The sequence below is a fragment of the Sphingomonas glacialis genome (assembly GCF_014653575.1).
Taxonomy (GTDB): domain Bacteria; phylum Pseudomonadota; class Alphaproteobacteria; order Sphingomonadales; family Sphingomonadaceae; genus Sphingomonas; species Sphingomonas glacialis.
Window position 1 is genome coordinate 111,846 of the sequence record NZ_BNAQ01000003.1, and the last position, 410,848, is coordinate 522,693.

401 protein-coding genes, 4 tRNA genes, 1 pseudogene and 1 riboswitch (1 of these 407 running past the window's edge) are annotated in these 410,848 nt (G+C 67.2%); of the genes and pseudogenes, 195 read left to right on the forward strand and 211 right to left on the reverse strand.

What is annotated here, in order from left to right; all coding sequences use genetic code 11:
* The 10 genes from IE187_RS11210 to coxB form a co-directional block, all read right to left on the reverse strand.
* On the reverse strand, window positions 1-337 hold the 5' portion of the coding sequence (locus tag IE187_RS11210) for an RsmD family RNA methyltransferase (RefSeq protein ID WP_189676347.1). The gene continues 530 nt to the left of window position 1, outside the view; the window shows 337 of its 867 coding nt (coding positions 1-337); its start codon is at window positions 335-337; the stop codon falls past the left edge of the window.
* On the reverse strand, window positions 337-1,737 hold the full coding sequence (gene thrC, locus IE187_RS11215; protein ID WP_189676348.1) for a threonine synthase: 1,401 nt from the start codon (window positions 1,735-1,737) through the stop codon (window positions 337-339). Before thrC ends, IE187_RS11210 begins: the two co-directional genes overlap by 1 nt.
* Window positions 1,738-1,748: 11 nt before the next feature.
* Complete coding sequence (locus tag IE187_RS11220) at window positions 1,749-2,384, reverse strand: SURF1 family protein (RefSeq protein ID WP_189676349.1); 636 nt, start codon at window positions 2,382-2,384, stop codon at window positions 1,749-1,751.
* Complete coding sequence (locus IE187_RS11225) at window positions 2,381-2,776, reverse strand: DUF983 domain-containing protein (RefSeq protein ID WP_189676350.1); 396 nt, start codon at window positions 2,774-2,776, stop codon at window positions 2,381-2,383. Before IE187_RS11225 ends, IE187_RS11220 begins: the two co-directional genes overlap by 4 nt.
* A gap of 4 nt (window positions 2,777-2,780) precedes the next feature.
* A complete protein-coding gene (locus tag IE187_RS11230) occupies window positions 2,781-3,638 on the reverse strand; it encodes a cytochrome c oxidase subunit 3 (RefSeq protein ID WP_133191492.1) in 858 nt (285 codons plus the stop codon).
* A 46-nt stretch (window positions 3,639-3,684) separates the two neighbouring features.
* The gene (locus tag IE187_RS11235; protein WP_189676351.1) at window positions 3,685-4,224 is read right to left on the reverse strand and encodes a cytochrome c oxidase assembly protein; all 540 of its coding nucleotides are present in this window, start codon (window positions 4,222-4,224) and stop codon (window positions 3,685-3,687) included.
* Complete coding sequence (locus tag IE187_RS11240) at window positions 4,224-4,385, reverse strand: cytochrome c oxidase system small membrane protein (RefSeq protein WP_165954550.1); 162 nt, start codon at window positions 4,383-4,385, stop codon at window positions 4,224-4,226. Before IE187_RS11240 ends, IE187_RS11235 begins: the two co-directional genes overlap by 1 nt.
* Entirely contained in the window at window positions 4,382-5,290 is a 909-nt protein-coding gene (locus IE187_RS11245; protein ID WP_133191490.1) for a heme o synthase, read from the reverse strand. Before IE187_RS11245 ends, IE187_RS11240 begins: the two co-directional genes overlap by 4 nt.
* Window positions 5,291-5,455: 165 nt before the next feature.
* On the reverse strand, window positions 5,456-7,120 hold the full coding sequence (ctaD, locus tag IE187_RS11250) for a cytochrome c oxidase subunit I (RefSeq protein ID WP_189676352.1): 1,665 nt from the start codon (window positions 7,118-7,120) through the stop codon (window positions 5,456-5,458).
* 3 nt (window positions 7,121-7,123) lie between these two features.
* The gene (coxB, locus tag IE187_RS11255; RefSeq protein WP_189676353.1) at window positions 7,124-8,266 is read right to left on the reverse strand and encodes a cytochrome c oxidase subunit II; all 1,143 of its coding nucleotides are present in this window, start codon (window positions 8,264-8,266) and stop codon (window positions 7,124-7,126) included.
* Window positions 8,267-8,453: 187 nt separating this feature from the next.
* On the opposite strand from coxB, the gene pyrE reads away from it, so the two are divergent.
* From pyrE to maiA, 6 genes are all read left to right on the forward strand, one after another.
* Complete coding sequence (gene pyrE / locus IE187_RS11260) at window positions 8,454-9,035, forward strand: orotate phosphoribosyltransferase (protein ID WP_133191487.1); 582 nt, start codon at window positions 8,454-8,456, stop codon at window positions 9,033-9,035.
* The gene (locus IE187_RS11265) at window positions 9,032-9,760 is read left to right on the forward strand and encodes a pyridoxine 5'-phosphate synthase (protein WP_189676354.1); all 729 of its coding nucleotides are present in this window, start codon (window positions 9,032-9,034) and stop codon (window positions 9,758-9,760) included. The genes pyrE and IE187_RS11265 overlap by 4 nt, the downstream gene beginning before the upstream one ends.
* Before the next feature lie 124 nt (window positions 9,761-9,884).
* Complete coding sequence (acpS, locus tag IE187_RS11270; protein WP_140850854.1) at window positions 9,885-10,295, forward strand: holo-ACP synthase; 411 nt, start codon at window positions 9,885-9,887, stop codon at window positions 10,293-10,295.
* A complete protein-coding gene (lepB, locus tag IE187_RS11275; RefSeq protein WP_189676355.1) occupies window positions 10,292-11,194 on the forward strand; it encodes a signal peptidase I in 903 nt (300 codons plus the stop codon). The genes acpS and lepB overlap by 4 nt, the downstream gene beginning before the upstream one ends.
* Window positions 11,191-12,255: an AI-2E family transporter gene (locus IE187_RS11280; RefSeq protein WP_133191483.1), complete on the forward strand. Its 1,065-nt coding sequence runs from the start codon at window positions 11,191-11,193 to the stop codon at window positions 12,253-12,255. Before lepB ends, IE187_RS11280 begins: the two co-directional genes overlap by 4 nt.
* On the forward strand, window positions 12,252-12,887 hold the full coding sequence (gene maiA / locus IE187_RS11285; protein ID WP_189676356.1) for a maleylacetoacetate isomerase: 636 nt from the start codon (window positions 12,252-12,254) through the stop codon (window positions 12,885-12,887). The genes IE187_RS11280 and maiA overlap by 4 nt, the downstream gene beginning before the upstream one ends.
* 21 nt (window positions 12,888-12,908) lie before the next feature.
* Here the strand turns inward: maiA and IE187_RS11290 are convergent, their stop codons facing one another.
* The gene (locus IE187_RS11290) at window positions 12,909-14,012 is read right to left on the reverse strand and encodes a glycosyltransferase (RefSeq protein ID WP_189676357.1); all 1,104 of its coding nucleotides are present in this window, start codon (window positions 14,010-14,012) and stop codon (window positions 12,909-12,911) included.
* Between the two features lie 304 nt (window positions 14,013-14,316).
* Here IE187_RS11290 and IE187_RS11295 point away from each other — a divergent pair, with 304 nt between their 5' ends.
* Genes IE187_RS11295 through IE187_RS11305 form a run of 3 tightly spaced genes read left to right on the forward strand, consistent with a single transcriptional unit; the run spans window position 14,317 to window position 16,908 of the window.
* Entirely contained in the window at window positions 14,317-15,171 is an 855-nt protein-coding gene (locus IE187_RS11295) for a hypothetical protein (protein ID WP_229839373.1), read from the forward strand.
* A gap of 2 nt (window positions 15,172-15,173) precedes the next feature.
* On the forward strand, window positions 15,174-15,698 hold the full coding sequence (locus tag IE187_RS11300; RefSeq protein ID WP_189676358.1) for a DUF2141 domain-containing protein: 525 nt from the start codon (window positions 15,174-15,176) through the stop codon (window positions 15,696-15,698).
* 7 nt (window positions 15,699-15,705) lie between these two features.
* Window positions 15,706-16,908, forward strand: coding sequence for a glycosyltransferase (locus tag IE187_RS11305; RefSeq protein WP_189676359.1), 1,203 nt, complete (start codon window positions 15,706-15,708; stop codon window positions 16,906-16,908).
* Here the strand turns inward: IE187_RS11305 and IE187_RS11310 are convergent.
* Complete coding sequence (locus IE187_RS11310; RefSeq protein WP_229839374.1) at window positions 16,893-18,359, reverse strand: glycosyltransferase family protein; 1,467 nt, start codon at window positions 18,357-18,359, stop codon at window positions 16,893-16,895. The genes IE187_RS11305 and IE187_RS11310 overlap by 16 nt on opposite strands.
* Before the next feature lie 48 nt (window positions 18,360-18,407).
* The gene (locus IE187_RS11315; protein WP_189676360.1) at window positions 18,408-19,838 is read right to left on the reverse strand and encodes a DUF2029 domain-containing protein; all 1,431 of its coding nucleotides are present in this window, start codon (window positions 19,836-19,838) and stop codon (window positions 18,408-18,410) included.
* 98 nt (window positions 19,839-19,936) lie between these two features.
* On the opposite strand from IE187_RS11315, the gene IE187_RS11320 reads away from it, so the two are divergent.
* Both IE187_RS11320 and IE187_RS11325 read left to right on the forward strand, forming a co-directional pair.
* Window positions 19,937-21,562 (forward strand): alkaline phosphatase D family protein, encoded by a 1,626-nt coding sequence (locus IE187_RS11320; protein ID WP_189676361.1) that lies wholly within the window; start codon window positions 19,937-19,939, stop codon window positions 21,560-21,562.
* An 81-nt stretch (window positions 21,563-21,643) separates the two neighbouring features.
* On the forward strand, window positions 21,644-22,651 hold the full coding sequence (locus IE187_RS11325) for a LacI family DNA-binding transcriptional regulator (RefSeq protein ID WP_189676362.1): 1,008 nt from the start codon (window positions 21,644-21,646) through the stop codon (window positions 22,649-22,651).
* Between the two features lie 161 nt (window positions 22,652-22,812).
* Here the strand turns inward: IE187_RS11325 and IE187_RS11330 are convergent, their stop codons facing one another.
* A complete protein-coding gene (locus IE187_RS11330) occupies window positions 22,813-23,853 on the reverse strand; it encodes a YeiH family protein (protein WP_189676649.1) in 1,041 nt (346 codons plus the stop codon).
* A gap of 207 nt (window positions 23,854-24,060) precedes the next feature.
* Between IE187_RS11330 and IE187_RS11335 the strand changes: the two genes are divergently transcribed.
* On the forward strand, window positions 24,061-25,302 hold the full coding sequence (locus IE187_RS11335; protein ID WP_189676363.1) for an MFS transporter: 1,242 nt from the start codon (window positions 24,061-24,063) through the stop codon (window positions 25,300-25,302).
* Between the two features lie 148 nt (window positions 25,303-25,450).
* Here the strand turns inward: IE187_RS11335 and IE187_RS11340 are convergent, their stop codons facing one another.
* Together IE187_RS11340 and IE187_RS11345 are read right to left on the reverse strand one after the other, a co-directional pair.
* Window positions 25,451-27,811 carry a TonB-dependent receptor gene (locus IE187_RS11340; RefSeq protein ID WP_189676364.1) on the reverse strand — a complete coding sequence of 787 codons (2,361 nt, stop codon included), beginning with the start codon at window positions 27,809-27,811 and terminating at the stop codon, window positions 25,451-25,453.
* A gap of 103 nt (window positions 27,812-27,914) precedes the next feature.
* On the reverse strand, window positions 27,915-28,991 hold the full coding sequence (locus IE187_RS11345) for a Gfo/Idh/MocA family protein (protein ID WP_189676650.1): 1,077 nt from the start codon (window positions 28,989-28,991) through the stop codon (window positions 27,915-27,917).
* 35 nt (window positions 28,992-29,026) lie between these two features.
* On the opposite strand from IE187_RS11345, the gene IE187_RS11350 reads away from it, so the two are divergent.
* Window positions 29,027-29,935 carry an aldo/keto reductase gene (locus IE187_RS11350; protein ID WP_229839375.1) on the forward strand — a complete coding sequence of 303 codons (909 nt, stop codon included), beginning with the start codon at window positions 29,027-29,029 and terminating at the stop codon, window positions 29,933-29,935.
* Complete coding sequence (locus IE187_RS11355; RefSeq protein WP_189676365.1) at window positions 29,932-31,002, forward strand: LLM class flavin-dependent oxidoreductase; 1,071 nt, start codon at window positions 29,932-29,934, stop codon at window positions 31,000-31,002. The genes IE187_RS11350 and IE187_RS11355 overlap by 4 nt, the downstream gene beginning before the upstream one ends.
* Window positions 31,003-31,206: 204 nt before the next feature.
* Here the strand turns inward: IE187_RS11355 and IE187_RS11360 are convergent, their stop codons facing one another.
* The 8 genes from IE187_RS11360 to IE187_RS11395 all read right to left on the reverse strand — a co-directional run bounded on the left by IE187_RS11360 (window position 31,207) and on the right by IE187_RS11395 (window position 42,497).
* The gene (locus tag IE187_RS11360) at window positions 31,207-32,226 is read right to left on the reverse strand and encodes an oxidoreductase (protein WP_189676366.1); all 1,020 of its coding nucleotides are present in this window, start codon (window positions 32,224-32,226) and stop codon (window positions 31,207-31,209) included.
* Window positions 32,227-32,375: 149 nt separating this feature from the next.
* Window positions 32,376-35,321, reverse strand: a complete 2,946-nt coding sequence (locus IE187_RS11365) for a TonB-dependent receptor (protein WP_189676367.1) — start codon at window positions 35,319-35,321, stop codon at window positions 32,376-32,378.
* A 218-nt stretch (window positions 35,322-35,539) separates the two neighbouring features.
* A complete protein-coding gene (locus IE187_RS11370) occupies window positions 35,540-37,108 on the reverse strand; it encodes a carboxylesterase/lipase family protein (protein ID WP_189676368.1) in 1,569 nt (522 codons plus the stop codon).
* The gene (locus IE187_RS11375; protein ID WP_189676369.1) at window positions 37,095-38,099 is read right to left on the reverse strand and encodes a sugar kinase; all 1,005 of its coding nucleotides are present in this window, start codon (window positions 38,097-38,099) and stop codon (window positions 37,095-37,097) included. Before IE187_RS11375 ends, IE187_RS11370 begins: the two co-directional genes overlap by 14 nt.
* A gap of 116 nt (window positions 38,100-38,215) precedes the next feature.
* On the reverse strand, window positions 38,216-38,971 hold the full coding sequence (gene kduD / locus IE187_RS11380; protein WP_189676370.1) for a 2-dehydro-3-deoxy-D-gluconate 5-dehydrogenase KduD: 756 nt from the start codon (window positions 38,969-38,971) through the stop codon (window positions 38,216-38,218).
* Window positions 38,972-39,089: 118 nt separating this feature from the next.
* A complete protein-coding gene (gene kduI / locus IE187_RS11385; RefSeq protein WP_189676371.1) occupies window positions 39,090-39,932 on the reverse strand; it encodes a 5-dehydro-4-deoxy-D-glucuronate isomerase in 843 nt (280 codons plus the stop codon).
* A gap of 17 nt (window positions 39,933-39,949) precedes the next feature.
* Window positions 39,950-41,392: a glucuronate isomerase gene (gene uxaC / locus IE187_RS11390; protein ID WP_189676372.1), complete on the reverse strand. Its 1,443-nt coding sequence runs from the start codon at window positions 41,390-41,392 to the stop codon at window positions 39,950-39,952.
* 79 nt (window positions 41,393-41,471) lie between these two features.
* Window positions 41,472-42,497 (reverse strand): LacI family DNA-binding transcriptional regulator, encoded by a 1,026-nt coding sequence (locus IE187_RS11395; RefSeq protein ID WP_140850830.1) that lies wholly within the window; start codon window positions 42,495-42,497, stop codon window positions 41,472-41,474.
* A gap of 124 nt (window positions 42,498-42,621) precedes the next feature.
* Between IE187_RS11395 and IE187_RS11400 the strand changes: the two genes are divergently transcribed.
* From IE187_RS11400 to IE187_RS11430, 7 genes are all read left to right on the forward strand, one after another.
* Complete coding sequence (locus IE187_RS11400) at window positions 42,622-44,118, forward strand: UxaA family hydrolase (protein WP_189676373.1); 1,497 nt, start codon at window positions 42,622-42,624, stop codon at window positions 44,116-44,118.
* The gene (locus tag IE187_RS11405; protein ID WP_189676374.1) at window positions 44,115-45,554 is read left to right on the forward strand and encodes a mannitol dehydrogenase family protein; all 1,440 of its coding nucleotides are present in this window, start codon (window positions 44,115-44,117) and stop codon (window positions 45,552-45,554) included. The genes IE187_RS11400 and IE187_RS11405 overlap by 4 nt, the downstream gene beginning before the upstream one ends.
* A gap of 107 nt (window positions 45,555-45,661) precedes the next feature.
* Complete coding sequence (locus tag IE187_RS11410; RefSeq protein WP_189676375.1) at window positions 45,662-46,456, forward strand: 2-keto-4-pentenoate hydratase; 795 nt, start codon at window positions 45,662-45,664, stop codon at window positions 46,454-46,456.
* A 61-nt stretch (window positions 46,457-46,517) separates the two neighbouring features.
* Window positions 46,518-47,816 (forward strand): MFS transporter, encoded by a 1,299-nt coding sequence (locus IE187_RS11415; RefSeq protein ID WP_189676376.1) that lies wholly within the window; start codon window positions 46,518-46,520, stop codon window positions 47,814-47,816.
* Entirely contained in the window at window positions 47,806-51,603 is a 3,798-nt protein-coding gene (locus IE187_RS11420) for a LamG-like jellyroll fold domain-containing protein (RefSeq protein WP_189676377.1), read from the forward strand. Before IE187_RS11415 ends, IE187_RS11420 begins: the two co-directional genes overlap by 11 nt.
* Window positions 51,600-52,826, forward strand: a complete 1,227-nt coding sequence (locus IE187_RS11425) for a DUF885 family protein (protein ID WP_189676378.1) — start codon at window positions 51,600-51,602, stop codon at window positions 52,824-52,826. The genes IE187_RS11420 and IE187_RS11425 overlap by 4 nt, the downstream gene beginning before the upstream one ends.
* Before the next feature lie 119 nt (window positions 52,827-52,945).
* Entirely contained in the window at window positions 52,946-53,506 is a 561-nt protein-coding gene (locus IE187_RS11430; protein ID WP_229839376.1) for a c-type cytochrome, read from the forward strand.
* Between the two features lie 60 nt (window positions 53,507-53,566).
* Here IE187_RS11430 and IE187_RS11435 read toward each other — a convergent pair whose 3' ends face one another.
* The 7 genes from IE187_RS11435 to IE187_RS11465 all read right to left on the reverse strand — a co-directional run bounded on the left by IE187_RS11435 (window position 53,567) and on the right by IE187_RS11465 (window position 60,282).
* Window positions 53,567-53,851, reverse strand: a complete 285-nt coding sequence (locus IE187_RS11435; protein WP_229839377.1) for a hypothetical protein — start codon at window positions 53,849-53,851, stop codon at window positions 53,567-53,569.
* On the reverse strand, window positions 53,848-54,351 hold the full coding sequence (locus tag IE187_RS11440; protein ID WP_133191457.1) for a TspO/MBR family protein: 504 nt from the start codon (window positions 54,349-54,351) through the stop codon (window positions 53,848-53,850). The genes IE187_RS11435 and IE187_RS11440 overlap by 4 nt, the downstream gene beginning before the upstream one ends.
* Window positions 54,348-55,529 carry a geranylgeranyl diphosphate reductase gene (locus IE187_RS11445; protein WP_189676379.1) on the reverse strand — a complete coding sequence of 394 codons (1,182 nt, stop codon included), beginning with the start codon at window positions 55,527-55,529 and terminating at the stop codon, window positions 54,348-54,350. The genes IE187_RS11440 and IE187_RS11445 overlap by 4 nt, the downstream gene beginning before the upstream one ends.
* On the reverse strand, window positions 55,526-56,845 hold the full coding sequence (locus tag IE187_RS11450; protein ID WP_189676380.1) for a BCD family MFS transporter: 1,320 nt from the start codon (window positions 56,843-56,845) through the stop codon (window positions 55,526-55,528). Before IE187_RS11450 ends, IE187_RS11445 begins: the two co-directional genes overlap by 4 nt.
* A complete protein-coding gene (chlG, locus tag IE187_RS11455; RefSeq protein ID WP_189676381.1) occupies window positions 56,842-57,753 on the reverse strand; it encodes a chlorophyll synthase ChlG in 912 nt (303 codons plus the stop codon). The genes IE187_RS11450 and chlG overlap by 4 nt, the downstream gene beginning before the upstream one ends.
* A 77-nt stretch (window positions 57,754-57,830) precedes the next feature.
* On the reverse strand, window positions 57,831-59,255 hold the full coding sequence (ppsR, locus tag IE187_RS11460; protein ID WP_133191453.1) for a transcriptional regulator PpsR: 1,425 nt from the start codon (window positions 59,253-59,255) through the stop codon (window positions 57,831-57,833).
* 70 nt (window positions 59,256-59,325) lie between these two features.
* Window positions 59,326-60,282, reverse strand: a complete 957-nt coding sequence (locus IE187_RS11465; protein ID WP_189676382.1) for a cobalamin B12-binding domain-containing protein — start codon at window positions 60,280-60,282, stop codon at window positions 59,326-59,328.
* A 164-nt stretch (window positions 60,283-60,446) separates the two neighbouring features.
* On the opposite strand from IE187_RS11465, the gene bchF reads away from it, so the two are divergent.
* The 14 genes from bchF to hemA (IE187_RS11535) all read left to right on the forward strand — a co-directional run bounded on the left by bchF (window position 60,447) and on the right by hemA (IE187_RS11535) (window position 76,161).
* A complete protein-coding gene (gene bchF, locus IE187_RS11470; RefSeq protein ID WP_189676383.1) occupies window positions 60,447-60,974 on the forward strand; it encodes a 2-vinyl bacteriochlorophyllide hydratase in 528 nt (175 codons plus the stop codon).
* Entirely contained in the window at window positions 60,971-62,257 is a 1,287-nt protein-coding gene (locus tag IE187_RS11475; protein ID WP_189676384.1) for a ferredoxin:protochlorophyllide reductase (ATP-dependent) subunit N, read from the forward strand. Before bchF ends, IE187_RS11475 begins: the two co-directional genes overlap by 4 nt.
* A gap of 40 nt (window positions 62,258-62,297) precedes the next feature.
* Window positions 62,298-63,953 (forward strand): ferredoxin:protochlorophyllide reductase (ATP-dependent) subunit B, encoded by a 1,656-nt coding sequence (gene bchB, locus IE187_RS11480; protein WP_189676385.1) that lies wholly within the window; start codon window positions 62,298-62,300, stop codon window positions 63,951-63,953.
* The gene (locus IE187_RS11485) at window positions 63,943-67,662 is read left to right on the forward strand and encodes a magnesium chelatase subunit H (protein ID WP_189676386.1); all 3,720 of its coding nucleotides are present in this window, start codon (window positions 63,943-63,945) and stop codon (window positions 67,660-67,662) included. Before bchB ends, IE187_RS11485 begins: the two co-directional genes overlap by 11 nt.
* 11 nt (window positions 67,663-67,673) lie before the next feature.
* Window positions 67,674-68,564: a ferredoxin:protochlorophyllide reductase (ATP-dependent) iron-sulfur ATP-binding protein gene (gene bchL, locus IE187_RS11490; protein WP_133191447.1), complete on the forward strand. Its 891-nt coding sequence runs from the start codon at window positions 67,674-67,676 to the stop codon at window positions 68,562-68,564.
* 139 nt (window positions 68,565-68,703) lie between these two features.
* Window positions 68,704-69,390 (forward strand): magnesium protoporphyrin IX methyltransferase, encoded by a 687-nt coding sequence (bchM, locus tag IE187_RS11495; RefSeq protein WP_189676387.1) that lies wholly within the window; start codon window positions 68,704-68,706, stop codon window positions 69,388-69,390.
* Window positions 69,387-70,880 carry a BCD family MFS transporter gene (locus tag IE187_RS11500; RefSeq protein WP_133191445.1) on the forward strand — a complete coding sequence of 498 codons (1,494 nt, stop codon included), beginning with the start codon at window positions 69,387-69,389 and terminating at the stop codon, window positions 70,878-70,880. Before bchM ends, IE187_RS11500 begins: the two co-directional genes overlap by 4 nt.
* A gap of 18 nt (window positions 70,881-70,898) precedes the next feature.
* Window positions 70,899-71,669, forward strand: a complete 771-nt coding sequence (gene puhA, locus IE187_RS11505) for a photosynthetic reaction center subunit H (RefSeq protein WP_133191444.1) — start codon at window positions 70,899-70,901, stop codon at window positions 71,667-71,669.
* Window positions 71,666-72,316 (forward strand): photosynthetic complex putative assembly protein PuhB, encoded by a 651-nt coding sequence (gene puhB / locus IE187_RS11510; protein WP_189676388.1) that lies wholly within the window; start codon window positions 71,666-71,668, stop codon window positions 72,314-72,316. Before puhA ends, puhB begins: the two co-directional genes overlap by 4 nt.
* On the forward strand, window positions 72,313-72,795 hold the full coding sequence (gene puhC / locus IE187_RS11515) for a photosynthetic complex assembly protein PuhC (protein ID WP_189676389.1): 483 nt from the start codon (window positions 72,313-72,315) through the stop codon (window positions 72,793-72,795). Before puhB ends, puhC begins: the two co-directional genes overlap by 4 nt.
* Window positions 72,792-73,088, forward strand: coding sequence for an O2-dependent cyclase accessory protein (locus IE187_RS11520; protein ID WP_133191441.1), 297 nt, complete (start codon window positions 72,792-72,794; stop codon window positions 73,086-73,088). Before puhC ends, IE187_RS11520 begins: the two co-directional genes overlap by 4 nt.
* Window positions 73,085-74,152 (forward strand): magnesium-protoporphyrin IX monomethyl ester (oxidative) cyclase, encoded by a 1,068-nt coding sequence (gene acsF / locus IE187_RS11525; protein WP_189676390.1) that lies wholly within the window; start codon window positions 73,085-73,087, stop codon window positions 74,150-74,152. The genes IE187_RS11520 and acsF overlap by 4 nt, the downstream gene beginning before the upstream one ends.
* Window positions 74,149-74,928 carry a putative photosynthetic complex assembly protein PuhE gene (puhE, locus tag IE187_RS11530; protein ID WP_189676391.1) on the forward strand — a complete coding sequence of 260 codons (780 nt, stop codon included), beginning with the start codon at window positions 74,149-74,151 and terminating at the stop codon, window positions 74,926-74,928. The genes acsF and puhE overlap by 4 nt, the downstream gene beginning before the upstream one ends.
* Window positions 74,929-74,940: 12 nt before the next feature.
* Window positions 74,941-76,161, forward strand: coding sequence for a 5-aminolevulinate synthase (hemA, locus tag IE187_RS11535; protein ID WP_133191438.1), 1,221 nt, complete (start codon window positions 74,941-74,943; stop codon window positions 76,159-76,161).
* Between the two features lie 277 nt (window positions 76,162-76,438).
* Here hemA (IE187_RS11535) and IE187_RS11540 read toward each other — a convergent pair whose 3' ends face one another.
* The 11 genes from IE187_RS11540 to IE187_RS11590 form a co-directional block, all read right to left on the reverse strand.
* Window positions 76,439-77,698: a DUF3422 family protein gene (locus IE187_RS11540; protein WP_189676392.1), complete on the reverse strand. Its 1,260-nt coding sequence runs from the start codon at window positions 77,696-77,698 to the stop codon at window positions 76,439-76,441.
* 58 nt (window positions 77,699-77,756) lie between these two features.
* Window positions 77,757-78,851 (reverse strand): photosynthetic reaction center cytochrome PufC, encoded by a 1,095-nt coding sequence (gene pufC, locus IE187_RS11545; protein ID WP_189676393.1) that lies wholly within the window; start codon window positions 78,849-78,851, stop codon window positions 77,757-77,759.
* Window positions 78,848-79,822: a photosynthetic reaction center subunit M gene (gene pufM / locus IE187_RS11550; protein ID WP_133191435.1), complete on the reverse strand. Its 975-nt coding sequence runs from the start codon at window positions 79,820-79,822 to the stop codon at window positions 78,848-78,850. Before pufM ends, pufC begins: the two co-directional genes overlap by 4 nt.
* 13 nt (window positions 79,823-79,835) lie before the next feature.
* Complete coding sequence (gene pufL / locus IE187_RS11555) at window positions 79,836-80,675, reverse strand: photosynthetic reaction center subunit L (RefSeq protein ID WP_133192152.1); 840 nt, start codon at window positions 80,673-80,675, stop codon at window positions 79,836-79,838.
* A 119-nt stretch (window positions 80,676-80,794) separates the two neighbouring features.
* Window positions 80,795-80,977, reverse strand: coding sequence for a light-harvesting antenna LH1, alpha subunit (gene pufA, locus IE187_RS11560; RefSeq protein ID WP_133191434.1), 183 nt, complete (start codon window positions 80,975-80,977; stop codon window positions 80,795-80,797).
* Between the two features lie 28 nt (window positions 80,978-81,005).
* Window positions 81,006-81,167 carry a light-harvesting antenna LH1, beta subunit gene (gene pufB, locus IE187_RS11565; protein ID WP_133191433.1) on the reverse strand — a complete coding sequence of 54 codons (162 nt, stop codon included), beginning with the start codon at window positions 81,165-81,167 and terminating at the stop codon, window positions 81,006-81,008.
* A 121-nt stretch (window positions 81,168-81,288) separates the two neighbouring features.
* Entirely contained in the window at window positions 81,289-82,734 is a 1,446-nt protein-coding gene (gene bchZ, locus IE187_RS11570; RefSeq protein WP_133191432.1) for a chlorophyllide a reductase subunit Z, read from the reverse strand.
* Window positions 82,731-84,278, reverse strand: coding sequence for a chlorophyllide a reductase subunit Y (gene bchY / locus IE187_RS11575; protein WP_189676394.1), 1,548 nt, complete (start codon window positions 84,276-84,278; stop codon window positions 82,731-82,733). Before bchY ends, bchZ begins: the two co-directional genes overlap by 4 nt.
* Entirely contained in the window at window positions 84,268-85,251 is a 984-nt protein-coding gene (locus IE187_RS11580; RefSeq protein WP_133191430.1) for a chlorophyllide a reductase iron protein subunit X, read from the reverse strand. Before IE187_RS11580 ends, bchY begins: the two co-directional genes overlap by 11 nt.
* Window positions 85,248-86,174, reverse strand: a complete 927-nt coding sequence (gene bchC / locus IE187_RS11585) for a chlorophyll synthesis pathway protein BchC (RefSeq protein ID WP_189676395.1) — start codon at window positions 86,172-86,174, stop codon at window positions 85,248-85,250. Before bchC ends, IE187_RS11580 begins: the two co-directional genes overlap by 4 nt.
* A 91-nt stretch (window positions 86,175-86,265) precedes the next feature.
* Complete coding sequence (locus IE187_RS11590; RefSeq protein ID WP_189676396.1) at window positions 86,266-87,399, reverse strand: methyltransferase; 1,134 nt, start codon at window positions 87,397-87,399, stop codon at window positions 86,266-86,268.
* A gap of 68 nt (window positions 87,400-87,467) precedes the next feature.
* On the opposite strand from IE187_RS11590, the gene crtD reads away from it, so the two are divergent.
* Together crtD and IE187_RS11600 are read left to right on the forward strand one after the other, a co-directional pair.
* On the forward strand, window positions 87,468-89,030 hold the full coding sequence (gene crtD / locus IE187_RS11595) for a 1-hydroxycarotenoid 3,4-desaturase CrtD (RefSeq protein WP_229839378.1): 1,563 nt from the start codon (window positions 87,468-87,470) through the stop codon (window positions 89,028-89,030).
* Window positions 89,031-89,044: 14 nt separating this feature from the next.
* Window positions 89,045-89,863 (forward strand): carotenoid 1,2-hydratase family protein, encoded by an 819-nt coding sequence (locus IE187_RS11600; protein ID WP_498050263.1) that lies wholly within the window; start codon window positions 89,045-89,047, stop codon window positions 89,861-89,863.
* On the opposite strand, the gene IE187_RS11605 is transcribed toward IE187_RS11600, so the two are convergent.
* Genes IE187_RS11605 through IE187_RS11620 form a run of 4 tightly spaced genes read right to left on the reverse strand, consistent with a single transcriptional unit; the run spans window position 89,810 to window position 93,516 of the window.
* Complete coding sequence (locus IE187_RS11605) at window positions 89,810-90,001, reverse strand: hypothetical protein (protein WP_189676398.1); 192 nt, start codon at window positions 89,999-90,001, stop codon at window positions 89,810-89,812. The two genes, IE187_RS11600 and IE187_RS11605, sit on opposite strands and share 54 nt — an antisense overlap.
* Window positions 89,991-90,863: an alpha/beta fold hydrolase BchO gene (gene bchO, locus IE187_RS11610; RefSeq protein WP_133191425.1), complete on the reverse strand. Its 873-nt coding sequence runs from the start codon at window positions 90,861-90,863 to the stop codon at window positions 89,991-89,993. Before bchO ends, IE187_RS11605 begins: the two co-directional genes overlap by 11 nt.
* Window positions 90,860-92,539, reverse strand: a complete 1,680-nt coding sequence (locus IE187_RS11615) for a magnesium chelatase subunit D (protein WP_229839379.1) — start codon at window positions 92,537-92,539, stop codon at window positions 90,860-90,862. The genes bchO and IE187_RS11615 overlap by 4 nt, the downstream gene beginning before the upstream one ends.
* Window positions 92,536-93,516: a magnesium chelatase ATPase subunit I gene (locus IE187_RS11620; protein ID WP_189676399.1), complete on the reverse strand. Its 981-nt coding sequence runs from the start codon at window positions 93,514-93,516 to the stop codon at window positions 92,536-92,538. The genes IE187_RS11615 and IE187_RS11620 overlap by 4 nt, the downstream gene beginning before the upstream one ends.
* A gap of 69 nt (window positions 93,517-93,585) precedes the next feature.
* Between IE187_RS11620 and IE187_RS11625 the strand changes: the two genes are divergently transcribed.
* On the forward strand, window positions 93,586-94,053 hold the full coding sequence (locus IE187_RS11625; protein ID WP_189676400.1) for a TspO/MBR family protein: 468 nt from the start codon (window positions 93,586-93,588) through the stop codon (window positions 94,051-94,053).
* A 92-nt stretch (window positions 94,054-94,145) separates the two neighbouring features.
* Window positions 94,146-94,943, forward strand: a complete 798-nt coding sequence (locus IE187_RS11630; RefSeq protein ID WP_189676401.1) for a DUF2189 domain-containing protein — start codon at window positions 94,146-94,148, stop codon at window positions 94,941-94,943.
* Here IE187_RS11630 and IE187_RS11635 read toward each other — a convergent pair.
* From IE187_RS11635 to IE187_RS11665, 7 genes are all read right to left on the reverse strand, one after another.
* Window positions 94,940-95,581 carry a tetratricopeptide repeat protein gene (locus IE187_RS11635; protein ID WP_189676402.1) on the reverse strand — a complete coding sequence of 214 codons (642 nt, stop codon included), beginning with the start codon at window positions 95,579-95,581 and terminating at the stop codon, window positions 94,940-94,942. The genes IE187_RS11630 and IE187_RS11635 overlap by 4 nt on opposite strands.
* Window positions 95,578-95,961 carry a cytochrome c-type biogenesis protein gene (locus tag IE187_RS11640; protein WP_133192150.1) on the reverse strand — a complete coding sequence of 128 codons (384 nt, stop codon included), beginning with the start codon at window positions 95,959-95,961 and terminating at the stop codon, window positions 95,578-95,580. Before IE187_RS11640 ends, IE187_RS11635 begins: the two co-directional genes overlap by 4 nt.
* 23 nt (window positions 95,962-95,984) lie before the next feature.
* Window positions 95,985-96,512, reverse strand: a complete 528-nt coding sequence (locus IE187_RS11645; protein ID WP_189676403.1) for a redoxin family protein — start codon at window positions 96,510-96,512, stop codon at window positions 95,985-95,987.
* The gene (locus IE187_RS11650; RefSeq protein WP_189676404.1) at window positions 96,509-98,491 is read right to left on the reverse strand and encodes a heme lyase CcmF/NrfE family subunit; all 1,983 of its coding nucleotides are present in this window, start codon (window positions 98,489-98,491) and stop codon (window positions 96,509-96,511) included. The genes IE187_RS11645 and IE187_RS11650 overlap by 4 nt, the downstream gene beginning before the upstream one ends.
* Before the next feature lie 130 nt (window positions 98,492-98,621).
* A complete protein-coding gene (gene ccmE, locus IE187_RS11655) occupies window positions 98,622-99,056 on the reverse strand; it encodes a cytochrome c maturation protein CcmE (protein ID WP_189676405.1) in 435 nt (144 codons plus the stop codon).
* Between the two features lie 100 nt (window positions 99,057-99,156).
* Complete coding sequence (ccmC, locus tag IE187_RS11660; RefSeq protein WP_189676654.1) at window positions 99,157-99,897, reverse strand: heme ABC transporter permease CcmC; 741 nt, start codon at window positions 99,895-99,897, stop codon at window positions 99,157-99,159.
* 76 nt (window positions 99,898-99,973) lie between these two features.
* Complete coding sequence (locus tag IE187_RS11665; RefSeq protein ID WP_133191416.1) at window positions 99,974-100,465, reverse strand: winged helix-turn-helix transcriptional regulator; 492 nt, start codon at window positions 100,463-100,465, stop codon at window positions 99,974-99,976.
* 119 nt (window positions 100,466-100,584) lie between these two features.
* Here IE187_RS11665 and IE187_RS11670 point away from each other — a divergent pair, with 119 nt between their 5' ends.
* The 4 genes from IE187_RS11670 to IE187_RS11685 all read left to right on the forward strand — a co-directional run bounded on the left by IE187_RS11670 (window position 100,585) and on the right by IE187_RS11685 (window position 106,148).
* Window positions 100,585-100,902, forward strand: coding sequence for a CC_3452 family protein (locus tag IE187_RS11670; protein WP_189676406.1), 318 nt, complete (start codon window positions 100,585-100,587; stop codon window positions 100,900-100,902).
* Between the two features lie 114 nt (window positions 100,903-101,016).
* Entirely contained in the window at window positions 101,017-103,107 is a 2,091-nt protein-coding gene (locus tag IE187_RS11675; protein ID WP_133191415.1) for a RelA/SpoT family protein, read from the forward strand.
* A gap of 79 nt (window positions 103,108-103,186) precedes the next feature.
* Window positions 103,187-105,001: a DUF885 domain-containing protein gene (locus tag IE187_RS11680; RefSeq protein WP_189676407.1), complete on the forward strand. Its 1,815-nt coding sequence runs from the start codon at window positions 103,187-103,189 to the stop codon at window positions 104,999-105,001.
* 67 nt (window positions 105,002-105,068) lie between these two features.
* Complete coding sequence (locus IE187_RS11685) at window positions 105,069-106,148, forward strand: glycosyltransferase family 2 protein (protein WP_189676408.1); 1,080 nt, start codon at window positions 105,069-105,071, stop codon at window positions 106,146-106,148.
* Between the two features lie 2 nt (window positions 106,149-106,150).
* Here the strand turns inward: IE187_RS11685 and IE187_RS11690 are convergent, their stop codons facing one another.
* Both IE187_RS11690 and IE187_RS11695 read right to left on the reverse strand, forming a co-directional pair.
* Window positions 106,151-106,885, reverse strand: a complete 735-nt coding sequence (locus tag IE187_RS11690; protein ID WP_189676409.1) for a class I SAM-dependent methyltransferase — start codon at window positions 106,883-106,885, stop codon at window positions 106,151-106,153.
* Window positions 106,886-107,314, reverse strand: coding sequence for a GtrA family protein (locus IE187_RS11695; RefSeq protein WP_189676410.1), 429 nt, complete (start codon window positions 107,312-107,314; stop codon window positions 106,886-106,888). It abuts the gene before it with no gap.
* Window positions 107,315-107,376: 62 nt separating this feature from the next.
* Here IE187_RS11695 and IE187_RS11700 point away from each other — a divergent pair, with 62 nt between their 5' ends.
* Window positions 107,377-109,155 carry an AcrB/AcrD/AcrF family protein gene (locus IE187_RS11700; RefSeq protein ID WP_189676411.1) on the forward strand — a complete coding sequence of 593 codons (1,779 nt, stop codon included), beginning with the start codon at window positions 107,377-107,379 and terminating at the stop codon, window positions 109,153-109,155.
* Between the two features lie 123 nt (window positions 109,156-109,278).
* On the opposite strand, the gene IE187_RS11705 is transcribed toward IE187_RS11700, so the two are convergent.
* From IE187_RS11705 to IE187_RS11725, 5 genes are all read right to left on the reverse strand, one after another.
* Window positions 109,279-109,899 carry a MarC family protein gene (locus tag IE187_RS11705; RefSeq protein ID WP_133191409.1) on the reverse strand — a complete coding sequence of 207 codons (621 nt, stop codon included), beginning with the start codon at window positions 109,897-109,899 and terminating at the stop codon, window positions 109,279-109,281.
* Window positions 109,896-110,768 (reverse strand): bifunctional methylenetetrahydrofolate dehydrogenase/methenyltetrahydrofolate cyclohydrolase FolD, encoded by an 873-nt coding sequence (gene folD / locus IE187_RS11710; protein ID WP_189676412.1) that lies wholly within the window; start codon window positions 110,766-110,768, stop codon window positions 109,896-109,898. Before folD ends, IE187_RS11705 begins: the two co-directional genes overlap by 4 nt.
* A 16-nt stretch (window positions 110,769-110,784) precedes the next feature.
* Window positions 110,785-111,087 (reverse strand): YggT family protein, encoded by a 303-nt coding sequence (locus IE187_RS11715; protein WP_133191407.1) that lies wholly within the window; start codon window positions 111,085-111,087, stop codon window positions 110,785-110,787.
* Window positions 111,088-111,177: 90 nt separating this feature from the next.
* Window positions 111,178-112,080 carry an acetylglutamate kinase gene (argB, locus tag IE187_RS11720; RefSeq protein WP_133191406.1) on the reverse strand — a complete coding sequence of 301 codons (903 nt, stop codon included), beginning with the start codon at window positions 112,078-112,080 and terminating at the stop codon, window positions 111,178-111,180.
* 50 nt (window positions 112,081-112,130) lie between these two features.
* On the reverse strand, window positions 112,131-112,817 hold the full coding sequence (locus IE187_RS11725) for a queuosine precursor transporter (protein WP_133191405.1): 687 nt from the start codon (window positions 112,815-112,817) through the stop codon (window positions 112,131-112,133).
* Between the two features lie 124 nt (window positions 112,818-112,941).
* Here IE187_RS11725 and IE187_RS11730 point away from each other — a divergent pair, with 124 nt between their 5' ends.
* A complete protein-coding gene (locus tag IE187_RS11730) occupies window positions 112,942-114,327 on the forward strand; it encodes a NupC/NupG family nucleoside CNT transporter (protein ID WP_189676413.1) in 1,386 nt (461 codons plus the stop codon).
* Window positions 114,328-114,497: 170 nt separating this feature from the next.
* On the opposite strand, the gene IE187_RS11735 is transcribed toward IE187_RS11730, so the two are convergent.
* Together IE187_RS11735 and IE187_RS11740 are read right to left on the reverse strand one after the other, a co-directional pair.
* Window positions 114,498-115,193, reverse strand: a complete 696-nt coding sequence (locus tag IE187_RS11735; protein ID WP_189676414.1) for an NnrU family protein — start codon at window positions 115,191-115,193, stop codon at window positions 114,498-114,500.
* Between the two features lie 12 nt (window positions 115,194-115,205).
* The gene (locus IE187_RS11740; RefSeq protein ID WP_189676415.1) at window positions 115,206-116,999 is read right to left on the reverse strand and encodes a peptide MFS transporter; all 1,794 of its coding nucleotides are present in this window, start codon (window positions 116,997-116,999) and stop codon (window positions 115,206-115,208) included.
* Window positions 117,000-117,115: 116 nt separating this feature from the next.
* Here IE187_RS11740 and IE187_RS11745 point away from each other — a divergent pair, with 116 nt between their 5' ends.
* A complete protein-coding gene (locus tag IE187_RS11745) occupies window positions 117,116-117,694 on the forward strand; it encodes a nitroreductase family protein (protein ID WP_189676655.1) in 579 nt (192 codons plus the stop codon).
* A 38-nt stretch (window positions 117,695-117,732) separates the two neighbouring features.
* A complete protein-coding gene (locus IE187_RS11750; protein ID WP_133191401.1) occupies window positions 117,733-118,089 on the forward strand; it encodes a GntR family transcriptional regulator in 357 nt (118 codons plus the stop codon).
* A gap of 56 nt (window positions 118,090-118,145) precedes the next feature.
* Here IE187_RS11750 and IE187_RS11755 read toward each other — a convergent pair whose 3' ends face one another.
* The gene (locus IE187_RS11755; protein ID WP_189676416.1) at window positions 118,146-118,922 is read right to left on the reverse strand and encodes a helix-turn-helix domain-containing protein; all 777 of its coding nucleotides are present in this window, start codon (window positions 118,920-118,922) and stop codon (window positions 118,146-118,148) included.
* A 74-nt stretch (window positions 118,923-118,996) separates the two neighbouring features.
* Complete coding sequence (locus tag IE187_RS11760) at window positions 118,997-120,709, reverse strand: acyl-CoA dehydrogenase family protein (protein WP_189676417.1); 1,713 nt, start codon at window positions 120,707-120,709, stop codon at window positions 118,997-118,999.
* A 62-nt stretch (window positions 120,710-120,771) separates the two neighbouring features.
* On the opposite strand from IE187_RS11760, the gene IE187_RS11765 reads away from it, so the two are divergent.
* The gene (locus tag IE187_RS11765) at window positions 120,772-121,746 is read left to right on the forward strand and encodes an L-threonylcarbamoyladenylate synthase (RefSeq protein ID WP_189676418.1); all 975 of its coding nucleotides are present in this window, start codon (window positions 120,772-120,774) and stop codon (window positions 121,744-121,746) included.
* 9 nt (window positions 121,747-121,755) lie between these two features.
* Here IE187_RS11765 and msrA read toward each other — a convergent pair whose 3' ends face one another.
* Complete coding sequence (gene msrA / locus IE187_RS11770; protein WP_189676419.1) at window positions 121,756-122,301, reverse strand: peptide-methionine (S)-S-oxide reductase MsrA; 546 nt, start codon at window positions 122,299-122,301, stop codon at window positions 121,756-121,758.
* 93 nt (window positions 122,302-122,394) lie between these two features.
* Here msrA and galE point away from each other — a divergent pair, with 93 nt between their 5' ends.
* Window positions 122,395-123,390: a UDP-glucose 4-epimerase GalE gene (gene galE, locus IE187_RS11775; protein ID WP_189676656.1), complete on the forward strand. Its 996-nt coding sequence runs from the start codon at window positions 122,395-122,397 to the stop codon at window positions 123,388-123,390.
* 35 nt (window positions 123,391-123,425) lie between these two features.
* Here galE and IE187_RS11780 read toward each other — a convergent pair whose 3' ends face one another.
* The 4 genes from IE187_RS11780 to folK all read right to left on the reverse strand — a co-directional run bounded on the left by IE187_RS11780 (window position 123,426) and on the right by folK (window position 127,041).
* Window positions 123,426-125,594, reverse strand: coding sequence for a TonB-dependent receptor (locus IE187_RS11780; protein WP_189676420.1), 2,169 nt, complete (start codon window positions 125,592-125,594; stop codon window positions 123,426-123,428).
* Between the two features lie 159 nt (window positions 125,595-125,753).
* A complete protein-coding gene (locus IE187_RS11785) occupies window positions 125,754-126,452 on the reverse strand; it encodes a phosphatase PAP2 family protein (RefSeq protein WP_189676421.1) in 699 nt (232 codons plus the stop codon).
* Between the two features lie 21 nt (window positions 126,453-126,473).
* Window positions 126,474-126,549: transfer RNA gene (locus tag IE187_RS11790), tRNA-Lys, on the reverse strand.
* A 36-nt stretch (window positions 126,550-126,585) separates the two neighbouring features.
* The gene (gene folK, locus IE187_RS11795) at window positions 126,586-127,041 is read right to left on the reverse strand and encodes a 2-amino-4-hydroxy-6-hydroxymethyldihydropteridine diphosphokinase (RefSeq protein ID WP_268249512.1); all 456 of its coding nucleotides are present in this window, start codon (window positions 127,039-127,041) and stop codon (window positions 126,586-126,588) included.
* Window positions 127,042-127,109: 68 nt separating this feature from the next.
* On the opposite strand from folK, the gene IE187_RS11800 reads away from it, so the two are divergent.
* On the forward strand, window positions 127,110-127,772 hold the full coding sequence (locus tag IE187_RS11800) for a uracil-DNA glycosylase (RefSeq protein ID WP_189676422.1): 663 nt from the start codon (window positions 127,110-127,112) through the stop codon (window positions 127,770-127,772).
* 10 nt (window positions 127,773-127,782) lie between these two features.
* On the opposite strand, the gene aguB is transcribed toward IE187_RS11800, so the two are convergent.
* Window positions 127,783-128,634, reverse strand: coding sequence for an N-carbamoylputrescine amidase (aguB, locus tag IE187_RS11805; protein ID WP_189676423.1), 852 nt, complete (start codon window positions 128,632-128,634; stop codon window positions 127,783-127,785).
* Between the two features lie 55 nt (window positions 128,635-128,689).
* On the opposite strand from aguB, the gene IE187_RS11810 reads away from it, so the two are divergent.
* On the forward strand, window positions 128,690-129,088 hold the full coding sequence (locus IE187_RS11810) for a low affinity iron permease family protein (protein WP_133191391.1): 399 nt from the start codon (window positions 128,690-128,692) through the stop codon (window positions 129,086-129,088).
* A gap of 7 nt (window positions 129,089-129,095) precedes the next feature.
* Here IE187_RS11810 and IE187_RS11815 read toward each other — a convergent pair whose 3' ends face one another.
* Together IE187_RS11815 and IE187_RS11820 are read right to left on the reverse strand one after the other, a co-directional pair.
* Window positions 129,096-130,070, reverse strand: coding sequence for an agmatine deiminase family protein (locus IE187_RS11815; RefSeq protein WP_189676425.1), 975 nt, complete (start codon window positions 130,068-130,070; stop codon window positions 129,096-129,098).
* Window positions 130,071-130,073: 3 nt separating this feature from the next.
* Window positions 130,074-131,714, reverse strand: a complete 1,641-nt coding sequence (locus IE187_RS11820; RefSeq protein WP_189676426.1) for a M28 family metallopeptidase — start codon at window positions 131,712-131,714, stop codon at window positions 130,074-130,076.
* 128 nt (window positions 131,715-131,842) lie between these two features.
* On the opposite strand from IE187_RS11820, the gene IE187_RS11825 reads away from it, so the two are divergent.
* Entirely contained in the window at window positions 131,843-133,858 is a 2,016-nt protein-coding gene (locus IE187_RS11825) for an alpha/beta hydrolase family protein (RefSeq protein ID WP_189676427.1), read from the forward strand.
* Window positions 133,859-134,001: 143 nt separating this feature from the next.
* On the opposite strand, the gene rpsD is transcribed toward IE187_RS11825, so the two are convergent.
* Window positions 134,002-134,616 (reverse strand): 30S ribosomal protein S4, encoded by a 615-nt coding sequence (rpsD, locus tag IE187_RS11830; RefSeq protein WP_133191387.1) that lies wholly within the window; start codon window positions 134,614-134,616, stop codon window positions 134,002-134,004.
* Between the two features lie 210 nt (window positions 134,617-134,826).
* On the opposite strand from rpsD, the gene IE187_RS11835 reads away from it, so the two are divergent.
* On the forward strand, window positions 134,827-135,129 hold the full coding sequence (locus tag IE187_RS11835) for a chorismate mutase (RefSeq protein ID WP_189676428.1): 303 nt from the start codon (window positions 134,827-134,829) through the stop codon (window positions 135,127-135,129).
* Window positions 135,130-135,133: 4 nt separating this feature from the next.
* Here the strand turns inward: IE187_RS11835 and IE187_RS11840 are convergent, their stop codons facing one another.
* From IE187_RS11840 to rpiB, 6 genes are all read right to left on the reverse strand, one after another.
* Complete coding sequence (locus IE187_RS11840) at window positions 135,134-135,385, reverse strand: hypothetical protein (protein ID WP_189676429.1); 252 nt, start codon at window positions 135,383-135,385, stop codon at window positions 135,134-135,136.
* Between the two features lie 72 nt (window positions 135,386-135,457).
* A complete protein-coding gene (locus IE187_RS11845) occupies window positions 135,458-136,195 on the reverse strand; it encodes an RNA methyltransferase (protein ID WP_189676430.1) in 738 nt (245 codons plus the stop codon).
* Window positions 136,192-136,653 (reverse strand): transcriptional regulator NrdR, encoded by a 462-nt coding sequence (nrdR, locus tag IE187_RS11850; protein WP_133191383.1) that lies wholly within the window; start codon window positions 136,651-136,653, stop codon window positions 136,192-136,194. The genes IE187_RS11845 and nrdR overlap by 4 nt, the downstream gene beginning before the upstream one ends.
* 3 nt (window positions 136,654-136,656) lie before the next feature.
* Window positions 136,657-136,911 carry a hypothetical protein gene (locus IE187_RS11855; RefSeq protein WP_133191382.1) on the reverse strand — a complete coding sequence of 85 codons (255 nt, stop codon included), beginning with the start codon at window positions 136,909-136,911 and terminating at the stop codon, window positions 136,657-136,659.
* 1 nt (window position 136,912) lies between these two features.
* Complete coding sequence (gene glyA / locus IE187_RS11860; protein WP_189676431.1) at window positions 136,913-138,226, reverse strand: serine hydroxymethyltransferase; 1,314 nt, start codon at window positions 138,224-138,226, stop codon at window positions 136,913-136,915.
* Entirely contained in the window at window positions 138,223-138,675 is a 453-nt protein-coding gene (gene rpiB, locus IE187_RS11865; RefSeq protein ID WP_133191380.1) for a ribose 5-phosphate isomerase B, read from the reverse strand. The genes glyA and rpiB overlap by 4 nt, the downstream gene beginning before the upstream one ends.
* A gap of 136 nt (window positions 138,676-138,811) precedes the next feature.
* Between rpiB and IE187_RS11870 the strand changes: the two genes are divergently transcribed.
* The 7 genes from IE187_RS11870 (at window position 138,812) to IE187_RS11900 (ending at window position 144,204) form a co-directional block, all read left to right on the forward strand.
* The gene (locus IE187_RS11870) at window positions 138,812-139,408 is read left to right on the forward strand and encodes a sigma-70 family RNA polymerase sigma factor (protein WP_229839383.1); all 597 of its coding nucleotides are present in this window, start codon (window positions 138,812-138,814) and stop codon (window positions 139,406-139,408) included.
* Window positions 139,405-140,151: an anti-sigma factor gene (locus tag IE187_RS11875; protein ID WP_189676432.1), complete on the forward strand. Its 747-nt coding sequence runs from the start codon at window positions 139,405-139,407 to the stop codon at window positions 140,149-140,151. Before IE187_RS11870 ends, IE187_RS11875 begins: the two co-directional genes overlap by 4 nt.
* A 114-nt stretch (window positions 140,152-140,265) precedes the next feature.
* Window positions 140,266-140,820 (forward strand): fasciclin domain-containing protein, encoded by a 555-nt coding sequence (locus tag IE187_RS11880; RefSeq protein ID WP_133191378.1) that lies wholly within the window; start codon window positions 140,266-140,268, stop codon window positions 140,818-140,820.
* A 267-nt stretch (window positions 140,821-141,087) separates the two neighbouring features.
* Window positions 141,088-142,353, forward strand: a complete 1,266-nt coding sequence (locus IE187_RS11885; protein ID WP_189676433.1) for a BtaA family protein — start codon at window positions 141,088-141,090, stop codon at window positions 142,351-142,353.
* The gene (locus IE187_RS11890) at window positions 142,350-143,027 is read left to right on the forward strand and encodes a class I SAM-dependent methyltransferase (protein ID WP_189676434.1); all 678 of its coding nucleotides are present in this window, start codon (window positions 142,350-142,352) and stop codon (window positions 143,025-143,027) included. The genes IE187_RS11885 and IE187_RS11890 overlap by 4 nt, the downstream gene beginning before the upstream one ends.
* Window positions 143,024-143,464 (forward strand): DUF3429 domain-containing protein, encoded by a 441-nt coding sequence (locus IE187_RS11895; protein ID WP_189676435.1) that lies wholly within the window; start codon window positions 143,024-143,026, stop codon window positions 143,462-143,464. Before IE187_RS11890 ends, IE187_RS11895 begins: the two co-directional genes overlap by 4 nt.
* A 179-nt stretch (window positions 143,465-143,643) precedes the next feature.
* On the forward strand, window positions 143,644-144,204 hold the full coding sequence (locus tag IE187_RS11900; RefSeq protein ID WP_189676436.1) for a Uma2 family endonuclease: 561 nt from the start codon (window positions 143,644-143,646) through the stop codon (window positions 144,202-144,204).
* Here IE187_RS11900 and hemA (IE187_RS11905) read toward each other — a convergent pair.
* Both hemA (IE187_RS11905) and murI read right to left on the reverse strand, forming a co-directional pair.
* Window positions 144,201-145,442: a 5-aminolevulinate synthase gene (gene hemA, locus IE187_RS11905; protein ID WP_189676437.1), complete on the reverse strand. Its 1,242-nt coding sequence runs from the start codon at window positions 145,440-145,442 to the stop codon at window positions 144,201-144,203. The genes IE187_RS11900 and hemA (IE187_RS11905) overlap by 4 nt on opposite strands.
* Window positions 145,443-145,512: 70 nt before the next feature.
* Window positions 145,513-146,307, reverse strand: a complete 795-nt coding sequence (murI, locus tag IE187_RS11910; protein WP_189676438.1) for a glutamate racemase — start codon at window positions 146,305-146,307, stop codon at window positions 145,513-145,515.
* A gap of 130 nt (window positions 146,308-146,437) precedes the next feature.
* Between murI and plsY the strand changes: the two genes are divergently transcribed.
* The 4 genes from plsY to topA all read left to right on the forward strand — a co-directional run bounded on the left by plsY (window position 146,438) and on the right by topA (window position 153,022).
* Window positions 146,438-147,022: a glycerol-3-phosphate 1-O-acyltransferase PlsY gene (gene plsY / locus IE187_RS11915; protein ID WP_133192143.1), complete on the forward strand. Its 585-nt coding sequence runs from the start codon at window positions 146,438-146,440 to the stop codon at window positions 147,020-147,022.
* Window positions 147,015-148,121, forward strand: a complete 1,107-nt coding sequence (gene dprA / locus IE187_RS11920; RefSeq protein ID WP_189676439.1) for a DNA-processing protein DprA — start codon at window positions 147,015-147,017, stop codon at window positions 148,119-148,121. The genes plsY and dprA overlap by 8 nt, the downstream gene beginning before the upstream one ends.
* A gap of 172 nt (window positions 148,122-148,293) precedes the next feature.
* Window positions 148,294-150,171 carry an ABC transporter ATP-binding protein gene (locus IE187_RS11925; protein WP_189676440.1) on the forward strand — a complete coding sequence of 626 codons (1,878 nt, stop codon included), beginning with the start codon at window positions 148,294-148,296 and terminating at the stop codon, window positions 150,169-150,171.
* Between the two features lie 211 nt (window positions 150,172-150,382).
* Window positions 150,383-153,022 carry a type I DNA topoisomerase gene (gene topA, locus IE187_RS11930; RefSeq protein WP_189676441.1) on the forward strand — a complete coding sequence of 880 codons (2,640 nt, stop codon included), beginning with the start codon at window positions 150,383-150,385 and terminating at the stop codon, window positions 153,020-153,022.
* 3 nt (window positions 153,023-153,025) lie between these two features.
* Here topA and IE187_RS11935 read toward each other — a convergent pair whose 3' ends face one another.
* Together IE187_RS11935 and panC are read right to left on the reverse strand one after the other, a co-directional pair.
* Window positions 153,026-153,322: an SEL1-like repeat protein gene (locus IE187_RS11935; protein WP_133191369.1), complete on the reverse strand. Its 297-nt coding sequence runs from the start codon at window positions 153,320-153,322 to the stop codon at window positions 153,026-153,028.
* Window positions 153,323-153,395: 73 nt separating this feature from the next.
* Window positions 153,396-154,247: a pantoate--beta-alanine ligase gene (gene panC / locus IE187_RS11940; protein ID WP_189676442.1), complete on the reverse strand. Its 852-nt coding sequence runs from the start codon at window positions 154,245-154,247 to the stop codon at window positions 153,396-153,398.
* Window positions 154,248-154,334: 87 nt separating this feature from the next.
* On the opposite strand from panC, the gene IE187_RS11945 reads away from it, so the two are divergent.
* From IE187_RS11945 to IE187_RS11975, 7 genes are all read left to right on the forward strand, one after another.
* Window positions 154,335-155,129: a division plane positioning ATPase MipZ gene (locus tag IE187_RS11945; RefSeq protein WP_189676443.1), complete on the forward strand. Its 795-nt coding sequence runs from the start codon at window positions 154,335-154,337 to the stop codon at window positions 155,127-155,129.
* Window positions 155,129-155,380: a J domain-containing protein gene (locus IE187_RS11950; protein WP_189676444.1), complete on the forward strand. Its 252-nt coding sequence runs from the start codon at window positions 155,129-155,131 to the stop codon at window positions 155,378-155,380. The genes IE187_RS11945 and IE187_RS11950 overlap by 1 nt, the downstream gene beginning before the upstream one ends.
* Before the next feature lie 67 nt (window positions 155,381-155,447).
* Window positions 155,448-156,842, forward strand: coding sequence for a phosphoglucomutase/phosphomannomutase PgmG (gene pgmG / locus IE187_RS11955; RefSeq protein WP_189676445.1), 1,395 nt, complete (start codon window positions 155,448-155,450; stop codon window positions 156,840-156,842).
* A gap of 217 nt (window positions 156,843-157,059) precedes the next feature.
* Window positions 157,060-157,797 (forward strand): exonuclease domain-containing protein, encoded by a 738-nt coding sequence (locus IE187_RS11960; RefSeq protein WP_189676446.1) that lies wholly within the window; start codon window positions 157,060-157,062, stop codon window positions 157,795-157,797.
* A 72-nt stretch (window positions 157,798-157,869) separates the two neighbouring features.
* On the forward strand, window positions 157,870-159,399 hold the full coding sequence (locus tag IE187_RS11965; RefSeq protein WP_189676447.1) for a sensor histidine kinase: 1,530 nt from the start codon (window positions 157,870-157,872) through the stop codon (window positions 159,397-159,399).
* Entirely contained in the window at window positions 159,396-159,845 is a 450-nt protein-coding gene (locus IE187_RS11970; RefSeq protein ID WP_133191362.1) for a response regulator, read from the forward strand. The genes IE187_RS11965 and IE187_RS11970 overlap by 4 nt, the downstream gene beginning before the upstream one ends.
* Window positions 159,842-160,900: a sensor histidine kinase gene (locus IE187_RS11975; protein WP_189676448.1), complete on the forward strand. Its 1,059-nt coding sequence runs from the start codon at window positions 159,842-159,844 to the stop codon at window positions 160,898-160,900. The genes IE187_RS11970 and IE187_RS11975 overlap by 4 nt, the downstream gene beginning before the upstream one ends.
* Window positions 160,901-161,029: 129 nt before the next feature.
* On the opposite strand, the gene IE187_RS11980 is transcribed toward IE187_RS11975, so the two are convergent.
* The 9 genes from IE187_RS11980 to IE187_RS12020 all read right to left on the reverse strand — a co-directional run bounded on the left by IE187_RS11980 (window position 161,030) and on the right by IE187_RS12020 (window position 170,715).
* On the reverse strand, window positions 161,030-161,797 hold the full coding sequence (locus IE187_RS11980; protein WP_189676449.1) for a class I SAM-dependent methyltransferase: 768 nt from the start codon (window positions 161,795-161,797) through the stop codon (window positions 161,030-161,032).
* Window positions 161,798-161,830: 33 nt separating this feature from the next.
* Entirely contained in the window at window positions 161,831-164,347 is a 2,517-nt protein-coding gene (gene gyrB / locus IE187_RS11985; protein ID WP_189676450.1) for a DNA topoisomerase (ATP-hydrolyzing) subunit B, read from the reverse strand.
* A gap of 86 nt (window positions 164,348-164,433) precedes the next feature.
* Window positions 164,434-165,273 carry an SPFH domain-containing protein gene (locus IE187_RS11990; RefSeq protein WP_189676451.1) on the reverse strand — a complete coding sequence of 280 codons (840 nt, stop codon included), beginning with the start codon at window positions 165,271-165,273 and terminating at the stop codon, window positions 164,434-164,436.
* On the reverse strand, window positions 165,266-165,499 hold the full coding sequence (locus IE187_RS11995) for a hypothetical protein (RefSeq protein WP_189676452.1): 234 nt from the start codon (window positions 165,497-165,499) through the stop codon (window positions 165,266-165,268). Before IE187_RS11995 ends, IE187_RS11990 begins: the two co-directional genes overlap by 8 nt.
* A gap of 193 nt (window positions 165,500-165,692) precedes the next feature.
* A complete protein-coding gene (locus tag IE187_RS12000; RefSeq protein ID WP_189676453.1) occupies window positions 165,693-166,469 on the reverse strand; it encodes an OmpA family protein in 777 nt (258 codons plus the stop codon).
* A gap of 85 nt (window positions 166,470-166,554) precedes the next feature.
* Entirely contained in the window at window positions 166,555-167,604 is a 1,050-nt protein-coding gene (gene recF, locus IE187_RS12005) for a DNA replication/repair protein RecF (protein WP_189676454.1), read from the reverse strand.
* 100 nt (window positions 167,605-167,704) lie between these two features.
* Entirely contained in the window at window positions 167,705-168,493 is a 789-nt protein-coding gene (locus IE187_RS12010; protein WP_189676455.1) for a Coq4 family protein, read from the reverse strand.
* 255 nt (window positions 168,494-168,748) lie between these two features.
* On the reverse strand, window positions 168,749-169,876 hold the full coding sequence (gene dnaN, locus IE187_RS12015; RefSeq protein ID WP_133191353.1) for a DNA polymerase III subunit beta: 1,128 nt from the start codon (window positions 169,874-169,876) through the stop codon (window positions 168,749-168,751).
* 161 nt (window positions 169,877-170,037) lie between these two features.
* On the reverse strand, window positions 170,038-170,715 hold the full coding sequence (locus tag IE187_RS12020; protein ID WP_133191352.1) for an outer membrane protein: 678 nt from the start codon (window positions 170,713-170,715) through the stop codon (window positions 170,038-170,040).
* A gap of 137 nt (window positions 170,716-170,852) precedes the next feature.
* On the opposite strand from IE187_RS12020, the gene IE187_RS12025 reads away from it, so the two are divergent.
* The 4 genes from IE187_RS12025 (at window position 170,853) to IE187_RS12040 (ending at window position 174,250) form a co-directional block, all read left to right on the forward strand.
* The gene (locus IE187_RS12025; RefSeq protein WP_189676456.1) at window positions 170,853-171,521 is read left to right on the forward strand and encodes a histidine phosphatase family protein; all 669 of its coding nucleotides are present in this window, start codon (window positions 170,853-170,855) and stop codon (window positions 171,519-171,521) included.
* Window positions 171,518-171,997, forward strand: a complete 480-nt coding sequence (locus IE187_RS12030; protein ID WP_189676457.1) for a hypothetical protein — start codon at window positions 171,518-171,520, stop codon at window positions 171,995-171,997. The genes IE187_RS12025 and IE187_RS12030 overlap by 4 nt, the downstream gene beginning before the upstream one ends.
* Window positions 171,998-172,174: 177 nt before the next feature.
* Window positions 172,175-173,383: a dual-specificity RNA methyltransferase RlmN gene (gene rlmN / locus IE187_RS12035; protein WP_229839384.1), complete on the forward strand. Its 1,209-nt coding sequence runs from the start codon at window positions 172,175-172,177 to the stop codon at window positions 173,381-173,383.
* A gap of 111 nt (window positions 173,384-173,494) precedes the next feature.
* The gene (locus tag IE187_RS12040; RefSeq protein ID WP_189676458.1) at window positions 173,495-174,250 is read left to right on the forward strand and encodes a sulfite exporter TauE/SafE family protein; all 756 of its coding nucleotides are present in this window, start codon (window positions 173,495-173,497) and stop codon (window positions 174,248-174,250) included.
* Window positions 174,251-174,257: 7 nt separating this feature from the next.
* Here IE187_RS12040 and IE187_RS12045 read toward each other — a convergent pair whose 3' ends face one another.
* Genes IE187_RS12045 through IE187_RS12055 form a run of 3 tightly spaced genes read right to left on the reverse strand, consistent with a single transcriptional unit; the run spans window position 174,258 to window position 176,393 of the window.
* The gene (locus IE187_RS12045; RefSeq protein WP_189676459.1) at window positions 174,258-174,614 is read right to left on the reverse strand and encodes a cytochrome C nitrite reductase; all 357 of its coding nucleotides are present in this window, start codon (window positions 174,612-174,614) and stop codon (window positions 174,258-174,260) included.
* Window positions 174,611-175,795 (reverse strand): molybdopterin-dependent oxidoreductase, encoded by a 1,185-nt coding sequence (locus tag IE187_RS12050; protein ID WP_189676460.1) that lies wholly within the window; start codon window positions 175,793-175,795, stop codon window positions 174,611-174,613. The genes IE187_RS12045 and IE187_RS12050 overlap by 4 nt, the downstream gene beginning before the upstream one ends.
* On the reverse strand, window positions 175,788-176,393 hold the full coding sequence (locus tag IE187_RS12055) for an NADPH-dependent FMN reductase (protein WP_133191345.1): 606 nt from the start codon (window positions 176,391-176,393) through the stop codon (window positions 175,788-175,790). Before IE187_RS12055 ends, IE187_RS12050 begins: the two co-directional genes overlap by 8 nt.
* Before the next feature lie 256 nt (window positions 176,394-176,649).
* On the opposite strand from IE187_RS12055, the gene IE187_RS12060 reads away from it, so the two are divergent.
* Genes IE187_RS12060 through IE187_RS12070 form a run of 3 tightly spaced genes read left to right on the forward strand, consistent with a single transcriptional unit; the run spans window position 176,650 to window position 180,790 of the window.
* A complete protein-coding gene (locus IE187_RS12060) occupies window positions 176,650-178,830 on the forward strand; it encodes a transglycosylase domain-containing protein (protein WP_189676461.1) in 2,181 nt (726 codons plus the stop codon).
* Window positions 178,831-178,874: 44 nt separating this feature from the next.
* On the forward strand, window positions 178,875-179,876 hold the full coding sequence (locus tag IE187_RS12065; protein WP_189676462.1) for a threonine aldolase family protein: 1,002 nt from the start codon (window positions 178,875-178,877) through the stop codon (window positions 179,874-179,876).
* Entirely contained in the window at window positions 179,873-180,790 is a 918-nt protein-coding gene (locus tag IE187_RS12070; protein ID WP_189676463.1) for a DMT family transporter, read from the forward strand. The genes IE187_RS12065 and IE187_RS12070 overlap by 4 nt, the downstream gene beginning before the upstream one ends.
* Here the strand turns inward: IE187_RS12070 and IE187_RS12075 are convergent.
* Together IE187_RS12075 and IE187_RS12080 are read right to left on the reverse strand one after the other, a co-directional pair.
* On the reverse strand, window positions 180,700-181,536 hold the full coding sequence (locus IE187_RS12075) for a Rossmann-fold NAD(P)-binding domain-containing protein (RefSeq protein ID WP_189676464.1): 837 nt from the start codon (window positions 181,534-181,536) through the stop codon (window positions 180,700-180,702). The genes IE187_RS12070 and IE187_RS12075 overlap by 91 nt on opposite strands.
* Before the next feature lie 123 nt (window positions 181,537-181,659).
* On the reverse strand, window positions 181,660-183,261 hold the full coding sequence (locus IE187_RS12080; protein WP_189676465.1) for a M28 family metallopeptidase: 1,602 nt from the start codon (window positions 183,259-183,261) through the stop codon (window positions 181,660-181,662).
* Between the two features lie 104 nt (window positions 183,262-183,365).
* Between IE187_RS12080 and pepN the strand changes: the two genes are divergently transcribed.
* Window positions 183,366-185,969: an aminopeptidase N gene (gene pepN, locus IE187_RS12085; protein WP_189676466.1), complete on the forward strand. Its 2,604-nt coding sequence runs from the start codon at window positions 183,366-183,368 to the stop codon at window positions 185,967-185,969.
* Window positions 185,970-185,976: 7 nt separating this feature from the next.
* Here pepN and IE187_RS12090 read toward each other — a convergent pair whose 3' ends face one another.
* The 3 genes from IE187_RS12090 to pabB form a co-directional block, all read right to left on the reverse strand.
* Window positions 185,977-186,114, reverse strand: coding sequence for a hypothetical protein (locus tag IE187_RS12090; protein WP_189676467.1), 138 nt, complete (start codon window positions 186,112-186,114; stop codon window positions 185,977-185,979).
* 117 nt (window positions 186,115-186,231) lie between these two features.
* On the reverse strand, window positions 186,232-187,431 hold the full coding sequence (locus IE187_RS12095; protein WP_189676468.1) for a pyridoxal phosphate-dependent aminotransferase: 1,200 nt from the start codon (window positions 187,429-187,431) through the stop codon (window positions 186,232-186,234).
* Between the two features lie 49 nt (window positions 187,432-187,480).
* A complete protein-coding gene (pabB, locus tag IE187_RS12100) occupies window positions 187,481-189,262 on the reverse strand; it encodes an aminodeoxychorismate synthase component I (RefSeq protein ID WP_189676469.1) in 1,782 nt (593 codons plus the stop codon).
* Window positions 189,263-189,341: 79 nt separating this feature from the next.
* On the opposite strand from pabB, the gene IE187_RS12105 reads away from it, so the two are divergent.
* A complete protein-coding gene (locus IE187_RS12105; protein ID WP_189676470.1) occupies window positions 189,342-190,013 on the forward strand; it encodes an MBL fold metallo-hydrolase in 672 nt (223 codons plus the stop codon).
* A gap of 4 nt (window positions 190,014-190,017) precedes the next feature.
* A complete protein-coding gene (locus IE187_RS12110) occupies window positions 190,018-190,815 on the forward strand; it encodes a DUF72 domain-containing protein (RefSeq protein ID WP_189676471.1) in 798 nt (265 codons plus the stop codon).
* On the opposite strand, the gene IE187_RS12115 is transcribed toward IE187_RS12110, so the two are convergent.
* The 3 genes from IE187_RS12115 to hemC are packed head-to-tail and all read right to left on the reverse strand — an operon-like array spanning window position 190,812 to window position 193,463.
* The gene (locus tag IE187_RS12115; RefSeq protein WP_229839385.1) at window positions 190,812-191,831 is read right to left on the reverse strand and encodes a hypothetical protein; all 1,020 of its coding nucleotides are present in this window, start codon (window positions 191,829-191,831) and stop codon (window positions 190,812-190,814) included. The genes IE187_RS12110 and IE187_RS12115 overlap by 4 nt on opposite strands.
* A gap of 28 nt (window positions 191,832-191,859) precedes the next feature.
* A complete protein-coding gene (locus IE187_RS12120) occupies window positions 191,860-192,546 on the reverse strand; it encodes a uroporphyrinogen-III synthase (protein WP_189676472.1) in 687 nt (228 codons plus the stop codon).
* Window positions 192,543-193,463: a hydroxymethylbilane synthase gene (gene hemC, locus IE187_RS12125; protein WP_189676473.1), complete on the reverse strand. Its 921-nt coding sequence runs from the start codon at window positions 193,461-193,463 to the stop codon at window positions 192,543-192,545. The genes IE187_RS12120 and hemC overlap by 4 nt, the downstream gene beginning before the upstream one ends.
* Window positions 193,464-193,544: 81 nt before the next feature.
* Here hemC and tsaD point away from each other — a divergent pair, with 81 nt between their 5' ends.
* The 3 genes from tsaD to IE187_RS12140 are packed head-to-tail and all read left to right on the forward strand — an operon-like array spanning window position 193,545 to window position 196,086.
* A complete protein-coding gene (gene tsaD, locus IE187_RS12130) occupies window positions 193,545-194,576 on the forward strand; it encodes a tRNA (adenosine(37)-N6)-threonylcarbamoyltransferase complex transferase subunit TsaD (RefSeq protein WP_189676474.1) in 1,032 nt (343 codons plus the stop codon).
* On the forward strand, window positions 194,573-195,544 hold the full coding sequence (locus IE187_RS12135; RefSeq protein ID WP_189676475.1) for an NAD(P)H-dependent glycerol-3-phosphate dehydrogenase: 972 nt from the start codon (window positions 194,573-194,575) through the stop codon (window positions 195,542-195,544). The genes tsaD and IE187_RS12135 overlap by 4 nt, the downstream gene beginning before the upstream one ends.
* A complete protein-coding gene (locus IE187_RS12140) occupies window positions 195,544-196,086 on the forward strand; it encodes a DUF1697 domain-containing protein (RefSeq protein WP_189676476.1) in 543 nt (180 codons plus the stop codon). The genes IE187_RS12135 and IE187_RS12140 overlap by 1 nt, the downstream gene beginning before the upstream one ends.
* 113 nt (window positions 196,087-196,199) lie before the next feature.
* Here the strand turns inward: IE187_RS12140 and IE187_RS12145 are convergent, their stop codons facing one another.
* Entirely contained in the window at window positions 196,200-196,379 is a 180-nt protein-coding gene (locus IE187_RS12145) for a DUF1674 domain-containing protein (protein WP_133191329.1), read from the reverse strand.
* Window positions 196,380-196,474: 95 nt separating this feature from the next.
* Between IE187_RS12145 and IE187_RS12150 the strand changes: the two genes are divergently transcribed.
* The 4 genes from IE187_RS12150 to purH all read left to right on the forward strand — a co-directional run bounded on the left by IE187_RS12150 (window position 196,475) and on the right by purH (window position 201,854).
* Complete coding sequence (locus IE187_RS12150) at window positions 196,475-197,749, forward strand: RsmB/NOP family class I SAM-dependent RNA methyltransferase (RefSeq protein ID WP_189676477.1); 1,275 nt, start codon at window positions 196,475-196,477, stop codon at window positions 197,747-197,749.
* A gap of 45 nt (window positions 197,750-197,794) precedes the next feature.
* Window positions 197,795-198,457, forward strand: coding sequence for a ribulose-phosphate 3-epimerase (gene rpe, locus IE187_RS12155; RefSeq protein ID WP_133191327.1), 663 nt, complete (start codon window positions 197,795-197,797; stop codon window positions 198,455-198,457).
* 49 nt (window positions 198,458-198,506) lie between these two features.
* Window positions 198,507-200,219, forward strand: a complete 1,713-nt coding sequence (locus IE187_RS12160) for a heparinase II/III family protein (protein WP_189676478.1) — start codon at window positions 198,507-198,509, stop codon at window positions 200,217-200,219.
* A gap of 69 nt (window positions 200,220-200,288) precedes the next feature.
* Window positions 200,289-201,854 carry a bifunctional phosphoribosylaminoimidazolecarboxamide formyltransferase/IMP cyclohydrolase gene (purH, locus tag IE187_RS12165; protein WP_189676479.1) on the forward strand — a complete coding sequence of 522 codons (1,566 nt, stop codon included), beginning with the start codon at window positions 200,289-200,291 and terminating at the stop codon, window positions 201,852-201,854.
* Here purH and IE187_RS12170 read toward each other — a convergent pair.
* From IE187_RS12170 to IE187_RS12190, 5 genes are all read right to left on the reverse strand, one after another.
* Entirely contained in the window at window positions 201,826-203,388 is a 1,563-nt protein-coding gene (locus IE187_RS12170) for a lipopolysaccharide biosynthesis protein (RefSeq protein WP_189676480.1), read from the reverse strand. The genes purH and IE187_RS12170 overlap by 29 nt on opposite strands.
* Entirely contained in the window at window positions 203,385-206,141 is a 2,757-nt protein-coding gene (gene polA / locus IE187_RS12175; protein ID WP_189676481.1) for a DNA polymerase I, read from the reverse strand. The genes IE187_RS12170 and polA overlap by 4 nt, the downstream gene beginning before the upstream one ends.
* Before the next feature lie 70 nt (window positions 206,142-206,211).
* On the reverse strand, window positions 206,212-207,309 hold the full coding sequence (locus tag IE187_RS12180; RefSeq protein WP_229839386.1) for a serine hydrolase: 1,098 nt from the start codon (window positions 207,307-207,309) through the stop codon (window positions 206,212-206,214).
* Between the two features lie 150 nt (window positions 207,310-207,459).
* On the reverse strand, window positions 207,460-209,061 hold the full coding sequence (gene nadB, locus IE187_RS12185; RefSeq protein WP_189676482.1) for an L-aspartate oxidase: 1,602 nt from the start codon (window positions 209,059-209,061) through the stop codon (window positions 207,460-207,462).
* A 97-nt stretch (window positions 209,062-209,158) separates the two neighbouring features.
* A complete protein-coding gene (locus tag IE187_RS12190) occupies window positions 209,159-210,085 on the reverse strand; it encodes an ABC transporter ATP-binding protein (protein WP_189676483.1) in 927 nt (308 codons plus the stop codon).
* 142 nt (window positions 210,086-210,227) lie between these two features.
* Here IE187_RS12190 and IE187_RS12195 point away from each other — a divergent pair, with 142 nt between their 5' ends.
* The 8 genes from IE187_RS12195 to IE187_RS12230 all read left to right on the forward strand — a co-directional run bounded on the left by IE187_RS12195 (window position 210,228) and on the right by IE187_RS12230 (window position 216,616).
* Window positions 210,228-210,461, forward strand: coding sequence for a zinc-finger domain-containing protein (locus IE187_RS12195; RefSeq protein ID WP_133191320.1), 234 nt, complete (start codon window positions 210,228-210,230; stop codon window positions 210,459-210,461).
* An 18-nt stretch (window positions 210,462-210,479) separates the two neighbouring features.
* Window positions 210,480-211,910, forward strand: coding sequence for a metalloprotease TldD (tldD, locus tag IE187_RS12200; protein WP_189676484.1), 1,431 nt, complete (start codon window positions 210,480-210,482; stop codon window positions 211,908-211,910).
* A gap of 97 nt (window positions 211,911-212,007) precedes the next feature.
* Window positions 212,008-212,955 (forward strand): DUF5996 family protein, encoded by a 948-nt coding sequence (locus IE187_RS12205; protein ID WP_189676485.1) that lies wholly within the window; start codon window positions 212,008-212,010, stop codon window positions 212,953-212,955.
* Window positions 212,956-212,973: 18 nt separating this feature from the next.
* Window positions 212,974-213,552 (forward strand): pyridoxamine 5'-phosphate oxidase family protein, encoded by a 579-nt coding sequence (locus IE187_RS12210; RefSeq protein WP_189676486.1) that lies wholly within the window; start codon window positions 212,974-212,976, stop codon window positions 213,550-213,552.
* A complete protein-coding gene (locus tag IE187_RS12215) occupies window positions 213,549-213,752 on the forward strand; it encodes a putative signal transducing protein (RefSeq protein ID WP_189676487.1) in 204 nt (67 codons plus the stop codon). The genes IE187_RS12210 and IE187_RS12215 overlap by 4 nt, the downstream gene beginning before the upstream one ends.
* A gap of 146 nt (window positions 213,753-213,898) precedes the next feature.
* Window positions 213,899-214,237: a P-II family nitrogen regulator gene (locus tag IE187_RS12220; protein ID WP_133191315.1), complete on the forward strand. Its 339-nt coding sequence runs from the start codon at window positions 213,899-213,901 to the stop codon at window positions 214,235-214,237.
* Window positions 214,238-214,263: 26 nt separating this feature from the next.
* Entirely contained in the window at window positions 214,264-215,682 is a 1,419-nt protein-coding gene (locus IE187_RS12225) for an ammonium transporter (protein ID WP_133191314.1), read from the forward strand.
* A gap of 157 nt (window positions 215,683-215,839) precedes the next feature.
* Entirely contained in the window at window positions 215,840-216,616 is a 777-nt protein-coding gene (locus tag IE187_RS12230) for a hypothetical protein (RefSeq protein WP_189676488.1), read from the forward strand.
* A gap of 6 nt (window positions 216,617-216,622) precedes the next feature.
* On the opposite strand, the gene IE187_RS12235 is transcribed toward IE187_RS12230, so the two are convergent.
* The 8 genes from IE187_RS12235 to IE187_RS12270 form a co-directional block, all read right to left on the reverse strand.
* The gene (locus IE187_RS12235) at window positions 216,623-216,787 is read right to left on the reverse strand and encodes a hypothetical protein (protein WP_189676489.1); all 165 of its coding nucleotides are present in this window, start codon (window positions 216,785-216,787) and stop codon (window positions 216,623-216,625) included.
* An 18-nt stretch (window positions 216,788-216,805) separates the two neighbouring features.
* A complete protein-coding gene (locus tag IE187_RS12240; protein WP_189676490.1) occupies window positions 216,806-218,392 on the reverse strand; it encodes a GMC family oxidoreductase in 1,587 nt (528 codons plus the stop codon).
* Window positions 218,393-218,416: 24 nt separating this feature from the next.
* A complete protein-coding gene (locus IE187_RS12245; RefSeq protein ID WP_189676491.1) occupies window positions 218,417-219,310 on the reverse strand; it encodes a sterol desaturase family protein in 894 nt (297 codons plus the stop codon).
* A gap of 58 nt (window positions 219,311-219,368) precedes the next feature.
* Window positions 219,369-219,770, reverse strand: a complete 402-nt coding sequence (locus IE187_RS12250; RefSeq protein ID WP_189676492.1) for a hypothetical protein — start codon at window positions 219,768-219,770, stop codon at window positions 219,369-219,371.
* 10 nt (window positions 219,771-219,780) lie between these two features.
* A complete protein-coding gene (locus tag IE187_RS12255; protein ID WP_133191309.1) occupies window positions 219,781-220,215 on the reverse strand; it encodes a protein tyrosine phosphatase family protein in 435 nt (144 codons plus the stop codon).
* Between the two features lie 264 nt (window positions 220,216-220,479).
* Complete coding sequence (gene recQ / locus IE187_RS12260) at window positions 220,480-222,246, reverse strand: DNA helicase RecQ (protein ID WP_189676493.1); 1,767 nt, start codon at window positions 222,244-222,246, stop codon at window positions 220,480-220,482.
* A complete protein-coding gene (locus tag IE187_RS12265; RefSeq protein ID WP_189676494.1) occupies window positions 222,247-222,573 on the reverse strand; it encodes a type II toxin-antitoxin system PemK/MazF family toxin in 327 nt (108 codons plus the stop codon).
* Between the two features lie 9 nt (window positions 222,574-222,582).
* Complete coding sequence (locus IE187_RS12270; protein WP_189676495.1) at window positions 222,583-222,822, reverse strand: antitoxin MazE-like protein; 240 nt, start codon at window positions 222,820-222,822, stop codon at window positions 222,583-222,585.
* A 129-nt stretch (window positions 222,823-222,951) separates the two neighbouring features.
* Between IE187_RS12270 and IE187_RS12275 the strand changes: the two genes are divergently transcribed.
* Window positions 222,952-223,221: a GNAT family N-acetyltransferase gene (locus IE187_RS12275; protein ID WP_133191305.1), complete on the forward strand. Its 270-nt coding sequence runs from the start codon at window positions 222,952-222,954 to the stop codon at window positions 223,219-223,221.
* A 64-nt stretch (window positions 223,222-223,285) separates the two neighbouring features.
* Window positions 223,286-224,197 carry a hypothetical protein gene (locus tag IE187_RS12280; RefSeq protein ID WP_229839387.1) on the forward strand — a complete coding sequence of 304 codons (912 nt, stop codon included), beginning with the start codon at window positions 223,286-223,288 and terminating at the stop codon, window positions 224,195-224,197.
* A gap of 3 nt (window positions 224,198-224,200) precedes the next feature.
* Here IE187_RS12280 and IE187_RS12285 read toward each other — a convergent pair whose 3' ends face one another.
* On the reverse strand, window positions 224,201-226,024 hold the full coding sequence (locus tag IE187_RS12285) for an ABCB family ABC transporter ATP-binding protein/permease (RefSeq protein ID WP_189676497.1): 1,824 nt from the start codon (window positions 226,022-226,024) through the stop codon (window positions 224,201-224,203).
* A gap of 94 nt (window positions 226,025-226,118) precedes the next feature.
* On the opposite strand from IE187_RS12285, the gene IE187_RS12290 reads away from it, so the two are divergent.
* Both IE187_RS12290 and IE187_RS12295 read left to right on the forward strand, forming a co-directional pair.
* Window positions 226,119-226,349 carry a hypothetical protein gene (locus IE187_RS12290; protein WP_189676498.1) on the forward strand — a complete coding sequence of 77 codons (231 nt, stop codon included), beginning with the start codon at window positions 226,119-226,121 and terminating at the stop codon, window positions 226,347-226,349.
* Window positions 226,350-226,397: 48 nt separating this feature from the next.
* A complete protein-coding gene (locus tag IE187_RS12295) occupies window positions 226,398-226,811 on the forward strand; it encodes a hypothetical protein (protein ID WP_189676499.1) in 414 nt (137 codons plus the stop codon).
* Window positions 226,812-226,818: 7 nt separating this feature from the next.
* On the opposite strand, the gene IE187_RS12300 is transcribed toward IE187_RS12295, so the two are convergent.
* Genes IE187_RS12300 through crtY form a run of 5 tightly spaced genes read right to left on the reverse strand, consistent with a single transcriptional unit; the run spans window position 226,819 to window position 231,355 of the window.
* Entirely contained in the window at window positions 226,819-227,034 is a 216-nt protein-coding gene (locus tag IE187_RS12300; protein ID WP_189676500.1) for a hypothetical protein, read from the reverse strand.
* A 56-nt stretch (window positions 227,035-227,090) separates the two neighbouring features.
* A complete protein-coding gene (locus tag IE187_RS12305; protein WP_189676501.1) occupies window positions 227,091-228,071 on the reverse strand; it encodes a phytoene/squalene synthase family protein in 981 nt (326 codons plus the stop codon).
* On the reverse strand, window positions 228,068-228,649 hold the full coding sequence (locus IE187_RS12310) for an LOG family protein (protein ID WP_189676502.1): 582 nt from the start codon (window positions 228,647-228,649) through the stop codon (window positions 228,068-228,070). The genes IE187_RS12305 and IE187_RS12310 overlap by 4 nt, the downstream gene beginning before the upstream one ends.
* Before the next feature lies 1 nt (window position 228,650).
* Window positions 228,651-230,156 (reverse strand): phytoene desaturase, encoded by a 1,506-nt coding sequence (locus IE187_RS12315; RefSeq protein WP_189676503.1) that lies wholly within the window; start codon window positions 230,154-230,156, stop codon window positions 228,651-228,653.
* On the reverse strand, window positions 230,153-231,355 hold the full coding sequence (gene crtY, locus IE187_RS12320) for a lycopene beta-cyclase CrtY (RefSeq protein WP_133191298.1): 1,203 nt from the start codon (window positions 231,353-231,355) through the stop codon (window positions 230,153-230,155). The genes IE187_RS12315 and crtY overlap by 4 nt, the downstream gene beginning before the upstream one ends.
* Before the next feature lie 126 nt (window positions 231,356-231,481).
* Between crtY and IE187_RS12325 the strand changes: the two genes are divergently transcribed.
* From IE187_RS12325 to thiC, 6 genes are all read left to right on the forward strand, one after another.
* A complete protein-coding gene (locus IE187_RS12325; protein ID WP_189676661.1) occupies window positions 231,482-232,279 on the forward strand; it encodes a sterol desaturase family protein in 798 nt (265 codons plus the stop codon).
* The gene (locus tag IE187_RS12330; RefSeq protein WP_438810927.1) at window positions 232,266-232,640 is read left to right on the forward strand and encodes a DUF2141 domain-containing protein; all 375 of its coding nucleotides are present in this window, start codon (window positions 232,266-232,268) and stop codon (window positions 232,638-232,640) included. The genes IE187_RS12325 and IE187_RS12330 overlap by 14 nt, the downstream gene beginning before the upstream one ends.
* A 70-nt stretch (window positions 232,641-232,710) precedes the next feature.
* Window positions 232,711-233,586 (forward strand): MipA/OmpV family protein, encoded by an 876-nt coding sequence (locus tag IE187_RS12335; RefSeq protein ID WP_133191295.1) that lies wholly within the window; start codon window positions 232,711-232,713, stop codon window positions 233,584-233,586.
* Window positions 233,587-233,775: 189 nt separating this feature from the next.
* Window positions 233,776-234,801: a ferritin-like domain-containing protein gene (locus IE187_RS12340; protein WP_133191293.1), complete on the forward strand. Its 1,026-nt coding sequence runs from the start codon at window positions 233,776-233,778 to the stop codon at window positions 234,799-234,801.
* A gap of 56 nt (window positions 234,802-234,857) precedes the next feature.
* Window positions 234,858-235,898: a ferritin-like domain-containing protein gene (locus tag IE187_RS12345; protein ID WP_189676505.1), complete on the forward strand. Its 1,041-nt coding sequence runs from the start codon at window positions 234,858-234,860 to the stop codon at window positions 235,896-235,898.
* Between the two features lie 30 nt (window positions 235,899-235,928).
* Window positions 235,929-236,039: riboswitch (TPP riboswitch) on the forward strand.
* Between the two features lie 40 nt (window positions 236,040-236,079).
* Window positions 236,080-237,996, forward strand: a complete 1,917-nt coding sequence (gene thiC, locus IE187_RS12350; protein ID WP_189676506.1) for a phosphomethylpyrimidine synthase ThiC — start codon at window positions 236,080-236,082, stop codon at window positions 237,994-237,996.
* A 45-nt stretch (window positions 237,997-238,041) separates the two neighbouring features.
* Here the strand turns inward: thiC and IE187_RS12355 are convergent, their stop codons facing one another.
* The 6 genes from IE187_RS12355 to IE187_RS12380 all read right to left on the reverse strand — a co-directional run bounded on the left by IE187_RS12355 (window position 238,042) and on the right by IE187_RS12380 (window position 243,759).
* The gene (locus IE187_RS12355; RefSeq protein ID WP_416194514.1) at window positions 238,042-238,869 is read right to left on the reverse strand and encodes a ParB/RepB/Spo0J family partition protein; all 828 of its coding nucleotides are present in this window, start codon (window positions 238,867-238,869) and stop codon (window positions 238,042-238,044) included.
* A 68-nt stretch (window positions 238,870-238,937) separates the two neighbouring features.
* Window positions 238,938-239,732, reverse strand: a complete 795-nt coding sequence (locus tag IE187_RS12360) for a ParA family protein (RefSeq protein ID WP_133191285.1) — start codon at window positions 239,730-239,732, stop codon at window positions 238,938-238,940.
* Window positions 239,729-240,343 carry a 16S rRNA (guanine(527)-N(7))-methyltransferase RsmG gene (locus IE187_RS12365; RefSeq protein WP_189676508.1) on the reverse strand — a complete coding sequence of 205 codons (615 nt, stop codon included), beginning with the start codon at window positions 240,341-240,343 and terminating at the stop codon, window positions 239,729-239,731. Before IE187_RS12365 ends, IE187_RS12360 begins: the two co-directional genes overlap by 4 nt.
* On the reverse strand, window positions 240,340-242,184 hold the full coding sequence (mnmG, locus tag IE187_RS12370; protein ID WP_189676509.1) for a tRNA uridine-5-carboxymethylaminomethyl(34) synthesis enzyme MnmG: 1,845 nt from the start codon (window positions 242,182-242,184) through the stop codon (window positions 240,340-240,342). The genes IE187_RS12365 and mnmG overlap by 4 nt, the downstream gene beginning before the upstream one ends.
* Before the next feature lie 60 nt (window positions 242,185-242,244).
* Complete coding sequence (gene mnmE, locus IE187_RS12375) at window positions 242,245-243,531, reverse strand: tRNA uridine-5-carboxymethylaminomethyl(34) synthesis GTPase MnmE (RefSeq protein ID WP_189676510.1); 1,287 nt, start codon at window positions 243,529-243,531, stop codon at window positions 242,245-242,247.
* A 3-nt stretch (window positions 243,532-243,534) separates the two neighbouring features.
* Window positions 243,535-243,759, reverse strand: a complete 225-nt coding sequence (locus IE187_RS12380) for a DUF6489 family protein (RefSeq protein WP_189676511.1) — start codon at window positions 243,757-243,759, stop codon at window positions 243,535-243,537.
* Between the two features lie 49 nt (window positions 243,760-243,808).
* Between IE187_RS12380 and IE187_RS12385 the strand changes: the two genes are divergently transcribed.
* Window positions 243,809-244,288, forward strand: a complete 480-nt coding sequence (locus IE187_RS12385) for a methylated-DNA--[protein]-cysteine S-methyltransferase (RefSeq protein WP_189676512.1) — start codon at window positions 243,809-243,811, stop codon at window positions 244,286-244,288.
* A 117-nt stretch (window positions 244,289-244,405) separates the two neighbouring features.
* On the opposite strand, the gene rho is transcribed toward IE187_RS12385, so the two are convergent.
* From rho to hemE, 3 genes are all read right to left on the reverse strand, one after another.
* Window positions 244,406-245,662, reverse strand: coding sequence for a transcription termination factor Rho (gene rho, locus IE187_RS12390; protein ID WP_133191273.1), 1,257 nt, complete (start codon window positions 245,660-245,662; stop codon window positions 244,406-244,408).
* Window positions 245,663-245,905: 243 nt separating this feature from the next.
* The gene (locus tag IE187_RS12395; protein WP_189676513.1) at window positions 245,906-246,361 is read right to left on the reverse strand and encodes a CopD family protein; all 456 of its coding nucleotides are present in this window, start codon (window positions 246,359-246,361) and stop codon (window positions 245,906-245,908) included.
* Window positions 246,358-247,389, reverse strand: coding sequence for a uroporphyrinogen decarboxylase (gene hemE / locus IE187_RS12400; RefSeq protein WP_189676514.1), 1,032 nt, complete (start codon window positions 247,387-247,389; stop codon window positions 246,358-246,360). The genes IE187_RS12395 and hemE overlap by 4 nt, the downstream gene beginning before the upstream one ends.
* A 318-nt stretch (window positions 247,390-247,707) precedes the next feature.
* Here hemE and IE187_RS12405 point away from each other — a divergent pair, with 318 nt between their 5' ends.
* The 11 genes from IE187_RS12405 (at window position 247,708) to IE187_RS12455 (ending at window position 254,661) form a co-directional block, all read left to right on the forward strand.
* Entirely contained in the window at window positions 247,708-248,532 is an 825-nt protein-coding gene (locus tag IE187_RS12405; RefSeq protein WP_426264512.1) for a pyruvate, water dikinase regulatory protein, read from the forward strand.
* Window positions 248,529-249,125, forward strand: a complete 597-nt coding sequence (locus tag IE187_RS12410; protein ID WP_189676515.1) for a Maf family protein — start codon at window positions 248,529-248,531, stop codon at window positions 249,123-249,125. The genes IE187_RS12405 and IE187_RS12410 overlap by 4 nt, the downstream gene beginning before the upstream one ends.
* On the forward strand, window positions 249,122-249,934 hold the full coding sequence (locus IE187_RS12415; protein ID WP_189676516.1) for a shikimate dehydrogenase family protein: 813 nt from the start codon (window positions 249,122-249,124) through the stop codon (window positions 249,932-249,934). The genes IE187_RS12410 and IE187_RS12415 overlap by 4 nt, the downstream gene beginning before the upstream one ends.
* Complete coding sequence (coaE, locus tag IE187_RS12420; RefSeq protein ID WP_189676517.1) at window positions 249,931-250,545, forward strand: dephospho-CoA kinase; 615 nt, start codon at window positions 249,931-249,933, stop codon at window positions 250,543-250,545. The genes IE187_RS12415 and coaE overlap by 4 nt, the downstream gene beginning before the upstream one ends.
* Before the next feature lie 4 nt (window positions 250,546-250,549).
* Complete coding sequence (dnaQ, locus tag IE187_RS12425) at window positions 250,550-251,242, forward strand: DNA polymerase III subunit epsilon (protein WP_189676518.1); 693 nt, start codon at window positions 250,550-250,552, stop codon at window positions 251,240-251,242.
* Window positions 251,243-251,326: 84 nt separating this feature from the next.
* The gene (hpf, locus tag IE187_RS12430) at window positions 251,327-251,914 is read left to right on the forward strand and encodes a ribosome hibernation-promoting factor, HPF/YfiA family (RefSeq protein WP_133191259.1); all 588 of its coding nucleotides are present in this window, start codon (window positions 251,327-251,329) and stop codon (window positions 251,912-251,914) included.
* Between the two features lie 115 nt (window positions 251,915-252,029).
* The gene (locus IE187_RS12435; RefSeq protein ID WP_189676519.1) at window positions 252,030-252,497 is read left to right on the forward strand and encodes a PTS sugar transporter subunit IIA; all 468 of its coding nucleotides are present in this window, start codon (window positions 252,030-252,032) and stop codon (window positions 252,495-252,497) included.
* Entirely contained in the window at window positions 252,487-252,957 is a 471-nt protein-coding gene (locus IE187_RS12440; protein WP_189676520.1) for a PaaI family thioesterase, read from the forward strand. Before IE187_RS12435 ends, IE187_RS12440 begins: the two co-directional genes overlap by 11 nt.
* Window positions 252,954-253,295 carry a DUF1491 family protein gene (locus IE187_RS12445; protein ID WP_189676521.1) on the forward strand — a complete coding sequence of 114 codons (342 nt, stop codon included), beginning with the start codon at window positions 252,954-252,956 and terminating at the stop codon, window positions 253,293-253,295. The genes IE187_RS12440 and IE187_RS12445 overlap by 4 nt, the downstream gene beginning before the upstream one ends.
* A 152-nt stretch (window positions 253,296-253,447) precedes the next feature.
* On the forward strand, window positions 253,448-254,098 hold the full coding sequence (locus tag IE187_RS12450) for a cell wall hydrolase (protein WP_189676522.1): 651 nt from the start codon (window positions 253,448-253,450) through the stop codon (window positions 254,096-254,098).
* Between the two features lie 50 nt (window positions 254,099-254,148).
* Entirely contained in the window at window positions 254,149-254,661 is a 513-nt protein-coding gene (locus IE187_RS12455) for an MmcB family DNA repair protein (protein WP_189676523.1), read from the forward strand.
* 34 nt (window positions 254,662-254,695) lie between these two features.
* Here the strand turns inward: IE187_RS12455 and IE187_RS12460 are convergent, their stop codons facing one another.
* Window positions 254,696-255,313 (reverse strand): ankyrin repeat domain-containing protein, encoded by a 618-nt coding sequence (locus IE187_RS12460; RefSeq protein WP_189676524.1) that lies wholly within the window; start codon window positions 255,311-255,313, stop codon window positions 254,696-254,698.
* Window positions 255,314-255,403: 90 nt separating this feature from the next.
* Here IE187_RS12460 and IE187_RS12465 point away from each other — a divergent pair, with 90 nt between their 5' ends.
* From IE187_RS12465 to IE187_RS12475, 3 genes are read left to right on the forward strand one after another with little or no spacing between them, the layout of a single operon-like run.
* The gene (locus IE187_RS12465) at window positions 255,404-255,997 is read left to right on the forward strand and encodes an SCO family protein (protein WP_229839388.1); all 594 of its coding nucleotides are present in this window, start codon (window positions 255,404-255,406) and stop codon (window positions 255,995-255,997) included.
* Window positions 255,994-256,425 (forward strand): YcgN family cysteine cluster protein, encoded by a 432-nt coding sequence (locus tag IE187_RS12470; RefSeq protein ID WP_133191243.1) that lies wholly within the window; start codon window positions 255,994-255,996, stop codon window positions 256,423-256,425. The genes IE187_RS12465 and IE187_RS12470 overlap by 4 nt, the downstream gene beginning before the upstream one ends.
* On the forward strand, window positions 256,422-257,096 hold the full coding sequence (locus tag IE187_RS12475; RefSeq protein ID WP_189676526.1) for a M48 family metallopeptidase: 675 nt from the start codon (window positions 256,422-256,424) through the stop codon (window positions 257,094-257,096). Before IE187_RS12470 ends, IE187_RS12475 begins: the two co-directional genes overlap by 4 nt.
* On the opposite strand, the gene IE187_RS12480 is transcribed toward IE187_RS12475, so the two are convergent.
* The 6 genes from IE187_RS12480 to IE187_RS12505 form a co-directional block, all read right to left on the reverse strand.
* Window positions 257,072-259,264 (reverse strand): transglycosylase domain-containing protein, encoded by a 2,193-nt coding sequence (locus IE187_RS12480; RefSeq protein WP_189676527.1) that lies wholly within the window; start codon window positions 259,262-259,264, stop codon window positions 257,072-257,074. The two genes, IE187_RS12475 and IE187_RS12480, sit on opposite strands and share 25 nt — an antisense overlap.
* Before the next feature lie 56 nt (window positions 259,265-259,320).
* A complete protein-coding gene (msrB, locus tag IE187_RS12485; RefSeq protein ID WP_189676528.1) occupies window positions 259,321-259,743 on the reverse strand; it encodes a peptide-methionine (R)-S-oxide reductase MsrB in 423 nt (140 codons plus the stop codon).
* A 16-nt stretch (window positions 259,744-259,759) separates the two neighbouring features.
* Window positions 259,760-260,878: an NAD(P)/FAD-dependent oxidoreductase gene (locus tag IE187_RS12490; protein WP_189676529.1), complete on the reverse strand. Its 1,119-nt coding sequence runs from the start codon at window positions 260,876-260,878 to the stop codon at window positions 259,760-259,762.
* Window positions 260,857-261,543, reverse strand: coding sequence for a methyltransferase domain-containing protein (locus IE187_RS12495; protein ID WP_189676530.1), 687 nt, complete (start codon window positions 261,541-261,543; stop codon window positions 260,857-260,859). The genes IE187_RS12490 and IE187_RS12495 overlap by 22 nt, the downstream gene beginning before the upstream one ends.
* Window positions 261,540-262,613 carry a type III polyketide synthase gene (locus IE187_RS12500; protein ID WP_189676531.1) on the reverse strand — a complete coding sequence of 358 codons (1,074 nt, stop codon included), beginning with the start codon at window positions 262,611-262,613 and terminating at the stop codon, window positions 261,540-261,542. The genes IE187_RS12495 and IE187_RS12500 overlap by 4 nt, the downstream gene beginning before the upstream one ends.
* A 157-nt stretch (window positions 262,614-262,770) precedes the next feature.
* Window positions 262,771-262,857 (reverse strand) — tRNA-Leu (locus tag IE187_RS12505).
* Between the two features lie 110 nt (window positions 262,858-262,967).
* On the opposite strand from IE187_RS12505, the gene IE187_RS12510 reads away from it, so the two are divergent.
* Complete coding sequence (locus IE187_RS12510) at window positions 262,968-264,326, forward strand: MATE family efflux transporter (protein WP_229839389.1); 1,359 nt, start codon at window positions 262,968-262,970, stop codon at window positions 264,324-264,326.
* Here IE187_RS12510 and IE187_RS12515 read toward each other — a convergent pair.
* A complete protein-coding gene (locus tag IE187_RS12515; protein WP_189676532.1) occupies window positions 264,298-265,005 on the reverse strand; it encodes an MJ0042-type zinc finger domain-containing protein in 708 nt (235 codons plus the stop codon). The two genes, IE187_RS12510 and IE187_RS12515, sit on opposite strands and share 29 nt — an antisense overlap.
* A 165-nt stretch (window positions 265,006-265,170) precedes the next feature.
* On the opposite strand from IE187_RS12515, the gene ftsE reads away from it, so the two are divergent.
* From ftsE to IE187_RS12535, 4 genes are read left to right on the forward strand one after another with little or no spacing between them, the layout of a single operon-like run.
* Entirely contained in the window at window positions 265,171-265,878 is a 708-nt protein-coding gene (gene ftsE, locus IE187_RS12520; protein WP_133191228.1) for a cell division ATP-binding protein FtsE, read from the forward strand.
* Window positions 265,875-266,768, forward strand: a complete 894-nt coding sequence (locus IE187_RS12525; RefSeq protein ID WP_189676533.1) for a cell division protein FtsX — start codon at window positions 265,875-265,877, stop codon at window positions 266,766-266,768. The genes ftsE and IE187_RS12525 overlap by 4 nt, the downstream gene beginning before the upstream one ends.
* Complete coding sequence (locus IE187_RS12530) at window positions 266,765-267,301, forward strand: YdcF family protein (protein ID WP_133191224.1); 537 nt, start codon at window positions 266,765-266,767, stop codon at window positions 267,299-267,301. The genes IE187_RS12525 and IE187_RS12530 overlap by 4 nt, the downstream gene beginning before the upstream one ends.
* Complete coding sequence (locus tag IE187_RS12535) at window positions 267,298-268,008, forward strand: lysophospholipid acyltransferase family protein (RefSeq protein ID WP_133191222.1); 711 nt, start codon at window positions 267,298-267,300, stop codon at window positions 268,006-268,008. The genes IE187_RS12530 and IE187_RS12535 overlap by 4 nt, the downstream gene beginning before the upstream one ends.
* A gap of 113 nt (window positions 268,009-268,121) precedes the next feature.
* On the opposite strand, the gene IE187_RS12540 is transcribed toward IE187_RS12535, so the two are convergent.
* Window positions 268,122-269,030: a prephenate/arogenate dehydrogenase family protein gene (locus tag IE187_RS12540; protein WP_189676534.1), complete on the reverse strand. Its 909-nt coding sequence runs from the start codon at window positions 269,028-269,030 to the stop codon at window positions 268,122-268,124.
* Between the two features lie 96 nt (window positions 269,031-269,126).
* Here IE187_RS12540 and IE187_RS12545 point away from each other — a divergent pair, with 96 nt between their 5' ends.
* The 5 genes from IE187_RS12545 to IE187_RS12565 all read left to right on the forward strand — a co-directional run bounded on the left by IE187_RS12545 (window position 269,127) and on the right by IE187_RS12565 (window position 273,325).
* Complete coding sequence (locus IE187_RS12545; protein WP_189676535.1) at window positions 269,127-270,695, forward strand: flavin monoamine oxidase family protein; 1,569 nt, start codon at window positions 269,127-269,129, stop codon at window positions 270,693-270,695.
* Between the two features lie 26 nt (window positions 270,696-270,721).
* The gene (gene metX / locus IE187_RS12550; RefSeq protein WP_189676536.1) at window positions 270,722-271,855 is read left to right on the forward strand and encodes a homoserine O-acetyltransferase MetX; all 1,134 of its coding nucleotides are present in this window, start codon (window positions 270,722-270,724) and stop codon (window positions 271,853-271,855) included.
* Window positions 271,852-272,277: a GNAT family N-acetyltransferase gene (locus IE187_RS12555; RefSeq protein ID WP_189676537.1), complete on the forward strand. Its 426-nt coding sequence runs from the start codon at window positions 271,852-271,854 to the stop codon at window positions 272,275-272,277. Before metX ends, IE187_RS12555 begins: the two co-directional genes overlap by 4 nt.
* Window positions 272,274-272,870 (forward strand): methionine biosynthesis protein MetW, encoded by a 597-nt coding sequence (gene metW / locus IE187_RS12560; RefSeq protein WP_189676538.1) that lies wholly within the window; start codon window positions 272,274-272,276, stop codon window positions 272,868-272,870. The genes IE187_RS12555 and metW overlap by 4 nt, the downstream gene beginning before the upstream one ends.
* A gap of 68 nt (window positions 272,871-272,938) precedes the next feature.
* Window positions 272,939-273,325, forward strand: a complete 387-nt coding sequence (locus tag IE187_RS12565) for a response regulator (protein WP_133191210.1) — start codon at window positions 272,939-272,941, stop codon at window positions 273,323-273,325.
* A gap of 37 nt (window positions 273,326-273,362) precedes the next feature.
* Here the strand turns inward: IE187_RS12565 and IE187_RS12570 are convergent, their stop codons facing one another.
* From IE187_RS12570 to IE187_RS12595, 6 genes are all read right to left on the reverse strand, one after another.
* Window positions 273,363-274,886: a PAS domain-containing protein gene (locus IE187_RS12570; RefSeq protein ID WP_189676539.1), complete on the reverse strand. Its 1,524-nt coding sequence runs from the start codon at window positions 274,884-274,886 to the stop codon at window positions 273,363-273,365.
* Between the two features lie 32 nt (window positions 274,887-274,918).
* Entirely contained in the window at window positions 274,919-275,479 is a 561-nt protein-coding gene (gene ssb, locus IE187_RS12575) for a single-stranded DNA-binding protein (protein ID WP_189676663.1), read from the reverse strand.
* Between the two features lie 29 nt (window positions 275,480-275,508).
* Window positions 275,509-277,371: a ferrous iron transporter B gene (gene feoB, locus IE187_RS12580; protein ID WP_133191204.1), complete on the reverse strand. Its 1,863-nt coding sequence runs from the start codon at window positions 277,369-277,371 to the stop codon at window positions 275,509-275,511.
* 1 nt (window position 277,372) lies between these two features.
* Entirely contained in the window at window positions 277,373-277,639 is a 267-nt protein-coding gene (locus tag IE187_RS12585; RefSeq protein ID WP_133191202.1) for a FeoA family protein, read from the reverse strand.
* Between the two features lie 87 nt (window positions 277,640-277,726).
* The gene (locus IE187_RS12590) at window positions 277,727-278,407 is read right to left on the reverse strand and encodes a COQ9 family protein (protein WP_189676541.1); all 681 of its coding nucleotides are present in this window, start codon (window positions 278,405-278,407) and stop codon (window positions 277,727-277,729) included.
* A gap of 9 nt (window positions 278,408-278,416) precedes the next feature.
* Window positions 278,417-279,310 carry a DMT family transporter gene (locus IE187_RS12595; RefSeq protein ID WP_189676542.1) on the reverse strand — a complete coding sequence of 298 codons (894 nt, stop codon included), beginning with the start codon at window positions 279,308-279,310 and terminating at the stop codon, window positions 278,417-278,419.
* A gap of 50 nt (window positions 279,311-279,360) precedes the next feature.
* On the opposite strand from IE187_RS12595, the gene IE187_RS12600 reads away from it, so the two are divergent.
* Window positions 279,361-280,449 (forward strand): alkene reductase, encoded by a 1,089-nt coding sequence (locus IE187_RS12600; RefSeq protein ID WP_189676543.1) that lies wholly within the window; start codon window positions 279,361-279,363, stop codon window positions 280,447-280,449.
* A 28-nt stretch (window positions 280,450-280,477) separates the two neighbouring features.
* On the opposite strand, the gene IE187_RS12605 is transcribed toward IE187_RS12600, so the two are convergent.
* Genes IE187_RS12605 through IE187_RS12620 form a run of 4 tightly spaced genes read right to left on the reverse strand, consistent with a single transcriptional unit; the run spans window position 280,478 to window position 284,711 of the window.
* The gene (locus tag IE187_RS12605) at window positions 280,478-281,218 is read right to left on the reverse strand and encodes a TIGR02186 family protein (RefSeq protein WP_189676664.1); all 741 of its coding nucleotides are present in this window, start codon (window positions 281,216-281,218) and stop codon (window positions 280,478-280,480) included.
* A gap of 38 nt (window positions 281,219-281,256) precedes the next feature.
* A complete protein-coding gene (locus IE187_RS12610) occupies window positions 281,257-282,171 on the reverse strand; it encodes a sulfite exporter TauE/SafE family protein (RefSeq protein ID WP_133191192.1) in 915 nt (304 codons plus the stop codon).
* A gap of 48 nt (window positions 282,172-282,219) precedes the next feature.
* On the reverse strand, window positions 282,220-283,335 hold the full coding sequence (locus tag IE187_RS21350; protein WP_229839390.1) for a serine/threonine-protein kinase: 1,116 nt from the start codon (window positions 283,333-283,335) through the stop codon (window positions 282,220-282,222).
* On the reverse strand, window positions 283,332-284,711 hold the full coding sequence (locus IE187_RS12620) for a glycosyl transferase family protein (RefSeq protein ID WP_189676544.1): 1,380 nt from the start codon (window positions 284,709-284,711) through the stop codon (window positions 283,332-283,334). The genes IE187_RS21350 and IE187_RS12620 overlap by 4 nt, the downstream gene beginning before the upstream one ends.
* 195 nt (window positions 284,712-284,906) lie before the next feature.
* Here IE187_RS12620 and IE187_RS12625 point away from each other — a divergent pair, with 195 nt between their 5' ends.
* Together IE187_RS12625 and pbpC are read left to right on the forward strand one after the other, a co-directional pair.
* Entirely contained in the window at window positions 284,907-290,729 is a 5,823-nt protein-coding gene (locus IE187_RS12625) for an alpha-2-macroglobulin family protein (protein ID WP_189676545.1), read from the forward strand.
* 172 nt (window positions 290,730-290,901) lie between these two features.
* Entirely contained in the window at window positions 290,902-292,995 is a 2,094-nt protein-coding gene (pbpC, locus tag IE187_RS12630; RefSeq protein WP_189676666.1) for a penicillin-binding protein 1C, read from the forward strand.
* Between the two features lie 53 nt (window positions 292,996-293,048).
* Here the strand turns inward: pbpC and IE187_RS12635 are convergent, their stop codons facing one another.
* Together IE187_RS12635 and IE187_RS12640 are read right to left on the reverse strand one after the other, a co-directional pair.
* The gene (locus tag IE187_RS12635) at window positions 293,049-293,555 is read right to left on the reverse strand and encodes an RcnB family protein (protein WP_189676546.1); all 507 of its coding nucleotides are present in this window, start codon (window positions 293,553-293,555) and stop codon (window positions 293,049-293,051) included.
* Between the two features lie 121 nt (window positions 293,556-293,676).
* The gene (locus tag IE187_RS12640; protein ID WP_133191182.1) at window positions 293,677-294,177 is read right to left on the reverse strand and encodes an outer membrane protein assembly factor BamE; all 501 of its coding nucleotides are present in this window, start codon (window positions 294,175-294,177) and stop codon (window positions 293,677-293,679) included.
* A 111-nt stretch (window positions 294,178-294,288) separates the two neighbouring features.
* Here IE187_RS12640 and IE187_RS12645 point away from each other — a divergent pair, with 111 nt between their 5' ends.
* Together IE187_RS12645 and IE187_RS12650 are read left to right on the forward strand one after the other, a co-directional pair.
* The gene (locus tag IE187_RS12645; protein ID WP_416194478.1) at window positions 294,289-294,798 is read left to right on the forward strand and encodes a ubiquinol-cytochrome C chaperone family protein; all 510 of its coding nucleotides are present in this window, start codon (window positions 294,289-294,291) and stop codon (window positions 294,796-294,798) included.
* On the forward strand, window positions 294,795-295,322 hold the full coding sequence (locus tag IE187_RS12650; RefSeq protein WP_133191180.1) for a YceD family protein: 528 nt from the start codon (window positions 294,795-294,797) through the stop codon (window positions 295,320-295,322). The genes IE187_RS12645 and IE187_RS12650 overlap by 4 nt, the downstream gene beginning before the upstream one ends.
* Window positions 295,323-295,325: 3 nt before the next feature.
* Here the strand turns inward: IE187_RS12650 and IE187_RS12655 are convergent, their stop codons facing one another.
* The 3 genes from IE187_RS12655 to IE187_RS12665 all read right to left on the reverse strand — a co-directional run bounded on the left by IE187_RS12655 (window position 295,326) and on the right by IE187_RS12665 (window position 299,392).
* Window positions 295,326-295,874, reverse strand: a complete 549-nt coding sequence (locus IE187_RS12655; RefSeq protein WP_189676547.1) for a SixA phosphatase family protein — start codon at window positions 295,872-295,874, stop codon at window positions 295,326-295,328.
* 13 nt (window positions 295,875-295,887) lie between these two features.
* Window positions 295,888-298,611, reverse strand: coding sequence for an ATP-dependent DNA helicase (locus tag IE187_RS12660; protein WP_189676548.1), 2,724 nt, complete (start codon window positions 298,609-298,611; stop codon window positions 295,888-295,890).
* Window positions 298,612-298,819: 208 nt separating this feature from the next.
* Complete coding sequence (locus IE187_RS12665; protein WP_189676549.1) at window positions 298,820-299,392, reverse strand: Uma2 family endonuclease; 573 nt, start codon at window positions 299,390-299,392, stop codon at window positions 298,820-298,822.
* Window positions 299,393-299,446: 54 nt separating this feature from the next.
* On the opposite strand from IE187_RS12665, the gene IE187_RS12670 reads away from it, so the two are divergent.
* The 4 genes from IE187_RS12670 to IE187_RS12685 all read left to right on the forward strand — a co-directional run bounded on the left by IE187_RS12670 (window position 299,447) and on the right by IE187_RS12685 (window position 305,173).
* Window positions 299,447-301,015 (forward strand): lysine--tRNA ligase, encoded by a 1,569-nt coding sequence (locus IE187_RS12670; protein WP_189676550.1) that lies wholly within the window; start codon window positions 299,447-299,449, stop codon window positions 301,013-301,015.
* A 98-nt stretch (window positions 301,016-301,113) separates the two neighbouring features.
* Window positions 301,114-302,334 carry a Na+/H+ antiporter NhaA gene (gene nhaA / locus IE187_RS12675; protein ID WP_189676551.1) on the forward strand — a complete coding sequence of 407 codons (1,221 nt, stop codon included), beginning with the start codon at window positions 301,114-301,116 and terminating at the stop codon, window positions 302,332-302,334.
* Window positions 302,327-303,331 carry a histone deacetylase family protein gene (locus tag IE187_RS12680; RefSeq protein ID WP_189676552.1) on the forward strand — a complete coding sequence of 335 codons (1,005 nt, stop codon included), beginning with the start codon at window positions 302,327-302,329 and terminating at the stop codon, window positions 303,329-303,331. Before nhaA ends, IE187_RS12680 begins: the two co-directional genes overlap by 8 nt.
* Before the next feature lie 48 nt (window positions 303,332-303,379).
* Window positions 303,380-305,173, forward strand: a complete 1,794-nt coding sequence (locus IE187_RS12685) for a sensor domain-containing diguanylate cyclase (protein WP_189676553.1) — start codon at window positions 303,380-303,382, stop codon at window positions 305,171-305,173.
* A 74-nt stretch (window positions 305,174-305,247) separates the two neighbouring features.
* Here IE187_RS12685 and IE187_RS12690 read toward each other — a convergent pair whose 3' ends face one another.
* From IE187_RS12690 to sucC, 3 genes are all read right to left on the reverse strand, one after another.
* Window positions 305,248-306,177 (reverse strand): electron transfer flavoprotein subunit alpha/FixB family protein, encoded by a 930-nt coding sequence (locus IE187_RS12690; RefSeq protein WP_133191164.1) that lies wholly within the window; start codon window positions 306,175-306,177, stop codon window positions 305,248-305,250.
* A complete protein-coding gene (locus tag IE187_RS12695) occupies window positions 306,174-306,920 on the reverse strand; it encodes an electron transfer flavoprotein subunit beta/FixA family protein (protein WP_189676554.1) in 747 nt (248 codons plus the stop codon). The genes IE187_RS12690 and IE187_RS12695 overlap by 4 nt, the downstream gene beginning before the upstream one ends.
* 200 nt (window positions 306,921-307,120) lie before the next feature.
* Window positions 307,121-308,320 carry an ADP-forming succinate--CoA ligase subunit beta gene (gene sucC / locus IE187_RS12700; protein ID WP_133191160.1) on the reverse strand — a complete coding sequence of 400 codons (1,200 nt, stop codon included), beginning with the start codon at window positions 308,318-308,320 and terminating at the stop codon, window positions 307,121-307,123.
* A gap of 120 nt (window positions 308,321-308,440) precedes the next feature.
* Between sucC and IE187_RS12705 the strand changes: the two genes are divergently transcribed.
* Window positions 308,441-308,959 carry a sterol desaturase family protein gene (locus IE187_RS12705; RefSeq protein ID WP_133191158.1) on the forward strand — a complete coding sequence of 173 codons (519 nt, stop codon included), beginning with the start codon at window positions 308,441-308,443 and terminating at the stop codon, window positions 308,957-308,959.
* Entirely contained in the window at window positions 308,956-309,705 is a 750-nt protein-coding gene (locus IE187_RS12710; protein WP_189676555.1) for a sulfite exporter TauE/SafE family protein, read from the forward strand. The genes IE187_RS12705 and IE187_RS12710 overlap by 4 nt, the downstream gene beginning before the upstream one ends.
* A gap of 1 nt (window position 309,706) precedes the next feature.
* On the opposite strand, the gene IE187_RS12715 is transcribed toward IE187_RS12710, so the two are convergent.
* Entirely contained in the window at window positions 309,707-310,642 is a 936-nt protein-coding gene (locus IE187_RS12715) for a ribose-phosphate pyrophosphokinase (RefSeq protein WP_133191154.1), read from the reverse strand.
* Between the two features lie 160 nt (window positions 310,643-310,802).
* On the opposite strand from IE187_RS12715, the gene IE187_RS12720 reads away from it, so the two are divergent.
* From IE187_RS12720 to IE187_RS12765, 10 genes are all read left to right on the forward strand, one after another.
* Window positions 310,803-312,131 carry a glutamate--tRNA ligase gene (locus tag IE187_RS12720; RefSeq protein ID WP_189676556.1) on the forward strand — a complete coding sequence of 443 codons (1,329 nt, stop codon included), beginning with the start codon at window positions 310,803-310,805 and terminating at the stop codon, window positions 312,129-312,131.
* Between the two features lie 96 nt (window positions 312,132-312,227).
* Entirely contained in the window at window positions 312,228-312,896 is a 669-nt protein-coding gene (locus tag IE187_RS12725) for an energy transducer TonB (RefSeq protein WP_189676557.1), read from the forward strand.
* Between the two features lie 60 nt (window positions 312,897-312,956).
* On the forward strand, window positions 312,957-313,307 hold the full coding sequence (locus tag IE187_RS12730) for a hypothetical protein (protein WP_133191148.1): 351 nt from the start codon (window positions 312,957-312,959) through the stop codon (window positions 313,305-313,307).
* Window positions 313,308-313,339: 32 nt separating this feature from the next.
* Entirely contained in the window at window positions 313,340-314,311 is a 972-nt protein-coding gene (gene ribD, locus IE187_RS12735) for a bifunctional diaminohydroxyphosphoribosylaminopyrimidine deaminase/5-amino-6-(5-phosphoribosylamino)uracil reductase RibD (protein ID WP_189676668.1), read from the forward strand.
* Between the two features lie 3 nt (window positions 314,312-314,314).
* Window positions 314,315-314,938, forward strand: coding sequence for a riboflavin synthase (locus IE187_RS12740; protein ID WP_189676558.1), 624 nt, complete (start codon window positions 314,315-314,317; stop codon window positions 314,936-314,938).
* A complete protein-coding gene (ribB, locus tag IE187_RS12745) occupies window positions 314,925-316,073 on the forward strand; it encodes a 3,4-dihydroxy-2-butanone-4-phosphate synthase (protein ID WP_416194477.1) in 1,149 nt (382 codons plus the stop codon). Before IE187_RS12740 ends, ribB begins: the two co-directional genes overlap by 14 nt.
* Window positions 316,073-316,492 (forward strand): 6,7-dimethyl-8-ribityllumazine synthase, encoded by a 420-nt coding sequence (gene ribH, locus IE187_RS12750; RefSeq protein WP_189676559.1) that lies wholly within the window; start codon window positions 316,073-316,075, stop codon window positions 316,490-316,492. Before ribB ends, ribH begins: the two co-directional genes overlap by 1 nt.
* Before the next feature lie 8 nt (window positions 316,493-316,500).
* Window positions 316,501-317,040 (forward strand): GNAT family N-acetyltransferase, encoded by a 540-nt coding sequence (locus IE187_RS12755; RefSeq protein ID WP_229839391.1) that lies wholly within the window; start codon window positions 316,501-316,503, stop codon window positions 317,038-317,040.
* Window positions 317,016-317,489, forward strand: a complete 474-nt coding sequence (locus IE187_RS12760) for a hypothetical protein (RefSeq protein ID WP_189676561.1) — start codon at window positions 317,016-317,018, stop codon at window positions 317,487-317,489. Before IE187_RS12755 ends, IE187_RS12760 begins: the two co-directional genes overlap by 25 nt.
* Window positions 317,490-317,547: 58 nt before the next feature.
* Window positions 317,548-318,921: a cytochrome P450 gene (locus tag IE187_RS12765; RefSeq protein ID WP_189676562.1), complete on the forward strand. Its 1,374-nt coding sequence runs from the start codon at window positions 317,548-317,550 to the stop codon at window positions 318,919-318,921.
* A 461-nt stretch (window positions 318,922-319,382) separates the two neighbouring features.
* On the opposite strand, the gene IE187_RS12770 is transcribed toward IE187_RS12765, so the two are convergent.
* Window positions 319,383-319,457 (reverse strand) — tRNA-Gly (locus tag IE187_RS12770).
* Window positions 319,458-319,650: 193 nt separating this feature from the next.
* On the opposite strand from IE187_RS12770, the gene IE187_RS12775 reads away from it, so the two are divergent.
* Window positions 319,651-320,547 carry a tetratricopeptide repeat protein gene (locus IE187_RS12775; RefSeq protein WP_189676669.1) on the forward strand — a complete coding sequence of 299 codons (897 nt, stop codon included), beginning with the start codon at window positions 319,651-319,653 and terminating at the stop codon, window positions 320,545-320,547.
* A complete protein-coding gene (locus IE187_RS12780) occupies window positions 320,544-321,170 on the forward strand; it encodes an LON peptidase substrate-binding domain-containing protein (protein ID WP_133191132.1) in 627 nt (208 codons plus the stop codon). Before IE187_RS12775 ends, IE187_RS12780 begins: the two co-directional genes overlap by 4 nt.
* Before the next feature lie 176 nt (window positions 321,171-321,346).
* Here IE187_RS12780 and IE187_RS12785 read toward each other — a convergent pair whose 3' ends face one another.
* Window positions 321,347-322,048, reverse strand: coding sequence for a hypothetical protein (locus IE187_RS12785; RefSeq protein ID WP_189676563.1), 702 nt, complete (start codon window positions 322,046-322,048; stop codon window positions 321,347-321,349).
* Between the two features lie 11 nt (window positions 322,049-322,059).
* Entirely contained in the window at window positions 322,060-323,277 is a 1,218-nt protein-coding gene (locus tag IE187_RS12790; protein ID WP_189676564.1) for a UbiH/UbiF/VisC/COQ6 family ubiquinone biosynthesis hydroxylase, read from the reverse strand.
* A 114-nt stretch (window positions 323,278-323,391) separates the two neighbouring features.
* On the opposite strand from IE187_RS12790, the gene IE187_RS12795 reads away from it, so the two are divergent.
* From IE187_RS12795 to ribA, 4 genes are all read left to right on the forward strand, one after another.
* Window positions 323,392-325,704 (forward strand): FtsK/SpoIIIE family DNA translocase, encoded by a 2,313-nt coding sequence (locus tag IE187_RS12795; RefSeq protein WP_189676565.1) that lies wholly within the window; start codon window positions 323,392-323,394, stop codon window positions 325,702-325,704.
* Window positions 325,705-325,783: 79 nt separating this feature from the next.
* Complete coding sequence (locus tag IE187_RS12800) at window positions 325,784-326,395, forward strand: LolA family protein (RefSeq protein ID WP_133191124.1); 612 nt, start codon at window positions 325,784-325,786, stop codon at window positions 326,393-326,395.
* A 237-nt stretch (window positions 326,396-326,632) separates the two neighbouring features.
* Window positions 326,633-327,427: an exodeoxyribonuclease III gene (locus tag IE187_RS12805; RefSeq protein WP_189676566.1), complete on the forward strand. Its 795-nt coding sequence runs from the start codon at window positions 326,633-326,635 to the stop codon at window positions 327,425-327,427.
* On the forward strand, window positions 327,424-328,500 hold the full coding sequence (gene ribA / locus IE187_RS12810; RefSeq protein ID WP_133191120.1) for a GTP cyclohydrolase II: 1,077 nt from the start codon (window positions 327,424-327,426) through the stop codon (window positions 328,498-328,500). Before IE187_RS12805 ends, ribA begins: the two co-directional genes overlap by 4 nt.
* Here the strand turns inward: ribA and IE187_RS12815 are convergent.
* Window positions 328,497-329,159 carry an HAD family hydrolase gene (locus IE187_RS12815; RefSeq protein WP_133191118.1) on the reverse strand — a complete coding sequence of 221 codons (663 nt, stop codon included), beginning with the start codon at window positions 329,157-329,159 and terminating at the stop codon, window positions 328,497-328,499. The two genes, ribA and IE187_RS12815, sit on opposite strands and share 4 nt — an antisense overlap.
* Window positions 329,156-329,836 (reverse strand): YggS family pyridoxal phosphate-dependent enzyme, encoded by a 681-nt coding sequence (locus IE187_RS12820; RefSeq protein ID WP_189676567.1) that lies wholly within the window; start codon window positions 329,834-329,836, stop codon window positions 329,156-329,158. Before IE187_RS12820 ends, IE187_RS12815 begins: the two co-directional genes overlap by 4 nt.
* 76 nt (window positions 329,837-329,912) lie before the next feature.
* Here IE187_RS12820 and IE187_RS12825 point away from each other — a divergent pair, with 76 nt between their 5' ends.
* Window positions 329,913-330,359, forward strand: a complete 447-nt coding sequence (locus IE187_RS12825; protein ID WP_229839392.1) for a thiamine phosphate synthase — start codon at window positions 329,913-329,915, stop codon at window positions 330,357-330,359.
* A 6-nt stretch (window positions 330,360-330,365) separates the two neighbouring features.
* Here the strand turns inward: IE187_RS12825 and IE187_RS12830 are convergent, their stop codons facing one another.
* Window positions 330,366-331,031, reverse strand: coding sequence for a hypothetical protein (locus IE187_RS12830; protein WP_438810928.1), 666 nt, complete (start codon window positions 331,029-331,031; stop codon window positions 330,366-330,368).
* A gap of 315 nt (window positions 331,032-331,346) precedes the next feature.
* Here IE187_RS12830 and IE187_RS12835 point away from each other — a divergent pair, with 315 nt between their 5' ends.
* The 4 genes from IE187_RS12835 to IE187_RS12850 are packed head-to-tail and all read left to right on the forward strand — an operon-like array spanning window position 331,347 to window position 335,911.
* The gene (locus IE187_RS12835; protein WP_133191112.1) at window positions 331,347-331,808 is read left to right on the forward strand and encodes a DUF3576 domain-containing protein; all 462 of its coding nucleotides are present in this window, start codon (window positions 331,347-331,349) and stop codon (window positions 331,806-331,808) included.
* 12 nt (window positions 331,809-331,820) lie between these two features.
* A complete protein-coding gene (gene leuS / locus IE187_RS12840; RefSeq protein ID WP_189676569.1) occupies window positions 331,821-334,373 on the forward strand; it encodes a leucine--tRNA ligase in 2,553 nt (850 codons plus the stop codon).
* Window positions 334,370-334,873, forward strand: coding sequence for an LPS assembly lipoprotein LptE (gene lptE, locus IE187_RS12845; RefSeq protein ID WP_189676570.1), 504 nt, complete (start codon window positions 334,370-334,372; stop codon window positions 334,871-334,873). The genes leuS and lptE overlap by 4 nt, the downstream gene beginning before the upstream one ends.
* 21 nt (window positions 334,874-334,894) lie before the next feature.
* Window positions 334,895-335,911 carry a DNA polymerase III subunit delta gene (locus IE187_RS12850; RefSeq protein ID WP_133191106.1) on the forward strand — a complete coding sequence of 339 codons (1,017 nt, stop codon included), beginning with the start codon at window positions 334,895-334,897 and terminating at the stop codon, window positions 335,909-335,911.
* On the opposite strand, the gene ung is transcribed toward IE187_RS12850, so the two are convergent.
* The 5 genes from ung to IE187_RS12870 form a co-directional block, all read right to left on the reverse strand.
* Window positions 335,908-336,600, reverse strand: a complete 693-nt coding sequence (gene ung / locus IE187_RS12855) for a uracil-DNA glycosylase (RefSeq protein WP_189676571.1) — start codon at window positions 336,598-336,600, stop codon at window positions 335,908-335,910. The two genes, IE187_RS12850 and ung, sit on opposite strands and share 4 nt — an antisense overlap.
* Window positions 336,601-336,610: 10 nt before the next feature.
* Entirely contained in the window at window positions 336,611-336,913 is a 303-nt protein-coding gene (locus IE187_RS12860) for an alkylphosphonate utilization protein (protein ID WP_229839393.1), read from the reverse strand.
* Window positions 336,914-336,915: 2 nt separating this feature from the next.
* Window positions 336,916-337,044, reverse strand: coding sequence for a hypothetical protein (locus IE187_RS21615; RefSeq protein WP_268249508.1), 129 nt, complete (start codon window positions 337,042-337,044; stop codon window positions 336,916-336,918).
* Between the two features lie 198 nt (window positions 337,045-337,242).
* Entirely contained in the window at window positions 337,243-338,712 is a 1,470-nt protein-coding gene (locus tag IE187_RS12865; protein WP_189676572.1) for a S41 family peptidase, read from the reverse strand.
* A gap of 383 nt (window positions 338,713-339,095) precedes the next feature.
* Window positions 339,096-340,100 carry a GGDEF domain-containing protein gene (locus tag IE187_RS12870; protein WP_189676573.1) on the reverse strand — a complete coding sequence of 335 codons (1,005 nt, stop codon included), beginning with the start codon at window positions 340,098-340,100 and terminating at the stop codon, window positions 339,096-339,098.
* A 163-nt stretch (window positions 340,101-340,263) separates the two neighbouring features.
* On the opposite strand from IE187_RS12870, the gene hisN reads away from it, so the two are divergent.
* The 7 genes from hisN to IE187_RS12905 all read left to right on the forward strand — a co-directional run bounded on the left by hisN (window position 340,264) and on the right by IE187_RS12905 (window position 348,237).
* Window positions 340,264-341,046 carry a histidinol-phosphatase gene (hisN, locus tag IE187_RS12875; RefSeq protein ID WP_189676574.1) on the forward strand — a complete coding sequence of 261 codons (783 nt, stop codon included), beginning with the start codon at window positions 340,264-340,266 and terminating at the stop codon, window positions 341,044-341,046.
* A gap of 347 nt (window positions 341,047-341,393) precedes the next feature.
* On the forward strand, window positions 341,394-341,597 hold the full coding sequence (rpmI, locus tag IE187_RS12880) for a 50S ribosomal protein L35 (protein ID WP_010184218.1): 204 nt from the start codon (window positions 341,394-341,396) through the stop codon (window positions 341,595-341,597).
* Window positions 341,598-341,614: 17 nt separating this feature from the next.
* Entirely contained in the window at window positions 341,615-341,980 is a 366-nt protein-coding gene (gene rplT, locus IE187_RS12885) for a 50S ribosomal protein L20 (RefSeq protein WP_133191094.1), read from the forward strand.
* Between the two features lie 196 nt (window positions 341,981-342,176).
* On the forward strand, window positions 342,177-343,253 hold the full coding sequence (gene pheS / locus IE187_RS12890; RefSeq protein WP_189676575.1) for a phenylalanine--tRNA ligase subunit alpha: 1,077 nt from the start codon (window positions 342,177-342,179) through the stop codon (window positions 343,251-343,253).
* On the forward strand, window positions 343,250-345,613 hold the full coding sequence (pheT, locus tag IE187_RS12895) for a phenylalanine--tRNA ligase subunit beta (RefSeq protein ID WP_189676576.1): 2,364 nt from the start codon (window positions 343,250-343,252) through the stop codon (window positions 345,611-345,613). Before pheS ends, pheT begins: the two co-directional genes overlap by 4 nt.
* A gap of 149 nt (window positions 345,614-345,762) precedes the next feature.
* A complete protein-coding gene (locus IE187_RS12900; protein ID WP_189676577.1) occupies window positions 345,763-346,647 on the forward strand; it encodes an aldose 1-epimerase family protein in 885 nt (294 codons plus the stop codon).
* 18 nt (window positions 346,648-346,665) lie between these two features.
* A complete protein-coding gene (locus IE187_RS12905; protein WP_133191086.1) occupies window positions 346,666-348,237 on the forward strand; it encodes a peptide chain release factor 3 in 1,572 nt (523 codons plus the stop codon).
* Here IE187_RS12905 and IE187_RS12910 read toward each other — a convergent pair.
* Window positions 348,234-349,526, reverse strand: a complete 1,293-nt coding sequence (locus tag IE187_RS12910) for a spinster family MFS transporter (RefSeq protein WP_189676578.1) — start codon at window positions 349,524-349,526, stop codon at window positions 348,234-348,236. The genes IE187_RS12905 and IE187_RS12910 overlap by 4 nt on opposite strands.
* Before the next feature lie 70 nt (window positions 349,527-349,596).
* Window positions 349,597-351,948: a TonB-dependent receptor gene (locus IE187_RS12915; protein WP_189676579.1), complete on the reverse strand. Its 2,352-nt coding sequence runs from the start codon at window positions 351,946-351,948 to the stop codon at window positions 349,597-349,599.
* A gap of 116 nt (window positions 351,949-352,064) precedes the next feature.
* Between IE187_RS12915 and IE187_RS12920 the strand changes: the two genes are divergently transcribed.
* Window positions 352,065-352,697, forward strand: coding sequence for a TetR/AcrR family transcriptional regulator (locus IE187_RS12920; protein ID WP_133191080.1), 633 nt, complete (start codon window positions 352,065-352,067; stop codon window positions 352,695-352,697).
* Here the strand turns inward: IE187_RS12920 and IE187_RS12925 are convergent.
* The 5 genes from IE187_RS12925 to rpmF all read right to left on the reverse strand — a co-directional run bounded on the left by IE187_RS12925 (window position 352,694) and on the right by rpmF (window position 355,731).
* A complete protein-coding gene (locus tag IE187_RS12925; protein ID WP_189676580.1) occupies window positions 352,694-353,095 on the reverse strand; it encodes a MerR family transcriptional regulator in 402 nt (133 codons plus the stop codon). The genes IE187_RS12920 and IE187_RS12925 overlap by 4 nt on opposite strands.
* 8 nt (window positions 353,096-353,103) lie before the next feature.
* Window positions 353,104-353,403, reverse strand: coding sequence for an integration host factor subunit alpha (locus IE187_RS12930; RefSeq protein ID WP_133191076.1), 300 nt, complete (start codon window positions 353,401-353,403; stop codon window positions 353,104-353,106).
* An 89-nt stretch (window positions 353,404-353,492) separates the two neighbouring features.
* Window positions 353,493-354,470 (reverse strand): beta-ketoacyl-ACP synthase III, encoded by a 978-nt coding sequence (locus IE187_RS12935; RefSeq protein ID WP_189676671.1) that lies wholly within the window; start codon window positions 354,468-354,470, stop codon window positions 353,493-353,495.
* Between the two features lie 8 nt (window positions 354,471-354,478).
* Window positions 354,479-355,510: a phosphate acyltransferase PlsX gene (plsX, locus tag IE187_RS12940; RefSeq protein ID WP_133191072.1), complete on the reverse strand. Its 1,032-nt coding sequence runs from the start codon at window positions 355,508-355,510 to the stop codon at window positions 354,479-354,481.
* Between the two features lie 41 nt (window positions 355,511-355,551).
* Window positions 355,552-355,731: a 50S ribosomal protein L32 gene (rpmF, locus tag IE187_RS12945; RefSeq protein WP_010184208.1), complete on the reverse strand. Its 180-nt coding sequence runs from the start codon at window positions 355,729-355,731 to the stop codon at window positions 355,552-355,554.
* Between the two features lie 210 nt (window positions 355,732-355,941).
* Between rpmF and IE187_RS12950 the strand changes: the two genes are divergently transcribed.
* Together IE187_RS12950 and IE187_RS12955 are read left to right on the forward strand one after the other, a co-directional pair.
* Window positions 355,942-356,379 (forward strand): MAPEG family protein, encoded by a 438-nt coding sequence (locus IE187_RS12950; protein WP_165954539.1) that lies wholly within the window; start codon window positions 355,942-355,944, stop codon window positions 356,377-356,379.
* Between the two features lie 106 nt (window positions 356,380-356,485).
* Window positions 356,486-358,132: an ATP-binding protein gene (locus tag IE187_RS12955; RefSeq protein ID WP_133191070.1), complete on the forward strand. Its 1,647-nt coding sequence runs from the start codon at window positions 356,486-356,488 to the stop codon at window positions 358,130-358,132.
* A gap of 105 nt (window positions 358,133-358,237) precedes the next feature.
* On the opposite strand, the gene IE187_RS12960 is transcribed toward IE187_RS12955, so the two are convergent.
* Entirely contained in the window at window positions 358,238-359,704 is a 1,467-nt protein-coding gene (locus IE187_RS12960) for a M23 family metallopeptidase (RefSeq protein ID WP_189676581.1), read from the reverse strand.
* A gap of 262 nt (window positions 359,705-359,966) precedes the next feature.
* Here IE187_RS12960 and IE187_RS12965 point away from each other — a divergent pair, with 262 nt between their 5' ends.
* The 6 genes from IE187_RS12965 (at window position 359,967) to IE187_RS12990 (ending at window position 365,610) form a co-directional block, all read left to right on the forward strand.
* On the forward strand, window positions 359,967-362,507 hold the full coding sequence (locus IE187_RS12965; protein WP_189676582.1) for a helicase-related protein: 2,541 nt from the start codon (window positions 359,967-359,969) through the stop codon (window positions 362,505-362,507).
* A 3-nt stretch (window positions 362,508-362,510) separates the two neighbouring features.
* Window positions 362,511-362,834, forward strand: coding sequence for an RNA-binding S4 domain-containing protein (locus IE187_RS12970; RefSeq protein ID WP_438810929.1), 324 nt, complete (start codon window positions 362,511-362,513; stop codon window positions 362,832-362,834).
* Between the two features lie 33 nt (window positions 362,835-362,867).
* Window positions 362,868-363,206 carry a ferredoxin FdxA gene (gene fdxA / locus IE187_RS12975; RefSeq protein ID WP_010184201.1) on the forward strand — a complete coding sequence of 113 codons (339 nt, stop codon included), beginning with the start codon at window positions 362,868-362,870 and terminating at the stop codon, window positions 363,204-363,206.
* Between the two features lie 253 nt (window positions 363,207-363,459).
* Complete coding sequence (locus IE187_RS12980) at window positions 363,460-363,993, forward strand: CarD family transcriptional regulator (RefSeq protein ID WP_133191064.1); 534 nt, start codon at window positions 363,460-363,462, stop codon at window positions 363,991-363,993.
* A gap of 111 nt (window positions 363,994-364,104) precedes the next feature.
* Window positions 364,105-364,830 carry a head GIN domain-containing protein gene (locus IE187_RS12985; protein WP_189676583.1) on the forward strand — a complete coding sequence of 242 codons (726 nt, stop codon included), beginning with the start codon at window positions 364,105-364,107 and terminating at the stop codon, window positions 364,828-364,830.
* Between the two features lie 48 nt (window positions 364,831-364,878).
* On the forward strand, window positions 364,879-365,610 hold the full coding sequence (locus IE187_RS12990) for a head GIN domain-containing protein (RefSeq protein ID WP_133191060.1): 732 nt from the start codon (window positions 364,879-364,881) through the stop codon (window positions 365,608-365,610).
* Window positions 365,611-365,616: 6 nt separating this feature from the next.
* On the opposite strand, the gene IE187_RS12995 is transcribed toward IE187_RS12990, so the two are convergent.
* The 3 genes from IE187_RS12995 to mgtE are packed head-to-tail and all read right to left on the reverse strand — an operon-like array spanning window position 365,617 to window position 367,805.
* Entirely contained in the window at window positions 365,617-366,027 is a 411-nt protein-coding gene (locus tag IE187_RS12995; protein WP_133191058.1) for a DUF1489 family protein, read from the reverse strand.
* A 46-nt stretch (window positions 366,028-366,073) separates the two neighbouring features.
* Window positions 366,074-366,397 carry a hypothetical protein gene (locus IE187_RS13000; RefSeq protein ID WP_189676584.1) on the reverse strand — a complete coding sequence of 108 codons (324 nt, stop codon included), beginning with the start codon at window positions 366,395-366,397 and terminating at the stop codon, window positions 366,074-366,076.
* Window positions 366,398-366,401: 4 nt separating this feature from the next.
* A complete protein-coding gene (gene mgtE, locus IE187_RS13005; protein WP_229839394.1) occupies window positions 366,402-367,805 on the reverse strand; it encodes a magnesium transporter in 1,404 nt (467 codons plus the stop codon).
* Window positions 367,806-367,953: 148 nt separating this feature from the next.
* Between mgtE and IE187_RS13010 the strand changes: the two genes are divergently transcribed.
* Window positions 367,954-368,415, forward strand: a complete 462-nt coding sequence (locus tag IE187_RS13010) for a peptidylprolyl isomerase (RefSeq protein WP_140851450.1) — start codon at window positions 367,954-367,956, stop codon at window positions 368,413-368,415.
* Window positions 368,416-368,592: 177 nt separating this feature from the next.
* On the opposite strand, the gene IE187_RS13015 is transcribed toward IE187_RS13010, so the two are convergent.
* Window positions 368,593-369,483, reverse strand: coding sequence for a LysR substrate-binding domain-containing protein (locus tag IE187_RS13015; RefSeq protein ID WP_189676586.1), 891 nt, complete (start codon window positions 369,481-369,483; stop codon window positions 368,593-368,595).
* 332 nt (window positions 369,484-369,815) lie between these two features.
* Between IE187_RS13015 and IE187_RS13020 the strand changes: the two genes are divergently transcribed.
* The gene (locus IE187_RS13020) at window positions 369,816-372,092 is read left to right on the forward strand and encodes a CDC48 family AAA ATPase (RefSeq protein WP_133191048.1); all 2,277 of its coding nucleotides are present in this window, start codon (window positions 369,816-369,818) and stop codon (window positions 372,090-372,092) included.
* A 36-nt stretch (window positions 372,093-372,128) separates the two neighbouring features.
* Here IE187_RS13020 and IE187_RS13025 read toward each other — a convergent pair whose 3' ends face one another.
* Window positions 372,129-373,430 carry an MFS transporter gene (locus tag IE187_RS13025; RefSeq protein ID WP_133191046.1) on the reverse strand — a complete coding sequence of 434 codons (1,302 nt, stop codon included), beginning with the start codon at window positions 373,428-373,430 and terminating at the stop codon, window positions 372,129-372,131.
* Window positions 373,427-374,599, reverse strand: a complete 1,173-nt coding sequence (locus IE187_RS13030) for a phospholipase D-like domain-containing protein (protein WP_189676587.1) — start codon at window positions 374,597-374,599, stop codon at window positions 373,427-373,429. Before IE187_RS13030 ends, IE187_RS13025 begins: the two co-directional genes overlap by 4 nt.
* A gap of 94 nt (window positions 374,600-374,693) precedes the next feature.
* Here IE187_RS13030 and IE187_RS13035 point away from each other — a divergent pair, with 94 nt between their 5' ends.
* On the forward strand, window positions 374,694-375,227 hold the full coding sequence (locus tag IE187_RS13035; protein ID WP_189676588.1) for a hypothetical protein: 534 nt from the start codon (window positions 374,694-374,696) through the stop codon (window positions 375,225-375,227).
* 59 nt (window positions 375,228-375,286) lie between these two features.
* On the forward strand, window positions 375,287-375,631 hold the full coding sequence (gene rpoZ / locus IE187_RS13040) for a DNA-directed RNA polymerase subunit omega (protein WP_133191040.1): 345 nt from the start codon (window positions 375,287-375,289) through the stop codon (window positions 375,629-375,631).
* A 105-nt stretch (window positions 375,632-375,736) separates the two neighbouring features.
* Here rpoZ and IE187_RS13045 read toward each other — a convergent pair whose 3' ends face one another.
* The 3 genes from IE187_RS13045 to IE187_RS13055 all read right to left on the reverse strand — a co-directional run bounded on the left by IE187_RS13045 (window position 375,737) and on the right by IE187_RS13055 (window position 378,970).
* Window positions 375,737-377,122 carry a hypothetical protein gene (locus tag IE187_RS13045; RefSeq protein WP_189676589.1) on the reverse strand — a complete coding sequence of 462 codons (1,386 nt, stop codon included), beginning with the start codon at window positions 377,120-377,122 and terminating at the stop codon, window positions 375,737-375,739.
* Between the two features lie 64 nt (window positions 377,123-377,186).
* Window positions 377,187-377,858: an RlmE family RNA methyltransferase gene (locus IE187_RS13050; protein ID WP_133191036.1), complete on the reverse strand. Its 672-nt coding sequence runs from the start codon at window positions 377,856-377,858 to the stop codon at window positions 377,187-377,189.
* On the reverse strand, window positions 377,855-378,970 hold the full coding sequence (locus IE187_RS13055) for a Ppx/GppA phosphatase family protein (protein ID WP_189676590.1): 1,116 nt from the start codon (window positions 378,968-378,970) through the stop codon (window positions 377,855-377,857). The genes IE187_RS13050 and IE187_RS13055 overlap by 4 nt, the downstream gene beginning before the upstream one ends.
* A gap of 172 nt (window positions 378,971-379,142) precedes the next feature.
* Here IE187_RS13055 and IE187_RS13060 point away from each other — a divergent pair.
* Window positions 379,143-379,216, forward strand: a tRNA-Gln gene (locus IE187_RS13060).
* Window positions 379,217-379,564: 348 nt separating this feature from the next.
* Window positions 379,565-380,335, forward strand: a complete 771-nt coding sequence (locus IE187_RS13065) for a right-handed parallel beta-helix repeat-containing protein (RefSeq protein WP_133191034.1) — start codon at window positions 379,565-379,567, stop codon at window positions 380,333-380,335.
* Window positions 380,336-380,393: 58 nt separating this feature from the next.
* Here IE187_RS13065 and IE187_RS13070 read toward each other — a convergent pair whose 3' ends face one another.
* A complete protein-coding gene (locus tag IE187_RS13070; protein ID WP_189676591.1) occupies window positions 380,394-381,185 on the reverse strand; it encodes a sulfotransferase family 2 domain-containing protein in 792 nt (263 codons plus the stop codon).
* Window positions 381,186-381,333: 148 nt separating this feature from the next.
* Between IE187_RS13070 and IE187_RS13075 the strand changes: the two genes are divergently transcribed.
* From IE187_RS13075 to IE187_RS13085, 3 genes are read left to right on the forward strand one after another with little or no spacing between them, the layout of a single operon-like run.
* Window positions 381,334-384,480, forward strand: coding sequence for an intermembrane phospholipid transport YdbH family protein (locus IE187_RS13075; RefSeq protein WP_189676592.1), 3,147 nt, complete (start codon window positions 381,334-381,336; stop codon window positions 384,478-384,480).
* A complete protein-coding gene (locus tag IE187_RS13080) occupies window positions 384,477-384,713 on the forward strand; it encodes a YnbE family lipoprotein (RefSeq protein ID WP_189676593.1) in 237 nt (78 codons plus the stop codon). Before IE187_RS13075 ends, IE187_RS13080 begins: the two co-directional genes overlap by 4 nt.
* Window positions 384,713-385,099 (forward strand): YdbL family probable chaperone protein, encoded by a 387-nt coding sequence (locus IE187_RS13085; protein ID WP_189676594.1) that lies wholly within the window; start codon window positions 384,713-384,715, stop codon window positions 385,097-385,099. Before IE187_RS13080 ends, IE187_RS13085 begins: the two co-directional genes overlap by 1 nt.
* A 171-nt stretch (window positions 385,100-385,270) precedes the next feature.
* On the opposite strand, the gene IE187_RS13090 is transcribed toward IE187_RS13085, so the two are convergent.
* Window positions 385,271-385,831 carry a TlpA family protein disulfide reductase gene (locus tag IE187_RS13090; RefSeq protein ID WP_189676595.1) on the reverse strand — a complete coding sequence of 187 codons (561 nt, stop codon included), beginning with the start codon at window positions 385,829-385,831 and terminating at the stop codon, window positions 385,271-385,273.
* A 16-nt stretch (window positions 385,832-385,847) separates the two neighbouring features.
* On the opposite strand from IE187_RS13090, the gene argH reads away from it, so the two are divergent.
* From argH to IE187_RS13115, 5 genes are read left to right on the forward strand one after another with little or no spacing between them, the layout of a single operon-like run.
* Window positions 385,848-387,218, forward strand: coding sequence for an argininosuccinate lyase (argH, locus tag IE187_RS13095; RefSeq protein WP_229839402.1), 1,371 nt, complete (start codon window positions 385,848-385,850; stop codon window positions 387,216-387,218).
* Entirely contained in the window at window positions 387,215-387,460 is a 246-nt protein-coding gene (locus tag IE187_RS13100; protein WP_133191024.1) for a hypothetical protein, read from the forward strand. The genes argH and IE187_RS13100 overlap by 4 nt, the downstream gene beginning before the upstream one ends.
* A 13-nt stretch (window positions 387,461-387,473) precedes the next feature.
* Window positions 387,474-388,736, forward strand: a complete 1,263-nt coding sequence (lysA, locus tag IE187_RS13105; protein WP_189676597.1) for a diaminopimelate decarboxylase — start codon at window positions 387,474-387,476, stop codon at window positions 388,734-388,736.
* Window positions 388,733-389,500: a precorrin-2 dehydrogenase/sirohydrochlorin ferrochelatase family protein gene (locus IE187_RS13110; protein WP_189676598.1), complete on the forward strand. Its 768-nt coding sequence runs from the start codon at window positions 388,733-388,735 to the stop codon at window positions 389,498-389,500. The genes lysA and IE187_RS13110 overlap by 4 nt, the downstream gene beginning before the upstream one ends.
* Window positions 389,497-390,447: a zinc transporter ZntB gene (locus tag IE187_RS13115; RefSeq protein ID WP_189676599.1), complete on the forward strand. Its 951-nt coding sequence runs from the start codon at window positions 389,497-389,499 to the stop codon at window positions 390,445-390,447. Before IE187_RS13110 ends, IE187_RS13115 begins: the two co-directional genes overlap by 4 nt.
* Window positions 390,448-390,451: 4 nt before the next feature.
* Here IE187_RS13115 and IE187_RS13120 read toward each other — a convergent pair whose 3' ends face one another.
* The 18 genes from IE187_RS13120 to IE187_RS13205 all read right to left on the reverse strand — a co-directional run bounded on the left by IE187_RS13120 (window position 390,452) and on the right by IE187_RS13205 (window position 406,200).
* Window positions 390,452-390,856 (reverse strand): flagellar export chaperone FliS, encoded by a 405-nt coding sequence (locus IE187_RS13120; RefSeq protein WP_133191018.1) that lies wholly within the window; start codon window positions 390,854-390,856, stop codon window positions 390,452-390,454.
* Complete coding sequence (fliD, locus tag IE187_RS13125) at window positions 390,853-392,379, reverse strand: flagellar filament capping protein FliD (RefSeq protein ID WP_189676600.1); 1,527 nt, start codon at window positions 392,377-392,379, stop codon at window positions 390,853-390,855. The genes IE187_RS13120 and fliD overlap by 4 nt, the downstream gene beginning before the upstream one ends.
* A 54-nt stretch (window positions 392,380-392,433) precedes the next feature.
* Window positions 392,434-393,567 carry an EscU/YscU/HrcU family type III secretion system export apparatus switch protein gene (locus tag IE187_RS13130; RefSeq protein WP_133191014.1) on the reverse strand — a complete coding sequence of 378 codons (1,134 nt, stop codon included), beginning with the start codon at window positions 393,565-393,567 and terminating at the stop codon, window positions 392,434-392,436.
* The gene (gene fliR / locus IE187_RS13135; protein ID WP_189676601.1) at window positions 393,567-394,346 is read right to left on the reverse strand and encodes a flagellar biosynthetic protein FliR; all 780 of its coding nucleotides are present in this window, start codon (window positions 394,344-394,346) and stop codon (window positions 393,567-393,569) included. The genes IE187_RS13130 and fliR overlap by 1 nt, the downstream gene beginning before the upstream one ends.
* A gap of 190 nt (window positions 394,347-394,536) precedes the next feature.
* Window positions 394,537-394,806: a flagellar biosynthesis protein FliQ gene (gene fliQ, locus IE187_RS13140; RefSeq protein ID WP_133191010.1), complete on the reverse strand. Its 270-nt coding sequence runs from the start codon at window positions 394,804-394,806 to the stop codon at window positions 394,537-394,539.
* Window positions 394,807-394,810: 4 nt separating this feature from the next.
* Window positions 394,811-395,668 (reverse strand): flagellar type III secretion system pore protein FliP, encoded by an 858-nt coding sequence (gene fliP / locus IE187_RS13145; RefSeq protein ID WP_133191008.1) that lies wholly within the window; start codon window positions 395,666-395,668, stop codon window positions 394,811-394,813.
* Window positions 395,665-395,922, reverse strand: a complete 258-nt coding sequence (locus IE187_RS13150) for a flagellar biosynthetic protein FliO (RefSeq protein ID WP_010184512.1) — start codon at window positions 395,920-395,922, stop codon at window positions 395,665-395,667. The genes fliP and IE187_RS13150 overlap by 4 nt, the downstream gene beginning before the upstream one ends.
* Window positions 395,923-395,926: 4 nt before the next feature.
* Window positions 395,927-396,217: a flagellar motor switch protein FliN gene (gene fliN / locus IE187_RS13155; protein ID WP_133191004.1), complete on the reverse strand. Its 291-nt coding sequence runs from the start codon at window positions 396,215-396,217 to the stop codon at window positions 395,927-395,929.
* The gene (locus IE187_RS13160; RefSeq protein ID WP_133191002.1) at window positions 396,214-397,182 is read right to left on the reverse strand and encodes a flagellar motor switch protein FliM; all 969 of its coding nucleotides are present in this window, start codon (window positions 397,180-397,182) and stop codon (window positions 396,214-396,216) included. Before IE187_RS13160 ends, fliN begins: the two co-directional genes overlap by 4 nt.
* Window positions 397,183-397,185: 3 nt before the next feature.
* Window positions 397,186-397,779 carry a flagellar basal body-associated FliL family protein gene (locus IE187_RS13165; RefSeq protein ID WP_133191000.1) on the reverse strand — a complete coding sequence of 198 codons (594 nt, stop codon included), beginning with the start codon at window positions 397,777-397,779 and terminating at the stop codon, window positions 397,186-397,188.
* Window positions 397,780-397,798: 19 nt separating this feature from the next.
* Window positions 397,799-399,124, reverse strand: a complete 1,326-nt coding sequence (locus IE187_RS13170) for a flagellar hook-length control protein FliK (protein WP_189676602.1) — start codon at window positions 399,122-399,124, stop codon at window positions 397,799-397,801.
* A 40-nt stretch (window positions 399,125-399,164) separates the two neighbouring features.
* Complete coding sequence (locus IE187_RS13175; protein WP_189676603.1) at window positions 399,165-399,584, reverse strand: hypothetical protein; 420 nt, start codon at window positions 399,582-399,584, stop codon at window positions 399,165-399,167.
* Window position 399,585: 1 nt separating this feature from the next.
* Window positions 399,586-400,914 carry a FliI/YscN family ATPase gene (locus tag IE187_RS13180; RefSeq protein WP_133190994.1) on the reverse strand — a complete coding sequence of 443 codons (1,329 nt, stop codon included), beginning with the start codon at window positions 400,912-400,914 and terminating at the stop codon, window positions 399,586-399,588.
* 136 nt (window positions 400,915-401,050) lie between these two features.
* A complete protein-coding gene (locus IE187_RS13185; RefSeq protein WP_189676604.1) occupies window positions 401,051-401,788 on the reverse strand; it encodes a FliH/SctL family protein in 738 nt (245 codons plus the stop codon).
* A complete protein-coding gene (gene fliG / locus IE187_RS13190; protein WP_189676605.1) occupies window positions 401,781-402,788 on the reverse strand; it encodes a flagellar motor switch protein FliG in 1,008 nt (335 codons plus the stop codon). Before fliG ends, IE187_RS13185 begins: the two co-directional genes overlap by 8 nt.
* The gene (fliF, locus tag IE187_RS13195; protein ID WP_189676606.1) at window positions 402,785-404,536 is read right to left on the reverse strand and encodes a flagellar basal-body MS-ring/collar protein FliF; all 1,752 of its coding nucleotides are present in this window, start codon (window positions 404,534-404,536) and stop codon (window positions 402,785-402,787) included. Before fliF ends, fliG begins: the two co-directional genes overlap by 4 nt.
* Before the next feature lie 3 nt (window positions 404,537-404,539).
* Window positions 404,540-404,899: a flagellar hook-basal body complex protein FliE gene (gene fliE, locus IE187_RS13200; RefSeq protein ID WP_189676607.1), complete on the reverse strand. Its 360-nt coding sequence runs from the start codon at window positions 404,897-404,899 to the stop codon at window positions 404,540-404,542.
* Complete coding sequence (locus tag IE187_RS13205) at window positions 404,896-406,200, reverse strand: sigma-54 interaction domain-containing protein (RefSeq protein ID WP_189676608.1); 1,305 nt, start codon at window positions 406,198-406,200, stop codon at window positions 404,896-404,898. Before IE187_RS13205 ends, fliE begins: the two co-directional genes overlap by 4 nt.
* A gap of 248 nt (window positions 406,201-406,448) precedes the next feature.
* On the opposite strand from IE187_RS13205, the gene IE187_RS13210 reads away from it, so the two are divergent.
* Window positions 406,449-407,297, forward strand: a complete 849-nt coding sequence (locus tag IE187_RS13210) for a flagellin N-terminal helical domain-containing protein (protein ID WP_133190984.1) — start codon at window positions 406,449-406,451, stop codon at window positions 407,295-407,297.
* A gap of 201 nt (window positions 407,298-407,498) precedes the next feature.
* Complete coding sequence (locus IE187_RS13215; RefSeq protein ID WP_189676609.1) at window positions 407,499-408,368, forward strand: D-alanyl-D-alanine carboxypeptidase family protein; 870 nt, start codon at window positions 407,499-407,501, stop codon at window positions 408,366-408,368.
* Window positions 408,369-408,382: 14 nt separating this feature from the next.
* On the opposite strand, the gene IE187_RS13220 is transcribed toward IE187_RS13215, so the two are convergent.
* The 3 genes and pseudogenes from IE187_RS13220 to IE187_RS13230 all read right to left on the reverse strand — a co-directional run.
* A complete protein-coding gene (locus IE187_RS13220; protein ID WP_189676610.1) occupies window positions 408,383-409,027 on the reverse strand; it encodes a murein L,D-transpeptidase catalytic domain family protein in 645 nt (214 codons plus the stop codon).
* Between the two features lie 429 nt (window positions 409,028-409,456).
* Window positions 409,457-410,089 carry a sterol desaturase family protein gene (locus IE187_RS13225; RefSeq protein ID WP_189676611.1) on the reverse strand — a complete coding sequence of 211 codons (633 nt, stop codon included), beginning with the start codon at window positions 410,087-410,089 and terminating at the stop codon, window positions 409,457-409,459.
* Window positions 410,090-410,329: 240 nt separating this feature from the next.
* Window positions 410,330-410,848: pseudogene (locus IE187_RS13230) on the reverse strand (hypothetical protein); the annotation flags it as partial.

Sequence of the window (410,848 nt, forward strand, 5' to 3'; positions counted from 1 at the left end):
CGCGCATCCATTCCCATTGCGGCGCCATGTCGGGGAAGAACGCCAAATGGCGGAACGGCGTGTTTTGCGCGGTGAACAGCACTTCGTTCCAGCGGACATGCCAGCCGCCGCGCGGCACGTCGCGCGAGAGGTGCCAGCGTCCGCCGCCATCCTCGTCCGACGCGCCGATAAAGTCGCCATCGGCTTCCCAGCTGTCCGACGCGGGCGCCCACATCGCCTGCGGTTCGGGGCGGATGAAGCGGAAGCGGCCGTAGCGCTCGAGCTTGCGGCCGTGGCCGGAGTCGACGAGGCCGTAATCCTGCCAGGGTTCGGCGATGAGCGTGAGCAAAGGGCCCATTACCGTGCGCTCGCCCGCTCGGCGATATACGCCGTCACCGCCTCGAACGTGCCCGGCAGCGAGGCATAGCGTTCCTCGCGCTCGAACAGATCGCCCATCCGTGCCGGCAGGACCGGGCGTTGCCCGGTCGCCCGCTCGACCGCGTCGCGGAACTTGGCGGGGTGCGCGGTCGCGAGCGTGACGATGGGCACGTCGGCGGGCAGATCGGCACGGCGCGCGGCCGCAAGGCCGATCGCGGTGTGCGGGTCGATCACTTGGCCGCTCGCCTCGCACGCCCAGCGCATCGCCAGCGCCATGTCGTCGAGATCGATCCGGTCGCTTGCAAACAGTGCGGCCGCGCCTTCTCGCTGCGCGTTCGTCAGGCGCATCGCCTTCGACGTCTCGAACCCGCGCATCTGATCGGCGAGTGCATGACCGTCGCGCCCGCCGAGATCGAACAACAACCGCTCGAAATTGCTCGAAACCTGGATGTCCATCGACGGGCTCGGCGTCGGCACGACGGTGCCTTGCGAATAGTCGCCGGCGCTCAGCGCACGGTGGAGGATGTCGTTGACGTTGGTCGCGACGATCAGCTTGGCGACCGGCAGCCCCATCTTGGCCGCAACGTATCCCGCAAACACGTCGCCGAAATTGCCCGTCGGCACCGAGAACGCGACCGGTCGCTCGGGCGCGCCAAGCCGGACGGCGGCGTAGAAATAATAGACGATCTGCGCCATCAGCCGCGCCCAGTTGATCGAATTGACCGCCGACAGCGCGAACTTGCCCGAGAAGGCAGGATCGTTGAACATCGCCTTTACCAGCGCTTGCGCGTCGTCGAAGCTCGCATCCTCGAGCGCGATATTGTGGATGTTGGGCGCGATCACTGTCGTCATCTGACGGCGCTGAACGTCCGACACGCGGCCCTTGGGGTGGAGCATGAAGACATCGACCCCGGCGCGGCCGGCAAGCGCGTCGATGGCCGCCGAGCCGGTATCGCCCGAGGTCGCACCGACCACGGTCACCTGCTGCGTCGATCCGGTGAGGAAGCGCTCGAACAGCAAGCCCAGGAGCTGCAGCGCGACGTCCTTGAAGGCGAGCGTCGGGCCGTAGAAGAGCTCGAGCAGCCAATTGCGTTCGTCGAGTTGCGCGAGCGGCACCACCGCGGCGTGCGCGAAGCGGCCATAGGCCTGGGTGCACAGCGTGCGCAGATCGTCTTCGCTCAGCGTGCCCTCGACGAAGGGCAGCATCACCGCGACCGCGGTTTCGACATAGGACAGCCCCTGCATCGCCGCGATCTGCGCGGCCGAGAAGCTCGGCCAGCTTTCGGGCAGATAGAGTCCGCCATCCTTGGCAAGGCCCGCGAGCGTTACGTCGCGAAAGTCGAGGGTCGGCGCGGAGCCGCGCGTGCTGATATAGCGCATGGCGGTAGCGGTTAGCGGGGTGGAGCCGACTCGGCAACCGTTCGCCGCCGCAAGGCCACGGCATAGATAATTGCGGCAAGGCTCGCGAACACGAACCATTGTACCGCATAGGCAAGGTGATTGTTGGGCACCGCGTCGAGATCGGGGCCGGGATTGGGGTCGAGCCCGGCGGCCGGCGGATCAGCGACGAGCATCAGCGTCTTAGGCGCGCCTTCCCCGACCATCCCGGCGATCAGCGCCGCATGATCGGGCGCGTAGGTCAGATATCCGGTGACGGGCCCGCCCTTCCAGACGGGCTTGGCGTGCGGATCGGTGCCGAATCCGAGCTGGACCGTGAAGCCCGGTCCTTCGGCACCCGTGCGACACCTTGCGATCTGACGCCAGCCAGTGCCGCCGCGCGCGTTGCGGCCACCTTCGATCGCGAAGCTGATCGGCTGCAGGCACAGCGCGCTCGCCCGGCGGAAAAGGAGCTTTGCGTCGGTCGGGTCGCGCGGGAATGCCATCGGTGGCAACGTCACGTTGCGCGCATAGCGGGCGAGCAGCGCCGCCTTCTCGCTGCGGCGCTCGAGCTGCCAGATGCCGAGCCCGATCATCGCGACGATCGCGATGCCGACGATCAGTGTCGGGATCAGCGGGACACGTTTCACGGCAGTGTCTCGGTCGGCGCGATCCGCCCTTCGTGCGCGGCGGTGCGATATTCGGAGCCGAGCAACGCGGCTTTCGCGATCCGCAGCGATCCGACCACACTGACGACGGTGATCGGCAGCCAGATCAGCATCTGCAGCCAGATCGGCGGGCCGTATGCCAGCTGGATCGTGATCGCGAGCCCGACGACGATCGCGCCGAGCACCAGCGTCAGGATCGCGGCGGGCCCGTCACCGACATTGAAGGTGGTGAAATCGAGCCCGCAGACTTTGCAGCGATCGCCGAAGTCGAGCACGCCCTTGAACAGCCCGGGCGCGCCGCAGCGCGGGCACAGGCCCTTCAGCGCTGCGGCAACGGGCGTCGGCGCCACGGCCTTCGCCCGCTGCTCGGTCACAGGCTCACCCTGCGTGGACCGGTGCGCCCCAGCCACCCCAGACATAGATCGAGACGAACAGGAACAGCCACACGACGTCGACGAAGTGCCAGTACCAGGCCGCCGCTTCGAAGCCGAAATGCTGCTTGGGGGTGAAATCGCCGCGATAGACGCGGATCTGGCAAACGATCAGGAAGACCGTGCCGATCATCACGTGGAAGCCGTGGAAGCCGGTCGCCATGAAGAACGACGCACCATAGTTGAGCCCCTTGAAGGGGAACGGCGCGTCGGCATATTCGTACGCCTGGATGCAGCTGAAGATCAGCCCGAGCACGATCGTGCACCACAGCCCCTTCTTGAGCCCGTCGCGGTCGCCGTGGATCAGCGCATGGTGTGCCCAGGTGATCGTCGTGCCGCTGGTCAGCAGGATCAGCGTGTTGAGCAGCGGGAAGCGGAAGGCATTGATGACCTCGAGCCCCTTTGGCGGCCATGTGCCCGCCGTGTCGGTGACGACACTGACGGTCTTGGCGACCGAATCGTACGCGATGTGCGCGGGGAAGAGCGAGAAGTCGAAGAACGCCCAGAACCAGCCGACGAAGAACATCACCTCGGAGGCGATGAACAGGATCATGCCGTAGCGCAGGTGGAGCTGGACGACCGGGGTATGGTCGCCGGCATGCGCCTCGACGATGACCTGGCGCCACCAGCCGTACATCACCGCGAGCACGCCCGCCAAACCGGCGTAGAACACCAGACCACCGCCAGCGGACGAATGCATCCACATGATCCCGCCAGCTGCCATCACGAGCGCAGCCATCGATCCGGCGAACGGCCAAATGCTCGGTGGTAAAATATGGTAATCGTGGTTCTTCGCACCGGCCATGGGTTTTCCCTCTGCTCTGGTCTCTATCTCGTCCCGTGACCCTGTTCTAGCCTTTGGCCTTCGCGGAATCCACCGGGTAAAACGTGTAGCTCAACGTGATCGTCTGGACGTCGCTTGCGTCGGGATCCTGGAGGATCTTGGGGTCGACGAAGAAGATCACCGGCATCCGCGCGGTCTCGCCGGGCTTCAAGGTCTGCTGTGTGAAGCAGAAGCACTGGATCTTGGTGAAATATTTGCCCGCCTGCGACGGCGTCACGTTGAACGTCGCGGTGCCCGTGATCGGCTTGTCCGACGTGTTGGTCGCGGTGAAGAACGCCATGTCGCGCGCGCCGATATCGACCGTCTCGGACGGGTTTTCAGGCGCGAACTTCCACGGCATGTGCGGCGCGACATTGGTGTCGAAATCGATGCGGATCTGCTGGTTGACCGCACCGGGCGCGCGCAGCGCGCGCTGCGTCGTGCCGTTGAGCCCCGTCGCCTGGCAGAACATCCGGTAAAGCGGGATGCTCGCCCAGCCGAGCCCGGTCATGAAGCAAATGCCCAGAACGGCAAAGAGCGCGGTACGAAGCTTGCCGTCGAGCACCATCAGTGCGGCATCCCCGCCTTGATCTTGGCGATGGTGATTGCGAACACCAGGACGACGAACGCACCGAGAATCACGCCCAGCACCGCTGCGCGCGTGCGCTGGCGCTTGCGGACGAGGTCGGCGTGCGGGATCGACAGGTCGGGGCGCGGGTCGGGGTTCATGTCGTCAGCCGATCGATTGCGAGGGTCGCGAAGATCGCGAGGATATAGCCGATCGAATAGACGAACAGGAAGCGTTCGGCCTTCATCTCGGCCGGCGTCGCCGCGCGCTGGACGACGACCCAGGCGGTGAGCCCGACAAAGACCGCCGACGTCACCGCCGCGATGATCCCGTAAGTCGCGCCAGCCAGGCCGAGCGCCCAGGGCGACACCGCCGCGGCGGCCATCAGCACGGCGTAGAACAGCATCTGCCAGCGCGTGGTGCGCGCGCTCGCCACGACGGGGAGCATCGGCACGCCGCCCTTGGCGTAATCATCACGGATCAGCAGCGCGAGCGCCCAGCTGTGCGGCGGAGTCCACAGGAAGATGATCGCGAACATCAGCAGCGGGAGCGTCGAAATGCTGCCGGTCGCCGCGACCCAGCCGATCAGCGGCGGGAATGCCCCCGCGGCACCGCCGATGACGATGTTCTGCGGCGTGCGGCGCTTGAGGCCGACGGTGTAGACGAGCACGTAGAACAGGATCGATGCGGCGAGCAGCGTCGCCGCGAGCAGCCCGATCGCCATCCCCATCAGCAGCACCGAGAAGACCCCGAGCCCGACGCCGAACTGCAGCGCGGTCTCGCGCTCCATCTTGCCGGCAGGAAGCGGACGCTTGGCGGTGCGCTTCATCAGCGCGTCGATGTCGGACTCGTACCATTGGTTGAGCGCCCCCGCCGAGCCTGCGGCGAGCGCGATGCACAGGATCGCGGTGAAGCCGAGCACGAACGGGAGCTGCACCGGTGCTGCGAGCATTCCGCACAAAGCGGTGAACACCACCGACCGCATGACGCGCGGCTTGGTCAGCGCGAAGAAATCGCGCCAGTCGGCGGGGAGCGTCGCGGTGGGGGTAAGCGTGGTTACGGTCATTTCATTTCTACCCCCCTCCCGCGTGCGGGAGGGGCTGGGGGTGGGCTCACGCTCCAAACCGGGCGCTGAGTCGCTGGGTGAGCGCGCGCCCACCCCTACCCCTCTCGCAAGCGGGAGGGGAGAAAAAGATCGACCCTCGCCGCACGGGCGGCGAGGGTCGCAAGCTCAGTCGATCCGCGGCAGCGTCTCGAACTGGTGATATGGCGGCGGGCTCGACAGCGTCCATTCAAGCGTCGTGGCACCCTCGCCCCAGGGGCTGTCGCCAGCGGGCTTGCCCTTGGCGAGCGACCAGATGACGTTGACGAAGAACACCAGCATCGATGCCGCCATGATCTTGTAACCGAGCGTCGCGACCCAGTTCCAATGCGCCAGCGCGTCGGTGTAGTCGGGCACGCGGCGCTGCATGTTCTGGAGGCCGAGGAAGTGCATCGGGAAGAACAGCACGTTCACGCCGAGGAAGAACACATAATAGTGAATCTGCCCGAGCGTTTCGTTGTACATCTTCCCCGACATTTTCGGGAACCAGTAATAGAAGCCGCAGAAGAGCGAGAACACCGCACCCAGCGACAGCACGTAGTGGAAATGCGCCACGACGTAGTAGCTGTCCTGCATGTAATCGTCGATGCCGCCATTGGCGAGCACGACGCCGGTGACGCCGCCGACGGTGAACATGAAGATGAAACCGATCGCCCACAGCATCGGCGTCTTGAAGCTGAGCGAACCGCCCCACATCGTCGCGATCCACGAGAAGATCTTGATGCCGGTCGGCACCGCGATCACCATCGTCGCCGCGGTGAAGTACATCTTGGTGTTCACGCTGAGGCCCGTGGTGAACATGTGGTGCGCCCACACGACGAAGCCGACCACGCCGATCGCGACCATCGCGTACGCCATGCCGAGATAGCCGAAGACGGGCTTCTTCGAGAAGGTCGAGATCACCTGGCTGACGATGCCGAAGCCCGGCAGGATCATGATGTAGACCTCAGGGTGACCGAAGAACCAGAACAGATGCTGATACAGGATCGGATCGCCGCCGCCGGCCGGATCGAAGAAGGTCGTACCGAAATTGCGGTCGGTCAGCAGCATCGTGATCGCGGCCGCGAGCACCGGCAGCGCCAGCAGCAGCAGGAAGGCGGTGACGAGCACCGACCACACGAACAGCGGCATCTTGTGCAGCGTCATGCCCGGCGCGCGCATGTTGAAGATCGTCGTGATGAAGTTGATCGCGCCGAGGATCGACGAGGCACCCGCGAGATGGAGCGACAGGATCGCCATGTCAGTCGACGGCCCCGGCTCGCCATAGGTCGAGAGCGGCGCATACAGCGTCCAGCCGTTACCCGCACCACCGAAGAAGGGCGAAGCGAGCAGCAGCGTGAACGAAGGGATCAGCAGCCAGAACGAGATGTTGTTCATCCGCGGAAAGGCCATGTCGGGCGCGCCGATCATGATCGGGACGAACCAGTTGCCGAAACCGCCGATCATCGCCGGCATCACCATGAAGAACACCATGATCAGACCGTGCGCGGTGATCAGCACGTTCCACAGATGGAGCGAGTGATCGAGCCCCTGCTCGCCACCGGGCAGGAAGCTTGCCCAATAGCCGAGATACTGGATGCCCGGCTCGGCGAGCTCGGCGCGCATCAGCCCCGAGATCGCGCCGCCGATGATCCCCGCGGTGATCGCGAAGATCAGGTACAGCGTCCCGATGTCCTTGTGGTTGGTTGACATGAACCAGCGCGCGAAGAACGACATCTGGTGATCGTCATGCGCGCGCGCATCCGAATGCGGGTGCGCGTCGAACGCGTGTCCGGTGAGAGCGGAGTCGGTCATGGCTTATTGTCCAACTGTGCCGGCGCCGGCGGCATTGGCCGTCGCGCTCGTGTTTCTGACAGGTCCGGTGGCTGCGCCGTCGGCGACCGGCCCGGTGACGTTCGCGGTCACGTCGACCGCGGGCTCGGCGGTGGCGGGCGCTGCTGCCGCACCCGGCATCGTGCCGCCCTTGGCCTTGACCCACTGCGCATAGACCGCGGGGGTCACCGCCTCGACCGTAATCGGCATATAGCCGTGGCGCGCGCCGCAAAGCTCGGAACAGACGCCGAAATAGACGCCGGGCTTGTCGATCGTGAAGCTCGTCTCGTTGAGGCGGCCCGGAACGGCGTCGAGCTTGATCCAGAACGCCGGGATTTCCCAGCTGTGGATCACGTCGTTCGAGGTCGTGATCAGTCGGATCGGAACGCCGACCGGGAGCACGACGCGGTTGTCGGTCGCGAGCAGCCGCGGACCGTCGATCGCGGTCCGTGCGCGCTCGCCCTTGCCGGTCTCGCCAGCTTCCTTGAGCATGTTCGCGGTGATCTCGAACCCGCCATTGTCGGGATATTGATACGACCAATACCATTGGTTGCCGATCGCCTTGAGCGTCACCGCGGTCTTCGGCGCGGGCTTGTACTGCGCCTGCAGTAGCCCGATCGAGGGGAGCGCTAGGCCGAGCAGGATCAACACCGGGACACCGGTCCACAGCACTTCGAGGATCGTGTTGTGCGACGTCTTCGATGCGACCGGGTTGTTGGCGCGGCGATAGCGGATGACGACCCAGACGAGCAGCAGCAGCACGAAGATCGTGATGATCGTGATCGTCGGCACGAGCAGCCAATTGTGGAACCACAGCGCCTGCTTGCCGTTCGGGGTGACCTGCGGCTGGATCGTGATCAGCCCGTCGACCGGCTGGCCGACCTTGGGGTCGATCGCCATCGCGGGTGCGCCGTCGACCGCGAGCATCGGATCGTTCGAGACTGCGGGGGCAGCGACTGCGGCGGGGGCGGCTTGCACCGTGGCGGGCGAAGCGGCGACCGGCGCGGCTTCGACGGGTTTGGCGACAGGCGCGATCGGGGCGGGTTGCGGCGCGGCGTCGGCCGCTCCGATGCTCGAGATCGCGAGGCTCGCCGCCAGCACGATCGATTTGATCCCGATCCTACGCATCGTCTGCTTCTACCCTCTGCAGCGCCGCTTTTACGGCATTATCAAGGCGGGGATACGCCTTTATCGCTTGGCGTATAGCAGGCTATGCCCTCGCCTCAACCCGCGCCGACGCCTTTTTTGGCACAATCGTTGCGCGACGCGGCGCGCGACCCTAATCAGGCGGCTCTCCCCGCAGGACGGACCACCAATGACCGACGCCGATGTGATTGCCGAATTCCGCGCCGCCGAGGCCTTGTTGGAGGGGCACTTCATCCTGTCGTCGGGGCTGCGCTCGCCACGCTATCTGCAATGCGCGCGCGTGCTGATGGACCCGGCGCGCGGTGCACGGCTGGCCGAAGCGCTCGTCGCGCGCTTGCCAGCCGAGCTGCGCGCGAGCATCGCCGCGGTGATCTCGCCTGCCATGGGCGGCGTGATCGCCGGGCATGAAATGGGCCGTGCGCTCGGCGTGCCGGCGATGTTCCTCGAACGGCCCGAGGGCGTGTTCGAACTTCGCCGCGGCTTCCGGATCGAACCAGGCACCAAGGTTTTGATGATGGAGGACGTCGTCACCACCGGCCTGTCGTCGCGCGAGGCGATCGCGGCGATCGCGCGCGCCGGCGGCGAGACGGTCGCAGCGGCGGCGCTGGTCGATCGCTCGAGCGGGACCGCCGATTTGGGCGTGCCGTTCTTCCCGCTGATCCGGCTCGACGTGCCGACCTATGCGGCGGACGCCTTGCCGCCCGAACTCGCGGCGATCCCCGCGATCAAGCCCGGGAGTCGCGCAGCATGAACCGCGAACTGCGCCTCGGCGTCAACATCGACCATGTCGCAACGGTGCGCAATGCACGCGGCGCGGGCTATCCCGATCCGGTACGCGCCGCGCTGCTCGCCGCCGAAGCGGGTGCCGACGGCATCACCGCGCATCTGCGCGAGGATCGCCGCCACATCACCGACGACGATATCGCCCGCCTATCCGAGCAATTGACGATCCCGCTCAACCTCGAAATGGCGGCGACCGAGGAAATGCTCGCGATCGCGCTGCGCCATACGCCGCATGCCGCCTGCATCGTCCCCGAAAAGCGCGAGGAAGTGACAACCGAAGGCGGGCTCGATGCTGCCGGGCGTTACGATCGGCTCGCGCCGCTGGTCGGCGCGTTGCGCGATGCCGGGATCCGCGTCTCGCTGTTCATCGAACCCGATGCGCGCCAGATCGATGCCGTGATCCGGCTCGGCGCGCCGGTGATCGAACTACATACCGGCCGCTACTGCGATCTCACGGGCGAAGCGCAGACCGCCGAGTTGCGCCGCCTGGCCGATGCAGCGGCGCTGGCGGCGAAGAACGGCATCGAGGTCCATGCCGGGCACGGGCTGACCTATGCCAATGTCGCGCCGATCGCGGCGATCCCGCAGGTGCGCGAGCTGAACATCGGGCATTTCCTGGTCGGCGAGGCTCTGTTCGTCGGGCTCGACCACGCCGTCCGCCAGATGCGCGCGGCGATGGACGCGGCGCGGTGACAGGCGCGCGACCTGCTCCCCTCCCGCTTGCGGGAGGGGCTGGGGGAGGGCCGGTTCCTACGAGCGCGGCGCTGGAGGCACGCCCCTCCCCTAACCCTTCCCGCAAGCGGGAGGGGAATCTGCGATGATCATCGGCATCGGTTCGGACCTCTGTAACATCGAGCGGATCCAGGCGTCGCTCGACCGCTTCGGCGCGCGCTTCGAAAATCGCGTGTTCACCCCGCTCGAACAAGCGAAAGCCGCCCGCCGCCCTTTCACCAAGGCCGGCACGCTCGCCAAGCGCTTCGCCGCCAAGGAAGCTTTTTCGAAAGCCGTCGGTACCGGATTCAAGGCTGGCGTGTTCATGCGAGATATCGGTGTCGTCAACGCCCCCTCGGGCGCGCCGACACTGGCGCTGACCGGCGGGGCAAAGGCGAGGCTTGACGCGATCACGCCCGACGGCCACGTCGCGATGCTCCATTTGACGATGACCGACGATCACCCCTGGGCGCAGGCCTTCGTGATCATCGAAGCGGTCATGAAGGATAGCGTATGAGTGAGGATGTGGCCCTGCGCACGCAAGAGACGACCGAGCCCGTCCCCCACGAGCCCGCAACGCAGCCCATAAAGGGGCGGACCGACTGGGCGGGCGAAGTGCGCGGCATCTTCTGGCTGATCCTCGCGGTGCTCGGCTTCCACACCTTCATCGCCAAGCCGTTCTATATCCCTTCGGAATCGATGCTGCCGGGGCTGCTCGTCGGCGATCAGCTGGTCGTCAGCAAGTTCCCTTACGGCTGGTCGTTCGTCTCGCCGACCTTCCATCTGCTGCCGTTCATCAAGGGCCGCTTGCTTGGCCATCTGCCCGAGCGCGGCGACGTCGTCATCGTCACCCCGCCGGGCACCGAGACCGATTATATCAAGCGGCTGATCGGCCTGCCCGGCGACCGCCTAGAAGTGCGCGACGGCACCGTGATCCTCAACGGCGTGCCCGTGAAGCGCGGCCCGCTGCATTATGTCGACATCCCCAATTACGGCGGTGTTCAGCTTCCCGCGCCCGAACGCGCGACCTGCGATCTCGGCGACGACGCGCTGCGCACCGCCCCCGATGGCAAGACCGTCTGCCATGTCCCCGTCATCACCGAGACGCTGCCCAACGGGCGGCACTACGACACCGTCGAGCTCGGGCCGTCGATCGGCGATAACTATAAGGAAGTCACGATCCCGGCGGGTCACGTCTTCCTGATGGGCGACAATCGCGATCGCAGCGCCGACAGTCGCTTCTCGCTGGCCGAACAGGGCCTGGGTGGTCCGGTGCCGTGGGAATATCTCGGCGGTCGCGCCGAGTTCATCACCTTTTCCAAGACAGGCTTGGGAAGCTGGAACCCGCTGACCTGGGGACAATCGTTCCGCGGTGGCCGCGCCGGCACCTCGCTGCATGCGGAGCGTTCCCAGTGAGCGAAGACACGGCCCAAGCCAAGATCGTGACCGAACCGGCCCCCAACGAACTGCGCGATCCCTTCGTCCGACAGGAGTTGAAGCGCGCGACCGTGTGGCTCGGGCTGGCGGGCGCGATCGCGCTCGTCGTGTTGCTGATTCAGCCATTGCTGATCATCTTCGGCGGCCTCGTTTTCGCCTCGATGCTTGACGGCGGGGTGCGCCTGCTCGGCCGCGTGCTGCCGATCGGCCGCGCCTATCGGCTCGCGATCGTCGTGGTGCTGACCGTGCTGTTCATCGCGATCGTCTTCTATCTGACCGGCGCCGGCATCACCCAGCAGTTCGAGCAATTGCGCGCGACGTTGATGACCCAGGCGACCAAGCTTATCACCTGGGCCTCGCAAAAGGGGATCATGCCGGGCAAGGCCGATCTCAACGGCATCATGCAGCAGGCGCTCGGGTCGTTCGGCAAGCTTACCTCGTATCTCGGCATTGCGTTCGGCGCGCTGGCAAGTCTCGTCATGGTGCTGGTGATCGGCCTGTTCATCGCGATGGAGCCACGGCTCTACGAAGGCGGGCTGCAGTGGATGGTGCCGAGCGACCAGCGCAAGCGCTTCTCGGGCACGATCGAGGAGATGGCCAAGACGATGCGCCGGCTGCTTGCCGGGCGCTTGTTCGGCATGGCGATCGAAGGCGTTATGACAGGGATCGCGCTCGCCATTGCCGGCGTGCCGATGGCCTTGGTGCTCGGCATCATCACCGGCATCCTCGCCTTCATTCCCAATATCGGCGCAATCACCAGCGGGATCATCATGATCTCGGTCGGCTTCAGTGCGGGGATGAATACGGGGCTCGCCGCGATCGGCATCTATATCTTCATCCAGGGGCTCGACGGCTATGTCATCATCCCGATGGTCGCCAAACGAACGGTCGATCTGCCGCCGGCGCTGACGCTGTCGATGCAGATCCTCGCCGGTACGCTGTTCGGCATCATCGGGCTGACGCTCGCCGACCCGATGACCGCAATGATCAAGGTCGCGCTCGAGCGGAGCTCGGAGGCGGAGGGGGACGCCGAGGCATGATCCTCTACGATTATTGGCGCTCCTCGGCGGCGTATCGTGTCCGCATCGCGCTCAACCTCAAGCAGGTGGCGTATGAGAGCATCGCCGTCGATCTGACGCAGGGTGCGCAGCGCGCGTCCGAGTTTCTGGCGCGCAACCCGCAAGGCCTCGTCCCCGCACTCGCCATCGATGGGGCGATCCTGACGCAGAGCCTCGCGATCATCGACTATCTCGACACCGCCTATCCGGCGCCTGCGCTGCTGCCCGCCGATCCGGTCGCGCGCGCGCAGGTGCAGGCGCAAGCGCTGGTGATCGCCGCCGACATCCACCCGATCGACAATCTGCGCGTGCTCAACCAACTGACCGCGCAGTTCGGCGCCGATCAAGCCGCGCGCGAGACGTGGTATGCGCACTGGATCATCGAGGGGCTGACCGCGCTCGAAGCGATGACCGCCGATCTGCCCGGCCCCTTCCTCGGTGGCGCGGCGCCCAATCTCGCCGACATCTGCCTGGTGCCGCAACTCTACAACGCGCGCCGATTCGCCGTCCCGCTCGATGCCTGGCCACGCCTGGTCGCTGCGGATGCGGCGGCCAGCGCAGTGCCGGAGATCGCCGCCGCGCATCCTGACCGGGTCAAGCCGACCGCGGCCTGATCCCGACGGCGCGACGGCGCGTCAGGCCGCCATCGCAAAGCGGCGTTCGAGCACCACTTCGTCGAACAGATCGAGATAGGCCTCGGCGGCATGCTCGCCCGGCTGCGGCACCGGCCGCGGGCGTGCGCGACCGGGGGCAAGCCAGTCGTCAAGCGCCGCGACCAGCGCGCCCGCGTCCCCCGGCGTGACGATCGTGCCGAGCGACGGACGCGTGATGATCTCGCGCACCGCGACGCTCGAATCGGTGCTGATGACGGGCGTTCCGACCGCGAGTGACTCGCGCAGCACACCGGGTACGCCTTCGAAATCCGAAACGAGCGCCAGCGCCGCTGCGCGCGCGATCACCGGGGTGGGGTCGGCGACATGTCCCGGCAGCGAGACCCGCCCGCCAAGTCCGAGTGCGGCGATCTGCGCCTCTAGCGCGGGACGCTCGGCCCCCTCACCGACGATCATCAGCGCGATATCGCGATCGGCGATGCGATCGAACGCATCGATCAGCCGGTCCCAGCGCTTCTGCGGCGCGAGTCGCCCGACGCCGAGCAGGAACCGCCCGGCCGGCATGGCGGGCAGCACTGCATCGCGAGTGCCAAGGACCGGTGGATTGGGGATGACGCTCAACATCGCGCGATCCGCGCCCATCTCGGCACACGCTTCTTCCGCCATCGCGGGGCTCATCGCGACCAGCCGGTCGACAAAGCTCGGATGCCAGCGCAGCCAGCGGCGATAGGCCATCGCAAAGGCAGGACCGTGGTCGCGCCGAACCAGTGCGTTCGAAATCTTCGCAACAATCGGCGGACACGCGCTGCCGAGCCGCAATTTGGTCCAGGCCGCAAGCGCGGAATAGTGGTTGCCGGGGCAGAACAACACGTCGGGGCCAATCTCGTGCGTCACTGCGGCGAGGCCGCCCATGCCGATCATCGAGGACCGTCCGAGCAGCCGAGTCTCGACATTATCGGGCAGATCGCGCGACAGCGGGCCCGTGGCGTCGCCGATCACCAGCGTCACGCGCCGGCCGAGATCGCTCCATCCCTTGACGAGCCGCAGCAGCGCCTTTTCGACACCACCGCCCTCAAGCGTTTGGGCAAAAGCGAGAATATGCGCGGCGGGGGGTCTGGGACTCAACATGATGAGCGACGCTAACGTCACTTTGTAGCAAAAGTTTCCCCGGAAACGAGGAAACACGGCGTTCGTGCGATGACGCACGCCGTCGCGTCGCTCGACATACGGACGCGCGCGCGCCACACTTCTGCCGCTAAGCCGGGCCAATGCAGCGCTTCGACCGGCTTGAACCAGCGGACAAACGCGCCACGTGACACAGATGAAGACCGGCCCCGGACCTGGCGCTACGACCCCCGGGTCGGGACCCTACGCCCCTTTGCCCCCCTTGCCGGGATTGACCGGCAGCGCTGACCTTGCCGGATTGGAGCCGATGGCCCCGCTCAAGCGCCGTTGGCCGTCGTATCTCGGCGCCGCGGTTACGGTGGTGATGATCGTCTGGCTCGGGCTCAAGCTGCGCGCGCTCGGCGTCGACAGCCTCTTGGCGGCGATGCCGACCAACCCGCTCTTCTACCTCTTCTTCGCGCTGCTCTATATCGCGCCGGTGACGGGCGACTTCATCATCTTCCGGCGGCTGTGGGGGATCCCCGCGGCCGGCTTCGTCGCGCTGACGAAGAAGCGAATCGCCAACGACATCCTCAATTATTCGGGCGAGGCGTATTTCTACGCCTGGGCACGCCAACGCTCGTCGATGGTCGCCGCCCCGTTCGGCGCGGTGAAGGACGTCAGCATCCTCTCGGCGATCGCCGGCAACATGGTGACGCTCGCGATGATCGCCGTCGCCATGCCGCTCGGCATCGGGCTGCTCACCCCGCACGGGCTGCACAACGCGATCTGGTCGGTGGTCGCGGTGTTTGCGATGTCGCTGCCGTTCCTGATCTTTTCGAAGCGCGTCTTCTCGCTGCCGCGCGCGACCTTGTGGTGGATCTTCGGGGTCCATTGCTTGCGGTTGATCGCCGGCTGCATCCTGATCGCTTTTACATGGCATTTCGGCCTGCCGACGGTCACGCTCGGTATGTGGCTGTTGCTGTCGGCGGCGCGGATGATCGTCGGACGCTTGCCGCTGGTGCCGAACAAAGACCTCCTTTTCGCCACCTTCGCCACCTTATTGATCGGGCAAGATGCCGAGCTGTCGGTGCTGATCGCAGTGACGGCGGCGCTGCCGCTACTCGTCCATGTCGTGCTGGTCGCGATCTTCGGGCTGGTCGGCCTGGTGAGGAAGAATTGAAGATGCGCAAGATTCTGGCTGGGGTGACGGCGCTGCTCGCAGTGACAGGACTCCCCGCTGCGGCGCAGGCTGCGCAAGTGCTCGGCAGCGATGCCTCGGCGTGCAGCACCGGGGACCCCGCGATTCGCGTCAACGTCGAAGGGTTGAAGGACCGCACCGGCGAGTTGAAGCTCGAACTCTATCCCGCGACCGAGGCCGATTTCCTCAAGGACGATCGCGACCTGATCAAGGAAGGCAAGTTCTTCCGCCGCGTCCGCCTGCCGACGCCGCAGACCGGCCCGGTGAGCCTGTGCATCCGCGTGCCGACGCCTGGCCCCTATGCGCTGCTCTTCACGCACAATCGCGACGGCAAGAACAAGTTCAATTTCTGGAGCGACGGCGCGGGTTTTGCGAGCAACGTGAAGCTCGGTCGTACCCGCCCCAAGCTCGACATGGCGCGGATCGTCGTACCCGAGGGGGTTGTTACGACGACCATTCGTGCCCAATATCTGCGTGGGCTCGGTGGTTTCGGCCCGCTCGGGAGCTGATCCTGCGATGCGTATCGTCGACGTCAACGAATTCTACTCGCCGACCGGTGGCGGGGTGCGGACCTATATCGATCGCAAGATGGGGATCATGTCCGACCTCGGGCATGAGCTGATCGTGCTCGCGCCCGGTCGCGAAAACGCGATCGAGGAACGCCCGGGCGGCGGCAAGGTGATCTGGATCCAGACCGGCCATTTGCCGCTCGACCAGAATTACGGCCTGTTCTGGGACGCCGCGCCGATCCTGCGCTGGCTCGACGAACTGCAACCCGACGTCGTCGAGACGTCGTCGCCGTGGCGCTTGCCCTGGGTGATCGGCAAGTGGCAGCCCAAATACCCCGAGGGCGTCGTCAAGGCGTTCTTCATGCACAACGACAACATGGCGGCCTATGCGCTGCGCTGGTTCGAGGGGATGGCGCCGCAGGAGCGCCTCGAACAGGCGTTCGATTGGTACAGCCGCTACATGTCGCGCTTCCTCAAGCATTTCGATGCGGTCGTCACCAACGGCCCGGCGCTCGAAAAACGCCTCAAGGGGCGCGGCGTGCATATCGACGCATCGATGCCGCTCGGCATCGAACGCGGCCATTTCTCGCCCGATCTGCGCGACGGCCGGCTGCGCGCGGCGCTGCTCGCGCAGTGCGACTTGCCGCCGACCGGGCATTTGCTGCTCGGACTTGGACGCCATCATCCCGAGAAGCGCTGGCGCCTGGTGATCGACGCGGTCGAACGTGCCGGTTCCGAATTGCCGGTCGGGTTGATCCTGCTCGGCACCGGCGTCGAGAGCCGCCAGATCGAAGCGCGCATCGCGGGATCGCCGCACATCCGCATGTTCCGCCCGGTCTATGACCGCGAGCGGCTCGCGCGGATCGTCGCGAGCTGCGACGCGCTGATCCATGGCTCGGAGGCCGAGCCGTTCGGGCTCGTCGCGTCCGAGGCGATGGCGGGTGGCTTGCCGCTGATCGTTCCCGATACCGGCGGCTGCGCCGAAGTCGCCGACCGGCACGCGTCCGAATTCTACACCGCGCGCGATGCCCAAAGCGCGGCGATGGCGATCCATCGGCTGTTCGCGCGCGACCAGCGCGTGCTGCGCCGCGCGGTGCTGGTGGCCGCGACCAAGGTCCGCAGCGACCGCGACCATGCGATCGACCTGATGGCCTATTATCAGGGCTTGGTCGACGACAAGCGATCGCTCCCGCTTCAGCGCAGCGCGTAGACCGCGATCCTCCCGCGACCGAGCGGCAAATCGGAACGCTGGCGATAGCGCGCGGCGACATAGCGTTCGAACAGCGCGCGCAAATCGGCGCGCTCCCCGCTATAGACGGGTCCGAGCACGACGATTTCGGGCGACTGCGCCATGATCCGTTCGAGCTCGGCCTGCTGATCGACGCCGATCGCGCCGCGTTCCTTCGCCTGGCCGATATGGCGCGGGAAACGGTAGCGCGTCACCGTGCACCGATCCGCCAGCGGGTAGAGCATCGGCGAACCCGAAAAGACATAGAGACAACCCGGCCCGTGGCCGACCGCGCGCGTGACTGCGGCAAGGTCGGCGGGCGTCCCACGCTCATGGCGCTTGACCAGCAGGACGATCTGCGACGCCAGCAGGACGACGATCAGCAGCGGCACTCGGACCTGCGTCGCGCGATAATGCTCCGCGAAAAAGCCTGCCGCGCAGACGCAGAACGGCACCAGCAACGGCAAGCCATAATGGTCGAAATAGCCGCGAAACACCAATATGCCGAGCGCCGCGACGATCGCCCAGCCGACGAGCCAGCGGCGCAGTGCTTGGGTGTCGTCGTGCGCCGGCAACCGCGCCGCTAGGATCGCCATCGCGCCTAGCGGCGACCCGATCAGCAGCATCAGCGCAAGGTTGCCGAGCTCGCGCGGTATCGGATCGCTCCCGCGCGCGCCGATCGATTCGAAATTGGCGTAGAGAAAGGCGTCGCCCAGCCCGTGCGCCCCGAACCACGCCCACACCGCCACCGTCGGTACAGCGGCAAGCACCGCAAGCGGCGTGGCGAGCAGCACGACCCCCCACCATGATCGTCCGAGCCGCCACTCGCGCGCCATCCACCACAGCCCGAAGAACGCGCCTTCGAACACGACGGTATATTTGATCTGCAGCGCCAGCCCGACCAATGCGAGCGCGGCACAGCCGTGGGCGAGGCGGCGCGTCGGATGGGCGGCATCGTCGGGCCGCGGCGCGAGCAAGCTCGCTGCGCCGACCATCAGCAGATTGTAGAAGACCGGAGTCTGCCCACCCTCGCCTTCGAGCAGGTTGAGCCACAGCAGATAGGCGATCGCCGCAGGAAGCGCGCCCTTCGCCCAGCCCGCGCGATCCGCCAGTCGCGCGATCAGCGTCGCGGTCGCGGTGACACTCGCCAGCGCCATCGCCTGATACGCCCAGATCCCGAGCGGCAGCCCCAGCGCGGCGGCGGGCACGTAGAGCAGGAACAGCCCGACCGGCTTGCGGTCCCACACATCGACATAGGGAATCGCGCCGTGCACGATCGCGTGCGCGGTGGCGTAATAGAATTCCTCGTCGACATGCAGGATCGGGTTGCCGAAGGTCAGCGCGCGGACAAGCAGCGCGACCCCGAACAGCAGCACCCAACGCGGAACGCGCGTGACCGACGATCGGAACGAGGAAGCGGCGATATCCGTCACGGCTGCGTCGCTAGGTCGACATTCGGGCGAAACGAGGGCGCAGGGGGGTTAGCGGACGTACAACCGGAAGCGCGCGCTCGCGATCGGCACCGCGCGATAGTGCCGCATCAGCGCCCACCGCTCGAGCCGCGCATCGAGCATCGCATCGCCGCTGCTCCAGCCGCCCTCGCCCCCGACCAGGATCGCCGCGGGCGGCGCCTGGTCGAGCCCGACTAGCCGATCGGCCGACACGAGATGCATCCCGGCCTCGCGGGGCGCGGGAAGCAAGGCATGGCTGCGGAAATAGAACGGCCCGGTCGCGAAGCGACGATCGGGCAGCGCGTGCGTCGCACCCAGGAATTGCGGCGAGAGCGTCGCGATCGGACCGCGGACGCCCGCTTGGTCGAGCGCAAGCGCGATCGCACGCCCCTCACTCACGGCCGCGAGGAGCGAAGTTGCGCCGCGCGACTGTGCCGCTTCGATCAGCGTCGGGGCGAGCCCCGCGCCAACGCTCACCGCCGCCGCTACGCGCATCCAGCGCGCAGGTCGTGCGCGCTGCCATTCGAGCGCGAGCAAGACGAACAGCGGCGGCAGCGCCGGCAACAGATATTGCCGCCAGGTCGGCAGCGGCAGCAATGCCGCCACCAGCCCCGCGCCCAGCAGAACCGCGAGCACATCCGGCCGCCACAGCCGCTTGCGAATGGCGACCAGCGCCAGCAGCGCCGGCCCCAGCGCGAGGAATTTGAGGCTGTCGACCGCCTTGCCCAGCAGCGAGAGCTTCCACGGCCGATCGGCGTAGAATTCGGCAGGCGCCACCGCGGGAAAGGTGATCGTCTCGAACACGAACGCCGCGGGCGCGAGCGCCCAGCTCGAGGCGACCAACCCCGCAACAGGCACAGCTCCGAGCACCACCGAGACCGGCCGATGCCGCCGGTCGAACAACGCATAGCCACCGTAAGCCACCGCCGGGATCGCATAGGACAGCTTCGCCGCCGCCGCCGCCGCAAGCAGCACCCCGACCAGCATCGCTGACCCCCGCGTCCCACCGCCGCGCTCCGCCCGCCCGATCGGGATCAACGCGGCAGCGAGCAAGGCCGCCGGAAGCGCGTCGTTGCGCGCGGTCGAAAGGCTGAACAGCAGGATGTCGCAGGCGCCGAGCAGCCCGGCAGTCGCCAGCGCAGCACCTGCCCCCGCCCCCGCCTCGCGCGCCGCGCGCCAGACGCAGCCAAGGATGCACACGCCGAGCAACGCATTGGCGAGCCGCAACGCAAGCCATGCATGTGCCCCCGCCGCCCAGGCGATCGGCGCAAAGAGCAGTGGCTGCAACGGTGTCTGGAGATACGCATAGTCGCTATACGGCAGCTCGCCTTGCGCGCTCAGCAACGCCGCGGCGACATATTGGCTTTCGTCATGGTCGATCGGGTGGAGCAAGGCGAGCGCTGCGAACACCACCAGCGCGGCCGCCAGCCAGCGCCACGGCAAACCCACCGATCGTGTCATCGCGCCCTCATCGACGCGGCTTACGCTGCACGATTGCCGCTGTCACGAACGCGCCATATCCCGGTGGCAGGGAATCGCAATCTTCTGGAGATCCGCGCATGACCATCCGTATCGACCGCCGCTCGTTCCTACTGACCGGCTCGCTCGGGATCGGCGCGTTTGCCGTGCCGGGCTTCGCGCAGACGCCCTCGGTGACGAGCACGCGCGGCTTCACGCATTCGGTCGCCAGCGGCGAGCCTGCCAGCGATTCGATGCTGCTGTGGACGCGCTACGTTCCCGCCGCCGGCGACACCGCCGAAGTCCGCGTCGAACTGTCCGAAACCCCCGATTTCGCGCGCGTCGCAGCCGGCGGATCGCAGATCACCGGCGTGTGGCGCGATTTCACCGCCAAGATCACCGTCGACGGATTGAAGCCCGCCACGCGCTATCACTTCCGCTTCGTCGCCCCCGACGGCAGCTTCTCGCCCGTCGGCACGACGCGCACGCTCCCGGTCGGCCCGGTCGATCGCTTCCGCACCGCGACCTTCTCGTGCTCGAACATGCCCTATGGCTATTTCAACGCCTATGCCCACGCCGCCGCGCGCGACGACATCGACCTCGCGATCCATCTCGGCGACTATTTCTACGAATATCGCGCGGGCGACTATCCCGCGCTCAAGGACCAAGTCGCCGGCCGCGTGCCCTTGCCCGCAACCGAATTGCTCCACCTCGCCGACTATCGCATCCGCTATGCCAGCTATCGCAGCGACCCGGCCTTGCAGGCGCTCCACCAGAAGCTGCCGATGATCGTGCAGTGGGACGACCACGAATCGGCGAACGACAGCTGGGAGGGCGGCGCCGAGAATCATCAGGCCGACGAAGGCGACTGGAATGCGCGCCGCGCCGCTTCGATCCAGGCGTATCGCGAATGGATGCCGGTCTCGGACGAGCCGTGGAAGGCGTATGAGATCGGCACGCTCGCCACGCTGTTCCGCACCGAGACGCGCCTCCTCGCGCGCACCAAGCAGCCCGATGTCGCCCCGCTGTTCAAGGAAACCGATCCGACCGCCGCGCTGAAGGCGTTCCGCAACGGCGCGTGGATGGACCCGGCGGTGACGATGATGGGCAGCCAGCAGGAAAGCTGGCTCAGCCACGCGATGGCGCAATCGGTCCGCGCCGGGCAACGCTGGCAAGTCGTCGGCTTCGGCACGATCATGGGCGAGACGATGATGCCGCAGGACGCGCTGAGCTGGGTCGCCCCCGATGCCCCGGCGCGCGCGAAAAACTATATCCTCGCCGGTGTCGCCGCCGCCAAGGCGGGCCTGCCGTTCAACTACGACAATTGGGGCGGCTATCCCGCCGCGCGCGCGCGCTTCCTCAAGGGCGCGCAGGCGCTCGGCGCGAACCTCATCGTGCTGTCGGGCGACAGCCACAATGCCTGGGCGTACGATCTCGGCCAGGACGGCAAGCCCGCTGGCGTCGAATTCGCCGGCCACGCGGTGAGCTCGCCCGGCTATGAGGCCGCTTCGCGCACCGATCCAAAGGTGATCGCAGCGACGCTCGTCCGCGCCAATCCCGAGCTCAAATGGTGCGACACCTCGCGTCGCGGCTATATGGCGATGACGCTGACGCCGACCAAGGCGAGCAACGACTGGATCATGCTCGAGACGATCAAGGCCGCGAACACCAGCGCGAGCATCGGCCACACCGCGACGATCGAGCGCGGCCGCAACACGATGGCATAACACGCGCCCGGGGTGGATGCGTATTGCCGACCCGGCCCTGCTGCGGCACACCCCGCGGCAGGGCAATGGGGAGCCGGCATTTTGCGCGTGACGATCAAGGACGTGTCGCGAGTTTCGGGCGTATCGATCAAGACCGTCTCGCGCGTCCTCAACAAGGAGCGCTATGTCGGCGTCGAGACGCGCGCCAAGGTCGAGGCCGCGGTCGCCGAGCTCAACTTCCGCCCGAGCACGGCGGCACGCTCGCTCGCGGGAAAGCGCAGCTTCCAGATCGCGCTGATCTGCGACAATCCCAGCCCCTATTATGTCTATGAGATGCAGTCGGGGATCCGCGATCGCTGCGCGCAGGACGGCGTGCGGATGATCGCGCAACCGTATGACCGCAACGCGGCGACGCTGCTCGACGATATCGAAAATCTGGTCGATGCGACGCATGTCGACGGCTTGATCCTGACCCCGCCGGTGTCGGACCACCCGCAGGTGCTCGATCTGCTCGAACGGCGCGGTGTGCGCTTCGTCCGCGTCTCGCCCGGGAGTGCGGTCGATCTGGCAAGCTCGACCTTCATCGACAATGAGCGTGCGGCGCGCGTGATGACGGCGCATCTGCTCGAGCTCGGGCATCGCCGGATCGGTTTCATCGCCGGGCATCCGAGCTATGCGACGAGCGGGCAACGGATGCGCGGCTATGCGCGTGCGCTCGGGCAGGAAGGTCTTTCGCTCGATCCGATCCTGGTGCGCGAGGGCAGCTACGACTTTGCCTCGGGCGCACGCGCAGCGGAGGCGTTGCTCGCGCTCGACGTGCCGCCGACCGCGATCTTCGCATCGAGCGACGACATGGCGGCAGGCGTGCTGACGGTAGCGCATCGCCGCGGGCTGGCGGTGCCGGGGCAGCTTTCGGTCGCCGGGTTCGACGATGCCGCGCTTGCTGGCTTCGTCTGGCCGCCGCTCACCACGATCCGCCAGCCGACGCGCGAAATGGCGTATCAGGCCGCCGACCTGCTGCTCGCCCCAGCCGATGCGCCGATCGAGCGGCGCGAAGTGGCGTTCGAACTGATCGTGCGCGAATCGACCGGGCCGGTCGCGCAGGGCTGAGGGATCGCGCCGTATCTGCTCAAGGCGTGCGCTCTCATCCGTTCGGGCTGAGCCTGTCGAAGCCCCGCGCTCCACGCACGCCGCTCGCGAGCGGCGAAGGCCCTTCGACAGGCTCAGGGCGAACGGACGCGGGATGCACGCACCCGCGCGCTTGAAGCCCTCTAACCGATCAGCAGCAGCGCCGCCGCGAGCGCCAGGCCGAACGCCACCAGCGTCGCGATCAGGATGACCAACAGCGGCTTGGGCCCCGCCTCGAGCAGCTGCGCGAGCGGCGAGCGGATTGCGGTCGCGGTGACCGCCGTCGCGAGCATCGCCGCGGCGGCCTTCTCGGCGCCGCCCGCGACGATCGGCGGGATCACGCCGAACGAATTGATCCCGGCGAGCACGAAGAAGCCGATCACGAACCACGGCACCCCCGGCCCCTTGGCGGCACCTTCGCCGCCGCCGCCCCAGCGCGCGAGCCCCATCGCCACCACAGCGAGCACCGGCGCGAGCAACGCCACGCGCGTCAGCTTGACGATCGCGGCGATCCCGCCTGCGCCGTCCGAATAGGAATAGCCCGCCCCCAGCGCCTGCGCGACGTCGTGGATCGCCGCGCCGAGCAGGAAGCCGGCCTTGAGATCGCTCATGTGGAAGGCGTGCGCGACGAGCGGATACAGCATCATCGCGGAAGCGCTCATCGCCGAGATGCCAACGAGCACCAGCGTCAGTTGCGCTTGCGTCGTGCGTTTCTCGCCGAGCGTCGTCGCCAGCGCCATCGCCGCGCTCGCGCCACAGATCGCGACCGACCCGCCGGCAAGGATGCCGAACGCGGTATCGAAACCGAAGCGCCGCGCCGCGAGGATCCCCGCCCCCATCGTCAGCGCGACGATCAGCACGACGCACAGCAAGGCGACCGGTCCGAGCGCGACGATCTGCCCGAAGGTGATCCGAACTCCGACGAGTACGATCCCCCAGCGCAACAGCGAGCGCGAGGCGAAGGCGAGGCCCGGCGTCAACCGCGCGTCGGCGCTCAGGAAATTGAGCGCGAGGCCGATCAGCAACGCCATCAGCGTCAGCGGCACGCCGTAATGATCCGACAGGAAGCCCGCGGCGAGCGTCCCCATCGCCACCACGACGAGCCCGGGGACATAGCCGCGCCAGTCATGCTTGGGCGCGGTTTCGATGTCGCCGTACAGATCGCCATAAAGATCGGCAGCCATCGGGAGCGGACGTTTCGGTTGCTTGGTCGCCATCTTGCTCCACCCTTGCGCCGCCGCGGGCTTATCCCGCAGTCTCCCGTACACCACAGCGCAGTCTTGGGTCTTGCGATGCGGCGATCCTCAGGACAAGCCCGAGCGAAGAAGGTCTAGCCCGAAGCGCGATTATCTGACAACGCTGTCTCAAGAAAAAGATGGGAGTGGATCGGAATGGCAATCAGGGGCGGCGCAGCGCGCTGGATCATCGTCGCGATGGTGTTCGTCGCGGTGATGCTCAATTATGTCGATCGACAGATCCTCGCGTTGCTCAAGCCAACGCTCGAGGCGCAGTTCAAATGGTCCGATCAGGACTATGCGAATATGGGCACCGCCTTCCAGATCGCGACGGCGTTCGCGTTTCTCGGCACCGGCTGGTTCCTCGACCGCGTCGGCCTGCGGCTCGGCTTCGCGCTCGGCGTGCTGATCTGGAGCCTCGCGGGCATGGCGCATGCCTTTGCGACCTCGGTCCCCGCCTTCTTCGCCGCGCGCATCGTGCTCGGCATCGCCGAATCGGTCGGCACGCCGGCTGCGGTCAAATCGGCGGCGACCTATTTCAACCACAAGGACCGCCAGATCGCGCTCGGCATCGGCAACACCGCGCCCAATATCGGCGCGATCATCACGCCGCTGTTCATCCCCGCGCTCGCGGTGGCGTTCGGCTGGCAGGCGGCGTTCCTGCTCGCGGGCGGGCTTGGCGTCGTCTGGGTGGTCGTGTGGTTCGGGGTCCGCATCAAGCCCGTCGCGCTCGACGCAGTCGCGCCGGCGCCAGTGCCGTGGCTCAGCGTTCTGCGCAGCCGCGAGACCGCCGCGATCGCGATCGCCAAGGTACTGTCGGACCAAGTGTGGTTCTTCATGCTGCTATGGCTGCCCGATCTGTTCCACCGGCTGTTCGGCCTCCCGCAGGGTACGCTCGGGCTGCCGGTGGCCTTGGTCTATGTGCTTGCGGCGTGCGGTGCGTTGACCGGCGGCTTCGTGCCGTCGCGGCTGATGGCGATGGGCTGGAGCGTCAACCGCGCGCGGAAAACCGCGATGCTGGGCTATGCCTTGCTCGTGTTGCCGGTGGTGTTCGTCCAGTCGGTGTCGAGCCCGTGGAGTGCAGCGTTGCTGCTCGGCCTCGTGCTGTTCGCGCATCAGGGCTTCTCGACCAACGTGTTCGGCGTGACGACCGACATCACCCCGGCGCGCTCGGTCGGTTCGCGCATCGGGATCGCGGCGTTCTGCGGCAATCTCTGCTCGATCGGGATGATCCAGTTCCAGGCCTATGCGCTGGCGCATGGCTGGGGCTACGCGCCGGCGCTGGCGATCTGCGCCGGGTCGTATCTGGCGGCGCTGCTGGCGATCCACCTGCTGATCCCGGTGATCGTGCCGGTGGATGAAAGCGAACGCGGCGACGGCTTGGTGGCCGCACACTAAATCCTCCCGCGCGGAGCGGGGGAGGAGGAGGATGCGCATTTAGCGAATGGTGGAGGGAGCGCCGCCGCATGCGCATCGCTTGCGGAAAGCCCCCTCCGTCAGCCGTCGGCTGCCGCCTCCCCCGCCGCGCGAGGGAGGATTTGACAGATCAGAACGTAACGCGTCCGGTCACCCCGTAATAGCGATCGGCGTCGCGCGGGATCTGGTAGCGATACGCACCGCCCGGCCCGCCATTGATGATCGACGCGGCAAAGCTCTGGTCGAACAGGTTCCGCACCTGGAAGGTCAGCTTGTAATGCTCGTCCTTGCTGACGAGCCCGGCCGAAAGATTGACCAGGCCGTACGCCCCGATCGTGCCGAGCCGCCGCTGGACCGCATCGGCCGAGAACAGCCCAAGCTCGCTGCTCTGGTACGACCCTTGCGCGCCTAGCAGAATATCGGCGAACCCGCTGGTGCGCACGCGATAGTCGGCGCTGAGATTGCCCTTCCACTTCGGTGCGAAGCCAAGCGGCGTTCCGTTGGGTACCGCAGCGGCGCCCGGTGCCGGCACGCGGAAATTGTCGACATGCGCGTCGGTATAGGCAAGCCCGCCGGTCAGGCTGAGATCGCGCACCGGACGGAAGGTCGTGTCGAGCTCGACCCCGCGCGTCGAGACGTCACCCGCATTGGTGAAGCGCGTGACGACCACACCCGCGACGAGATCGGGATTGTTCGCCTGGAAATTATGATATTTGGCGTAATAGGCGGCCAGATTGAGCGTCAGCTTGCCCCCGAAGAAGGTGTTCTTGAGCCCGATCTCGTACGAATCCGACGTCTCGGGCGCGATCACGTTGGTGCCCGTTGCAGTCAGGTTGAAGAAGACGTTGAACGCCGGCCCCTTATAGCCGCGGGCGTAGGTCGCATAAGCGGTCGAACCGCGCGAAATGTCGAACTGGACGCCGGCCTTGCCCGACAGATTCTCGTTGGTCGCCTTGCCGCGGAACGGCACGCCGTTCGAGACACCGCCGCCGAGACCGTTATTGTACACACCCGCGTCGAAATTGGTGTTGATGCCGGGGCCGTTGAGCGCCGTGCGGCGGATGTGGAACACGTCGAGCTGGTCGACCGTATAGCGCAACCCACCGATCACGCGGAAGCGCGACGCGATGTTGATCGTCCCCTGCCCGAACAGCGCGAAATTCTTGAACACCGATCCGAAATCGGCGGTGCCGGTCGGGAAGGTCGAGGGCGCGGCGAGCGGGCTCGAGCACGGCGTCAGCACGGTCGGCGCGGGCGTGGCCAGCGAATTGCAGACCTGATCGTTGCGCGTGAAGATCCGCTCGCTTTCGGCGCGCGAATAATAGGCACCGAGGACATAGGTCAGGAACTGGTGCCCGGGCGAGGTCAGCCGCAATTCCTGGCTGAAGGTGTTGCCCGTCTGCGGACCGAAATCGTGCAGCTGGTTGAAGCCGATATAGGCGGCGGGCAGGAAATCGCCGTCGCGGATCTCGGTATTCTTGTAGTTGCGATAGGCGGTGATCGAGGTGACGGTCTGCGTCCCCGCCTCGATATCGGCCTGGAGCGAGAAGCCGTAGCCGGTCTCGGTCGTGCGCGTGACGAGGTTTTGCGCGAGCTCGCGCGTGTCGGCGCCGCGTGGCGTCGGCAGCACCGCGGTCGAGGCGTTGGTGGTGACGAGGCCAGTCGCGCCGTTGATCGGCCCGGTGGCGATCACCTCGCCGCAGCAATCGTCATTGTTGTGGTGATAATCGGCAATGAAGGCGAGCTTCACGTTCGGCCCGGCATCGGCATCGAGCTGCAGCCGGCCGCCATAATGTTCGAAGCCGTTGACCAGCTTGCCGTTGGCGGTGTTGCGGATGTTGCCGTCGTAATTGGTGTAGAAGCCCGTCAACCGCGAGCGCACGCTGTCCCCGAGCGGCACGTTGAGCACCGCGCGGCCGCGATATTCGCTGTCGGTGAAGAAGCCCGCCTCGGCATAGCCGCCAAACGTGCTCGTCGGCTTTTTCGAGATGATGTTGATCACGCCCGCCGACGCGTTCTTGCCGAACAGCGTGCCCTGCGGCCCGCGCAGCACTTCGAGCTGATCGATGTCGACCAGATCGCCGAACGCTTCGCCCGCGCGCGCGAACACGACGCCGTCGACGACGGTCGAGATCGACGGCTCGCCCGCGATCGAGAAGGTCGAGGTGCCGACGCCGCGCAGGAACAGCGACTGGTTGAGCGTCGTCCCCGATTTGAGGAAGTTGAGCGACGGCACGAGATATTGCGCGCCCTCGAGGCTGGTCTTGCCCTGCGTGGCGAGCGCGTCGCCCGACACGACCGTCACCGCGACCGGCACGTCCTGCAGACGCTCGGAGCGCTTCTGCGCGGTGACGATGATGTCACCGGGCGCGGCGTCTTCGGGGGCAGCCGGTTCGGCTTGCGGGGCGGGTTCGGGCGCAGTCTGCGCATAGGTCGGCGCGGCGGCGAGCAACGCGAGCGTGGCAGCGCCAGTCAGGTAAAGAGCTTTCATCATCATCCCCTTCGGTAAAATCCCATCTTGGCGATGGGTATTATCGTCTTGATCGTTCTGACAGCGTGATCAGGCTTGCCAGCAGTAAAGTTCCGCTTCGCGCTCAGACTCCGAGCTCGGCCATTTCGACGACGCGATGCTCGCGCGCGCTGATCTCGGCGGCGGTGCCGATCGCGACCGCCATCATACCATCATGCGCGGTGACGTCGACTGGTCCCGCCCCGCGCACCGCGGCGTTGAAGCGCTGATGCTCGTAGAAGGTCGATCCGTGATGGCTGCCCGCGTTGAGCGCGGTCTCGTCGGTATGAACAACGCGGCGCGTCGCCTGCTTGGGATTGCGGAAGCCGACGCGCGGGGAATGGACCAGCGCGCCCTCGGGGATCAGCACGTCGAGCCGCGCATCGCTGCCGACTGCGGTGATCTCTTCCTGATTTTCTGCGCCATCGGCGAACATCGACAGGTCGAGCATCGCGCGCACGCCGTTGGCGAAATCGACCGTCGTATAGCTGTTGTCGATGATGTCGGGCCGTTCGCCGCCATACGTCTCATCGAGATGGTTCACGTCCATCGCGCCCGAGCAATAGACTCGCACTGCCTCGCTCTGCGTGATCAGCCGCATCAGGTCGAAGAAGTGGCAGCATTTCTCGACCATCGTCCCGCCGGTGTTGCGGTTGAAGCGGTTCCAATCGGCAACCTTGACGAGGAACGGGAAGCGATGCTCGCGGATCGACAGCATCTGCAGCCGCCCGATCTTGCCGCCATGGATGTCGGCGATGAACTCGGCCGCGGGCGGCATGTAGCGATATTCCATCGCGGTCCAGAAGACCTTGTCGGTGGCGCCCGCGCGATCGACGATCCAGCGGCAATCGTCGAGCGTCGTCGCGAGCGGCTTTTCGCACAGGATGTGAAGCCCCGCATCGAACAGCGGCTCGAGCACCGAACGGTGCGTGAAATTGGGGCTGGCGACGATCACCGCATCGCACAGCCCGCTGCTGGCGAGCGCCTCGACCGAATCGAACGCGGTCGCCTGCGCGGCCTTGTCGCCGAGCGCGTCCTTGGCCCAGCCGAGCGACCCCGCCGCGGGATCGGCAAGCGCGGTCACCACCGCACCCGGCGTGATGGCAAGGTTGGTGATGTGCTCGACGCCCATCATTCCAGTGCCGACCAGGCCATATCGCACTTGCTCTACCACGGGATTCGCCTCATATGACAACGATGTCTGAAATCACACTTACACCCGAAATGCGTCCGCTCGGCAAGAGCGGAATCATGGTCTCGCCGATTGCCTGGGGGATGTGGCGTTTCGCCGGCGTCACTCCGGCCGAGGGCAGCGCGCTGATCGAGGCGGCGTTTGCCGCTGGCGTCACGCTGTTCGACACCGCCGACATCTACGGCTTCAACGGCAGCGGCGGGTTCGGCGATGCCGAGTCGCTGCTCGGGCAGATCTTCAGCGCGACGCCGGGAATGCGCGACCGGATGGTGCTCGCGACCAAGGGCGGGATTACCCCGCCCGTGCCCTATGATTCGAGCCGCACCTATCTGATGCGCGCGCTCGAGACCTCGCTCAAGCGGCTGCAGGTCGAGCAGGTCGATCTGTACCAGATCCACCGCCCCGACATTCTCGCGCATCCGCAGGAAGTGGCGCGGACGCTCGAGGAAATGGTTTCCAGCGGCAAGGTCCGCGCGGTCGGCGTTTCGAACTACACGATCGCACAGACGCAGGCGCTCGCCGCGCTGCTGACGATCCCGCTCGCGACCGTCCAGCCCGAATTCTCGCCGCTCGAGCTCGAGCCGATCACCAACGGCCTGCTCGATCTCGCGATGGAGCGCGACATGGCCGTGCTCGCCTGGTCGCCGCTCGGTGGCGGGCGGCTTGGCGCACCAGAGGACGATCGGTCCAGGAATGTCGCAGCGGCGCTCGATGTCGTCGCCAACGCGGCGGGCGTGTCGCGCGCGGCGGCGACCTACGCCTGGATCATGGCGCATCCGGCGCGCGTGATCCCGATCGTCGGCACGCAGAATGTCGCGCGGATCGGCGAGATCGCCGACGTCTACAAGGTCAAGTTCACCCGCCAGACGTGGTACGACGTGCTCGTCGCCGCGCGCGGGGAGAAGCTGCCATGAGCGCGCTCCCGCCCTGCGAGATCAGCTGGTTCTCGGCGCTGTGCGACGACGATTACGAGTTTCTCGGCGTCCCCGATGCCAAGCTCAAGTCGAGCTGGGAGCATTGCCGCGACATCGTGCTCCAGGCCGAAAGCGGCGGGTTCGACAATATCTTGCTCCCCTCGGGCTATCAGCTCGGCATCGACACGACCGCCTTCGCCGCGGCGATCGCACCGATGCTCACGCGCATGGCGCTGCTGATGGCGGTGCGGATCGGCGAGACCTGGCCGCCACAGCTCGCGCGCCAGATCGCGACGATCGACCGGCTGCTCGGCGGGCGCCTCACCGTCAACATCATCTCGTCGGACATGCCCGGCGAAACGCTCGGCTCGGCGCCGCGCTATGCGCGCACGGTCGAGGCGATGCAGATCCTCAAGACGCTGCTCAACGGCGAGCCGCTCGACCATGACGGCGAGTTCTGGAAATTGAAGATCGATCCGCCACGCATCGGCACCGTTTCGGGCAAGGCCCCGCTGCTATACTTCGGCGGACTCTCGCCCGACGCGCGCGAAGCCGCCGCCAAGGGCTGCGACGTGTTCCTGATGTGGCCCGACAAGCAGGAAGTCGTTGCCGGCATCATCGCCGACATGACCGCGCGCGCCGCTGCGCACGGCCGCACGCTGAAGTTCGGTTACCGCGCGCATGTCATCGTGCGCGACAGCGAAGCCGAGGCGCGCACTGCGGCGGACCGCTTGCTGTCGAAGCTCGACGCTGCCGAAGGCGCGGCGATCCGCGCGAAGTCGCTCGATTCGACCTCGGCTGGCGTCGCGGCGCAGGCCGCTTTGCGCGAGGGCGCGTCGGACGACGGCTATGCCGAGGCCAACCTGTGGACCGGCGTCGGGCGTGCGCGCTCGGGCTGTGGGGCTGCGATCGTCGGCGATCCCGACCAGGTGCTCGCCAAGCTCAACGCCTATCGCGAGATGGGGATCGAGGCGTTCATCCTCTCGGGCTACCCGCATGCGGCCGAGGCCGATCTGTTCGCGCGGCATGTACTGCCGCATATCGAACATGGGGCATTGGCGCGCTGACAGGGGCGTCGCGCGTTCGATCGAGCGGGCTGGGTTCGCGCAGAGGACGCAGAGGGGTAGCGCGCGAAGCGAGGAAGCGACTGCCAGCACGTGCGGTACGAAAGTGGGGCGGGCTGCCGCCGGCAACCCTCCCTCTCTGCGTCCTCTGCGCCTCTGCGCCTCTGCGCGAACTCAATCCACCGCCGACACGCGCCCCAAGCAGGCTTAAATAGCAAGCCTCCGTCCGCCCACTGCACTTTCGCGCGCAAGCGCGATCAAGCGCATGACCGTCAGCGCTTCCTCGGCCGGGACCGGCGCCGCCGCGCCCGTGGTGATCGCCGCCACGACCCCTTCGTAATAACCCCGCCAGTCGCCCCGTTCGCTCGGCACCGCGCGCGCGACGCCCTCGGCATCGGTCAACGTGCCATAGGCCGCGGGCGCATCTTCGCCGAAGCCCGCCGTAGTCGGCGGCAGCCCCGCGCGCAGCACGGCTTCCTGCGGGTCGATGCCATGTTTGACGAAACTCCCGCCCGTCCCATGCAGCGCGAAGCGCGGCCGCGGCGCCGCTAGCAGTGTAGCGGCCGATACGATCACCCGACGCGCGCCATAGTGCAGCGTGAGTTCGAAATAATCCTCGGTCGTCGCCGCCGCACGCTGTGTGGCGAGGTCCGCGGTCAGCGCCTCGGGCATGCCGAACAGCTGCAGCGCCTGGTCGAGCAGATGTGGCCCCAGATCGTTGAGCAGCCCCGCCCCCGCGGTCTCGCGCCAGCCGGGCTTGATCGCGGGACGAAAGCGATCCCAGCGCAGTTCGGCGAGCGCGATGTCGCCGAGCGTCCCGGCATCGACCAGCGCTCGCGCGGTCAGGAAGTCGGCATCCCAGCGGCGATTGTGGAACGCCGACAGCATCAGCCCCTTCGCCTCGGCGAGCGCGATGAGCGCCGCGCCATCGGCGGGATCGGTGACGAACGGCTTGTCGATCACGACCGGCTTGCCCGCTTCGAGCGCCGCCTTGGCGAGCGGGGCATGGAGATGGTCGGGCGTGGCTATCACCACCAGGCCGATATCGGGATCGGCGAACAGCGCCTCGGCATCCGCCACCGCCTTCGCCGGCGGCCAGTCGCGCGCCACCGCCGCGGCACGCGAGGTTACCACGCTCGCAAGCCGCAGTCCCGGCACCGCGCGGATCAGCGGCGCATGGAAGGAGGCTCCGGCGAGCCCGTACCCGATCAGTCCGACATCAATCATCATACTCTCCTAGCCGAGCCGCCGCGCCCGTGCCCAGACCGGAAACGGTCCGACAAACTCGCGACCGTCGAGCCGCGGCGTGCGCCCGAAACAAAAACGGACGATGCCGAACCCGGCACCGTCCGCGAGGGGAGGAAACGCGCTCTAGGTCAGAGCTTCATGCGCGCGCCGAAAATGATCGTGCGGCCGAAATGGTTGTTCTCGTAATTCCGGTTCGCATCGAGATCGGTATAGCGATCGCGATAGGTATCGGTGAGGTTGGTGCCCTCGATCGACAGCTCGAGCCATTTGGTGAAGCGATAGCGCACCGACGCATCGATATTGGTCGTGGCGTTATAGCCTTCGAACACGTTGCCGGTGCCGCTGTTCTGGTCGACATACGGCCCGCGATAGCTGATCGAGCCGCGCGCGCTGAACTTGCTGTCCTCATAATAGAGCGTGCCGTTAAACGCCTTTTTCGACAGCCCGAACAGCGTCGAGGTCCGCTGCACCGCGGCCGGCGCGACGAGCCGGCAAGTGAACTGCGTCGCGCACACCAGCGTCGATGGCCCGACCACGCCGTAGCTCGCCGTGCTGTCGATGAAGGTCGCGTTGGCGATCCCGCCGAAATTCTTGAGGAAGCCCGGCAGGAATTTGAACGGCGCCTGCACCGACAGCTCGATCCCCTTGAGCGATGCCCCGGTCCCGTTGATCGTGTTCGAGACGGTGTAGAGCTGGGTCGGATCGTTCCGGATGTAGCCAGCCGAGCTCGGCAGCAGCACGTCGCGCGTCAGCCCCGCCTCGGCGAGCGTCTGCGTGACGCTGTTCGACACCGGGAAACTGTCGATCGATTTCTTGAACACCGCGACCGATGCGATCGACTGCGGCGCGAAATACCATTCGATCGCAAGATCATAGGCAGTCGCGCGGAACGGATCGAGGAACGGGTTGCCGTTGGTGATCCGGAAGTTGTTACCATCGGCCGAGCCGCCCGGCGTTAGATTGCCGAGCGTGGGACGCGTCATCACCTTGGCGACCGCGCCGCGCACGATGATGTTTTCGGTCGGATACAGCGCCACGTTAAGCGATGGCAGCCAGTCGTCATAATCGCGCTTCACCGTCAGCGTCGCGCTGTTGATGATGCCGGTCGAGACCTGATTGGTCTTTGCATAGCGCACGCCTGCGTTGAAGGCGTAGCGCAGGCCGAAAAGCTCGCCCTTGGTGTCGAACTCGAGATAGGCGCCCTTGACCTCTTCCGAGACGCTGCGCGTGTTGCCCGGATCGACGACCGGGGTCCGGCTGTAGAGGTTGGTGTAGGCCGCCGCCGCAGGAATGTTGGCGATGGCAAATTGCGTGGTCGTACCCGCCGGCTGCCCGGCCGAACCGAGGCTTACGATATCGGCCAATGCCGAGGTCACCGGGAAGCCGTACACCGACCCCGGCGCGATCGCGCTCGTCGGCGAGCAGTTCAGCGTGCCGAGTACAAGATCCTTGCCGCCATTGCCGCACACCACGGTGTCGCGGGTGAAGCCGGCGGTATCGAAGCTGAATTTGCGATAGACGCCGCCCGCCTTGATCTGGAAACCCTCGGCGACGTCCCATTCGCCGCGCAGCTGCGCGGTGCGGAACTTGTTGACCGTATCGGACGGGCGATCGCGGATTTCGGAGAGCTGGTAGCTGGTCGGATCGGCGACATTGCCGCCGAAGGTCAGCTTCGGGCTCCTCATGTTGGTATAGTCGTACTGATACCCCTGCGCCGCCTTGTTATCGAACAGGATGGTGGTCTCGACCGGGATGCTTGCATCCGACTTCGACACGCCGCCGAGCAGCGTGAAGCGGAGTTTGTCGGTGACATCCTGATCCCAGGTGCCGCCGATCTGATAGAATTCGGTGCTCGACTTGCGCAGATAATGTTCGTTGCGGTTGTAGGCGTCGTTGAGCGTCGAGGAGATCAGATTGTTGTTCGCGTCATAGACCGGATTGACCAAGTCGATCGACCGCTCGTTGCTCCGCAACAGCACCTCGACCCATTGCTCCTCGCGCGTTTCCTTGAACTTCGAATAGAGCCCGTCGATCGAGATCTTGGTCTTCTCGGTCGGCGCGAACTGGACGCTGCCAGTAAGCCCGAGCCGCTCGCGGTTGTGCTTGATCACCCCGTAGCGCGGGATGCGCGGGTGGAACGCCAGCGATGCCTTGTCGCACGCCGCGCTCGAACGGTAGACGCCGCCGCTGTTCGCCGCGGGCGTGGTGAAGACCTGCGCCGCCCCCGTACCGCTCGTATTGTAATAGCACGGCGTGCCGTTGACCGAATCGAACTGCGCCTGCGCCCAGCGCGTCGTGTTGTTGCCGAGCTCAAGCGTATCGAGCTTCGAATAGGCGCCCGAAACCGATGCGCCGAAGGTGCCGGCATCGTTGCGCCACGACAGCAGGCCAGCGACCCGTGGGCCGGTCGTCTTCGACAGCGTATTGTACGATCCCTGCACCGACAGCGCGCCGGTGAATCCGGCCTTCTTGCCGCCGAGCGGGTTGCCGGTGTTGAGATCGACGACAGCGCCGAGCGAGCCTTCGTCGAGCGAAGCTTCGGCGGTCTTGTGGACGACGAGCGAGCTGAACAGCTCCGAGGCGAAGACGTTGAAATCAAACGCGCGGTCGCGGTTGGCGCTCGCGCCGTCGGTCGAGGTCGCGACTGTCTCCATCCCGTTGACGCGGACGCGGGTGAATTGCGCGCCGAGGCCGCGCACGGTGATCGCGCGGCCTTCGCCGGCGTCGCGCTGGATCGAGATGCCGGGGATGCGCTGGAGCGATTCGGCGAGGTTCTGATCGGGGAATTTGGCGATGTCTTCGGCGACGATCGAATCGACCGCGGCGACCGAATTCTTCTTCACGTTGAGCGCCGCCTGGAGCGACTGGCGGAAGCCGGTGACGACGATGTCCTGCCCGGTCGCATCGGCGGCCGTGTCGGCAGCCTGGCTTTCGACCGGGGGCGCGCCAGCCGGCTGCGCGGGCGAACCCGGCGCGGCTTGCGCCAGCGCGGCGGCAGGGAGCAGCAAGGCGGTGACGATCGCGCCGACCGAGACACCGTGCTGCAGCTTCAGGCCCTTGGAAAGCGTGCTCATTTCTCATCCCCCCTAACCGCCATGCGTCGTCGCGCGGCGGTGATTGACACCGGTTGCTGGGCCGGCTCCGCGGTGGAGCGTCGGATCAGCGAACAGGAGAGGAAAATGCGCGCCTGTGCGGCGCATGGCACCTCTCCTGCCCGACGGTCGCTCTGCGGCGATCTCGTCCTGACGCTTAAATGTCGCCTTTGGTAACCGGTGTCAACGGCGTTTTTGAGTCAGCTGCCCGGCTGGATATAGGGCACGCGCGCAAACAGTTCGCGCTGCCAGCGGCGGGGGTCGTCGGCGCGCTGCGACACCGCATCGATCATCATCGTCGCGCGCTGCGTCAGGTCGTAGCACGGCCAGGCGGGCAGGCCGGCATGGTTGGGATCGCCGGTCTTGGCGAGTGCGACGAAACTGTCCTGCAGCGCCTGCGATGCAGCGCGCGCGTCGGCGCCCGTGCCCGTCTGCGACCCGCGTGCGCCGAGCGTGCCGAACACCAAGGGAATGTCCATCGTATGGAAGGCGCCGCGCCGCGGATCGGTGCGCGACCCGAAATTGACTTGATAGACCCAGGCCGGCGCCCCGGCACGCGCCCGCGCCTCGGCCTCGATCACTTGCCCGCGCCAGCTCCGCCCCGCCGTGGTCGCGCCGTAGAACACGTCGACCGGCGACCAATCGGGGAAATGCGCGCGATATTCGGACACGACCCATTCGGGGAGCACGTCTATCCGCAATTCGGGTGCCATCCGTGCGGCGATATTGTCCCAGCTGAGGCCCTTCAATTTGGGACCGTCGATCGCGATGAAGCCGCGCGTCTCGTCGCGGACGTTGCCGAGGATCAGCGGAATGCCGAGCCCCTGCGGATTGGCGTCGGGCCAGAACGGGTGCCGCACCAGCCATTTCATGTCGAGCACCGGCCCGAAATACACCCCGCCGCCGAGGATCGGATCGGTCGCGTCGAGCGCGGCGACGAGCCGTTCGGGCGGCATGGCGAGCAATGGCGCGAGGTTGCGCTCGTCGACGCCAAGCTTGGCGAGATAGGCGCGCGCGCGGGCGGTCGCGTTGAGCGGGCCGGAGGCGGTGACTTGCTGGCCGCTCATCGTCGCGGCGCGCTGGAACAGGCCGCGTGCGGCGGGCATCCCCATCATTGTGGCGATCTTCGCGCCGCCACCCGATTGGCCGAACACCATCACGCGGTTCGGATCGCCGCCGAATGCCGCGATATTGTCGCGTACCCATTTGAGCGCGAGGATCACGTCGAGCTGCCCGGCATTGCCGCTGTCGGCAAAGCGCGGATCGAGCCGCGCGAGATAGAGATAGCCGAGCGCATTGAGCCGGTGGTTGACCGTGACGACGACGACATCGCCGCGCGCCGCGAGCGCTGCGCCGTCGTTGAGCGGATCGGTGACGCTGCCGTTCGAATAGGCCCCGCCATGGATGTAGAGCAGCACCGGCTTCGCGCGCGCCGCGCCCGGGCCGGTCCAGATATTGAGGAACAGGCAGTCCTCGGATTGCGCGCCATAGCCGGTCCCGCTCTGCGGCGCGACCGGGCCGAACTGATCGGCGCGATGGACGTCGCTGCCGTAGCGGAACGGCGTCGGCGCGCAAAAGCGCTCGGCGCGGCCGTAGCGGATGCCGCGATACGCAACCGTAGTGCCATCCCGGACGCCCTCGAAGCGGCCAGCCTGACACGCAATGCGCGGTGCGGCTGGTCCCGCCGCGCGCAACCCGCTCGCCCCGAGCGCGATCGTCGCCGCGCCGCTGCCGAGCAGCGCGCGGCGCGTCAGCTCAGCGGCGGACATCGAGCCCGCCCGCCAGATACGCATCGATATCGGACTGGCGGAACAAGGAAGCATCGCCCGGGAGCGAATGCTTCAGCGCGGCCAGCGCGAGGCCGGTCTTTGCCGCCTCGCCAATGTCTCCACCGCGCCGCAAGGCGTGGAGCACGCCGGCGGCAAACGCATCGCCGCCACCGATCCGGTCGACGATCCCGGCGAGCACGACTTCCTCGGTTTGCGCATGCCCCGCGCGCGTATCGATCCGCGCCGACAGGCGATGGAGATCGACATGTTCGACGTGCCGCGCGGTCGAGGCGATCGTCTGGAGCTTGGGAAAGGCCGCGAACGCCGCGTCGACGGCTTCGCGCCGGCGATCCTCGCCATCGCTGCCGAAGTCGCGATCGAGCAGCAGCGCGATGTCGCGGTGGTTGCCGAACATGAGGTCGGCATGCGCGACCAATTGCGTCAGGATACCGCGCGGGTCGCTGTCCCAGCGCTCCCACAATTTGCCGCGCCAATTGCCGTCGAACGAGATCGCGATGCCCTTGGCCGCCGCCGCTTCCGCCGCCGCAATCGCGCTGGCGGCGGGGACGGGTCCGAGCGCGGGGGTGATGCCCGACAGATGCAGCCGGTCGACGCCGTCGAGCAGCGCATCCCAGTCCCACGCTTCGGTTGGGGTTTCGGCGAACGACGAGTAGGCGCGGTCGTAGATCACTTCGGTCGCGCGCAGACCCGCGCCCGAGGTGACGAAATACAACCCCATCCGCTCGCCGCGCAGCAGGATGCCCTTGGTGTCGACCCCCGACCCGCGCAGGCTGGTCAGCGCGGCGCGACCGAGATCGTTGTCGGGCACCGCACTCGCGACCGCAACGTCGTGGCCGAGCCGGGCGAGTGCGCTCGCGACATTGGCCTCGGCGCCGGCGATCCACACGTCGAGCTTGGGGGTCTGCATCAACAGCTCGCGCCCCGGCGGCGACAGACGCAGCATGAGTTCGCCGAAAGCCAGAAACGTCATGTCACCCAATCCCCAACCGTCACCCCGGCCTCGTGCCGGGGTCCACTCCTAAACTCGACCCCACGCGTGCGGCACGGTGGACCCCGGGACAAGCCCGGGGTGACAGTCGCGGCTCTTTACCGCGCGAGCCAGCCGCCATCGACCGCAAGGATATGCCCTTGCACATAGGCCGCCGCCGCGCTGCACAGAAACACCGCCGCGCCGCCGAGATCGCTCGCATCGCCCCATTTGCCCGCCGGAATGCGCTCGAGGATCGAGCGGTTGCGGCTTTCGTCGGCTTGCAGTGCCGCGGTGTTGTTGGTGGCGATGTAGCCAGGGGCGATCGCGTTGACGTTGATCCCCTTGGCCGCCCATTCGTTGGCGAGCAGCTTGGTGAGGCCGCCGATCCCGCTCTTCGACGCAGTGTAGCTCGGCACGCGAATGCCGCCCTGGAAGGTCAGCATCGAGGCGATGTTGACGATCTTGCCGCCGCCATTGGCGATCATGTGGCGCCCGGCCGCCTGGCACAGGAAGAACACCGACTTGAGGTTGGTGTCGATCACCGCGTCCCAATCCGCCTCGGTGAAATCGACCGCATCGGCGCGGCGAATGATACCGGCATTATTGATGAGAATGTCGAGCCCGCCGAGCTTTTCCACGGTTTCGTCCACGACTCTTTGCACAGGCGCGATCGTCGAGAGATCGGCCGAGACGATTTCGGCGCGGCGCCCGAGCGCGCGGATCTGCGCCACGGTCTCCTCGGCGGGGGTGCGGCCGACACAGGCGACGTCGGCGCCAGCCGCGGCAAGCGCGACGGCGATCGCCTGGCCGATGCCGGTATTGGCGCCGGTGACGATGGCGACCTTGTCGGTGAGATCGAAGGGATTGGTCATTGTTCTTCTCCTCCCCTCCCGCGTGCGGGAGGGGCTAGGGGAGGGAATGGAGAGGGCGCGCTCCTTTGCGACTGCCCTCCCCCCGCCCCTCCCGCAAGCGGGAGGGGAGCAGGCTGCGCTACGCCAGCTGGCAGATATCCAGCACGTTCATGTCGGTATAATCCTGGTTCTCGCCCGCCATCGCCCAGATGAAAGCGTACGCCTTGGTGCCCGACCCCATATGGATCGACCAGGGCGGCGAGATCACGGCTTCCTCGTTCGCCATCACGATGTGACGGGTCGCTTCGCCCTCGCCCATGTAATGAAACACACGGTCCTTCTCGAGATCGTCGAGCTCGAAGTAGAAATAGATCTCGCTGCGGCGCTCGTGGATGTGCGGCGGCATCGTGTTCCACACGCTGCCTTCCTTGAGCACGGTGAGGCCCATCACAAGCTGCGCCGAATCGCAGATGCCGGGGATGACCATCTGGAAGATCGTGCGCTCGTTCGATTCGGCGAGGGTGCCGCGCTCGAGCGCGGTCGCATCCTTGGTCGAGATCAGCTTGGTCGTGAACGCCTTGTGCGCCGGGCACGACGCCAGATAGAAGCGCGCGCCGTCGCCCGAAAACTGCACGTCCTTCGCGCCCATCGTCACGTACAGGCAATCCTTGTTGCCGAGCGTGAACGTCTCGCCATCGACGGTGACGGTGCCTTGCGCCGCGCCGACATTGACCACGGCCAGTTCGCGCCGCTCGAGGAAGGGATGCCCTGCCGCCGAGGCCGGCTCGGTCTGGTCGGGCAGCTTGACCGCGCCGCCCGCCACCGCGACGCCGCCGATCACGAAGCGCTCGGCATGCGTGTAGTTGAGCACGCATTCGCCCGCGCGGAACAGGTCCTGGATCAAATAGCGATCGCGCAATTCGTCATTCGAGACGCATTCCATCATGTCGGGATGCGTGGCGTAATAAGTACGGTCGAACATGGGGAGGCTCTCCGGGGTCAGGCCGCTTTGGCGGCGGCTTCGGGTTGGTCGATACGGTAGGCGCGGCGGACGAGGCCGCTGGTCAGCTCGTGCGCGAGCTCGACGGCTTCCCAATCCTCGAGCCGGTGCTCGGCGACGAGCTGCGCGAGGAAGCCGCAATCGATCCGCCGCGCGACATCGTGCCGCGCTGGGATCGACAGGAAGGCGCGCGTGTCGTCGTTGAAGCCGACGGTGTTGTAGAAACCTGCGGTCTCGGTGGTCATCTCGCGGAAGCGCCGCATCCCCTCGGGGCTGTCATGGAACCACCACGACGGCCCGAGCTTGAGGCACGGATAATGCCCGGCGAGCGGCGCCAATTCCCGCGCGTAGACGCTTTCGTCGAGCGTGAAGAGGATGATCGACAGCTCGGTCGAGGTGCCGAAGCGATCGAGCAGCGGCTTCAGCGCGTTGACGTAATCGGTGCGCATCGGAATGTCGGCGCCCTTGTCGCGGCCGTGGCTCGCGAACAGGCCGGCATTGTGGTTGCGGAAACTCCCCGGGTGGAGCTGCATCACCATCCCGTCCTCGACCGACATCGCCGCCATCTCGGTCAGCATCTGCGCGCGGAACAGCTCGGCATCGGCCGGGGTCCAGCTGCCGCCGACGATCTTTGCAAACAGCGCCTCGGCCTCGTGCGGCGTCAGGTTGGCGGTGGCGGCGGTCGGATGGCCGTGGTCGGTCGCGGTCGCACCCGCCGCGCGGAAATCGGCGCGGCGCTTGCGGTGCGCGGCGAGATAGCCGGTCCAGCTATGGACGTCCTCGCCGGTCAGTTCGGCGAAGCGCGTCATCGCGCGACCGAATTGCTCATGCTCGACGTCGATCACGCCATCGGGGCGATACGTCGTGACGACACGGCCCTGCCAGCCCGACGCGCGGATCCGGTGATGCGCGCCGAGATCGTCCTGCGGACCTTCGGTCGTCGCGAGGAAATCGATCTTGAAGCGATCGAACAGCGCGCGCGGCCGGAACGCCGCGCTGGCAAGCTTCTCGGCGATCGTGTCGTAATACAGATCTGCGGTGGTCGCATCGAGCGCGACGTCGAAGCCGAACACCTCGGCAAAGACATGGTCGAGCCAGAGGCGCGACGGCGTGCCGCGGAAGAGGTGGACGTTCTGCGCGAACAGCCGCCACGCTTCGCGCGGATCGGTCGCGGGGACGCCCGCGCGGCTCGGGATCGCCAGCGCGTCGAGGTCGACGCCCTGGCTGTAGAGCATGCGGAAGATGTAATGATCGGGCGCGAGCAGCAGCGCGGTGGCGTCGCTCCAGGCTGCGTCGTCGGCGAACCAGCCGGCATCGGTGTGGCCGTGCGGGCTGACGATCGGCAGGTCGGCGATTTCGGCATACAGCGTGCGCGCGATCGCGCGCGTCGCGGGGTCGCTCGGGAAGAGGCGATCGGGGTTCAGGTCGAGTGGTCGTGGCATCATCATCTCCCTCCCCGCTTGTCTTTGCGGGCTTGGTAACCGGTGTCAGGGTGCGTCGCAAGATCGCGCCGCAAATTCGCTAATGGCTTGGCGCCGCCACCGACGCGCGGCGGATCAGCGTCGACAGGAAGAGCGAGGGCTCCTCGACGATATCCTCGCCGTCGAGCCCTGCGGTCAATTTGAGTGCGGCGGAGCGCGCCATCGAAGCGATCGGCCAGCGCACCGTCGTCAGCGGCGGCCAGACATGCGCGGCAACGGGCGTATCGTCGAACCCGACGATCGACAGATCCTTCGGGATATCGAGCCCGCGTTGCCGCGCGGCGTGCATCACGCCCGCCGCCATCTCGTCGTTGCACGCGAAGATCGCGGTCGGACGCGGCATCAGGTCGAGCAGCCGCTCGGCCGCGGTCAGCCCCGATTCGAAGGTGTACGTACCGTCGGCAATCATGCTGCGCGGCAAGGCGATCCCGGCATCGGCCAGCGCTTGCTCGAACCCCAATCGCCGCTCGCGCGCCGAGCGGAAGCCATGCGGCCCGGCGATCAGCCCGATGCGCCGATGCCCCTGCGCGATGAGATATTCGGTCGCTCCGCGCACCGCCTCGCAATCGTTCGACGCGACCATGTGATCGTCATCGTCGAGCCGCGCCGACCCCATGCGGACATAGCGACAGCCGATCTCGGCGCACAGCTTGGCGATCGTGTCATTCTCGCTGATCGGCGGGAGCAGGACGAGCCCGAACAGCCGCTGCCGCTCGAGAAAATGGCGCAGATCGACCAGCATCGTCGCCGATCCGCGATCGACCGGGCGCACCACCAGCTCGAATTCGGTGCCGTGCAGCGCCTCGAGAATGCCCTGCTGGACGTTCATCACCATCTGCGCGTTGGGATTGTCGTGGACGAGCCCGATCAGGAAATTGCGCCGCAGCGCCAATGCGCGCGCCTGCGGATTGGGGATGTAGGCGAGCTCTGCAATCACATCCTCGACACGGCGGCGCGTATCGTCGTTGAGCAGCGGCGAGCGGTTGATCACCCGGCTGACGGTCTTCTTCGAAACGCCCGCGATCCGCGCGACATCGTTGATCGTCGTTTGTCCGCTGCTCTTCATCGGCCATGACATAATCGCCCCGGGGCGGGCTTGGCTAGTGGCCTGACCAAAACACGGGCAAGCCTTGCCAAGCGCGCGCGCACTGGGGCACAGCGCTGATACCGGTTACCGAAAGACCTTTGCCGTGCCCAAAGCGCTTCTGATCCATCCCGACGACACCGTGGCGACGCTGGTCGAGCCCGCGTTTTCCGGCGATACGCTCACCTTCGGAACGCAGCAGGTGACGGCGCTGGCCGACACGCCGAGCGGCCACAAGATCGCGATTCTGCCGATCACCAGGGGCGCCCCCGTGACCAAGTTTGGCTTCCCGATCGGCACCGCCACCGCCGACATCGCGGTCGGCGCGCACGTCCATTCGCACAATCTTGCGACCGCGCTCGACGGGACGCTCGACTATCGCTTCACGCCGGGCGTAGTCGCCTCGCCGCCGGCCGACCCGGACCACGCGACCTTCCAGGGCTATGTCCGCGCCGACGGCCGAGTCGCGACGCGCAACGAAATCTGGGTGCTGCCGACCGTCGGCTGCGTCGCGCGCACCGCGACGCGAATCGCCGCGCTCGCCGATGCGGCGCTCTCCCACGCGAGCGGCGACGGCGCGATCGACGGCGTCCATGCCTTCACGCATCCGTTCGGCTGTTCGCAGCTCGGCGACGATCTCGACGGGACGCGCAGTATCCTTGCCGCGCTTGCCTGCCATCCCAATGCCGGTGGCGTGCTGATCGTCGGGCTGGGCTGCGAATCGAACCAGATCGCCGCGTTGCTCGAGGAAATCCCGGCGGCGCGGCGCCCGATGGTCCGCACGCTGGTGACGCAGCTTGCCGGCGACGAGATCGACGAGGGCGTCGCCAAGGTCGCCGAGCTCGTCGCGCTCGCGCGCGCCGAGCGCAGCACGGTCGGGCTCGACCGCCTCGTGCTGGGCGTGAAGTGCGGCGGGTCGGACGGGCTGTCGGGGCTGACCGCCAACCCGCTCGTCGGGCGGATCAGCGAGCGAGTCGTCGCGGCGGGCGGCAGCGTCGTGCTGACCGAAATCCCCGAAATGTTCGGCGCCGAGCGCCTGCTGATGGACCGTGCGGTCGATGAGCGCGTGTTCGACGGAATCGTGACGATGGTCAACGATTTCAAACGCTATTTCCTCGATCATAATGAGCCCGTTTCGGAGAACCCCTCGCCCGGCAACGTCGCGGGCGGGATCACCACGCTCGAGGAAAAATCGCTCGGCGCGGTGCAGAAGGCGGGCCGCGCGGCGGTGTCGCAGGTGCTCGGCTATGGCGGGCGGGTTTCGGCGACGGGGCTGACGCTGCTCGAAGCGCCGGGCAACGACGCCGTATCATGCACCGCGCTCGCCGCGGCGGGCGCGACCGCGATCCTGTTCACGACCGGCCGCGGCACGCCGCTCGGCTTCCCCGTGCCGACGCTCAAGATTGCATCGAACAGCGATCTCGCGACGCGGAAACCCGGCTGGATCGACTTCGACGCCGGCGCGGTGCTCGAGCACGGTTTCGCGCCGGTTGCCGAAGCGCTCGCCACGACGCTATGCGCGATCGCCTCGGGGGCTGCGACCGCGGCCGAACGCAATGGCGAGCGCGAGATCGCAATCTGGAAACGGGGTGTCACGCTGTGAACCGACTTGAGTATGCAGCGCTCGACGCGCTCCCCGCCGCGATCGCCCGCCCCGCGCGCGCCGCCCCGCCCGCGACCGGGATCGTCCATTTCGGCCCGGGCGCGTTCCACCGCGCGCACCAGGCGAGCTATATCGACACGCTGCTCGATGGCGACCCGAGCTGGGGAATCGCCGCGGTCTCGCTGCGCAGCGCTGGCACGGTCGAGGCGCTGTCGGCGCAGCAGGGGCTCTATACGCTCGCGATTCGCGATGCCGCGCCAGGCTTCCGCGTGATCGGCGCGCATAGCCGCTTCCTCGGCCCCGACGATGCCGCAGAAACGCAGGCACTGCTCGCCGACGCCGAGGTAAAGCTCGTCACGACGACGGTGACCGAGAAGGGCTATTGCCTCGCCGCCGATGGCAGCCTCGATCTCGCGCATCCCGATGTGGTGCACGATCTCGCCGCGCCGGCAGTGCCACGCAGCGTGATCGGCTGGATCGTCGGCGGCCTCACCGCACGGCGCGCGGCGGGCACCCCGCCCTTCGTGATGATGCCGTGCGACAATCTCGCCAATAACGGCGCCAAGGTGAAGGCCGCGCTGGTGGCATTCGCCGCCGCAACCGACGCCGATCTTGCCGCTTGGATCGAAGCGCGGGTGCTCGTCCCCGGGACGATGGTCGATTCGATCACCCCCGCCAGCGACTCGGCACTGTACGAAACCGTCGCCGCCGCGCTCGGCGTCGAGGATCGTGCCGCGGTCCAGCGCGAGGCCTTCACGCAATGGGTGATCGAGGATGTCGGCTCCCCCGTCTGCGCCGCCCTCGCGCGCGCCGGGGCGACGCTGACCGACAATGTCGCGGGCTATGAACAGGCCAAGTTGCGCGTGCTCAACGGGTCGCATTCGACGCTCGCTTATGCCGGGTTGCTGCGCGGCCATGCCAGCGTGTCCGAGGCGATGGGCGACGCCGCGCTCGCGAGCTTCGTCGATGCGATGATCCGCGAAGACATCATCCCGACGCTGCAGCCGGTCGCCGGGCTCGATCATAATGCGTACCGCGAAGCCGTGCTCGCGCGCTTCCGCAACCCCGCGATCGTCCACCGGCTCGACCAGATCGCCGCCGATGGCAGCCAGAAGATTCCGTATCGGCTCGGCGATACGCTCGCGGCGCACCGTGCGCGCGGCGAAATGCCACAGCATGTCGTCATCGCGCTCGGCTGCTGGGTCGCCTTCCTGATGCAGCGCGCACATGCCGGCGTGCCGATCCTCGACCCGGCCGCCGCCGCACTCGCCGCCGCCGCTGCCGAGGGTGACGCCGCCACCGTGCTCGATCGGCTGATCGCCGCCAAGCTCGGCTTTTCGGGCGAATTGGCTGGCGATCCTGCCGCCGTCGCAGCGATCGCCGCCGCCGCACAAGCTGCGTTCGATGGCGATTGGGCGATGCTTTCGTCCGATTGAGCGGCGGGCGCGACGCGATCCGTCGCACCCCCTCTTGTCAATGACACCGGTTTCCCATACCCAGTCGCGACAAGCCGATCGAACGGCACGAGGGGGGATTGCGGCACGTGACGTCCGAAACCGGTCAAACGAATATCACGCGGATCGCCAGCGAATTCGTCACGGCGCGGCGTAACGCCACCGCCCTGGTCGAATATCCCGGCACGATGCCCGCGGCACTCGCCGAAGCCTATGCGATGCAGGACGCCGCGATCGCGCTGACCGACAAGCCGATCGCCGGCTGGAAGGTCGGGCGGATCAACCCGCCGTTCGAAGGCGCCGACCGCCTCGCCGGCCCGATCTTCGCCGACCAGACCTTCGACGAAGGCGACACACCGCGCGCGATGCCCGTCTTTGCCGGTGGCTTCGCCGCTGCCGAGGCCGAGTTCCTGCTGCGCATCGGCACTGCGCCCGACCCCGCCAAGCCCGACTATACGCTCGCCGAGGCGACTGCGCTGATCGACCGCGTCTGCGTCGGCATCGAGATCGCGAGCTCGCCTTTCGGCGGTATCAACGATCACGGCGCAGGCGTCACCATTTCCGACTTCGGCAACAATAACGGGCTCGTCATCGGCGCCGACGTGTCCGACTGGCGCGACATCGACGTCAACGCCTGGCCGGTCGAACTGACGATCGACGGCGTCACGACCGGCGTGGCGACCGCCGCGACGATGCTCGACGGCCCGTTCGGCGCGGCGCGCTTCCTGTTCGAGCTGATGGCGGCGCGCGGGATCGCCTTGTCCGCGGGACAATGGATCTCGACTGGCGCGGTCAGCGGCGTGCATCCGGTCGCGATCGGTGCGAAGGTCGTCGCGATCTTCGATAACCGCCTGCAGGTGGCGTGCAGCATTTCCGCGCAATAGCGAGACCCCGACGATTTTCGGAATAAAGGCCCAGCATAGGGCCGCCGACAGGAGAGCGATGATGGCGACGGCCGAATTTCCGATCGACAGCACGGGCAGCGCCGCAATGGCGGGCGCGAGCGGGCGATATCGCTGGCTGATCTGCGGGCTGCTGTTTGCGGCGACCGCGATCAACTATGTCGACCGGCAGATGATCGGGCTGCTCAAGCCCAACATCTCGGGCGAATTCGGCTGGGACGAGAACGCCTATGCCGACATCGTCTTCTGGTTCCAGGCGGCCTATGCGATCGGCTATATCAGCTTCGGGTCGATCGTCGACCGGCTCGGCGCGCGCGTCGGCTATTCGCTGGCCTTCATCATCTGGACCGCGGGCCACACGCTGTGTGGTTTTGCCGGATCGACCTTGCAGTTCGCCGCCGCGCGCGCGGTGCTGGGGCTCGGCGAATCGGGCAATTTCCCGTCGGGGATCAAGGCCGTGTCGGAATGGTTTCCGGCACGCGAACGCGCCTTTGCCACCGGCCTGTTCAACGCCGGCGCCAATATCGGCGCGGTGATCACGCCGCTGATCGTTCCAGCAATCACGCTCGCCTTCGGTTGGCGGATGGCGTTCATCGTCACCGGCGTGGCGAGTCTGGTCTGGCTCGTCGCGTGGATCGCGATCTATCGCCGCCCGCGCGAACAGCCGCGCGTGTCGGCGGCCGAGCTTGCGTATATCGAGAGCGACCCCGCCGATGCGAGCGGAAAGATGCCGTGGATCCAGCTGCTCGGCTATCGCGAGACCTGGGCCTATGCGCTCGGCAAGTTCCTGATCGACCCGATCTGGTGGCTCTTCCTGTTCTGGACGCCCGATTTCCTGTCGAAAGCGTACCACCTCGATCTCAAGAGCTTCGGCCCGCCGCTCGTCGTGATCTATCTCATCTCCGATTTCGGCAGCATCGCGGGGGGCTGGTCGTCGTCGAAACTGATGAAGCGCGGCTGGAGCGCCAATCGCGCGCGCAAGACGGTGATGCTGGCGTGCGCCTTCCTCGTCATGCCGATCTTCTTTGCGCAATATGTCGCCAATCTGTGGGCGGCAGTGGCGATCGTCGGGCTGGCGACCGCGGCGCACCAGGCCTTCTCGGCCAATCTCTACACGATCCCGTCGGACATGTTTCCGCGCAAGGCGGTCGGCTCGGTCGTCGGGATCGGCGGGATGGTCGGCGCGATCGGCGGGATGGGGATGGCCAAGTTCACCGGCTACATCCTCCAGACGACGGGCAGCTACACGCTGATCTTCGCGGTCGCGGGCAGCGTCTATCTGATCGCGGTCGGCGTGATCCATCTCCTCTCCCCGCGCCTGGCTCGCGTCGATGCGCTGTAAGGTCGGACTGGCGAGCCTGATCGCGATTGCAGTCGCGTCGCCGGCAATCGCGCAGGACGCGCCAAGCCACGGGGACGGCCTGCTGTTCCGCGTCTCGGCCGATAAAAGCCTGACCGCCGACGTGGCGGCCGGCGACCCAGTGCCTAATTTCCGCAGCAACGTGACGGTCGTACCCGACGGCGCGATCGGCGGCGCGGCGCGTTGGGCGGATGACGGCTATGTCGCATGGAAGGCGCCCGGCAACATGCGCGCCGAGCGCGGCACGCTGAGCTTCTTCTGGCGGCCGCGCGAACCGCTCGGCCAGGCGCCGTTCGTGATCTTCCGCACAGGGTTCGCCGATCACAGCAGCTGGGACATGGCGTTCCTGCGGATCGACTGGAACGGCCACGGCTTCGACGCCTTCGTCACCGACGCCAATTTGTCGCGAATCCGCGTCTCGTGGACGATCCCGCAAACGCCTGCGGCCGATGCCTGGAAGCACATCGCCTTCGCCTGGGACGAGACCAAAGGCGTCCAGCTGTTCGTCGACGGCGCGCTCGTCGCACGCAAGGATCAAGTCGCCGATCTCGATTCGGGACTCGACCAGTTCGGGCTCGCCGGCCGCGTGATGTCGCCGCACCAGGTGCAGAGCCGCTATCATTTCATGCGCGGCAGCGATCTCGACGAGATCCGCGTCTACGACCACATGCTGCAGGCTGCGGATGTCGCGGCGCTGGCCGACAAGCGCGAGCCTACCCCGTCGCCACCACCGGAGACGGCACCGCGCCGCATCGCCTGGCTCCACCGCTACGGCTGGGACAAGACGCTGCCGCCGCTGCTCGACGCGCCCGTCACCACCGTGCGCAAGGTCGAATTCGCCGACGCGAAGGATCTCAAGCAATGGATGTGGAAGGGCGTCGACGGCATCGCCGAGACGACCTGGCCCGGCGTCTACAATCGCTCGAAACTCCCCGGCCGCGACGATTATTTCGAGCTGCCCGATTGGAACGTCTATGTCGAGGGCGGCAAGCGCTACGATTTGACCGTCCCGGCGGGCGAGCGCTTCAACCGCGTCGAGATCCGCGGCGCGGCGTACGGATCGCTGTCATGGTCGGGAGGCGACACCTCCACAACGCTCGCGACGCGGGCGAAGGGCGTCGTGCGCAGCGTCACCACCACGCCTGAGCGGCAGGGTGGCATGCTGAGCTTCGTCAACACGATGCAGGAGCAACCGATCCAGGAGCTGTGGGCGTATGACGTCCAGGCCGGGGCCGAGCCGGCGGGACGTTTCAAACTTTCCTACACGCTCGATGCCAACGCCTCGACCCGGATCGCGTCGCTTGCCCCGCTCGAGAGCTTCATCGCCGGGCGATACGCGCCCGATGAGCGCAGCACCGTCGTCGCGCTGCCGAGCGCGGGGATCAAGGCCGCGGTCGGTGCGGGCGCGGCGGGTGCCGGTGCGCCCGTCCAGCCGCGCAGCGCGGGCCTGCCGATCGTCCACATCCTCATCCCGGCAAGCCTCGGCGACGCCTATCCCGATAAGCCGCTCGCGCGCGCGTTCGATTATGGCTGGCAGAACCTCCATGACGGGCTCGACGGCATCGCGCTCGACTTGCCCGCGCTGAAGGGCAGCGGCCCGATCGCGCTCGACATCCGCGTGAAGGACCCGATCTGGCCCGCGCGCGACATGATCGACCTGTCGGTCTCGGTCCGCCCCGGCGAGGCCCGCACGCTGTGGCTCGACCTGCGCGACCGGATCCTGTCGAACGACAGCCTCTATCTCAGCATCGCGTCGAGCGACGCGGGCTTCGACGCGGCATCGCTCAACGGCGCCAAGATCCGGCTGGTGTTCAAGGACCGCGCCGCAGCCCTCCCAGACCACATTGCCGACCGGCTCAACCAGGTGAAGGACAATTGGGGCTTCCTCGTCGAGGAACATACCGCCTCGAAGCGCGAGGCGCTCTACGCGCGCGTGTTCGGCGACATTACCGATTTGCTGCGCGTCGATCCCGACAATGTCCTCGCACGGCAATATTGGGCCGACATCGATTATCGGCCCGAGAACATGCCACCCTTCGTGCAGCCCACCGCCCCCGCGGGGGTGCCGCTGTGGGCGTTCCGCCAGCTCGCGGATCTCAAGCTCACACGGCAGTTCGTCGACTGGTGGATCGACCATCGCCAGGTCCCGTATGGCGATTTCGGCGGCGGCATTTCCGACGACACCGATCTGACGCAGCAATGGCCGGGCCTCGCGCTGATGGGCGTCGAGCCCGACAAGATGAACGCCTCGCTGCGCGCGCTCGCCGATGCGGCGTACAAGAACGGCATGCGCGTGAACGGCCTCGGCTATATCACCACCGACGAGCTCCACGCTTATGAGGAAGGGCTCAACTCCGACGCCGAGCGGCTCTACCTCAATTGGGGCGAGCCGATCGCGGTCGAACGGCTGATGGCGACCGCCAAGGCGCTGCAGGGCGTGATCCTCAGGAACCCCGCCGGGCATCTCCACTTCGCCAGCAACTGGTATGGCGGGCGCACGATGTACCGCGAAGGCGCGTGGGAGTGGCAGAAGCCTTATAGCTGGACGGTGATGCACGCGCCGATCCTGCTCGGCCTGTACAACGGCAACGCCGCTGCGCGCGGTCTCGTGACCGGCACGGTCGATGGCTGGATGGCGCATGGCAAACATAGCGACGACGGGCTGTGGTCCTACCCCAACGAGATCAACTGGCGCAGTGACGCCACCCGCGTCGGCGATGGCGGTGGGGTGACGACGCCGCTGCAATCGGCCTGGGCGGCATGGCGCTTCACGGGCGACGCGAAATATCTCCGCCCGATCGAGGCGCGCGCGGCGAAGGGCGGCGGCGCGGCGCTCGCCGAGTTCAACGAAAACGCCTTCACCGCGCTCCCGCAAGGCTCGGCGTTGCTCGCCCGCGCGGCGAAGGGCGACGAGGCGTTCGCACGCTACGCCGCCTGGTCGGCAAGCGGCGATCTCGGCACGCTCGCCGCGCTCCACGGCGACGCGATCGCCGACAAATCGCAGCACATGGCGATGTACACCGAGGGGCATTGGTGGTCCGACCGTGTCGAGCAGCCCAACGAAATCCTCCAGCGCGAACGGCTCGGCGGGATCGCGCTCAAGCGCAACCAGACCTGGCCGGGTAACACGGTGAGCTGGCGCTTCGCCCAAGCCGGGGCTGCGGAACAGGTCGCGATCCTGCTGCCGAACGCGACGCCGACGCACTTCCGCGTGCTCGGCTACAATATCGGCGTGACGTCACAGGCCGCGACGATGACGACCTGGAATGTCACCGCCGGCCGCTGGTCGATGACGCGCGGCACGACGACCGACGACGGCAAGACGATGATCGCGGTCGGCCCAGCGGAGGCGATCACGCTCGAACGCAGCGCGAGCGTGCCCGTGGCGTTCGCCCCCACTGCGATGACGGTCTACGATTTCGCGCTCGTCACGCCATCGGCGCCCGTCGAGACGCGGCCCGATCTCGGCATCGGCCGTGACGACATCCGGGTCGAGGGGCGCACCGTGCACGTCACCGTCCACAGCCTCGGCGCGGTCGCGACGCCGCGAGCGCGCGTTTCGCTGTGGGGCGACGCGATGCTCGCCAGCGTCCCACTCGCCCCGCTTGCCGCGCCGAGCGATCTGCTGCCCCGCACCGCCACGGTCACGCTGACGATCCCCCCCGGCCGCGACCCGCAACAGCTCGCGGTCCAGGTCGATCTGCTCGACGACACAGCCGAAGTGACGCGCCAGAACAATCGCGTGGCGCTCGCCGACCGCATGCGATGACGACGCGGCGTGCGGTCCTCGCCGGCGGCGCGGCGCTCGCCTTGCTGCCGTGGCGCGCGCGTGCGGCCAGCGACGCCTTGCGCGCGGCACTCGACGCCGCACGCGCCGAGCGCGATCCGGTCACGGCATTGCGCTTCCTCGCGTCCTTCGATGCAGCCGCACTCTCGCCAGCCGCGCGGCTCGATCTCGTGACGGCGCGCGCAGGGCTCGCGGTCGATGCCGCGATCGTCGCGCGCGGGGTCGATCCGCGCGCCAAGCCGAGCGGCACCCGCGATGCCGGCCTGCTCACGCTCCTGCTGCGCCGCAAGCTGGGCGACGGCGTCACGCTCGACGCCGCGGCGCACCGGCTCGAGCGCGAACGCGTTCGCTGCGAGGTGCAGGCGGCGCGGTTGTTGCGCGCGATCGGCATCAGCGGCGCGACGACCGGCGCAGGCTTCACGCGGCTATGGCAGGACGATCGCGACCTGTATCCCGATTCGGACGCCGGTCGCGATGCTGCGGTGGCCGACATGAACCGCTGGCTCGCGAGGTTCAGCGCGCAAGTGCCGGCGCTGATCGGTCCCGTACCGCGCTACGCGCTCGACGTCGCCACGATCCGGCCGAGCGCCACGGATATCGCGGCCGGCCGTATCGGTGCGCGCACGCTGCCGACGCCCGGTCATCCCGGCGGCTACCGAGTCGACCTCACGCATGTCCACGATCGACCGCGCTGGACGCTCCCCAGCGTCGTCGCGCACGAACTCGTCCCCGGGCATATGATCCAGCTCCCGATCGAGGCGATCGCCGATCCGCATCCGCTGCGGCTCGATTATGCACCGTGCTTCACCGAAGGCTGGAGCATCGCGATCGAGCAGCGGATCGCGCAGGACGGGGGCTACGCACACGACCCCCTCTCCGCGCTCGGCCAGCTCCACTGGCGGCTGTTCCGGATCGGGCGCGCGCTCGCCGATCTCGCGATCCACCGCGACGGCCAGTCGATCGACGAGGCGCGCGCGCGGTTGGTCGCGTGGCAAGGCGAGCCCGTCCCCTTCGCGCCGTTCGACGCCGATCTCGCGCGAATCGCGCAGGATCCGATGACGCGCACCGCCGAAATGCTCGCCGCGCTGGCGATCGAGGACGGCGCGCAGCGGCGCAGCGGCGCTGCGCTGCGCCGCTACCATCAGGCGATTCTCAAGGACGGGCGGATGCGCCGCGAGGAGATCGACCGCCGCGCGCGGCACTGAAGACCGCTCCCCCGTGCCGCTGCGGATCGCAAACCAGTGTCAATTCCGCTGGACAGGCATGCGCCGATAGTGTCGAATATGCCGGGCGGGAGAGACTTCAGACCAACAGGAGCAGGATCATGCGCACACCATCAACGATGCGGATTGGCCATATTATCTTCGGCGTGTCATGCGCCGCGCTTGCGCTGACGGCGTGCGCAAAGAAAGCCGAAACCGAACAGACCAGCACCACCACGACGACCGAGACTGCGGCTGCCACCGCGCCGGCCGCCGCGCCTGCGACGGCACCGGGTGCCGCTGCGCCCGCCGCCGCGGCTGCGGTTGCCGCAGACAATGTCGACACGATCGCCGGGGTCAAGCTCGCCGCCTATACCGGCGACGCCAAGAAGGGCGAGGCCGACTTCATCACCTGCAAGACCTGCCACGCGATCGAAGCGGGCGTAAACAAGATCGGTCCGTCGCTGCACGCCGTCGTCGGGCGCAAGGCCGGGATCATTCCGGGCTTCGTCTATTCGACCGCCAACAAGAATAGCGGCATTACTTGGACCGAGGAAAAGCTGTTCCAGTACCTCGAAAATCCGCAGCGCATCGTCCCCGGCACCAAGATGTCGTTTGCCGGTTGGCCAACCGACCCGCAGAAGCGCGCCGACGTCATCGCCTATCTCAAGGCAAATTCGTAAACACCGCTTGAGCGATCGTCACTCCGGGCCTTGGCCTGGGGTGGCGGTCACCCGCCCCGATTACCGCGCTTGCCGCGCGCGCCCACCGCGATCACGCAGCATCAGATCGGCAAGGTGCGCCGGAAACGACAGCACCAGCGCGAGCGCGATCCACGGCCACGCCATCCCGACCAATGCCGCGCGCAATGCCAGCAGCAGGATGACACCGGGCAACAGACACGCCAGTGCCGCGCGCAGCGTCCAGCCCTGCCACCGCGTCAACCACATCGCCTCGAGCAGCACGATGCCGAGGATCAAGTCGATCGCGTGCCCCCGCGCATAGAGCCAGTCGGCAATCGCGCTCACCCAAACGGCCCGTTGAGCCGCGCAATCGTCATCGTGAGATAGCCGGCGAAGGTGACCACACCGAGATACGGCAGCAGCAGCAAAGCCGCCGCGAGCGAACGCGGCCACAGCGTGTAGATCCACACCACGATCGCGACCCACCACGCCACCGCCTCCACCGCCGCCCAATCGGGCCGATGCAGCCGGAAGAGCAGCACGCTCCACACGATGTTGAGGAAACCAGTGAGCGCGAAGAGCCCGATCATCCACTCGGCGCCATGCCGGTCGGGGATCGCGCGCCAGCCGGTGACCGCAGCGCAAGTGGTGATCAGGTAGATCGTCGTCCACACGACGCCATACGCCGCCTCGGGCGGGGCCCAGCGCGGCTGCACCAAGCCGTGATACCACGGCCCGATCTCGGTGATCGTCCCCCCCATCACCGCGACAAGCAGCGCGGCACACGCCGCAACCGCGATCGGCAAGCCCCAGGCGGGGTGCACGACGGATGGTGTGCGCCTCATGCCGGTGCGAGCCCGAGCAAATGGCGCATGTCCTTGAGGAAGATGCGGACATGCGCGACCGGCTTCGCGCGAACGAGTCGCTTGTGCATATAGGCGTCCCAGGTCAGCCGCTGGACGTCGGGGTCCTCGCAGATCTTGACGAAGCGCTCGCGCCGCTTGTCGTTTGCGTACCAGAAATATTGCATGATCCCGAGGATCCAGAACACCCGGCCGTGCGCTCGCAGGAAGCGCTTGCGCGCTTGCCGCAGCACCGCCGCCTTGCCCGTCACGAGATACGCCTCGATCGCCTCGGCGGCATAGCGCCCCCCCGCCATCGCATAATAGATGCCCTCGCCCGACGCCGGCGCGACGACGCCGGCCGCATCGCCTGCAACCAGCACGTCGCGGCCATTGTCCCAGCGTTTGAGCGGCTTGAGCGGGATCGGCGCGCCTTCGCAGCGCAGCGTCTCGCATGCATCGAGCCCGGTCTGCGCCCGCAGCGCCGCGACCGACGCGCGCAGCGCGAAGCCCTTGCGTGCGCTGCCCACGCCGACGCTCGCGGTGTCGCCGTGCGGGAACACCCAGGCGTAGAAGTCGGGCGAATGCTTGCCCTGATAGAAGACGTCGCAGCGCGCCGGGTCGAAATCGGCGCTGCCATCGGCAGGGGCGGCGATGATCTCGTGATAGGCAAAGACGCACGGTACCGGCGGAACCCCCGTCAGCTCGGTCCGCGCGACCTCGGAGCGTGCCCCGTCGGCGCCGATCACGCAGCGCGTCGAAATGCGCTGCTCGGCCTCGTCGCGCGCACCGCGCAGCACGACCACCGGATGCCCGTTCTCGCGTTCGATCCGCGCGAAGCTGCCGGTGCGCCGCTCGGCCCCCGCCAACGCGGCGCGTGCGCGCAACCATTCGTCGAAATCGGCGCGATCGACCAGCCCGACGAAACCGTCGCCGACAGGCATGTCGACCGACTTGGCCGATGGCGCGACCATCCGTGCGGCGGTGGCACGCGCGACGAGCAAATGCTCGGGGATCTCGAAATCGAGGATCGCGCGCGGTGGGATCGCGCCCCCGCACGGCTTGATCCGCCCGCCGCGGTCGAGCAGCAGCACGCGGCGTCCGCTCCGCGCGAGGTCGGTCGCGGCGGTTGCCCCCGCGGGCCCGCCGCCAATCACAACACAGTCGAAATCGGGTGTCATATCGTCACCTCGCGGCCAATCGCGCCGGCGCGGCGCGGTGCGTCGATCGAAACAGCGGCGGCAATGAGGAACAACAGCGCCTCCGCGCCGAACACGAGCATGAAGGTCTCGGGCAGCGAGCCGAGCGTCGCACGCCCGACGTCGACCGCGACCGCACCGATCAGCCCGCCAAGCCCGAACGCGATCGCTTGCGCCGCGCCCCACACGCCCATCCGCAACCCCGCTTGCGCTTCGCCGTCCGCGCCCGCCAGCGCCATCATCGCGCCGATCGCGGCGACTGCGAACACGCCATTGGCAAAACCGAGCGCAAAGATGTTGGCAAGGATCGGCCAGCCCGGCCCGACGCGCGCCGCCAGCGCGAGCCCCGCCAGCGCCAGCGCCGACCCAATACACCCGCCGACGATCCAGCGCTGCAGCGTAGTGCCGCGCCGCGCATCGAACGCACCGCCGGCAAGCCCAACCACGATCATGCCGAGGAGCACGCCACCATGCTGGATCCCCGAAACCTGAGTCGACTGGCTCGGCGTCATCCCGAAGCGCAGCCCGGTAAAGGGCTCGAGGATCAAGTCCTGCATCGCGTATGCGAGCATCGACAAGAAGACGAAGCCGGTAAACCCGCGCGCGCGGCGATCGGCCCACAGCGCCACGAGCGCCGGGCGGAGCGGAACGCGCGCAGCAGGCGTCGCTGGACGCGGTGTCCCGCCCGCAGCTTCGACGCCCCAGATCGCCACCGTCGCGAGCAGGAAGGCGGCGCTGGCGATGCCGTCGACCACCAGTTGCAACCGCGCGAACGAGAAGGGATCGATGAGCTTGCCCGCCACGCCCGCCGACACCACGATCCCGACGACCATCATGATCCAGGTGATCGCCGCCGCCGCCGCACGGCGCTCGGGTGCAACGCGCGTGGCGAGGACCGCGAGCAGCGACGTCCCCGCCGCCCCGACGCCTGCGCCGATCAGGCTGAAGCCGAGCACCGCGACCGCGATCCCCATCGCGGCCGACTGCGCGACCACTCCGACCGCCGCGACCGCGAGCATCGCCCCGCATGCGAGCACCGCCATCCCGCCAATCACCCACGGCGTCCTCCGCCGGCCACTGTCCGAGCGATGCCCCCATAGCGGGCGCGAGAGCTGCACCGCATAATGCCACGCGACGAGCCCGGCGGGCAGCGCCGCGGGCAAGGCGTATTCGACCACCATCACGCGATTGAGCAGCGACGTCGCCAGCATCACGATCGCGCCGATCGCGCTTTGCACCAGCCCCAACCGGACGATGCCGACCCAGCCGAGCCCCGCCTGCGATGCCGCGCGCGTCATAGCCCGAGCACTCCACCGAGCCCGAGCGCCGAGGCCAGCATGCCGAGGACATACAGGCTCGTGCCCGTCGCATTGTACCACGGCGTGAAGCGCAGCGGATCGCGCAGCAGGCGCGTCATCAACGCCAGCTGCCCGACGAGCAAGGCGGTAACGCTCGCCGCGACGAGCGCGTGCTGCCACAGCCCGAGCAGCACGATCACGCCGATTTGCGGGAGGATCATCACGCTACAGGCGAGCCGCGCCGCACGATCGACGCCGAGCGTCGCCGGCAACGAGCGGATCCCCATCGCGCGATCGCCTTCGACCGCCTTGAAATCGTTGAGCGTCATGATGCCGAACGCGCCGGCACTGTACAGCAGCAGAATCGCGAGGATCTGCGGCGACGGGAACGCCCCCGCCATCACGGCCGCGCCGGTAAACCAGGTCAGCCCCTCATAGGTCAGCGCCACCGCGATCGGCCCCCAGACCCCGCTTTGCTTGAGCCGGAACGGCGGCGCGCTGTACGCCCAGGCGAAGACCAGCGCGAGGCACGTCGCAGCGAACACCCAGCGGTCGGTCGCCGCCGCGACGACAAGCGCCAGCACGGTACCGATGATCGCGATCCACAGACCCCATTGGCCGGCGATCCGGCCCGAGGGGATCGGCCGTCCAGGTTCGTTGATCGCGTCGACATGGCGGTCGAACCAGTCGTTGACCGCTTGGCTGGTGCCGCACACCAGCGGCCCGACAAGCAAGATCCCGGCGATGAGAAACGGCAACCGGCTCGCTACCGGCACGCCCGCCGACGCCACGCCGCAGCCGAACGCCCAGATCGGGGGAAACCACGTGATCGGCTTGAGCAGCTCGAGCACGTCGCGGAGCCGCGGAAGCTGCGGAGCAGCGAGCGAAGGAGTCGTCACACGTGCCATGCCGCAAAGCTATGGCGGACATGTTCCAACGTCAAATGGTTTTGACACTCGCTGTGTCAAGCAGGACTGTCAGTGCGTCAATTGTCGCCCGAGACGAGATTGCCCAATCCGTGCCGGTGGAGCTTGGAATAGAGGCTTTGCCGACTCACCCCGAGGATTTCCGCGGCCGATGCGCGATTGTCCGAGGTATAAGCAAGCGCCGCCTCGATGCAGAGTCGCTCGATCAAATCAGTCGATTCGCGGACGATATCCTTGAGCGACATCCGCCCGACCAATTCGGTCAGTTGCTCGACCGATCGCGGCGCGGCGCGCTCCTCGGGCGCTACGCTGCTCAAGCGCCGCGCGACATTGCGGATCGTGAAGCCGTAGCATAGCGAATCGCCTTGCGGCGCGACGACGCCCGACAGCTCGATCTCTTCCTGCGCGCCGTTCTGACCGCGCAGAATCGTCGCGACGTTGCGGACGGCGGTATGATCACGGATCTGCGCGAGGATCAGGTCGAGATCGATACCGGGACGCCCGAGCCATGTGCCGAGCGGCGCGCCGATCACGCGCTCGGCCGACGCAACGCCCGCCAGCTCGACGAACGCGGCGTTCGCGACGAGGATAGTGAGGTCGGCATCGGTCAGCACGAAGGCGTCGGGCATGTGCTCGATGACATCCTCCACCGCCGCGGCATGCGAGGCGAGCACCGGCTGCGGCGCAGCAGCGACGATCCGCACGAGCAACAGCGCCGCGCGCCCCTGGCGGAACAGCCGCGCCGAGATTTCCGCATTGCCGTGTTCGCCAGCGAGCCGGACCGCGATCGACGGGAGATCGTCGGTCGCGCTCGCCGCGCCGAGATGCGCGATGAAGCTGTCCCGATCCTCGGCTGCGACGATCGCCCCGATCGACTGGTCCGCAAGGGCCCCGTCCGTGACGCCAAGCAGATTGAGCGCCGCCGGATTGCTCTCCCGGATGCGGCGCGTCGCGGCATCGACGATCAGGATCGGCTCGGTGCCGAGATCGAACAGCATGCGATAGCGCGCCTCGGCCTGACGCAGCTTGATATAGTCGCGTTCGAGCGACTGCTGGGTCTGGAGCAAGCGCTGCTGGAGCGCCGCCGCCGCGCGCATCTCTCGACCGATCGCGATGATGCTGCCATCGGCACCCGTTTTCATGACGAGATAGCGGATCGGCACGTCGCCGCTGGGCAGGATGTGATTGACCTGCCGCCAGCGCGTCGACTCGCCATGTTCGGCGAGCATGTCGATGATCTTCGGCTGGCTTTCCGACGTGACGACATCGTGCCACCGCTGGCCGACCCAGTCGCGCACGCCCTGCGCGTCGAGCTCGGCATTGGGAACCGCGATGTCGCGGATCACGCCAGCGGAATCGAGCACCAGCGCGACATCGCCAACCGAGGCAAGCAAAGACACGGCTGCGTGGGGCGCAAGCGTACGCACCACCGTTTCGGGATCGCAAAAGGCATTGGGTGCAGGATGGGGGGGACGATCGTTCATCGCCGAACCGTTCATACTCCTGAAGTCCTTCGTCCCGCGGGGTGCCTGCCCCGCGCGACCCGAAATTAGATCAGCCCGTCATCGACGCAACAGCCTCCCGTGCCACCGCATCGACCAGCTCGCCAGCGACGCGAACCGCCGCACGCGCGTCGGGTGCCGTCCCGTCGGCACCGACCGCGGCGGCGCGGCTGGCATCAAGGGCAAACACTCGTCCGCCGACCATCACGCAAATCCGCGGATTACAAGACGCCGCACGGATAGCGCGCACGATCGAAGGCAAGGGCGCGATATGGCAGTCACACGTGATCGTCAATCCGACCAGGTCGAACCAAGTGTCGCGAACGCGCTCGAGCAATTGCGCCGTTGTCGCTTCGGCGATGCGATCGGTCATCCAGCCGTTGGCGCAGAACAGCTCGTCGATGACGACGGTGCCGAAGCTGTGCTGATCGCCCTCGAGCGACGCGAACAGCGCGCGCCGTGCGAGATGCGGGATATGGCCATCGGGGGTGGTACGCCCGAAGACTTCGTGGACAACCTCCTGCAGCCGCCACAAGCCCATCGTCACATCGACGAAATCGCAGCGATCCTCTTCCCAGAACTGCCCGAGCATCCGCGCCGCGGGCGCAAGCAGATCGACCAGCAGCGTCTCGCGCGACACGCCGCGGGCCAGCAGCGCCTCGACATGCGCGAGCAGTTCGTCGGCCTCGACTTGCAGCGCGAGCGGCGCGAACGCCGCGACCTCGGTCTCGGCGATCCGATCGCTGTGCATGCCCTCGGCCGCGGCAATCGGCGCGGCGTGCGCAACGAGCAGGCGGGGGATGATCTCGCATTCGATCAAGTGATTTAGCGCGCGCGCCTTGTCCGCCGGAGGCGCGGGCTGCGTGGTATCGCGCCTTTCGGGCGTAGATCGATCGCGCAAGCGACTTAACCGCGCACGACCGCGCTGCACGAACTCTTCGAACCTGAGCACCGAAGCCACCCCGACTCTCCCGGTCTGGTTGATCACGCGACGTACGTCGGCGGCCATGTTTGGCTGGTCCGGCGACTCGCAACCTATGCCTCTCGGAAGTCCATGACAACGCACTATCGATGCGGCACCGCACCATTATGTCATAATTATTGGACGTCAATTTATATTGACACTCTGAATGGGCTGGCCCAGTCTTTCCTCACGACAAGTGGAGCGGGGAAATGCAGCAGAGCGGGCGTTCCGGCACGAAATTGAGCCCCCCGGCAGCGGTGGGGCTCTACACGCCCGAACAGCGGCTGCGGCGCGACGCGACTCGCTGGACGCTCGTCCAGGGCCTGCTTGCGCCGCTGCAATTCCTCGTCTTCCTGGTCAGCACGGTGCTGGTTCTGCGCTATCTCGCGACCGGACACGGCGCGACCGCGGCGACCGTCTCGATCGTGTTCAAGACGCTGACGCTCTACACGATCATGATCACCGGGTCGTTCTGGGAAAAGGCGGTGTTCGACCGCTGGCTGTTCGCCGACGCCTTCTTCTGGGAGGATGTCGTCAGCTTCCTCGTGCTCGGCCTGCACACCGCTTATCTGGCGATGCTGGCGTTCGGGCTCGGCAGCGAACGCGGGCGGATGCTCCTCGCGCTCGCCGCCTACGCCACCTATGTCGTCAACGCGACGCAATTCCTGCTCAAGCTGCGCGCCGCCCGGCTGCAGAGCAACGGCCACGCCGCGCGCTTGCAGGCGGTGACGGCATGACCGCGCTGACCCTGCCCGCGAGCAGCGACTGCGCACCCGCCCCGCGCGCCGTGTTGCGCGAGCGCGGCCAGCGCGAAGTGTTCTGCGGGCTGACCGGCATCATCTGGCTGCACCGCAAGGTGCAGGACGCGTTCTTTCTCGTCGTCGGCTCGCGCACCTGCGCGCATCTGCTGCAATCGGCGGCCGGCGTGATGGTGTTCGCCGAGCCGCGCTTCGGCACGGCGATCATCGAGGAGCGCGACCTCGCCGGGATGGTCGATTGCAATGCCGAGCTCGACCGCGTCGTCGACCGGCTGCTCGCGCGCCGCCCCGATATCAAGCTGCTCTTCCTGGTCGGCTCGTGCCCGTCCGAAGTGATCAAGCTCGACCTCTCGCGCGCGGCGCAGCGGCTGTCGCTCAAGCATACGGGCGCGACGCGCGTGCTCAATTATTCGGGTAGCGGGATCGAGACGACCTTCACCGAAGGCGAGGATGCGTGCCTTGCCGCGCTGGTGCCCGAGCTTGCCGAGACGACACGGGGTGCGGCGCCCGAGCTGATGATCGTCGGCGCGCTCCCCGACGTGGTCGAGGACCAGTTCCTGCGGCTGTTCGCGCAATTGGGGATCCCGCGCGTCCACAGCTTCCCCGCGCGGCGTGCAGGCGCGATGCCGCCGGTCGGGCCCAACACGCGCTTCCTGCTCGCGCAGCCCTTTCTCGGCGAAACCGCGCGCGCGCTCGAAGATCGCGGCGCGGTGCGGCTCGATGCGCTGTTCCCGTTCGGCGCCGAGGGCACGACCGCCTGGCTCCACGCCGCCGCGGTCGCGTTCGGGATCGACGAGATGCACTTCCGCGCGGTGATCGCCCCCGGCCGCGAGCGCGCCAAGCGCGCGATCGCGCATGCGCGCGACCGGCTTGGCGGCAAGAGCATCTTCTTTCTCCCCGATTCGCAGCTCGAACTGCCGCTGGCGCGCTTTCTCGCGCAAGAGCTCGGCATGGTGCCGCTCGAAGTCGGCACGCCCTACCTCCACCGCGCCCACATGGCGCGCGAACTCGCGCTGCTGCCCGCTGAGACGGTGATCAGCGAAGGGCAGGACGTCGACCGCCAGCTCGACCGCGTCCGTGCGGCGCGGCCCGACCTGACGGTATGCGGGCTCGGGCTCGCCAACCCGCTCGAGGCCGAGGGGCTGACGACGAAATGGGCGATCGAACTCGTCTTCTCGCCGATCCACGGCTTCGACCAGGCGGGCGATCTCGCCGACCTCTTCGCGCGTCCGCTGCGGCGGCGCGACGTGTTGAAGGTATGACGTCGGTGTCCGCGTCCGCTCCGCTCGACCGGGGGCTGCCATGCAGCTGACCGTCTGGACCTACGAAGGCCCGCCGCATGTCGGCGCGATGCGGATCGCGACCGCGATGGAGGGCGTCCACTACGTGCTCCACGCGCCGCAGGGCGACACCTATGCCGACCTGCTGTTCACGATGATCGAACGCCGCGGCAAGCGCCCGCCGGTCACCTACACGACCTTCCAGGCGCGCGATCTCGGCAAGGATACCGCGGCGCTGTTCCAGACCGCGGTGCGCGAGGCGATCGATCGCTTCGCGCCGCAGGCACTGCTCGTCGGCGCGTCGTGCACCGCCGAGCTGATCCAGGACGATCCGGCCGGGCTCGCCTCGGCGCTGCGGCTGCCGATCCCGGTGATCGCGCTCGAGCTGCCGAGCTATCAGCGCAAGGAGAATTGGGGCGCGGCCGAAACCTTCTACCAGCTGGTCCGCGCTTTGTGTCCGTCGGCAAAGGCCGAGGCCCAGCCGCGCAGGGATGGCCCACACACGCCGAGCGCCAACATCCTCGGCCCGACCGCACTCGGCTTTCGCCACCGCGACGACGTCGTCGAGATCACCCGGCTCCTCGGGACGCTCGGCATTGCCGTCAACGTCGTCGCCCCGCTCGGCGCGACGCCGGCCGACCTCGCCCGGATCCCCGACGCCGATTTCAACATCAGCCTGTATCCCGAGATCGCCGACACCGCGTGCCGCTGGCTCGAGCGCACGCATGGTCAGAAGACCGTCCGCACCGTGCCGATCGGCTACGGCGCAACGCGCGACTTCATCGCCGAAGTCGCTGCGCTTGCCGGCGTAGATCCGACCGCCGCACTTGATACGTCGCGGCTGCCATGGTGGAGCCGCTCGGTCGATTCGACCTATCTCACGGGCAAGCGCGTCTTCATCTTCGGCGATGCAACGCACGCCGTCGCAGCAGCGCGCGTCGCGCGTGATGAGTTCGGCTTCGAAGTGGTCGGCCTCGGCTGCTACAATCGCGAGTTCGCTCGGGAAATCCGCACCGCCGCTCAGCTGTACGGGCTCGAGCCGCTGATCACCGACGACTATCTCGAAGTCGAGGACGCGATCGCCAAGCTCCAGCCCGAGCTCGTGCTCGGCACGCAGATGGAGCGCCACATCGCCAAGCGGCTGCGCATCCCGTGCGCGGTGATCTCGGCGCCGGTCCACGTCCAGGATTTTCCCGCGCGCTACTCGCCGCAAATGGGGTTCGAGGGTGCGAACGTGCTGTTCGACACCTGGGTCCACCCGCTGGTGATGGGGCTCGAGGAACATCTGCTGACGATGTTCCGCGACGATTTCGAGTTTTCAGACCACGCGGGGGCGAGCCACCTGGGGCATGGCGCCGCTCCAATCTTCCCCCGCGAACCGCAGGAGGCGGCCCCTACGCCGTCAGCGAATGGTGGCGGGGAAGCGACAGCAGGTGTCGCGCCCGCCCCCCTCCACCCCTTGGCTGAAGGCGCCGAGCTGTCCCCCGCCCCCGCCCCCGCCGAACCAGGGAAGGATCAGGAGGGCTGGTCCGCCGAGGCCGAGCGCGAGCTGCTGAAGATCCCGTTCTTCGTCCGCGGCAAGGCGCGCCGCAACACCGAGCGCTATGCCACCGAGCACGGCATCGCCGCGATCACGCTCGACACGCTCTATGACGCAAAGGCGCATTATGCCCGCTAGCGCACCCAGTCCCGCCGGCTCTGGATCGACCGCGGTCCACGTCGTCATCGTCACGCTCGACAATCACTTGGCGGGCGCGGTCCAGCGCGCGCAGGCGCGGCTCGCGCGCGAAAATCCCGGGATCACGATCGGCTTCCACGCCGCCGCCGATTGGGAGGAAAAGCCCGAAACGCTCGCCGCCGCCCGCGCCGACATCGCGCGCGGCGATATCGTGCTGGCGACGATGCTCTTCCTCGAGGATCATATCCGCGCGGTTCTGCCGCAGCTCGAGGCGCGCCGCGAGGACTGCGACGCGATGGTCGGGCTGATGTCCGGCGGCGATGTCGTCAAGCTCACGCGGATGGGCGACTATCGCATGGACCGCCCGAGCGGCGGAATGCTCGCCTTGCTCAAGAAATTGCGCGGATCCCCCAAGCCTGCGGCAAGCGGCGGCGCCAAGCAGATGGCGATGCTGCGGCGCCTGCCCAAAATCCTGCGCTTCGTCCCCGGCACCGCGCAGGACGTCCGCGCCTATTTCCTGACGATGCAATATTGGCTCGCGGCGTCGGACGACAACGTCGTCGAGATGATCCGCGCGCTGGTCGACCGCTATGCAGACGGTCCGCGCCGCGCGCTGCGGGGAACGATCAAGGCGCAGGCGCCGCGCGAGTATCCCGAAGTCGGCGTCTATCACCCCGCGCTGCCCGGCCGCATCGCCACCACCGCGACCGAGCTGCCGCGTCGGCGCGATGCGCGCGGCACCGTCGGGCTGCTGATGCTGCGCTCGTACATCCTCGCCAAGGATGCCGGCCATTACGACGGCGTGATCGCCGCGCTCGAAGCGCGCGGGCTCGACGTGATCCCCGCCTTTGCCGGTGGGCTCGACGGGCGTCCGGCGATCGAGGCGCTGTTCCAGCGCGACGGTGTCGCGACGGTCGATGCCGTGATCAACCTCACCGGGTTCAGCCTGGTCGGCGGCCCCGCCTATAACGATGCCGCGGCCGCCGAGACGGTGCTCGCCAAGCTCGACGTCCCCTACATCGCCGCGCATCCGGTCGAATTCCAGTCACTCCAGGCCTGGGCGGCGAATGCACAAGGGCTGCTCCCGCTCGAATCGACGATGATGATCGCGATTCCCGAGCTCGACGGCGGCACCGTGCCGATGCTGTTCGGCGGCAAGTCCGACGGCACCGCCTGCACCGGCTGCGCTCGCCACTGCAGCTTCCCCGACGCCACGACGCCGCGCGCGATGCAGCCCTGCAGCGAGCGCGCCGACATGCTTGCGGCGCGCGTGCTGAAACTGATCGCGCTGCGCCGCGCCGAGAATGCCGAGAAGCGTGTCGCAATCGTGCTGTTCAACTTCCCGCCCAACGCAGGAGCCGCCGGGACCGCGCAATTCCTCAGCGTCTTCGCCTCGCTTCACGCGACGCTCGTGCGGCTCGGGCGCGAAGGCTATCAGGTCGAGATTCCCGCAGACGTCGATGCGCTCCGCGAGGCGATTCTCGGCGGCAATGCCGCGCGGTTCGGGACCGAGGCCAATGTCCACGCCAAGGTCGGCGCCGACGCGATCGTCGCACGCGAGACCTGGCTTGCCGAGATCGAGGCGTCATGGGGCCCTGCGCCGGGCAAATTGCAGTCCGACGGCACTTCGGTGCAGATCCTCGGGCGGCAGTTCGGCAATGTGTTCGTCGGGCTGCAACCCGCTTTGGGCTATGAGGGCGATCCGATGCGGCTGCTGTTCGCGGGCCGCTTCGCCCCGACGCATGCCTTCGCCGCTTTCTACCGCTGGCTGCGCGAGGATTTCGCGGCGCACGCGGTGCTGCACTTCGGAACGCATGGCAGCCTCGAATTCATGCCCGGCAAGCAGACCGGGTTGAGCGCGGCCTGCTGGCCCGACCGGCTGATCGGCGATTTGCCCAACATCTATCTCTACGCCGCCAACAACCCCTCGGAGGGCGTGCTCGCCAAACGCCGCTCGGGCGCGACGCTGGTATCGTATCTCACGCCTGCGCTGACCAACGCCGGCGTCTACAAGGGCCTCGCCGCGCTGAAGGCGTCGGTCGAGCGCTGGCGTGTCGCCGCACCGGGCAGCGACGAAGCGCGCGACTTGGCCGAACTGATCCGCGACCAGGCCAACGACCTCGACCTCGCGCGTGCTCCGGCCGATGCCGGGGCTGCGCCGGCGCAGGACGACGCATGGATCGCCGATCTCGCCGCGCGCCTCTACGAAATCGAGCGCGAGCTGATCCCGCAAGGCCTCCACGTCGCCGGCGAAGCGGCGAGCCGCGAGGAGCGGATCGCGATGATCGCCGCCACGCTCCAGGCGCGCGGCGAAACGCTCCCGCCCGAGACGATCGTCGCTTTGGTCGATGGCACGCGCGCCGCCGACACGCCGTTGCTCAAGGACATGGCCGCGCTCGACGCCGCGCTGTCGGCCAATGGCGAGATCGACGGTATCGTCAATGCGCTTGCCGGGCGCTACATCCACCCGGTCACCGGCGGCGATCTGCTGCGCAACCCCGAGATCCTGCCGACCGGGCGCAACATCCACGGCTTCGACCCGTTCCGCATCCCCTCGGCCTTCGCGGTCAAGGACGGCGCAGCACAGGCGCAGCGGCTGATCGAGCGCAGCCTCGCCGACTCGGGGCACCTCCCCGAGACGGTCGCGATGGTGCTGTGGGGCACCGACAATCTCAAGAGCGAGGGCGCGCAGATCGCGCAGGCGCTCGCGCTGCTCGGCGCGCGCCCGCGCTTCGACAGCTATAACCGGCTGGCGGGCGCCGAACTGGTCCCGCTGGAAGAGCTCGGTCGCCCGCGGATCGACGTCGTCGTCACGCTGTCGGGGGTGTTCCGCGATCTGCTGCCGCTCCAGACGCGGATGCTCGCGCAAGCCGCCTTGCTCGCGGCCGAGGCCGACGAGCCCGACGCGCAGAACTTCGTCCGCCGCCACGCCCGCGCACACGCCGCGGCGCAGGGCTGCGACCTCGAGACCGCGGCGCTGCGGGTCTTCTCGAATGCCGAGGGCGCATATGGCGCCAACGTCAATCTGATGATCGACACCGGCGCGTGGACCGACCCCGACGAGCTCGCCGACAGTTTCGAGCGGCAAAAGGGCTATGCCTACGGGGTCAAGGGCGCGCCGGTACGCCAGCCCGAATTGCTCAAGGCCGCACTCCAGACGGTCGATTGCGCCTATCAGAACCTCGAAAGCGTCGAGCTCGGCATCACCAGCATCGACCAATATGTCGACACGCTCGGCGGGATCAGCCGCGCGGTAACGCGCGCCAAGGGCGGGCAGACCGCGCCGGTCTATATCGGCGACCAGACGCAAGGCACCGGCAAGGTGCGATCGTTGCAGGAGCAAGTCGCGCTCGAAACGCGGACACGCGTGCTCAACCCGGTCTGGACCGAGGGGCTGCTGCGCCACGGGTATGAAGGCGTCCGCCAGATCGAGGGCAGCGTCACGACGACGATGGGCTGGTCGGCAACGACCGGCGAGGTCGATCCGTGGGTCTATCAGCGGATCAGCGAAACCTATGTGCTCGACGCCGAAATGCGCGAGCGGATCGCGGCGCTCAATCCCAAGGCTTCGGCGCGTGTCGCCAACCGGCTGATCGAAGCCTCCGAACGCAAATACTGGACTCCCGACGCGGCGACGCTCGCCGCACTCCATGCCGCCAGCGATGAACTCGAGGATCGTCTCGAAGGCATCGTTGCGGTGGCGGCATAAAGGAATTTCGCATGGCTCTGCTCGATCCCCCCATTCGCGGCCTCGACGGCGAAGGTTCACTCCAGGTCGGGCTCGACCCCAATGACCGGATCGGCAACGCCAAGGTGTTCGCGGTGTACGGCAAGGGCGGGATCGGCAAGTCGACCACCTCGTCGAACCTCTCCGCCGCTTTCTCGCTACTGGGAAAACGCGTGCTGCAGATCGGCTGCGACCCCAAGCACGACAGCACCTTCACGCTGACCAAGAAGCTGATGCCGACGGTGATCGACGTGCTCGAGACGGTCGAATTCCATGCCGAGGAATTGCGGCCCGAGGATTACATGTTCGAGGGCTATAACGGCGTGATGTGCGTCGAGGCGGGCGGGCCGCCGGCCGGCACCGGTTGCGGCGGCTATGTCGTCGGGCAGACGGTCAAGCTGCTCAAGCAGCACCATCTGCTCGAGGAAACCGACGTGGTGATCTTCGACGTGCTCGGCGACGTGGTGTGCGGCGGGTTCGCCGCCCCGCTGCAACATGCCGAGCGCGCGGTGGTGGTCGCGGCGAACGATTTCGACAGCATCTTCGCGATGAATCGCATCGTCGCGGCGATCAAGGCCAAGGCCAAGAATTACGACGTGCGGATGGCGGGCGTCATCGCCAACCGCTCGGCGGCGACTGACGAGATCGACCGGTTCAATGCCGCCACGGGGTTGAAGCGGCTCGCGCATTTCCCCGATCTCGACGCGATCCGCCGCAGCCGTCTCAAGAAATGCACCTTGTTCGAAATGGACTCAACCCCCGAGGTCGACGCCGCCTGCCTCGAATACAAACGCCTCGCCGCACAGATGTGGGCCGGCTGCGAGCCGCTCGATGCGCAACCGATGAAGGATCGCGAGATCTTCGAATTCCTGGGGTTCGAATGATGCGCTCCTCCGCCTGCTCCCTCACCGTCATCGCCGCGCAGGCGGAGATCCATACGGGCGAACGTCTCCTGTCGCTTGCGGGCGTTGCTGCAATGGATTCCCGCCTTCGCGGGAATGACAGCGGTGTGAGGCACGCGCGATGAGCACGGCGAGCTACACCCACTTCCGCGGCAATCTCGAAACCTATTTCGATCGCACCGCAGCCAAGGCGTGGGAGCAGCTCACGTCGGACGCACCGGTCAGCGGGATCCGCGCGACGGTGCGCGCCGGGCGCACCGCGATGCGCGACACGCTGCTGTCGTGGCTTCCCGCCGACATGACGGGCCTGCGCCTGCTCGATGCCGGCTGCGGCACCGGCGCACTCGCGGTGGCGGCGGCCGAGCGCGGCGCGCAAGTGGTGGCGATCGACGTCGCGGGCAGCCTCGTCCAGATCGCACGCGACCGCGCACCGGCGCATCTGGCGATCGACTGGCGCGTCGGCGATCTGCTCGATCCCGCGCTCGGGCATTTCGACCATGTCGTCGCGATGGACTCGCTGATCCACTACCGCGCGTTCGATATCGTCGCGGTGCTGCAACAGCTCGCCGAGCGCGCGCACGGCTCGATCGTCTTCACCTTCGCGCCGCAAACGCCGCTGTTGATGGCGATGCTCGGCATGGGACGGCTGTTCCCGCGCAGCGACCGCTCGCCCGCGATCCTGCCGGTGCGCGATCGCTTGCTCCGCACGCTCATCACCAACGCGGTCCCGACGAGCCGGATCGGGCGCGACCGGCGCATCTCGGCGAGCTTCTATACCAGCCATGCGCTCGAGCTGGTGACGGCGTGAGCGACCTCTCCGCCTTGAAAGCCTCGCTCGCACCGCGCGCAGCGGCGGAGCCCGGACGACTCGCGACGGTGCGGAGCGGCGCGTTCTGGGGACGGCTCGGCACGCGCTTCCTGCCCTTTGCCGATGCCGCCACCACCGAGCTCCCGCTCGGACGGCTGCTGCGGCTGTCGCTGTTCCAAGTCTCGGTCGGGATGGCGGCGGTGTTGCTCACGGGCACGCTCAACCGCGTGATGATCGTCGAGCTCGGCATGGCGTCATGGGCGGTCGCGGCGATGGTGTCGCTGCCCTTGCTGTTCGCACCGCTTCGCGCGCTGATCGGCTTCAAATCGGACCGTCACCAGTCGATCCTCGGCTGGAAGCGCGTTCCCTATATCTGGTTCGGCACGCTGCTCCAGTTCGGCGGCTTTGCGCTGCTGCCCTTTGCTTTGCTGGTGATGACGGGGCTCGGGCACGGCCCGACGATCGTCGGACAGATCGGCGCAGGGATCGCCTTCCTGATGGTCGGCGCGGGGATGCACACGACGCAGACCGCCGGCCTCGCGCTCGCGACCGATCTTGCGCCAGCCGAAAGCCGGCCGCGCGTCGTCGCGTTGCTCTATGTCATGCTGCTGCTCGGAATGATGGTCAGCGCGATCGTGATCGGCCGGCTGCTCGACCATTTCACCCCGACGCATCTCGTCCAGATCGTTCAGGGCGCAGCGGTGCTGACCGTCGTGCTCAACATCACCGCCTTGTGGAAGCAGGAAGCGCGGCGTCGTGGCGGCACCGCACCCGAGGAAAACTCCGCCCCCTTCCGCGAGATCTGGGCGCTGTTCATCGCGCGCCCGCGCACGCTGCGGCTGCTGGTCGCAACCGGGCTGGGATCGGCCGCCTTCTCGATGCAGGACGTGCTGCTCGAACCCTATGGCGGGCAGATCCTCGGCCTGTCGGTCGGCGCGACGACGTCGCTCACCGCTTTGTGGGCGGTCGGCATGCTCAGTGGTTTCGCGCTCGCCGCGCGCAGCCTGGCGGATGGTGGCGAACCACACCGCCTCGCGGGCTTCGGCGGCGTCGCGGGGATCGCGGCGTTCCTCTGCGTGATCTTTGCAGCGCCGCTGCACGCGAGCGCTTTGCTGGCGATCGGCGCCACGATCATCGGCTTTGGCGGTGGCCTGTTCTCGGTCGGTACGCTGACTGCGGCGATGGCGATCTCCGACAGCGCAGAGCTCGACGGTCGCAACGGCCTTGCGCTCGGTGCGTGGGGTGCGGTGCAGGCGACCTGCGCGGGTGCGGCGATCGCCATCGGCGCGATCGTCCGCGACGTGACCAGCGCCGCTGCGACCGCGCGCGACCTCGGCCCGACGCTCGCCGATCCGGCGACCGGCTACGGCGTCGTCTACGGCGTCGAGATCATCCTGCTGCTCGCCACGCTCGTCGTGCTCGGGCCGCTCGTCCGCCCGGTCGCACCCTCGCAGACCATTCGCTTCGGCCTGGCCGAATTTCCGGCTTGAACCCAGGGGAGACCGCCCATGCACCCGACCCTCACCCCCGGCATCGATGTGGCGATGCTCGTCTTCTACGCCTTCGTGCTGTTCTTCGTCTGCCTGGTCTTCTACCTGCGCCGCGAGGATCGCCGCGAGGGCTATCCGCTCGAGCATGAGCTGACCGGGCGGGTCGAATCCGAAGGCGGCCCCTTCCACACCGCGATCGCCAAGACCTTCAAGCTCTCGTTCGGCCGTGGTACCGTCACCACGCCGACCAAGGGCCGCGAACCCTTCCAGATCGCCGCACGCCAGACCGACCGCTTCACCGGCGCGCCCTATGCGCCGACCGGCAACCCGCTGGTCGACGGCATCGGGCCCGCCGCCTACGCCAACCGCGCCAAGCACCCCGACATCGACATGGAAGGTCATCCACGCATCGTCCCGCTCGGCGCCGCGCTCGACATCACGATCGAACGGCGCGATCCCGATCCGCGCGGTATGCCGATCTTCGGCTGTGACGGACGCCAGGCCGGCATCGTCACCGAACTGTGGATCGATCGCGCCGACCGGCTGGTCCGCTATCTCGCTGTCGACGGCGCCGCCGGAACCGGCGCGATCCTCGTGCCGATGATGATGGTGACGATCGACCGCCGCCGCGGCCATGTCGCCTGCGACGCGATCACCGCCGCGCAATTCGCCGACGCGCCGCGCATCGCGACCGACACGATCACCCTGTACGAGGAGGATCGCGTGCTCGGCTATTTCGGCGGCGGCTATCTCTATGCCACCCCAGCCCGTCAGGAGCCCTTCCTGTGACCGAACATGATTACGAGCCGATCCCGGGGCTGCCCGGGCTCCTCCCGCCAGGCGAGCGGATCGTGTGGCAGGGCGCGCCCGACTGGCGCGCGCTCGCACGCCGCGCCTATCATACGCGCGCGGTGACGGCCTATTTCGGCGTGCTCGGCGCTTGGGCGGTGATCGCCGCGGTCGCGCGCGGCATCCATGGCCCCGGAGATCTGTCGGGCGTCGCGCTGACCGCGATGTTCGGGATCGTCGCGGTCGGCCTGTTGCGCGCGCTCGCTTGGGGCGCGGCGCGCACCACGCTCTATACGCTGACCAACCGGCGCGTCGTGCTCCGCATCGGCGTCGCGTTTCCGAAATGCATCAACTTGCCACTGGCGGTGATCGGCACCGTCGGTCTTGCCGTTCAGGGCGACCGATCGGGCGACATCCCGCTCGCGCTGGTCGGCGAGCGTCGGCTCGGGTATCTTGCGCTGTGGCCGCACGCGCGGCCGTGGCATGTCGCCGCGGCGCAACCCATGCTGCGCGCGCTGCCCGACGCGGCGCAGGTCGCGTCACTGATCGCGCGCGCGTGCCTCGAGGTGCAGCCGGGCGGCCAGGTCGCAGTGCCGGTGACTTCAGCAGCGCAAGGTCACGGCTTGCGCCAAGCGGTGGCGGCATGACCCACGCCCATCACGCCGAGCGGCTCCCGCGCGGCGCGCTCATCCTTGCCGGGTCGCTGGTCGGCTTTGCCTTTTTGCTGACCGCGACCGTCCGCATCGCGCACATCCCGCCCGCCGGCTCGCCTGCCGCGCTGCGCGAAACGACGCATGTCGCAGCGCTGCAAACGCGCACGCTGCGCTTCCTCGATGCGGCCGATCGCGGCGTGCGGATCGAGGATGTCGGCACCGGGCAGACTGCGGGGACGATCGTCCCGGGCCAGGAGACAGGCTTCATCCGCGGCGTGATGCGCGGGCTCGCGCGCGAGCGGCGGATGCACGGGATCGGCAGCGACGCGCCCTTCACGCTGACGCAGTGGCGCGACGGCGAGCTGACGCTGACCGACAGCGCGACCGGGCGCTCGATCGAGCTCAATGCCTTTGGCACCACCAACCGCGCTGCCTTTGCCGCACTGCTGCGCGCGCCGGAGTTCCCCCGATGAGCCCGTTCCGCCGCAGCTGCTTCGACACGCCATGCCGGATCGAGGTCGAGCATAGCGACGAGTTCCTCTGCGCGCATGTCGAGCTGGCCGGCGGTGTCGCGATCAATCCGGGCGACCGCGTCCGCGTCCATGGCGATCCGATCCACGTCGCTTTTGGCAGCGCGCGCGTGTTCGAGCGGATCGCGACGGTCGAGCGCGCCGGGCCGATCGAGCGACTGTGGACCAAGCTCTGCGGCCATTTCGAGATGAACGAACTGTACGAAGTCAGCTTTTCGGATCGGAAACTGTCATGAACGCTATCACGCCGATCACCCCCCACGGCGCCGACACGCTCGCGATCGCGCGCGAGGATACCGTGCTGTCCCCCCGCTTCTACACCACCGATTTCGCCGCGATGGACCGGATCGACGTCTCGCCGGTGCGCGCCGAATGGGACGCACTGATCGCCGAGATGGTCGCCGACCCCAACCGCCGCCATTTCCGCCGCACCAACGCCTTTGACGGCGTGATCGAAAGCTTGCCCGATGGCTTGCGCGAGGAATTCATCGATTTCCTGGTGAGCTCGCTCACCGCCGAATTCTCGGGCTGCATCCTCTACGCCGAGATCCAGAAGCGCGCGCAAAATCCCGACATCAAGGCGCTGTTCCGGCTGATGAGCCGCGACGAAAGCCGCCATGCGGGCTTCATCAACGATACGCTCAAGGACGCCGGGATCGGGGTCAACCTCAGCTTCCTGACCAAGACCAAGAAATACACCTATTTCCGCCCGAAATTCATCTTCTACGCGACCTATCTGTCGGAGAAGATCGGCTATGCGCGCTACATCACGATCTTCCGGCACTTGGCGCAGCATCCGCAGTGGCGCTTCCACCCGATCTTCAACTGGTTCGAGGAATGGTGCAACGACGAGTTCCGCCACGGCGAGGCGTTCGCGATCCTGATGCGGACCGATCCCAAATTGCTGCGCGGGCATAACGTGCTGTGGATCCGCTTCTTCCTCGTCGCGGTGTACGCGACAATGTATGTCCGCGACCACAACCGGCCGGCGTTCCACAAAGCGCTCGGGATCGATCCCGACGTCTATGATCACCGCGTCTTCACGGTCTGCTCGCAAATCACGCGGCAGGTCTTTCCGCTCGTGCTCGACACCGACTCGCCGCGCTTCCGCGCCGGGCTCGTGCGGATGCGGCGGATCGCCGCGAGGATCGATGCCGCCAAGGCGCAGGGCGGCGTGATCGGCGCGATCAAGCGGGTCGGGCTGATCGGCGCGGCAGCGGTCAATTTCGCGCATCTGTATCTGACGCCCGTCCAGCGCAACGCGATCCCCGCCTCGGCCCGGCTGGTTCCGGCCTGGTGACGATCCCGCCGCTCCTGTTCGCGATCGTGATGTGGTTCATCGGGACCGCGGCGGTGGTGTGGCTCGACAGCCGCCCGCGCGCGACCTTCCGCACCAGCTTTCGCGTGGCAGGTGTCGCGGCAATGGCAGCGACCGCGGCGGTGTGGTGGTCGGCGAATGATGCGAGCTGGGGCGGCGCCTATCTCGGCTTCGCAGGCGCGATCGTGATCTGGGGCTGGCATGAAATGGGCTTCCTGATGGGATTCGTCGCTGGCCCCAATCGCGCGCCCTGTCCGCCCGAGGCGGCTGGCTGGACGCGATTGAAGCTCGCCACCGCGACGGTGATCCATCACGAAATCGCGATCGCGGCGACCGCGCTGCTGCTGTTCGCGCTGACCTGGCGCCAGCCCAACCAGAGCGCGCCGCTGACCTTCCTGTTGCTGTTCGGCTTGCGGCTCAGCGCCAAGTTCAACCTGTATCTCGGCGTGCCCAATCTCAGCGACGAAGTCTTCCCGGCGCATCTCGCCTATCTCAAGAGCTATTTCCGCACCCGTGCGGGCAATGCGCTGCTGCCGGTGTCGGTGATCGGCTCGGGCGCGCTTGCCGGGTGGGCGTGGAGCGTCGCCGAAGCCGCGCCAGCGCAAAGCGGCGCAGCCGTCACCGCGACCTTGCTCGCAGCGCTCGCGGCATTGGGGCTCGTCGAGCATCTTTTTCTTGTGTTGCCGCTGCGCGATGCCAAACTGTGGCAGTGGGCGTCGGCAAAGACCCAAGCGGCAAAAGCCGCGATAAGAGAGTAGGAGGGGTACGCCATGGATTATGAGGCATTCTTTCAGGTCGAGCTCGACGCGCTGAAGGAGGACGGGCGCTACCGCATCTTCGCCGAGCTCGAGCGCAAGGCCGGCAGCTTCCCACGCGCGAATCATTATGCCGAGGACGGCATCGGCGACGTCACCGTATGGTGCTCGAACGACTATCTCGGCATGGGGCAACACCGCAAAGTGCTCGACGCGATGCACGCCACGCTCGATGCGTGTGGCGCGGGCGCCGGCGGCACGCGCAACATTTCGGGCACGACGCACGCGCATGTCGTGCTCGAGGCCGAACTCGCCGATTTGCACGGCAAGGAAGCGGCGTTGCTGTTCACCTCGGGCTATGTCTCGAACTGGGCAGCGCTCGGCACGCTCGCGGCAAGGATGCCGAATTGCGTCGTGCTGTCGGACGAACTCAACCACGCCTCGATGATCGAGGGCATCCGCCACAGCCGTGCCGAGTGCATCCGCTTCAAGCATAGCGACCCCGAGGACCTCGACCGCAAACTGTCGCAGATCGACCCGTCGCGGCCCAAGCTCGTCGCGTTCGAAAGCGTCTATTCGATGGACGGCGACATCGCACCGATCGCCGAGATCCTCGACGTCTGTGAAAAACATGGCGCGATGTCGTATCTCGACGAAGTCCACGGCGTCGGCCTCTACGGCCCGCGCGGCGGCGGCGTCGCCGAGGAGCGCGGGCTGATGGACCGCATCACCGTGATCGAAGGCACGCTCGGCAAGGCGTTCGGCGTGATGGGGGGCTATATCGCCGCCTCGGCCGCGCTTTGCGATTACGTCCGCAGCTTTGCGAGCGGCTTCATCTTCACCACCGCGCTGCCGCCCGCCCTCGCTGCTGGCGCGACCGCGAGCATCCGGCATCTCAAGGCCAGCGGGTGGGAGCGCGCGCAGCACCAGGCGCGCGTCGCGCAAGTCCGCCGGCGGCTCGACGCGATCGGCATCCCGACGATCGACAATCCCAGCCACATCATCCCGGTGATGGTCGGCGACGCCAAGAAGTGCAAGATGATCAGCGACTGGCTGCTCGAGCAGCACGGCATCTACGTCCAGCCGATCAACTATCCGACGGTGCCGGTCGGCACCGAGCGGCTGCGCCTCACGCCGTCGCCGGTCCATTCGGACGGCGATGTCGACAAACTGGTCAACGCGCTGTCGGAGATCTGGTCGCAATGCGCGCTGGCGCGGCGCGCGATGGCGGCGTGAGGGCGGCGGCGTGAGGGCGGCGGCGTGAGCGGGGCCGCGCCAGCGGCGCGGCGCTAGGGGGCGAAATACACGCCGAGTCTTTCGCAACGCCCTTCTCCGTCACCCCGGCCTTGTGCCGGGGTCCACGGCTGAGCGCGACACGGCTCCCGATGCGATTGCGGCACGGTGCACCCCGGGACGAGCCCGGGGTGACGAGTCTCGGCGAAGCACCCGTTTTGGTCTATTGAAGCGACATGCCGATCTCGGCGAAAAACCTCGGACAGTCCGCCGCCCGCGTCTACTCTTCCAGCCGCCTGCGCACCCGCCGCGCGAACAGCCACGCCGCGCCGAACACCAGCGGCACCGCGCCGACCATCACCCATTCCTTCCAGGCATGCGCCGGCGCCGCGAGATAGCCGATCAGCGCCACCGCATAGTAACTGATCGCCACCACCGAGAGCCCCTCGACCGTCTGCTGCAGCCGCAATTGCAGCTGCGTGCGCGTGTCCATCGATTCGAGCAGGTCGCGATTCTGCTTGGCGAGCGCGATGTCGATCCGCGTGCGGAGCAGCTCGCTGGTCCAGGCGGCGCGCTGCGACAGATCGTCGAGCCGCGCCGAGAAGCTGTCGCACGTCCGCACCGCCGGCGTCAGCCGCCGCTCGGTAAAGTCGGCGAGCGTCTGATAGCCCGCGATCCGCCCGATCCCGAGCGTCTCGAGCCGGTCGAGACTGAGTTGCGCATAAGCGCGCGTCGCGCTCATCCGATAGCGCGTCTCGGCAAGCAATCGCGCGAGCTCGGCCGACAGATAGGTCAGCTCGTCGAGCAGATTGTCGTCCTGTGTCCGCCGCTCGGAAACGGCGTGCGTCAGGTCGGCGAGTCGCGCCTCGAGCCGCGATACGTCGGGCGTGAGCCGCTGTGCAAGCGGCAGGCCGAGCAGCGCCATGTTGCGATAATTGCCGAGCTCCTGCAGCCGCAGCACGAGCTGCGAGGGCTCGTCGCGCTCCAGGCCATGGTCGATCAGCAGCAGGCGTCCAAACCCGTCGGTGTTGAGCCGGAAGTCCGACAGCATCGTCGCCTTGCCCCCGGCAATCTGGCAGCGGATCAGCGCATCGGGCGCGAACAGCCGGTCGAGCTGCGCTTCGGCGGGCGGATCGGTGCCGGGCGGATAGACCGCGATCTGCGTCGCGCGGATCACCGCGCCGGGCATATCGGCGGCGATATCGGGCGCCAGCGGATCGAACAGGTCGGTCGCGAACGGCTCGTCGAACGCCCCTTCGCTGAGGAAGGTATAGCTGGCGAACTCGGTATGCCGTTCGAGCACGAGCTTGGTGGTGCCGAAATCGACCACCGCATAGCGCGTATCGGGAGCGACGCGTGTCCCGATGTGCCGCGTGATCCGCTCGAAATGCGCCGCCGCACCGCTTGCGCCCTCTTCGCCGAGCACGGTCACGATCTGCATCAGCCGGCACGGCGCGGAGAACCGCGGCAGCCGGCGGACGTGCATTTCCTCGGCGAGCGCGGCGCGCAGCGGGTGATTGTGGAAGCTTAGGCCGTCCATGCAGACTGCTCCCGACCGGACACACGCCCGCAGCCAGGCGGCTGCGGCGCGCGATCCATCATTGCCGCCGCGTCATAGCCTGCGGGTCGGCCAGCACCGCGGGCACCGCCTTCCCGGCGGCACCACCCTCGGGTGCAGCGGTTGGCATTGGCGGCGCCTTGAGCGTCGGGTTCGCCGCGAGCATCGAAATCCCGCCGAGCGGCTTCGACTGGCCCTGGTGACACGTCTGGCAATTGACCTTGTACGGGTCGCCATGCGGTCCCTTGCGATAGGCCGGGAACACGCTTGCCAGCGAGTCGATATATTGGCCGTTGATATCGCGTACCATGCGGATCCCGTAATAGGCGGTGACGCGCTGCGGCCGGCTGATCGTCCACGATCGGAACGACTGCGTATTGTGGCAATAGGTGCAGTTGACGCCGAGCGCAGTGCTCATGTGCATCATCAACCCATAGCTCTTCTCGGCCTCTTTGATCGACACGACGTGGCCCGGCGAGGGATATTGGCTGCTCGCCGCGACGCGGATCTGCGCCTTGCCGTTGAGATAGGTGGCAAACGGATCGTAAGGCAGCGAGGCATAGCCGACGCTTACGTTGGGCGTGTTCTGGCCATGCTTGTTGCGCACGATCGAATTGGGATCGGCGACGCCCTCGGCGATCGCCCATTTATACGCCGGCACCGCATTGCCGCGATGGCAGGTGTAGCACGTCACGCCCGTCGCCTTGACATGGCTCGACCATTTGCCGTTGATCTGCCGCGTCATCTGCAACATCCGCCGCGCGACGACCTTGGTGTATTTCTCGTCCGACGCCATGTTGTTGGGGTTGTGGCAATAATTGCAGCCCTGTTCGGGCGGCGCGACCCATTGGTTGATCGACGCCATCAGATGGTTGAAGCGTTCGGTCGAAACATCGCCGAGCACCTTCACGTTCTGATAGGTTTCGCGCGCGCGCGGCCCGCTATCGTCGGGGAGCGCGTAAGGCGGCGCGGGGATCGCCGACGCCTTCACCATATGGCGGACGTCGATGATCTGGTCGCCGCCGGTGCCGCGATACCCGGTCTGCTGCGTGATCTTCGGTCCGACCTCGCACCCGCCGAGCAGCATTGCGCTCGCCAGCCCCGCGACACCAAGGATCGTGTTGACGCCGCTCATTGCGATGCTCCCGGAAGCGTAGCGGGATCGATCACGCCCGTGCCCGGATAATTGGGCGCATAGCCGTGCTGGATCGCCCACAGATACCAATTGTCGACCACGGTGCCGGTCAGCAGGATGCCGATCCCGCCGGTCAGCGTGGTCAGCACCGCGAACCACCAGGCCCAGCGATGGATCGATTCGTAGGTCGCGTTGAACCCCATCGTCCAGCGCCAGAACAGCGCCGCGCGTTCGGCCGCGGTGCCGCGATCGGTGATATGCTCGAGCTCGCGCTCGCCGCCATAGCGCCCAACCGCGAGGATCGTCGCGCCATGCATCGCGAACAGCAGCGTCGATCCGTACAGGAAGACGATCGAGAGGCAGTGGAACGGGTTATAGAAGAGATTGCCGTAGCGGATCGAGAACGCCGCGGTCCAATCCAAGTGCGGGAAGATGCCGAAGGGCACCGCCTCGGCCCAGCTCCCCATCAGCATCGGCCGGATGAAGCCGAGCACCAGCATCAGCCAGATCGCGCTCGCAAACGCCCAGGGCACGTGCGTCCCCAGCCCCAGCGCCTTGGCGCGCCGGAACGTGCGCAACCACCACAGCAGCACCGAGGTCGACATCGAGAAGCCCGCGATCTGCCACCAGCCGCCTTTCGCCAGCGGCACGAACAGCTGGAAGCCATATTCGGGCCCGGGCGGCTCGAGCGCGAGCCACGGCAATTGCCGCGCGAACTGGATCGGGTCCCAGCCGACCGACGCCCACATGTTGAGCCCGATCACCTCGAACGCGAGAAAGCCGAACATCAGCGACAGGATGCCGAGCCCACCGAGATAGATCGGCCCGATCTGCGCATTGCCGATCTTGCCCATCCAGTAGGAGAAGCCGGGCTTGCCGAGCCGCGGGAAATCATAGGGTCCAAGGGCGGGGCCCATTTCGGGCGCGCCGCGCAATTGGATTTGGGTGAAGATGTTCTGATAGCTTGCCACGCGACGTCTCCCCTCAGGACCAGATCGGCAGGTTGAGCCACCAGCTCCACCATTCGGGCCAGCCGCGTGTCCACAGCGGCCCCGAGATGATGATGCAGATCGCGCTCCAGAAACCTGCGCTCAGCGCGAGGAACAGCCCGAGCCGATGGATGCCGAGCGTGCCGACCGAATAGCCGATCGTGTCGCGGAAGAAGGCGTCCTCATATTCGGGGGAGCGCACCTCGCCTTGCGTCCCGTCGGGGTTCTTCGCGGGGTTCGCCGCCGACAACACCAGGCCGCCGTGCAGCGCGAGCGCGAGCGTCGTCGTGAAGAAGAAGCTCACCGCGAGCATGTGCGCGGGATTGTAGTGGAAATGGAGATATTGGTAGCCGGTGTTCGACACCCAATCGAGATGGCTGAAGATGCCGTAGGGAAAGCCGAAGCCCCACGCGCCGAGCAGCATCGGGCGGATCACGACGAGCGAGACATAGGCGAAGATCGCGACGCCGAACGCGGCCGGCACGTGATAGCCGATGCCGAGCTTGCGGCAGATCTCGACTTCGCGCAGCGCCCAAGACACGAACGATCCGACCGCGCAGATCGTGATGATCTGCCAGAAGCCGCCCTCGCGGAGCGGCGCCAGCGACAGGCCATAGCGGAGGTCGGGGGGCGCGATGCTGATCAGCCAGATGTTCCAGGTCGGCCCGAGCGATGCGGCATAGACGATCAACGCCGTGCCGAGCCCCGCGAACAAGGCGGTCGTCACCCCGAAGAAGCCGACGAAAAACGGCCCGACCCAGAAATCGAAAAGATCCCCGCCAAGCAGCGTGCCGCCGCGGACGCGGTATTTTCGTTCGAAACTCAGCAGCGCCATGACGCCATCCTCCATCGCCAGCCCGCAGCGTCGTGCTGCGGCGGGCGCCATCCCTCCCCAATACCGGCATCAAGCGGATGGGACGGCTGTCACGCCCCATCCGCTTGAGCGCGCGCCCGCTATGGCGCGGGCGTCGTCGCCGGTGCGGTCGCCGCCGCTGGTGCGGTGTGCGGACCATCGAGCCAGTTGAACCGGTCGGTGCTGAGCAAGATGAAATGGATCAGCAGCGCCAGCACGAACAGGAAGGCGAACAGAGCGACGAGCGTGCGCCGCGGATCGAAAATAAGCCAAACTCTCCACATGACGTGGTCTCCTCGTTACGATGAAATATCAATGGATCCAGGGCCGCCACATCCACACGAGGATATGCGCCACGATCGCGACTGCGGTGAACAAAGCGAAGCTGGTGATGAAGAGCTTGTGAAACTCCTTCGCTTCTTCCGGGGTCAAATAGGTCCCCGGCCCGAACCTTTCTTCTCGATTATCGCTCATTGCTGCGTCTCCATTCTGACGACCACGATCAGGAGCGTTGGATGCGCTCCCCGGCTGCATCCGCGCGGCACCTGCCGTGGGATTTCGGATCCGCGCGAACGCGGGAAAGAACGCCGCGCGGTCATCCGCCGCGGCTTTCGGTGATGGCGTGCGCGAGGCGGCTCGGCGAAACCGAGGCCTCGCCGGCGCGCCGCGCGCCACGTTCGGCGGCGTCGCGGATGCGCTTGGCGGCGGAAATCCGCACCAAGACGGGCTCGCGCTCGACCGCTTCGTCGAGCGCCGCCTTGGCGGCGTCTTCCCACGCGACTTCACGCTCGATCCGCGCGGGCGTCGCCTCGACCGTGTCGAGCTGGCCGGCAAGCGGAAGGATGTGGAATAGCGCGTCGAACAGCGCGTTGCACACTTCCTGGATGAGATAGGTCGCGCCGGCATAGCCCATGAAGGGCGTGCCGGTGTGGCGGCGGATCACCGCGCCGGGGAAGCTCGCCGGAATGTACACGCCGCGCGCGCCGGCCTCGGCCATGTACATCCGCTCGTTGAAGCTGCCGAACACGATCAGCGGCGGGTTGCTGCGGATCGCGTCGATCACCGCCTGGTTGTCGGGCTTGATCCCGGCCGAGCGCCCGAAGGCGAAGTGGCACGGCAGCCCCATATCGCCTTCGAGAAACGCGCGGATGCCTCTCGCGTAGGTCTCGGTCGCGACGATGCCGAAGCTTGCGGTGCCGAAGAAGTCCTGCGTGACCGAGCGCCACAGGTCCCAAAGCGGCTTGATCGTCGTGTGCTTCTCGCGCTCGATGAACGGCTCGGGATCGAGCCCGAGCAATTCGCCGAGCTTTCGGAGGAACAGCGTCGTGCTCTCAAGCCCGATCGGCGCTTGCAGATAGGGCCGCTCGAGCGCCTCGCACAGCCCGCGCCCGAACTCGCGATAAAGGCAGACGTTGACGCGCGCATCGGCGAGCTTGCGGACATCGGCGAGATGGCTGCCGAGCGGGAAGACCATTCCGATTTCGGCACCGATCCCCTCGACCAGGCGACGGATTTCGGCGAGGTCCGACGGCATGTTGAAGCTGCCGTACATTGGGCCGATCAGGTTGACCTTGGGGCGTTCGCCCTCCTTCAACGGACGTAACGCCGGGACCTTCTTCGGGCCGAACTGCGTCCACAGCCAGGTCAGCGCGCGGTCGCCCGACTGCCACTGATCCTCGTCGATCGTGCGCGGCAGGAAGCGCTGGATGTTGGTCCCCTCGGGCGTGACGCCGCCGCCGATCATCTCGGCGATCGAGCCGGTCACGACGACTGCGGGCAGATCGGGATCGAGCGTCGCCCAGGCGCGCTTCATCGCGCCTTCGGTGCCGTCGCGGCCGAGCTCCTGTTCGCCCAAGCCCGTAACGACGATCGGCAATTCGTGCGGCGGCAACGCGTCGGTGTAATGCAGCACCGAGGTGACGGGCAGATTCTCGCAGCCGACCGGGCCGTCGATGATGACCTGCAGCCCCTTGATCGCGGTGAAGGCATAGACCGCGCCCCAATAGCCGCCGGCACGATCATGATCGAGGATCAGCGTCATACCCCGACGCTTTCTTCCGCCTTGGCGGCGGCGATGCGTTTGGCGGCGTATTTTGCCTTGAACTCGGGCCGGTCGACCGGCGTGGTCTCCCACACGCCGGCCGACGGCCCCGTCCCCACCCCGTCGAAGAAACGCGTCATCTTGTCGAAGCGCGCCTGATTGGCGAGCGCGGCGTTGACGACGAGCGCGAGGCTCCCCGCGCCGGCCGGCCCCATCAGCGGGCGCGCCGAGATGAGATTGGTGAAATAGAGCGCCGGGATCGCCTTCTGCTTGGCGTGCTGGACGACGGGCGTCGTGCCGATCGCGAGATCGGGGCCGAATTCCTCGACCGCGGCGATGTCCTGCTCGAGGCTGGCGCGATATTGCACGCGGCAGCCATGCGCCTCGAGCCAGTCGCGATCGGGATCCGACCACACTGTCCGCGGGCACGCCGTGCCGACATAGGGGACGTCCGCGCCGCTCTCGATCAGCAGCCGCGCAACGAGCAGTTCTGAGCCTTCATAGCCCGAGACGGTGATCCGCCCGGCAATGGGTTTGGCGGCGAGCGCGCCGCGGATCGCGGGGATGAAGCGGTTCTTGGCCGCATCGACCTTGCCTTGAGCGATCCCGCATGCCGCGCCGATCGCGTCGAGCCATGCCGCCGTCCCGTCAGCCCCGACCGGCGCCGAGCCGACCACGCTGCGGCCAGCCGCCTCGAACTCGCGAATGCTCGCGGTGTAAAACGGATGGATTGCCGCCACCGCGGCGCAATCGAGCGCGGCGTAGAGCTCGCGCCATTCGCGCGTCGGGACGACCGGGCCAGCAGCTAGGCCCAGCGGTTCGAGCAACAGCCCGATTCCGGGCGGGTCCGCCGGGAACATCTCGCCCAGGAGAGTCACGCTCGGCCGGTCGGGTCGTTGCTTCGGCGCGGCGACCGGGCCCTGCTCGGCCTCCTTGCGCGCATAACTGAGCATCGCGCCGGCAAGCACGTCCTTCGCCTCGGCATGCGTCGGCACGCCGAAGCCGGGGACGTCGATCCCGATAATGCGGACGCCGTTGATCTGGTCGGGGAGCAATTGCAGCGGGACGCCACTTGCCGTCGGCACGCATAGATTGGTGACGATCACCGTGTCGTACAGCGCCGGGTCAGCGAGCTGGTGGACGGCGTCGCGAATGTCCTCGAACAATTTGCCCGTCACCAGCGTCTCGGACGAAAAGGGGACGTAGCCAACGCTGCGTTTCGCGCCATAGAAATGCGAGGTGAAGGTCAGGCCATAGACGCAGCACGCCGAGCCCGAGAGGATCGTCGCGGTGCGGCGCATCCTGAGGCCCACGCGGAGCGAGCCGAACGCAGGGCACATCGATTGCGGCTGGTCGTGCGGGCCCTTGGGGTAATCGGCGTCGTAGCGTGCGAGAACGTCGGATTTGCCGGCGAGTTCGGCGGCTTCGCGGAGCGTGGAACCACTCGAGCAGCCACCGCTCTGGGTCGCAAGTTCGATGCGGTCCGGGCGTCTCTCCGTCCCTGCGGGCACGGAAGGCGCAAGGAGACCAGCGTCAGACGGCATCGTACACGACCTCGAGCGTCGGCTTGGTGACATAGGCGACGCCGCGCATGTCGGTCTGGCTCGCCGGCCGGAGCGTGTAGTCGGCGCCCGTCACGTCGGCCGAGAACAACCCGAGCAGCCCGTCCTGGTCGAGCGGCGTGGGCCGCAGCGGCGGCGCCTCGGCGACGTTGAGCGCGAGCTGTTCGAACAGGCTCGCCCATTGTCCGCCGGGCTTGCCGATGATCTGATAATTCGCGCTCTTCTTGCGGATATCCTCGTTCGCGGGAATCGCGGTCAGCACCGGAATGCCGACGGCCTCGGCGAAGGCATTGGCCTCGCCAGTGCCGTCATCCTTGTTGAGGATCATCCCCGCGACGCCGACATTGCCGCCCATCTTGCGGAAATATTCGACCGCCTTGCAGACGTTGTTGGCGACATAGAGCGACTGGAGATCGTTCGAGGCGACGACGATCACCTTCTGGCACATGTCGCGCGCGATCGGCAGGCCGAAGCCGCCACACACCACGTCGCCGAGGAAATCGAGCAGGACATAGTCGAAGCCCCATTCGTGGAAGCCGAGTTTCTCGAGCGTCTCGAAGCCGTGGATGATCCCGCGCCCGCCGCAGCCGCGGCCGACCTCGGGGCCGCCCAATTCCATCGCGAATACGCCGTCGCGCTGGAAGCAGACGTCCTCGATCCCGATCTCCTCGCCGGCGAGCTTCTTCTTCGAGCTCGTCTCGATGATCGTCGGGGTCGATTTTCCGCCGAACAGCAGCGACGTCGTGTCGCTCTTGGGGTCGCAACCGATCAGCAGCACGCGCTTGCCCTGCTGCGCCATCATGTAGCTGAGGTTGGCGAGCGCGAACGACTTGCCGCTGCCGCCCTTGCCGTAGATCGCGATGATCTGCGTTTCCTTGGTCACCGGCCCGGTCGAAACGGGATCGGGCTCGTACGCGGCTTCGTCGCGCAGCGGGCCTGGGTCGAGCATCGTCATACCGCACTCCAATCGAGGACCATCTTGAGGCAAGCAGGATCGCCGAACGCCGCCGGATAGGCGTCGGCGGCTTCGGCGGCCGGCCGAAGGTGACTGATCAGCCCGTCGAGCCGCAGCGCGCCGGATGCGATCAGCGCCGTGGTCGCGGCGACATCAGCCGGGGTAAATTCGGCCGAGATGCGCAGCCGCGCCTCGCGCTGGAAGGCTGGCGGGAAGGCAAAATCGAGCCGGTCGTAGAATCCCGCAAGCACGATCTCGCCGCGCTTGGCGAGCCGTGGGACGATCGCGTCGAGGATATCGGACGCGCCGCTCGCCTCGCAGATCGTCGCATAGTCGCGGCGCTCGTCCTGTGCGGGATCGATCACTGCATAGCCGCTCGCATCGCGCCGATCGGGATTGGTCTCCCACACCGTCGGCGCCGGCGCGCCGAGCGCCACCGTGATCCGCGCCGCAAGCCGCCCGACGATCCCGTGCCCGATCACGAGCTCGGGCGGCGCGCCACCCGCGACGGCGTGATAGGCGGTTGCCGCGAGCGCGGTGAGGATCCCGTCGGCACCGAGCGACTCGTCGACCGGGATCGCGCGCGCCGAAGGCAACAGGACGCGCCGCGCCGATCCGCCGAACAGGCCGCGCGCGCCCTCATAGCAATTGGCGCCGGGAACGAAGACCCATTCGCCGATGCGCGCGCGGACCTCGGGGCCCGCATCGACGATCCGGCCGACCGATTCATAGCCGGGGACCAGCGGATAGCCCATGCCGGGGAAGGCGGGCATCTTGCCCGACCACAGCAATTTCTCGGTGCCCGCGCTGATCCCGCTCCAGGCGATTTCGATCAGGACGTCGGCGCGGCCCATCGCGGTCAACGCCAGGCGACGCAGGGCGAGCTGTCCGGGCTCCTCCAATACGATCGCCAGTGTATCCACCGTGCTTCCCCTGCCGCGCCCCGTTACGGGTCGTCTTGGTGTCAATCTATATGGACACTTTGTTTTGTCAATCATCATTGACGGTTGATCGTCAGGCCTCCGCGACGACCACACGACACGTGATCGGCAGCGCAGTCGGCAGCAGCCGCGAGCGAGCGAAGCCAGCGGTGTGGAGCATCGCGCGAATCTCGGCGGGAGCGCGCGGACGGCCCGACCCCATCGCGAGCAGATACAGGCCGAAATAGGCGTCTCCGGCGGGTTCGGCGCCCGGTGTCTGCGCCATCGGCTCGGCGATCAGCAGGCGACCGCCGGGGGGCAGCGCGGCACGAATCGCACGCAACAAGGCGAGCGCGACCGAATCATCATGGTCGTGCAGCACACGCACCAGCGTGATGAGATCGTACCCTTGCGGGACGGGGTCGCTGCGGAAGCTGCCGCCATGAATCGACGTCCGCCCGCCAAGCCCCGCGGCGGCAAAGCGCGCGCGCGCGCGTGCGACGACCGCGGGCAAATCGAACACAGCGAGCTCGAGCGTCGGCACGCGCGCCGCGACCGATTCGACAAATCCCCCCTCGCCCCCGCCGATATCGAGCATCCGCCGGTGCCGCGCGAAGCGATAGGCATCGAGCGTCTGAGCCGCGACGAGCGGCTGCGACGCCGCCATCAGCCGCGAATAGGGCGCGACCGATTCGGCGTCGCCGGCGCCCGGCGCCTCGGCATAGCCCCAATATCCCGCGAGCGCCCCGCCGCCGCCGCCGCGCCGCAGCAGCGCCACGGGATCGGCGAGATCGGCATAGAGCAAGCCGTGGTGCGCGACCATTTCGGCGATCCCGCCATTGCCGCGCAGCGCCGCGCCCGCGCTGCCCACCACCCAGGCATCGCCGAGTCGTTCGACCAATCGCAGCGCCGCAGCCGCGCGCAGCAGCCTGAGCGTGCCCTCGGGCGGCACGTCGATTTGCGCGGCGAGCGCGTCGCACGTCTGCGGTCCGTCGCCGAGTCGATCGAGCAGCCCGGTCGCGATGCACGCCGCGAGCGTCTGCGAATAGACGAAGCCCGCCACCAGATCGAACAGCCCGCGCGCACGCGCCCGGGCGATCGGGCGCGTCAGCCAGCAGCGCGCGGCAAAGCGCTGGAACCGCGGCGACGCCAGCAGCCCGTTTCGCCATGCCAGCCACGATGTGCGGGCCGAGAGCAGGAGGGACTTGCGCAAGACAGGCTTTGACATGTCGCCCTTGGTGGACGAAACTGAGTGTCCAGTCGAGTGGACACTGGCTGGATCGAGGATTCATTACGGTGGACAGACGCGATACAGTGCTCGTCATCGGCGCCGGGATCGGCGGGCTGGTCAGCGCGGCCTTGCTCGCCGCGCGCGGTGTGTCGGTTACCGTGGTCGAGGCAGCCTCTGCCCCGGGCGGAAAGATGCGCCAGGTCATGGCGGGCGGCGCGGCGGTCGACGGCGGGCCGACGGTCTTCACGCTGCGCCATGTGTTCGACGAAATCTTCGCCGCCTGCGGCGCGTCGCTCGATGCGCATGTCGCGCTCACCCCCGCAAAGATCCTCGCGCGCCACGCCTGGGGCGACGACCGGCTCGATCTGTTCGCCGATCCTGCGGAAAGCGAGGCCGCGATCGGCGATTTTTCCGGCGCGCGCGCCGCGGCGGGTTACCGCGCGTTCTGCGCCGAGGCGCGCCATATCTTCGAAACGCTCGAAGCGCCGTTCCTGCGCGCGCCGCAAACCAACCCGCTCGGGCTCACGTGGCGGATGGGGTTGCGCGGGCTGACCGATCTCAGCCGCATCCGCCCGTACGAAACGCTCTGGTCGGCGCTCGGCGACCATTTTCCCGATCCACGGCTGCGGCAGTTGTTCGGGCGCTACGCGACCTATTGCGGATCCTCGCCGTTTCACTGCCCGGCGACGCTGATGCTCGTCGCGCATGTCGAGGCCGCCGGGGTCTGGCTGATTGCGGGCGGGATGCATGCGCTGGCCAAGGCGCTCGAGGCGCTGGCGATCCGGAACGGCGCGGTCTTCCGCTATGGCGAACCGGTCAGCGAGATCCTGGTCGAGCGCGGGCGTGCGAGCGGCGTGCGGCTCGCCTCGGGCGAGCAGATCCGCGCGACTGCGATCGTCTGCAATGCCGATCCCGCGGCGATCGCGCACGGTGCGTTCGGCCAGGCAGTGCGGCGCGCGGTCGCTCGGCAACCTGCGCGCAAGCGCTCGCTCTCGGCGCTGGTATGGTGCGCGAACACACCCGCGCGCGGCTTTCCATTGCTGCGCCACAATGTTTTCTTCGCACGCGACTCGGCGACCGAATTCGCCGAGCTCGCCGCCGGCCGCGTTCCCGCCGACCCGACCGTCTATGTCTGCGCACAGGACCGCGACGCGATGACCGGCGCTGGCGCCGGCGCATCCGAGCGCGTCCAGATCATCGTCAACGCCCCCGCCACCGGCGACACGTCCCCTCTTTCCCAAGCGGAGATCGAGCAATGCACGCTATCGATGCACGCCACGCTGCAGCGCGCTGGCCTGACGCTGGACTTGCCCGAGGAGGCGACGGTGCTGACGACGCCGAGTGGCTTCAACGGCCTGTTCCCACGGACGGGTGGAGCCCTTTATGGACGGGCCTCGCACGGGTGGGCGGCATCCTTCCAGCGCCCCGGCAGCCGGACTCGGATCCCTGGGCTCTATTGCGCGGGCGGGAGCACCCATCCGGGCGCGGGCGTCCCGATGGCGGCCTTGTCCGGCCACCTAGCCGTCGACTGCCTGCTCAAGGACCGCGCTTCGACGTCCATGTCGACTCGAACGGCTATGCCTGGTGGTATATCGACGCGGTCAGCGCCGACCGTCGCTTCGGCCTGACGATCATCGCGTTTATCGGCAGCGTCTTCTCGCCCTATTACAAGCTTTCGGGGCGCGGAAGGCCCGACAATCACTGCGCGATCAACGTCGCGCTGTGCGGTCCGCGCGGTGGGGCATGGGCGATGACCGAGCGCGGCGAGCGCCATATCCGGCGCGATGCCGACCATTTCCAGGTCGGACCGAGCGCGCTCAGCTGGGACGGCGATACGCTGGTGATCGCGATCGACGAACGTTCGGCGCCGCTGCCCTACCGCGTGCGCGGCACCGTCCGCGTCACCCCGGAGCTGATCGGCACCACCGCCTTCGCGCTCGATCCCGCGGCGCGGCACCGCTGGCACCCTGTCGCCCCGCGCGCACGCGTCGAGGTGGCGATGACGCATCCCGATCTGGGCTGGTCGGGCAGCGGCTATTGGGATTCGAACTTCGGCGACGAGCCGCTCGAGGCGGGGTTCGACGACTGGCACTGGTCGCGTGCGCACCTGCGCAATGACGTGGCAGTGCTGTACGAGGGGCGACGCCGCGGTGGCGATCCGTTCGAGCTGGCGCTCAAATTCGATCGGCAAGGCCGCTGGCACGACGTCGCGCCGCCACCGCGCGTGCGGCTCCCGCATACCGGCTGGCGTGTCGCGCGTGCGACACGCGCCGATGCCGATGCGACCCCGCTCGTGACGCGGACCTGGATCGACGCGCCCTTCTATGCGCGGTCGGGACTTTCGACGCGGCTGTTCGGCGAGAGCGTCGATGCGGTGCATGAAAGCCTGTCGCTCGCGCGCTTCCGCTCACCGATCGTCCAGTCGATGCTCCCCTACCGGATGCCCCGGGCGCTCTGGTGAAGCGTCGGGCGGCACCGCCTTCTTGGCCTTGTCGCGCGCGATCTCGCGGTTGATCGAGACGAGTTGCCAGACGACGAAGAGGATCGTCGGCACCCCGACGATCGCCATGTCGAGCAAGGCGAAATAGCTATTCGGCATCCGCAAACCCTCGAATCAAGGCGGCGACATCGGCGGGACGTTCCTCGTGCGCGAGATGGCCGAGCCCGGCGAGCACTTCCAACCGGCTGTCGGGCAGCAAGGCCGCGGCTTGGCGGACCGACGCCAGCGCGATCGCCGAATCGGCCGACCCGTGGATCAGAAGGGTCGGCACGCGGACGCGCGGCAGATCGCGCGCGAGCGAGTCCAAATCCCAATCCGCCATCATCGTGATCGCGCCCGCGGCGTGATCCGAGGTCGAGAACAGCCGCCGATATAAATCGACCCCGCGCACGTCGATCGTCGAGCCTGTCGCGCGCTCGAGGTAGCGCTTCGCATCGCCCGGCCCGCGCGCGAGCCCCGCGACGAGATGCGGCGCGAACGGATTGACGAACAGCATCCGCGCGAGCGTCGGGAAGAGCGCCGCGGCGAGCCCGGGAAACGGCATCAGCGCGGGGTTGAGCCCGACCAGCCGCGCGGGGTTCGCGCCGCCATCGAGCACCAGCCGCGCCCCGATTGCCGCACCCGCGGAATGCCCCACGACCAGATCAGGCGCGAGTCCGAGCGTGGCGAGCAATTCCCCCACCGCGCGCGCCATCGCGGGCATCGCCAGCCCACCGACCGGGCGCCCGGTAGTGAAACCGTGCCCCGGCAGATCGGGCGCGACCACGGTAAAATTTTCCGCCAGCAGCGGTGCAAGATCACGCCAGCTGTGCGTCGCCGCGCCGGTGCCGTGGAGCAGCAGCAGCACCGGCCCTGCCCCCATCATCTGGACATGCCAGCGAATGCGCGCGGTATCGACGAATCGGCTCGCGGCCCGATTGGGCCAGTCGCGCCCCTCGGCCTCCCAGCGCGCGCGGCTCATGCGGCCTGCGCCGCCGACACCGCGCGGTGCATCGCCGCGGCATCGGCGCGTGGCAGCGGGAGGTAGCGCGCGCCCATCGCCAGCGCGAGTCGCGCACCTTCGGGGCGGGGGCGCGCCGCGGTATCGAGGAACACCGCGCCGATTCCGGCCTGACCGATCGCGCGCGCGGCTTGCTCGGCGTCGCGCTCGGCACGCTCGCGCACCGCGCTGCCATCGGCGGCGATGTTGCCGCGTCCGTCGGTCAGCACGACGAGGAAGGGCGTCCGTCCGCGCGCGCGCGCCGCCTCGGCGAGCGTTCGCGCCGCGTCGAGCCCGGTGGCGAGCGGCGTGCCGCCACCGCCCGGCAAATCGGCGAGCGCACGCCGCGCACGCGTCAGCGAGCGAGTCGGCGGCAACAAGACCTCCGCGCCGACCCCGCGAAACGCCACCAAAGCGACCTGCGCGCGCTTCACATAGGCTTGCGCGAGCAGCAGCTCGACCGCGCCCTTCGCTTCGGCCAGTCGCGCCGCCGCCGCCGAGCCCGACGCATCGACCGCGAAGATCGTCACCGTTTCCCCACGCGTCTCGAAGCGACGGATGCGCAGATCGTCGCGGCGAATCCGGATCGCGCCGCCGCCACGCTCGCGCAGCTTCTGCCACGGCGCGGCGGCGCGCAGCGTGTCGATCAAGCTCAGCCGCAAGCCGCCACGCGGAATTCCCGCACGCGCGCCGAGCGGGCGACCTCGAAGGGGCGACTTGCGCCGTTCGCCCGCGCCGCGCGCGCGATTGACCCCGCGCCGTGCCGCGCCGGCCGCGAGTCGTTCGAGCACGTCGCGCGGGAGCGCCGCGAGCGCGGCGGCGAGCACGACGTCGTCGGGCGGTTCGGGCGCACCGCGCTCTTCCTCGCTCGACTCGCTTTCGGGCGGCGGGGGTGGCGCGTCGGTCGCGCTGTCGTCCTGCGGCGGGGCGGGAAGCCGCGTCGCGCGCGGGCCGAGGACGAGTCGGATCGCGAGGATCACATCGTCTTCGTCGGGTTCGCTGCGCCCCGCCAACGCCGCCGCCGCGCGCGCGGCACGCAGCGCGAACAGCGCAGCGCGCGCCGAATCGATGCCGAGTGCGGCAGCAGCGCCGCTGAGAATCGCGCAAGGGTCGATCGCTGGCGCGTCGCCGTCTGCTGCCTTCGCTTCAGCATCGGATGGCACCGTGTCGGTCGCCCCGCGGCACTCGGACAGATCGATCCGAAACGCCAGCCGCTCGACCAAGGCCTGCGGCGGCGCTTCGTCCTCGACACCGTCGTCGAACGCGACCACCGCAACGCGTACCGGCACCGCATCGATCGCGCGCGCGTCGAGCACCGCAGTGATCCGCGCCGCAGTCGCCTCGGCGATTCGCTCCGCCATCGGCAGCACGACGATCCCGCCATCCGCCGCCGCGAGCACTCCGCGCTGCCGCACCGGCCGCCCGAGCGCGAGCGTCGCGCCAAGATCGAGCCCACCGAGCAGCGCATCGTCATCGACATGCGCAGGAATCCGCCGCAACGGCGCGCCTTCGGGAAGGTCAGCATGCAACCGCGCGACGACGCGGTCGCGCACTTCTCCGCCACCGCGCAGGATCATGCCCCCCAGGCCGACCGGATCGATCGCGCACAACCGCGCCGCCAGCATCGCATCGTCGAGCGGCGAGGCGGCCGTGCTCACGCCGCCGCCAGTTCGTCCAGCGCGCGTTCGATCCGCACCGTCGAGCCCGTCTCGTCGAGCACCCCGCGCCGCAACCGGTGCCGCAACGCGAGCGGGGCGACCCGCGCAAGCTGCGCCGGGCCGACGACGGCTTCGCCATCGAGCGCCGCCAGCGCGCGTGCCGCGCGCATCAGCGTCAGCTCGCCGCGCAAGCCATCGGCGCCGACCGCCATGCACAATTGTGCGGCGCGTGCGAGGATAGCATCGGGCACGGTCACGTGCGCGAGGCCAGCCCGCGCCCGCGCGAGACGTCGCAGCGTCTTCTTCTCCGCCGCTCGCCACGCCTCGGCGAATTCCGCAGGCGTCCGCTCGAACGCGTCGCAGCGCTTGAGGATCTCGATCCGCGCGGCGAGATCCTGCGGCGTGCGCACCTCGACCGACACGCCGAAGCGGTCGAGCAATTGCGGGCGGAGTTCGCCCTCCTCGGGATTTCCGCTGCCGACCAGCACGAAGCGCGCCGGATGCCGCACCGACAGCCCCTCGCGCTCGACGACGTTCTCGCCCGATGCCGCGACATCGAGCAGCAGATCGACGATATGGTCCTCGAGCAGGTTGATCTCGTCGATATACAGAAACCCGCCATTGGCGCGCGCAAGCAGTCCGGGCTCGAACGCCTTGACCCCGGCGCCAAGCGCCCGCTCGAGATCGAGCGCGCCGACGACGCGGTCCTCGGTCGCGCCGAGCGGCAGATCGACGAAGGGAACGGGGACCGTCGCCTTGCGATCGGGCGGCGGCGCACCCTCGGGATGGAACCCGGCAAGGGCGGCAGGCATTGGGGGAAGCAAGGCGGCAAGCGCGCGCACCGCGGTCGACTTGCCGGTGCCGCGATCGCCGAATACCATAACGCCGCCGATCCGCGCGTCGATCGCGGCCAACAGCAGTGCCAGCTTCATCTCGTCTTGGCCGACGATCGCCGAAAAGGGAAATGCCATGCCCATTGCTCATGTGTACCACGCGCTTGACACTCGGCAAGTGGACAGTGCTCGAAAAGTGATCGGAAACGCCGCATGAGTCCGCTGATCGTCTCGGGCGGATGCGCTGCGGTGTTGCTCGTGGCGGGTGGCCTCGCGACGCCGATCGGGTCGTGGTACAAGGCGCTGCGTAAACCCTGGTGGCAGCCGCCCGGCTGGGCGTTCGGCCCTGCTTGGACGATTCTGCTCGGACTTGCCGCCTGGTCTGCCGCGATCGCCTGGACCGCGGCGCCCGACGCCGCCGCGCGTCAGTCGGTCGTCATCCTATTCGCAGTCAACGCAGCGTGCCATTTCGCGTGGAGCCCGCTCTTCTTCGCGGTGCGGCGACCCGATTGGGCGCTGGTCGAAGTCGTCTTCCTGTGGGGCTCGCTCGTCGCCTTGCTCGTCGGGCTGTGGCCGATCTCGCATTTCGCGGCGGCGCTGATCGTGCCCTATTTCCTGTGGGTGAGCTTTGCCGCGATGCTCAACCGCAAGATCGTGCAGCTCAACGGCCCGTTCGGCTGACGCTTTCGCGCTAATATTGTCGGCGCTCGCCAAAGGGCGTACAGTCCTCTCTCCAAGACAAAGGAAAGTACGCTTAGGACGAGGACCGACCGATGACCGCCACGCTACACGCAACCGCCCTGCCCGCACGCGCCGCCGATCTGCCCGAGATCCGACGAATCGAGACAGCCGACTTGACCTGGGCGCTGGCGGAGGGGTGGAAGGACTTCACCGAAAAGCGCGGCGATCTGATCTTTCTCGGGCTGCTCTATCCCGTCATCTGCTTCGTGGCGGTCGCGCTCGCCTTCAACGCGCCGCTGCTGCCCTTGCTCTTTCCGCTCGTCGCAGGGCTCTCGATCGCCGGGCCGGCCGTGGCATCGGGCTTCTACGAACTCGCGCGACGCCGCGAGGAGGGCCGCGACTCGAGCTGGTGGCACTTCCTCGATCCGCTCAACGGGCGCAGCCGCTGGCCGCTCGCGCTGCTGACCGGCGGGATCGCTTTGCTGTTCGTGGCATGGCTCGGCGTCGCCTATGCGATCTATCAGGCGACCTTCGGCACGGTCGGGCCGATGCAGCCCGGCGACGTGATCGCGCGGCTGTTCACCACGGCGGAGGGCTGGCAGCTGATCGTGCTCGGCAATCTCGCCGGCGGGGCGTTTGCGCTGGCGACGCTCGTCGTCGCGGTCGTGGCGTTCCCGATGGTGGTCGATCAACCCGTCGATGCAGTGACGGCAGTGCGCACGTCGCTCGCCGCGGTGCGCGAGAATCCGCGCGAAGTGCTCGGCTGGGGCGTGCGGGTCGCGGGGCTGCTCGCGCTCGGTATGATCCCGGCGTCGATCGGGCTGGCGGTGGTGCTGCCGTGGCTCGGCTACGCCACCTGGCACCTCTACACGCGGCTGGTGGTGCGCTAACGCGCCGCCGCGCGCTGTGCGGCCGCCATCTTGTCGAACTGATCGAGCGCGGCGAGCCGCTGGACGATGTCGTCGCGATACGGCGCGTTCGGCGGTGTCACGCTCAGCGCGAACGCCCAGGCCGGCCGTGCCTGTGCGACCTCACCGGCATCGACATACGCCATGCCGAGGAAGAACGCCGGCCCCGGGCTGCGTGGCGCGAGTGCAAACGCACGGCGAAAGGCGAATTTCGCTGCCGGCGACACCGCAGTGTCGTGCAGTGCGAGGACATAGCCGAGCCCGGTCCACAGCGCAGCGTCGCCGGGGCGCAGCGCGATCTCGCGGCGCAGGCCATCGGCGGCAGCATGCGCGTCGCCCGCCGCCAGCCGCGCATCGGCGCTGGCAAGCGCGAGACTGTCCTCGCGCGACGGCGCGAACACCGCCTCGCGAAACGCGACCATCCCGGGATCGACCGCGATCGGCGTGACATCGGCGGCGATCGGCTTGCCCGGCACATGCCGCGCCGCCTGCACCGCAAAGCCTGCCGCGCCGAGCATCAGCGCCGCGCCGGCAAAGCTCCACAAGCGGCGCCCGACGCCCAATCCCCACAGCAACCCCGCCGCAGCGATCCCGACCAGGGCGAGCATGAGCAGGTTCATCGTTTCGCCCGCCGCTTGAAACTCGCACGGGCGAACCAGACGCCGAGCGCCAGCAAGATCAACGGCGCGATCCACAAGGGAGCGGTCACCGCGCTGAGCGGCGGATCGTAGCTGACATAGTCGCCATAGCGCGCGATCAGCCACGCCCGGATCGCCTCCGGGCTCTGCCCCGCGGCGATCCGCGTGCGGACCAGCGCGCGCATGTCGCCCGCCATCTCGGCATTGCTGTCGGCGATCGACTGGCCCTGGCAGACGACGCAGCGCAGCGTCAGCATCAACGTCTGCGCCTGCGCTTCCTTGGCCGGATCCTTGAGCTGGACATTGGCGAGCGGCGCGGGCGGAAGGTTGCTGTCGGCAAACGCCGGTGCCGCAACCAGCATCAACAGCAGGAGCAGCAGCCGCTTCACCGCGCGTTCCTCACCGCCGCGATCAGCCCCGGCACCTCCTCGGCGCGGATGTCGCCGACATGCTGGAGTACGATTCGCCCGTCGCCGCCGATCACGAAGGTTTCGGGCACCCCCGACGATCCGAGCGCGAGCTGGACCGAACTCGTCTTGTCGTCACCGATCGCGGCGTAAGGATCGCCATTGCGCGCGAGGAAATCGGCGATCGCGGCGGGCGTATCGCGGATCGCGACGGCGTCGATCTCGACCCCGGCTTGCTTGAGCTTGAGCAATTGCGGCGCCTCGGCGATGCACGGGATGCACCAGCTGGCAAAGACGTTGAGCAAGCGCGGCTTGCCCTTCGCAAACGCTGCGGTGGCGAGCCCCGGCTTGCCCGGGACGATCGGCGGGAGCGCGAATTGCGGCAAGCGTTGGCCGACCAACGCCGAGCGGACGGTGCGGTCCGCAGGCTTGTAGAGTCCCCAGCCGACCAGCGCGAGCAAGCCCAGCGCGACGGCGAACGGCACCCAGATCAGCCAGCGCTTCATGCGTACGCCTCGCGCACCCGCACGCGACGTTCGCGGCGCAAGCGCCCGAGCAGCGACAGCGCGCCGCCGATCGCGACGAGCGCGCCGCCGAACCAGATCAGCGTCACGAACGGCTTCCACCACAGCCGCAGCTGCCACCGCCCGGTGCCGTCGGGCTCACCGAGCACGGTGTAGAGTTGCCCGTCCCAGCGCGTCGCGATCGCCGACTCGCTCGTCACCGTCACCGGATTGGCGAAGAAGCGCGATTGCGGGCGGAGATAGAAGACCGCGCCATCGGCCCCACGCCGCGCGCTCAGCCGCGCTTCGAGCGCCGACCAATTGGGGCCCACCACCGGCTTGATCCCGTCGAGCGTCACGCTGAATGGCCCAGCGCGATACGGCTCGCCGACGCGCACCGCGACGAGCGTCTCCTGCGTGAAGGCGGCGTCGCACGCCATCCCCGCCAGGCTCACCGCGATCCCGAGATGCGCGACGACCATGCCGTAGGTGAAGAGCGGCGTGCGGCGCAGGTTGCGCCCCCACAGCGGCAACACGCTCGCCACCGCGAGCCCGATCGCGAGCGCCAGTCCGAACAGCGGCAGCCACGCGATCCCGCCGCCGAGCGCGACCAAGGCAACGAGCGCGAAGCCCGTCACCGCGACGGGTGCGATCATCCGCCCGAGCACCACGCCCGGATCGTCGCGCCGCCACCGCACCATCGGCCCGATCGCCATCACCACGCCGAGCGCCAGCGCGATCGGACCGATGAACTTGTCGAAGAACGGCTTGCCGATCGACAATTGCGTCCCGAAGCCCGCCGCGACGATCGGATAGAGCGTGAACAGCAGGACGAGCGCGAGGATCACCGAGAGCAGCAGATTGTTGACGATCAACGCGCCCTCGCGGCTGACCGCGTCGAAGGTGTTGCCTTGCTTCACCGTGCCGACGCGGAGCGCGAACAGCAGCAGCGCGCCGCCGATATAGATGGCGAGCAGCGCGAGGATGAACGACCCGCGCGTCGGATCGACCGCGAAGGCGTGGACGCTGGTGAGGATGCCCGAACGCACCAGGAAGGTGCCGATCATCGACATCGAGAACGCGACGACGGCGAGCATCAGCGTCCAGGCGCGCAAGCCGTCGCGCGTCGCGAGCACACTGACCGAATGGAGGAGCGCGGTCGCCGCGAGCCACGGCATCAGCGAGGCATTCTCGACCGGATCCCAGAACCACCAGCCGCCCCAGCCGAGCTCGTAATACGCCCAATACGATCCCGCGGTAATGCCGAGCGTCAGGAAGATCCACGCGCCGAGCACCCACGGCCGCATCGCGCGGGCAAACGCCGGGCCGACATCGCGCGTGATCATCGCGCCGACCGCGAAGGAGAAAGCGATCGAGATGCCGACATAGCCGATGTAGAGCGTCGGCGGATGAAACGCCAAGCCGGGGTCCTGCAACAGCGGGTTGAGCCCGTTGCCATCGGCCGGCGCCGGGTCGAGCCGCGCGAACGGGTTCGAGGAAAACAGCAGGAAGGCGTAGAAGCCGAGCGCGATCGCCGCCTGCGCGCCGAGCGTCGCGATCAGCGTGCGGGTCGCGAGGCTGCGCTCCAACAGCGCGACCGCCGCGCCGGCGATGCCGAGGATCGTCACCCACAGCAGCATCGAGCCTTCATGGTTCCCCCACGCGCCCGCGATCTTGTAGAGCATCGGCTTGTCGGAATGGCTGTTCTCGGCGACGAGCAGCACCGACATGTCGCTGCGCACGAACACGGTGATGAGCAGCAGCATCGCGAACAGGGCGAGCACGCCCTGCACCACCGCGACCGGTCGGACCGCGGCGATGATGTCGGCGGTGAGCGTGGTTTCCGCGTCGGTTCGCGCCGAGCCTGTCGCCTCAGCGCGAAGGGGGGTGGAGCGCCAGACCCCCATTCCCGCCAGCACGAACTGCAACAGCGCGAGCGCAGCGGCGAACCACAGAGCGGCAAGGCCAGCCTCGGCGATCACAGTGCCGCCCCTTGGCCGTCATCCCGGGGTCGTCCCGGGGTCCACCCTGCAACGAGCGCTGCACGTGCGGCGCGGTGGCCCCCGGCGCGCGCCCGGGGTGCCGAAGCATGGCGTGACGAACGGCGCGCCCTCATTGCTGCAACGTCTTCGTCTCGTGCATCTTGCCGGCGATTTCGGGGGGCATGTATTTCTCGTCATGCTTGGCGAGCAGATTGGTCGCGGTGAAGCTGCCGTCGGGGTTGAACGATCCTTCGGCGACGACGCCCGATTTCTCGCGGAACAGGTCGGGCGCGATGCCCTTATAGGCGACCGGCACCGTGGCGACGCCATCGGTCACGACGAAGCGCATCGAAACGCCATCGGCGAGCCGCTGGATCGAATGATCGGCGACCATTCCGCCAAGTCGCACCGCACGCCCGATCGGCAGGCCGTCCTTCTTGACGTCGCCCGGCGCGTAGAAGAACGCCGCCTGGTCCTTGAGCGCGGAGAGCGCGAGCAAACTCGCCCCGCCGACCGCACCGATCGCAAGCAGGACAAGCGTGAGGCGTTGATGCTTGGCTTTCATTTCTTTTCGCAGCCGCGCATCGCGAGAAAGCTCCACACGGCGAGCCCAACCGAGACGACCCCGGTCAACACATACGCCGCCGTCACAAACGGCCAGGGATTCATGCAGTCACCTCGACGACATTGGCCATCCGCCGCAGCCGCGCCTCGGCCTTGGTGCGCGCGAGGATCGTGCGCATCCGCATCAGCACGATCCCTGCGAAGAAAAAGGTGAACCCACCGAGCGTGAACCATAGCGGCCACAGGATCGACGAATCGATCGTCGATTTGGTGAGGCCGATACTCTGCCCCTGGTGGAGCGTATTCCACCATACCACCGAATAGCGGATGATCGGCAGCAATACCGATCCGGCGATCCCGTAGAGCGCCGGGATCCGCCCATCGCCGCCGCGATCGTCATCTGCCCGGACCAGCGCCATGAAGCCGAGATAGACGAAGAACAGCAACAGCATCGAGGTCAACCGCCCGTCCCACTGCCACCACGTCCCCCAGGTCGGGCGACCCCAGATCGACCCCGTCGCGAGGCACAGCCCGGCGAACACCGCCCCCGGCAACGCGATCGCGCGTGCGGCGATCATCGCGAGCGGATGCCGCCAGACGAGAAAAACCAGCGACGAGACCGCGATCCCGCTCCACCCGCCCATGCCGAGCCAAGCGGTCGGCACATGGATATAGAGGATGCGGACGGTCTCGCCCTGCAGATAGTCGGGCGGGGTTTGCGTGAGGCCACCCCAGACGCCGATGCCGATGAGCCCGACGCCGAGCCAGAACAAGACGGGCGTGAGCGGACGCGCAAGCTTCAGAAAACGGGCCGGATTGGCGAGGATGTGGAGGCTCGGCACGCGGGCGAGGTTACGCAAGAAACGTGGAAGAATCTACAGTCAAGCCAGCCTCCCCTTTACCGTCGCGCGCGGATTGTCACTCCGCTGCGCGTAATCCGTTCTCACCATAATCAACATCCTCGGGCAGTGCCCAGAGCAATTCGTGCTTGGTCAGCACGCGGCCGTCCCACGCGCGCACGTCGATCGGGGCGATCGGGCGCATGTCGCGCTTGTCGACCAGCACCGGGCTGGCGCGAAAGCCCGTCTCCCAGCGTTCGCCCCATTGCCGCAGCGCGAGCATCGTCGGCAACAGCGCAGCGCCCTTCTCCGTCAGCTCATACTGGATCTTGCGCCGGTCGGCGGCGACCGCGGTGCGCGTGAGAATGCCATGCTCGACCAACCGCCCCAGCCGATTGGCAAGGATGTTGCGCGCAATCCCGAGCTCGGACTGGAATTCCTCGAAATGGTGCAGGCCGTTGAACGCGGCGCGCAGGATCATGAAGCTCCAGCGCTCGCCCATCGCTTCGAGCGCCGCGGGGAGGCTGCATTCCACCAAATCCCGCAAGGGCTCGCGCAACTTTGCATCCATAATCGGAAACCCTAACGCATTTATAGGTAAAGGGGGAAGCAAAACTACGTTTTGACTTGCAACTCGCAACTGCAGCATTTAGGTAGCGGATCGAAACTGACAAGGCAAGGAGTCTCCCCATGATCCGTTCGCTTCCGATTGCCGTCGCCGCGTTCGTGGCGACGCTCCCCTTCGTACCGACCGTCGCGCATGCCGCCGACGCTGCACCGTATTATGCCGCGACGCCGGTCGCTGCGCCCGCCAAGACGATGCTGATCACCAACGGTACCGTGTGGAAGTGGAACGACACCGCCTTCACCGCGAACAAGGGTCCGCAGCGCGAAGGCATCGTGTGCGAGATGATCGCGCAGCGTGCCGGCAAGCTTTCGGCCTTCGCGATTGCCGGCCAGCCGCTCGATGCCGACGCGCTCGCCAAGTGCAACGCCCGCGCCAAATAAGCGTGGCTACAGACCGATCGAAGCCCCTTTCGCAAGCGTGCGAGAGGGGCTTTTTTCTGCGATTCGCGCAAACATGTTGCAAAGCAACACTTCGTGACGCCATCTTGGCTTGAGATGTTGCGTCAGTATGAACTCGTCGATCGTGTCCTGGAGTACGATCCCTCAGCCAATGAGGCGCTGCTCAACCGCGCCTATGTCTTTTCGATGCAGGCGCACGGATCGCAGAAGCGCGCGAATGGCGATCCCTATTTCAGCCATCCGATCGAAGTCGCCGGCATCCTGACCGACCTCCATCTCGACGACGAGACGATTGCGACGGCGATCCTCCACGACACGATCGAGGACACCGTCGCCACCCCCGAGGAGATCACCCGGCTGTTCGGCGCAAGCGTCGCGCGGCTGGTCGATGGCGTCACCAAGCTGTCGAAGATCGAAGCGCAGACCGAGAACGAGCGCGCCGCGGAAAACCTCCGCAAATTCCTGCTCGCCATGTCGGACGACATCCGCGTGCTGCTGGTCAAGCTTGCCGACCGGCTGCACAACATGCGCACGCTGCATTTCATCAAGAATCCCGACAAGCGCAAACGCATCGCGCGCGAGACGATGGACATCTACGCGCCGCTCGCCGAGCGGATCGGCATGTACGAGTTCATGAAGGAGATGCAGACGCTCGCCTTCGCGCAGCTCGAGCCCGAGGCGTTCGAATCGATCACCAAGCGCCTCGCCCAGCTCAAGGACGGCGGTGGGGACCGCATCGCCAAGATCGGGTCGGGGCTCAAGCTGCTGCTCAGCCGCCAGGGAATCGAAGGCGACGTGTCGGGGCGCGAAAAGCACCCCTATTCGATCTGGAAGAAGATGGCCGAGCGGCACATCAGCTTCGAGCAGCTCAGCGACATCATGGCGTTCCGCGTGATCGTGCCCGATGAAGAGGCGTGCTACACCGCACTCGGCGTGATCCACCGCCGCTGGCCGATGGTGCCGGGGCGTTTCAAGGATTACATCTCGACCCCCAAGCGCAACGGCTACCGCTCGCTGCACACCACGGTGATCCATGCCGACAATACGCGCGTCGAGATCCAGATCCGCACGCGCGCCATGCACGAAGAGGCCGAACTCGGGCTCGCCGCGCACTGGGCGTACAAGCAGGACAAGGTCCGGCCCGACTCACAAGTCAGCTGGATCCGCGATCTGGTCGAGATCCTCGACAATGCCGAGAGCCCCGAAGAGCTGCTCGAGCATACCAAGATGGCGATGTACCAGGATCGCATCTTCGCCTTCACCCCCAAGGGTGAGCTGCATCAGCTGCCCAAGGGCGCGTCGCCGATCGATTTCGCCTATGCCGTCCACACCGATCTCGGCGATCAGGCGGTCGGCGCGAAGATCAACGGGCGCGTGGTCCCCTTGCGCACCGTGATCGACAATGGCGATCAGGTGCAGATCCTGCGGTCCAAGGCGCAGGAGCCGCAGCCTGGCTGGCTCAACTTCGCGATCACCGGCAAGGCGCGCGCCGCGATCCGGCGGCATCTGCGCCACAAGGAGCGGATCGAGACACAAGCGCTCGGCCGCAAGATGTACGACGAGCTGGTCTCGCGTCTCCCCGCCCCGCTCGCCGGCAATGCGCAGGCGATGGCGATGCAGCGTCTCAAGGTGTCCGACGAAGCCGCCTTGCTCGAGGCGATCGCGCGCCGCCGGATTCCCGACGCCGCGGTGATGGAAGCGTTGATGCCAGGCTCGGCCGGCGTCGACGCAATGCGTGATTTGCCGCCGCAGTCGAGCGCGATCTCGATTCGTGGGCTGACCGCGGGCGTCGCGTTCGATCTCGCCGAATGCTGCCATCCCGTCCCCGGCGACCGGATCGTCGGGCTGCGCCGCCCCGACGCCGGGATCGAAGTTCATACGATCGATTGCCCGATCCTCGGTGCCGCCGACGATACCGATTGGGTCGACCTCTCCTGGGGCGACAAGACCGAGGGCGCGACCGGGCGGATCTCGGTCGAGGTCAAGAACGAGCCCGGCGCGCTCGGCACGATCGCGACGATCATCGGCGCGCAAAAGGCCAACATCGTCAATCTGCGGCTCGATAACCGCGATACCGGCTTCCACACCAATACGATCGATGTCGAGGTCCACGACGTCCAGCATTTGATGCACGTCATCGCCGCGCTGCGCGCCGCCGACGCGGTTAACGCTGTGACGCGCGTCTAGTACGCCGCCGCCGGACCGACACCCTTGCGCGCCAAGGGCGAGCCGTTAGGCTGCGCTGCGGGCAGACAAAGGGATGATGATGGACCGGCGTGATTTTCTGTGTTCGACGAGCGTGTTCGGCGCGCTCGCCCTTCTTCCCGCCGCCGCTGCCCGCGCCGCGATCGCGGCCGCGCCGGGCGATGCTGCGCTCGCGGCGCTGTTCGACCGGATCTTCGCCGAAGGGCTGCAGGAAAGCCCCGAAAGCGCGACGCAGCTCGGGCTCGACAAGGGCGCCAACGCCGCGCTGAAGCACCGGCTCGACGACCCCTCGCTCGCCAATCGGGCGCAGGGTCTCGCTCGGACACGCCGCGCGATCGCCGCGCTCGACGCGATCGATCCTGCGACGCTCTCCCCGGCGAGCAAGCTCGACCGCGAAGTGGTGCTCTATTCGCTGCGCCAGCGCGAAGTCGGCCCCGCGCGCTTCGGCGTCGGCTCGCCGCAGCGCCCCTATGCGATCACGCAGCAGCAGGGCGCCTATTTCAGCGTCCCCGACTTCCTCAATTCGCGCCATGTCGTCGCGAATGCCGCCGATGCCGAAGCCTATCTCGACCGCCTCGCCGATTTCGCGCGCGTGCTCGATGGCGAGAATGCCGTGCAGGAGGAAGCGGCCAAGCGTGGCTTGCTCGCCCCCGCCTTCGCGCTCGATCTCGCGCTCGGGCAGATGGCGGCGGTGCGCAAGCCTGCCCCCGCCGAGAGCGGACTCGTTACCTCGCTCACGCGCCGGACGACGGCTGCCAAGTTGCCCGGCGATTACGCCGGCCGCGCGACCAAAATCGTTGCCGAAGCCGTCTATCCAGCGCTCGACCGGCAAATCGCGCTCGTCACGCGGCTGCGCCGCACCGCGCGGACCGATGTCGGATTGTGGTCGGTCCCCAATGGCGACGCGCTCTATGCCGCCGCGCTGGCGAGCGCGACGACGACCGATTTCACCCCCGATCAAGTCCACCAGATGGGGCTCGATCAAGTCGCCGAGATCGGCGCCAGACTCGATTCGCTGCTCAAGGCGCAAGGTTTGACCACCGGCAGCGTGAGCGCACGGCTCGACACGCTCAACACCACGCCGTCACAGCTCTTTCCCGACACGCCCGAAGGCCGCGCCGCATTGCTCGCGAGCCTCAACGGTCAGGTGCGGACGATGCAGGCGCGTCTGCCTACGCTGTTCATCAATCCGCCCGACGCCCCGCTCGAGATCCGCAGCGTGCCGGTCGAGATCCAGGACGGCGCGTCGAACGGCTATTATTACCGCGCCGCGCTCGATGGTTCGCGCCCGGCAATCTATTGGATCAACCTCAAGCACATCACCGATTGGCCGAAATACGGGCTGCCGACGCTGACGCATCACGAAGGCGTTCCCGGCCACCACCTCCAGATCAGCATCGCGCAAGGCGCCGCGGGGCCGCTAATCCGCAAGACGAGCTTTTTCAACGCCTATACCGAGGGCTGGGCGCTCTATGCCGAGCAGCTCGCCGACGAGAGCGGTGTGTACGACCAGGATCCGCTCGCGCGGATCGGCTATTACCAGTCGCTGCTGTTCCGCGCGTGCCGGCTCGTCGTCGATACGGGCATGCACGCCAAGCGCTGGAGCCGCGAAAAGGCGATCGCCTATATGGTCGAGATCACCGGCTTCCCGCCCCCGCGCGCGACGAGCGAGATCAACCGTTATTGCACCATGCCGGGACAGGCGTGCAGCTATAAGATCGGCCATGTCAGCTGGCTGCGCGCGCGCGCCAAGGCCAAGACGATCCTCGGCGCGAAGTTCGACGTGCGGCAATTCCATGAAATTCTGCGCAACGGCGCGGTGCCGCTGGTCATTCTCGAACGGCTCGCCGAGGAGCGCGCGCGGGCTCAGGTGTGACGCCGGCGCGGGGCGCGTGATGCGGATAGGCGATGACGTAGCGGCAAAGCGGCGCTAAACCTGCCGCATGATCCGCCCCGCGCTCTCCATCGTCATTCCCTGCTATAACGAAGCGGCATGCCTCGACGTGTTGCACGCACGCGTCTCGGCCGCTGCGCACGCTGCAGTCGGCACGGATTACGAGATCGTGCTGATCAACGACGGGTCGCGCGACGAGAGCTGGCCGGTGATGCAGCGCCTCGCCGCCGCCGATCCGCGGCTCGTGGTGATCAACCTGTCGCGCAACCACGGGCATCAGCTCGCGCTGACCGCCGGGCTCGATCTGTGCTCGGGCGCGCAGATCCTGATCATCGATGCCGATCTGCAGGATCCGCCCGAATTGCTCAGCGACATGCGCGCGGCGATGGCGGCGCAGCAAGCCGATGTCGTCTATGCCGTGCGCCGCACGCGCGAGGGCGAGACCGCGTTCAAGAAGCTCACCGCGGCGATCTTCTATCGCTTGCTCGACCGGGTCACCGACACCGCGATCCCGCTCGACACCGGCGATTTCCGGCTGATGAGCCGCCGCGCGCTCGACGCGTTCCTGGCGATGCCCGAGCAAGCGCGCTTCATCCGCGGGATGGTCGCGTGGGTCGGCTTCCGCCAGGTCCCCTTCCCGTACGACCGTGCCGAACGCCATGCCGGCGAGACGCATTACCCGCTCGCCAAGATGATCCGGCTGGCGCTCGACGCGGTCACTGGCTTCTCGACCGCGCCGCTGCGCTTCGCCAGCCATCTGGGGCTCGCGTTGACCGCGGCGTCGCTGCTGCTGTTCCTCTATATCGCGATCGGCTTCTTCAGCGGCAGCGCGGTCGCCGGCTGGACCTCGACGATGCTCGTCGTCGTGCTGCTCGGTGCGTTCCAGATGTTCGTGCTCGGGATGATCGGCGAATATCTCGGCCGGCTCTATGTCGAATCGAAGCGCCGGCCGCTCTATCTGGTCGCCGATGTGGTGGGGCCGATCCAGGGTCATGCGACGCTGGGGTATCGCGCGGAAGTCGAGCCCCTGCCCGTTCGCCCCGAGCCTGTCGAAGGGCACGCCGCTCCGCAGGCGACCGCGCCTGCTGCAAGCAGTGCTTCGACAAGCGCAGCACGAACCGAAATCTAGCGTCAGCCCTCCTTCGGCGACGCCAAGGTCAGGATCGAAACCCCTGGCGACAGCGGCACGCGCCCGACGAGATGCCGCTCGAGCCGGAAGATCCGCTCGAACAGCGCATTGAGCGCGGGGTGCGGCGGCGAATCGTCGCTGTCGTCCTTGCCGCGCAGCCGCCCGGCGATCCGCGATGCGGCCGCGAGCGGGAAGAGCAGCGAGTTGAACCAGCGCAGCCCATTGTGCTTGAGCCCGGCCTTCCCGATCGCCGCGGCGAGCGTCGCCTTCGAATAGCGGCGGTGATGGTGGTTGACGACGTCGTGCGCGCTCCACATCCACTGATGCGCGGGCACTGCGATCAGGATCTTGCCGCCGGGCTTGAGGCATTCGCCCATCGCCTTCAGCGCTGCGACATCATCTTCGATATGCTCGACCACGTCGAGCACCGCGATCAGGTCATAGGCGCCGCGCTCGATGCCCGGCAATTCGGGGAGCGGCGCCGCGCTCACCGGCGCGCCGAGCCGCGCGCTCGCGATCGCGCGCGCGGCGGGATCGATCTCGATCGCCTCGACCCGCCCGAACTGCGCGAGCATCGGCAGATTGTGCCCGGTGCCGCAGCCGATCTCGAGGATCCGCGCATCCTCGGGCAAACCACCCTCGCGCACGAGATAGTCGGCGAGAATGTCGCGCCGCGCGCGATACCACCAATGCGTGGAATCATGCGCCGCCATGCGGTCGTAAACGATGCGGTCCATTTATTTGAACACCAATTGGCGATTGAGGAAGAAGGTGAAGACGGTGGCGCAAGCGACCGCGGGCAGCAGCGGCACCCATGCCGGATACCCCAGCTTGGCAGTGCCGATCCAGGTGATCAGCGCGTTCAACAGCACGCCCGAGGCCTGCACGCAGACGAATTTGACATGCTGCATCCGACCGGGATCGCGCGACCCGTGCCCCTTGAAGCTCCACCGGCTGTGCAGGAAGAACCCCACCGTCACCGCCACCAGAAAGGCGAAGGGCACGGCATAGACCGCGTGGCGCTGCTCGAACACGAAGTGCGTCAGCGGGAGATAGACCGCCGAGTAGATCGCCGTGGTGATCACACCGGCGATCCCGAAGCGCACGAGCTGCCCGACGAGCGGGTTCTCTCGCAGGCTCTCAATCTGTCGCTGGATCGCTGTCACGTTGGCTTGCCCTTTACGATAGCGCCACTAGAGGGCGGAGAGACCCGAGGAAAGCGTTTTACATGGTTGACGGTACAGTGGCGCGGACGCTCGATCGGGATTGGGTCCGCCTCAGCCTGATCGCATGGGTCGGCATCGCGATCTATTATGTCGCGCAACGCTGGACCGGGATTCACTACCTCCAGCTCGGCGACACCGACGACAATATGCGGCTGATGCAAGTCCGCGCCTGGCTTGGCGGGCAGGGCTGGTACGATCTGCGCCAGTACCGGCTCAATCCACCGCTCGGCTTCGACATGCATTGGAGCCGACTGGTCGATCTGCCGCTCGCCGCGCTGATCGTGCTGCTGCGCCCGTTCGTGGGGCCGCGCGAGGCCGAGATGCTCGCATGCGGCATAGCACCGTTGCTGCCGCTCGGCATCGTGATGCTCGGCATCGGCGCGACGGTGCGCCGCCTCGTCAGCGTCTATGCCTGGCCGCTCGGCATCGTGCTGCTGCTGTGCTGCTCGGCGACGATGATGATGTATATGCCCGAGCGGATCGACCATCACGGCTGGCAGCTCGCGATGCTGAGCCTCGCGGTCGCCGGCCTGTCCGACCCCAAGGGCGCGCGCGGCGGGGCGATCGTCGGCGTGGCGAGCGCGGTGTCGCTGACGATCGGGCTCGAGATGCTGCCTTATGCCGCGCTGGCCGGCTTGATCCTGACGCTGCGCTGGATCTGGGACCGTAGCGAAGCGCCGCGGCTGGCGATCTACGCGCTGTGCCTCGGCGCTGGCAGCGGACTCGGCTATGCGCTGTTCGCCTCCTATGCTGATGCGGTGCTGCGCTGCGACGCGCTGACGCCGGTCTGGCTGAGCGTGATGGTGATGGCGGGCGCGCTGCTGTTCGCACTGGGCTGGGCAAACCCGGCGAACCGCTGGGTCCGGCTTGGCCTGGCGATCGCGGCGGGGGCGATCATCGTCGTCGGCTTTGCGCTTGTCTTCCCGCAATGCCTCGGCCGTCCCGAACAAGCCTCGCCCGAGCTGCAGAAGAACTGGCTCAACATGATCCGCGAAGCCAAGCCGATCTACAGCCATCCGTTCCGCGTCGCCTTTCCCGTCGCGGCGATGCCGATCGTCGGGGTGATCGGCGCGGCAGTCGCGACGTGGCGCGCGCGCGGGACCGAGCTCCGTGGCGCCTGGGCAACGGTATTGCTGTTCGTCACCGGCGCGGCATTGCTGCTGCTGTGGCAGGCGCGCGCGGGGCCCGCGGCGCAAATGCTCTCGGTGCCCGGCGCGGTCGCACTCGGCTGGCTGCTCGTCCCTAGCCTCCTCGGTAATCGCTCGGCGCTGGTGCGCGTGCTTGGAACGGTGGCGGCGGTCGTGGTGATCGGCTCGGGGCTGTTCGCCGGGCTCGCGATCCGCTTCCTGCCGATCGACCGACCGAGCAAGCGCGTCCAGATCATCGACCGCGCGAGCGGCCAATGCCCGACGATGACCGCATTGCGCCCGCTCGATCGCTATCCCGCGCAGACGGTCTTCAGCTTCGTCGATCTGGGGCCGCGGATCATCACGATCACGCATCACGATGCGGTCGCGGGCCCGTATCACCGCAATGGCGCCGCGATTCTCGATGTCCAGCACGCCTTCTCGGGCAGCCCGGAGAATTTCCGCGCGATCGCCAAGCGCCACGGTGCGACGCTGCTGCTGGTCTGCCCCAACATGGCCGAATCGACGATCTACCGCGTGCGCGCGCCCGGCGGCTTCTACGACCAGCTCGCGCATCGCAAGACGTTCGACTGGCTCGAGGAACTGCCGATGCCGGCCAAGTCGCCGCTGCGGCTGTGGCGGATCAAGGACTGACGATTTAAGCCCCTCCCCTTTAGGGGAGGGGTTGGGGTGGGGACGTATCCGCTTGGGCTAGGTCTCTGCGAGACACTTCCCCACCCCCAGCCCCTCCCCTGAAGGGGAGGGGCTTGTCGTTCATCAGCCGAGGCTTTGCTTCACCCCGTCGATCACGAACTGCACCGCAAGCGCTGCGAGCAGCACGCCGAGCAGCCGCGTGATCACCGCTTCGATCTTCGCGCCGAGCACGCGCATGATCGGCCCCGCTGCCAGCAAGGCGGCGAGCGTCAGCGCCAGGATCGTGGCGAGCGCGGCGAGCACGACGGCGATCGGCTCGAGCCCGTGGTTGCGGCTCATCAGCAGCATCACCGACGCGATCGACCCCGGCCCCGCGATCATCGGCATCGCCATCGGGAAGATCGAGACATCCTCGACCTCCGGCGTCGCGGCGACCTTGGCAGCGCGATCCTCACGCCGCTCGGTGCGCTTTTCGAACACCATCTCGAGCGCGATCAGGAACAGCATGATCCCGCCGGCGATGCGAAACGAATCGAGGCTGATGCCGAGCGACTTGAGCAGCACTTCGCCGAATGCGGCAAAGGCGAACAGGATCGCGGCGGCGACGAGCACCGCGCGGATCGCCATCGCCCGGCGATTGGCAGGAGAGGCGCCCGACGACAGCCCGGCATAGATCGGCGCGCAGCCGGGCGGGTCGATCACCACGAAGAAGGTGATGAGCGACGAGATATAGAGTTCGATCAAAGCGCGCCCTCACCGACGACGTTTTCGCGCCGTTCGGCGGAGATCAGCGTATTGCGCAGCAGCACCGCGATCGTCATCGGGCCGACGCCGCCGGGTACGGGCGTCACCGCCCCCGCCACGTCGAGCGCACCCGCGAAATCGACGTCGCCGACCAGGCCCTCGGGCGTGCGGTTGATGCCGACGTCGATCACCGTCGCGCCGGGCTTGAGCCACTCGGCCTTGACCATCTGCGGTCGCCCGACCGCCGCGACGACGATGTCGGCGCGCTTGACCACGCTCGGCAGATCGCGCGTGCGCGAATGCGCTACGGTGACGGTGCAGCTCTCGGCGATCAGCAATTGCGCCATCGGCTTGCCGACGATGTTCGAGCGGCCGATCACCACCGCGTCGAGCCCCGACAGATCCCCGAGCTGGTCCTTGAGCAGCATCAGGCAGCCGAGCGGCGTGCACGGCACAAAGCCCTCCAGCCCGGTGGCAAGGCGCCCGGCATTGACCGGATGGAAGCCGTCGACATCCTTGTCGGGGTCGATCCGTGTCGTCACCGCTTGCTCGTCGATATGCGAGGGCAGCGGCAGCTGGACGAGGATCCCGTCGATCGCGGGATCGGCGTTGAGCGCATCGACGAGATCGAGCAGCGCCTGCTGCGGCACGTCGGCGGGGAGGCGATGCTCGATGCCCGCCATGCCCGCCGCCGTGGTCGCCTTGCCCTTCGAGCGGACATAGACCGCCGAAGCGGGGTCGTCACCGACGAGCACGACCGCGAGCCCCGGCGCGCGGCCGGCCTGTTCGACAAAGCGCGCGACGCGCTGTGCGACGCGCTCGCGCAAGCCGGCGGCGAACGCCTTTCCGTCGATGAGTGCGGCAGTCATGCTAGCGCCTTTCGCCTTAGAGCGGCGTGCCGCTCAGGATATGGGCAGCCAGATTATTGAGGATGATGCTGAGGATCCGCAGCGTCAGCAGCACCGCGAACGGTGCCAGGTCGATCGATCCGAAATCGGGCAGAATCCGGCGGAACGGGCGATACAGCGGCTCGGTCCCGCGGTTGAGCCCGGTATAAATCGAGCGCACGACTTCGTTGTAGGTATTGATGACGTTGAACGACACGAGCAGCGACAGGATCACCTGAACGATGACGATCAGCGTGACCGCGTCGATCAACACCTGCAGGATCTGAATGATGGTAATCACGCGCGTCTCCGGGTGGTGTTCATCACGGTTCTAGCGCGCTACCGCAGGTGCGAACACCCCTAGCGACGCAGACCGTGCGAGGCGCAACGCTCAACGGCGAACCAGGGTCCCGGCGCCGCGCTTCGTGAAGATTTCGAGCAGCATCGCATGCGGCACGCGCCCGTCGAGGATGACCGCGGCATCGACCCCGCCCTCGACCGCATGGACGCAGGTCTCGAGCTTGGGGATCATCCCGCCGCTGATCGTGCCGTCGGCGCGCAGCGCGGCGACGGCTGCGGGATCGAGATCGGTGACGAGTGCACCCGCCTTGTCGAGCACGCCGACCACGTCGGTGAGCATGAAAAGGCGTTCGGCGCCGAGTGCGGCGGCGATCGCACCGGCCATCGTGTCGGCATTGATGTTATAGGTCGCGCCATCCGCGCCGAGCCCGACCGGCGCCACCACCGGGATGAAGCCGTCGCGCGCGAGGTTGATCAGAATCGACGGGTTGACCGCGACCGGATCGCCGACGAAGCCCAGATCGACGTGCCGCTCGATCCCCGAATTGGGATCGGGCTCGCGCCGCCCACCGACCTTTTCGGCCACGACGAGGTTGGCGTCCTTCCCCGAAATGCCGACCGCGCGGCCGCCCGCCTGGCCGATCCAGCCGACGATTTCCTTGTTGATCGACCCCGCCAGCACCATTTCGGCGATCTGCGCGGTCTCGGCATCGGTCACCCGCAAGCCATCGACGAAGCGTGATTCGACCCCCAATCGCTTGAGCATCGCGCCGATCTGCGGCCCGCCGCCGTGCACCACGACCGGATTGATCCCGACCGCCTTCATCAACACCACATCCTCGGCGAAATCGCGCGCGAGCTCGGGGTCGCCCATCGCGTGCCCGCCGTACTTCACGACGAAGGTCTTGCCGGCGTAGCGCTGCATGTACGGCAGCGCCTCGACCAGCGTTTCTGCCTTGGCGAGCAGTTCGGGCGCAGGGGAATGATCGGTCATGTTCGCGCCCATAGCCAATCCGTCACCCCAGCGAAAGCTGGAGTGATATGTCAGCCGCGATCGAGCCGCCGCCCGATCGCCACCGCGAGATAGATTGCCGGCGGCACGAGCAGCGCCGACAGGATCACCTTGATCAGCATCTGCCCGGCGAGCAGCTGGCCGATCGGGAATTCGCCGTAGAACGCGATCGTAACGAACAGCAACGTATCGACGACTTGGCTCAGCATGCTCGCAATCGCCGCGCGCAGCCACAGCAAGCTGCTCCCCTCGCGGCCTTTCAGCGCCGCGAAGATCGTCACGTTGAGCGTCTGCGACACGCCGTAGGCGACGATCCCGCCCGCCCAGATCCGCCACGTCGCGCCGAGCACGAGCTGGATCGCATCGCGATTGGCGGGCAGCATCGCGGGCGACGGCGGCAGGATCCAGACGATCCACGACAGCAGGATCGACACCAACAGCGGAACGAAGCCGATCCGCACCAGCCGGTTGGCGACCGCACCGCCATGCAGCTCGGCGACCGCGCTCGACGTCACCACGAGCAAGAGGAAGGCGAAGATCCCGGCCTCGACCGCGAGCGGCCCCAGGCCGAAGACCGGTCCGATCGCGGAAATCGGCCCGAGCGAGACTTGCTTGTTGCCGAGCACGCCCGCGATGCAGACCATCCCGCCGTAGAAGATCGAGAAGGCGAAGAGCGAGCGCGGGATACCGCCGACCGCGGGAGAAGCAGCTGTGTTCATCGCGCCGACGCTAGCCGGTTTCGCGCGCAGAGCAAACCGCCACTAGCCCCCGCCGCGCGGCGCTGTATGGTGGCGCGCTTGCGCGGGGGGCCGCGTGCCGGTTTCAACGCGAGTAACGACCCACATGAATCGTCTTCTCATCGGCATCGCCGGAATTGCGGTCATCCTGCTGATCGCCTTCGCTTTGTCGAGCAATCGGCGCGCGATCCGGCTGCGCGTCGTCGGCGCGGCGTTCGCGCTGCAAGTCGCGATCGCGGTGCTCGTGCTGAAGGTGCCGGCAGGCGTCGCGGCGCTGCAATTCCTGTCGGGCGGGGTCGCGAACCTGCTCGGCTATGCGCATAACGGCGTCGACTTCCTGTTCGGCCCGCTCGCCAAGCCCGAGATCGGCGGCAACAGCTTTGCGATCGCGGCGCTGCCGGTGATCATCTTCTTCGCCAGCCTGGTGTCGATCCTCTATTATCTCGGCATCATGCAGTTCATCGTCCGCTGGCTCGGCGGTGCGATCGAGGCGGTGATCGGCGTGTCGAAGGTCGAGGCGCTGTGCGCCGCGGCCAACATCTTTGTCGGGCAGAGCGAATCGCCGCTCGTCATCCGCCCCTATCTCGCCGGGCTGACCCCGGCGCAGCTGTTCACGGTGATGACCAGCGGGATGGCGGGCGTCGCCGGCACGATCCTCGCGGCCTATGCCTCGATGGGGATCCGCATCGAATATCTGCTGGCGGCAAGCTTCATGGCGGCGCCGGCGGGGATCCTGATGGCCAAAATCATGATGCCCGACGAGCCCGTCCGCCAGGGCGAACTGCCGCTCGGCGACCATCCCGAGGAGAATATCCAGCTCTCCGAGGCGCGGATCAGCGGCCAGGGGCCCGCCGCCTTGCTACCCGAGGGCGTCCCCGGCGAACCGATGCCGCATGCGAGCCACGACGAGGAAAAACCCGCCAACATCATCATGGCGGCGGCGCAGGGCGCACAGACCGGCGTCAAGCTCGCCGTCGCGGTCGGCGCGATGGTGCTCGCCTTCGTCGCGCTCGTCGCGCTCGCCAACGGCATCCTCGGCGGAATCGGCGGATGGTTCGGCTATCCGGCGCTGAGCTTCCAGGGGCTGCTCGGCACGGTGTTCGCGCCGATCATGGTGCTGCTCAACGTCCCGTGGACCGAAGCGCAGATCGCCGGCGGGCTGTTCGGGCAGAAGATCGTGCTCAACGAATTCGTCGCCTATATCAGCCTCGGCACACAAAAGGGCCTCAGCGCGCATACCATCGCGGTGGTGACCTTCGCGCTGTGCGGGTTCGCCAATTTCTCGTCGATCGCGATCCAGATGGCGGTGACCGGCAGCCTCGCCCCCAACCAGCGCCCGATGATCGCGCGGCTCGGCTTGAAGGCACTGGCGGCGGGGAGCCTCGCCAATCTGATGTCGGCGGCGCTGGCCGGGTTGCTTATCCCCGACGTCCCCGCACAACCCACGGCCAAAGCGCCGGCAGCGGTCGTCGCGCCGGTGGCAAAGCCGTGATCGACGCGCAGCGCGGCTAGCTTCCCTTGATCGAGGCGCGGTCCGCCAATTCCGTCCGGACGGAGCCCGTCGAAGTCCAGCCTTGAACCCGCCGACGGTCGGCAAGTGGCGTTGGGCCCTTCGACAGGCTCAGGGCGAACGGTGGGTCGGTTTGCCTCGGGAAAAGGCCGCTAGCGGTAGATCCAGTGCCACACCCCGGCTGCGACCCCCGCGATCGGCAGATGCGCCCAGGTCGCCGCGAGCCAGATCACCACGCCGCCCGCGATGTCATGCGGCCGGAAGCCACCGAACGCCGCGCGCCGCTGCGCGATCGCGACGAATGGCCAGTAGCTCGTCTTGCCCTCCCAGTCGCGCCATAGAGCGGGCTGGAGCGCTTCCTTCTTGCGATCCTGCAACGCCGCGCCGACGAGCGCGAGCACGATGATCGCCACCGCCACGACGATGTTCGCGGCGATCGGATAGACCGCGATGTGGCACAGCCCCCACAGCGCGAACGCCCACATCATCGGATGCCGCGTGATGCTGAACACGCCGCGCGCGCTGGCAGGCGCGGTCGCGGTCGGTGGTCCGGGAAGCGCGGGATTGCCGAGCAGCGAGCCCATCAGCAGGATGCTCGCCACCAGCATGACGAGCGTGACGGGACCCCAGATGCCCTCGCCGACCGCCCAGAGCGGCACGCTCGCAGGCGCGATCTTATAGGCATGCGCGAGCCAGCCGAGCGTCGCAAAGGCGACCAGCGCATACACGCCCATAAAGCCGTTCGCGCCGATCGCCTTGACGATCGGCGCGCGCAACGGATGCGACAGCAGGAAATGCGTTCCAACGAATGCCGCAGCCGCGGCGATCACCATTTCCGTGCCGTCCATCGTCTTTCCCCCTTATTTGACGCCGTGCATCCACTTCTTGAGCGGCCACGACAAGGCCAGCAGCACGACCCCGAGCACGATCGCGACTTCGGCGATGGTCGTGAAGGTACCGGTATAGGTGTCGAGGCTGACCTTGAGGTTGGTCACCTGCCCGCCGACGGTGTCGACGCTGGCGAACTGCGCGACGATACCCGCGACATATTGCGCGCACGAGATCGACAGGAACCACACGCCCATCATCAGCCCGACGATCCGCGCGATCGACAGCTTGGTGATCATCGAGAGGCCAACGGGCGAGATGCACAATTCGGCGACCGAGTGGATCAGGTACAAGCCAGCGAGCCACCAGATGCCGACCTGGAAGCCCGGCCCGGCGAACCCTGCGCCGAGCACGAGGAACAGGAAGCCCGCCCCCACGCCGATCAGCGCGATGCCGAACTTGACCGGGATCGACGGCTCGAGCCCGCGCTTGGCGAGCGTGGTCCAGAGGATGCTCATGATCGGCGCGAGCGTGACGATGAAGAAGGCGTTGAAGAACTGCGTCTGCGGCGCCGAGATCGCGAAATCGCCGAACAGCCGCAAATCGGTGTTGCGATCGGCGAACAGCGTCAGCGACGAGCCGGCCTGCTCGAACAGCGTCCAGAACACCACGTTGAAGATGATCAGCACCATCGCTGCGAGCATCATCTGGAATTCGCGCTTGTCGCCGATCACGAACGACCAGATCAGGATGCCCGGGATCGCGACGAGGAAGGTGCCGAACAGCAATTTGCCCATCAACGACAGCGACGCGAGATAGCCGATAAAGCCCGAACCCGGCACTGGCGGGACCGAGTTCATCAAATTGACGAACAGGAAATACAGCACCGGAACCGCAACGAGCGCGCCGATGAAGATCGGGATCGTCCGGTCGGGCCCGCTCCGCACGGGCGGTTCGCCGTATCCGTTGAGCTTGCCGCCATCGAACTGGATCAACGTGAACGAGATCAGCATGCCGACCGCGGCAAGGCCGAAGCCCGCCCACCAGCCGAACGTCTCGGCTAGGATCGGACAGAGAATCTGCGAGGCGAGCGACCCGAGATTGATTCCCATGTAGAAGATCGTGAAGCCCGAATCGCGGCGTCGATCGCCCTGCGCGTACAATTCGCCGACCATCGTCGAGATGTTGGGTTTGAAGAATCCGTTGCCGACCGAGACGAGGCTGAGCGCGAGCAGCATGATCGTGACGAACAGCGGGCTGCGCTCGGCATCCGACTTGAAGCCGTCCTTTTCGATCGTGCGCGCGGTGCTGCCATCGGCGGCGAGCAGCGAGACGGTGCCGTCGTCATTGCCCTTCACCTGCAGCCGCTTGCCCTGATCGGTGATGTAGCGCTGCTCGGTCCCGGCTGTGGATTCGACCGTTACGTTATAGCGCTGGCCGTCGATCGTCGCGAACGGCACCGCTGTCTGGCCGCCGAAGCAGAGCGTGAAATACCCGACCGCCATCATGATCGCGCCGAACTTCACCGAGCGCTTCGACCCGAGATACTGGTCCGCCAGATACCCGCCGACGAGCGGCGTCAGATAGACGAGCGCGGTGAACCCGCCGTACAGCCCGGTCGCGGCGCGATCGCCGAAGACGAAATGCTTGGTGAGATACAGCGTGAGCAACGCGCGCATGCCGTAATAGCCGAAGCGTTCCCACATTTCGGTGGTGAACATCCGCGCAAGCTGGCGCGGATGTCCGAACCAGGTCTCGCCCGCCGCCGGATTGACGTGGCTAATATCCGGCTCGCGCGGAGTATCCGCGGTCGGGGTGTCCACCATGTACGAAAGCTCCCTGAATGTCCGTGCGCCGCTACCTTCGGCGCCGACTTGTTACCGTTGAGACTAGCGGCTTGGACGACGGTGTAAATATGCGCGCGTTCCGCTACAGCGCGGCGATGCTCAACGACTCGTCCACCCCGCTCTCGCTCCTCGCCACGCGCCGCTCGGGAAAACCGCGCGATCTCGTCGCGCCGGGGCCCGATGCGGCACAGCTCGACACGATCCTGCAGATCGCCGCGCGCGTCCCCGACCACGGCAAACTCGCCCCGTGGCGCTTCGTGATCGTCGCGCCCGAGCAGCGCGCCGCGCTCGCCCGCGTGATCACCGACGCCTGTCGCGCCGAGCGTCCGAACGCGTCGGCAAAGGAGCTCGAATCGCTCGAACAGTTCGCGCACCAGGCACCGACTTTGGTGGTGGTGCTGTCATCGCCGCGCGTCGACAGCCCTATCCCCTTGTGGGAGCAGCAATTGTCGGCGGGCGCCGCGGCGATGAACCTGCTCCAGGCGACGCACGCGCTCGGTTTTGCCGGCGGCTGGCTGACCGGCTGGGCAAGCGCTTCGGATGCGGTGCGCGATGCGTTCGGCGCGGCCCCGGAACGGATCGTCGGCTTCTTCTTTCTCGGAACACCCGCCAAGCAATTAGAAGAACGCCCCCGCCCGGATACGAGCAAGATTATTTCTCACTGGAAGGGCTGAGGTGTGGACCTTTTTGGCGGTTGCTGTATTATAGCAGCATGACAGCCCTGAACAGCGAAGACAGCCCAGTCTATATCAAATTGCGCGGGACGATCTCGGCCGCGATCCTGCGCGGCGAGTTTCGCGCTGGGGACCAGCTCCCCTCGGTCCGCGCGCTTGCCGCCGAACATGGCGCAAACCCGCTGACCGTCGCCAAAGCGTATCAGAGTTTCCAGGACGACGGCTATGTCGAGGTCCGGCGCGGGGTCGGCATGTTCGTGCTCCCAGGCGCGGCCGAGAAGCTCCGCGCCGCCGAGCGCGAGCATTTCGTCAAGACGAGCTGGCCGCGCATCGCCGCGCATATCGAATTGCTCGGGCTCGATGTCGCCGACCTGCTCGAGCGCGAAAAGGCCTGAAAGCCTGGCCCGGCCGCGAAACGCTGCTTCCGACCGGGCCGTTGGACGATAACCGCCTATCCGACGGTGACCCCCGCCACGCGCCAGCCACCCGTCTCGCGCTCGAGCGTAACCGTCTCGATCGCCTCGGTCCTATTGGCGAAACGGGTTCGAAACTTCACCATTTGGTAGCCGTGCGGCGGCGTCGGCACTTCCTGCTGGCTGACGAGGTTGCGTGACAGCATCTCGCCCAGCGGCACACGCGCCTGTTCGGACGCCTTTGTCCAGACTTGGAGCGTATTGAGCTTTTGGAACGACGGCGTCGTCGCGCGGTAACTCTCACCCCACTGCGCGCGGTCGAGCAGCATGAGCCATTGCCGCGCTTTATCCACGACCGCTGCATCGGGCGTTTCTGCAGCGACGGATGGCCCCGGCGGGGCAGGCGCGTCTTGAGGCAGCGCGACGAGCGCCAAGAGACCGAGGGTAAACGTCATGAGCAAGCCTCCGATGAGGAACCGGGGCTGGCGGTGTGCCCGCCCCACGCCGACCTCCGGCGCGGTTTCCTGTTCCCCCCGAGCAGCGTCCGCGGCTTCCCCGATTGGCGTGTCCCCCACAGAATCGGGGGCCGGCGGCACGCCGCCGCCTTCGGCCGCGAGCAGCATCCGCGCGGCCTCGCGACTGCTCGACACGGCGAGCTTGCGGCGCGCATCGCGCAGCCGCTCGTTGATCGTATGGACCGACAGGCCGAGATCGCGCGCGCTCGACTTCGCATCGTGCCCGCGCACGATCAGGCGAAGCGTCTGCTTCTCCTTCTCGGTCAGCGCGCGGACCCCGTCTCTCACCGGCATGTTCATGGCCCGGAGGCTAGGTCGGGGGCCGCGGCGCGCCTACCCCGAAAAATTCGGGGTGAGCGCGGCAGGGGCTCGGCTCAGGCCGCGAAGGCTTCGGCCGGGACCGAATAGAGCACATCGGCCTTCGCCGTCGCCGCCGCCTTGAGCCCCAACGCCTCGGGGACGATCTGCGCGACATAGAAAGCGCACGCCGCGCGCTTCATCGCCGAGAAGGCATCGTCGCCGGTCGCGATCCGGCCCGAACGCTCCATCAGCCAGCCGCACGTCGCGACCGAGAGCATCGTCAGGAACGGATAGCTCGCCGCGAGCTTGTCGTCGGCATCGAGCCCCGCCATGCCGCGCCCGATCTCGTCGCATGCGTCGATCAGACCGATCAGGCCTGCATCCTGCGCTTCGGCGCGCATGTCGGCGATCAGCTGCGCGAACACGCCGCCATTGGCCATCGACAGCTTGCGCCCGACCAGATCGGCCGCCTGGATGCCGTTGGTGCCCTCGTAGATCGGCGTGATGCGCGCATCGCGGAAGAACTGCGCCGCGCCCGTCTCCTCGACATAGCCCATCCCGCCATGCACCTGGATGCCGAAGCTGGCGACTTCGTTGCCGATATCGGTGCCGTGCGCCTTGGCGAGCGGGGTGAGGATCTCGAGCCGGTCCTGCGCGCCCGCTTGCCCGAGCGCCGCGCGGTCGACTTGCGCCGCGGCGTAATAGACGAGCGCACGCGCCGCCTGTGTCTGCGCCTTCATCCGCAGCAGCATGCGGCGGACGTCGGGATGCTCGACGATCTTGACCGATTCCTTGCTGGGCGAGCCGGCGCGCGGCGACTGCACGCGATCGAGCGCATAGGCCACCGCCGCCTGCGTCGCGGCTTCGGCGACCTGGACGCCCTGCAGCCCGACATTGAGGCGGGCATTGTTCATCATCGTGAACATGGCGCGGATGCCGCCGAATTCGCCACCGATCAGCTCGCCGATACAGTCATCATTGTCGCCGAACGACAGCACGCAGGTCGGCGAGGCGTGCAGCCCCATCTTGTGCTCGATCGAGACGACGCGGACGTCGTTGAAATCGCCCGGCGTACCGTCCTCGGCCAGCCGGTACTTGGGCACGAGGAACAGCGAAATCCCCTTGGTGCCGGCCGGTGCGCCCGGCGTGCGTGCGAGCACGAGGTGGACGATGTTGGGCGCCATGTCGTGATCGCCGAACGAGATATAGATCTTGGTGCCCTTGATGCTCCACTTGCCGTCGCCGAGCGGCGTCGCGGTCGAGCGCAGCGCGCCGACGTCGGACCCGGCCTGCGGCTCGGTCAGGTTCATCGTGCCGGTCCATTCGCCGGTCGCGAGATGCGGAAGGTACAGCGCCTGCTGCTCGGGGCTGCCGTGATGCGCCAGCGCCTCGATCGCACCGACGGTCAGCGTGGGCGCGAGCGCGAAGCCCATGTTCGCGCCACCGAGCGTATCGAGCACCGCGGTCTGGATCGCGAAGGGCAGGCCCTGCCCGCCAAATTCTTCGGGAACGCCGATCGTGCCCCAGCCGCCTTCGACATAATCGTGATACGCCTTCACGAAGCCGTCGGGCATGACGACGCCCTCGGGGGTCCATTTCGCGCCGACGGTGTCGCCGGCGCGCAGCAGCGGCGCCCATTCGCCCGCCGCGAGTTGCCCGACGCCTTCGAGCACCGCGTCGACGACGTCGTCGCTCGCGGCGGCGAAGCGTTCGGTCGCGGCGAGATCGGCGATGCCGACGATGTGATCGAGCACGAAACGCTGGTCGGCAGTGGCGGGGGTGAACATGGCGGATCCTCTGACTCAGGGCCCCTTATCGGGGCTGCTGCGCCGGGCTATAGCCCTGTCCGATGATCCCGCCAAACCCGCCTTTTGCGACGCAGACCTTACCCTACGGCGAGGCCGCGATCGCCGCCGCCGCCGCGCTGATCGTGGCCGGCCAGCCGGTCGCGATCGCGTCCGAGACGGTCTACGGGCTCGCCGCCGACGCGACCGATTCGGCCGCCGTCGCGGCGATCTATGCGGCGAAGGGCCGGCCGAGCTTCAACCCGCTGATCGTCCATGTCCTCGACATGGCGGCGGCCGAGGCGATCGCCGAGTTCGATTCCGTAGCGCGCGCGCTCGCCGAGGCGTTCTGGCCGGGACCGCTGACGCTGGTGCTGCCGGTGCGCGCCGATGCGGGGATCGCCGCGGCGGTGACGGCGGGGCTGCCGACGATCGCGCTGCGCGTGCCGGCGCATCGCGCGATGCGCGCGCTGATCGCGGCGTCGGGCAAGCCGCTGGCGGCGCCGTCGGCCAATGCCAGCGGGGCGATCAGCCCGACACGGGCGGAGCATGTCGTCGCCAGCCTCGACGGGCGCATTGCGCTTGTCGTCGATGACGGCGCGACCGAAGCAGGACTCGAATCGACGATCGTCGCGACCGCGGGAGGCCTGCGCGTGCTCCGCCCCGGGCCGATCACACGCGAGACGCTGGCGGCGTTCGACACGCTTTCGCCCGAAACAGAGAAAGCAGACCGCCCGGCAGCTCAGGCGATCACCGCCCCCGGCCAGCTCGAGAGCCATTACGCGCCGAGCAAGCCACTGCGCCTCAACGCCACCACGGCTGCGCCCGACGAATATCTGATCGGCTTCGGCACGATAGCCGGCGTCGCCACGCTATCGCCGACCGCAGACTTGACACAAGCCGCGACCAACCTGTTCGCTGCGCTGCACGCGGCAGACGCCTCACCATCGACACGGATCGCGATCGCGCCAATCCCGAGCGAGGGGATCGGCGCTGCGATCAACGATCGGCTCAAACGCGCGGCGCACCGCGACACTTGAGCGGAGGCGTTACGCCCCCACCGCCGCCTTCGACCGTGCCGCAAAGCTCTTGCGCAGCTTGGCGAGCTTGGGCGGGATCACCGCGAGGCAATACGGATTGCCGCGACCTTCGGTGTCCCAATAGTCCTGGTGATAATCCTCGGCCGGATACCAGGTCGACATCGGCTCGATCGTCGTGACGATCGGCGCGGGCCAGTCGCTCGCGGCCCGCTGCATCGCCGCGACGGCCGCGTCGCGCTGCGCATCGTCGGCGGGGAAGATCGCCGAGCGATATTGCGTGCCGACATCGTTGCCCTGGCGGTTGAGCTGCGTCGGATCGTGCGTTGCAAAGAACATGTCGAGGATCTCGCCATACGACACCTGATCCTTGTCGAAGGTCACGCGGATCGCCTCGGCATGGCCGGTGTCGCCACCGCACACTTGCTTGTAGGTCGGATTGGGCACCGTCCCGCCGATATACCCGCTTTCGACCTTCTCGACGCCGATCACGTCCTTGAACACCGCCTCGGTGCACCAGAAACATCCACCCGCGAGCGTTGCGACTTCGCTAGCCATCTTCGAATCCTTTGTTGCTGCTGCCTAGATAGGAATGCGGTGGCGCGGCGCAATCTCCAAGGGTACGGCGGAACCAGACAAGGAGACAGGATGATGCTCGACGGTGCGGTAATGGTGACGGGCGGAGCGGGCTATATCGGCAGCCATGCGGTGCTGGCGCTGCTCGACGCGGGGCACCGCGTCGTGGTGTTCGACAATCTTTCGACCGGGTTCGACTGGCTGGTCGACAGCCGCGCGACGCTGGTGCGCGGCGAGATCGAGGATGACGTGCTCGTCCGCGGCACGATGCGCGATCATTACGTCCGCGCCGTGATGCATTTCGCCGGATCGATCATCGTCCCCGAGTCGGTCTCGAACCCGCTCAAATATTATCGCAACAACACCGTCGCGAGCCGCGCCTTGCTCGAAAGCGCGGTCACCTCGGGCGTGAAGCACTTCATCTTCTCCTCGACCGCAGCGACCTACGGTACGCCCGAAAAGGTGCCCGTGGCCGAGGGCGACCCGACCGTGCCGATCAACCCGTACGGCATGTCGAAGCTGATGACCGAGGCGATGCTGCGCGACGTCGCCGCCGCCTATCCGATCAACTATGCGGTGCTGCGCTATTTCAACGTCGCCGGCGCCGACCCACAGCAGCGCACCGGCCAGTCGACCGTCGGCGCGACCCACCTCATCAAGATCGCGGTCGAAGCCGCCCTCGGCAAGCGCGCGAGCGTCGGCGTTTACGGCACCGACTATGACACGCCCGACGGCACCGGCGTGCGCGACTATATCCATGTCAGCGATCTCGCCGCCGCGCACGTCGCCGCGCTCGACCTCCTCGTGGCGGAACCCGCCAAGAGCCACACGCTCAACGCCGGCTACGGCAAGGGTTTCTCGGTGCTCGAAGTGCTCGACGCGGTCGACCGGGTCACCAACATGAAACTGACCCGCATCATCGAAGGCCGCCGCGCGGGCGATGCCGGCGAACTCGTCGCCGACAATCGCGCGATCCTCGCCACGCTCGACTGGACGCCTGAGCGCGCCGACCTCGACGGCATCGTCCGCGATGCGCTGGCGTGGGAGCGCAAACTGGGCGAGCGGGGCTGAACGTCCCCCCTCCCGCTTGCGGGAGGGGAGTAGGGTCAGATCGTCTTGCTGATCCCGAACATGAAGCCGCGCCGCGCGCCGAATTGCGGCGCGCCGACGCCGACCCCAGAGCCGTCGCGAATCTCGTACACCCGGTCTGCCACGTTGAGCACGTCGAAGCGCACCTCGATCCCCGGCCCCTTGAAGTCGTGGCTCGCGGTGAGGTTGAACACCGCATAGGGCGTCAGCTTGCCGCCATTGGGCACGTCGCCGTCCTTGCGCAGCCCCGAGCCGTAAATCATGCTCCCGCCGAGTTTGCTGTCGCGCAGGAACCCCTGGTCGAAGTGATACGACGCGCCGGCCGAGCCGGTATAGGTCTGGTCGTGGTCGAGATAGATGTAGTTGCGCGCGATATAGGCGACGTCGCCCGGGTCGAAGTTGAACTGCCCCGACGCGATCCCCAGACCCTGCGCCTTGGCGTAGGAGAAATTGGCATAGGCGAACACCGGCCCGTGCTGGTACGAGACATTGCCTTCGATCCCGTCGATCCGCCCGCGCGTGTAATTGAACGGCGTGAGAATGATCGGCGCACCGAACTGGCCTTCGTCGACCAGGTTGCGCGACCGGCGATGATAGGCGTCGATCCCGAGCGTGAAGCGGCCCAGTTTCTGCTGCGCGCCGACGTCGAAATAATCCTGCCGCTCGGCAAATGGGGCGGTGGCGAGCGGAGTCGTCACGCCGTTGTCGCCCGGCGCCTGTGCGCTCGTGCCGCGGAACTTCAGGACGCTCGTCGTCGCGACGTTCGAAAAGGGCGCGGGCGAGAAATAGCGCGCATAGCCGGCGTGCAGCGTCAGCCCGTTCGACGGCGTCAGCACCGCGTTGATGCGGGGGCTAAACTGCGATTCGGCGCGGAAGCCGTTATAATGATCGAAGCGTCCGCCGAAATTGACGATCAGCGGCTCGGCGATCTTCCATTCGTCCTGCAGATAGACGCTGTAGGTCATCTCGGTCGTCGCACTGTTGTCGATCACGGTGATCGGCTGGCCGAGCTGTGCGCCACCCGCGTCGAGCTGAAACACCTGCGCGCTGGTCTGCGAATTGCTGCGATCGCGCGAGATGATCACGCCGGCGCGCAGCGTGTGCGCGCTCGACAGCCGATAGGCCGCCTCGAGCTGGCCGCCGAAGGTGAAGTCCTGCTTGAACGCCTTTTGCGCAATGCCGTTGAACAGCAATTCGCCCGTCACGTCGGGGGTGTAGCGCAGCGACGAATAGCGCGCGAACAGCGAGGCTTGGAGCGTCACCGGCCCGGCATCGTGGAGCAGACTGGCGAGGCCGAAGGCAGTGCGCTCGCGCTGGCGCTCGTCGAGGTCCTCGCTGCGGAAATCGGTGACGCCGCCGACATTGTAGCCGTTGCCCGGGGTCAGCCCGCGCGGATTGGGGATCTGGAAGCTCTGGTCGGAATAGCCGCCCATGAACGAGACGCGATTGTTTTCGTCGAGCGTGTGGTCGACATAGACGAAGCCTTGATACTGGTTGGTCACGTCGTGGAGCGGCGTGCGGCTGCCGTCGACCGACTCGATTCCGATATTGCTGTGCTTGTAGCTGCCGGTGACGAAGTAGTTGGTGTTGCCGGTCGAGCCGCCATAATCGAAGCTCGGCTGCACGGTGTCGTTGGTGCCGCCATACAGCGCCACCTGGCCGGCATTCTTGAAACCGTTCTTGGTGGTGATGTCGATGATGCCCGCGGTGCGCAGGCCGTATTGTGCCGGCAGCGCGCCGGTGCGCAGATCGAAGCGCTCGACGAGGCGCGGCGAGAGCGTCTGGCCGAACACCGCGACCCCCTCGGGCAGGATCGTGCCGTTGATGCGGTATTGCAGGTTGTTGTGGTCGTCACGGACATGGAACTGGCCGCCGCCATCCTGCACGACGCCGGGCAATTGCAGCAGGATCTGGTTGAGCTGCTGATTCTCGCCCCCGGGGAGCGCTTTGATCGTCTCGCTGGTGATCGTGTAGGTCGTCGCGCCGAGGCTCGGCTGGATCGAGGCGCGCGCCGCATCGAGGCGGCCGGTGACGACGATGTCGGGACCGCTCTTTGCGGTCGACGGCGCAGTCTGGTCATCGGTGCTGGCGGCAACCGGTGCCGGCGTGGCTTCGGGGGCGGCATAAGCGGCGATCGGTGCGACCGACAGCAGCGCAGCGCTGGACAACAGAGTGGCTCGGATCATGCGGGAGGCGGCCTTTCAAGATGCGTTGTGCAGTGCAGTAGATGTTATGTGATATTATCACAAGACCGTTTCGTCGACTCCCGGAAACGATTCGGCCGTGTAGGCGCAGCGGTGGCCCGCGCCACCTTGCGGGCAGATGAACGAAGCGCGAATCGGTGGCTAGGCGGCGGTCCTGCGGCGCGCGATCCGCAACCGCAGCGCAGCACCCAGTGACCACCACGCGACCGCCCACAGCCCGCCGAACGTCCAGCCGGCGAGCACGTCGCTCGGCCAATGCACGCCGAGATAGACGCGGCTGCACCCGATCGCCGTGACGAGCAGCAGCGCTGCGCCGAGCACATAGCGCCGGAGCGCACGATGCTCGGTGATTTGCAGCAGCAACAGCGCGAGCGTCAGATAGACGCACGCGCTGTTCGCGGCGTGGCCGCTCGGGAAGCTCGCATTGTAGACCGAAACGAGGTGATCGGTCACCGTCGGCCGCGTCCGCCCGACCAGCGCCTTGACCAGCGTTACCACGATCGATCCGCTGATCGTTCCGCCCAGCACCAAAGCGAGCGTCAGCCAATGTCGCTGGACGATCAACAGCCCCGCCGCCAGCGCGGCGACCAGGACCAACACGGTCGGCCCGCCGAGTGCAGTCACATCGACGACGCTTTGCGTCAGCCAGGCCGGCCCTGGCGGCACGCCATGCGCCACCCCGCCGCGCGCCCATAACAGGATCGCGCGGTCGAACCCGAACTGCAGCCCGCGATCGATCAAGGCACCGAGCAACAACAACGCCCCGCCAGCGCCGGTCAGCGCCGCGACCGCGACGATCGTCCAGGGCGGGTGGCGGACATCGGGGGCTGGGGGCGGCATCGAGGCATCCTTGCGTGCCGGTGGTGGGCCCAATGGGACTCGAACCCATGACCTACAGATTAAAAGTCCGTTGCTCTACCAACTGAGCTATGGGCCCACACCGGGCTCGCGTTAGGAGCGGTTGCCGGATGGGTCAACCCAGGCGCTTAACCTTGCGCAATCGCGCGAGCAGGTGGCGCGGGGTCAAACCGGTCCGCGGATCGCGCCAAACGGGCGCAATCGCGTACAAGGGCGCGAGCACGAAATCGCGGTCCTGGAAGGCGGCGTGCGGGACGCGCAGCCCTTTCGATCGCCATGCGCCGCCCGACCAGGCGACGATATCGAGATCGATCACGCGTGCGCCCCAGCGCGCGCCACGCCGCCGCCCGAAAGCGCGCTCGATCGCCTTGAGCCGCGCGAGCATCGCAGGCGGCGCGACCTCGCTCTCGATCAGCACGACGGCATTGGCGAAGCGTCGAATCGACGGTCCGATCGGGGCACTGCTCGATACAGGGGATTCGGCGACGACACCGCCGAGCGCCGCGATCGCTGCGGCGACTTCCGCCACCGGGCTGCCATGCACTCCGCGCCGATTCGATCCGATCGCAATCGCATAGCAGGGGGCTTGGCGCAGGGTACAGGTTGAGTTGCTCACCCAAACCTGCCTATCGCATCGCGATGAACTTCGCACCCAGCCCGCTGCCCGAAACCGAACCTTCGCGCGATTGCCCGCTTTGCCCCCGCCTTGTCGGCTTGCGCGAGACGTTGCGCGTCGAACATCCAGCGTGGTGGAACGCTCCCGTCCCCGCGTTCGGCGATCCGCAGGCGTGGCTCGGCATCGTCGGCCTCGCCCCTGGCCAGTTCGGCGCGAATCGTACCGGGCGGCCGTTCACCGGCGATCGCTCGGGGCCATTGTTGTTCGATACGCTCGCCAAGTTCGGGCTCGCCACTGGCGACTATGAGGGCAAGCCCGACGACACGCTCCAGCTCGACGGCGTGATGATCGTCAACGCGGTCAAATGTCTCCCGCCCGAAAACAAGCCGACGCCCGAGGAAATCCGCACCTGCCGCCCCTTCCTCGAAGCGCAGGCCGATGCGGTCCCCAGCGCGCGCGTGTTCATCGCGCTCGGCCAGGTGGCGCATCAGTCGGCGGTCAAGATCCTCGGCGGACGCCTCCCCAAATGCCGCTTCGCGCACGGTGCCGAGCATCGCATGCCCGACGGGCGCATCCTGATCGATAGCTATCACTGCTCGAGCTACAACCAGAGCACCGGGCGGCTCACCGCCGAGATGTTCGAGGCGGTGTTCGCGCGCGCCTTGGAACTGCGCGCGGCGGGCTGACCGCCCCGCGTCAGATATCCTGCACCAGCCGCCCGTAGAGATCGGGGCGGCGATCGCGGAAGAAGCCGAACGCGGCGCGGTGGCGCTTGACCCGGTCGAGGTCGATCGTAGCGGTGATGACGCCCGTCTCCTCGCGCCCCAGCTCGGCGAGGATGTCGCCGCGCTCGTCGGTGATAAAGCTCGTCCCGTAAAAGGTTTGGCCGTGCTCGACGCCGATGCGATTCGCGGCGACCACCGGAACGACGTTCGACACGGCATGCCCGACCATCGCGCGCCGCCACAGCCGCGCGGTGTCGAGCGAGGTGTCGTGCGGCTCGCTGCCGATCGCGGTCGGGTAGAACAGGATCTCCGCCCCCATCAGCATCAGCGCGCGCGCGGTTTCGGGATACCATTGATCCCAGCACACGCCGACGCCGAGCGTCGTCGCATCCGGGCCGGGCCACACCTTGAAGCCGGTATTGCCCGGGCGGAAATAGAATTTCTCCTCATAGCCCGGCCCGTCGGGAATGTGGCTCTTGCGATAGACCCCCATCACGCCACCATCGGGCCCGATCATCGCGAGCGAATTGTAATGATGCGGGCCGTCCGCCTCGAAGAAGCTCGTCGGGATGTAGACGCCAAGCTCCTTGGCGAGATCCTGCATCGCGAGCACCGCCTTGTGGACGCCGACGGGCTTCGCGTTCGCGAACAACCCTTCGTCCTCGACACGGCAGAAATATTCGCCCTCGAACAATTCGGGCGGCAGGATCACTTGCGCGCCCTTGCCGGCGGCCTCGCGCACGAGATCTGAGACATGCGCGATATTCGCGTCCATATCGGCGGAGAAGGCGAGTTGCAGCGCAGCGACGGTGATTTCGGTCATGCGCCGCCATATCGGGCTTCGCCGCCGCGATTCAAAGACGCAAAAGGAATTGGGCGTGGAAAAGCTGTTCGAAACGATCGCGCAAAAGGCGACGGGCTGGGCAGGGCGCCCGCCCGCCTTCGTCCTCGCGCTGTCGGTAATCGTGATCTGGGGCGTGACCGGGCCGCTGTTCCACTATTCCGACACGTGGCAGCTGGTGATCAACACCGGCACCACCGTCGTCACCTTCCTGATGGTGTTCCTCATCCAGAACGCGCAGAATCGCGACGCCTCGGCGATCCAGGCCAAGCTCGACGAGATCATCCGCGCGACCACCGATGCGCGCAACGCGTTCATCGGGATCGAGCATCTGACGCAGGACGAGCTCGAAGGCATCCGTCGGATGATCGAGCGCGATTGCGGCGAGAGCTCGACCGATCACCACGCCATCGAACGGCTGATCGGCCGGCTCTAACCCCGAATCAGGCGGGCACTTGCTGCGAGATGCAGTGGAAGCTCCCGCCGCCGGTCAGGATCGCATCGGCGCGCAAGCCAACCGCAGTCCGGCCCGGGAACAGCTGCTGCACCGCCGCGACCGCCGATTCGTCGTTGGGCGCGCCGTAGAGCGGCACCACCACCGCGGCATTGCCGATATAGAAGTTCATATAGCTCGCCGGCACGATCTCCTCGTCGCGCAGCACGCGGCCGGGCGACGGAATCCGCACCACGGTGATCCCCGGCATCGCTTCGGCCGCGGCGGCGGCATGCTGATAGACCAGCCAGTTGGGGTCGTTCTCGGCCGCCTGCGGGATCGCCAGCACGCCGGGCGCGACGAAGCGCGCGAGATTGTCGACATGCCCGTCGGTATGATCGTTCATCAGCCCCTCGCCGAGCCACAGGACTTGGTCGAGACCGAGATCGTCGTGCAACCGCCGCTCGATCTCGGCCTTGCTGAGCGCGGGGTTGCGGTTGGGGTTGAGCAGGCATTGCTCGGTGGTGACGACGAGCCCGGTGCCATCGCCATCGATCGCGCCGCCCTCGAGCACCCAGTCGCACGGGGTGACCGGCAGCAGCTTGCTCGCCGCGAGCCGCAACCCGACATCGTCGTCGCCGGGCAAATCGTATTTGCCGCCCCAGCCGTTGAAGCGGAAATCGCGCGCGCTGTGGTCCGACAGCACGATCGGCCCGGTGTCGCGCAGCCAGATGTCGCCGAACGGTTCGACCACGATCTCGGCGAAATCCCCCGCCAGGCTGCGTGCCGCCTCGGCCGCATCCTCGTCAGCGGCAACGAGGATGACGCGCTCGCCGCGACCCTCGGCATGGACCGCGCGCCCGAACGCGGTCACTTCGTCGCGCGCGGCGTCGAGATCGTCCTCCCACAGCTCGGGATGGCTCGGAAACCCGATCCACACCGCGGCGTGCGGTGCCCATTCCGCGGGCGGCAGCAGCTTCGACATACGTTATTTCCCTGCACGACTCGTGTCGCGAACGGCGCGGAATTCCGCGGATTTGTACCAATTGGGCCAATCGGTGCCATCGGCGAGCTGACGCCCCAGCGCATAATAGAGCTGAACGTCCTCGACCGCGCCCGACCAATCCCACGCCGCATTATATTCGTCCTGCGGCTTGTGATAGCGGTTTTGGATATAATCGAGCGTCGCGGCGTGTCCCGCTGCGACACCGCCGACGCGCAGATCCTCGCCCGCGCCGCCATCGAACATCGGCACGCCCAATTTGGCGAAGCTGAAATGGTCCGAACGGAAATACCCGCCGCGCTCGGGATTGGGCTCGGGCTTGATCACGCGATCCTGCGCTTCGACCAGCAGCTTCATGCGATCCTCGAGCTCGGACTTGCCAGCGCCAGCCACGACGAAATCCCGGGTCCGGCCTTTGACGTTGAGCCCGTCCATATTCACCCCGCCGACGGTCTGCGCGAGCGGATAGATCGGATGCTCGGCATAATAACGCGACCCGAGCAGCCCGCATTCCTCGCACGTCACCGACAAGAAGACGAGCGAGCGCTTCGCTGGCCCGGTCTTGGCATTGGCCTCGGCGAGCGCGACGAGCCCGGCGACGCCGCTCGCATTGTCGAGCGCGCCGTTGCAGATGTCATCGCCGTTGACCGCATCGCAGTGGCCGAGATGGTCCCAGTGCGCGGTGTAGAAGACATAGTCCTTCGGCGCCGTCTTGCCGGGCAGGATGCCGATCACGTTCTTCGACGCCTGGCGCTTGATCGTGTTGGCGAAGCTGACCGACGCCGTCACGCCGAGCGGTACGGCCGTGAAACCCTTGGTCTTGGCGGAGGCGCTGAGCGTCTCGAAATTCTGCCCGGCGCTGGCGAACAGGTCCTTTGCCTTGGCAAGCTGCATCCAGCCGATCGCCGCGCTCTGGTCGGCATGGTCGCCCTTCTCGTCGAGCTCCAATTGCGGGCCGGTCCAGCTCGACTGGACGACGCCCCAGCCATAGGCGGCAGGCTCGGTATCGTGGACGATGATCGCCGCGGTCGCGCCGTGGCGCGCGGCTTCCTCGAACTTGTAGGTCCAGCGGCCGTAATAGGTCATCGCCTTACCCTCGAAGAGCCCATCGCGGCCGGGCGTCTGCCAGTCGGGATCGTTGACGAGGATCACGACGGTCTTGCCGTGGACATCGACCCCGGCATAGTCATCCCACCCGCGTTCGGGCGCGGTGATGCCGTAGCCGACGAACACGACGGGCGAATCCTTGATCGCGATCGTCGGCGTGACGCGATAGGTCGCGAGCACCATGTCTTGGCGATACTGCAGCGCGACCGGCGTCTTGCCGCCGCTGAAGGTCATCGGCGTCACGTCGCGCGCGGTGAGTTCGACGAGCGGGACGGGCTGGAACCAGCTGCCATTGTTGCCCGGCTTGAGCCCCGCCGCCTTGAAGCGCGCGACGATATAGTCGGTCGCCTTGTCCTCGCCCGGCGTGGTCGGCTTGCGGCCTTCGTACGCGTCGGACGACAGCGTCTTCGTGACGTCCTTGAGCGTCTGCACGGATATCGCTGGCGCGGTTTGCGCGGTCGCACTCGTCGATAGCGCGGCCGCGCCCAGGATCACGGCAAACGTCGGGGAGAGGCGCATCGGCAAGCCCTTTTACTGGATTTCGCGCACCGTTCTGGCAGGCCACGATCAAACGCGCAACGCTCCGGAACGGGTCGCTTGCGGGGGATCGGAAACGCGGTATCGTGCGGAATCATAGGGGGGATTCCATGACACGACATATGCTGCGCGCAGCGCTGATCGCCTGCGTTGCCACATCACCGCTTGCCGCGAGCGCGGCCCCGGATGCAGCGGCGACCGCACCCACCGCGCTGACCGACGCGCAGCGCTTCGGCGCGCGCGAATCGGTGCAGCAGATCAGCCTTTCGCCCGATGGCAAACGCGCCGTCGTGCTGATGAGCGCGGGCGATCGCGGCGTCGCGGCGTTCGTGCTGACGGTCGATTCGGCCGAACCATTGGTCCGCGTGTTCGGCTCGAGCGGCGAGAAGGAGCAGCTCGATTATTGCCAATGGGCCACCAACGACCGGCTAGTCTGCGGGCTGCGCTTCACCGACGGCAAGGTCAGCGACATGGTCGGCTTCGATCGGCTGATCACGGTGCAGGCCGATGGCAAGAACCTCAAGCTGCTCAGCGCCAGGACCTCGACCGACGCGCTTGGCGTGATGCAGAATGGCGGGCGCATCATCGACTGGCAGGGCGACCCCAGCGGCGCCACGCTGCTGATGACGCGCCAGGTCGTTCCCGAATACAGTACCGGCACGCATCTCAACGAGACCGACCACGGTCTCGCCGTCGAACGCGTCGATCCCGCGACACTGCGCCGCAGCTTCGTCGAGCCCGCGCGCGCGGATACCGAGGAATATATCTCCGACGGGCGCGGGACCGTTCGCATCGCCGGCATCCGGCCGAAAACGAGCAGCGGCTATGGCGCGACGCATATCCGCTATGTCTATCGCAAGGCCGGCACGACCAAATGGCTGCCGCTCAGCACCGTCACCGGCGACGCACAGACCGAATCCGGGTTCGATCCCTATGCCGTCGATCCCGCGCTCGACGTGGTCTATGGCTTCGATAATCTCGACGGGCGGCGCGCGCTGTTCAAGATCGCGCTCGATGGCAGCCTCAAGCGGGAGCTCGTCTATTCGCGCCCCGACGTCGATGTCGCCGGGCTGGTCCGCATCGGGCGTCACAACCGCGTGGTCGGCGTGAGCTTCGTCACCGATCGCCGCCAGACCGATTTCTTCGACCCCGAGCTCAAGAAGCTGTCGCTGAGCCTGTCCAAGGCGATGCCGGGCACCCCGCTGGTCCGCTTCATCGACGCCAGCGCGGATGAATCGAAGCTGTTGCTGTGGACCGGAAGCGATATCGATCCCGGCAAGTACATGGTGTTCGACAAGAAGACGCGACACCTCGACGCTCTGCTGCTCGCGCGCCCGCCGCTCGAGGAAGCGAAGCTTGCCCCGGTCAAGGCGATCACCTTTCCCGCCGCCGACGGCACGCCGATCCCGGCCTATCTGACGCTCCCGGTGGGCGGATCGGGCAAGGGGCTACCCGCGATCGTCATGCCGCACGGCGGCCCGGGCGACCGCGACGAATGGGGCTTCGACTGGCTGGTCCAGTTCCTCGCCGCGCGCGGCTACGCCGTGCTCCAGCCGAACTATCGCGGATCGACCGGTTATGGCGATACATGGTTCCAGCAAAACGGTTTCAAATCGTGGCGCATCGCGATCGGCGACGTCAACGATGCCGGGCGCTGGATGGTCAAGCAGGGCATCGCCGCGCCGGGCGGGCTCGCGATCGTCGGATGGTCGTATGGCGGCTATGCCGCGCTGCAATCGCCGATCCTCGACCCTGCGCTGTTCAAGGCGATCGTCGCGATCGCGCCGGTCACCGATCTCGACACGTGGCGCCACGAGCACGACCATTATGAGAGCTTCGCGCTGGTCGATGCGTTTGTCGGCAAGGGCCCGCATATCCGCGAGGGATCGCCTGCGCTGAACGCCGCGCAGATCGCCGCGCCGGTGCTGCTGTTCCACGGCGACATGGACCAGAATGTCGGCATCGGCGAATCGCGCACGATGGCGAGCCGGCTGCGCAGCGCGCACAAGCAAGTCGAGCTGGTCGAGTTCAAGGGGCTCGATCATCAGCTCGACGATACTACCGCGCGCACGAAGATGCTCGACAAGACCGATACATTCCTGCGCACGTCGCTCGGCATCAAGTGACACGAAAAAGGGCGGCCCGATGCGGGGCCGCCCTTCTTGGTTCGGATCGGCGCCGTGGCGAAGCCACGGCGTCGGTCGGTGCCTCGGGCACCGCCGGCCGAGCCGCTGAGTATGGCTGGCGCTAGCTTCGCTAGCGCCTCGCCTCAGCGGCTGTAGAACTCGACCACCAGGTTCGGTTCCATCTTCACCGGATAGGGCACTTCGTCGAGCGCCGGCACGCGCGTGAAGGTGACCTTCGCCGCACCGTCGGGCGCGACATAATCGGGGATTTCGCGCTCGGCGAGCTGCTGCGCTTCGAGCACCAGCGCCATTTCCTTGGCCTTGGTGCCCAGCGTGATCTCGTCACCGACGAAGCAGCGACGCGACGCGATGTTGCACTTCACGCCGTTGACGCGGATGTGGCCGTGCGAAACGAGCTGACGCGCCGCCCAGACGGTCGGTGCGAACTTGGCGCGATAGACGATCATGTCGAGACGCTGCTCGAGCAGGCCGATCAGGTTCTGGCCGGTGTCGCCCTTCATGCGCGCTGCCTCGGTGTAGCACGCGCGGAACTGCTTCTCGGTCACGTCGCCATAATAGCCCTTAAGCTTCTGCTTGGCGCGCAGCTGGATGCCGAAGTCCGAGACCTTGCCCTTGCGGCGCTGGCCGTGCTGGCCGGGGCCATATTCGCGCTTGTTGACGGGCGACTTGGGACGACCCCAGATGTTCTCGCCCATCCGGCGATCGAGCTTGTACTTTGCGCTTGAACGCTTCGACATGTGATATTCCTTGGCAAGTGCTTCGTGACAAGACCACCTGCCGGGGCAGGCGATCGATACCCGGTATCGCTCTATCCAGATCTTTGGAGGATCAAGGCAGGGCCACCACTTCACCGGGGTGCGGGGCCATTTGCGAAGGTGGGCGCTTAGCCGCGTGGGCCGTGTGAGTCAAGCTGGACAGCTGCGGCCCGTCACGCCAAGACCGCGGGCATGAGCGAAATCCTGTCAGGCCCCGACTGCACCACCATGATCGAGGTCCGCGCCGGCGTCGACCAGGTCGACCGCGAACTGATCGCGCTGCTGGCACGGCGCTTCGCGTACATGGATGCCGCCGCGCGGATCAAACCCGCGCGCACGGCGGTGCGCGACGAAGCGCGCAAGGCCCAGGTCATCGCCAATGCCTGCGCCGCGGCGCAGGCGGCCGGCGTGCCCGAACGGATCGTCGCCAATCTGTGGGAACAGCTGGTCGAAGCGTCGATCGCCTACGAACTCGCCGCATTTGACCGACGCTGATCGCTCAGCGCGGGACGTCGACGCCGTTGCCGCGGCTCTGGTTCTGCATGTGCTCGGCCGAGCGCTGCCCCTCGAGGTCGAGCGTCGCCCATTCCGCCTTGGTGCGGCAGACACGCTTGACGAACAGCGACCCGGTCGCTTCCTGGCTGCGGCAGACCGTCTTTTCTTTCTCGATCGGAGCGTCCGCGGGGACCGCGTCGCTCGCATAAGCAAGGCTCGGGACGCACAGCAGCACAACAGCGACGATAGTTTTCATGGTGTTCCCGTGCCCCCACTCAGCGCGATGTAAGTCGTTGCTACACCGCAATATAACGCCGCTACGCGCAGATCAAGGTCGCCGCGGCGTCTTCCCCGACAGCGCCGACAACACGCCGCGCAGCGTCCGCACTTCCTGCGCCGACCAGGCGGGCTTGGTGAGCAAGGTGCGCAGCGTGCGTCGCGTCACCGGGGTGCGGTCAGGCGGATAGAAGAAGTCGGTCGCCACGAGCATCGCGTCGAGCTGGCCGATCATCCCGTCGAGCTCGGCCTGCGGCGCGGGCTCGTGCAGTTCGACCGCGGGCGGCTGCGCCAGCCCCATGCCCTTCGACCATTCGTACGCGACGAGGATGACCGCCTGTGCGAGATTGAGCGAGCCGAATTCGGGGTTGATCGGCACGGTGATGATCGTCCGCGCGAGCGCGACGTCGTCGGTCTCGAGCCCCGAGCGTTCGGGCCCGAACAGGATCGCCGCGCGCCCCGGCCCGGCATGGATCGCGGCAGCGGCCTCCTCGGGGGTCACCACCGGCTTGGTCACGCCGCGCTTGCGCACCGTGGTCGCATAGACATGGCTGCAATCGGCGACCGCGTCGGCGACGGTTTCATAGACTTGCGCTCGTTCGAGCACGATATCGGCACCCGATGCCGCCGGCCCGGCCGAGGGATTGGGCCAGCCGTCGCGCGGCGACACCAGCCGCATCTCGACCAAGCCGAAATTGAGCATCGCGCGCGCGGCCTTGCCGATATTCTCGCCGAGCTGCGGGCGGACGAGGACGAGGACGGGCGGCGGAACAGCCGGAAGCGTGCTCACGCCTTGCCGACCTCGCTCACCGTACCGGCGAACTCCTCGAAATCGCGCGCTTCACGGAAATCCTTATAGACGCTGGCGAAGCGGATATAGGCGACCGAATCGAGACCCTTGAGCCCCTCCATCACCATCTCCCCGATTCGCCCAGAGCGCACTTCGCTTTCGCCCTGCGTCTCGAGCTGGCGCTGGATGCCCGAGACGAGCTTCTCGAGTCGCACCGCCTCGATCGGGCGCTTGCGCGCCGCGATCGAGACCGAGCGGAGCAGCTTCTCGCGGTCGAACGGCTCGCGCTTGTCCTCGCTCTTGAGCACGGTCAGCTCGCGCAGTTGGATCCGTTCGAACGTGGTGAAACGCGCTGCACACCCCTCGCACTGGCGCCGGCGTCGGATCGCACCGGCATCTTCGGTCGGGCGCGAATCCTTGACCTGGCTGTCTTCATGTCCGCAAAAGGGGCAGCGCATCTCTTATTTGTTCAACTTTCGATAAGCGGCATAGCCGGCGCCGAGCAAAGCGCCCGTCATCAGCGAAAACGGCAGCACGATCGCCGCCAGCGCACCGACGACGGCGCCGCCGACGATCCGGTTGCCTTCCTCGCCGCCGAGCAGCGTGCTGGTCTTGTCGACCGCGCTGTCGAGCACTTCGACGACATCCTCGCCAACGGCGCGGGCCATGTCTTCGAAGGTGGTCTTGGGTTTCTCGTCGCCAGCGGGATCGGTCATGTCAGCTCTCCGGGTAGATCGGGAACCGGTGACATAGTGCAATAACACGCTCCCGTACAGCGGCTTCTACCGCCGGGTCGCCGCCCTCGCCCTTCTGGCGCAGGCCGTCGAGCACGTCGGCGACCATGTTGCCGATCTCGCGGAACTCGGCCGGGCCAAAGCCGCGCGTCGTGCCCGCGGGCGTGCCGACGCGGATGCCGCTGGTCTTGGTCGGCGGGAGCGGATCGTTGGGGATGCCGTTCTTGTTGCAGGTGATGTTCGCACGCTCGAGCGCTTCGTCGGCATCCTTGCCGGTGACGCCGAGCGGGGTGAGGTCGATCAGCGCGAGATGCGTGTCGGTCCCGCCCGAGACGATCTCGGCGCCGCGCTCCTTGAGCGTCGCCGCGAGCACCTTGGCGTTCTCCATCACCGCAGCGATGTAGCTCTTGAAGTCGGGTTCGAGCGCTTCGCCGAACGCGACCGCCTTGGCGGCGATGACGTGCATCAGCGGGCCGCCCTGCAGCCCCGGGAACACCGCCGAGTTGAACTTCTTGCCGAGCGCCTCGTCATTGCTGAGGATCATGCCGCCGCGCGGGCCGCGCAGCGTCTTGTGCGTCGTCGTCGTCACGACATGCGCGTGCGGCAGCGGCGAGGGATGCAGGCCGGCCGCGACCAGTCCCGAGAAATGCGCCATGTCGACCAGGAAATAGGCGCCGACCTCATCCGCGATCGCGCGGAACTTGGCGAAATCGATCTGCCGCGGATAGGCCGAGCCACCCGCGATGATCAGCTTGGGGCGATGCTCGCGCGCCAGGCTCGCGACTTCGTCGAAGTCGATCAAGTGGCTGACCGGATCGACGCCGTACTGCACCGCATTGAACCACTTGCCCGACATCGCCGCGCGCGCGCCGTGCGTCAGATGGCCACCGGCATCGAGGCTCATGCCGAGGATCGTCTCGCCGGGCTTCACCAAAGCGAGCATCACCGCCCCATTGGCCTGCGCGCCCGAATGCGGCTGGACGTTGACATAGGCGCAGTCGAACAGCTGCTTGGCACGGTCGATCGCCAGCTGCTCGACTTCGTCCGACGGGTGGCATCCCTGATAATAGCGCTTGCCGGGATAGCCTTCGGCATATTTGTTGGTGAACACCGAGCCCTGCGCCTGCAGCACCGCCTTCGACACGATGTTCTCGGAGGCGATCAGCTCGATCTGCGTCTGCTCGCGCGTCAGTTCGTGCTGGACGCCCGCGAACACCGCGGGGTCGGTTTCGGCCAGGCCGCGCGTGAAGAAACCGTCGGGCTGGACGTCGTGGAGCGTGGTGGGATTGGTGCTCATGCCGGATCCTTTGCGGGAGCTGGGGCGCCGAGCTTGTCGACGCGGGTTTGATGGCGGCCACCGGCGAAATCGGTGGTCAGGAAAGCGGTAATGCAGGCCTTGGCCATGTCCTCGCCGATCAGCCGCGCGCCGAGCGCGATGACGTTGGCGTCGTTATGCTCGCGTGCCAGCGCGGCGGACAGCGGTTCCGAGACGAGCGCGCAGCGCACCGCCGGGTTGCGGTTGACCGCGATCGAAATGCCGATCCCCGACCCGCACAGCGCGATACCGCGCTCGGCCGATCCGGCCGCGATCGCTTCGGCCAGCTTGAACCCGAAATCGGGGTAATCGACGCGCGCATCGCTGTCGGGACCGAGATCGACGACGTCATGCCCCTGCCCGGCGAGCCAAGCGGCAAGTATGCCCTTTAGCGCAAAGGCGGCGTGGTCGGAGGCAATGGCGATGCGCAAAGCGAAGGCGCTCCCAATTCGATTGAGCGGATCGGCAGCGCTTTAGCCAAGCATCCGCGCAATTGCCACACTCAAGCCAGCAGAATTGCCGTGCGGCGATTGCGATACCCGCAACAGCTGGCTAGGGTGTTGATCTGTGATAGATTCGACGCCTCGCGCTTCCGTCAACTCCGCCGCCGGGACACCCGAAGCGGCGCGTCTTCGGCTCGTCGAGACGCTGGTCCGTACCGGCGAGGAAGACCGCGCGGCCTTTCGCGATCTCTATTCGCTGACCTCGGCGAAGCTATTCGGCATCTGCTACCGTATCTGCGGCGAAAGGCAGGCTGCGGAAGACGTGTTGCACGACGTATATCTCACCATCTGGAAACGCGCCGGCGCCTACGAACCCGCGCGCGCAAGCCCGATCACTTGGCTCGCGACGATCGCGCGCAACCGCGCGATCGACTGGCAGCGTGCGCAGACCGTGCGCCGCGCATCGCCGATCGAAGATGCGCCCCCGATCCTCGACACCGCACCACTTGCCAGCGACGTGCTGCTCGAGGCCGAATCGACGCACCAGCTGCACGCTTGCCTCGACAGTCTCGAGGAGCGCCAGCGCGCCGCGATCCGCACGGCGTTCTTCGACGGCGTGACCTATGCCGAACTCGCCGAGCGCGAGGCGGTGCCGCTTGGCACGATGAAGAGCTGGGTGCGGCGCGGTCTTGCGCGGCTCAAAGCGTGTCTCGAGGGATGAGCGACGTGCTGCCCCCCGACGTCCGCGACGACGATCTGCCCGACACGATGGCGGGCGAATTCGCGCTTGGCCTGCTCGACGGCGACGCGCGCGCCGCCGCGACGCGGCGTGTGCTCGCCGAGCCCGGCTTCGCGCGCGAGGTCGAGGCGTGGCGCACGCACCTCGCGCAATTGTTCGACCTGTGGCCCGAAATGCCCGCGCCCGATCTGTTCGCACGGATCGAGCGCTCGCTCTATGGCGCCCCCGCGCCAAGCGTCGTCGCACTGCCGGCGCGCGCGCCGAGCAAATTCTGGCCGAGCCTGGCTGCGTTTTCGAGCGTCGCCGCCGCAGGTTTGCTCGTCGTGCTGTTCACCCGCCCACTGCCCGTGCCGCAACCCCCGGTCGCGCCCCGCGTCGTGGTCGAGACCAGCCCGACGCTGGTCGCCTCGATCACCCCGACCGCCAAGGGCACCCCGGTCACCGTGGTGTACGACGCGCGCGCCGGATCGCTGCGGCTGACCGAGGCGAGCCTGGCCGACGCGAAGCGCACCGCCGAACTGTGGGTCATTCCAGCGGGCGGGACGCCGCATTCGCTCGGCTTGCTCCAGACGCATGGCGGCACGGCGTTGACGCTTGATGCGGCCAATCGCGCGCGGCTTGCCGCGGGTGCGACGCTTGCCGTTTCGCTCGAGCCGATCGGCGGATCGCCGACGGGGCTGCCGACCGGGCCGGTGGTCGCGACGGGTGCGCTGTCGCGCGTCTAGGTGTCGGGTAAAGCGTCGGCACATTTCCAATAGGTCCGGTTGCATCCATACCCGGGTTTCGAGCGTATATCCGGCACGTCCGGACCACCGGGCGATCCGTTGGAGAGAACGCACATGACTCGCACCTTCCGCACCTCGATCGTCGCTGCAGCGATTGCGCTCAGCGGTGCCTCGCTCGCTTATGCCCAGACCAATCCGATGGTCGGCGGCGCCGCCATGTACCCGACGAAGAACATCGTCGAGAACGCCGTCAATTCGAAGGACCACACGACGCTCGTCGCCGCAGTCAAGGCTGCCGGCTTGGTCGAGACGCTGAGCGGCCCTGGCCCCTTCACCGTCTTCGCGCCGACCAACGCGGCCTTCGCCAAGCTGCCCAAGGGCACGGTGACCACGCTGCTCAAGCCCGAGAACAAGGACACGCTGACCTCGGTCCTGACCTATCACGTCGTCCCCGGCACGATCACCGCGCAGGACATCGCCGCCAAGGCGAAGGCCAACATGGGCAAGGCGACCTATGCCACCGTCCAGGGCGGCACGCTGACGTTCATGAAGTCGGGCAATGGCTGGGGCATCATGGATGCCAAGGGCCACAAGGGTAAGGTCACGATCGCCAACGTGATGCAGTCGAACGGCGTGATCCACGTCATCGACACCGTGATGATGCCGTAAAAAATTGTCGCAGCGGGGCGCATCCAGCGATGCACCCCGCGCGTACCTACCGTGTCGCTGCCCCAAGCAGCGGCGTGTAACACCGTCGTCGGATCCCCTCCTTTGCGACGAACGGTGGCGTAAACGGACCTGTCGGCCCCCCTTTAGCCGGCAGGTCCTTTTCATTTAGACGCTATCCCGTCATGGAAGCGTCACCGGATCGTCGTAGTGCGTGCGCGCCACCGCGCGCCGCATCCCTGGCGTGATCGTCCGGCGGGAGAGTTCATCATGGCCAATGCCCTCCGATCGCTCAAGGACCGCGTCGTCCACCGCCCCGGAACTCGCGCGGTCAAGAACCGCGCAGTGCGCAACGCGGTGCTCCAGCACAAGCATATGTCAAAGCAGGGTTTGCTCGAGCGCGCCTTCACTTTCGCGTTCCGCGGGCTCGTCTATGCGCAGATCTGGGAAGATCCCGCGGTCGACATGGAGGCGCTCGCGATCACGCCCGACAGCCATGTCGTCACGATTGCCTCGGGCGGGTGCAACATGATGTCGTACCTCACCGCCAACCCACGCGCGATCACCGCGGTCGATCTCAACCCGGCGCATATCGCGCTCAACAAATTGAAGCTCGTCGCGGCACGGCATCTGCCCGATTACGACGCCTTCCACCGCTTCTTCGCGCAGGCCAACAGCCGCCAGAACGTGCTCGCCTATCGGACCTATATCCGCCCGCACCTCGACGCGACGACGCTCGCCTATTGGGAAGGCCGCGACATGGTCGGGCGCCGGCGGATCGGCGGGTTCGCCAAGAACGTCTACAAGCGCGGGCTGCTCGGCAATTTCATCGGTGTCGCGCATCTTCTGGCACGGCTCAACGGGGTGAACCCCAAGATCCTGCTCACCGCGAAATCGATCGAGGAACAGCGCGAGATCTTCGACCGCGAATTCGCGCCGTTCTTCGACAAGGGCTTCGTCAAGTGGATCACCGACCAGCCCGCATCGCTGTTCGGGCTCGGCATCCCGCCCGCGCAGTACGAAGCGCTCGCCGGTGACGAGAAGATGGCAGTGGTGCTGCGCGAGCGGCTCGAGAAGCTCGCTTGCGATTTCGACATCAAGGACAATTATTTCGCCTGGCAGGCGTTCGGCCGTGGCTATGGCAAGGATGCCGCCGCCCCGCTGCCGCCCTATCTCCAGCGCGACCATTATGACGAGATCGTCGCGCGCGCGTCGCGGATCGAAGTCTGCCACGTCAATTTCGCCGAATATCTGCGCGAGCAAGGCGACGCCTCGCTCGATCGCTACATCCTGCTCGATGCGCAGGACTGGATGACCGACGCGCAGCTGAGCGACCTGTGGAGCGAGATCACGCGCACGGCAAAGCCCGGCGCGCGCGTCCTGTTCCGCACCGCGGGCGAGCCGACCATCCTGCCCGGCCGCGTGCCCGATGCGATCCTCGGCAAATGGCAGTATCGCGCCGAGGATTCGCTCGATTACACCAAGCGCGACCGCTCCTCGATCTATGGCGGCGTTCACCTCTACGTGCTCGGATGAACGACGCGGCAGCGGTCGAGGCGGCATCGGGGCATGCCGGGCAGATGGATGCGATCTACCGCTCGCAGCGACACATCTATGACCTGACGCGCAAATACTATCTGCTCGGGCGCGATGCGCTAATCGCCGGGATCGCCCCGCCCGCTGGCGGCAGCGTGCTCGAGATCGGCTGCGGCACCGGACGCAACCTGATCGCGGCCGCGCGGGCGTGGCCCGACGCGCGCTTTTTCGGGATCGATATTTCGGAAGCGATGCTCGAGACTGCGCGTGCGAAGGTCGCCGCGGCGGGCCTCTCGGACAAGATCGTGCTCGCGCAAGGCGATGCGACTGCGTTCGATTCGACTGCCCTGTTCGGTGTGAGCACGTTCGACCGGATCTTCCAGAGCTACACGCTGTCGATGATCCCCGACTGGCGCGGCGCGATCCGCGAGGGCGCCGACAAGCTCGCGCCGGGCGGCCGGCTCGATGTGGTCGATTTCGGTCAGCAGGAGCGGCTGCCCGGCCTGTTCCGCAGCGCGCTGTTTGCGTGGCTCGACAAGTTCGACGTCTCGCCGCGCGCGACGCTCCAGCCTGCGCTGATCGAGGCCGCCTCCGAAACCGGCGGCACCGCGCGCTTCACCCCGCTGTATCGCGGCTATGCCTGGTCGGGCAGCATCCGGCGGCCGGCAGCATGAACCCGCCACAGCTTCCGCGCTGGCTCGGCCTTGCCGGCCTGCTACCGCAGATCGCGGCGGTAGCGGCGGTATTGAGCGGCGACGGCGCGTTGCGCTTTTCCGCACTGTCGATGGGCTATGCCTATGCCGCGTTGATTCTGAGCTTCCTCGGCGGGCTGTGGTGGGGTGTCGCGGCGAGCCATGAGCGTCCGCCCGAATGGCTGTGGGTCGCCGCGATCGTGCCGTCGCTTTTTGCCTTGGCGAGCGCAGTCCCCTGGGCGGTCGGCGAACCGTGGCCGGGGCCGTCGCTGATCCTGCTGGGTGTCGCGCTGATCGCCGCGCTCGGCGTCGACCATTTGCTCGCCAGGCGCGGGCTCGTCCCGGCGTGGTGGATGCGGTTGCGGATCCCGCTCTCGCTCGGCCTCGGGCTGCTGACGCTGCTGCTCGGGATCGCCTGACCGATCAGTGGCCGAAGAGCAGCCACAGCAGCAGGATGACGGGGATCGGCACGCCGATCAGCCACAAGATACACCCTTTACCCATCGCGCAATCTCCTGATTTCAAGGGGAAACGGGCCGGGCGCTCGCTGGTTCCGTGGCGCTCGCGTGTGCGGCGCGGGCATGATATCCTTGCGGGCATGAACAAGCCGGTCCGCCTCGCCGTCGAGTCCGTCCCAGAGACGCTGTTCACCGCGCGCGAGTATCTGCGGATGCACGACGCTGGCGCCTTCAGCGACATGAACGTCGAGCTCGTCCGGGGGGAATTGCGCAAGATGATGTCCGGGGGCTTTTCGCATGGTGCGCTGAACGCCAGGCTGATCGCGAAACTGATCACCGCCTATTCCGCAACCGACCGTTGCTTGGCAGTCGATCTGATGATCGGTATCGGTCCGCTAACGATCCGTGGTGCGGACATCGCGGTCGTGATGCCCGACGTACCGTCGAGTGGCCCAGTCCCTCCGGATCGCGTCGTGCTGATCGTCGAGGTCTCCGTGACCACACTCGGCACCGATCTCGGCGAAAAGCAGGCTGAATATGCGACCGCCGGCGTGCCGGACTATTGGGTCGCCGATGTCGAGGCGCGCGTCATGCACGTGATGCGGTCGCCCGAAAGGGAACGCTACGCCGAACGCTCCGTCGTCCCGTTCGACCAGCCGCTTGCGGTGCCGGGCACGGCCGAGACGATCGTCGTCGCCTAGGCCGCCTTGCGCAGCTCCAACCGGCCCCAGATCTCGACCAGGGCATCGGTCAGCTCGCGCATCATTGCTTCGTCATGCGCGGGGCCAGGCGTGAAGCGCAGCCGCTCGGTGCCGCGCGGCACCGTCGGGTAATTGATCGGCTGGACGTAGACGCCGTATTCGGCGAGCAGGATGTCGCTGATCTTCTTTGCCTTGATCGGATCGCCGACCATCAGCGGAACGATATGCGTCGTCGAATCCATCACAGGGAGCCCGGCCCCGGCAAACAGCGTCTTGAGCATCGTGGCGGCAGCCTGTTGCCCGTCGCGCTCGACGCTCGACGCCTTGAGGTGGCGCACTGCGGCAAGCGCCCCCGCGACCAGCACCGGCGACAGCGAGGTCGTGAAGATGAACCCCGGCGCGTACGAGCGGATCACGTCGATGATCGTCTGGTCGGCGCTGATATAGCCGCCCATCACGCCGATCGCCTTGCCGAGCGTGCCTTCGATGATCGTCAGCCGGTGGGCGACGCCGTCGCGCTCCGAAATGCCACCGCCGCGCGCGCCGTACATGCCGACGGCATGGACTTCATCGAGATAGGTCAGTGCATTGTAGCGGTCAGCCAGATCGCAAATCTCGGCGATCGGCGCGACATCGCCATCCATCGAATAGACGCTCTCGAAGGCGATCAGCTTGGGCACGGTCGGATCGGCAGCGGCAAGCAGTTCCTCGAGATGCGCGACGTCGTTGTGGCGGAAGACGTGCTTCTCGCACCCCGAATTGCGGATCCCCGCGATCATCGAGGCGTGGTTGAGCTCGTCCGAGAGGATCACGCAGCCCGGCAGCACCTTGGCGAGCGTCGCGAGCGTCGCCTCGTTCGAGACATAGCCGCTGGTGAACAGCAGCGCGCCTTCCTTGCCGTGCAGATCGGCGAGCTCGCCCTCGAGATCGACATGGTAATGCGTGTTGCCGCCGATGTTGCGCGTTCCGCCCGAGCCCGCGCCGACGTCGTGGAGCGCATGTTCCATCGCCGCGATCACTTCCGGGTGCTGGCCCATCGCCAGATAATCGTTCGAGCACCACACCGTGATCGGCTTGGGTCCGTTATGCCCGGCAAAGCAGCGCGCGTTGGGGAACGCACCCTTGTTGCGCAGGATATCGATGAAGACGCGGTAGCGCCCCTCGACATGCAAGCGATCGATCGCTTGCGTGAAGATCCGGGAGTAATCGACTCCGCGAGGCGGTGTGTCCACGTCCATCGCCGCGATCTAGTCCTTCATCGCCCGGAATTCCAGCGCGTTTACGCGATCAGCGTGATCGAACGGGTGGTCATAATGTCTCACGTCGCGCGAGACCGAAGCGCGCGAGCGCCGGCGCCAGCGCATCGGTCGACGCATCGCTCGCGGTGAACACCGCGCGTCCGTCGCCCGCTGCATCGGGCCAATCCTGCCCCGCGGTGAGGAACGCGATCCGGCGCGCGATCCCGGCGCTGCCATCGACGAAGGTCACCGGGTGCCGCGCGGCGGCGGCAAGCTCGTCGGCGACGAGCGGGAAATGCGTGCAGGCGTTGACGATCGTGTCGATCCGTACGCCGCCCGGCTGGCCGAACAGACCGTCGAGGATCGCGGCATAGCGCGCCGGATCGGTCGCTTGGCCGTGGAGCTTTGCCTCGGCGAGTTCGACGAGCTCGGCCGAGCCGTGGCGCAGCACCGTGCAGTCGCTCGCGAAGCGCGCCGCGAGGTCGTCGACATAGGGCTGGCGCACCGTCGCATTGGTGCCGAGCACCCCGATCACGCGCGTTGTGCTGACCAAGGCGGCGGGCCTGATCGCCGGGACGGTTCCCACGACAGGCACGTCGAGCGCCTCGCGCACCGCCGCGAGCGCGATCGTCGACGCCGTGTTGCACGCAATCACGATCAGCCGCGGGCGATAGCGTTCGGCGAGTCGCCCGAGCAGCGCGGGGACGCGCGCGGCGATCTCGGCCTCGCTTTTGGTCCCGTACGGGAAGCCCGCAGAATCGGCGACATACACCACCGGCATCCGCGGCAGCAGCGCGCGCGCCGCGCCGAGCACCGATAGCCCGCCAATCCCAGAGTCGAAAAACAGTACCGGCCGTGCATCCATCGGCGCGCAATACCGCGCTGGTCGCATTTGACAAAGGACCGGGTAGCGCGAGAGTGTTCCCGCAGCGCGCCCGGGCATGCTATGCTTGGTTCGCTTGGGGGCTGAAACCGTGTCGATGGAAACTTTCTGGATGGCACCTGCCGCCGCGCTGGTGCTTGGCTATCTGCTGGGCTCGATCCCGTTCGGCGTGGTGCTGACGCGGATGGCGGGCGCGGGCGATCTGCGCACGATCGGGTCGGGCAATATCGGCGCGACCAACGTCCTGCGCACCGGACGCAAGGGCCTCGCCGCGGCGACGCTGCTGCTCGATGCGTTCAAGGGCTTTGCGGCGGTGTGGATCGCCGAGCGCTATCTCGGCGGCGCTGGCGTGATCGCCGCGGCCGCGGCGTTCCTCGGGCATTGCTACCCGGTCTGGCTCGGCTTCAAGGGCGGCAAGGGCGTCGCGACCTTGCTCGGCATCGTGCTAGCGCTGCATTGGCCGATCGGGCTGGTCTATGCGGTGGTGTGGATCGCCTTGCTCGCGATCTTCCGCATCTCGTCGCTCGCCGGCATGCTCGCCGCGATCAGCGCGCCGCTGAGCGCCGCCTCTTTCTCGCGGTTCGACCTCGTGCTGCTGCTGCTCGCGCTCGCGCTGATCGTGGTGTGGAAGCACCGCGCGAACATCGAACGGCTGGTCGGCGGGGTCGAGCCGCGCGTCGGCAGCAAACATGGCTGATACCGGGCGGGAGACCGACGCGATCGCCCGCCTCCGCTTGATTCGCACGCCGCAGATCGGCCCGGTCAGCTACGCGCAGTTGCTCGCACGCTACGGCACTGCCGCGGCAGCCCTCGACGCGCTCCCACACCTCGCCACCCGCGGCGGTGGCGCTCCGCCGCCGATCGCGCCGGTCGCGCTCGCCGAGCGCGAACTCGCGCACGCCGCGCGGCTCGGCGCGCGGCATCTGTTCCTCGGCGACCCCGACTATCCCGATCTGCTCGCCGAACTCGACGATGCGCCGCCCGTCGTCATGCTGCGCGGGCGAACCGAGCTGCTTGGCCGCACGACGATCGCGATGGTCGGCGCGCGCAACGCGTCGGCGGCGGCGTGCCGCTTCGCGCGCCAGCTCGCCGCCGAGCTCGGGCAGGACGACGTCACGATCGTTTCGGGCCTGGCGCGCGGCGTCGACACCGCGGCGCATATCGGTTCGATCGCGACGGGAACGATCGGCGTGATCGCGGGCGGGATCGACGTGGTCTATCCGCCCGAAAACGCCGCGCTGCAGGACCGCATCGCCAGCGAAGGCCTGCTGATCGCCGAGCAACCACCCGGCACCGAGCCACGCGCGCGCCATTTCCCCTATCGCAACCGCATCATCGCCGGGCTCGCGCTCGGCACGGTGGTGGTCGAGGCGGCGCCCAAATCGGGATCGTTGATCACCGCGCGACTGGCTGGGGAGCTTGGCCGCGAGGTGATGGCGGTCCCCGGCAGCCCGCTCGACCCGCGCGCGCAAGGGTGTAACGGGCTGATCCGCGACGGCGCGACGCTCGTGCAGAACGCCGCCGATGTGCTCGAAAGCATACGCCCGATCGACCGCCGGATAGTCCGCACCACGCGCACGCCGTTCGCTGCGCCCCCGCCCGCCGATGCGACCGACGTCGAACGGCGCGATGTCGTCGGTCTGCTCGGCCCCGTCCCGGTCGCGATCGACGAACTCATCCGCCAGTCGGGGCATGGCCCGGCGATCGTCCAGACGGTGCTGCTCGAGCTCGAGCTCGCCGGGCGGCTCGAACGACACGCTGGCGGTCGAGTCGCGCTGCTCGATTTCCCCGGCTGAGCACGGTCGCGGCTGCGAATAACGCCAAGATCTGACCGCTGGGCAGGGACGGGAGCCCACTCTGCACAGTCAAACGCTCCAACCACCGCGCATATCGGGCGCTCGAGAAACTTCGGCTTGCGCCGATCGTTACGCCGCCGCAGCAGACCTGCACTTACGCGGAGCCGATGCCTTGCCCTTTCTGCACAGTCCGACACGTTTCCTCATGCACTATGTCGCCGCGCGCCCGTGGATCTTCGTGACGCTCGGCCTGCTCGTCGCAGCCGCGTCGATCAGCGCGATCGGTGTGCAATATGCGATGAAGCTGCTGATCGACGCGATGACCGGCGGGGTGCGCGCGCGCGGCACGGTCTATGCCGCGCTTGCGGGCTTTCTCGGGCTCGTCATCCTCGAGAGTCTGTTGCAGCGCGCCTCGGCGCTGACGCTGGGCCAGGCGACGGTCAGTTCGGGCGTCGGCATCCGGCTCGACATGGTCAATTACCTCACCGGGCACCAGATGCCGTTCTTCCAGAACCAGCGCGCCGGGTCGCTCGGGCACCGCATTTCGGGGCTGGCGGGGATTTTCGGCGCGATCATGCACCGGCTGCTGCGCGAAGTGACGCCGCCGCTGATCGCGTTTGCCGGCGCGATGCTGATCTTCGTCACGATCGACGCCGCGATGGCCGCGGTCCTCGGCGGCGTCTTCCTCGTCGTCACTGCGATCCTGATCGTGCTCGGCTTGCGCGGCCACGTCCACCACACCGCCTTTGCGCAACATGCCGGGCGCGCGGGCGGCGAGCTGATCGACATGATCGGCAATATCTGGGTGGTGAAGGCATTCGCCGCGCGCGACCGCGAGCTCGACCGGCTCGAGGGGTTTCTCGACAAGGAAGCCGATGCGCAGCGGCGCGGCTGGTTCTTCGTCGAGCAGATGCGCGGGCTCCACGATCTTGCGCTGGCGGTAATGGTCGGCGGGACGCTCGTCTGGGCGATCGGGCGCTGGTCGACCGGCGCGATCTCGACCGGCGACGTCGTCATCATCAGCACGATGACCTTCCGCATCCTCAACGGCTCGCGCGATCTCGCGATGGCGGTGATCGATACCAGCCAGCAGTTCAGCTATCTGCGCGAAACGCTCGACATCATCGGCGTGCCGCAGACGCTCAGCGACGCGCCCGATGCGACGCGGCTTCGCGTCGGCGAGGGCACCGTCAAGCTCGCCAACGTCACCTTCGGCTACGATCCGCGCGATCCGATCATCCACGATCTGTCGCTCACCGTCCCTGCCGGGCAGAAGATCGGGATCGTCGGTTCATCGGGCGCGGGCAAATCCTCGCTGCTCCAGCTTATCCAGCGCTTCCACGATCCGCAGATCGGCAACCTGACGATCGACGGCCAGCGGATCGACCATGTCACGCAGGAATCGCTGCGCGATGCGATCGCGGTCGTGCCGCAGGAAGTGTTGCTGTTCCACCGCTCGGTGATCGACAATATCCGCATCGCGCGTCCCGATGCGAGCGACGAGGACGTCCACGCCGCCGCCGAGGCCGCCGGCTGCGACGATTTCATCCGCCGCCTGTCGCACGGCTACGACACCGTCGTCGGCGAGCGCGGCGCCAATCTGTCGGGCGGGCAGCGGCAGCGAATCGGCATCGCGCGCGCCTTCCTCAAGAACGCGCGAGTCGTGCTGCTCGACGAAGCGACCAGCGCGCTCGATTCGGAGAGCGAGCTCGATGTGCAGGCCGGGCTCGACGCGCTGGTCCGCAACCGCACGGTGATCGCGGTGGCGCACCGGCTGTCGACGATCGTCGGGTTCGACCGCGTGATCGTCGTCGACAAGGGCCGGATCATTGAAGACGGGCCGCCGCAGCAGCTGTTGCGCCAGAAAGGCGGGGCGTTCCGGCAATTGTGGCTGATGCAGGTCGAGGGGCTCGACCGTCAGCCGAGTCGTTCGCGCGATCTCGCCGCGGCTGGCGGACGGCTGCGCGACGTTTCGGTCGAGCGCGGGCGCAAATTGGGAGGCGCGATGCTGACCGCGTGGAGCAACCTGGCCGAGCGCGAGCGGGGATAACGGGTTTGGCGCGGCGCGACAAATCGCTGTCCCCGGGCGCGGCGCTTGTGGCATGAGGCGCCGCGATGCGCTCTCCCCTCCCCCTCGAAGCGGCGCGCGTCGCAGCTCCCAAGCGCTTCGCGTGCTCGACCTGGCCCTCGGCCCATGGCTTGACGCCGCCGCCCTCGTCTCTCCATCCTCGCGCGTACACGTAAGGACGCTTTGAACCACCATGCAGCTTGTCATCGTAGAATCGCCCGCCAAGGCGAAGACCATCGAGAAATATCTCGGTTCTGACTATCGCGTGCTCGCAAGCTACGGCCATGTCCGCGATCTGCCGCCCAAGGACGGATCGGTAAACCCCGATGAGGGCTTCGCGATGGAATGGGAGAATTACGCCGACAAGACCAAGCAGCTGAAAGCGATCACCGATCTCGCCAAGACCGCCGACCGCCTGATTCTCGCAACCGATCCCGATCGCGAAGGCGAGGCGATTTCGTGGCACGTCCAGGAAGTGCTGCGCAATCGCAAGGCGCTGCCCAAGGACGTCCAGCGCGTCACCTTCAACGCGATCACCAAGGCGACGGTGACCGAGGCGATGAAGCATCCGCGCGAGCTCGATACCGATCTGATCGACGCGTACCGCGCACGCCGCGCGCTCGACTATCTCGTCGGCTTCACGCTCTCGCCGGTGCTGTGGCGGAAACTCCCCGGCGCCAAGTCGGCGGGCCGCGTCCAGTCGGTCGCACTGCGGCTCATCGTCAGCCGCGAGCGCGAGATCGAAGCCTTCCGCGCGCAGGAATATTGGTCGGTCGTCGCCGACATGGAGCAGGACGGCACCCCGTTCCAAGCGCGGCTCGTCCAGTTCGAGGGCAAGAAGCTCGACCGCCTGTCGATCGGCGAAGAGGGCACGGCGATGCGCGCCAAGGCCGCGGTCGAGGCGGGGCGCTTCACCGTGCAGACGGTCGAAGTGAAGCCCGCGACGCGCAACCCGCCGCCGCCCTTCACCACTTCGACGCTCCAGCAGGAAGCCTCGCGCAAGCTCGGCTTCTCGGCCGATCACACGATGCGGATCGCGCAAGGTCTCTACGAGGACGGCGCGATCACCTATATGCGTACCGACGGCGTGCAGATGGATTCGAGCGCGATCTCGGCTGCTCGCCTCGCCGTCGCCAACCGCTATGACGCGAGCTACGTCCCCGACAAGCCACGCGTCTATCAGACCAAGGCGAAGAATGCGCAGGAAGCCCACGAGGCGATCCGCCCGACCGATTTCGCCAAGGACAAGGCCGGCGGCGGCGACCATGCGCGGCTCTACGACCTGATCTTCAAGCGCGCGCTCGCCAGCCAGATGGCGTCGGCGCGGATGGAGCGCACCACGGTCGAGATGCTCGACGGCACCGGCCAGACCGGCTTGCGCGCGACCGGCCAGGTCGTGCTCTTCCCCGGCTATCTCGCGCTCTACGAAGAAGGCTCGGACGACACGCAGGACGAGGACGCGCGCCGCCTGCCGCGGCTGCGCGAGGGCGACGCCCCCGCCAAGAAGGGCGTCAGCGCCGAACAGCACTTCACCCAGCCGCCACCGCGCTTCTCCGAAGCGTCGCTGGTCAAGCGCCTCGAAGAGCTCGGCATCGGCCGCCCATCGACCTATGCCTCGATCATCAAGACGCTGAAGGACCGCGAATACGTCCGCGTCGAGAAGAACCGCTTCTTCGCCGAGGAATCGGGGCGCCTCGTGACGGCGTTCCTCGAACGCTTCTTCGAGAAATATGTGAGTTACGATTTCACCTCGGGCCTCGAGGACGAGCTCGACGAAGTCTCGGGCGGCCGCGCCGAATGGCAGGCGGTGCTCGAGGCGTTCTGGCGCGATTTCAAGCCGCGCACGACCGAGGTGATGGAGCAGAAGCCGTCCGAAGTGACCGCCGAGCTCGACAAGTTCCTCGAGCCCTATCTCTTCCCGGCGCAGGCCGATGGCAGCGATCCGCGGCTGTGCCCGCATTGCGGCCAGGGACATCTTGCTTTGCGCGGCGGCAAGTTCGGCGCGTTCGTGGCGTGCTCGAACTATCCCGAGTGCAAATATACCCGCCGCTTCGGACAGCCGGGTGCGGCCGGCGAGGATGCCGGACCCGAAACGCTCGGCGAGGATCCCGAGACCGGCCTACCGGTCGAGCGCAAATCGGGACGCTTCGGGCCGTATATCCAGATCGGCGAGGGCGAGACGCGCAAGATGGCGTCGATCCCGAAGGATATTGGCGAGCTCGATCTCGAATGGGCGCTGAAGCTGCTGTCGTTGCCACGCACCGTCGGCACGCATCCCGAGACCGGCGAGCCGATCACCGCGGCGATCGGCCGTTATGGTCCGTATCTGAAGCATGCCGGCAAATATGCGCGGCTGACATCGACCGACGACGTGTTCGAAACGGGCATGAACGCCGCGGTCGTCAAGCTGGCCGAAGCTGCAGCGGGTGGTGGGCGGCAACAGCGCGGCGCGCAGGCCCCGCTGAAAGTGCTCGGGCTGCATCCGCGCAGCGAGGCCGAGATCAAGCTGATGGAGGGGCGCTACGGCGCCTACGTCACCGACGGCACGACCAACGCGACGCTGCCCAAGTCGATCGAGAAGGATGCGCTGACGCTCGAGGAAGCGGCGCAGCTGATCGACGCACGCGCGGCGGCGGCACCGCCGGCGAAGGGCAAGAAGAAGCCAGCGGCGAAGAAGGCGCCTGCCAAGAAAGCGGCAGCCAAGAAGCCTGCGGCCGAAACAGCCGCGGCAGGCGAGCCCGCCGTCAAGAAGGCACCCGCGAAGAAGCCGGCGGCGAAAAAACCCGCGGCAAAGAAAGCCCCTGCCAAGAAAGTCGCGGCAGCGGCGGAGTGAGGATCAGGCCGCGCGGCGCTGCCGGCTGACGAGCACGGCACGCGCCGCGGCCTGCGCGGCGGCGATCTCGCGCGCGGTCATGTCCTCGGCGATGTCGCGGCGGCAATCCTTGGCGATCTCGCTGCCGGCGACGGCGGCGAGATTGAACCATTTATGCGCTTCGATCAGGTCGATCCCGACGCCCGCGGCGCCGCTCGAATAGACCATGCCGAGTTCGTAACAGGCGTCGGCATCCCCGAGCGCCGCGTCGGCAACGCGACTGTCGGTCAGGAATTGTGCGTGCTTCAGGCTCGTGCCCATGTCGTAAACCCCCGTTAACCATCTCTGTGAGCACGACCATGCCGCAGGGAGATCAACAAAAGGTTAACGACAATTAGGCATGATCGCGCGGCGGCACGGCGAGGTTGTCGATCAGCCGCGTCGCGCCGATTTTCGCTGCGGCAACGAGCCGCCGCGCCCGCTCGGGATCGGTGCCCGGGGTCAGCGTCAGCGCGTCCACCAGTTCGAGATAATCGACCACGAACCCCGCCCCGATCAACGCCTCGCGCGCACTCGCCAGCGCATCGTCGGCAGCGTCGCCGCGCGCGATCGCCTTGGCCGCGACGCCCAGCGCACGCGGCAGCGCGACCGCGGCCGCACGCTGCGCATCGTCGAGATAGATGTTGCGCGACGAGAGCGCGAGCCCGTCATCGTCGCGCTGCGTCGGCACGCCCTGGATCTCGATCCCGAAATCGAGATCGGCGACCATCTGGCGGATCACCGCGAGTTGCTGGAAATCCTTCTCGCCGAACAAGGCGATATCGGGCCGGACCTGGTTGAACAATTTGGCGACGACGGTCGCAACGCCGTCGAAATGCCCAGGCCGCGACACGCCGTCGAGCCCCTCGCTCACCCCCGACACCGAAATCTTGGTGGCGAAGCCCGTGGGGTACATCACTTCGACCGGCGGCAGCCAGAGCAGGTCGCAGCCCGCGTCGGCCAGCATCCGGGCGTCCGCGCTCTCGCGGCGCGGATAGCGCGACAAATCCTCGTTCGGCCCGAACTGCGTCGGATTGACGAAGATCGACGCGACGACCTTGCGCCCCGGCCGCTTCGCCGCCTCGATCAAGGCGAGGTGCCCGGCGTGGAGCGCCCCCATCGTCGGCACGAGCGCGATGCTCGCGCCGCCGTCGCGCAAGGCGGCAATCCCGGAACGGAGCGCTTCGAGGGTACGGATGGTTTGCACGGGTCGGTGCCCTTCGGTAAAGACGCTTGGATTGGGCGCGCCTTCTATGAGGCTCGCCCCCACCGAACAAGACGGGAAGCAACCACGTTGGCGACTGCTGCGCGAAAGCCACATATCATTGTCTTTGCCAACGAAAAAGGCGGCACGGGCAAATCGACCACCGCGGTCCATGTCGCGATCGCGCTGCAGGCGCGCGGCGCGCAAGTCGCCGCGTTCGACCTCGATCATCGCCAGCGCACAATGGGCCGCTATTTCGACAATCGTGCCGCAACGGTACAGCGCACCGGCCGCGAACTGCCGATTCCGCGCCACGCCACGCATGACGGCGAAAGCGAGGACCGCTTCAACGACGTGTTCGACTCGCTGGCGCAGGGCGCCGACTTCCTCGTGATCGACACCCCCGGCCGCGACGATCCGTTCGCGCGGATCGCGGCGAGCCGCGCCGACACGCTCGTCACGCCGATGAACGACAGTTTCGTCGATTTCGACCTGATCGGCCAGGTCCATCCCGAGACCTACAAGGTGACGCGTCCGAGCTTCTATGCCGAGCTGATCTGGGACGCGCGGAAGATCCGGGCGAAAGCCGATGGATCGACGATCGATTGGGTCGTTCTCCGCAACCGCGTCCAGCACATCGAGGCACGCAATATGCGGCGCGTATCCGAAGCGCTCGACCAGCTCGCCAAGCGTGTCGGCTTCCGCATCGTGCCGGGGCTCGGCGAGCGCGTGATCTATCGCGAGCTGTTCCCAGCCGGCCTGACGATGCTCGATTCGGGCGAATTCGGGTCGATGGGGCTGGCGCATGTCGCCGCGCGCCAGGAGCTGCGCGAGATGATGGGCGCGCTCGCCCTGCCCGAGACCGTCGTCCCGCTCGTCGCCTGATGGGCAAGCTGCTCCTCATCGCCGCGATCCTGATCGGCGGATGGCTGTTGCTGCGTCCGCGGCCCAAGCCGGTGCCGCGGGTCGGCGAGGCCGAGGCGCGTGCGGTGCTCGGCGTCGGCGCGGGGGCCGACGAAGCGACGATCCGGGCGGCGCATCGGCGCTTGGTGTCCGCCGTCCATCCCGATAGAGGCGGCTCGGCCGATCTGACGCGCCGGATCAACGCCGCGCGCGACGTCCTGCTGCGGCGCTAATATCTGGAAATCTTGAACCTTTTGGTCGCTCGCGGCTTGGGTCAGAGCCAGTATTGCAGGAGCCCGCATGACGCATCGTTTCGACCCTAGTTCGCTGCGCGAATATGACATTCGCGGGATCGTCGGGAAAACGCTGGGCGAGGCCGATGCCGACGCGATCGGCCGCGGCTTCGGCACGCGCGTGCGCCGCGCCGGTGGCCGCCGCGTCGCGGTCGGCTATGATGGCCGCCTGTCCTCGCCGATGCTCGAAGCCGCGCTGGTCGAAGGTCTCGTCGCGGTCGGGATCGACGTCGTGCGGATTGGCCGGGGTCCGACGCCGATGCTCTATTACGCCGAGGCGACGCTAGAGGTGGATGGCGGCATCGAGATAACCGGCAGCCATAACCCCGCCGACTATAACGGCTTCAAGCTGGTGCTGCAGCACGCGCCATTTTTCGGCGCCGACATCCAAGCGCTTGGTCAAATGGCCGCAGACGGCGATTGGGACACGGTCGACGCAGAGGATCGCGGCGTGGTTTCGACGTTCGACATCGAGGACGATTATGTCGGCCGCCTCGTCGCGGGCTATGCCGGCGGCAGCTACAAGATCGGCTGGGACGCCGGCAACGGTGTTTCGGGCCCGATCATCGAGAAGCTCGTCAAGCTCCTGCCGGGTGAGCATCATCTGCTGTTCACCGATGTCGACGGCAAATTTCCCAACCATCATCCCGATCCCACCGAAGAAGCGAACCTCGCCGATCTCAAGCGCCTCGTCGCCGAGAAGCAGCTCGATTTCGGACTGGCCTTCGACGGCGACGGTGACCGGATCGGCGCGATCGACGGGCAGGGCCGGGTGATCTGGGGCGACCAGATTCTCTCCATTCTGGCCGAACCTGTGCTCAACGAACTCCCCGGCGCGACGATCATAGCCGATGTGAAGGCGTCGCAAATGCTGTTCGACCGAGTTGCGGCGCTCGGCGGCACGCCGTTGATGTGGAAGACCGGCCACAGCCTGATGAAGACCAAGATGAAGGAAACCGGCAGCCCGCTCGCCGGCGAGATGAGCGGGCACATCTTCTTCGCGCATGAATTCTACGGTTTCGACGACGCGCATTACGCCGCCGTCCGGCTGATCCGCGCAGCGCACCTGAGCGGCCGCTCGATGACCGCGTTGCGCAGCGCGATGCCCGAGCTCGTCAACACCCCCGAACTGCGCTTCCAGATCGATGAGAGCCGCAAATTCACGGTGGTCGAGGAAGTGCTCGCCCGGCTCGAAGCCGAAGGCGCCAAGGTCGATTCGACCGACGGCGCGCGCGTTACCACCCCGGACGGTTGGTGGCTGCTCCGCGCCTCGAACACGCAGGACGTCCTCGTCGCGCGCGCCGAAGCGCGAGATCAGGCTGCGCTAGACCGCCTGTTGGCGATGATCGATGATCAACTCGGCAAGAGCGGCGTCGTGCGCGGGGTGCAGGCGGCGCATTAAGAAGGTTTGTTCGCGCAGAGGCGCGGAGGCGCGGAGGTGTTGCGCGCGTGTGAGCCTTTTCGCGTCCCCCCAGGGCTTTTTACGTCGGTGGAGTGCCCTGGCACACCTGGCGCATTGGACGCGATACCGCGAACCCCGCACAACACCTCCGCGCCTCTGCGCGAACAAACCTTCTTCTTCGCTCGCAATCCAGCCGAGAACACGCCACCTAGGCGCGATGCCTCCCCCGCCCCCCCAGATCATCCGCGTCATCGACCTCGAGACCACCGGTGAAGCCCCACCGCTCCACGGCGTATGCGAAATCGGCTGGCAGGACGTCGCGCTCGGCAAGGACGGCCGCTGGGAGATCCAGGGCGAGGGCGGATCGCGGCTGGTCAATCCCGGCCGCCCGATCCCGCCGCTGACGCAGGCGATCCACCATATCCTCGACGAGCAGGTCGCCGACGCGCCGTTCTGGCACGATGTCGCGCGCGGCGTGCTCGATCCCTATCCGCGGCGCATCGCGCTCGCCGCGCACCGCTCGGCGGCGGAGGAGAAATTCTGCACGCCGGCGCTGACCCGCGACGCGCCGTGGATCTGTACGTGGAAATGTGCACTGCGGCTGTGGCCTGACACGCCGAGCTTTTCCAACCAGATGCTGCGCTACTGGCGCAAGCCCGAGGGCCTCGAGCATGAGCGCGGCCTGCCCGCGCATCGCGCCTTTCCCGATGCCTATGTCACCGCCTTTCATTTGCGTGACATGCTCAACACGGTCGGGCCCGAGCAGCTGATCGCCTGGTCGAGCGTCCCCGGGCTGTTGCCGCGCGTCATTCGTCCAGGCCCCGATCGCGGGAAGGACTGGGCCGAGCTCAGCGACGATTCGCTCGCGATCATGCTGGGCGACCGCGACGAGGATGTGCGGTTCACCGCCGAGACCGAACTGGCCCGGCGGAGCGGCAACGGTTCGCGCAACTGACGCGCGCAAACTTGATTTCAGTCAATTCAGCCAGACTGGTCATTGTTGTTGTCGCTGCGTAAGGACGTGTCGATGTTCAAGCGTTCGTTCCTCGGTTTCGGCGTTAGCGAGGGACGCATGGGGCGCTTTCTCGTGGCCTGCATGGCGCTGGGTTTTGCCGCGCTGGTCGCCGCTGGCGTCGCCGCCGGCTGGTCGACCGCGCAAAACGAGCGCCACACGCGCGACGTCAACCACACCTACGAGGTCGAGCTGGCGATCGGGCGTGCGCGCGTCCTGACCGAGCAGAGCGAGACCGCGCGCCGCGGCTATGTGCTGACGGCGAAGCCGGTCTATCTCGCGACTTATCGCGCGGCGATGCGCGCGCTCCCCGCCACGCTCGACCGCTTGGCTATGCAAACGCGCGACAATCCGCGCCAGCAGCGCAATCTCGCGATGCTCCGCCAATCGATCGACGATCTTTCGCGGCAGCGCGAAGTGACGATCGCGTTGACGGGCAATGGCGAAAGCGCGCGCGCGGTCACGGTGTTCCAGGGGGAAAGCAACGCGCGCCGGATGCTCGTGCTGCGCGCGCGCGCCGACGCGATGGTGGCCGAAGAACAGCGGCTGCTGGCTCAGCGCGACGCCGCGCAGCAATCGAGCGTCCGTATCTTCTACGCCACGCTGGCGATCGCGGGGCTGCTCGTCATCCTCGTCGCGATCGCATCGCTGCTGACGGTGCGGCGCTATACGCGCGATCTCGCGACGTCGCGCGATGCGTTGCGGGACTTCGCCGACACGCTCGAAGAGCAAGTCGAGGAACGCACCGCCGATCTGACGCGCGCGAACGAGGAAATCCAGCGCTTCGCCTATATCGTCAGTCACGATCTGCGCAGCCCGCTCGTCAACGTGATGGGCTTCACCGCCGAGCTCGAAAGCGCGACGACCGAGATCGGTGCGCTGATCGACCGCGCCGAAGCGACCGCGCCCGAACTCGTCACCGAGGACGCCAGGCTTGCCGCGCGCGAGGATCTGCCCGAGGCGATCCGCTTCATCCGCACCTCGACGCAGAAGATGGACCGGCTGATCAATGCGATCCTCAAACTGTCGCGCGAAGGCCGCCGCGTCATCGCGCCGCAGCGGCTCGACGTCACCGCGATGGTCGAGACGATCGCGGCGAGCCTCCAGACGCAGATCGAGCAACGCGGCGCGACGTTGGCGATCGACGCCCCGCTTCCCGGGCTCGTCAGCGATCGGCTCGCGATCGAGCAGATCTTCTCGAACCTGATCGAGAATGCGGTCAAATATCTCAGCCCCGATCGCCCCGGCCATATCGTCGTGCGCGGCAAGACGCATGGCAAGCGCGTGACGTTCGAGTTCGAGGATAACGGCCGCGGCATCGCGCCGAACGATCACCAGCGCGTATTCGACCTGTTCCGGCGCGCCGGCAACCAGGACCAGCCCGGCGAGGGGATCGGCCTCGCGCATGTCCGCGCCTTGGCGTATCGTCTCGGCGGCGTTATCGATGTCACGTCGGAGCTTGGGCGGGGGACAACCTTCCGCTTGAATTTGCCCAAGATTTTCGTCGACCCCACTACAGCAGCCACGCGGGAACCCCAGCAATGACCGATCATAAGAGCGTCAGCATCGTGATGATCGAGGATGATGAGGGGCATGCGCGCCTGATCGAGAAGAACATTCGTCGTGCCGGGATCCTCAACGCGATCACGCACTTTACCGACGGCACGACCGCGCTCGACTATCTGTTCAACAGCGCGGACGGCCCGCAGCGCAACGGCCCCGCGCTCGTGCTGCTCGATCTCAATTTGCCCGACATGAGCGGGACCGACATCCTTGCCAAGATCAAGTCGGCCGACGGCCCGCTGCGTCGCACCCCCGTCGTCGTGCTGACCACGACCGACGACAAGGTCGAAATCCAGCGCTGCTACGATCTCGGCTGCAACGTCTACATCACCAAGCCGGTCAACTATGAGAGCTTCGCGACCGCGATCCGCCAGCTCGGCCTGTTCCTGTCGGTGATCCAAGTACCAGACATCGAGCCTCAGGGGTGAACCAAGCCGCCGGCGCCGCGATCCTCTATATCGACGACGATGCGGGCTTGCGCCGCCTCGCCGTCCGCACGCTCGCGCGCTACGGCTATACGCTCTCGGTCGCCGAGGGCGGCGCCGAGGGCATCGCGCTCGCCCAGGCGGCGGTCGCCGAGGGCCGACCGTTCGATCTGATCGCGGTCGATCATTACATGCCGGGGATGGACGGGCTCGAGACGCTCGAGCGGCTGCGAATCCTGCCGGGGATGCCGCCGGTGGTCTATGTCACCGGCTCCGAGGAGGGCCGGATCGCGGTCGCGGCGCTCAAAGCCGGTGCCGCCGATTACGTCGTGAAGACCGTCGGCACCGATTTCTTCGATCTGCTCGCCAGCGCGTTCGGCCAGGTGCTCGAACGCGCCGCGCTCGAACGTGACAAGGCCGCTGCCGAGGATCAGCTGCGCGCGAGCAACGCCCGGCTCGAGGCGCTGCTGCGCGAGGTCAACCACCGCGTCGCCAATTCGCTCCAGATCGTCTCGGCGATGGTCCGGATGCAATCGACCGCGCTCGCCGACGAAAATGCGCGGCTCGCGCTCGAGGATACGCAGCGCCGCATCGCCGCGATCGCCCAAGTCCACCGCCGGCTCTACACGAGCAACGATGTCGAGCAGGTCGATATGCGCGAATATCTCGGCGCGCTGGTCGACGAATTGGGCGAGACCTGGTCGACCCCGGGTGCACCGCGCGTGCTGTCGCTGGCAGCCGAGCCGATCCGCCTGTCGACCGACCGCGCGGTGTCGCTCGGCGTGATCGTCACAGAACTCGTCAGCAACGCGTGCAAATACGCCTATCCGACGAGCGGCGGCGAAGTCCGCGTGTCGCTCACCGGCGATGGCGACGGGCATTTCCGGCTCGCAGTCGAGGATGACGGGATCGGCATGGTCGCCGACGCCGCGCCGCGCGGCACGGGGGTCGGCACCAAGCTCATTCGCGCGATGGCGCAGAGCCTGCAGACAATCGTCGAATACGACACCGCGAACCGCACCGGCGTGCGCGCGACGCTCCGCGCGGCGCTCGGTTAAGCCAGCAGGTCCGTCACCCCGGCCGTGTGCCGGGGTCCACCGTGTTCGCGACCAATGCCTTCGATATCGGCGGCTCGGTGGATGCCGGGACGAGCTCGGCATGACGGCGATGGGATACCGGCTTGCCGCTCAGCGCGGCTTGCGGAACTTGAAGACGAATTGGTCGGTCTTGCCGCGGATCGCCGGGTCGAACACCTTGGCGCTGTGATCGTCGGCGGGATTGCGCAGCACGTCGCTCTCGCCGACGAACTGGAAGCCGGCCTTGGCGACCTCGGTCTTGACCACGGCCGGATCGATCCGGTGCTTGGTGTCTGTGCCCGTCAGGCCAGTCCCCGCCGCATCGGCATGGTCGATCACGAGATAGGTGCCGCCGGGCTTGAGCGCCTTGAACGCCTCGGCGTTCATCTGGTCGATCCCGGCTTCGCCCGCGCCATTGTTGGCGAGATCGTGATAGTTCTGCACGGTCCAGATCAGATCGACCGGCTCTGATGCCGCGACGATGCCCGATCCGAGCACCTTGACCGTCACGTTCGACAGATGGCGATCCTCGAGCGCGGTCGCGGACTTGGCGGCATATTTCGCCATCGCCGCAGGCCACACGGCATAGACATGCCCCGAAGCCCCGACGATCCCGGAGAAAGCGCGCGTCCAATAGCCCGAGCCCGGGAGGAAATCGAGCACCTCGTCGCCCGGGCCGACGCCCGAGAAGGCGAGCACTTCGGCCGCCTTGCGCCGCGCGTCATCGGTTGACTGGTCGGCGCGCGCCGGGCTTGCAAGCGCGGTCGCGACCGCCTTCTGCGTCTGCTTCGCGCTGTGAACCGAGGCCGGAACCCCGGCTGCGCTTGCCACCGTGGCGATCAACGCCGTTGCCGCCACGCCCGTCAGAAATGCTCGCATCAACCCACTCCCCCTTGTGTTGTTGGTGGTACGCTAGACGTCGAGATTGGCGACGTTCAGCGCATTCTCCTGGATGAACTCGCGGCGCGGTTCGACCACGTCGCCCATCAACCGCGTGAAGATCTCGTCGGCGACATCAGCCTGTTCGATCTCGACGCGGAGCATCGAGCGCACTTGCGGATCGAGCGTCGTCTCCCACAATTGCTCGGCATTCATCTCGCCGAGACCCTTGTAGCGCTGGATCGCCAGCCCCTTGCGGCCGGCGGCGAGGATCGCATCGAGCAACTGCGACGGCCGTGCGACCATCGTCGAGCCCTTGGCAGCGGTCGCCACCGGCGCCTGTGCCGGCGCCTCGGTTGCGGCCGTTTCATCCTCGGCCGCATCGGCTTCGGCCTGCGCGGCAGCGGCCGCCTTGGACGATACGATCCGTGCGGTCTGCTCGTACGCTTCCTGCTGCTCGACCGCGAGGCCGTGCAGTTTCCGCGCCTCGGCCGAGCCGAGGAATGCGCCTTCGATGATGTGGTGATCGGTCACGCCGCGCCACACGCGCTCGACATGGAAGCCGCCATCCTCGGCGAGCCTGGCCGACCAGCGCGCCTCGGGATCGCCGGCGTCGAGCCCGCGCACGACTTGCACCACGACTTCGCGCCGCGCCTCGAGATCGAGCGCCGGGTCGAGCGCGCCACCCATCGCCAGCGCCTCGACGATCGTCGGATCGTAGCGGCGCGGGATGTAGCGCATCAGCGTGCGCATCCGCCGCGCGTGATCGACCAGCATCCGCAGATCCTGCCCCGAACGCGAACCGCCCTGCACGCCTTCGAGCACGGTGCCGGCGACACCCGCTTCAACGAGATATTCGTCGAGCGCGCTATCGTCCTTGAGATACACTTCCGAACGCCCGCGCGTCGCTTTGTAGAGCGGCGGCTGCGCGATGTAGAGGTGCCCCCCGGTGATGATCTCGGGCATCTGGCGGTAGAAGAAGGTCAGCAGCAGCGTGCGGATATGCGCGCCGTCGACGTCTGCGTCGGTCATGATGACGATCTTGTGGTAGCGCAGCTTCTCGACGTTGAAATCGTCGCGGCCGATGCCGGTGCCCATCGCCTGGATCAGCGTGCCGATCTCCTTCGACGACAGCATCCGGTCGAAACGCGCACGCTCGACGTTGAGGATCTTGCCGCGCAACGGCAGGATCGCCTGGAAGTGGCGGTCGCGGCCCTGCTTGGCCGAACCGCCGGCCGAATCACCCTCGACCAGGAACAGTTCGGACTTGGCGGGGTCGCGCTCCTGGCAGTCGGCGAGCTTGCCCGGCAGCGACGCGATGTCCATCACGCCCTTGCGCCTGGTCAGCTCGCGCGCCTTCTTCGCGGCTTCGCGCGCGGCGGCGGCGTCAATGATCTTGGCGACGATCGCCTTGCCGTGCGCGGGGTTTTCTTCGAGCCATTCGGCGAGCTTGTCGGCCATCAGGCTTTCGAGCGGCTGGCGGACTTCGGACGAGACGAGCTTGTCCTTGGTCTGCGAGCTGAACTTGGGATCGGGCAGCTTGACCGAGACGATCGCGGTGAGCCCCTCGCGCATGTCGTCGCCGGTCAGCGTGACCTTCTCCTTCTTGAGGAGCCCCGACTTCTCGGCATAATTGTTGAGCGTGCGCGTCATCGCCGCGCGGAACGCCGCCATATGCGTGCCGCCGTCGCGCTGCGGGATGTTGTTGGTGAAGGCGAGGACGTTCTCATAGTATGAGTCGTTCCACTCGAGCGCGACGTCGATCGTCACGTCGTCGCGCGTTCCCGAGATCGCCACCGGCTCGGGCATCAGCGGCACCTTGTTGCGATCGAGATACTTCACGAACGCGGCGATCCCGCCCTCGTAATAGAGCTCGACCGTCTTGAGGTCGGCGTGGCGCGCATCGTTGAGATACAGCCGCACGCCCGAATTGAGGAAGGCGAGCTCGCGGTAGCGATGCTCGAGCTTGTCGAAGTCGAATTCGGTGATCTTGAAGGTGGCGGGCGACGGGAAGAAAGTGACGCGCGTCCCCTTCTTGCCGGGCGCGGGGCCGACGATCTTGAGCGGGGCCACGGCATCCCCGAACGCGAAGCGCATGTAATGCTCCTGCTCGTCGCGGAAAATTGTCAGGTCGAGCCATTCGCTGAGCGCGTTGACCACCGAGACGCCGACGCCGTGGAGGCCGCCGGAGACCTTATACGCGTTATCGTCGGACGTGTTCTCGAACTTACCGCCGGCGTGGAGCTGGGTCATGATGACCTCGGCGGCGGACACGCCTTCCTCGGTGTGGATCCCGGTCGGGATGCCGCGGCCGTTATCCTCGACCGAGACCGAGCCATCGGCGTTCAGCGTGATGTCGATCCGGTCGCAATGCCCGGCGAGCGCTTCGTCGATCGCGTTGTCTGACACCTCGAACACCATGTGGTGGAGGCCCGAACCGTCGTCGGTATCGCCGATGTACATGCCGGGACGCTTGCGGACCGCGTCTAGGCCTTTGAGCACCTTGATCGAGTCTGCGCCGTAATCATTCGTATTGGGGTCTTCTGCCATGCCGAGCATATAGGGATTCACGGCACGAAACGGAAGCGAAATGGCACTTCCCGGCCCGGGACGCAGGCGTCCCGGGCCGGATGCGCTCACTTCTCGACGATGAAGGGCAATTGCCCGCCGCCCGCGCTGTAGGTCGGCAGCTTGCCGTCCCATTTCTCGATCGCGCGCTGGCGCAGGATCTCGGGGTTGGCGCGCAGCGCGTCGCCCTCGATCTGCGACGACTTCGCCTTGCCCTCGGCGTCGGCGATCCGCGCATCGGCATTGGCCTTGACCGTCGCGACGTTGGCCTGCGCGGCGAGCGCGGCCTGCTCGTTGGCGATCTTGGTGTTGATCTGGTTGAGCACTTGATCGGGCACGCGGATGTTCGACGCCCAATAGAGTTGCTCGACATGCAGCCCGACGGGCTCGAAATAGCGGTCGACATCGCGTTGCACCGCCGACAGCAGCGCCGCCTTCTTGGGGCCGTAGATTTCCTCGACGCCGAGCCCCGCTGCTTCCTCATTCAGCGCGCTGCGCACCGCATTGCGCAACGGCCCCGCGACGATCCCCGCCATGTCGATCCGGTATTTCTGAAACAGGATCGGCGCCTTCACCGGATCGACGCGATACGCCACCGATACGTCGGCCGAGAGGTTGAGGCCGTTGCGATCCTGGAAGGGGAATTCCTCGTCGACGCCGGTCTGTTCGGTGGTCGACTTGGTCCAGGCATAGGTCGAGGTGTAGATCGGATATTCGAAGATGTTGGTGCCGAACGGCGTGAAATACCAGCCGACGCCGAGCGCATGATCGGCGACGCCCGCCGAACTGCCGAAATTGCTCACCTTGATCCCGACATGCCCCGGCTCGACGCGGCTGCACGAACTCATCGGCAGGATCGCGATCAAGGGAATCAGCAGCAATGGTGCGAAGCGAACGAGTTTATTCATGGTCCTTGTCCAGCAGGAGGAGGGTGAACTCGCGTGTCAGCGCGGTGACCGACAGGAAGCCGGCGACGAGCGCCACGAGCGCGATCAGCGCGGCGGCGACATTGGCCGCGTCGCTGTGCAGGTTGAACAGCGTGGGGATGACGAAGCCGAAACAGGCCAGCTCGCAGACGAGCAACCCCGCGCAGCGCAAGCCAAAGCCGACGAGCCACAGATCCAGCGATTTCATGGGAAGAGCGAGCCCTCGGAACGCCCCCGATAGGATGCCGGGGCCGCAGTGCATCGACGGATGCGCGAGGCGGAATATCTGCTTGTTACGGGTGCGCTACAACGGGAATCGGCATCCGCGGAGCGCAATCATGCATGCATTGGCTGCACGATGAAAACGGCCCCGGCGAGGATCGCCGGGGCCGTGATTGGGATCAGAAGCGGTCGGCGCGCTGGCCGAGCAGGGTGACCTCGACGCGGCGGTTCTGGCGCATGCCCTGCGGCGTCGTGTTGGGAGCAACCGGGCTCGCCTCGCCATGCCCGACGACCGAGAAGCGCGCACGCGTCACACCCATCTGGTCGAACGCGGTGCGGACCGCATCGGCGCGGCTCTCGGACAGTACCTGGTTGTGGGCGTCGGTTCCGCGCGAATCGGTATAGCCGTCAATCGCGACGCGCACGCCCGATTCCGATCGCAGGTAATTGGCGAGGCCGCGCAGCTTGTCGATCGCGCCGGGGCGCAGTACCGCGCTGTCGGTGGCGAAGAGCACATCCTCGTCGAGCCGCATCATCGCGCCGCGCGACGTCTGGCGGAAGCCATAGCCGCGCATCGCGCCGCGATCCCAGCCGCCGCCCTGCGGGCCACGCTGCTCGACGACGACGACCCGATCACGCGACTCCCAATCGAACCGGTCGCGGCGTGGGCCGGCGACCCGGGCGAAGGCGCGGTTGGCGGCGTCGGCCTCGCGCGGCTGGACGCGACCGTCGCGGTTATAGTCGAAATTGCGCATCACGAACGCGCGCCCGCGGTTGGTCTGACGCAGTTCGGGATAGAGGATCGGCACGCCAGCGCCGATCAGGCGGTATTCGCGGTCGCCGTTGCGGCCACCACCCCAGTCCCAGCGGTCCTGCGCGGATGCGGGGGCAACGCCTGCGCCAAGCGCGATCGCGGCGGCGGTTGCGGCGAGAATGGTCTTGCGAAATGTCGTCATCGGATAGTCTCCATGGCCCCCGCCATACAGCGGCAGATGCACCCGACCGCTTGAACGCGGCGTGAGTTCCGCCGACAGCCTGCGTTCAGCTGCCGAGCGTGAGGCGCACCGCGTCGCGCCCGAGATCGGTGAAGAGCGCATCCTCGGTCCCGGTCATCCACACCTGCCCCTTGCCCGCGAGCCGATCGAACAACGCCGCGCGCCGCACCGGATCGAGATGCGCCGCCACTTCGTCGAGCAGCAGCACCGGCGCGCTGCCGGTCCGTTCGGCGACGAGCTCGGCATGCGCGAGGATCACGCCGAGCAGCAGCGCCTTCTGCTCGCCGGTCGAGCAGAGACCCGCCGCCTGGTTCTTGCCGAGATGCGTCACCGCCAGATCGGCGCGATGCGGCCCGATCAGCGTGCGCCCCGCAGCGGCATCGCGCGCGCGGCTCTGCGCGAGATCGACGGCGAGCGTCGCACCACCGCCGGTCCACCCCTCCAGCGCAAGCCCGGCGCGCGCGAACGGCCCGTCGGCCTGCCCCGCCAGGCGATCGGCAAGCGCCGTTACCGTGTCGCGTCGCGCGGCGTCGATCGCCGCGCCGTGCTCGGCCATCTGCGCTTCGAGCGCCGACAGCCAGTCGCGATCGGGCGGCAGGTCATCGGCGAGCAGCCGATTGCGTGCGCGCATCGCCGCCTCGTAGCGATTGGCGTGGACCGCGTGCCCCGGCGCGAGCGCGAGCGTCAGCCGGTCGAGGAAGCGGCGTCGCTCGCCCGCGGGTTCGACGAACAGGCGGTCCATCGCCGGGGTCAGCCACAGCACCGTCAGCCATTCGCCGAGCGCGGTCGCGGCGACGGGCGATCCCTGGACGCGAACGATCCGCCGCTCGGGCGCCGCGGCTTGCGTGCCCGTCGCGATCGCCACATCGCCGAGCAGGTCGGCTGCGACACCGAAGCCGCCTGCCCCGCCTTGCCGTGCCATCTCGCCGAGCCCCGCGCGGCGCAATCCCCGACCAGGCGCGAGCAGCGATACCGCCTCGAGCACGTTGGTCTTGCCCGCGCCATTCTCGCCGGTCAGCACGACAAAGCCTGGGCCTGCGGCGATCGTCAGGTCGGCATGGTTGCGAAAATCGGTCAGGACGAGGCGCGTCAGCATCGCTGCGTGCCTTAGCCGGTTTTCACGTTGTGCCACCCGCCTTTTGCATCGCCGCCCGGCGACGCCATGGCAAACCGATCAGGCCGGCCGGGTGGTCGCCTCAGGCGGCAAGCCGTTCGGGTGCCGCAACCGCGTCGCCGCGCGTGCTGAGATAGGAAGCGAGCTCGGGCCCAAGCTCGCGCTGCGCCTTGAGATAGGCGTGCGGCGTCGCGATGCCGAGCCGCGCCCGCGCTGCGTCGAGCGGTTCGGCGAGCAGACGCTCGTAATCCTCGCCCGAAATCCACCGCGCGCGCCGCCCGAGGCGATAGCCCTCCCACACCGCTTTTGCGAACAGCGTGCCATGCGTCACCTTGAGGCTCTTCAACGCCGCCGCGCCACCGATGAACGCCCAGCCCAGCCCTCCGACCTGCGCGTAGGAGAATGCGACGAGGCATGCCTCGCCCAGACTCTCGTCGGCTTTGTAGCCCGTCAGCACATGCCAGATGTCGTGCGTGTCGCGAACGCGGCGGCCGAACCAGGCATAGGGATGCTGGACTTGATCCTCGCTGACGATCTGGCTGACCTCGACCAGACCATCGGCGGAATAGCCCGTCGTCGCGAGAAAATCGCGATAGGCGCCACCGACCGTGCCGGGCGCAAAGCCAGCGACGAACGTCGGATCGCCCAGACGCGCGGCCAATTCGACCTGCTCGCTCGCGAGCCGCCCGCCGTCGCTCGTGGCGATCAGGCGCGCATAGTTACGCGGCGCGTTGCCGACGTTGAGCGCGCGCATGATACGGAAGACTTGTGTCGTGTCGTCGCCATTGGCGAGCAATTTGCGAATCGCGTCAAAAGCGGTGCGCCAATCGCGCCGTCCAGTCGTGCCGGGGAACGGGGGAAGCTTCGCCATACGGGAATCCTCTACTGACAGGGTTGTCAGTAAGCACTGACACGCAAAGTGTCAATATCGGCGATGCTTCGAGGCCATCAGCTGCCATAGAGCGAGCGGCGCGGAGAGGGCGATCGGCCGGTCGATCAAAACGAACGTTGCCCTGCCGCTGGCGAGGGAAGCACTAGCGCTAAAATAGTGCGGGCCGCACGTGCCGACCCCGCAAGAACGGCCCAACGGCCACGTCTCGCGGTGTGGCTCGAGCGGCCTGCGAGCTCAGACGCGCATCGGCATGAGCACGTACAGCGCCGACGATTTGTCGTTTTCGCGGATCAGCGTCGGGGCGGCGGCATCGGCGAGATGGACTTCGATCGTGTCGCCCTCGAGCTGGCCGAGGATGTCGAGCAGATAGCGGCTGTTGAAACCGATCTCGAAGCCGAGCGCGACATATTCGCCGGGCACTTCTTCGGCCGCCGTGCCGTTTTCAGGCGACGTCACCGACAGGATGATCTTGTCGCGATCGAGCGCCATCTTGACCGCGCGCGTCTTCTCGGTCGCGATCGTCGAGACGCGATCGACGCCTTCCTCGAAGCTGCGCGGATCGATCTTGAGGATCTTGTCGTTGCCGGTCGGGATAACGCGGCTGTAATCGGGGAAGGTGCCGTCGATCAGCTTAGAGGTCAGCAGCGCCTGCCCCAGGTCGAAACGGATCTTGGTCGGCGAGAGCGAGACGCCGACCGAACCGTCGACTTCGTCGAGCAGCTTGCGCAGCTCGGCGATGCACTTGCGCGGGATGATCACGTCGGGCATCGACTCGGCGCCCTCGGGCCGCGGCATCGTCACGCGCGCGAGGCGGTGACCGTCGGTTGCAGCGGCCTTGAGCACGGGCCCCGCCCCGCCTGCACCGCCGTCATCGGAGACGTGCCAGAAGATGCCGTTGAGGTAATAGCGCGTTTCCTCGGTCGAGATCGCGAAGCGCGTCTTGTCGATGATCTGCTTGAGCGTCTCGGCGGGGAGCTCGAACGAGACGGGCAGTTCGCCCTCGGCGATCACCGGGAAATCGTCGCGCGGCAACGTGCCGAGCTGGAACTTTGCGCGGCCGGCCATGATCGTCATCTTGCCGTCGGCCGCGGCGAGGCTGACCTGGCTGCCCTCGGGAAGCTTGCGGCAGATGTCGAAGAAAGTGTGCGCCGACACCGTGGTCGCGCCGGGCTGGTCGACCGCGGCGGCGATCGTCTCGTTGATCTGCAAGTCGAGATCGGTCGCCATCAGCTTGAGGCCGCCCTCAGGCGTAGCCTCGATCAGCACGTTCGACAGGATCGGGATGGTATTGCGCCGTTCGACCACGCTTTGCACGTGGCTGAGGCCCTTCAACAGGGTCGCGCGTTCGATCGTCGCCTTCATGTCGTTCCCCCGGGCAAAGATCGCCCAAACATCCCACCGAATCTGCGCGCTTTTCAGCACATCGGGGGGCAATACGCCGTGTCCCTTTCCTTAAACATAAAAGGGGCCGGAGCAAGCGCTCCGACCCCCTTCTTGTCGCGGCAAAAGCTTGCCGGTCTGGTTCAGAAACGGACACCAACGCCAGCGACGACCTGGTGACGGTCGGTGTTGACGCTGAAATTGTTGGTGTTGCCGCCATTGGCATATTCGAGCCGCGCATCGCCATAGTTCGAATAGCGATATTCGACCTTGGCGTAGGTGGTGCGACCGATCTTCTGCTCGACACCGGCACCGACGCGGTAGCCGTCGAGGTTGTAATGGTTACCGGTGGTGACGGTGCCGTTGTTGGCGGTCAGATCGAGCCGGGCGTTGGTGTAGCCGCCCTTGGCGTAGATCATCGTCTTGGGGGCGACGACATAGCCGAGGCGCCCGCCGACATACAGATCGCGACCGGTCTTGACGCGGCCATAGCCGAGCGCGCCGGCGCTGGTGGGGGCGTTGCTGACGTCGGCGGTCGACCCCGTCACTTCGCCCTCGACGCCGAGCACGACGCCGTGGAACGCGGCGTCATAGCCGATATCGCCACCATAGGTAAGGCCGTCGGCCTTGCGGTTGCTGCCGATGTCCGAATTCGGGCCACGGCCGGGCTGCAGCTTGTCATAGCCGAGGATCACGCCGGCACGGGCACCGGTGAAGGTTGCATCGTCACGCGGCGGCGGGGGGCCGTCCTGGGCGAAGGCCGGAGCGGCCAGGCCGAGCGTGAGCGCTGCGGTTGCAGCGGTGAGAGCGAACTTGCGCATTGGGGTAACTCCATTGGTACACATCCACCGATCCCTGGTGGGAATGCTCAAATAGGTGACGGCGCAGCCCGTTGCATGAACCTCAGACAACGGGATAAAGCGTTGCTTTTGCGCCACACGGGGTTGAAAGCGACGCCATGGATTCCAACGCCCACAAGCCGCCACGAAGCGGCCCCAAAAGAACGGGCAGGGATTTCGTCGCGCGGCATGGCGAGACGGTGTTCAACGCCGCCGGGCGGCTGCAGGGCGACCATCCACACACCCCGCTGACGCGCGCCGGCTTCGCCCAGGCCGACGAGATGGGGCGGGCACTGCGCGCGCAGCTGGGAGCGAAACCGGCACTGACGTTATGGTCTTCGCCGACCGGGCGCGCCTTGCAGACGCTGGCGATCATTGCCGAGCATCTCGAGCTCGACTGGCACGCCGCGCGGACCGACGCGCGGCTGGTCGAGATCGGCACGGGGAGCTGGGGCGGGGCCTATTATGCCGACTTGGCCGATGCCGGCGTCACGGTGGTCGATCGCGCGCACGGGCTGCTGTTCCCGGCAGAAGATGGCGAAAGCTATCCCGAGATTGTGGCGCGTGTGTCAGGATGGCTGACCGATACCGAGAGCGATCACGGCGACCGGCTCGTCATCATGCACGGAATTTCGAGCCGGGTTTTGCGCGGTGTGATGACCGGCACGGCCGATCTGCCCGGATATGGCGCGCCCGCGGCGCCGGGATTACCGCAAGGATCGGTCGTCGCGATCGAGCACGGCGTCGAGTCGCTGGTGCATCGCGGCATGGGCCACGCCCCGGCATGAAGCGCCTGGCGCTGCTCGCGCTGATGGTCGCGACGCCCGCGGCGGCGCGCGATTCGCTCGGCGTGTTCGATCGCTGGGGCGCGTTCACCGATGCCGCGCCGCTCAGCTGCTATGCGATCGCGCAGCCGGTCGAGGCGGGCGGCGCATCGCGCTGGCGCCCGTTCGCGAGCATCGCGAGCTGGCCCGGTCGCGGCATCCGCAACCAGCTCCACATCCGCCTGAGCCGCGAACGCAATCCGCAATCGCGCGTGACGCTGTCGATCGGAGAGCGGCGCTTCGAACTCGTCGCGGGCAATGCCGACGCCTGGGCACCCGACCGGCGCACCGACGCCGCGATCATCGCCGCGCTTCGCTCAAGCCGCAGCATGAGCGTCGAGACGCTCGCCAAGAGCGGCGCGCCGTTCGCCGACGTCTATGCCTTGCGGGGCGCGGCGACCGCAATCGACGCGGCGTCGCTCGGGTGTGTGGGGCGCTAGCGGCCGACCTACTTCCTCCGTCTTCCCCGCGAAAGCGGGGATCCCGCTACTTTGTCGGCGTCATAAGAAGAAGCGGCACCCTCGCTTTCGCGAGGGTGACGGGGTGTTGGTCAATACGCTGATCGGCGAAACGCACCCCGGTAGAAAAACCCGCCGAAACACGCTATGTGCCAGCGCATGCCCAACTCCGCGACCACCCTCATGGCCATTCCCGGCCATATCGACCCCGTGCCCGTGCCCCGCGCCTTCGTGCCGCGCGCCGATGGCCGTATCGACTTGCTCGGCCTGTCCAAGGCCGATTTGCGGCTCGCGCTCGAGACCTCGCAGCTCGACCCCAAGCAAGCGAAGCTGCGCGCAAAACAGCTGTGGCACTGGATCTACAATCGCGGCGTGCGCGATTTCGCGCTGATGACCGACATCGCCAAGACGATGCAGCCGTGGCTCGAGCAACGCTTCGTCATCTCGCGCCCGCAAGTCGTCGAGGCTCAGGTGTCGAACGACGGCACGCGCAAATGGCTGCTGCGGTCGGACGACGGCAACGATTACGAGATGGTGTTCATCCCCGACGCCGACCGCGGAACCTTGTGCGTGTCGAGCCAGGTCGGCTGCACGCTCAACTGCCGCTTCTGCCATACGGGCACGATGCGGCTCGTCCGCAACCTGACCGCGGGCGAGATCGTCGGCCAGGTGATGCTCGCGCGCGACGCGCTCGGCGAATGGCCGAGCCAGCCCGAGGGGCGGATGCTCACCAACATCGTGATGATGGGCATGGGCGAGCCGCTCTACAATTTCGACAATGTCCGCGATGGCTTGAAGATCGTGATGGACGGCGACGGGCTCGGCCTGTCGCGCCGCCGCATCACGCTGTCGACCTCGGGCGTCGTGCCCTTGATGGCGCGCGCGGGCGAGGAGATTTCGGTCAACCTCGCCATCTCGCTCCACGCGGTGACCAAGGAAGTCCGCGACGAACTCGTGCCGATCAACAAGAAATACGGCATCGAGGAACTGCTGCAGGCGTGCGCCGATTATCCCGGCACCAACAATGCGCGGCGGATCACCTTCGAATACGTCATGCTCAAGGACAAGAACGACAGCGACGCCGATGCGCGCGAGCTCGTCCGGCTGCTCAAGCATTACGACTTGCCCGCGAAGGTCAACCTGATCCCGTTCAACCCATGGCCGGGCGCGCCATATGAATGCTCGACGCCTGAGCGGATCAAGTCCTTCTCGAACATCGTGTTCGACGCAGGCATCAGCGCGCCGGTGCGCACCCCGCGCGGGCGCGACATCGATGCGGCGTGCGGCCAGTTGAAGACCGCGAGCGAGAAGATGAGCCGGGCGGAGCTCGATCGTCAGGCCGAGGCGAAACTCGCGGCACTCGGCTGACCCTCACCGTCACCCCGGGCTTGTCCCGGGGTCCACCGTGCAGCAAGAGCATCGGGGGCAGGATGTGCGGCGCGGTGGACGCCGGGACAAGCCCGGCATGACGAGGTACGGGTGACTCTGCCTACCATAGCGCTGGCCGCTGGCGCCGGCATTCTCGGCGGTGCGATGAACGCGCTTGCGGGCGGCGGCAGCTTCGCGACCTTGCCTGCGCTCATCGCGCTCGGCCTGCCCGCCAACACCGCCAACGCGACTTCGAACGTCGCGCTGCTGCCCGGCGCGGGGACGAGTGCCTGGGCGTTCCGCACCGAGCTCGGTCCGATCGGCGGCGTGGGCCTGCGCACGCTCGTCGCCATCACCTTCGTCGGTGGCCTGGCGGGCAGCGCGCTGCTCGCGCTCACGCCGAGCCATGTGTTCGATCTCGTCATTCCCTGGCTGTTGCTGTTCGCCTTCCTGGTGATCGCCTTCGGCAAGACGGCCGCCGATGCGCTACGGCGTCGCGTCGCGATCGGGCAGCGGACGCTGATCGTCGCGCAAGGCCTGCTTGGCCTGTACGGCGGCTATTTCGGCGGCGGCGTCGGGCTGATGACGACGGCGGTCTACGGCCTGCTCGCAGGGGTCTCGCCGCGCGCGCTGTTCGCGCCGCGCACGCTGATGCTCGCGGTCGCCAATGCCGCCGCCGCAATCGTGTTCATCGCGGTCGGGCTGGTCGCGTGGAGCGCGTGCCTGCCGATGCTGGCGGGCGGGATGCTCGGCGGCTGGGGCGGCGCGCATCTCGGCAAGCGGCTGCCCGCCGGCGTGGTCCGCGCGTGGACGCTGCTCGTCACCGCGGTGACGACGGGCGTCTTCTTCTGGCGCGCCTACGGCTGAGCCGCGCTCAGCGCGCGGTGCCATCCTGCAGCGCGACCAGCGCCGCGACGAGCTTGGGATCGTCGGCCTCGGCGATCGACGCCTTGTAGGCGGTGCGCATCTTAGCGACTTCGGTCGCCCATTGCTCGGGCTTGAGCCGAGGTTGCGTCAGGATCTGTTCGGCCGAATGGCACGCGGTGCAATTGGTGCTGACGATCTCGGCGCTCGCGGGCAACGTCACGCTTTCGGTCGGCAGCGTGATACTTTGCGAGCTCAGCGCAATCGCGCGCGCGCCGCCGCCGGTGCGCGTCTCGCCTGGCGTGGCATAACGCTGGCACCCACCGAGCAGAAGCAGGAGCGCAACAAGGGGGAACGCGCGGCTCATACGGTAACCTTCGCGGTTTCGATCACATTGCGCATATAGCCGCCGGGATTCCAGATCGGGTCGGCGGCTTGCGTGATGCCGCGCACATTGGTCGCGCGCACCGCGACCGTGTGGCTGCCGCGTGGCAGGACCGCGGCCCAGCGGCGGAAGCCGTACTGCCCGTGATCGCGTCCGAGCTGTGCCGCATGCCAGCTTTTGCCGGCATCGATCGACCATTCGACCTTCGCGACGCCGGCATCGCCGCCCATCGCGATCCCGCGCACGGCTTGCGCATCGGCCTTGGTGAAGAACGCGCGCGGCAGCATCCGCCCGATCGGCGCAGTCGGGAAATCCTTCGCGCCGGGGACGACGCTCGCGCGCGGCGCGGTCGGGATGCGGTACGCCTTCTCCATCCAATAGCCCGTGTCGGGGCCGGTCAGCAGTTCGATCGAATCGAGCGCCTTGACCCAATAGGTCGAATAATAGCCCGGCACGATCAGCCGCAGCGGGAAGCCGTTGAGCAGCGGGAGCTGCACGCCGTTCATGCCGTATGCGACGATCACGTCGCGGCTGCGCGCCTCGGCAAGCGTCAGCGTCTTGGCGAACCACGGCGCATCGCCCGGCGGCTGGTCGAGCCCGGCGAATTTGACATGACTGCCCGTCGCGCCCGCGCGGTCGAGCAAGTCGGCGAGCCGCACGCCGGTCCATACCGCATGCCCCATCGCGCCATTGCCCCATTGCGCACCGGGCACGCGCGGGCCGAACAGCCCGCGCGAATTGCCCGAACATTGGTTGACCGCGGCGATCTCGACCGCGGGCATGCTCTGGATCGCATCGAGCGACAGCGACAGCGCGCGGTTGACCGCGCCCTTGATGTGCAACCGGAAAGCGGCAGCATCGACCGCCAAGGGAATGTCGGCATAGTGCCAGCGGACGAAGAAGCGGTCGTTGGGCGTCGCCGGATCGTCCGACAGCGCGCCGTCGAACGCCGCCATCGGCGTCTCGAGCAACGGCCCGCGCGTGCGCTGCAGGATCATGCCCGTCTTGCCGGGAAAGGCATCGGTCAGCGGGCGTCGGCCATCGTTCTCGGAAAAGCCGAGATCGACGAGCGACTGCGCCCACAACGGACTGCTCGCGAGTGCCCCTGCACCGAGCGCGAGCGCGCCGCGCCGGCCGATCTGCTGGCGCAACGCGTCATCCATGCTGGATCGCCAGCGGGGCAAAGCGCGCGACTTGCTGGCCGACCATGCGCAGCTGGTCGAGCACCGCTTGGTCGTTCGCGCCGCCTTCGTCATCGAACTTGGTGACTTGCGAATTGACCGCGGCGGCAAACGGCGTCGGCCAGCCGCGCAGCGCGTGGACGATCGAGCGCAGCGCCGCGATCGTGCTGCCCGTCGCCTGCCAGCCATACGCCGTCGCGATCAGCCCGACCGGCATGTCGGCGAGGTACGGCCGGTGCGGATCGCGCGCGGTTTCCTCGAGCAGATCGAGCGCATTCTTGACGACGCCCGAGATGCTGCCGTGATAGCCCGGCGAGGCGATGATCAACGCCGAGGCCTGGCGGATGGTATCGACGAAATCGCGCTCTTCCGCGGTGCGCGACGTCGCCTTGGGGTCATAGAGCGGCAGCCGCCCCATCTCGGCACCGCCGAACAGCCGCGTGCGGAAGCCCTCCTGCCCGGCCGCCTCGAGCGCGATCGCGAGCGCACGCTCGGTCGACGAGATGCCGCCGATCGTCCCGCCGATCCCCACCACCAGGGGCTGGCCGGCGACAGGCGAAGCAGAGAGAGCGTCGGACATGAACAAGGCTTTCGGCAGAGGGGCGCGACCGCCCGACGCTATTCTGATAGCGTTGTCAGGGGTCCACCTCAAGGTGGAAGTCGCCGGCGACCCTACGCTGCGCCGCCCGGATTCGGCAAGCGATCGCAATGCGCCGCGCGGGGAACGGCTCGCTTGGTCGCCAGTCGACTGCTACAGGCATGGCAATGTCGCCTCCCCGCTTGCCCCCTCTGTTCTACATGACTAATACACACACTCGTCGTTGCGGGATCTAGTCATGCGTTTCTTCTCCTCCGATCGCGACGCGGACTCGCGCCAGGCCGATGATGCGCTCGAACTGACGCACGGCATGCCGCCGCCCGAGCGGCGCATCGATCCCGGCTATCCACCGCAGCCGCCGTTCGATTACGAGCGCTACGCAGCACGGCTTCCCACCGCCCGGCGCCGCACGGTCACGCGCTGGATCATGCGCGGCGTTGCAGGGCTGATCGTGCTGTTCGTCTTCGCGGTCGGCTGGCTCGCGGTGACCGCGCCCTTGTCGAAATCGCTCCAGCCGCCGACGCCGCCAAGCATCACCTTGCTGTCCGACGACGGACGGCCGTTCGCGCGGCGCGGTGCGGTGATCGACGCGCCGGTCGACGCGGCCAAGCTCCCGAAAAACGTCACCAACGCGTTTCTCGCGATCGAGGACCGGCGCTTCCGCTCGCATTGGGGGATCGACCCGCGCGGGATCGCACGCGCCTTCTTCCACAATGTGACCTCGAAGGGACGCGACCAGGGCGGCAGCACGATCACGCAGCAGCTCGCCAAGAACGCGTTCCTCGATTCGGACCGCACCGCCGCGCGGAAAATCCGCGAAGTGATGATCGCCTTCTGGCTCGAGGCGTGGCTGACCAAGGACCAGATTCTCTCGCGCTATCTGTCGAACGTCTATTTCGGCGACAACGTCTATGGCCTGCGCGCCGCCGCGCGACACTATTTCGCAAGGAAGCCAGAGAATCTGTCGATCGGCCAGGCGGCGATGCTCGCCGGGCTGGTCAAGGCGCCCTCCAAGCTCGCGCCGACGACCAACCTGCAGGGCGCACGCGATCGCGCGCGGCTCGTCGTCGCGGCGATGGTCGACGCCAAGCTGCTCGACAAGGACGAAGCCGCGGGCGTCCGCCCCGCGCGCGTCGTTCCCGAAGCGAAGGCGCCGCTCCCCAACGGCACCTATTTCGCCGACTGGGTGCTTCCCGCCGCGCGCGACCATGCCGGCGAGATCGCCACCGAATCGACCGTCCGCACGACGCTCGACCGCCGCCTCCAGGCCGCCGCCGAGCGCGCGGTGAAGCGCGCGGGGCTCAAACAGGCGCAGATCGCGCTCGTCGCGATGCGCCCCGATGGACGCGTCGTCGCGATGGTCGGCGGGCGCTCCTATGCCGCAAGCCCGTTCAACCGCGCGACGCAGGCGCAGCGCCAGCCGGGATCGGCGTTCAAGCTGTTCGTCTATCTCGCCGCGATGCGCAGCGGGATGACGCCCGATTCGGTGATCGACGACAAACCGATCACGATCGCCAATTGGAGCCCCAAGAACGCCGATGGCCGCTATCTCGGCCCGATTACGCTGCGCCAGGCGTTCGCACGCTCGTCGAACGTCGCGGCGGCGCGGATCACGCAGCAGGTCGGTGTCGCCAAGGTCATCCAAGCGGCGCGCGATCTCGGCGTTTCGACCCCGATCCCGAGCGAGGCGACGATCGCGCTCGGCACGTCGAGCATGTCGCTGCTCGAACTGACGGCGGCCTATGCCGCGGTCGCCGCCGAGCAATATCCGGTGCGCCCGCGCGGGCTCGAGGATCCGCCCGAGCGCGGCGTGCTCGCGACGCTGACCGATCGCAGCCACGCGCTCGACGGCACGCTGCATGACGAAATGCTCGATTTGCTCTCCGCCTCGGCCGAGACCGGCACCGGCCGCGCAGCCGCGCTCTCGGTCAAGACCTATGGCAAGACCGGCACGACACAGGACAGTCGCGACGCGCTGTTCGTCGGCTTCGCCAACGGGCTGGTCGTCGGCGTGTGGGTCGGCAACGACGACAATACCCCCAACGCCGGCCTGTCGGGCGGCGGCGTGCCGGCGCGCGTCTGGCGTGATTTCATGCAGCAGGCGCTGGGAGTCGGTGCCGCGCAAGTCGCCGCGCCCGCCGAAGACGAAATGGTCGACCCCGACGCCGCCAACGGCATCGGCATCGGCGAGACGCTCGAGAATTTCCTCGATCCTTCGAACATTCCGCCGGTCGAGGGCGACATTCCCGGGATCGGCCGTGTGCGCTTGCGCAATGGCGAGCTCGACTTCCAGTCGAACCGGCCCGACGAGCGCGATCGTCGGCGGAGTGACCCCGAAGAGCGCGCCCCGCCCCGCGATTTCGGGCGCGAGCCTGACCGTGGTGGACGCGACTATCGGGATTATCAGGACGATCGCTGATCGCACGAGTTGACGCCGCGCACGCCCATCCGCAAGACCGCAGCATGCGCTTCTTCTCCGACAATGCCGCCCCGGTCCACCCGGCGATCTTCACCGCGATGGCCGACGCCAACGTGCTCGACACCGCTTATGATGGCGATCGCTGGAGCAAGGCGCTCGACGCGCGCTTTTCCGAGCTGTTCGAGACCGAGGTGCGCGCGCTGTGGGTGCCGTCTGGCACTGCGGCGAACTGCCTCGCGCTCGCTGCGATGTGCCCGCCGCATGGCAGCATCGTGTGCCACCGCGACGCGCATATCCAGAATGACGAATGCGGCGCGCCCGAATTCTACACGCACGGCGCCAAGCTGTTCCTCGCCGATGGCGACGGCGCCAAGCTGACGCCGCAAACGATCAGCGCGGTGCTCGATGCGACGCGCTACGACGTCCACCAGACGCAGCCGCATGCGATCTCGATCACCAATGCGACCGAATATGGCCGCGTCTATTCGCCCGCCGAGGTCGCTGCGATCGGCGATCTCGCCAAGGCGCGCAAGCTCGGGCTGCATATGGACGGCGCGCGCTTCGCCAATGCGGTCGCCTCGCTCGAGTGCGCGCCCGCCGACGTGACGTGGCGTGCCGGCGTCACCGCGCTGAGCTTCGGCTTCATCAAGAATGGCGGGATGAACGCCGAAGCGCTGATCTTCTTCGATACCGACCTCGCCGACGCGACGCTCTACCGCCGCAAGCGCGCGGGAATGCTGCTGTGCAAGGGGCGCTACCTCGCGGCGCAATTGCTCGCGATGACCGAGGGCGATCTGTGGCTCGATCTTGCGCGTAACGCCAACACCGGCGCAGCGTTGCTCGCCGCCGCGGCGGGCGACCGGCTGGTGCATCCGGTCGAGGCGAACGAGGTGTTCATCCGCGTGTCGGCCGCCGAAGCTGCGAGCCTGCGCGCGCTCGGCTTCGATTTCTACGATTGGGGCCCGGGCGAAGCGCGGCTCGTCATCTCGTGGAACCAGGATCCCGCCGACATCCGGCCGCTCGCCGACGCGATCGCGGCGCTTTGAGCACTGGACCGACGCCCAGTTCGAGCAAGCTCGCGATCCTGATTCCGTTCGGGATCGTCACGCTGATCTGGGGCTCGACCTGGCTCGTCATTCGCGGGCAGCTCGGCGTGGTGCCGGCGAGCTGGTCGGTGACGTACCGCTTCCTCGTCGCTGGCGTTGTCATGTGCAGCTATGCGCTGATCCGGCGTGAATCGCTGCGGCTCGATGCGCGTGGGCTGTGCTTCGCGGCGGTGCTCGGGCTCGCGCAATTCTGCCTCAACTTCAACTTCGTTTATCGCGCGGAAATGCACATTACGTCGGGGCTGGTCGCGGTGGTGTTTGCGCTGATGCTGCTGCCCAATGCGGTGTTCGGGCGGATCTTCCTGGGGCAGCAGCTCGGGCGGCAGCTGATTATCGGCATGGCGGTGGCGATGGCGGGGGTCACGCTGCTGTTCGTGCGCGAGATCCGGATCGATCCGCACGGGCCGATCGAGGCGCTGACCGGGATTGGCTTCACGCTGCTGGCGATCTTCTCGGCCTCCTCGGCGAACGTGATGCAGGGCACGCAGACCGCGCGCGCCTATCCGATGATCCCGATGCTCGGGGTCGCGATGCTGCTCGGTGCCACGTTCGACGGGGCGTTTGCCTGGGTGACGACGGGACCGCCGGTGATCGAGCTCACGCTCCCTTATCTTGCGGCGACGCTGTATCTCGGAGTGTTCGCCTCGGCGATCGCCTTCCCGCTCTATTTCGGCGTGCTGCGCGTGATAGGTCCGGCCAAGGCGGCCTATTCGGGCGTGCTCGTGCCCGTCATCGCGATGTGCCTGTCGACGCTGTTCGAGGGCTATCGCTGGTCGCTGCTGGCGGGCGCGGGTGCGGCGCTGGTGATCGGCGGGCTGGTCATCGCTTTGAGGGCGCGCAGGCCCGCGCGATAGTCGCGATACGCCGGGCGCCAGCCGAGCACGCGCTTTGCTTTGGCGTTGGCGATGCGGCGATTCTCGGCATAGAAACCGCGCGCCATCGGCGAGAGCGAGTCGAGCGGCACGAACGGGGGGGGATCGCGCCCGAGCAGGGCGGCGGCAAAGGCGATGACGTCGTTCTGGCTCGCCGGCACATCATCGGCGAGGTTGTACGCTCCCGCCGGAGCATCGAACCCCGCAATCACGCCCGACACGATATCGTCGACATGGGCGCGGCTGAACACCTGGCCGGGCGATTCGACGCGGTGCGCAGCGCCGCTCGCGACGCGGTCTAGCGGCGAGCGGCCGGGGCCGTAGATCCCCGGCAAGCGGAATACGCGCGCACCGAGCGCCAGCCAGTCGCGATCCGCCTCGGCGCGTGCGCTGCGGCGGCCGGTGCCGATCGGCGCGGTTTCATCGACCCACGCGCCCGCCGCATCGCCGTAAACGCCGGTCGAGGAGAGATAGCCGAGCCACGCCCCGCTCCGTGCGAGCGCTGGACCGTAGGAGACAAGCACCGGATCGATCTCGCCCGACGGCGGGACCGACGAGAGCACATGCGTCGCGACCGCGGTCTCGCGCGCGATCGCGGCGCCGTCCTCGAAGCGGAGCGTGTCGCCGCGGCCATCGCGCGTCGTGCCGACGACTTGCCAGCCCGCCGCGCGCACCCGCGCGGCCAGCACTTGCGCGGTGTAGCCGAGCCCAAAGATCAGGAGACGCATGTCATGCCCTTAGCAGTTCCCCGGCGCAGGCCGGGGCGCAGCAGCGCAGGCTGCTGCAAAGACCGTTGCGCTCGCCCATTCCGTCCGTCAGCCTGGGGCCCGGCCTTCGCCGGGGAACCGAAATTATCTCGCGCCATAGCCATGATAGAGCAACCCGAAGAAGTCGCCCTTGTTCCAGCGCGGCCGCGCATCGCCATCGGCGATCGCGCGGGCGATCGCGTAATTGGCGTCGACGAAGCGAATGCCCTGCCGCCAGTCGATCGGTTGCGCCAGATCGTCCGACGGCTGGTGATAGCGATGCGCGAAGAAATCGGCGGTCGCCGCCTTGCCCGGCCCCTTCTGCCCCGGCCACAGGAACACCGAAGGCACGCCTTGCTGGACGAAGCGATAATGGTCCGAGCGCACGAAGATCCCCTGCGCCGGATCGGGATCGGGCGACATCGTGACGCCGAGCGTCCCCACCGCCTGCGCGACGATCGGCCCGAGCGTCGAGCGGTCGGCGCCGAACACCGTCATGTCCTCGAACGCGTAGGACAGGATCGGCATGTCGAGGTTCACATCGGCGACGATCGACTGGATCGGCACGGTCGGGTGCTTGGCGAAATAGTCCGAGCCGACCAGCCCCTTCTCCTCGGCGGTGACCGCGAGGAACAGGATCGAGCGCCGCGGGGGCTTGCTCGACGCCTTGAAGCGCCGCGCTTCCTCGATCAGCGCGGCGATGCCGACGGCATTGTCTTCGGCGCCGTTGTAGATCGCGTCGCCCTTCGCATCGGGCGTGCCGACGCCGAGATGGTCGAGATGCGCCGACAGCACGACCACTTCCTTGCCGAGCTTGGGGTCGCTGCCGGGGATCAGCCCCGCGACATTGCCGCTCATCGCAGGCTCGAAGCGCGTCTTCAGCGCGACCGTCGCCCCGATGTTGAGCGGCATCGCGCGAAAGGTCGCGTTGCTGTCGGCAACGCGCGCCGCGATCGCGGACCACGGCGTCTTGGCCTGCGCGAACAATTTGGCCGCGCCCGTACCACTCAACGTCGCGAGGATCGGCACGCCGGGCGAATCGCCCGTCCCATCGGCGCGCGCCCAGGTCGTGCGCGGCCGGTCGAAGCTCGCGCCGCCCTGCGGCAGCGTCGCGCGCGTGAGCACGATCGCGCCGACCGCGCCGTGCGCCGCGGCGATCACCGCCTTGGTCGCGGGGCTCGAGAAATGCGCGCGCTCCTCGCTCTGGAAGCTGAGCGGCGCGCCGCCGAAAAACGCGACGATCTTGCCGCGCACATCGACGCCAGCATAATCGTCGCGCTTGTAATCGGGCGCGACCAGCCCGTAGCCGACGAACACCACCGGCGCATCGAGCGCGGTCTGCGCCGCGCCCGCCACCACACCCGGCATATAGTCCTCGCCGAATACCAGCCCGAGCGGCGCCGCACCGGGCCGCGTCAGCACGACGTCGCCCTTGTCCGCCGCGCGATAGCTGACGAGCGGCACCTTCTGGATATAGCTGCCGCCGTCGCCTGCGGGCTTCAACCCCGCGGCATAGAATTGCGCCGCGACATATTCGGCGGCGATCCGGTATTCGGGGCTCCCGGCGTCGCGCCCTCGCAACGCGTCGGAAGCGAGGAACAGCACATGCGCCTTCATCGCGGCCTGATCGTCGGGCAGCGGCGCGTCCTGCGCGCTCGCCGCCGGCGTCATCGCGATCGCCGCCAGCGCAAGGAACCGGATCTTCATGTCTGCCCTCATCATCTGTACGAGCGCGGTAGCACAGCGCCGCGCACGCACAAACGGCGCGATTTCGGTAGCGAGCGGCAAACAGCCACCCTACATCTTGGTCAATGCTCGATCTCCAGACCAGCCTCGCCCAGCCCCATGTCACGCGCCGTGCGGAATATACGCCGCCCGACTGGCAAGTGCCCGAAATCGCGCTCGACTTTGCGCTCGATGCCGCGGCAACGCGCGTCAAGGCGACGCTGCACGTCCAGCGCGGCGATCTGCATCAGCGTCCGCTGCGGCTCGATGGCGCCAGCCAGACCCTGCTGTCGGTCAAGGTCGACGGCGTCGCGGTCAATGACTGGACGCTCGACGGCGAGACGCTGGTCCTGCCACTGAGCGGCTCGGCGCATGTCATCGAGACCGAGGTCGAGATCGCGCCCGAACGCAACACGCAGTTGATGGGGCTCTACGCCTCGGGCGGCAATCTGTGCACGCAGTGCGAGGCCGAAGGCTTCCGCCGCATCACCTATTTCCCCGACCGGCCCGACGTGCTCAGCCGCTATCATGTCCGTATGAGCGCCGACAAGGCGCGCTATCCCGTGTTGCTCGCCAATGGCGATCCGATCGCGGCGGGCGAGCTCGAAGGCGGACGGCATTGGGCCGAGTGGCGCGACCCCTTCCCCAAGCCGTGCTACCTCTTCGCGCTCGTCGCGGGCGAGCTCGCGGTCAATCGCGGCAGCTTCGTCACGATGTCGGGGCGCGAGGTCGAGCTCGGCATCTGGGTCCGCGCCGCGGATATCGACCGTACGCATCATGCGCTCGACGCGCTCAAGACGTCGATGGCATGGGACGAGCGCGTCTATGGCCGCGAATATGATCTTGACGTGTTCAACATCGTCGCGGTCGACGATTTCAACTTCGGTGCGATGGAGAATAAAGGCCTCAACGTCTTCAACTCGCGCTACATCCTCGCCGATCCCGACACTGCGACCGATTACGATTACGACGCGATCGCCGCGGTCGTCGCGCACGAATATTTCCACAATTGGTCGGGCAACCGCGTCACCTGCCGCGACTGGTTCCAGCTGTCGTTGAAGGAAGGCTTCACGGTCTATCGCGACCAGGCGTTTTCGGCGGACCAAGGCTCGGCCGCGGTCAAGCGGATCGAGGACGTGCGGGGCTTGCGCGCGTCGCAATTCCCCGAGGATGCCGGCCCGCTCGCGCATCCGATCCGCCCCGACGAATATCAGGAAATCTCGAACTTCTACACCGCCACGATCTACAACAAGGGCGCCGAGATCATCGGCATGCTTGCGACGATCCTCGGCCGCGAGAAATTCCGCGCCGGGACCGATCTCTATTTCGACCGCTTCGATGGCACCGCCGCGACCTGCGAGGATTTCGTCGCGAGCCTCGAGGACGCGAGCGGCATCGACTTGACGCAATTCCGCCGCTGGTACGGCCAGGCAGGCACGCCGCGCGTCACCGCGTCGTTGCACCACACCGAAGGCTCGGGCCGCGCCGAACTCGTGCTCGCACAGCGCACGCCGCCCACGCCGGGGCAGGAGCACAAGCTGCCGCTCGTGCTGCCGCTGCGCATCAAGCTGTTCGGGGCCGAGACCGCGCAGACCGTCGCGCCCGAACAGACGATCCTGCTGACCGATGCCGAGGAACGCATCGTGTTCGAAGGGGTCACCGAACGCCCGGTGCTGTCGATCAACCGTGGCTTTTCCGCTCCCGCGATCCTCGAAACCGACCGCACCGCCGCCGACCTCGCCTTTCTCGGCGCGCATGACGATGATCCGTTCGCGCGCTACGAGGCGTTGCAGCAATTGATGCTCGATACGCTGGTCGCCGCTGCGGGCAACAATCGCGCCGACACCGCTGCGGTCGTCAAGGCAGTCGCGGGGACGCTTGCCGACGCGACGCTCGATCCGGCGTTCATCGCCGAGGCGGTACTGCTTCCGTCGGAAAGCTTCATCGGTGACCAGATGGCGGTCGTCGACCCGGAGGCGATCTTCCGCGCGCGCGAGGCCTTGCGGCGCGAGATCGGGCGGACGCTCGAGGCTGACTGGCGCGCCGCGTACGACGAATCACAGGCGACGGGTTCGGGCTATGTCTACTCCCCCGAAGCGAAGGGCCTACGCCGGCTCAAATCGGTCGCGCTCGGCTACATCGCCGCTTCGGGGGCGAGCGATGCCGCCGCGCTCGCCTTCGCGCAGTTCGAGGCCGCCGACAACATGACCGACCGGCAGAGCGCACTGACCACGCTGGTCGCCGGCGACTCGGCCGAACGCATTGCAGCGCTCGACATCTTCTACAATCGCTACAGCGACAATGCGCTGGTGCTCGACAAATGGTTCTCGGTGCAGGCGATGGCACCGCGTGACGATACCGGCGCGATGGTCGCCGAATTGCTGCGGCATCGCGCTTTCACGCTCACCAACCCCAATCGCGCGCGCGCGCTGATCGGGGCGTTCGGGGTGAACCAGCGCGCGTTCAATGCGGTCGATGGGTCGGGGTATCGCTTGCTTGCAGAGCAGCTGATCGCGCTCGACCGGATCAATCCGCAGACTGCCGCCAAGCTGATCGCGCCGCTTGGACGCTGGCAGCGCTACGATGCAGCGCGCGGGGGCATGATGCGGGCGGAACTGGCGCGGATCGTCAAAACGCCGGGTCTGTCGAAGGACATGTTCGAGCAAGCGTCGAAAAGTCTCGACGCCTGAAGGTCGTTTAGCGTGCGGCGGCGACCTGGCTCGCCGTCGCGGCGCGCGCCGGTTCCATCGGATGCAGCGTCACGAGCGCCAGCGCACCCAGCGCGAACCCACCGACGAACTTCCACAGGAAATCGGACTTCAAGACGCTACGCATTGCTTCTGACCTTTCGCGTCCGGCCCCGTGCCGAATCGCTGCGGTGCAGCAAATCGGCTTCTCGGGATCGTTTCGCAAGCGGCTTATTGGCAACCCAGCGTTAACGGAAACTGACCGTTAGCGCAGCGCCGCGCACGCCGTCTGGATCCGCTCGCACGCTTGCGTGAGCAGCGCGTCCGACGTCGCGTACGAAATCCGCATCGCCGGCGAGAGGCCGAACGCCGCGCCCTGCACTGCCGCGACCTTGGCATCGTCGAGCAGATAGCCGACGAACGCTTCGTCGGTATCGATCAACTTGCCCGCAGGCGTCGACTTACCGATCACGCCCGACAGATCGGGGTAGACGTAGAACGCGCCCTGCGGCCGCGGGCAGGTGATGCCGTCGGCCTGGTTGAGCATCGACACCACCAGATCGCGCCGCCCCTGGAAGACGCGCGCCCAATCCTTGAGGAAGCTCTGGTCGCCGTTGAGCGCGCCCGTCGCCGCGGCCTGCGCGATCGAGCAGGGGTTGCTCGTCGATTGCGACTGGAGCTTGGCCATCGCCTTGATCAACCACGACGCGCCGCCGGCATAGCCGATCCGCCAGCCGGTCATCGCATAGGCCTTCGAACAGCCGTTGGCGGTCAGCGTGCGCTCGTAGAGCGACGGGCAGACCTGCGCGATCGTCGCGAATTCGAAGCCGTCGTAGAGGATATGCTCATACATATCGTCGGCGAAGATCCAAACGTGGGGATGCCGTTCGAGCACCTCGCCGAGCGCCTTCAACTCGGCGGCGGTGTAGGCAGCGCCGGTCGGGTTCGACGGCGAGTTGAGGATCACCCACTTCGTGCGCGGCGTGATCGCCGATTCGAGCTGCTCGGGAAGCAGCTTGTAGCCCTGCGACGCGCCCGCCGCGACGAACACCGGCGTGCCGCCCGCGAACAGCACGACATCGGGATAGCTCACCCAATAGGGTGCCGGGATGACGACTTCGTCGCCGGCGTCGAGCGTCGCGACCATCGCGTTGAACAGCGTGTGCTTGCCGCCGACATTCACCGTGATCTGGTCGGGCGTGTAATGGAGGCCGTTGTCGCGCGCGAACTTGGCGACGATCGCGGCCTTCAGCTCGGGCGTGCCATCGACATTGGTGTATTTGGTCTTGCCGTCATGGATCGCCTGGATCGCGGCGTCCTTGATGAAATCGGGCGTGTCGAAATCGGGTTCGCCCGCACCAAGGCCGATCACGTCGACGCCGGCGCGTTTCAGCTCCTGGACGCGCGTCGTGATCGCAAGCGTTGGCGAGGGCTTGATGCGGACGAGCGCGGCGGATGGCTGCATGTGAAGGACCTTGCGGAAATGCCGCGGTGCGGCGGGTTCGCGCGAGCGCTTATCGTGCCGAAGCGTTTGTCGCAACCACGCGCCGCGCACGAATCAGTCCGCGCAGGGCGTTTCCGACGAAAAAATCCTGCGTCAGATCGGCCTCGGTGAGGTCCCCCTCGATCGCTTGGCCCTGCGCGACGAGATCGGCGCGCAGCACGCCAGGCAGCAGTCCGTCGGCGAGCGGCGGCGTCACCAGCGTGTCGCCGCGCGGCACGAACAGCGTCGTGAAGCTCCCTTCGGTCAGCCGCCCGTCAGGCCTCACGAACACGACTTCGTCGCAGCCAGCCGCGCGCCGCGCGTCATCGTAGAAGCCGCGGTCGCTGGTCTTGTGGCGCAAGCGGATATCCGCCGGCGTGACGGGCAACGGCACCACCGCGACCGATAGCGGCGCATCGCGCACCGCGGGCAGCGGCGCGACCTCGATCGCCACGGCGCCGCTGCGCGCGAGCAGCAGCCGGACCTTGCGCCCCGCGCGCAGCCGGAAGGTCGCCGCCTGCAATTCATTGCGCGCGCTGTGCCGATCGAACGCGAAACCGAACGCGCGCGCACTCGCGGTCAGCCGCTCGAGATGGCGGTCGAGCCGCAAGATGCCGTGTTCGGGATCGAACGCCATCGTCTCGATCAGGTCGAACGGCCGCGGATCGCGCGTCATAAAGGCGGTCTTCGCCCTGGCTTCGTCCCATTCGTCGGCGGCGCGCGAATCGGCGACGATCCCGCCCCCTGCACCGTAGCGCGCGTGGCTCGCGCCATGCGGCAGCGTCAGCGTGCGGATCGCGACGTTGAACATCGCATCGCCGTCAGCATCGAAACGGCCGATCGCCCCGGTATAAAGCCCGCGCGGCCCCTGCTCGATCTCGGCGATCGCCTGCATCGCCGCGATCTTCGGCGCGCCGGTGATCGACCCGCACGGAAACAACGCGGCGAGCACGTCGATTGCATCGGTCTCGGGCGCGATCTGCGCGGTGGCGGTCGAGACGAGCTGGTGGACGGTCGGATAGCGCTCGACCTCGAACAGATGCGGCACCGCGACCGAACCCGCGCGCGCCACCCGCGCAAGATCGTTGCGCATCAGATCGACGATCATCAGATTTTCGGCGCGCTGCTTGGGATCGTCGGCGAGCGCGCGCGCGGCGGCGGCATCCTCGGCCGGGGTGGCCCCGCGCAGTGCCGTCCCCTTCATCGGGCGACACGTCAGCGTCTCCCCCTCGAGCGCGAAGAACAGTTCGGGCGAAAGCGAGAGCACCGCCATGGCGCCAGTGTCGATCAGCGCCCCGAACCCCGCGCGTGCACTCTCGCGCAACCGCGCATAGGCCGAGCGCGGATCCCCGAGCAGCGCGATCTGGCCGAGATGCGTGAGATTGGCCTGATACAGATCCCCGGCGGCGATCAGCGCCTGCACCGCTGCGAACTGCGTGTCGTAATGGCGCTTGTCGATCGTCGACTCGGGCGCGCCGATCCAAGCGCCTGCGGGATCGGGCAACAGGCCGGGAACATCCTCGCGCGCGATCTCGGCAAAGTCGGTGAACAGCCCGAACCACAGCAACGGCATGTCCGATTCCGCCGGCTCGGCGAGCGCTGGCTCGAACGCCGCCCCCGCTTCGTACGACAGGAACCCCGCCGCGTGGAGCCCGTCGCGCCGGGCGGCGCGCAGTTCGGCCAGCGCGGGCGCGATCTGCGCGAGAGTCCACGCCGCGACGATCCGCACCGGATCGCGATAGAGCCGCGCCGGTGCGCCGCCGTCACGGGCATCGTCGAGCAGGACGAAAGGCGGGGAAAGACGCGTCACCATATGTCGTTTCGCAGATGCCCCGGCTTTGCTGCCCGGGGCAACCCTTGGTTTTCGCGGTGGTCCGCCGTATCTCGGACGCATGAGCACCCAAGCCCCCCTGCCGCCGCTCCGCGCCGCGATCATTCCCGTCACACCGCTCCAGCAGAATTGCACGCTGCTGTGGTGCACCGCGACGATGCGCGGCGCGTTTGTCGATCCCGGCGGCGACCTCCCCAAGCTGCTCGCCGCGGCGCAGGAACACGGCGTCACGGTCGAGAAAATCATCCTGACGCACGGCCATATCGACCATTGCGGCGAGGCCAAGCCCCTCGCCGACCAGCTCGGCGTGCCGATCGAGGGCCCGCACGAGGAAGACCGCTTCCTCACCTGCTCGCTCTCCGAGAGCGGCGCGCAATACGGCATCGCCGGCATCAATTTCGAACCCGACCGCTGGCTGGTCGAGGGCGACACCGTCAGCGTCGGCGATCTGGTGCTCGATGTGTACGAGACACCGGGCCACACGCCGGGTCATGTCATCTTCCATCACGGGCCGTCGAAGCTGGCGATCGTCGGCGACGTGCTGTTCGCGGGCTCGATCGGCCGCACCGATTTCCCGCGCGGCAACCATCCGCAGTTGCTCGAATCGATCGTGACCAAGCTGTGGCCACTCGGCGACGACACGACCTTCCTTCCCGGCCACGGCCAGCCAAGCACCTTTGCGCACGAGCGTCGGACCAACATGTTCGTCAGCGACGCGGCGATGGCAGCGTGAGCCGATGAAACCGGGCGACATCCGCGTCGGCATCGGCGGCTGGACCTACGAGCCGTGGCGCGGCAGTTTCTTCCCCGAGAAATGGCCGCACAAGCGCGAGCTCGATTATGCCGCGAGCAAGCTCACCGCGATCGAAGTCAACGGCACCTATTATTCCTCACAAAAGCCAGCGACCTTCGCATCCTGGGCGAAGGCGGTGCCCGACGGCTTCGTCTTCGCGCTCAAGGCGTCGCGCTATTGCACCAATCGCAAGGTGCTCGCCGAAGCGGGCGAGTCGATCGCGCGCTTTACCGGGCAGGGGATCGTCGAGCTCGGCGATCGGCTCGGGCCGATCCTGTGGCAGTTCATGGCGACCAAGAAATTCGATCCCGACGATTTCGGCGCGTTCCTCAAGCTGCTGCCCGCCAAGCAGGACGGCGTCGCGCTGCGGCACGCGGTTCAGGTCCGCCACGAAAGCTTCCAGACACCCGAATTCGTCGCGCTCGCGCGTGCCGCCGGGGTGGCGATCGTCTATGCCGATTCGACCGACTATCCGGCGATCGCCGATGTGTCGGGGGACTTGGTCTATGCCCGGCTCGAGGCCGCGGTCGAGGAAGAGCCCGCGGGCTATTCGCCCGCTGCGCTCGATCGCTGGGCAAGCGCGGCACGACGCTGGGCCGAGGGCGGTGCGCCCGTCGACTTGCCCTATCTCGCCGACCCAGCGCCAAAGACGCCGCGCGAAACCTTCGTTTTCTTCATCAACGGCGCGAAAGTCCGCGCACCGCATGGTGCGATGGCCTTGATCGAGCGCGTCGGCGCTTAAGGCGTTGCCTCAGCCGGGGTAGCGGGCGCTTGGGCCGGCGCGGCTTGCGGCTGCGGGGCGACGGTATCGACCCCCGGCGCGAGGATCGCCGCGCTCTCGATCGTGTCGAGCGCGCGGCGGACATCGACATAGCGCCGTGCAGCGCTCGTCCAGCGACCGGCCGACGCGACGCCGGGCGTCCGCGACACCTCGGCGAGCGCCGCCTCGACCTTGCCCGCCTCGAGCAACCGCCGCGCGGTCGCGACGCGATCGACCGGCAGCGGCGACGGGCTTCCCGCACGGCGTAAAACGATCAGATGGCCAAGCTCGTCGCGCAGACTTTGCCACCAGCCGTTGCTCGCCGCACCCGTAAGCAGCTCGGGCGTGACGCCATCGAGCCCGGCGCGCAGATCCTCGAGCGTCACCGGCGCGCGTGCCGCCTGGATGATCGTCGCGACCGCAGCAGGCTGCAGCGCGGCGAAGCGCGAGCGCAACTGCCCCTCCAGGAAGCCGAGATTGAGCCCGCGGTCGATCGCACGGCGCGCGGCGAAGGCGATCATCAGCGCCTGGCTGCGCGTCGCATAGGTCGAGGCGCGCTGCGAATCGCGGTCGATCGCCCCCGCGCGCGCTTCGAGCGCGTCGAGCTCGGCGGCGAGCGCGGCCTCGCGCGTCGTCAGCGCAGCGAGTTCGAGCGCGGGCGCCGCAACGGCTGCCTTGTTGGGGACGATGACGAGCGGCGCCTGGCCATTAGCACCGACCGGGACCGTAACCGTGGCGATCGGCTTGGCATCGGTCTTGACGTATTTGACCACGAGCAGCGCGGCGAGCCCCGCGCCGACCAGAAAGGCGATCAGCGCAAGCGCGATCCCCGCGCGCCAGCCGGGTCCGCGCGCGGAGCGCGGCGGGGGTGGGAGTGGGGGCGGCGCGGAAAGCGGCGGCAGCAAGCGCGGTGCGGGTCGGTCGGAGAAAGCCGAATCACGGCTGGGCGATCCGGGCAAAGCGGGATCGGGGACGGGGAGGGCGGGTTCGTCCATCATCGCCTTATCGGGGCGTCGGCGCGGGCGGTCAATCGCCCGTCGCCCTCGGCAAAGCGAGCGTAGCGGCAAACAGTGCCGCATCGTCGGGCGTCGCGGCGGCCACCACGCCGCCCCAGCCCGCGCCGAGCGTCGCGGCAATCGCTGCGCTGAAAGCAGCGATGGCGATGTGCGAGCGCTCGAGCCCGGCCGCTGTCACCAGCGTCTCGAGCCGACGCGCGGCGCGCGCCGAGTGGAGCAAGGCGATCGTCCCGTCGAGCGCGCCAAGCGCGTCGGGCGCGACGGGCACTGCGACGCTTTGATAGACCGGCAGCACGCATGCGATCGCGCCGCCTGCAGCGAGCGTCCGGTCGCGTCCGGTCAGATGCAAGGCCCGGCGGATGCCATGCGCGTGCGCGACCGACGCGATCTGCGCGCCGTCGCCGCTGCCGATGGCCATGACGTCAAACCCCGCGGCGCGCGCCGCAGCGGCGGTATGCGGGCCGACCGCGAGCACCGGCAGGCCCGTCAGCGCAGCAATCCCCGCGCCGCCAAAGCGCAAGGCGTTGGCGCTGGTCAGGATCAGCGCGTCGTGCTGCGCGGGATCGGGGACGTCCCAGTCGAGTGCCTCCACCGCGAACAGCGGCAACGACAGTGTCGCGAATCCAGCCTCGGCGGCGCGCGCGCAGGTCGCGGCATTGCCCGGCTCGGGGCGCAACACCGCGAGCACGCGCGTCACGCCGCGAACAAACGCCGTACCGCCTCGGGCGCCCGCGCGAGCAAATCGGCGGCAAGCCGATCGGCAAACGTCCCGTCGCCGATCGCGCCACGCATCTCGCCGCTCACATGCGCGCTGCCATCCTCGGCAAACAATTCGGCGCGCAGCACGATGCTGTCGCCCTCGAGCGTCGCCAGCGCGGCAACGGGCGAATGGCAGTCGGCCTGCAACGCCGCGAGCAAGCCGCGTTCGACCAGCACGCACAGATGTGTCGCCGCATGGTCGATCGCGCCGAGCCAGTCGCGCATACGGGTATCGTCGGCGCGCGCCTCGATCCCGACTGCGCCTTGCGCGGGTGCGGGAAGCATGACGTCAATCTCGATTCCGACCCCGACGCCCGGGCGCCCGAGCCGGTCTAGCCCGGCTGCCGCAAGCATCGAGGCATCGACCTCGCCCGCGGCGACCTTGGCGAGGCGCGTGTCGACATTGCCGCGGAAGAGGACGGTCTCGAAATCGGGTCGCAGCCGCTTCAATTGCGCGACGCGACGCGGCGAGCTCGTCCCGATCACCGCGCCGGGGCGCAGCGCTTCGATGCTCGGCGCGCCGATCAGCCGGTCGCGAACATCGGCGCGCGGCAGCATCGCGGCGATTGCGATCGCGCTCGGTCGCACCGTCTCGACGTCCTTCATCGAATGCACCGCGAAGTCGATCGCGCCCGACAGCAGCGCGCGGTCGAGCTCCTTGGTCCACAAGGCCTTGCCGCCGATCTCGGCGAGCGCGACGTCCTGGACGCGGTCGCCCGTCGTCTTGATCGGGACGATCTCGATCGCGTCGATCTGCCAGCCATGCGCGGTGCACAGCGCGTCGCGCACCATATTGGCCTGGACGAGCGCGAGCGGCGATCCACGCGTGCCGAGTTTGAGCTGGGGGTGCGTCAAGAAAGTCCCTCCCTTTTTGCGCCACTGTGGCGAAGCGTCTCGGCTTCGACAAGCCGCCTCCAAGCCGCTACAGGCGAGGACATGGCATTGATCCTCGGCCTTGAATCGAGCTGCGACGAAACCGCGGCTTCGCTCGTCACCTCCGACCGCCGCGTCCTCGCGCACCGGCTCGCCGGGCAGGAGGCGGCGCATCGCCCGTTTGGCGGCGTCGTCCCCGAAATTGCCGCGCGCGCGCATGTCGAAGTGCTCGCCCCCTTGGTGGAGGCCGCGCTCGCCGATGCCGGCGTCACGCTCGACCAAGTCGATGCGATCGCGGCGACCGCCGGGCCGGGGCTGATCGGTGGCGTGATGGTCGGGCTCGTCACGGGCAAGGCGCTCGCGCATGCCGCGGGCAAGCCGCTGATCGCGGTCAACCATCTCGAGGGCCATGCGCTCTCGCCGCGGCTGTCGGATCCCGATCTCGCGTTTCCCTATCTGCTGCTGCTCGTCTCGGGCGGACATTGCCAGTTGCTGCTCGTCGAGGGCGTCGCGCGCTATCGCCGGCTCGCGACGACGATCGACGACGCCGCGGGCGAGGCGTTCGACAAGACCGCCAAGGTGCTCGGGCTCGGCTTCCCAGGCGGCCCCGCAGTCGAAGCCGCCGCCGCGCGCGGGCGCCCGATCGTGCCGCTGCCGCGGCCGATGAAGGGCTCGGCCGAGCCGCATTTCTCTTTTGCCGGGCTGAAAAGCGCGGTGGTGCGCGCGCATGACGCCAAGACCTGGGAGGTCGATGACATCGCCGCTTCGTTCCAGGCGGCGGTGGTCGATTGCCTGCTGGACCGGACGATCCGCGCGCTCGACCACGCCGGTGGGGCGACCGCCTTGGTGGTCGCGGGCGGGGTCGCTGCCAACACCGCAGTGCGCACTGCGCTTAGCGGGCTGGCGAGCGACCACGGCCTGCGCTTCGTCGCGCCGCCCTTGTGGCTGTGCACCGACAATGCCGCGATGATCGGCTGGGCGGGGGCGGAGCGCTTCGCCGCCGGTCTCACCGATCCGCTCGATATCGCGCCACGTCCGCGCTGGCCGCTCGATCCGGGCGCCGAGGCTGTGCGTGGGGCGGGGGTGAAGGCATGAAGATCGGGGTCATCGGCGGCGGCGCCTGGGGCACTGCGCTGGCGCAAGTCGCAGCGCGCGGCGGCGCTCCGGTCACGCTATGGGCGCGTGAGAGCGAAGTCGTCGGCGCGATCAACGATGCGCATGAAAATACGCGCTTCCTCGCCGGGGTCGCGCTGTCGCAGTCGATCCGCGCGACCTCCGCGCTGGCCGATCTTGCCGACTGCGACGCGCTGCTGGTCGTCGTGCCGGCACAACATGTCCGCGCGGTGCTGACCGAAACCCCCGTCGGCAAAACGCCACTCGTGCTCTGCGCCAAGGGGATCGAGGCCGGCACGCGGCTGCTCGTCGGCGAAGTCGCGCGGGCGCTGCACCCCGCCGCCCCCATCGCGGTGCTGTCGGGCCCCACCTTCGCGCATGAGGTTGCCGCCGGTCTTCCGACCGCGGTGACGCTTGCATGCGCCGATCCGGCGATCGGCGCGACGCTCGCCGATCGCCTCGCCGGACCGAATTTCCGACCCTATGCGTCGGATGACGTCATCGGTGCGGAGATCGGCGGCGCGGTCAAGAACGTGCTCGCGATCGCGTGCGGCGTGGTCGAGGGCGCGGGGCTCGGGCAGAATGCGCGCGCCGCGCTGATCGCGCGCGGTTTCGCCGAGATGACGCGCTTCGGCGTCGCACGCGGCGCGCAGATCGAGACGCTGAGCGGGCTATCGGGGCTCGGCGATCTCGTGCTGACCTGCTCGTCGACCGCATCGCGCAATTTCTCGCTCGGGCTTGGGCTGGGGCAGGGCAAGCGCGCCGCCGACCTGCTGTCCGATCGGCTGACCGTCGCCGAGGGCGCCTTCACCGCGCCGGTGCTGCGCGAGGCGGCAGCCGAGGCTGGCGTCGACATGCCGGTGGTCGAGGCGGTGTGTGCCTTGCTCGACGGCGCCGAGGTCCAGGCGGTGATCGGGGCGCTGCTCGCCCGCCCGTTGACGCGCGAGTGATGCGCTGGGCGGCATTGCTCAAGGGGGTCAACCTCAACGGGCGCAAGCTGCCGATGGCGGATTTGAAGGCGCTGGTCGAAGCGCTGGGCTATCGTGAGGTGGCAACGCTGCTCGCCTCGGGCAATGTCGTGTTCGCGTGCGACGAGACCGACGGCGCCAAGGTCGAGTCGAGACTCGAGACCGCGTTGGCCGCTTATGGCCTCGAGACTGACGTCATCGTCCGCAGCGCCGCCGATTTGCAGGCGGTCATCGCTGCCAATCCGTTTCCAGAAGCGACGCTCACGCGACCGAATCATGTCGTGGTGCTGTTTCACCGCGACTCGATGCCGACCGATCTGCCCGATGCGCTGCCCGATCTTTATCAGGGCCGCGAGACGGTCGTGGCGCAGGGTCGCGAGCTCTACGTCGATTATATCGACGGGATCGGCGCGTCGAAGCTCCCGCAGGCGATGGCGAAGCTCAAATTTCCCAAGCTCGCAACCGCGCGAAATTGGAACACCGTCGTCAAGCTGGCGGCGTTGCTAAAGCATCCGCACGTCTAACGCCCCGTCACCCTCGCGAAGGCGAGGGTCCCGCTTCTTCTCCTCAGCGGGGGAACAGGCAGCGGGATCCCCGCTTTCGCGGGGATGACGGACGGAGTGGGCGATCGTGCCGCTCAGAAATCGATCGCGATGCCCTTCATTTCCCAATCGCCGTAACGCGTCGGGTCGAGCCCATCGGGGTCGCCTTTCACACTTTGCCCCTTGGGCGCGAGCGGGACGGAATCGGGTTCGGGCACCGGCGGACTCTTGCTGAGATAGGCGGGTGGCTTCACATGCGGCGGGCGAACGGCCATGGAGTGTCCTTGATGCACGACAGGTGCGCCCCCGCTACATCGGCGGCCTTTAGACAGAGTTCAAGCTTTTGACCCTTCCGCCGCCACGTCGCTACATGCCGAAACCCGAACCGGTCGATCCGCCCGGTGTCCCCGCACGGCGTGCCGCGCTGCGTTTGCTCGACGCCGTGCTGCGCCAAGGCCTCCCGCTCGAAGCCGCGATCGGCCGCGCCACCGCCGGGATCGAGCGCAGCGACGACCGCGCGCTTGCCCATGCGATCGCCGCCGAAGTGCTGCGCCGCCTCCCCGATCTCGATGCGCTGATCGACTCGGCGACCAAGACTCGGCTGCCCGATGACGCCAAGGCGCGTTTCGCGCTGCGCATCGCTTTGGTGCAGGCGCTGTCGCTCGGCACGCCGCCGCATGCCGCGATCTCGACCGTGCTGCCGCTCGTCGATGGCGGTCCACGCAAGCTCGTCCACGGCGTGTTCGGCACGCTGATGCGCGGCGGCGATCAGTTGCCCGAACAGCCGACCTTGCCCGATCCGGTCGCGATCCGCTGGCACGCCGCCTGGGGCGACGACGGCATCGAAGCCGCCGAGCGCGCGATGGCCGCCCCGCCGCCGCTCGACCTGACGCTCGCCGACCCAGCGACGACCGATGCGATGGCCGAAACGCTCGGCGGCGTATCTCTGCTGCCGGGGCATGTCCGCTTGCCTTCGGCGCATGTGCCCGAGCTGCCGGGCTTCGAGGAGGGCAGCTGGTGGGTGCAGGACATCGCCGCCTCGCTCCCGGCGCGGCTGCTTGGCAAGGGGCCGGGCAGCGTGCTCGACCTGTGCGCCGCGCCGGGCGGCAAGACGATGCAGCTTGCGAGCGCCGCCTGGAGCGTCACCGCGATCGATTCGTCGGAAAGTCGTCTTGCGCGACTTCACGAAAATCTCGAGCGCACGCACCTCACCGCCACCGTGATCACCGCCGACCTGCTGCTGTGGTCGCCGCCGGCACCCGTGGATGCGGTGCTGCTCGATGCGCCGTGCAGCGCGACGGGCATCTTCCGCCGTCACCCCGACGTGCTCCACCGCGTGCGCCCGTCGCAGATCGCCGAGCTGGCCGCGCTGCAGGCGAAACTGCTCGCGCGCGCCGCCGATTGGGTCAGGCCCGGCGGCACGCTGGTCTTCGCGACCTGCTCGCTCGAACCCGCCGAGGGCGAGGCGCAGCTCACCAAATTCCTCGCCGCCCGCCCCGACTACAGCATCGTCCCCGTGGCGCAGGACGAACTGCCGGCAGGGATCGTCCCCACTCCCGGCGGCTGGGTGCGGACCTTGCCCGGCATGATCGATCCTGGTGGCAATGACGGCTTCTTCATCGCGCGCCTGCGCCGACAGGGTTAAGCGTTGCTTGCCCACGCCTGCGACCATGCTAGAGGCTAAACGACCATGAGCCAGCTTCCCGTCCGCATCGCCCCGTCGATCCTCTCCGCCGATTTTGCCAAGCTTGGCGAGGAGGTCCGCGCGATCGATCTCGCCGGCGCCGACTGGATCCATGTCGACGTGATGGACGGGCATTTCGTCCCCAACATCTCGATCGGGCCGGGCGTGGTGAAGGCGATCCGCCCGCACACGACCAAGCCGCTCGACGTCCATCTGATGATCGCGCCGGTCGACGCCTATCTCGAGGCGTTCGCCGAGGCCGGCGCCGACACGATCAGCATCCATGTCGAGGCCGGGCCGCACACGCATCGCAGCCTCCAGCACATCCGCCAGCTCGGCAAGCGCGCGGGCGTCGTGCTCACGCCGCAAACGCCCGCCAAGGCGCTCGACTATCTGCTCGAGGAAGTCGATCTGGTGCTGGTGATGAGCGTCAATCCCGGTTTCGGCGGGCAGGCGTTCATCGAAAGTTCGCTGCGCAAGATCGAGGCGATCCGCAAGATGATCGACAAGGGCGGCTACAGCGTCGATCTCGAAGTCGATGGCGGGATCGACCACGCCACCGCCCCACGCGCGATCGCCGCCGGGGCCGATGCGCTGGTCGCGGGCACGGCGACCTTCCGTGGCGGACCCGATGCGTACGCCGCCAACATCGCGGCCTTGCGTGGTTAGGAGCCGCGATCTGCCCCCGCTCGGCTCGCCGGCAGCGACGGATGAGGACATGCTGCGCGACAGCATCGACGAGGGCAAGCGGCTCGTCCGGCTGGGAGGAGACAAGGGATTGTCGCTCGCCGAACGCCTCTCGGAGCGCTTTCACCGGCTGACCTGGAGCACGCCGATCCACGGGATGCGGCTGAAAGGCCGCCATCCGCTCAAGCTCACCGCAGTCCCCGACGACCCCTTCTTGGGCGACGTCAAGCGCGGGAAGGCGTTGCTCGAGGGCACGCTGACCTTCCGCGGCGAAAGCCGCGAGATCGCGACGCTCGATCTCGCCAAGCCCGATTTTTCGCGCGCCTTCAGCGACTATCTCCACAGCTTCGCCTGGCTGCGCGATCTCTCGACCGTCGCGACGCGCGCGCAGGCGACGCCGATCGCCGAAGCGCTGATGCGCAAATGGCTCGCGGTCCATGCCGAGAAGATCAGCGAACCCGCGTGGCGCGCCGATCTGTGGGGTCGCCGGATCCTGTTCTGGACGGCGCACGCCCCGCTGATCCTGTCGTCGGCCGATCTCGTCTATCGCAGCAGCGTGCTCAACACGCTCGCGCGCGGCGCACGGCATATCGATCGCGGCGCCGAAAAGGTCGCGCCTGGCGCACCGCGCATCGCGGCACTGTGCGGCGTCGTCGCGGCGGGCTTGCTGATCGCCGGCGGCGATCCGCGCCGCGCCGCGGTCGAGGCGGCGCTCGCCAAGGGGCTCGCGGTGTCGATCTTCGAGGATGGCGGCAATGTCGCACGCTCGCCATCGGCGCAAGTCGACATGGTGATGCTGCTCACCGCCTTGCGCGAAGTGTATGCCGCGCGCCAGATCGAGGCTCCCGCCTGCATCGCGAGCGCACTGGCGTCGCTGATGCCGGCATTGCTCGGCATCTGTCACGGCGACCGCGATGTCAGCAGTTGGCAGGGCGGCGGGCCGATCGGCGCCGATACGCTCGACCAGATCATCGCCGCCTCGGGTGTGCGCACGCGCCCGCTGCGCCAGGCGCGCGACTGGGGCTATCAGCGGCTCGCCGCGGGCAATGTCGTGGCGATCGTCGACGCCGCCCCGCCGCCGATCGCGCGGCTGGTCGAGGGCGGTTGCGCCTCGACGCTGGCGTTCGAACTGTCCGACGGGGCCAACCGCATCGTCGTCAATTGCGGCGGCGCGCGGACCGGGGTCTTCCAGCTTCCGCCCGCGCTCGCCGAGGGCTTGCGCACCACCGCGGCGCATTCGACGCTGATCGTCGGCGACAGCAATTCGACCGCGATCCATGCCGACGGCACGCTCGGTCGCGGTGTCGGCGAAGTCGAGCTCGCGCGCCAGGAGAGCGATGCCGGCAGCCGGATCGAGGCGAGCCATGACGGCTATGCGCGCCGCTTCGGCTTCCTCCACCGCCGCCAGATGACGCTGACTCGCGACGGCGCCGAGCTGCGCGGCGAGGACATGCTGCTGCCCGCGTCCAAGCGCCGCAAGCTGACCGCGACGGGCTTTGCGATCCGCTTCCATCTCGGGCTCGGCATCCAGGTCTCGCCGACCGCCGATGGCCTTGCCGCTTTGCTGCGGCTGCCCGGCGGCGGTCTGTGGCAGTTCCGCTGCCGCGGCGGGATGCTGGCGGTCGAGGAAAGCGTGTGGATCGACGCCGAGGGACGCCCGCGTGCGACGATGCAGCTCGTCGTCAGCGGCGAATCGCCCGCGGGCGGGGCGAACGTCAGCTGGGCGTTCAAGCGCGCCGGTTAAGCCATGCTAGGTTGAATCTTGGGGGGTGAGCGGGCAGGGGACGCGCGAACGTTCCCCGGAGCCTGCCCCATGACCGATATCCCCATCCGCCGCGCGCTTCTCTCGGTTTCCGACAAGACCGGGATCGTCGATCTCGCACGCGGTCTTGCCGACCACGGCGTCGAACTGGTGTCGACCGGCGGCACCGCCAAGGCGCTGCGCGATGCCGGGCTCGCCGTCCGCGACATCAGCGAGCTGACGGGTTTCCCGGAGATGATGGACGGTCGCGTCAAGACGCTGCACCCCAACGTCCATGGCGGCTTGCTCGCGGTGCGCGACGATGCGGCGCATGTCGCGTCGATGGAGGAACACGGGATCGGCGCGATCGATCTCGTCGTCGTCAATCTCTACCCGTTCGAAGCGACCGTCGCCAAGGGCGCCGAGCGCGACGAGGTGATCGAGAATATCGACATCGGCGGCCCGTCGATGGTGCGCTCGGCCGCGAAGAACCACGCCTTCGTCGCGATCGTCACCGATCCGGCCGATTACGCGTTGGTGTCGGGCGGCAGCACGACGCTCGCCGACCGCCGCAAGCTCGCCACCAAGGCCTATGCCACGACTGCCGCCTATGACGGCGCGATCGCGACCTGGTTCGGCACGGTCGATCAGGGCGAGGCTTTCCCGGAAACGCTGCCGATCACGCTCAAGCGCGGCCCCGAACTGCGCTATGGCGAGAACCCGCATCAGTCCGCGGCGTTCTACACGTCGGGCGGCACCGCCGCACGCGGCATCGGTCAGGCGCGGCAAGTGCAGGGCAAGGCGCTCAGCTACAACAACCTTAACGACGCCGACGCGGCGCTCGACCTCGTCAGCGAATTCCGCGATGCCGCGCCGACCTGCGTCATCGTCAAGCACGCCAATCCGTGCGGCGTCGCGACCGGCGCGTCGCTCGCCGAAGCGTATGAGGCCGCCTTCGCCTGCGACACCGTCTCGGCGTTCGGTGGGATCATCGCACTCAACCGCCCGCTCGACGGTGCGACGGCGCGCGCGATCGCGGGGATCTTCACCGAGGTCGTCGTCGCGCCCGATGCCGACGAGGAAGCGCAGGCGATCTTCGCCGCCAAGAAGAATTTGCGCCTGCTGCTGACCGGAGAACTTCCCGATCCCGCGCGCGCCGGCCTGCTGGCGAAGGCCATCACGGGCGGCTGGCTCGTCCAGACGCGCGACAATGCCAGCAATCCCGAATTGAAGGTCGTCACCAAGCGCGCGCCGACCGAGCAGGAGCTGATCGACTGCCGCTTCGCCTGGACGATCGCCAAGCACGTCAAGTCGAACGCGATCGTCTATGCCAAGGACGGCAGCACCGCCGGGATCGGCGCGGGGCAAATGAACCGCCTCGAATCGGCACGCATCGCCGCATGGAAGGCGAAGGACGCCGCCGACAAGGCGGGCTGGCCGACCCCGCGCACGATCGGCTCGGCAGTCGCCTCGGACGCCTTCTTCCCCTTCGCCGACGGCTTGCTCGCCGCGGTCGAGGCAGGCGCCACTGCGGTGATCCAACCCGGCGGCTCGATCCGCGACGACGAGGTGATCGCCGCTGCCGACGCGGCCGGCCTCGCGATGGTGTTTACCGGGGTACGCCACTTCCGGCACTGAGCCCGGGGACGGGCAAGGCGGGCGTCTCGCCCGCCTTGCGCCGGAACAGCGCGCGATCCTCGGGCCGCGCTGCCCAGCGATACAGCACGAACAGATAGACCCCGGCGATCGCAGGGACGCCGATCGCGAGTTCGGCCCATTCGAAGCGGTGCGGCAACAGCGTGAAGCCGAACCCGACCGTCCCCGCCGCGAGCACCGCCCACAGCATCGGCAGACGCCATCCGGCGACGCCCGCGCCGAGCAGCCGCGACAGATAGGTCGATTTGATGATCGACGTGATCCCGACTGAGACGAACAGCGCCACCGCCGGCCCCGCCGCCTGATACGCGACCGGCCAGCCGATCCATTGCATGGCGAAGATCAGCGCGAAGCTGAGCACGACCTGGAACAGCAACATCCCAATCGAGATCGCGACGTTCTGCACGCGCGCGATATAGACGAGCGCCGATTCGCACACCGCCCCGGTCGAGGCTGCGGCTTCGGCGAGCAACAGGAAGGCGAGCGCCGCGGTCCCGGCGACGAATTGCGGGCCGACGGTCCCCATCACCGCTTCGCCCGGGATCGAGCCCATCAAGGCCAAGCCCGTCTGCGCGGCAAGGATCCAGAACCCGACCTGGCGGACCTGGCTCGCGACGCCCGCGGTGTCGCCGCGAGCGAGGCTCGAGGTGATCACGGGGCCGAGGATCGGGTCGAAGCTCGTCTTGAGTTTGCCCGGGATCGAGGCGACTTGCTGCGCCATCCAGTAGATGCCGACGATTCGCGGCTCGAACATCAGGAACAGGATCGAGCGGTCGACATTGCGCGTCCCCCATTCGAGCGCATCGGCGCCCGCGAGCGGCGCATTGCGGCGGATCAGCGCGAAGGTGCGCCCGGGGTGCAGCCGCCAGCCGGTCGGGCGGCCATAGCTGCGCAGGAACGGCACGATCGACGCGACGAGCGCGGCGGCCATCGACAGCATGTAGGCGAGCACCAGCCCGTCATGCGGCGCGATCGGATAGAGCAGCCCCGCCGCGATCGAGATCGTCCACGGCTCGATCACTGCGCGCGCGGTGACCGTCGCCTGGACGTTGCGGCGATAGGCGAGCGCGGCGAGCATGATGTCCGACCACGCGCTCGCAACGATGATGCATGGCAGGAAGCGCTCGAGCGCCGAGGGATTGCCGCCATGGAACATCACGTCGGGCATCAGCAGCAGGATCCCGCTCGCGCAGCCCGAGGCAATCGCCGCGACGACGAGGCAATCCCACACGATTTGAACATGCGGCCGCGCACTCTCCAAAATCGCGAGCGCGAGTCCGCGCTTCAACCCGAAGGTCGCGAGCAACGCCGCGACCTCGACGAACAGCACCGCGCGCGCGAAGGTGCCGAGCGTGTCGGGACCGTAGAGCCGCCCGGCGATAAACAGGAACGGCAGCCGCGCGACGAGCCGCATCACGAAGCCGATGATGTTGGTCCGCCCACCCTTGGCGAGCGCATCGATCTCTTCGGTAGTTCGCCCGCTCGCCGTCGGCTCGAAGCCAGTCGTCGTCGTCAATGCGCCGCGCCCCAGCTCAGGCCTGTGCCGATCTCGATGCCGAGCGGCACGCTGAGCACGATTGCCGGTTCGGCAGCGCTCGCCATGACATGCTCGATCACGGGCTTGGCCGCGGCGACATCGCCCTCGGGCAATTCGAACACGAGTTCGTCGTGGACCTGCAGCAACATCCGCACATGCCCGAGCCCGGCGGCCTCGAGCGCGGGCCCCATCCGCACCATCGCACGCTTGATGATATCGGCCGAAGTGCCCTGGATCGGCGCGTTGATCGCGGCGCGCTCGGCGCCCTGGCGCTCGTGCTGGAGCTTCGACGTGATCCGCGGGAAGTGCGTCTTCCGCCCGAACAGCGTCGCGGTGTAGCCCGTCTCGCGGACGAACTCGGTGGTCGCCGCGATATAGTTGCGGATGCCCGGGAAGCGCTCGAAATAGCGATCGATCATCGCCTGCGCTTCGTCGGCGGTCACATCGAGCCGCCCCGCCAGCCCCCAGCGGCTGATGCCGTAGAGGATCGCGAAGTTGATCGTCTTCGCCCGCCCGCGCGTATCGCGATTGACCTCGCCGAACAGCTCCATCGCGGTGAGGCTGTGGATGTCGTCGCCATTGGCGAACGCGGCCTTCAGCGCGGGGACGTCGGCCATGTGCGCGGCGAGCCGCAGCTCGATCTGCGAATAGTCGGCGGCGAGCAGGACGTTGCCCGGCTCGGCGACGAACGCGTCGCGGATCTGGCGGCCGATCTCGGTGCGGATCGGGATGTTCTGAAGATTCGGGTCGGTCGAGGACAACCGCCCGGTCTGCGCGCCGGTCAGCGAATAGGACGTGTGGACGCGCCCGGTCGCGGGGTTGATCTGCGCCTGGAGCGCATCGGTATAGGTCGATTTGAGCTTCGACAGCTGGCGCCACTCGAGCACCTTCGTCGCGATGTCCTTGCCGGGCGAATCCTTGTCGGCAGCGATCCGCTCGAGCTCGGTCACGTCGGTCGAATAGACGCCCGACTTGCCCTTGCGGCCGCCCTTGATCCCCATCCGCTCGAACAGCACGTCGCCCAATTGCTTCGGGCTGCCGATCGTGAAGGCGCCGCCCGCGAGCGCGTGGATCTCGACTTCGAGCGCGCCGATCTGCTGCGCGAAATCGTTCGACAGGCTGCTGAGCTTTTCGCGATCGACCTTGATGCCGTGCATCTCCATCTGCGCGATAACGGGCGCAAGCGGGCGATCGACCATCTCGTAGATGCGCGTCGCGCTCTCGGCGACGAGCCGCGGCTTGAAGCGCCGCCACAACCGCAACGTGACGTCGGCATCCTCGGCGGCGTAGCGTGTCGCCGCATCGAGATCGACTTCGTTGAAGCTGCGCTGCGACTTGCCGACGCCGACGACGTCCTTGAACGCGATGCAGCTGTGCGAGAGATGCGTCGCGGCGAGCTCGTCCATGCTGTGACCATGCAGGCCGGCATCGAGGTCGAAGCTCATCAGGATCGTGTCGTCATGCGGCGCAACCCCGACGCCGAGGCGTCCGAGCACGATCATGTCGTATTTGAGGTTATGCCCGATCTTGAGCACCGCAGGGTCCTCGAACAGCGGTTTCAGCTTGGCGAGCGCGACATCGCGGTCGAGCTGCACCGGCGTCTCGGCGAACAGCCCCGATCCGCCATGTGCGAGCGGAATGTAGCATGCCTTGTTGGGCTGGAGCGCCATGCTCACCCCGACCAGTTCGGCGCGCGTCGCGTCGATGCCGGTCGTCTCGGTATCGATCGCGATCCAGCCCTGGTGGCGCGCCGCGGCGATCCAGCTGTCGAGTGCGGCTTCGTCGACCACGGTCTCGTAGCCGTCATGGTCGCACGGCGGATCCTGCTCGGTCGGCACCGACTTCGGCGCGGGTACCGGCGCATCGGCGACCGCCGACAGCTTGGCGAGCAGCGAGCGGAAGCCGTGATGTTCCAAGAACGCGCGCAAAGGGGCGTCGGGAATGCCCTTGAGCTCGAGATCCTCGAGCGGCTCGGGCAGCGCGACGTCGCATTTCAGCGTCACGAGTTCCTTCGACAGTCGCGCCATCGCGACATGTTCGATGAGGTTGTCGCGCAGCTTGCCTGCCTTCATTCCCGGCGCGGCGGCGAGCACCGCTTCGAGATCGCCATGCTCGAGGATCAGCTTGGCAGCGGTCTTGGGGCCGACGCCGGGTACGCCCGGCACGTTATCGACGCTGTCGCCCATCAGCGCGAGCACGTCGCCGAGCTGCGCCGGCGTGATGCCGTGGAATTTCTCCGCGACATGCTCGGCGCCAAGGCGCCGGTTGTTCATCGTGTCGTACATGTCGAGACCGGGCTCGATCAGCTGCATCAGATCCTTGTCGGACGAGACGATCGTCACTTCCCACCCCTGCGCGAGCGCGGCGCGCGAATAGCAGGCGATGATGTCGTCGGCCTCCAATCCCTCGGTCTCGATGCACGGCAGCGAGAAGGCGCGCGTCGCATCGCGGATCATCGGGAATTGCGGGACGAGATCCTCGGGCGGCGGCGGGCGCTGCGCCTTGTACTGGTCGTACAGCTCGTTGCGAAAGGTCTTCGACGATTTGTCGAGAATCACCGCCATATGCGTAGGGCCGTCGGCGGCATGGACTTCGTCGGCGAGCTTCCACAGCATCGTCGTATAGCCATAGACCGCGCCGACCGGCTCGCCATGCTTGTTGGTGAGCGGGGGAAGGCGGTGATAGGCGCGGAAAATGTATCCCGAGCCATCGACAAGATAGAGATGCGGCATTTGGCGGGGATAGCCCAAGCTTGGGGAAGCACAAAGCCCCCGCGTCACGCCATTCGCCGCTTATGCGCGGTTAGCCGCGATGGTTCGCAACGACGCTCGCCACCACCGCCTGCATCAACGCCTGGCGCGCCGGGATCGGGCGCGGCGTGTCGCCGATCATGATCGCGATCGCGTAGCTGCTGCCGTCGGGCGCCATCAGCAAGCCGACATCGTTATAGCCCGCGGTCCGCCCGGCGAGATCCTGCCCCGTGCCGGTCTTGTGGCCGAAGCTCCACCCCGGCGGCACCGCGCCGCGCATCCGCTGCTTGCCGGTGTGCGACGATTCCATCGTGCCGATCAGATACCGCGTCGACTCGGGCGAGAGCAGATCGCCGCGCTTCAACCGTGCAAGCGCACCGGCGATCGCCATCGGCGCGGCACCGTCCGGCGGATCGGCGACATAGCGCTCGAACGCGGCGACCCGGTCGGCGCGCGGCAGCCGGTTGCGCGCCAGCGCGAAGCCATTGCCGAACGCGTAGGACGGCTGCCACACCAGCCCCGCCGTCTGGCTTTGCAGCAAACGCTCGCCCGGGCCGAAGCGGATGTCGCCCAGGCCCTTGCGCTGAATGAAGTCGCGCACCGCATTCGGCCCGCCGACATAGCGCAGCAGCCGGTCGTTGGCGGTGTTGTCGCTCATCGTCAGCGCACGCTGGAGCAATTCGCCGACGGTCGTCGGATAGCCCTGATCGCCCTTGATCAGCGCGGCGATCGGCTGGTGGAACAGCGTGATATCGTCGCGGTACAGCGTCACCGGATCGGTCAGCCTGAGCCGCCCGCGGTCGCGATAGTCGAGCACCGTCATCGCCACCCACAATTTGCTGACGCTTTGCTGCGGCAGCAACTGGTCGCCGCCGGTATCGACCGACCAGCCGCGTTCGATGCTCCGCACCGCGATCCCGACGCGACCGTCGAACTGCCGCGCGAGCATCGCGACGTTGGCGACCAACGCCGATGGCGCGGAAACCGCCCGCGGGGCGGGCTGCGGGGCCGTCAGCGCCACCGTCCCGGGCGCAGCCGGCACGACGCGCGCGAGATGGACATTGGCGTCCTGTCCGCACGCGCACACAGCGGCGGTCAGGAGCAACGCGGCGGCAGGCTTGGGAAATCGATAGGGAAGGATACGCAACACCGTCTTTCGTCCCGCTACTCAAACCCACGTTCGATCATGGCGGTAAGGCCAGATTGTGGTGGGGATATCCCCCGCCCCCCACGCTTGCGACGAAGCGTCGGGCATGCGGGACAAGACGATATCGCAGTGGGACCTGTCTATTCCGTGGATTTACGGAACCAAGATGGTGTCGACCGCCTCGGGCAGCAAGTCGGGATAGTCGAGCGTGTAGTGCAGGCCCCGCGATTCATGGCGGTGCAAGGCTGAACGAACAATCAGTTCGGCGGTCTGGAGCAGATTGCGCAGCTCGATCAGATCGGGCGTCACGCGGAAATGGCCGTAATAGTCGTTCACTTCATCGGTCAGCATGCGGATGCGATGCTGCGCGCGCTCGAGCCGCTTGGTCGTGCGCACGATCCCGACATAATTCCACATGAAGCGCCGGATCTCGGTCCAGTTCTGCTTGATGACGACCTCCTCGTCCGAATCCTCGACGCGGCTCTCGTCCCACGCTCGGATCGGCGGCGGGGCGGGAAGTTCGTCCCAATGCTCGGCGATATGGTTGGCGCACGCCTCGCCGAAGACGAAGCATTCGAGCAGCGAGTTGGAGGCGAGGCGGTTGGCGCCGTGAAGTCCGCTCTCGCTGCACTCGCCCGCGGCATAGAGGCCGGGCAGGTCGGTGCGCCCGTCGAGATCGACCACCACGCCGCCACACGTATAGTGTTGCGCCGGCACCACCGGGATCGGATCCTTGGTCATGTCGATGCCGAGGCCGAGCAGCTTTTCGTGTATGTTGGGGAAGTGCTCGCGGATGAACGCTTCGCCCTTGTGGCTGATGTCGAGATGGACATAGTCGAGCCCGAGGCGCTTGATCTCATGATCGATCGCACGCGCCACGACATCGCGCGGCGCGAGTTCCAAGCGCGGGTCGAAATCGGGCATGAAGCGATAGCCCGTTTCGGGGATCAGCAGATGCCCGCCCTCGCCGCGCACCGCTTCGGTGATCAGGAAATTCTTGACCTCGAGATTGTAGAGGCAAGTCGGGTGGAACTGCATCATCTCCATGTTCGAGACGCGGCAGCCCGCGCGCCACGCCATCGCGATGCCGTCGCCGGTCGCGCCGCGTGGTGCGGTCGAGAAGAGATAGGTGCGGCCCGCCCCGCCGGTCGCGAGGATCGTCGCGCGCGCGGTGTAGACCTCGACACGGCCGGTCGCGCGGTTGACGGCGTAGACGCCCCAGACATGGCCCGCGCCCGAATAGCGCTCCTCGTGCTTGCCCGTGGCGAGGTCGATCGCGACCATATCGGGGACGAGCGTAATGTTGGGATGATCGGTCGCGGCGCGCTGCAGCGCTTCCTGCACCGCCCAGCCCGTCGCATCGGCGACGTGGACGATGCGGCGGTGGCTATGCCCGCCCTCGCGGGTGAGGTGGAGCGCATTCCCCTCGGTCGCGAACGGAACGCCGAGTTCCTCGAGCCGCGCGATTGCGGCGGGCGCCTGCGTCACGACGAACTCGACCGTCGCGCGGTCGTTGAGCCCGGCGCCGGCGATCATCGTGTCCTCGATATGGCTCTCGAACGTATCGCCTTCCTCGAGCACCGCGGCGATCCCGCCCTGCGCCCAGGCGGTCGACCCCTCGTTCATCGCGCCCTTGGCGAGCACGGTGACCTTGAAGCGATCGGCGAGATTGAGCGCGGCGGTGAGGCCGGCGGCGCCGGAGCCGATGATGAGGACGTCAGAGGTCTTGGTTTCGGGCACGCGCGTCTCTCTCATACCGTCGCCCCGGCGGAGGCGGGGGCGGCTCTGTTAGATGCGCGTCGCTGGCGTCTTGCGCAAACGCCAGCGGCCCCGGCCTCCGCCGGGGCGACGATCACGCCGCGTTCGACGCCCGGGTCAGGTTGAGGAACACATCCTCGAGATCGGCCTCGCGCGTCGATACGTCCACAATCCCGTAGCCATCGGCCTGCACCGCGGCGAGCACTTCGCCGGCATTCACCTTGTCCTTGGCGTAGGTAATCGCGAGCGTCCGCGTCCCCTTCAATTCGATCTTCTGGAAGCAGACCGCGCTCGGCGGCACCGCGACGTCACGGTCGACCGTCACCTCGACGAGCTTCTCGGTTGCCATGCCGACGAGCTCGCGCGTCGGCTTGTTGGCGATCACCTTGCCGTGGTTGATGATCGCGATCCGGTCGCAGAGCTGCTCGGCTTCCTCGAGATAATGCGTCGTCAGCACCACCGTCACGCCCTGCTCGTTGAGCTGGCGGACATAGGCCCAGAGCTGCTGGCGCAGTTCGATGTCGACGCCTGCGGTCGGTTCGTCGAGCACCAGCACGGGCGGCGTGTGGACCATCGCTTTGGCGACCATCAGGCGGCGCTTCATCCCGCCCGACAGCGTGCGGGCATAGGCGTTGGCCTTGTCCTCGAGATGCACCGCGCGCAGCAATTCCATCGAACGGCGCTTCGCCTTGGGGACGCCGTAGAGCCCGGCCTGAATCTCGAGCGTCTCGATCGGCGTGAAGAACGGGTCGAACAGGATCTCCTGGTTGACGATCCCGATCGACGCCTTGGCGTTGCGCGGATGCTGGTCGGTGTCGAAGCCCCAGATCGTGGCGGTGCCGCTGGTCTTGTTGACGAGGCCGGCTAGGATGTTGATCAGCGTCGACTTGCCTGCGCCGTTCGGGCCGAGCAGCCCGAAGATCTGGCCGCGCGGCACATCGAACGACACGTCGTCGAGCGCGCGCTTGCCGCCCTTGTAGGTCTTGCACAGGTTCGCGATGGAGATGGCGGCCTCGGTCATGCCTTGCGCATAGCGCGCGATTGCGGGCCGGTCATCCCCCTCCCGCAAGCGGGAGGGGAGCAAGAAGGATGCGCCCGCCCCAAGCCGCGCCCGGAGACAAGGGGCGTTGAAGCGAAGCATCGACCTTGCTACACGCGCCTCCATGATCGCACCGCCCGAAATCCTGCGCGTAACGCATGCCCGCAACATCTGTGACGGCGCGACCGACATTCCCGGCGGCGCAAGCCTCGGCCATCCGCGCGTCTTTCTCGAAATCGACGAGAGCGGCTATGTCGATTGCGGCTATTGCGACCGCCGCTTCGTGCTGATCGGCGGGCCCGCCGATGGCGTCGATCCATCGACTTTGCACGATCACGGGGATGGCGCGGGACGCTAACCTGCCTATATTCGTCGGATGACCAGTCCGACAGACCCCCGCGCGTTCCTGTATCATGACGGCCAGCTCTCGCCCGACGAAGCGCAGGCGCTCACCGCCGCCGCACTCGGCAAGGCCGATGATGGCGAGCTGTATCTGCAATATCGCAAGTCCGAGGCGTTCGGCTTCGACGACGGTCGGCTGAAAACCGCGAGCTACGACACGCATTCTGGCTTTGGCCTGCGCGCCGTGTCGGGCGAGATGACCGCCTTCGCGCACGCCAACGAGCTCAGCGCCGCCGCCATCAAGCGCGCGAGCGAGACGATGGCGCTGATCGATCCGTCGAGCGCGCCCAAGGCCGGCCCGCCGCGCGCGACCAACCGCCACCTCTACACCGCTTCCGATCCGCTCGATCTCGTTCCCTTCGCCGACAAGGTGAACCTCTGCCAGACGATCGACGCCGCCGCGCGTGCGCGCGATCCGCGCGTCGCGCAGGTTTCGGTCTCGCTGTCGGGCAGTTGGAACGTCGTCGAGATCGTCCGCGCCGACGGTTTCATCGCCACCGACGTGCGCCCGCTCGTCCGCCTTAACGTCTCGATCGTGGTCGAGCAGAACGGCCGGCGCGAGACGGGGACGTTCGGGCTCGGCGGCCGCTACCTCTACGACGAGCTGATGTCGCCTGAGACCTGGAACCGCGCGATCGACGAGGCGCTGGCGCAAGCCGTCGTCAATCTCGACTCGGTCGCCGCACCCGCCGGCGAGATGACCGTGCTGCTCGGGCCGGGCTGGCCCGGCATCCTGCTCCACGAAGCGATCGGCCACGGGCTCGAGGGCGATTTCAACCGCAAGGGCACCAGCGCCTTCTCCGGCCGGATCGGCGAGCGCGTCGCGGCACCCGGCGTCACCGTCGTCGACGACGGCTCGATCGCCGACAAGCGCGGCTCGCTGTCGATCGACGATGAGGGCACGCCGACGCAGGAAAACGTGCTGATCGAAGACGGTATCCTCAAGGGCTATATCCAGGACCGGCTCAACGCCCGGTTGATGGGCGTCGCGCCGACCGGCAACGGTCGCCGCGAATCCTTCGCGCACGCACCGATGCCGCGGATGACCAACACCTTCATGCGCGGCGGCAAGGATGATCCCGCCGAGCTGCTCAGCCGCGTCAAGAACGGCATCTTCGCCAAGTCGTTCGGCGGCGGACAGGTCGATATCGTGTCCGGAAAATTCGTGTTCAGCTGCACCGAGGCATACAAGATCGAGAACGGCCGCATCGGCGCACCGATCAAGGGCGCGACGCTGATCGGCGATGGCCCCTCCTGCCTCACCCGCGTCGAGGGCATCGGCAACGATTTCGCGCTCGACGAGGGCGTCGGCATCTGCGGCAAAGGCGGGCAGAGCGTTCCGGCCGGCGTCGGGCAGCCGACCTTGCTGGTGGCAGGGCTGACGGTCGGTGGGACGGCGATGTAGGGGCGTCGCCCCGGCGCAGGCCGGGGCCGCTTCATTGGCGGACGGATCGTTCGATATCGCAGCGGCCCCGGCCTCCGCCGGGGCGACGGAGAGCAGGATGACCGAAGCAACGATCTCCCCTTGGCCCGAACTCGACTGGACCGCCTGGCGCGAGACCGCAATTGGGTTGCAACTCCGCACGCAGATCATCGGCAAGGTGCGGCTCGCGCTGACGCCGTGGCTCAACCATAGCTGGCACGTGCCGCTCTACGTCTCGGCGCGCGGGCTGACGAGTTCGGCGATCCCGATCGGCGACCGGATCCTCGAGATCGAGTTCGACCTGCTCCACGACCGCCTCGTCTTCATGACCAGCGACGGACGCAGCCGCGGGATCGGACTCGGCCCGGGCAGCATCGCGCATTTCCACCAGACCGTGATCACCTGCCTCACCGAGCTCGATGTACCCGCACAGTTCGACGGCGTGCCCAGCGAAATGGCCGACGTCCCGCCCTTCGCCGAGGATACCGCCGACCGCCCGTACGACGCCGACGCCGTCCGCGCCTTCTGGCGTGCGCTGATCCAGGTCGCGCGTGTGTTCGGCGAATTCCGCACCGGCTTCCTCGGCAAGGCCTCGCCCGTCCATTTCTTCTGGGGCAGCTTCGATCTCGCCGCGACGCGCTTTTCGGGCCGGGCGGCACCGCGCCATCCCGGGGGCTTTCCCGGCCTGCCCGATGCGGTGACGTGCGAAGCCTATAGCCATGAGGAAGCCAGCGTCGGCTTCTGGCCGGGCAGCGACGCCTATCCACATGCCGCGTTCTACGCCTATGCCTATCCCTCGCCCGCCGCCTATGCGCAGGCGCCTGTCGAACCCGCCGAAGCCAGCTGGAACGCCGATCTCGGCGAGTTCCTGCTCGATTATGATGTCGTGCGCAGCGCCGCCGATCCGAGCGAAACCTTGCTGGCCTTCTGCCAATCGACCTACGCCGCCGCCGCCGATCTCGCCGACTGGGATCGCGATGCGCTCGAATGTCCGCTCGGCCGCCCACGGATTCCCCGCATCGTCTGAAAGGGCTATACGCACGGCATGGAAATGTTCTCGGCCATTAACGATGCGCACCGCGCCTTCATCGCGAAGCAGCCCGTCTTCTTTGTCGCCACCGCCGCTGCGGGGGCGCGGGTCAACCTCAGCCCCAAGGGCATGGACAGCTTCCGCGTGCTCGGCGCCAATCGCGTCGCCTATCTCGACCTCGGCGGATCGGGCAACGAGACACAGGCGCATCTTGTCGCCGACGGCCGCATCACGATCATGTTCTGCGCGTTCGATAATCCCGCGCTGATCCTGCGGCTCTATGGAACGGGCAGCTTCACCATCGCGGGCGAGCCCGGCTATGACGATCTCGCAGGTCAATTCCCCGCGCTCGCCGGGGCGCGGCAGGTGTTCGATATACGAGTCGACAGCGTCCAGACCAGCTGCGGTTGGGGCGTTCCGCGCATGACGCTCGATCGTCCACGCGACACGCTCGTCAAATTTCACGCACAGCAGGACCCCGACGCCCGCCTCGCCGTGATCGCCAAGCGCACCCACAGCATCGATGGCTTGCCGGTGCGCGTCCAGAAGATCCTGCCCGCCTTCGATCCGCTCGAAGGGACCAACGGGCGATGAGTCTGGTCGAGGTCGGTCGGTTCGCGCGCAACGAAGCCTATATCGTCGTCGGACGGCTCGAGTCCGAAGGCATCATGGCGCTCGCGCTCGACGGCAATGCGAGCATTGCCGATGGCAGTCAGTTCTTCATTCCGGTCCGCGTGATGGTCGATGACGACGATGTCGACGCGGCGCGGGCTATCCTTGCCGAATCTGCCTGATTCTTAGGCAGCGATTCGCAACTGCACAAAAATTTACGATGCGGTAAGCGCTCCTGGCGCGGCGGTACCGCGGCAGACGGTCGTTTCGCGTCTGGCACGGCTTTTGCGAGACATCCCCCAGGACCAATAACCAGGGGGGTTCTTGCGTGAAGCTCGTCATTGCCATCATCAAACCTTTCAAGCTCGACGAGGTGCGCGAGGCGCTGACCGAAATCGGCGTCGCCGGAATGACCGTCACCGAGGTCAAGGGTTTCGGGCGCCAGAAAGGCCAGACCGAAATCTATCGCGGCGCCGAATACAGCACCAACATGGTCCCCAAGATCAAGATCGAGGTCGTCTGCGGCTCCGACCTCGCTGGCAAGGTCGTCGAGGCGATCCAGGCATCGGCCAACACCGGCGCGATCGGCGACGGCAAGATCTTCGTGCTCGATGTCGGGCAGGCGGTCCGCATCCGCACCGGCGAAACCGACGAGATCGCGCTGTGAGCGGGTCCGACTTTAAGGGGGTATCGATGAAGCAATCGACCAAATTGGGTTTTGCGGGTCTGGCAGCTGTCGCGGCGATCGCCGCGCTCCCGGCCTGGGCGCAGGCGCCCGTGGCGGCCGCCGCCAAGCCGTTCGTGCCGACTGCGGCGATGGTCAACAAGGGCGACACCGCCTGGATGCTGACCTCGTCGGTCCTCGTGCTGATGATGTCGGTGCCCGGCCTCGCGCTGTTCTACGGCGGCCTGGTCCGCACCAAGAACATGCTGTCGGTGCTGATGCAGGTCTTCATGATCGTCTGCATCGCGGCTTTGGTGTGGGTCAGCTGGGGCTATTCGATGGCCTTCACCGGCGGCTCACAGTTCGTCGGCGGGTTCGGCAAGCTGTTCCTCAAGGGCGTCGACGCCAATTCGCTCGCGGCGACCTTCTCGAACGGCGTCTACATTCCCGAATATGCCTATGTCTGCTTCCAGATGACGTTTGCATGCATCACGCCCGCGCTGATCGTCGGCGCGTTCGCCGAGCGCGTGAAGTTCACGCCGTTGATGGTGTTCATGGTCGCCTGGATGACAATCGTCTATTTCCCGATCGCACACATGGTGTGGTATTGGGCGGGCCCGGATTTCCTCCCCAACGCGCCGACCGACTTCGGCTTCCTCTACGGCAAGGGCGCGCTCGACTTCGCTGGCGGCACCGTGGTGCACATCAATGCCGGGATCGCCGGGCTCGTCGGCTGCCTCGTGATCGGCAAGCGCGCGGGCTTCAACAAGGAGCCGATGCCGCCGCACTCGCTGACCATGACGATGATCGGCGCCAGCCTGCTGTGGGTCGGCTGGTTCGGCTTCAACGCCGGTTCCAACCTCGAATCGAACGGCCTGACGGCACTCGCCTTCATCAACACCTTCGTCGCGACGGCAGCAGCCGGCGTGTCGTGGGCGGTGATCGACCAGATCAAGCACGGCAAGCCGTCGCTGCTCGGCGCGGTAACGGGCGCAGTTGCCGGCCTCGTCGCGATCACCCCGGCCTCGGGCTTCGCTTCGCCGATGACCTCGATCATTCTCGGCCTGCTCGTCTCGCCGCTCTGCTTCTTCTTCGTCACCACGGTGAAGAGCTGGGGCAAGTATGACGACTCGCTCGACGTGTTCGGCGTGCATTGCGTCGGCGGCATCTTCGGCGCGCTGGCGACCGGCGTGGTCGCCGATCCCAAGCTCGGCGGCCAGGGCTGGGTCGATTACACCGCCGCGGTCGCCAAGCCCGGCGTGTACGACATGGCGACGCAGTTGTGGACGCAGGCCGAAGCGGTCGCGATCACGCTGGTCTGGTCGGGCGGCGTTTCGGCCGTGCTGTTCCTGATCCTCAAATACACCGTCGGCATCCGCCCTTCGCAAGAAGTCGAGCACGAAGGCCTCGACATCTCCGAACATGGCGAGCGCGCCTACAATTATTGACCAGATTGGGGGGCGGGCCCCGAACGATCCGCCCCCCTCACGATGTTCCTCCTGCGGACGACCTAAGGCCGGTGCGGCAACGCACCGGCCCTTTTTTGTTTGGGGTGCGTACCAACAGCTGACATGCTCGCTCCTAGAAAACCGGGGGGGCATCGCGATGAAATTTCGACGCACAGGTCTTACAATCGCGGCGATCGTGCTGTTTTCGTCCCGTTGGGTCTATGCCCAGGCAACGACGCGCGAGCTCAAGGGCTTATCACCGCGCGCGGCTAATCGATCGGTGCAGCGCGACCTGCTGTCGGTGCTCGAGCCGATCAAACAGATCAGATCGGGCATGTTTGTACAGGTGCACGGCGTTTGGCTCGCCACCCGTCCGTTCGGGACCGAATTCGACGGCGTTTGCCAACGTGACCTAATGACGCTGTGGTACGCGCCGACCGACACCGCCGATCGCGCCGAAGACGCGCCGTTGCGGCCGTATAGCCTCACCGCCACGCCCTCGTTTCACATCGCCGCGCTGCCATCCCGGCGCCTCACCAAGCCGCGCGGTGATCACGTATGGCAAACAAAATGCACAACGCTCGGCAAGGACGTGTACAACTGGTTCCATGCGAAGGATGCGGAGACTGCAGTGCGTGGCGCGGCCGTATTGGAAGCAGCGGTCAAGGCAATCAAGAAGGGGATGCTGAAGGCACAGCCATGTCCCGATATCATCGATCGCAAAGCCGGGTGCGAAGCCGCCATTCTCGCATTCGGGCGCGTTGAGGAGATCAATGATATCGAACCCTGCCCTGCGGTTGCGCCGCTGCAGTGCTACGTGATCGACCTCGCGTCCCAGAGCAAACTTACGATCGAAGCTCAGTTCGCGGATGATGCCGCGGAACCCAGCGCGGTTACCGCGATCTCGGTCGAAGAATATATCATCGTGACCTGAAAGAGATCAGGTAGGCGGCGACGCTTCAGAGTCGGGATCGGCAAGCGCGTCCTTGTCGCGCGCTCTCTCGCGCAACCGCTGCGCGGCGAGCGCGGCGCCGAGCAGGAAGCCGCCCGGCACCAACACCACCGCCGCCGTCAACGCGACCCGATTCCAATCCTTGCGGTCCATGCCGCGGCATCTAGCCGATCAGGCGAGGTCCGCGGCCACGAAATCGGCACAACGTTCCCCGATCATGATCGACGGCGCATTGGTGTTGCCCGAGACGAGCTTGGGCATGACCGAGGCATCGGCGACATAGAGGCCCTCGACCCCGCGGACGCGCAGCCGCGGGTCGCACACCGCATCCTCGTTTGATCCCATCCGCGCGGTCCCGACCGGGTGATAGACGGTATCGGCGCGCGCGCGGATCAAGCGTTCGAGCGCGTCGTCGTCGCGCAAGTCGATCGGATAGCGATCGCGGCCCTGATGGTCGCTGAGTGGTGGCGCCTCGAGGATGCGATACATCGCGCGGACGCCGCGCATCATCGTCGCCATGTCGCGCGGATCGCTGAAGAACGCCGGGTCGATCAGCGGAGCCACGCGCGCATCGCTCGAGGCGAGCCGCACCGTGCCGTGGCTTTCGGGCCGCAGCACGCAGACGTGGCACGAATAGCCATGCCCCGGCACTTGCGTGCGGCCGTGATCCTCGAGCGCGGCGACGACGAAGTGGAGCTGGACGTCGGGCGCGGGGGCGTGCGGATCGGTGGTGAGGAAGGCGCCCGCCTCGGCGAACGGGGTCGTCATCATCCCCTCGCGCTTGCGCAGCCACTGGAACAGCGCGCCCGCCATATCGAGCTTGCCCTTGAGCGAATTGCCGACGAAGCTCTTGCCCGGCGTCTCGAAGGCCGCGACATAATCGATATGATCCTGCAAGTTCGCGCCGACCGCCGCGCGATCGACCCGCACCGTTATGCCCTGCTCGCGCAGATGCGCCCCCGGCCCGATCCCCGACAGCATCAGGATCTGCGGCGTCCCGAACACGCCCGCCGCGAGCACGACGGCCTTGCGCGCGCGGATCACCTTCGACTCGCCACCCTGCAGATAGGCGACGCCCCAGGCGCGCCCGTCCTCGAACAGCACGCGCTCGACGGTGACGCCGGTGAGCACGTGCAACGCCGGATTGTCGGGCGCGTCACCCAGATACGCGCGTGCCGAGGTCCAGCGCTCGCCGCCCTTCTGCGTCACTTGGTAGAGCCCGATCCCCTCCTGCCGCGCGCCGTTGAAATCGTCGTTGCGCGGGATCTGCAGCGACGCGCCGGCCTCGACGAAATCGCGGCTGCCGGGATTGGCGTGGTGCTGCTCGCTCACCCACAGCGGTCCGTCGCCGCCGTGATAAGCGTCGCCGCCACGGACATTGTGCTCGCTGCGCTTGAACCACGGCAGCACGTCGTCATACGACCAGCCGGGGCAGCCGAGCGCCGCCCAATTGTCGTAATCCCATTTGTTGCCGCGGATATAGATCATCGCGTTGATCGCGCTCGACCCGCCGAGCCCCTTGCCGCGCGGTTGGTGCCCGCGCCGGCCGCCTAGGCCGGCTTGCGGGACGGTCTCGTAATTCCAGTTGGTCTTGTCGGTCTGGAACGCGAGGAACGCCGGAATGCGCGTCCGGAGCCCCGTGTTGCGGCCCCCCGCCTCGAGCAAGGCGACCGAGAATTTCCCGCCATCGCTCAAGCGCCCGGCCGCCGCCGCGCCGCCCGAACCGCCCCCGATGACCACGATATCGGCTTCTTCCACGCGCTCTCTCCTGCTCGCGGCGCTTTAGCGCGCCTTTGTATCGCTCGATCGCCACTGCGCCTTGATCGTCTCGGACGTGTCGCGGCTGCCGTCGTGGCTCCACCCGGGCGGCATCACCAGATAGCCGAGCTTGGCACGAAGCCCCGGCGCCCGCCAGACGTCTTGCGCGATCCCGATCCATTCGTGCGTCGCCGCCCATAACAGATTGAACGAGCCCAAATTCTTGACGATCCCATAGCGCGGTCGATCGTCGGCGCGCTCAGGCTCGAAGGTGCCGAACAGGCGGTCCCAGACGATGAAGACCCCGGCATAATTGGTGTCGAGATAGCGCGGATTGGTCGCGTGATGGACGCGGTGGTGCGACGGCGTGTTCATCACCGCCTCGAACCAGCGCGGCATCCGGTCGATCATCTCGGTGTGGATCCAGAACTGATAGATCAGGTTGAGCCCCGCGACGAACACCAGCATCGCCGGCGGAAAGCCGATCAACAGCAGCGGCAGGCGGAAGACGAAGCCCAGCGAGACGAAGCCCGTCCAGGTCTGCCGCAGCGCGGTCGACAGATTATAATGCTGGCTCGAATGGTGGATGACATGGCTCGCCCAGAACCAGCGGACGCGGTGGGCCGAGCGGTGGAAGACGTAATAGAACAGGTCGTCGAGCACGAAGGCGAGCACGAACCAATACCAGGCATAGCCGATGTCGAAGAGCCGGAATTGCCACACCCAGAGCGACAGCGCGAAGACCAGTCCGACCGACAGCGCGCCGGCGACGGTGCTGCCGAGGCCGAGCGCAAGCGACACGAGCGTGTCCTTGGGCTCGTAACGCGTGCGATCCTTGATCCGCGCGACGATCATCTCGGCAAGGACGAGCGCGATGAAGCCGGGGACGGCGTAGTGGACGGGATCGGGCAGGCCCATACGCACTGTTTACACCAGTGTCAGTGGGATCCGTAAAGAGCCAATATCGCGCGGGCGGTCAGTGGTACGTCGTGCCGCGCGTGACGCTGTCCTCGATCGCACGAACATCGGCTTCGAGCACGCCGAACAGCAGCACCGCACCGAACTGGCGTTCGTCCGTCTCGACGCGCACACCCTCGATCGCCTGAGTGAGCCGCAATGGTGCGATCAGCCTCCGGGCGGCGACCTTTGCACCGTGGCGTTTCAGCAGCGCAAGCGCCCCGTTTCCAGCGACCAGCGCGGCATTCCCGTCGGTCCCGATCACCGCCCCATGCGCGACGAAGCCGGCAAGCATCTGCTCGGCGGTCTCGCGTGCTTGCGCCTTGCTCGAAATGCGCGCCTCGCCGAGTCGCATCCAGCGCGCGACTAGCGCCAGGCCGAGCACGCCGGCGACGCTTAGTCCAAGTTGCGTCCAGTCCATCGCCTTGCTGTCACGCCGGCGTGGAAAGCGCGTCGAGCAGCGGGCGAAGTCCGGTGAGATCGTATCCGGCGGCGGCGGCTTTCGTCATCGCCGTATCGGGATGCATGCCGCCCTTGACGACCGCGAGCGCCCAGAGGTTGCACGAGCGCGTTCCCGAGCGGCAGTATGCCAGCACCGGACCCTTGGCCTCGGCCAGCACCGCCGCCATCGCGTCGATCTGCGGATGCGAGAAGCCGGCGTGCGTCACCGGGATCGCGGTGTAGGTGAGGCCAGCGGCCTCGGCGGCGGCGGCGATCTCGGCACCGCTCGGCTGGCCCATATCCTCGCCATCGGGGCGGTTGTTGACGATTGCGGTGAAGCCCGCAGCGGCAAGGTCGGCCATCGCGTCGGGCGAGATTTGCGGAGCGACCGCGACGGTCGGATCGATGGTGCGGAGGATGGTCATGGGCTTGCTTCTAGCTCGCACGGCAGCGCGGCGGAAGCGGCAGATTCGGTTCGCGCAGAGGCGCGGAGGCGCGGAGGAAAAAACGGCGGGCGAACGCGCTGTTACATCAAACGGCCCGCGCGCGACCGGGAAACCGTAGTCTTTTTCCCTGCGCCTCAGCGCCCCTGCGCGAACAAATTTTCACGCAAAGCCGCGAAGACACGAAGAAGGGGAGTGATGATCCCGCCGCCTATCGCTTCGCGCCTTCGCGTGAAACTCGAGCGCTCAGAACCGTCGCAGGACCCCGAGAAACGCCTCGCCATAGGCCTCGAGCTTGCGCGCACCGACGCCGGTGATGTGACCCATCGCCGAGAGCGACGAAGGCCGCGTCGTCGCCATCTCGCGCAGCACCGAATCGTGGAAGATGACGTACGGCGGCACGCTCGCCTCGAGCGCGAGTTCGCGGCGCTTGGTGCGCAACGCCTCGAACAGCGGTTCGCCGGTCGGGTTGGGCACGCTGCCAGCGCTTCCGCGCCGCCGCCGCTCGCGCTTGGGCGGGACGATCAGCGCGACCTGTTCGCCCTCTTTCAAGATGCCGCGGGCGCCGGGGCCAAACTCCAACCCGCCGAAATCGTTCGCGCGCAGCGCGTCGCGCAGCAGCAGCGCCCGCCCGACCGGCTTGATCAGCGCGGCTTCCTCAGGGCTAGAGGCGATCCCGAATACGCCGAGCGTCTCGTGCCCGTTCATCAGGCTGCGCTCGCTCGACTGGCCCATCAGGACTTGCTCGATATAGCCCGCGCCAAAGCTCTGCCCCGTGCGAAAGACCGCGGAGAGGAATTTCCTCGCCACCTCCGTCGCATCGACCGCGGCGGGCGGGTTGAGACAATTGTCGCAATTGCCGCAATTCTCGGGACTGTCGTCGCCGAAATGCATGAGCAGGATGCGCCGCCGGCATCCGGCGGTCTCGGCCAGCGCGCCGAGGGCGGCGAGCCGCTGGCGCTCGCCCGGCTGGCGCGCCGGCTCGACCTCGCCGATCCGCTGCCGCGCGCGCGCGAAATCCTCGGCGCCCCAAAACAGATGCGCCACCGCGGGATCACCGTCACGCCCCGCGCGGCCGGTCTCCTGATAATAGCTCTCGATCGATTTGGGCAGCCCGGCGTGGGCGACGAAGCGCACGTCGGGCTTGTCGATCCCCATTCCGAACGCGACCGTCGCGCACATCACCATGTCCTCGCTCGCCACGAAATCGGCTTGGTTCTTCGCGCGGACATGCGGATCGAGCCCGGCATGATAGGCGCGCGTCGGCCGTCCGGTCTTGCTCAGCGCCTCGGCCATCTTTTCGGTGCCGGCGCGGCTCTGCAGATAGACGATGCCTGCGCCGGGGGTCTCGGCGATCAGGTCGGCGATCTGGCGCGTCGCATTGTCCTTCGGCGAGATGCGATACTGGATGTTGGGCCGGTCGAACCCCGCGACGATCATGCCCTCGTGCGGGATCCCGAGCTGCTCGAGGATATCCGCGCGCGTCACCGCGTCGGCGGTCGCGGTCAGCGCGAGCCGCGGCACATCCGGGAATGCGTCGAGCAGCGGTCGCAGCAGGCGGTAATCGGGCCGGAAATCATGCCCCCATTCGGACACGCAATGCGCCTCGTCGATCGCGAACAGCGCCAACGGCGCACGCGCGAGCAACTCGCGGAATGCGCCGCCCGAGGCACGCTCGGGCGCGACATAGAGCAGGTCGAGCTCGCCGCGGCGGAAGCGCGCGATCGTCTCGGCTTGGTCGGTATCGACCGAGGTCAGCGTCGCTGCGCGGATCCCGATCGCGGTCGCGGCGCGCAGCTGGTCGTGCATCAGCGCGATCAGCGGCGAGACGACGACACACGTCCCCTCGAGCACGACCGCGGGCAATTGATAGCACAGCGACTTGCCCGCGCCGGTCGGCATCACCGCGAGCGTCCGCGCGCCGGCGAGCACGCGCTCGACCACCGACCCCTGCACGCCGCGAAAAGCCGGGAAGCCGAAGGTCGATTGGAGGACGGGGAGGGGGTCGATCATTTACGCGAAACCAAGAATAAGAAGGAGAGCCTGATCGACACGCTGCATGTCGGTCTCGGACAAACGGCCGATCGCTCGGCCAAACTGCTGGTGATCCACGGTCACCAAAATGTCGACCGCGACGTCTGAAATCGCTTCAAGGCCATTCTGCGCGTCGGGCAAGACCCTCGGGCGAAGGTCGCGTGCCTCCCCTCTCGCGGTCTGGCATAATGCCACGAGACGATGTGGCGTATCGCCAAAAGCGTCGCCCTGCACGACCAAGACCGGGCGAGGCTTGCCGCCATAGCCGCTTCCCGTCGCAGCACTCCAGATTTCACCCCGCTTCACGATCGAGCTTTAACGCTCTGTTTCGCGGTCGAGGCGTTCGAGGCGTTCGAGCACGACGTCGGTCATCGCGCCAGCGAACGCCATCGCTTCGCGGTCATCCTCGACATGCGCCCACAACCACTCTCGCGTCTTGCGGGCTTCCTCCTGAAACTCCGGCGTCGTCGTGTCCGGCAACCAGAAAGTCTTCGGCCGCAGTCCCTGGGCGCGCAACGCTGCACGCCGTTTGGCGACGCGCTCGGCGCTGGTCATCGGTCGCTCCATGCCCATCGCCACGCTCCTTCCGCCCAAGCGTTACATGTAACGCCGACCCCCAAAAATCACAAGATGTTTACCCCTTGTTCTTGCGTGCAAGCGCGTTCCCGGTGCAAGCGGACGCACATGGAAACAGTCCGCGACAACAAGGCCGAGCAGGAATTCGAGCTGACCGTCGGCCGCCACCGCGCGGTCGCGGCGTATCAGATGGAAGGCGACACGATCGTCTTCACGCACACGCTCGTGCCCAAAGCGGTCGCCGGGCATGGGGCCGCGACCAAACTGGTCCGCGCCGCGCTCGACAGCGCGCGCGACCGCGGGTTGAAGGTCATCCCACAATGCCCGTTCGTCGCCGCCTATATCGACAAGCATCCGGAATATCGCGATTTATTGTGACGCTGCCGTGGTTTGGCCCCATTCTGCGGCAAGATCGAGCTGAACTCGAACAGGGCAGCCGACCATGATGATCCACCTTCGCATGCTTATGGGTTGCTCGATGCTGGCGATCGGTCTCGGCGCGGCGGCACCCGATCCCGTCTATACCGTGCGCGACGATGGCATTGTCTCCGCGAGCGTCGGCGGAGCGCAGGGCACGCTGCGCATCGACCCGGGTGCCCCCGCGCTCCCGATCCTGGCGAAACCCTATGCGCTTCGCGCCGGACTCAAGTCGGGCATGTTCGGTCTCCATTACAAGGTTGGCCCGAGCGGGGTACACGGCGTGACCGCGGTGACGCGCCTGATCGTCGACGGAATGGAGATCCGGCGGCGCGTCGGCTGGTTCGACACGCCCTATGCGACGGGCGCCGATGGCGTGATCGGGCCCGGTGGCCTGCCTGCACCGGTGGTGCGCTTCGAGCTCCATGCGCCGCGCCCGGGCGAGCGAACACTCGACCTCCCGCTCGTCGACGGCGGCGCGCTGATCGGCAATTGGGGCGGGCTATTCGGCGAGATCATCGTCGGCGGCGTGCCGATGAAGGTCCGCTTCGACCTGCACCACCGCCTGTCGCTCGCCAGCGCCGGCGCGGCACAGCGCATCGCTGCGGCACAGGGGGGTGCATTGACCGGGCCGGTCGACCAGGCCGAGATCGCCTTCGGTATCGCGCGGCCGGTCCGGCGTATGACGCTCACCACTCCGTTCGTGATCGGGCCGATGGCGCTGAACGCTCTGCACGTGCGCGTATCGGACTATGGCAATGCGGCGACGATCCGCGATGCCGACGTGACCCCCGATCCCGAAGAGATCATCGTGACCGGCAAGGCGAAGCGCGATCCGTCGCGCGACCGCCTGTCGATCGGCCGTGATGCGCTCGAGCAATGCTCGTCGATCACCTTCGACAAGCCTGCCAAGCGGATCCGGCTGAGCTGCCTCTGACGCTTATTCCGCGGCGAGCGTTTGCTCGGCGCGTTCCTGCGCCTGGCGGTTCCACATCTCGGCATAGAGGCCGTCCTTGCGCAGCAGCGCAGCGTGGCTCCCGCGTTCGACAACTTGCCCCGCCTCGAGCACGACGATCTCGTCGGCATGGACGACGGTCGACAGCCGATGCGCGATGACGATCGTCGTGCGCCCGCGTTCGATCGCCTGGAGCGTGTCGAGGATCTCGCCCTCGGTGCGGCTGTCGAGCGCCGACGTCGCTTCGTCGAGGATCAGCACGGGCGGATTCTTGAGCAAGGTCCGCGCGATCGCGACGCGCTGCTTCTCGCCGCCCGACAGCTTCAATCCGCGCTCGCCGACGCGCGTGCCATAACCCTGCGGCTGGCGTTCGATGAAGCCGGCGATCGCCGCCCCGCGCGCGGCAGTCTCGATCTCGTCCTGCCCCGCACCCTCACGGCCATAGCCGATATTGTAGCCGATCGTGTCGTTGAACAGCACGGTGTCCTGCGGCACGATCCCGATCGCCGAGCGCAGCGACGCCTGCGTCACCTGGGCGATATCCTGTCCGTCGACGGTGATCCGCCCGCCGGTGAGATCGTAAAAGCGGTACAGCAACCGCGCGAGCGTGCTCTTGCCCGCGCCCGACGGCCCGACCACGGCGAGCGTCTTGCCCGCCGGGATATCGAGGTCGATCCCCTTGAGGATCGGCATCCCCTTGTCATAGCCGAAGCGGACATTCTCGAACCGGACATGCCCGCGCGCCACCACCAGCGGCGGCGCGCCGGGCGCGTCGACCACTTCGGACGGCGTATCGATCAAGTCGAACATCGCGCCCATGTCGATCACGCCCTGGCGGATCGTACGGTAAACCATGCCGAGCAGGTCGAGCGGCCGGAATAGCTGCGACAGCAAGGTCGAGACGAACACCACGTCGCCCGCCGAGAACGCCCCACGCCCCCAGCCCCAGGCGACGAACGCCATCCCGCCGCCGAGCATCACATTGGTGATCAGCGCTTGCCCGACGTTGAGCCAGGCGAGCGAATTCTCAGACGTCACCGCGGCGTTGGCATAAGCCGCCATCGCCGCGTCGTAACGCTTGCCCTCGCGCTCCTCCGCGCCGAAATATTTCACCGTCTCGAAATTGAGCAGCGAATCGACCGCATGGCTGACCGCACCCGTGTCGAGATCGTTCATCCGCGTGCGCAAGGCGGCGCGCCAATCGGTCACCATCCGCGTGAACCAGATATAGATCGCCACCATCACCACGGTCGCGGCAACCAGCCCCCAGCCGAAGCTCGAGCGGAAGATGTTGAGCACGAGGACGAGTTCGAGCACCGTCGGCGCGATGTTGAACAGCATGAAATAGAGCATCGTATCGATGCTCTTCGTCCCGCGCTCGACCACCTTGGTGACCGCACCTGTCCGCCGCTCGAGATGGAAGCGCAGCGACAATTGGTGGAGATGGCGGAATACGCTCGCCGCCAGCCGCCGCGTCGCATCCTGCCCGACACGCTCGAACACCGTGTTGCGCAGATTGTCGAACAAGGTCGTCGAGAAGCGCGCCCCGGCATAGCCGAGGACGAGCGCGATCACGATCCACACCGCGCCGCGCTGCCCCTGCGCCATCCGGTCGACCGCCCATTTCAGCGTGTAGGCGCTCGCATAGACCTGCGTGACCTTCGACGCGATGACGAGCAGCATCGCACCGACGATGCGCAGCCGGAGAACCGGCGCATCCTTCGGCCACAGATAGGGTGCGAAACGCCGGAGCGTAGGCAGCATCGGCCGTTCGGGCGTGGTCGAGGTGGTGGCTGTATCCGGGGGCATCTGTCCTTCATGTAGGCGCAGTCAAGCGCGACCGAAAGCGTCTCATGGAACAAGCAAGGCAGTTCGTCGGTTTTTGCTACGAACGGAGACGGTTATGGACCCGCTTTTCTACGTCATGGCGATCATGGGATGCGGCGACGGCAGCTCGGCCTGTCAGCAGGCGCGCGTCGAACAGGTGCAATATCGTTCGATCGGCGAATGCCAGCGCGCAATGCCAGCAGCGCTCGCACGCAACAGCGATGTCGATTATCCTGTAGTGACCGCATCGTGCCGCGCAACGGGCGTGCGCATGGCGCAAACCAAGGCAAGCGTCACACGCGGATGATCGCCATCGCGCGATAGCCTGCTATAGCCCGCACGACAGGGGCGCGCCGTGCGGAAATTGACTGCAATCATCGTCGGAAGCTTGGTATCGCTCGCGCTCGTTGCCGCGATCGAGAGCCTTAGCGCGGCGCTGTACACCGTTTCGGGCGACATCGCCGCGGCCGACCATGCGACGCTGCTCGCGATGATCACCGGAATCCCGCTCCCGGCAAAACTCATCATTGTGGCAGGTTGGCTGATCGCCCCGTTCGCCGGGGTCTGGTTGTGCCTGCGCATCGGGGACTGGCCGATCGGAGGGTGGCTGGTGACAGCCATCTACCTCGTCGCCGCGATCGCCGGGCAAATCAACGTGCCGCACCCTGCGTGGATGGCACTGTGCGCGGTGCTGTTGCCGCTGCTCGGCGGGTGGTTCGCACAGCGTGCTCACCGCAAACCCTATCCCGGTGAGCCCTTGCTCGGATAAACGGGGGTCAGCCCTCCGGGTCGATCGTCCCATTGCCATCCTGGATCGGCAACGCCCAGCGGATCTGCTCGCGCAGCAACGATTCGAGGTCCTTCGCACCGACGACATGCGCGGTCGCGCGTTTGCGCAACAAGGCGGCGAGCAGCGAAGCGCGGCTGTCGGGCGCTTGTGCGATTCGTCCGCGCGACAGGGCTTTGGCGAACTGGACGGAGAGCGCGGTCATCGAATCAAGGCCTTTATCCAGGCTCGTAACCTAAGCTTGCAGACGTGCAGAACGTCTCACCGAAAGGGGTTAGCGCCGCCTTCAGCGTTGCGCGGACGAGTCCAAAGCGAGCGATCACGCGGCGACGGAGGATAGGCCTGCGCGCGGCGCCGCGCCGCGAAGTATGCCTTGCCGATCATCGCGAGTTTCGCCGCGCTCGACGTCGTCACGCGACCATCCCACGCGCGCGGCCCCAATGCCGCGACACCGCGTGCGATCGCGCCATAGATGTCGGCCGCCGCCAGCACCGCCCAGGCCGAACGAAACGACAGCGCAGGGGTGCCGTGGCGTGCGCTCGCCTCGTAGCCCGCTGCAAGATCCGCAAGCCGCACGCCAAGCACGCCAAGCGCCGCGCGATGTTCGGGGGCAAGCAGCATGTCGCGGCTCAGGCCCATTTCGTCGAGCCACTCCTGCGGCAAATAGCACCGCCCGGCGCGCGCATCTTCGGCGATGTCGCGCGCGATATTGGCGAGCTGGAACGCCATCCCCAGGTCGCACGCGCGATCAAGCGTGGCTTCGTCGCTCGGCGCGACCCCCATCGCGATCGCCATCATGCACCCGACCGCACCCGCGACATGGTAGCAATATTGATAGAGATCGGCCTCGCTCCGCGGGCGCCAGCCTTCGGCATCGAGCGCGAAGCCCGCGATCAGATCGTGCGCGAGGGCAGGGGGCAGTGCGGTCTCCGCCGCGAAGAGCCGGAGCGCGTCGAACGCCGGATCGCCGACCACCTCGCCCGCGAGCGCAGCGTCGGTCTTCGCTGCGATTTCCGCGAGGCGTGCGGGACCATCGTCGACCCCGGTCATGTCATGGCCGTGATCCTGGCCATCGGCGATATCGTCGCACGCGCGGCACCAGGCGTAGAGCAGCCAGGCGCGTTCGCGCGTCGGCCGATCGAACAGCTTGCTCGCCGCGGCAAAGCTCTTTGATCCGCGCGCGATCGATTCCTGCGCGGTCGCGACGATCGCATCGCGACTGGGCAAGGCGGTGTTGCTCACAAGTCTTTCGCACCGATCTTGGTGATCGTGACGATCGGCTCGTGCGCGGCCATCTGGTCGAGCAGGCCGTCGAGCGCGGTGTCGATCAGCAGGATCCCGTGGTGCTGCGGGCGCAGGAAGCCGACCTCGCCCATATGGCGATAGAAGGCGACGAGATGGTCGTAATAGCCCGCGATGTTGAGCAGTCCCACGGGCTTGGCGTGATAGCCGATCTGCGCCCAGCTCAGCGCTTCCCACAATTCGTCCATCGTGCCGGTGCCGCCGGGCAAATTGACGAAACCGTCGGACAGATCGGTGAACGCCTGTTTGCGCTGGTGCATCGTCTCGACGACGTGGAGCTCGGTCAGCCCGCGATGCGCGACCTCGGCGTTGACGAGCGCCTGCGGGATGATCCCGATCACCTCGCCACCGGCCTCGAGCGCGCTGTCGGCGACTGCGCCCATCAGCCCGAGCTTGCCGCCGCCATAGACGACGCCGATGCCGCGCTCGGCGAGCGTCCGCCCGACCTGGCGCGCGCAGTCGATATAGACGGGATCGGCCGGGGTGGCCGATCCGCAATAAATCGCGAGCCGCTTCATTTTATCGTTCGCCTTCCAGCATTAGCGCCGCGGTCGCCTTGGCGCTGCCCACCACGCCGGGAATCCCGGCGCCGGGGTGCGTGCCGGCACCGACGAAATAGAGGTTCGGGATATGGTCGTCGCGATTGTGCACGCGGAACCACGCGCTCTGCGTCAGGAGCGGCTCGAGCGAAAAGGCGCTGCCGAGATGCGCGTTGAGATCGGCCGCAAAGTCGTTCGGCGCATAATGGAATTTGGTGACGATCCGCGAATGGATGTCGGGGATCAGCCGCCGCCCGATCTCGTCGAGGATGCGCTTTTCGAGGATCGGCCCGATCTCGTCCCAATCGACCGGGAACTTGCCCATGTGCGGCACCGGCGCGAGCGCATAGAAGGTCGAATGCCCCTCGGGCGCCATCGACGGATCGGTGACGGTCGGGTGGTGCAGATAGAGCGAGAAATCCTCGGGCAGCACACCGTGATCGTAAATGTCGCTGAGCAGACCCTTGTAGCGCGGCCCGAACAGGATCGTGTGGTGCGGGATCCCCGGCCACGTCCCCGTGATCCCGAAATGGACGACAAACAGCGACGGCGAATAGCGTTTGCGCGCGAGCGCCTTCCTGGTGCGCTGCGCACTGCGCGACGACTTGAGCAGATCGCGATAGATGTGCATCACGTCGCCATTGCACGCGACCATGTCGGCATCCTGGTGCCAGCCGCTCGCGGTGGTGACGCCGGTCGCGCGGTCGCCGAGCGTCGCGATGTCGACCGCGGCGTCGCCCAGTCGCAGCACGCCGCCGAGCCGTTCGAAATGCGTGACCATCGCGTCGATCAGCTTGCTGGTGCCGCCCATCGCGAACCACACGCCGCCGTCTTTCTCGAGCTTGTGGATCAGCGCGTAGATCGCGGATGTGTTCATCGGGTTGCCGCCGACGAGCAGCGTATGGAACGACAGCGCCTGGCGGAGATGCTCGTCCTTCACGTAGGACGACACGATCGAATAGACCGAGCGCCACGCCTGGTATTTGGCGAGCGCGGGCGCTGCCTTGATCATTGAGGCGAAGTCGAGGAACGCGACATGGCCGAGCTTGCGATAGCCCTCCTCATACACGCCGGCGGCATAGTCGAGGAACTTGGCATAGCCCGCGACATCGTCGGGGTTGAGCTTGGCGATCTCGGCATTGAGTGCGGGCTCGTCGTTCGAATAATCGAACACCGTGCCGTCGGGCCAATTGAGCCGGTAGAACGGCATGACGGGCGCAAGCGTCACGTCGTCGGCCATGTCGCGCCCGGTCAGCGCCCACAATTCCTGCAGGCACGGCGGATCGGTGATGACGGTCGGCCCCGCGTCGAACACGAAGCCGTCTTTCTCCCAGACGTACGCGCGGCCTCCGGCCTTGTCGCGCGCCTCGAGCAGCGTCGTCTCGATCCCCGCCGATTGCAGCCGGATCGCGAGCGCCAGCCCGCCAAACCCGGCGCCGATGACGATCGCGGTCCGCGCCGGTGCGCGCACCGGATGCGAGCTCATGCCTTCACCCCGCCCGGCAGCACGCCGATCGCGCGCAAAGCGCGGCTGATCGGTACCGGCGGCTTGCCGGTCAGGATCCGTGCCTTGTCCATCATCGTCGAGCGTCCTGCATAAAAGCGCCGCACCAGGCGCTGGTCGAGCCGGTAGAAGCGTTCGAGAACACGATAGCGTTCCTCGGGCTCGGCGGCGCGAAAGAGCATCTTGTCGAGCATACGGTAGAAGCCGCGCGCCTGCCACGTCCGTTTTGCATAGGCATGCGTCAGCGTATGCAGCCCCTCGCCCGACAGGTCGCGCGCCGTAGCGATCAGCGCGGCGAGCCGTACCGCATCGGGCAGCGAATAGCCGGTCGTCGGGTGGAACAGCCCCGCACGCATCCCGGCCTTGGCGACCTTGTTGCCGCCAGACTGCCAATAGGCCTCGAAATCGCCGCCCATCGTCACCGGCAGGACGCCCGATTCCTCGCGGATGACCGTATGCGTCGCCCAGCCATGCGCCGCGGCATAAGCGCGGACGCGATCGGCGATCGGGTCGGCGTTGTTGCCGCTGCCGGGCTGCGGCCGGTACAGATCGGGGGTGTCGCTGTAATAGGTGTCTTCGATGAACAGCCGGGTCGGCGACAGCGGCAGCGTGTAGACGAAGCGATAGCCGTCGATCTGCTCGACCGTCGCGTCCATCACGATCGGACGCGTGAGCCCGTGCGGCGTATCCAGCTCGAACTCGATCCCGACAAACTTCTGCCAGCCCAGATCGAGCAGCCCGAGATCGCCCGGCCCGCGCGTGTCGATCACGCCCTTGGCCTCGAGCCGGTCGCCGTCGGCGAACACCACTGCGGTCGGTCCCGCCGCGAGCACCTTGCGACCGGTCATCAGCCTGTGTGCCGGCAATTCGGCGCGCAGCGTCGCATCGAGCCGCTCGGATTCGATCGAATAATAGGCGCTGTCGAGCGTCCGGCGGTGCGCCGGAAAGGCAATGTCATAGCTTTTCCAGCCATAACTGACGAGCGGCGCGACGATCCAGCGATCGGCATCGCGCACGTCGCTGGCGAAGAACGACCAGAGATGGTTGCCACCGAAGCGATCGGATCGCTCGACGATCCGCACGTCGAGCTCGGGCCGCTGCTTGGCGAGCGCCAGGGCGATCAACCCACCGGCAAGCCCGCCACCGACGATGGCGATGTCGCAGGAGAGAGTCTCTGGCATAGCCATTGCGATAGCCGAAATGTGGCAAGGTGCAAGCGCAGCGGGCGATCGTGGAACACGCCGCAGACGCTGGCCGGTGCGGCGAATCTCCCTGACTTGCGGGGCTGGCTGCGCTACACCGCAGGAATGTTGCTCGCGATCCTCGCCGCCACGCTCGTCATGTCGCTGATCGTCGGCGTGCGCTATCTGATCGTCTCGGGGGCATTCGCCGCGGCAACGCGCGTCAAGCATCCCGGCCTCTACGACGGCCTGACGCCGCAGATCCGCCGCGAGATCGGCTGGAGCCTTGCCTCGGCGGTGATTTACGGCGTGCCGGCGGGCGTCGTCGCGTGGGGATGGCAGAATCTCGGCTGGACGCGGATCTACACCGATTTGCAAAGCTACCCCTTATGGTATGCGCCGGTGTCAGTGCTGCTGTACCTGATCGCGCACGACACATGGTTTTATTGGACGCATCGCTGGATGCACACGCCGCGCGCGTTCAAGCTCGCGCACGCGGTGCATCACGACAGCCGCCCGCCGACGGCGTGGGCGGCGATGGCGTTCCATCCGATCGAGGCGATCACCGGCGCTGTGATAATTCCGCTACTTGTCTTCCTTATTCCCATCAATATCGGCTGCCTCGGCTTGGTCCTCGCGATCATGACGGTTATGGGGGTTACCAATCATATGGGTTGGGAAGTCTTTCCCCGGTTCATGTGGAATGGACCATTGGGGGCATGGCTGATCACGGCCAGCCATCACCAACGGCACCACGATCTCTATCGAGGAAATTATGGTCTCTATTTCCGTTTCTGGGATCGGCTCTGCGGCACCGACAAAGGTGTCGGCGATTTTGTCAAAGCGCATGCGCAGGCTCGCGTGCGTCGGCGGCGCGTCGGCGGTGGTGTTGCTGGCGCTGCCGGGGGCGGTGGCAACGAGTGACCTGTCGGTCGATCTCACCAATCTGCGGTCGCACAAGGGATCGGTCCGCGTCTGCCTGACCGCCGACCCGCAGAACTTCCCCGCGTGCATCGACGATGCGCAGGCCGTGACGCGCTCCATACCCGCGACAACCGGCAGCTTGCGCTTCGATGGGCTGACGCACGGCGATTATGCGGTCGCGGTGATCCATGACGAGAACAACAACCGCAAGCTCGACACCTTCGCCGGGATTCCGCGCGAAGGCTTTGGTTTTTCTCGCAATCCCGCAGTGAGCTTTGGCCCGCCGCGCTTTGCTGCGGCCCGCTTCACGCTGACAGGTGATGCAGATCGGCAACAGATCAAAATGCGTTATCTGCTCTAGTCTACATTTTCGGACCCAAAGCGTTGCGCGAGCGTTACGGCCCCAAATCCTTAGATTCTGGAGCTACCCCGTGATTGATCGTCGCCTTCTTCTGTCCGCCGCCACCCTGCTGATCGCCAGTGCCGCCCCGGCGTTTGCGCAAAGCGCGCCGCCCGCCCCGGCGGACAACGACCAGATCGCCGCCGACTTCAACAAGGATTCGGTCACGGTCGGCATCGGTGGCGCCTACCTTCCCGATTATGACGGCTCGAACGAGTATCGCTTCGTGCCGGCACCCGCCGCGATCGGCTCGGTCAAGGGCTTCAACTTCTCGGTGATCGGCAACCGTGCCAGCATCGATCTGATCCCAAACCGCCCGGGCCAGTCGATCGATCTGCAATTCGGTCCGATCGGCGTGATCAATTTCGACCGCTCGAGCATCAAGAACATCGACGACGTCCGCGTCCGCGCACTCGGCAAGCGCAGCACCGCGCTCGAGCTCGGTGGCTATATCGGCATCGGCAAGACCGGCGTGATCACCAGCCCGTATGACAAGATCTCGGTCTCGGTCAGCTATCGCAAGGGCGTGACCGGCGCGCACAATAGCGGGATCTGGCAGCCGAGCTTCACCTATCTGACGCCACTCAGCCGCAAGGCCGCGGTCGGCATCCTCGCCTCGGCACAGCATGTCGGGCAGGGCTATGCCGACACCTATTTCAGCATCACGCCGACGCAGAGCCTCGCGAGCGGCCTTCCGACGTACGCGGCACGCTCGGGCTGGAAGAACTATTCGGTCGGCGGTTTTGCGACCTATTCGCTGACCGGCAATTTGCTCCACGGCGTCAAGGTCGTCGCCGGCGGTACCTATTCGCGGTCGCTGGGGGACTTCTCCTACGCCCCGATCGTTCGCATCGCCGGCTCGCCCAACCAGTGGCTGGGCGCCGTCGGGCTCGCTTACACCTTCTAACCCCGGCGCAATCCAGCGCAGGTTCAGGACCCGCCGTGGAACACAACTCGTGGTTCCACGGCGGGTTTTCGTTTGCGCGCGGATCGTCGGGAATGGCCGACGCTCCAGCTATTCGGGTCTTGCGCCGTCGCGCGCGAGGTGCCACGCCAGCGCCGCACTATAGCGTTTCCAGCAAAAGGGTTCGCCCCAATGACCGACACCGAAGACCAGCTGATCGAGCGCCTCGAGGCCCGCGCCGACCGTCGGAATGAGCGCCGCGAATTCTTCCGCACCGCCCTTGGAGCCGGTGCCGTCGCCGCCGTCGGCGCCGCCGCCGTCGCGGTCGGGACCAGCGCATCGGCGCAGGCGACGTCGGAAACCGACATCCTCAATTTCGCGCTCAACCTCGAATATCTCGAGGCGCAATTCTATTCCTACGCCGTCTTCGGTACGGGCTTGCCCAACAGCCAGCTCACCCCGGGCAGCGCCAGCACGACGACGCAGGGAACGGTCACGGGTGGCCGCCAGGTCAGCTTCAGCGATCCCCTCGTCGCGCAATATGCGCGCGAGATCGCCGGTGACGAAACGCAGCACGTCGCCTTCCTTCGCAGCCAGCTCGGCACCGTCGCCGTCGCGCAGCCCGCAATCGACATCGGCAGCACCGCCACCAGCGCCTTCACGGTCGCTGCGCGCGCCGCCGGCCTCGCGACCAATGCAAGCGGCGCGGTCGACAACGTCAACGGCACATTCGACCCTTACGCCAACGACCAAAACTTCCTGCTTGCCGCCTTCCTGTTCGAAGATGTCGGCGTCACCGCCTATAAGGGCGCGGCCTCGCTGCTGACGACCAAGGCCTATATCGACGCGGCGGCAGGCATCCTCGCCGCGGAGGCCTATCATGCCTCGATCATCCGCACCGTGCTGTACAGCAAGGGCCTGGCGACGCCGTCGCTGCGCACTGCGGCGGGCGCGATCTCCGACGTTCGCGACAAGCTCGACGGGACCTCGGACGACGATCAGGGCATTGCCTCGGCAGTCGTCGCGAACAGCCAGTTCGCCGCGCTCAACGGCCTGACGGCATCGAACATCGTCCCCACCGGGCTCGACGGTATCGCCTATGGCCGCTCGACCGGGAACGTGCTCAATATCGTCTATCTCAACAGTCTGGCTGTCGCGAAGGGGGGCTTCTTCCCCAATGGGCTCAATGGCACCATCGTGACCAGCACCGCGAATTGAGCCGCCCGATACCTTCAGCCTGACGCCTTCCAGCTTGCCCGAACGGGAGTTCCCCAGTGATCGATAGCGACATCCTCTTGCAGGTTCTCGACGCCGGCGAACGCCGCCGCGCCGAGCGCCGTAATTTCCTGCGCAGCGCGGGCGTCGCCTCGCTCGCCGTTGGCGGCGCATCGCTGCTGTCGGCCTGCGGCGGCAGCGGCTCGACGAGCACCGATCCAGGCGCGACGGCAACCGCAACGCCGACGCCGAGCCCGAGCTCGACCAGCACGCTGCAGGATCAGGACACGCTCAACTTCGCGCTCAACCTCGAATATCTCGAAGCGCAGTTCTACAGCTATGCCGTCACTGGCGCAGGGCTGCCCAATGCGTTGATCGCCAAGGGCGATGGCAACCAGACCGTCCAAGGCACCGTGACGGGCGGCCGCAAGGTCACTTTCACCGATCCGATCGTCCAGCAATATGCGGTCGAGATCGCCGCCGACGAAGTCGCCCATGTCGCCTTCCTGCGTTCGGCACTCGGCGCTGCGGCGGTTGCGATGCCGTCGATCAACATCGATGGTGGCGCCAATGGCGCCTTCTCGGCCGCCGCGCGCGCCGCCGGGATCGCAACCACCAATGGCGTCGTCGATCGCGTCAACGGCACCTTCGACCCTTACGCCAGCGACGAGAACTTCCTGCTCGGTGCGTTCATCTTCGAAGATGTCGGCGTGACCGCGTACAAGGGCGCCGCGCAGACGATCAACACGACCTTGCTGCTCGATGCCGCTGCGGGCATCCTCGCGACCGAGGCTTACCACGCCGGCCTGATCCGAACCGTGCTCTATTCGAAGGGCCTCGCCACGCCGAGCCTGCGCGTCAATGCCGGGCTGATCAGCGACGCGCGCGATAGCCTCGATGGCACGAGCGACATCGATCAGGGCATTACCGGCACCGCGACGACCTCGAACCTCGTTCCGGTCGATGCCAACGGCCTCGTCTACGGCCGTACCGCGGGCCAGGTGCTCAACGTTGTCTATCTCAACAAGAACGCCGTGGTCGGCGGGGGCTTCTTCCCCAATGGTCTCAATGGCAACATCCGCACCAGCGCCGCAAACTAGTTGCACGCCGCGCGCGAGCGCCTAGACTGACGCCATTCCCCGGGGGGCTGCTGTTCGGCGGCTGAGAGGGGGGCACGAGCCCCCGACCCGCATCAACCTGATCCCGTTAATACGGGCGTAGGGAGGGAGCGGTGACCGCCCGGAAACCGTCTTTGCTCCTTGCGATTTTGGAGCGAAGAGCATGGCAGATATTCCCGCGCGTACCGAAATCGGCGTGACGACCGGCCCGATCCGGGGCTCGCGCAAGATCTACGTGCCCTCGGTAGCAATTCCTGGGCCAGGCGTCGCGATGCGCGAGATCCTGCTCGAACCATCGTGCGGCGAGCCGCCCTTGCGCGTTTACGACACGTCGGGGCCCTATACCGACCCCAAAGCGCGGATCGACATCCACGTCGGCTTGCCGACGCTGCGGCGCGACTGGATTCTCGCGCGCGGCGACGTCGAGGAATACACTGCGCGCGAAATTCGCCCCGAAGACAATGGCTTGACCGGCCCCGATCGTTCGGCTGGCGTACCGCAATATCCCAATGTCGTTAAACGCCCGCTGCGCGCCAAGCCCGGCGCCAATGTCAGCCAGATGCACTATGCGCGACGCGGCATCATCACCCCCGAGATGGAATATGTCGCGATCCGCGAGAATCTCGGGCGCGCTGCCGCCAGGGAAAAGCTGATCCGCGACGGCCAGGACTTCGGCGCATCGATCCCCGATTACGTGACGCCCGAGTTCGTCCGCGACGAAATCGCGCGGGGGCGGGCGATCATCCCCAACAACATCAACCATCCCGAATCCGAACCGATGGCGATCGGCCGCAACTTCCTGGTCAAGATCAACGCCAATATCGGCAACTCCGCCGTTGCGAGCAACGTCGCAGCCGAGGTCGACAAGATGGTCTGGTCGATCCGCTGGGGTGCCGACACGGTGATGGACCTGTCGACCGGTCGCCACATCCACGACACGCGCGAATGGATCCTGCGCAACAGCCCCGTGCCGATCGGCACCGTCCCGATCTATCAAGCGCTAGAAAAGGTCGGCGGCGTTGCCGAGGACCTCACCTGGGAGATCTTCCGCGACACGCTGATCGAACAGGCCGAGCAGGGCGTCGATTACTTCACGATCCATGCCGGCGTGCGGCTTGCCTATATCCCGATGACCGCGAAGCGCGTCACCGGGATCGTCTCGCGCGGGGGATCGATCATGGCAAAATGGTGCCTCGCGCACCACAAGGAGAGCTTCCTCTACGAGCGCTTCGACGAGATCACCGAGATCATGAAGGCGTATGACATCGCCTACTCGCTCGGCGACGGCCTGCGCCCTGGCTCGATCGCCGACGCCAACGACGAAGCGCAGTTCAGCGAGCTCTACACGCTCGGCGAACTCACCCACCGCGCTTGGGCGAGCGACGTCCAGGTGATGATCGAGGGCCCCGGCCATGTGCCGATGCACAAGATCAAGGAGAATATGGAAAAGCAGCTCGAAGTGTGCGGCGAGGCGCCCTTCTATACGCTCGGGCCGCTCACCACCGATATCGCACCGGGCTATGACCATATCACCAGCGGAATCGGCGCGGCGATGATCGGGTGGTATGGCACCGCGATGCTCTGCTACGTCACGCCGAAGGAGCATCTCGGGCTCCCCGATCGTGATGACGTCAAGGTCGGCGTGGTGACCTACAAGCTTGCCGCGCACGCCGCCGATCTCGCCAAGGGCCATCCCGCCGCCAAGATGCGCGACGATGCGGTCAGCCGCGCGCGCTTCGAATTCCGCTGGCGCGACCAGTTCAACCTGTCGCTCGATCCCGATACGGCCGAGCTCTATCACGACGAGACGCTCCCCGCGGAGGGCGCCAAGACAGCGCATTTCTGTTCGATGTGCGGGCCGAAATTCTGCTCGATGAAGATTACGCAGGAAGTGCGCGATTTTGCGGCGAAGCAGAACCAGCCGGCGGACGGCTTCCTCGCCGCAACGCCGCCGGTCGATGAGGCCGACGCCGACCGCGCCGCTTTCGCACGCGGTGCACAGGCCGAGGCGGGCATGGCTGAAATGAGCGCCACCTTCAAAGCGAAGGGCAGCGAGCTCTATCTGCCTACGACCGAGTAAGGTGCCCGGCCGGCGGATGCAGCAAGCGTCCGCCGGACGGCTTACCTAGATACGCTCGCCGGTCAGCCGCTGGCATACCATGTCGAGCTGATCGAGCGTCGAATAGGACAACGTCAGCGTGCCCCCCTTGGCGCTGTGCGCGACACGCACCGACAGGCCCAGCAAATCGGCCAGCTGATGCTCGAGCGCCGCGAGATCAGGATCGCGCCCCTCGCTGTCGCGCTGGCCGCGCGGCGCGGGCTTGGCAGCGCGCGCCATACGTTCGGTATCGCGCACCGAGAGACCGCGCGCCACGACCTGGTCCGCCAGCGTCTCGACATCGGGCGCACCGATCAGCGCGCGCGCATGCCCCATCGTCAGCGCGCCATTGACGACGCGTTCCTGCACCGGGGTCGGCAGCTCGAGCAGCCGCAGCAGATTGGCGATGTGGCTGCGCGACTTGTTGACCAGCTTGCCGAGCGCTTCCTGCGTGTGGCCGAAATCCTCGATCAAGCGATGATACGCTTCGGCCTCTTCGATCGCGTTGAGGTCTTGCCGCTGGATATTCTCGACGAGCGCGACTTCGAGCGTTTCGGTATCATCGAACGCCCGCACGATGACCGGCACCTCGTGTAGCCGCGCACGCTGCGCAGCGCGCCAGCGGCGCTCGCCTGCGACGATCTGATAGCCGGTGCCATGCGGCCGCACGACGATTGGCTGCAACACCCCGCGCAGCGCGATCGATTGCGCGAGTTCCTCGAGTGCGGCTTCGTCGAAGTGCCGCCGCGGCTGGCCGGGATGCGGCGTCAGCGATCCGACGGGAAGCGAGCGCACACCCGGCGAGGCATTCTCCTTGCCTTCACCGACGGGCTCTTCGCGCGCCAGATCCCCCATCAGGGCGTTGAGGCCGCGGCCCAGTCCCGAACGCGGCTTCGGGCGTGCAATCGGAGGCGTCGAGTCGGTCATGCGGCCCTTGCAGGTTGCGGGGTATCGAAGGCGGGCAGGCGCGCGATCAGCTCACGCGCGAGCGCGATATAGGCTTCCGAGCCGGGGCAGCGATAATCGTAGATCAATGCCGGCAAGCCGTGGCTCGGCGCCTCGGACAGACGCACGTTGCGCGGAATCACCGTGTCGAACACCACGCGACCCAGCACCGCGCGAACGTCGTTCGAGACTTGATCGGTCAGCCGATTGCGGCGGTCGTGCATCGTCAGGGCGACACCCATGATCGACAGCGCGGGGTTGAAGCGCTCGCGGATCCGCTCGACGGTGCTCAACAGCTGGCTGAGCCCTTCGAGCGCGAAGAATTCGCACTGCAGCGGCACGAGCAGCGAATTCGACGCGACCATCGCATTGAGCGTCAACAAGCCAAGTGACGGCGGACAATCGATCAGCACGACATCCCAGCGATGATCCGAGCGGGCGAGGGCGCGCGAGAGACGATGGGTACGCTCCTCATATTCGACCAGCTCGATTTCGGCACCCGACAGGTCGACCGTCGCGGGTACGATGTCGAGCTTGGGAACACACGTCGGCATCGCCGCAACATCGATCGATGTCTCGCCTAGCAGGATATCGTAGGTCGAGTGATGCCGATCGGCGCGCGCGATGCCGAGCCCGGTCGAGCAATTGCCTTGCGGATCGAGATCGAGCAGCAAGACCCGCAGCCCGGTTGCAGCAAGCGCGGTGCCGAGGTTGATCGCGGTTGTCGTCTTTCCGACACCGCCCTTCTGGTTCGCGACGGCAATGACGTTCATCGGCGTGTCACCCCTGATGCAAGAACGATCAGCGAGTCGGGATCGGTGATACTGTGTTCCACGTGAAACACCCCGTCCCATGCTAGCTGCGCGGCGGTGACATCTGCCAGCGCCGTCCGCCCTTTTGGCAGAATCCAGCACGTTGCGGAAGATGCGCACTTCGCACCCCAGGCGAAAAGACTGTCCAACGATGCGACGGCGCGCGCCGAAATAATCCTTGCATCGACAAGGACATCCTCGATCCGCGCGCACTTCACCGTAACGCGATCGCCGACCCCCATCGCCTCCGCCGTTTGCACCAGAAAGTCCGCGCGGCGGCGACGCGGCTCGACCAGCCAGACCGGTCGATCGGTAAGAGCTGCAACAACCAGTCCTGGGAAACCGGCACCGCTCCCGATATCGAGCCATACCCCGGCGTCCTTGGGGGCGAGCATCAGCAGCTGCGCGGAATCGACAATGTGGCGCGCCCACATCGCGCACAGCGTCGAGGGTGCAATAAGATTCTGCTGTGCGCTTTCGGCGGTTACGATCTCGACGAGTTGTTGCATCGCTGCGAGCCCGTCGTCGCCAAAGTGCTGCGAGACCCAGTCCCGCGCTTCGTCCTCGGTCACGCTGCCTTCTTTCGGATCTGCAGGAGGATCGCCGTCAGCGCCGCCGGAGTGATGCCACGAATACGACCCGCCGCTGCGAGCGTCGCGGGGCGGGCGGTCTCGAGCCGTTCGATCATCTCGCTCGATAGCCCAGGCACGGTCGCGAAGTGCAAGCCATCGGGAACGGCGATCGTGTCATGCGACCGCATCGCCGCTACCTCGTTCTCCTGCCGCGCAAGATAGGGGGCGTAGCGCGCGTCCTCGGTCGCTTCGGCGAGCAGATCGGCGTCCATCCGTTCGAGGAGGTCTGGGGCCACCATCTCGAGTGTCACGCCCGCCACGCGCAGCCATGCGGCGCCCGATCGGCGTTCGGGATCGCTGCCGATCACCGCTCCGCGCGCTATAAGCGTTTCGCTTGGCACCGTCTGGTCGAGCACTTGCTCGATTTCGCCACGGCGCTCGATCCGATCCGCAAGCCGCTCAATCCGCGCGGGCGACAAGCATCCAAGCTCAGCCGCTATCGGGCTCAAGCGTGTCTCGGCATTGTCGGCGCGCAATCGCAGCCGGTATTCGGCGCGGGCGGTCAGCATGCGATAGGGTTCGGTGATGCCTTGCAGCACCAGATCGTCGATCATCACACCGAGATACGACGACGCACGGTCGAGCACGATCTCGGGCCGCTCGAGCGCGCGCGCCGCTGCATTGAGCCCCGCCATCAACCCCTGGCCGGCGGCTTCTTCATATCCGGTCGTGCCATTGATTTGCCCGCAGCAATACAAACCTTCGAGCGCGCGGACCTCCAGCGTGGCAGCCAGCGCGCGCGGGTCGATATGGTCATATTCGACAGCGTATCCCGGCGTGAGCATCGTCGTGGCCTCGAGCCCGGGGATTGAGCGAAGCATCGCCGCCTGGATGTCGACGGGCAGCGATGTCGAAATGCCGTTGGGATAGATCGTCGGATCGTCGAGACCCTCGGGTTCGAGGAAGATCTGATGGCCGTCGCGGTCTCCGAAGCGGTGGATCTTGTCCTCGATCGACGGACAGTAGCGCGGGCCTGCGCCGGCGATTGCGCCGCCGAACAGCGGCGATCGTTCGAGCCCGGAGCGAATGATGTCATGCGTCTGCGGCGTCGTCCGCGTGATCGCGCAGTGAAGCTGGGGCAGGGGGCGATGCGTCGAAACGGGTGACATCGTCCACGGCTCGGTGTCGCTTTCCTGCTGCGCCAGGCGCGCCCAGTCGATCGTGCGGCCATCGAGCCGTGGTGGCGTCCCGGTCTTGAGGCGCGCCATCGGGAGGTTGGCAGCGCGGAGCTGCTGCGCGAGCAAGGACGCGCCTGCTTCCCCGACACGCCCGCCTTCGGAGCGTTCCTCACCACAGAACATCCGCCCGCCGAGGAAGGTGCCAGTTGCTAGCACCACGGCGCGTGCATGAAGTACCGTACCATCGGCTAGGCGGACACCTGCGACGCTCCCGCTCTCGCTCAGCAGGAGGCCGGCGACTTCCCCACCGATAATCTCCAACCCTGCTTGCTGTGCTAGCATCGCGTTGATCGCTGCCGCGTAGCGGCGTCGGTCCGCCTGCACGCGTGGGCCCTGAACGGCTGCGCCCTTGCTGCGGTTGAGCATGCGGTAGTGGATACCCGCCGCATCGGTCGCGCGCGCCATCAGGCCGTCGAACGCATCGACCTCGCGGACAAGATGCCCCTTGCCGAGACCCCCGATCGCGGGGTTGCACGACATCGCGCCCACTTTCGCAGGATCGAAGGTGATCAAAGCGGTGCGTGCGCCACGGCGCGCCGCCGCGGCGGCAGCCTCGGTACCGGCATGTCCGCCACCTACTACGATGACGTCGAAATCGTTCATGGCTTCGCGCTAAATGGCTCGCCGCGATCTGTCAAAGCCGACCGTGTTCCACGTGGAACATCATTTGCCGATGCAGAAGCGCGAGAAGATCGCGTCGAGCATGTCGTCGGTTCCGGTGCGCCCCGTGATCGCGTTGAGTGAGCGCATCGCGCAGCGCACCTCCTCTGCGACGATCAACAAATCGCCTTGTCCCGCCCGGCGGAGATGTCGCTCGCTTTCGCCCAGCAACGACCGTTGACGATCATTTGTCGCAATCGCATCGGCTACCGGGAGAAGCGCTTTCGCCTCGGCGGCGAGCCGCGCCCACAAGTCGCCAATGCCGGCCCCGGTCTCGGCCGAAACGATGAGCTCAGCGAAAGGGGCAGGGGACGAGCGCGACGACAGGTCGGCACGCGCGTGTATCGCGATATGGCTCGGATCGGTGGGCGGGGTGTCGCCCAGCCACAGCACGATATCCGCCGAGCCCATCGCCGCCTCGGCACGCGCGATGCCGATCTCTTCGACGATGTCGTTGGGCGTATCCGTCAGACCGGCTGTATCGGTCAGCAGATAGGCGATCCCCCCACGCGTGACCGCGGCCTCGATCCGGTCGCGCGTCGTCCCCGACAATGGCGAGACGATCGCCACGTCGCGCGCCGCGAGCACATTGAGGAGCGTCGATTTCCCACTATTGGGGGGCCCGGCTATCACGACGCGGACACCGTCGTGCAGACGATCGACCGGCGGCGTCGCGAGCAGCGTTGCAATTGCATCGGCAATGCCTGCGATGTTGGTCGTGATAGCCTCGACCGCTTGGTCGGGCACATCGTCTTCGTCGGAGAAATCGAGCTGCGCTTCGATGCTCGCAGCCACGGTCACCAGTCGGTCCGACCAGTCTTCGATAACGGTGCGCAATCCGCCTTCCGCAATCCGCAGCGCTGCACGACGCTGCGTCTCGGTCTCGGCGCTCAGCAGATCGCCGAGACCTTCGGCTTCGGTCAGATCGAGCACGCCGTTGGTCAACGCACGGCGCGTGAATTCCCCCGGCTCGGCGGCGCGCAGACCCGGTTGCGCAGCCAGCACATCGCCAACCGCCGCCACCACCGCACGCCCGCCGTGAAGATGGAGTTCGACCAGATCCTCACCCGTCGCGGTACGCGGAGCCGGAAAGGTCAGGACCAGCGCACGATCGAGCAATCGCCGGTCGGCAGGATCGCGCAAGGCGCGCACGCCCGCCACGCGCGGTGAGGGCAAGGTCCCCGCGAGCGCCGCTGCAACCGCCATCGCCGACGGCCCGCTGATCCGCATGATCGCGATCGCCGCCGGCGGCGGGCCGCTCGAGCAGGCAAAGATCGTGTCGTCCGCCACGGCTTATTTCGCTGCGCGCTCGAACATCGTCCGCCACAGTCCCATGCTCGCATCGCTGACCGGCGCCCAGCTTCGCATCATGTTTTCGATCAGGTCTGGCGAAACGACGCCATCCATCGAATCGGTCATCATCGACAGATACTTATCGTGGATCGGCGTGAGATCCGGGAGCCCCATGAACGCACGCGCTTCCTGGGGGGTACAATCGATCTCGACGTTGATCTTCATTACGGCGTCTCCGCTTGAGCCGGCACGAGCCCGGCGGCATAGTCTGCTCATGTATGCGCGCGATATGGCCCGGATCGCAACGCCCGTCGGCGTGATCACGATCAGCGGCGATGACCGCGAACTCCATGCGATCACGCTGGGCGGGGAGGGCGAGATCGTCGCGGGGACAACCGCACCCGTACGTGCCGCCGCCGAGCAACTGACCGCGTGGTTTGCGGGAGCGCTGACGACCTTCGAACTGGCTTTGTCAGCGGCAGCGTCCGGACGCGGGGAGGCGCTGCGGACCGCAATGGTCGCGATCCCGTATGGCGATACGCTGAGCTACGGAGCACTCGCCAGGCGTGCTGGATCGAGTGCGCGGGCGATCGGGCAGGCCTGCGCGCGCAATCCGTTCCCGATCGTGGTGCCGTGCCACCGCGTGCTCAATGCCTCGGGATCGCTCGGTGCGTATTCGGCGGGGGAAGGGCCGATGACCAAGCAATGGCTGCTCGCGTTCGAGCGGCGCGGTCGGCGGGATCTGCTGCTCTAGGGATTTGGTTCGCGGGGCGGGCATGGGCAAAGCCCATGCCGTCGGTCGGGCGCGGAATTGCGCCCGCCGGCCGAGCCGGTGCGAGTCCGGCGGCAGCATGCCGCCGGCCGCACTCGGCTATTGATTCATGCTGTCGAAGAAATCTTCGTTGGTCTTCGAATTCTTCATCTTGTCGAGCAGGAACTCCATCGAGTCGATCGTGCCCATCTGCATGAGGATGCGGCGCAGCACCCACATCTTCGACAGCTTGCTTTGATCGACCAGCAACTCTTCCTTGCGCGTGCCTGACTTGCCGACGTCGAGCGCCGGGAAGATCCGCTTGTCGGCGACCTTGCGGTCGAGCACGATTTCCGAGTTACCCGTGCCCTTGAATTCCTCGAAGATCACTTCGTCCATGCGGCTGCCGGTATCGATGAGCGCGGTCGCGATGATCGAGAGCGAACCGCCTTCCTCGATGTTGCGCGCGGCACCGAAGAAGCGCTTCGGCCGCTGCAGTGCATTGGCGTCGACACCGCCGGTCAGCACCTTGCCCGACGACGGCACGACGGTGTTGTAGGCACGGCCGAGACGCGTGATCGAGTCGAGCAGGATCACGACATCCTTCTTGTGCTCGACCAGGCGCTTGGCCTTTTCGATCACCATTTCAGCGACTTGCACGTGGCGCGTCGCGGGCTCGTCGAAGGTCGAGGAGACGACTTCGCCCTTCACCGAACGCTGCATGTCGGTCACTTCCTCGGGGCGCTCGTCGATCAGCAGGACGATCAGGAACACCTCGGGGTGGTTGTCGGTGATCGCCTTGGCGATGTTCTGCAGCATCACCGTCTTGCCGACGCGCGGCGGCGCGACGATCAGCGTGCGCTGGCCCTTGCCCTGCGGCGAGATGATGTCGATGACTCGCGCCGACTTGTCCTTGACGGTTGGATCGGCGGGATCGAGCGTGAGCTTCTCATCGGGATAGAGCGGCGTGAGATTGTCGAAATTGACGCGATGACGAACCGCGTCGGGATTGTCGAAATTGACCGCGGTCAGCTTGGTCAGCGCGAAATAGCGTTCGCCATCCTTCGGTCCGCGGATTTCACCTTCGACCGTATCGCCGGTGCGCAGGCCGAATTTGCGGACCTGGTTGGGCGAGATGTAGATGTCGTCAGGACCGGCGAGATAATTCGCCTCGGGGCTGCGCAGAAAGCCAAAGCCGTCGGGCAGCACTTCGATCGTGCCGAGCCCCATGATTTCCTCGCCCTCTTCGGCCTGGACCTTGAGGATCGCGAACATCAGATCCTGCTTGCGCAGCGTCGATGCGCTCTCGATGCCGAGCTCCTCGGCCATCGCGACCAGTTCGGCCGGCTTTTTGTTCTTGAGGTCTTTGAGATGCATGGAGGGCGTCCGGGGCATGAAGATGCGAGGGGGGAGCTTCGGTCGGCGACAGATACGCGACGATGCTAGAGGAAGGATGCCGCGACCGAACGGGTGGACCCGCCGCATCGCAACACGGCGCTCGAGATACGATCCGGCGCGCGGCGCGTCAAGGCTTGGCGGTTTTTGCGCCAGCCTTGAAGAGCGCGGTTATCGGCCACCCTCCACACGCGTCGCGTCCCACGCGCAGAGGGCTTCAGGACCTCAGAACGGCTGGACGATCGCGAGGATGACGATGAACGTCACCAGCACCGCCGGCACTTCGTTGATCAGCCGCAATTGCCGCCCGGTGAGCGTCGGCTTGCCCGCCGCGAGCTTCTTCGAATAGCCGACCGCCCAGCCATGATAGCCGCTGAGGATCACCACCAGCAGCAGCTTGAGATGCAGCCAGCCGAGCCCGCTCGCGCCCGAGAACAGCCCGAGATTGGCGCCGAGCGTCAGGCCGAGCACCCAGACGACGACCATCGCAGGCGTCAGGATGATCTTGCGGATCTTGGCTTCGCGCTCGACCCATTGCGCCGCCTCGGGCGAGCCGATCGCGGCTTCCTGATGATACACCAGATAGCGCGGCAGCATGAACAGCCCCGCCATCCAGAAGATGACGAAGATCAGATGGGCTGCCTTCATCCACGGATAGGCATTGCCGAGCATCCCGATCATCGCGCGCTCCGGACATAGGCGAGCAACTGCTCGACATGCGGGATCGGCGTATCCTGCAGGATGCCGTGGCCGAGATTGAAGATGTGCGGCCGATCGGCGAACGCGGTGAGGATGCGCGACGCGGCCTGTTCCATCGCCGCTCCCCCGGCGATCAGGACGAGCGGATCGAGATTGCCCTGCACCGGCATCCCCTGCGGAAGCGTCCGCGCGGCCCATTCGGGGTCGATCGTCTCGTCGAGCCCGAGCGCATCGACCCCGGTCTCGCGCGCATAGGCAGGAAGCTTCTCGCCCGCGCCCTTGGGAAAGCCGATCACCGGGACGCCGGGATGGCGCGCATGCAGCGCCGCGACGATCGCGGCATTGGGGGCGATCACCCAACGTTCGAATTGCGCGGGGCTGAGGCTGCCGGCCCAGCTGTCGAACAGCTGCACCGCCTCGACGCCTGCCTCAATCTGGCGCGACAGATATTCGATCGTGCAATCGGCGATCGCGGTGATGATCCGACCAAAAGCGGCAGGGTCGCCATACGCAAAACGCCGCGTCTCGCCCTGATCCTTGCTGCCATGTCCTGCGACCATATAGGTGGCGACGGTCCACGGGCTTCCGGCAAAGCCGAGGAAGGTGGTCTGTGGCGGCAATTGCGCTGCGACCAGGCGCACAGTCGCATACACCGGATCAAGCCGCTCAGGCGCCGCCTGAAGGCTTTCCAGCGCATGATCGACGAGCGGGGGCGTCAGCGCCGGTCCTTCGCCGACACCGAAGCTCAGACCCTGTCCCAGCGCCGAGGGGACCATCAGGATGTCCGAGAACAGGATCGCACCGTCGAAGCCGAAGCGCCGGATCGGTTGGATCGTTACCTCGGCTGCCGCTTCACTGTCATTGACCAAAGCGAGGAACCCGCCCTTCTCGGCCCGGAGCGCGCGATATTCGGGGAGATAGCGTCCCGCCTGGCGCATCAGCCAGATTGGCGGGGTGGAGGCACGCTCACCCTTGAGCGTGGCGAGCAGCGGCTTGTTTTGCGTCAGCACGGTCGGTCTTTCCTCACCCTACTTCTATAAGAATCTAGAATCTTAAAAGGTTGAAGTGGTTGTTGGCACGTTGATAACGGGGCTTATGCCGCCATCCCCAAAATGCCAACAGATTGACGCGGCGCAATCGACGCGCACGCCTTGAGTCGGCGCGCTCGTCCCCATTATCCACAGGCTGTGAAGGGAACTATGGGGTGTTTGCGCGATTGTGGATAGCATCAGGGTTATGCACCGCGGTCGCTCGGCTTTGCGGACGGGCAAAGTTGCGCTAGCGCTTGCCCCCATGTTGTCCACAGTTTCGCCCCGCACCCGTCTCTGATGCGCCTGCATCTCCATCTTTTGTCGGATTCGACCGGCGAAACGCTCGAGAACATCGCCAAGGCCGCGCTCGCGCAATATGACGATGTCGAGACGATCCGGCATTTCTGGCCGATGGTCCGGACCGAGGCGCATCTCGAGCGCATTTTGCAGGAAATCTCGCAAAATCCTGGGCTGGTGCTTTTCACTCTGGTGAACAGCGAGACGCGGCGCACGCTCGAGACGCGCTGTCGTACGCTCGGGCTCCCCGCGGTCGCGCCGCTCGATGCGGTGACGGGCGCGCTGTCGGGCTTGCTTGGTCAGGCGGCGAAGGCCCGCCCGGGGCGGCAGCACGTGCTCGACGCCGCGTATTTCGCGCGGGTCGATGCGATTCAGTTCACGATTGCGCATGACGACGGGATCCTGGCCGAGGAGTGGGAAGAGGCGGACATCCTGCTCGCAGGCGTGTCGCGGTCTTCGAAGACGCCGACGTCGATCTATCTCGCCAATCGCGGCTTCAAGACCGCGAACATCCCGATCGTCGTCGAAAGCCCGCCGCCCGAAAACCTCTTCACGTTGAAGAACCCGATCATCGTCGGCCTTACGACGAGCGCCGATCGGCTGATCCAGGTGCGCCGCAACCGGCTGCTGTCGCTGAATGAAACGACCACCACCGCCTATGTCGACCAAGAGGCGGTGACGCGCGAAGTCGCCTATGCGCGGCGGATGTTCGCCGACAATGGCTGGCCGGTGATCGACGTCACGCGGCGCTCGATCGAGGAAACCGCAGCGGCGATCATTGCGCTCGTCGGCGAACGCCGTGGCGAAACACGAGGTGAAGCATGAAGCTCCTGCTGGCCTCGCAAAGCGCCTCGCGGCGCGCCATGCTGACCGCGGCAAATGTCCCGTTCGTCGCGGTCTCGGCCGGCGTCGACGAGGAATCGGCAAAGGCGGCGTTGCTCGGCGAAGGGCTCGCCGCGCGCGACATGGCCGATGCCCTGGCCGAACTGAAGGCGATCAAGGTTTCGTCGGGTGAGGGGCAAGCGCTTGTGCTCGGTTGCGACTCGGTCGTCGCGCTCGAGGATGGGTCGATGCTCGACAAACCACGCGACCGGGCCGAGGCGGGCGCGCATCTGCGCCGGCTGTCGGGCAAGCGCCATGAACTCGTCAGCGCTGCGGTGATGGCCGAAGGCGGCCGTCCGGTGTGGCGCGTCGTCGATCGCGCGCGGATGCACGTCCGCCCGCTGTCCGAGGCATTCATCGAGACCTATCTCGACCTCGAATGGCCCGAGATCTCCGGCTGTGTCGGTTGCTATCGGATCGAGGGCCCGGGCGCGCAATTGTTCAGCCGGATCGAGGGGAGCCAGTTCACCGTGCTCGGCCTGCCTTTGCTGCCGGTGCTCGATTATCTGCGGGTTCGGGGAGTGATGGCGTCATGATGCTGGCCGAAGTGATCGGCGATCCGATCGCACATTCCAAATCGCCGTTGATCCACGGCTTCTGGATCGAACGCCTCGCGCTCGATGCCAAATATCACCTCTGTCAGGTCGCTGCCGACGGGCTGGCGGCGTATTTCGAGGCGCGCAGTGCCGATCCCGCCTGGCGCGGCTGCAACGTGACGATCCCGCACAAGATCGCGGTGTTCGACCATGTTCCCGATCCCGGTGGCGTCCGCGCTACAATCGGCGCGGCCAATACCGTGTTCCGCGGCGAAGACGGCAAGGTGATCCTGACCAACACCGATGCCGCTGGCTTCTATGCGCCGATCAACCAGCTCGATCTTACCGGCGCGCCGGTCGTGGTGATCGGGGCAGGGGGGGCGGCACGCGCGGTGTTGTTCGCGCTCGCACGGCTCGACGTCGGTCCGGTGACGATCCTCAACCGCAACGTGCTCAAGGCCGCGGCGTTGCTGTCGTCGTTCGGGCTCAAGGGCAAGGCGTTGCCGCTCGATGCGACGCTCCCGGCCGCGGCGTTGTTGGTCAATGCGAGCGCGCTCGGGATGGTCGGGCAACCCCCGCTCGAGCTCGATCTGGCGCCGTTGCCCGAGGATGCAGTGGTGTATGACGTCGTTTATGCACCGCTCGAAACGCGCCTGCTGGCGGCGGCGCGCGACCGCGAGCTCGAGACGGTCGACGGGCTCGATATGCTGATCGGCCAGGCCGCGCTCGCGTTCGAGCTGTTCTTTGGCGTCGCCCCACCGCGCGACGAGGCGAGCGACGACGAGCTCCGCGCGCTGCTGACCGCATGACGGCCAAGCGGCCGATCACGATCGGGCTGACCGGGTCGATCGGCATGGGCAAATCGACCGTTGCCGCGATGTTCGCCGACGCCGGCGTGCCGGTGTTCGACGCCGATGCCGCGGTGCACGCGCTGCAAGGGCCGGGTGGCCGCACCGTCGCCGCGATCGAGTCTGCCTTTCCCGGCGTGACCGGGCCGAATGGCGTCGATCGCGCTGCGCTCGGCGCCAAGGTGCTCGGCGACCCGGCGGCACTCGCGCGGCTCGAAGCGATCGTCCATCCGGCGGTCGGCGAGGAGCGCGCTGCCTTCCTGGCGGCGCATGCGAGCGCGCCGATCGTGCTGTTCGACGTCCCCTTGCTGTTCGAAACGGGTGGCGAGTCGCGAGTCGATCGCGTCGTCGTCGTGTCCGCCCCGCCCGAGATTCAACGTGCGCGGGTGCTCGCCCGCAATGGAATGACGCCCGAAAAGCTCGACGCGATTCTCGCCAGGCAGTTGCCGGACGGGGATAAAGTCACGCGCGCCGACTTCGTCGTGCCGACGGGCGGGTCGATCGATGCGACGCGGCGTGCGGTTAGCGCCATCATCGCTTGCCTCGAAGGGCGCGAGACCCCACTATCCTAGACTTATGCGCGAGATCGTTTTCGATACCGAGACCACAGGCTTCAGTTTTTCCGATGGCGACCGCATGGTCGAGATCGGCTGTCTCGAGATGGTCAACAAGGTCGAGACCGGGCGCACCTTCCACGCCTATTTTCACCCCGAGCGCACGATGCCGCCCGAGGCGCAGCGCGTCCACGGGCTGAGCGACGCGTTCCTCGCCGACAAGCCGCTATTCCCGCAGCTGGTCGAGGATTTGCTCGATTTCATCGGCGACAGCCCGCTCGTCGCGCACAATGCGAGCTTCGATTTCGGCTTCCTCAACGGCGAACTGCAGCGCTGCGGCCGCGCGACCGTTGGGCTGCACCGGATGGTCGATACCGTCGCGATGGCGCGGATGCGCCACCCCGGCGCCAAGCATAGCCTCGATGCGCTGTGTAACCGCTACGGCATCGATCGTAGCCATCGCACTGTCCACGGCGCGTTGCTCGACGCGCAATTGCTCTCGCAAGTCTATGTCGAACTCACCGGCGGTCGACAGATCGGGCTCGGCCTGGTCAGCGAAGTGATCGAGGACATGGCGCCGACGCAGTCGACCCCGCCGACGACGGTGCGTCCGGCGCGGATTTTCGCAGCCGCCGAGAGCGAACTCGCCCGGCATGCGGCGTTCCTCAAAACCGTGGTCAATCCGTTGTGGGGGAGCGATCCGGCACTGTCTTGAGTTTAAGGGGGTCGAGGCGCCCGACAGGCGTCGTCTACCGCCGATGATCGTCAAAGCGACATCGGCCAGCTAAGGAGAATGCTCATGGATATTCGGGTTTCCGGCCATCAGGTCGAAACGGGCGAGGCGCTCAGGACCCATGTCGACGAGCGACTCCAGGGCATAGCCACCAAATATTTCGCGCGGGCCATCTCGGCGCAGGTCACCTTCGGCAAGGGGCCGCACGACAATCGCTTCACCGCCGACATCGTCGCGCACGTGATGCAGGGGTTGATCCTCAAGGCACATGGCGATGCCGCGGATGCGCATCTCGCCTTCGACGCTGCCGCCGCCAAGGTTGAGAAGCAGTTGCGGCGCTACATGCGCCGCCTCAAGGATCGCAATGCCGGGGTGGCGAGTGCAGCGGCGGCACAAGCGGCCGATGCCGAGAATGCCGGCTATACGCTGTTCCAGGAGAGCACCACTGAGGAGGAAGTCGAGGACTTCCCGCTGATCGTCGCCGAAACGCGCGTCGACGTGCCCGACGCCTCGGTGTCCGATGCCGTGATGATGCTCGACCTGCGCAACACCGCGGCCTTGCTGTTCCGCAACAGCGTATCGGGCACCTACAACATGGTCTATCGCCGTGGCGACGGGACGATCGGCTGGGTCGAGCCGCACCGCGAAGCGTAAGGCCATCAGCGGCACGGCGCCGATGGCCTAGCATAAGGCTCGTGCTTTCGCCGATGACCGATCGGCGCTATGGGCTCGCTCAAAGCCTCCGCTTTGGGCGGGCCCAAGGACTAACATGACCGATCTGCACGATATTCTCGCGTCCGACGCCGTGCTCGAACGCGTCAGCGCCGGCACGCGCAAGGCGCTGTTCCAGCAGCTCGCAGCGACCGCGGCGAGCGTATACGGAGTAGATGCCAGCGCGGTGGCCGAAGTGGTCGGGACGCGCGAGAAGCTCGGTTCGACCGGGTTCGGCGGGGGCGTTGCGACGCCGCACGGCAAGTTGCCCGGGCTGGACCGCGTCTGCGGCGTTTTCGCCCGGCTCGCCCAGCCGATCGATTTCGACTCGGTTGACGACATGCCCGTCGACATCGTCTTCATGCTGCTGTCGCCACCCGATGCCGGTGCGACTCATCTCAAGGCGCTGGCGCGCGTGTCGCGCGCGCTGCGCGATCAGGCGTTCGTCGCGAAACTGCGTGGGGCAGGGTCGCGCGATGCGCTTGTCGCGTTGCTGTCCGCCGATCAGACGTGCGATGCCGCTTAACGACGGCCCGGCCCCGGCGGGAGAACAGGCGCATTTCCGTGCGCTCGAATCGCTCTATGCCGCGGCACCGATCAATCGCTTGTTCGAGTCGACGCTTGAAATCCCCGAAGCCGGGCTCGCGCGGATCCATTTCACGATCGACGAGCGCTTCTTCCACGCCGCGGGCGCCGCGCACGGCACGAGCTATTTCAAGATGCTCGACGACGCTGCGTTCTACGCCGCGAACAGCCTCGTGACCGATCGCTTCCTGCTCACCACCGCGTACAATCTGCTGCTGACCAAGCCGCTGCGCGCGGGGCCGGTGATTGCCGAGGGCCGTTGGGTATCGGGGCATCGGCGTGTGTTCGTCGCCGAGGCGCGACTGATCGATGCGAGCGGCGATGAAGCTGCGCGTGGCACCGGCACCTTCATGCGCTCGCAAATCGCGCTTGCCGGATTGCCCGGGTACCGCCCTGCATGAGCGACACGCTGGCGAGTGGAATTCTGGTGTCGGCCCTGCTCAGACGCGTCAACGATGCTGGTGGGATGGGGATGGTGCGGGCCAGGGGTGACGCAGATTCCGGTGCGATCCTGATGATTTTGAACGATGGTCCGGGTCGCTCACGGCTGGTCGAGCGCGGACGGGACTCGCTCGGCAAACGGGCGCTCATTGCCGCAGGGCCAAGCGGCGCGAGCGATCCGATGGCGTGCGATACCTATTGGCGACGCCGACGCGAGCGGGATCCCGACCTGTGGGTTATCGAACTGGATATCCCGTCGGCAGAACGATTCGCCGCAGAAACGATCCTCGACGATTGACCGAGCTGCCCCGCGCAGGGATAGGCAAAGCTCTAGTCAGGGCGTTGTGTCGTACCGGGTGCGATCCGGAATGATTACGCAGTCGGGGGGCTGTCCGGAAGGGCGACGTATGTCGACCCTATCCGTGCACCAACCGCATTTTAGTCGTCTTCATGTCGTTTTCGAATCGCGTCGCATCCATCGTGACGCTGACCTTTACCGTCGCTGCTCTCATCGGCTTCGGAACGCCTGGGTTCGCCCAGGAAATCAATCGTGCTATCAACGTGCCGTCCGCGCTTTCGGTTCCGCAGACGCCTCAGATGATCCCGGCGATCGCCATGACCCAGTCGGCTGATCCCGTAACCGCTCCTTCACAAGAGTCCGACGCAGAGCAGGATGGCGATACCGTTGCTTACGGTACGCTCGATGCCGCTGTCGCGGCGCAGCCTGGCCCCGAAGCGATGAACGACGAGCTTCAGTGCATGGCCGGCGCGATCTATTTCGAAGCCAAGGGCGAACCGCTGAGCGGCCAGCTCGCTGTCGCCGAAGTGATCCTCAACCGTTCGAAGTCGGGCCGCTTCCCCAAGGGCGTGTGTTCGGTCGTGACCCAGAAGGGTCAGTTCTCTTTCGTTCGCGGTGGCCATGTCCCCGTGATCACCCCGAACAAGCAGTATCGCACTGCAGTGGCGGTCGCGCGTGTCGCGCTCGCCGATGCGTGGGACAGCCCCGCGTCGGACGCGATGTACTTTCACGCGCGCCGCGCTGCGCCGGGTTGGCACCGCGTTCAGGTCGCTGCGATCGGCAACCATCTTTTCTACCGCTGAGACGCGCGCGTCCTCTTGGACGCGTTCGTGAAATGTTCTAGGGTCGGGTGATGCTCCGCACGCCCGATCCTTCCGAATTTCCCAGGGGCGCCTGCGCCGAATTTCCCGGCTCGTCGCTCTGCGCGGCCGATGTCGCGCGTGGCACGACCCGGATGCTGCTTCGCCACGACCTGGTCGCACTGAGCGAGGTGCCGCTCGATGGCAATCGTCGCGCCGATCTGATGGCGATCGATGCGCGCGGCCAGATCGTCATTGTCGAAATCAAGGTCTCTCGCGCCGATCTGCTCGGCGACGGCAAATGGACCGACTATCTCGGATGCTGTGATCGCTATTATTGGGCGGTCCCTGCGGGGTTCGACGCATCGCCACTCGATGGCGCGGCTTTCCTCCCCGAGCGCACAGGGATCATCGTCGCCGATCGCTACGATGCCGCGGTGGTCCGCGATGCGCATACCGAGCCGTTGTCGGCAGCGACGCGTAAGCGCGCGACGCTCGCGTTCGGGCGTCGGGCAGGGCGGCGCTTGATCGCGCTCACCGATCCCGAAGCACAGGTCATGCTTTAGGCGACGCCCTCCGAGTGTTCCACGTGGAGCAATCTCAGAGCGTTGGCCCTGACACTGCCTTGCGAACCTTTTTGGGGCTGGCCTCGATCATTTGCGCGATGCTCGGCGAGCGCTTGTCCTGCTGTGCATATTCGCGCGCGGAAAAGCCCTGGAGGTGATCGGCCTGGTCGGGATCGGCGCCTAGATCGAGCAAAGTACGCACGAGCGACTGGTCTCGGCGCTGGACCGCAATAATGAGCGGCGTCTCGCCGCGCGCGTCGGCGAGGTTGACGTTGCCCCCGCTCTTGGCGAGCGCATCGACCATTTCCTTGCGCCCGAGCCGCGTCGCCAGCAGCATCGCGGTCTCGCCCTTGTCGTCGCGGAGATTGGCGTCGGCACCCTTCGACAGCAGATACGAAACATAGGCCATGTCGCCGCGCCGCACGACGATGTGGAGCGCACCTTCGCCAGTCGAGCGATCGCGCGTGTTGACTAAGGTCACCCCGGGCTTCTCGAGCGCGGCGATCACTTCATCGTTCTTCGCGTCTTTCACCGACTGGAGGAACTTGTATCCGGCCGACTGACCGATCTGCGCCATGGCGGGCGTGGAAACCAGCGCAAGCGGCGTGGCCACGAGCAAGGCGAAGGCGAGCGATGCAGTACGAAGGGTCATCGAAAAAGTCCTGGCTAGGTCGAGCGATGCGATCGGGAAAAGCTCAAAAGCTTGCGCCGATCGGACTAACAGATCATGGCTGGCGATGCCATGAACCAGATTGCCCGCACGCTGTGCGCGCTGTTGCTGACCGCATCGACGGTCGGCTGTAGCGGCTCTCCCGCCCCGACCCGCGCCCCGCTCGACGGGGTCAAGATCGGTGTCCCGTTCCAATTGATCGATCAGGACGGAAAGCCGCGCAGCGATCGCGACTTTGCCGGTCGCTATCGCATCCTGTATTTCGGCTACACCTTCTGTCCCGATGTGTGCCCGACCGATCTCCAGACGATCGGCGCGGGGCTGCGTACGTTCGAGGCGCAGGACGCGAAGCGGGCGGCAACGGTCGTGCCGATCTTCGTCTCGGTCGATCCGAAGCGGGATACGCCCGCCGTGCTCAAACCCTATGTCGCGGCGTTCCATTCGCGAATGGTCGGGCTGACCGGCTCGCCCGAAACCATCGCCGCGGTAGCCAAGGGGTACGGGGTTACGGTCGAACTCGAGAAACCCAATGCCGAGGGCGCGTATCTCGTCGCGCACAGCCGCTTCGCGGTGCTGATGGATCCGGCTGGCAAGCCGGTGGTCCTCCTGCCCGCGGACAAGACGCCGAACGATGTCGCGGCCGAGCTCGACCGGTGGGTGAAATGAGCGGAAAATTCTGGGAAGAACCGATCGACACGCTCGATCGCGGGCAGTGGGAAGCCTTGTGTGACGGGTGTGGCAAATGCTGCGTCCACAAGCTCGAGGATGAGGAGACGGGCGAGCTGCTGCCGACGAACGTGTCGTGCCGTCTGCTCGATCGCGCGACGGCGCAATGCTCGAACTACAAACATCGCCACGCCTATGTCAGCGAGTGCGTGCGATTGAGCCGCGACAATGTCCGGACGATCGACTGGCTACCGGCGACCTGCGCCTATCGTTTGCGCGCCGCCGACGAGCCACTCCACGATTGGCATTATCTCGTGTCGGGCGACCGCGAGTCGGTGCACCGCGCTGGGCAATCGGTGCGCGGCTGGACGATTTCGGAAGATGACGCCGGCGAGCTCGAATATCATCTGGTCGACCGCGAATTGTGAGCAGCGCGATCGAGGTCGTCCGCAACGCGCGTGCGCGGCGCGCGCGACTGTCGGTCGATAGCGCGACCGGCCGCGTACGCTTGGTCTTGCCGCCGCGCGCGCCGCTCAAGAAGGCGCTCGCCTGGGCCGAGGAAAAGGCCGGGTGGATCGCCGAGCAACGCGCGCGCTTGCCACAAGCGCAGCCGTTCGAACCCGGCGGGACGATCCCGTTCGGCGACGCTTGCCTGACGATCGCCTGGGAGCCGAGCGCATCCCGTACGGTGAAGCGCGTCGGCGATACTTTGCTCTGCGGGGGCACGCGCGATGGCGTGTCGCGCCGGATCGCGACTTGGCTCAAGCGCGAAGCGCTACGGGTGTTGAGCGCGGAGACCGACGAATTCGCTGATCGGGCAGGCGTTACCGTCACCAAGGTCGCGGTTGGCGATCCCAAGACGCGCTGGGGAAGCTGCGCCTCGTCGGGGACAATCCGTTACAGCTGGCGGTTGATCCTGATGCCAGACTTCGTCCGCCGATCGACCGTCGCGCACGAAGTCGCGCATCGGCTGCACATGGACCATAGCGCGCGCTTTTACCGCGTGCTCGAAATGCTCGACGAACGCGATCCCGACGAATCGCGCCGCTGGCTGCGCGCCAACGGCGCGGCGCTTCACTGGGTCGGCCGCGAATCCTGACGGTCGTCGTAGCGGTCGGGCGGCGTCATCGCTGGTCGATCGCGCGGGACACGATTCGGATTGGGGGCAGGGCGGGGGGCATCGCGTCCGAGGACATGGTCGAGCCAGCCCTGATCGAGCCGCTGGGTATCGTCCGGGCGGTTCTGCTCGGTCTGCGGCTGGGTATCTGACCCACGGGTGATGCGCGGATCCGCACTGCGCGGGACGATCGGATTGCCGTCGGCATCGACTTGCGGCTCAGCCGGCGTCGCGCGTCCCGAATCGACTGGATTGCCGTTCTCGTCGACGAACAGGCCGTTATCCGCCTCGCCGAAATACGATTCCTGGTCGGGTTCGAGCTGATATTCGGGCAACGTCACCTTGGTATCGAACTGTTCGACCGGGCGCGATGCGACCGCCGTCCGCATGAACGCCGCGAACGCCTTGGCCGGCGCGGTGCCGCCGTGAAGCCCGGCGATCGGCTTGGCATCGTCACGCCCCATCCACACACCGGTGGTGAGGCCGCTCGAGAAGCCGAGGAACCAACCGTCCTTGCTCGACGTCGTCGTCCCGGTCTTGCCCGCGACCGGGCGTCCGATCTGGGCAGCCTTGCCGGTGCCGGTATTGACTGTCGTCTGGAGCAGGTCGGTCATTTCGGCAGCGACATAGGGCGCGACCAGCACATGACTGGTATCGACCGATTGCGCGTAGATCGTCTCGCCCGAGGCGGTCACCTTGGTGATGCCGTACGGCGTTACAGCGACGCCCTTGTTGCCGACGCTGGCAAAAGCGCGCGTCATGTCGAGCAAACGGACCTCGGAGGTGCCAAGCACCATCGAGGGATGCGTGTTGACCTTGGTGGTGATGCCGAACCGCCGTGCCATGTCGGCGACGGTCGAGAAGCCGACTTCCTGGCCGAGCTTGGCGGCGACGGTGTTGAGTGAATATGCGAACGCCGTGCGCAAGCTCACTGCACCGCTGTTGCGGCGCGAATCGTTGCGAGGGCTCCAGCCATCGATCGTGATCGGCTCGTCGACGATCGAATCCTCAGGCTTATGCCCGGCCTCGAGCGCGGCGAGATAGACGAACAGCTTGAACGCCGATCCGGGCTGCCGGATCGCCTGCGTCGCGCGATTGTAGATCGAGCTGACATAATCTGTCCCGCCGACCATCGCGCGCACCGCCCCATCGCGGTCGATCGCGACGAGCGCACCTTGCGCGCCGCGCGGGGCGTTCTGCTGGATCGCGGCATCGGCGGCGCGCTGCATGTTGAGATCGAGCGTGGTCCATACTTCGAGCGGACGCTGCGTCTCGTCGATCAGCATTTCGAGCTGCGGAAGCGCCCAGTCCGTGAAATAGCGCACGCTGTTCTGCTGCGCCTCGGGCACGAAGGCGACCTTGTCGATCTCGGCCTCGTCGGCTTGCGCCGGCGTGATCACGCCGGTTTCCTGCATCAGCTTGAGCACGACCCCGGCGCGACCGCGCGCGGCCGCGATATCGGCGGTCGGAGAGTAATTGGAAGGCGCCTTGACGAGCCCCGCGATCACCGCCGCCTCGGTAAGGCTGAGATGATCGGCGCCGTGCCCGAAGAATTTGCGCGACGCGGCATCGATCCCGTACGCGCCGCCGCCGAAATAAACCTTGTTGAGGTACAGCTCGAGCACCTCGTCCTTGCTGAACTTGCGTTCGAGCGCGAGCGCGAGGATCCCCTCGCGGACCTTGCGGCCCCACTGCTTGTTCGAATTGAGGAAGATGTTGCGCGCAATCTGCTGCGTGATCGTCGATCCGCCCTGGCGCCAATGCCCGCGCTCGATGCGAACCTGGATCGAGCGCACCATGCCGATCGGGTCGACCCCGATATGCGAGCGGAAGCGACGATCCTCGACCGAAATCATCGCGTCGCGCATCACCTTGGGGATGCGGTCATACGGCAGCCATTCGCCATAGCTCGGCCCCATCGACACGATCACCGTGCCGTCGGCGGCGTGGACGCGGATCATCTGGCCGTTGGGCGACGATTTCAACGCATCGAAACTCGGCAACTGCCCTTCCGACACATAGACGGTGATCGCGAGCACGATCGCCGCGAGTACCGCGAACCCCGCGCCAAGCTGGAGAACAAAGACGCTCCAACGGCGCCAGGCAGGCGCGCGTTTGGAGCGGGGCGAAGGAGCGGATGAGCGGGCCATGAAGCAGCGTAGCGTTAGGCTTTGCCGGGCACCCCGACAAGCCGTAGCCGGCTAGGTCAGTCCTTCATCTCGTCGCTGCCGGCACTCTCCCGGGCGCGAAAGTCGAGGCTGAGCGAGTTCATGCAATAGCGCAGGCCGGTCGGCGGCGGGCCGTCGGGGAAGACATGGCCGAGATGGCCGTCGCAGCGCGCACAGCGCGCTTCGGTGCGAACCATGCCGTGGCTGACATCGCTATGCTCGATGACGTGCTCGGGCGAGATCGGCTGGGTGAAGCTCGGCCAGCCCGATCCCGAATCATATTTGTCGGCCGAATCGAACAACGGCAGTGCGCATCCGCCGCAGCGATAGATGCCATCAGCCTTGTTGTTGTCGTAACGGCCGGAAAAGGCGCGCTCCGTGCCGGCTTCGCGCAGCACGTGATAGGCCTCGGGGCTCAACTTCTTGCGCCACTCCGTTTCGGACAGGGTGATGTGATCCATGCGCAGGTTTTTCCAATTAGCTGGGCGTCCGGTCAAGCCGGGAATGGCCGATCCGGGTCAAAGAGGCGATAATCTCGATCAGCCCCGGAACTTGCCGCAGCAGCGGAAGCGCGAACCCGGTGAGGGCCGGGCGCTCGGCGGCGTCGCGGACGAGCCCGGCAAGACGGATCGGTCTGGCGGTGGCGCGCGCAAATCCCTGCTGAAAGCCGGGGGCAGCTGCCGCACCGCCCCCTAGATAGGCATGGCCTGCGCGAATGCCACTGGCGATCGCGATGCCCATGCCCTCGCCGGCGAGCGACGGGATGACGCCAGCCTGGTCGCCGAGCCGGAACAGCCCCTGCGCGCCGTGGAGCGCGCGCCAGCCATAGGGAACGTTGGCGATCGCATCGATCGCTTCGCTGCCGCTGCGATACGCGAAGCGTTCGCCGAGCCGCGGATGGTCGCGCCCGAGCTGGTCGAGCAAGGCGGCGGGGCTGCCCGCTTCGATCAACGCCGAGCGGTGGACCGCGAGGCAGCAATTGGCGCTGCCATCCTCCTGCCGGACGATGCCGACATAGCCGCGGTCGAACAGATGGAGTTCGATCGACTCGCCGATCAGGGCGTCGAGCCCGGGCGCCGCGGGAATACGCACGCGCAAGCCGAGTACGGGATCGCTGCCACGCGCTGCGGCCGGGCGTGCCGCGCCGCGGACGTCATGCTTGCCGCTGGCGAGGAACAGCGTGTCGGCGGCGAGATCCGCACCGTCGTCGAGCCGTGCCGTCAAGCCATCGACGCCGCGCACGGTCACCCCGCGCTCGACCGCCGAGCCAGCGTCGATCGCGCGCTTCAGCATTACCGTGTCGAGCAAATGCCGCGACACGCCATGCGCCGGGCGTGGGAGACGTGTCTCGACGACGCGGCTGCCCGAAAGCACGCGCACCGTGGTCACGCGCGCGGGACCGAGCGCGTCCGGGGCAACGCCGAGCCGTGCGAGGGATTCGAGGGTGCGCCAGCTCAGGAAACCGCCGCAGATCGCATCGCCCGTCTCGCGGGTTCGCTCGACGAGCAAATGCGGCGCTCCAGCGCGCGCAAGCACAATCGCGGCGCTCGCGCCCGCGGGGCCGCCGCCGAGGATCAGCGCAGGTGTTCGACGCATAACCGAAACGGGAAGGCGCGATAGACACGCGCGGAGACGCCGGCTTCGGCGAGGATCGGGGGCCATTCCGCCGGGCGATACGAGCGAGCGATCGACAGTGTGCCGTCGTGGCGGACGATTCGGTGCCAGCGCGCGAGCGTGGCGAGCAACGGGAATCCCCGATAGGCGAAGCCGTGGCGGTGGAGATCGTTGACCAGCCAGCCGCGCGCGCTCTCCACCGCCATGAAGCGCAGGAAGGCGATCAGCTGATCGTGGTCCATATGGTGCGCCACGAGGCTCGACACGACGAAATCCCAGCCTTGCCCGGCAAGATCGGCATAGTCGCCGCTCACGTAGCGAATGGGCAGATCGGCCGGCGTGTGGGCAGCCGCGGCAAGCGCACTGCGCGGGTTGAGGTCGACACCGACAAGGTCGGCCGCAATTCCGCGCCGCGCTGCCCAGCGCGCGATTCGCCGCAGCATGTCGCCATCGCCGAAGCCGACGTCGAGCAGCTTGAGGTGGGGGCGCCCCTTGGTTCCGCGGCGCAGGAAGTCGAGTGTCGGTCGCGCCGCCATCGTCACGACGTTCACCTTGGCGAGATCGCCGACGACCGCGGCATAGGTGTCGGGTGCCAAATCATCGGCATCCATCAGCTCTTCGGCGATGGCGCGCCGCTCGAGCATCATGCGGCGCTCCGAAAGCCGAACCCTTCGGCGGCGAGGCCGGGGCCGAACGCGAGCGCAACGCCCTCACGAATCGGTGGCCCCGCGAGCAAACGCGCCAGCACGAACATCAACGTCGCCGACGACATGTTGCCATTGTCGGCGAGCACGCCGCGCGATTCCGTCAGCGCATCGGCAGGCAAGGCGAGGCTCGTCTCGACCGCATCGAGGATCGAGCGACCCCCCGCGTGGATCGCCCAGCCATCGATATCGGCGGGTGCGCGCCCCCCGGTCGCGGCGGCGGCGAAGACCGGGTCGCTCAATCCGGCGGCGATACGCGCCGGGACTTCGCCCGACAGATGCATCGCAAAGCCGCGATCGGTAATGTCCCAGCGAATGAGCTCTGCCGAATCGGGGAGGGTGGTTGCGAAGGGCTGGCCAAGCGCGAGACCTTGCGGCTGGGCGGTGACCAATGCTGCGGCCGCGCCATCACCGAATTGCAGCATTGCGAGCAGGGGCTCGAGCGCAGGCGTATCCTGAAGATGAAGAGTCGAGAGCTCGACGCAGATGACAAGCACGCGCGCAGCGGGATCCGAGCGCACGATGTGGCGCGCGCTGCGCAAGGCCGCGACAGCGGCGTAGCAGCCCATGAACCCGACCAGCAGCCGCTCGACCGACGGATCGAGCCCGAGTCGTGCGGCAACGATCTGGTCGATCCCGGGGGCCACGAAGCCGGTGCAGCTCGCGACGACGAGGTGGGTGATGCCGTCGAGCGGGACTTGGGCCCGTAGCGCATCGATCGCGGCGAGGCTGAGCGCAGGAGCGTATTGCGCGTAGAGTTGCATGCGTTCTGCAGTGCCGGGCAGCAGATCGCGCGCGTAGAAGCCACCCATAGCGACGGGCGACCCGCCATCGTCCCCGATCGGCAGCACCGACCAACGATGCCCGATACCGGCGCGCCCCGCCATCCGGTCGAAGATCTTCGCCGAGCGCGAATTGGGCAAACGCGCACGCGCCCAGTCGATAAAGGCATGATGAATGTCGTGATCCGGAACGGCGGTGCCGATCGCGATGATATGAGCGGTGCTAGGCAAGCGAGGCTTTCACAGGGCCGGCGGTACGTCCGGTTCGGAGACAACGCTACGCCAGTCGGTACGATCCGCAAGAGGCCGTAGAATCCATGGGACTTAGCCGAAAGGATCGACCGCCACGTCACGGTGTCCCGTGCGTGGCAGCGATTTCCAGAAAAAGTGGTGCGGCCGAGAAGACTCGAACTTCCACGGGCTTTCGCCCACAACGACCTCAACGTTGCGCGTCTACCAGTTCCGCCACGGCCGCACGTAACATCGCCGGGCGAACCCGGCAGCTGGTAGGCGAGCGCCCCTAGCAAAGGCTTTCGGGGAGTGCAACGCCTATCGCATCGATTGCGTTCAGAGTAGCAGCGCGGGATGCCGCGCCACCGCCCCCTGCTCGACGAAACGCGCCGCATTCTCGCGCTTGCGTGGCCGGTCATGCTGACGAGCCTCAACTGGACGATTCTGAGCGTGACCGACATTGTGGTCGTCGGGCTGACCGGCACCGATCAGGTCGCAGCCCTTGGCGCGAGCCGAGCGCTGACCTTCGTGACCATCGTCGGCGGGCTCGCCTGGCTGTCGGGAACGCTGGTCTTCTCTGCTCGAGCGGACGGCGCGAAGGATTTGCCCGAGACGGGCGCTACGTTGCGCGCCGGGCTCGTGCTGGCGGTGTTGCTGGGTCTCGGCGGCGCGCTCGGCTTCGGACTGTTCGCCGAGCGGTTGTTGGCGGCGATCGGCGTGGCGCCGGCGCTGGTCGATCCGGCGGCGCGCGTGGTGCGGGTGATGGCGCTCTGCTATCCCACACAACTGGCGATGATCGCGGCAAGTTTCTTTCTCGAAGGCATTGCGCGACCGCGTCGTGTAATGGGCGTCAACCTCGCGGTGCTACCGATCAATGCGCTGCTCGCCTGGGCCTGGTCGGGCGGGCATCTCGGCTTTCCTGCGCTCGGCGCGGTGGGGGCTGCGCTCGCGACGGCCATGGCGTCATCGCTCGGCGCGGCAGCGATGCTGGGCGCGGCGTGGACCGTCCCGCAGGCCCGCGAACGCGGCGTGCGAGATCTTTCGGGCGCGGCGTGGGCCACGGCACTGCGCGGGGCGGGGGGCCTTGCGCGATTTGGGATCGTACCCGCGCTCGCCTCGGGGCTCGAGCTCGCCGGCTTCTCGATCCTGATCGCGCTGTCGACCGATTTCGGTGCGGTAACCGCGCACGCCTTCCAGATCGTCTTTGCGGTCCACAATGTCGTGTTCGGCGTCGCGTTGGGGCTCGGGTCGGCCGCCGGGGTCCGTGCGGGCAATGCGGTTGGCGCGGAGACTCCGGCACTGGCGATTCCGCGCGCGCTGATCGCGATGGCGCTGGCGGCGCTGGCGACAGGCGTGCTGGCGATCCTGATCGTGCTCGGGCGCGGCACGATCGTCGCGCTGTTCCCCGCCGCTGCTGGCGTCCACGGCGTGGCGCTGGCGATGCTACCGGTCTGGGCGCCGTTCATCCTGTTCGACGGGGTGCAGGTCGTGATCGTCTACATGCTGCGTTCGCTCGGCGATCAGGTGGTGACGGGGATCAACAGCATCGTCGCCTTCTTCCTCATCACCGGCGGTGCTGGCTGGTTGCTGGTACACCACGGCGCCGGGCCGATCGGACTGGTCTATGCCTCGGGAATCGGAATGGTCGCCGCGACCGTGCTTCACGGCGCGCGCTTTGCGCTGGTCAGCGCGCGGTTTCGCCGGAAAAGCTGAGCACCAGTTCCTTGGCGTTGACCGGCACGTCGAGCTTGGCGCTGTTGAATTCGAGCTTGCCGCGCGGCGCGAGCGTGTTGGCCTCGGGCCGAATCATCCAGCTGAAGACGATGCGGCGTTGCGAATCGCGCAGATCGGCGCGGATGTCGGGCACGGGCTGCGGCGAATCGGTCGGGTTGAGCACGGTGCCGCTGACCGCGAAGATCTCGTTGCCGTTGAAGACATGCTGGTCGATCGGCTTGCTGACGATCTTGAGCGGGGTGCCGGCATTGGGCTGGAACAGGTCGCGTGCGAGCCCGGGGGCGCCCGAATAGACGATGCCGCCGAACGCGGCGAGCATCACGACGCCCGCGGCGAGCGCAGCGACGGTTGCACGCTTTGCCGGGTTACGCCGCGCGCGAAACGGTGGTGCGTGGTCAAAGGCGTCGTAGCTGGGAGCGGCGGGCTCGACCGGTAGAGGCTGCTCGGCGGGCGGCGACGTATCGGCCACCGGCGTTTCGACTCGCGGGGCTTCGACGGCGACGGGCGCTTCGCTGCGCGTGTCCGCAGTCTCGGCGGCAACGCCCTCCTGGAACCAGCTATGCTTGCAACTGGCGCAGCGCACGGTGCGCCCATCGGGCCCGATCGCAGTGTCGGGAACGAGGTAACGCGTGTGGCACTCGGTACATTCGAGGATCATGATACGGCTTTGGCCCCGTTGCCGACCGCTGGCAACGTATCGCGAAATCTACGCCTTTCGCAGATCGGCTGCAAGCGCCGCGACGCGTGCCCGCTTGTGGCGGCGTGGCGGATCGTGCGATGCAGGACTGGGGCATACGATCAGAAGCGAGCAACACGCGCCACCATGGCGAATATCGTCCAGTTCGAGAATGTGGGGCTACGCTACGGCACCAGCCAGGAGACGCTGACCGATGTCAGCTTCACCCTGTCGAGTGGCGCGTTCTATTTTCTGACCGGCGCATCGGGCGCTGGCAAGACCTCGCTGCTGCGGTTGCTCTATCTCGCGCAGCGCCCGACGCGCGGCAACATCCGGCTGTTCGGCGAGGATGCGGTGACGCTGCCGCGCGCGCGGCTGCCGGGGTTTCGGCGGCGGATCGGCGTGGTGTTTCAGGATTTCCGGCTCGTGCCGCATCTTTCGGCGTTCGACAATATCGCGCTGCCGTTGCGTGTTTCGGGCGTTCCCGAAAGCGATATCGATGCGCCGGTGCGCGAAATGCTCGACTGGGTGGGCCTCAGCGACCGCATCACCGCCAAGCCGCAAACGCTGTCGGGCGGCGAGCAGCAGCGCGTCGCGATCGCGCGCGCCGTGATCGGCCGGCCCGAAATCCTTGTCGCCGATGAGCCGACCGGCAACGTCGACCCCGACATGGCCGAGCGGCTGCTGCATCTGTTCGATTCGCTCAACCGGCTCGGCACGACTGTCGTCGTCGCGACGCACGATTTCCACCTGCTCGGGCGGATCCAGAACGCGCACATGATGCGGCTCGACAAGGGACGCTTGCTCGATCCGACCGGGTCGCTGCGCTTCCCGCCGCCCGCGAACGGCGAATGAGCGTCGCGTTGATCGCCTCGACCGCCGACCGGCGCTTGCTCGACGAAAGCCACAGTACGCGGGTGATGACGTGGATCATGGCGATCATGCTGTTCCTGACGGTGTTGGCGGCAGCGCTCGGGCTGGGGACGCTTGGCGCGGCGGCGCTGCTCGATCGCCAGCTTGCCGGGCGGCTCACCGTCCAGATCGTCGAGCCGGTCGAGGCCAGGCGGCTCGACCAGGCCGCGCGCGCGCTGGCCGCGCTCACGGCGACGCGCGACGTGACGCGCGCGGTCGAAGTCGATCATGCCAAGCTTGCGACGCTGCTGCGCCCTTGGCTCGGCAGCGACGCGGCCGACCCCGATCTGCCGATCCCCGCGATGATCGATGTCGACCTGGGTGTGGCGGATGCCGCCGCGGTGGCGCGCGTGCGCGCTGCGGTCCGGCGCGTCGCGCCGTCGGCGCGGATCGATCGGCATGAAAGCTGGATGTCGCCGGTGCGCGATTTCATGGCGATGGTGACGTGGCTGGCCGGCGGACTCGTCCTGCTGATGGCGGCGGCGACCGCGGCGGTGGTGATTCTTGCGGCGCGCGCGGGGCTCGAAACGCACCGTGCGACGATCGAGGTGCTCCATATGCTGGGCTCGACCGACGTCCAGGTCGCACGGCTGTTCCAGCGCCGGATCGCGCTCGATACGCTGGTCGGCGGGTTGCTCGGGACCGCGCTCGCCCTCGTCATGGTCGGCGTGATCGGCTGGCAGTTGCGCGCGCTCGGCTCGGATTTGCTCGCGGGCCTGACGCTCGGGGTGCGCGACTGGATCGTGCTCGCCGGATTGCCGATCGCGTTTGCCCTGCTTGCGACCTTCGCCGCGCGCCAGGCGGTGCTCGGTACACTCGGCAAATATCTATGATCCTGCGTTTCCTCGCCGTGCTGGCGCTGCTCTACGCGATCGGCTTTGCGATCTTCCTCAAGACGATTCCCGCCCCGCTCGACGGGCCCAAGACCGACGCGATCGTCGTGCTGACTGGCGGGGCAGGGCGGATCGACCGCGGGCTGGCATTGCTCAAGGCGCATGCTGGACAGCGCATGCTGATCAGTGGGGTCGCGCCCGAAGTGAAGCCGGGCGAGCTGGCGCACGAATATCGCGTCAGCCCGGCGCTGTTCCGCTGCTGCATCGATCTCGGCCACGAGGCCGTCGATACGCGCTCGAACGCCGAGGAAACCGCGGACTGGGTGCGCGACCATAAATACACCTCGGTGCGGCTGGTCACGTCGGACTGGCACCTCGCACGCGCCAGGCTCGAACTGGTCAACGCGCTCGACGGCGATGCGAGCGTGATCGGCGACGGCGTGCCGAGCAGCCCGCGCTATCGGCTGCTGATCGGCGAATACAACAAATTGCTGGTGCGGCGCGTCGCGTTGCTGATCGGGGCCGCCACATGACAGCGTTGCGCAACCTGCTGTTCAAGCTGCTATTCTATGGCGGGTCTGTGCCGATTGTGCTGACGACGCCGATCTCGGCACTGATCAGCTGGCGCGCGCTCGTCGCGCACACGCATTTCTGGACGCGCTGGCACGGCTGGACGACGCGCCACATCCTCAGGATCGATCAGCGGATCGAGGGTGGGCGCTTCGGCGACATGGCGTTCGGCGGCGCGCCGGTGCTGTACGCCGCGAAGCACCAGTCGATGTATGAGACGCTCGAGCTCGGGCGGATGCTGCGCAACCCCGCGATCGTGATGAAGCAGGAACTGACCGACATTCCGGTGTGGGGCTGGGCGGCGAAGCGCTATGGCGTCATCGTCGTCGATCGCGAGGCGTCGGCGGGCGCGTTGCGGCGGATGCTGCGCGATGCGCGTGCGGCCTTGGCGGCGAAGCGCTCGATCCTGATCTTCCCCGAAGGCACGCGCGTCGAGCCGGGCGAGCAGCCCGAACTGCGCGCAGGGTTCGCCGGGCTGTATCAAATGCTCAAGATCCCGGTGGTGCCGGTGGCGATCGACAGCGGGCTGGTGTGGCCGAAGCATGGGCCGAAGGTGCCGGGAACGGTGACGTTCCGCTTCGGCGACCCGATCCCGCCGGGGCTGCCGCGCGAGGAAGCCGAGCGCCGCGTCCACGCCGCGATCAACGCGCTGGATGTGCCGCGCGGCTGACGAAAATTGCCCGTCATCCCCGCGAAAGCGGGGATCCCGCTGCCTGGCCCGCGCTCGGAGGAAGAAGCGGGACCCTCGCCTTCGCAGGGTGACGGCAGGGGTAGTCGAAGCGGCTACTCGTGCGTCCGCCCGAAATCGGGCGCCGGGTCGTCCTGCCCCTGTTCGATGATCCCGCGCCGCACCGCGCGCGTCTTGGTGAACAGATCGAACAGTTCGTCGCCCTTGCCCCAGCGGATCGCGCGCTGGAGTGCCGACAGATCTTCCGAGAAGCGCTGTAGCATGTCGAGCACCGCCTCGCGATTGGCGAGGAACACGTCGCGCCACATCGTCGGGTCCGACGCCGCGATGCGCGTGAAATCGCGAAAGCCGCCCGCCGAATATTTGATCACCTCGGACTGCGTAACCTCTTCCATGTCCGACGCGGTGCCGACGATCGTATAGGCGATGAGGTGCGGCAAATGGCTGGTGATCGCGAGCACGCGGTCGTGATGGTCGGGCGCCATCGTCTCGATCTCGGCGCCCAACCGCCGCCAGAATTCGGCGACGCGCTCGATCGCGAGTGCGTCGGTGCCCTCGGGTGGCGTCAGGATGCACCAGCGCTTGTGGAACAGCGTCGCGAACCCCGCTTCGGGCCCGCTGCGCTCGGTCCCCGCGACGGGATGCGCCGGTACGATCGTCGCGTTCGGTAACGCTGCTGTCAGCGCGCGGACGACTTCGGCCTTGCAGCTGCCGACATCGCTGACGACGGCGTCGGCGGGAAGATCGGCGGCGAAATCGCACGCGGCGGCTTCCATCGCGCCGACGGGCACGCACAGGATGACGAGATCGGCGTCGATCACCGCAGCCCCGCTGCTGCTCGCGACATCGTCGAACATGTCGAGCCGCTCGGCGGTCGCGCGCACATCGGCGTCGGCGTCGTAGCCGGTCAGCGCGACGCTTGGCATCGCGGCACGCGTGGCGCGCGCGATCGAGGATCCGATCAGGCCGATCCCGATGATGGTGACGCGGGCGAAAGGCAGCATGGCGCGGCGCATGGCGGATCGCTGGCGTCATGGCAAGGTTTGCGCCTCTGGCGTTGTCGCGCGCGCCTGCTAGGAGACGGCGAGCAGGAGACGGGAATGCGGGGTGGCGAGACGGTCTGGCATGCGCTCGAGGCGGCGCGACAGGCCAATCTGAGCGAGGCGGGCATCGCCCCGCCGGTGGCGGGCGATACCGGCCAGACGCGGCGTGCGGTGTTGCTGGCGCTGGGCGCGGCTGGGGCGGCGGCGGCGCTGCCACGTCCCGCCTTCGCCGCGCCGGGCGGCGGCCCGGTGGCGATCATCGGCGGTGGGATCGCCGGGCTCACCGCGCTCTGGCACCTGACACAGGCCGGAATCGACGCGCAGCTCTACGAGGCGCGCACGCGGCTTGGCGGGCGCATGTACACCGCGCGCGAACCCGGCAAGCCGACGGTCGAGGCGGGCGGGCAGCTCGTCAACACCGACCATGCCGACATGCACACCCTCGCGCGCGAATTCGGTCTGTCGCTGCTCGACCGCAAGGGCGCGCCGCATCGCACCGTCATCCTGAGCGACGGCAAGGAAGTCCCCGAGGGCAAGCTTGCCGGTGCCTTGCGCGGGATCGCCGGGCAGATCGACGCCGATTCGGTGCGGCTCGACCAGAATTACGCCAAGGTCGCGCTCGAGCTCGATGCGATGAGCTTCACCTCGTATCTCGACAAGCACGCCGCGCTGATGCCCGAGCCGTGGGTCCGCCGCTTGATGGAAGCGACCGCGCGGACCGAATATGGCGCCGAGCCGGGGCAGGCCTCTGCGATCGAGCTGGTCTTCAACCTGCCGTCGATCTCAGGGCGGCGGATCGACGTGCTCAGCCGCAGCGACGAACGCTATCTGATCGAGGGCGGCAGCAGCGCGCTCATTGCGGCGATGGCGGCGCGGCTGACCGGGCGCATCACCACCAACCGCCGCGTGACGCGGGTCGACCCGTTCGGCCCCGGCGTGCGGATCGTCTTTTCGGACGGAAAGACCGTCGATGCCGCCAACGTCATCGTCACGACGCCAGCGTCGGTCACGCGGAAGATCGATTTCCGCATTCCGCTGCCGCCGCTGTGGACGCGCTTCATCGCCGAGGTCGGGCTTGGCGTGAACATGAAGGTCCAGGCCGGGATGAGCGCGCGGCCGTGGGACAAGGTGATGGGCCGCGGCGGCGAGATCTGGCAGACCAATCCGCGCGGTGGCGTCGCCAGCGGGTGGGACGGCAGCGTGCGCGGGCGCGGCGCGAGCGGCGACGTGTGGACGTGGTTCCTCGGAGGCGCCGAGGTCGCGGCGGCCGGTACGCCCGAACCCGCCGCACTGGCCAAGCGCTTTGCCGGTCAGGCCGAGGCCGGGCTGCCCGGGATCACCGCAGCGACGAGTGCGTTCGCACGGCGCAGCACCTGGCACCGCGATCCGCTGTCGATGGGCGCCTATGTCAATTTCCGCCCCGGCCAGCTGACGCGCTTCGGGCGGCTGATCTGGACCGAGGTCGATGGCATGGCGAAGGCGCCGGTTCCGTCGGGTCCGGTGCTGTTCGCCGGCGAGCATCTGTCGGACGCCTATCCCGGCTATATGAACGGCAGCGCGCAGACCGGGCGGCTGGCGGCGCAGACGATCATCGCGGGGCGCGCGCATGCGCGCCGCTTGAGTTGAGCCCTGCGCGGGCCTAACCGCAGGCCATGAGCGATGATCCGCGTTTCGGGCTAGCCCGCCATGTCAGCCTGCCCGGGCCGCTCCGGCTCGATGGCGGGGTGCTGCTCTCGCCGGTCGAGATCGCCTACGAGACCTATGGCACGCTCAACGCCGACGCCAGCAACGCGATCCTGCTGTGCCACGCGCTGACGGGCGACCAGCACGTCGCCTCGGCGCATCCGGTGACGGGCAAGCCCGGCTGGTGGGTGCGGATGGTCGGCCCGGGCAAGCCGATCGATCCCGCGCGGCACTTCATCGTCTGCGCGAACGTGCTGGGGAGCTGCATGGGTTCGTCGGGCCCCGCGACGATCAACCCGGCGACCGGCGCGCCGTGGGGGATGAGCTTTCCCGTCATCACGATCCGCGACATGGTGCGCGCGCAAGCGCTGCTGCTCGATCATCTCGGGATCGCGACGCTGCACGCCGTCGTCGGCGGGTCGATGGGCGGGATGCAGGCGGTGAGCTGGCCCGCGACCTTCCCCGACCGTGTCCGCGCCGCCGTGGTGATCGCCTCGACCGCGCGCCACACCGCGCAGAACATCGCCTTCCACGAAGTCGGGCGCCAGGCGGTGATGGCCGATCCGAAATGGCGCGGCGGCGCCTATTACGAAGCCGGCGATCCGCCCGCGGCGGGGCTCGCGGTCGCGCGAATGGCGGCGCACATCACCTATCTGTCCGAGGCTGGCCTCACCGAGAAGTTCGGCCGCCGGCTGCAGGCGCGTCCCGATCGGCCCGATGGCGCGATCAGTTTCGGCTTCGATGCCGATTTCCAGATCGAGAGCTATCTGCGCCATCAGGGGATCAGCTTCGTCGATCGCTTCGACGCCAACTCGTATCTCTACATTACGCGGGCGATGGATTATTTCGATCTCGCAGGCGAGCATGGCGGGCAGCTCGCCAACGCCTTCCGCGCGACCAAGGCGCGGTTCTGCCTCGTCAGCTTCGACACCGATTGGTTGTACCCGACCGCCGAATCGCGCGCGATCGTCCATGCGCTGAACGCCGCCGGCGCGCCGGTCAGCTTCGTCGAGCTGTCGAGCCCGTACGGCCACGACGCCTTCCTGCTCGAAGCGCCCGAGATGAATCGTGTCGTCAACGGCTTCCTGAGGGCTGGCGAATGATCACGGTATCCGACGACAAGAGCGCGCTCGACGTGGCACAGATCCACGCCTGGCTGGCCTCGAGTTACTGGTCGCCGGGAATCGCGCGCGATCTGGTCGAGCGGACGATCGCCGGGTCGCACTGTCTCGGCGCGTACCGCGACGGCGTACAGATCGGCTATGCCCGCGCCATCACCGATCGCGCGACCTTTGCCTGGATCGCCGATGTCTGGATCGACGCTGCGGCACGCGGGCAGGGACTGGGGCGGCGGATGGTGCAATGGTTCGTCGACCATCCCGACTATCAGGGCATCCGTCGGATCGCGCTGGTCACCGCCGACGCGCACGGCGTTTACGAAGCGATCGGCTTCCACGCCCCGCTCCGACCCGAACGCTATATGGAGCGGCTCGACCCCGCCTTCGCTGCGGCGCTGCGCGCATGACCGCGCTCCGCCCCGACCTCGCGATCATCGCCGAGCATGTTGCTCCCGGCACGCGGATCCTCGACGTCGGCTGCGGTGACGGCGCGCTGATGGCCGCGCTGCGCGATACCAAGCGCGTCGATGCGCGTGGGCTCGAGCTCGATGCCGGCAATGTTGCGGCCGCAGTGTCGCGCGGGCTGTCGGTGATCCAGGGCGATGCCGATGTGGATCTCGCCGAATATCCGGAGGCGAGCTTCGATTACGCGATCCTCAGCCAGACGCTGCAGACCGCCAAGCGCCCTGATGTCGTGCTCGATCATCTGCTCCGCGTCGGCCGCCAGGCATTCGTGTCGTTCCCGAACTTCGCGCATTGGCGCGTGCGGATGTCGCTGCTGTGGGGCGGCCGGATGCCAGTGACGCGGCTCTTGCCGGAGCGCTGGTACGACACGCCCAACATCCATCACGTCACGATCGACGATTTCCGCAGCTTCGTGGCTGAGCGCGGAATCGTCGTCGAAGGGGCGTGGTTCCTGTCGGGCGACAAACGTACCGGGACCGCAGCGGCCAACATCCTGGCCGAACATGCCGTCTTCCTGCTGCGCAAACCGGCATAAGCGCGAGGAACCAAAGCGTCCGACGCGGGGTTACTTGGTTTCGTAACACAACCAAGGTCCGCACGGTCATGCCCGCCACTGCCCTCATCGTCGAAGACGAGATTTTCGTCGCGCTCGACCTCGAGCGGATTCTGATGGACGCGGGCTATGCCGTGAAAGCCATTGCCGCGGATCGTTCGGGCGCGCTCGATGCCGCCGAGGACTGCAGTTTCGCGCTGGTCGACATCAATCTCCGCGACGGTCCGACCGGCCCGGAATTGGCGCGGACGCTCGCACACGACTATGGTGTGAAGGTCATCTTCGTAACGGCAAATCCGGGCCAGATCGCCCATCCGAGCGGTGCCGTCGGCTATGTCCGCAAGCCGTTCCGCGCCGATGCGATCCTTGCCGCAGCAGCCGCCGCCACGACAGACTTTGACGTGGTGGAGCACGCGGATTTCATTCCGCTCGTCTGAGCTGTGACGGCTCGGCCTGCCGGGCTAGCCATGCGCGTCAGTTCCGGCTGAGCGAGCTTTCCGGCAGCGTGATTTCGACTTCCAGCCCGCTGCGCTCCCAGCGCTGCGCCACGGTCCCGGCAAGTTGACGAACCGCGCTCAATTCGATCAGCTGCGAGCCGAAACCGGTCTTGGCCGGTGCTTGCACCATCGGCCCGCCACGCTCGCGCCACTCGATCACGATCCGGTCACCGACGCGGCGGCTGTGGACAAGGATCGCCCCGTCATCGTTGTACAATGCGCCATATTTGGTCGCGTTGGTGGCAAGCTCATGGAACAGCAAGGCGATCGGCGTGGCCGAACGGTCATCGATCGCGACGTCGTCGCCACTGATGGTGATGCGCGACGCGGTGCGCGACTGATAGGGTTCGAACAGCTCGGCGAGCAGGCCCTGGAGGCTCGTCTGATCGGCCACCGGACGCGACTGCGCGCTGTGCGGCCGGACGAAATCATGCGCGCGGCCAAGCGCGATGACGCGCGCGCGCAAATCGTCGGCAACAGTGGCGAAGCCCGGATTTGCGCGGGCCGAAAAGCCGATCAGCCCCGAAATCACCGCGAAGATGTTCTTGATGCGGTGGCTGAGCTCCTGCGCGACGACTTCGCGCTCTTCGCTCGCGAGCTTGGCTTCGTGGATGTCGGTGCACGTGCCGAACCAGCGGACGATCGCCCCGGTATCGTCGAAGATCGGCAGCGCGCGGCCGAGCGTCCAGCGATACTGGCCGTCGTGGCGGCGCAGGCGGTATTCGATCTGGTACGGCTCTCCGGTAGCGAGCGAATGTTGCCACACGGCCCAGGCACGGTCCTGATCGTCGGGATGGAACATGCCCGCCCAACCCTCGCCATCGGTCGATCCGGCGGGGACTCCGGTGAACTCGTACCAACGCGCATTGTAATAATCGTGGAAGCCGTCGGGCTGAGTCGACCACACCATTTGCGGCATCGTGTCGGCAAGCGTGCGGAAGCGCCCCTCGCTGTCGCCGATCGCCGCGCGCGAGGCGGCAGCCGAGCGACTGTCGCCAAGCCGCCGCAGCACATCCTCGGCGAGCACCTTCAAGCCCTGGCGCTGCAGCGCGGTCAGCCCGGCGCGCGGAACGGTGTCGATCACGCAGAGCGATCCGAGCGGAATGCCGTCGTCGCGCACCAGCGGCACGCCCGCGTAGAATCGGATGCCGAGTCCATCGATGACGAGCGGATTGTCGGCGAACCGCGGATCCTGCGTCGCGTCGGGGATGACCATGATGTCGTCCTCGCGCATCGCATACGCACAGAACGACATTTCGCGCGGTGTTTCAGTCAGATCGAGTCCGGTGCGCGACAAGAAGGTCTGGCGCTCGGCCTCGACGATGCTGACCAGGCCGACCGGAACCTCGCACAACGCCGCAGCGAAATCGGTGATGCGGCGCAAGGCCGCATCGTCGCGGAGCGACTCGATATCGTGTTCGGCAATCGCCGCAGCGCGCGCGTGCTCGTCGATCCGCCAGCCGGGTGCAACCGGCAATGGCGGTTGGGAAGTTTGGGTCATGTCCGACATCAACGCGACAGGTCGCTCCCGGTTCAGAATGGTACGTCGTCGTCCAGATCGTCGGCAAACCCGCCGCGCTGGCCACCGCCGCCGGCAGGCGCGCCGCCGCGTGCCCCGCCGCCACCGCTGCGCTGACCGCCGCCGTAGCCGCCACCACCGCCGCCGCCGCCGAAATCGTCATTCCCGCCGAAATCGTCGCGCTGGCCGCCACCACCGCCGCCGCCGCCGCCGCCCGAACCGGGCGCGCCGTCGAGCATCGTCAGCACGCCGTTGAAGCCCTGGAGCACGATCTCGGTCGAATATTTGTCGTTACCGCTGGCATCCTGCCATTTGCGCGTCTTGAGCGCGCCCTCGATATAGACCTTCGAACCCTTGCGCAGATAGCGCTCGGCGACGCCGCCGAGCGCTTCGTTGAAGATCGCGACCGAATGCCATTCGGTCTGTTCCTTGCGCTCGCCGGTATTCTTGTCCTTCCACGTCTCCGACGTGGCGATGCGCAAGTTCACGACCTTGCCGCCATTCTGGAACGACTTGCTCTCGGGATCGCGCCCGAGATTGCCGACGATGATCACCTTGTTGACGCTGCCGCCCACCATATCCCGTATCCCGCTGCTGGGGCTCGCTAGAGCCCGAATCCGATCGCGGCCCAATAGACCGCTCCTGCAGCGATGTAAGCGAGCGCGAACAAATAGCCAACCATGAAGGCGGGCCACTTCCATCCGTTGGTCTCGCGCCGGGTAACGGCAATCGTCGAGATGCACTGCGGCGCGAACACGAACCACATCAGGAAGGCGAGCGCGGTCGGCAGGCTCCAGCGTTTATGGAGCGTCTGCGCCATCTTGGTTTCGCTCTGCTCGCCCGCGGTGTCGATCGCATAGACGGTGCCGAGTGCCGCCACTGCGACCTCGCGCGCGGCCATCGCCGGAATCAATGCGAGCACGATGTCGCGATTGAAGCCGATCGGACGGAAAGCGGGTTCGATCGTATTGGCGATCCGTCCCGCGACCGAATAATTGACCGCCGAGACAGGGCTGCCCTCGGGCGGTTTGGGAAAGCTCAGCAACGCCCAAAGCACGATGGTCGTGAAGGCGATCGTCGTGCCGGCGCGCTTGAGGAAGATTTCCGCACGGCTCCACAGCCCGATCGCGAGATCGCGCAGCCGCGGCAGCTGGTACTTCGGCATCTCCATCATGAAGCCCGACGATGCGCCCTTGGTCACGGTCCGGCGCAGCACGAAAGCGACGACGAACGCGCCGACCACGCCCATGACGTAGAGCCCGAGCATCACCAGCCCCTGCAGCCCGACGAACGGCAGCACCTTGGTGTCGGGGATCAGCGCGCCAATCACCAGCGTATAGACCGGCAGCCGCGCGGAACATGTCATCAGCGGCGCGACGAGGATCGTCGTGAGCCGGTCCTTCTCGTCCTCGATCGTCCGCGTCGACATGATGCCGGGCACCGCGCAGGCAAAGCTCGACAGCAAGGGAATGAACGCGCGCCCCGACAGCCCCACGCTCGCCATCACGCGGTCCATCAGGAACGCGGCGCGGACCATGTAGCCGCTCGCCTCGAGCACCAGGATGAAGAAGAACATGATCAGGATCTGCGGCAGGAACTTCACCACCGCGCCGACGCCGGCGATGATCCCGTCGGTGATCAGCGAGCGCAGCACCGAATCGGGCATCACGTCCTTGATCTGCGCCGATACGCCATCGAATACGCCCGCAATCGCCTCTGCCGGCGCGGCGCCTGCAAAGAACACCGCCTGGAACATCACGAACAGGATCGCGAAGAGCAGCACCAGCCCGAACACCGGATGCAGCGCAACCGCATCGAGCGCATTGCCCCAGCGTCGCGCCGGCGCTTCCGCGACCGTCGCCGCTTGTGCGATCTTCCGCGCGCGGCGTTGCAGCGTGACGATATCCTCGCCGATCGCGTGATTGCTCGGGCGCAGCCGGATCGCCGCGTCGGCATCGACGATGCCGCCGAGCAGGATCTTCAGCTCGTCGAGCCCGCGTCGCCGCACCGCGACGGTCGGTACGACCGGCACGCCGAGTTCGGCCGAGAGCTTCAACGGATCGAGCGTCAGCCCGTCGCGCTCGGCAAGATCGAACATGTTGAGCGCGACCACGACTGGCAGACCGAGCGCGATCAGCTGGAGCGTGAAGCGGAGATGATTGTCGAGGTTCGACGCGTCGACCACCACGACTAGGGCGTCGGGCAGCCGCTCGCCCGCCTGCGTGCCGGTGACGAAGTCGCGCGTCACGCGCTCGTCGGGGCTCGAGGGTTCGAGGCTATAGGCGCCGGGCAGGTCGACCAGATCGACGATGCGGCCATCGGGGAGCGTCAGCTTGCCCGAATGGCGCTCGACCGTGACGCCGGGATAATTGCCAACCTTCTGCCGGGCGCCGGTCAGCGCGTTGAACAGCGCGCTCTTGCCGGCATTCGGATTGCCGACCAGCGCCACCAGCGGCGCAGCGGTCATCTTACTGCGTGACGGGCGAGACGAGGATCGCGCCGGCAACCGCGCGGCGGAGCGCGACGGTCATGCGGCCGATGCGGCACGCGATCGGCCCCTTGCCGAGGCTCGCGCGGTGGAGGACTTCGACACCGACGCCTTCGTCGAAGCCGAGTTCGCGCAAGCGGCGCGCCTCGGGCGTCGAGAGATGCGTCCAGTCGATCGCCGCGACCGTCGCCTGGCGGCGTTGCGGCAGCGACTCGAGGCTGAGCGACTCAGGAGCGGAAAGCTTCATGCTACGCAAGATATCCATCTGCGAGCGATTATCAATAACAACGCCGCAACACCAGCTTTAATTGCGACGCACTCGCAAACAGCGCGATCACACCGCAGGGTAGCGCAGCCGTCCGATGAAACGCGACAGGCTGGGGCGGAGCTCGGACTTGGTGACGAGCTTTGCCTTGGCGGTTTCGAACCGCAGGATCCCTTCGATCCGCCGCGCCAGGAACGCGCGCGTGTCGGCATAGCCATCGCTCTGGTCGTCGATAAAGACGGTGACGGTCGCGGCATAGACGCCCGCAAGGATCGCGCGCTTGGTATAATGATTATAGTCGGTCGCGGTGTCGCCCGCGGCGCGCCAGATGACGTCGGCCGCGTGCCAGCCGAGCTTGACCCCACGTGCGGCATTCTGCGGCAGCGCCAGGATGGCGAGCGCGCGGCGCAGCGCTTCGCGGTCGGGCGCGGTCTCGGCAAGGCGAGCTTCGACCAGCGCGGTGATCTTCTCGCGCACCTTCATCGTGCCGCGCGCTTCGGGCGGAACGCGCACCAGCATAGTGGAGTCGACATGCGCGAACCACGCCGCGATCATGTCGACCGCACCGCCGGGAAAGGCGAGCCGCGCGACGTCGCGATCGACGCCGGCGCCATCGGCGGCCATGTCGCGCGCGGCATCGCCCCACCCGTCAAAGCCCGCATTGCTGGCAATGGCAGGCGCGAGCGCCGCGCGGATTTCGTCGAGCGTCGCGTCGTCGAGCGAGGCGGTTGGTGCGATCGAGTCTGTCATGCCTGCTATCTAGGCGCGTGGACGCCGACTGACCAGTACGAGTGCGATCGCAACGAGCACCGCGCCGACCAAATCGGGCAGCCCCAGCCGCTCGCCATAGACGATCCAGCCGATCGTCCCTGCGACCACCGGCTGCGTCAGCAAACCGAGCCCGACGGTCAGCGGCGGCAAGCGGCCGAGCGCATAGATCATCAGCCCTTGGCCGATGATCTGGCTGACCAGCGCAAGGCCGATCAGCGGGGTCCAGTCGGTCGGCAGGATCTTCTCGCCCATCACCAGCGCAAAGCCGAGCAGCGGCAGCACGCTCGCGAGCGTCGACAGCGCCAGCGCGGGGAGCGGCGCCATCGTCGCGCGCGCGCGCGCCATCAGGATGAAATAGCCGGTATAGAGGATGCCCGCGGTCAGGCAGAGCAGGTCGCCCGCGAGATGACGCGGATCGAGCTGGTACGACCGCCCCATCAGCAGCCCAGCGCCGATCGTCGCGAGCCCAAGCGCCACGCCCTGGACTCGCGTCGGCCAAGCGCGCGCGACGAGAAAGCCGTAGAGTGGGAACATCAACGTCGCCGAATTGCCGAACAGCGTGGCATTGGCGAGCGTCGTGCGCAGGATCCCGAGATGCCAGCTGCCGAGATCGGCGGCAAAGCACAGCCCGCCGATCGCGATGATTCCCCACAGTGCGCGCGGCACTTCGCGCGGTCGCCAGCCCGTCGCCAGCGCGGCGCCGGCAAGGATCGGCGCGGCCAGCGTGATCCGCCAGAACGCCGATGCGATCGGCCCGGTATCGGCGAGGCGGACGAACCACGGCCCGAAGGCGAGTGCGGCATTGGCAACGATCAAAGCGAGCAGCGGGAGCACCGCCGTTTCGGCAGCGACAGATTTTCTTTTCGGCAAACGCGGGTGCATGCTGCCCCCTAGCTTCCTATCTGGGGCGCGTCTCAGCAAAAGGACTCCGCATGCCAAGTCTGTTCGATCCCATCCAGCTCGGTGCGATCCACGCCCCCAACCGCATCCTGATGGCCCCGCTGACGCGCGGCCGCGCCACCAAGGCGCATGTGCCGACCGAGATGATGGCCGAATATTACACGCAGCGCGCCAGCGCCGGCCTGATCATCTCGGAAGCCACCGGGATCAGCCAGGAAGGCCTTGGCTGGCCGTTCGCGCCGGGCCTGTGGACCGACGAGCAGGTCGAGGCGTGGAAGCCCGTCACCGATTCGGTCCATGCCGCGGGCGGCCGGATCATCGTCCAGATGTGGCATATGGGGCGCCAGGTGCATTCGTCGGTGATCGGCGGACAGCCGGTGTCGTCGTCGGCCACTGCGACGGCGGGCCAGGCGCACACCTACGAAGGCAAGCAGGATTTCGAGACGGCGCGTCCACTCGAGCTCGACGAGATTCCGCGCCTGCTCGCCGATTACGAACTGGCGACCAAGAATGCGCTGGCCGCTGGGTTCGACGGCGTCCAGATTCACGGCGCGAACGGCTATCTGATCGACCAGTTCCTGCGCGACAACGCCAATTTCCGCGATGACATCTATGGCGGCTCGATCGAGAATCGCATCCGCCTGATGCGCGAAGTGACCGAGCGCGTCGCCAGCGTCGCGGGTGCCGACCGCACGTCGATCCGCCTGTCGCCCAATGGCGATTCGCAGGGCGTCGACGACAGCAATCCCAAGGCGCTGTTTGTCGCTGCGGCCAAGGCGCTCGACGAGATCGGCATCGCCTTCCTCGAACTGCGTGAGCCCGGCCCCGACGGCACGTTCGGCCGCACCGACGTTCCCAAGCTCTCGCCCGAAATCCGCGAGGCGTTCTCGAACCCGCTCGTGCTGAACTCAGACTATCGCAGCGTCGAAGAGGCGCAGGCGGCGATCGATTCGGGCGTCGCCGATGCGATCGCGTTCGGCCGCACCTTCATCAGCAATCCCGATCTGCCCGAGCGTCTGCGCACCGGCGCACCGCTCGCCGCGGATAACCCGCGGACGTGGTACAGCCAGGGCGCCGAGGGGTATATCGACTATCCGGCGCTGGAAACCGCCGAAGCCTGAACGAAAGCGTGCGGCGGCGCGGCGGGGTTTAAAACCGCCGCGCCACCACACCGGCACCCCAGCCGAACAGCACCGACAGCGCTACCGCGGCCAGCCCATAAAGCACCGACTGCCGCTCGGCCGATCGCGCGACGAAGCGCTCGAAGCCCGATTTGCGGATTTCGATATCGCGCGTCGCCGCCGCGAGCACGCGCCCGTCGCGGATCAGGAAGGTTTCGGCGGTGAACCGCCCGACCGGCACGCGTGCGGGGATCGTCACGCGTGCGCGATAGAGCACGCCGTCGGTGATCTCGACCGCGCCCGGTGCCTCGAGGTACAGGCCCGTGCGTGTCTTCAATTCGACCAGTCCGCGCGCGAAGCGATCCTGCTCCTGTAGCGGCGCGCTCGAGGCCGGCGAAAGCTGCAGGCTCGACAGCCCAAGCTCGTAGATCGCGCGCGTCCGCGCATCGAGCATCCGCGCGATCGGCTTGGACGAGGCGATCGCGTAAAAGCTGGGTGCCGAGCGATATCGCAGGCGACTGGCGTTGACCCACATCAGCCCGGCCAGCTTCTGTTTCTCGCGCACCAGGATCGATTGGACCGGCCCCTTCACCACCACGACGATGTCGGTGGGCTTGTCGTCGTCGGGCAAGCGGCCGCCGGGATAGAGAATCGCGCCGAACAGCAGCAAATTGGCGCCGGTAAAGCTGTACTGGATCTCGATGTCGCGCTGCGACACGTCGGGGACGAGCACGGGCTTCGCGGCTGGCCGCGATGCGGATTGCGCCATCAGCAGCGGCGCGGCGGCCAGCACGATCCAGCCGCGTCTCACGACAGCTCGACCGAATAGATCTCATCGGGCCGCCAGCCGAGCCCGAGCGCGATCCGCCCCGCGACGAGCAGGACGATCACCGCGAGCGCGAGCCGCAGATATTCGGGCTTCACGCGCGCAGCGAACCGCGCGCCGATCTGCGCGCCAGCGACCGATCCGAGCAGCAGCAAGGCGGCGAGCACGATGTCGACGGCCTTGGTCGTCGTGGCATGCACCATCGTCGCCATCGCGGTGACGAACAGCGTCTGGAACAGCGAGGTGCCGACCACCACCTGCGTTGTCATGCCAAGTAGATAGAGCATCGCGGGTACGAGGATGAAACCGCCGCCGACGCCGAGCAGGATCGTCAGGATGCCGACGCCGAAACCAAGCAACAATGGCGCGAAGGGCGAGATGTAGAGCCCCGAACGGTAGAAGCGCGTCCGCATCGGCAGTGCCGCGACGAGCGGATGATGGCGGCGTTTACGCGGCTTGGGCGCCTCGCCGCTGCGCATCCGGCGGATCGCGCCCCACGATTCGGTCGCCATCATGCTGCCGATCGAGCCGAGCAGCAGGACGTAGACGATCGCGATCACCGTATCGATCTGGCCGCTCGCTTGCAGCAAGCGGAAGATCCAGCCGCCGAACACCGCGCCGACCAGCCCGCCCGCAACGAGGAAGCCCCCCATCTTGAAATCGACGCCCTTGCGCCGGACATGCGCGAACACCCCCGACACGCTCGCGCCGGTCACCTGGCTCGCGGCCGAGGCGGCGGCGACGGTCGGCGGGATGCCATAGACGATCAGCAGCGGCGTGGTGAGGAACCCGCCGCCGACGCCGAACATCCCCGACAACAGCCCGACGCCGCCGCCGAGCAGCACGATCACGAGCGCGTTTACCGAAAGATTGGCGATGGGCAGGTAGATGTCCATTGCCCACCAGCGTTAGCCGCTCAGGGAGCGTGCGCAAAGCACGGCGTGTCAGAAATCGCTGCCGAGCGTCAGCGCCGGGCCCGATCCCGGGCGCGCTCCTCCGGCAATGCGCTCGCGCCAGTCGAGCGCGAGCCGCACCGATTGCTTGCCGAGCGGCAGCGCGACGCCGAGCGACGGCCCGATGTCGAGCCGCGTCGCACCGCGCTGCGCACCGCCCCATACGCCCGCCCCGAGATCGAAGCGGACTTTGCCAAGGGTCGCGATCGGATGCGTGACGCGCGCCGCGCCATCGACATACGGCTCGGTCTGCGTGCGCCGGATGAGTCCTGCCTGCACATAGGTCTCGAAGCGGACGCCGGGTGAAACCGTCACCGGTCCAACCCCGCCGACCACGCCGACACCGGGCCCGCCTTGCCCGCCCGCCAGTGCGAAGCGGTGCTCGGCGACGACGCGCAGTGGCAGACGAGTCGGTTGCCATTCGACGCCGACCGAGGCTTCGCGCAACCCGCTGCCGAGTGGCGACGTCACGCGGCCGACAAGCGCGATGCGATGGTGTCGGTCGAGCGCATAGACCAGCCGAGCGCCGGCCTGCGATCCTCCGAGCTGTCCGCCAAGTGCGCCGGACGCGAGCCCTGACCCGCCGCGCGCGGCAAGCCAGGCACTGCCCGACCAGCGCGAGGGCGCATGCGTTGGCACCGCGCCAGCGGCACTGTCGGGCAGACCCGCAATCAGCGCCGTCGACCTGGGCTCGAGCGCGGCACCAGCTTGGCCGGCGGGGCTGGGCAGGGGGCGGTGGCTGAGGAGGCGATCTGCGGGCGGGGCATCGGCGCTCTTCGGCGGCTGGTTGGGACTTGGTCGGCGATAGGGGGCGAGCGACCGCGCTGCGATAGGATTGTGCGGTGCCCGGTATCGGGGCGCCCGATATCGGAGTGCCGGCACGCGTGTCGCGATGTGCGCACTCCGTCTCGCCGCGGGATGCGATCCCGGCATCGGCATCGGCATCACCGGCAGCGACGATCGTTTGATCCCGAGCGAGCGCGCGATCAGCGATGGCGCTGCGATCGGTGCGGGCTGCGGCCAGACCATCGCGAGCCGCGCCGCGATCCATCCGACCGCCAGGACGCCGAGAAAGCGCAGAGGACGCCCGCGTCCTTGAACGCTCAATGTTCGGAACCCGGCTCGGTCCGTTCTATTGCACCTGGAAAGACATGGCTGGTCTTGTCCCACCGCAGCGCGGTACCGCGCAACGATCGGACATACGCCGTCATGGCGCTCCGCGCCGCGAGCAGCGCGACATAGTTGCTGACCAGCGCGCGGGGCAGGGACCATAGCGCTTCGCGCCAGCCATAGGCGGCGCCGGTCGCGGCCGCGCGCCAGACGAGCCGCCAGGCCAACAACGCGCCGTTCAGGTGCAGCAGCGCCAGCATCGCCGCGGAGGGCGCCGCCGCCGCCCGTCCGGCGAGCGCGTGCGCCACCAACGCAACACCCCAGGCGATAAAAGCGGTATAGGCGACGAACAGCACCAGCACTGCGAGCGGTGCGCGCCGATCGCGCATCCGCATCCAATGGTCGCGCCAATCGAGCGCGCCCCCCCAGCCGATCCGGTCCCAGCCGGCCAGCGCGATGCCCGTCATCCACCGCGCCTTCTGCCGTACCGCGGTAGGTACCGTCGCCGGGAAATACGCGCGGACCGCAACGAGCTTGCCATCTGCGCGGACACGCGCGAGCACGCCGCGTCCGCCGAGCGTGGCGATCAGCAAGCCGAGTTCGTAATCCTCGACGATCGAGCCCGCGTCGAACGGCAAACCGTCGCGCGCGGCTGCGATCCGACCGAGCATCTGGCGTTCGATCGCGCAGCCGACCCCGGCGAGCGGAAGCCCGACCCCGAGCGCCTGGCGCACCACCATTTGCCGGCTGTGTGCGTCGGCGAATTCGTCGGCATAGTGCCCCGAGACGAGCGGCGCACCGCGATCGACCAACGGCAGCACCGGGAGCTGGACGACGGCATAGCGCCCGATCAGCGCATCGAAAACGCGCAGTTCGCCGGGGTGGACCAGATCCTCGGCGTCATGCAGCACGACCGCGGCGACGGGTACGCCGTCACGCGCTTCGTCGCGCTCGAGCGCGCGCCAAACGGCGTTGAGGCAATCGGCTTTGGTGGTCGGTCCGGGGCGGCTGTTGATGACCAGCCGTACGCGCGGATCACACGCCGCCACTGCTGCGACCGCGTCGATCGTCGCGCGGTCGTTTGGGTAGGTCCCGACATACAGGCGGTAATCCTCATGCTCGAACCGCGCGAGCGCGCTGCGCAGCATCGCGCCGATCACCGTCGACTCGTCCCACGCCGCAACGAACACCGCGATCCGGCGCGGCGGCGTTTGCCGATACGCATCGAGCGTCCGCGGCAAAGCGGGACGGCGGCGAGTCAGCGTGATCCAGATCCAGCCGATATCGATCGCTAGGTCGTCACAGCCGCCGACGAGGAAACCGATCGCCGCGAACACGACCGTTTCGCGCGCGATCGCATCGATCGCGAACATGACCCATCCTGCCCCCAAGACCGGCTCCCCCCGACGACCCTGGCCTTTCAGCCACCCCTCCCCGAGTCGTTCTTCGTGATTTTCCAACAAGTTCGTGGTTTAATCAAGGGGACCGCGCTATGACGGACCGTCGTTGTGCTCGCACGCCGCGTCGCCCTATAAGGCGATGCGAAGCGGCTTCGGGGGGAAGATGCGATGAAGCTGGGTTTCCGAATCGCCTTGCTCGCTTTGGTCTGCGTCCCGTTCGCCGCGTTCGGCGATGCGAGCCCGCAGGTCATCCTCGCCACCCCCGGTATCGGCGACGGCGCGATCGAGCGTTTTACCGCGCGCTTCAACCAGCCGATGGTGCCCTTGGGCGATCCGCGTGCGGCCGCGCCGTTCGACGTGACCTGCGCGGTTTCCGGGCAAGGGCGCTGGGTCGACCCACAAACCTTCGTCTATGATTTCGCGAGCGGCCTGCCCGGCGGCACGACGTGCAAATTCGCGCTGCGCAAGGGGCTCAAGAGCGTTTCAGGCTATGCCGCGACGGGGCAGAGCGAGTTCACCGTCGACGCCGGCGGGCCGGTCGCGCGCGCGATCCTGCCGGGTGGGGATTCGGACGAGATCGAGGAGGACCAGACCTTCCTCGTCGCGGCCAATCTGCCCGCCACCCCCGCCTCGGTCGCCGCCAACGCCTATTGCGCGATCAAGGGGATCGGCGAGAAGATCCCGGTCGACGTGCTCCCCGTCGATTTGCCCGGCAAGCTGCTTGGCGAGATGGGCACCGAGAATTGGAACGTCCGCAGTTTCCTCGAGAGCGGTGGCTTGCCCGCCGCGATCCCGGCACCGGCCGATCGCGCGAAGGCCTATGCCGGCGTCACCGCGCTGAAGTGCCGCCGCCCGCTGCCGCCCGGCGCCGATGTCGCCTTGGTGTGGGGTGCGAGCATCGCTGGCGCTGGTGGCAAGACCGCCGGCACTGACCAGCGCTTCGATTTCAGCGTCCGCAAACCCTTCACCGCGCGCTTCGAATGCTCGCGCGTCAACGCCGCCGCGGGTTGCAACCCGGTCGAGAAGGCGTGGGTGCGTTTCTCCGCGCCGGTGCCGAGCGAGCTTGCCAAGCAGGTCCGCATCGAGACCGCCGACGGCAAAGTGCTGACGCCGACGCTGTTCGACTCGAGCTCTGACACAGAGCGTGGCGATGCGAAGACCAAGGCGACGATTTCCGCGGTCGGCTTCAAGAGCCCGCTGCCGCAGGCGCAGACCGGCAAGGTCGTGCTGCCGGCGGGCGTCAAGGACGAGAGCGGTCGACCACTGTCGAACGCCGAGCGCTTCCCGCTCGCCGTGCGCTTCGATGCCGCCCCGCCGCTCGTCAAATTCGCCGCGTCGTTCGGCATTCTCGAATCGAAGCAGGGCGGCGTGCTGCCCGTCACCGTCCGCAACGTCGAGCCAGCGCTCCAGTGCACCAACGTCACGATCGGCGGGCAGGCGCTGCGCGTCGATGGCTCGGACGGCAAGATCGCGCAGTGGCTGCGCACCGTCGGCCATGCCGACGACGAGGCCAGTCACGAGGAAACGCGCGGCAAGGAGAAGGTGCGGATCAACGACACCGGTGCCAAGTCGATCCTCGCCGGCGAGGGTGCGCCGATGAAGATCGGCCTGCCCGGCAAGGGCAAGGATTTCGAAGTCGTCGGCCTGCCGCTCGGCGGCGGCAAGCCCGGTTTCTATGTCGTCGAACTCGCGAGCCCGGTGCTCGGCCAGGCATTGCTCGGGCGCAAGGCGCCGCGCTACGTCGCGACCGCCGCGCTCGTCACCAACATGAGCGTCCACTTCAAATGGGGTCGCGCGGCGAGTCTCGCCTGGGTCACCGCGCTCGACACCGGCAAGCCCGTCGCCGATGCCGAGGTGCACGTCACCGACAGCTGCACCGGCAAATTGCTCGCGCGCGGCATCACCGACAAGAATGGCGGGCTCAACGTGCCGCCAGGGCTGCCCGAGCCCGAAGCGTATGGCGGCTCGTGCGACGGCGGGTCGAGCCCGCTGATGGTCTCGGCGCGTGCCGGCGACGATTTCAGCTTCACGCTGACCGATTGGGGCAAGGGCATCCGCCCGTATGATTTCGACCTGCCCTATGGCTATTCGGCTCGCGGCGAGTTCCTCCACACCGTGTTCGACCGCGCGCTCGTCCGCCAGGGCGAGACGGTCCATATGAAGCACATCCTGCGCACTTCGGTGGCGAGCGGCTTCGGCTTTGCGCCGGGCGTGACGGGAACGCTGCGGCTGCAGCATCGCGGTTCGGACACGCAGTTCGACCTGCCGCTGACGATCGACGCGAACGGCATCGGCGAGAATGAATGGACCGCCCCCGCGGGCGCGCCGATGGGCGAGTACGACCTGTCGGTGATCGCGGACAACCGCACGATCGAGACCGGCCAGTCGTTCAAGGTCGACGAATACAAGCTGCCGACGATGCGCGCGACCGTGACCGGCCCGAAGGACGCCGCGATCCGCCCGATCAGCCTCGCGCTCGACCTGTTCGTCGGATATTTGTCGGGCGGCGGCGCATCGAACCTGCCGGTCGACATGCGAATCGGCTATTTCGCGCATGAGGGCACGCCCGACGGCTACGAAAGCTACAGCTTCGGCGGCAAGGCGATCGTCGAGGGCACCAAGCCGCTCAACGGCGATGGCGAGGAGGAGCAGGCAACGCTCCCGCCGACGCAGACGCTCCCCTCGACGCTCGGCGGCGACGGGACGGGCAAGCAGACGGTGTCGATCCCGCAGACGCTCGACGGCGTCACCGACATGCTCGTCGAGATGGACTATCAGGACGCCAATGGCGAAGTGCTGACCGCCTCGAAGCGGATCCCGATCTTCCCGAGCGCGGTGCAATTGGGCGTCAAGACCGACGGCTGGCTGATGAAGCAGGACGATCTGCGGCTGCGCTTCGTCGCGCTCGATACCGCGGGCAAGCCGCTCGCCAACCAGGCGATCTCGGTCGCGCTCTACAGCCGGCAGATCCTGACGGCGCGACGCCGGCTGATCGGCGGCTTCTATGCGTACGACAACCGCATGAAGACCGAGAAGCTCAGCCAGACCTGCAGCGCGACGACCGATGCGCAGGGGCTGGCGACGTGCAAGCTCGACCCCGGCATTTCGGGCGAAGTCTATGCGGTGGCGACGACCAAGGACGCCGCGGGCAACGAAGCGCGCGCGACGCAGAGCGTGTGGCTCGCCGGCAAGGACGATTGGTGGTTCGGCGGCGACAATGGCGACCGGATGGACGTCGTCCCCGAAAAGCTCGCCTACAAGGCCGGCGAGACCGCGCGTTTCCAGGTGCGCATGCCGTTCCGCCAGGCGACCGCGCTCGTCACCGTCGAGCGCGAGGGCGTGCTCGCGAGCTACGTCACCGAACTCAGCGGGGCGGACCCCGTGGTCGAGGTGAAGATGCCGGGCTCCTATGCGCCCGACGTGTTCGTCTCGGTGATGGTCGTGCGCGGCCGTACCGAGAGCGGGATCTGGAGCTGGCTCCACGGCCTCGCGCGTTCGGTCGGGCTCGCGAGCGATCCGCCCGAGGGGCAGGAGCCGACCGCGCTGGTCGATCTCGCCAAGCCGAGCTACCGCATCGGCATCGCAAAGGTGAAGGTCGGCTGGGAAGCGCACCAGCTCCAGGTCGCGGTCAAGGCCGACCGGGCACGCTACGCCGCGCGCGACGTCGCGCAGGTCGACGTCCAGGTGAACGGCCCCGACGGCAAGCCGGTCCGCACCGCCGACGTCGCCTTCGCTGCGGTCGACGAGGCGCTGCTCCAGCTCGCGCCCAACGACAGCTGGGACGTGCTGACCGCGGTGATGGGCGAGCGCCCGCTCGCCGTGCTCACCTCGACCGCGCAGACGCAGGTCGTAGGAAAACGCCATTACGGCAAGAAGGCGGTCGAGGCCGGCGGCGGCGGCGGTGGCGATTCGTCGGGGCTCAATCGCGAGAATTTCCAGCCGGTGATCCTGTGGAAGGGCCGCGTCGCGCTCGACCAGAATGGCCATGCGCGGATTCCGGTGACGCTGTCCGACGCGCTCTCCTCGTTCAAGCTGGTGGCGATCGCGACCGATGGGTCGCAGCTCTACGGCACCGGCATGGCGAGCGTGCGCACCGCGCAGGACCTGTCGATCTTCGCCGGCATCGCGCCTGTGGTGCGGACCGGCGATTTCTACGCCTCGAGCTTCACGCTGCGCAACGGCTCGGACAAGCCGATGACGGTGACGGCAAGCGTCGACCTCACCCCCGCGATCGCGCAGGGCAAGCCGCTGACGGTGACGATCCCGGCGGGCGGCGCGATGCCGGTCGCTTGGAATTTGACCGCGCCCGCCAATCTCGACGCGTTGCGCTGGCATGTCAGCGCGCGTTCGGCGGACGGCAAGGCGGTCGACCAGATCACCGTCAATCAGGCGGTGACGCCGCTCTACCCGCTCGAAGTGTGGGCGGGGACGCTCGCGCGCGTCGGCGGCGACACGACGATCCCGATCCAGCCGCCGATCGGGGCGATCGCGGGGCGTGGGACGGTCGATATCCGGCTCGACGATACGCTCGCGCCGCCGCTTGCCGGGGTGCGCGATTTCATGGCGCGCTACCCGTATAATTGCTTCGAACAGCAGCTGTCGCGCGCGGTGGCGCTCGGCGATGCGGCGCTGTGGCAAAGGCTCGCGAGCGACATCCCGGCGTATCAGGCCGATGACGGATTGCTGCGCTACTGGCCGTCGGGCAGCCTGACGGGCTCCGAGGCGCTCACCGCCTATGTGCTAGCGATGACGTCGGAGGCCGGCCTGCCGATCCCAGAGGGGCCGCGCGCGAAGATGATCGAGGGGCTGAAAGCCGTGCTCGACGGGCGCTTGCGCCACGAGGAGTATGGCGATGTCCGGCTCCAGCGCGTCTATGCCTTCAACGCGCTCGCACGGGCCGGAGCAGCGACGCCGGCGATGCTCGGGCAGTTGAGCATGATCCCGAAGGAAATGCCGACCGCCTTGCTCGCCGATTATCTCGTCGCGCTCGATCATGTGCCGGGGCTCGCCAACGCCAATGCGCTGAAGGCGGCGGGAGAGGCGCAGTTGCGGACCCGGCTCGTCTATGAGGGCACGCGGCTCGATCTGTCGGACAGCAGCAACCAGCCGTGGTGGCTGATGTCGTCGGGCGACGAAGCCTCGATCAAGACGGTAATCGCGACGCTCGGCCGGCCCGGCTGGCAGGACGAGGCGGCCAAGATGATGGTCGGCGTCGCGCTGCGCCAGTCGCACGGCCGCTGGGACACGACCACCGCCAACGCCTGGGGCACGATCGCGGCGCGCAAGTTCGCGGCGCTCTATCCGGCAAGCGCGATCGTCGGGAATACGACGCTGGGCCTGGGCGCGCAGACGATCAGCAAGGCCTGGCCGTTGGCGACGACCGCGCGGACGGCGACCTTCCAGCTGCCGGCTGTGCTCACCCCGCTCAAACTGTCGCAATCGAGCGGTGGCGCGGGGCCGTGGGCGAACGTCTCGATCTCGGCCGCAGTGCCGCTGACCAGGCCGCTGTTCGCTGGCTATGAGATGCAGCGCAACGTCGAGGTTGTGCAGGCGCGCACCAAGGGCGTGCTGACGCGCGGCGACGTCGTCAAGGTGACGATCACCGTCAAGGCGAGCGCCGAGCGCAACTGGGTGGTGATCAACGATCCGATCCCGGCGGGCGCGACGATCATCGGCGATCTCGGCGGACAGTCGCAGATGCTTGCCGGGCAGGCGCAGGCCGGGCCGGGCGCCAAGTTCCAGGCGCGCGATGCCGATGGCAAGCTTTGGGACGTGCAGGTCGGCGTGGTTCCCGCCTATGTCGAGAAGCGCAACGATGCGTGGCGCGCCTATTATGGCTGGGTGCCGCGCGGGGCGTTCAGCGCGTCGTACATGCTGCGGCTGAACGGGGCAGGGCGCTTCAACCTGCCGCCGAGCCGGGTCGAGGCGATGTATTCGCCCGCGATCCGCGCACAGCTGCCGCTCGCGCCGGTGACGGTGCTGCAGCGCTGATCCCATCTTCCTTCTTCTTTCCTTCCCTTCCCCGGCGGAGGCCGGGGCCCAGTAGCGGGCCGTTGCGTTGATCGAGTACAGCACCCTCCTGCGCCGTGCGTCGCTCCTGGGCCCCGGGCTGCGCCGGGGAAGCGAACGCGTTTGGGCGGGGTTCAAGACCCGCACCGGCGCGATCGTCACCGCGCTGGCCGTCGCGCTCCTCGCCTTCGTAGCGATTGACTACGCCACGCTCCCCCCGCCGCTGCCCGGCTATGCGCAGGTCCGCGTCGCGTGGTGCCCGTCCGAGGCGTGGCTCTACGATCGCAACGGCGTGCTGATCGACAGCGCGCGCGTCAATTTCGCGGCGCGGCGGCTTGCCTGGACGCCGCTGCCGCAGGTTTCCGCCGTCACGCGCGAAACGATCGTCGGCGTCGAGGACCGCCGCTTCTTCCATCATGGCGGGGTCGATTGGCTCGCCTTGCTCGGCGTCGCGCGCGACCGCGCGCAGGGCACGCGCGCGCGCGGCGCGAGCACGCTGTCGATGCAGGTCGCCGGCTTTCTCGCGCCCGATCTGGCCGTGCCGGGGCAGCGCCATTTGTGGGACAAGCTCCGCCAGATGCGCGCCGCCTGGGCGCTCGAATCGCATTGGTCGAAGGACGAGATCCTCGAGGCCTATCTCAACCTCGCCGGGTTCCGCGGCGAGGCGCAGGGGATCGGCGCGGCGGCGCTCGGGCTGTTCGGCAAGACCCCCGACGCCCTCGCGCGCGACGATGCACTGCTGCTCGCCGCGCTCCTCCCCGATCCGCAGGCCGACCCCGCGAGCATCGCGCGGCGCGCCTGCGCGGTCAGCCACGAGCGCGATTGCGCGCGCTTTGCGGGCGAGGCGGCGTCGATGCTCGGCCCAGCGCGCAGCCTGCAGCTCGATCCTGGCCTCGCGCCGCATCTCTCCGACCGTTTGCTGACCAAGCCCGGGCTCAAGGTCACCACCACGCTCGACCGGCGCATTCAGAGCCTCGCGATCGTCGCGCTCAAACGCCAGTTGCAGGGCCTCGGCGGCGCGCGCGCGCGTGACGGCGCGGCGGTGGTGATCGACAATGCAAGCGGCGACGTGCTGGCCTATGTCGGCGGGATCGGCGGCGCCTCGACCGCGCCCGCGGTCGACGGCGCGAACAGCTATCGCCAGGCCGGATCGACGCTCAAACCCTTCCTCTACGCTGAGGCGATCGAGAAGGGCTATCTCACCCCCGCCTCGATCCTCGACGATTCGCCGGTCCAGCTCGACACCGCCTCGGGGCTGTATGTGCCGCAGAATTACGACCGCGGCTTCAAGGGGCCGGTGTCGGCACGCGCGGCGCTGGCGGGGTCGCTCAACGTACCCGCGGTGCGCACTTTGCTGCTCGTCGGGGTCGACGCGTTTCGCGATCGGTTGTGGGACACGGGGTATCGCGGGCTGGTCGAGGATGGTGATTATTACGGCTTCTCGCTCGCGCTCGGCTCGGCCGAAGTCACGCTGCTCGAACAGGCCGCTGCCTATCGCAGCCTGGAGCAGGCCGGCCGCTGGTCGCCGCTGCGGCTGACGCTCGATGCGCCCCGCGAGTCGCCGCACGCCATCACGACACCGCAGGCGGCGTGGCTCGTCGCCGACATGATGGCCGATTCGAATGCCCGCGCGGTGACCTTCGGGCTCGATTCGGCGCTGCACCTGCCCTTCTGGGCGGCGGTGAAGACGGGGACGAGCAAGGCGCTGCGCGACAATTGGTGCATCGGCTTCACCCGAGAATATACGGTCGCGGTGTGGGTCGGCAATCTCGAGGGCGATTCGATGCGCGCGGTTTCGGGGGTCAGCGGTGCGGCGCCGGTGTGGCGCGACATCATGCTCGCGCTCAACGCCGAGACGCGCAGCACCCCACCGCCGCGCCCGACGGGGATCGAAGCGCGCGCGATAACCTTCGCGAATGCGATCGAACAACCGCGCACCGAATATTTCCTCGCCGGAACGGGCCAGTCGCAGATCGCCGTCGCGCCCGCCGAATCGCGCCGCCCGCGGATCACCAACCCGGTGTCGGGCAGCGTCTATGCGATCGATCCCGACATTCCGCCCAACCGGCAGCGGCTTTCGGTCGACGTGTCGGGGGCGGTGACGGCGCATCGGCTGTGGCTCGACAAGACCGATCTCGGCGCCGCCGATTCGCAGCCGCAGATCATCGCTGGACCGGGGCTCCACCGGCTGCGGTTGACCGATGTCGCCGGGCGCGTGGTCGATCAGGTGCTCTTCACGATCCGCTGAAAAAACGACGGCCGCCCCCTTTCGGAGACGGCCGCCGCCCGTGACGAACAGTCTTAGCGGTAGAAGCCGCGGATCACCTGGACGACATAGCCGCGACGCGTGTCGACGAGGATCACGTCGTTATAGTGCCGCACCCATTGCTGGCCAAAGCCGGCGCGCGGCAGGCGATAGCGCCACGGATCGGCGATGATGTAGCGCCCGCCATAATACGCCGGTGCGATGCGCAGGCCCGGACGGAACGCGGTGTAGCGGAACGGGGCGTTCCAATTGCCGCGGGCATAATAGTTCGGGTTGCGGTCGCGCCAGCCACGCCAGTCGTCACGACCCCAGGCGCGGTCGCGATCGCGCAGATCCTCGCGATATTCCTGGCGCGCGTCGCGCACGTCCTCGCGCTGATCGCGAATGTCACGGCGGTCGCCGCGCATCCGCGCATCCTGCAGGTCGCGCTGTTCCTGGCGGATGTCGCGACGGTCGCGCCGCAGCTCTTCGTTCGACTGCGCGCTTGCCGCGACGGGAACCAAGGTCGCCGCCATCAAAGCGGTGAAAATGAGTTTACGCACTGTATCCTCCATATTCCGGCGGGCCAAAGAAAGGCCGGGCCATGGAGCGTGTTCTGGCAGCGCGCGACTGAACGGAATGCGAATGCGCTTGTCAGCAATCCGTCAGGAAGCGACGTGCCGGTTACGGCGTATCGCGACCGCCACCGGTGTTGCTCTGGCCGCCCTGGCCACCGCCGACCGCGCCAACGGTGCCGATATTGCCGAACAGTTCATCGAAGAAGCTGCGCTTCTTGCCGAGCGTCGGCGTGGTCTTGCCCGACGGGCTGATCGACGCCACTTGCTCGACGCCCGATTTGCGCACCGCGGTGACATTGCCCTTCTCGTCGAAGCTGATGCGCAGCGTCGTCTGCTCGCGGACCTTGGGGTTGTTGTACGCGAAATTGCGCGTCTCGCGCGACACGTAATACCAGTCGCCCTGGTTGAATTCGGAAGTGAAGCTCGGCTTGCCGAGCGTCGCGAGCACCGACTGGCGGTTGTCGGTGCCGGCCTGGACCGAGTTCACGAGATCGGCATCGATGACATAGCCCTGGTGCGACTTGAGCGGCACGCAGGCGCTCGCCCCGAACACGCACGATGCGAGGAGGGCGGCAGCCGTCAACTGGCGGACGGACTTAAGGCTCATCGACACTCTCCAAGGCACCAAAGCTGGCCACGACGCATTGCACCCGCGGACACGAAGCCTCAATATGCCGGGAAAGGCGACCAAACAAGGGCGCGAAGGGACACGAGAGATTTGGGCTGGTTTTCGAAGCTGCTGGGGCGGACGCCCGACGATACCGCGATGCTGCTCTATGATCGGGTGATCGCGCTGGCACGCGCGCCGCATTGGTATGAATCGGGCGGTGTTCCCGACACGCTCGACGGCCGGTTCGACATGGTCGCGGCGGTGCTGTCGCTCGTGCTGCTGCGGCTCGAGGACGTTCCAGAGGCAGGCCCGGCAAGCGCGCGGCTGACCGAGCGCTTCGTCACCGATATGGACGGGCAATTGCGCGAAAGCGGGGTCGGCGACATCGGCGTCGGCAAGCATATCGGCAAGATGATGGGGATGCTCGGCGGGCGGCTCGGCGCGTATCGCGACGGGCTGGCGGCGGGCGACCTCCACCCGGCGCTCGCGCGGAACCTGTACCGCAGCGGCCTGCCCGATGCCGCCGCGATTGCCCATACCGAGGCCGCCTTGTTCGCGCTGCGCGACGCGCTGGCGGCACGACCGACCGAGTCGGTGATCGCAGGAGATATTGCATGAGCACCCCCGAATTTTCGCGGCTGGAGCGGATCGACACGATCGGCGAGGGCGAGCGCAGCATCGCGATCACCGCGAGCGAGGCCGAGCGCGCCGCGCTGGCAGCGCGATTCGGTCTGGTGTCGGTCGACCGGCTCGAGGCGACGTTTCGGGTCAAGCGCGATGCGGCGGGGATCGTCGCGCGCGGCGCGGTCAGCGCGGCGGTCGTCCAGGCGTGTTCGGTGACCGACGAGCCCTTGCCGCAAAGCGTGTCGGAGGATGTCGCGTTGCGCTTCGTCACCGAACAGGAGGCCGCCGCCGAGGAGGAGATCGAGCTCGATCTCGATGCGCTCGATACGATGCCGTATGATGGCGCGGCGATCGACCTCGGCGAAGCGGCGGCGGAAACGATGGCGCTCGCGCTCGATCCGTTCCCGCGCGGGCCCAATGCCGCGGCGGCGTTGCGCGCAGCGGGCGTGATCAGCGAGGAAGAGGCCAAGCCCGCGGGTGCGCTGGCGGGGTTGAAGGGCTTGTTCGGGAAGGTGTGAGGCTCAGTCCTCGTCGGGTCCGAGCGTCGGATCGAGATCGCGCGGGCGGACGAAGCGCGTCAGCCGTCCGCTCCCGCCAGCAAGCGTCGCCCATTCGCCCGCGAAGCTGATCTCGGCGATCGTCGCGGTCGGATATTTCGCCTCGAGCGCGACGCGCAACGGTTCGTCTGAATCGGGAACGAGCAGCATCGCGAGATCCTCGAGCCCGGGATTGTGCCCGACGAGCAGGAGGTGCACCGCCTCGGCGGGCGCTTCGTGGATGATATCGAGCAAGGTCACTGCCGAGGCGAGGTAGATGCGCCGGTCAAAATGGGGCGCGAGCGTGCGGCCATAGCTGCTCTCGACCTGTTCGAGCGTCTCGACGACGCGCACCGCCGGCGAGGCGACGACATGGTCGAACACGCCGGCGGCATTGCGCAGATGGCCACCGATCAGCGCCGCCGCACGCTTGCCCTTGGCGTTGAGCCCGCGATCGTAATCGCGCAAAGCGGGATCGTCCCAGCCCGATTTGGCGTGGCGGAGCAGCGTCAGCGTCTTGGTGCCGGCGGTCATGCTAAAGTCTCCGTCAGGCGGGTTCGCGCGCCTCATGCCCCGTTTGCACGGCGGAGGGAAGCGCTCCCGCACGCGCGACCGCTTCGTCGAGCGTGCAGCGCGTAATCTTCACCCCCGGCGGGAAGGCGGTGAGCAGGCGCGACGGCATCGCCGCGGAAAGCAGGACGAACAGCCCGTGGTCGTCGGCGCGGCGGATCAGCCGGCCGAACGCCTGCGCCATGCGCGCGCGGACGATCCGGTCGTCATAGCGGCTGCCGCCTCCGGCGAGCCGCCGAGCGGCGTGAAGCACGGTCGGCTTGGGCCACGGCACGCCCTCGAGCACGACGAGCCGCAGCGAGCGGCCGGGCACGTCGACCCCGTCGCGCAAGGCATCGGTGCCGAGCAGCGAGGCGGCGGGATCGTCGCGGAAGATGTCGACCAGGGTGCCGGTGTCGATCGGGTCGACATGCTGCGCATAGAGCGGCAGCCCCTCGCGGGCGAGGCGGTCGGCGATGCGGGCATGGACTCCGCGCAGCCGCCGGATCGCGGTGAACAGTCCGAGCATCCCGCCGCCGCTCGCGACGCCGAGCTTGGCATAAGCGTTGGCGAGCGCGCCCATGTCGCCGCGCTTGACGTCGGTGACGATCAGCACCTCGGCCTGGTCGGCATAATTGAACGGCGATGTCGCGGCGAAGCGGCTCGCGCCGCGCAACAGATGGTTGGCGCCGGTGCGCGACTCGGCGACGCCCCAGCCTTCCTCGCCATCGGTCCCGCCGCCGCGCAGCGTCGCCGAGGTGACGAGCACGCCGTGCGCTTGCTTGAGTACGGTTTCGGCGAAGGGCCGCGTCGGGTCGAGCCAGTGGCGGTGGAGGCCGATATCGTATTCGCGCCCCTCGACTCGGTCGACCGCGAGCCAGTCGACGAAATCGGGCGAAGCTGGCCCGCCGATCCGGGCAAGCAGCGACAGCCATGCCGCGACCGTCTCGGCGCGCCAGCCGAGCGAGGCGACAGCGCCTTCGATCCGCGCGCGCGCCTGGCCGTCCATCCAGTCGGGCCCTTCCTCGAGCACCGCCTCGAGCCGGCGTCCGAGCGCGACGAGTGGCCGGACGAGCGCATCGAGCGCATGCGCGGCGGGACCCGCGGCTTCAACCAGGCCGGGGTCGGGCTCAGCGAGTTCGGTCTCGAGCGCATAGCCCGCATCGCCTTCTGCCTCGGCGCGCGCGTAGGTCAGTCCGCGGACGGCCGCGAGCAGCGTCTCGATCGGGCCGAACGGCGCGCCTTCGCCGATCCGCTGGAGCCAGCCGTCGCTCGCCAGGCCCTGCGCCGCCACCACCGCATCGGCGATCGCGCGTGCGCCGCCCTCGTCATAGCTGGCCACGTCGGAGAGGCGTGCGGCAAGCCCGCGCCGCCGCCCGCGTCCGCCCGATTCGGGGCCGAGCACCCAGCGGCGGAGTTCGATCGTCTCGGAGCCCGTCAGCGCGGTCGAGAACATCGCATCGGCGGCATCGAACAAATGATGGCCCTCGTCGAACACGTAGCGCGTCGGACGCGTCGTCGATTCGCGGCCGCGCGCGGCATTGACCATCACCAGCGCATGGTTGGCGATGACCAGATCGGCGTCGGCGCTGGCGCGCGCGGCCTTTTCGATGAAGCACTTCCGGTAATGCGGGCAGCCGGCATAGACGCACTCGCCGCGCCGGTCGGTCAGCGCGGTCGCGCCATTGCGACGGAACAGCGTGGGGAGCCAGCCGGGTAGATCGCCACCGACCATGTCGCCATCGGCACTATACGCCGCCCAGCGCGCGACGAGCTGCGCGAGGATCGCGGCGCGGCCGGCGAAACCGCCCTGCAGCGCATCTTCGAGATTGAGCAGGCAGAGGTAATTCTCGCGCCCCTTGCGCGTGACGACTTTCGCGCGGCGCGTCGCGGCGTCGGGGAAGAGGCGCGCGCTTTCATGGCCCAACTGGCGTTGCAGCGCCTTGGTGAAGGTCGACACCCACACTGCGCCATCGGCCTTCTCGGCCCAGAGCGAGGCGGGGGCGAGATAGCCGAGCGTCTTGCCGATCCCGGTGCCGGCCTCCGCAAGCACCATGTTGGGTGCGCCGTGCGCCATGCGCGGGGCGAACGCCTCGCGTGCCGCCTGGGCGTAAGCGCGTTGGCCCGAGCGTTGCTCGGCGGCACTCCCGGTGAGGCGCGCGAGCCGCGCCTGGGTCTCGTCGGCATCGAGCGTGACGGTGCGCGGCTGTGGGCGCGGTGCGCCTTCGGACCATTCGCCGAGTTTCGAGAACAGCCAGCGTTCGGCGACGTCGGGGGTCTTGAGCCGTTGCGCAAGGATCGGCGCCCAGGTCCAGCGCAGTTTGAACAGCGATTGCGCCGCGGTCCATGCGCCCTCGCGCTCGGGCCAGTCGGTGCCGGGCTCGGTCATGCCGAGCAGCGCCACCGCGGCGTCACGCAGGAAGGCGGCGATCTCACCGTCCTCGCTCGGAGCTTCCAGCCCTGCAACGCGCGCTAAGCCGCGCGGCGTCGGCACCATGAAGCGCGCGGGGCACAGGAAGGCGAACAGTTCGAGCAGGTCGAGCCCCGACAGGTCGGCATAGCCGAGCCGCTGCCCGATCAACGCTGTGTTGAGCAGGATGACGGGGGTATCGGCGGCAATGCGGATCGCCTCGCCGCGTCCGATCGGTCGCGTGCCTTCGGCATCGGCGATCCAGATGCCGCTGTGGCTCGCATGGAGCGCGGGATAGGGGAGCGCGGTCACGCTGGGTATATCGCGTGGCGGGAACGGAATGGCAACGTTGGAGGGGTGGGTTTGCCGGGTTTATACCCTTCCCTATGCCGCTTCCCCGGCGAAGGCCGGGGCCAGGAGCGAAGGTCGCAGTCTTCGTGCGCAACGCCCGCTTGCAATCGTGCCACGACTGGGCCCCGGCCTTCGCCGGGGAAGCGCTCTGTGGAAGCACCGTTGAGCGCTATAGGATGCCCCGTCCGTCGATCGTCAGGTCCGGCATGGTCGCACTGGTCACCTCGCCCTCGAGCTGCACCGTGCGCCGCGCGGCGAAGCCGTCCACTCCCGGCTCCCAGAACTGGTGCACCTCGGCGGTCGGCAAGGCCACGACCCAGTATTCGGGCACGCCCTGCGCTGCATACATCGCGCACTTCATGCCGAGATCGCGCGCAGCTGTGCTGTCCGCCACCTCGATGACGATCGCGAGGTCGTCGATCTCATAATAGCGCGAGTCCGTCCCGCCGATTGCGACGATGACATCGGGCTGCAACAGGCTGTGTTCCGACAGCGCGAGCGATGCTTCGCAAAACGCCTTATACGGCGAGCCCAACGCCGCTAGCGCACTCCGCAGACGATAGGTCAGGTCGTTCTTGATATGATTGTGCCGCCGGAATTCCGCGTTCATGACCTCGATCACCCCGTCGATCAATTCGACCTTGCCGTACGCGTCAAACACGCCCGCGCGATCGAGGATGGTAAAATCCTCGATGCGGAGCTTCAGGCGATGCGGCTCGGTCAGGGACGGCGGCATATTCATGGGCTAACCATAGCATTTGCGCTCGCGCGCCTAAAGCGTCAAACGCATGCGCATATGACCGACACAGCCCTCCGCACCGCCGCATTCGATTCCAAGGCCTGGCCGTATGAGGAAGCGCGCAAGCTGCTCAAGCGCTATCCCGATGGCAAGCCGGGCAACCAGCCCGTCATCTTCGAGACGGGCTATGGTCCCTCGGGCCTGCCGCATATCGGCACCTTCAACGAAGTGCTGCGCACGACCATGGTGCGCCACGCGTTCCAGACGCTGTCGGACGCGCCGACCCGGCTGATCGAGTTCAGCGATGACATGGACGGCCTGCGCAAGGTGCCCGACAACGTCCCCAACCAGGCGATGCTGACCGAGCATCTCGGCAAGCCGCTCAGCCGCATTCCCGATCCGTTCGAGAAGTTCGAGAGCTTCGCGGCACACAACAATGCGATGCTGCGCGACTTCCTCGATCGCTTCGGCTTCGAATATGAGTTCATCTCCTCGGCTTCGCAATATGAAGCGGGCGTGTTTGACGATGCGCTGAAGGGCGTGCTGCGCCATTACGCCGGGATCATGGGCGTGATGCTCCCCACGCTGCGCAAGGAGCGCGCCGCGACCTATTCGCCGATCCTGCCGATCAGCCCCAAGACCGGGGTGGTGCTCCAGGTCCCGGTCGAGGTGGTCAATGTCGAGGAGGGCACGATCCGCTTCACCGACAGCGACGGCGAGGTGCTCGTGCAATCGGTGCTCGGCGGCCAGGCCAAGCTGCAGTGGAAGGTCGACTGGGCGATGCGCTGGGTCGCGCTCGGCGTTGATTACGAGATGTACGGCAAGGATCTGATCGACAGCGGCGTGCAGTCGGGCAAGATCGCGCGCGTGCTCGGCGGTCGCCCGCCCGAGGGGCTGATCTACGAGATGTTCCTCGACGAAAAGGGCGAGAAGATCTCCAAGTCGAAGGGCAATGGCCTGACGCTCGAGCAGTGGCTCGATTACGGGACGCAGGAGAGCTTGTCGTTCTTCGCGTACCGCGAGCCCAAGAAGGCCAAGCAGCTCCATATCGGCGTCATCCCGCGCGCGGTGGATGATTATTTCCAGTTCCGCGCCAGCTACGCCGCGCAGCCGGTCGAGCAGAAGCTCGGCAATCCGGTGCACCACATCCATGACGGCGACGTGCCCGGGACCAACCCGCCGGTCACCTTCGGCCTGCTGCTCAACCTTGTCGGCGTGCTCGGCGCGGGCGCGACCGCCGAACAGGTCCACGGCTATCTCAGCAACTATGTCGAGGGCGCGATTACACACGAGCTCGACGCGCTGATCGGCCATGCGCTGGCGTACAACCGCGATTACGTCGCGCCGACGCTCCAGCGCCGCAAGCCCGAGGGGATCGAGGTCGCAGCGCTCGAACGGCTCGACCGTGAGCTCGCCGCGGTGCCGGCCGACAGCTCCGCGGTCGATCTGCAGAACATCGTCTATGCGATCGGCAACGAAGGCGGCTTCGAACCGCTGCGTGCCTGGTTCGGGGCCTTGTACGAGACGCTGCTCGGATCGAGCCAGGGGCCGCGGATGGGGAGCTTCATCGCGCTCTACGGGGTCGAGAATACGCGCAAACTGATCGCCGAGGCGCTCGCTCGCTAAGCGTACTTGCGGCCATGCGGGGTCGGCGCGGGGTCGGCGCGGGGTCGGCGCGGGCCGATCCCGCTGGTCTTTGTGCGGCGCGGCGATAGGGTAGCGCGATGACCAAGCGCAAAGCCTCTGCGCCGTTCCGCACCGTGCGGTCGGCGCTCCGCACCTTTCTGCATCAAGAGGCGGCGGGCGGGATTGTCTTGATGGCGACCGCGGCGCTGGCGCTGATCGTCGCCAATTCTCCGCTCGCTGCGCCCTATTTCGCGCTGCTCCACCATGCCACCGGCCCGACGCTGGCGCCGGCGATCGGCCCGATGACAGTCCATCTGTGGATCAATGACGGCCTGATGGCGGTGTTCTTCCTGCTCGTCGGGCTCGAGATCAAGCGCGAGCTGATCGACGGGCAATTGGCGAGCCCGGCGCGGCGGCGCTTGCCGATCATCGCGGCGGCGGCGGGGATGGCGGTGCCCGCCTTGGTCTATCTCGCGATCACCGGTGGCGCCGCGGACTTGCAGCCCGGCTGGGCGATCCCGGCGGCGACCGACATCGCCTTTGCGATCGGCGTGCTTGCCTTGCTCGGCAGCCGCGTGCCGCCCGCGCTGAAACTGTTTCTGACGACGGTCGCGATCGTCGACGATTGCGGCGCGGTCGCGATCATCGCGCTCGCCTACAGCCACGGCATCGACTGGATCGCGCTTGGCGGTGCGGTCGGCGTATTGCTGGTGATGTTCACCTTGAAGCAGCGCCGCGTATGGGCGCTGTGGCCATATCTGATCGGCTTTGCCGCGCTGTGGTGGCTGATCCTGCTGTCGGGCGTCCATGCGACGATCGCGGGTGTGCTCGCCGCGACGATGATCCCGATCACGCGCTCGCCCGGCGCGCCCGACGACGTATATTCGCCGCTCCACCGGCTCGAACATGCGCTGAGCCCGTGGGTGGCGTTCGGCATCGTGCCGTTGTTCGCGCTCGCCAATGCCGGTGTATCGCTTGGCGGCGTGAGTCTCGCCACGCTCGGCGATCCGCTCGTGCTCGGCATTGCGGGCGGGCTGTTCCTCGGCAAGCAAGCGGGAATCATGGGGGGCGTCGCGCTTGCCGAGCGGCTCGGGATCGCGCAGCGCCCCAAGGGGATGCGCTGGATCCAGCTCTACGGCGTCGCGTTGATCGCCGGGATCGGCTTCACGATGAGCTTGTTCATCGGCGGGCTCGGCTTCCCTGACAGCCCGCATTTGCAGGACGAAGTGAAGATCGGCGTGCTCGCAGGTTCGATCTTCTCGGCGATCGCGGGCTTTCTCATCCTGCGCTATTGGCCGGTACGGAGGACGCATGCGTAATTTCTTCTCGCTCGCGCAGCTTGGCCATGCGCCGGCGCGCGAACTGCACAATGGCGGCTTTACCGCTTATGCCGAGACACCGTCGCGCGCGCGGCGGATCGCGGAGGCGATCGGCGGGGCCGAGGCGCCGCGCGATCACGGCATGGCGGCGATCGCGGCAGTCCACACCCCCGACTATCTCGCTTTCCTGCGCGAAGCCCCCGCGCGCTGGGCGGCGGCGGGGCGGCCCGGCGACGCGATGGGCTATGTCTGGCCAATCGTCGGCCGACGCGCGCTCAAGCTCGATCGGATCGACGGGCAGATCGGGCGCTACAGTTTCGACGCCTCGACCCCGCTCACCGCGCAGACCTGGGATGCCGCCTATTGGAGCGCGCAAAGCGTGCTCGCCGCGACGCACGCGGTGCTCGACGGCGACCGCGCCGCCTTCGCCTTATGCCGGCCGCCGGGCCATCATGCCGGGGCGGATTATTATGGCGGCTATTGTTACCTCAACACCGCCGCGATCGCCGCGCAGGCGGCGCGCGATGCCGGGGCGCGACGCGTCGCGATCCTCGATATCGATTATCACCACGGCAACGGCACGCAGGACATTTTCTGGGAGCGCGGCGACGTGTTCTACGCGAGCATCCATGCCGATCCCGCGACCGACTATCCCTTCTATTGGGGCCATGCCGACGAGACCGGCGACGGCGACGGGCGCGGCGCGTCGCTCAACCTGCCGCTGCCGCACGGCACGACGCTCGACCCGTTCCGCCGCGCGCAAGGCGTGGCGCTCGATGCGATCACGCGATTCGCGCCCGATCTGCTCGTGCTGAGCTTCGGCGCGGACACGTGGGAGGGCGACCCGATCTCGCACTTCAAGCTGACGAGCGCGGATTATACGGTGCTCGCGCGCGACATTGCGGCATGTGGCTGGCCCTGCGTGATCGCGATGGAAGGGGGCTATGCGCTCGACGCGCTTGGTGCCAATGTCGGGAGCCTGCTTACCGGATTTTAGCCGCGATTGCCGGTGTCTTCTTGGGTCCACAGCGCGTAGGCTTGACATATGTTGGCCGAGTTCCGCGTTACGTTCTCCTTTCGGTCCGCCATTCGGGCGGTGGTGATCGGCTTGCTCGTTTTTGCGGCCTCCGCTGCGGCGATCCGCTTCACGCGCTTCGGCGGCGGACCCGCCTGCCTGTGGTTTGCCACCGCGATCCTGATCGTCGAACTGGTGGTGCGGTCGCCCCGCGCCTGGCTCTTGCCGGTGACGGCCGCGATGATCGGGGGCGTCGTTGCGACGGGGCAGTTCGGGATCGGCTATGGCTATGCGCCACTCGTCACCGCGTGCACGATCGGCGAAGCGATCCTCGCGGCATGGCTGTTGCGGCGCGGCCGCGGCAGCGGGGCCGATCTCGGATCGCTGCGCGGCGTCTTCCTGTTCATCGCGGTGGCGGGCGGGATCGCGCCCGCAGTCTCCGGGATCGGCGGTGCGGCGACGATCGCGCTGGCGACGCCGACGGGTTTCGCCAGCAACTGGCTGAGCTGGTATCTCGGCCACGCGCTCGGCAATCTCACGCTCGCACCGGTCGTGCTGCTCGCGCTCAATGGCGAGATGTTCGCCGGGATCGCGCGTATGCGCTTGGCACGCAAGCTCGAGGGCGCGGGGCTGATCCTGGTGACGATCGCGGTGACGCGGCTCGTCTTCGGGCAGGAGACGTTTCCGCTGCTGTTCGTGCCGCTCCTTCCGCTGATGATCGCGGCGTTCCGCTTCGGCCGGATCGGCGGCGCGATCACGATCGTGATCCTCGCGACGATCGGCGCGACGTTCACGATCGGCGGGAGCGGCCCGATCCGCATGATCAGCGGCGGCACGTACGAACGTGTGCTGTTCCTGCAATTCTATCTGGCGACCGCAGTCGTCATGACCTTGCTGATCGCGGCCGAGCTCAACCAGCGCAGGCGACTGGTGGTCGCGCTGCGCGCGAGCGAAGCGCGCTATCGCCTGATCACCGACAAATCGACCGATATCATTCTGACGCAGACCGTCGCGGGCGTGATCGATTATGCCTCCGCCTCGATCCTCCCGCTGGCGGGCTATGAACCGGCTGACCTGATCGGCATCGCGGCCGGAACGCTCGTGCAGTCCGAGGATCTGCCGATCGTGACCAAGACCATCCGCGACGCGCTCGCGAACCCGGCGGCGACCTTCATCGTCGAATATCGCGGGCGCAAGGCTGACGGGACGATGCTGTGGTGCGAAAGCCATACGCGCGCGATCACCGACGAGGATGGCAAGGTCGTCGGCACGGTGAGCGCGATTCGCGACATTTCGCGGCACAAACAGCTGCAGGCTGCGCTCGCGCAGGCGGCGCAGACCGATCCGCTGACGGGGATCGTCAATCGCCGCGCGTTCGACGTGGCGCTCGATCAGCGCCTCGCCGATGTCGCGGCGGGACGCGGGATCGGCGTGTGCGCGGTGCTCGATCTCGACTTCTTCAAGCGCGTCAACGATCGCCACGGCCATGATGCGGGCGACCGCGTGCTGTGCACCTTCGTCGATGTCGCCCGGCGCTCGCTGCGTGCCGAGGACTTGATCGCGCGGCTCGGCGGCGAGGAGTTCGCGCTGATCATCTGGAACGCCGACTTGGCAGAGGCGCATGCGATCTGCGAGCGTTTGCGGCGTAAGATCGCCGATCTGTCGGTCACGACCGGGTTCGGCGAGGATATCCGCTTCACCTTCAGCGGCGGGCTGGCACCGCTCCGCGCGGGGCGTTCGCGCCAGCATATCCTGCGGCATGCCGACGAGGCCTTGTACCGCGCGAAGAACGCCGGGCGGAACCGGCTCGAACTGTCGAGCTAAGCGCACAAACGAAAGGGGCGGCGCGACCCGGTCGCACCGCCCCTTGCTACGTGAGGTCGCCCTCGCGCTTCGCTTCAGAGCTTCTCGGTCAGCTCCGGCACCAGCTTGAAGAGATCGCCGACGAGGCCGAAATCGGCGACCTGGAAGATCGGCGCGTCTTCGTCCTTGTTGATCGCGACGATCACCTTCGAGTCCTTCATGCCGGCAAGATGCTGGATCGCACCCGAAATGCCGACCGCGACATAGACTTCGGGGGCAACGATCTTGCCCGTCTGGCCGACTTGATAGTCGTTCGGTGCATAGCCCGCATCGACCGCAGCGCGCGATGCGCCGACGCCCGCGCCGAGCTTGTCGGCGAGCGGATCGATCAAGGTGTGGAACTGCTCGCTCGAGCCAAGCGCACGACCGCCCGAGACGATGATCTTGGCCGAGGTCAGCTCGGGCCGCTCAGACGCTGCGATTTCCGAGCCGACATACGTCGATACGCCGGCGTCACCGGTGGTGTCGACCGCTTCGATCGTGCCCGAACCGCCTTCGGTGGCGACCTTCTCGAACGCGGTGCCGCGGACCGAGATGACCTTCTTCGCGTCCTTGGTCTGGACCGTTGCGATCGCGTTGCCGGCGTAGATCGGACGCGTGAAAGTGTCCTCGCTCTCGACCGACAGAATGTCCGAGATCTGCATCACGTCGAGCAGCGCTGCGACGCGCGGCGCGATGTTCTTGCCGTTGGTCGTCGCGGGCACGAGGAATGCGTCGTGCGATTCCATCAGCTTGGCGACGAGCGGCGCGACGTTCTCGGCGAGCGCATGCGCATAGGCCGCGTCGTCGGCGACATGGACCTTGCCGACGCCGGCGATCTTGGCGGCCGCCTCGGCGACTGCGCCGACGCCGTGACCCGCGACAAGCAGATGGACTTCACCGAGCTTGGAGGCTGCGGTGACGGTGGAGAGGGTGGCATCCTTTACGGACGTGCCATCATGTTCGACCCAGACGAGCGTCTTCACTTTGCGACTCCCATGGACTTGAGCTTGGCGACGAGTTCATCGACGTCGGCGACCTTGATGCCGGCCGAACGCTTGGCGGGCTCGACCACTTTCAGCGTGGTGAGGCGCGGCGACACGTCGACGCCGTAATCGGCGGCGGTCTTCTGTGCGAGCGGCTTCGACTTCGCCTTCATGATGTTGGGCAGCGAAGCGTAGCGCGGCTCGTTGAGGCGAAGGTCGACGGTGATGATCGCGGGGAGCTTCAGCGTCTCGGTCTCCGAGCCGCCATCGACTTCGCGCGTCACGGTGACGCTGTCGGCGCCGAGTTCGACCTTCGAGGCGAAGGTCGCCTGGCCGACGCCGAGCAGCCCTGCCAGCATCTGGCCGGTCTGGTTGTTGTCGTCGTCGATCGCCTGCTTGCCGAGGATGACCAGGTCGGGCTTTTCTTCCTCGACGATCTTGGCGAGGAGCTTGGCGACGCCGAGCGGCTCGACCTTGTCTTCCGTGACGATCAGGATCGCGCGGTCGGCGCCCATCGCGAGCGCGGTGCGCAGCGTTTCCTGCGCCTTCTGCTCGCCGATCGACACGACGACGATTTCCGTCACGCCCTTGTCCTTCAAGCGGATCGCTTCTTCGACCGCGATCTCGTCGAACGGGTTCATGCTCATCTTGACGTTGGCGAGGTCGACCCCGCTTCCGTCCGCCTTCACGCGGGGCTTCACGTTGTAATCAAGCACGCGCTTGACCGGCACCAGCACTCTCATCGGGATTCCTTCCAGGACAGTTTCTTGCTCGGCAGCATCTGGTGGTCAAATGGCGGTTTTGCGCGGTTTTCGCAAGTCCGGTATGCCAGCCAAGCTTGCCGTAGCGGCATCTCGTCCGACTCGAACGCGCCCTCAACGCAAAAGGGCCCGGCGTTTCCGTCCGGGCCCTTCTTTAGCGCAAAGTGCGTTGGTCAGTCCACTCAAGCGGCGGCCTTGACCTCCGCGACGATCTTGCGGGCGGCATCGCCCAGATCGTTGGCGGGGACGATCGCGAGGCCCGAATTGGCGAGGATCGCCTTGCCGGCCTCGACATTGGTGCCCTCGAGGCGGACGACGAGCGGAACCGAGAGGTTCACTTCCTTCGCCGCGGCAACGATGCCCTCGGCGATGATGTCGCACTTCATGATGCCGCCGAAGATGTTGACCAGAATGCCCTTCACGTTCGGATCGGCGAGGATCAGCTTGAAGGCGGCCGTCACCTTCTCCTTGTTCGCGCCGCCGCCGACGTCGAGGAAGTTGGCCGGGAACATGCCGTTCAATTTGATGATGTCCATCGTCGCCATCGCGAGGCCGGCGCCGTTGACCATGCAGCCGATGTCGCCGTCGAGCTTGATGTAAGCGAGGTCGTACTTCGACGCTTCGAGCTCGGAGGGATCTTCCTCGGTCTCGTCGCGCAGTTCCATCAGGTCCTTGTGGCGGAACAGCGCGTTGTTATCGAAGCCGACCTTGGCGTCGAGCACCATCAGCTTGCCGTCGTCGGTGACGGCGAGCGGGTTGATCTCGATCTGCTCGGCATCGGTGCCCATGAAGGCATCGTACAGCTTCGATGCGACAAACGACGCCTGCTTGGCGAGATCGCCCTTGAGCTCGAGCGCGGCTGCGACGGCACGACCGTGATGCGGCATGAAGCCGGTTGCCTGGTCGATGTCGATCGCGTGGATCTTCTCGGGCGTATCGTGCGCGACGGTTTCGATGTCCATCCCGCCCTCGGTCGAGGCGACCATCGACACGCGGCCGGTGGCGCGATTGACGAGGAGGGCGAGGTAGAATTCCTTGGCGATGTCGACGCCGTCGGTGACGTAGAGGCGGTTGACCTGCTTGCCAGCGTCGCCGGTCTGGATCGTCACCAGCGTGTTGCCGAGCATGTCGGTTGCCGCGGCACGGACTTCGTCAGCGGTCTTGGCGAGGCGGACACCGCCCTTGGCGTCGGGGCCGAGTTCCTTGAACTTGCCCTTGCCGCGGCCGCCTGCGTGGATCTGCGCCTTGACGACATAGAGCGGCCCGGGGAGCTTTTCCGATGCTGCAACTGCTTCCTCGACCGACATTGCCGAGAAGCCCGCGGGAACGGGCACGCCGAATTTCGCCAGGAGTTCCTTGGCCTGATATTCGTGGATGTTCATGAGCGCGTGCCTTTCCAAGGGTCGGGTTTGCGGGGGCTTAAGCACACACGGGGGTACGAATCCACCCCTTCGCAGTTGCGAACACTCGCTATCGGGCGCGCGGCGCGCTATATCGCCTGCATGTCGCTGATCTCTGGTCTGTTGCTCTTTCTTGCCACCGTCGCTGGGATGGAGCTGTTCGCTTATGCTGCGCATCGCTGGGTGATGCACGGCTTCGGCTGGTTTCTCCACGAGAGCCATCACCGCCCGCGCACCGGCAATTGGGAGCTGAACGACTGGTACGCAGTGATCTTCGCATTGCCGTCGATCACGATGCTGGTGTTCGGCGTCCAGCTCGGCTGGTGGCAGGGCTTCACGTGGATCGGCGCGGGAATCGCGGCGTACGGCGCGATCTATTTCGGCTTTCACGACATCATCGTCCACCGGCGCATCCCGACGCGCTATCTGCCCAAGTCGGCGTACATGAAGCGGATCATCCAGGCGCATCGGCTGCACCATGTCGTCGAAACCAAGGATGGCTCGGTCAGCTTCGGGTTTCTCGTCGCCCCCAAGCCCGAGGATCTGAAGGCCGAACTCAAGCGCCGCAAGCGCGCCGGCGTGCGCGCGCCGGTCGGCCAGACGACGCTCATCCCGGATTGAGCGAACCGCTGCTTTTCTACGCGCTGGCGGTGCCGGCGGTGGTGCTGCTCGGCCTGTCGAAGGGCGGCTTCGCGGGTCTTGGCGCGCTTTCGCTACCGATGCTCGCACTCGCCATCTCGCCGGTGCGCGCGGCGGCGATCTTGCTGCCGATCCTGATCGTGCAGGATGTCGTCGGCGTCTGGGCATTCCGGCGCGATTGGGATGCGGCGATCCTCGCCTGGATGCTGCCGGGCGCGGGAATCGGGATTTTGCTCGGCTATCTGTTCGCCGCACAAGTCTCGAGCGCGGCAGTGCTCGCCGTGGTCGGCGCGATCTCGGTGCTGTTCGGGCTCTACCGATTGTGGAGCGAGCGCCGCGGCGCGGTTGCCGTCGCGGCGCAGGCGCCGGGTTGGGTCGGGTCGCTGCTTGGCGTTGCTTCGGGGTTTACCAGCCAGATCGCGCATGCCGGCCAGCCGCCGTTCCAGGTCTACGTCCTGCCGCGGCGGCTGCCGCGCGACGTGCTCGTCGGCACGACCGCGATCTTCTTCGCCGCGGTCAATTGGGCGAAGGTCCCGGCCTATTGGGCGCTCGGCCAGTTCGACCGCGACACGCTCGGTGTCGCAGCGCTGCTGCTGCCCGTGGCGATCGCGTCGACCTTTGCCGGCGTCTGGCTCGTGCGGCGCGTCTCGCCCGAGCGCTTCTACACCGCGATCTACGCGTTGATGGTGCTGGTCGGCGTCAAGCTGATCTGGGACGCGCTCGCCTGATTCAGTCGAAAAGCGACGAGACCGACGATTCGTCGGCGATCCGGCGAATCGCCTCGGCGAGCAGCGGCGCGATCGTCAAATGGCGGATCTTCTTGGCCGAGGCGACGATGTCGTGGCTGCCGAGCGAATCGGTGATGACCAATTCCTCGAGCGCAGAGCTTTCGACTCGTGCGACCGCGCCGCCCGACAGCACGCCGTGCGTGATATAGGCGGCGACGCCGGCTGCGCCCGCCTGCTTGAGTGCGGCGGCGGCGTTGCACAGCGTGCCGCCCGAATCGACGATGTCGTCGATCAGGATGCAGAAGCGCCCCTCGACCTCACCGATGATGTTCATCACTTCGGATTCGCCGGCGCGCTCGCGGCGCTTGTCGACGATCGCGAGCGGGGCGTTGTTGAGCCGCTTGGCGAGCGCACGCGCGCGCACCACGCCGCCGACGTCGGGCGACACGACCATCAAATTGCGATTGCCGTAGCGCGTCAGGATGTCGGCCGACATCACGGGTGCGGCGAAGAGATTGTCGGTCGGGATATCGAAGAAGCCCTGGATCTGCCCGGCATGCAGATCGACCGAAAGCACGCGGTCGGCACCCGCGACGGTGATCAGATTGGCGACGAGTTTGGCCGAGATCGGCGTGCGTGGCCCCGGTTTGCGGTCCTGCCGGGCATAGCCGAAATACGGGATAACCGCCGTGATTCGCTTGGCCGAGGCGCGCTTCAGCGCGTCGATGCAGATCAGCAGCTCCATCAGATTGTCGTTTGCCGGATAGCCGGTCGATTGCAGCACGAAGACGTCCTCGCCGCGGACATTCTCCTGGATCTCGACGAAAATTTCCTCGTCGGCGAAGCGGCGGACCTGCGCGTCGGTCAGCGGCAGCTGGAGATAGGCGGCGACATCGCGCGCGAGCGGCAGGTTCGAATTGCCGGTGAGAAGTTTCATATGGGCCGCCCCTTGCGCTTGCCGAGTTGCAGCCTCCTTAGGAGCGTCGTCGGCTCGGGGAAAGAGACCGCGTGCCCTGCGATGCCGCAACCAGTGCCGCCAAGCGCGTATGGATGCGCGGGCTTGTCGAGAGGGCGCCGCGTCCTCTACCGCTCGTGGCATGACGATCCGCACTCGCTTCGCCCCTTCGCCGACTGGCATGCTGCACGTCGGCAACATCCGCACCGCGCTCCACAATTGGCTGTGGGCGCAAGCGCAGGATGGCGAGTTCTGGCTGCGGATCGACGATACCGATGCCGAGCGCAGCGAAGCGCGCTTTGTCGATGCGATCCGCGCCGATCTCGCCTGGCTCGGGCTGGCGATTGCGGGCGAGGAGCGGCAGTCGGCGCGCTTTGCGCTCTATGAGGCGCGCTTTGCGGCGTTGCGCGACGCAGGGCGCGTCTACCCGGCGTACGAAACCGCGCAGGAGCTCGACCTCAAACGCAAGATCGCCGCCGGGCGCGGGCTGCCGCCGGTCTACGACCGCGCCGCGCTCGCGCTGAGCGACGCCGAGCGGGCGCGCTTCGAGGCTGATGGCGTCAAGCCGCACTGGCGCTTCAAGCTCGATCATGCCGCGCCGATCGTGTGGGACGATCTGATCCGTGGGCCCCAGAAATTCGATGCCGCGACGATGAGCGATCCTGTCATCCGCCGCGCCGACGGGTCGTGGCTCTATATGCTGCCCTCGGCGATCGACGATATGGAGATGGGCATCACGCACGTCGTGCGCGGCGAGGACCATGTCTCGAACACCGCGCTCCAGCTCCAGATGTTCGATGCGATGGGCGTTGCACCGCCGGCCTTCGCGCACGAGGCGCTGGTGGTCGGCTCGGAGGGTAAATTGTCGAAGCGGTTGGGCTCGCTCGGTGTCGCGCATTTCCGTGAGGTGGGGATCGAACCCGAGGCGGTGCGCGCGTTGCTCGCGCGGATCGGGACGAGCTTGCCGGTCGAACCGCTGGTCGAGACGGCGACGCTGGTCGAGAGCTTCGATTTCGCCAAGTTCGGCCGCGCGCCCGCGCGCTTCGACGAGGCGGAGCTTGCCGGGTTGAACGCCAAGATCGTTCATCAACTTGAATTCGCGCACGTCGCCGACCGGCTTCCCGCGGGGATGGGCGCGGCGGAATGGGCGGCGGTGCGGCCCAATCTCCAGACGATCGCCGAGGCGGCCGACTGGTGGGGCGTAATCGAGGGTCCGATCGTCGCCGAGCGCGACTCCGCCGATGCCGACTTCCTCGCCGCCGCCGCGCGGGCCGCCGAGTCGCTCGACTGGGCAGGGGACCCGTGGCACGCGCTGACCGCCACGCTGAAGGCCGAGACCGGACGCAGCGGCAAGGCGCTGTTCCTGCCGTTGCGGCGTGCGCTGACCGGCCGCGAGCATGGTCCCGACATGAAGGCGCTCCTCCCGCTGATCGGCCGCGACCGCGCGATTGCGCGCCTGTCGCCCGAGTGAGGCGACAGGATATTGTCTCTTGCAGGCAGAATGTTATGATGTAACATCCTCTCCATGTCCGGCGCAGAATCGGACGGCACAGATGGAGACGGGACGATGTACGCAGATCGTTATGCCAACCGCCATGGTCTCAACCCCGGCGGAGTCGCCTTCGCGCTCGGCGCCAGCGGCGTGTTGCTGTTCGGGCTTTCGCTGACCGCGCCGCATTTCGTGCGCGATATCGTCCCGACGATCACCGCGACCAACATCCCGCTCGATCCGCCACCCCCGCCCAAGCCCGAACCCAAACCGGTCCCGCAGATCCAGCATGTCGCGCAGCCACTCAAGCCGCCGCCCGAATCGATCGACCTGACCAAGCTGGTGACCCCGGGCGTCCCGAGCGGACAGATCGCCTTGCACATCGATCCGCCGCCGCTTCAGCCGTTTCCCGGCGGCACGGGTGATGTCGGCACGATCGTCAAACCGCCTGCGCCGGTCATTACCATCCCGAAACTCGACTCGCGCTATCTCGGCGCATTCCAGCCGACCTATCCGAGCGACGAGCGCCTTGCCGGGCACGAGGGGCGCGTCGTCTTGCGCGTGCTGATCGGCACCGACGGGCGCGTGAAACAGGTCGAGCAAGTCAGCGCGGCGAGCCCCGCCTTCTTCGAGGCGACGCGCAAGCGCGCACTCGAGAAATGGCGCTTCACCCCCGGCACGCGCGACGGCGTGGCGATCGAGGCGTGGCAGACGATGGCGGTCCGCTTCGTGCTCGACGAAGAATAGCCGGAGCGGGTGGGCGCGGCAGGGCTGGCATCGCCTCCCGGTCGCGCCTATCTCTTAGCGATGAATTTCCTGCGCTACATTTCCCCGCTGCGCGCCTGGCGCGATATGCGCACCTATATCGTGACGCGGCGGCCGCATCAGCTCGGCTTCATGGGGCTGGCGCTGGCGCTGACCTATGTGATGGTCGTCGGGGTGATCTACGAATCGAAGATCCCGCCCAAGCCGTATCACCGCGACATCATCTATGTGCAGCAGTGGCGCGCCGACCGCACCGATGCCGAGATTATCGCGCAGCAGAAGATCGACGGCGTCGAGCAGACGCGCCAGGCCAACGAACTCAAGCGGCTCGAGGCCGAGCGCCGCGCGCAGTTCAAGAAGGTCAATGACGGGCTCAAGGCCTACGGGATCTGAGCGTGACCACGGCTTCCGACGATAGGCGCTGGATGGGCGCAGCGCTCGCGCTCGGCGAGCGCGGACGCGGGCGGACCACGCCCAACCCCAATGTCGGCTGCGTGATCGTCGCCGATGGCATCGTCGTGGGGCGCGGTTGGACGCAGCCCGGCGGGCGCCCGCATGCCGAGGCGATGGCGTTGGCGCAAGCCGGCGAAAAGTCGCGCGGCGCAACCGTCTACACCACGCTCGAACCCTGCGCGCATGTCTCGACGCGTGGGCCGGCGTGCAGCGATCTGCTGCAACTGGCGGGCGTGGCGCGCGTCGTGGTTGCGCTTGGCGATCCCGATCCGCGCACCAATGGCGCGGGCGTGGCGCGGTTGCGCGATGCGGGGATCGTGGTCGATCTCGGTGCGCGCGCCGCTGACGCGCGCACGGCGATGGTCGGCTTCCTCATGCGACGCCAGGACGGCCGGCCCGCCGTGACGCTCAAGCTCGCGCTGTCGCTCGACGGCGCGACCGCGCTGGGATCGGGCGCGAGTCAGTGGATCACCGGGGCGCAGGCACGCGCGCACGCGCATCTCGAACGCACGCGCCACGACGCGATCCTGGTCGGACGCGCGACGATCGACGCCGACGATCCGACGCTCGACGTGCGCTTGCCCGGGCTCGAGGCCCGGTCGCCGCGCCGCTTCATCCTGTCGCGCACGTCCGACCTGCATCATCCCGCGCCCGACGGCGCGTTGCCATGGGAAAATCTCGCGGCTCCAGACGCGATCGGCTCGCTCGAGGGTGTCGATACCCTGCTCGTCGAAGGCGGCCCGACCACCGCCGCCGCGTTCCTCGCCGCCGACCTCGTCGACCGCTTGCTGCTCTATCGCGCGCCGATCCTCGTCGGGGGCGGGCGCACCTTGCCCGACATCGGCCTCGCCGATCTTTCCGAGGCGCATGGCCGCTGGACGATGACCGACGCGCGCACCCTTGGCAGCGACCGGCTCGAGGTTTACGAGCGCGTCAGGGAGTAGGCCATGTTCACCGGGATCATTACCGACATCGGCACGATCGATCGGATCGAGGAGCGCGGTGATCTGCGCATCTTCGTCGCGACCGGCTATGATATGGGGCATGTCGATCTCGGCGCCTCGATCGCCTGTTCGGGCGTGTGCCTGACCGTCGTCGACAAGTCCGCGCCCGGCGCGTCGGGCTGGTTCGCCGCTGATGTCTCGGGCGAAACCGTGTCCCGCACCCCTGCCGCGCAATGGACCGCCGGCCGCCGGCTCAACCTCGAACGCGCGCTGAAGCTCGGCGAGGAACTCGGCGGGCATATCGTCACCGGCCATGTCGACGGCATCGCGTCGATCGTCGAGACCAGCAGCGACGGCGATTCGTGGAAGGTCGTCATTGCCGTCCCGGCCGCGCTTGCGCCGTTCGTCGCACCCAAGGGATCTATCACTGTCGATGGCGTCTCGCTGACCGTCAACAGCGTCGCCGATCAGGCCGACGGCAGCACGCATTTCGCGATCAACATCATTCCCCACACCCAGGCGATGACCACGCTGGGCGATCTTCATTCCGGCGCACACGTCAATATCGAGATCGACGTCCTCGCCCGCTATCTGCAACGCATGGAGCATTATCGTGCAAAAGCCTGAAGTTGCGCGCCTGCGCCATGGGTTCCTGTCCTCGCCCGAGGAACTGATCGACGAGGCCAAGAACGGCCGGATGTTCATCCTGGTCGACGACGAGGACCGTGAGAACGAGGGCGATCTCGTCATCCCCGCACAGATGGCGACGCCAGAGAAGATCAACTTCATGGCCAAGCACGGTCGCGGGCTGATCTGCCTCGCGATGACTAAGAAGCGCGTCGACGAGCTCGGTCTCGGCCTGATGAGCCGCCACAACGGCACGCGGCATGAAACCGCCTTCACCACTTCGATCGAGGCGCGCGACGGCGTCACCACCGGCATCTCCGCCGCCGACCGCGCACGCACCATCGCGGTCGCGATCGATTCGTCGAAGGGCAAGGAAGAGATCGTTACGCCGGGCCATGTCTTCCCACTCGTCGCGCGCGACGGCGGCGTGCTCGTCCGCGCCGGGCATACCGAGGCCGCGGTCGACGTCTCGCGGCTCGCCGGGCTCAATCCGTCGGGGGTGATTTGCGAGATCATGAACGAGGACGGCACGATGAGCCGCCTCGACGATCTCGTCTCGTTCGCGCAGCTCCACAATCTCAAGATCGGCACGATCCGCGACTTGATCGCCTATCGCCGCCGCCACGACCATCTCGTCGAGAAGCGCGCCGAAATGCCGTTCGAGTCGAAATGGGGCGGGACGTGGAAGGCGATGACCTTCCACAACAAGGCGACCGGCGACGAGACGATCGCACTGGTCAAGGGCAAGATCGACCCGACCAAGCCGACGCTGGTGCGGATGCACACGCTGTCGACCTTCGTCGACGTGTTCGGCGAAGAGAATGAGCGTTCGGGCCTGCTCTCTGGCTCGATGCAGCTGATCGCCGAGGAAGGCACCGGTGTGATCGTCGTGATCAACCGCCAGATGGCCGACGGCATCACGCGTTTCATCAAGCTGCGCGGCGAGGGCAAGGGCGCGGGCGCGCCCGAGGTCGAGGAATTGCGCGATTACGGCGTCGGCGCGCAGATTCTCGCCGAGCTTGGCGTCGAGGAAATGGTGCTGCTCACAAATACGCATCACGCGCTGGTCGGCCTCGAAGGCTATGGCCTGTCGATCGTCGCCGAGCGCGCCATTCCGGGTACTGGGGGCGAATAATGGCCAAATTGCTCATCGTCGAAGCGCGCTTCTACGACCATCTCAACGACCTGCTGCTCGAAGGCGCCCGCGCCGCGATCGAGGCGGCGGGGCACAAGCATGAGACGATCACCGTCCCCGGCGCACTCGAAATCCCCGGCGCGGTCGCGCTCGCGGCCGAGAGCGGGCTGTATGACGGCTTCGTCGCGCTCGGCGTCGTGATCCGTGGCGAGACCTATCATTTCGAGATCGTCGCGGGCGAGAGCGCGCGCGGGCTGATGGCGCTGTCGATGGACGGCCTCGCGATCGGCAACGGCATCCTGACGACCGAGGACGAAGCGCAGGCGCTGACGCGCGCACGGAAGTCCGAGAAGGACAAGGGCGGCGAGGCAGCCAAGGCCGCGCTCGCGATGATGGCGCTGAAGGCGCGCTTCGGCTGACCCGCGTGGTGAGCGGGCCGATCCTGTTCACCGACCGGCTGATCCTGCGGCTCCCCGAGCCTGCGGATTTCGAGGCTTATGCCGCCTTCGCCGCCGATGGCGAGACGATGGCGCACCTCGGCGGCGCGATGCCGCGTGCGGTTGCCTGGCGTGACTTTTCGGTGCGCGCCGGTGCGTGGATGACGCGCGGCTTCTCGATGTTCTCGGTGATCGAACGCGAGTCCGGCGCCTGGGTCGGGCGGATCGGCCCGTGGCAGCCCGAGGGCTGGCCCGGCACCGAAGTCGGCTGGGGCGTCGCCAGCGGTTTTGCGGGCAAGGGCTATGCGCATGAAGCCGCAGTCGCTGCGATCGACTTTGCGTTCGACAGTCTTGGCTGGAGCGACGTGATCCACACGATCGCACCCGATAATATCCGCTCGATCCAGCTCGCCGAGCGGCTGGGCTCCGCCAACCGTGGGCCGACACGCTTGCCAGCACCGCTCGATGGCTACCGCGTCGATGCGTGGGGCCAGAGCGCGGCCGAATGGCGCGCGCACCGCGGCAGATGAGCAAGCCGCCGCCCCCGCGCTACAAGATCGTCGAGCGCGACGGGCGGCTCCTCACGATCGACACCTGGGCCACGCAAGCGCCGGACCCGCCGCCGCAGCGTCGCGCGGACTTGATCGCGCCGGGTGACGCGCTCGGCGCGCCGCTCGTTGCCGCGCTGTTCCGGGTCCGCGATGCGCAGGGCCGACGGTTGCTGACAACCTCGCCGAATTGGGACCGCAAGGGGCCGCGCGTGATTGCGCTGTCGTCCACAGGCGAGCGCCGCATCGCCGCGCTAGGGCTGCTGAGCATCGGCGTGATGCTCGTCCTGTTGCTGGTGGCGCTGATCGATCTCGAATGGCTGCTGCCGATCGTCGTGGTCGTGGTCGTGCTGGCGGGCGCGATCTCGAGCAGCCGCACCAGCCTGGTCACCCGCTGGCTCGACTCGCTCGGCGAGGAGACGTCGCGCTAAGCTCTTCCCAGCGCTCGACTCCTTACTTATACCGATGTCAGTAAGCAGGAGCGCGACGATGCCCTACGCCCATACCTTCAAAGCCAATCCGCATTGGCTGCCGCGGCAGAAGAGCACCGCCATTCGCGACATTCCCGGCGAGGACGGGCTGCCCTTTGTCGGCAACACCTTCCGAATGCTCAAGGATCCGGTGCGCTTCGGGCGCCACATGATCGACAGTTATGGCCCGGTGTTCCGCAACAATGCGTTTGGCGGGCCGACCGTCAGCTTGATCGGTCCCGAGGCCAACGAACTCGTCCTGTTCGACCGCGACCGCGTCTTCTCCTCGGAGCAGGGCTGGGGGCCGTTGCTCAACCTGCTCTTCCCGCGCGGGTTGATGTTGATGGATTTCGACAAGCACCGCGCCGACCGCCGCGTGATGTCGGTCGCGTTCAAGCCCGAGCCGATGCGGCATTATGCCGAGACGCTCGACATTGGCATCGCGCGCACCGTGGCGGACTGGGGCAACCAGCCGATGCGCTTCTATGATGCGATCAAGGAGTTGACGCTCGATCTCGCCGCCGAGAGCTTTCTCGGCATGCCGCTCGGCCCCGAGGCGACGCGGATCAACCAGGCGTTCGTCGATGAGGTGCAGGCCTCGATCACCCCGATCCGCGTGCCGCTGCCGGGCTCGCAGATGCGCAAGGGCGTGCGCGCGCGGGCCTATCTGATCGACCTGTTCGAACGCGAGATCCCGGCGCGGCGGGCAGGCGCGGGGCAGGACTTCTTCTCGCAATTCTGCCGCGCGACCGACGATGATGGCCTGCCGCTCGCCGCCGATGCGATCGCCGACCACATGAACTTCCTGATGATGGCGGCGCACGACACGATCACATCGTCGGCGACGAGCCTCGTCATGCTGCTTGGGCGCAACCCCGAATGGCAGGAGAAGCTGCGCGCCGAGATCGCCGAGCTCGGCCGCAACGATGCGGGCGGGCTGCCCTATGGCCAGCTCGATCGGCTGGTGCTGACCGACATGGCGTTCAAGGAATCGCTGCGGCTGATCCCGCCCGTCCCCTCCTTGCCACGCCGCGCGGTGAAACCGTTCGATTTCGGCGGCTTTCATATTCCGGCGGGGACGACGGTGAGCGTCAGCGTCGCTTATACGCATACCATGCCCGACCTGTGGCCCGATCCGCTGCGCTTCGACCCGCTGCGTTTTACGCCGGAGGCGGTGCGCGCACGGCACAAATATGCGTGGGTCCCGTTCGGCGGCGGTGCACATATGTGTCTCGGGCTGCATTTCGCGACGATGCAGATCCGCATCCTCATCGCGCATCTGCTCAGCCGTTATCGCATCGAGCTCGATGCTGGGGCGGGTGATGTCTGGCAGGCCTGGCCGATCCCGCGGCCGAAGGATGGGTTGCCGTTGCGGTTTGTCCCGCTGGGGTGAGGTGACGCGATTGAGCGCCCGCTAGATTCGTCGAGCCGGGGGGCGTTCGACCTCGATCGCGATCGGCTGCACGGGCGCGACGCGACAGTGTCCCGATCACCGTATCGTCGTGGTATGCCCGTGATTGGCCGGAACGGCACGACCAGGCGCGGCAGACCGCAATCTCCGACGATTGCCCCAGGACGAGGCGACGGCATCGCCTGGGGCCGGCACGGCGTGGTGGGAGGCCCATTTCGACTGCGCGTCTCGCACTAACTGCTGATTCGCCGCGACCAGCGCGCGCCCGTCCCTGTGTCGTCCGGCGTGACTCCAAACCGATGCCAGCCTGGCTGTGAGCGCACCAGACAGCGACGCACATCGTCTGCTGACGCGACGGACGAAAACCACCCGTTGTTCTAAAATCTAGTCTGAAACGAAAAAAGGCCCGAAGGCCTGTGATCATGTTTTCCCTAAAGGAAAACTGGAGCGGGCGAAGGGATTCGAACCCTCGACCCCAACCTTGGCAAGGTTGTGCTCTACCCCTGAGCTACGCCCGCTCTGGCGTTTACGGCCCAATCAGTCGTTGACTGGGCGGGTAAGGTGGCGGGCTCTAACAGCGACTTTCATACTCGGCAACCCCTTATCGCGATTGCGTGCAGATCGTTTGATAAAAGGGTTGGCTTCGTACGCTGAGCGCCCACATAAGGCGCACAGCACACAAGATTGGAGCGACACTTGGCCACCCTGGGAATGAGCGCTGCAGAACGCGACGCGGTGGAGAGCTTCCGCCGCGATGTCGTCGAGCCGTCGATGACCAAGCTCGTCGTGATCGATTTCTGGGCGGAGTGGTGCGGGCCGTGCAAGGCGCTGACGCCGCTGCTCGAGAAGGTCGCCGCGGCCTATGCCGACAAGGGTGTGCTGCTCGCCAAGATCGACACCGACAAGAATCAGTTCATCGCCGCGCAATTCCAGATCAAGTCGATCCCGACGGTTTATGCGATGTTCCAGGGGCAGCTCGTCGCCGACCTGACGCCCGCGCGTACCGAGACGCAGTTGCGGACGATGCTCGACCAGCTGCTCAAGCAATTGCCGCTCGAAAGCGAGGCGGCGAGCCTCGAGGCCGAACTCGAGCCGCTGATCGCGATGGGCGAGCAAGTGCTCGTCGAAGGCGATGCCGAGCGCGCAGTGAGCGTGTTTGCGCAATTGAGCGAGATGGCGCCCGAGCATCCTGCGGTACTGTCGGGCATGGTCCGCGCGCTGGTCGCCGCGGGGCAGACCGACGAGGCCGAGGCGGCGATTGCGGCGCTTCCCGAGGAGATCGCCAAGCTTCCCGAGATCGAGCGTGCGCACACTGCGCTGGCGCTGGCGCGCGAAGTGCAGCCGGTCGATGATCTTGCGGGCCTCGCCGCCGAAGTTGCCGCCAACCCCGAGAATTTCGACAAGCGCTTCGAGCTCGCTGGCGGCCAGATGGCGGCGGGCGACCGCGATGCGGCGGCCGATACGCTGCTCGCGATGATCGCGGCCGACCGGACATGGAACGAGGGCGCCGCGCGGACGCAATTGCTCAAGATCTTCGAGGTCGTTGGGCTCGAGGATCCGTGGGTCTCGGCGCAGCGGCGCAAGCTTTCGGCGATCCTGTTCGGATGACGATCACGCGGCTCTCGATCTTCCCGCTGCCGGGCGCGTTGCTGTTTCCGGGCATGCATCTCCCGCTGCACATCTTCGAGCCGCGCTATCGCGCGATGATCTCGGACGCGATGGCACGTGACCGGCGGATCGGCATGGTCCAGCCGCGCCCCAACGTGCCGGCGCGGCCCGACAAGCCACCGCTGTTCGAGATCGGCTGCGTCGGCAAGATCGCCGAGTTCGAGGCGAGCGAGGACGGGCGCTACAATCTCATCCTCGAGGGGCTGTCGCTGTTCCGCATCGTGCGCGAACTCGACGTGACGACGGCGTTCCGCCAGGTTGAGGCCGAGCTGATCCCGGGGCCAAGCGAGCCCGAGATCCTCTCGCTGTCGCGCCGCTCGGCGCTCGAGAGCGAATCGCGCGCCTTCGCCGATGCGCAGGGCTATGCGGTCGATTGGGATGCGGTGACGCGGCTCGACGACGAGGCTTTGGTCAACGGCATCGCGCAGATCGCGCCCTTCGACGTGGCGGCGAAGCAAGCGCTGCTCGAGGCGGGGCGGATCGAGGATCGCGCCGAGCTGATCATCCAGCTGATGCAGTTCTTCGGGCGGCACGACGGCGAGGATTCGGTGACGCTGCAATGAAGGACGCCGCGAAGCGCAAGGGTCGCGCCGGTGGGGCTGCGATGATGTTGGGCATGTTCTTCGCGACGCTGTTCGACCCGAAAAAGGCAGCGGCGAATCGGCAACGAGAGCGATCGGATCGCGCCTACGGCCGTCGATTTGGAAAAGCCGCCTCGAACGCCCTAAAGAGCCCGCCCTTAGGGGAGGTGGCCGCCGTTCGCTTTGAAACGGTCACGCGCTTGATCCAACGTCTCAGGCTTCGCTGGCAGGACAAATCGTGCGGGATCGATCGTCGCACCGCGAACCGAAACGAGGTCGCCGCCGCCAAAGGTCAGCGCGGTGCCCCCGTGCAGGATCCGTGACATCTGGGTCGCAAACGCTGATTTGCCCATCATCGGGTTCAGCTTGATCGACATATCGAATTGCGCGGCCATCGCCTTTCCAAGTTCGGCGAGCGCTGGATCGTCGCTGACCACTGCCACCGCCCTGGGCGAGCGTTTTTGATCCTGCCCGACGAAGAAATAGGCCTTTCCAGTCCTCCCGCCTACTACGGCAGTCCCATGCTCTTGGACCAAGATGCTGGGCTGCTGCGCCATCGCGTTCTTCAACTCGGGATGCGCCGTAAACATTGCGTCGAGCGTCTCGGCCATGATGGCCGCCACATCGCCGAGTCGGTCCACAGCAGGCCCAGTGGGGGTTTCCAGAACGAGATAGCCTTCGCCAGAAAGCGTGAGAAAATAAGCCGCTTGGCCCATGACTTTGCCGCGCACATTGCCGTTAGCAGCGACCTCTACCTGCATTTCGAAGGGCGCGCCCGAAGCACGATAGACAGCGGTCGTGTCAGCCCAAGCCGGGACGGAAAGGGAAAGTGTCATCACGCAAAACAACTGCCGCAGCATCGGGGCCTCCGCTAAACCGTAATCCCCTGCAGCAGCTTCGGCACATCTCCGCTCTCGCCGCGCGCCTCGGCGATGAAGCGGCGCTTGAGCGGCGGTACCCGCTGCACCGCCGACAGACCCATCCGCCGCACCGCATTGGCGGTCTTTCCGGGAATCCCGAACAGCCGCGTCAGGCCGTCGGTCGCAACCGATACCATCAAGGTATCGAGGCTGCGCCAGCGATCATAGCGCGCGAGCAATTGCGGATCGCCGAGATCGAGCCCCGAGCGCTTGCCCTCGACCAGCACCTCGACCAGCGTCGCGACGTCGCGGAAGCCGACATTGACGCCCTGGCCCGCGATTGGATGGATCCCGTGCGCAGCGTCCCCGACCAATGCGAGCCGGTCGGACACGATCTTCGCGGCGTGATGGAATCCGAGCGGATAGCTCATCCGATGGCCAAGCGGCCCGAGCTTGCCGAGAAACCCGCCGATTCGCTTGTCGGCCTCGGCGAGCCAGCCGCGGTCGGATAGCTTCATCATCCCCGGCGCCTGGTCATGCGTCACCGACCAGACGATGCACGAGCGATGCCCCTGCTCGTCGTCGTTGAGCGGCAGGATCGCGAAGGGGCCGTCGGGATAGAAGATCTCGAACGCGATGTTCTCGTGGGAATGTTCGTGATGCAGCGAGGTGACGATCGCGGCATTGTCGTAGGTCCAGCGCGCGACGCGCAGGCCTGCGGCTTCACGCGTCGGCGAATTGCGGCCCTCGGCGGCGATCAGCAGCGGGGCCTTTATGACGGCTCCCGAATCGAGCGTGACGGTGACGCCCGCGGCGCCGCGATCGATCGAGACCGCGCGCGTCTGCATCCGCACGTCGACATTCGCGGCAGATGACGCCGCTTCGAACAGCGTCGCACGCAGCTTGCGATTCTCGACCATATGGCCGAGCGCGCCGTCGCCCGGCTCGGGCTCGAAATCGAGCGCGCCGGGTTCCAGCCCGTCGCTCACGCGGATTCCCTGGATCGGGCAGGCGAAGGGCGCGAGCCGGTCGGCGACGCCGATCGCTTGCAGCATCCGCCACGGCGCGCCGGCAATCGCCGAGGCGCGCCCGTCGAAACCGGCGGCGAGAATCACCGCGGGATCGGCAATGTCGATGACGATGGCGGTGAGTCCATGCGTGTCGAGCGCCACGGCGAGCGCGCTGCCGACGAGTCCGCCGCCGAGGATGATGACGTCTGCTGTATCCATACGTGCTGCTGTAGCGCCTCGGCCGGGCGCTCGCCAGCCCGCAAAGTCTTGACGGCGGAGCCGCCGCGCGCGATGAATCCGCAGCACAGACAGCGAACATCGGGACAAGAGATCATGGCGAGCCGCGCGCAGCCACCCTTATGGCGTGAGACCGTCAAGGCCGGCGCCGTGCGCAGCGGCGCATTGCTTGCCGCGATCACGCTCGTCGTGCTGGTCGTTTTGCTCGTCGTCGCGGTCGCGAGCTATCATGCGAGCGACCCGTCGCTCAACACCGCCTCTGGCGCCGCCGCGCGCAACTGGCTCGGCAAGCCGGGTGCGCTGGTCGCCGATGGCGCATTCTGGCTGCTGGGACCCGGCTTCCTGCTGGTGTTGCCGACGGCGGTGCTGGTCGCGCTGCGGCTATGGCGCGGCGTCCCGGTCGGGCGTTGGCGGTTGATGTTTGGCGCATCGCTTGGCGGTGTCGCGTTGATCGGGACGGCGTTCGCGCTGATCTGGGCGGCGGCGGTGCAAGTGCTGCCGGCGGGTTATGGCGGCGCGGTCGGGCTCGGGCTGGCCGACGTGCTGCGCGCGTTGATCGGCTTGCTGCCCAATCCCAACGCGGTGTTGTGGACGACGCGCGGGATCGCGGTGGTGCTCGGGTTCGCCGGGCTCGCGCTGTGGGCGTACAGCTTTACGATCGACGTCAGCGAGCGTGCGCCGCGGATCGCGCGCGAACCCAAGCGGCTGACCGATCAGCGGCGCGACCGTGACGAGGAGACGGACGACGAAGTCTTCGCGCCCGAGCCGACCCCGCGCAAGCTGTCGATGCCGCGTGCGCTTGCGAGCCCCGATGTCCGCCCCGGCCCGGTGATCGCCGACCGCGCGATGACGCCGGTGACGCTGGCCAAGCCACGCGCGAAGCAGACCTCGATGGATTTCGGCGACAAGTCGACCTTGCCCTCGCTCGACCTGCTCAACCCGTCGCCGCCGGCGATCGGCGGGCCGGTCGACAAGGTCGCGCTCGATCGCAATGCGCGGCTGCTCGAGACGGTGCTGAGCGACTTCCACGTCAAGGGTTCGATCATCAACGTGCGGCCAGGCCCGGTCGTGACGATGTACGAGCTCGAGCCCGCACCCGGCATCAAGGCGAGCCGCGTGATCCAGCTCGCCGACGATATCGCGCGCAACATGTCGGCGGTGTCGGCACGCGTCGCGACGATCCCGGGGCGCACCGTGATCGGTATCGAGCTCCCGAACGCCAAGCGCGAGACGGTGGGCCTGCGCGAGCTGATCGATTCGCTCGACGACCAGCCGGGCTCGCTGTCGCTGGTGCTCGGCAAGAATATCGCGGGCGATCCCGTCATCGCCGATCTCGCGCCGATGCCGCATCTGCTCGTCGCGGGCACCACCGGCTCGGGCAAGTCGGTCGGGCTCAACTGCATGATTCTGTCGCTGCTCTATCGGCTCAAGCCCGAAGAGTGCCGGATGATCATGATCGATCCCAAGATGCTCGAACTGAGCATGTATGAGGACATCCCGCATCTCTACGCGCCGGTCGTGACCGATCCGTCCAAGGCGGTGCGCGCGCTGAAATGGACCGTCGAGCAGATGGAGGATCGCTATCGCCAGATGTCCTCGCTCGGCGTGCGGTCGCTCGCGAGCTTCAACGACAAGGTGCGCGCGGCCAAGGCCAAGGGCCAGCCGCTCGGCCGCAAGGTGCAGACCGGATACGAGCCCGGCACCGGCGCGCCGATCTACGAGGAAGAGACGCTCGACTATCAGGTGCTGCCGCAGATCGTCGTGATCATCGACGAGCTCGCCGATCTGATGATGACCGCGGGCAAGGAAGTCGAATTCCTGATCCAGCGGCTCGCGCAGAAGGCGCGCGCGGCGGGGATCCATCTGATCATGGCGACGCAGCGTCCGTCGGTCGACGTCATCACCGGCGTGATCAAGGCGAACCTGCCGACGCGAATCAGCTTCCATGTCACCTCGAAGATCGATTCGCGCACGATTCTGGGCGAGCAGGGCGCCGAACAGCTGCTCGGCAAGGGCGACATGCTCTACATGCCCGGCGGCAAGGGCATCGTCCGCGTCCACGGGCCGTTCGTGTCGGACGACGAAGTGCGCGCCGTGACCGATCACTGGCGCGCGCAGGGGCAGCCCGATTACAACCAGGCGATCACCGAGGAGCCCGAGGACGGCTTCGCGATGGACGGCGCGCCGACCGGCGAGGATACCGCCGAGGACCAGCAATATCGCACCGCGATCCAGCTCGTCGTCGAAAGCCAGAAGGCTTCGACGTCTTGGCTGCAGCGCCAGTTGCGCGTCGGCTACAACAGCGCGGCGCGGCTGATCGAGCGGATGGAGAAGGACGGCATCGTCGGGCGTCCCGACCATGTCGGGCGTCGCGAAGTGCTGCGCGACCGCGACGGGAACCCGGTATAAGGGAACCGGGCGTGCCGGCTTCGGTTCAGAGCGGGTTCAAGCCGCCTCGGGCTTAAGCGGCGGCGTCAGGAGAATATTCGTGTCCCTTCGTTACCCAACGCTTCTTGCCGCGCTCGCCGCGCCGGCGCTTGTCTCGGCCGCGCCCGTCGCCGACTTGTCGCTGGTGCAAAAGCATCTCCAGTCGGTCGAGAGCATGACCGCATCGTTCACGCAGACCGATCGCGGCGGCAAGGTGCTGACCGGCGTGCTGACGCTCAAGAAGCCCGGCAAGATCCGCTTCCAATATGAAAAGGGCGTGCCGATCCTCATCGTCGGCGACGGCAAGTCGCTCTGGTTTCTCGATTACTCGGTCGGCCAGAAGCAGCGCTGGCCGATCGGCGGGTCGCCGCTCGGCATCCTGCTCGATCCGTCGCGCGACATGCGCGGGATCGCGAGCGTGGTGCCGACCGGCAATCCTGAGACGGTCGCGGTCGATGCCGCCGACCCCAAGCATCCCGAATATGGCCGGATCAGCCTGGTGTTCGTGCGCAATGCGACCGCGCCGGGCGGGCTGATGCTGCAGGGCTGGGTCGCGCTCGATTCGCAGAACAACCGCACGACGATTCGGCTGTCGAACCAGCGCTTCAACGCGCCCGTCAGCAACTCGGCGTTCCAATGGCGCGATCCGACGCCCGCGTCGGGCAGAAAATAACCTGCGCTAGGATCGGTTCATATTGGCGACAGGTTTGCAGCGGTAATGCGGTCTTGCGGATGCGAGGTGCTACCGGGATTTTTCCCCCTGTTGCCCGGACCCTTGCTTCCCGCCTGCGTGACGAACGCTAGGTCGGCCCTCGCTCCATGCCCCCGGAGCGAGGGCCTTTCCATATCCGGTATTGGCGTCGGGTAGCGGCGGGTGGCGTGGGACGGTCACGATGGCTACAGCGCTCGCATGACGACACCGCTCAAGATCGTATCGTGGAACATCAATTCGGTCCGCTTCCGCCTCGACATCGTCGAACAATTCCTGCGCGAGATGGCACCCGACATCCTGTGCCTGCAGGAAACCAAGGTGGTCGATCAGGATTTCCCGACCGACAGCTTTCGCGCGCTCGGCTACACCCACATCGTGCTCCACGGGCAGAAGATGCACCACGGCGTCGCGATCGTGTCGAAGGTCCCGCTGGTCGAGGATGACCGCTTCGACTGGCAAGCCAATCAGGAGGCGCGCCATGTCGGCGTACGGCTCGAATCGGGGCTGCGGATCGAGAATGTCTATGTGCCCGCCGGCGGCGACGTGCCCGATCGCGCGGTGAACCCCAAATTCGGCCAGAAGCTCGATTTTCTCGAGCGGATGACGCAGTGGTCGCAGGGGCTGACCGTGCCGACGGTGCTCGTCGGCGATCTCAACATCGCGCCGCTCGAATCGGACGTGTGGAGCCATAAGCAATTGCTCAAGACCGTCAGCCATACGCCGATCGAGGTCGCGGCGATCGACCGGCTCAAGGCGTCGAACAGCTGGGTCGATCTCGGGCGGCATTTCTTCCCGGCACCGGCGCGACTGCATACGTGGTGGAGCTATCGCTCGGTCGATTGGACGGTCAACGATCGCGGCCGGCGACTCGACCATATGTGGGCGACCGCCGATGTTGCGGCCAAGGCGACGCGGCACCATGTCTATGAGGAATGCCGCAGTTGGCTCAAACCCTCCGACCATGTGCCGATCATGACCGAGTTCGCGATATGAGCGCTTCCATTCCTGGCGACGCGCACAAGACCGCGCTCGCAATCGACGCGTTGCGGCGCGGATGGCCGGTCGCGATCGCGGGTGCCGACGGCACGCTCGCGCTGCTGCCGATCGAGACCGCCGATCCGCCGCGGCTTGCCGCGTTCGATCCGGACGCAAGCGCACCGCTCTTGCTTTCGGCGGGCCGCTCGGCGACGCTCAAGCTCGCCAACCAGCTCGAGGCGGCAGCGCCCGATGCACCGGTGCTGGTCGAGCGCGTGCCGTGGATCGACTTCGCGATGGCGACCGCGCTTGCCGATCCGCAATTCGATCTCGACACGCCGATGAAGGGACCGTTCCGCGCGATCCATCTCGCTGAGACCGAGGCCGGGGCCGCTGCGCTACGCCTCGCGCGGATTGGCGGCGTGCTGCCGGCGTTCTTCGCGCGCGCGGGCGAATCGGCCGCATTGGTGCTGACACCGGGCGATATCGACGCGCATGAGGACGCCGCGCGGCTCACCATCGCGACGCGCGCGCATCTCCCCGTCGTCGGCGCCGAAGATGCCGAGATCGTCGCGTTCCGGACGCCGGAAATGCCCGGCGAGCATATCGCGCTGCTGATCGGCAAGCCCGACGGCCGCCCGCCGCTCGTGCGGCTGCACAGCGAGTGTTTGACCGGCGACATGCTCGGCAGCCTCAAATGCGACTGCGGGCCACAACTCCACGCTGCGATCGACGCGATTGCCGTGAGCGGATGGGGGATCGTGCTCTACCTGCGCCAGGAAGGACGCGGGATCGGGCTGATCAACAAGCTCCGCGCCTATGCGCTGCAGGATCAGGGGTTCGACACGGTCGACGCCAATACGCGGCTCGGCTTTGCGGTCGATTCGCGCAACTTTGCCGTCGCGGCACGGATGCTCGCATTGCTCGGGCAGACCTCGGTACGGCTGCTGACGAACAATCCGCAGAAGGTCGCACAACTCGAGGGCGCAGGGATCCGCGTGGTCGAGCGCGTGCCGCATTTCCTCCCGGCCAACCCGCACAACGAGCGCTATCTCGCGACAAAGCGCGACCGCACGGGGCATCAGTTCTAGGCGATAAGGCGCCGGATCGTCGCGAAGTCGCCCGCCACATCGTGCACCCCGATCGCGCGCAGCTTGTCGGCATGATCGGGGCCGCAATGCGTGCCGCCGACGAAGCCGATGACATGCGCCCCCGAGGCGACCGCGCCGGTCGCCCCGACGGGCGAATCCTCGACGATCACGCAGCGCGCGATGTCGACGCCGAGTGCTGCTGCGGCGTGGAGATAGATGTCGGGTGCGGGCTTGCCGTTGACGACATGTTCCTTGCCCGAGAACAAGCGGTCGCCGAATGCGTCCCGCAGGCCGATATGCTCGAGATGCCGCGCGATCCATGCGGTCGAGCTCGACGAGGCAATCGCCTTGGGCTGCGTGGGCGGCAAGTCGAGAATGAACTGCACCGCCCCTTCGACCGCGTCGATCCCCTCGCGCATCACGCGATCGTCTTCGGCGCGGCGCGCGGTGTGAAAATCGTCGGGAAGCGTGCGCCCGATCCAGCGCTCGACTGCGCCGATGAACGACGCGCCCGACAGGCCCATGAAATTGGCGAACGAATCGGCCGCCGTGGTGGGATGGCCGATGCTCGTCAGATAGTCGGCGATCTGGCGGTTGCCGACCGCTTCGCTTTCGATCAGCACGCCGTCGAAATCGAAGATGATCGCATCGAAGGTCATGCCCGGCTTCCAAACAGAGCGGTGCCGACGCGGACATGCGTCGCGCCGAGCATCACCGCGGTTTCGTAATCGCCCGACATGCCCATGCTGAGCGCATCGAGACCGTGGTCGCGGGCGATCTTGGCGAGCAAGGCAAAATAGGGGGCGGCCTCGGTTTCGAGCGGTGGGACCGCCATCAGCCCGAGGATCGGCAGCGCCGCTGCGCGCGCTTCGGCGAGCAATGCGGGCAGATCCGCGATCGGACAGCCGCCCTTTTGCGGCTCGTCGCCGATGTCGACCTGAAGGAAGCAGTCGGGCCGGCGGTCGCGCTTGTCCATCGCGCGGCCGAGCGCGGTGACGAGCGAAGGGCGGTCGACCGAATGGATCACATCGAACAGGCCGACGGCGTCCTCGGCCTTGTTCGATTGCAGCTGCCCGACGAGATGGAGCGCGACACCCGGATAGGCATCACGCAGCGCGGGCCATTTGGCCTGCGCTTCCTGCACGCGATTCTCGCCGAACGCGCGCTGGCCGGCGATGAGCAAGGGCTCGATCGCTTCGGCGGGCTTGGTCTTTGAGACGGCGATCAGCGTGACCGACTCGGGTTTGCGGTCGGCAAGCGCGGCGGCATGGGCGATCGCGGCCTGGACGGCGGCGAGCGCAGCGGCAGGGGCGGCGGTGGGGTCGTCGGTGGACATTGGCGGCGCTATAGGCGCGACTATGCCCCTGCGTCACCCCATATGCCGCAATCGTCCCACGCCGGCGCTGTGGCTGATGACCGACGAGCGGATGGGCGCGGCGCTATGGCCCGCGCTCGCCGCGCTTCCGAAGGGAAGCGGGGTGGTGTTCCGGCATTTCGCCACTGCGCCCGCCGAGCGCGCCGCGCTGTTCGCCCGCGTCGCGCAGATCGCACGGCAGCGGGCGCTCGTGCTGGTCGAGGGCGGCGGCGCCGCGCAACGCCGCGCGCTGCACCCGGCGCATTCGCTTCGCGAGGCGATCGCCGTACGCCGCGCCGGTGCCGCCGCGGTGCTGGTCTCGCCGGTCTATCCGACGCGAACGCATCCCGGCGCGCGCGCGCTTGGGCCGTTGCGCGCCGCGGCGATCGCGCGCGCAGCGGGATGTCCGGCAATCGCGCTGGGCGGCATGACGCGCGCGCGGTTCAAGCGGATGAAGGCGCTGGGGTTTGTCGGCTGGGCGGCGATCGACGGGCTGACGCCCTGAGTCGCGTCAGAAGCGGAACGCGGTCCCGACATAGACGGCCTGGCTGTCGCGACGAGTCGCATCGGCGGCAGGCTGTTCGATCAGACGATCCCGCTCGGCCTTGTAGCGGACGCCGGCAGTGACATCGATCCGCCGCGTCAGCGCATACGAGCCGCCGACGTCGATCGAATAGGCCGGGGCGTCCTCGATCAACTTGGGCGCGCCGGCGAGCGGACGATCGGTCGCTGCCTTGACGCGGCCGGTGAAGCGGTTGCCGGTATAGCTCACGCCGAGATCGGCGGCCTCGCGACCACCGGGCAGACCGGCGAGGTCGACCTTCGAGACGTCGCCCGAGACGGCGAAGCGCTTCCAGCCGACGGCGACGCCGAGATTGTAGGCGATCGGCGTCAGGCTGGTGGTCGAGGCCGCAACCGGCGCAGTACGATCGACCACGGCGATGCCGCGCGCCGAGCGGGCGCGAATCGCAACCGTCACGGGACGGGCGCCTTCGCCGCGTGCATCGGACGGGGTGAAGCGGAAGCCGCTGGTATCGAGACCACCGCGCGCGAAGATCGCAGCGAGCCGGGGATCTGCAGACGCCGGAGTGAACGAACCGATGCCACGCACGAACACGGGCCGCTTGGCGACAAAGCGTGCCGCTGGCGATTCGCTTGCGCCGAGTGCCGGAGCCACGGCACAGCCGAGGGCGACGAGCGACCCCACAGCAATCCCGGACAACCAACGAACAGACAACACGTGCGACCCCTTTGTGCGAGCCTCAATTCGGCATCGCTTATCTGACAACGCGCCTATCACGAATCAATTCCGTCGCACCACCGTAATGGCGCAATTTCCCTGAAGAGTGTCACGAAGGACACACATTGCGCGATGCCCCGTTCGACCTTGCCCGATCGTCGAGGGAGCTGCCGGAGGTGTTGCTTGCGGCGAACGCGCAACATTCTATAGATACCGCCACTCCCAAGTCTCCGTTTTGCTCAGGAACCGCCGATGATCCGCCGCTCAGGCACCGCGCCCCGCACCCTTTTCGTGGTTTCATGCGCGCTTGCCGCAACGCTGTCGCTCGGCGCGTGCGGCCAAAAGGGTGGCCGCCCGGTCAACGCCGATCTCGCCGCGTCGAAGGTGACGACGATCGGCGTCAATGCGTATCTCTGGCGCGCGAGCCTCGACACGCTGAGCTTCATGCCGCTGCTGCAGACCGATTCGAACGGCGGCGTGATCGTGACCGACTGGTACATCAACCCGGCGGCGCCTTCGGAGCGCGTCAAGGTGACGGTGACGATCCTCGACCAGGATCTGCGCGCCGACGGCCTGCGCGTTGCAGCGCTTCGCCAGGTCAACCAGGGCGGCCAGTGGGTTGCGGCCCCGGTCCAGGCGGCAACCGTCCAGAAGCTCGAAGACATCATCCTGACCAAGGCGCGTGACCTGCGTCGCGCCGCCGTCGCGGGCTGAGGCAGCACTCTTATGGCGTCACGCTTCAATGCGCTGAAGGCGGACGCGGCTTGGCAGAAGGTGTGGGACGACCGCGCCACCTTCGCCGCGGACGATAGCTCGACCAAGCCGCGTTCCTACGTGCTCGAGATGTTCCCCTATCCATCGGGGAAGATCCACATGGGCCATGTCCGCAACTATACGATGGGCGATGTGCTCGCACGCTATCGGCGGATGACCGGCATGGAAGTGCTCCACCCGATGGGGTGGGACGCGTTCGGCATGCCCGCCGAGAATGCCGCGATGGAAAAGGGCGTCCACCCCGGCGGCTGGACGCGTGACAATATCGCGACGATGAAGGCGCAGCTGAAGCGGCTGGGCTTCGCGCTCGACTGGAGCCGCGAGCTCGCGACCTGCGAGCCCGAGTATTACGGGCACGAGCAGGCGCTGTTCCTCGATCTGTTCGCGGCCGGGCTCGTCTATCGCAAGGAAAGCTCGGTCAATTGGGATCCGGTCGACATGACCGTGCTCGCCAACGAGCAGGTGATCGACGGGCGCGGCTGGCGCTCGGGCGCGCTGGTCGAGCGGCGCAAGCTGTCGCAGTGGTTCCTCAAGATCACCGATTTTGCCGACGAATTGCTCGAAGGCCTCGACGGGCTCGAGCATTGGCCCGACAAGGTCAAATTGATGCAGGAGAATTGGATCGGGCGCAGCCAGGGGCTGCAGTTCCGGTTCAAGCTGTCCGACGGCGGCGCGGTCGAGGTGTTCACCACGCGCCCCGACACGATCTTCGGGTCGAGCTTCGTCGCGGTCGCTGCCGATCACCCGATTGCGCAGGCGCTGGCGGCCGAGAACCGCGCCGCCGCCGAGTTCATCGCTGTGTGCAAGCGCGGCGGCACCACCGCGGCCGAGCTCGACACGCAGGAGAAGCTCGGCTTCGACACCGGCCTCACCGCGGCGCATCCGTTCGACCCCGCGTGGCAGCTGCCGGTCTACATCGCCAATTTCGTGCTGATGGAATACGGCACCGGCGCGGTGTTCGGCGTCCCCGCGCACGACCAGCGCGATCTCGATTTTGCACGGAAGTACGATCTGCCGGTGCGCCGCGTCGTCTCCGACGGCGACGTGACCGACCCGGCGTTCGAGGGCAACGAAGCCGCCACTGGCCCGGGAACGCTCGTCAACTCGCACTTCCTCGACGGCATGGACGTCGAGGACGCCAAGCGCGTGGTCATCCAGCGCGCCGAGGGCGAGGGTTGGGGCACCGGCTCGACCGTGTTTCGCCTGCGCGACTGGGGCGTCAGCCGTCAGCGCTATTGGGGCACGCCGATCCCGATCATTCACTGCGACGCGTGCGGCGCGGTGGCGGTGCCCAAGGACCAGCTCCCCGTCGTGCTGCCCGAGGACGTGGCGTTCGACATTCCCGGCAACCCGCTCGATCGCCATCCGACCTGGAAGCATGTCGCGTGCCCGTCATGCGGCGGGCAAGCGCGGCGCGAGACCGACACGCTCGACACCTTCGTCGATTCGTCGTGGTACTTCATCCGCTTCGCCAGCCAGCCCAAGGACAAGCCGTTCGACCGCGCCGTTGCGGAAAAGTGGCTGCCGGTCGCGCAATATATCGGCGGGGTCGAGCATGCGATCCTGCATCTGCTCTACGCCCGCTTCTGGACGCGTGCGCTGAAGCATATCGGGCTGCTCGACGTCGCCGAGCCGTTCGCGGGGCTGTTCACGCAAGGCATGGTCACGCACGAGACGTATAGCCGGCAGATCACCGAGCTCGGCAGCGACGGCGTCGACAGCATCACCAAGCCGCTATGGCTGTCGCTCGACGATATCGTCCGCAACGGCGACGGCTGGACCGAGAAAGCGACCGGCGCGACGGTCACCGTCGGCCGCGTCGAGAAGATGTCGAAGTCGAAGAAGAACACCGTCGACCCGACCGGCATCGTCGATCAGTATGGTGCCGACGCGACGCGCTGGTTCATGCTCTCCGATTCACCCCCCGAGCGCGATCTGCCATGGAGCGAGAGCGGGATCGAAGGCTCGTGGCGCTTCATCCAGCGGCTGTGGCGGCTGTTCGACGGCGAGCGTGCCGGGGAGGGTGGTGCCAAAAACGCCGCGCTCGACCGCAAGCTGCACCAGAGCATCGCCGGCATCGCGCTCGATATCGAGGCGCTGGGCTTCAACAAGGCGGTCGCCAAGCTGTACGAGCTCACCGCCGCGATCGAACGCGCCGAGCCCTCTGCGTCGCGCGACACCGCAATCGCCACGCTGATGCGGCTCGTCGCGCCGATGGCGCCGCATCTCGCCGAAGAGGCGTGGGCCGCCGCCGGGAATGAAGGCCTGATCGCCGACGCGCCGTGGCCCGCAGTCAATGCCGCATTGCTGGTCGAAGACGAGGTCACCATCGCGGTGCAGGTCAACGGCAAGCTGCGCGACACGCTGACGCTGCCCAAGGGCCATCCGAGCGATGCGGTCGAGGCCGCAGCACTCGCCTCGGACAAGATCGTCCGCATCCTCGAAGGCAAAGCCCCCCGGAAGGTCATCGTCGTGCCCGATCGTCTCGTGAACATCGTCGCATGATGCGGCGGCTTGCCCTCCTCGTCCCGTTCGCCGCGCTCGCGCTGGCGGGCTGCGGGCTGCATCCGCTCTACTCGGGGGGCGGCTCTGGCATGGTCGCGGGCGGGCTGACGCAAATCGAGGTCGGTCCGATCGAGGGCAAGTCGGGCTGGCTGATGAGCAATGCGCTGCGCGACCGGCTCCACGCGCAGGCGACCCCGCGCTACCGGCTCGAGATCAAGCTCGACGATCAGATCACCGGGCTCGGCGTCAATCGCGACAACAGCATTTCGCGCGAGCGCCGGACGCTCCGCGCGCGCTATCAGCTGGTCGACCTGTCGAACGGGTCGGTGCTGCTCGACGCGACCGCCGGGTCGGACGCGGGCATCGATGCGGTGAATTCGGAATATGCGACGATCGCCGCCGAAGACACTGCGCTCGAGCGGCTGTCGCAGATCGTTGCCGACCAGATCGTCGCGCGTGTCGCAACCTATGTGCAGCGTACCGCGCCCGAGCCGCGCTGACATGCCCCGCGGGCGGGCGTCGTGAAAGCCAATCTCAGCCAGCTGACGCGCGCGATCGACAGCGGCAACCCCGACATCCGGCTTTACGTGCTGTACGGCCCCGATGAAGCGGGCGCGCGCGACATAGCGGCGCGTGTCGCGCGCGCGCTCGGGCCCGATGCCGAGCGTGTCGATCTCGAGCCCGCTCTGCTCAAGGCCAATCCCGGGCGGCTTGCCGACGAAGCCGCGTCGATGTCGCTGTTCGGCACCGCCCGCCACATCCGCGTCGCGGGCGCGGGCGAGGAAAGCGTCGCGGCGGCGACCTTGCTGCTCTCGGCCGAGCGCGCGGGCAATCCCGTCGTCCTGCTCGCGCCCAGCGCCAAGGCGACATCAGCGCTGGTCAAGCTTGCGACGGGCGACCCGCGCGCAATGTCGTGCGTGTTCTACGTCCCCGAGGGCGGCGAGGCCGACAAGATCGCGACGAGCATCGCGCGCGAACAGGGCCTGCGCACGATGGGCGGCACCGCCGCGCGGATCGCGCTCGCGGCTGCGGGCGACCGAGCGGTAATGACGCGCGAGCTCGAGAAGATCGCGCTCTATCTCGACGCCGCGCCCGAGCGGCCGCGCGAGCTCGACGATGCCGCGCTCGATGCGATCGGCGCGGATCTCGGCGATTCGGAAATGTCGCGCGCGATCGATGCCGCGATCGGCGGCGGGCCCGACGTGCTCGGCGAGGAACTGGCGCGGCTCGCGGTCGCGGGCGTCTCGCCGATCCCGTTGCTGCGACAGCTCGTGCGCCGCCTGATGAGTCTCGCCGAACTGCGCGCCGAGATCGATAATGGCGCGAACATCAACAGCGTGATCGAGCGCGTTTTCTTTCGCGAACGCGCGGCGACCGCGGCGGCGCTGCGGATTTGGTCGGCACCCAAGATCAGCGACGCGATCGACCGCGTCCGCCGCGCCGAACGCGCGACAATGGCGCCGTCCAACGCGGGAACCGTCCTGTCGGACGCAGCGATGCTCGGCGTTGCGCGGATGGCGGCGCGCCAGCGCGGTTAAGCGCCCGGCGGCAACGCCCAGTCGATCGTGCCGCGCCCGTGCGCGGTGAGAAACGCGTTGGCGGCGGAGAAAGGACGGCTGCCGAAAAAGCCGGTATAGGCCGACAAAGGCGAGGGATGCGCCGCCTTGAGCACGAGGTGCCGGCCACCCTGCGTCACGTCCTGAACGAACGCCGCCTTCTTCTGCGCGTGCGCGCCCCACAGCACGAAGACGGTGGGATCGGGCGACGCCGCCACCACGCGGATCACTGCGTCGGTAAACCGCTCCCAGCCGCGTTTCTGGTGTGAGGCAGCGGCGCCCATCCGCACCGTCAGCACCGCGTTGAGCAACAACACGCCCTGCGCCGCCCATCCGTCGAGCAGGCCGTGCGGGGCAGGTGCGATGCCGAGATCGGCGTCGAGCTCCTTGTAGATGTTGCGGAGACTCGGCGGGATTCGTACGCCGTTCGGGACCGAGAAGCTCAATCCGTGTGCCTGGCCCGGCCCATGATACGGATCCTGCCCGAGGATCACGACGCGCACCGCTTCGGGCGGCGTCAGTTCGAGCGCGCGAAACCAATCGGCGCGGGCCGGGAAGATCTCGGTTCCCGCTGCCTGCTCGGCATCGAGGAAGGCATCGAGCGCCTGCATGTACGGCTGCGCGACGTCGCCCGCCAACGCGTCGCGCCAGCGCGGAGGCAAGGGCTGCATCGTCGTCCCGTCAGCGCTTGCGGACGAACTCGGCACGCAGCACGAGGCCCTTGATGCCCTCGTAGCGGCAATCGATTTCCTGCGCGTCTCCGGTCAGCCGGATCGCCTTGATCAGCGTGCCGCGCTTGAGCGTCTGCCCGGCGCCCTTGACGGTGAGATCTTTGATCAGCGTGACCTGATCGCCGTCCGCGAGCACGTTGCCGACCGAATCGCGGACGACGACGGTATCGTCGGCCGCGGCGGCTGGCGCGTCGGCCGCGGCGACCCATTCGCCGCTGGCTTCGTCATAGATATAGCTGTCGGTGTCGCTCATGTTCAGCTCTTGATCGTGACCATCGGGACAGGCTGGCCCTTGCTGGTCGGATTCGAGGCATTGGCCTTGGGGGCTTTCTCGGCCTTGGGCTTGCGCACTTCCTTGTTCGATTTCTTCTGGCTCTTCGCCATGACGGTTCCTGACCGGGGCGAAAGGCCCCGCCCAACCCTAGCGCCAAAGCGCGGGGGGACCCGCATCAATTCGGACACGCGCGGGTCGATCGCGTGCGCCACGATCGAGGACGGATCGCGGTGCCCTGTGTGGCGGGCGCCCGTTACCCTGCGGCCGGACGCTGGTCGCCTTTGCGTCCGGCACTCCCCGACAATCGCTCAGTACGACCCCGGGACCTGGCGCTGCCCGGAGTCGGGATGGTCGGGCGTCATCAGTTCGAGCGCGGCGGTATCGGCGCGGAACGAGCGCGCCGCGACGCTGCTCGTCGCGGCAGCGGTGATCGGGGTGCAGCTGCGCCCGGCGAGATAATCGAGCGCGGCGCGCGTCGAGCTTTCGAGCGGGCTCCCCATTTGATGGGTGATGTCATCATTTGCCTGGCAGCTGGCCTCGACGATGCTGCGCACGCCATCATAATAGGCGCCTTGGCGGTTGGCATTTTGCAGTGCGAAGGCGATGACGCGGAGCCGATCGTCGCATTGCGGGCGGTCGAGCGCGATCTGCCCGACGGGCTTGCCATAAGTGTTGGTGCCGATCAGCCCGACATTGGCGCGCAGATACGGAATCTGCGCCGCGAGGACGAGCTCGCTCGCCGAGGCGGTGCCCGCGGTCCCGATAAACGCGATTTTGGTCGGCGTGATCGATTGCGGCTGCGGCGCGAAGAACGCGGTCGTGTTGTTCGCGGACTTCTCGGGCCGGAAGGTCATGTAGTCGATCACGTCCGACGTCGCGCGGTTCGCGCCGAGCAGATTGCTCATCAACTCGGCGATCGAGACCAGTCCGCCGCCATTGTAGCGCAGATCGATGATGACGTTGGTGATCCCGGCGGTGCGGAACGACGCGAAGGCCGCCCGCAGCGCGGGATCGGCGGTCGAGATGAAGGTCCGCAGGTTGATATAGCCGACCTGGCGGCCGCCATCGTTGATGATCTGCGCGCCGTAGCGGCTCGAGACCGGGGTGAGCGCGAAATCGGTCTTGCTGAGCGTCACAGTGCGCGTCCCGCCGGCGTCGTTGATCCGGAGCAGCCGCGTCGTTCCGGCGGTGTTGGGGCCGAGCGCATCGCTTACCCCCGCGCTCCCTTGCGTGGCGATGATCGAATCGACCGTGCGGAGATCCGCCGTTGTCGTACCGATCGCAAGGATCTCGGTTCCACGATCGATTCCGGCGGCGAGCGCGGGGGTGCCCTCGAAGGTTTCCGCGCTGAACGCGCGCCGCGCGGTCGAATCGATCGCCAGACGGAAGCCGAAGCCGGCGCTCGCGCCGCTGTCGTAAAACGCGGTCTCACTCGCGATCGAGGTGAGGTACGTGAAATAGCGGTCCTTGCGCTGCGCCCGCGCCGTTGCCGTCAGCGCGTCGACATAGTCGCTGACCGTCGCATAAGGCGTCGGGTCGAGCACGGCGGGCAGCGTATCGGGGAACAGATACCATTCGCGGAGCTGGGCTGCCGCCCAATCCTGGCGGTCGCGCAGCGAACAGCCCGCGACGGTGGTTGGGGTCGGGGTGGGTGTCGGCGCGGGAGTCGATGCGGTCGGGCTCGAGGTCGACCCGCCTCCGCCGCCACCGCCACCACTGCAGGCCGACAGCAAGGCGGCAAGCGCCAGACAATGGGTCACGCCGCGCCGCTTCGTCATCAACAACTCCCCCAAAGAAGAGCAGCTTAAGGGCCTGTATCGACCTTGTCAGTCCGAAAATGCGAGGGCGTCGAAAGACACGCGGTTGCCCGCTCCCGATCAAGCGATCGGGGCGAGCGACACGGCGGTCGAGGCCAGAAGGGCGGTGAGCATGAATGCGGCGACGAGCGAGACGGCGACGCGTTGGAGCGATTCGAAACGGTCGGTCATGATGGAGGTCCCTTTGCAATCTGGCGCTCCGGACCATCCGAAGCGTCGATGCCAAGACCTTTGCATGCGCCGTGCCAGATAAAGAAAAGTAGCGAAAACAACGTAATAGCGTAGCTCTCCGCAAGGTTACCGAAGGCTGCATTGGAAGTTACGCCAAATATAGGCGTAGCGTGCTACGTTAGACGGACTTGATTCCGGCCGCCGTCCTTTGCTGCGTAGAGCAGCTTGTCGGCGCGCCCGAATACGGCGCCGAGCGGCTCTCCGACGTCGGCCGACGACAGCCCGGCGGAGAAGGTGACCGCGCCAAGTGGCGTGTCGGTCTCGCGCAATCGGTAGCGCTTGGCATCGACGGTGAGTCGCGCCGATTCGAGCGTCGTGTGGGCCTTTGCGAGATCGACGTTCGAGAACAGGATCACGAATTCCTCGCCGCCGTAGCGTGCGACGAAATGGCCGTCGCAGGCCGTGCTCAACGCCTCGGCGATCGCCTTGAGCACGCGGTCGCCGACCGAATGGCCGAACTGATCGTTGACGCGCTTGAAGCGATCGACGTCGCATACCGCGAGGCACAGCCGGGTGCCGCGTTCCATGTGCTCGGCAAACGCCTCTTCAAACGCGCGGCGGTTGGGAAGTCCGGTCAGCGGGTCGCGGCGGGCGTCGCCGCGCGCTTCCTCGAGCTTCTCGCGCAATTGGTCGGCCTCGGACGTCGCGGCCTGCAAGCGCGCCTCGGCCGAGCGGACGCGATCTAGCATCACCGCGGTCAGCCGAACCAAGTCGTCGCTGTTCGCGCTGCCCTGCATCGCCGTTGCGCTCGCGGCGAGATCGCGTCCGAAATCGGCGGTCTCGGCGCGCATCGAGCGGACCATGTCGGTGAAGCCCTCGACCTGCATCTGGGTCTGCGCGACGAGTCCGTCGGACGGAGCGGGATCGTTCGACGATTCGGCGTGGCCGCCGCCAAGCGTCTCGATGTCGCGCGTCGACAAGCGGATGCCGCCCTCGGTCATCGTCCCGACCGACTGGGCGAGCACGCCGGTGGGATTGCACACCACCTCGTGTGCGAACGCGTAATGCGCCGGGTCGGCGCTCAGGCGGTGCAGCCTCAGGAACGCACGGACGCAATCGAAGACCTGCGCAGCACGATCTTCGGCTGCAACGAGCCGTGTGCTCCTCGCTAGACCCATCGCTGTCAAAGCCCCTCAGCATCATGTGCCACACGCGGTGGCCAGTCCTGCCTGTCTACACGCCAACTGCTAAAATTGGGTGACTGGCCGTACTCACAGAAACGCGGGGCGTCAGCGACGTGATGGCTGGCGAAACCCCGCCAGCCGCTTTAGGCAAATGCGGATGCGCGTCACCGACACCGATCTCGCCCTTGCTGCTGCCCTTGCCGATGCGGCGGGCGCGGCGATCCGACCCTATTACCGTGCCGATCACGGGCTCGAGGCGAAGGACGATGCCTCGCCCGTGACGCTCGCCGACCGCGCCGCCGAGGCGGCGATGCGGACGCTGATCGAGCGCGCCTTTCCCGCCGATGCGATCATCGGCGAGGAATATGGCACCAAGGAGGGCACGAGTGGGCGCGCCTGGGTGCTCGATCCGATCGACGGAACGCGCGCGTTCATCTCCGGCCGGCCGATCTTCGGGACGCTGATCGCGCTGGTGATCGAGGGCTGGCCGATGATGGGGGTGATCGACCAGCCGATCCTGCGCGAACGCTGGACGGGCGTGATGGGCAAGCCGACGCTGTTCAACGGCAAGCCCGCCGCGACGCGGCGGTGCGCCGATCTCGGCAAGGCGTTGCTCGCGACGACTTCGCCCGCCTTGTTCGACGATTCGCAGCTCCATGCGTTCGAGCATCTCGACGGCGCGGTGATGAGCACCGTGCTCGGCGGCGATTGCTACAATTATGGCTGCGTCGCGAGCGGCTGGCTCGACGTGGTGGTCGAGGCGCAGCTGAAGCTGCACGATTTCGCCGCCTTGGTGCCGGTGGTCGAGGGTGCGGGCGGGCGGATGTGCGACTGGCAGGGCGACCCGCTCACCGCCGATTCGGTCGGCGAGGTCGTCGCGGCGGGCGATCCGGCGCGGATCGAGGAGATTCTCGAGGCGCTCGCCTGCCGCGGGCATTGAGCTTGCGACGAACCGAGGGGTGGTTGACTCGATTGACCCCTGGACGGAATTCGAACGGGGGGATCGTTTCGAATTTTGTGCTGATCTGTGAGGGGCGTGAGCGTCCGCATCGGGGCCGGGCGTGTCGCGCGCGGTGATCCGACTGGGTGATCCGACTTGGACGATGTCAAAGAGCCCGTCCCGCATAGCAGATTCGCGGCTTGTAGGACAGCGCGGGCGCATTGCCGCCTTGCGTTTTGCGCGACTCTCGCTTAAGCGCCGCCCCTCCTGCGAGTAAGAGGAACTGCCCGGCCGGTATGGGCTGCCGTGGCCGTTCATAGATCGTCGCATATTTGGAAAGGACGAAAATGCCCAAACTCAAGACGAAGAGCGGCGTCAAGAAGCGCTTCAAGCTCACCGCAACCGGCCTGCTGAAGCACGGCGTCGCCGGCAAGCGTCACCGACTGATGAGCCACAACAGCAAGTACATCCGTCAGAACCGCGGCACCAAGCTGCTGTCCAAGGCCGATACGGCAACCGTCAAGGCGTGGGCGCCTTACGGTCTCGGCTGAGCGGAAGGAATTAGAGAATGGCACGCGTAAAACGGGGTGTAACCACCCACGCAAAGCACAAGCGGATCCTCAATCTGGCGAAGGGCTATTATGGCCGTCGCAAGAACACGATCCGTATCGCCCGTCAGGCGGTCGAAAAGGCCGGCCAGTACGCCTATCGCGATCGCAAGGTTAAGAAGCGCAACTTCCGTGCGCTCTGGATCCAGCGCATCAACGCGGCTGTCCGCGTCGAGGGCCTCACTTACGGCGTGTTCATGCACGGCCTGAAGCTCGCCGGCGTCGAACTCGACCGCAAGGTCCTCGCCGATCTGGCGATGCACGAGGGTGCCGCGTTTAGCGTCATCATCGCGCAGGCAAAGGCGGCTCTGCCCCAGGCCGCCTGAGGCGACCTGCTACGAGACGAGATCGGGGCGTCGGTGGCAACACCGGCGCCCTTTCTTTTTGCGCGTGATTCCCACTCCCGTTCGGTCCCGGACCGGATCCGGGCCGGATCCGGGATTGTCGAAGCCCTGGTCTTTCTTCTAACGCCACCCTGACGAAGAGCGGTGCTTCGACAGGCTCAGCACGAACGGACAAGCGATGACCGACCTCGACCAGATGAAAACCGACCTGCTCGCCGCGATCGACGCGGCGGCGACGCTCGATGCGCTCGAGGCGGTGCGGGTGCAGGGCCTCGGCAAACAGGGCAGCGTGACCGCGCTGCTCAAGACGCTCGGCGGCATGTCGCCCGACGAGCGGCAGGTGCAGGGGCCGCGCATCCAGGGCCTGCGCGAGGCGGTCACGACCGCGATCACGACGCGCAAGGCTGCGCTCGACCGCGCTGAGCTCGACGCGCGCCTCGCCAGCGAAACGCTCGACATGACGCTCCCCGCCGACGCCGCGCCGCACGGCTCGGTCCACCCGGTCAGCCAGGTGATGGACGAGCTCGCCGAGATCTTCGCCGATTTGGGCTTCGCGGTCGCGACCGGGCCTGAGATCGAGGATCAGTGGCACAATTTCACCGCGCTCAACATGCCGGAGAGCCATCCCGCGCGCGCGATGCACGACACTTTCTATCTCAACGCTGCTGAGGGCGAAGAGGCGAAGGTGCTGCGCACGCACACCTCGCCGGTGCAGATCCGCACGATGATGTCGCAGGAACCGCCGATCCGGATCATCGCGCCGGGCCGCGTCTATCGCTCGGACTGGGACGCGACGCATACGCCGATGTTCCACCAGATCGAGGGGCTGGTGATCGACAAGGGCATCACGCTCGGCCATCTCAAATGGACGCTCGAGAACTTCCTCAAGGCGTTCTTCGAGCGCGACGACATCGTGCTCCGCCTGCGCCCGAGCTACTTCCCCTTCACCGAGCCTTCGGCCGAAGTCGATGTTGGCTACACCACGGTGAAGGGCCGCCGTACGCTCGGCGGGTCGGAAGGCTGGATGGAGCTGCTCGGCAGCGGGATGGTGCATCCCAAGGTGATCGAAGCGTGCGGGCTCGACCCCAAGGAGTGGCAGGGCTTCGCCTTCGGGGTCGGGGTCGATCGGCTCGCGATGCTGAAATACGGGATGGACGATCTGCGGCCGTTCTTCGAGGGCGATGCGCGCTGGTTGAAGCATTACGGTTTCTCGGCACTCGACGTGCCCACGCTGAGCCAGGGAGTGGGCGCATGAAGGTCACCCTCGACTGGCTCAAGCAGCATATCGAAACCGACGCGTCGCTCGACACGATCGTCGAGACGCTGACGCGGATCGGCCTCGAGGTCGAAGGCGTCGAGAATCCGGGCGCCACGCTCGCCGCGTTCAAGGTGGCCAAGGTGCTCAGCGCCGCGCCGCATCCGCAGGCGGACAAGTTGCAAGTGCTCTCGGTCGACGCCGGCGATGGCCCGCTCCAGGTCGTGTGCGGTGCACCTAACGCGAGTGCGGGGCTCGTCGGCGTGTTCGGCGCGCCCGGTGCGACGGTGCCGTCCAACGGCATGGTGCTCAAGGTCGCGGCGATCCGCGGGGTCGAGTCGAACGGCATGATGTGCTCGACGCGCGAGCTCGAGCTCGGCGAAGACCATGACGGCATCATCGAGCTGCCCGCCGATGCGCCGATCGGGATGGCCTATCCCGATTATGCCGGGCTCAACGACCCGGTGATCGACATCAACGTGCTCCCCAACCGCCCCGATTGCATGAGCGTGCGCGGGATCGCGCTCGATCTGGTCGTCGCCGGGTTGGGGACGGCCAAGCCGTTGGCCTATGCCCCGGTCGAGGGCGCGGGCGAAGGCCCCGACGTGCGCACCGACGATGCTGACGGCTGCCCCGCCTTCTTCGCACAGAGCGTCAGCGGGCTGACCAATGGCGAGGCGCCCGAATGGATGCGCCGCCGCCTCACCGCGATCGGCCAGCGGCCGATCTCGACGCTGGTCGACATCACCAATTACGTGATGTTCGATCTCGGGCGGCCGCTCCACGTCTATGACCGCGCCAAGCTCTCGGGCGGGCTCGTCGCGCGCAAGGCGGCAGCGGGCGAGCAGGTCGTTGCGCTCAACGGCAAGACCTACACGCTTGCCGAGACGATGACGGTGATCGCCGACGCGGCGCATGTCCACGACATCGGCGGCATCATGGGCGGCGAGGATTCGGGCGTTTCGGCCGAGACCACCGACGTCATCATCGAATGCGCCTATTTCGACCCCGAGAGCATCGCGCGCACGGGCCAGGCGCTGATGCTGACCTCGGACGCGCGCTCGCGCTTCGAGCGCGGCGTCGATCCGGCGTTCCTCGAGGAGGGGCTGGCGATCGCGACGCGGCTGGTGCTCGATCTGTGCGGCGGCAGCGCCAGCGCGCCGACCTATTCGGGTGCGCCGCCGCTGGAGCGGAAGCGGATCGCTTATGATCCGGCATTGGCGGAAACGCTCGGCGGCCTCGCCGTCGCTGAGGATCGCCAGCGCGCGATCCTCACCGCGCTTAGCTTCACGGTCGAGGCTGACTGGACCGTGTTGCCGCCGCCAGCGCGGCGCGACGTCGATGGCCCCGCCGACCTGGTCGAGGAAATCATCCGCATCGAGGGGATCGATTCGGTCGCCCCCGTGCCGCTGCCGCGCGCGGCTGGCGTCGCCAAGCCGACCGCCACGCCCGAGCAGCGCCTCGAAAGCCGTGCGCGTCGCGCCGCCGCGGCGCGTGGGCTCAACGAGACGCTGACCTGGAGCTTCCTGTCGGACGCGCAGGCGAGCGCGATCGGTGGCGGCGCGTGGACGCTCGCCAACCCGATCAGCGAGGAGTTGAAGGTCATGCGGCCGTCGCTGCTGCCCGGCCTCTTCTCGGCGGCCGAGCGCAACATGAAGCGCGGTGCTGCAGGCGTGCGACTGTTCGAGATCGGACGTCGATATTTGGCGGGTGGCGAGCATCCGACGCTTGGTGTCGTGCTTGCGGGCGAGAATCGCGCGCGCGGCTGGCAGGAGGGCAAGGCGAAGCCGTTCGACGCGTTCGACGCCAAGGCCGAGGCGCTGGCTTTGCTCGCCGCGATCGGCGCGCCGGTCGAGAATCTGCAGGTGATGGGGGATGCGGGCGAAGCGTGGCATCCGGGGCAGTCGGGTACGCTGCGGCTCGGGCCGAAGACGGTGCTTGCGGCGTTCGGCATGGTTCATCCGCTGAGGCTGCGCGCGTTCGATCTCGATGGGCCGGTCGCGGCGGTCGAGCTGTATCTCGATGCGCTCCCGGCCAAGCGGTCGAGCGGCTTCGCGCGCGCGGCGTATGCGCCGCCGGCGTTGCAGGCGGTGCGGCGTGACTTCGCGTTTCTGGTACCCGAGGCGCTTGCCGCCGAAGCGCTGGTGCGCGCGGTCAAGGGCGCGGACAAGGCGAGCATCGTCGCGGCGCGGCTGTTCGATGTCTTCACCGGCACGGGCGTCGAGCCGGGGCATAAGAGCCTGGGTGTGGAAGTGACGCTCCAGCCGGGCGAGAAGAGCTTTGCCGAGGCCGATCTCAAGGCGATCGCCGACAAGGTGGTTGGCGCGGCGGCGAAGCTGGGGGCAAGTCTGCGCGGCTGATTCCGACTACCGACCGTCACCCCGGCCTCGTGCCGGGGGCCACCGTCGTCCGAGTGCTTCGGGCTGCTGCGTTCGCGGCACGGTGGACCCCGGGACGAGCCCGGGGTGACGGTCAGGGTTTATCTCCTGTCTCATCAAGGATGCTGTCGATGCCTGAAGCTGCCCTGATCGAAATCGGCTCGGCCGACCTCACCGCCGCGATCAACCCGTACGGCGCCGAACTCACGCAGCTGCGCGACGCCGAGGGCCGCGAACTGATGACCGACGCCAACCCGGCGTTCTGGACCGGCCATGCGCCGATCCTGTTCCCGATCGTCGGCGCGCTCAACGGCGACACGTTGCGGCTCGATGGCGAAAGTTACACGATGGGCAAGCACGGCTTCGCCCGCCGGAGCAGCTTCGCGGTGGTCGAGCACAGCGCGACTCGCGCGGTGTTCCTGCTCGAGGACAGCGCCGAGACGCTTGCGGTGTATCCGCGCAAGTTCGCGCTGCGGCTGACCTACGCGATCGAGGGCGCGACGCTCGCGATGACTGCCGAGATCGAGAATCGCGAGCGCGAGCGCACGCTGCCGGCAAGCTTCGGCTTCCACCCGGCGTTCGCGTGGCCGCTGCCCTATGGCGCCCCGCGCGCCGACCACCGCATCGTCTTCGCCGCCGATGAGCCCGAGGCGCTGCGTGCGCTCACCCCCGGCGGGTTGATCGTAGCGCAGCAGCGGCCCACGCCGCTCGAGGGGGGCACGCTCGCGCTGCGCGATGCCCTGTTCGAGCACGACGCGCTGATCTGGGACGCGGTGCGGTCGCAGAGCGTCCGCTATGGCGCCGAGACCGGTCCGCAGCTGCGCGTCGATTTCCCCGATACGCCGATGCTCGGCATCTGGACCAAGCCCGGCGCGGCGTACGTCTGCATCGAGCCGTGGCACGGCATTGCCGACCCCGCGGACTTCACCGGCGATTTCACCGCCAAGCCCGGCGTGTTTGCGCTCGCACCCGGCGAAACGAAGACCATCGCGATGCACGTGACGCTGGAGCCGTAAACCGCTATCGCCGCGCAGATGAATCACACGTCCGACCGCCGCACCTTCGCGATCATCTCTCACCCCGACGCCGGCAAGACCACGCTGACCGAAAAGCTGTTGCTGTTCGGTGGCGCGATCCATCTCGCCGGCGAGGTCAAAGCGCGCGGCCAGAACCGCCGTGCGCGCTCGGACTGGATGAAGATCGAGCAGCAGCGCGGCATCTCGGTCACCTCGTCGGTGATGACCTTCGAGCGGAACGGCCTGACCTTCAACCTGCTCGACACGCCGGGCCACGAGGACTTTTCGGAGGACACCTACCGCACGCTGACCGCGGTCGATTCGGCGGTGATGGTGATCGACGCCGCGCGCGGCATCGAGGCGCAGACGCGCAAACTGTTCGAAGTGTGCCGGCTGCGCTCGGTGCCGATCATCACCTTCGTCAACAAGGTCGATCGCGAGGGGCGCCCGCCGTTCGACCTGCTCGACGAGATTGCCGAGATGCTCCAGCTCGACGTCACGCCGATGAGCTGGCCGGTCGGGATGGGCAGCGATTTCGAAGGCGTGTACGATCTCCACGCCAACAGCCTCAGCCAGCCCGAGGGGCCGAGCCGCGAGTTCATGGGCAAGGCGTTGAGCTTTACCGGGCTCGACGATCCCGCGCTCGCCAAGACGCTGAGCCCGGCGGGGCTGAAACTGCTGCAGGACGAGTCCGAGCTCGCGCTCGGCGGCTATGGCGCGTTCGATGTCGAAGCGTATCGCGGCGGCGACCAGACGCCGGTCTATTTCGGATCGGCGCTCAAGGAATTCGGCGTTGCCGAGCTGATCGACGCGCTCGGCCGCCACGCGCCGGGCCCGCGCCCGCAGCCGGCCGAGCCCGCCGAGGTTTTGCCAGAACGTGCGGACGTCACCGGCTTCGTGTTCAAGGTCCAGGCGAATATGGACCCCAACCACCGCGATCGCATCGCGTTCATGCGGCTGTGCTCGGGCACCTTCAAGCGCGGGATGAAGCTGACGCCGACGGGCCACGGCAAGCCGATCGCGATCCATTCGCCGATCCTGTTCTTCGCGCGTGAACGCGAGCTCGCCGACGAGGCGTTTCCGGGCGACATCATCGGCATTCCCAACCACGGGACGCTGCGCGTGGGCGATACGCTGTCCGAGCGCGCCGACGTGCGCTTCACCGGGCTGCCCAATTTCGCACCCGAAATCCTGCGGCGCGTCGCGCTGAAGGATCCGACCAAGACCAAGCAGTTGCGCAAGGCGCTCGACGACATGGCCGAGGAAGGGGTGACGCAGGTCTTCTATCCCGAGATCGGCTCGAACTGGATCATCGGCGTGGTCGGGCAGCTCCAGCTCGAGGTGCTGCTGAGCCGGCTCGAGGCGGAGTATAAGGTCGATGCGGGGCTCGAAATGGCGCCGTACGACACCGCGCGCTGGGTTTCGGCGGCGGATCCGGCCGACCTGAAGGCGTTCATGGACCTCAACCGTACGGCGATGGCGAAGGATCGCGACAACAACCCGGTCTATCTGGCGAAGACGGCGTGGGACGTCGGCTATGTCGCCGACCGCTACCCCAAGGTGAAATTCGCGGCGACGCGCGAGCGTTAAGCGCGCTCGTCGACCCAGTCGCGGCGCAGCGAGGGGACCGCGAAGAGGACGAGGACGGCCGCCAGGACGTAGAAGCCGAGGCAGCCGACCGCGGCGTAGCGCAGCGATTCGACGCCGCTCGTGGCCTTGAGGTGATCCGACAGGCCGCCCATCAGGATCGGCCCGACGCCGAGCCCGATCAGATTGTTGATGAACAGGAAGCTGCCCGACGCGGTCGCGCGCATCGGTGGCGGCACGAGGTGCTGGACCGCCGTCGCGACGGGCCCGAGCCACAGGATGTTGAGCGCGTTGGGAATCAGCAGTAGCGGCCACGCTACCCACGGATTGGGCGCGAGCAGACCGAGCGCGTACATCGGCGCGGTAATCGCCCAGGCGATCGCGGGGAGCCGCGCATACCAGCCGCGGTCGCTCCGCCCGAGCCGGTCGGCGAGCCAGCCGCCCGCGAATACGCCGCCGACGCCGCCGATCAGCAGCAGCGATCCCATGAACTGGCCTGTCTCGATCAGGCTGAAATGGAAGCTGCGAATCAGCACCGAGGGCGCCCACAGCGCGAGGCCATAGCCGCACAGCGAGCTGAACGACGCCCCGAAGGCGAGCAGCCAGAAGGCGGGTTTGCGCGCGAGGATGGCGAACACCGCGCTCACCGGCACCGCATCCTGCGCGCTCACCACGGGCCGCGGCACGTCGCGCACCAGCCAGCGGAACGGCGGCGCGATCACGATCCCTGCCACGCCGACCGCGATGAACGCGGTCTGCCAATTGACCAGCGCGGCGATATAACCGCCGAGCAGCACCCCGCCCGCAAGCCCGATCGGAATGCCGAGCGAATAGACCGCGAGCGCACGCGCGCGGCGTTCGGGCGGGAAATAATCGGAGATCAGCGCATAAGACGGCGCGACCCCGCCCGCCTCGCCGACCCCGACGCCGAGCCGGTAGAAGAACAGTTGCCAATAGCCGGTCGCCGTCCCGCACAAAGCGGTGAAGCCGCTCCACACGATCAGCGACCACATCACCACGCCGCTGCGGCTGGTACGGTCTGCAAGGAAGGCGAGGGGGACGCCGAGCACCGAATAGAGGATCGCGAAGGCGAGCCCACCGACCGCGCCGAACTGCGCGTCGCTCAGATGCAGGTCGGCCTTGATCGGCGTCGCCAGGATGCTGAGGATCTGGCGGTCGAGGAAGTTGAACGTGTAGACCACGAGCAACATCGCGAGGACGAGGCGCGCCCGGGCAGGCGAGGCAGGGCCCGAGGAAGGGCCCGGGGAAGGGGGGGCGGGCGCGGCGGTCATGGTCATATCCCCGAATCATCGCACCGGCCGCGTGCGCAACGCAAGCGGCCGGTGCGGGATAGTCTGGCGGTCAGAAGCGCGCGGTGATCGTGCCGAACACTTGCCGCGGATTGCCGTAGAAGGCGGTGGCGATGCCTTCCTTGCCGAGCGTCGGCGTATAGCGCCCGGCAGCGTTGAGGATCGGCACCCCGGCGAGCGTCGAGCTGATATATTGGTAGCCCGACGTCTTGTAATGCTTGTCGGTGATGTTCTTGGCGTGGACGCCGATCGTATAGCGCCCCTTGCCGAAGGTGTAGGTCAGGTTCGCGTCCCACAGCGCATAGCCCGGCTGGTCGAGGAACGGGCTCGCGGTCTCGAACTGGTGCGTCAGGCTGCGATACGACAGCGTGGTCGAGGCGTTGATGCGGCCCGGGCCGGTCGGGATGTTGGTCGACAGCGTACCCGACGCGGTCCAGTCGGGGGTGTTCTGGAAGACGCGGACATTGGCGACGTCGGTGCCGGTCGGGCCGATGAAACGATCGTATTTGGCGTCGATATACCCGAGCGTTCCGGCGAGCGAGACGTTCGAGCCGGCGCCGGCGAAATCGCGCGCGAGCACGGCGTTCGATTCGAGCTCGATGCCCTTGATCGTCGCCTTGGCGGCGTTGGTGGTGATGCCGCAGAACGACTGCACCCCACCGATGATGCAGCCGACCGAACCCGGCACCTGGACGTTGCTGTAGTTCGAATAGAAGCCGTCGAGCGCGAAGGTCAGACGCTTGTCGAACACCGAGCCCTTCCAGCCGATCTCGTAGCTCTTCACCACCTCGGGCTTGAACAGCAGGTAGTTGTAGATTTCCTGGTAGCTGCGCACGCCGTCCTGGTTGACGTCGGGCGCCGAGGTGCCCGAGCCGCGCGGATCGAACCCGCCGCCCTTGAAGCCTTCCGAATAGGACGCATAGAGCAAGTGGTCGGCGCTCGGCTTGAAGCTGAGCGAGGCGCGCGGGGTGAAGCGCTTGAACTTGGCGGTGCCGTTGAAATTGGTCGACGGCGCGCCGACGATCGTCGGGTTTCCGCCGAATTCCGAGGTCAGGCCGAAATAGCTCGCCTTGAAGATGAACGACCGACGCTCGTCCCAGGTATAGCGCCCGCCGAGCGACAGGCTGAGCTTGGGCGTGAAATCATAGGTGAAGTCCCCGAAGATCGAGTGCGTCTCGGTCCGCACGTCGCCCGCGGTATAGGCGTCGAAATTGGCGAGCGTCGTCGAGAGCAGCACGTCGAACCCCGTCGAGGCCTTCGCGCCGAGATAGTAATAGCCGATCAGCCCGTTGAGCGTGTCGCTCTTGTAGGCCAGCTGGAATTCCTGGCTGGTCTGCTCGTTGCGATAGACCGCGGGCACGTCGACATCGACCGCGGGGAGCGCGTCGAAATCGATCGGGGTGAACGAACGATCCTTGCGGAACGCGCTGATGCTCTTGATCGTGAAGTGGTCGCTCAGTTCACCCGTCGCGACCATCGACAGGCCGCCAGCCTGGATGTTCTGTTTCGGCGTGTTGAGCCCGGCGCGGGTGTCGAACGGGTTGGACTGGACGGGCGTGTTGGTCAGCAGGCTGGTGATCAGGCGCGAGCCGTTGCGCGCGTTCGACTTGTCCTCGGTATAGTCGCCGGTCAGGCGCAGGCTCATCCGGCTGTCGGGCGATTCGAATTCGATCGTGCCGCGGCCCGCCCAGAGGTTCTTGTTGTAATTGTCGATGCCGAGGTTGGTGTTGCGCCCGAACCCGTCGCGCGTCAGCCGCGCGCCGGCCACGCCGACCTTGAACAGCGAGCCGATCGGGGTCGACAGGCTGACGATGCCGTCGGCCTGGTTGTACGAGCCGTAGCTCGCCTTGAGGCTCGCCTCGGGGCTGTCGGGCAAGCGCTTGGTGATATATTTCACCGCGCCGCCGATCGTGTTGCGGCCGTAGAGTGTGCCCTGCGGGCCGCGCAGCACTTCGATCCGCTCGACGTCATAAATGTCGAGCACCGCCGCCTGCGGGCGGTTGAGATAGACGTCGTCGAGATAGATGCCGATGCCCGCCTCGAAGCCGGGGACGGGATCCTGCTGGCCGACGCCGCGGATGAAGGCGGCGAGCGTCGAGTTGGTGCCGCGCGCGTTTTTCAGCGTGGTATTGGGGGTGACATTCTGGATGTCGGTGAGATCGACCGCGCCGGTCTTCTCGAGCCGGTCGGCCGAGAAAGCGGTCACCGCGATCGGCACGTTGAGCAGCGTCTCCTCGCGGCGGCGCGCGGTGACGACGATCTCGCCCGACGCGGTCTCGTCGGCCTGCGGCTCGGCGGCGGGGGCAGGTGCAGGCGCGGTCTGGGCGGTGGCGGGGAGGGCGGTCGATCCCGCGAGGGCGGCGCCGGCAAAGAGCAAGGCGCGCACGGACTTCAGGCGTGTCATCAATCATCCCCTCCTGCGGCGCATCCAGATGGCCCGATATCGTCCGGGTTGTGCGCGCGTTATGAAGGCTATACTGAAACCTGAACCGGGTTTCAACTTGAGAAATGACAGGCACCATGGCGGACGCACCCGTCGCTCCGGCGACCAGCCCATCAGCCGCAAGTGAAGGCAAGGCGCCGCGTACCGAACGCGGGCGCAAGACGCTGCGCGCGATCCTCGACGCGGCGGCGGTCGAATTCGGCGAGCGCGGGTTTCACGACGCATCAGTCAGCGGGATCACGCGCCGCGCGGGCGTCGCGCTCGGGAGTTTCTACACCTATTTCGATTCGAAGGACGCGGTGTTCCGTGCGCTGGTGCGCGACATGTCGGATCAAGTGCGCGACCGAGTCGCGCCCGCGATTCGCGCCGCGCCCGACCAGATTGCGGCCGAGCGCGCTGGCTTACGCGAGTTCGTCGCCTTCGTGCGCGGGCACAAGGAGATCTACCGGATCATCGACGAGGCCGAGTTCGTCGATCCGGCGTCGTTCAAGCTGCATTATGCGACGACCGCCGAGCGGATCGCGGCACGGCTCAAGGCGGGCGCCGAGCGCGGCGAGATCCGCAGCGATGTGTCCGAGGTCCATGCCTGGGCGATCATGGGGATGAACGTGTTCCTCGGCCTGCGCTACGGCGTGTGGGAGGAGGATCTGACGCTCGACACGATCGCCGATACGGTTGCCGAGATGCTCGCGCGCGGGCTCGCGCCCTAGCGCGCGCTATCCGCGACGAGCGCTGCTGCAAGCGAATCGCGGACCGCGCGGACCGCATCGCCCGTTGCGCTCGCGGGGCTGTCGGGTACGGCTTCGGCGGTCTTGCGGCCACCTGCGAGCGCTTGTTGCACGCCGCGGATGGTGTAGCCGTCGCGGTTGAGCATCGTCGCGATCCGCTCGACGAGCGCGACATCCTCGGGGCGATAATAGCGGCGGTTGCCCGCGCGCTGGAGCGGGCGCAATTGCGGAAAGCGCGTTTCCCAATAGCGCAGGATATGCTGCGGCAGCCCGGTATCGCGCGCGAGCTCGCCGATCGTGCGATAGGCACCTGCGGCCTTGTCGCCGGACACCTTCTCTCCAGTCGCCTGTTCCCCGGCCCGCACGGGCGGCACCGTCATGCGATGGATCAGTCGGCTTCGACGATGCGGTCGCGCATCATCTGGCTGGCGCGGAAGGTCAGCACGCGGCGCGGCGCGATCGGCACTTCGATGCCCGTCTTGGGGTTGCGGCCGATGCGTTCACCCTTGTCGCGCAGCACGAAGGTGCCGAAGCCCGAAATCTTGACATTGTCGCCCTGGGCGAGCGCGCTGCACATGTGATGCAGGATCTGCTCGACCATCTTCGATGAATCGGTACGCGAGAGGCCGACATTGTGATGCAGTGCTTCGGCCAGATCGGCGCGCGTCAAGGTTCCCGCAGCTTCCATCGAAACGTTCCCACAAAAACACCAAGACCCTTACGCTATCATAACAAAGCAGGTGGGAAAAGGTCTTTGCCCCCGATGTTTAACAATTATCAGAACCGAACGACCGCTGCACCCCAGGTAAAACCGCCGCCCATCGCCTCGAGGACGATCACGTCACCTTGCGTAATTCGTCCGTCCTTGACTGCGGTGTCGAGCGCGAGCGGTACGGACGCTGCCGAAGTGTTGGCATGCTGATCGACCGTCACGATGACCTTCTCCGGCGCGAGATGAAGCTTGCGTGCCGTAGCGTCGAGGATGCGCGCATTGGCTTGATGCGGCACGACCCAATCGACGTCGGCGGCGGTCAGCCCGGCGCGCTCGAGCGTCTCGGTCATGACCGAGGCGAGGTTGACGACGGCGTGGCGGAACACCTCACGACCCTTCATCCGGACCTTGCCGACCGTCCCCGTCGTGGAGGGACCGCCATCGACATAGAGCATCTCGTTGTGGCGGCCATCGGCGTGCAGCCGCATCGCGAGGATGCCGCGCCCTTCGTTCCCGGTATCGCCATTTTCCTGCGCCTCGAGCACGACCGCGCCGGCGCCATCGCCGAACAGTACGCACGTCGCGCGGTCTTCCCAGTCGAGGATCCGGCTGAAGGTTTCCGCGCCGATCACCAGCGCGCGCTTGGCGGCGCCGCTGCGCAGCATGCTGTCGGCGACCTGGAGCGCGTAGAGGAAGCCCGAGCAGACCGCCGCCACGTCGAAGGCGACGCAATCGTCGATGCCGAGCATCGCCTGCACCTTGGTGGCGCTCGACGGGAAGGTCTGGTCGGGGGTCGCGGTCGCGAGCACGATCAGGTCGATCTCGTGCGCCGAGATCCCGGCCGCGCCGAGCGCCGCGCGGCACGCGTCGGCGGCGAGCGTTGCCGTCGTCTCGTCAGGCCCGGCGATATGGCGGAAGCGGATGCCGGTGCGCTCGACGATCCATTCGTCCGAGGTATCGACGGTTTCGGCCAGTTCGGCATTGGAGACGCGGCGCGCTGGCAGCGCCGATCCGGTCCCGATGATGACGCTACGCACTGACATAGGGGGCATTACGCTGCCTTTTTCTCGAAATCGCCTAGATCCTCGGCGATGCGCCGGGTCAGATCGTCGCGTACCATTTTCGCCGCCGCCGCGATCGCGGTGCACACGCCAATCTCGTTGGCGCCGCCATGGCTCTTTACCACCAACCCATTGAGCCCGAGAAACACGGCACCATTATGGTTGTTCGGGTCGAGATGATGGCGCAGCAATTCGGTCGCCGGGCGCGAAATCAGGAAACCGATCTTCGAGCGTGTCGACGAACGGAACGCGCGCTTGAGCAGATCGGCGACGAAGCGCGCGGTCCCCTCGGCGGTCTTGAGCGCGATATTGCCCGAGAAGCCATCGCACACGATCACGTCGACATCGCCGCGCGAGAGCTTGTCGCCCTCGATAAAGCCGGTGAAATCAAGCGGGAGGTGCGTTGCCGCACGCAAGGCGGTCGCGGCGTCGCGAATCGTCTCGGTCCCCTTCTGGTCCTCGCTGCCGATGTTGAGCAGCGCGACGCGTGGGCGTGCGAGGTCGAGCGTGGTGCGGGCGTACGCCGCGCCCATCACCGCGAACTGGATGAGATTGCGCGAATCGCACTCGGTGTTGGCGCCGAGATCGAGCACGACGGTGTCGTTGGCACCGAGTGAGGGCATCAGCCCGGCGAGCGCGGGGCGGTCGATCCCGGGGATCATCCGCAGCGACAGCTTCGACATCGCCATCAGCGCGCCGGTATTGCCACTCGACACGCACGCGGCGGCACGGCCCTGCTTGACCATGTCGATTGCGATTCCCATCGACGTGGTCTTGGCACGGCGCAGCGCCTGGCTCGGCTTCTCAGCCGAGCCGATCACGTCGGATGCATGGACGATCTCGGAATGCGCGCTGAGGTTGGGGTGATCCTTCAGCCCAGCCGCGATCGCGCTTTCGTCACCGACGAGAATGAAGCGCATGTCCTCGAACCGGCGGCGCGCACGCGCAACGCCGGCGAGCATCACCGCCAGGCCTTCATCGCCGCCCATCGCATCGATTGCGATCCGGGAGCTGTTCGTCACGCTGGTCGCTCCCTGTTCAACTAGACGGGCGATGCGTCGAATCAGCCTTCGACCGAGAGAATCTCGCGGCCGTTATAGTGTCCGCACGACGGGCACAGATTGTGCGGGCGCTTCAGTTCGCCGCAGTTCGGGCATTCCTGGAACGACGCAACCGTCAGCGAATCGTGGCTGCGACGCATGCCGCGCTTGGACGGCGTGGTTTTTCTTTTGGGGACGGCCATTTTGGCGAAACCTTATACGTGTCTGACAGGTGCGATACGCCCGGTCCGGGCTCTTACGCAACCAACGCCTGAGGCTGGCCGCGCGAGCGGCACCGATGCCAGACAGATCGCGAAGATCGCGGCCTATAGCGATTCCCCACGGCGTTGCAAGCTTGTGCATGGGGTGCCAGGGTCTCCGCCGAGATGGTTTAGTGACTTTTGGGGGTATCGATGGGACCAATTCTTTTGCCGATCGCGCTGGTAAGCGCCGGCGCCGCGGCGATTCTCAACCTGTGGCTGGCGATGCGCACCGGGGCGATTCGCCGCCAGACCAAGGTCAGCATCGGCGATGGCGGAAACGAGGCGCTGATTCGCCGGATGCGCGCGCACGCCAATTTCATCGAATCGGCGCCGTTCATCCTGATCCTGATCGCGCTGATCGAATTCACCAACGGCACGAGCCTGTGGCTGTGGGTGGCAAGCGTGCTGTTCGTGCTCGCACGCGTGGCGCATGCGCTCGGCATGGACGGGATGCGGCTCGGGCGCGAGCTGGGCACGCTGGTGACCTTCGCCTTGCTGCTCGGGCTCGGCGGGTACGCCGTGACGCTGCCCTTCGTGGCGCCTGCGATGCACGGCGTGCCGGCGGTCAGCGCGGTGCCAGCGGGGTAAGCCGCGGCCTAGCGTCGCGGTACGGGATGTACGCAGCAGCATCCTCACCGGATGTTTACCGATGTTCGTGCATTGCGGTGCCCTCACCCGGGGGGATCCGACCACGATGACCGAAATGCCGAGCGCACATGCCTTCGCGCCCAACGCCGTAACTGCGACAGCGCCCTGTATCGGCATGGTGTTCGAAATCGCCGGGTCGAGCAGCCTGGTGATGCTCGATGCGCTGGCGCTCGACGCGACGGTGGGCAGTGCCGATCCGGTGATTGCCACCGCCGGGTCGGTCGGCAGCCAGATCAAGATGCGCGTCGGCGGGACGTGGCTGATCGCCAATATCCGCTCGCTCAAGCTGATCGACGGGCATGACGACCGGATCGCCGCGACGGTCGACTTCCTCGGCGAAGGCGACGAGGAAAAGCTCACCGGCAAGCTCTACAAGTTCCGCCGCGGCGTGACGCGCTATCCGACTCCGGGCTGCGCGGTATACCCGGTCTCGACCACCGACCTGCGGCAGATCTATTCGGCCGACGACCGCGCGAATATCGAGATCGGCACGGTCTATCCGACCAAGGACATCCGCGCCGCGCTGTATGTCGATGCGATGCTCGGCAAGCATTTCGCGCTGCTCGGCAGCACCGGCACGGGCAAGTCGACCAGCGCCGCGCTGATCCTCCACCGCATCTGCGAGCTCAGCCCGCAGGGGCATATCGTGATGATCGATCCGCACGGCGAATATGCCGCGGCGTTCAAGGGCAATGGCGCGATCTACGACGTGTCGAATCTGCAAATGCCGTATTGGCTGATGAACTTCGAGGAACATTGCGAGGTGTTCGTCACCTCGTCGGGGTCGGAGAAGCAGATCGACGCCGACATCCTCGCCAAATGCCTGCTGATGGCGCGCGCCAAGGGGCGGCTGGGCCAGGAGATCGGCAAGCTGACGGTCGATGCGCCGGTGCCGTATCTGCTGAGCGACCTGACCAATTTGATCGGGCTCGAAATGGGCAAGATGGACCGCGCCGGTGACACCGCGCCGTATCTGCGGCTGCGCACCAAGATCGACGAGATCAAGGCCGATCCGCGCTACGGCTTCATGTTCTCCGGCATGCTCGTCGCCGATACGATGGCGGGTTTCATCGAACGCGTGTTCCGCTTGCCGGGCGACGGCAAGCCGATTTCGATCATCGACGTGTCGGGCGTGCCGAGCGAGATCACCTCGGTGGTGGTGGCGGTGCTCAGCCGGATGGTATTCGATTTCGCGATCTGGTCGCGCGGCGAGCCGCAGCGGCCGATCCTGCTCGTCTGCGAGGAAGCGCATCGCTACATCCCCGCGGGGAACGGCGATGGATCAAGCGTCGGGCGGATCCTCTCGCGAATCGCCAAAGAGGGGCGCAAATACGGCGTCTCGCTCGGGCTGATCACGCAGCGGCCGTCGGATCTGGCCGAGGGTGTGCTCTCGCAATGCGGTACGATCATTGCGATGCGGCTCAACAACGATCGCGACCAGGCGTTCGTCCGCGCGGCGATGCCCGAGGGCGCGCGCGGCTTCCTCGATTCGATCCCGGCCTTGCGCAACCGCGAGTGCATCATCTGCGGCGAGGGCGTCGCGATCCCGATCCGCGTCTCGTTCGATTCGCTCGCCGACGACAAGCGCCCGGCGTCGGACGATCCGCTCTTCTCGCAATTGTGGCGCCAGACCGGCGGCGAAGGCGAGATCATCGCACGGACCTTGAAGCGCTGGCGCGCGCAGGGGCGGTAAGCGGCTGCGTCATGCCGGACGTTATCCGGCATCCCGGCGTGCGATCGGTGTTACAGGGTGCGGCTGGCGGCTCGTACGGACCCCGGATCGAACCGGTGACGCGGCTTACGCGCCCGGCTTGACCGCGAGCAGGCTTGCGACCTTCGCCTTGAACGCGCGCAATTGCTCGCCCGACAGCGTCGCCACGCTCGAGAAGGAGAAGCCGCGCGGATTGACCGCGACGCCGCCGCGCAGCACTTCCCAGTGGAGATGCGGGCCGGTCGACATGCCGCTATTGCCCGAATAGCCGATCACCTCGCCGCGCGACACATGCTGCCCGGGGCGCGTCGCGAAGCGGCTGAGATGGCCGTAATGCGTCTCGATCCCGCCGCCATGCGACAGCTTGATGAAATTGCCATACCCGCCGCTGCGCCCGGCAAAGGTGATCGTGCCGTCGGCGGGGGCGTGAATCGGCGTGCCCCACGCGGTGCCGATGTCGATGCCCTTGTGCATCCGCGTGAAGCCGAGCAGCGGATGGAAGCGCATGCCAAAGCTCGAGGTGATCCGCGCCATCGACACCGGCATGGTGAACATGCCCTGCCGCTCGGACTGGCCGCTCGCTTCGTACCAGGTGCCGTCGGTCCATTGCACGAGCTGCGTCTTGGCGGCGCCGTGATCGAGCCCGGCGAACAGCAGATTGCCGAGCTGCGTTTCGCCCGTCGCCGCGCGTTTGCGCTCGATCACCAGGTCGTACGAATCGTCGCGCCCGACGCGGCCGATCGCGAACTTGCTCGCAATCGCCTTGATGTACGTCTCGACCAGCTTGACGGGAACGCCGGCGGCGCGCGCCGAGCGGTACAGGCTGCTGCCGACCGGGCCCTGGATGCGCAGCGGGGTCGTGTCGATCGCGATCGATTGCTTGGTCAGCACGAGCTGGTCGCCGACGCGCTTGAGCGTCAGCTGCTCGTCGAAGCGGGCGCGCAAGGCGAGCGCCTCGAGCGGGCGTGCGACGCTGCGATTAGGGCGGCGGCCGAGCGTCATCGGGACTTGCGTGCCGGGTTTCAGATCGCCGAGCGGGACCGAGCTCGCGATCAGCGCGACGGCGTTTTGCGCATCGCGTTCGGATACGCCGGCGCGCTGGAGCATGTCGCCGAAACTGTCACCTTGGCCGACGGTCGCGGTGCGGTCCTCGACCGGGCGTTCGGGGGCTTCGGCAAGCGGGACGACCAAGTCGTTCGACGCCATGTGCCGCCCGCTGTTCGCGCCGAGCGCGAGCGGCAGAATCGCTTGCGCGCGGGCTTCGTCGCGGTCGGCGCCGGTCAGCGGGGCGGGGATCGCGCCCAGGATCGGGCGGGTGATCGGCGGGGCGATCGCGATCGCGGTGGCGCACAGAGCGGCGCAGGTCGCCGCACCGCGCCACCAGTCGAGCGAGCCGATCCGCGATCCGAGATCGGGAACCCAATCGATGTGCAATGCGGCGGCGCGCAGTTTTTCGAAGCGGGTGAGCTCGGCATTGGGCACGAGCGCGCGACCGAAGGAGATGGCGGCGGTGCCGCCAGCCTGGTCGAGCCCATGATCGTTACGCAAGAACAAGGATTCGCGCCCCCGAAAAATCGATACACGCTGCTCGTTCCGCCCCGCAGCATGGAGCCAAATGACTGTGGTGCCAAAACCCTAAAGTCAAATTAACCCCGCCCTTGGAAAGCGCGCAGAACGCCGATGCGTTGCCGCGCTGCGACGAGATGGAGAAACGCTGTGCGAGGCAGCGCTTTAGCGTGGTTAACGAGGCCGCTGCAGATCGTATTTTTGCCTAGTGGTTGCACTTAGGTGCCCGGCACGCGATGTTGCACGCGTCATGCAGCGTACCGCAGAACATGCCGTCACGGCGGTGCTCGGACCGACCAATACCGGCAAGACCCATCTCGCGGTCGAGCGGATGTGCGGGCATTCGAGCGGGATGATCGGCTTCCCGCTGCGGCTGCTGGCGCGCGAGGTCTATGACCGCGTCGTCAAGCTCAAGGGCGAGAACCGCGTCGCGCTGATCACCGGCGAGGAAAAGATCGTCCCCAAGGACGCGCGCTGGTTCCTGTGCACCGCCGAATCGATGCCGCTCGACAAGGATCTGGCGTTCGTCGCGCTCGACGAGGCGCAGCTGGGCGCCGATCCCGAGCGCGGCCACGTCTTCACCGACCGCATCTTACGCGCACGCGGTCGTGAGGAGACGATGCTGCTCGGTTCGGAGTCGCTGCGGCCGATGCTCAAGGCGCTGGTGCCGGGCATCGAGATCATCAATCGCCCGCGCTTCTCGACGCTGAGCTATGCCGGCGCGAAGAAGATCAGCCGGCTGCCCAAGCGCTCGGCGATCGTCGCGTTCAGCGCCGAGGAAGTGTACGCCGTCGCCGAGATGCTGCGGCGCTTGCGTGGCGGAGCGGCGGTGGTGATGGGCGCGCTCAGCCCGCGCACGCGCAACGCACAGGTCGCGATGTTCCAGGCGGGCGAGGTCGATTATCTCGTCGCGACCGATGCGATCGGCATGGGGCTTAACATGGACGTGGCGCACGTCGCCTTTGCCAGCCTCAACAAGTTCGACGGCCATCGCCAGCGCCGCCTGCGCGTATCCGAGATGGCGCAGATCGCCGGACGCGCCGGGCGGCACCAGCGCGATGGCACCTTCGGCGCGCTGGTCGAGGAAGGGCCGGGGGCGTTCACGCCCGAGGAAGTGTTCGCGATCGAGGAGCATCGCTTCCCGCCGCTCGAGCAGCTCTATTGGCGGCAGGGCGAGCCCGATTATGCGAGTGTCGATGCGCTGATCGAAAGCCTCGAGCAGCGCCCCGCGCACCGCGTGCTGTGGGCGGCACCGCAGTCGACCGACCTCGCGGTGTTGAAGCGGATGGCGGAGGAGCCCGGCGTGCGCGGGCGGTGTCGCTCGCCGGCGATGGTCGCGCGGTTGTGGGCGGCGTGCGGGGTGCCCGATTTCCGCAAGCTCGGTGTCGATCCGCACACGCGCTTCGTGGCAAGGCTGTTCGGCTATCTGAGCGAGGGCAACGGCCACATTCCGCACGACTGGTTCGCTGCCGAAATCGCGCGGCTCGACAATGTCGCGGGCGATGTCGAGACGCTGGCGGGTCGGATCGCGGCGGCGCGGAGCTGGTCGTATATCGCCAACCGCGCCGACTGGCTGGCCGATCCGGCGCATTGGTCGGCACGCGCGGGCGCGGTCGAGGAGCGGCTCTCGGATGCGCTCCACCTGAGTCTCACGCAGCGCTTCGTCGACAAGCGCACGACGCTGCTGATGCGCCAGATCGGCGCCGATCCCCGCGCGTTGCCCGTCACGATCGGCGCGCAGGGTGAGGTGATGGTCGAGGATCATGCGATCGGGCGGCTCGACGGCTTCCGCTTCGTCGTCGCGCCTGATGCGCGTGCGACCGACAAACGGCTGCTGCTCGCCGCTGCCGAACGCCGGCTCGGCGACGAACGCGCGCGGCGCGGCGTGGCGCTGGCCGAGGCGGAGGATCACGCGCTGGCGCTGTCGGCCGAGGTTGGCGCGGTGCCGACTTTGCTGTGGGGCGAGCTTGCGGTCGCGACGCTCGCGCCGGGGCCGACGCTGTTGCGCCCGCGCGTGCTGCTCGATCGCGCGCTCGATTGCCTGAGCGTCGAGGCGCGTGGGAAGATCGAAGCGCGGCTGAAGCTGTGGCTCGCCGGGCAGCTCAAGCGCAGCGTGCCGGGGCTGGTCGTGCTCGACGGCGTCCAGCGCGATCCGGCGGCCAGCCCGGCGTCGCGCGCGGTCGCGGCGGCACTCGTCGCGCATGGCGGGATCGTCGCGCGCGCCGATATTGCGGTGGCGGTCGACGGGCTCGATCCGGTGGCGCGCAAAGCGTTTCGTGGGGCGGGGTTCACGATTGGTGCGCTCGACCTGTTCGATCCGCGGTTGCTCAAGCCGGGCGCGGCGCGCTGGCGGCGCGTCCTGCTCGCCGCACGCAATACGCAGCCGGTGGGCGCAGGGCCGCGCGAAGGGGCGACGGTGCTCGACCGTGCCGCGCCGGGCGCGACGCTGGCGCATGGCTATCGCCCGGTCGGCGCGCAGGCGGTGCGGATCGACTTGATCGAACGCATCGCGCGGGCGGCGCATGACGCGCGCGGCAGCCAGGGGCGCAAACCGTTCGTGCTCGATCCGGCGCTCGCGCTGTCGATGGGGCTGACGCGCGCGACGCTCGAGCAATTGATGGGGGGCTTCGGCTTCCGCCCTGCGCCGAGCGCCGACGACACGCTGCGCTGGAGCTGGCGCGGCCGCCCGCCGGTGCGCCCTGCGCCACCGCCGCGCGATACGGCGATGGCAGGGGCGATGGCAGGGGCGATGGCGGGCGCGTTCGCCGCGCTCGGCGGACAGGCGGAGTAAGGTTTGGGCGAATCGACGCACACGATGCGGCTCGACCGCTTTTTATGGTTCGCGCGGATCGTCAAAACGCGCGCGATTGCGCAGACCATGGCGGCGAGCGGCCATGTCCGCGTCGATGGTCGCGCGGTCGACAAGCCCGCGACGCTGGTGCGGATCGGTAGCGTCATCGCCTTTGCGACCCCCGCCGGCCGGGTTCGCGCGCTCCGCCTCGTCGTGCTGCCGCAGCGCCGCGGTCCGCCCGAGGAGGGGCGTGCGTGTTACGACGAGTTGCTCGAAAATACGCGTCCGACGCGCGCAAGCGTTGACGGCGGTGACGCTCGGGCATAGCAGCACAAGCGTTCGTACTCCGGGAGTGTTTTAATGACCTACGTCGTCACCGATGCCTGCATCAAGTGCAAGTACATGGACTGCGTCGAGGTGTGCCCGGTCGACTGCTTCTACGAAGGCGAGAACATGCTGGTGATCAATCCCAGCGAGTGCATCGATTGCGGCGTGTGCGAGCCCGAATGCCCCGCCGAGGCCATTCTCCCGGACACCGAATCGGGTCTCGAGCAGTGGCTCGAGCTCAACACGACCTTCTCGGGCCAGTGGCCCAACGTCACGCGCAACGCTAACCAGACGCCGGCCGATGCCGATGCGTGGAAGGGCAAGCCGGGCAAGATGGAGTTCTTCTCGCCCGAGCCGGGCGCGGGCGACTGAAGTGTCGCGAATCGGGGCAGAACTCCGCCTCGATCCGCGATTGCACGCAAAAGCAATGCGCAATGACGTCGCGAGTGCGACGTTTAGCTGGTAATTTTATTACGACTCTGTTAAAAGGACAGGGACGCAAGCGCCATCGCGCGCGCTTTCGGCACGGAGACGTACAACAACACCCACATCCGCACGTGCTCTGCAGCTTTTCTGCCGCGGATGCGTTGCACCGGATACCCGGTCCACAGAAAGGTCTTACGGAATGGCTGCCAAGGCGCTGTCCTTCGACGTCGGCGATTATGTCGTTTATCCCAAGCACGGTGTCGGCCGTGTGATCGAGCTCCAACGGCAGGAAATCGCCGGGATGCAGCTCGAACTCTATGTTCTGCGGTTCGAAAAAGAGCGCATGACGCTGCGCGTGCCCACCAACAAGGCGGAAAGCGTCGGGATGCGTAAGCTCTCGAGCGACAAGACGTTGCGTGAAGCGCTCGACACGCTGACCGGCAAGCCGCGCGTCAAGCGCACCATGTGGTCGCGTCGCGCGCAGGAATATGAAGCCAAGATCAATTCGGGCGACCTCGTGTCGATCGCCGAAGTGGTGCGCGATCTGTTCCGCGCCGACGACCAGCCCGAGCAGAGCTATTCCGAGCGCCAGATCTTCGAAGGCGCGACCAGCCGCCTCGCGCGCGAACTCGCCGCGATGGAGCAGGTCGACGAGCCGACCGCACAGGAAAAGATCCTCGAGATCCTGCGCAAGGCCGCCGCGATCCACAACAAGGACAAGGCTCCGGCTTGATTCTTCGCACCATCGACGTGCCATCAGGGGGCGGCCGGCGACGGCTGCCCCTTTTTTGTTGCGCGGCCGGTTCGTCAGTGTATTATTGTTGCAACACACAGGAGTTCCGTCATGCGCGTCCTTCCGTTTCTCATCGCCGTCCCGCTCGCAGCGTGCTCGTTCAACAGCGACGCATCGCCCCCGGGTGACTCGGCCCCGCGTGCGACGCGCAGCTTCGCGATCGCCGATTTCACCGGCGTCGCGCTGCGTGGGTCGGACGATGTCGACGTGCGCGTCGGGTCGGGCTTTTCGGTGCGCGCGCAGGGGGCCCGCAGCGAGCTCGACAAGCTCGAGATCGTGCGCGAGGGCGACACGCTCCGCGTCGGGCGCAAGAAAAACCTCGGCGGCTTCAGCTGGGGCTCGAAGCAAGACCGCGTGAAGATCTTCGTGACGATGCCGCGGATCGTCGCGGCGCAAATCGCCGGGTCGGGCAATATGGCGATCGACCGCGTCGCGGGCGCACGCTTCGACGCCGATGCCGCGGGCTCGGGCGATCTCTCGATCGGCGCGCTTGCCGTGCCGCAGGCCAAGCTGGCGGTCGCCGGATCGGGCAATATCACCGCCAAGGGTGCGGTCGAGCGGTTGGCGATCGATGTCGCCGGCTCGGGCAATGTTGCCGCGCGCGGGCTCAAGGCGCGCGGCGCGACGGTGTCGATCGCCGGATCGGGCGACGTCACCGCCGATGTCAGTGGCGAGGCGCGGGTTTCGATGGTCGGTTCGGGCAATGTCGATCTCGGGCCGGCGGCGCATTGCACGACGACCAAGGTTGGCTCGGGCGAGGTGCGCTGCGGCGGGTGATCGGGGTCGGCTGATCGGGGGCGGCCGATCGGAGTCGGCTGATCGCGCTTGCGCGGCGCGGCACTTGCGCGGATGGTCGCGGCGATGCTGCGCTTCCTGACCCTTGCCATGCTCGTCGCGGTTGCGCCTGCGCGCGCCGCCGAACGCAGCTATTTCATCGGCGATTTCGACCGGATCCGCGTCGAGGGGCCGTTCGACGTGCGGCTCGCGACGCGCGGCACGCCTGCCGCGCGCGTGACTGGCGCGACCGACGGGCTCGACGTGCATGTCGATGCTCGGGTGCTGACGATCCGCGGGACGGCGCGCGATTCGGACGGTTCTTCCCGGGCGGGCGCCGCCGACCCGCCGACGATCTATGTGCGGACGACCGATCTCCACGCTGCGGCGGTGATCGGCGGGGGGAAACTCGTCATTGCCGGTCCACTGCGCGGGGCGCGCGTCGACCTGCAGATTTCCGGCAGCGGATCGATCACCGCGCCCGAGCTCGCCGCCGATCAAGTCTCGGTGACGCTCGTCGGCGCGGGCGCGATGACGCTGGGCGGGCGGACCGCGCGGTTGCGCGTGCTCAGCACCGGGGCGGGGTCGATCGATGCGAGCGCGTTGCTCGCCAACGAAGCGCTGTTGCGGCTCGACGGATCGGGCGCGACGCAAGCCAATGCGCGCTATGTCGCCGATGTCGTGACGACCGGGCTCGGTGCGGTAACGGTCTCGGGCAGCCCGAAATGCAAGGTCAAGGCGCCCGCCGGTGCGCCGGTGACGTGCGGCGGCAGCGCGCCGTAAGCGGCGCTAGACCAATCCCAGCGCCGACAATTTGGCGAGCAACGCAGTCGGCATGACATCGCCCGCGACCATCCCCGCGCCGAGATCGGCGGGTGCATCGCCTGGCTCGAGATAGCGCCAGCCCTGATGCGCGCGCTTCGGCCGGCCTTCGGTCAGCACCAGCGCCGGGTCGATATGGATCGCGACGCGTCCGCCCTCGGCCTCACCGAAGCCGAGGATCGGCGAGCGCGCGACGAGCGTATGCTTGATGATCCAGTAGAGCGAGCCGCCGGGCGTTCCGACGATCTCCTCGTGCCGTTTGGGCAGATAGCGCGTCGTCAGGAACACGGGCCCCTCGGCACCGCGCTGGCGCAGGCGTTCGTCGAGATGATCGAGACTGGTCGCGCCGAACGCGACCTTGGTGAGATGAAGCGGCACCCGTCGCAGATGGGGCAGCGCGCGCTCTGCGCCAACCCCGAAAGGTTCAAATCTCGCGATCGGCGGCGTAATGGCTCACGACGAGCGCGACGAGCACCGACCCGGCGATCGCGACGGCGGTCTCGCTGAGCGAGTGCGCGTTCCACGCCCACACTTCGAGCCCGGCATAGCCCGGCATGTTGGCGCGTCGCCCGGCGCCGAATTGCTCGATCCATTGATATTCGCGCTGTGTGATCTCGCGCATGATGCACACCGCCGACCCCGCAAAGCAGCCGAGCCAGAGCGCGCCGCGCGTCGGCACCGCGAGCCAGCGGCCCAGCGCCCAGCAGACGAGCTGAACCCCGATCGACACCGGCAGGTGGTTCCACATGGGGCTAGCTGCCGAGCCCGAACAGCGTCGCAAGGCCGAGGAACGAGAAGAAGCCCATCACGTCGGTCATCATCGTCACGAACACCGCCGACGAGACGGCGGGATCGATATCGAGCCGGTCGAGCGTCACCGGGATCAGCACCCCCGAAAGGCCCGCGATCAGATTGTTGATCACCATCGCCATTGCAATGACGATCGCCAAATGCATGTTGCCGAAGATCAGGAACGTCCCGATCCCGATCAGCGTGCCGAGCATCGCGCCATTGGCGGCGGCGATGCGGAATTCGCGGTAGATCATCCGGCCGGTGTTCGAACTGGTCAGCTGGTTGGTGGCGAGCGCGCGGACCATCACCGCGAGCGTCTGCGTGCCGGCATTGCCGCCCATCCCCGAAACGATCGGCATCAGCACCGCGAGCAGCGCGAAACGCCCGATCTCGCCCTGGAACAGCCCGACGACCGAAGCGGCGAGCATCGCGGTGCCGAGATTGACGACGAGCCAGGTGATTCGCGTCCGCACCGTGAGATGGATCGGCTCGTTGATGTCGCCGTCGCCCGCGCCCGACAGGCGGAGGATATCCTCGCCGGCTTCTTCGGAAATGATGTGGACGATGTCGTCGACGGTGATCATCCCGACCAGCCGCCCGACCGGATCGACCACCGCGGCCGAGATCAGCGCGTATTTCTGGAAGCGCAGCGCGACTTCTTCCTGGTCCATGTCGACCGGGATCAAGGTCTGTTCGCGCTGCATCACGTCGCCGATCGCAATCCCGCGCGGCGTGCGCAGGATCCATGACAGCGCGACGGTACCGACGGGCTTGTGCGCCGGATCGACGACGAAGATCTCCCAGAAGTCGGTGGTCAGCTCGTCATGCTGGCGCAGATAGTCGAGCACGTCGCCGACCGACCAATGCTCGGGCACCGCGATCAGCTCGCGCTGCATCAAGCGGCCGGCGGTCTCCTCGTCGTAGCTCAGCGCCTCTTCGATCGCGGCGCGATCGTCGGGGTCGAGCGCGCGGAGCACCTCGCGCTGGTCGGCGGGCTCCATGTCCTCGATGATCGCGACGGCGTCGTCGGTATCGAGCTCGGAGGCGATGTCGGCCACCTGCGTCGCCGACAGCGCGTCGATCAGATCCTCGCGGACATAATCGTTCATCTCGGCGAAGACGTCGCCGTCGAGCAAGTCGGTGATCGCGGTCGCGAGCGCGGCACGGTCCTCGTGCGGTGTCAGCTCGAACAGATCGGCGATATCGGCGGGGTGGAGCGGCTCGACCAGCGCGCGCGCCGCCGCGGCGTCGCCCGACTCGACTGCATCGCGCACTGCGCTGACGAAGGCGGGCTTCAATCGGTCGTCTTCGTCGAGTTGGGCGGTATCGAGCTCGGGCTCGGTCAGGTCGGTCTCGCTCACCATGGACCTCCTTGGCCTGTAATTCTGGCGGTCTAGCGGCGTGCGGCAACAAAGCCAACGCCGCTTCGTTGGGCTGTGCGGCGGCGGGCGATTTGCCAGCCGTGCGCAGCCTAGCTAGGGCGGCGCATCCCCCATTTCCAGGAGTCCTCCGATGGCCGATCTTCCCGAAACCCTCACGTTGACCCTCGATAGCGGCGGCGACGTCGTGATCAAGCTGCGCGGCGATCTCGCGCCGCAGCACGTTGCGCGGATCGCCGAGCTGGCCAATGCCGGCTTCTACGACGGCGTCGTGTTCCACCGCGTGATCCCCGGTTTCATGGCGCAGGGCGGCGATCCCACGGGCACCGGCATGCACGGCTCGAAGAACCACCCGAACCTGCCCGCCGAATTCTCGAAGGAGCCGCATGTCCGTGGCACCGCGTCGATGGCGCGTGCGCAGGACCCGAACTCGGCGAACAGCCAGTTCTTCATCTGCTTCGACGATGCGCGCTTCCTCGACAACCAGTACACCGTCTGGGGTCAGGTCACGTCGGGCATGGAGCATGTCGACGCGCTGCCGAAGGGCGAGCCGCCGCGTAGCCCGGGCAAGATCCTGAAGGCGCACGCCGAGTAACGAACGCACCAGCAAAGCCCTCTCCCGCCTTCGCGGGAGAGGGTTGGGTGAGGGCGTTCTTCTCAACGACGCCCGAAAAGAAGAAGACCCTCACCGACTACGACTAGCGCCGCGTGAAGAACGCGACCCAAGTCTGCGTAGCCTCTCCCGCTCGCGGGAGAGGGCCTGCGTCACCTGTCAAACCCCCGGATCGGCGATCGTCGCGATCAGCCAGTCGTGGAACAGCCGCACCGGCTTCTGCGTCAGCGCGCGCGGGCGGCACGCGAACCAATAGCTGTACGGGCTCTCGACCGGGATATCGAACAGCCGCACGATTCGATCGTCGCGCGCTTCCTCGAAATGGCTGGCGTGCATGAAGGCGATGCCGAGCCCCTGCGCCGCCGCCTCGAGCATCAGCGCGCCCGAATCGAAATGGTCGATCGCGAGCGGCTCGAGATCGGTCAGCCCCGCCGCCGCACGCCACGCGCTGAACGTATCGGGCATGTCGCGGTGCACCAAAGCGGTCAGCCCGGCGAGCTGGTCGGGGCTGGTGATCGGGTTCTGCCCTTCGATCAGCGCACGCGCACCGATCACATAGACCTGGTTGCGATCGAGCCGCTTGGCATAGAGCGCCGGGTCGATGTCGCGCGCTAGCGCGATGACCGCATCGAGACCTTCGCCGAGCCGCGAGAGCAGGTGCGCCGCGGTGTCGATGTCGAGGTGGAGTTCGGGATGCTGCGTGCGCAGCTCGCCGAGCCGCGGGAACAGCTTCTGCGACGCCCAAAGCGGGAGCAGCCCGAGTCGCAGCCGCAACACGTCGGTATTGCTCGTCATCACTTCGACCGCGTCCGACAATTGGTCGAGCGCGGGCGCGATCTGTTGCAGCAGCCGGTCGCCATCGGCGTTGAGCACGACCGCCTGGTGGCGGCGCTCGAACAGCGGGCGGCCGATAAAGCGCTCGAGCGCCTGGATCCGCCGACTGAGCGCGGGCGGCGACAAGGCAAGCTCCTGCGACGCCGCCTTGATCGAACCGGTGCGGGCGACCTGCACGAACGCTTCGATCGCGGTAAGGGGCGGCAGTCTGCGCATCGTCGGCTCGTTCCTCCGTGACCTATGACATCGCTATCTTGTGCGACGCACCAAGATACAGTTCGCTCTAACCCCACCATTCCCCGTGGCGGGGAAGATTGCAACGATTGCAGAAACGACAATCGCAATCAGTTCTTTCGCACTTGCAACATAATCGGTCGTGCTGCATTTAGACGGTGCCTTTCAGGCATCCTCTCCTAAAACTTTCAAGGCCGATCCCTCCGGGGGTCGGCCCTTTTTTTGTCCAGCGCACGCCGCAGTGTCGCTCTCGTATTCGCGGAACCGCATGCCTATCTCGCGCGCTCACCGGGTTTACGCGAGGAACAGATAGCATGGCGGACGTCGAGACGCCGATTCGGAAATTGCAGGTCGCCAATGCGCGGCCCGAGGATAGCGGGCGCGGGCTCGCGCATGTGCCGCGCGCGATGCTCGCCGCGCTCGGGCTGGGCGAGGGCGATGTCATCGAGATCGTCGGCAAATCGTCGACGCCGGCGCGCGCGGTCGCGCCCTATGCCGAGGACGAAGGGCTCGACATCATCCGCATCGATGGCTTGCAGCGCGCCAATGCGGGCGTCGGCTCGGGCGATTTCGTCGAGATCCGTGCGGTCGAATCGAAGGCGGCGACGCGCGTGATCTTTGCGCCGGCGCAGCAGAATTTGCGGCTGCAGGGCTCGTCGAACGCGCTCAAGCGCACCTTTTTCGGCCGCCCGCTGACGCAGGGCGACGTCGTCGCGACCGCCGGCCAGCAGCGCGTCGACAATATGCCGCCGGGTGTCCAGAACATGCTGCGCGCGCCGGCCTACGCGTTGCAGGAGATCCGCCTCGCGGTGATCTCGACCGTGCCGAAGGGCGTGGTGCATGTCGACGAGACGACCGAGATCGAGCTGCGCCCCGAATATGAGGAGCCCAAGGAAGCACGCCGCGCCGACGTCACCTATGACGATATCGGCGGGATGGGCCCGACGATCGACCAGCTGCGCGAGATGGTCGAGCTGCCGCTGCGTTACCCCGAGCTGTTCCAGCGGCTGGGCGTCGATCCGCCCAAGGGCGTGTTGCTGCACGGGCCGCCCGGCACCGGCAAGACGCGGCTCGCGCGCGCCGTCGCCAACGAATCGGCGGCCGAGTTTTTCCTGATCAACGGGCCCGAGATCATGGGCTCGGCCTATGGCGAATCGGAAAGCAAGCTGCGCCAGGTGTTCGAGGAAGCCGCCAAGGCCGCACCCTCGATCGTCTTCATCGACGAGATCGATTCGATCGCGCCCAAGCGCGGGCAAGTGTCGGGCGAGGCCGAGAAGCGCCTCGTCGCGCAGCTGCTGACGCTGATGGACGGGCTGGAAGCGCGCGCCAATGTCGTGGTGATCGCCGCGACCAATCGCCCCGAGGCGATCGACGAGGCGCTGCGTCGGCCGGGCCGGTTCGATCGCGAGATCGTCGTCGGCGTTCCCGACGAGCGTGGGCGCCGCGAGATTCTCGGGATCCACACGCGCGGCATGCCGCTCGGCGACCGGGTCGATCTCGATGAGCTGTCGCGCACGACCTACGGGTTCGTCGGGGCCGATCTCGCCGCGCTCGCGCGCGAGGCGGCGATCGAGGCGGTGCGCAAGCTGATGCCGCGGCTCAACCTCTCGGAAGGGACGATCCCGCCCGAGATCCTCGACACGCTGGCCGTGACTCGCGAAGATTTCGTCGATGCGTTGAAGCGCGTCCAGCCGAGCGCGATGCGCGAAGTGATGGTCGAGGCGCCGCGCGTCCGCTGGGACGATGTCGGCGGGCTCGACGATGCGCAGATGCGGTTGAAGGAGGGCGTCGAGCTCCCGTTGAAGGACCCCGATGCGTTCCGCCGGCTCGGCATCCGTCCGGCCAAGGGCTTCCTGCTTTATGGCCCGCCCGGCACCGGCAAGACCTTGTTGGCGAAGGCGGTCGCGCGCGAGGCGCAGGCGAACTTCATCGCGACCAAGTCGAGCGACCTGCTCAGCAAATGGTATGGCGAGAGCGAGCAGCAGATCGCCAAGCTGTTCGCGCGTGCCCGCCAGGTCGCGCCATGCGTGATCTTCATCGACGAGCTCGATTCACTGGTGCCGACGCGCGGCAGCGGGATGGGCGAGCCGCAGGTCACCGAGCGCGTGGTCAACACGATCCTCGCCGAGATGGACGGGCTCGAGGAGCTGCAGTCGGTCGTCGTGATCGGCGCGACCAATCGGCCGAACCTGATCGACCCGGCGCTGCTGCGCCCGGGCCGGTTCGACGAGCTGATCTATGTCGGCGTGCCGAGCCGCGACGGGCGCGCGCGGATCCTCGCGATCCAGACCGCCAAGATGCCGATCGCCGAGGATGTCGATCTCGACGTGCTGGCGGGCCGGACCGATCGCTTCACCGGTGCCGATCTCGAGGATCTGGTGCGGCGTGCGGGGCTCACCGCGCTGCGCGAATCGCTCGAGGTTCGCGAAGTGACGATGGCGCATTTCGAGACTGCACTCGGCGATTCGCGCGCCTCGGTCACGCCCGAGCTCGAGCGTGAGTATGAGACGATGAAAGCGCGGTTGAAGCAGGACGCGACCTCGCTCCAGCCGATCGGCTTCGCGTTTCCGCCGCGCGCGAAGGAAGGCTGACCTGCCTCCCCCCTCCCTTCGAGGGAGGGGGGAAGGTTAGCGCGCCTCGCGCAACTTCGCCCAGGCATAGCCGAACAACGCCATCATCGCCGCGCCCGCGACGAGATACGGCAGCGAATGCTGGAGCTCGTAAAGCCCCACCCCGATCGACGGGCCGAGCACGAACGCCGCGCCGTTGACCGAAGTGACCTTCCCCGCGACCGCGCCCTGCGCGGCATGATCGACCGCGAGCGACGCGCCGGCGGTGAACGCGGGGCGGGTAAAGCCGAAGCCGACGCTCGCCAGCGCATAGGCGCAGGCGATCGTATAGAGCGAGGTCGCGACCCCGGTCAGCGCGCACCCCAGCGCCGCGATCACCAACCCAGCCAGCATCATCCGCCGCGGGCGCAGATTGAGGTTGGGGATGATCCCCCATTGCACGAGCAACGCCGCGCCCGCGCCGATCATCAGCACGATCCCGGTCGGTTGCAGCGCTTGCGCCGGGGCGAGGTGCAGGCGGTCGATCACGAGAAAGCCGATCGCTTGCCCGGTCATCGCCTGGCCGTGGCCCGAAACGAGGCCGGCGATCATCCAGCCGCGGATCCGCGGATCGGCATAGCCGACCGGTTCGCTGTGCGGTTCGGTCGCGGCGGTAATGCTCGCGCCCGAACTTTGTCCGCCGATCGAGGGGTAGGCGTTGGCGGCGCCGTGGAAAGCACCCGGGTCGTCGCTCTGCGTCGGGCGATCGTCGGCGAGCATGCGGTGCACCGCAAACGACACGCCGAGCCCGAACAGCGCGAACAGGAAGGCGGGGCCGGCGAGCCCGATCTCGACCCCGCCGAGCGATCCGAGCACGAGGAACGGCGCGAGCGTCGGCCCGAGGATCGTGCCGAGCCCGAATGCCGAGCCGAGCAGCGTCAGCGCCTTGGTGCGCTCGGCGCGCGTCGTGTTGCCCGCGACGAGCGCTTGCACCGCGGGCGGCGCCGCCGACCCGAACGTGCCGTAGATCAGCCGCCCCGCGATGAAGCACAGGAACGCCGCGGTCCCGCTGATCCAGCCGTTGATCCCGGCCGCGAGGAACACGCCGCACGTCACCAGCGACACCGAGAAGCCGCCCATGCCGAGCAAGATCATCGCGCGTCGCCCGTGGACGTCGGAGCGCTTCGCCCAGAACGGCGCGGCAATCACCCACAGCAGCGCCGAGACCGAAAAGGCCGCGGCGACCGCGCTGTCGGGGACTTTCAACGATCGGCCAAGCGCCGGGAGCACCGACTGCATCGCGGTATTGCCCGCAGCGATCGTCAGCATCACGGTGAACAGCAGGGCGAAGTCGCGATCGATCCGCGCGGCCGACTTCACTTCTCGCGTCCGAAATTGAGCTGCTTGGTGATGTTATAGTCGAGCACCGTCATCACGAAGAACGCGGCAAACTGGCGCGTGCGCGTCCACCAGTCGGTGTTTTCGCGATAGGCTTGCGCGGTGATCCGCTCCGATTGGCCGACCTCGCCATCGACATAGCCGCGGACATGCGCCGCGAACGCCGGATCGTCGATCCGCAGCATCATCTCGAGATTGAGGAACAGGCTGCGAATGTCGTAATTGGCCGAGCCGATATAGACGACGTCGTCGATCAGGAAGAGCTTGGTGTGGAGCTTGGTCGGCTGATATTCGTAGATCTGCACGCGTTTGCGCAAGAGGCCCGCATAGGTGAAGCGCGACGCCCAGATCGCCGCGCCATGATCGTTCTTCGATGCCAGCACGATCCGCACCGTCCCGCGCAAGCCAGCGCGGTCGAGCCGGCGCAGCATCCCCGGATTGGGCGCGAAATAGGCCGAGATCAAATCGACCTTGGCGGCGCGCTCGAGATCGCGCTTCACCGCCCGCGCCCACGGCGACAGCCGCCGCGTCGGCCCGCCAAACAGCCAGCGCACCTGGCCGTCGGGCTCGCTCCACGCCTTCAATGCGCGGCGCAGCGCGCGCAGCGGTGGCTTGGGCTGCTTCGACCAGTTGGACAGCGCGTCGAAATAGCCGGTGATCCGCTGCGCCGCCGGCCCTTCGATGAGCAGCCCGAGATCGCGCCACGCTTGCTCGGCGGGGGTGCCGAAATAAGCGTCCTCGACATTGAACCCGCCGATGATCGCGCGCGCCTCGCTGCTTTCGCCGTCGGCAAGCGCGAGCTTCTGGTGGTTGCGCAGCAGATAGCGCCGGCCCCAGCGCGGGACGAAGCGGCACACTTCGACGTTCGCGTCGCGCAACGGCTCGAAGAAATGGTGGCTCTCGGCGACTTCGCTGCCGAGCCCGTCGACCACCAGCGCGACCTTCACCCCGCGCTCGGCGGCGCGGATCATCGCGGCGCGCACCTGTGCACCGGCGTCGTCGTCGACATAGATGTAATAGATGATGCGCAGCGTCGCCTTCGCGGCGTCGATCAGCGCGATCAACGTGTCGAGCCGGCGCGGGCCGGTGTCGAGCATCGTCAGGCGATTGCCGGCGACGGTGAAACTGGGTTGCGGGGCGGGCTCGGACATCAGCGCCGTGGTGATGGCAATGCCGGGTTTGCGCAAGTCGTTGACCGCATCTCACGCTCCCGACTAGGCAGATCGCCTAACATAAAGGCCGCCGATGCTGCTCGCTTTTGCTCTCCAGGCCGCTGTCGCTGTGACCCCGCCCGGGCCGCCACTCGAGGCCGATTCGTTCGGGGAGCGCGCCTTCGCGCATTTCTCGCGCGAGCCTGTATTGTCGCACGTCAGCGAGAGCGTCGATGCGGCGTTCTCGACCGAGCCGCGCCCGGATGCTCCGATCGGCTATGCCCTGCGGCTCACGCGACGCGAGCCGTCGCATCCCGCGACGATCGTCTGGGCGGAAAGCCGTACATGTCCGGCGGTCCGTCCGGCGCTGATGGCGATGCGCGCCGTCGCTATGCCGCATCCCTATGTGTCGGGGATCGACCCACCGGGCGCGATGGTTGTCGACGGGACCGAATATCGGCTGCGCGCGGAGGCGGGATATGCGCACGGACGTCCGGCCTGGATCGATATCGGCACCAACCGCGATACGCCGCTGGCCGCCTGGGTCGATCACAGCCTTGCGGCACTCGCGCGGTGCTGGTCGCCGGTGCCGCCGGGCCCGGCCCCCCGCGTTTTCTTGACTCCGTAGGGCTTTCCTCTTAGGGCAACGCCTTTCCGACCCTCGTCGTACAAGTAAGGAAGCCGTTCATGGCGCGCGTCACTGTCGAAGATTGCGTCGACAAGATTCCCAACCGCTTCGATCTCGTCCTGTTCGCCGCCCAGCGCGCGCGGCAGATTTCGGGCGGTGCCGAGATCACGATCGATCGCGATCGCGACAAGAACCCGGTCGTCGCGCTGCGCGAGATCGCCGAGGAAATGGTGCATCCGCCGACGCTCAAGGAATCGGTGATCCAGAGCCTGCAACGCGTCCAGGTCGACGAAGACGACGTCGCCGATGCGGTCGGCTCGCTCGCGGCCTCGGCCGAGGCGCTGCGCCTGACGGCTGCTGCCCCGCCGCGCAACCAGAACCTCGGCGCTGATTACGAAGGCTGAGGCCCACGGCTGACGCGAAAGCGTTAGCTGTGGATAGCCGAATCTCGGACCGCAGGGCCTCGGAGCCGACCGGCGACGTGGCGTTGCCACGCGCTGTGCGGCCCCCTAGTTCGCCTGTTCCCGCAAGACCGTCGCCAGCGCCGCCTTTCCCAGCGCGGCGACGTCCTCATGCGGATCGCGATACCCGCCATGCACGAGTCGTGCGACGCGCTGCAGCAGCGGTTGCGGCGCGCCGCTGCTTCGCGCCGCGGTGGTAAAGGCATTTTCGTCCCATGGCGCGCCTGCCTTGACGCGCGCGAACAGCGTCTTGTTGACGGCGTGCAACCCGTCGCCTTTTCCAGCCCGCACCGACTCGTCCAGCGCCAGCCAGATCAGCATTCCGCACTGATACTGCAGATCGAAATTGCCGTTCGCGGTGGCGCGATCGAGCGGAGCGCTCGCCAGCCCTGTCGCGCAAGCGGTCTCGGCACTGCGCACCCGGCTTGCGACATATCCGCGCTCCTCCTTCCCGCGCTGCGTCAGAACGAGCGCGGCCATCGCATCGGCGCCACCTTCGTGGATCCACGCCGCGGTTTCATCACCCGCGAGCTTGCCGACCCTGTCTTGTTGGAAGAGGTGCGCCGCTTCATGCGCGAAAAACCAGTCGAGCCAGAAAGGTGCCTCGGCTGTTACCCGTTCGCGCGCGTTGGCGCCGTCGAAATGCATGAAGATCTGACCTGGTAGTGTTCCGCCCTGGGTCGAGGCATGGCCGTCTTTGCGGGGGCGGGCGTCCATGGAAACATAGAGCTCCGGACGGAAGGACAGTGCGCCGTAGATGCGCGCAAACGCGGTCATCGCGCGGGGCAGCGACTGTCGCAAATGGTCGCGCGCGGCGGTGGGCAGGCCGGGATCGATGATCGCGACAAAGCCGTCCGCCTCTTCCGGCATCAGGTTTCCGACAAAAATGTTGGTGCCGTCGTCGCGGCTGACGAAGCGGGTCTGATCGGCAACGCGCCGCCCTTCGACGCCGATCGTCTTTCCGGGTGCGGCAATGGTGATCGGCAAAGCGTCGGTGCCGGCGCACGGGATCCGCAAGCAGGCATGAAACTGGCCCGAATGGATCAGGACACCGCCATCGCTGAACGGCGAGAAGGGCGCGTAGCTCTTTGGCAAAGCGCGGTACCGCGCGGGAAGGGTGAAGCGCACGACGCGGAAAGGGCCACCGTCAAAGCGCTCGATCCGCTCGCCAGTGCCGTCCTGCATCCAGCGGAAACCGGCCGATTGCGGATGCCAATCCTCCGGCCGATATCCGCCCAATGCCTGCGCGAAATGCAGCGCCTTAGTCGCGGCCGCCATGCGATACGTTGCGACGACGGTCTCATCGGGCTGACTGGCGAGGTCTAATGCGATCGGCGCCCCGGCATCTGGGATGAAGCGGCTGGTCGAGACACACGACGGCAGCGCAAGGCAGAGAAACAGTACCGCCAGGGCGGCTTTCGGGGATGCCGGCATTGTGCACCTCGGGCCGAAGCGGATGTGGCGTGAGCATCCGTTCTGCACCGCGGATTAGCAACCGCTAATCCGCTGCGCGACCCTTGAAGCCCTGAGCGACGACGTACCATTCGCTCGACGCCTTGCGGCTCGCTGGTGGCTTGGCGTGCTTCACGGTCGTGAAGTTGCGCTTCATCTCCGCCACCAGCGCGGTATCCGCGCCGCCCGCAAACACCTTGCCGACGAACGCCCCGCCGGGCGCGAGCACGTCGATCGCGAATGCCAGCGCCGCCTCGACGAGCCCCATCGTGCGCAAGGCGTCGGTCTGCGGATGCCCGACGGTGTTGGCCGCCATGTCCGACAGCACCAGATCGGGCGTGCCGCCAAGCCCCGCCATCAGCCGCTCGGGCGCGACATCGTCCATGAAATCGAGCTGGAGGATCGTCACCCCCTCGATCGGATCGACCGGGAGCAGATCGATCCCGACGATCGCCGCCTTGGGCACTTGGCGGCGGACGACCTGCGCCCAGCCGCCCGGTGCGAGCCCGAGATCGACGACGCGGCGCTTGCCCTTCAAGAAGCCGAAGCGCTCGTCGAGCTCGGTCAGCTTGTACGCCGCGCGGCTCCGGAAGCCATCGGCCTTGGCACGCTTCACATAGGGGTCGTTGAGCTGGCGTTCGAGCCAGCGCGTCGATTGCGCGGTGCGCTTGCGCGCGGTCTTGACGCGGACGCGCAGTCCGCCGCCGTCGTTGCTCATGCCGTACTTCCCATCAATCGCCGGAGAATGCCTTCGCGGATTCCGCGATCGGCGATGCCGAGCCGTTCGGCCGGCCATAAGTCCATGATCGTTTCGAGGATCGCGCACCCCGCGACGACCAGATCGGCGCGCTCGGTGCCGATGCACGGCAATTGCGCGCGCTGGCGCAAGTCCATGCCGGCAAGATCGCGGCTGATCCGTCGCATCGCGGTCGCGGGCACGATCAGCCCGTCGACTTGCGCGCGGTCGTAATGCGTCAGCTCGAGATGGACGCTCGCAAGCGTCGTCACCGTGCCCGACGTGCCGAGCAGCCGCGGTACCGCAATCCCGCGCGGCAGCCGCGCGGCGAACGGCGCCATGCTCTCGGCGACGAGGCTGCGCATCTTGGCATAAGCCGCGGCGCGGCCTTCGGCGCCGCCATCCTGCCCCGGCGGACCGTGCCCGGCGCTCTCGGTCAGCGACACGACGCCCCATGGCGCGCTGTGCCAGTCGAGCACGCGCGGCGTCTCGGCGCGCGTGTCGACGAGCACCAACTCGGTCGATCCGCCGCCGATGTCGAACACCAAAGCCGGGTCCTCGCCCGGCTCGATCAGCGCATGGCAGCCCAGGACCGCAAGCCGCGCCTCTTCCTCGGCGGTGATGATGTCGAGCAGGATCCCCGTCTCGGCATAAGCGCGCGCGATGAAATCGGCGCCGTTGCTCGCGCGGCGGCACGCCTCGGTCGCGACCGCGCGCGACAGCGTGACGTTGCGGCGGCGCAATTTGTCGGCGCAGATCTTCAGCGCGGCGATCGTCCGCTCGATCGCGGCATCGCTCAGCCGTCCCGATCCGGCGAGCCCCTCGCCGAGCCGGACGATTCGCGAAAAGGCATCGACCACCGCGAACCCGTCGCCCTGCGGCCGCGCGATGAGCAGGCGGCAATTGTTGGTGCCGAGGTCGAGCGCTGCAAAATGCCGCGGTTCGCGACCACGCGTCGCGCCGCCCCGCGCCGGGGGAGTCCTGGCGACCTGCGGCTTGGCGGGCGGCGGCCTGCCGGGGGGCTTTCCGTTGGACGGCGCCGAACGGGCAGGTTTCGCCTGCCGGTACGGCACATCCGGCGATCGATCCGCCATGCCGTGATACTCGCTTATTCTGTTCTGCCGTCGCGGCTCGCCGGATGGCGCGCCGTTCGGTGCTTGACGGCGATCCTAGCTCAAGCCCCGAGATGCGGCAAGCGATGCGCGGGGGATGTTCACGCGATCGGTTGACAGCCACCGCACACCCCCGTAGATCGCGGCCCGGCGTTGCCCCGTCGTCTAATGGTAAGACTGCGGTTTCTGATACCGCCTATTGAGGTTCGAATCCTCACGGGGCATCCAGCCATTGTCCGCTCGGTCTAGCGGAGCACATTCCAGCATATCAAATTGACCGCTGGCGAAGCCTCTGTCCGGGCTTGCCCGCGTGTTTCGTGGGTGCAGGCTCGGCGCGGGACTGTGGAAGCGGAGCGTGTTTGTCGCGACGCGCGTGCAGCAATTCTCCTAGACGGAATGGCAGGTGGCGAAAGGCGCACCTTTTTCCCAGTATACGACTGTCGTTTCCCCGAAGTACGCGTGTTAATAATATGCTTGTGGAAATACCGATAAAATAAGTGTTTAGGTGCTGGCTGTGGATGTGATAAACATTCTCTTGCTTTGTACAGTGCGTACGCTCGTCTTTGCGGGGGGATTATGCGCGGCACTGTTAGAAATCTCTGCGCCTGGCTCGTCGTGGTGCTGTTGGCGGGTGCCACCCCGGCGTTCGCGCAGGCGACGCGGACTTGGATTTCCGGGGTCGGCGACGATGCCAATCCATGCTCGCGCACGGCGCCGTGCAAAACCTTCGCCGGGGCGATCTCCAAGACCGCAGCGGGCGGCGAAATCAATGTCATCGATTCGGGCGGTTTCGGTGGCGTGACGATCACCAAGTCGATCACGCTGCGCGCGGTCGGCGTGGAAGCCGGGGTGCTGGTCGCCGGTACGAACGGTATCGTCATCAACGCTGCGGCGACCGACAAGGTCGTCCTCGAAGGGCTCGACCTCGAAGGGCTCAAGAATGCCGGTTCGGTGCCGCCTTTGTCGGGGGTGTTGGTCACGCGGGCGGCGGAAGTCCTCATCCGCGATTGCGATATCCGCAATTTCGATACCGGCATCCTGGTCCAGACCGTCGACCAGTCGCGAGTGACCGTCGATCAGAGCCTGCTGACCGGAAGCCTCAATGGCATCATCGTGAACTCCACGCCGGGCTTCGGCCATGTGAAGCTGTTCAATTCGCTGCTGGTTGGGAATACCACCGACGGGGTCAAGGTCACCGGTGCGGGCAACGACGTGTTCATCGCGAACGACCAGATCCTGGGAAGCGTCAAGTCGCTGGATATCCTGTCGGGCGGTGTGGTTCGCTCGTTCGGCAACAACGTCATTCCGACCGGCGATCCGCCGACCACGACGACGCCGCTGCAATAAGCGGCGACGCTGGCCCGCGACCGATCGCGGCGCGCGGTGGAGGCAGGCGGGTTGCGGCTCAATACGCGATATGACGCAGCGTCGAGGCAAAGGCCTGCAGGATCCGATTGCGTATCGCCGCATCCGCCATGACCTCGGCAAAGCTCGGGATATCGTCGCGGCGAAAGCCGGTCTTCTCGCGGGCCGTGAGCGGGCGATGGCGAAGCCCCGTCCGGTCCGAGATGTCGATCAGGCTCTGGTCCAGTTCCTCGTAGCGATAGAGGCGGTCGACGATCAGTGTGCCATCGTCATCGGTGTAAAGGCCGTCGTCGACCGGGAATTCGCCTTGATCGACATAGTCGCGCCAGCTTTGCGGTCCGGTCGCGCTGTAATGGTGCGGCGAGTGGCGCAGCATCGCGTAGTAGGACAGTGATTTGTCGACAGGATGCCGCTCGAAGGCGAATTTATAGGCGGAGACGAATCGCTCCGGCTGCGCGACCCGGATCTCACGAGCCGGCATGTGATTATAGTAATGCGTCCAGTTGCGTGGCGCGTGAAGCGGGTTGGCGGGATAGATTGGCGTGACGATCGCAGTCGGACCGCACGCTTCCGCGAGATGCACCTCGAGCGAAGTTCCGGCGGTTTTCCGAGTTTTGATGAAGATGAAATTCGGCTCGAAGGAAACAATTGCCACTGCCCACCTCGCGATCATGATGGTTTTTCGAACTGATTCTCGCAAAAACCGATTTTCAAACCCTGCATATTCCCGATCGGTGACGATCGCGCCACTATTGTTCCAAAAAGTAATCGATAAAGTATCTGAACGTCTTAGGTTAGTATCCGAGTAAGGAGGGATCGTATTATCTTTCAATATTGCGGTTTGTTATTTTTCGGGTTGTCGGACGGCACCGCATTCGACCAAAGCTTCGGCGCGCTCGGTGGCGCAATCGCACACCTCAACGTACCGAGCGCCAGCGCGATCGCTTGCGAGCGGTAGCGTCGCGCAATAGGGATAGCGGGTGACCGACAGTGTACCAGGCGCAGCGGCGGTTGCGGACGCTTCCCTTCCCCGCCGCGGCCGCTGGCGCTGGATAAGCGGTGCGGTCCTTGTGTTTCTCGCATTGCTCGGCGCAGCGTGGCTCGCGCGCAAACCCGTGGCGGAGCATTTCATCGACGATGCGCTCGCCGCGCGCGGCATTCCGGCGCGCTATGAGATCGCGCAGATCGGGTTTCGCACGCAGCGGCTGACCAATGTCCGCATCGGCGATCCACGCCGTCCCGATCTGCTGGCCGATTGGGTCGAGGTCGATACCAGCCTGTGGGTTTCGGGCGCGAGCGTCACTGCGATCCGCGTCGGGCGTGTGACGATACGCGCAACGCTTGCCGACGGGAAGGTGTCGTTCGGGACGATCGATCGCCTGCTGCCCGCGCCGTCGGGCAAGCCGTTCGCGCTTCCAGCGATCAAGGCCGAGATCGCCGATGGCCGCATCGCGCTTGCGACCCCGTACGGCCCGGTCGCGCTGCACGTGGTCGGGGCGGGGCGCCTCGACGACGGTTTTGCCGGAACGCTCGGTGCGAAAGCGGCGGCGTTCGAGCTGGGCGACTGCCGTCTCGCTACGCTCGATGCGGTGCTGCAAATCCAGGTGCGCGCGGCGCAACCGAGCTTGACCGGCCCCGTCACGCTCGCGCGCGGTGACTGCGGCGGCGCCCGAATCACCACGGCGCGCGCCGATTTGACGGCGACGCTTGCCGCCAAGCTCGACAGCGGGCGCGGATCGGCGCGGCTGGCGATCGCCGCACTCGATGGCGGCGCTGAGCTGCGCGGGCTGGCGGGGTCGGTCGATTTCGTCGGCTCGGCGCGTGATGTTTCGGGCGATCTCGATCTGCGCTCGGGGCCCGCCGCGGCGGCGGGCGTCGCGGCGCTCCGGACCGCGCTCGCCGGGCGCTATCGCTACGCCGACGGCGGTTTCGCGTTCGATGGGCGCGCGCAGGCGACGCGCGCACGGCTTCCAGTAGCTTGGCGCGCGCGGCTCGACCCGGCTCGTGGCGCAGGCACCGGAACTCCGGTCGGGCCGATCGTCGCGCAAGCGGTCGCTGCGCTGCAGGCCGCGGGCCGATCGGGCGATGTCGATGCGCGCGTCTCGACGATCCTCAATGCCGGGCGCGGGCAAGTGATCGTCTCGCGGCTCGCCTTTGCGGCGGCGTCGGGTGCGCGGGCAACGCTCGCTGGCGGGAGCGGGCTGCTCTACCGCTGGCCCGGCGGCGTGCGGATCGACAGCACCGTTACGCTCGGCGGCGGTGGCTTGCCCGACGCCAGCGTCCGCGTGCGCCAGGCGGGGTTTGGCGCGCCGCTGGTTGGGCGGGCGATCATCGCGCCGTATGCCGCCGGTGCTGCGCGGCTCGCGCTGACCCCGATCGACTTTAGCGCGACCACCAGCGGTGCGACGCATATCACGACTCGCGCCGCACTCAGCGGGCCGCTCGGCACTGGCCAGGTCACCGCGCTCAGCCTCCCGCTCGACGCGCGCTGGGACGGGCGCGCCGGGCTGACGCTCAATCCGGCCTGCGCGCCGCTGGCGTTCGAGCGGCTGGCGGTCGGCGGGCTCGATCTGCCGCGCTCGAGCGTGACGCTGTGCCCGCGCGACGGCGCGCTGCTGCGGCTTGAACAGGGCGCGGTGCGGGGTGGCGGCACGATCGGACCGATCCGCCTCGCCGGGCGGCTCGGTTCCGCGCCGATCGGCGTGACGCTGCAGCACGGCGAATGGCTGTTCGGCGCACGGCGCTTTGCGGCGACGGGGCTCGGCGTCCGGTTGGGCGCGCCCGAGCGGGTGACGCGGCTCGACGTCGCGACGCTAGGCGGAAGTCTCGCGACTGGGTCCCTTGCGGGCAGTTTCGATGGGGCGAGCGGACAGATCGGTGCGGTGCCGTTGCTGCTTTCGTCGGCGGCCGGGCGCTGGCGCTTTGCCGCGAACGTGCTGGCGCTCGATGGGGGCCTGATGGTCGCCGACAGCGCGGCCGACGCGCGCTTCCATCCGCTCGCCGCGCGCAGTGTCGCGCTGACGCTCGCCGACAACCGGATCGCGGCACGCGGCACGTTGTTCGAGCCGAGCAAGAGCGTCAAGGTCGCCGACGTCACGATCGCGCACGATCTTGGCGCCGGGGCAGGGCATGCCGATCTGACTGTCCCCGGCATCGTCTTCGGTCCGCAATTCCAGCCCGATGCGCTGACGCGGCTGACCTATGGCGTGATCGCCAACGTCGTCGGGTCGGTGAATGGCGAGGGGCATATCCGCTGGACGCCGCAGGGCGTGACGAGTGACGGCGTGTTCCGCACCCCCGGCACCGATCTTGCGGCGGCATTCGGCCCGGCGACGGGGATCAAGGGCGAAGTCCGGTTCACCGATCTGCTCGCGCTCGAAAGCGCGCCGGGGCAAGTCGCGACGATCAAGACGCTCAACCCGGGGATCGCGGTCAATGACGGCGTGGTGCGCTATCGATTGCTGCGCGGCACGCGGATCGCGGTCGAGCAGGGGCGCTGGCCGTTTGCCGGGGGCACGCTGACGCTCGAGCCGACCTTGCTCGATTTCGACAAGGCGCAGGAGCGGCGGATGACCTTCCGCGTCGATGGGATGCGCGCCGACCAGTTCCTCCAGCAGTTCGACTTCAAGAACCTCAACGCCACCGGCATCTTCGACGGCGCGCTGCCGATGGTGTTCGATTCGACCGGCGGGCGGATCGCGCAGGGCAGGCTCACCGTGCGGCCCGGTGGCGGCACGGTCGCCTATGTCGGCGAGGTGACGCAGAAGGATGTCGGCTTCTGGGGCAATTTCGCGTTCCAGGCGCTCAAATCGCTGCGCTATCGCAGCCTCGAGATCGTGATGAACGGGCCGCTCGCCGGCGAGATGATTACCGAGGTGCGCTTTGCCGGGATCGGGCAGGGGGCGGGCGCCAAGCGCAATTTCCTGTTCGACCGACTGCAGAAGCTGCCGTTGATCTTCAACGTGCGGATCAGCGCGCCCTTCCGCCAGCTGATCGATTCGGCGCAGAGCTTCTACGACCCGCGCCGGCTGATCGAACGCAACCTGCCGACGCTGCTCGAGGAGCAGACCAAGCGGGCCAAGCCGCCTACCCCCATTCAGCCTTCCGACAGCAGGATCGTGCCATGAACGAAACAGCATTGACGAAGACCGAGGATCGACCGACCACGCGCATGATGACGAGGACGATGACGATGGCCGCGATAGTGGTGGCCGCTTTGGCGCAGAGCGCGTGCGTAACCGTGAGCGCGCCCGACAAGCCGATCGTGATCAACCTCAACATCAGCGTCACGCAGGAAGTCGTCTACCGTCTCGACGGTCAGGCCAAGAGTTTGATCCAGGCACAACCGGGGATTTTCTGATGACACGCATTTTCACCAGCCTTGCCGCCCCGCTTGCCGCCATCACCCTGATCGGCACCGCGACCGCGGCGCTGGCGCAGCGCAGCCCGGCCTATCAGGCGGCGCGCGCCGCAGGTGAGGTCGGCGAGCAGCCCGACGGCTATCTCGGCGTGGTCGGCAGCGTCAGCGCCGAAGTGCGCGCGATGGTCAACAGCATCAACATCCAGCGCAAGGCGGCGTACACGCAGCAGAGCGCGAGCTCGGGCGCGACGGTCGAGCAGTTCGCCTTTACCAGCGGCTGCAATCTGATCGGCCAGACTGCGCCGGGCGAGAAGTACAAGGGTCCTGATGGCCAGTGGAAGACGCGCGGCGCCGCTGCCCCCGAGCGCGATTCGCGCTGCATCTGAGGCGCGACGACAAGGTTTCAGGCGCGCTCGACCATCACCCCGTTCGCCCTGGGCCTGTCGAAGGGCTCCTCTCGCCAGGGGGCACCCTGTCTATTGCGAGCAGGGCTTCGACATGCGGAGCCCGAACGGCGTGGGGTGATCACGCCGAGGCGGAGTGGGTCGTAGCGCCGCTTATTTCGCCTCGGCGAGCGCCGCCTTGGCGACAGCGCTGGTCCAGTCCATCCCGCCGGTGCTGCGCCACACTTCCTTGCCGGCCGAATCGAACAGGATGCTCATCGGCAGGCTGGCGTTATAGGCCAGGCTGAAGCCGAGCTCCTTGTCGAGATACGGCTGGAGCCGGGTGAACTTTTCCTTGGCGAAGAAGGCGGCGACGGTCGGGCGGTCCTTGTCCTGGCTGATCGTCGCGACGGCGATGCTTGCGGCGGCCTGGTCGAGCGTCGGCATTTCCTTGACGCACGGGCCGCACCACGTCGCCCACAGATTGACGAGCACGGGCTTGCCCTTGAACGCGGCGAGCGTCGTCTTCTTGCCCGCCGGATCCTCGAAGCCGAGCGTCGGCGCGGCCTCGCCCTTGTGGCTTCGGTCGATCTTGCTGGTCTCGGCGGGGGGCGTAGCGGCGGCGGTTGCGGTGCTGTTCGCGGCGACCTCTGCTTGCCCGTTGGACGAGACTTGCTTATCGCACCCGGCTAGCACGAGCAGCAGGACCGAAGCGATCACCGAGCGAAACAACATGGGCACGTCCAATGCGATGTGGGGTGGGCGCTTCGCCGAGGGGCCGGCCGCGGTCATGCGGTCGATAAATGCCTCGATCCCGTTCGACAAGCGGCTCTGGCGGCAGGACATCGCCGGGTCGAAGGCGCATGTCGCGATGCTGGGTGCGACGGGAATCGTTTCGCCTGCCGATGCATCCACGATTTCCGCGGGTCTTGATGTAGTTGCCGCCCATTACGAGGCGCATGGTGTCGCCGAGGACATGGCGCTCGAAGATATTCACATGCAGAGCGAGTCGCGGCTCGCCGCGGCGATCGGGCCGGTCGCGGGGCGGCTGCACACCGCACGCTCGCGCAACGATCAGGTCGCGACCGATTTCAAGCTGTGGGTGCGTGACGCGATCGACGAGGTCGAGGCAGCACTCGCCGCGTTCCAGGACGCACTGCTCACGCGCGCCGAGGAACATGCCGACAGCGTGATGCCGGGCTTCACGCATCTGCAGAGCGCGCAGCCGGTGACGCTCGGCCATCATTTGATGGCGTATCACGAGATGATCGCGCGCGACCGCAGCCGCTTCGCCGATGCGCGCAAGCGGATGAACCTGTCGCCGCTCGGCTCGGCGGCGCTCGCGGGCACGGGCTTCCCGATCGACCGCGAGATGACCGCGGCGGCGCTCGGTTTCGATGGCCCGACGCGCAACTCGCTCGACGGCGTGTCCGACCGCGATTTCGCGATCGAATATCTGACCTGCGCGACGCAATGCTCGCTCCACCTCTCGCGGCTCGCCGAGGAGTTCGTGCTCTGGGCGTCGCAGCCGTTCGGCTTCGTCGCTTTGTCGGATCAATGGTCGACGGGCAGCTCGATCATGCCGCAGAAGCGCAATCCCGATGCCGCCGAGCTGGTGCGCGGCCATGCGGGGCGCATCCTCGGCTGCATGACGTCGCTGATGGTGACGATGAAGGGCCTGCCGCTCGCCTATTCGAAGGACATGCAGGACGACAAGCCACCGGTGTTCGAGGCGCACGATCTGCTCGGTCTGTCGATCGCGGCGATGACCGGGATGGTCGAGAGCGCGACCTTCCGCACCACACGGATGCGCGACGTTGCAGAAGCCGGTTTCGCCACCGCGACCGATCTCGCCGACTGGCTCGTCCGCGAAGCGGGCGTGCCGTTCCGCGAGGCGCATCACATCACCGGCCAGGCGGTCGCGCGCGCCGAAGCGCTCGGGCTCAAGCTCGATGCGCTCCCGCTGACCGCATTGCAGGCGATCGACGGCCGAATCGACGAGCGCGTCTACGACGTGCTGTCGGTCGATGCCTCGGTCGCCAGCCGCGTGAGTTTCGGCGGCACTGCACCCAGCCGCGTCCGCGCGGCGATCGCGGCGGCACGCACGGGGGAAACGGCATGAAACACGGTCTGGCTCTGGGGTTCTGCGCGGCGCTGTTGCTCGCCGGGTGTGGCGCTGCGTCGGGGTTGAAACCGGCCGAGGGGAGATCGCTCCCCGTCGCGCCATATGGCGCGAAAGAGACGCCGACCCCCGCCGAGCTGCTCAAACCGACCAATCAGGAACGGCCGATGCGCAGCGACGAGGTTCTCACCAATTCCGCGGAACGCCGGAGCGACGAGTTCAGCCTTCCGCCTCCCAACTGACAGGCTTCATTCGATGGATCATTTTTCGCTCGTCGACGGCGCGCTGCACTGCGAGGGCGTGCCGCTCGCGGCGATCGCCGAAGCGGTCGGCACACCCGTCTATGTCTATTCGACCGCGACGTTCGAACGCCATGCGCGCGTGTTTCGCGAAGGGCTGGCGCCGGCGGGGGATGTCCACCTCGCTTATGCGATCAAGGCCAATCCCAACCTGGCCGTGCTCCGCGTGCTCGCGCGCGAGGGTTATGGCGCCGATGTCGTGTCGGGCGGCGAGCTGGCGCGCGCGCTGGCGGCGGGAATCCCGGCGAAGGACGTGGTCTTTTCGGGCGTCGGCAAGACCGTCGGCGAATTGTCGACCGCGCTCGATGTCGGGCTCGGCCAGTTCAATCTCGAGCTTGAAGAGGAAGGCGTCGTCCTCGCCGGGCTCGCCGCCGCGCGCGGGATGCGCGCCGATGCGACGCTGCGCGTCAATCCCGACGTTGATGCCGGGACGCATGCTAAGATCTCGACGGGCAAGCGCGAGAACAAGTTCGGCGTGCCGATCGACCAGGCCCCGGCGATCTTCGCGCGGCTCGCCGGATTGCCGGGCCTCGCGCTGCGCGGCGTGGCGATCCATATCGGCAGCCAGCTGAGCGAGCTCGCCCCGCTCGAGGCGGCCTATGCACGGATCGGCGCGCTCGTCGCCGAGCTGCGTGCCGCTGGCCACCCGATCGAGCGAGTCGATCTCGGCGGTGGGCTCGGCGTGCCATACCGCGCGGGCGAGGTGTTCCCGAGCCCGGCCGAATATGGCGCGATGGTCGCGCGCGTCACTAAGGGGTGGGGCGTGCGGCTGATGTTCGAGCCCGGCCGCGTGATTGCGGGCAATGCCGGCGTGCTGCTGACCAAGGTGATCTGGGTCAAGCCCGGCGCGATCAACCCGTATGTCATCGTCGACGCCGCGATGAACGATCTCGCGCGCCCGGCGATGTACGATGCGTGGCACGATTTCGAGGCGGTGTCGCCGAGCGGCGCGCGGATGACCGCCAATATCGCCGGCCCGGTGTGCGAAAGCGGCGACACCTTCGCGATGGCGCGCGACATCGATACGGTGAAGAGCGGCGATCTCGCGATCTTCCGCACCGCCGGCGCGTACGGCGCGACGATGGCGTCGACGTATAACAGCCGCGCGCTTGTGCCCGAAGTGCTCGTCGATGGCGATCGTTTCGCGGTCGTCGCCGATCGAATCCTGCCCGAGACGATCCTTGCCGCCGAGCGCATTCCGGACTGGTTGAAGGCGTGAGCCTGCACAGCCTGCCGCTGTTCGTGCGGCTGGCGGGCCGCCCGGTGATGCTGCTCGGCGAGGGCGAGCCCGCCGATGCGAAACGGCGACTGCTCGAACGCGCCGGCGCGGTGATCGTCGGCGAGGAGGCGAGCGCTGCCCTGGCGATCGTCGCGATCGAGGACGAAGCGCAAGCGCAGGCGGCGATCGCGCGGCTTCAAGCGCGCGGTGTGCTCGTCAATGCGGTTGACCGGCCCGATAAATGCGATTTCACGCTGCCCGCGATCATCGATCGCAGCCCGGTGCTGATCGCGATCGGCACCGGCGGTGCATCGGCTGGCCTCGCGGCGGCGCTGCGGCAACGCCTCGAGGGGCTGCTCCCGGCGACGCTCGGGCCGCTCGCCGACCGGCTCTATGCCTTGCGCGCGGCGATCCGGCTGGCGTTGCCCGCGCTCGACACACGCCGGCGCGCGCTCGGCGCGGCGTTTGCGCAAGGCGGTGTGCTCGATCCGCTCGCGGCGGGGCCCGATGCCGTCGAGACGTGGCTGACGGCGCCCGCCGCGCCGACCGATCGGCTCGTCACGCTGTGGCTGCGCTCGGCCGACCCCGACGATCTGACGCTCGGCGAAGCGCGCGCGCTCGCGCTCGCCGACCGTATTTACGCGCCGCCCCACGCGCCCGCGGCGATCCTCGATCGATCGCGCGCCGACGCCGTGCGGATCGTTTCGGACGCGCCGCCCGTTACGCGCGAACCAGGACTGACGCTGTGGGTGGAGATGGAATGAGCGGGTTTGCGTACCGGGTGGCCGACGGCACGGCCGAACGCATCGATATCCAGAACGCGCTCGAGACGCCGAGCGATCTGGTCTGGGTGCATCTCACCAGCAATAACGAGCAAGCTAAGGCATGGCTGGGCGACGTCGCCAAGCTTCCCGACTATGTCGTCGAGGCGTTGACCACGAGCGAATCGCGGCCGCGCTGCGAAGCGCTCGGCGATGGCGCGATCCTCAATTTGCGCGGCCGCTCGAACGAGGCGATGACGACATCGGACCCGCTCGCCTCGCTGCGCATCTGGGCGACGGCGGGGCGGGTGATCTCGGTGACGCGGCGCTCTTTGACTGCCGTCGACGACGTGACCAAGCAGATCGAAGGCGGCACGATCCGCGACCCGGGCGACCTCATCGCCGAATTTGCGGTGGCGATTACCGAGGAGCTCGACCCCGAAGTCGCCGATCTCGGCGACAGCCTCGATGATTGCGAGGCCGATCTCGACGCCGACAGGGTGTTCGTCCTGCGCCGCAACGTCACCAAGGTGCGCGTCGCCGCGATCGGCTATCGCCGCTTCCTCACGCCGCAGCGCGCCGCGCTCGAGAAGCTGGCATCGCTGCCGTGCGACTGGCTGCAGGATGACGACCGGCTGCATCTCGCCTCCGCCGCCGATCGCGCCGCGCGCATGGCCGAGGAACTTGAATCGATCCGCGAGCGCTCGGCGCTGATGCACGAGGCGCTGACCGATTTGCGCGCCGAACAGATCGATTCGCGCTCGCTGCTGATCTCGATCGTCGCGTTGATCTTCCTCCCGCTGACCTTCCTCACCGGCCTGTACGGGATGAATGTCGAGGGACTGCCCTTCGCCAAGGAGCCTTGGGCGTTCGATGTGATCGGCGGGATCTGCATCGCGATCACCGTCGGCATCATCGGCTATTTCTCGGTAAAGCGCTGGTTCGGCTGACGGATCAGGCCGCGCGCACCGCGCGCCACGCCTGGCCGATTTCATCGAGCGTGTCGGCAACATCGCGGAACGGCCGCGGATCCTGGCCGATCGCGGCGGTGACGACGGTGTGCCGCGCCCCGCCGTACAATTTGGCGAGCGCCGGGGCGACGGTGCCGCCCGCGGTGAAATCGAGCCCGGCCTCGAGCGCGAAGAGGATTGCGGTGGCGCGCGTCACCTTGTCGCTCTTCATCGCGTAATTGCCGTGCTCGGCCGCCCAGGCGGCGCCGCGCAAGGCCCGGATCGCTTCGTCATAGAGCAATTGGACCAACGCCGGCCCATCGGCCTCGGCGGTTTGCCCGGCGAGCTCGATCTGGCGATACGTCGCCTCGGGATTGCGGCCGAAGGCCGTGGCATAAGCGACGCTCATCCGCCGGTCTTGTTCCACTGGTCGATCTGGGACTGCAACGCCTTGGCACTCGCCTTATAGGCTGCGACCATCGCGTCGGAAGCGGCATATTGCTTGGTCAGGCGGTCTTGATACGCGGCGGTATCGGTCGTCACCTGTGCTTCTGCGTCGTTCACCTTGGCGAGCTTGGCGGTGTAGAGCGCAGTGCTGCCGACGAGGCCGGTGCTCTGGGCCTGGCCGTTGACGATGACCTTGTTGTTGGTCGCCGCGCTGGTGATCGCGTTGAGCGCGGCGGCGAGGCCGCCGCCGGTCGCGCCGGTGCCGTTGGCGAACAGCGCCTCGACTGCGGCAGGGGTCTTGAGCAAGGCGGTGTTGAGCTTGGTCGAATCGACGCTGAGCGTGCCGTCCTTGTTGGTCGCGACACCAATCGAGGCGAGATTGACCGGATCGCCCGCCGCGCCCCCGCTCGACAGCGGCGTCACGGTGAGGCCCCGCAGCGAGCGCAGCAAGTTGGTCGCGTTATAATCGCTGCGCAACGGGCCCGTCGCCGGGTCGGTTTCGGTCTTCAGCTCGGCGAGCACTTGGTTGTAGGTCGTGACGAAATCGGTGACGGCTTGCGCGATCCCGTCGCGCGGCGTCGTGCTGCCGAGCGAGACGGGCTTGGCGACCGAAGTGGTACCGCTGGACGTCGTCGTGCTGGTCCTGGGGGAGACGCCGGTGAGCGTCAATTTCACCCCGGCGACAAGGTCGCTGATCGTGTTGCTCGTGCGCTCGACGCTCACGCCGTCGACGGTCAGATTGGCATTGCCGGCATTGCTGTTGATGCTCGCGGCGGCGGTGCCGCTGCCGCCGCCGACGTTCAACTGCGACAGGTTGCCAGTGCCGCTCAACGTGAAGGCCTGTGCGGTTCCGGTCGGCCCCTTCATCGACAGATATGCAGCGCCGTTGACGTCGGTCACCACGCTCGCGGTGAGACCCTTGCCGCTCGCATTGATCGCCGCAGCGACATCGGTGAGCTTGGCGCCCTGAGCGATCGCAATCTGGATCGGAGCGGATGAAGTGGTGAGCGAGGAGACCGCGCTGTCGGCCGCCGTGCCGAAGGTGAGCGTCAGCGTGCCCGCGTCGAAGGTCGGCGCGCCGCTTGGAAAACCCGCGATCGCGGTCTGGGCGGTGGCGAGCGCGTTGACGGTCACCTGCGTCGACAGACCGGCCAGCTTTGCGCCGGGCAGCGCGGTTGCCGTCAGCACCGACGCGTCCGAGCTGGTCGGCTGCGATGCGAGCGATCCGCCGGTAACGAGCGAGGTCAGCGCCGAGGCAAAGCTGGTGATCGCGCTCTGTACCTTGGCGACCGAGGAAATCTGTGCGGTGAGCGCGGTGTCCTGCGCGCTGAGCGAGGCGTTCTTCGCGGCGAATTGTGCGCTCACCAGCGACTTGATCAGGCTCGCCGTATCGACCCCCGACCCGGCACCGAGCGAGGTCAGGATCGACGAGCCCGACACCGTGGCGGTCGAGGTCGTCGGAGTGGTCGCGGTGGTCGTCACCATATCATCGTCCCGGAAAAGCGCTCAGTTGGAAGAACGACGAAACGCCTCGAAAATTTAGCTTTGTTTCACACCATTCTCATCGAAGCGCGCGCTTGGCGGGACCTGGACCGACGGCGGCACTGCGGCGGCGCCCGCCTGGCTGTTGAGCCCGAAGACGAAGGCGAGGATCGTCGCGAGCGCGACGTAGAGATCGTCGCGGACCTCCTGGCCCTCGCGGCTGGTGTAATAGACCGCGCGAGCGAGCGAGGGATATTCGAGCACGGGCACGCGCGCCTCGGCACCGAGCTCGCGGATCGCGAGCGCGATCACGCCGCGACCCTTGGCGACGACGACGGGGACTTGGTCGGTCTCGCGATTGTAGCGCAGCGCGACCGCGAAATGCGTCGGGTTGGTGAGGATGACGTGCGCTTCGCTCACCGCGCTGCGCATCGAGCGTTTCGACATCTCGCGCTGGCGCTGGCGCATCGCGCCCTTGGCCTCGGGCGAGCCTTCGCTCTCCTTATGCTCGTCGCGCAGATCCTGTTTCGACATCCGCAATTTGCGCAGCAGCTGGAAGATCTGCAGCGGCACGTCGATCCCGGCGATCACGACGAGCCCGCCCGCCATCGCGAACAGCACGCCGGTAAAGGTGCTGCCGAGCACGCCGACCGCGGTGCCGATATTGGTCGAGGCGAGCCCGATCGTCGCATGCGCGACTTGATCGAGCATGTGCCAGCCGATCGCGCCGAGCAGCACGACCTTGAGCAGCGACTTGCCAAGCTCGATCCAGCCCTGCGGCCCGACAATCCGTTTCAATCCCGCGCCGGGGTTGATCCGCGACGCCTTGGGGGCGAGCAGCGATCCGTTGAAGCTGAGATGCCCGAGCCCCGCCTGGCTGACGATCGCCGCGACGATCGTCATCGCGAGCAGCGAGATGAGCGACGGCGCGAGCTTCCAGCCGCTTTGGACGAGCGGGCGGAAGGGCGAGAAATCTTCGATATCGCGGTGATCGAACGCGAAGCTCGCGGTCATCACGTCCTTGCACGCGCCGACCAGCGACGGGCCCATGAAGGCGAGCCAGCCGCAGCCGGCGAGCATCATCAGCGCCGTCGCGAGTTCGCGGGATTTGAGGACATCGCCCTTTTCGGCCGCGTCGCGTTTGCGCTTGGCGGTTGGTGCTTCTGTCTTTTCGCCGAATTCGTCTGCCATCAGCCGAGCACCAGCGATTGTGTCGCAGCCAGGCCTTCATCGATGATGACGAGCAGGTAATCGCCCATCGCCGGAAAGCCGAGCGCGAGCGCGACGACGCCGACCGCAAGGCTCGCCGGCAGCCCGACCGCGAACAGGTTGAGCGACGGTGCCGAACGCGAGATCATTCCGACGACGAGGTTGAGGCAGAGCAGCAGGAAGCCGACCGGAAGTGCGAGCAGGAGCCCGGCGAGGAAGGTATAGCCGCCGAAAAAGGCGATGTTCTCGAGCTGTTGCGGTTTCAGCCAGGCGCCGCCGGGCGGGAGCGCGACATAGCTTTTCACGATCATCTCGACGAGAATCAGGTGGCCATTGACGCTGAGGAACAGCAGCGTGAGCATCATCGAGAAGAACTGGCCGAGCGCCGGGGTCGACTTGCCGTTCTGCGGGTCGATGGCGGAGGCGAAGCCGATCCCCATCGACGTGCCGATCAGCTCGCTCGCGATCATCGGAGCGGCAAACGCAATCTGCAGCACGAAGCCGAGCGCTAGCCCGACCAGTGCTTCGGCGGCGACCGAGAGGATCGTGGCCAGCGCGAAGACGTGTTCGGGCGGGGTGATCGGGTGGACGCTCAGCACGAGCACGCCGATCGCGCCCGACAGCGTGACGCGAACGACGAGCGGGATCGCGACGGCGCTGAACACGGGCGCGGCGACGAAGGCAGCACCGACGCGGACCATCACGAAGATCAACGCCCAGAGCTGCGGTTCGATCGACAGGCCGAAGCCTAAGGGACTCAAATTCCCCTCCCGCTTGCGAGTTCGAGGTCGGTCATGCCCCCGGCATGACCTGAACGATGCGGGGCATCGTTCACCTCGAACTGCGTTAGGGGAGGGAATGACCTGGAACCATGCGAAGCGCTTGTGACAGGCCCTCCCCCAGCCCCTCCCGCAAGCGGGAGGGGAGCAGAAGAGCGCCCCCCCACGGTGATCATCGCACCAGGTCCGGGATCCGCTCGAAGATCCCGAGCGTGAAATCGCACAGCAGCCCGATGATCAAGCTGCCGAACACCAGCAGCGAAACCGCCACCACCAGCAGCTTGGGCACGAACGACAAGGTCTGCTCGTTGATCGACGTCGCCGCCTGGATCATGCCGGTGATCAGCCCAGCCAACAAAGCGGGAATGAGGATCGGTGCCGAGGCGAGCGCGAGCACCCACATCGTCTGGTTGGCGATCGTCAGGAAATAGTCCGCGTCCATCGCGCTAGTTCACAAAACTGTTGGCAAGCGAGCCCATCGTCAGCGCCCAGCCATCGACCAGCACGAACAGGAGCAGCTTGAACGGCATCGAGATGATTGTCGGCGACAGCATCATCATGCCGAGCGACATCAGCACGGTCGCGACGACGAGATCGATCACGATGAACGGCAGGAACACGAGAAACCCGATCTGGAACGCGGTCTTGAGCTCGCTCGTCACGAAGGCGGGGAGCAGCACCGAGAACGGGATCTGCTCGGCATTCTGGTACGGTCCGCTCTTGGCGATGCCGGCGAACATCGTGATGTCCTTCTTGCGCGTCTGCTTGGTCATGAAGGCGTGGAGCGGCACGCCCGCCGCCTTGATCATGTCGGTCGCGCCGATCTTGTTGGCGGCATAGGGCTGGATCGCGCTTGCGTTGATCTGGTTGATCGTCGGCGCCATCACGAAGAACGACAGGAACAGCGCGAGCCCGATCAGCACCTGGTTGGGCGGGGTCTGCTGCAGCCCCATCGCCTGGCGGACGATCGACAGCACGATGATGATCCGCGTGAAGCTTGTCATCATCAGCAGGATGCCGGGCAGGATCGTCAGCAGCCCCATGACGATGAGCAGCTGCAGCGACAGCGCCAGCGGCGCATTGCCGCCGCCGAGATCCTTCAGCGCGCGGTCCGCCGCGTCACCTGCGCCGGGCGCGGGCGGCGTGGCGAGCGGTGCGGCTTGCGCGAAGGCGGGATGCGCGACGATCAGCGCGAACAGGATGCCGAGCACGACGAGCGCGATCTTGCCCCACGGCGCGACGCGCGGCGCAGGCGTGCGAATGAGCGCCGGGCCCGAGCCCTTGCGGACGACGCGCACGCTCATTTGCCGTCGCCGCGATCGAGCAGCGCAACGCCGGTGCGGCTGACCGAGACGAGCAGCTTGCGCCCCTCGAAATCGAGCACCGCGACGCGCACGCTCGGCGAGATCATCATCGTCTCGACGACTTTCAGCATCCGGTTGGACGGCTGGCCGGGCATGCGCGATTCGAGTTTGCGCCACGCATAGAGGCACCCGATCATCAGCCCGCAGACGAGCGGCAGCAGCACGACGAGCTTGAGGATGTACGACCACATCATGGCGTCACCCGCGCTTTTCTGGGCTGACCAGCTCGGTCATGCGCACACCGAAATGGTCGCCGACCATCACCACCTCGCCGCGCCCGATCAGCGTGCCGTTGACGAGCACGTCGAGCAGTTCATTGGCCTGGCGGTCGAGCTCGATCACGCTCGTCTCGCCCAAAGCGAGCAATTCGCGCAGCGTCAGCGAGGTCGAGCCGATCTCGACGGTCAATTTGACGTCGACATCCTGCAGCAGCCGGAAATTGGCCGCCAGGCTGGTATCGACGGGGAAACCGCCGCTCATCTCGCTCATTGCAGTCCACCCCTGAGATCACGTTCTAAATCGTTCGAAATTGTCGTCAGCCGGATCGCGGCCTTGCCGTTCGACGTGCCGACCGTCCCCGCCCCGAGCCGGTCGCCGCCGATCATCACCGGCACGTCCTGGCCGACGGTGATCGGGATTACGTCGCCGGCCTTGAGGTCCATCAGCAGCTGGAGCGAGACCATCGGCTCGGCGAGCACCGAGCGGACCTCGAAGCGCACGTCCATCACCGCGCGGGTGAGACTGTTGCGCCACGCGGGATCGGGCTCGGCGGTCTTGTGGACCTTGCCGGTGAGCGACGGGCCGTGCGGCTTCAACGCCGCGACCGGATAGAGCAGGTCGAGAAACACCGGCTTGGCCGTCCCGACCGCGATCCCGAAGCGCGTGATCACCACGGCATCCTCGACATCGAGTTCGGGGATCAGCGACGGGTTCGCCTCGACGCGGCCGGGGGTGAACTCGATCCGCGCGAGCGGTTCCCACGCCGCCTGCATCGGCAGCGCGAGCATCGCGCCGAGCCGCGTCATCATCGCCTCGGCGGCCGGCGTGAATTCACTGCCGATATCGCCGGCCACCGCGCCGGTGCCGCCGAAGAACAGATCGAGCAGTTCAAGCACGAAGCGCCCGTCGAGCACCGCGAGCGCCTGGCCCGAGGGCAGCGCGCCCGCCGACGCCATCGTCAGCGGCAGCCATGCGGTCAGCCCGTCGGGACGTTCCGCGCGGTAATCGGCGAGGCGTTGAACGACGAGCGGCTCGGCCCAGGTGCGGCATTCGCGGCGCAGCAGCGGCTCGAACACCGCGCGCACCCCGCGCGCGAGCCGCGCCGAGAGATGCTGCACCGTATGCAGATCGCCGAACGGGTTGAGATTGGCGGCCCCGAGCGTCGCATGCGCGGCCTCGCGGCGCGGACGTTCGCGCCGGTCGCTTGGTGCGTGCTGAAGGCCTTCGTTAACCATGCCTCACTGAACAACAAAATTGGTAAAGTAAACGTTACCAACGCCTCCGAAACCTTCCTTCTGCTTGAGCGTGTCGTTGATCGCCTTGGCGATGCGACGCTGGAGCAACTGCTTGCCAGTGCTCGAAAAAACCTGCTCCTCGGTAGTGTCGCCAAGCGCCATCAGGATCGCCGAGCGAACGGCGATTTCATTGGTCTTGATGTTTTCGACGACGGTATCGTCGTACGGAGTCGACACCGCGATGCCGACCTGGACGAAGTGCACGCTGTCCTGGAGGTTCGAGGTGAACTCCTTGTCCATCGCGTAATAATTGGAGGCATATTTGTCGCCGCCGGTGCCCGTGGGGGGCTTGTGGCCGCCTTCCTTGGCCTCGCCGCCTTCGCCCGATCCGGCACGCTTCTGCTCGGTTTTAGGGACGAGCCGCGGGCCGCTCGGTTCGGCCGCGCCCTTGCCACCGCCGATCAGTCCGGCGTTCATCGCGTACAGCGCGCCGCCGACGCCGCCGCCGACGAGCACGAGCGCGCCGACCACGAGCAGGATGATCTTCATCATCCCGCCCTTCTTCTTCTTGGGGGTTTCCGTGACGGTCTCACTCATGATCTGACTCCTTCAAAGCTTATGCGACGCGAGCGTCGGATGGGGTTTGGGTCTCTTCAGCCAGCGCGCGCGGCGCTGGCGTGATGGATGGGGCGGGGCGCGGCTGTGGCGCGGCGCCGGTGCCGCTACCCGAATCGGCCGACACGCTGGTGTCGCCGATCCGCACGCCGCGCGCGGCGGCGAGTTCGCTCAGTCGCGGCTGTGCATCGGCGATCAGCGCACGCGTCGCCTCCTGCGCGGCGGTGAAGTGGACATGGACGCGGTCGCCGACCTGCCGCACCGCGACATCGACGCTGCCCAGGGCATCGGGGACGAGCCGTATCCGCGTGTCGCGCGCGTCGGCATCGTCGCGCAGCGTCTCGATATGCTCGATCATGCGTTGCAGCCCGGTGTCGCGGGTGAGATCGAGCCCGGACTGGCCGGCATTTCCCGCAGCCGGTACGCTCGCCGCGTCGCCCGCGTGCGTCGGCGCGCCGACGCCCGGCGTCATCGTACCGGCGGATGCCTCGGGATCGCCACTGCGCTGGGCGCGATCGCGCCAGGCGGTGGCGAGCGCGGCGGCGAACACGCGCCCGGCGGGTTGTGGCACGGCGCTCGCGATGACCGCCGCGTCGGCCGGCCCCGACGAAGCGAGTGCGAGCGGTTGGGGGGCGTCTGCGGTGGCGGGAGCGGGCGACGCCGCGTCCTGTCGCGCCACCGCCGCGCGCGTGAGCGCAGTGTCGAGCGCGGCGGTGATCGCCGGATCGAGCGGTGGCAGAACCAGCCGCGTGTCTTGGTTGGTGGGTGCGCCGGTTGCCGCGAGCGTGCCGGATAGCTCGGGCATATCCGCCAGCGCCGGCAGGGGGCGAGGCTGGCTGTCGGTCCGCGGGCTAGACCACGCAGCGGTGGTGTGCGGCGTGGAGGCTGGCGGCGTCAGCGCGACGATCGCGCCGGTACTGTCGGCGATTGTCTGCGCAGCTGGTCCCGCGGCTGTAGATGGCGGAACTGGGGTCGGCGTCGGCGCCGGCGAGCTTATGCCGCCGACGAGTTGGCCGTCAGCAGGTGGCGCGAGCTCGGCTATCACGACGGGCGCGGAAAGCGGGGACGGCGGCGCCATCCAGATCGGAGGCGTGGCGTCGGCTGAAGCGGTCTTGCTCGGCAAGGCGTTGCCGTCGGCGGCAGCGTCGTGCCGGTCGTCCTCGCGCGGTGTGCCGGCACCGCGATCGTGCGTGGCGGCCCGCGAATCGAGGAAGGACGCGAGCGTTTGTCCGAATCGCGCTGGATGCGCGCGCGCTGTCGCCTTGGCCGCACTGGCGGTCGGGCCGATGGCAACGGGGGAGGGCAAAGCGGGCAGAGGATCGATCATCGGAACTCCGGGCAGGCCGCAAACGGCCGTTACCCGGTGATCAGCAAGGATCGTGCCGGTTCTTGCGGCCGGCCGGCGCGGCTTCGAGTGCGCGGATTTCGCGGAGCACTTCGAGCGCATCGGCGCGCGCGATCAGCTTTTCGACCGCGCTCTGGTCGCGACGCGCCTCGCGCGTTGCCTCGACTGCGCGCTCGGCGGTGGCTTGCGCTGCGCGCAGGCGGCCCTCGGCGGCGTGCGCCGATTGATGAAGGCGCTCGCGAAAATGCGCTGCGGCGACGAGCGAGAAGCCCGCAACGGGCTCGGGTGTGGGGGCGACACCGGCGACAAGCTGCGCAATGCGGCCCTTGAGCGCCGTTTCGCTCGCGGTGCGATCATGCGCGCGCGCTTCCTCGGCCTGTACGAGGCCCAGCTGGAGCGTCCGGACGCGCAGGATCCGCTCGAGCTTGGTCGGCTTGGCCATCTCAGTCGGCGCCGAACACGCCGATCAGTTCCGCCGCCGCATCGGGCAACGAAACCTGCTCGTCGGGGTCCTGCTTGATATATTCCATCACCGCCGGGTGGCACGCGATCGCGGTGTCGATCGCCGGATCGGCGCCCGCGCGATACGCGCCCATCAGCACGAGATCGCGATTTTCCTCATACGTCGCGAGATGGCGGCGCAGCGTGCGCGCGGCTTTCAGGTGCGGCTTGTCGACGATGTCGGTCATCACGCGGCTGACCGACGGGCCGATGTCGATCGCGGGATAGACGCCGCGCTCGGCGAGCTGGCGCGACAGCACGATATGCCCGTCGAGGATCGAGCGCGCCGAGTCGACGACGGGGTCGTTCCCGTCGTCGCCATCGGCGAGCACGGTGTAGATCGCGGTGATCGATCCGCCCGAATGGACGTCGGTGCCGGCGCGTTCGATCAGATTGGGGAGCATCGCGATGGCCGAGGGCGGATAGCCGCGGGCGCTCGCGGGTTCGCCGAGCGCCAGGCCGATCTCGCGCCCGGCGTGCGCGACGCGGGTGAGCGAATCCATGATCAGCAGGACCTTCTTGCCCTCGGCGCGGAACGCCTCCGCGATCGCATGGACGCGCAGCGCGCCGCGGATGCGCAGCACGGGGGAATGGTTGGCGGGCACAGCCACGACGACGGCGCGCTTGCGCGCGTCGCCTGCGACCTTGGTTTCGAGGAAGTCGGCGACTTCGCGGCTGCGCTCGCCGATCAGGCCGATGACGATCACGTCGGCTTCCGCCGCGCGCACGATCATGCCGAGCAGCACCGATTTGCCGACGCCCGAGCCCGCCATGATGCCGATACGCTGGCCTTGGCCGACGGTAAGCAAGCCGTTGATCGCGCGAACACCGACGTCGAGCGGCGCGAGTACGCGGCCGCGATCGAGCGGCGACTGCAATTTGCCCGCAAGCGGCCAGCGACCTGCGCCGCGGATCGGGCCGAGCCCGTCGATCGGCTTGCCCGCGCCATCTACGACGCGGCCGAGCAGGGCTGCGCCGACTTCGGCCTCGCCGGGCGCGCCGGCCGGGCGGACCGGGGCTTGCGGGAGCAAAGCGGCGGGGCCGCCGAGGTTCATCAGCAGCGTGCGGCCGTTGCGGAAGCCGATCACCTCGGCCTCGACCCCCGAGTGGCGATCGCCGACTTGGCAGACGGTGCCGACCGGGACGGTGAGCCCGACCGCTTCCATCAGCAGCCCATCGAACGAAGCGAGCCGGCCCGCGACCTTGGGCGCAGGCGCGAAGTCGGCGATGCCGAGCGATTCGAGATACGAGTCGGTGAAGCGGTTCAGCATGGGAGCGCTGCGCCTTCGTCACCCCGGCCTTGTGCCGGGGCCCACCGGGACGCGCGTGCTGCGACCGATGGCTGTGCATCACGGTGGACCCCGCAACAGGGCCGGGGTGACGGATGCGAAGCAGGGAGAGGGGGCATCACGCCGCCGGCACCGCGACGCGATCGATCGCGTGCGCCAATTGTTCGAGCCATAGCTCGGGTCCGTCCTCGACGATCGTCGACGCGCTTTCGAGCTGGAACGATCCGCGCGCCAGGCTCGCATCGCCGACCGCGAAGATCTGGCGCGGCAATTTGCCCTCGAGCAACGCGACATCGTCGGGATGGACATGGAGGATCGCCGATTCGGCGGCATCGCTCAGCAGATCGACCGCGGCCTCGATGCGGCGCGCGAGCAAGTCGGGCTCGACGCCGATTTCGCCGACCAGGCGGGTGACGAGAAACAAGACCGTCTGGCGCAGCCGCTGCGCCACTGCGTCGCGATCGATGCGATCATCCGACTTGAGCGCTTGCGCGAGCGAGGCGAGCAGCGTCCGGTCACGCTCCCCGGTCACCGCCATCTCGGCCTGCGCCGCGGCGACGCCTTCGGCATAGCCCGCGGAATGCGCCGCCTCGATCGGATCGACGAACGGCGTCGCGGCGGCCGCCGCCTCGAACGGGTCCCACCCCTCGGTCGGGTTGCTGTCGGGATCGGCGGGGGTGAAGTGGCGCGGGCCGGCCTCGCCTGCCGCTTGCGGCGCGAACGAGACGGGGCCGCGTGCGACGCGGTCGCGCAGATCGGCGGGCGCAAAGCCCGCGACGCGCGGCGCGAACGCTGCCTTGAGTGCCTCGGCCACGCCCTGGCCGCGCGCGGAAAAACCTGCGGTGAACTCAGACATAATCGTCTTCGCCTGCACCCATTTGGATCGTGCCGTCCTTGGCGAGGTTGCGCGCGATCTGGATGATCACCTTTTGCGCCTCGAGCACTTCGGAGAGCTTCATCGGCCCGCGCGCTTCCATCTCGTCGCGGATGCCATCGGCGGCGCGGCTCGACATGCAGCCGAGGAAGCGAGCGCGGATGCTCTCGTCGACGCCCTTCAAGGCACGCGTGAGGATGTCGCTGTCGATGTTGCGGATCAGTGTGCCGAGGTTCTTGTCGTCGAGCTCGAGCAGATTGTCGAACACGAACATCGCTTCCTCGATCGCCTTCGCCACGTCGCGGTCGATCTTGAACAATTTGGGCATGACGCGCAGTTCGGTCGCCTTGCGCCCGCTCGACAGGATCTTGGCGGCGTCCTTGGTGCCGCCGAGCGTCACGCCGGCCGAGGCTTGTGATGTACCAGTGCGGTTCGCGAGCATCGTCTTGAGCGTCTCGACCGCTTCGGGCGTGATCGGCCCAAGCCGCGCGAGCCGGTGGAGGATATCCGGCTGGACCGCATCGGGCATCAGCTCGAGCACCTGTGCGCCGACCGTCGGATCGAGATTGGCGATCAGGACCGCGGCGATCTGCGGATGCTCCTTCTCGATCATCGCGGCGATCTCGCCCGCGTCGAGCCAGTCGAGCAAGTCGAGCTGGCACGATTCCTGGGCCGGCACGATGCGGGCGAGCACGCTGTCGGCTTTCTCCTGGCCGAGCGCACGCGTCATCACCGCCTCGATCCGCGGGCGCGGGTCGAAGCCGATCGCGGTGCGTTCGCGCGCCTTGCCGACGAAATCGTCGAGCACGCCCTCGACCTCGATCTCGCTGACATCGGCGACCGCGAACATCGCCTTGCCGAGCTGGCGGACTTCCTCGGGATCGAGCTTCTGCAGGATCGCGGCGGCTTCCTCCTCGCCGACGAGCATCATCAGCACGGCGGCGCGTTCGACGCCGGTATAAATGCGGGTGGGAGCGTTCATGACTTGATCATGTCCCGTACGGCGAGCGCGGCGCGCGCCGGATTGTCGCGGGTGAAGCCGCGCACCATGCCGATCCGGTCGTCATAGTTGCGCGCATTCTCGAGCGCATCGATGCTGACCGGCTGGTCGGTCCGCGGCGGCGGGATCTGGCCGCCTTCATACCCGTCGGGCGCGCCGATCTCGCGGCCGAGCGCGGCGCGCGGCTGCGCGGCGCTGTCGTCGCGCTTCTTGAGCAGCGCCGTCGCGAGCGGACGGACGCCGAGGAACAGCACGAGCAGCGCAATGACGAGTGCGGTCACGTTGCGCGCCACCACCGGGAGCCAGCCGGCCTCATACCATGGCTGCTTGTCGTCGAGCGCGGTGGCGCCGGCGAACTTGCGACTGATAACCGTGACCTGGTCGCCGCGCGGTTGGCTGTAGCCGACCGCGGTCTGGACGAGCTGGGTGATCTGCTGGATCTCGAGCTGGCTGCGCGGCTTGCCCGTTTCCGGGTCGCGCAGCAGCACCGCAACCGACAGGCGCGTGATCGTGCCGGGCGCCGTGCGGCTGACCGAGACTTCCTTGCCGAGATCGTAAGCGCGCGAATATTGGTCGCTCGCCTTCAGCGCATCGCTGACCGCACCGGCGGCTGCCGCGACGACCGGGCCGGTGGCACCCGGCGTCGATGCGACGGGAGTCGCGCCCGGGGCAGGGGTCGGCGCTGGGGTCGGCTGCGGCGCGCTCAGCGTCGAGGCCGGCGGCGGGGTGTTCGACAGCGCGCCGGGGATTCCGCCGGGCGCTTGCCCGTCCTTGCCGTTGCCCGTCCACTGGCCCTGCTCGACGCGCAGCACGCCTTGCTTGTCATAGCTTTCCTTGGTCGCCTGCGTCTCGTTGAGATCGACATCGGCCTGGACTTCGGTGGTGAAATTGCCCGCGCCGATCAGCGGCGTGAGCATCTGCACGACCTGCGCGCGATATTTCTCCTCGATCCGGCGCTGGAAGGCGACGCGTTCGTCGCTTGCCGCCCCCAGCGCGCTCTGGTTCGCGCCCTTGGTCAGCAAGCCACCCATCTGGTCGACGATCGTCACGCCCTCGGGCTTCATCCCCGGGACCGACGAGGCGACGAGGTTGATGATCGACGACACCTGCGCGTCGCCGAGCGAGCGGCCCGGCTGCAATTTGACGATGACCGAGGCCGACGGTGCGGCGGAATCGCGCACGAACACCGATTGCTCGGGCGTCGCGAGATGGACGCGCGCTTCGGCTACCGCGTCGATCTCCTGGATCGATCGCGCGAGTTCGGTCTCGCGCGCCTGGCGCAGGCGTTCGCCCTCGACCGCGCGCGACACGCCCATCGGGAGGTTGTCGAGGATCGCGTAGCCGCCGGGTGCCGCCTTGGGCAGCCCCTGGCCGGCGAGCAGGATGCGCGCGCGCGAATAATCGTCTTCATTGACGGTCAGCGATCCGGTCGCCGCGTCGATCTTGGACGTGATGTTGGCGGCCTGCAGCGCGGCGGTGACCGAGGCCTTGTCGGCATCGGCGAGGCCGGCGAACAACACCTTCTGGTTCGGCGTCGCGAGCATCATCCAGGCGAGGGCTGCGGCGCCGATCAAGCCGACGAGCAGCGCCATCGGCAGGCTGCGGCGCACCGCGGGCTGCGCGAACAGCCCCTGGAGCTGGCTGAGCGGGTTGGCGAAGCGTTCGGGCACCATGGCGGCGAGCCCGGAGCCAGACGACCCTTGCGGAGCGGGGGTGAGAGCGTTGCTCATCGATTATACCGGCATGCTCATAATGTCCTTGTAAGCGGACAGGAGTTTGTTGCGGACTTGCAGCGTCGCTTCGAAGCCGACCGACGCCTGCTGGCGCGCCAGCATCACCTTGGCGATGTCGATCGTCTCGCCGCGCTCATAGCTTTCGGAGAGCTTGCTCGCCTCGACTTGACCCTGGTTCACGCTTTTCAGCGCGTCTTCCATCGTCGAGGCAAAGCTCGTCGGCTTGGCTTCGGTCGCCGGAGCAGCGGGGCCCGACGTCCCGGCGCGCGCGAGCGCCTGGTTGCGTTCGAGGATCTGCGCGCGCAGCGCCATCACCCGGTCGACGCCCATCGCGCCGCCACCGATCGCGTCGATGCTCATGCGACACCCATGGCGTACTGGGCCACCCGGCCGACGGCAGAGACGATGTCGTCACCCTGTTCACGCGCCTTGGCGAGACGGTAGCGCAAGGTGCGCTCCGAAATGCCGAGCCTCCGCGCGGTCTCGATCCGGCTGCCGTTGCACGCGGCGAGCGTTTCGCGGATCGCCTGGAACTCGTGCATCTGGACGATGTTGCCCAAAGTCACAGGGGGCGTCGCGGGTTGCGCGGGCTCGTCGTTCGCTGCGCCGGCGGCGCGTGCGTTCGGGCGGTCGAAGACGATGTGCTCGGCCGAGATCGTGTCACCGCCGGCAAAGAGCAGCGCGCGCTGGACGACGTTCTCGAGCTCGCGGACATTGCCCGGCCAATCGTGGCGCAGCAGCAGGTCGATCGCCGACATATCGGGCCAGGGAACGGTCTGGCGGTTGCCGGCGTGGCGCAAGATCAGCGTCGCCGCGAGCGCAGGGATATCCTGTGGCCGCTCGGCGAGCAGCTTGGTCGTCAGCGGGAAGACCGAGAGGCGGTAATACAGATCGGCGCGGAAGCGGCCCGCGGCGACCTCGTCCTGCAGGTCGCGGTTGGCGCAGGCGATGACCCGCACGTCGATCGACTGCGGCGTGGTCGCGCCGATCGGAACGATCTCGCGCTCCTGGAGCGCGCGGAGCAGCTTGGCCTGGAGCTGGAGCGGCAGTTCGGCGACTTCGTCGAGCAGCAGCGTGCCGCCATGTGCTGCACGGAAGAAGCCTTCGCCGCCCGACGAGGCACCGGTGAAGGCGCCCTTCTGATGGCCGAACAGCAGCGCCTCGAGCATCGTCTCGGGCAGCGCGGCACAGTTGATCGCGATGAACGGGCCGGCGGCGCGCGCCGACTTCAAATGGATCGAGCGCGCGAGCACTTCCTTGCCGGTGCCGGTCGGGCCGTTGATCAGCACGGTGATGTCGGCGGCGGCGACGCGATCGGCGAGCGCGTGGAGCGCGAGGCTCTCGGGGTCGGCGGCGGTCGGCATTTCGGGTTCGGCGAGCAAGGCGCGGACGAAGCCCACACCGACTGCGGCATCGGCGCTTTCGAAGGCGACCCGCGCCGGACCACCGTCGTGCGACGGAATGACGTAGCGCCCCTCGCTGGCGAGCACGACTGTGCGTGCGGCGGCGGGCGGGGTCTCGCCCTCGGCAATGAGGAACAGCGCGTCGCGCGGCGCCTTGCCGTCTTCGAACGCGCCGATCGCGAAGCCTTGCGCGCGGAGTGCGGACACCAGCGCGTAGTGCTGGCGAAGAATCGCGGCTGACGGAACGATGGATCGCATGACGGGCCCCCTTGAACGAGCCTTGCAATGCTGCATTTCTGGTAAATGAATGGTTAAGGATGTTGCCGGGGCGGCAAAGTCTGACCGTTTGCCGCGATTTTTGCCGGTAAATTCAGGCAAAATCGGCAAAAGCGCAGCGAGTTTGCAAAAGTGCTTAATCCGCGGCGGATGCGGTCGTTAGCACTGTTGGCGGCTCGGCTCTCCGATGGGGGACGGCGGGATTGCCGGACCCAATGGAGATTTTCACCATGACCGTTATCGGAACCAACGTCGCCGCACTCAAGGCGACCAACGCATCGAACTCGGCGAGCATGGCGCTCGCCACCAGCATCGAGCGCCTGTCGACCGGCAAGCGCATCAACTCGGCCAAGGACGATGCCGCCGGTCTCGCGATCGCCTCGTCGCTGACCTCGCAGATCAAGGGCCAGAACCAGGCGATCCGCAATGCGAACGACGGCATCGCGCTGTCGCAGACCGCCGACAGCGCGCTCGGCGAAGCGACCAACATCCTGCAGCGCGTCCGCGAACTCGCCGTCCAGTCGGCGTCGGGCACCTATGGCGCAGACGATCGCGCCAACATGCAGACTGAAGTTACCGAATTGACCTCGCAGCTCTCGACGACGCTCGGCGCCAAGTTCAACGGCGTCAGCCTGTTCAAGGTCACCACCGCAACGCCCGTCCCTGCGACCGACGACATCAAGATCAAGATCCAGACCGGCTCCGGATCCGACGCGACCGCCAACACGGTGAACCTCAACATCGCGGCGATCGATGGCACCAAGGTCGACGCGACGGCACTCGACGTCACCAGCGTCACCAATGCGGGCACCACGCTCGACAACATCGATGCGGCGCTGAAGTCGATCAACACCACGCGCGCTTCGATCGGTGCTGGCCAGAGCCGACTCTCCTCGGCGGTCAACACGCTGACCTCGAACGTCGCCAACCTGACCGACGCGAAGAGCCGGATCGAAGACGTCGACTTCTCGACCGAGACAACCAGCCTCGCCAAGGCGCAGATCCTCAGCCAGGCATCGACCGCGCTGCTCGCGCAGGCGAACCAGAGCCAGCAGGGCGTGCTCAAGCTGCTCGGCTAAGCGGCCTCGGCCCTGGCGCCCGACCCCCCATAAAGGGTGTCGGGGCCGACCGGGTCGTTCGCTTGGCGATCTATGTGGACGGCCTGCGAAGACCCCGGCTCCCGTCATGGGCGCCGGGGTTTTTCGGCGTCGTGCGCAGCGCGTCTCAAAACGCCCGCGTGTGCAATCTCTTGTTAAGCGACACCGCTCCAAGACCTGCCGATGGCTTTGGAAACTGTAAGAGTAAGCGTACCCGCCTGGTCGATGCGCGTCATGCTGGGGAGCCTGGCGCTCGTTTCGGGCCTGGTGGCGCAGCCGTCGCAGGCACGCGGTGTGTCGCGACGACCTGTTGCGGAGGTGCTCGTCACCGCGTCGAGCGGCCGGGTGATCTTCGCCAATCTGCCCGACGCGCCGCGTCGTCCGGCATCGCTGACCAAGATGATGACGCTCTACTTGCTGTTCGATGCGCTCGATTCGGGGCGGGTGCGGATCAGCGAATCGATTCCCGTATCGCATCGGGCCGCGCGCCAGCCGGCGTCGCGACTCGGCCTGACCGCCAGCACATCATTGCCGCTGCGCACCGCGATCCAGGCGATGGCGGTCCATTCCGCCAATGATGTGAGCGTCGCGATCGCCGAGCGGCTCGCCGGTAGCGAACGCGATTTCGCTGGCCTGATGAACGCCAAGGCGCGCGAGCTGGGCATGACGCGGACCAGCTTTGCCAACGCGACCGGGCTGACCGACACGGGCAACCAGACGACGGCACGCGACATGGCGACGCTCGCGCGGGCGTTGCTGCGCGATCACGCGCGCGAATATCGCGTATTCGCGACGCGCTCGATCACGTGGCGATCGCGGCGCTATGCGAATCATGACCATCTGCTCGGCAAGGTCGGCGGGGTCGACGGGATCAAGACCGGCTACACGCTCGACGCGGGGTATAACATCGCGACCTCGGCCAAGCGCGGTGGCGTGCGCGTCATCGCGGTCGTGCTTGGGGAAAAATCGGTCCAGGCGCGCGACGTGCGCGTTGCGAATCTCGTCGAGCTCGGCTTCACGCCGCCGGCGCGCCATCGGCGCGGCGCTTTCTAGCGCCGGGCTGGCCTTCACACCTTGGCGGAATAGATCATCCGGCCTTCGCCGAGTCGCGCGAAGACTTGCTGGAGATCGCCTTCGCTGACCGCAAAGCACCCCTGGCTGCGGCCGAGCTGGCCGTGCGTGCGCAGCATGTCGGGATTGGCGTACCATGCGGCATGGACGACGAGCGCGCGCGACAGCGCGTTCGAATTGGTCGGATCGAGCCCGATCAGCCGCTGCGACAGGCCGTGTTTGCCGACATAATAATCCGAGGCGACGAAGGCGCCTTCGCTCGACGCGTTCGAGCCCTCGGCGTTCGAGAAGCGCTGGAGGAATCCGGTATGCGCCGGATCGCTCCCGCTGCCATGTGCGACGAGCAGCGTCGTCGTCATCCCGCTCGCCATGTCGATGAGGTAGAAGCGCGGTTGCGACGACGGCTGGGAGAAATCGGCGATCGCGATGCGATCGCGACGTGCGATCTGCGCGCCATGGCGATGGAACGCACTCATCGCGCGGCGAAGCAGTTCTGGGCGAACGACGCGCGTCGAGGCGAGCGGTTGGACGGTGGCGGGCACTTGCGCTGCGGCGACCCGCGGCAGCGCGGCTGCACTCAAGAGCGCGAGCCCGGCCTTGCCAAGGTTGCGACGCGACAGGGTAGGTACTGAGTGTTGCACGATTTGCTACATGTCCCTCGGAAACAGTGGAGGAGTCGTACCACGAAATCGCTGAGGAAATTGGGCGCCATCGCCACATGTTCCGGGATTCAGCGCTGCTTGTCGCACCACATACCCCGCTCGCCGCAATCCAGCCGCAAACACGTGTCGACGTGTCGCGCCTGGTCAAAAATCGTGAGGTCGCGTTTTCTCGACGTTCCAGCCATCTGCGCGCCAATGCGGCGCGATCGTGCAGAGTCCTCTATGGTTTGCAGGCGCGTGCGTGCGCATTCCAGTCACCCGCGATGCGCTTGCCGATAGGATGTCGGAGTCGGCCGTCGAGATTCGGTGCCTGCCGAGGTCAACGTGACAGCAGTCACGAACCAATATCCGCGGGCGTGCGGCGGGCAGCATCGCGGCTTGGTGCAGGCGCGTGGTCGCCTATGCCGCTTAGCGCCGCTTGGTCGCGACTTCGGTCCCGAAAACCCGATCCCAGAAGATCGCGGTGATCGAGAAATTGCCTTCCTCGCGCGCATAATGATGGCGAATGTGATGCCGCTTCAAACGGCCGAGCAAGCCGTGGCGCAGCGGGAACTGATGCACCGCGTAATGCACGCTGTCATAGATCACATAGCCGATGCCGAAGCCGATGAAGATGACCGAGCTGATCGGACCCACGACGAGATACAAGAGCAGCCATACCGTCCCGTTGATCGCAATGCTGATGAGCGGCGGCATGAGGTTGCGCAACGCATCGTTGGGCTGGGTGTGGTGGTTGCCGTGCGACAGGAAGAGGAAAGCGCGGCCGAGATTCGAGGTGAGCTTCATGTGAAACACGAAGCGATGCATCGCATATTCGAACAGCGACCAAAGGAAGAGGCCGAGCAACGCGAGGCCGACCGACTCGACGAAGGTGACCAAGCCCCAGCTCGCATAAGTCGCAAGCGCTAGCATGCAGACCCAGGTGATCCCGAACGCGATCGGCGAAACCGTCGTCGTCCGCTCGAGAAAGTCGTTACGGAACAGCCGAATACGCTGCTCCTCACCGCTATCGCCTTTATGTCGCGTTCCAGTGATCGGCATGGTCATCCTACGGCAGACTGATCAACGGGCTTAGCTGCAGTGCAGCGAAGCTGTTACACGCAGCGAAAGACGTGATCAATTCGCAATAGCGCAATTCCAGATACCGTGCTGACACTTTCGAAAAGCGAGTGGCCCTGCGTTGATTTTGGGCAACACAGCAGCCGCGTTTGTCGCGCGTCGACGCGAACCAGCGCGCAGCAGGGCTGATCGCAAGGCCCTGCGACGACCCTGTGCCCGGCGTCAGTTCGACCAAAGTCGGCGCAACGGTGAGGAGCGGGCAGCGCGGGCGCTCTCGGCTGCCAAGCGCGCCGCTTCGAGTTCGGCGAGCGTGGCGGCAAGTTTGTCGCGCTCGACCTCCACTTCCGAGAGGCGGCTGATTGCAGCGTCGCGCGCGTCCGCGGTCTCGGTCAGTTCGGCCGCGATTCGGTCGCGTTCGTTTTGCAGCGTCACCACGCTTTCGTCCGCGCCCGCCTTCGCGGCGCTGATATCAGACAAAGCTGCGGAGATCCGATGGCACTCGGCTTCGAGCGCGGTAATGGCGGTGCCCGCTTCGGCCTTGGCCGCCTCCGCCGCGGTCAAGGCTGCGCGGAGCTCGCCGCGCTCGGCGTCGAGTTCGGCGACGGTAGTGTTGGCAGCATCCTTGGCGGCCGCGGTTTCGGCGAGGGTTGCGGTGATACGATCGCGCTCGGCTTCGAGTTCGGCGACGTGGTGGTCGGCGGCGTCCTTGGCGGCTGCAGTCTCGGCAAGCGTTGCGGCGAT

Excerpts from the sequence above, each read along its gene's own strand:
- IE187_RS12720 (WP_189676556.1), top strand. The coding sequence starts at position 310,803 with ATGACGATCCGCACTCGCTTCGCCCCTTCGCCGACTGGCATGCTGCAC.
- coaE (WP_189676517.1), top strand. The coding sequence starts at position 249,931 with ATGACGGCCAAGCGGCCGATCACGATCGGGCTGACCGGGTCGATCGGC.
- IE187_RS13015 (WP_189676586.1), bottom strand. The coding sequence starts at position 369,483 with ATGCGCAGACTGCCGCCCCTTACCGCGATCGAAGCGTTCGTGCAGGTC.
- bchO (WP_133191425.1), bottom strand. The coding sequence starts at position 90,863 with ATGAGCCGCGCGCGCTGGGAGGCCGAGGGGCGCGACTGGCCCAATCGG.
- IE187_RS12445 (WP_189676521.1), top strand. The coding sequence starts at position 252,954 with ATGAGCGACACGCTGGCGAGTGGAATTCTGGTGTCGGCCCTGCTCAGA.
- IE187_RS13090 (WP_189676595.1), bottom strand. The coding sequence starts at position 385,831 with ATGTTGTTTCGCTCGGTGATCGCTTCGGTCCTGCTGCTCGTGCTAGCC.
- IE187_RS12470 (WP_133191243.1), top strand. The coding sequence starts at position 255,994 with ATGAGCGGAAAATTCTGGGAAGAACCGATCGACACGCTCGATCGCGGG.
- IE187_RS13180 (WP_133190994.1), bottom strand. The coding sequence starts at position 400,914 with ATGCTGAACCGCTTCACCGACTCGTATCTCGAATCGCTCGGCATCGCC.
- IE187_RS12980 (WP_133191064.1), top strand. The coding sequence starts at position 363,460 with ATGGCTGCCAAGGCGCTGTCCTTCGACGTCGGCGATTATGTCGTTTAT.
- IE187_RS11735 (WP_189676414.1), bottom strand. The coding sequence starts at position 115,193 with ATGGACGGCACGGAAATGGTGATCGCCGCGGCTGCGGCATTCGTTGGA.
- dnaQ (WP_189676518.1), top strand. The coding sequence starts at position 250,550 with ATGCGCGAGATCGTTTTCGATACCGAGACCACAGGCTTCAGTTTTTCC.
- IE187_RS13045 (WP_189676589.1), bottom strand. The coding sequence starts at position 377,122 with ATGCCGGCATCCCCGAAAGCCGCCCTGGCGGTACTGTTTCTCTGCCTT.
- IE187_RS12315 (WP_189676503.1), bottom strand. The coding sequence starts at position 230,156 with ATGAGCTCGCATCCGGTGCGCGCACCGGCGCGGACCGCGATCGTCATC.
- IE187_RS13065 (WP_133191034.1), top strand. The coding sequence starts at position 379,565 with ATGCGCGGCACTGTTAGAAATCTCTGCGCCTGGCTCGTCGTGGTGCTG.
- thrC (WP_189676348.1), bottom strand. The coding sequence starts at position 1,737 with ATGCGCTATATCAGCACGCGCGGCTCCGCGCCGACCCTCGACTTTCGC.
- pufC (WP_189676393.1), bottom strand. The coding sequence starts at position 78,851 with ATGAGCGGCGTCAACACGATCCTTGGTGTCGCGGGGCTGGCGAGCGCA.
- IE187_RS12570 (WP_189676539.1), bottom strand. The coding sequence starts at position 274,886 with ATGACCCAAACTTCCCAACCGCCATTGCCGGTTGCACCCGGCTGGCGG.
- fliF (WP_189676606.1), bottom strand. The coding sequence starts at position 404,536 with ATGAGCAACGCTCTCACCCCCGCTCCGCAAGGGTCGTCTGGCTCCGGG.
- IE187_RS12395 (WP_189676513.1), bottom strand. The coding sequence starts at position 246,361 with ATGATCGGGATGCTCGGCAATGCCTATCCGTGGATGAAGGCAGCCCAT.
- IE187_RS12215 (WP_189676487.1), top strand. The coding sequence starts at position 213,549 with ATGAGTCTGGTCGAGGTCGGTCGGTTCGCGCGCAACGAAGCCTATATC.
- bchB (WP_189676385.1), top strand. The coding sequence starts at position 62,298 with ATGCAGCTGACCGTCTGGACCTACGAAGGCCCGCCGCATGTCGGCGCG.
- IE187_RS12905 (WP_133191086.1), top strand. The coding sequence starts at position 346,666 with ATGAATCACACGTCCGACCGCCGCACCTTCGCGATCATCTCTCACCCC.
- IE187_RS12255 (WP_133191309.1), bottom strand. The coding sequence starts at position 220,215 with ATGACCATCCTCCGCACCATCGATCCGACCGTCGCGGTCGCTCCGCAA.
- IE187_RS12160 (WP_189676478.1), top strand. The coding sequence starts at position 198,507 with ATGCTGCGCGACAGCATCGACGAGGGCAAGCGGCTCGTCCGGCTGGGA.
- IE187_RS11960 (WP_189676446.1), top strand. The coding sequence starts at position 157,060 with ATGCCTCCCCCGCCCCCCCAGATCATCCGCGTCATCGACCTCGAGACC.
- metX (WP_189676536.1), top strand. The coding sequence starts at position 270,722 with ATGAGCGATGATCCGCGTTTCGGGCTAGCCCGCCATGTCAGCCTGCCC.
- tsaD (WP_189676474.1), top strand. The coding sequence starts at position 193,545 with ATGGCATTGATCCTCGGCCTTGAATCGAGCTGCGACGAAACCGCGGCT.
- IE187_RS12135 (WP_189676475.1), top strand. The coding sequence starts at position 194,573 with ATGAAGATCGGGGTCATCGGCGGCGGCGCCTGGGGCACTGCGCTGGCG.
- crtY (WP_133191298.1), bottom strand. The coding sequence starts at position 231,355 with ATGCCAGAGACTCTCTCCTGCGACATCGCCATCGTCGGTGGCGGGCTT.
- pheS (WP_189676575.1), top strand. The coding sequence starts at position 342,177 with ATGACCGACCTCGACCAGATGAAAACCGACCTGCTCGCCGCGATCGAC.
- lysA (WP_189676597.1), top strand. The coding sequence starts at position 387,474 with ATGGATCATTTTTCGCTCGTCGACGGCGCGCTGCACTGCGAGGGCGTG.
- IE187_RS12620 (WP_189676544.1), bottom strand. The coding sequence starts at position 284,711 with ATGTTCGCGATCGATGCGATCGCGCGCGAAACGGTCGTGTTCGCGGCG.
- IE187_RS12600 (WP_189676543.1), top strand. The coding sequence starts at position 279,361 with ATGCCAAGTCTGTTCGATCCCATCCAGCTCGGTGCGATCCACGCCCCC.
- hpf (WP_133191259.1), top strand. The coding sequence starts at position 251,327 with ATGGATATTCGGGTTTCCGGCCATCAGGTCGAAACGGGCGAGGCGCTC.
- IE187_RS11540 (WP_189676392.1), bottom strand. The coding sequence starts at position 77,698 with ATGGACGGCCTAAGCTTCCACAATCACCCGCTGCGCGCCGCGCTCGCC.
- IE187_RS12190 (WP_189676483.1), bottom strand. The coding sequence starts at position 210,085 with ATGACCGAGGCCGCCATCTCCATCGCGAACCTGTGCAAGACCTACAAG.
- IE187_RS12490 (WP_189676529.1), bottom strand. The coding sequence starts at position 260,878 with ATGCGTCGAACACCTGCGCTGATCCTCGGCGGCGGCCCCGCGGGCGCG.
- IE187_RS13100 (WP_133191024.1), top strand. The coding sequence starts at position 387,215 with ATGAAACACGGTCTGGCTCTGGGGTTCTGCGCGGCGCTGTTGCTCGCC.
- IE187_RS12590 (WP_189676541.1), bottom strand. The coding sequence starts at position 278,407 with ATGACAGACTCGATCGCACCAACCGCCTCGCTCGACGACGCGACGCTC.
- IE187_RS11350 (WP_229839375.1), top strand. The coding sequence starts at position 29,027 with ATGTCTGAAATCACACTTACACCCGAAATGCGTCCGCTCGGCAAGAGC.
- IE187_RS11835 (WP_189676428.1), top strand. The coding sequence starts at position 134,827 with ATGAGCGAAATCCTGTCAGGCCCCGACTGCACCACCATGATCGAGGTC.
- IE187_RS12290 (WP_189676498.1), top strand. The coding sequence starts at position 226,119 with ATGGACCCGCTTTTCTACGTCATGGCGATCATGGGATGCGGCGACGGC.
- IE187_RS11315 (WP_189676360.1), bottom strand. The coding sequence starts at position 19,838 with ATGACACGATCGGTGGGTTTGCCGTGGCGCTGGCTGGCGGCCGCGCTG.
- IE187_RS12275 (WP_133191305.1), top strand. The coding sequence starts at position 222,952 with ATGGAAACAGTCCGCGACAACAAGGCCGAGCAGGAATTCGAGCTGACC.
- IE187_RS12435 (WP_189676519.1), top strand. The coding sequence starts at position 252,030 with ATGACCGATCTGCACGATATTCTCGCGTCCGACGCCGTGCTCGAACGC.
- IE187_RS11890 (WP_189676434.1), top strand. The coding sequence starts at position 142,350 with ATGAACGACGCGGCAGCGGTCGAGGCGGCATCGGGGCATGCCGGGCAG.
- IE187_RS13010 (WP_140851450.1), top strand. The coding sequence starts at position 367,954 with ATGGCCGATCTTCCCGAAACCCTCACGTTGACCCTCGATAGCGGCGGC.
- IE187_RS21615 (WP_268249508.1), bottom strand. The coding sequence starts at position 337,044 with ATGGCGAAGAGCCAGAAGAAATCGAACAAGGAAGTGCGCAAGCCCAAG.
- nhaA (WP_189676551.1), top strand. The coding sequence starts at position 301,114 with ATGACCAAGCGCAAAGCCTCTGCGCCGTTCCGCACCGTGCGGTCGGCG.
- IE187_RS12230 (WP_189676488.1), top strand. The coding sequence starts at position 215,840 with ATGAAATTTCGACGCACAGGTCTTACAATCGCGGCGATCGTGCTGTTT.
- IE187_RS11265 (WP_189676354.1), top strand. The coding sequence starts at position 9,032 with ATGAACCGCGAACTGCGCCTCGGCGTCAACATCGACCATGTCGCAACG.
- IE187_RS12355 (WP_416194514.1), bottom strand. The coding sequence starts at position 238,869 with ATGGGGGATCTGGCGCGCGAAGAGCCCGTCGGTGAAGGCAAGGAGAAT.
- chlG (WP_189676381.1), bottom strand. The coding sequence starts at position 57,753 with ATGGCACGTGTGACGACTCCTTCGCTCGCTGCTCCGCAGCTTCCGCGG.
- IE187_RS13055 (WP_189676590.1), bottom strand. The coding sequence starts at position 378,970 with ATGGCGGATCGATCGCCGGATGTGCCGTACCGGCAGGCGAAACCTGCC.
- IE187_RS12595 (WP_189676542.1), bottom strand. The coding sequence starts at position 279,310 with ATGCACCCGCGTTTGCCGAAAAGAAAATCTGTCGCTGCCGAAACGGCG.
- hemA (WP_189676437.1), bottom strand. The coding sequence starts at position 145,442 with ATGGACGTGGACACACCGCCTCGCGGAGTCGATTACTCCCGGATCTTC.
- pabB (WP_189676469.1), bottom strand. The coding sequence starts at position 189,262 with ATGGTGACGCGTCTTTCCCCGCCTTTCGTCCTGCTCGACGATGCCCGT.
- IE187_RS11840 (WP_189676429.1), bottom strand. The coding sequence starts at position 135,385 with ATGAAAACTATCGTCGCTGTTGTGCTGCTGTGCGTCCCGAGCCTTGCT.
- ppsR (WP_133191453.1), bottom strand. The coding sequence starts at position 59,255 with ATGAACGATCGTCCCCCCCATCCTGCACCCAATGCCTTTTGCGATCCC.
- IE187_RS12930 (WP_133191076.1), bottom strand. The coding sequence starts at position 353,403 with ATGGAAGCTGCGGGAACCTTGACGCGCGCCGATCTGGCCGAAGCACTG.
- IE187_RS12065 (WP_189676462.1), top strand. The coding sequence starts at position 178,875 with ATGCGCTTCTTCTCCGACAATGCCGCCCCGGTCCACCCGGCGATCTTC.
- ribA (WP_133191120.1), top strand. The coding sequence starts at position 327,424 with ATGAGCGCTTCCATTCCTGGCGACGCGCACAAGACCGCGCTCGCAATC.
- IE187_RS12985 (WP_189676583.1), top strand. The coding sequence starts at position 364,105 with ATGCGCGTCCTTCCGTTTCTCATCGCCGTCCCGCTCGCAGCGTGCTCG.
- IE187_RS11605 (WP_189676398.1), bottom strand. The coding sequence starts at position 90,001 with ATGCCGAATAGCTATTTCGCCTTGCTCGACATGGCGATCGTCGGGGTG.
- IE187_RS12650 (WP_133191180.1), top strand. The coding sequence starts at position 294,795 with ATGAGCACCCCCGAATTTTCGCGGCTGGAGCGGATCGACACGATCGGC.
- puhC (WP_189676389.1), top strand. The coding sequence starts at position 72,313 with ATGACCCACGCCCATCACGCCGAGCGGCTCCCGCGCGGCGCGCTCATC.
- pufB (WP_133191433.1), bottom strand. The coding sequence starts at position 81,167 with ATGAGCGATAATCGAGAAGAAAGGTTCGGGCCGGGGACCTATTTGACC.
- IE187_RS11785 (WP_189676421.1), bottom strand. The coding sequence starts at position 126,452 with ATGCCGCCCCCAGCCCCCGATGTCCGCCACCCGCCCTGGACGATCGTC.
- rpmI (WP_010184218.1), top strand. The coding sequence starts at position 341,394 with ATGCCCAAACTCAAGACGAAGAGCGGCGTCAAGAAGCGCTTCAAGCTC.
- IE187_RS11750 (WP_133191401.1), top strand. The coding sequence starts at position 117,733 with ATGACAGCCCTGAACAGCGAAGACAGCCCAGTCTATATCAAATTGCGC.
- IE187_RS11665 (WP_133191416.1), bottom strand. The coding sequence starts at position 100,465 with ATGGATGCAAAGTTGCGCGAGCCCTTGCGGGATTTGGTGGAATGCAGC.
- IE187_RS13080 (WP_189676593.1), top strand. The coding sequence starts at position 384,477 with ATGAACGAAACAGCATTGACGAAGACCGAGGATCGACCGACCACGCGC.
- IE187_RS12385 (WP_189676512.1), top strand. The coding sequence starts at position 243,809 with ATGTATGCGCGCGATATGGCCCGGATCGCAACGCCCGTCGGCGTGATC.
- pepN (WP_189676466.1), top strand. The coding sequence starts at position 183,366 with ATGCTCGATCTCCAGACCAGCCTCGCCCAGCCCCATGTCACGCGCCGT.
- IE187_RS13085 (WP_189676594.1), top strand. The coding sequence starts at position 384,713 with ATGACACGCATTTTCACCAGCCTTGCCGCCCCGCTTGCCGCCATCACC.
- IE187_RS11235 (WP_189676351.1), bottom strand. The coding sequence starts at position 4,224 with ATGGTGCTCGACGGCAAGCTTCGTACCGCGCTCTTTGCCGTTCTGGGC.
- msrB (WP_189676528.1), bottom strand. The coding sequence starts at position 259,743 with ATGGATCACATCACCCTGTCCGAAACGGAGTGGCGCAAGAAGTTGAGC.
- IE187_RS12860 (WP_229839393.1), bottom strand. The coding sequence starts at position 336,913 with ATGAGCGACACCGACAGCTATATCTATGACGAAGCCAGCGGCGAATGG.
- IE187_RS11485 (WP_189676386.1), top strand. The coding sequence starts at position 63,943 with ATGCCCGCTAGCGCACCCAGTCCCGCCGGCTCTGGATCGACCGCGGTC.
- IE187_RS11230 (WP_133191492.1), bottom strand. The coding sequence starts at position 3,638 with ATGGCCGGTGCGAAGAACCACGATTACCATATTTTACCACCGAGCATT.
- IE187_RS11365 (WP_189676367.1), bottom strand. The coding sequence starts at position 35,321 with ATGAGCACGCTTTCCAAGGGCCTGAAGCTGCAGCACGGTGTCTCGGTC.
- fdxA (WP_010184201.1), top strand. The coding sequence starts at position 362,868 with ATGACCTACGTCGTCACCGATGCCTGCATCAAGTGCAAGTACATGGAC.
- IE187_RS12465 (WP_229839388.1), top strand. The coding sequence starts at position 255,404 with ATGAACCAGATTGCCCGCACGCTGTGCGCGCTGTTGCTGACCGCATCG.
- IE187_RS12480 (WP_189676527.1), bottom strand. The coding sequence starts at position 259,264 with ATGGCCCGCTCATCCGCTCCTTCGCCCCGCTCCAAACGCGCGCCTGCC.
- IE187_RS11980 (WP_189676449.1), bottom strand. The coding sequence starts at position 161,797 with ATGCGAGCATTTCTGACGGGCGTGGCGGCAACGGCGTTGATCGCCACG.
- IE187_RS11935 (WP_133191369.1), bottom strand. The coding sequence starts at position 153,322 with ATGGGCACGAGCCTGAAGCACGCACAATTCCTGACCGACAGTCGCGTT.
- IE187_RS12285 (WP_189676497.1), bottom strand. The coding sequence starts at position 226,024 with ATGCCCCCGGATACAGCCACCACCTCGACCACGCCCGAACGGCCGATG.
- IE187_RS13165 (WP_133191000.1), bottom strand. The coding sequence starts at position 397,779 with ATGAGTGAGACCGTCACGGAAACCCCCAAGAAGAAGAAGGGCGGGATG.
- IE187_RS12020 (WP_133191352.1), bottom strand. The coding sequence starts at position 170,715 with ATGCGCAAGTTCGCTCTCACCGCTGCAACCGCAGCGCTCACGCTCGGC.
- purH (WP_189676479.1), top strand. The coding sequence starts at position 200,289 with ATGACCGATATCCCCATCCGCCGCGCGCTTCTCTCGGTTTCCGACAAG.
- IE187_RS11625 (WP_189676400.1), top strand. The coding sequence starts at position 93,586 with ATGAGTCCGCTGATCGTCTCGGGCGGATGCGCTGCGGTGTTGCTCGTG.
- IE187_RS11430 (WP_229839376.1), top strand. The coding sequence starts at position 52,946 with ATGCGCACACCATCAACGATGCGGATTGGCCATATTATCTTCGGCGTG.
- IE187_RS12865 (WP_189676572.1), bottom strand. The coding sequence starts at position 338,712 with ATGACGAAGCGGCGCGGCGTGACCCATTGTCTGGCGCTTGCCGCCTTG.
- IE187_RS11335 (WP_189676363.1), top strand. The coding sequence starts at position 24,061 with ATGGCAATCAGGGGCGGCGCAGCGCGCTGGATCATCGTCGCGATGGTG.
- IE187_RS12080 (WP_189676465.1), bottom strand. The coding sequence starts at position 183,261 with ATGAAGATCCGGTTCCTTGCGCTGGCGGCGATCGCGATGACGCCGGCG.
- IE187_RS11900 (WP_189676436.1), top strand. The coding sequence starts at position 143,644 with ATGAACAAGCCGGTCCGCCTCGCCGTCGAGTCCGTCCCAGAGACGCTG.
- IE187_RS11680 (WP_189676407.1), top strand. The coding sequence starts at position 103,187 with ATGGACCGGCGTGATTTTCTGTGTTCGACGAGCGTGTTCGGCGCGCTC.
- IE187_RS13120 (WP_133191018.1), bottom strand. The coding sequence starts at position 390,856 with ATGAGCGTCGCTTATGCCACGGCCTTCGGCCGCAATCCCGAGGCGACG.
- fliP (WP_133191008.1), bottom strand. The coding sequence starts at position 395,668 with ATGAGCGTGCGCGTCGTCCGCAAGGGCTCGGGCCCGGCGCTCATTCGC.
- IE187_RS12045 (WP_189676459.1), bottom strand. The coding sequence starts at position 174,614 with ATGAGCCGCGCGTTCCCCCTTGTTGCGCTCCTGCTTCTGCTCGGTGGG.
- mgtE (WP_229839394.1), bottom strand. The coding sequence starts at position 367,805 with ATGGTGAGCGAGACCGACCTGACCGAGCCCGAGCTCGATACCGCCCAA.
- IE187_RS12010 (WP_189676455.1), bottom strand. The coding sequence starts at position 168,493 with ATGGCGAAGCTTCCCCCGTTCCCCGGCACGACTGGACGGCGCGATTGG.
- IE187_RS12820 (WP_189676567.1), bottom strand. The coding sequence starts at position 329,836 with ATGTCCACCGACGACCCCACCGCCGCCCCTGCCGCTGCGCTCGCCGCC.
- uxaC (WP_189676372.1), bottom strand. The coding sequence starts at position 41,392 with ATGCCACGACCACTCGACCTGAACCCCGATCGCCTCTTCCCGAGCGAC.
- IE187_RS11990 (WP_189676451.1), bottom strand. The coding sequence starts at position 165,273 with ATGAATAAACTCGTTCGCTTCGCACCATTGCTGCTGATTCCCTTGATC.
- IE187_RS12525 (WP_189676533.1), top strand. The coding sequence starts at position 265,875 with ATGAGCGTCGCGTTGATCGCCTCGACCGCCGACCGGCGCTTGCTCGAC.
- rpe (WP_133191327.1), top strand. The coding sequence starts at position 197,795 with ATGAGCCAGCTTCCCGTCCGCATCGCCCCGTCGATCCTCTCCGCCGAT.
- IE187_RS12815 (WP_133191118.1), bottom strand. The coding sequence starts at position 329,159 with ATGACCTTCGATGCGATCATCTTCGATTTCGACGGCGTGCTGATCGAA.
- topA (WP_189676441.1), top strand. The coding sequence starts at position 150,383 with ATGCAGCTTGTCATCGTAGAATCGCCCGCCAAGGCGAAGACCATCGAG.
- IE187_RS11675 (WP_133191415.1), top strand. The coding sequence starts at position 101,017 with ATGTTGCGTCAGTATGAACTCGTCGATCGTGTCCTGGAGTACGATCCC.
- IE187_RS11995 (WP_189676452.1), bottom strand. The coding sequence starts at position 165,499 with ATGAAATCGCTGGATCTGTGGCTCGTCGGCTTTGGCTTGCGCTGCGCG.
- IE187_RS12415 (WP_189676516.1), top strand. The coding sequence starts at position 249,122 with ATGATGCTGGCCGAAGTGATCGGCGATCCGATCGCACATTCCAAATCG.
- fliG (WP_189676605.1), bottom strand. The coding sequence starts at position 402,788 with ATGAACGCTCCCACCCGCATTTATACCGGCGTCGAACGCGCCGCCGTG.
- IE187_RS11745 (WP_189676655.1), top strand. The coding sequence starts at position 117,116 with ATGCTCAACGACTCGTCCACCCCGCTCTCGCTCCTCGCCACGCGCCGC.
- IE187_RS11670 (WP_189676406.1), top strand. The coding sequence starts at position 100,585 with ATGATCCGTTCGCTTCCGATTGCCGTCGCCGCGTTCGTGGCGACGCTC.
- IE187_RS11755 (WP_189676416.1), bottom strand. The coding sequence starts at position 118,922 with ATGAACATGCCGGTGAGAGACGGGGTCCGCGCGCTGACCGAGAAGGAG.
- sucC (WP_133191160.1), bottom strand. The coding sequence starts at position 308,320 with ATGAACATCCACGAATATCAGGCCAAGGAACTCCTGGCGAAATTCGGC.
- bchF (WP_189676383.1), top strand. The coding sequence starts at position 60,447 with ATGCAGCAGAGCGGGCGTTCCGGCACGAAATTGAGCCCCCCGGCAGCG.
- IE187_RS12460 (WP_189676524.1), bottom strand. The coding sequence starts at position 255,313 with ATGACCCTTCGTACTGCATCGCTCGCCTTCGCCTTGCTCGTGGCCACG.
- IE187_RS11330 (WP_189676649.1), bottom strand. The coding sequence starts at position 23,853 with ATGGCTGCCGATCTTTATGGCGATCTGTACGGCGACATCGAAACCGCG.
- IE187_RS11450 (WP_189676380.1), bottom strand. The coding sequence starts at position 56,845 with ATGACGCGCGCGGCATCGCAGGCGGGGCTCGGCTGGGTCGGCATCGTC.
- IE187_RS12515 (WP_189676532.1), bottom strand. The coding sequence starts at position 265,005 with ATGATCCTCGAATGTACCGAGTGCCACACGCGTTACCTCGTTCCCGAC.
- IE187_RS12965 (WP_189676582.1), top strand. The coding sequence starts at position 359,967 with ATGCAGCGTACCGCAGAACATGCCGTCACGGCGGTGCTCGGACCGACC.
- IE187_RS12730 (WP_133191148.1), top strand. The coding sequence starts at position 312,957 with ATGAATTTCCTGCGCTACATTTCCCCGCTGCGCGCCTGGCGCGATATG.
- IE187_RS12530 (WP_133191224.1), top strand. The coding sequence starts at position 266,765 with ATGATCCTGCGTTTCCTCGCCGTGCTGGCGCTGCTCTACGCGATCGGC.
- IE187_RS11725 (WP_133191405.1), bottom strand. The coding sequence starts at position 112,817 with ATGAACACAGCTGCTTCTCCCGCGGTCGGCGGTATCCCGCGCTCGCTC.
- IE187_RS11640 (WP_133192150.1), bottom strand. The coding sequence starts at position 95,961 with ATGCTGGTTGCGGCACCGGCGTTTGCCGACAGCAACCTTCCGCCCGCG.
- IE187_RS12450 (WP_189676522.1), top strand. The coding sequence starts at position 253,448 with ATGTCGTTTTCGAATCGCGTCGCATCCATCGTGACGCTGACCTTTACC.
- IE187_RS11885 (WP_189676433.1), top strand. The coding sequence starts at position 141,088 with ATGGCCAATGCCCTCCGATCGCTCAAGGACCGCGTCGTCCACCGCCCC.
- IE187_RS11590 (WP_189676396.1), bottom strand. The coding sequence starts at position 87,399 with ATGTCAAAGCCTGTCTTGCGCAAGTCCCTCCTGCTCTCGGCCCGCACA.
- IE187_RS11965 (WP_189676447.1), top strand. The coding sequence starts at position 157,870 with ATGTTCAAGCGTTCGTTCCTCGGTTTCGGCGTTAGCGAGGGACGCATG.
- IE187_RS12245 (WP_189676491.1), bottom strand. The coding sequence starts at position 219,310 with ATGGGCCTGCCCGATCCCGTCCACTACGCCGTCCCCGGCTTCATCGCG.
- nrdR (WP_133191383.1), bottom strand. The coding sequence starts at position 136,653 with ATGCGCTGCCCCTTTTGCGGACATGAAGACAGCCAGGTCAAGGATTCG.
- IE187_RS11645 (WP_189676403.1), bottom strand. The coding sequence starts at position 96,512 with ATGAAGCGCTGGCTGATCTGGGTGCCGTTCGCCGTCGCGCTGGGCTTG.
- IE187_RS11970 (WP_133191362.1), top strand. The coding sequence starts at position 159,396 with ATGACCGATCATAAGAGCGTCAGCATCGTGATGATCGAGGATGATGAG.
- IE187_RS12195 (WP_133191320.1), top strand. The coding sequence starts at position 210,228 with ATGATCGCACCGCCCGAAATCCTGCGCGTAACGCATGCCCGCAACATC.
- IE187_RS12000 (WP_189676453.1), bottom strand. The coding sequence starts at position 166,469 with ATGACGACATTTCGCAAGACCATTCTCGCCGCAACCGCCGCCGCGATC.
- hisN (WP_189676574.1), top strand. The coding sequence starts at position 340,264 with ATGCGCGTCACCGACACCGATCTCGCCCTTGCTGCTGCCCTTGCCGAT.
- IE187_RS11475 (WP_189676384.1), top strand. The coding sequence starts at position 60,971 with ATGACCGCGCTGACCCTGCCCGCGAGCAGCGACTGCGCACCCGCCCCG.
- IE187_RS12665 (WP_189676549.1), bottom strand. The coding sequence starts at position 299,392 with ATGAATATGCCGCCGTCCCTGACCGAGCCGCATCGCCTGAAGCTCCGC.
- IE187_RS11375 (WP_189676369.1), bottom strand. The coding sequence starts at position 38,099 with ATGACGTTTCTGGCTTTCGGCGAACTCATGCTGCGTCTGTCGCCGCCG.
- kduI (WP_189676371.1), bottom strand. The coding sequence starts at position 39,932 with ATGTTCGACCGTACTTATTACGCCACGCATCCCGACATGATGGAATGC.
- IE187_RS11240 (WP_165954550.1), bottom strand. The coding sequence starts at position 4,385 with ATGAACCCCGACCCGCGCCCCGACCTGTCGATCCCGCACGCCGACCTC.
- IE187_RS11465 (WP_189676382.1), bottom strand. The coding sequence starts at position 60,282 with ATGGCCGCCGACGTACGTCGCGTGATCAACCAGACCGGGAGAGTCGGG.
- IE187_RS12325 (WP_189676661.1), top strand. The coding sequence starts at position 231,482 with ATGTTGCTCGCGATCCTCGCCGCCACGCTCGTCATGTCGCTGATCGTC.
- bchZ (WP_133191432.1), bottom strand. The coding sequence starts at position 82,734 with ATGACGCTGATCCTCGATCATGATCGTGCCGGCGGCTATTGGGGCGCG.
- IE187_RS11635 (WP_189676402.1), bottom strand. The coding sequence starts at position 95,581 with ATGAACCTGCTCATGCTCGCCCTGGTCGGGATCGCTGCGGCGGGGTTG.
- IE187_RS12585 (WP_133191202.1), bottom strand. The coding sequence starts at position 277,639 with ATGAAGCTTTCCGCTCCTGAGTCGCTCAGCCTCGAGTCGCTGCCGCAA.
- IE187_RS11245 (WP_133191490.1), bottom strand. The coding sequence starts at position 5,290 with ATGACCGTAACCACGCTTACCCCCACCGCGACGCTCCCCGCCGACTGG.
- IE187_RS12670 (WP_189676550.1), top strand. The coding sequence starts at position 299,447 with ATGACCGACACAGCCCTCCGCACCGCCGCATTCGATTCCAAGGCCTGG.
- leuS (WP_189676569.1), top strand. The coding sequence starts at position 331,821 with ATGGCGTCACGCTTCAATGCGCTGAAGGCGGACGCGGCTTGGCAGAAG.
- IE187_RS12300 (WP_189676500.1), bottom strand. The coding sequence starts at position 227,034 with ATGACCGCGCTCTCCGTCCAGTTCGCCAAAGCCCTGTCGCGCGGACGA.
- mnmG (WP_189676509.1), bottom strand. The coding sequence starts at position 242,184 with ATGAACGATTTCGACGTCATCGTAGTAGGTGGCGGACATGCCGGTACC.
- maiA (WP_189676356.1), top strand. The coding sequence starts at position 12,252 with ATGATCCTCTACGATTATTGGCGCTCCTCGGCGGCGTATCGTGTCCGC.
- IE187_RS12680 (WP_189676552.1), top strand. The coding sequence starts at position 302,327 with ATGCGTAATTTCTTCTCGCTCGCGCAGCTTGGCCATGCGCCGGCGCGC.
- IE187_RS13130 (WP_133191014.1), bottom strand. The coding sequence starts at position 393,567 with ATGGCAGACGAATTCGGCGAAAAGACAGAAGCACCAACCGCCAAGCGC.
- IE187_RS12725 (WP_189676557.1), top strand. The coding sequence starts at position 312,228 with ATGTACGCAGATCGTTATGCCAACCGCCATGGTCTCAACCCCGGCGGA.
- IE187_RS11360 (WP_189676366.1), bottom strand. The coding sequence starts at position 32,226 with ATGATTGATGTCGGACTGATCGGGTACGGGCTCGCCGGAGCCTCCTTC.
- IE187_RS12565 (WP_133191210.1), top strand. The coding sequence starts at position 272,939 with ATGCCCGCCACTGCCCTCATCGTCGAAGACGAGATTTTCGTCGCGCTC.
- IE187_RS11800 (WP_189676422.1), top strand. The coding sequence starts at position 127,110 with ATGAACTTCGCACCCAGCCCGCTGCCCGAAACCGAACCTTCGCGCGAT.
- IE187_RS11290 (WP_189676357.1), bottom strand. The coding sequence starts at position 14,012 with ATGTTGAGTCCCAGACCCCCCGCCGCGCATATTCTCGCTTTTGCCCAA.
- IE187_RS12625 (WP_189676545.1), top strand. The coding sequence starts at position 284,907 with ATGAAGCTGGGTTTCCGAATCGCCTTGCTCGCTTTGGTCTGCGTCCCG.
- IE187_RS11780 (WP_189676420.1), bottom strand. The coding sequence starts at position 125,594 with ATGATCCGAGCCACTCTGTTGTCCAGCGCTGCGCTGCTGTCGGTCGCA.
- argB (WP_133191406.1), bottom strand. The coding sequence starts at position 112,080 with ATGACCGATCATTCCCCTGCGCCCGAACTGCTCGCCAAGGCAGAAACG.
- plsY (WP_133192143.1), top strand. The coding sequence starts at position 146,438 with ATGGCACCTGCCGCCGCGCTGGTGCTTGGCTATCTGCTGGGCTCGATC.
- IE187_RS12270 (WP_189676495.1), bottom strand. The coding sequence starts at position 222,822 with ATGACCAGCGCCGAGCGCGTCGCCAAACGGCGTGCAGCGTTGCGCGCC.
- IE187_RS11630 (WP_189676401.1), top strand. The coding sequence starts at position 94,146 with ATGACCGCCACGCTACACGCAACCGCCCTGCCCGCACGCGCCGCCGAT.
- IE187_RS12740 (WP_189676558.1), top strand. The coding sequence starts at position 314,315 with ATGTTCACCGGGATCATTACCGACATCGGCACGATCGATCGGATCGAG.
- folD (WP_189676412.1), bottom strand. The coding sequence starts at position 110,768 with ATGACTGCCGCACTCATCGACGGAAAGGCGTTCGCCGCCGGCTTGCGC.
- IE187_RS13175 (WP_189676603.1), bottom strand. The coding sequence starts at position 399,584 with ATGGCCAAGCCGACCAAGCTCGAGCGGATCCTGCGCGTCCGGACGCTC.
- coxB (WP_189676353.1), bottom strand. The coding sequence starts at position 8,266 with ATGCGTAGGATCGGGATCAAATCGATCGTGCTGGCGGCGAGCCTCGCG.
- IE187_RS11320 (WP_189676361.1), top strand. The coding sequence starts at position 19,937 with ATGACCATCCGTATCGACCGCCGCTCGTTCCTACTGACCGGCTCGCTC.
- IE187_RS12695 (WP_189676554.1), bottom strand. The coding sequence starts at position 306,920 with ATGAGAGTGCTGGTGCCGGTCAAGCGCGTGCTTGATTACAACGTGAAG.
- acsF (WP_189676390.1), top strand. The coding sequence starts at position 73,085 with ATGAACGCTATCACGCCGATCACCCCCCACGGCGCCGACACGCTCGCG.
- IE187_RS12535 (WP_133191222.1), top strand. The coding sequence starts at position 267,298 with ATGACAGCGTTGCGCAACCTGCTGTTCAAGCTGCTATTCTATGGCGGG.
- recF (WP_189676454.1), bottom strand. The coding sequence starts at position 167,604 with ATGCTGACGCGCCTCGTCCTGACCGATTTTCGCAACCATGCCGACCTG.
- IE187_RS12225 (WP_133191314.1), top strand. The coding sequence starts at position 214,264 with ATGAAGCAATCGACCAAATTGGGTTTTGCGGGTCTGGCAGCTGTCGCG.
- IE187_RS12050 (WP_189676460.1), bottom strand. The coding sequence starts at position 175,795 with ATGGATGACGCGTTGCGCCAGCAGATCGGCCGGCGCGGCGCGCTCGCG.
- galE (WP_189676656.1), top strand. The coding sequence starts at position 122,395 with ATGCTCGACGGTGCGGTAATGGTGACGGGCGGAGCGGGCTATATCGGC.
- IE187_RS13115 (WP_189676599.1), top strand. The coding sequence starts at position 389,497 with ATGAGCGGGTTTGCGTACCGGGTGGCCGACGGCACGGCCGAACGCATC.
- rlmN (WP_229839384.1), top strand. The coding sequence starts at position 172,175 with ATGCCCAACTCCGCGACCACCCTCATGGCCATTCCCGGCCATATCGAC.
- kduD (WP_189676370.1), bottom strand. The coding sequence starts at position 38,971 with ATGACCAATCCCTTCGATCTCACCGACAAGGTCGCCATCGTCACCGGC.
- feoB (WP_133191204.1), bottom strand. The coding sequence starts at position 277,371 with ATGACCGCTGCGCCGCTGGTGGCGCTGGTCGGCAATCCGAATGCCGGC.
- IE187_RS12805 (WP_189676566.1), top strand. The coding sequence starts at position 326,633 with ATGACGACACCGCTCAAGATCGTATCGTGGAACATCAATTCGGTCCGC.
- IE187_RS12340 (WP_133191293.1), top strand. The coding sequence starts at position 233,776 with ATGACCGACACCGAAGACCAGCTGATCGAGCGCCTCGAGGCCCGCGCC.
- polA (WP_189676481.1), bottom strand. The coding sequence starts at position 206,141 with ATGCCGCATCTCTATCTTGTCGATGGCTCGGGATACATTTTCCGCGCC.
- IE187_RS12075 (WP_189676464.1), bottom strand. The coding sequence starts at position 181,536 with ATGCGTCTCCTGATCTTTGGGCTCGGCTACACCGCGCAAGTGCTGGCC.
- IE187_RS13000 (WP_189676584.1), bottom strand. The coding sequence starts at position 366,397 with ATGTGGAACCACCTGCCGGTGTCGATCGGGGTTCAGCTCGTCTGCTGG.
- IE187_RS12640 (WP_133191182.1), bottom strand. The coding sequence starts at position 294,177 with ATGAGCCTTAAGTCCGTCCGCCAGTTGACGGCTGCCGCCCTCCTCGCA.
- IE187_RS12780 (WP_133191132.1), top strand. The coding sequence starts at position 320,544 with ATGACGATCACGCGGCTCTCGATCTTCCCGCTGCCGGGCGCGTTGCTG.
- IE187_RS13160 (WP_133191002.1), bottom strand. The coding sequence starts at position 397,182 with ATGGTTAACGAAGGCCTTCAGCACGCACCAAGCGACCGGCGCGAACGT.
- IE187_RS12760 (WP_189676561.1), top strand. The coding sequence starts at position 317,016 with ATGGCGCGCGCACCGCGGCAGATGAGCAAGCCGCCGCCCCCGCGCTAC.
- thiC (WP_189676506.1), top strand. The coding sequence starts at position 236,080 with ATGGCAGATATTCCCGCGCGTACCGAAATCGGCGTGACGACCGGCCCG.
- IE187_RS12380 (WP_189676511.1), bottom strand. The coding sequence starts at position 243,759 with ATGAAGATCAACGTCGAGATCGATTGTACCCCCCAGGAAGCGCGTGCG.
- IE187_RS11355 (WP_189676365.1), top strand. The coding sequence starts at position 29,932 with ATGAGCGCGCTCCCGCCCTGCGAGATCAGCTGGTTCTCGGCGCTGTGC.
- argH (WP_229839402.1), top strand. The coding sequence starts at position 385,848 with ATGTGGGGTGGGCGCTTCGCCGAGGGGCCGGCCGCGGTCATGCGGTCG.
- IE187_RS12545 (WP_189676535.1), top strand. The coding sequence starts at position 269,127 with ATGCGGGGTGGCGAGACGGTCTGGCATGCGCTCGAGGCGGCGCGACAG.
- rpmF (WP_010184208.1), bottom strand. The coding sequence starts at position 355,731 with ATGGCCGTCCCCAAAAGAAAAACCACGCCGTCCAAGCGCGGCATGCGT.
- IE187_RS13215 (WP_189676609.1), top strand. The coding sequence starts at position 407,499 with ATGGCTTTGGAAACTGTAAGAGTAAGCGTACCCGCCTGGTCGATGCGC.
- aguB (WP_189676423.1), bottom strand. The coding sequence starts at position 128,634 with ATGACCGAAATCACCGTCGCTGCGCTGCAACTCGCCTTCTCCGCCGAT.
- IE187_RS12205 (WP_189676485.1), top strand. The coding sequence starts at position 212,008 with ATGACCGAAGCAACGATCTCCCCTTGGCCCGAACTCGACTGGACCGCC.
- IE187_RS11815 (WP_189676425.1), bottom strand. The coding sequence starts at position 130,070 with ATGTCGAAGCTGCTGCCGCCCGCGGAATGGGCACCGCACGCCGCGGTG.
- IE187_RS12060 (WP_189676461.1), top strand. The coding sequence starts at position 176,650 with ATGCGTTTCTTCTCCTCCGATCGCGACGCGGACTCGCGCCAGGCCGAT.
- IE187_RS12900 (WP_189676577.1), top strand. The coding sequence starts at position 345,763 with ATGCCTGAAGCTGCCCTGATCGAAATCGGCTCGGCCGACCTCACCGCC.
- IE187_RS12055 (WP_133191345.1), bottom strand. The coding sequence starts at position 176,393 with ATGTCCGACGCTCTCTCTGCTTCGCCTGTCGCCGGCCAGCCCCTGGTG.
- IE187_RS12870 (WP_189676573.1), bottom strand. The coding sequence starts at position 340,100 with ATGGGTCTAGCGAGGAGCACACGGCTCGTTGCAGCCGAAGATCGTGCT.
- pheT (WP_189676576.1), top strand. The coding sequence starts at position 343,250 with ATGAAGGTCACCCTCGACTGGCTCAAGCAGCATATCGAAACCGACGCG.
- IE187_RS11340 (WP_189676364.1), bottom strand. The coding sequence starts at position 27,811 with ATGAAAGCTCTTTACCTGACTGGCGCTGCCACGCTCGCGTTGCTCGCC.
- fliE (WP_189676607.1), bottom strand. The coding sequence starts at position 404,899 with ATGAGCATCGACGCGATCGGTGGCGGCGCGATGGGCGTCGACCGGGTG.
- IE187_RS13030 (WP_189676587.1), bottom strand. The coding sequence starts at position 374,599 with ATGTCCGAGCCCGCCCCGCAACCCAGTTTCACCGTCGCCGGCAATCGC.
- pufL (WP_133192152.1), bottom strand. The coding sequence starts at position 80,675 with ATGGCGCTGCTGAGTTTCGAACGAAAATACCGCGTCCGCGGCGGCACG.
- IE187_RS11395 (WP_140850830.1), bottom strand. The coding sequence starts at position 42,497 with ATGAAGAGCAGCGGACAAACGACGATCAACGATGTCGCGCGGATCGCG.
- glyA (WP_189676431.1), bottom strand. The coding sequence starts at position 138,226 with ATGAGCACCAATCCCACCACGCTCCACGACGTCCAGCCCGACGGTTTC.
- ftsE (WP_133191228.1), top strand. The coding sequence starts at position 265,171 with ATGGCGAATATCGTCCAGTTCGAGAATGTGGGGCTACGCTACGGCACC.
- IE187_RS12950 (WP_165954539.1), top strand. The coding sequence starts at position 355,942 with ATGGGACCAATTCTTTTGCCGATCGCGCTGGTAAGCGCCGGCGCCGCG.
- IE187_RS12440 (WP_189676520.1), top strand. The coding sequence starts at position 252,487 with ATGCCGCTTAACGACGGCCCGGCCCCGGCGGGAGAACAGGCGCATTTC.
- IE187_RS11690 (WP_189676409.1), bottom strand. The coding sequence starts at position 106,885 with ATGGACCGCATCGTTTACGACCGCATGGCGGCGCATGATTCCACGCAT.
- IE187_RS12910 (WP_189676578.1), bottom strand. The coding sequence starts at position 349,526 with ATGACCGCCGCGCCCGCCCCCCCTTCCCCGGGCCCTTCCTCGGGCCCT.
- IE187_RS12095 (WP_189676468.1), bottom strand. The coding sequence starts at position 187,431 with ATGCAGCCATCCGCCGCGCTCGTCCGCATCAAGCCCTCGCCAACGCTT.
- ccmE (WP_189676405.1), bottom strand. The coding sequence starts at position 99,056 with ATGAAAGCCAAGCATCAACGCCTCACGCTTGTCCTGCTTGCGATCGGT.
- IE187_RS12405 (WP_426264512.1), top strand. The coding sequence starts at position 247,708 with ATGCGCCTGCATCTCCATCTTTTGTCGGATTCGACCGGCGAAACGCTC.
- bchY (WP_189676394.1), bottom strand. The coding sequence starts at position 84,278 with ATGCCGTCTGACGCTGGTCTCCTTGCGCCTTCCGTGCCCGCAGGGACG.
- IE187_RS12925 (WP_189676580.1), bottom strand. The coding sequence starts at position 353,095 with ATGACGGTGCCGCCCGTGCGGGCCGGGGAACAGGCGACTGGAGAGAAG.
- IE187_RS12090 (WP_189676467.1), bottom strand. The coding sequence starts at position 186,114 with ATGCGTAGCGTCTTGAAGTCCGATTTCCTGTGGAAGTTCGTCGGTGGG.
- IE187_RS12360 (WP_133191285.1), bottom strand. The coding sequence starts at position 239,732 with ATGAACGTCATTGCCGTCGCGAACCAGAAGGGCGGTGTCGGAAAGACG.
- IE187_RS12145 (WP_133191329.1), bottom strand. The coding sequence starts at position 196,379 with ATGGCCGTTCGCCCGCCGCATGTGAAGCCACCCGCCTATCTCAGCAAG.
- murI (WP_189676438.1), bottom strand. The coding sequence starts at position 146,307 with ATGGATGCACGGCCGGTACTGTTTTTCGACTCTGGGATTGGCGGGCTA.
- IE187_RS11950 (WP_189676444.1), top strand. The coding sequence starts at position 155,129 with ATGGGCAAGCTGCTCCTCATCGCCGCGATCCTGATCGGCGGATGGCTG.
- IE187_RS11520 (WP_133191441.1), top strand. The coding sequence starts at position 72,792 with ATGAGCCCGTTCCGCCGCAGCTGCTTCGACACGCCATGCCGGATCGAG.
- IE187_RS11685 (WP_189676408.1), top strand. The coding sequence starts at position 105,069 with ATGATCCGCCCCGCGCTCTCCATCGTCATTCCCTGCTATAACGAAGCG.
- IE187_RS11825 (WP_189676427.1), top strand. The coding sequence starts at position 131,843 with ATGACACGACATATGCTGCGCGCAGCGCTGATCGCCTGCGTTGCCACA.
- ctaD (WP_189676352.1), bottom strand. The coding sequence starts at position 7,120 with ATGACCGACTCCGCTCTCACCGGACACGCGTTCGACGCGCACCCGCAT.
- IE187_RS13170 (WP_189676602.1), bottom strand. The coding sequence starts at position 399,124 with ATGATCGATCCTCTGCCCGCTTTGCCCTCCCCCGTTGCCATCGGCCCG.
- IE187_RS12495 (WP_189676530.1), bottom strand. The coding sequence starts at position 261,543 with ATGATGCTCGAGCGGCGCGCCATCGCCGAAGAGCTGATGGATGCCGAT.
- IE187_RS11300 (WP_189676358.1), top strand. The coding sequence starts at position 15,174 with ATGCGCAAGATTCTGGCTGGGGTGACGGCGCTGCTCGCAGTGACAGGA.
- rho (WP_133191273.1), bottom strand. The coding sequence starts at position 245,662 with ATGCATCTCAAAGACCTCAAGAACAAAAAGCCGGCCGAACTGGTCGCG.
- IE187_RS11740 (WP_189676415.1), bottom strand. The coding sequence starts at position 116,999 with ATGGTGGACACCCCGACCGCGGATACTCCGCGCGAGCCGGATATTAGC.
- puhA (WP_133191444.1), top strand. The coding sequence starts at position 70,899 with ATGCACCCGACCCTCACCCCCGGCATCGATGTGGCGATGCTCGTCTTC.
- IE187_RS12790 (WP_189676564.1), bottom strand. The coding sequence starts at position 323,277 with ATGGATACAGCAGACGTCATCATCCTCGGCGGCGGACTCGTCGGCAGC.
- IE187_RS13205 (WP_189676608.1), bottom strand. The coding sequence starts at position 406,200 with ATGCGATCCATCGTTCCGTCAGCCGCGATTCTTCGCCAGCACTACGCG.
- msrA (WP_189676419.1), bottom strand. The coding sequence starts at position 122,301 with ATGGCTAGCGAAGTCGCAACGCTCGCGGGTGGATGTTTCTGGTGCACC.
- pufA (WP_133191434.1), bottom strand. The coding sequence starts at position 80,977 with ATGTGGAGAGTTTGGCTTATTTTCGATCCGCGGCGCACGCTCGTCGCT.
- IE187_RS11445 (WP_189676379.1), bottom strand. The coding sequence starts at position 55,529 with ATGACACCCGATTTCGACTGTGTTGTGATTGGCGGCGGGCCCGCGGGG.
- IE187_RS12825 (WP_229839392.1), top strand. The coding sequence starts at position 329,913 with ATGACCGACGAGCGGATGGGCGCGGCGCTATGGCCCGCGCTCGCCGCG.
- IE187_RS12150 (WP_189676477.1), top strand. The coding sequence starts at position 196,475 with ATGCCGAAACCCGAACCGGTCGATCCGCCCGGTGTCCCCGCACGGCGT.
- IE187_RS12775 (WP_189676669.1), top strand. The coding sequence starts at position 319,651 with ATGAGCGCTGCAGAACGCGACGCGGTGGAGAGCTTCCGCCGCGATGTC.
- IE187_RS11305 (WP_189676359.1), top strand. The coding sequence starts at position 15,706 with ATGCGTATCGTCGACGTCAACGAATTCTACTCGCCGACCGGTGGCGGG.
- IE187_RS11295 (WP_229839373.1), top strand. The coding sequence starts at position 14,317 with ATGGCCCCGCTCAAGCGCCGTTGGCCGTCGTATCTCGGCGCCGCGGTT.
- IE187_RS11895 (WP_189676435.1), top strand. The coding sequence starts at position 143,024 with ATGAACCCGCCACAGCTTCCGCGCTGGCTCGGCCTTGCCGGCCTGCTA.
- IE187_RS12935 (WP_189676671.1), bottom strand. The coding sequence starts at position 354,470 with ATGTCAGTGCGTAGCGTCATCATCGGGACCGGATCGGCGCTGCCAGCG.
- IE187_RS12915 (WP_189676579.1), bottom strand. The coding sequence starts at position 351,948 with ATGACACGCCTGAAGTCCGTGCGCGCCTTGCTCTTTGCCGGCGCCGCC.
- bchM (WP_189676387.1), top strand. The coding sequence starts at position 68,704 with ATGAGCACGGCGAGCTACACCCACTTCCGCGGCAATCTCGAAACCTAT.
- lptE (WP_189676570.1), top strand. The coding sequence starts at position 334,370 with ATGATGCGGCGGCTTGCCCTCCTCGTCCCGTTCGCCGCGCTCGCGCTG.
- IE187_RS11420 (WP_189676377.1), top strand. The coding sequence starts at position 47,806 with ATGCGCTGTAAGGTCGGACTGGCGAGCCTGATCGCGATTGCAGTCGCG.
- IE187_RS12715 (WP_133191154.1), bottom strand. The coding sequence starts at position 310,642 with ATGAAACTTCTCACCGGCAATTCGAACCTGCCGCTCGCGCGCGATGTC.
- fliN (WP_133191004.1), bottom strand. The coding sequence starts at position 396,217 with ATGAGCGAGATGAGCGGCGGTTTCCCCGTCGATACCAGCCTGGCGGCC.
- tldD (WP_189676484.1), top strand. The coding sequence starts at position 210,480 with ATGACCAGTCCGACAGACCCCCGCGCGTTCCTGTATCATGACGGCCAG.
- IE187_RS12455 (WP_189676523.1), top strand. The coding sequence starts at position 254,149 with ATGCTCCGCACGCCCGATCCTTCCGAATTTCCCAGGGGCGCCTGCGCC.
- IE187_RS12210 (WP_189676486.1), top strand. The coding sequence starts at position 212,974 with ATGGAAATGTTCTCGGCCATTAACGATGCGCACCGCGCCTTCATCGCG.
- nadB (WP_189676482.1), bottom strand. The coding sequence starts at position 209,061 with ATGAGAGAGACGCGCGTGCCCGAAACCAAGACCTCTGACGTCCTCATC.
- IE187_RS11425 (WP_189676378.1), top strand. The coding sequence starts at position 51,600 with ATGACGACGCGGCGTGCGGTCCTCGCCGGCGGCGCGGCGCTCGCCTTG.
- IE187_RS12685 (WP_189676553.1), top strand. The coding sequence starts at position 303,380 with ATGTTGGCCGAGTTCCGCGTTACGTTCTCCTTTCGGTCCGCCATTCGG.
- IE187_RS12115 (WP_229839385.1), bottom strand. The coding sequence starts at position 191,831 with ATGATGGACGAACCCGCCCTCCCCGTCCCCGATCCCGCTTTGCCCGGA.
- IE187_RS12835 (WP_133191112.1), top strand. The coding sequence starts at position 331,347 with ATGATCCGCCGCTCAGGCACCGCGCCCCGCACCCTTTTCGTGGTTTCA.
- fliD (WP_189676600.1), bottom strand. The coding sequence starts at position 392,379 with ATGGTGACGACCACCGCGACCACTCCGACGACCTCGACCGCCACGGTG.
- hemA (WP_133191438.1), top strand. The coding sequence starts at position 74,941 with ATGGATTATGAGGCATTCTTTCAGGTCGAGCTCGACGCGCTGAAGGAG.
- IE187_RS11855 (WP_133191382.1), bottom strand. The coding sequence starts at position 136,911 with ATGACCGATCCCGCTGGCGACGAGAAACCCAAGACCACCTTCGAAGAC.
- IE187_RS12105 (WP_189676470.1), top strand. The coding sequence starts at position 189,342 with ATGAGCACCCAAGCCCCCCTGCCGCCGCTCCGCGCCGCGATCATTCCC.
- IE187_RS12140 (WP_189676476.1), top strand. The coding sequence starts at position 195,544 with ATGCGCTGGGCGGCATTGCTCAAGGGGGTCAACCTCAACGGGCGCAAG.
- IE187_RS13035 (WP_189676588.1), top strand. The coding sequence starts at position 374,694 with ATGCTGCTCGCTTTTGCTCTCCAGGCCGCTGTCGCTGTGACCCCGCCC.
- IE187_RS13150 (WP_010184512.1), bottom strand. The coding sequence starts at position 395,922 with ATGATGTGGTCGTACATCCTCAAGCTCGTCGTGCTGCTGCCGCTCGTC.
- IE187_RS11440 (WP_133191457.1), bottom strand. The coding sequence starts at position 54,351 with ATGAGGCGCACACCATCCGTCGTGCACCCCGCCTGGGGCTTGCCGATC.
- ung (WP_189676571.1), bottom strand. The coding sequence starts at position 336,600 with ATGCAGCCCTTGCCTCCGCGCTGGCGCGACGCGTTGGCGGGCGACGTC.
- IE187_RS13050 (WP_133191036.1), bottom strand. The coding sequence starts at position 377,858 with ATGAGCAACGACGGCGGCGGACTGCGCGTCCGCGTCAAGACCGCGCGC.
- IE187_RS11370 (WP_189676368.1), bottom strand. The coding sequence starts at position 37,108 with ATGTCCGCCGCTGAGCTGACGCGCCGCGCGCTGCTCGGCAGCGGCGCG.
- IE187_RS12280 (WP_229839387.1), top strand. The coding sequence starts at position 223,286 with ATGATGATCCACCTTCGCATGCTTATGGGTTGCTCGATGCTGGCGATC.
- pyrE (WP_133191487.1), top strand. The coding sequence starts at position 8,454 with ATGACCGACGCCGATGTGATTGCCGAATTCCGCGCCGCCGAGGCCTTG.
- IE187_RS12025 (WP_189676456.1), top strand. The coding sequence starts at position 170,853 with ATGGATTCCAACGCCCACAAGCCGCCACGAAGCGGCCCCAAAAGAACG.
- IE187_RS13185 (WP_189676604.1), bottom strand. The coding sequence starts at position 401,788 with ATGTCTGAGTTCACCGCAGGTTTTTCCGCGCGCGGCCAGGGCGTGGCC.
- IE187_RS11880 (WP_133191378.1), top strand. The coding sequence starts at position 140,266 with ATGACTCGCACCTTCCGCACCTCGATCGTCGCTGCAGCGATTGCGCTC.
- ribH (WP_189676559.1), top strand. The coding sequence starts at position 316,073 with ATGGCCAAATTGCTCATCGTCGAAGCGCGCTTCTACGACCATCTCAAC.
- rplT (WP_133191094.1), top strand. The coding sequence starts at position 341,615 with ATGGCACGCGTAAAACGGGGTGTAACCACCCACGCAAAGCACAAGCGG.
- metW (WP_189676538.1), top strand. The coding sequence starts at position 272,274 with ATGACCGCGCTCCGCCCCGACCTCGCGATCATCGCCGAGCATGTTGCT.
- IE187_RS12705 (WP_133191158.1), top strand. The coding sequence starts at position 308,441 with ATGTCGCTGATCTCTGGTCTGTTGCTCTTTCTTGCCACCGTCGCTGGG.
- IE187_RS11415 (WP_189676376.1), top strand. The coding sequence starts at position 46,518 with ATGGCGACGGCCGAATTTCCGATCGACAGCACGGGCAGCGCCGCAATG.
- acpS (WP_140850854.1), top strand. The coding sequence starts at position 9,885 with ATGATCATCGGCATCGGTTCGGACCTCTGTAACATCGAGCGGATCCAG.
- pgmG (WP_189676445.1), top strand. The coding sequence starts at position 155,448 with ATGACGCATCGTTTCGACCCTAGTTCGCTGCGCGAATATGACATTCGC.
- fliQ (WP_133191010.1), bottom strand. The coding sequence starts at position 394,806 with ATGGACGCGGACTATTTCCTGACGATCGCCAACCAGACGATGTGGGTG.
- recQ (WP_189676493.1), bottom strand. The coding sequence starts at position 222,246 with ATGATCGACCCCCTCCCCGTCCTCCAATCGACCTTCGGCTTCCCGGCT.
- IE187_RS12605 (WP_189676664.1), bottom strand. The coding sequence starts at position 281,218 with ATGGCGCAATCCGCATCGCGGCCAGCCGCGAAGCCCGTGCTCGTCCCC.
- IE187_RS12610 (WP_133191192.1), bottom strand. The coding sequence starts at position 282,171 with ATGGACATCTACCTGCCCATCGCCAATCTTTCGGTAAACGCGCTCGTG.
- rpsD (WP_133191387.1), bottom strand. The coding sequence starts at position 134,616 with ATGTCGAAGCGTTCAAGCGCAAAGTACAAGCTCGATCGCCGGATGGGC.
- IE187_RS12250 (WP_189676492.1), bottom strand. The coding sequence starts at position 219,770 with ATGGACTGGACGCAACTTGGACTAAGCGTCGCCGGCGTGCTCGGCCTG.
- IE187_RS11700 (WP_189676411.1), top strand. The coding sequence starts at position 107,377 with ATGGTTGACGGTACAGTGGCGCGGACGCTCGATCGGGATTGGGTCCGC.
- IE187_RS11765 (WP_189676418.1), top strand. The coding sequence starts at position 120,772 with ATGATCCCGCCAAACCCGCCTTTTGCGACGCAGACCTTACCCTACGGC.
- IE187_RS12785 (WP_189676563.1), bottom strand. The coding sequence starts at position 322,048 with ATGCTGCGGCAGTTGTTTTGCGTGATGACACTTTCCCTTTCCGTCCCG.
- IE187_RS11760 (WP_189676417.1), bottom strand. The coding sequence starts at position 120,709 with ATGTTCACCCCCGCCACTGCCGACCAGCGTTTCGTGCTCGATCACATC.
- IE187_RS11580 (WP_133191430.1), bottom strand. The coding sequence starts at position 85,251 with ATGACGATGCTCGACCCAGGCCCGCTGCGCGACGAAGCCGCGTACGAG.
- lepB (WP_189676355.1), top strand. The coding sequence starts at position 10,292 with ATGAGTGAGGATGTGGCCCTGCGCACGCAAGAGACGACCGAGCCCGTC.
- IE187_RS12310 (WP_189676502.1), bottom strand. The coding sequence starts at position 228,649 with ATGAAGCGGCTCGCGATTTATTGCGGATCGGCCACCCCGGCCGATCCC.
- IE187_RS12410 (WP_189676515.1), top strand. The coding sequence starts at position 248,529 with ATGAAGCTCCTGCTGGCCTCGCAAAGCGCCTCGCGGCGCGCCATGCTG.
- IE187_RS11820 (WP_189676426.1), bottom strand. The coding sequence starts at position 131,714 with ATGCGCCTCTCCCCGACGTTTGCCGTGATCCTGGGCGCGGCCGCGCTA.
- IE187_RS12030 (WP_189676457.1), top strand. The coding sequence starts at position 171,518 with ATGAAGCGCCTGGCGCTGCTCGCGCTGATGGTCGCGACGCCCGCGGCG.
- IE187_RS13210 (WP_133190984.1), top strand. The coding sequence starts at position 406,449 with ATGACCGTTATCGGAACCAACGTCGCCGCACTCAAGGCGACCAACGCA.
- dprA (WP_189676439.1), top strand. The coding sequence starts at position 147,015 with ATGGCTGATACCGGGCGGGAGACCGACGCGATCGCCCGCCTCCGCTTG.
- rpoZ (WP_133191040.1), top strand. The coding sequence starts at position 375,287 with ATGGCGCGCGTCACTGTCGAAGATTGCGTCGACAAGATTCCCAACCGC.
- IE187_RS12555 (WP_189676537.1), top strand. The coding sequence starts at position 271,852 with ATGATCACGGTATCCGACGACAAGAGCGCGCTCGACGTGGCACAGATC.
- IE187_RS12540 (WP_189676534.1), bottom strand. The coding sequence starts at position 269,030 with ATGCTGCCTTTCGCCCGCGTCACCATCATCGGGATCGGCCTGATCGGA.
- gyrB (WP_189676450.1), bottom strand. The coding sequence starts at position 164,347 with ATGGCAGAAGACCCCAATACGAATGATTACGGCGCAGACTCGATCAAG.
- IE187_RS12235 (WP_189676489.1), bottom strand. The coding sequence starts at position 216,787 with ATGGACCGCAAGGATTGGAATCGGGTCGCGTTGACGGCGGCGGTGGTG.
- IE187_RS12110 (WP_189676471.1), top strand. The coding sequence starts at position 190,018 with ATGAAACCGGGCGACATCCGCGTCGGCATCGGCGGCTGGACCTACGAG.
- IE187_RS12955 (WP_133191070.1), top strand. The coding sequence starts at position 356,486 with ATGACCGAAATGCCGAGCGCACATGCCTTCGCGCCCAACGCCGTAACT.
- IE187_RS12795 (WP_189676565.1), top strand. The coding sequence starts at position 323,392 with ATGGCGAGCCGCGCGCAGCCACCCTTATGGCGTGAGACCGTCAAGGCC.
- dnaN (WP_133191353.1), bottom strand. The coding sequence starts at position 169,876 with ATGAAGGCGACGATCGAACGCGCGACCCTGTTGAAGGGCCTCAGCCAC.
- IE187_RS11620 (WP_189676399.1), bottom strand. The coding sequence starts at position 93,516 with ATGGGCATGGCATTTCCCTTTTCGGCGATCGTCGGCCAAGACGAGATG.
- IE187_RS13020 (WP_133191048.1), top strand. The coding sequence starts at position 369,816 with ATGGCGGACGTCGAGACGCCGATTCGGAAATTGCAGGTCGCCAATGCG.
- ribD (WP_189676668.1), top strand. The coding sequence starts at position 313,340 with ATGGGCGCAGCGCTCGCGCTCGGCGAGCGCGGACGCGGGCGGACCACG.
- IE187_RS11730 (WP_189676413.1), top strand. The coding sequence starts at position 112,942 with ATGAATCGTCTTCTCATCGGCATCGCCGGAATTGCGGTCATCCTGCTG.
- IE187_RS13225 (WP_189676611.1), bottom strand. The coding sequence starts at position 410,089 with ATGCCGATCACTGGAACGCGACATAAAGGCGATAGCGGTGAGGAGCAG.
- IE187_RS12655 (WP_189676547.1), bottom strand. The coding sequence starts at position 295,874 with ATGACCGCCGGCACCAAGACGCTGACGCTGCTCCGCCACGCCAAATCG.
- bchL (WP_133191447.1), top strand. The coding sequence starts at position 67,674 with ATGGCTCTGCTCGATCCCCCCATTCGCGGCCTCGACGGCGAAGGTTCA.
- IE187_RS11875 (WP_189676432.1), top strand. The coding sequence starts at position 139,405 with ATGAGCGACGTGCTGCCCCCCGACGTCCGCGACGACGATCTGCCCGAC.
- IE187_RS12510 (WP_229839389.1), top strand. The coding sequence starts at position 262,968 with ATGCCGCGCCACCGCCCCCTGCTCGACGAAACGCGCCGCATTCTCGCG.
- IE187_RS12920 (WP_133191080.1), top strand. The coding sequence starts at position 352,065 with ATGGCGGACGCACCCGTCGCTCCGGCGACCAGCCCATCAGCCGCAAGT.
- IE187_RS12765 (WP_189676562.1), top strand. The coding sequence starts at position 317,548 with ATGCCCTACGCCCATACCTTCAAAGCCAATCCGCATTGGCTGCCGCGG.